Source organism: Streptomyces sp. NPDC003720, assembly GCF_042875075.1.
Taxonomy (GTDB): Bacteria; Actinomycetota; Actinomycetes; order Streptomycetales; family Streptomycetaceae; genus Streptomyces.
Genome location: NZ_JBIANZ010000006.1, coordinates 167,352 through 553,207, shown reverse-complemented (window position 1 = coordinate 553,207; position 385,856 = coordinate 167,352). Strand labels below are relative to the sequence as shown.

General features: G+C 73.2%; 309 protein-coding genes, 1 tRNA gene and 12 pseudogenes (1 of these 322 only partly in view). 177 read left to right on the top strand and 145 right to left on the bottom strand.

Features of this window, described 5'->3' with window-relative positions:
* Positions 1-283 precede the first annotated feature (283 nt).
* The gene (locus ACFYU0_RS19810) at positions 284-751 is read right to left on the bottom strand and encodes a MarR family transcriptional regulator (RefSeq protein ID WP_351666615.1); all 468 of its coding nucleotides are present in this window, start codon (positions 749-751) and stop codon (positions 284-286) included.
* Positions 752-926: 175 nt separating this feature from the next.
* Positions 927-1,113, bottom strand: a pseudogene (locus ACFYU0_RS19805) (hypothetical protein); the annotation flags it as partial.
* A 198-nt stretch (positions 1,114-1,311) separates the two neighbouring features.
* On the opposite strand from ACFYU0_RS19805, the pseudogene ACFYU0_RS19800 reads away from it, so the two are divergent.
* A pseudogene (locus ACFYU0_RS19800) lies at positions 1,312-2,018 on the top strand (GNAT family N-acetyltransferase).
* On the opposite strand, the gene ACFYU0_RS19795 reads toward ACFYU0_RS19800, so the two are convergent.
* From ACFYU0_RS19795 to ACFYU0_RS19770, 6 genes and pseudogenes are all read right to left on the bottom strand, one after another.
* Positions 1,972-2,445, bottom strand: coding sequence for a hypothetical protein (locus ACFYU0_RS19795; RefSeq protein ID WP_389302769.1), 474 nt, complete (start codon positions 2,443-2,445; stop codon positions 1,972-1,974). The pseudogene ACFYU0_RS19800 and the gene ACFYU0_RS19795 overlap by 47 nt on opposite strands.
* A gap of 145 nt (positions 2,446-2,590) precedes the next feature.
* Positions 2,591-2,872, bottom strand: a pseudogene (locus tag ACFYU0_RS19790) (hypothetical protein); the annotation flags it as partial.
* Between the two features lie 52 nt (positions 2,873-2,924).
* Positions 2,925-3,929: a methylmalonyl Co-A mutase-associated GTPase MeaB gene (meaB, locus tag ACFYU0_RS19785; protein ID WP_351666621.1), complete on the bottom strand. Its 1,005-nt coding sequence runs from the start codon at positions 3,927-3,929 to the stop codon at positions 2,925-2,927.
* A 6-nt stretch (positions 3,930-3,935) separates the two neighbouring features.
* Positions 3,936-6,110: a methylmalonyl-CoA mutase gene (scpA, locus tag ACFYU0_RS19780; protein ID WP_351666623.1), complete on the bottom strand. Its 2,175-nt coding sequence runs from the start codon at positions 6,108-6,110 to the stop codon at positions 3,936-3,938.
* Complete coding sequence (locus tag ACFYU0_RS19775) at positions 6,110-7,927, bottom strand: methylmalonyl-CoA mutase family protein (RefSeq protein WP_389302765.1); 1,818 nt, start codon at positions 7,925-7,927, stop codon at positions 6,110-6,112. The genes scpA and ACFYU0_RS19775 overlap by 1 nt, the downstream gene beginning before the upstream one ends.
* A 108-nt stretch (positions 7,928-8,035) precedes the next feature.
* Positions 8,036-9,760 (bottom strand): hypothetical protein, encoded by a 1,725-nt coding sequence (locus ACFYU0_RS19770; RefSeq protein WP_389302762.1) that lies wholly within the window; start codon positions 9,758-9,760, stop codon positions 8,036-8,038.
* A gap of 269 nt (positions 9,761-10,029) precedes the next feature.
* Between ACFYU0_RS19770 and ACFYU0_RS19765 the strand changes: the two genes are divergently transcribed.
* The 10 genes from ACFYU0_RS19765 to ACFYU0_RS19720 all read left to right on the top strand — a co-directional run bounded on the left by ACFYU0_RS19765 (position 10,030) and on the right by ACFYU0_RS19720 (position 22,038).
* Entirely contained in the window at positions 10,030-10,419 is a 390-nt protein-coding gene (locus tag ACFYU0_RS19765; protein WP_199212371.1) for a cell division protein SepF, read from the top strand.
* Positions 10,420-10,515: 96 nt separating this feature from the next.
* Positions 10,516-11,814, top strand: coding sequence for an ATP-binding protein (locus tag ACFYU0_RS19760; protein ID WP_389302759.1), 1,299 nt, complete (start codon positions 10,516-10,518; stop codon positions 11,812-11,814).
* Entirely contained in the window at positions 11,811-12,155 is a 345-nt protein-coding gene (locus ACFYU0_RS19755) for a nucleotide pyrophosphohydrolase (protein ID WP_389302756.1), read from the top strand. The genes ACFYU0_RS19760 and ACFYU0_RS19755 overlap by 4 nt, the downstream gene beginning before the upstream one ends.
* Before the next feature lie 179 nt (positions 12,156-12,334).
* A complete protein-coding gene (locus tag ACFYU0_RS19750) occupies positions 12,335-12,820 on the top strand; it encodes a DUF6099 family protein (protein WP_351666633.1) in 486 nt (161 codons plus the stop codon).
* A 114-nt stretch (positions 12,821-12,934) separates the two neighbouring features.
* Positions 12,935-13,858 (top strand): LLM class F420-dependent oxidoreductase, encoded by a 924-nt coding sequence (locus tag ACFYU0_RS19745; RefSeq protein WP_389302753.1) that lies wholly within the window; start codon positions 12,935-12,937, stop codon positions 13,856-13,858.
* 114 nt (positions 13,859-13,972) lie between these two features.
* Positions 13,973-15,478: a 3' terminal RNA ribose 2'-O-methyltransferase Hen1 gene (locus ACFYU0_RS19740; RefSeq protein WP_389302750.1), complete on the top strand. Its 1,506-nt coding sequence runs from the start codon at positions 13,973-13,975 to the stop codon at positions 15,476-15,478.
* On the top strand, positions 15,475-18,015 hold the full coding sequence (locus tag ACFYU0_RS19735) for a polynucleotide kinase-phosphatase (protein ID WP_389302748.1): 2,541 nt from the start codon (positions 15,475-15,477) through the stop codon (positions 18,013-18,015). The genes ACFYU0_RS19740 and ACFYU0_RS19735 overlap by 4 nt, the downstream gene beginning before the upstream one ends.
* Before the next feature lie 146 nt (positions 18,016-18,161).
* Positions 18,162-19,385 (top strand): arginine deiminase, encoded by a 1,224-nt coding sequence (locus tag ACFYU0_RS19730; RefSeq protein ID WP_351666640.1) that lies wholly within the window; start codon positions 18,162-18,164, stop codon positions 19,383-19,385.
* Positions 19,386-19,447: 62 nt separating this feature from the next.
* A complete protein-coding gene (gene argF / locus ACFYU0_RS19725) occupies positions 19,448-20,473 on the top strand; it encodes an ornithine carbamoyltransferase (protein WP_351666642.1) in 1,026 nt (341 codons plus the stop codon).
* Positions 20,474-20,592: 119 nt separating this feature from the next.
* Complete coding sequence (locus ACFYU0_RS19720; protein ID WP_389302744.1) at positions 20,593-22,038, top strand: amino acid permease; 1,446 nt, start codon at positions 20,593-20,595, stop codon at positions 22,036-22,038.
* Here ACFYU0_RS19720 and ACFYU0_RS19715 read toward each other — a convergent pair.
* On the bottom strand, positions 21,998-22,450 hold the full coding sequence (locus ACFYU0_RS19715) for an ATP-binding protein (RefSeq protein WP_351666646.1): 453 nt from the start codon (positions 22,448-22,450) through the stop codon (positions 21,998-22,000). The two genes, ACFYU0_RS19720 and ACFYU0_RS19715, sit on opposite strands and share 41 nt — an antisense overlap.
* A 297-nt stretch (positions 22,451-22,747) precedes the next feature.
* On the opposite strand from ACFYU0_RS19715, the gene ACFYU0_RS19710 reads away from it, so the two are divergent.
* The 3 genes and pseudogenes from ACFYU0_RS19710 to ACFYU0_RS19700 all read left to right on the top strand — a co-directional run.
* A complete protein-coding gene (locus tag ACFYU0_RS19710) occupies positions 22,748-23,575 on the top strand; it encodes an enoyl-CoA hydratase family protein (protein ID WP_351666648.1) in 828 nt (275 codons plus the stop codon).
* Complete coding sequence (locus tag ACFYU0_RS19705) at positions 23,560-25,866, top strand: bifunctional salicylyl-CoA 5-hydroxylase/oxidoreductase (protein ID WP_389302741.1); 2,307 nt, start codon at positions 23,560-23,562, stop codon at positions 25,864-25,866. Before ACFYU0_RS19710 ends, ACFYU0_RS19705 begins: the two co-directional genes overlap by 16 nt.
* A gap of 294 nt (positions 25,867-26,160) precedes the next feature.
* A pseudogene (locus tag ACFYU0_RS19700) lies at positions 26,161-26,448 on the top strand (hypothetical protein); the annotation flags it as partial.
* A 10-nt stretch (positions 26,449-26,458) separates the two neighbouring features.
* On the opposite strand, the gene ACFYU0_RS19695 reads toward ACFYU0_RS19700, so the two are convergent.
* Positions 26,459-27,286: a PaaX family transcriptional regulator C-terminal domain-containing protein gene (locus tag ACFYU0_RS19695; protein ID WP_389302739.1), complete on the bottom strand. Its 828-nt coding sequence runs from the start codon at positions 27,284-27,286 to the stop codon at positions 26,459-26,461.
* Positions 27,287-27,301: 15 nt separating this feature from the next.
* The gene (locus ACFYU0_RS19690; RefSeq protein ID WP_351666654.1) at positions 27,302-28,894 is read right to left on the bottom strand and encodes an AMP-binding protein; all 1,593 of its coding nucleotides are present in this window, start codon (positions 28,892-28,894) and stop codon (positions 27,302-27,304) included.
* Between the two features lie 157 nt (positions 28,895-29,051).
* Here ACFYU0_RS19690 and ACFYU0_RS19685 point away from each other — a divergent pair, with 157 nt between their 5' ends.
* The 4 genes and pseudogenes from ACFYU0_RS19685 to ACFYU0_RS19670 form a co-directional block, all read left to right on the top strand.
* Complete coding sequence (locus tag ACFYU0_RS19685; protein WP_351666656.1) at positions 29,052-30,191, top strand: acyl-CoA dehydrogenase family protein; 1,140 nt, start codon at positions 29,052-29,054, stop codon at positions 30,189-30,191.
* Positions 30,188-30,607 (top strand): RidA family protein, encoded by a 420-nt coding sequence (locus tag ACFYU0_RS19680; protein ID WP_389302736.1) that lies wholly within the window; start codon positions 30,188-30,190, stop codon positions 30,605-30,607. Before ACFYU0_RS19685 ends, ACFYU0_RS19680 begins: the two co-directional genes overlap by 4 nt.
* 72 nt (positions 30,608-30,679) lie before the next feature.
* Positions 30,680-31,012 (top strand): annotated as a pseudogene (locus ACFYU0_RS19675) (DUF6299 family protein); the annotation flags it as partial.
* Between the two features lie 210 nt (positions 31,013-31,222).
* Positions 31,223-31,381 (top strand): annotated as a pseudogene (locus ACFYU0_RS19670) (DUF6299 family protein); the annotation flags it as partial.
* 55 nt (positions 31,382-31,436) lie between these two features.
* Here the strand turns inward: ACFYU0_RS19670 and ACFYU0_RS19665 are convergent.
* From ACFYU0_RS19665 to ACFYU0_RS19650, 4 genes are all read right to left on the bottom strand, one after another.
* A complete protein-coding gene (locus ACFYU0_RS19665; protein ID WP_351666660.1) occupies positions 31,437-31,628 on the bottom strand; it encodes an acyl-CoA carboxylase epsilon subunit in 192 nt (63 codons plus the stop codon).
* 11 nt (positions 31,629-31,639) lie between these two features.
* Positions 31,640-33,184: an acyl-CoA carboxylase subunit beta gene (locus tag ACFYU0_RS19660; RefSeq protein ID WP_351666662.1), complete on the bottom strand. Its 1,545-nt coding sequence runs from the start codon at positions 33,182-33,184 to the stop codon at positions 31,640-31,642.
* 120 nt (positions 33,185-33,304) lie between these two features.
* Positions 33,305-34,090, bottom strand: a complete 786-nt coding sequence (locus ACFYU0_RS19655) for a BTAD domain-containing putative transcriptional regulator (protein ID WP_351666664.1) — start codon at positions 34,088-34,090, stop codon at positions 33,305-33,307.
* A gap of 268 nt (positions 34,091-34,358) precedes the next feature.
* A tRNA-OTHER gene (locus ACFYU0_RS19650) sits at positions 34,359-34,455 on the bottom strand.
* 174 nt (positions 34,456-34,629) lie between these two features.
* Here ACFYU0_RS19650 and ACFYU0_RS19645 point away from each other — a divergent pair.
* The 6 genes from ACFYU0_RS19645 (at position 34,630) to fabI (ending at position 39,927) form a co-directional block, all read left to right on the top strand.
* Entirely contained in the window at positions 34,630-35,637 is a 1,008-nt protein-coding gene (locus ACFYU0_RS19645) for a DUF2156 domain-containing protein (RefSeq protein WP_351666666.1), read from the top strand.
* 32 nt (positions 35,638-35,669) lie between these two features.
* The gene (locus ACFYU0_RS19640) at positions 35,670-35,819 is read left to right on the top strand and encodes a hypothetical protein (RefSeq protein WP_174266240.1); all 150 of its coding nucleotides are present in this window, start codon (positions 35,670-35,672) and stop codon (positions 35,817-35,819) included.
* 322 nt (positions 35,820-36,141) lie between these two features.
* A complete protein-coding gene (locus ACFYU0_RS19635) occupies positions 36,142-37,254 on the top strand; it encodes an acyl-CoA desaturase (RefSeq protein ID WP_351666668.1) in 1,113 nt (370 codons plus the stop codon).
* A 180-nt stretch (positions 37,255-37,434) separates the two neighbouring features.
* Positions 37,435-38,805, top strand: coding sequence for an MFS transporter (locus tag ACFYU0_RS19630; RefSeq protein WP_351666670.1), 1,371 nt, complete (start codon positions 37,435-37,437; stop codon positions 38,803-38,805).
* Between the two features lie 28 nt (positions 38,806-38,833).
* Complete coding sequence (fdxA, locus tag ACFYU0_RS19625) at positions 38,834-39,163, top strand: ferredoxin (RefSeq protein WP_351666672.1); 330 nt, start codon at positions 38,834-38,836, stop codon at positions 39,161-39,163.
* Positions 39,160-39,927 (top strand): enoyl-ACP reductase FabI, encoded by a 768-nt coding sequence (gene fabI / locus ACFYU0_RS19620; RefSeq protein ID WP_389302728.1) that lies wholly within the window; start codon positions 39,160-39,162, stop codon positions 39,925-39,927. The genes fdxA and fabI overlap by 4 nt, the downstream gene beginning before the upstream one ends.
* Positions 39,928-39,985: 58 nt before the next feature.
* Here fabI and serS read toward each other — a convergent pair whose 3' ends face one another.
* The 12 genes from serS to ACFYU0_RS19560 all read right to left on the bottom strand — a co-directional run bounded on the left by serS (position 39,986) and on the right by ACFYU0_RS19560 (position 52,158).
* Positions 39,986-41,263: a serine--tRNA ligase gene (gene serS / locus ACFYU0_RS19615; RefSeq protein ID WP_351666676.1), complete on the bottom strand. Its 1,278-nt coding sequence runs from the start codon at positions 41,261-41,263 to the stop codon at positions 39,986-39,988.
* Complete coding sequence (locus ACFYU0_RS19610; RefSeq protein WP_389302725.1) at positions 41,247-42,725, bottom strand: APC family permease; 1,479 nt, start codon at positions 42,723-42,725, stop codon at positions 41,247-41,249. Before ACFYU0_RS19610 ends, serS begins: the two co-directional genes overlap by 17 nt.
* A 172-nt stretch (positions 42,726-42,897) precedes the next feature.
* Entirely contained in the window at positions 42,898-44,118 is a 1,221-nt protein-coding gene (locus ACFYU0_RS19605) for a beta-ketoacyl-[acyl-carrier-protein] synthase family protein (protein ID WP_351666680.1), read from the bottom strand.
* Positions 44,118-44,348, bottom strand: coding sequence for a phosphopantetheine-binding protein (locus tag ACFYU0_RS19600; RefSeq protein WP_046422004.1), 231 nt, complete (start codon positions 44,346-44,348; stop codon positions 44,118-44,120). Before ACFYU0_RS19600 ends, ACFYU0_RS19605 begins: the two co-directional genes overlap by 1 nt.
* Positions 44,349-44,416: 68 nt before the next feature.
* A complete protein-coding gene (locus ACFYU0_RS19595; protein WP_351666682.1) occupies positions 44,417-45,424 on the bottom strand; it encodes a beta-ketoacyl-ACP synthase III in 1,008 nt (335 codons plus the stop codon).
* Positions 45,421-46,401: a VlmB-like protein gene (locus ACFYU0_RS19590; RefSeq protein ID WP_351666684.1), complete on the bottom strand. Its 981-nt coding sequence runs from the start codon at positions 46,399-46,401 to the stop codon at positions 45,421-45,423. Before ACFYU0_RS19590 ends, ACFYU0_RS19595 begins: the two co-directional genes overlap by 4 nt.
* Positions 46,398-46,949 (bottom strand): flavin reductase family protein, encoded by a 552-nt coding sequence (locus ACFYU0_RS19585; RefSeq protein WP_351666686.1) that lies wholly within the window; start codon positions 46,947-46,949, stop codon positions 46,398-46,400. Before ACFYU0_RS19585 ends, ACFYU0_RS19590 begins: the two co-directional genes overlap by 4 nt.
* Positions 46,949-47,479, bottom strand: a complete 531-nt coding sequence (locus ACFYU0_RS19580) for a hypothetical protein (RefSeq protein ID WP_351666688.1) — start codon at positions 47,477-47,479, stop codon at positions 46,949-46,951. The genes ACFYU0_RS19585 and ACFYU0_RS19580 overlap by 1 nt, the downstream gene beginning before the upstream one ends.
* 21 nt (positions 47,480-47,500) lie before the next feature.
* Positions 47,501-47,983, bottom strand: coding sequence for an SRPBCC family protein (locus ACFYU0_RS19575; protein WP_351666690.1), 483 nt, complete (start codon positions 47,981-47,983; stop codon positions 47,501-47,503).
* Between the two features lie 2 nt (positions 47,984-47,985).
* A complete protein-coding gene (locus tag ACFYU0_RS19570) occupies positions 47,986-49,290 on the bottom strand; it encodes an aspartate aminotransferase family protein (RefSeq protein ID WP_389302717.1) in 1,305 nt (434 codons plus the stop codon).
* 52 nt (positions 49,291-49,342) lie between these two features.
* Entirely contained in the window at positions 49,343-50,485 is a 1,143-nt protein-coding gene (locus tag ACFYU0_RS19565; RefSeq protein WP_351666694.1) for an acyl-CoA dehydrogenase family protein, read from the bottom strand.
* 35 nt (positions 50,486-50,520) lie between these two features.
* Entirely contained in the window at positions 50,521-52,158 is a 1,638-nt protein-coding gene (locus tag ACFYU0_RS19560; protein ID WP_389302714.1) for an aldehyde dehydrogenase family protein, read from the bottom strand.
* A 160-nt stretch (positions 52,159-52,318) separates the two neighbouring features.
* On the opposite strand from ACFYU0_RS19560, the gene ACFYU0_RS19555 reads away from it, so the two are divergent.
* The 8 genes from ACFYU0_RS19555 (at position 52,319) to ACFYU0_RS19520 (ending at position 65,646) form a co-directional block, all read left to right on the top strand.
* Entirely contained in the window at positions 52,319-52,618 is a 300-nt protein-coding gene (locus ACFYU0_RS19555) for an acyl carrier protein (protein WP_351666698.1), read from the top strand.
* Positions 52,619-52,629: 11 nt separating this feature from the next.
* Positions 52,630-58,347 carry an SDR family NAD(P)-dependent oxidoreductase gene (locus ACFYU0_RS19550; RefSeq protein ID WP_389302710.1) on the top strand — a complete coding sequence of 1,906 codons (5,718 nt, stop codon included), beginning with the start codon at positions 52,630-52,632 and terminating at the stop codon, positions 58,345-58,347.
* 22 nt (positions 58,348-58,369) lie between these two features.
* Positions 58,370-59,983 (top strand): fatty acid--CoA ligase, encoded by a 1,614-nt coding sequence (locus ACFYU0_RS19545; protein WP_389302708.1) that lies wholly within the window; start codon positions 58,370-58,372, stop codon positions 59,981-59,983.
* A 38-nt stretch (positions 59,984-60,021) separates the two neighbouring features.
* Entirely contained in the window at positions 60,022-61,023 is a 1,002-nt protein-coding gene (locus ACFYU0_RS19540) for an LLM class flavin-dependent oxidoreductase (protein ID WP_389302705.1), read from the top strand.
* Positions 61,024-61,052: 29 nt separating this feature from the next.
* A complete protein-coding gene (locus ACFYU0_RS19535) occupies positions 61,053-61,820 on the top strand; it encodes a thioesterase II family protein (protein WP_389302814.1) in 768 nt (255 codons plus the stop codon).
* A 96-nt stretch (positions 61,821-61,916) separates the two neighbouring features.
* Positions 61,917-62,936, top strand: a complete 1,020-nt coding sequence (locus tag ACFYU0_RS19530; protein ID WP_389302702.1) for a ketoacyl-ACP synthase III family protein — start codon at positions 61,917-61,919, stop codon at positions 62,934-62,936.
* 161 nt (positions 62,937-63,097) lie between these two features.
* Positions 63,098-64,117 (top strand): ketoacyl-ACP synthase III family protein, encoded by a 1,020-nt coding sequence (locus ACFYU0_RS19525; RefSeq protein WP_389302699.1) that lies wholly within the window; start codon positions 63,098-63,100, stop codon positions 64,115-64,117.
* Positions 64,118-64,188: 71 nt separating this feature from the next.
* Positions 64,189-65,646: an MFS transporter gene (locus ACFYU0_RS19520; RefSeq protein WP_351666710.1), complete on the top strand. Its 1,458-nt coding sequence runs from the start codon at positions 64,189-64,191 to the stop codon at positions 65,644-65,646.
* Between the two features lie 81 nt (positions 65,647-65,727).
* Here the strand turns inward: ACFYU0_RS19520 and ACFYU0_RS19515 are convergent, their stop codons facing one another.
* Positions 65,728-66,606 carry a maleylpyruvate isomerase N-terminal domain-containing protein gene (locus ACFYU0_RS19515; RefSeq protein WP_389302696.1) on the bottom strand — a complete coding sequence of 293 codons (879 nt, stop codon included), beginning with the start codon at positions 66,604-66,606 and terminating at the stop codon, positions 65,728-65,730.
* 307 nt (positions 66,607-66,913) lie between these two features.
* Here ACFYU0_RS19515 and ACFYU0_RS19510 point away from each other — a divergent pair, with 307 nt between their 5' ends.
* From ACFYU0_RS19510 to ACFYU0_RS19500, 3 genes are all read left to right on the top strand, one after another.
* Positions 66,914-67,864 (top strand): diacylglycerol/lipid kinase family protein, encoded by a 951-nt coding sequence (locus ACFYU0_RS19510; protein WP_389302695.1) that lies wholly within the window; start codon positions 66,914-66,916, stop codon positions 67,862-67,864.
* A 61-nt stretch (positions 67,865-67,925) separates the two neighbouring features.
* Entirely contained in the window at positions 67,926-68,294 is a 369-nt protein-coding gene (locus ACFYU0_RS19505; RefSeq protein WP_351666716.1) for a nuclear transport factor 2 family protein, read from the top strand.
* Between the two features lie 94 nt (positions 68,295-68,388).
* A complete protein-coding gene (locus ACFYU0_RS19500) occupies positions 68,389-69,957 on the top strand; it encodes an MmgE/PrpD family protein (RefSeq protein ID WP_389302692.1) in 1,569 nt (522 codons plus the stop codon).
* A 103-nt stretch (positions 69,958-70,060) separates the two neighbouring features.
* On the opposite strand, the gene ACFYU0_RS19495 is transcribed toward ACFYU0_RS19500, so the two are convergent.
* Positions 70,061-70,858, bottom strand: a complete 798-nt coding sequence (locus ACFYU0_RS19495; protein WP_389302689.1) for a GntR family transcriptional regulator — start codon at positions 70,856-70,858, stop codon at positions 70,061-70,063.
* Between the two features lie 317 nt (positions 70,859-71,175).
* Here ACFYU0_RS19495 and ACFYU0_RS19490 point away from each other — a divergent pair, with 317 nt between their 5' ends.
* The 4 genes from ACFYU0_RS19490 (at position 71,176) to ACFYU0_RS19475 (ending at position 75,885) form a co-directional block, all read left to right on the top strand.
* Entirely contained in the window at positions 71,176-72,456 is a 1,281-nt protein-coding gene (locus ACFYU0_RS19490; protein WP_351666722.1) for an extracellular solute-binding protein, read from the top strand.
* Positions 72,457-72,563: 107 nt separating this feature from the next.
* On the top strand, positions 72,564-73,562 hold the full coding sequence (locus ACFYU0_RS19485) for a sugar ABC transporter permease (RefSeq protein ID WP_351666724.1): 999 nt from the start codon (positions 72,564-72,566) through the stop codon (positions 73,560-73,562).
* Complete coding sequence (locus ACFYU0_RS19480; protein WP_389302686.1) at positions 73,559-74,389, top strand: carbohydrate ABC transporter permease; 831 nt, start codon at positions 73,559-73,561, stop codon at positions 74,387-74,389. The genes ACFYU0_RS19485 and ACFYU0_RS19480 overlap by 4 nt, the downstream gene beginning before the upstream one ends.
* A gap of 8 nt (positions 74,390-74,397) precedes the next feature.
* Positions 74,398-75,885, top strand: coding sequence for a glycoside hydrolase family 3 protein (locus ACFYU0_RS19475; RefSeq protein WP_351666728.1), 1,488 nt, complete (start codon positions 74,398-74,400; stop codon positions 75,883-75,885).
* Positions 75,886-75,999: 114 nt separating this feature from the next.
* On the opposite strand, the gene ACFYU0_RS19470 is transcribed toward ACFYU0_RS19475, so the two are convergent.
* The gene (locus tag ACFYU0_RS19470; protein WP_351666730.1) at positions 76,000-76,287 is read right to left on the bottom strand and encodes a metal-sensitive transcriptional regulator; all 288 of its coding nucleotides are present in this window, start codon (positions 76,285-76,287) and stop codon (positions 76,000-76,002) included.
* 140 nt (positions 76,288-76,427) lie between these two features.
* Positions 76,428-78,749: a PAS domain S-box protein gene (locus tag ACFYU0_RS19465; protein ID WP_351666732.1), complete on the bottom strand. Its 2,322-nt coding sequence runs from the start codon at positions 78,747-78,749 to the stop codon at positions 76,428-76,430.
* Between the two features lie 256 nt (positions 78,750-79,005).
* Between ACFYU0_RS19465 and ACFYU0_RS19460 the strand changes: the two genes are divergently transcribed.
* Complete coding sequence (locus tag ACFYU0_RS19460; protein WP_389302682.1) at positions 79,006-79,794, top strand: YqjF family protein; 789 nt, start codon at positions 79,006-79,008, stop codon at positions 79,792-79,794.
* Positions 79,795-79,921: 127 nt separating this feature from the next.
* Here the strand turns inward: ACFYU0_RS19460 and ACFYU0_RS19455 are convergent, their stop codons facing one another.
* Both ACFYU0_RS19455 and ACFYU0_RS19450 read right to left on the bottom strand, forming a co-directional pair.
* Entirely contained in the window at positions 79,922-81,451 is a 1,530-nt protein-coding gene (locus ACFYU0_RS19455; RefSeq protein WP_351666736.1) for a UDP-N-acetylglucosamine 1-carboxyvinyltransferase, read from the bottom strand.
* Between the two features lie 64 nt (positions 81,452-81,515).
* A complete protein-coding gene (locus ACFYU0_RS19450; protein WP_351666738.1) occupies positions 81,516-81,707 on the bottom strand; it encodes a DUF4236 domain-containing protein in 192 nt (63 codons plus the stop codon).
* Positions 81,708-82,050: 343 nt separating this feature from the next.
* Here ACFYU0_RS19450 and ACFYU0_RS19445 point away from each other — a divergent pair, with 343 nt between their 5' ends.
* Positions 82,051-84,846 (top strand): aconitate hydratase, encoded by a 2,796-nt coding sequence (locus tag ACFYU0_RS19445; RefSeq protein WP_389302678.1) that lies wholly within the window; start codon positions 82,051-82,053, stop codon positions 84,844-84,846.
* A 111-nt stretch (positions 84,847-84,957) separates the two neighbouring features.
* Here ACFYU0_RS19445 and ACFYU0_RS19440 read toward each other — a convergent pair whose 3' ends face one another.
* The gene (locus ACFYU0_RS19440) at positions 84,958-87,606 is read right to left on the bottom strand and encodes a SpoIIE family protein phosphatase (RefSeq protein WP_389302676.1); all 2,649 of its coding nucleotides are present in this window, start codon (positions 87,604-87,606) and stop codon (positions 84,958-84,960) included.
* Between the two features lie 355 nt (positions 87,607-87,961).
* On the opposite strand from ACFYU0_RS19440, the gene ACFYU0_RS19435 reads away from it, so the two are divergent.
* Both ACFYU0_RS19435 and ACFYU0_RS19430 read left to right on the top strand, forming a co-directional pair.
* On the top strand, positions 87,962-89,056 hold the full coding sequence (locus tag ACFYU0_RS19435; protein WP_389302673.1) for a lytic polysaccharide monooxygenase: 1,095 nt from the start codon (positions 87,962-87,964) through the stop codon (positions 89,054-89,056).
* Between the two features lie 343 nt (positions 89,057-89,399).
* A complete protein-coding gene (locus tag ACFYU0_RS19430; protein WP_389302670.1) occupies positions 89,400-92,666 on the top strand; it encodes a GH92 family glycosyl hydrolase in 3,267 nt (1,088 codons plus the stop codon).
* Between the two features lie 66 nt (positions 92,667-92,732).
* Here ACFYU0_RS19430 and ACFYU0_RS19425 read toward each other — a convergent pair whose 3' ends face one another.
* The gene (locus ACFYU0_RS19425; RefSeq protein ID WP_389302667.1) at positions 92,733-96,476 is read right to left on the bottom strand and encodes a GH92 family glycosyl hydrolase; all 3,744 of its coding nucleotides are present in this window, start codon (positions 96,474-96,476) and stop codon (positions 92,733-92,735) included.
* A gap of 400 nt (positions 96,477-96,876) precedes the next feature.
* On the opposite strand from ACFYU0_RS19425, the gene ngcE reads away from it, so the two are divergent.
* From ngcE to ACFYU0_RS19370, 11 genes are all read left to right on the top strand, one after another.
* Positions 96,877-98,322, top strand: coding sequence for an N-acetylglucosamine/diacetylchitobiose ABC transporter substrate-binding protein (ngcE, locus tag ACFYU0_RS19420; RefSeq protein WP_389302664.1), 1,446 nt, complete (start codon positions 96,877-96,879; stop codon positions 98,320-98,322).
* A 60-nt stretch (positions 98,323-98,382) separates the two neighbouring features.
* Entirely contained in the window at positions 98,383-99,309 is a 927-nt protein-coding gene (locus tag ACFYU0_RS19415) for a sugar ABC transporter permease (RefSeq protein ID WP_351666750.1), read from the top strand.
* A 4-nt stretch (positions 99,310-99,313) separates the two neighbouring features.
* Positions 99,314-100,237 (top strand): carbohydrate ABC transporter permease, encoded by a 924-nt coding sequence (locus ACFYU0_RS19410; RefSeq protein ID WP_351666752.1) that lies wholly within the window; start codon positions 99,314-99,316, stop codon positions 100,235-100,237.
* Between the two features lie 570 nt (positions 100,238-100,807).
* Positions 100,808-102,019: an ROK family transcriptional regulator gene (locus tag ACFYU0_RS19405; RefSeq protein ID WP_351666754.1), complete on the top strand. Its 1,212-nt coding sequence runs from the start codon at positions 100,808-100,810 to the stop codon at positions 102,017-102,019.
* A 133-nt stretch (positions 102,020-102,152) separates the two neighbouring features.
* A complete protein-coding gene (locus ACFYU0_RS19400) occupies positions 102,153-103,256 on the top strand; it encodes a substrate-binding domain-containing protein (RefSeq protein ID WP_351666847.1) in 1,104 nt (367 codons plus the stop codon).
* Positions 103,257-103,448: 192 nt separating this feature from the next.
* Entirely contained in the window at positions 103,449-104,240 is a 792-nt protein-coding gene (locus tag ACFYU0_RS19395) for an ATP-binding cassette domain-containing protein (protein ID WP_174266236.1), read from the top strand.
* Positions 104,237-105,550, top strand: a complete 1,314-nt coding sequence (locus ACFYU0_RS19390) for a sugar ABC transporter permease (RefSeq protein WP_351666756.1) — start codon at positions 104,237-104,239, stop codon at positions 105,548-105,550. Before ACFYU0_RS19395 ends, ACFYU0_RS19390 begins: the two co-directional genes overlap by 4 nt.
* A gap of 125 nt (positions 105,551-105,675) precedes the next feature.
* On the top strand, positions 105,676-107,604 hold the full coding sequence (dxs, locus tag ACFYU0_RS19385; protein ID WP_351666758.1) for a 1-deoxy-D-xylulose-5-phosphate synthase: 1,929 nt from the start codon (positions 105,676-105,678) through the stop codon (positions 107,602-107,604).
* Positions 107,605-107,745: 141 nt separating this feature from the next.
* The gene (locus ACFYU0_RS19380; RefSeq protein WP_389302659.1) at positions 107,746-109,269 is read left to right on the top strand and encodes an amino acid permease; all 1,524 of its coding nucleotides are present in this window, start codon (positions 107,746-107,748) and stop codon (positions 109,267-109,269) included.
* Positions 109,270-109,350: 81 nt separating this feature from the next.
* Entirely contained in the window at positions 109,351-111,090 is a 1,740-nt protein-coding gene (locus ACFYU0_RS19375) for an ArnT family glycosyltransferase (protein ID WP_389302810.1), read from the top strand.
* Between the two features lie 81 nt (positions 111,091-111,171).
* Positions 111,172-111,459, top strand: a complete 288-nt coding sequence (locus tag ACFYU0_RS19370) for a hypothetical protein (RefSeq protein WP_389302656.1) — start codon at positions 111,172-111,174, stop codon at positions 111,457-111,459.
* A 132-nt stretch (positions 111,460-111,591) separates the two neighbouring features.
* On the opposite strand, the gene ACFYU0_RS19365 is transcribed toward ACFYU0_RS19370, so the two are convergent.
* Positions 111,592-111,969, bottom strand: a complete 378-nt coding sequence (locus ACFYU0_RS19365) for an NTP pyrophosphohydrolase (protein ID WP_351666764.1) — start codon at positions 111,967-111,969, stop codon at positions 111,592-111,594.
* A gap of 238 nt (positions 111,970-112,207) precedes the next feature.
* On the opposite strand from ACFYU0_RS19365, the gene ACFYU0_RS19360 reads away from it, so the two are divergent.
* Entirely contained in the window at positions 112,208-113,260 is a 1,053-nt protein-coding gene (locus ACFYU0_RS19360; RefSeq protein WP_389302653.1) for a hypothetical protein, read from the top strand.
* 54 nt (positions 113,261-113,314) lie between these two features.
* On the opposite strand, the gene ACFYU0_RS19355 is transcribed toward ACFYU0_RS19360, so the two are convergent.
* A complete protein-coding gene (locus ACFYU0_RS19355; protein ID WP_389302650.1) occupies positions 113,315-114,406 on the bottom strand; it encodes an LCP family protein in 1,092 nt (363 codons plus the stop codon).
* 401 nt (positions 114,407-114,807) lie between these two features.
* On the opposite strand from ACFYU0_RS19355, the gene ACFYU0_RS19350 reads away from it, so the two are divergent.
* Positions 114,808-118,791, top strand: coding sequence for a CDP-glycerol glycerophosphotransferase family protein (locus ACFYU0_RS19350; RefSeq protein WP_389302648.1), 3,984 nt, complete (start codon positions 114,808-114,810; stop codon positions 118,789-118,791).
* Between the two features lie 166 nt (positions 118,792-118,957).
* Here ACFYU0_RS19350 and ACFYU0_RS19345 read toward each other — a convergent pair whose 3' ends face one another.
* Positions 118,958-119,827: an endonuclease/exonuclease/phosphatase family protein gene (locus ACFYU0_RS19345; RefSeq protein ID WP_389302646.1), complete on the bottom strand. Its 870-nt coding sequence runs from the start codon at positions 119,825-119,827 to the stop codon at positions 118,958-118,960.
* A 61-nt stretch (positions 119,828-119,888) separates the two neighbouring features.
* Here ACFYU0_RS19345 and ACFYU0_RS19340 point away from each other — a divergent pair, with 61 nt between their 5' ends.
* Both ACFYU0_RS19340 and ACFYU0_RS19335 read left to right on the top strand, forming a co-directional pair.
* Positions 119,889-121,379 carry a hypothetical protein gene (locus ACFYU0_RS19340; RefSeq protein ID WP_389302643.1) on the top strand — a complete coding sequence of 497 codons (1,491 nt, stop codon included), beginning with the start codon at positions 119,889-119,891 and terminating at the stop codon, positions 121,377-121,379.
* A gap of 39 nt (positions 121,380-121,418) precedes the next feature.
* The gene (locus tag ACFYU0_RS19335; RefSeq protein ID WP_389302641.1) at positions 121,419-122,942 is read left to right on the top strand and encodes a hypothetical protein; all 1,524 of its coding nucleotides are present in this window, start codon (positions 121,419-121,421) and stop codon (positions 122,940-122,942) included.
* A 56-nt stretch (positions 122,943-122,998) separates the two neighbouring features.
* Here the strand turns inward: ACFYU0_RS19335 and ACFYU0_RS19330 are convergent, their stop codons facing one another.
* From ACFYU0_RS19330 to ACFYU0_RS19310, 5 genes are all read right to left on the bottom strand, one after another.
* A complete protein-coding gene (locus ACFYU0_RS19330; RefSeq protein ID WP_389302638.1) occupies positions 122,999-125,128 on the bottom strand; it encodes a 3-hydroxyacyl-CoA dehydrogenase NAD-binding domain-containing protein in 2,130 nt (709 codons plus the stop codon).
* On the bottom strand, positions 125,125-126,345 hold the full coding sequence (locus tag ACFYU0_RS19325) for an acetyl-CoA C-acyltransferase (protein WP_351666780.1): 1,221 nt from the start codon (positions 126,343-126,345) through the stop codon (positions 125,125-125,127). The genes ACFYU0_RS19330 and ACFYU0_RS19325 overlap by 4 nt, the downstream gene beginning before the upstream one ends.
* A gap of 328 nt (positions 126,346-126,673) precedes the next feature.
* Complete coding sequence (locus ACFYU0_RS19320) at positions 126,674-127,963, bottom strand: ribonuclease D (RefSeq protein ID WP_389302635.1); 1,290 nt, start codon at positions 127,961-127,963, stop codon at positions 126,674-126,676.
* Between the two features lie 155 nt (positions 127,964-128,118).
* Positions 128,119-128,778 carry a response regulator transcription factor gene (locus ACFYU0_RS19315; RefSeq protein WP_351666784.1) on the bottom strand — a complete coding sequence of 220 codons (660 nt, stop codon included), beginning with the start codon at positions 128,776-128,778 and terminating at the stop codon, positions 128,119-128,121.
* A 281-nt stretch (positions 128,779-129,059) separates the two neighbouring features.
* The gene (locus tag ACFYU0_RS19310) at positions 129,060-129,737 is read right to left on the bottom strand and encodes a DUF3000 domain-containing protein (protein WP_389302632.1); all 678 of its coding nucleotides are present in this window, start codon (positions 129,735-129,737) and stop codon (positions 129,060-129,062) included.
* A 96-nt stretch (positions 129,738-129,833) separates the two neighbouring features.
* Here ACFYU0_RS19310 and hemE point away from each other — a divergent pair, with 96 nt between their 5' ends.
* On the top strand, positions 129,834-130,901 hold the full coding sequence (hemE, locus tag ACFYU0_RS19305) for a uroporphyrinogen decarboxylase (protein WP_351666788.1): 1,068 nt from the start codon (positions 129,834-129,836) through the stop codon (positions 130,899-130,901).
* A gap of 36 nt (positions 130,902-130,937) precedes the next feature.
* Here the strand turns inward: hemE and ACFYU0_RS19300 are convergent, their stop codons facing one another.
* A complete protein-coding gene (locus ACFYU0_RS19300; RefSeq protein WP_351666790.1) occupies positions 130,938-131,762 on the bottom strand; it encodes a rhomboid family intramembrane serine protease in 825 nt (274 codons plus the stop codon).
* Positions 131,763-131,884: 122 nt separating this feature from the next.
* On the opposite strand from ACFYU0_RS19300, the gene ACFYU0_RS19295 reads away from it, so the two are divergent.
* Entirely contained in the window at positions 131,885-132,145 is a 261-nt protein-coding gene (locus tag ACFYU0_RS19295) for a hypothetical protein (RefSeq protein ID WP_351666851.1), read from the top strand.
* Between the two features lie 12 nt (positions 132,146-132,157).
* On the opposite strand, the gene ACFYU0_RS19290 is transcribed toward ACFYU0_RS19295, so the two are convergent.
* Both ACFYU0_RS19290 and ACFYU0_RS19285 read right to left on the bottom strand, forming a co-directional pair.
* Positions 132,158-133,558 carry an FAD-dependent oxidoreductase gene (locus tag ACFYU0_RS19290; RefSeq protein WP_389302629.1) on the bottom strand — a complete coding sequence of 467 codons (1,401 nt, stop codon included), beginning with the start codon at positions 133,556-133,558 and terminating at the stop codon, positions 132,158-132,160.
* Positions 133,559-133,608: 50 nt separating this feature from the next.
* Complete coding sequence (locus ACFYU0_RS19285; RefSeq protein ID WP_389302627.1) at positions 133,609-134,571, bottom strand: DUF4349 domain-containing protein; 963 nt, start codon at positions 134,569-134,571, stop codon at positions 133,609-133,611.
* 174 nt (positions 134,572-134,745) lie between these two features.
* Between ACFYU0_RS19285 and hemG the strand changes: the two genes are divergently transcribed.
* Positions 134,746-136,200 (top strand): protoporphyrinogen oxidase, encoded by a 1,455-nt coding sequence (hemG, locus tag ACFYU0_RS19280; protein WP_389302624.1) that lies wholly within the window; start codon positions 134,746-134,748, stop codon positions 136,198-136,200.
* A 4-nt stretch (positions 136,201-136,204) separates the two neighbouring features.
* Entirely contained in the window at positions 136,205-136,936 is a 732-nt protein-coding gene (gene hemQ / locus ACFYU0_RS19275; RefSeq protein ID WP_351666798.1) for a hydrogen peroxide-dependent heme synthase, read from the top strand.
* An 88-nt stretch (positions 136,937-137,024) separates the two neighbouring features.
* On the opposite strand, the gene ACFYU0_RS19270 is transcribed toward hemQ, so the two are convergent.
* The 14 genes and pseudogenes from ACFYU0_RS19270 to zapE all read right to left on the bottom strand — a co-directional run bounded on the left by ACFYU0_RS19270 (position 137,025) and on the right by zapE (position 151,206).
* Positions 137,025-138,656 carry an alpha/beta hydrolase gene (locus ACFYU0_RS19270; RefSeq protein WP_389302621.1) on the bottom strand — a complete coding sequence of 544 codons (1,632 nt, stop codon included), beginning with the start codon at positions 138,654-138,656 and terminating at the stop codon, positions 137,025-137,027.
* Between the two features lie 148 nt (positions 138,657-138,804).
* A complete protein-coding gene (locus ACFYU0_RS19265; protein WP_389302618.1) occupies positions 138,805-139,587 on the bottom strand; it encodes a TIGR04222 domain-containing membrane protein in 783 nt (260 codons plus the stop codon).
* Between the two features lie 96 nt (positions 139,588-139,683).
* Positions 139,684-140,451, bottom strand: coding sequence for a DUF4142 domain-containing protein (locus ACFYU0_RS19260; RefSeq protein ID WP_389302616.1), 768 nt, complete (start codon positions 140,449-140,451; stop codon positions 139,684-139,686).
* 105 nt (positions 140,452-140,556) lie between these two features.
* A pseudogene (locus ACFYU0_RS19255) lies at positions 140,557-140,958 on the bottom strand (endonuclease); the annotation flags it as partial.
* Between the two features lie 845 nt (positions 140,959-141,803).
* Positions 141,804-142,632: pseudogene (locus ACFYU0_RS19250) on the bottom strand (DUF692 domain-containing protein); the annotation flags it as partial.
* Positions 142,633-142,753: 121 nt separating this feature from the next.
* Complete coding sequence (locus ACFYU0_RS19245) at positions 142,754-143,473, bottom strand: aminoacyl-tRNA hydrolase (protein WP_389302615.1); 720 nt, start codon at positions 143,471-143,473, stop codon at positions 142,754-142,756.
* A gap of 63 nt (positions 143,474-143,536) precedes the next feature.
* Positions 143,537-143,728, bottom strand: coding sequence for a hypothetical protein (locus ACFYU0_RS19240; RefSeq protein WP_351666810.1), 192 nt, complete (start codon positions 143,726-143,728; stop codon positions 143,537-143,539).
* Between the two features lie 18 nt (positions 143,729-143,746).
* The gene (locus tag ACFYU0_RS19235; protein WP_389302612.1) at positions 143,747-144,601 is read right to left on the bottom strand and encodes a polysaccharide deacetylase family protein; all 855 of its coding nucleotides are present in this window, start codon (positions 144,599-144,601) and stop codon (positions 143,747-143,749) included.
* Between the two features lie 85 nt (positions 144,602-144,686).
* Positions 144,687-146,210: an FAD-dependent oxidoreductase gene (locus tag ACFYU0_RS19230; protein ID WP_389302610.1), complete on the bottom strand. Its 1,524-nt coding sequence runs from the start codon at positions 146,208-146,210 to the stop codon at positions 144,687-144,689.
* Between the two features lie 119 nt (positions 146,211-146,329).
* Positions 146,330-147,160, bottom strand: a complete 831-nt coding sequence (locus ACFYU0_RS19225) for a slipin family protein (protein WP_351666816.1) — start codon at positions 147,158-147,160, stop codon at positions 146,330-146,332.
* A gap of 147 nt (positions 147,161-147,307) precedes the next feature.
* The gene (locus tag ACFYU0_RS19220) at positions 147,308-148,834 is read right to left on the bottom strand and encodes a SulP family inorganic anion transporter (RefSeq protein ID WP_389302607.1); all 1,527 of its coding nucleotides are present in this window, start codon (positions 148,832-148,834) and stop codon (positions 147,308-147,310) included.
* Positions 148,835-148,842: 8 nt separating this feature from the next.
* Positions 148,843-149,421 carry a carbonic anhydrase gene (locus ACFYU0_RS19215; RefSeq protein ID WP_351666820.1) on the bottom strand — a complete coding sequence of 193 codons (579 nt, stop codon included), beginning with the start codon at positions 149,419-149,421 and terminating at the stop codon, positions 148,843-148,845.
* 78 nt (positions 149,422-149,499) lie between these two features.
* Positions 149,500-149,892: a hypothetical protein gene (locus tag ACFYU0_RS19210; protein ID WP_389302604.1), complete on the bottom strand. Its 393-nt coding sequence runs from the start codon at positions 149,890-149,892 to the stop codon at positions 149,500-149,502.
* A 210-nt stretch (positions 149,893-150,102) separates the two neighbouring features.
* Positions 150,103-151,206 carry a cell division protein ZapE gene (zapE, locus tag ACFYU0_RS19205; RefSeq protein WP_389302602.1) on the bottom strand — a complete coding sequence of 368 codons (1,104 nt, stop codon included), beginning with the start codon at positions 151,204-151,206 and terminating at the stop codon, positions 150,103-150,105.
* Positions 151,207-151,243: 37 nt separating this feature from the next.
* Here zapE and ACFYU0_RS19200 point away from each other — a divergent pair, with 37 nt between their 5' ends.
* From ACFYU0_RS19200 to ACFYU0_RS19170, 7 genes are all read left to right on the top strand, one after another.
* Positions 151,244-152,017, top strand: coding sequence for a pyrimidine reductase family protein (locus ACFYU0_RS19200; RefSeq protein WP_351666826.1), 774 nt, complete (start codon positions 151,244-151,246; stop codon positions 152,015-152,017).
* Positions 152,018-152,179: 162 nt separating this feature from the next.
* Entirely contained in the window at positions 152,180-152,650 is a 471-nt protein-coding gene (locus ACFYU0_RS19195; protein ID WP_351666828.1) for an indole-3-glycerol phosphate synthase, read from the top strand.
* 158 nt (positions 152,651-152,808) lie between these two features.
* Complete coding sequence (murC, locus tag ACFYU0_RS19190) at positions 152,809-154,200, top strand: UDP-N-acetylmuramate--L-alanine ligase (protein WP_389302598.1); 1,392 nt, start codon at positions 152,809-152,811, stop codon at positions 154,198-154,200.
* A 14-nt stretch (positions 154,201-154,214) separates the two neighbouring features.
* The gene (gene msrB / locus ACFYU0_RS19185; protein WP_351666832.1) at positions 154,215-154,622 is read left to right on the top strand and encodes a peptide-methionine (R)-S-oxide reductase MsrB; all 408 of its coding nucleotides are present in this window, start codon (positions 154,215-154,217) and stop codon (positions 154,620-154,622) included.
* A 182-nt stretch (positions 154,623-154,804) separates the two neighbouring features.
* A complete protein-coding gene (locus ACFYU0_RS19180; RefSeq protein ID WP_389302594.1) occupies positions 154,805-155,191 on the top strand; it encodes a SpoIIE family protein phosphatase in 387 nt (128 codons plus the stop codon).
* Positions 155,192-155,313: 122 nt separating this feature from the next.
* Positions 155,314-155,502, top strand: coding sequence for a hypothetical protein (locus tag ACFYU0_RS19175; protein ID WP_351666836.1), 189 nt, complete (start codon positions 155,314-155,316; stop codon positions 155,500-155,502).
* Between the two features lie 23 nt (positions 155,503-155,525).
* Positions 155,526-157,400 carry an HEXXH motif domain-containing protein gene (locus ACFYU0_RS19170; RefSeq protein WP_389302590.1) on the top strand — a complete coding sequence of 625 codons (1,875 nt, stop codon included), beginning with the start codon at positions 155,526-155,528 and terminating at the stop codon, positions 157,398-157,400.
* Between the two features lie 48 nt (positions 157,401-157,448).
* Here the strand turns inward: ACFYU0_RS19170 and fxsT are convergent, their stop codons facing one another.
* From fxsT to ACFYU0_RS19150, 4 genes are all read right to left on the bottom strand, one after another.
* Positions 157,449-161,819 carry an FxSxx-COOH system tetratricopeptide repeat protein gene (gene fxsT / locus ACFYU0_RS19165; protein WP_389302587.1) on the bottom strand — a complete coding sequence of 1,457 codons (4,371 nt, stop codon included), beginning with the start codon at positions 161,817-161,819 and terminating at the stop codon, positions 157,449-157,451.
* Positions 161,816-162,970 (bottom strand): AAA family ATPase, encoded by a 1,155-nt coding sequence (locus ACFYU0_RS19160; protein ID WP_389302583.1) that lies wholly within the window; start codon positions 162,968-162,970, stop codon positions 161,816-161,818. The genes fxsT and ACFYU0_RS19160 overlap by 4 nt, the downstream gene beginning before the upstream one ends.
* Entirely contained in the window at positions 162,967-164,457 is a 1,491-nt protein-coding gene (locus tag ACFYU0_RS19155; RefSeq protein ID WP_351665784.1) for a hypothetical protein, read from the bottom strand. Before ACFYU0_RS19155 ends, ACFYU0_RS19160 begins: the two co-directional genes overlap by 4 nt.
* 105 nt (positions 164,458-164,562) lie before the next feature.
* A complete protein-coding gene (locus ACFYU0_RS19150) occupies positions 164,563-165,693 on the bottom strand; it encodes a hypothetical protein (RefSeq protein ID WP_389302580.1) in 1,131 nt (376 codons plus the stop codon).
* Positions 165,694-165,858: 165 nt separating this feature from the next.
* Here ACFYU0_RS19150 and ACFYU0_RS19145 point away from each other — a divergent pair, with 165 nt between their 5' ends.
* From ACFYU0_RS19145 to ACFYU0_RS19130, 4 genes are all read left to right on the top strand, one after another.
* A complete protein-coding gene (locus tag ACFYU0_RS19145; RefSeq protein ID WP_389302807.1) occupies positions 165,859-166,983 on the top strand; it encodes an ABC transporter ATP-binding protein in 1,125 nt (374 codons plus the stop codon).
* Positions 166,980-167,633 (top strand): ABC transporter permease subunit, encoded by a 654-nt coding sequence (locus tag ACFYU0_RS19140; protein WP_351665780.1) that lies wholly within the window; start codon positions 166,980-166,982, stop codon positions 167,631-167,633. Before ACFYU0_RS19145 ends, ACFYU0_RS19140 begins: the two co-directional genes overlap by 4 nt.
* On the top strand, positions 167,630-168,298 hold the full coding sequence (locus ACFYU0_RS19135; RefSeq protein ID WP_351665778.1) for an ABC transporter permease: 669 nt from the start codon (positions 167,630-167,632) through the stop codon (positions 168,296-168,298). The genes ACFYU0_RS19140 and ACFYU0_RS19135 overlap by 4 nt, the downstream gene beginning before the upstream one ends.
* 102 nt (positions 168,299-168,400) lie before the next feature.
* A complete protein-coding gene (locus ACFYU0_RS19130; RefSeq protein WP_351665776.1) occupies positions 168,401-169,360 on the top strand; it encodes an ABC transporter substrate-binding protein in 960 nt (319 codons plus the stop codon).
* A gap of 27 nt (positions 169,361-169,387) precedes the next feature.
* Here the strand turns inward: ACFYU0_RS19130 and ACFYU0_RS19125 are convergent, their stop codons facing one another.
* Positions 169,388-169,822, bottom strand: a complete 435-nt coding sequence (locus ACFYU0_RS19125; protein ID WP_389302576.1) for a DUF6114 domain-containing protein — start codon at positions 169,820-169,822, stop codon at positions 169,388-169,390.
* Positions 169,819-170,499 carry a DUF6230 family protein gene (locus ACFYU0_RS19120; RefSeq protein ID WP_389302573.1) on the bottom strand — a complete coding sequence of 227 codons (681 nt, stop codon included), beginning with the start codon at positions 170,497-170,499 and terminating at the stop codon, positions 169,819-169,821. Before ACFYU0_RS19120 ends, ACFYU0_RS19125 begins: the two co-directional genes overlap by 4 nt.
* A gap of 647 nt (positions 170,500-171,146) precedes the next feature.
* Between ACFYU0_RS19120 and ACFYU0_RS19115 the strand changes: the two genes are divergently transcribed.
* Positions 171,147-171,800: a Tat pathway signal sequence domain protein gene (locus ACFYU0_RS19115; RefSeq protein WP_351665770.1), complete on the top strand. Its 654-nt coding sequence runs from the start codon at positions 171,147-171,149 to the stop codon at positions 171,798-171,800.
* Between the two features lie 18 nt (positions 171,801-171,818).
* Here ACFYU0_RS19115 and ACFYU0_RS19110 read toward each other — a convergent pair whose 3' ends face one another.
* Positions 171,819-172,751, bottom strand: a complete 933-nt coding sequence (locus tag ACFYU0_RS19110) for a lytic polysaccharide monooxygenase (protein ID WP_389302570.1) — start codon at positions 172,749-172,751, stop codon at positions 171,819-171,821.
* Between the two features lie 398 nt (positions 172,752-173,149).
* Here ACFYU0_RS19110 and ACFYU0_RS19105 point away from each other — a divergent pair, with 398 nt between their 5' ends.
* The 6 genes from ACFYU0_RS19105 (at position 173,150) to ACFYU0_RS19080 (ending at position 180,615) form a co-directional block, all read left to right on the top strand.
* Positions 173,150-173,797 (top strand): ScbR family autoregulator-binding transcription factor, encoded by a 648-nt coding sequence (locus ACFYU0_RS19105; RefSeq protein ID WP_351665766.1) that lies wholly within the window; start codon positions 173,150-173,152, stop codon positions 173,795-173,797.
* Positions 173,798-173,819: 22 nt separating this feature from the next.
* Positions 173,820-175,019: a damage-control phosphatase ARMT1 family protein gene (locus ACFYU0_RS19100; RefSeq protein WP_389302568.1), complete on the top strand. Its 1,200-nt coding sequence runs from the start codon at positions 173,820-173,822 to the stop codon at positions 175,017-175,019.
* Between the two features lie 185 nt (positions 175,020-175,204).
* Positions 175,205-177,367, top strand: coding sequence for a germacradienol/geosmin synthase Cyc2 (gene cyc2, locus ACFYU0_RS19095; RefSeq protein ID WP_389302565.1), 2,163 nt, complete (start codon positions 175,205-175,207; stop codon positions 177,365-177,367).
* Between the two features lie 167 nt (positions 177,368-177,534).
* The gene (locus ACFYU0_RS19090) at positions 177,535-178,128 is read left to right on the top strand and encodes a PDZ domain-containing protein (RefSeq protein ID WP_351665760.1); all 594 of its coding nucleotides are present in this window, start codon (positions 177,535-177,537) and stop codon (positions 178,126-178,128) included.
* Between the two features lie 359 nt (positions 178,129-178,487).
* Positions 178,488-179,615, top strand: a complete 1,128-nt coding sequence (locus tag ACFYU0_RS19085; RefSeq protein WP_389302561.1) for an aminopeptidase P family protein — start codon at positions 178,488-178,490, stop codon at positions 179,613-179,615.
* A gap of 52 nt (positions 179,616-179,667) precedes the next feature.
* Positions 179,668-180,615 carry a phosphotransferase gene (locus tag ACFYU0_RS19080; protein WP_389302558.1) on the top strand — a complete coding sequence of 316 codons (948 nt, stop codon included), beginning with the start codon at positions 179,668-179,670 and terminating at the stop codon, positions 180,613-180,615.
* Between the two features lie 33 nt (positions 180,616-180,648).
* Here the strand turns inward: ACFYU0_RS19080 and treZ are convergent, their stop codons facing one another.
* A complete protein-coding gene (gene treZ, locus ACFYU0_RS19075; protein WP_351665754.1) occupies positions 180,649-182,394 on the bottom strand; it encodes a malto-oligosyltrehalose trehalohydrolase in 1,746 nt (581 codons plus the stop codon).
* 175 nt (positions 182,395-182,569) lie between these two features.
* On the opposite strand from treZ, the gene ACFYU0_RS19070 reads away from it, so the two are divergent.
* A complete protein-coding gene (locus ACFYU0_RS19070) occupies positions 182,570-183,127 on the top strand; it encodes a DUF1707 and FHA domain-containing protein (protein ID WP_351665752.1) in 558 nt (185 codons plus the stop codon).
* A gap of 86 nt (positions 183,128-183,213) precedes the next feature.
* Entirely contained in the window at positions 183,214-183,627 is a 414-nt protein-coding gene (locus ACFYU0_RS19065) for an SSI family serine proteinase inhibitor (protein WP_389302555.1), read from the top strand.
* A gap of 98 nt (positions 183,628-183,725) precedes the next feature.
* Here the strand turns inward: ACFYU0_RS19065 and ACFYU0_RS19060 are convergent, their stop codons facing one another.
* The 3 genes from ACFYU0_RS19060 to glgX all read right to left on the bottom strand — a co-directional run bounded on the left by ACFYU0_RS19060 (position 183,726) and on the right by glgX (position 189,695).
* Positions 183,726-184,976 (bottom strand): M14 family zinc carboxypeptidase, encoded by a 1,251-nt coding sequence (locus tag ACFYU0_RS19060; protein WP_389302552.1) that lies wholly within the window; start codon positions 184,974-184,976, stop codon positions 183,726-183,728.
* A gap of 112 nt (positions 184,977-185,088) precedes the next feature.
* Positions 185,089-187,458, bottom strand: a complete 2,370-nt coding sequence (treY, locus tag ACFYU0_RS19055; RefSeq protein WP_389302549.1) for a malto-oligosyltrehalose synthase — start codon at positions 187,456-187,458, stop codon at positions 185,089-185,091.
* A gap of 92 nt (positions 187,459-187,550) precedes the next feature.
* The gene (gene glgX, locus ACFYU0_RS19050; RefSeq protein ID WP_389302546.1) at positions 187,551-189,695 is read right to left on the bottom strand and encodes a glycogen debranching protein GlgX; all 2,145 of its coding nucleotides are present in this window, start codon (positions 189,693-189,695) and stop codon (positions 187,551-187,553) included.
* 196 nt (positions 189,696-189,891) lie between these two features.
* On the opposite strand from glgX, the gene ACFYU0_RS19045 reads away from it, so the two are divergent.
* The 4 genes from ACFYU0_RS19045 to ACFYU0_RS19030 all read left to right on the top strand — a co-directional run bounded on the left by ACFYU0_RS19045 (position 189,892) and on the right by ACFYU0_RS19030 (position 194,250).
* Positions 189,892-190,704, top strand: a complete 813-nt coding sequence (locus ACFYU0_RS19045) for a Tat pathway signal sequence domain protein (RefSeq protein ID WP_351665742.1) — start codon at positions 189,892-189,894, stop codon at positions 190,702-190,704.
* Between the two features lie 56 nt (positions 190,705-190,760).
* The gene (locus ACFYU0_RS19040; RefSeq protein ID WP_389302542.1) at positions 190,761-192,077 is read left to right on the top strand and encodes a copper amine oxidase; all 1,317 of its coding nucleotides are present in this window, start codon (positions 190,761-190,763) and stop codon (positions 192,075-192,077) included.
* Positions 192,078-192,180: 103 nt separating this feature from the next.
* Positions 192,181-193,422, top strand: a complete 1,242-nt coding sequence (locus ACFYU0_RS19035) for an SAV2148 family HEPN domain-containing protein (protein ID WP_351665804.1) — start codon at positions 192,181-192,183, stop codon at positions 193,420-193,422.
* A 102-nt stretch (positions 193,423-193,524) separates the two neighbouring features.
* Positions 193,525-194,250 (top strand): 3'-5' exonuclease, encoded by a 726-nt coding sequence (locus ACFYU0_RS19030; protein WP_351665738.1) that lies wholly within the window; start codon positions 193,525-193,527, stop codon positions 194,248-194,250.
* A 28-nt stretch (positions 194,251-194,278) separates the two neighbouring features.
* Here ACFYU0_RS19030 and ACFYU0_RS19025 read toward each other — a convergent pair whose 3' ends face one another.
* From ACFYU0_RS19025 to ACFYU0_RS19015, 3 genes and pseudogenes are all read right to left on the bottom strand, one after another.
* Positions 194,279-194,767: a DUF6083 domain-containing protein gene (locus ACFYU0_RS19025; RefSeq protein WP_389302539.1), complete on the bottom strand. Its 489-nt coding sequence runs from the start codon at positions 194,765-194,767 to the stop codon at positions 194,279-194,281.
* Between the two features lie 122 nt (positions 194,768-194,889).
* A pseudogene (locus ACFYU0_RS19020) lies at positions 194,890-194,991 on the bottom strand (MerR family transcriptional regulator); the annotation flags it as partial.
* Positions 194,992-195,037: 46 nt separating this feature from the next.
* Positions 195,038-195,901 carry a phosphotransferase enzyme family protein gene (locus ACFYU0_RS19015; protein ID WP_389302536.1) on the bottom strand — a complete coding sequence of 288 codons (864 nt, stop codon included), beginning with the start codon at positions 195,899-195,901 and terminating at the stop codon, positions 195,038-195,040.
* Between the two features lie 159 nt (positions 195,902-196,060).
* Here ACFYU0_RS19015 and ACFYU0_RS19010 point away from each other — a divergent pair, with 159 nt between their 5' ends.
* The 4 genes from ACFYU0_RS19010 to mgt are packed head-to-tail and all read left to right on the top strand — an operon-like array spanning position 196,061 to position 200,359.
* Positions 196,061-196,975, top strand: coding sequence for a carbohydrate ABC transporter permease (locus ACFYU0_RS19010; protein WP_389302533.1), 915 nt, complete (start codon positions 196,061-196,063; stop codon positions 196,973-196,975).
* Positions 196,972-197,805, top strand: a complete 834-nt coding sequence (locus ACFYU0_RS19005) for a carbohydrate ABC transporter permease (RefSeq protein WP_351665730.1) — start codon at positions 196,972-196,974, stop codon at positions 197,803-197,805. The genes ACFYU0_RS19010 and ACFYU0_RS19005 overlap by 4 nt, the downstream gene beginning before the upstream one ends.
* Positions 197,805-199,106: an ABC transporter substrate-binding protein gene (locus ACFYU0_RS19000; protein ID WP_389302529.1), complete on the top strand. Its 1,302-nt coding sequence runs from the start codon at positions 197,805-197,807 to the stop codon at positions 199,104-199,106. The genes ACFYU0_RS19005 and ACFYU0_RS19000 overlap by 1 nt, the downstream gene beginning before the upstream one ends.
* Positions 199,107-199,162: 56 nt before the next feature.
* Entirely contained in the window at positions 199,163-200,359 is a 1,197-nt protein-coding gene (gene mgt / locus ACFYU0_RS18995) for a macrolide-inactivating glycosyltransferase (protein ID WP_389302526.1), read from the top strand.
* 61 nt (positions 200,360-200,420) lie between these two features.
* On the opposite strand, the gene ACFYU0_RS18990 is transcribed toward mgt, so the two are convergent.
* Positions 200,421-202,670 carry an MMPL family transporter gene (locus ACFYU0_RS18990; RefSeq protein ID WP_389302523.1) on the bottom strand — a complete coding sequence of 750 codons (2,250 nt, stop codon included), beginning with the start codon at positions 202,668-202,670 and terminating at the stop codon, positions 200,421-200,423.
* A 396-nt stretch (positions 202,671-203,066) separates the two neighbouring features.
* On the opposite strand from ACFYU0_RS18990, the gene ACFYU0_RS18985 reads away from it, so the two are divergent.
* From ACFYU0_RS18985 to ACFYU0_RS18975, 3 genes are all read left to right on the top strand, one after another.
* Complete coding sequence (locus ACFYU0_RS18985; protein WP_351665724.1) at positions 203,067-203,615, top strand: DUF1697 domain-containing protein; 549 nt, start codon at positions 203,067-203,069, stop codon at positions 203,613-203,615.
* A gap of 101 nt (positions 203,616-203,716) precedes the next feature.
* Positions 203,717-204,358 carry a DsbA family protein gene (locus ACFYU0_RS18980; RefSeq protein ID WP_351665722.1) on the top strand — a complete coding sequence of 214 codons (642 nt, stop codon included), beginning with the start codon at positions 203,717-203,719 and terminating at the stop codon, positions 204,356-204,358.
* A 432-nt stretch (positions 204,359-204,790) separates the two neighbouring features.
* Positions 204,791-205,087, top strand: coding sequence for a hypothetical protein (locus ACFYU0_RS18975; RefSeq protein WP_351665720.1), 297 nt, complete (start codon positions 204,791-204,793; stop codon positions 205,085-205,087).
* Positions 205,088-205,125: 38 nt separating this feature from the next.
* Here the strand turns inward: ACFYU0_RS18975 and ACFYU0_RS18970 are convergent, their stop codons facing one another.
* The 15 genes from ACFYU0_RS18970 to ACFYU0_RS18900 form a co-directional block, all read right to left on the bottom strand.
* Positions 205,126-205,875: a sirohydrochlorin chelatase gene (locus ACFYU0_RS18970; protein ID WP_389302519.1), complete on the bottom strand. Its 750-nt coding sequence runs from the start codon at positions 205,873-205,875 to the stop codon at positions 205,126-205,128.
* Between the two features lie 5 nt (positions 205,876-205,880).
* On the bottom strand, positions 205,881-206,765 hold the full coding sequence (locus ACFYU0_RS18965; RefSeq protein ID WP_351665716.1) for an ABC transporter permease: 885 nt from the start codon (positions 206,763-206,765) through the stop codon (positions 205,881-205,883).
* On the bottom strand, positions 206,752-207,537 hold the full coding sequence (locus tag ACFYU0_RS18960; RefSeq protein WP_351665714.1) for an ABC transporter ATP-binding protein: 786 nt from the start codon (positions 207,535-207,537) through the stop codon (positions 206,752-206,754). Before ACFYU0_RS18960 ends, ACFYU0_RS18965 begins: the two co-directional genes overlap by 14 nt.
* A 35-nt stretch (positions 207,538-207,572) precedes the next feature.
* Entirely contained in the window at positions 207,573-208,685 is a 1,113-nt protein-coding gene (locus ACFYU0_RS18955) for an aliphatic sulfonate ABC transporter substrate-binding protein (RefSeq protein WP_389302514.1), read from the bottom strand.
* 209 nt (positions 208,686-208,894) lie between these two features.
* Positions 208,895-210,229, bottom strand: a complete 1,335-nt coding sequence (locus ACFYU0_RS18950) for a sulfate adenylyltransferase subunit 1 (protein ID WP_389302511.1) — start codon at positions 210,227-210,229, stop codon at positions 208,895-208,897.
* A 2-nt stretch (positions 210,230-210,231) separates the two neighbouring features.
* Positions 210,232-211,176, bottom strand: coding sequence for a sulfate adenylyltransferase subunit CysD (gene cysD / locus ACFYU0_RS18945; RefSeq protein ID WP_351665708.1), 945 nt, complete (start codon positions 211,174-211,176; stop codon positions 210,232-210,234).
* Positions 211,173-211,793, bottom strand: coding sequence for an adenylyl-sulfate kinase (gene cysC, locus ACFYU0_RS18940; protein WP_389302507.1), 621 nt, complete (start codon positions 211,791-211,793; stop codon positions 211,173-211,175). Before cysC ends, cysD begins: the two co-directional genes overlap by 4 nt.
* Positions 211,790-212,500, bottom strand: coding sequence for a phosphoadenylyl-sulfate reductase (locus tag ACFYU0_RS18935; RefSeq protein ID WP_389302504.1), 711 nt, complete (start codon positions 212,498-212,500; stop codon positions 211,790-211,792). Before ACFYU0_RS18935 ends, cysC begins: the two co-directional genes overlap by 4 nt.
* Entirely contained in the window at positions 212,497-212,679 is a 183-nt protein-coding gene (locus ACFYU0_RS18930) for a hypothetical protein (protein WP_199212535.1), read from the bottom strand. The genes ACFYU0_RS18935 and ACFYU0_RS18930 overlap by 4 nt, the downstream gene beginning before the upstream one ends.
* Complete coding sequence (locus ACFYU0_RS18925) at positions 212,676-214,376, bottom strand: nitrite/sulfite reductase (RefSeq protein WP_351665702.1); 1,701 nt, start codon at positions 214,374-214,376, stop codon at positions 212,676-212,678. The genes ACFYU0_RS18930 and ACFYU0_RS18925 overlap by 4 nt, the downstream gene beginning before the upstream one ends.
* A 129-nt stretch (positions 214,377-214,505) precedes the next feature.
* Complete coding sequence (locus tag ACFYU0_RS18920) at positions 214,506-214,589, bottom strand: putative leader peptide (RefSeq protein WP_310739661.1); 84 nt, start codon at positions 214,587-214,589, stop codon at positions 214,506-214,508.
* Between the two features lie 126 nt (positions 214,590-214,715).
* On the bottom strand, positions 214,716-215,279 hold the full coding sequence (locus tag ACFYU0_RS18915; RefSeq protein ID WP_351665700.1) for a GNAT family N-acetyltransferase: 564 nt from the start codon (positions 215,277-215,279) through the stop codon (positions 214,716-214,718).
* An 85-nt stretch (positions 215,280-215,364) separates the two neighbouring features.
* The gene (locus ACFYU0_RS18910) at positions 215,365-216,699 is read right to left on the bottom strand and encodes a hypothetical protein (protein WP_389302499.1); all 1,335 of its coding nucleotides are present in this window, start codon (positions 216,697-216,699) and stop codon (positions 215,365-215,367) included.
* A gap of 182 nt (positions 216,700-216,881) precedes the next feature.
* Entirely contained in the window at positions 216,882-218,159 is a 1,278-nt protein-coding gene (locus tag ACFYU0_RS18905) for a GAF domain-containing protein (RefSeq protein ID WP_389302497.1), read from the bottom strand.
* Positions 218,160-218,485: 326 nt separating this feature from the next.
* Positions 218,486-220,123, bottom strand: a complete 1,638-nt coding sequence (locus tag ACFYU0_RS18900) for an acyl-CoA dehydrogenase family protein (protein ID WP_389302493.1) — start codon at positions 220,121-220,123, stop codon at positions 218,486-218,488.
* A gap of 119 nt (positions 220,124-220,242) precedes the next feature.
* On the opposite strand from ACFYU0_RS18900, the gene ACFYU0_RS18895 reads away from it, so the two are divergent.
* Positions 220,243-221,454 carry a YihY/virulence factor BrkB family protein gene (locus ACFYU0_RS18895; RefSeq protein ID WP_389302490.1) on the top strand — a complete coding sequence of 404 codons (1,212 nt, stop codon included), beginning with the start codon at positions 220,243-220,245 and terminating at the stop codon, positions 221,452-221,454.
* 60 nt (positions 221,455-221,514) lie between these two features.
* Positions 221,515-222,198: a helix-turn-helix domain-containing protein gene (locus ACFYU0_RS18890; RefSeq protein ID WP_389302487.1), complete on the top strand. Its 684-nt coding sequence runs from the start codon at positions 221,515-221,517 to the stop codon at positions 222,196-222,198.
* 160 nt (positions 222,199-222,358) lie between these two features.
* Here the strand turns inward: ACFYU0_RS18890 and ACFYU0_RS18885 are convergent, their stop codons facing one another.
* Positions 222,359-222,757 carry a VOC family protein gene (locus ACFYU0_RS18885; protein ID WP_389302484.1) on the bottom strand — a complete coding sequence of 133 codons (399 nt, stop codon included), beginning with the start codon at positions 222,755-222,757 and terminating at the stop codon, positions 222,359-222,361.
* An 86-nt stretch (positions 222,758-222,843) separates the two neighbouring features.
* On the opposite strand from ACFYU0_RS18885, the gene ACFYU0_RS18880 reads away from it, so the two are divergent.
* The 3 genes from ACFYU0_RS18880 (at position 222,844) to ACFYU0_RS18870 (ending at position 226,204) form a co-directional block, all read left to right on the top strand.
* On the top strand, positions 222,844-223,686 hold the full coding sequence (locus tag ACFYU0_RS18880; RefSeq protein WP_389302483.1) for a phosphotransferase enzyme family protein: 843 nt from the start codon (positions 222,844-222,846) through the stop codon (positions 223,684-223,686).
* A 370-nt stretch (positions 223,687-224,056) separates the two neighbouring features.
* Positions 224,057-224,467 carry a hypothetical protein gene (locus ACFYU0_RS18875; RefSeq protein WP_389302480.1) on the top strand — a complete coding sequence of 137 codons (411 nt, stop codon included), beginning with the start codon at positions 224,057-224,059 and terminating at the stop codon, positions 224,465-224,467.
* 165 nt (positions 224,468-224,632) lie between these two features.
* On the top strand, positions 224,633-226,204 hold the full coding sequence (locus ACFYU0_RS18870; protein ID WP_389302477.1) for a carboxylesterase/lipase family protein: 1,572 nt from the start codon (positions 224,633-224,635) through the stop codon (positions 226,202-226,204).
* Between the two features lie 447 nt (positions 226,205-226,651).
* On the opposite strand, the gene mmuM is transcribed toward ACFYU0_RS18870, so the two are convergent.
* Positions 226,652-227,569, bottom strand: coding sequence for a homocysteine S-methyltransferase (gene mmuM / locus ACFYU0_RS18865; RefSeq protein ID WP_389302474.1), 918 nt, complete (start codon positions 227,567-227,569; stop codon positions 226,652-226,654).
* A 52-nt stretch (positions 227,570-227,621) separates the two neighbouring features.
* Complete coding sequence (locus tag ACFYU0_RS18860; RefSeq protein ID WP_389302804.1) at positions 227,622-228,284, bottom strand: Type 1 glutamine amidotransferase-like domain-containing protein; 663 nt, start codon at positions 228,282-228,284, stop codon at positions 227,622-227,624.
* Between the two features lie 150 nt (positions 228,285-228,434).
* Here ACFYU0_RS18860 and ACFYU0_RS18855 point away from each other — a divergent pair, with 150 nt between their 5' ends.
* Positions 228,435-228,800 (top strand): VOC family protein, encoded by a 366-nt coding sequence (locus tag ACFYU0_RS18855; RefSeq protein WP_351665677.1) that lies wholly within the window; start codon positions 228,435-228,437, stop codon positions 228,798-228,800.
* A 15-nt stretch (positions 228,801-228,815) separates the two neighbouring features.
* Here ACFYU0_RS18855 and ACFYU0_RS18850 read toward each other — a convergent pair whose 3' ends face one another.
* The 6 genes from ACFYU0_RS18850 to ACFYU0_RS18825 form a co-directional block, all read right to left on the bottom strand.
* The gene (locus ACFYU0_RS18850) at positions 228,816-229,373 is read right to left on the bottom strand and encodes a DUF3291 domain-containing protein (protein ID WP_389302471.1); all 558 of its coding nucleotides are present in this window, start codon (positions 229,371-229,373) and stop codon (positions 228,816-228,818) included.
* A 138-nt stretch (positions 229,374-229,511) separates the two neighbouring features.
* The gene (locus tag ACFYU0_RS18845; RefSeq protein ID WP_351665673.1) at positions 229,512-230,096 is read right to left on the bottom strand and encodes a TetR-like C-terminal domain-containing protein; all 585 of its coding nucleotides are present in this window, start codon (positions 230,094-230,096) and stop codon (positions 229,512-229,514) included.
* A gap of 104 nt (positions 230,097-230,200) precedes the next feature.
* Positions 230,201-233,068 (bottom strand): glycoside hydrolase family 2 TIM barrel-domain containing protein, encoded by a 2,868-nt coding sequence (locus ACFYU0_RS18840; RefSeq protein WP_389302468.1) that lies wholly within the window; start codon positions 233,066-233,068, stop codon positions 230,201-230,203.
* Positions 233,069-233,082: 14 nt separating this feature from the next.
* Positions 233,083-234,315 carry an ROK family protein gene (locus tag ACFYU0_RS18835; RefSeq protein WP_389302466.1) on the bottom strand — a complete coding sequence of 411 codons (1,233 nt, stop codon included), beginning with the start codon at positions 234,313-234,315 and terminating at the stop codon, positions 233,083-233,085.
* A gap of 139 nt (positions 234,316-234,454) precedes the next feature.
* Positions 234,455-234,913 carry a TIGR03618 family F420-dependent PPOX class oxidoreductase gene (locus tag ACFYU0_RS18830; RefSeq protein ID WP_389302463.1) on the bottom strand — a complete coding sequence of 153 codons (459 nt, stop codon included), beginning with the start codon at positions 234,911-234,913 and terminating at the stop codon, positions 234,455-234,457.
* Positions 234,914-235,013: 100 nt separating this feature from the next.
* Complete coding sequence (locus tag ACFYU0_RS18825) at positions 235,014-236,279, bottom strand: FAD-binding protein (protein ID WP_389302460.1); 1,266 nt, start codon at positions 236,277-236,279, stop codon at positions 235,014-235,016.
* A gap of 124 nt (positions 236,280-236,403) precedes the next feature.
* On the opposite strand from ACFYU0_RS18825, the gene ACFYU0_RS18820 reads away from it, so the two are divergent.
* The 13 genes from ACFYU0_RS18820 to ACFYU0_RS18760 all read left to right on the top strand — a co-directional run bounded on the left by ACFYU0_RS18820 (position 236,404) and on the right by ACFYU0_RS18760 (position 261,943).
* The gene (locus tag ACFYU0_RS18820) at positions 236,404-237,411 is read left to right on the top strand and encodes a hydroxyacid dehydrogenase (RefSeq protein ID WP_389302457.1); all 1,008 of its coding nucleotides are present in this window, start codon (positions 236,404-236,406) and stop codon (positions 237,409-237,411) included.
* Positions 237,412-237,522: 111 nt separating this feature from the next.
* Complete coding sequence (locus ACFYU0_RS18815; RefSeq protein ID WP_351665661.1) at positions 237,523-238,842, top strand: radical SAM protein; 1,320 nt, start codon at positions 237,523-237,525, stop codon at positions 238,840-238,842.
* Between the two features lie 236 nt (positions 238,843-239,078).
* Positions 239,079-240,584, top strand: a complete 1,506-nt coding sequence (locus ACFYU0_RS18810) for a cellulose binding domain-containing protein (protein WP_389302453.1) — start codon at positions 239,079-239,081, stop codon at positions 240,582-240,584.
* 330 nt (positions 240,585-240,914) lie between these two features.
* The gene (locus ACFYU0_RS18805; protein ID WP_351665657.1) at positions 240,915-241,637 is read left to right on the top strand and encodes a Crp/Fnr family transcriptional regulator; all 723 of its coding nucleotides are present in this window, start codon (positions 240,915-240,917) and stop codon (positions 241,635-241,637) included.
* Between the two features lie 108 nt (positions 241,638-241,745).
* A complete protein-coding gene (locus ACFYU0_RS18800; RefSeq protein ID WP_389302449.1) occupies positions 241,746-242,636 on the top strand; it encodes a hypothetical protein in 891 nt (296 codons plus the stop codon).
* Between the two features lie 5 nt (positions 242,637-242,641).
* On the top strand, positions 242,642-245,212 hold the full coding sequence (locus ACFYU0_RS18795; RefSeq protein ID WP_389302446.1) for a hypothetical protein: 2,571 nt from the start codon (positions 242,642-242,644) through the stop codon (positions 245,210-245,212).
* Entirely contained in the window at positions 245,205-247,247 is a 2,043-nt protein-coding gene (locus tag ACFYU0_RS18790) for a hypothetical protein (RefSeq protein WP_389302443.1), read from the top strand. Before ACFYU0_RS18795 ends, ACFYU0_RS18790 begins: the two co-directional genes overlap by 8 nt.
* Complete coding sequence (locus ACFYU0_RS18785; protein WP_389302440.1) at positions 247,244-247,798, top strand: Pycsar system effector family protein; 555 nt, start codon at positions 247,244-247,246, stop codon at positions 247,796-247,798. The genes ACFYU0_RS18790 and ACFYU0_RS18785 overlap by 4 nt, the downstream gene beginning before the upstream one ends.
* Before the next feature lie 140 nt (positions 247,799-247,938).
* Positions 247,939-250,143 (top strand): VWA domain-containing protein, encoded by a 2,205-nt coding sequence (locus ACFYU0_RS18780; RefSeq protein ID WP_389302437.1) that lies wholly within the window; start codon positions 247,939-247,941, stop codon positions 250,141-250,143.
* Positions 250,144-250,277: 134 nt separating this feature from the next.
* Positions 250,278-254,030 (top strand): tubulin-like doman-containing protein, encoded by a 3,753-nt coding sequence (locus tag ACFYU0_RS18775; protein ID WP_389302435.1) that lies wholly within the window; start codon positions 250,278-250,280, stop codon positions 254,028-254,030.
* Positions 254,027-257,152, top strand: a complete 3,126-nt coding sequence (locus ACFYU0_RS18770; RefSeq protein ID WP_389302432.1) for a hypothetical protein — start codon at positions 254,027-254,029, stop codon at positions 257,150-257,152. Before ACFYU0_RS18775 ends, ACFYU0_RS18770 begins: the two co-directional genes overlap by 4 nt.
* Before the next feature lie 76 nt (positions 257,153-257,228).
* On the top strand, positions 257,229-259,325 hold the full coding sequence (locus tag ACFYU0_RS18765; RefSeq protein ID WP_351665641.1) for a hypothetical protein: 2,097 nt from the start codon (positions 257,229-257,231) through the stop codon (positions 259,323-259,325).
* Entirely contained in the window at positions 259,322-261,943 is a 2,622-nt protein-coding gene (locus ACFYU0_RS18760) for a hypothetical protein (protein ID WP_389302429.1), read from the top strand. Before ACFYU0_RS18765 ends, ACFYU0_RS18760 begins: the two co-directional genes overlap by 4 nt.
* A gap of 26 nt (positions 261,944-261,969) precedes the next feature.
* Here the strand turns inward: ACFYU0_RS18760 and ACFYU0_RS18755 are convergent, their stop codons facing one another.
* On the bottom strand, positions 261,970-263,682 hold the full coding sequence (locus ACFYU0_RS18755; protein ID WP_389302426.1) for a DEAD/DEAH box helicase: 1,713 nt from the start codon (positions 263,680-263,682) through the stop codon (positions 261,970-261,972).
* Between the two features lie 87 nt (positions 263,683-263,769).
* Entirely contained in the window at positions 263,770-263,973 is a 204-nt protein-coding gene (locus tag ACFYU0_RS18750; protein ID WP_020943502.1) for a cold-shock protein, read from the bottom strand.
* Between the two features lie 435 nt (positions 263,974-264,408).
* On the opposite strand from ACFYU0_RS18750, the gene rsgA reads away from it, so the two are divergent.
* The 4 genes from rsgA (at position 264,409) to ACFYU0_RS18730 (ending at position 269,064) form a co-directional block, all read left to right on the top strand.
* Complete coding sequence (rsgA, locus tag ACFYU0_RS18745) at positions 264,409-265,512, top strand: ribosome small subunit-dependent GTPase A (protein WP_351665635.1); 1,104 nt, start codon at positions 264,409-264,411, stop codon at positions 265,510-265,512.
* Positions 265,513-265,814: 302 nt separating this feature from the next.
* Entirely contained in the window at positions 265,815-267,209 is a 1,395-nt protein-coding gene (locus ACFYU0_RS18740) for a bifunctional transcriptional activator/DNA repair enzyme AdaA (RefSeq protein ID WP_389302801.1), read from the top strand.
* Complete coding sequence (locus tag ACFYU0_RS18735; RefSeq protein ID WP_351665633.1) at positions 267,206-267,730, top strand: methylated-DNA--[protein]-cysteine S-methyltransferase; 525 nt, start codon at positions 267,206-267,208, stop codon at positions 267,728-267,730. Before ACFYU0_RS18740 ends, ACFYU0_RS18735 begins: the two co-directional genes overlap by 4 nt.
* Before the next feature lie 158 nt (positions 267,731-267,888).
* Positions 267,889-269,064, top strand: coding sequence for a GDSL-type esterase/lipase family protein (locus tag ACFYU0_RS18730; protein ID WP_389302423.1), 1,176 nt, complete (start codon positions 267,889-267,891; stop codon positions 269,062-269,064).
* 4 nt (positions 269,065-269,068) lie between these two features.
* Here the strand turns inward: ACFYU0_RS18730 and ACFYU0_RS18725 are convergent, their stop codons facing one another.
* Together ACFYU0_RS18725 and ACFYU0_RS18720 are read right to left on the bottom strand one after the other, a co-directional pair.
* Positions 269,069-269,551: a DUF456 domain-containing protein gene (locus ACFYU0_RS18725; RefSeq protein ID WP_351665629.1), complete on the bottom strand. Its 483-nt coding sequence runs from the start codon at positions 269,549-269,551 to the stop codon at positions 269,069-269,071.
* Between the two features lie 36 nt (positions 269,552-269,587).
* Positions 269,588-270,577, bottom strand: a complete 990-nt coding sequence (locus tag ACFYU0_RS18720) for a helix-turn-helix domain-containing protein (protein ID WP_389302420.1) — start codon at positions 270,575-270,577, stop codon at positions 269,588-269,590.
* Positions 270,578-271,801: 1,224 nt separating this feature from the next.
* Between ACFYU0_RS18720 and ACFYU0_RS18715 the strand changes: the two genes are divergently transcribed.
* The 3 genes from ACFYU0_RS18715 to ACFYU0_RS18705 all read left to right on the top strand — a co-directional run bounded on the left by ACFYU0_RS18715 (position 271,802) and on the right by ACFYU0_RS18705 (position 275,477).
* The gene (locus tag ACFYU0_RS18715) at positions 271,802-272,884 is read left to right on the top strand and encodes a protein phosphatase 2C domain-containing protein (protein ID WP_389302417.1); all 1,083 of its coding nucleotides are present in this window, start codon (positions 271,802-271,804) and stop codon (positions 272,882-272,884) included.
* A gap of 66 nt (positions 272,885-272,950) precedes the next feature.
* Positions 272,951-274,693 carry a pyruvate dehydrogenase gene (locus ACFYU0_RS18710; RefSeq protein WP_389302415.1) on the top strand — a complete coding sequence of 581 codons (1,743 nt, stop codon included), beginning with the start codon at positions 272,951-272,953 and terminating at the stop codon, positions 274,691-274,693.
* Positions 274,694-275,024: 331 nt separating this feature from the next.
* Positions 275,025-275,477, top strand: coding sequence for an ATP-binding protein (locus ACFYU0_RS18705; protein ID WP_351665623.1), 453 nt, complete (start codon positions 275,025-275,027; stop codon positions 275,475-275,477).
* Between the two features lie 99 nt (positions 275,478-275,576).
* Here ACFYU0_RS18705 and ACFYU0_RS18700 read toward each other — a convergent pair whose 3' ends face one another.
* Entirely contained in the window at positions 275,577-276,620 is a 1,044-nt protein-coding gene (locus ACFYU0_RS18700; protein ID WP_389302411.1) for a DUF2637 domain-containing protein, read from the bottom strand.
* 304 nt (positions 276,621-276,924) lie between these two features.
* Entirely contained in the window at positions 276,925-277,764 is an 840-nt protein-coding gene (locus tag ACFYU0_RS18695) for a (2Fe-2S)-binding protein (protein WP_389302409.1), read from the bottom strand.
* A 165-nt stretch (positions 277,765-277,929) separates the two neighbouring features.
* Here ACFYU0_RS18695 and ACFYU0_RS18690 point away from each other — a divergent pair, with 165 nt between their 5' ends.
* Positions 277,930-278,712: a GntR family transcriptional regulator gene (locus tag ACFYU0_RS18690; protein ID WP_389302407.1), complete on the top strand. Its 783-nt coding sequence runs from the start codon at positions 277,930-277,932 to the stop codon at positions 278,710-278,712.
* A 363-nt stretch (positions 278,713-279,075) separates the two neighbouring features.
* On the opposite strand, the gene ACFYU0_RS18685 is transcribed toward ACFYU0_RS18690, so the two are convergent.
* From ACFYU0_RS18685 to ACFYU0_RS18675, 3 genes are all read right to left on the bottom strand, one after another.
* On the bottom strand, positions 279,076-279,597 hold the full coding sequence (locus ACFYU0_RS18685) for a DUF2231 domain-containing protein (protein WP_389302404.1): 522 nt from the start codon (positions 279,595-279,597) through the stop codon (positions 279,076-279,078).
* A 71-nt stretch (positions 279,598-279,668) separates the two neighbouring features.
* On the bottom strand, positions 279,669-280,436 hold the full coding sequence (locus ACFYU0_RS18680; RefSeq protein WP_351665613.1) for a hypothetical protein: 768 nt from the start codon (positions 280,434-280,436) through the stop codon (positions 279,669-279,671).
* 165 nt (positions 280,437-280,601) lie between these two features.
* Positions 280,602-282,275, bottom strand: a complete 1,674-nt coding sequence (locus ACFYU0_RS18675) for a PucR family transcriptional regulator (RefSeq protein ID WP_389302401.1) — start codon at positions 282,273-282,275, stop codon at positions 280,602-280,604.
* A 342-nt stretch (positions 282,276-282,617) separates the two neighbouring features.
* Between ACFYU0_RS18675 and ACFYU0_RS18670 the strand changes: the two genes are divergently transcribed.
* From ACFYU0_RS18670 to ACFYU0_RS18650, 5 genes are all read left to right on the top strand, one after another.
* Complete coding sequence (locus ACFYU0_RS18670; protein WP_389302398.1) at positions 282,618-283,511, top strand: FAD binding domain-containing protein; 894 nt, start codon at positions 282,618-282,620, stop codon at positions 283,509-283,511.
* On the top strand, positions 283,511-284,086 hold the full coding sequence (locus ACFYU0_RS18665; RefSeq protein WP_389302395.1) for a (2Fe-2S)-binding protein: 576 nt from the start codon (positions 283,511-283,513) through the stop codon (positions 284,084-284,086). The genes ACFYU0_RS18670 and ACFYU0_RS18665 overlap by 1 nt, the downstream gene beginning before the upstream one ends.
* Before the next feature lies 1 nt (position 284,087).
* Positions 284,088-286,472, top strand: coding sequence for a xanthine dehydrogenase family protein molybdopterin-binding subunit (locus tag ACFYU0_RS18660; protein ID WP_389302392.1), 2,385 nt, complete (start codon positions 284,088-284,090; stop codon positions 286,470-286,472).
* Between the two features lie 197 nt (positions 286,473-286,669).
* Complete coding sequence (locus ACFYU0_RS18655) at positions 286,670-288,127, top strand: NCS2 family permease (RefSeq protein ID WP_389302390.1); 1,458 nt, start codon at positions 286,670-286,672, stop codon at positions 288,125-288,127.
* 46 nt (positions 288,128-288,173) lie between these two features.
* Positions 288,174-289,325 carry an XdhC family protein gene (locus ACFYU0_RS18650; RefSeq protein WP_389302387.1) on the top strand — a complete coding sequence of 384 codons (1,152 nt, stop codon included), beginning with the start codon at positions 288,174-288,176 and terminating at the stop codon, positions 289,323-289,325.
* A gap of 15 nt (positions 289,326-289,340) precedes the next feature.
* On the opposite strand, the gene ACFYU0_RS18645 is transcribed toward ACFYU0_RS18650, so the two are convergent.
* On the bottom strand, positions 289,341-289,781 hold the full coding sequence (locus tag ACFYU0_RS18645; RefSeq protein WP_389302385.1) for an SRPBCC family protein: 441 nt from the start codon (positions 289,779-289,781) through the stop codon (positions 289,341-289,343).
* 103 nt (positions 289,782-289,884) lie between these two features.
* Positions 289,885-290,652, bottom strand: a complete 768-nt coding sequence (locus ACFYU0_RS18640) for a polysaccharide deacetylase family protein (RefSeq protein ID WP_389302798.1) — start codon at positions 290,650-290,652, stop codon at positions 289,885-289,887.
* 202 nt (positions 290,653-290,854) lie between these two features.
* Here ACFYU0_RS18640 and ACFYU0_RS18635 point away from each other — a divergent pair, with 202 nt between their 5' ends.
* Positions 290,855-291,322: a TIGR03668 family PPOX class F420-dependent oxidoreductase gene (locus ACFYU0_RS18635; RefSeq protein ID WP_389302382.1), complete on the top strand. Its 468-nt coding sequence runs from the start codon at positions 290,855-290,857 to the stop codon at positions 291,320-291,322.
* Positions 291,323-291,403: 81 nt separating this feature from the next.
* On the opposite strand, the gene ACFYU0_RS18630 is transcribed toward ACFYU0_RS18635, so the two are convergent.
* Positions 291,404-292,246, bottom strand: coding sequence for a patatin-like phospholipase family protein (locus ACFYU0_RS18630; protein WP_389302379.1), 843 nt, complete (start codon positions 292,244-292,246; stop codon positions 291,404-291,406).
* Positions 292,247-292,436: 190 nt separating this feature from the next.
* Here ACFYU0_RS18630 and ACFYU0_RS18625 point away from each other — a divergent pair, with 190 nt between their 5' ends.
* A complete protein-coding gene (locus tag ACFYU0_RS18625; RefSeq protein WP_389302376.1) occupies positions 292,437-293,780 on the top strand; it encodes a diacylglycerol/lipid kinase family protein in 1,344 nt (447 codons plus the stop codon).
* Between the two features lie 101 nt (positions 293,781-293,881).
* Here ACFYU0_RS18625 and ACFYU0_RS18620 read toward each other — a convergent pair whose 3' ends face one another.
* Positions 293,882-294,934 (bottom strand): polyphosphate kinase 2 family protein, encoded by a 1,053-nt coding sequence (locus ACFYU0_RS18620; protein WP_389302373.1) that lies wholly within the window; start codon positions 294,932-294,934, stop codon positions 293,882-293,884.
* A 127-nt stretch (positions 294,935-295,061) separates the two neighbouring features.
* Here ACFYU0_RS18620 and ACFYU0_RS18615 point away from each other — a divergent pair, with 127 nt between their 5' ends.
* A complete protein-coding gene (locus tag ACFYU0_RS18615; protein WP_389302371.1) occupies positions 295,062-296,171 on the top strand; it encodes a winged helix DNA-binding domain-containing protein in 1,110 nt (369 codons plus the stop codon).
* Positions 296,172-296,331: 160 nt separating this feature from the next.
* On the opposite strand, the gene ACFYU0_RS18610 is transcribed toward ACFYU0_RS18615, so the two are convergent.
* The 3 genes from ACFYU0_RS18610 to ACFYU0_RS18600 all read right to left on the bottom strand — a co-directional run bounded on the left by ACFYU0_RS18610 (position 296,332) and on the right by ACFYU0_RS18600 (position 301,193).
* Positions 296,332-297,123, bottom strand: a complete 792-nt coding sequence (locus ACFYU0_RS18610) for a serine protease (protein ID WP_351665587.1) — start codon at positions 297,121-297,123, stop codon at positions 296,332-296,334.
* A gap of 239 nt (positions 297,124-297,362) precedes the next feature.
* A complete protein-coding gene (locus ACFYU0_RS18605) occupies positions 297,363-300,188 on the bottom strand; it encodes a helix-turn-helix transcriptional regulator (protein ID WP_389302368.1) in 2,826 nt (941 codons plus the stop codon).
* Between the two features lie 168 nt (positions 300,189-300,356).
* Complete coding sequence (locus tag ACFYU0_RS18600) at positions 300,357-301,193, bottom strand: response regulator transcription factor (RefSeq protein ID WP_389302365.1); 837 nt, start codon at positions 301,191-301,193, stop codon at positions 300,357-300,359.
* Between the two features lie 126 nt (positions 301,194-301,319).
* Between ACFYU0_RS18600 and ACFYU0_RS18595 the strand changes: the two genes are divergently transcribed.
* Both ACFYU0_RS18595 and ACFYU0_RS18590 read left to right on the top strand, forming a co-directional pair.
* A complete protein-coding gene (locus ACFYU0_RS18595) occupies positions 301,320-302,993 on the top strand; it encodes an AMP-binding protein (protein ID WP_389302362.1) in 1,674 nt (557 codons plus the stop codon).
* A complete protein-coding gene (locus ACFYU0_RS18590; protein ID WP_389302359.1) occupies positions 302,990-304,600 on the top strand; it encodes an AMP-binding protein in 1,611 nt (536 codons plus the stop codon). Before ACFYU0_RS18595 ends, ACFYU0_RS18590 begins: the two co-directional genes overlap by 4 nt.
* Here the strand turns inward: ACFYU0_RS18590 and ACFYU0_RS18585 are convergent.
* Positions 304,588-305,286, bottom strand: a complete 699-nt coding sequence (locus ACFYU0_RS18585; RefSeq protein ID WP_389302356.1) for a hypothetical protein — start codon at positions 305,284-305,286, stop codon at positions 304,588-304,590. The genes ACFYU0_RS18590 and ACFYU0_RS18585 overlap by 13 nt on opposite strands.
* A gap of 279 nt (positions 305,287-305,565) precedes the next feature.
* On the opposite strand from ACFYU0_RS18585, the gene gcl reads away from it, so the two are divergent.
* Positions 305,566-307,353 (top strand): glyoxylate carboligase, encoded by a 1,788-nt coding sequence (gene gcl, locus ACFYU0_RS18580; protein ID WP_389302354.1) that lies wholly within the window; start codon positions 305,566-305,568, stop codon positions 307,351-307,353.
* A 75-nt stretch (positions 307,354-307,428) separates the two neighbouring features.
* On the opposite strand, the gene ACFYU0_RS18575 is transcribed toward gcl, so the two are convergent.
* The 5 genes from ACFYU0_RS18575 to ACFYU0_RS18555 form a co-directional block, all read right to left on the bottom strand.
* A complete protein-coding gene (locus ACFYU0_RS18575) occupies positions 307,429-308,148 on the bottom strand; it encodes a TIGR04222 domain-containing membrane protein (protein WP_389302352.1) in 720 nt (239 codons plus the stop codon).
* A gap of 160 nt (positions 308,149-308,308) precedes the next feature.
* Positions 308,309-308,542 (bottom strand): hypothetical protein, encoded by a 234-nt coding sequence (locus tag ACFYU0_RS18570; protein WP_351665572.1) that lies wholly within the window; start codon positions 308,540-308,542, stop codon positions 308,309-308,311.
* 401 nt (positions 308,543-308,943) lie between these two features.
* Positions 308,944-310,401: a catalase gene (locus tag ACFYU0_RS18565; RefSeq protein WP_351665571.1), complete on the bottom strand. Its 1,458-nt coding sequence runs from the start codon at positions 310,399-310,401 to the stop codon at positions 308,944-308,946.
* 184 nt (positions 310,402-310,585) lie between these two features.
* Positions 310,586-311,476 carry a 2-hydroxy-3-oxopropionate reductase gene (locus tag ACFYU0_RS18560; RefSeq protein ID WP_389302347.1) on the bottom strand — a complete coding sequence of 297 codons (891 nt, stop codon included), beginning with the start codon at positions 311,474-311,476 and terminating at the stop codon, positions 310,586-310,588.
* Between the two features lie 25 nt (positions 311,477-311,501).
* A complete protein-coding gene (locus tag ACFYU0_RS18555; protein WP_389302343.1) occupies positions 311,502-312,323 on the bottom strand; it encodes a TIM barrel protein in 822 nt (273 codons plus the stop codon).
* Positions 312,324-312,477: 154 nt separating this feature from the next.
* Between ACFYU0_RS18555 and ACFYU0_RS18550 the strand changes: the two genes are divergently transcribed.
* From ACFYU0_RS18550 to ACFYU0_RS18515, 8 genes are all read left to right on the top strand, one after another.
* The gene (locus ACFYU0_RS18550; protein ID WP_351665565.1) at positions 312,478-312,729 is read left to right on the top strand and encodes a hypothetical protein; all 252 of its coding nucleotides are present in this window, start codon (positions 312,478-312,480) and stop codon (positions 312,727-312,729) included.
* On the top strand, positions 312,726-313,094 hold the full coding sequence (locus ACFYU0_RS18545; RefSeq protein WP_351665563.1) for a helix-turn-helix domain-containing protein: 369 nt from the start codon (positions 312,726-312,728) through the stop codon (positions 313,092-313,094). The genes ACFYU0_RS18550 and ACFYU0_RS18545 overlap by 4 nt, the downstream gene beginning before the upstream one ends.
* Positions 313,095-313,212: 118 nt before the next feature.
* On the top strand, positions 313,213-313,725 hold the full coding sequence (gene uraD / locus ACFYU0_RS18540; protein ID WP_351665561.1) for a 2-oxo-4-hydroxy-4-carboxy-5-ureidoimidazoline decarboxylase: 513 nt from the start codon (positions 313,213-313,215) through the stop codon (positions 313,723-313,725).
* A 4-nt stretch (positions 313,726-313,729) separates the two neighbouring features.
* Complete coding sequence (uraH, locus tag ACFYU0_RS18535; protein WP_351665559.1) at positions 313,730-314,125, top strand: hydroxyisourate hydrolase; 396 nt, start codon at positions 313,730-313,732, stop codon at positions 314,123-314,125.
* Between the two features lie 3 nt (positions 314,126-314,128).
* Positions 314,129-315,052: a factor-independent urate hydroxylase gene (gene pucL / locus ACFYU0_RS18530; protein ID WP_351665557.1), complete on the top strand. Its 924-nt coding sequence runs from the start codon at positions 314,129-314,131 to the stop codon at positions 315,050-315,052.
* A 119-nt stretch (positions 315,053-315,171) separates the two neighbouring features.
* Positions 315,172-316,551: an 8-oxoguanine deaminase gene (locus tag ACFYU0_RS18525; RefSeq protein WP_389302337.1), complete on the top strand. Its 1,380-nt coding sequence runs from the start codon at positions 315,172-315,174 to the stop codon at positions 316,549-316,551.
* Positions 316,552-316,807: 256 nt separating this feature from the next.
* Positions 316,808-318,205 carry a nucleobase:cation symporter-2 family protein gene (locus tag ACFYU0_RS18520; protein WP_389302334.1) on the top strand — a complete coding sequence of 466 codons (1,398 nt, stop codon included), beginning with the start codon at positions 316,808-316,810 and terminating at the stop codon, positions 318,203-318,205.
* Between the two features lie 111 nt (positions 318,206-318,316).
* The gene (locus ACFYU0_RS18515; protein ID WP_351665551.1) at positions 318,317-318,718 is read left to right on the top strand and encodes a helix-turn-helix domain-containing protein; all 402 of its coding nucleotides are present in this window, start codon (positions 318,317-318,319) and stop codon (positions 318,716-318,718) included.
* A gap of 9 nt (positions 318,719-318,727) precedes the next feature.
* On the opposite strand, the gene ACFYU0_RS18510 is transcribed toward ACFYU0_RS18515, so the two are convergent.
* The 4 genes from ACFYU0_RS18510 to ACFYU0_RS18495 form a co-directional block, all read right to left on the bottom strand.
* Complete coding sequence (locus ACFYU0_RS18510; protein WP_351665549.1) at positions 318,728-319,150, bottom strand: acyl-CoA thioesterase; 423 nt, start codon at positions 319,148-319,150, stop codon at positions 318,728-318,730.
* A gap of 54 nt (positions 319,151-319,204) precedes the next feature.
* A complete protein-coding gene (locus tag ACFYU0_RS18505) occupies positions 319,205-319,834 on the bottom strand; it encodes a hypothetical protein (RefSeq protein WP_389302329.1) in 630 nt (209 codons plus the stop codon).
* Between the two features lie 112 nt (positions 319,835-319,946).
* The gene (locus tag ACFYU0_RS18500) at positions 319,947-320,546 is read right to left on the bottom strand and encodes a histidine phosphatase family protein (RefSeq protein WP_389302326.1); all 600 of its coding nucleotides are present in this window, start codon (positions 320,544-320,546) and stop codon (positions 319,947-319,949) included.
* Between the two features lie 164 nt (positions 320,547-320,710).
* Complete coding sequence (locus tag ACFYU0_RS18495) at positions 320,711-321,922, bottom strand: pyridoxal phosphate-dependent aminotransferase (protein WP_389302323.1); 1,212 nt, start codon at positions 321,920-321,922, stop codon at positions 320,711-320,713.
* A gap of 81 nt (positions 321,923-322,003) precedes the next feature.
* On the opposite strand from ACFYU0_RS18495, the gene ACFYU0_RS18490 reads away from it, so the two are divergent.
* Positions 322,004-322,663 carry a helix-turn-helix domain-containing protein gene (locus tag ACFYU0_RS18490; RefSeq protein WP_351665541.1) on the top strand — a complete coding sequence of 220 codons (660 nt, stop codon included), beginning with the start codon at positions 322,004-322,006 and terminating at the stop codon, positions 322,661-322,663.
* Positions 322,664-322,745: 82 nt separating this feature from the next.
* Here ACFYU0_RS18490 and ACFYU0_RS18485 read toward each other — a convergent pair whose 3' ends face one another.
* The 3 genes from ACFYU0_RS18485 to ACFYU0_RS18475 are packed head-to-tail and all read right to left on the bottom strand — an operon-like array spanning position 322,746 to position 326,332.
* On the bottom strand, positions 322,746-323,546 hold the full coding sequence (locus ACFYU0_RS18485; RefSeq protein ID WP_389302321.1) for a hypothetical protein: 801 nt from the start codon (positions 323,544-323,546) through the stop codon (positions 322,746-322,748).
* Positions 323,546-324,808, bottom strand: a complete 1,263-nt coding sequence (locus ACFYU0_RS18480; RefSeq protein ID WP_351665537.1) for a VWA domain-containing protein — start codon at positions 324,806-324,808, stop codon at positions 323,546-323,548. The genes ACFYU0_RS18485 and ACFYU0_RS18480 overlap by 1 nt, the downstream gene beginning before the upstream one ends.
* 18 nt (positions 324,809-324,826) lie before the next feature.
* Complete coding sequence (locus tag ACFYU0_RS18475) at positions 324,827-326,332, bottom strand: IucA/IucC family protein (RefSeq protein WP_389302318.1); 1,506 nt, start codon at positions 326,330-326,332, stop codon at positions 324,827-324,829.
* 123 nt (positions 326,333-326,455) lie between these two features.
* Between ACFYU0_RS18475 and ACFYU0_RS18470 the strand changes: the two genes are divergently transcribed.
* Both ACFYU0_RS18470 and ACFYU0_RS18465 read left to right on the top strand, forming a co-directional pair.
* The gene (locus ACFYU0_RS18470) at positions 326,456-327,958 is read left to right on the top strand and encodes an IucA/IucC family protein (RefSeq protein ID WP_389302315.1); all 1,503 of its coding nucleotides are present in this window, start codon (positions 326,456-326,458) and stop codon (positions 327,956-327,958) included.
* A 20-nt stretch (positions 327,959-327,978) separates the two neighbouring features.
* The gene (locus tag ACFYU0_RS18465) at positions 327,979-328,893 is read left to right on the top strand and encodes a HipA family kinase (protein ID WP_351665531.1); all 915 of its coding nucleotides are present in this window, start codon (positions 327,979-327,981) and stop codon (positions 328,891-328,893) included.
* 45 nt (positions 328,894-328,938) lie between these two features.
* Here the strand turns inward: ACFYU0_RS18465 and aceB are convergent, their stop codons facing one another.
* Both aceB and ACFYU0_RS18455 read right to left on the bottom strand, forming a co-directional pair.
* Positions 328,939-330,564, bottom strand: a complete 1,626-nt coding sequence (gene aceB / locus ACFYU0_RS18460; protein ID WP_389302311.1) for a malate synthase A — start codon at positions 330,562-330,564, stop codon at positions 328,939-328,941.
* A 184-nt stretch (positions 330,565-330,748) separates the two neighbouring features.
* Positions 330,749-331,360, bottom strand: a complete 612-nt coding sequence (locus ACFYU0_RS18455; RefSeq protein WP_389302309.1) for an NTP transferase domain-containing protein — start codon at positions 331,358-331,360, stop codon at positions 330,749-330,751.
* A 156-nt stretch (positions 331,361-331,516) separates the two neighbouring features.
* On the opposite strand from ACFYU0_RS18455, the gene ACFYU0_RS18450 reads away from it, so the two are divergent.
* Positions 331,517-331,804 carry a DUF5955 family protein gene (locus tag ACFYU0_RS18450; protein WP_389302306.1) on the top strand — a complete coding sequence of 96 codons (288 nt, stop codon included), beginning with the start codon at positions 331,517-331,519 and terminating at the stop codon, positions 331,802-331,804.
* Positions 331,805-332,044: 240 nt separating this feature from the next.
* On the opposite strand, the gene ACFYU0_RS18445 is transcribed toward ACFYU0_RS18450, so the two are convergent.
* Complete coding sequence (locus ACFYU0_RS18445; RefSeq protein ID WP_351665523.1) at positions 332,045-332,836, bottom strand: IclR family transcriptional regulator; 792 nt, start codon at positions 332,834-332,836, stop codon at positions 332,045-332,047.
* A 273-nt stretch (positions 332,837-333,109) separates the two neighbouring features.
* Between ACFYU0_RS18445 and allB the strand changes: the two genes are divergently transcribed.
* Entirely contained in the window at positions 333,110-334,447 is a 1,338-nt protein-coding gene (gene allB / locus ACFYU0_RS18440) for an allantoinase AllB (protein ID WP_389302302.1), read from the top strand.
* Positions 334,448-334,502: 55 nt separating this feature from the next.
* Positions 334,503-335,618, top strand: a complete 1,116-nt coding sequence (gene alc, locus ACFYU0_RS18435) for an allantoicase (RefSeq protein ID WP_389302299.1) — start codon at positions 334,503-334,505, stop codon at positions 335,616-335,618.
* A 329-nt stretch (positions 335,619-335,947) separates the two neighbouring features.
* Here the strand turns inward: alc and ACFYU0_RS18430 are convergent.
* Positions 335,948-336,636, bottom strand: a pseudogene (locus ACFYU0_RS18430) (SDR family oxidoreductase).
* Positions 336,637-336,737: 101 nt separating this feature from the next.
* On the opposite strand from ACFYU0_RS18430, the gene ACFYU0_RS18425 reads away from it, so the two are divergent.
* The 3 genes from ACFYU0_RS18425 (at position 336,738) to ACFYU0_RS18415 (ending at position 339,275) form a co-directional block, all read left to right on the top strand.
* Positions 336,738-337,550: an AIM24 family protein gene (locus ACFYU0_RS18425; RefSeq protein ID WP_389302296.1), complete on the top strand. Its 813-nt coding sequence runs from the start codon at positions 336,738-336,740 to the stop codon at positions 337,548-337,550.
* Positions 337,551-337,624: 74 nt separating this feature from the next.
* Positions 337,625-338,233 carry a dihydrofolate reductase family protein gene (locus ACFYU0_RS18420; protein ID WP_351665513.1) on the top strand — a complete coding sequence of 203 codons (609 nt, stop codon included), beginning with the start codon at positions 337,625-337,627 and terminating at the stop codon, positions 338,231-338,233.
* A gap of 133 nt (positions 338,234-338,366) precedes the next feature.
* On the top strand, positions 338,367-339,275 hold the full coding sequence (locus ACFYU0_RS18415) for a DMT family transporter (RefSeq protein ID WP_351665512.1): 909 nt from the start codon (positions 338,367-338,369) through the stop codon (positions 339,273-339,275).
* A gap of 126 nt (positions 339,276-339,401) precedes the next feature.
* Here the strand turns inward: ACFYU0_RS18415 and ACFYU0_RS18410 are convergent, their stop codons facing one another.
* Positions 339,402-339,797: a ribonuclease domain-containing protein gene (locus ACFYU0_RS18410; protein WP_389302292.1), complete on the bottom strand. Its 396-nt coding sequence runs from the start codon at positions 339,795-339,797 to the stop codon at positions 339,402-339,404.
* A 199-nt stretch (positions 339,798-339,996) separates the two neighbouring features.
* On the opposite strand from ACFYU0_RS18410, the gene ACFYU0_RS18405 reads away from it, so the two are divergent.
* On the top strand, positions 339,997-341,187 hold the full coding sequence (locus tag ACFYU0_RS18405; RefSeq protein ID WP_389302289.1) for a cytochrome P450: 1,191 nt from the start codon (positions 339,997-339,999) through the stop codon (positions 341,185-341,187).
* A gap of 40 nt (positions 341,188-341,227) precedes the next feature.
* Here the strand turns inward: ACFYU0_RS18405 and ACFYU0_RS18400 are convergent, their stop codons facing one another.
* The gene (locus tag ACFYU0_RS18400; protein ID WP_351665509.1) at positions 341,228-342,250 is read right to left on the bottom strand and encodes a Gfo/Idh/MocA family oxidoreductase; all 1,023 of its coding nucleotides are present in this window, start codon (positions 342,248-342,250) and stop codon (positions 341,228-341,230) included.
* A 129-nt stretch (positions 342,251-342,379) separates the two neighbouring features.
* Between ACFYU0_RS18400 and ACFYU0_RS18395 the strand changes: the two genes are divergently transcribed.
* The 8 genes from ACFYU0_RS18395 (at position 342,380) to ACFYU0_RS18360 (ending at position 354,050) form a co-directional block, all read left to right on the top strand.
* Positions 342,380-343,117 (top strand): GntR family transcriptional regulator, encoded by a 738-nt coding sequence (locus tag ACFYU0_RS18395; protein WP_389302795.1) that lies wholly within the window; start codon positions 342,380-342,382, stop codon positions 343,115-343,117.
* Positions 343,118-343,327: 210 nt separating this feature from the next.
* Positions 343,328-344,332: a sugar ABC transporter substrate-binding protein gene (locus ACFYU0_RS18390; RefSeq protein WP_351665508.1), complete on the top strand. Its 1,005-nt coding sequence runs from the start codon at positions 343,328-343,330 to the stop codon at positions 344,330-344,332.
* A complete protein-coding gene (locus ACFYU0_RS18385; RefSeq protein ID WP_351665507.1) occupies positions 344,329-345,369 on the top strand; it encodes an ABC transporter permease in 1,041 nt (346 codons plus the stop codon). The genes ACFYU0_RS18390 and ACFYU0_RS18385 overlap by 4 nt, the downstream gene beginning before the upstream one ends.
* Positions 345,336-346,139, top strand: coding sequence for an ATP-binding cassette domain-containing protein (locus ACFYU0_RS18380; RefSeq protein ID WP_389302792.1), 804 nt, complete (start codon positions 345,336-345,338; stop codon positions 346,137-346,139). The genes ACFYU0_RS18385 and ACFYU0_RS18380 overlap by 34 nt, the downstream gene beginning before the upstream one ends.
* Before the next feature lie 117 nt (positions 346,140-346,256).
* The gene (locus ACFYU0_RS18375; RefSeq protein WP_351665505.1) at positions 346,257-347,402 is read left to right on the top strand and encodes an ROK family glucokinase; all 1,146 of its coding nucleotides are present in this window, start codon (positions 346,257-346,259) and stop codon (positions 347,400-347,402) included.
* On the top strand, positions 347,399-347,980 hold the full coding sequence (locus ACFYU0_RS18370; protein ID WP_351665504.1) for a sugar kinase: 582 nt from the start codon (positions 347,399-347,401) through the stop codon (positions 347,978-347,980). Before ACFYU0_RS18375 ends, ACFYU0_RS18370 begins: the two co-directional genes overlap by 4 nt.
* Before the next feature lie 131 nt (positions 347,981-348,111).
* Positions 348,112-350,973, top strand: a complete 2,862-nt coding sequence (locus ACFYU0_RS18365) for an SNF2-related protein (RefSeq protein ID WP_389302284.1) — start codon at positions 348,112-348,114, stop codon at positions 350,971-350,973.
* Between the two features lie 1,001 nt (positions 350,974-351,974).
* On the top strand, positions 351,975-354,050 hold the full coding sequence (locus ACFYU0_RS18360) for an SWIM zinc finger family protein (RefSeq protein ID WP_389302281.1): 2,076 nt from the start codon (positions 351,975-351,977) through the stop codon (positions 354,048-354,050).
* Positions 354,051-354,246: 196 nt separating this feature from the next.
* On the opposite strand, the gene ACFYU0_RS18355 is transcribed toward ACFYU0_RS18360, so the two are convergent.
* From ACFYU0_RS18355 to ACFYU0_RS18345, 3 genes are all read right to left on the bottom strand, one after another.
* The gene (locus ACFYU0_RS18355; protein ID WP_389302279.1) at positions 354,247-354,546 is read right to left on the bottom strand and encodes a hypothetical protein; all 300 of its coding nucleotides are present in this window, start codon (positions 354,544-354,546) and stop codon (positions 354,247-354,249) included.
* 27 nt (positions 354,547-354,573) lie between these two features.
* The gene (locus ACFYU0_RS18350; protein WP_351665500.1) at positions 354,574-354,915 is read right to left on the bottom strand and encodes a DUF3140 domain-containing protein; all 342 of its coding nucleotides are present in this window, start codon (positions 354,913-354,915) and stop codon (positions 354,574-354,576) included.
* Between the two features lie 75 nt (positions 354,916-354,990).
* Positions 354,991-357,123 (bottom strand): MMPL family transporter, encoded by a 2,133-nt coding sequence (locus ACFYU0_RS18345; protein ID WP_389302275.1) that lies wholly within the window; start codon positions 357,121-357,123, stop codon positions 354,991-354,993.
* A gap of 79 nt (positions 357,124-357,202) precedes the next feature.
* On the opposite strand from ACFYU0_RS18345, the gene ACFYU0_RS18340 reads away from it, so the two are divergent.
* On the top strand, positions 357,203-357,709 hold the full coding sequence (locus ACFYU0_RS18340; protein WP_351665496.1) for a MarR family winged helix-turn-helix transcriptional regulator: 507 nt from the start codon (positions 357,203-357,205) through the stop codon (positions 357,707-357,709).
* Positions 357,710-358,171: 462 nt separating this feature from the next.
* Here the strand turns inward: ACFYU0_RS18340 and ACFYU0_RS18335 are convergent, their stop codons facing one another.
* Both ACFYU0_RS18335 and ACFYU0_RS18330 read right to left on the bottom strand, forming a co-directional pair.
* Positions 358,172-359,347 (bottom strand): ABC transporter permease, encoded by a 1,176-nt coding sequence (locus ACFYU0_RS18335; protein WP_389302272.1) that lies wholly within the window; start codon positions 359,345-359,347, stop codon positions 358,172-358,174.
* On the bottom strand, positions 359,344-360,306 hold the full coding sequence (locus ACFYU0_RS18330; RefSeq protein WP_351665794.1) for an ATP-binding cassette domain-containing protein: 963 nt from the start codon (positions 360,304-360,306) through the stop codon (positions 359,344-359,346). Before ACFYU0_RS18330 ends, ACFYU0_RS18335 begins: the two co-directional genes overlap by 4 nt.
* A 148-nt stretch (positions 360,307-360,454) precedes the next feature.
* Here ACFYU0_RS18330 and ACFYU0_RS18325 point away from each other — a divergent pair, with 148 nt between their 5' ends.
* The 13 genes from ACFYU0_RS18325 to ACFYU0_RS18265 all read left to right on the top strand — a co-directional run bounded on the left by ACFYU0_RS18325 (position 360,455) and on the right by ACFYU0_RS18265 (position 374,652).
* Entirely contained in the window at positions 360,455-360,961 is a 507-nt protein-coding gene (locus ACFYU0_RS18325) for a hypothetical protein (RefSeq protein ID WP_351665492.1), read from the top strand.
* Positions 360,961-361,269, top strand: a complete 309-nt coding sequence (locus ACFYU0_RS18320) for a transcriptional regulator (RefSeq protein ID WP_351665490.1) — start codon at positions 360,961-360,963, stop codon at positions 361,267-361,269. Before ACFYU0_RS18325 ends, ACFYU0_RS18320 begins: the two co-directional genes overlap by 1 nt.
* 181 nt (positions 361,270-361,450) lie before the next feature.
* Entirely contained in the window at positions 361,451-362,368 is a 918-nt protein-coding gene (locus ACFYU0_RS18315) for an ABC transporter ATP-binding protein (protein WP_389302268.1), read from the top strand.
* The gene (locus ACFYU0_RS18310) at positions 362,365-363,129 is read left to right on the top strand and encodes an ABC transporter permease subunit (RefSeq protein WP_351665486.1); all 765 of its coding nucleotides are present in this window, start codon (positions 362,365-362,367) and stop codon (positions 363,127-363,129) included. Before ACFYU0_RS18315 ends, ACFYU0_RS18310 begins: the two co-directional genes overlap by 4 nt.
* A gap of 165 nt (positions 363,130-363,294) precedes the next feature.
* Positions 363,295-363,459: a plantaricin C family lantibiotic gene (locus ACFYU0_RS18305; protein ID WP_351665484.1), complete on the top strand. Its 165-nt coding sequence runs from the start codon at positions 363,295-363,297 to the stop codon at positions 363,457-363,459.
* A gap of 29 nt (positions 363,460-363,488) precedes the next feature.
* On the top strand, positions 363,489-363,650 hold the full coding sequence (locus ACFYU0_RS18300; RefSeq protein WP_174266226.1) for a class II lanthipeptide, LchA2/BrtA2 family: 162 nt from the start codon (positions 363,489-363,491) through the stop codon (positions 363,648-363,650).
* Between the two features lie 36 nt (positions 363,651-363,686).
* Positions 363,687-363,848 (top strand): class II lanthipeptide, LchA2/BrtA2 family, encoded by a 162-nt coding sequence (locus ACFYU0_RS18295; protein WP_351665482.1) that lies wholly within the window; start codon positions 363,687-363,689, stop codon positions 363,846-363,848.
* A gap of 110 nt (positions 363,849-363,958) precedes the next feature.
* Positions 363,959-366,976: a type 2 lanthipeptide synthetase LanM family protein gene (locus tag ACFYU0_RS18290; protein WP_389302264.1), complete on the top strand. Its 3,018-nt coding sequence runs from the start codon at positions 363,959-363,961 to the stop codon at positions 366,974-366,976.
* A 2-nt stretch (positions 366,977-366,978) separates the two neighbouring features.
* The gene (locus ACFYU0_RS18285) at positions 366,979-369,171 is read left to right on the top strand and encodes a peptidase domain-containing ABC transporter (RefSeq protein WP_389302262.1); all 2,193 of its coding nucleotides are present in this window, start codon (positions 366,979-366,981) and stop codon (positions 369,169-369,171) included.
* Positions 369,168-372,014, top strand: a complete 2,847-nt coding sequence (gene lanM / locus ACFYU0_RS18280) for a type 2 lanthipeptide synthetase LanM (RefSeq protein ID WP_389302259.1) — start codon at positions 369,168-369,170, stop codon at positions 372,012-372,014. Before ACFYU0_RS18285 ends, lanM begins: the two co-directional genes overlap by 4 nt.
* 22 nt (positions 372,015-372,036) lie before the next feature.
* Positions 372,037-372,204, top strand: a complete 168-nt coding sequence (locus tag ACFYU0_RS18275) for a hypothetical protein (RefSeq protein WP_389302257.1) — start codon at positions 372,037-372,039, stop codon at positions 372,202-372,204.
* Positions 372,205-372,210: 6 nt separating this feature from the next.
* Positions 372,211-373,194 (top strand): LLM class flavin-dependent oxidoreductase, encoded by a 984-nt coding sequence (locus ACFYU0_RS18270; RefSeq protein ID WP_389302255.1) that lies wholly within the window; start codon positions 372,211-372,213, stop codon positions 373,192-373,194.
* A gap of 141 nt (positions 373,195-373,335) precedes the next feature.
* Entirely contained in the window at positions 373,336-374,652 is a 1,317-nt protein-coding gene (locus tag ACFYU0_RS18265; protein ID WP_389302253.1) for an NAD(P)/FAD-dependent oxidoreductase, read from the top strand.
* Positions 374,653-374,945: 293 nt separating this feature from the next.
* Here ACFYU0_RS18265 and ACFYU0_RS18260 read toward each other — a convergent pair whose 3' ends face one another.
* On the bottom strand, positions 374,946-375,929 hold the full coding sequence (locus tag ACFYU0_RS18260; protein ID WP_389302789.1) for a LuxR C-terminal-related transcriptional regulator: 984 nt from the start codon (positions 375,927-375,929) through the stop codon (positions 374,946-374,948).
* 808 nt (positions 375,930-376,737) lie between these two features.
* Here ACFYU0_RS18260 and ACFYU0_RS18255 point away from each other — a divergent pair.
* Both ACFYU0_RS18255 and ACFYU0_RS18250 read left to right on the top strand, forming a co-directional pair.
* Complete coding sequence (locus ACFYU0_RS18255; RefSeq protein WP_389302252.1) at positions 376,738-377,565, top strand: BTAD domain-containing putative transcriptional regulator; 828 nt, start codon at positions 376,738-376,740, stop codon at positions 377,563-377,565.
* A gap of 95 nt (positions 377,566-377,660) precedes the next feature.
* Positions 377,661-378,641 (top strand): cupin domain-containing protein, encoded by a 981-nt coding sequence (locus ACFYU0_RS18250; RefSeq protein WP_389302249.1) that lies wholly within the window; start codon positions 377,661-377,663, stop codon positions 378,639-378,641.
* A gap of 56 nt (positions 378,642-378,697) precedes the next feature.
* Here the strand turns inward: ACFYU0_RS18250 and ACFYU0_RS18245 are convergent, their stop codons facing one another.
* On the bottom strand, positions 378,698-380,383 hold the full coding sequence (locus tag ACFYU0_RS18245; RefSeq protein WP_389302246.1) for a ribonuclease J: 1,686 nt from the start codon (positions 380,381-380,383) through the stop codon (positions 378,698-378,700).
* A gap of 162 nt (positions 380,384-380,545) precedes the next feature.
* Between ACFYU0_RS18245 and ACFYU0_RS18240 the strand changes: the two are divergent.
* Positions 380,546-380,644: pseudogene (locus tag ACFYU0_RS18240) on the top strand (3-oxoadipate enol-lactone hydrolase); the annotation flags it as partial.
* A 482-nt stretch (positions 380,645-381,126) separates the two neighbouring features.
* Here ACFYU0_RS18240 and ACFYU0_RS18235 read toward each other — a convergent pair.
* A complete protein-coding gene (locus tag ACFYU0_RS18235) occupies positions 381,127-381,606 on the bottom strand; it encodes an ATP-binding protein (RefSeq protein ID WP_389302244.1) in 480 nt (159 codons plus the stop codon).
* 48 nt (positions 381,607-381,654) lie between these two features.
* On the opposite strand from ACFYU0_RS18235, the gene ACFYU0_RS18230 reads away from it, so the two are divergent.
* Complete coding sequence (locus ACFYU0_RS18230) at positions 381,655-381,978, top strand: STAS domain-containing protein (RefSeq protein WP_389302241.1); 324 nt, start codon at positions 381,655-381,657, stop codon at positions 381,976-381,978.
* Positions 381,979-382,263: 285 nt separating this feature from the next.
* Here the strand turns inward: ACFYU0_RS18230 and ACFYU0_RS18225 are convergent, their stop codons facing one another.
* From ACFYU0_RS18225 to tsaD, 3 genes and pseudogenes are all read right to left on the bottom strand, one after another.
* Positions 382,264-382,608, bottom strand: a complete 345-nt coding sequence (locus ACFYU0_RS18225; RefSeq protein ID WP_389302239.1) for an antibiotic biosynthesis monooxygenase family protein — start codon at positions 382,606-382,608, stop codon at positions 382,264-382,266.
* Between the two features lie 86 nt (positions 382,609-382,694).
* Positions 382,695-383,264, bottom strand: a pseudogene (locus tag ACFYU0_RS18220) (GNAT family N-acetyltransferase); the annotation flags it as partial.
* Positions 383,264-384,313: a tRNA (adenosine(37)-N6)-threonylcarbamoyltransferase complex transferase subunit TsaD gene (gene tsaD, locus ACFYU0_RS18215; protein WP_389302237.1), complete on the bottom strand. Its 1,050-nt coding sequence runs from the start codon at positions 384,311-384,313 to the stop codon at positions 383,264-383,266. The gene tsaD and the pseudogene ACFYU0_RS18220, both read right to left, overlap by 1 nt.
* Positions 384,314-384,449: 136 nt before the next feature.
* Here tsaD and cbiE point away from each other — a divergent pair, with 136 nt between their 5' ends.
* Together cbiE and cobM are read left to right on the top strand one after the other, a co-directional pair.
* A complete protein-coding gene (gene cbiE, locus ACFYU0_RS18210) occupies positions 384,450-385,733 on the top strand; it encodes a precorrin-6y C5,15-methyltransferase (decarboxylating) subunit CbiE (RefSeq protein WP_389302234.1) in 1,284 nt (427 codons plus the stop codon).
* On the top strand, positions 385,730-385,856 hold the 5' portion of the coding sequence (cobM, locus tag ACFYU0_RS18205; RefSeq protein WP_389302231.1) for a precorrin-4 C(11)-methyltransferase. Its footprint extends 623 nt past the window's final position; 127 of the gene's 750 nt are visible here — the first part of the coding sequence; it begins with the start codon at positions 385,730-385,732; its stop codon lies beyond the right edge, outside the window. Before cbiE ends, cobM begins: the two co-directional genes overlap by 4 nt.

The window sequence follows — 385,856 nt, the reverse complement described above, 5'->3', positions numbered from 1 at the left end:
TGTTCCTAGACAGCTCCACCACATCGGAGGTCTTCGCTATGTTCAAGACCCACCGGTGTCAACAACGCTCGTGATCAATACACCTAGGGCCTGTCTGACAATTCCCGCCTGCCGTGCGACGCCAGGCACGCACTCTCGCCGCACCGGCCCCAGACCCGAGTACGTCCAGTACGCGGCCCTGGAGCCGGCCCTCCCCCAGCCTTCGGCCGGGGGGACCCCCAGAGCACGCACCCGACGCCGCGCGGCCGCCCTTCGGGCGATGACGCGAATGGTCAGACAGGCCCTAGCTCTGGGCGCCGAGGAAGGCCCGCATGCCGCGGACCAGGGCCGACCGCTCGGCGGGCGCCATCGCCGCCAGCACGCCGGCCAGTGCCTGGGCGCGCCGGCGGGCCACGTCCGCCAGCACCCGGCGCCCCTGTCCGGTCAGTCTGAGCTGCACCTCGCGGCGCCGGTGCGGGTGCAGCTCGCGCTCCAGAAGACCGGCCGCCTCCAGCCGGTCGCAGAGTCGGCTGGCGGTGGGCAGCCCGATGTCGAGACGTTCCGCGAGGCCCGTGAGATTCGACTCCGGCACCCTCTCCAGCGCCCGCAGTGCGCGCAACTGGTGGAGGGACAGCCGTACGGCCGCCTCCTGGGCGGCGACGGACCAGAGGTTCGCGAGATGCTCCACGGCATCGGCGATCGCCTGCGCGTCGGCGCTCGGATCGTCACCCGAGCCCCTGGCGCGGTCCTGGTGGCCGCCGGGAAGAGTCACGAAACATCACTTTCAGTCACATGCGGGTGCTGTGGGGACAACCCATATTGCATCGCTGTACCCGGGGAACAGGATCGCAACCGGTGTTTTGTACACGCTTCCCCGCCCGGTACCGAAGTGATGCCGAAGCGAGGCCGGCGGCGCGGTGCGTCCACCGTGCCGCCGGCCCTTACGACTACTTCGGGTACGGGCCGTCCGTGCCGACCTTCCCGGGCGCCGCGTTGGCGCCGCCCAGGTCCAGGACGTAGCCCCGGAGGTTGCCCTTGCCGGAGGCGGGGACGGAAAGGGAAGGCCATGGCGCCGCTGACGCCCGCGGTGGAGTACTGGCCCATCTGGAGGGCGGGGACGGCCCGGCGGATCTGGCCCCGGCCTGCTTGCGCTGGCCCGAATCGGCGGCCGGGCCGGGCGGCGAGACTGTGAGCTGGACCTGGGCTGCTGCCCGGCCCGGGCGCCCGGCCGGCCCGGGCCGTCCCGGCGGCTTCGTCCGCTCGGGCAGGGCGTGCCTATGATCGCTGGCTGGGGCGGCCGATCCGGGCGCGCCGGATCGGAGGGACAGCTTGATGGGGAATCGCGACGGCGTGGCACTCGGTGACCCGGTGGGTGAGTCGCTTCGTGGCCGTCACGCCCACCTCGCCCGCCGCTTCGGCCGCGCCGTCGGCTACCTGCCGGACGTGGCGAGCTTCTGCGCGGTGTCCGCCGACCCGGACCCGGCCGAATGGGCCGACCTCGCCCGGCTGCTCGGGCCCGGTGAACTCGCCGACATGTTCAGCAGCCCCGCCACGCCGCCGCCGGACTGGGAGCAGGTCTTCACCCTGAGGGCCGCCAGATGACCTGGTCCGGCACCGGCCGGTCCGCGCCTCGCCGCGAGGCCGAGGCCGACGCCGAGGTGCTGGAACTGGGCCCGGACAGCGTGCCCGAGATGCTCGACCTGGTCGAACGGACCCGCCCGGGCCCGTTCCGGCCTCGCACCCCGGAGCTGGGCACCTACCTGGGCGTCCGGGAGAACGGCAGGCTGGTGGCCATGGCCGGGGAACGGCTGCGGCCCCCGGGCTGGACCGAGATCAGCGCGGTCTGCACGGCGCCCGAGGCACGCGGCCGGGGCCACGCCCTGCGGCTGATCGACGTCCTGGTCGTCCGCGTCACGGAACGCGGGGAACGGCCCTTCCTGCACGTGGCGGAGGCGAACACGGGCGCGATCGCGCTGTACGAACGGCTGGGGTTCAGGACCCGTGAGCGCGTGACCTTCCGCGGCTTCCGCACCCCGTGACGCTGCCGGGCGTCCCCGGCACTACACCCCGCGCCGCCAGCCGCAGGGCGCTGCGCCCGGGCCCCGCCGGGACGATCAGCGCGGCGGCGGTGAGGGCGGCCCAGCCGAGGGCGGTGCCCACCGCGCCCGCCCGGCGGAACCGGCCGGGCAGTGCGCCGCCGAAGAGGACGGCGTCCCCGACGTCCGAGGCGATGCGCACGGCGGAGGCCGTGACCAGCGCCGGTCCCCGGGGGGCGACGGTCATCGCCAGACCGTTCACGGCGTCCCGCACCGCCAGGGTGCGCAGCACCGCGGCGGTGTGCGGGTCCACGTCGCCGTCCCGGTCGACCAGCCCGCAGGGCCTGGCGAGCAGGCCGGGCCGGTACGCCGTCGCGGCTCCGTAGGCGAGGGTCGCCGCCCCGATGATCCGCAGTAGTCCGGTGCGCACTGTCGACACCTCCACACGTCGGCCATCTGTGTGTCCGTGGCCCGGGTACCCGTGCCGCCCCGGCTCAGCCGCGGAGCGGCGTCCCCTTCGCGGCGTCGTCGTGCGGGTCCGGCCGGCCGTCCGCGACGGGCCCGGCGGCACCGCTCCCGCCGCCGCCCAGGACCGCACCGCCCAGCCAGCGGGCGATGAACGCGCCGGACACGAGGCTCGCCGCCCGCACGGTGCTCAGCCGGAACGCGTCGCCGGTCTCGGTGAGCACCAGGGTGATCAGCACGAAGCCGAAGCCGTCGAGGACGTAGCCGATCCAGGCGGCGGCGAAGGACCTCCACCGGGCGGGTCCGGTCTCCCGGTACCAGCGCGGGCCGGGGGAGGGGACGCGGGAGGGTGGGGCATGGTTCCTCCAGGGAGCCCTGCCGCGGCCGGGGATGCGGCCCGGGGCAGAACGTCACGTCCGGGGCGGGCCCCGGACGAACCGGGGCTCACCGCCCCGGCGCCGGGTCCCGCCGTCCGCCGAACGCGCGCAGGATGCCCTCCGCCGCCAGGGTCGCCGTCAGCGTGCCCTCCCGGACCTGCTGTTCGAGGGCCGGGGCGGCCTCGCGCACGGCCGGGTCCGCGTGCAGCCGGCCCAGCAGCTCGTCCCGGACCATCGACCAGGTCCAGTCGACCTGCTGGTCCCGCCGCTTGGCGGCGAGCCGGCCGGTGGAGTCCAGCAGCGTACGGTGCTGCTCCAGCCGCTCCCAGACCACGTCGAGTCCGGTCGACTCCCGGGCGCTGCAGCTGAGCACCGGCGGCGTCCAGAACGCGTCCCTGCCGTGCATCAGCCGCAGCGCGCCGGCCAGCTCGCGGGCCGCCGCCCGCGCGTCCCGCTCGTGCGGGCCGTCGGCCTTGTTGACGGCGATCACGTCGGCCAGCTCCAGCACGCCCTTCTTGATGCCCTGGAGCTGGTCGCCGGTGCGGGCCAGGGTGAGCAGCAGGAAGGAGTCGACCATGTCGGCGACCGCCGTCTCCGACTGGCCGACGCCGACGGTCTCGACCAGGATCACGTCGTACCCGGCGGCCTCCATCACCACCATCGACTCCCGGGTGGCCTTCGCGACCCCGCCCAGCGTGCCCGCGCTGGGGGAGGGCCGTACGAAGGCGTCCGGGTCGACCGCGAGGCGCTCCATCCGGGTCTTGTCGCCCAGGATCGAGCCGCCGGTGCGGGTCGAGGAGGGGTCCACCGCGAGGACGGCCACCCGGTGACCCTGCGAGGTCAGCAGCGTGCCGAACGCGTCGATGAACGTCGACTTGCCGACGCCGGGCACGCCGCTGATGCCGATGCGCCGGGCCCGGCCGCTGTGCGGGAGCAGCTCGGTGAGCAACTCCTGCGCCAGCGCCCGGTGCTGCGGCCGGGTGGACTCCACCAGCGTGATGGCGCGGGCCACCAGGGCCCGCCGCCCGTCGAGCACGCCCTTGACGTACGTGTCGAGATCGATCGCTGCCATACGCGGCTACCGCTCGTGGCCGAGGTCGGCCGACAGCCGCCGCACGAGGTCGTACGCCGCGTCCGGGATCACCGTCCCGGGCGGGAACACGGCCGTGGCGCCCATCTCCAGCAGGGTCGGCACGTCCTGCGGCGGGATCACACCGCCGACCACGATCATGATGTCCTCGCGGCCCTCCTCGGCGAGCTTCTCCTTCAGCGCCGGCACGAGCGTGAGGTGGCCGGCGGCCAGCGAGGACACCCCGACCACGTGCACGTCCGCCTCGACCGCCTGCCGGGCGACCTCCTCCGGCGTCTGGAACAGCGGGCCGACGTCGACGTCGAAGCCGAGGTCGGCGAAGGCGGTCGCGATCACCTTCTGGCCGCGGTCGTGGCCGTCCTGGCCCATCTTGGCGACCAGGATGCGCGGCCGGCGCCCCTCGGCCTCCTCGAAGGCGTCCACCAGGGCGCGGGTACGGTCCACGGACGGGGACTGTCCTGCTTCGTTGCGGTACACCCCGGAGATCGTACGGATCTGGCTCGCGTGCCGGCCGTACACCTTCTCCAGGGCGTCCGAGATCTCCCCGACGGTGGCCTTGGCCCGGGCCGCGCGCACCGCCAGCTCCAGCAGGTTGCCGTCGCCGTCCGCGGCCCGGGTGAGTGCGTCCAGCGCGTCCCGGCAGGCCTGCTCGTCGCGCTCCGCGCGCAGCCGCCGCAGCTTCTCGATCTGCTGGGCGCGCACCGAGGAGTTGTCGACCTTCAGGACCTCGATCTGCTCGTCGCTGTCCACCCGGTACTTGTTGACGCCGATCACCGGCTGGCGGCCGGAGTCGATGCGGGCCTGCGTGCGGGCCGCCGCCTCCTCCACGCGCAGCTTGGGGATGCCGGCGTCGATGGCCTGCGCCATGCCGCCCGCCTGCTCCACCTCCTGGATGTGCGCCCAGGCCTTGCGGGCGAGGTCGTACGTCAGCCGCTCCACGTACGCGCTGCCGCCCCACGGGTCGATGACCCGGGTGGTGCCCGACTCCTGCTGGATGAGGAGCTGGGTGTTGCGGGCGATGCGCGCCGAGAAGTCGGTGGGCAGCGCGAGCGCCTCGTCGAGCGCGTTGGTGTGCAGCGACTGGGTGTGGCCCTGGGTCGCCGCCATCGCCTCGACGCACGTACGCGTCACGTTGTTGAACACGTCCTGCGCTGTCAGCGACCAGCCCGAGGTCTGCGAATGGGTGCGCAGCGAGAGGGACTTGGCGTTCTTCGGGTCGAACTGCGAGACCAGCTTGGCCCACAGCAGCCGGGCCGCCCTGAGCTTCGCGATCTCCATGAAGAAGTTCATGCCGATCGCCCAGAAGAACGACAGCCGGGGCGCGAACGCGTCCACGTCCAGACCGGCCTCGCGGCCCGCGCGGATGTACTCCACGCCGTCCGCGAGGGTGTACGCCAGCTCCAGGTCGGCCGTGGCTCCCGCCTCCTGGATGTGGTACCCGGAGATGGAGATGGAGTTGTAGCGGGGCATCCGCTGCGAGGTGTACGCGAAGATGTCGGAGATGATCCGCATCGACGGCTTCGGCGGGTAGATGTAGGTGTTGCGGACCATGAACTCCTTCAGAATGTCGTTCTGAATGGTTCCGGCCAGCTTCTCGGGCGGTACGCCCTGCTCCTCCGCCGCCACGATGTACAGCGCCAGGATCGGCAGCACCGCGCCGTTCATCGTCATCGACACGGTCATCCTGTCCAGCGGGATGCCGTCGAAGAGCTGCCGCATGTCGAGGATCGAGTCGATGGCCACGCCCGCCATGCCGACGTCACCGGTCACCCGCGGGTGGTCGCTGTCGTAGCCCCGGTGCGTGGGCAGGTCGAAGGCGACCGACAGGCCCTTCTGGCCCGCCGCCAGGTTGCGCCGGTAGAACGCGTTGGACTCCTCGGCGGTGGAGAAGCCCGCGTACTGGCGGATCGTCCAGGGCTGGTTGACGTACATCGTCGGGTACGGGCCGCGCAGGTACGGCGCCATGCCCGGGAACGTGCCGAGGAAGTCCAGGCCCTCCAGGTCACGGCCGGTGTACAGCGGCTTGACCCCGATGCCCTCCGGGGTCTCCCACAGCGGCTCCTCGCCGCCGGTCGCGCGCTTGACGGCCGCACGCCACTCCTCGGCGCCGCCGTCGACGGCCGGCGTCCCCAGCTCGATGCCGGCGAAGTCGGGGATTCCCATCAGGACACTCCCATGCGGTCGAGGGTCGCGGACAGCACGTCGACGGCGTCGCAGCCCGCGAAGACGTACGAGTCGACGCCCGGGTGCTCGGCCGGGCGGCCCGCCAGGAACACGTGCCGGGCGCCGGCCGCGCGCAGCGACTCGGCGGCCTGTCCGGCCCGTTCGGCGTAGAGCGCGTCGGTGGAGCACAGCACGGCCTCGGTGGCGCCGCTGTCCTCGAAGGCGCCCTCGCTGACCGGTTCGATGCCGCCCGCCTGGAACAGGTTCGCGGCGAACGTCGCGCGCGCGGTGTACTCGGCGGGGGAGCCCAGCGCGGCCAGGAAGATCCTCGGCCGGGAGCCGGTCGCCGCCAGGTGCGCGTCGGAGCGGGCCCGCAGCGCCTCGAACGCCTCGTCGCGGCGCACCCGGGGCAGTCCGCCGGACGGCGGCTCGGGCGCGGGCTCGCGCTCCACGGGCTTCTCGCCCAGCAGCGGGAACTCGCTGACGCCGGTGATGGGTTCGCGCCGCTTGGCGAGCTTCTTGGAGCGCTCCGCCCAGGTGGTCGCCAGGTCCGTGCGGATCCGGCCGGAGCGCAGGCACGCGGCCTGGCCGCCGTCCCGCTCGATCGACCGGAAGTACGCCCAGGCGGCCTGGGCGAGCTCCTCGGTGAGCCGCTCCACGTACCAGGAGCCGCCCGCCGGGTCGATCACCCGGGCCAGGTGGGACTCCTCCAGCAGGATCGTGGAGGTGTTGCGCGCGATACGGCGGGCGAACGCGTCCGGCAGGCCCAGCGCGTGGTCGAACGGCAGCACGGTCACCGAGTCGGCGCCCCCGACCCCGGCGGCCAGCGTGGCCACCGTCGCGCGCAGCATGTTCACCCACGGGTCGCGGCGGGTCAGCATCACCGGCGAGGTCACCGCGTGCTGGACCTGCCCGCCCGCGCCCGGCGCCCCGGCCACCTCGGCGACCCGGGCCCACAGCCGGCGCGCCGCGCGCAGCTTGGCGATGGTCAGGAACTGGTCGGCGGTGGCCGCGTAGCGGAACTCGAGCTGCGCGCAGGCCGCCTCGACCGGCAGTCCCGCCTCGGTCAGCGCCCGCAGGTAGGCCACGCCGGTGGCGAGGGACGCCCCCAGCTCCTGTGCGGCCGAGCCGCCCGCCTCGTGGTACGGCAGCGCGTCCACGGTCAGCGCGCGCAGGCCGGGAAAGGCGTCGGCGCAGCGCGCGGCGAGGGCGGCGAAGGGGGCCGTGTCCAGCGGGGTGCCGGTGCGGGCCTCGTGACCGAGCGGGTCGCCGCCCAGGCCGCCGCGCACCGCCTTCGGGTCGACGCCCTTCTCCTCGTACAGCCGCAGCAGCGCCTCGGCGGCCGCCTCGGTGTCGCGGCCGGCGTCGAGGACGACCGGCGCCAGGTCGAGGAGCACCCCGTCGAGTGCCCGGCCCAGGCCGGTGACCGGGATGCCGCCCTCGCCGAGCACCAGCCACAGCGAGGTGACGCCGTTCTCCAGGTCGGCCAGCACCGCGCCGTCGGCGCCGCCGCCCAGCGCGGTGTGCCGCTGCCGTACGTCCCAGCCGCCGGCCGTGTTGCCCTCGGGGCGGCCGCCGCGCACGTACGGGGCGAAGCCGGGCAGGCCGGGGTCGGGCGCGCCGTCGCGCGCCGTGTACAGGGGCCGGGTGCGCAGCCCGTCCTCGAGTGTCGTGGACAGGGCGTCCTCGACTGCCGCGCCGGAGACTTCCTTGCCCGACTTGCGCAGCACACCCTCGACCAGGCGGTGCCACTGCTCGTGTGTCGCGTCAGGGAACTCGGCGGCCAGTGAGAGCCCGTCGTCAGGCAGGACCGTCATGCTCGGATGTTAGGGCAGGGTGCTCATCCGACAGCAGAGCGCGGGCTGTGACGTTTCCCTCTCCGCGGCTGTGACCTGCACCTCGCCCGGACCCGGCCGCCCGGTTCCCTACCGTTCGGGCGGCTTGCGCGGGCCGAGTTCGGCCGGCCGCAGGTCCCGGGTGGAGAGCGTCTGCGGGTCCCCCGTGAAGGCGCGCAGGCGCAGCCGCGCGCCCGCCGCGGCGGGCGGCAGCGGGAACCTCCCGGACGGCGCGCGCAGTTCGACGGTCGCCGTGGTGTGCGCGGCGATCGTGGCCGGTCCGCGGGTCAGCGACCAGTACCTGCTCATCCCGTGGCTGGTGGTGAGCATGTAGTGCGGGGTGAGCGCGGTGTCCCCGGAGTTGGTCACCCGCAGGCTCAAGCCGGCGAGCGACTGCGCCGTGGCCCGCCGCGCCGCCGTCACGTCCATCCTCAGCGGCGGCCGGCCCGTCGCCGCGAGGGCCGCGCTCACCAGGGCGGGCAGCACCAGCAGGGCGGCCGCGCCGGCCAGCGCCGGCCGGCGGCGCGGTCCCCGGAGCCACCGGGGGCGCGGCTGCCAGGCGTTCGCGAAGTCCGACAGGGGCACGGTGACCGCCGCCGCGAGCCACAGCGGGGTCATCATCAGGTAGTAGCCGTCCTGGGAGCGGGTCGCCACCCAGAAGGCGCACCAGGGCAGGACCGTCGCCGCCGGGCCCAGCCGCCGTACGAACAGCACGTACAGCGCCAGCAGGGCGGCGGCGAGCAGCGCGCTCGCGTGGCCGTACCAGTCGAGGTGGTCGCTGCCGTGCGTGAAGTACAGCGAGACGTCCACCAGGCCCTGGCCGTGCAGCACCGCGCCCTGGGTCAGGGGCAGCGCGACGCCGTCGAGCCAGGGTCCCGGCTCGTGCACGATGAAGTACGCGTTGACCAGCAGCCAGGTCGTCGCGGCGATCCCGAGGATGCGCGCGCAGACCGCGGTGGCCGCGCGTCCGCCCAGCTCGCCGCGGCGCACCGCGTAGATGCCGGCCAGCAGGAACGGCGCCACGAACCAGGGCAGTTGCTGGGTCGCGCACGCGGCGCCCAGGCACACGGCCCGCGCGATCCCCGGCCCGCCGAGCCGGCCGCCCCGGCCGGTGCGCGGCCAGCCCACCACCACCGGGACCATCAGCACCATGGCCGGGATCGCCGGATAACCCGAACGGGCGTACCCCGGCAGGAAGCCGAAGCCCAGGCACGCCATCGTCGCCGCCGAGCGCCAGGGCACCGGCAGCAGCCGCCACAGCAGCACCGCGCCGGTGAGCAGCGCCACGGTCGCCGCCGCCGTCGCGGGAGCGCCGCCGCCGCCCACCCACAGCAGGGGGGCGGCCAGCAGCGGGGCGAGCGGGGGATAGCCGTACGTGAAGTCGTAGCCCCCGTCTATCGTCGGCGTCAGCGCGACGTTCGGGCCGTGGAACAGGAAGGGCCACGGCTGCCCGTACACCGGGTGCCCGGCGACCAGTTCCCGCGCGGCCTGGGCGGTGAGGACCGCCTCGTCGCCCCCCGCGTGGTTCAGCCACCAGGCGCAGGCGGTGAGCGTGAGCGCGGTCAGCAGCACCATGAGGTCGAGGCGGGCCAGCGAGCGCGTCCGGCGGACCGTCAGGGCGAGGACGCCGCCGGCCAGGATCGACACGTAGCAGAGCGAGACCACCGCCACGAGGAAGAGGTTGCGGCTCGCCGCCTGCGACCACAGGGACCGGGTCCCGATGAACAGGCTCACGTCGGCGAGCAGGGTCAGGACCCGGTGCCACTGCGCGGGGCCGGGGAGGTCGCCGGTGGGACGTTCCGGGGCGGCGGACATCGCCGGCCGTGTCCACCGTCCGGGCGCCGCCGCTCGTGTATCTGCCAAGTGCACGGCACCGGACGCTAGTGGCGGCCGGTGAGCGGGGCGGGGAACGACATGAAGAGACCGGTGTGAGGGCGGTAAGAAGGCGTTTTATTCGTACATGTGCCGGATGGAACAGGACGCATGAGCGGTCGCGCAGTGTGTCGTTGTTGGGCTGAACGGGTGACTTGGCGTAAGAATTGGCTGGTGCAGGCATTGGGTGCGAGTCAGGTCAGGTGGAGCCGGTGAGCCGTTACGACGTCACCGATGAACAGTGGGAGGGGCTCGCCCAGGTCGTGCCGTTGCGGGGCCGGGACGCCTGGCCGTCGGCGGTGCGCCACCGCTCGCTGCCGGACGCCGAGACCGAGACCCGGCGCCGGTTCGTCGTCCTGCGGGTCAACGTCTTCGCGGACGCCCGTGAGGTCGCCGAGACGCTGATGGCCGGGGTGCCGGTGCTGCTGGACCTGTCCGGCGCGGAGGGCGATGTCGCCAAGCGTGTCCTCGACTTCAGCACGGGCGTCGTGTTCGGCCTGGGCAGCGGGATGCACCGGGTCGACCGCAACGTCTTCCTGCTGACGCCGCCCGGCACCGAGGTCAGCGGGCTGATGGAGGGCGCCGGGATGGCCGGCGGCTGAGGCCGTCGCCACGCGGGACGCGGATGGTCCCCCGATCGTAGGAAGGTGCGGCGGGCAAAACGGTTCGCCGGTCCGGCGGAGGCCTACCGTCCGCATATGGCCGTCCCTCCCGTGTCCACCGGGTTCCCGCCGCCTTCCGGCCCCCTGGAACCGATTCTCGAGCCCCTGGCGCCGCCTTCCGGGCCCCCGGGTCCGCCCTCCGCGGTCCCGGACGACTCCGCCCGGGTGCCGGGGCGGGGCGGTCCGTCGGGCGGCGCGGAAGCGGGGGCCCTCGGCCCGCTCGACGTGCGCGCCCGCGTCACCGAACTGCGGCTGTCCGCCTTCGCCGGGCACCGGCGGGCCGCGTTCCCGCTGGGCGCCGTCACCCTGTTCGCCGGCCCCAGCGGCTCGGGCAAGACGACCGCGCTCGCGGCGTACGAGGCGCTCGCCCGGCTCGGCGGCGGGGCGCCGCTCGACGAGGTGTTCCCGGAGCCGGCGGCGTGGGTGCCGGAACGGGCGCGGCCCGACGCCCAGCGGCGCCGGGGTTTCCGGATCGGCTGCACGGCCGACGGCGCCGCTGGGCCGGTCCGGCTCGACGTCGCCGTGCAGGCGGAGCCGGAACTGCGGATCGTGGGCGAACGGCTGACGGCGGACGGGGTGGTCCTGCTGGAGACCGCCCTGCGCGACCCGGGCCGACGGGCAGTCCAGGCCGCCTGGCACACCGCCGGCGCCGCCCCGGTGACCCGCGCCCCGCTGCCCGACGACCTGCTCGGCACCCCGCTGCTGCCGCTGCGGGTGGCCGGCAAGACCGACGGGCAGCGGCGGGTGCTCGCCGCCGCCGAGCAGATGGTCGTCGCGCTGCGCTCGGTGTTCCCCTGCGACCCGCGCCCCGAGAACATGCGCGCCCCCGTCCCCGCCGGCTCGGGGCGGCTCCTGCCCGGCTGCGACAACCTCGCCGACGTGCTGTGGCGCACCCGCTCCGAGTGCGGCCGCCGGCACGCGGCGCTCGTGGAGGCGCTGCGCGGCGGCTGCGCCGGACCGGTGGCCGACCTGGTCCCGGAGCCGCTGGCCGACGGCGCCGTCCGGGCGCTGCTCGACCGGGGCGACGGCTTCCGCACCGAGCTGGCCCGGCTCGGCGACGGCGAACTGCGCTACGTCGCGCTGGCGCTGGTGCTGCTGACCGGGCCCGGCGTGCTGGCCGTGGACACGCCCGGCGAGGTGCCCGACGCGCTGCGCACCCTCACCGTGCTCACCGACGGCTTCGACCGCGGCCTCGATCCGGCCCAGCGGCGCGCGCTGCTGCGGACGGCGGCCCGCATGGGCGAACGGGGCCACATCCGCTGCGTCGGCGCCGTCAGCGACGCCTCCTGGGCCGTGGGGACCGAAGGGGTGACCGTGGTACACCTGAGGCCGTGACGGAACACCCCGACCTGGCCGGACTCCAGCGCAGGCTGGCCGAGTTCGCCGCCGCGCGCGACTGGCAGCCCTACCACACCCCCAAGAACCTGGTGGCCGCGCTCAGTGTGGAGGCCTCCGAACTGGTCGAGATCTTCCAGTGGCTGACGCCCGAGGAGTCGGCCCGGGTGATGGACGACCCGGGCACCGCGCACCGGGTCCGGGACGAGGTCGCCGACGTCCTCGCCTACCTCCTCCAGCTCTGCGAGGTTCTCGGCGTCGATCCGCTCGCCGCCCTGTCCGCCAAGATCGACCGCAACGAGGAGCGCTTCCCGACCCCCGGGCCGGACGCCGCCGACTGACGGAGTGCCACCTTCCGCTATCACTCTGCGGAGTCATGGTGCGTCCCGAATCCGAATTGTTGTCCACAATTTCCCGCCCATCTCTGGCTTTACGTCTCAGGCGCCTTCACTCTGGGTAGTGAACAAGGGAGTTCACGCGGGCGTGCGAGGACGCACGGCGGACTGGACGGGGGCAGCGCATGGATGCGGTGCGACTCATCGGGACGAGCAGGCGGGCCCTGGCCCAGGGCGCCGACCGGCCCGAGATCATGGCCGAGGTGTGGCAGGCGCAGGCCCTGGCCCAGGCGATCGGCAGCCGCCTTGCGGTGTCCGGCCCGCCGGAGCTGCGGGGCGAGGCGCTGGGCCTGACCGAACTGGCGGGCCGGGGCTGCGGCGTCCTGGACGCCCCGGAACTCGACCCCGGCGACCTGCGCGCCGCCCAGCTCACCGAGCTGGACGACGCCCGGCTGACCCTGCTCTGCCTCGGCGGCCTGCTGGGCGAGGTCGGCATGGCGCTGGTCGGCATGGCCAGCTCGGCGGCCGACGAGACGGCGTACTGGCAGTGCATGGAGGCCATCGACGCGGCGGACGAGTCCCGGGACCGGGTCCTGGAGATGCTGCGCAAACTGGCCGCGCGCGTCGAGGCGTTACCCGAGGGCGCGGAGGACAGCCCGTCGGGTGTCTGACCGGCCGGACCGCACCGACTCCGCGCCCGCGGCCGAGGGATTCACCTGATCGGGACGGCCGTGCCCGGCGGTACCGATGAGACCTGCGGGGCCGGGGCCGGGCAGGATGGGTGTATGGACCTTCGAATCTTCACCGAGCCCCAGCAGGGGGCCACCTACGACACCTTGCTCACCGTGGCGAAGGCCACCGAGGATCTTGGCTTCGACGCGTTCTTCCGCTCCGACCACTACCTCCGGATGGGCAGCGTCGACGGCCTGCCCGGCCCCACCGACGCCTGGATCACGCTGGCCGGCCTGGCCCGCGAGACCAAGCGCATCCGCCTGGGCACCCTGATGACGGCCGGCACCTTCCGGCTGCCCGGCGTGCTCGCCATCCAGGTCGCGCAGGTCGACCAGATGTCCGGCGGCCGGGTCGAACTGGGCCTCGGCGCGGGCTGGTTCGAGGAGGAGCACAAGGCGTACGGCATCCCGTTCCCCATGGAGAAGTTCGCCCGCCTGGAGGAACAGCTCGAGATCGTCACCGGGCTGTGGGCCACCAAGACCGGCGAGACCTTCGACTTCCACGGCGCCTACTACGACCTCACCGACTCGCCCGCGCTGCCCAAGCCCGCCCAGTCGAAGATCCCGGTGCTCATCGGCGGCCACGGCGCCACCCGCACCCCGCGCCTCGCCGCCCGCTACGCCGACGAGTTCAACATCCCGTTCGCCTCCGTCGAGGACAGCGAGCGGCAGTTCGGCCGGGTGCGCGCCGCCGCCGAGGAGGCGGGCCGCGGGGCCGGCGCCCTGACCTACTCCAACGCGCTCGTGGTGTGCGTCGGCCGGGACGACCAGGAGGTCGCCCGCCGGGCCGCCGCCATCGGCCGCGAGGTGGACGAGCTGAAGGCCAACGGCCTGGCCGGCTCCCCGGCCGAGGTGGTCGACCGGATCGGCCGCTACGCCGAGACCGGCTCCAGCCGCATCTACCTCCAGATCCTCGACCTCCACGACCTGGACCACCTGGAACTGATCTCCTCCCAGGTCCAGACCCAGCTGTCCTGACCCCGGCCGCCCGCCCCACCTCGTGGGCCCCTCCGCTCCGAACCGGGCGGAGGGGCCGCTCCGCCCCGGAAAACCACTGGTCGACGGGGTCCGGCAGCGGGGAGACTCGGACATGTGTTCCTGACGATCTCCATGCGCGGCGACGCCGCCCACCCGGCCACCGACCTCGGGTACCTGCTGCACAAGCATCCCGACAAGGCGCAGACCTTCTCGACCTCCTACGGCACCGCGCACGTGTTCTACCCGCAGGCGGACGCCGAGCGCTGCACGGCCGCGCTGATGCTGGAGGTCGACGCGGTCGCGCTGGTGCGGCGGAGCAAGGGCAGGGGCCGCGGCGGAGCGCCCGACGCGGCACTCGCGCAGTACGTCAACGACCGCCCCTACGCGGCCTCCTCGCTCCTCGCGGTCGCGCTCAGCGGCGTCTTCTCCAGCGCCCTGCGCGGGGTGTGCAAGGCTCGCCCGGAGCTGGCCGCCGCGCCCCTGCCGCTGCGCGTCGAGGTGCCCGCGCTGCCCGCCCGCGGCGGCCCGGACCTCGTACGCAAGCTGTTCGAGCCGCTCGGCTGGACGGTGACCGCCGAACCCGTCGCCCTGGACGCCCGGTTCCCGGCGTGGGGCGCCTCGCGGTACGTCCGGCTCGCCCTGGAGTCGGAGGCGCTGACCCTCGCCGAGGCGCTGCGCCACCTGTACGTGCTGCTGCCCGTCCTCGACGACGCCAAGCACTACTGGGTCGCCTCCGACGAGGTCGACAAGCTGCTGCGCGCCGGTGAGGGCTGGCTGCCCGCGCACCCGGAGCAGAAGCTGATCACCAGCCGCTACCTCTCCCGCCGCTGGTCGCTGACCCGGCAGGCCATGGAGCGGCTGGAGCTGGTGCGGCTGGCCGAGGCCGACGACAGCGAGGTCGAGTCGATCGACAACGCGGTGCCGGCGGACACCGGGGCCGAGGACGAGGAGAAGCCGGCGCCGCTCGCCGTGCTGCGGCGCGAGGCGATCCTCGCCGCCCTCCGCGAGGCCGGCGCCGCCCGCGTCCTGGACCTGGGCTGCGGACAGGGCCAGCTGGTGCAGGAAATGCTCAAGGACGTGCGGTTCACCGAGATCGTCGGCGTCGACGTGTCGGTGCGGGCCCTGACCATCGCCTCGCGCCGGCTCAGGCTGGACCGCATGGGGGAGCGGCAGGCGGCCCGGGTCAGCCTCGTCCAGGGCTCCCTCGCCTACACCGACAAGCGGCTCAAGGGCTACGACGCGGCCGTGCTCAGCGAGGTGATCGAGCACCTCGACCTGCCCCGGCTGCCCGCCCTCGAGTACGCCGTGTTCGGGCACGCCCGCCCGCGCACCGTCGTCGTCACCACCCCGAACGTCGAGTACAACGTCCGCTGGGAGACGCTGCCCGCCGGACACGTCCGGCACGGCGACCACCGCTTCGAGTGGAGCCGCGAGGAGTTCCGCGCCTGGGCGGCGGCCGTGGCCGGACGGCACGGGTACGAGGTCGCCTTCGTGCCCGTCGGGCCGGACGACCCGGAGGTCGGACCGCCCACCCAGATGGCCGTCTTCTCCGCCTCGACGGAGAAGGCCGGGAACAACGAGAGCGCCGAGAAGGCCGAGAAGGAGGCGAAGGCGGCATGACCGAGACACCCGCGGGACGGGTCCTCCCCGTCACCGACCTCTCCCTCGTCGTGCTCGTCGGCGCCTCCGGCTCCGGCAAGTCCACCTTCGCCCGGCGGCACTTCGCGCCGACCGAGGTGATCTCCTCGGACTTCTGCCGCGGCCTGGTGGCCGACGACGAGAACGACCAGAGCGCCTCCCGGGACGCCTTCGACGTGCTGCACTACATCGCCGGCAAGCGGCTCGCGGCCGGCCGCCGCACCGTCGTCGACGCCACCAGCGTGCAGCAGGACAGCCGCCGCCGGCTGATCGAACTGGCCCGGGAGCACGACGTGCTGCCCATCGCCATCGTGCTGGACGTGCCGGAGGACGTGTGCGCCGAGCGCAACGCGGCCCGCACCGACCGCGCCGACATGCCCCGCCGGGTCATCCAGCGGCACACCCGCGAACTGCGCCGCTCGCTGCGGCACCTGGAGCGCGAGGGTTTCCGCAAGGTGCACGTCCTACGCGGGGCGGCGGAGGTCGAGAGCGCCACCGTCGTCACCGAGAAGCGCTTCAACGACCTGACCCACCTCACCGGACCCTTCGACATCATCGGCGACGTCCACGGCTGCGCGGCCGAGCTGGAGGCCCTGCTCGCCAAGCTGGGCTACGCCGACGGCGTGCACCCCGAGGGCCGCACCGCGGTGTTCGTCGGCGACCTGGTCGACCGGGGCCCGGACACCCCGGGCGTGCTGCGCCGGGTGATGAGGATGACCGCGTCCGGCGACGCGCTGTGCGTGCCGGGCAACCACGAGAACAAGTACGGCCGGCACCTCAAGGGCCGCAAGGTCCAGCACACCCACGGGCTCGCCGAGACCATCGAGCAGATGGCGGGGGAGAGCGAGGAGTTCCAGGCGGAGGTGCGCCGGTTCCTGGACGGCCTGGTCAGCCACTACGTCCTCGACGGCGGCCGGCTGGTCGTCTGCCACGCCGGGCTCCCCGAGAAGTACCACGGCCGCACCTCCGGGCGGGTGCGCTCGCACGCCCTGTACGGAGAGACCACCGGCGAGACCGACGAGTTCGGGCTGCCGGTGCGCTACCCGTGGGCGGAGGACTACCGCGGCCGGGCCGCCGTGGTCTACGGCCACACCCCGGTGCCGGAGGCGAGCTGGCTGAACAACACCATCTGCCTGGACACCGGCGCGGTGTTCGGCGGCAAGCTGACCGCGCTGCGCTGGCCCGAGCGCGAGCTGGTCGACGTACCGGCCGAGCGGGTCTGGTACGAGCCCGCGAGGCCGCTGCGCAGCGAGGCGCCCGGCGGGCAGGACGGACGGCCGCTGGACCTGGCGGACGTGCACGGCCGCCGGGTGGTGGAGACCCGGCACTCGGGCCGGGTCGCGGTCCGGGAGGACAACGCGGCCGCGGCGCTGGAGGTCATGAGCCGCTTCGCGGTCGACCCGCGCCTGCTGCCGTACCTGCCGCCGACCATGGCGCCGACGGCCACCTCGCACGTCGAGGGCTACCTGGAGCACCCGGCCGAGGCGTTCGCGCAGTACGCGGCGGACGGCGTCGCGCGGGTCGTGTGCGAGGAGAAGCACATGGGCTCGCGCGCGGTCGCCCTGGTGTGCCGGGACGCGGAGGCGGCGGCCGCGCGGTTCGGCGTGGAGGGTCCCACCGGCGCCCTGTACACCCGTACCGGACGGCCGTTCTTCGACGACACGGAGGTGACCGAGGAGATCCTCGGCCGGCTGCGCTCCGCCGTCTCGGACGCAGGCCTGTGGGACGAGCTGGGCACGGACTGGCTGCTGCTGGACGCCGAGCTGATGCCGTGGTCGCTGAAGGCCTCGGGTCTGCTGCGCAGCCAGTACGCGGCGGTCGGCGCCGCGTCCGGCGCGGTGTTCCCGGACGCCCTCGCCGCCCTGGAGGCCGCCGCGGCCCGGGGCACGGACGTGGGCGGGCTGCTGGAGCGCCAGCGCGGACGGGCCGCGGACGCGGCCGCGTTCACCGAGGCCTACCGCCGCTACTGCTGGACCACCGACGGCCTGGACGGGGTCCGTCTCGCCCCCTTCCAGATCCTGGCCGCCCAGGGCCGCAGCCTCGCCGCGCTCCCGCACGACGGGCAACTGGCCCTGATCGACCGGATGGTGGAGCACGACGGCACCGGACTGCTGCAGACCACCCGGCGGCTGTACGTCGACACGGGCGACGCCGAATCGGTCCGGGCCGGCGTCGACTGGTGGCTGGAGATGACCGGCCGGGGCGGCGAGGGCATGGTCGTCAAGCCGCTCGGCGCGCTGGTGCGCGACGGCGAGGGCCGGCTGGTGCAGCCCGGCGTCAAGTGCCGGGGCCGCGAGTACCTGCGGATCATCTACGGCCCCGAGTACACGCGCCCCGACAACCTCGCCCGCCTGCGCGCCCGCTTCCTGGGCCACAAGCGGTCGCTGGCGATCCGCGAGTACGCCCTCGGTCTGGAGGCGCTGGACCGGCTCGCGGACGGCGAACCGCTGTGGCGGGTGCACGAGGCCGTCTTCGGGGTGCTCGCCCTGGAGTCGGAACCGGTGGACCCGCGGTTGTGAGCGGCGGGACGGAGCCCGGTGCGCGGCCGCCCGCGCACCGGGCTCCGTCCTCTCCGGCGGCCTTCGCGTCAGTGGGACGAAAACAGGAAGCGGCGGAAACGGCCGAGTGGAGCGTGAAGGCGGTCGTCCGTGGCCAGGATGGAGGCATGGCATACCACGTCCACTCCGAGGCCGGACGGCTTCGCCGGGTGATCCTGCACCGGCCCGACCTCGAGCTCAAAAGGCTCACCCCCAGCAACAAGGACGCCCTGCTCTTCGACGACGTGCTGTGGGTGCGCCGGGCGCGCGCCGAGCACGACGGGTTCGCGGACGTCCTGCGCGACCGGGGGGTCGCCGTCCACCTCTTCGGCGACCTGCTCACCGAGACCCTGGAGATCCCGGAGGCCCGCGCCCTCGTCCTGGACCGCGTCTTCGACGAGAAGGAGTACGGTCCCCTCGCCACCGGCCACCTGCGGGCCGCCTTCGACGGGATGGGTTCGGGCGAGCTGGCCGAGGCCCTGGTCGGCGGCATGACCAAGCGGGAGTTCCTGGACGGTCACGCGGAGCCCGCCTCCGTCCGCTTCCACGTCATGGACCTGGACGACTTCCTGCTCCGCCCGCTGCCCAACCACCTCTTCACCCGGGACACCTCGGCCTGGATCTACGACGGCGTCTCCATCAACGCCATGCGCCGGCCGGCCCGGCAGCGGGAGACCGTGCACTTCGAGGCGATCTACCGGCACCACCCGCTGTTCCGCGACGAGACGTTCCACGTGTGGTCCCGGGGGCAGGCCGACTACCCCTCCACCATCGAGGGCGGCGACGTCCTGGTGATCGGCAACGGCGCCGTCCTGATCGGCATGAGCGAGCGCACCACCCCGCAGGCCGTGGAGATGCTGGCGCACAAGCTGTTCGCCGCGGGCTCCGCGCACACCATCGTCGCGCTCGACATGCCCAAGCGGCGGGCCTTCATGCACCTGGACACGGTGATGACCATGGTCGACGGCGACACCTTCACCCAGTACGCCGGGCTCGGCATGCTGCGCTCGTACACCATCCAGCCGGGCGACGGGGAGCGGGAGCTGAAGGTCACCGACCATCCGCCCGAGCACATGCACCGCGCCATCGCCGCCGCGCTGGGGCTCGGCGAGATCAGGGTGCTCACCGCCACCCAGGACGTGCACGCCGCCGAGCGCGAGCAGTGGGACGACGGCTGCAACGTGCTCGCCGTCGAACCGGGCGTCGTCATCGCCTATGAACGCAACTCCACCACCAACACCCACCTGCGCAAACAGGGCATCGAGGTGATCGAGATCCCGGGCAGCGAGCTGGGGCGGGGCCGGGGCGGTCCGCGGTGCATGAGCTGCCCGGTGGAGCGAGCGCCCGTATAGAAATGTGGAGCATCGTATAGACTTACATCAGTCCTGATACCCGTACCCCTGGAGCGCCCCCCATGGCGACTGTCCCGACCGCCCTCGCCGGGCGCCACTTCCTCAAGGAGCTGGACTTCACCGAGGACGAGTTCCGCGGCCTGGTCGAGCTGGCCGCGGAACTGAAGGCGGCGAAGAAGGCCGGGACCGAGACCCAGTACCTGCGCGGCCGCAACATCGCGCTGATCTTCGAGAAGACCTCGACGCGCACCCGCTGCGCGTTCGAGGTCGCCGCCGCCGACCAGGGTGCCGGCACGACGTACCTCGACCCGGCCGGCTCGCAGATCGGGCACAAGGAGTCCGTGAAGGACACCGCCCGCGTCCTCGGCCGGATGTTCGACGCGATCGAGTACCGGGGCGACAGCCAGGCCAAGGTCGAGGAGCTGGCCGCGTACGCCGGTGTGCCCGTCTACAACGGGCTCACCGACGACTGGCACCCCACCCAGATGCTGGCGGACGCGCTCACCATGGCCGAGCACAGCCCCCGGCCGCTGCGCGAGACCAGCTTCGCCTACCTCGGCGACGCCCGCTTCAACATGGGCAACTCCTACCTGGTCACCGGCGCCCTGCTCGGCATGGACGTGCGGATCGTCGCCCCGAAGTCCTACTGGCCCGCCCAGGAGGTCGTCGACCGCGCCCGCGAGCTGGCCGAGTCCAGCGGGGCCCGGATCACCCTCACCGAGGACATCGCCGAGGGCGTCGCGGGAGCCGGCTTCGTCGCCACCGACGTCTGGGTCTCCATGGGCGAGCCCAAGGAGGTCTGGGACGAGCGGATCGCCGCCCTCGGCCCCTACGCCGTGACCATGGACGTCCTGCGCGCCACCGGCGACCCGGACGTGAAGTTCCTGCACTGCCTGCCCGCCTTCCACGACCTCGGCACCAAGGTCGGCCAGGAGATCTTCGAGACCCACGGTCTGACCTCGCTGGAGGTGACCGACGAGGTGTTCGAGTCCGCCCACTCGGTCGTCTTCGACGAGGCGGAGAACCGGCTGCACAGCATCAAGGCGGTCCTGGTCGCGACCCTCGCCCGGCCGGGCGCCCCGCGCTGACACTTGCCCCACCCGCTTCACCAGGCCTTATCCTGAACGGCGGCCCGGACCACCCCCTCCCGGCCGCCGCCGCGCCCCCACCGGGGCGTCCGCACCACCAGAAACGAGCACCACCCCCCATGCCCGCTCACCGCATCAAGTCCCCGCGACTGCTCGTCGCCGAGTCCGGCGCCGACCGCGAGGGCCACGGCCTCAAGCGCACGATGGGCCTCTTCCAGCTCATCTGCTTCGGCGTCGGCGCGATCGTCGGCACCGGCATCTTCGTCGGCCTCTCCGACTCCGTCGCCCAGGCCGGCCCCGCCGTCGTCATCTCCTTCGTCCTCGCCGCGATCACCTGCGTCTTCACCGCGCTCTCCTTCGCCGAGCTGGGCGGCGCGATCCCGGTCTCCGGCTCCTCGTACTCCTTCGCCTACGCGGGGCTCGGCGAGTCCACCGCCTTCCTGGTCGGCTGGTGCCTGCTGCTGGAGTACGGCGTCTCCATCTCGGCCGTCGCGGTCGGCTGGAGCGAGTACGTCAACGAGCTCCTGCACAGCCTCACCGGCCTGCAACTGCCGGCCGCGCTGTCCGCGGGGCCGGGCGACGGCGGGATCGTCAACCTGCCCGCCGTGATCGTCATCGCCATGGCGTCCGTGCTGCTGGTGCGCGGGGTGCGGGAGAGCGCCCGGGCGACCGCCGCGATGGCCGCCGTGAAGCTCGTCGTCCTGCTGGCCTTCTGCGCCGTCGGCTACAGCGCCTTCAAGCACGGCAACCTGACCCCGTTCTCCCCGGCCGGCCTCGGCGGCATCGGCGCGGGCACCACCGCCGCCTTCTTCTCCTACATCGGCTTCGACGCGATCACCACGGCCGGCGAGGAGGCGAAGAACCCGCGCCGGGACATCCCCGTCGCTATCCTCGTCTGCATGGGTCTGGTCACCCTGCTCTACTGCGCGGTCGCGCTCGCCGCGATCGGCGCCATCGGCGGCAAGGAGGTCGCCGGCCGGCCCGCCGCGCTGTCGTACGTCGTCAACGAGGTCACCGGCTCCGCCGTCGGCGGCGGCGTCATCGCCTTCGGCGCGGTCGTCGCCATCGCCTCCGTCGTGCTCGCCGTGATGTACGGCCAGACCCGCATCCTGATGTCGATGTCCCGGGACGGCCTGATCCCGCGCGTCTTCGAGAAGGTCTCGCCGCGCACCTCCACCCCGGTGGCCGGCACGCTGATCGTCGCGGTCGTCTTCGCGATCCCGGCGGCCTTCGCCTCCCTGGACGCCGTGATGAACCTGTGCACCATCGGCACGCTCGCGATCATGGCCGTCGTCAACATCGCGGTGATCGCCCTGCGCCGCCGCGAGCCGGGCCTCAGGCGCAGTTTCCGGGTGCCGCTCTACCCGGTCGGACCGCTGCTCGGCGTCGGCTTCTGCCTGTACCTGATGTACGAGACCGGCTGGCGGACCTGGATCCAGTTCGCGCTGTTCCTCGCGGTGGGCGCGGCGGTCTACGCCGTCTACGGGCGCCGGCACTCGACGCTGGCCACGGGGTCCCCCGAGGTCACGCCGGACGCCGCTGACCGGGAACCACTGGCAGTCTGAACCACACCGCCTTGCCCGAAGCGGTCGGGCGGTGACCGCAGGACGAGCTGAGGGCGCGGATCAGCAGCAGCCCGCGCCCGCCCTCCTGCCAGGGGTCGGGCTCCTCGATCACCGGACGGGTGAGATGCCCGGGCGGCGCGGGGTCGGGATCGTGCACCTCGACCTGGCAGCCGCCCGGCCGCAGCTCCACCACCAGCTCGATCGGGCCGCGCCCGGCGGTGTGCTCCACCGCGTTGGCCACCAGCTCCGCCGTCAGCAGCTCGGCGGTGTCGCTGTCGGCCGCGTGCTCCACCTCCGCCAGGGCGGACCGGACCAGGGCACGGGCCACGGGCACCGCCGCGGTGGTGTGCGGCAGCGCGATGCGCCAGGAGGCCGATTCGGCGGGGCGTTCGTACAAGGCGAGTCCGTTCATGGAGCAGGCTGTCCTGCTTTCAACCGTGGAAATGGTACGGGCCCGGTTTCGAGGACCGTCGACGGGCACCGGGTGGGGCCGCGCTGCCCCGCCACCGGCGGCCTACCCGCGAGGACGCCCCGCCTCGCCCCGCCGGGCCCACTGTTACGCGGCTGTGGACGACCGGTGACGCGTGTGACGGAGGCGGTCCGCCCCGGAGGCGAGTTGTCGCGCCATCGTGACGACAGTCACAAACAGGTGATAGCTTCGTGGGGTACCGCACCGTGAGGCACCGCCCCCTCTAGGAGGCCGCACGTCATGAGTCCCTTCACCGGCTCCGCCGCCCGCACCTCCTCGTGGGAGCATCTGCGGGTCGAGCTCGACGACGGTGTCGCCACCGTCACCCTCGCCCGCCCCGACAAGCTCAACGCCCTCACCTTCGGCGCCTACGCCGACCTGCGCGACCTGCTCGCCGAGCTGTCCCGGGAGCGGTCGGTCCGCGCCCTGGTGCTGGCCGGCGAGGGGCGCGGGTTCTGCTCCGGCGGCGACGTGGACGAGATCATCGGCGCCACGCTGTCCATGGACACCGCCCAGCTCCTCGACTTCAACCGGATGACCGGGCAGGTGGTCCGGGCGATCCGGGAGTGCCCGTTCCCGGTGATCGCCGCCGTGCACGGCGTGGCGGCCGGCGCCGGCGCCGTGCTCGCCCTCGCGGCCGACTTCCGCGTCGCCGACCCCTCGGCCCGGTTCGCCTTCCTCTTCACCCGCGTCGGCCTCTCCGGCGGCGACATGGGCGCGGCCTACCTGCTGCCCCGCGTCGTCGGGCTCGGCCACGCGACCCGGCTGCTGATGCTGGGCGAACCGGTGCGCGCGGCGGAGGCCGAGCGGATCGGCCTCATCAGCGTGCCGGCGGGGGAGGGGCACACCGACGGCACGGCGCTGGAGCTGGCCCGCCGCCTGGCCGACGGGCCCGCCCTGGCGTACGCCCAGACCAAGGCGCTGCTCACGGCCGAGCTGGACATGCCGCTGGCCGCGTCGATCGAGCTGGACGCCTCGACCCAGGCGCTGCTGATGAACGGCGAGGACTACGCGGAGTTCCACGCCGCCTTCCAGGAGAAGCGGCCGCCGAAGTGGCGGGGGAGGTAGCCGCGGTGGCCGGCCGCCCGCCGCGCGTGGCGATCACCGGCGGGGGCCCCGGCGGTCTCTACGCGGCCGCGCTGCTCAAACGGCTCGATCCCGCCCGGGAGGTCACCGTCTGGGAGCGCAACGCGCCCGACGAGACCTTCGGCTTCGGCGTGGTCCTGTCCGACGAGACCCTGGGCGGCATCGAGCACGCCGACCCGGTGGTCTACGCGGCGCTGCGCCGCGACTTCGTCCGCTGGGACGACATCGACATCGTCCACCGGGGCACCCGCCACACCTCCGGCGGACACGGCTTCGCCGCGCTGGGCAGGCGCCGGCTGCTGGAGATCCTGCACGAGCGCTGCCGCTCCCTCGGCGTGGACCTCCGCTTCCGCGCCGAAGCACCGCCGGCCGCCCGGCTCGCCGAGGCGTACGACCTGGTCGTCGCCGCCGACGGGGTCCACAGCGCCACCCGGGAGGCCCTCGCCCACGCGTTCCGGCCCCGGGTGACCGCCCACCGCTGCCGCTACATCTGGCTGGCGGCCGACTTCGCCTTCGACGCCTTCCGCTTCGAGATCGCCGAGACCGAGCACGGCGTGATGCAGCTGCACGCCTACCCCTACGCGGCCGACTCCTCCACCGTGATCGTCGAGATGTGCGAGGAGGTCTGGCGCGCGGCCGGATTCGGCGAGGGCGAGCCGGCGGAGTCCGTCGAGCGCTGCGCCAAGATCTTCGCGGACGCCCTCGGCGGACGGCCGCTGCGCTCCAACAACTCGGCGTGGACGACCTTCCGCACGGTCGTCAACGGGCGCTGGTCCGACGGCAACGTCGTCCTCCTCGGCGACGCCGCCCACACCGCCCACTTCTCCATCGGCTCCGGCACCAAGCTCGCGGTGGAGGACGCCCTGGCGCTGGCCGCGTGCGTCGAGGAGCAGCCCGACGTGCCCAGTGCGCTGGCCGCCTACGAGGAGGAACGCAGGCCCGTCGTCGCCTCCACCCAGCGGGCCGCCCGGGCCAGCCTGGAGTGGTTCGAGGACCTGGACCGCTATCTCGGCCAGCCGTCCCGGCAGTTCGCCTTCAACCTGCTCACCCGCAGCCGCCGGGTCACCCACGGCAACCTCCGGCTGCGCGACGCGCACTTCACCGGGGCCGTCGAGCGCGAGTTCGGCTGTCCGCCGGGCACGCCCCCCATGTTCACCCCGTTCCGGCTGCGCGGACTGACCCTGCGCAACCGGGTCGTGGTCTCGCCGATGGACATGTACTCGGCCGACGAGGGCGTCCCCGGCGACTTCCACCTGGTCCACCTGGGCGCCCGCGCGCTCGGCGGGGCCGGCCTGGTGATGACCGAGATGGTGTGCGTGAGCGAGCGCGGCCGGATCACGCCCGGCTGCGCCGGCCTCTACACCGGCCGCCAGGCCGAGGCATGGCGGCGGATCACCGACTTCGTGCACCACCGGGCGCCGGGCGCCGCGATCGGAGTCCAGCTCGGCCACAGCGGCCGCAAGGGCTCCACCCGGCTGATGTGGGAGGGCATGGACGAACCGCTGCCCGACGGCAACTGGCCGCTGGTGGCCGCCTCACCGCTGCCCTACAGGCCGGGCGGCCAGGTCCCGCGCGAACTCAGCCGCGCCCAGCTCACCGACATCCGGGAGCAGTTCACCGCGGCCGCCGGGCGGGCCGCGCGGGCCGGCTTCGACCTGCTCGAACTGCACTGCGCCCACGGCTACCTGCTCTCCGGCTTCCTCTCCCCGCTCACCAACCACCGCACCGACGCCTACGGCGGCTCGCCGGAGAACCGGCTGAGGTTCCCGCTGGAGGTCTTCGACGCCGTGCGCGCGGTGTGGCCGGACGAACGGCCCATGATCGTGCGGATCTCCGCCACCGACTGGGCCGAGGGCGGCACCGGCGCCGAGGACGCGGTCGGGATCGCCCGGGCCTTCGCGGCGCACGGCGCCGACGCGATCGACGTCTCCACCGGGCAGGTGGTGGCCGAGGAGCGGCCGGAGTTCGGGCGCTCGTACCAGACGCCGTTCGCCGACCGCATCCGGCACGAGGCCGGCGTCCCGGTGATCGCGGTCGGCGCGATCTCCTCCTGGGACGACGTCAACTCCCTGATCCTGGCCGGGCGCACAGACCTGTGCGCGCTGGCCCGGCCCCACCTGTACGACCCGAACTGGACGCTGCACGCGGCCGCCGAGCAGGGCTACGAGGGGCCCGGCGCGACCTGGCCCGACCCCTACCGGGCGGGCAGCAGACGACCGCAGACCGGCCGCACGGACGCGCCGAAACCCCGGCTGTCGCTCGGCGGACGGTGACCGGGGCGGCGAGGAGGAGCCGCGCGGCGCCGGTCACACCCCTTCCACGTGATTAGCACGGTTCCTGAACCGCTTGTTCCGCTTCGGCTGGCTACGTTCGGCTGGTCCATGCCGGAGACGAGAGAGACCGAGACCGCGATGAACGACACCAGGCCCCTGCCCGAGCCCCCCGCACACGGCTACGGCGGCCCCCCGGCGCCGGGGCCGCGGTACGCGGAGCCGTATCACGCCCAGCCGCGGTACCCGGAGTACGCGGAGCCCGCCCACCGGCCCGCAGGGCCCGGCCGGCAGCGCCGCGGGGACGGCTCGGGCACCCGTCGCACCGCCCTCGTCATCCACACCGTCGCCGACGTCGCGGCGGCGTTCCTCGGGCTGTGGATCGTGCTCCACCTGCTGGAGGCCAACCACGCGAACGTCTTCGTGGGGTTCGTGTCGGACACGGCCGACGCGCTGGCCTGGTGGTCGCAGGACATCTTCACGACGGACACGGAGAACCTCCGGGTCCTGCTCGACTACGGCCTTCCCGCGGTCCTCTACCTCGCGGTGGGACACGGCATCGCGATGCGGCTGCGGCGCTTCTGAACCGCGGGGCTCACGCCTCGGCGGACTCCGCGCCCACGAACTGCGCCCCGGCGTCGCGCAGTCGCTCGTGCAGCCCCTGGAACACCCGCGCCGAGCGGACCCCCGGCCAGTCGGCGGGCAGCAGCCGGGCGGGCAGGCCGGGGTCGGTGTAGGGCAGGTGCCGCCAGGAGTCCAGGGCCGTCAGATAGTCCCGGTAGGCCTCCTCGGGCGGGGTCCCGGCGCGCCGCTCCCAGGCGTGCAGGACGGGCGCGTGGACGTCCAGGAAGCCCTCGTGCGCCTTGGCGATCGCCGTCAGGTCCCACCAGCGGGCGACGGCCGCCGTGGTGGCGGCGAAGCCGAGGTGCTCGCCCCGAAAGAGGTCGACGTACGGGTCGAGGGCCAGCCGGCGCAGGGTGTGCCGGGTCTCCTCGTAGAGCCGGGCCGGGGCGATCCACACCCCGGGCGCCGCCGTGCCGAAGCCCAGTCCGGCCAGCCGGGAGCGCAGGACGTGCCGCTTCTGCCGTTCGGACTCGGGCACCGAGAACACCGCCAGGACCCAGCCCTCGTCCCGCGGGGGCGCGGTCGCGTAGATGCGGCGGTCGCCGTCCTCCAGCAACTGGCGTGCCTCGGCGGAGAGTTCGTACCCGGCCGCGCCGGTGCGGGTGCGGGCGGGCAGCAGCAGTCCGCGGCGTTTGAGCCGGGACACCGAGGAACGCACGGAGGGCGCGTCCACCCCGACCGCGGCCAGGAGCCGGATCAGCTCGGCGACCGGCACCGGGCCGGGCATGAAGCGGCCGTACGCGCCGTACAGCGTGACGATGAGGGACCTGGGGGCGTGCTGCTCGGACACGTTGATCATTTTAGGTCGTCGGCGTCAGGGCCGGTCACCGGCGGTGCGCAGCCGGAACCGCTGCAGCTTCCCGGTGGCCGTGCGGGGCAGCGCGTCGAGGAAGACGAACTCGCGCGGGCACTTGTAGGGCGCCAGCTCCGACTTGAGGAAGGCGCGCAGCGGCTCGGGGTCGCGCGCCGCCCCGTCCCGCAGCACCGTGTAGGCCACCGCCACCTGGCCGCGCACCTCGTCGGCCCGGCCGACCACCGCCGTCTCGACCACGTCGGGGTGGCGCAGCAGGGCGTCCTCCACCTCCGGTCCCGCGATGTTGTACCCGGCCGAGATGATCATGTCGTCCGCGCGGGCCACGTAGCGGAAGTAGCCGTCGCTCTCGCGGACGTAGGTGTCGCCGGTGACGTTCCAGCCGCCGCGCACGTACTCCCGCTGCCGCGGATCGGCCAGGTAGCGGCAGCCGACCGGGCCGCGCACCGCCAGCAGCCCCGGCTCGCCGTCCGGCACCGGGTCGCCGTGCGCGTCCTGGACCCGCGCCTGCCAGCCCGGCACCGGCACCCCGGTGGTGCCGGGCCTGATCCGCTCGTCGGCGGCGGAGACGAAGATGTGCAGCAGCTCGGTGGCGCCGATGCCGTTGATGATGCGCAGCCCCGTGCGCTCGTGCCACGCCCGCCAGGTGGCCGCCGGCAGGTTCTCGCCGGCCGACACGCAGCGCCGCAGCGAGGAGACGTCGTGGCCGTCCATCGCCTCGAGCATCGCGCGGTACGCGGTCGGCGCGGTGAACAGCACCGAGACCCGGTGCGCGGCGACGGCCGGCAGCAACTGGCGCGGCCCCGCCTGTTCGAGCAGCAGCGCGCTGGCGCCCGCCCGCATCGGGAAGATCACCAGACCGCCGAGGCCGAACGTGAAGCCGAGCGGGGGACTGCCGGTGAACACGTCGTCGGGCCGGGGACGCAGCACGTGCGCGGAGAAGGTGTCGGCGACCGCCAGCACGTCCCGGTGGAAGTGCATGCACCCCTTCGGACGGCCCGTGGTGCCCGACGTGAAGGCGATCAGGGCGACGTCGTCGGCGGCGGTGCCGACCGCCGGGAAGGGGGTGTCCGGCGCCGGGCGGCGCAGCAGGTCGTCGGGCGCCTCACCGCCGTAGGCGAGGATGCGCAGGCCCGGTATCCCGGCCTTGGCCAGGTCGTCCACGGCCCGTATGTCGCACAGCGCGTGCCGGACCCGGGCGATCTCGCACATCGTGGCCAGCTCGTGCGGCCGCTGCTGGGCCAGCACGGTGACCGCCACCGCGCCCGCCTTCAGCACGGCGAGCCAGCACGCGGCGAGCCACGGCGTGGTCGGCCCGCGCAGCAGGACCCGGTTGCCGGGCACGACGCCCATCTCGCCGGTGAGGACGTGGGCGATCCGGTCGACCCGGGCGCGCAGCAGTCCGTACGTCCACGAGGGGCCGTCCGGGGTGTGGAAGACCGGCCGGTCCGGATCGGCGTGACCGAGCAGCTCGGCGGCGCAGTTGAGCCGTTCGGGGTAGCGCAGCTCCGCCAGGTCGAAGCGCAGCTCGGGCCACTCGTCCGGCGGCGGAAGGTGATCGCGCGTGAAGGTGTCGACGTGGGCGGAGACGTTCATGGCGGTGCGCCCCCTTGCCTGACGGCGTCGAGACGGGCGTCCTGACTGCGCTCGCAACTGGAGCGTATCGTGTTGGTGACGACAGTCAACTGTGCGCGATACCGTCGGGGGAAGACGGGAGGGTCATCGCCGGCCCGCCCCGGAGGGAGGACCGGCAGTGCCCGCATTCTCACTCGGACCCGAGCGGACCGCCTGGCGCGCCGAGCTGCGCGCCCTGGCCGCCGAACGGCTGCGCCCGATCGCCGACAAGGGGGAGCCGGGCCGGGTCGACCGGGCCCTCCTCGCCGAACTCGGCCGACTCGGTCTGATCGCCCGTCTGTTCACCTCCGGCGCCCTGGACCTGTGCCTGATGCGCGAGTCGCTGGCGCAGACCTGCACCGAGGCCGAGACCGCCCTCGCCCTCCAGGGCCTGGGCGCCCATCCGGTGCACGCCCACGGCACCGCCGCCCAGCGCGAACGCTGGCTGCCCCGAGTGGCCGAGGGCGAAGCGGTGGCCGCGTTCGCGCTGAGCGAGCCGGGGGCCGGCTCCGACGCGGCCGCCCTGGCCCTGACGGCCGAACCCGACCGCGGCTCCGGCTGGCGGCTCACCGGCGACAAGTGCTGGATCTCCAACGCCCCCGAGGCCGACTTCTACACGGTCTTCGCCCGCACCACGCCCGGCGCCGGGGCGCGCGGGGTGACCGCCTTCCTGCTCCCCGCCGACCGGCCCGGCCTCACCGGCTCCGCGCTGGAGATGCTCTCCCCGCACCCGATCGGCGCCCTGCACCTGGACGCCGTCCCCGTCACCGCGGACGACGTGCTCGGCGAGCCCGACCGCGGCTTCGCCGTCGCCATGGGCACCCTCAACCTCTTCCGGCCCAGCGTCGGCGCCTTCGCGGTCGGCATGGCCCAGGCGGCGCTCGACGCCACGCTCGAGCACACCGCCGAACGCGACGCGTTCGGCGGCAAACTGCGGGACCTCCAGACGGTCGCCCACCAGGTGGCCGAGATGGCCCTGCGCACCGAGGCGGCCCGGCTGATGGTGTACGCGGCGGCGACGGCGTACGACGAGGGCGCCGCCGACGTGCCGGGCCGGGCCGCGATGGCCAAGCTGCTGGCCACCGAGACCGCGCAGTACGTCGTCGACTCCGCCGTCCAGCTGCACGGCGCCCGCGCGCTGCGCCGCGGCCACCTGCTGGAACACCTCTACCGCGAGGTGCGCGCACCACGGATCTACGAGGGCGCCAGCGAGGTGCAACGCGGCATCATCGCCAAGGAGCTGTACGCCGCGCGGCCCGGGAACGGGGAGGTCCGGTGAGCACCGAGCGCGTCAACCCGCCCGAGCTGTCCCCGCCGACGGGCTTCTCCCACGCCGTCGTCGCGACCGGCACCCGGCTGGTGTTCCTGGCCGGGCAGACCGCCCTCGACGCCGACGGCAAGGTCACCGGCGACACGCTCGTCGAGCAGTTCGAGCGGGCGCTCGCCAACCTGCTCACCGCCCTGCGCGCGGCCGGCGGCGCCCCCGCCGACCTCGCCCGCGTCACCGTCTACACCACCGACGTCGCCGGCTACCGCGCCCACGCCCGCCGACTGGGCCGCGTCTGGCGGGAGTCGGCGGGCCGCGACTATCCGGCGATGGCGGTCGTTCAGGTCGTACGGCTGTGGGACGAGCGGGCGCTGGTCGAGCTGGACGGGTTCGCGGTGCTGCCGGGGGACGCGCCACCGAAGGGGTGACGGTCACGGCGGGCCCCCGGACCGGCGGGTACGAGTGGAACCCCCACACCCCGTGACCGGGAGGTACCCCCCATGCCCGTACGCCCCGCCCTCACCGCCGGCCTGGGCGCCGCGGCGCTGCTGTGCGCCCTCGCCGCACCGGCCGCCGCGGCCGACCCGACCGAGAGCCTCACCGTCGACGCCACCGGCCGGATCGCCGCCGACGGCACCGTCACCCTGTCCGGCACCTACCGCTGCACCGGCAGCAGCGGGCCGGTGTTCGTCAGCTCCTCCGTCACCCAGTCCGACCCCGGCGTCAAGTACGCCGTCGGCGGCACCAGCGCCGTCTGCGACGGGGCCGAGCACCACTGGTCGAACTCCGGCAGGGCCGGCACGGACGCGGCCGACGCCGGTACGGGGGTCGTCACGACCGGGACTGCTTCGGCCGAGGCGGCGAAGACGGCGGACGGGGCGCGGAACACGTCCGCCGAGTCGGAGAAGACGGCGGGCAAGGCAGGGAAGGGCCAGGCCAAGTCCGCGAAGGCGTCGCACAAGGCCGGCAAGGACACCGCGAAGTCCGGCAAGGCCGACGGGAAGGCCGGGAAGGCGGCGCCGAAGGCCGGCAAGGGGGCGTCCAGGACCGGGAAGGCCTCGCAGAAGGCCGGTGCCGGGCCGCTCAAGGCCGGCGCCGCCCACGTCGAGGCGACCCTGCTGGAGCTGCGGCCCTCGGGACTCGCGCCGATGCCCTACTTCCACGCCGTCCGGCAGCAGGACGTCGAGCTCGTCCAGGACTGAGCGCGCCCGGCGGCCCGGGGTGCACCGGGCCGCCGGGGGACCTGACGCCGCCTGCTCAGGCCCGCTGCCAGCTGTGCGGGGCGTGGTAGGCGTGCGGGCGCCAGGACGTGGTGCCCGGGGAGCCGGGCTCGGAGCCGGCCCCGGCCAGGGCGCTGCGGCTGAGCAGCAGCACCGCGAGGGCGGCCAGTTCCTCGTCGGTGGCCTGGCCCTTCTCGACGCGGATGGGGGGAGTGGGGGAAGCGCTCATGGGGACCTCCGTCACTGGGGCGGGTTGCCGTGCTTGCGGGCGGGACGCTCGGCGTGCTTGGTGCGCAGCATCGCCAGGGCGCCGATCAGGACGCGGCGGGTGTCGGCGGGGTCGATCACGTCGTCCACCAGGCCCCGCTCGGCCGCGTAATAGGGGTGCATCAGCTCGGCCTTGTACTCCTTGACCAGCTCCGCCCGCATGGCCTCCGGGTCGTCGGCCTCGGCGATCTGCCGGCGGAAGATGACGCCCGCCGCGCCCTCGGCGCCCATCACCGCGATCTCGTTGGTGGGCCAGGCGTAGGTGAGGTCGGCGCCGATCGACTGGGAGTCCATGACGATGTAGGCGCCGCCGTAGGCCTTGCGCAGGATCAGGGAGATGCGCGGCACGGTGGCGTCGCAGTAGGCGTACAGCAGCTTGGCGCCGTGCCGGATGATGCCGCCGTGCTCCTGCCCGACACCCGGGAGGAAGCCGGGCACGTCCAGCAGGGTGACGATCGGGATGCTGAACGCGTCGCACATCTGCACGAAGCGGGCGGCCTTCTCGGACGCCTCGATGTCCAGCACGCCCGCCAGGGTCTGCGGCTGGTTGGCGACGATCCCGACGACCTGGCCGTCCAGCCGGGCCAGCGCGCAGATGATGTTCCGCGCCCAGCGCTGGTGGACCTCGAGGTACTCGCCGTCGTCGACGACCTCCTCGATGACCCTGGTCATGTCGTACGGGCGGTTGCCGTCGGCGGGCACCAGGTCGGCGAGGCCGTCGCAGCGCCGGTCCGCCGGGTCGTCGCAGGGCGCCGCGGGCGGGGTCTCGCGGTTGTTGCGCGGCAGGAGGGAGAGCAGGTAGCGCACCTCCTCCAGGCAGGTCTCCTCGTCGTCGTAGGCGAAGTGGCAGACGCCGGAGGTCTCGGCGTGCACGTCGGCGCCGCCGAGGCCGTTCTGGGTGATCTCCTCGCCGGTGACCGCCTTGACGACGTCCGGGCCGGTGATGAACATCTGCGAGGTCTCGCGGACCATGAAGACGAAGTCCGTCAGCGCCGGGCTGTAGGCCGCGCCGCCCGCGCACGGGCCCAGCATCACGGAGATCTGCGGGATGACGCCGCTGGCCTTGGTGTTGCGGCGGAAGATGCCGCCGTAGCCGGCGAGCGCGGTGACGCCCTCCTGGATGCGGGCGCCCGCGCCGTCGTTGAGGGAGACCAGCGGCGCGCCGGCCGCGATGGCCATGTCCATGATCTTGTGGATCTTCGTGGCGTGGGCCTCGCCCAGGGCGCCGCCGAAGATCCGGAAGTCATGGGCGTAGACGAAGACCGTGCGCCCCTCCACCGTGCCCCAGCCGGTGACGACGCCGTCGGTGTACGGCTTCTTCGCCTCCAGCCCGAACCCGGTGGCCCGGTGCCGGCGCAGCGGCTCGACCTCGTGGAAGGAGCCGTCGTCGAGCAGCAGGCCGATGCGTTCGCGCACGGTGAGCTTGCCCTTGGCCTTCTGGGCGGCGGTCGCCTTCTCGCTGGGACCGGCGAGCACGCGCTCGCGTATGCCGGCCAGTTCCTCGACCTGGGACCTCATGTCTTCCCCTCCAGGGGTAGGGGCGCGGTGATTCCGTGGTTCCACTCGTACGCCGAGCGTGGCAATGCGGGCTGACCGGGGACTGACGGACCGCTTACGCGGCTACCCGGCACGGGCGCCTCAGGCGGGCTGGAGGCGGGCGTCACCGGTCAGGGCCGGGTCGTGGGAGAGGATCGCGTGCTCCACCCGGCGCAGGGCGGGGGAGGGCTGGATGCCGAGCTCGTCGTCGAGGTGACGGCGCATCCGGTGGAAGACGTCGAGCGCGTCCGCCTGCCGGCCGGAACCGTACAGGGCGATCATGAGCTGCTCGCAGAACCGTTCCCGCAGCGGGTGGCCGGTGTGCGCCTCGGTCAGCTCGGCGAGCACGGCGGCATGGCGGCCGAGCCGCAGTTCGGCGTCGAAGCGCAGTTCCATGGCGCGCATCCGGTACTCCTCGTAGCGGGCGCCCGCGAGCTGGCACAGCGTTCCGCCGGCGAACCCGCCGAAGACCGGGCCGCGCCACATCCCGAGCGCGTCGGCGAGCAGCCGCGCGGTGCGCGCCGCGTCGGCCGCGGTGGCCGCCTCGGCCAGCCGTACCGCCCGGATGAACTCGGCCGCGTCCAGCTCGCCCTCGCCGACGCTCAGCCGGTAGCCGGAGGGGTGCATCGTCAGCCGGGAGGACGGCCGGTCCGGCTCCAGTTCGCGGAGCCTGCGGCGCAGCCGGCTGACATGGGCCTGGAGGGCGTTGGCCTGGTTGTCGGGGACGGCGTCCCCCCACATCTCCTCGGCCAGGCCCTCCCCGGACACCGGCTGGCCCTCGCTGACCAGCAGCGTCTGCACCAGTGTGCGCTGCAGATCGCCGGAGATGTCCGCCGGGCCGGCGGCGGTGAGTATCTGCAGTGCGCCGAGAATGGAGAACCTCAGCATGTCTTCCCCCCTTTGGTGAAAATTCCTGGCGAAGGTTGCTTCTTTCTGGGGTGGTACTGCGGTGAAAAGAGACCCAATACGCCGCGCCCCGGCGGGCGTCTGTTTCCTGGACGTCCCGCCGGGGCGGTTGCTCCGCCGGGACGGGGGGCGGCCGGCGGTTCAGGGGTATCCGGCGCCGTGCCGCCATTGGCGCGGCACCGGAGGGGGACAAAGGTGATTCGCATGCCGGATCAGCATTTCGTCTTCCCCCGTGCGGAATTCGGAACTGTGGCGGAGAGGGCAGGATTCGAACCTGCGTGGACCGTTGCCGGCCCGGCCTCGAGACGCGCTCCAGGTCCCCGATCAGCCACTCCGGGCACCTCTCCGTGTTTCCGGCCCGGTTTCCCGTGCCGTTCACGGGAACAACATTGTCACCCGGCGCTGACGGAAAGCTGACACGTGTCTGACGCAGGCAATGAATTCCTTTCTGCTCTTTTCCCGGACGTCCTTCCGGTGCTGTACTCCCTTCGATGGAAAACGCTCCCGAAAGGGGTAAGGGAATGACCGCCACCACCACCGAAACCGTCACGGACAACCCTGTTCTGGACGCAGTGCGCACCCATACGGCGAGCGAGAACGCGAGTGCGTTCCTCGCCCTCAACAGCGGAAACAGTACGTTCACCGTCCCGGGCGCGGACGGTGTGATCGTGTACCGCCGCACCGGCCGCTGGGCCGTCCAGCTCGGCGGTCCCTTCGCCGCCGAGGAGGACTACGGCACCCTGCTCGACGCCTTCCGCGCCCACGTCCGCGACGAGGGGCTGCGGCTCGTCGGCATCCAGCTCCAGCGCGCCGACGCCGAGCGGTACGCCCGGCTCGGCTTCACCGTCAACCAAGTCGGCGCCTCCTGGGCGGTGAGCCTCGGCGAGTTCACGCTGCGCGGCACCAAGTTCATGCAGCTGCGCAACAAGATCTCCCGCGCGCTCCGCAACGGCCTGCGGATCGAGGAGGTCGACGCGGGCGACGTGGCCGACGCCATCGCCACCATCGACCGGGCCTGGCTCGGCTCCAAGGGCGGCGCCCAGCAACTGGAGTTCCTCGTCGGCCAGATCGGCGGCGAGGCCCAGGAGCACCGCAGGCTGTTCGTCGGCACCATCGACGGCGCCCCGGTCGCGTACATCTCGTACTCGCCGGTCCACGGCAGCCGGGCCGGCTGGATGCACGACCTCAGCCGCCGCATCCCCGAGGGCTCCCCGGGCCTGATGGAGGCCATCAACGCGCACGCCATCGAGGTGTTCCGGGCCGAGGGCGTCGAGTGGCTGCACTTCGGGTTCACGCCGTTCACCGGCCTGGACGCGAGCCACGAACTCGACGGCCACAGCCCGGCGTTCCAGTGGCTGATGCACGCCCTGTGGGCCGAGGGCGCCGCCCTGTACCCGGCGCAGACCCAGCTCTCGTACAAGCAGAAGTGGGCTCCCGACCTGCTGATCCCGGAGTACGTCGCCTTCGACGGGCCGCAGGCCTCGCTGCCCGGCTTCGCGCACGTCTTCCGCGCCTGCAACGCCTTCTGACCCGACACCGCCGACCACGAGAGGACACCGACATGAGCCGGTCCACCGAAGAACTCCAGCACGCCACGGTCGAGCAGCTGATGGCCGTCATCGGCGCACCCGACGACGAGTCGGTCGCCGAGGCGGCCGACGCCGCCGTCCGCGCCCTCGACGAGCGGCTGCGCGCCGAGGCGGCCGCCTGAGCCGCTGCCGGGCGCGCCGGCGGACGCCGGCGCACACCCGGTCAGACCGGTATCAGTGCCACATCAGCGCTCCACGGAACGCTGGACACACGTTCGCCCGGCGGTCCGGACCGGGAGTACCGCACTGTGCTCCCGTCGCCGGGCCCGCCGGGCGAAGCGGGGCCCTGCCGCCACCCTCCGGGCGTTCGCCGGGAGTTCGACGGCAGGGCCCATCCCGCGACGGTGACCCACGCGGGAGCCTTGTCGACTCGCGGCGCCCGCAGGTCCGCGGGGCAGCGGCGCCGCCGCCCGATCCGGGCACTTCTCCCAAGGAGAGCAACGCATGCAGCGTCCGCACATACAAGAAGCCGCGGCCCTGGCCGCCGGTGGAGGCGCCGGCGCCGGGCAGCGCACCGGTGCCTCGGCGACCTTCGCCGAGCTGCTCAAACGGGTCAAGGCCGAGGGCCTGCTGGACCTCGACCCCCGGTACTACGTGGGCAAGCTGGCCCTGAACACCACCCTGCTGCTGATCGGGTTCGCCGCGTTCTTCGAACTGGGCGACTCCTGGTGGCAACTCCTCACGGCCGTGTGGATGGGCCTGTGCGGCGGCCAGTCGGCCTTCATGTGGCACGATGCCGGCCACAAGGCGATGTTCCGCAGCAAGAAGGCCGCCTCCGCGGTCGGTTACGTCCACGCCAACCTGGTCAACGGAGTCAGCTACGGCTGGTGGGTCAACCACCACAACCGGCACCACAGCAACCCCAACCACCTGGACATGGACCCGGACATCGGCCGGCGCACCGCCATCTTCGACATCAAGCAGTACCCGACCCGCAAGGGCACCCAGAAGCTCGTGGTGCGCTACCAGAGCGTGCTGTTCTTCGTGCTGCTCGTGCTCGAGGGCTTCAAGATGCTGCGCACGGCCGTGCTGTCGATCGTCCAGGGCAAGACGAAGCGGCCCGTGCTGGAGACCTTCCTGATCGTGCTGCGCACCGCCGTCTACCTCGGCCTCGTCTTCACCGTCCTGTCCCCGGTGCTCGCGGTCGCCTTCGTCGTGGTCCAGCACGCCGCGCTGGGCGTCTACTTCGGGATGATCTTCGCCCCGAACCACAAGGGCATGCAGGTGCGCGACGGCGAGGCGGAGACCCTGGACTGGCTGGAGCGCCAGGTCCTCACCTCCCGCAACATCCGCCCCAGTCTGCTCATCGACTTCCTCTACGGCGGTCTCAACTACCAGGTCGAGCACCACCTGTTCCCGGCGATGCCGCAGAAGAACCTGGGCCGCGCCCGGGAGCTGACCATGGAGTACTGCGCGGAGCGCGGAGTGCCGTACCACGAGGTCGGGTTCTGGGCCTCGTACCGCGAGGTCGCCTCCTTCCTGCACGAGGTCAGCGCGCCGGTGCGGCGCGGTGACGTGGAGGAGCAGATCCGGCGCCGGGCCGTGGAAGCGGCCTGATCCCGTCCGGCGACCCCACCCGCCCCACATCCCCCACGCCCCCCACACCGTCCCGCACCATCCCTTCCCCCACGCCCCGGCCCCCGGGCCGCACGCCCGGGCCCGTCGGCGGCCCGGGCGGTTCCCTTCCCGGGAGCGACGCACCACCGGTCCCCAGGAGTTTCTTAAGGAGCCAGCCCCATGTCCCAGACCACCGCGGCGGCGGGTGATGTCACCGCTCCCGCACCGATCGGTGTCCGCCTGGACCGCATGCCGATCACTCCCCTGCACCGCAGACTCACCGCGGTCATCGGCGTCGGCCTGTTCTTCGACACCTTCGAGAACAACCTCTCCGGCACCATCGCCAAGGTGCTGCAGAGCGACTTCGCCTTCGGCGCCACCTCGCTCAAACTCGTCCTGGCCTCCGTGTTCGTCGGCCAGTTCATCGGATCCCTGACGCTCGGCCGGATCGCGGACCGGTTCGGCCGGCGTCGGGCCTTCCTGATCAACCTCGCCATCTACTCGGTCTTCTCGCTGCTCGGCGCGTTCTCCCCGAACGCCACCTGGCTGATCGTCACCCGCTTCCTGGCCGGTGTCGGCATCGGCGCCGAACAGGCGCTGTCCGACTGCTACCTGGCCGACGTGCTGCCCGCGAGGAAGCGCGGCCGGTTCATCGCCTGGGCCTACACCCTCGCCTTCTGCGGAGTGCCGGCGGTGGGCTTCGCCGCGCTGTGGCTGGTGCCGCTCACCCCGCTGGGCGTGGCCGGCTGGCGCTGGCTGTTCGTGCTCGGCGCGCTCGGCTCCGCCGTCGTGTGGGTCCTGCGCCGGCAGCTCATCGAGTCCCCGCGCTGGCTGGCCTCGGCCGGCCGGACCGCGGAGGCGGAGCGGCTGGTGGACCGGATGGAGGCGGAGGCCGCGGGCCGCGGACTCGTCCTCGAGACACCGGCGGCGGCCGAGCCGGAGCCGGCCGCCGGGCAGTCCCGGATGCGGGACGTCCTGCGCCCCGGCATGCGCCGCCGGACCCTCGTGCTGTGGCTGTTCTGCGTGCTGTCGGTCGTCGGCTACTACGGCTTCGGCACGCTCGCCCCGCAGATCGTCGCCGCCAAGGGCTACGGCATCGTCGCCGGACTCGGCTTCACCGCGCTGTCCTTCCTCGGCTACCCGGTGGGCTCCGCGCTCGTCCTGCCCGTCGTGGACCGCCTGGAGCGCCGCACCCTGGTCGCCCTCTCGGCGGGCGCCATGGTGGTGGCCGGACTCGGCTTCGCCTACGCCGGCTCGGCCGCGGCGATCGTGGTCTGCGGCTTCGCCTACACCCTGTTCAGCAACGTCTTCTCCAGCGTCAGCCACGTGTACCTGTCCGAGCAGTACCCCACCGAGATCCGCGCCACCGCCTCCGGCGCCGCCTACTCGCTGTCCAAACTCAGCGCCGCCGCCCTGCCGTTCGTGCTGCTGCCGGTGCTGGAGGGGCACGGCGCGGGCGCCCTCTTCAGTGTCATCGCCGCCGCCATGGCCGTCCTCGCCGTCACCGTGCTGACCCTGGGCGAGCGCACCACCGGCGTCCCCGTCAAGTGAACGTGTCCGTCAATCCGAGGAGCTGAGCATGGCCTACGTCATCGGACTGCCCTGCGTCGACGTCAAGGACCGCTCCTGCGTCGACGAGTGCCCCGTGGACTGCATCTACGAGGGCCGCCGCGCCCTGTACATCCATCCCGAGGAATGCGTGGACTGCGGCGCCTGCGAACCGGTCTGCCCGGTCGACGCCATCTACTTCCAGGACGACATGCCCGAGGAGTGGGGCGACGACCACGCGGCGTCCAACGCCGCCTTCTTCGCCGGTCTCGGCTCGCCCGGCGGCGGCGGAGCCGTCGGCCCGCAGGACCACGACTCCCCGCTGGTCGGCGCGCTGCCGAAGGGGGTGCCGGCGGTATGAGCGGCATCCTCGCGGGCAAGCGGATCCTGGTCACCGGCGTCGTCACCGACGCCTCCATCGCCTTCCACGTGGCCCGGATCGCGCAGGAGGAGGGCGCCGAGGTCCTGCTGACCGGTTTCGGCAGGCTCTCCCTGATCGAGCGGTTCGCGAGCAGGCTCCCCAAGCCCGCACCCGTCATCGAGCTGGACGTCACCGACCAGGGACACCTGGACAGCCTCGCCGAGCGGATCGGCGAGCACACCGACTCCCTCGACGGCGTGGTGCACTCCATCGCCTACGGCCCCCAGGGCGCCTTCTCCTTCCTCGACGGCACCTGGGAGGACGTGTCGACGGCCGTGCACGTCTCGGCGTACTCCCTGAAGTCGCTGACCACGGCCTGCCTGCCGCTGCTGGAGCGCGGGGGCGGCTCGGTCGTCGGCCTCACCTTCGACGCGGCCGTCGCCTGGCCGCACTACGACTGGATGGGCGTCGCCAAGGCGGCCCTGGAATCCACCAGCCGCTACCTCGCCCGGGACCTCGGCGACCGCGGCGTCCGCTGCAACCTCGTCGCCGCCGGGCCGCTGCGTTCCATGGCCGCCAAGTCCATCCCGGGCTTCGCGGAACTGGCCGACGTGTGGACCACCCGGCGCGCCCCGGCGGGCTGGGACCTCACCGACCCGGAGCCGGCCGCACGCGGCGTCGTCGCGCTGCTGTCGGACTTCTTCCCGCGGACCACGGGCGAGATCGTGCACGTGGACGGCGGGGTGCACATGACGGGCGCCTGAACCGCCGAAAGGGGCGGGAGCCGAGGACCGGTCCTCGGCTCCCGCCCCTTTCGCGCGGTCACTCGGTGGCGCCGCCCGGCAGGATCCGCCGGAAGCCGGTGTACGGCACCAGCGCCTCGGGCAGGACCACGGAGCCGTCGTCCTGGACGCCCTGCTCCAGCAGCGCGGCCACCGTCCGCCCGATCGGCAGGGCCGAGCCGTTCAGCGTGGCCGCCGGCGACTTGCGCCCGTCGGCCCGCTTCACCCGGATGTCGGCGCGGCGGGCCTGGAAGGTGCCGCAGTCGGACACCGAGGAGATCTCCCGGAAGGCGCCGCCACCGGGCAGCCACACCTCGATGTCGTAGGTCATCCGGGCGGAGAACCCCATGTCGCCCGCCGGCAGCAGGACGGTGCGGAACGACAGCTCCAGCCGGCGCAGGCACTCCTCGGCGTGCCCCACCATCAGCTCCAGCTGCTCCTGCGCCTGCTCCGGCGCGCAGATCCGCACCAACTCCACCTTCTCGAACTGGTGCAGCCGCAGCACGCCCCGGGTGTCCCGGCCGTAGGCCCCCGCCTCCGCGCGGAAGCACGGGGTGCGGGCGGTGAAGGCGTACGGCAGCGTGCGCGCGTCCAGGAGCTGCCCGGCCACCAGGTTGGTGAGCGGCACCTCGGCGGTCGGGATCAGGAACAGCTCCCGGTCCGCGACCTTCGTGCGGAACAGGTCCTCCTCGAACTTGGGGAGCTGGCCGGTGCCCGTCATGGTGTCCCGGTTGACCAGGAACGGCACCGACTGCTCGGTGTAACCGTGCTCCCGGGTGTGCAGATCGAGGAAGAAACCGCCGAGGGCCCGCTCGAGGCGGGCCCCGGCGCCGTGCGCGACGCTGAACCGGGCGCCCGAGAGACGGGCCGCGGCGGGGGAGTCGAGGATGCCGAGGGCCTCGCCGATCTCGGCGTGGTGCCGGGCGCCGGCCGCCGGACGCGGGTCCGGGCCGCCGCGCCGTACCTCCACCGCCTCCTTCTCCGAGTCGCCGTCGGGTACGGCGTCCAGCGGCAGGTTGGGGATGCCGAGCAGCAGCTCGGTCAGACCGGCGGCCGCGGTCCGGGCGGTGGCCTCGGCCTGCTGCACCTCGGCCCGCAGCGCGCGGGCGGCCTCCTTCTCGGCTTCCGTGGGCGGCCCCGTACGGCGGGCCTTGGCCGTGCGGTTCAGCTCGGTGCGCAGCCGGGTCACCTCGGACTGCGCGGCCGAGCGGGCGCGCAGCGCGGTGCCGAGGGCGTCGAGGTCGAGGTCGTGGCGGCGGCGGGCCAGGCGCCGTACGGCGTCCTCGCCGGCCTCGATCAGCTCACTGGGATCGTGCATGGCGGTCTCCTGACAGGGCGGGGGAGGGGGCCGGGACGGGTTCGGCGGTGTGCCGGGCGCCGAGCATGCGGTAGCGCACCGGGTGCGCCGAGCGCAGCCGGGCCGCGTACAGCAGGCCGCCCGCGGCGACCAGCGGCAGCAGCCAGGGCAGCGCGGCGATCACCTCGGACGGGGAGCCGGTGAGCATGTCGAAGTTGCCGACCACCAGCCACACCGACGCGGCGAGACCGGCGAAGCCCAGCAGCGGGGCGACGGTCTCCCGCCACCAGTGCCCGGTGCCGGTGCGCACCCGCAGCCCGAGCACGGACAGCGCGGCCAGCGCCTGCAGGGCGACGATGCCCAGGGTGCCGAGTCCGAGCATGCTGGTGGTCAGGTCGGCGTACGGGTCGAGTCCCGCGACGGCGAAGCCGGCCACGACCACCGCGGTCAGCGCGCTCTGCGCGAGGCTGGCGCGGTGCGGGGAACGGTGCCGGGCGTGCTCGGCGGCCAGCGCGCCCGGCAGCAGGCCGTCCCCGGCGAGGACCTGGGCGTACCGCCCGGCGGCGCTGTGCAGGGCCAGCGTCGCCGCGAACAGGCTGGTGCACAGCAGGATCTGCAGCCCGGTGCTGCCCGCCTTGCCGAGGAAGTCGTCGCCGAGGACGAAGAACAGGTCGCCCATCTGCCTGCCCGCGACCTCGCGCACGTTGTCGCTGCCGACCGCGCCGACCGCCAGCCAGCTCGTGAGCGCGTAGAAGCCGGCGATCAGGGTGACGGCCACATAGGTGGCGCGCGGCACGCTGCGCCGCGGGTCCCTGGCCTCCTTGCCGTACAGCGCGGCCGACTCGAAGCCGATGAAGGAGACGAACGCGAACATCAGCGAGACGCCGACGCCGTGCCCGGCCGCGGTGTGCGGGGAGAAGGAGGCGGCGGGCAGGGCGTGCAGCCCGTGGCGGGCGAGGATCGCCACGTCCAGCGCGGCCAGCACCCCGATCTCGCCGAGCATCAGCAGGGCCAGCACCCGGGCGCTGAGCGCGATCTCCCGGTAGCCCAGCACCGCCATCAGCACGAGCCCGACGGCCGCGCACCACTGCCACGACACCGTCAGCCCGTGGGCCGCCAGCACGAGCTGGGTGAAGTAGCCGAGCGCGCCCGCCAGTCCGATGGTGGCGCAGTTGTAGGAGAGCAGGGCGACGTAGCCGGCGGCGACCGCGGGCGGCCGGCCGAGCCCGTCGGCGACGGAGGCGTAGAAGCCGCCGGAGCCGCCGGTGCGGCGGGCGCTGACGGCGTAACCCACCGAGAAGCACAGCAGGGTGACCCCGGCGAACAGGAACGCGGCCGGCACCCCGGCCCCGTCGCCGAAGGCGAACGCGAGCGGAACGGTGCCGACCATCGCCGACAGCGGCGCGGCGGCGGCGACGATCAGGAAGAGGATGTGCCCGGTACCGAGCCGGCCGGACGGGGGCGGGGAACCACTGGAGGACATGACGACTCCGAGGAAATCCGAGGAAAGGGGAGAGGGACGGGGACAGCCGCCCGCCGAGACTTCTCGGCGGGCGGCTGCTGCGACGTGCCGGGCGGACCGGGCCCGGCGGCGTCCGGGGCCTGGTACGGAAGTCCTGCCTGCCGGGCGAACGACGGGACTTCCGCGACAGGCCCTACGCGGGGGCGATCGCCAGGGCCGTGTTCTGCCCGCCGAACCCCAGCGAGTTGCTCAGCGCCAGGTCGATCGGCATCGACGTGACGGTCTGGGCCAGCTTGATCTCGATCCGCGGATCGGGCATGACCAGGTTGGCGACGGGCGGGATGACCTCGTGCTCCACGCTGAGCACGGCGAACGCGGCCTCGACCGCGCCGGCGGCGCCCAGCAGATGACCGGTGACTCCCTTCGTGGACGTGACCAGCGGGTCCCCGCGCAGGGAACGCTGGATCATGCGGGCCTCCGACAGGTCGTTGAGCGGGGTCGACGTGCCGTGGGCGTTGACGTGCTGCACGTCGTCCGGGTCGGCCCCCGCGTCGGCGAGGGCCGCGCGCACCGCCGCCTCGATGCCGGCGCCGTCCGGGTGGGGCGACGTCATGTGGTGGGCGTCCGCCGTGGCGCCGTAGCCGATGATCCGGCCGTGCACGTGGGCGCCGCGGGCCCGCGCGTCCGCGACCCGTTCCATCACGAGGATCCCGGCGCCCTCCCCGGCCACGAAGCCGTCCCGGTCGACGTCGAACGGGCGGGAGGCGGACGCGGGGTCGTCGTGCCGCTTCGACAGCGCGCCCATCTGGGCGAACCCGGCCATGACCAGTGGGGTGATCATGGCCTCGCTGCCGCCCGCGAGGACGATGTCGCAGCGGCCGAGGGCGAGCAGGTCCCGGGCGGTCCCGATGGCGGTCGCGCCCGAGGCGCAGGCGGTCGCCACCACCAGGTTGGGCCCGGTCGCCCCGAACTCGATGGCCGTCTGACCGGCCAGCATGTTCGGCAGCTGCATGGGCAGCAGCAGCGGCGACACCCGGTCGGCGCCCTGCTCGCGCAGCACGTGGTGCTGCTCCTCGACGGTGCCCGGGCCGCCGTCGGCGCAGCCCAGCACCACACCCACCCGCGCGCCGTCCCAGGTCTGCGGGTCCAGGCCCGCGTCGGCCACCGCCTCGTGCGCGGCGACCAGCGCGAACTGCACGAACCGGTCCAGACGATGGGCGCGCCGCGCGCTGAGCAGCGTCTCGGGGTCGAAGCCGGGCACCCGGCAGGAGATCTGTACGGGGTTGTCCGCCAGTACCGGATCGAGGGCGGCGGCCGGCCTGCCGTCGCAGACCGCCGCCCAGCTCGGCCCGACCCCGATGCCGCCCGGGGTGACCAGACCGAGTCCGGTGACGGCGATGTCCATGCCGGCCATCAGACCTTCGCGCTCCGCTCCTCCATGAGCCGGACCATGTCGGCCACGGTCTCGGCCTCCAGGAGGTCGTCGTCGCTGATGTCCAGGTCCAGCTCGGACTTCAGCAGCAGCGACAGCTCCACCACGGCGAGCGAGTCGAGCTCGATGTCCTCGCGGGTGGCCTCCGGGGTGATCGCCTCGGGCGACACCTTGAGCTTGTTGGACAGGATTTCCTTGAGCTGCTCCAGCATGTCCGTTCCTTTCGAAGGGCGTACGCACCCCGCGTACCGCTGAGTTCGTATGAGTCACTGACGGTCGGTCAGAAGGTCTGCAGCTCCGGCCAGACGACGGTGCCCGCGCCCCAGGCCAGCCCGCCGCCGAAGGCGGTGAGCAGGACCCGGTGGCCCGCGGCGAGCCGGCCCTCGGCGGTGGCCTCGGCCAGCAGCAGCGGGATCGAGGCGGCACCGGTGTTGCCGACCCGTTCGATGTTGCTCAACTGCTTGTCCTCGGGCAGCCCGAGGCGTTTGGCCACCGCTCCGAGGATCCGGGCGTTGGCCTGGTGCGCGGCGAACCGGTCGACGTCCTCGAGGCGCCAGCCGGCGCGTTCGGCGGCCTCGCCGGAGACGGACGTCATCCGTTCCACCGCGTGCCGGTAGGTGTCCCGGCCGAGCATCCGGAAGTACCGGTCCGCCGGGTCGACCGGCCGGTCGGTGGAGCGCTGCCGGGAGCCGCCGGCCGGCACCTCGATCAGATGGCTCAGCTCGCCGTCGCTGCCGAGCACCAGGGGGCCGATCGCCCCGGGCTCGTCCGCCGAGCCGGCCCGCAGCACCACCGCGCCCGCGCCGTCGGCGAAGATCACCGCGGTGGTCCGGTCCTCGGGGTTGATGATCGTGGTGAAGGCGTCCGCGGCGATCAGCAGCACGCTGTCCGCCACCCCGGCCGCGATGAGCCCGGCGGCCGAGGCCAGCCCGTACAGGAAGCCCGTGCAGACGGCCGCCACGTCGAAGGCGGGCACCTGCCCGAGCCCCAGCCGGGCCGCGACCTGCGGTGCGGTGGCGGGGCAGGGCTGGTCGGGAGTGGTGGTGGCCAGCACCACCGCCCCGACCTGCTCGGCGCCCGCCGACTTCAGCGCCCTCAGGCCCGCCTCCACCGCAAGGTCGCCGGTGGAGGTGCCCGGAGTGATGAAGCACCGCTCGGCGATCCCGGTGCGGGAGCGGATCCAGGCGTCGGAGGTGTCGAGCCGCTGCGACAGGTCGTCGTTGGTCACCACGTTGGGCGGGACGTACGAGCCGATCCCCGCGATGACCGCGGCCCGCCCGGTGCTCATGCGCCGGCCTCCGAGGCGAGGACCTCGACGGGCAGGCCCATGTACTTCATGCGGACCTCGGCCATCTCGTCGGTCCACCGCTCGGCCATGTCGTAGCGCTGCTCGGCGGTGGTGTCGAGCAGCCGCACGCCCGGCCACACCTCGTAGTCGCCGATCTTGTCGGCGTGTTCGGCCATGCCCTGCTGGAACAGCTCCTCGCGGTGGATGACGAACTCCCGGTCCGGGATCTCGTCCCACAGCTTCACGCCCGAGCGCAGGATCTCCAGCAGCCGCGGCTTGTACTCCGGGTGCGCGATGACGTGGTCGCGCAGGATGGTGCTGGCCACGGTGAGGTGGCGGATCTCGTCGATCGCGGTGCCCCGCGAGATCTCGCCGGTCGCCGGGGACAGCGGGGTCCACTTGCGCTCGCTCAGCTCGGCGGCCGGGGCGAGCACCCCCTCGATGATGATGGCGAACACCGCGACGCCGCCGGGGAAGTCGGCCTGGTCGCGCACGATGTCCAGGGTGAAGTCCACCACCGGGTCCAGGACCCGCTTGCGGTAGTCCCGGGCCATCTCCTCGATGTCCTTCAGCAGGGTGCCCGCCGGGATGCCCAGGTCCACCAGGTGCTGCCGGAACACGCGGGCGTGCCGGGCCTCGTCGATGAGCTGGGTGGCGTAGAACTCCATCTCGGGGATGCCGGGCGCGATCGACACGTAGTGGCCGAGCAGCCGGGTGGCCAGCTCCTCCGCCAGCGCGCGGAAGCCGAACTCCAGCACCAGCGCCTCGCGCAGCGGGCCGGGCGCCTTAAGGAAGGCGGGCGTGATCGCGTTCTCGTGGTGGCCGGTGGCCCCGCGGTCGCGCAGGGTTCCCTGGGCCACCGAGGTGAACCAGTAGGCGAGGTCGCACTCCTCGGGACCGAGGGTGAGTTCCTTCGCGCCGTCGAGCAGACCGGGCGCCTTGTCCCAGTCCGCCTCGGGGGCAACGGGTGCGGTCATGATGCGGCGGCCTCCTTCGCCGGACGCAGGGAGCCGGCGAACAGCCCGCCGGCGTAACTGAACAGCGGCAGACCCGGGTCGGCCGTGGCGCGTACGACATGGCCGAGCAGCAGTTCGCTGTCGCCCGCCGCGTGCGCGGAGTGGAAGCGGCAGACGTAGTGCGCGAGCGCGCCCGCGATCAGCGGGGCGTGCGCGTACCGGTCCGCCGTCCAGGCCAGGCCCGCGAAGGCCGCGTCGCCGTCCGGACGGCCGCTGTCGGCGAACCGCCGGGCCACGTCGGCCTGGTCGCCGCCGAGCACGTTGATCGCGAACCGGCCCTCGGCGGCGGCCAGCCGGGCGAACGACGAGCCCGACCTGAGCACCACGCCGACCAGCAGCGGCGAGCGCGAGACGAGGGTGACCGTGCTGGCGGTCGTGCCGTGCATGCGGTCCTCGGGGCCGGTGGTCAGCACCGACACCGGGGACGCGAGGTGGTACAGCGCCCGGCGGCGCTCGGCCGGGTCCTGGCGGACCGGCCGGGCGGCGCGCACATCGGTCGCGGTGGTCATCACACGGCCTCCGTCTCCCGGACGGCCGGCCGCGCGGGGACGTGACCGACCGGCTCCGGGTCCATGGCGTGCCCGGCCGGCTTGGGGTGGGGCAGGCCCAGGTCGTCCAGCAGCCGCAGGTAGCCCTGCTGGCGCACCGGCTCGAAGGGCAGCGCGAAGGACTTCATGAAGTTGCCGAACAGGCCCCGGTCGCCGAACAGGTGGAACGGCAGCACCAGCAGCGCCCACTCCGGCTTGACCAGCCAGCACCACAGCGCGGCCACCGCGCCCTGCGTGATGAGGCTGTGCATGACGTTGTAGAGGACGTAGTACGCCTTGTGGATCGGCCGGCCGCCGCTCTTCTTGAACGCGATGGCGCCGGGGATGTAGCCGATCAGGTCGATGTAGAGGAACAGTCCGATCGCCGGCAGCCAGCGGATGTCGCCGAAGTGGTAGACGATCATTCCGGTGGTGACGGCGAGGCCCACCAGGTACTCGGCGCGGTGCAGCGAGTACGTGCGCGGTGTCTCGAAGGGGTTCGCCTGGTCCATGGTCAGCTCCTCGCGCGGTTGCTAGGCGCCGACCGCGGCGGGTTCGGTGAGTTCGATGCCGCCCTGGATGCGCACACCCGGGAACAGGCCGGTCAGCGCCCAGGCGACGGTCTCCTTGATGACCCGCTCGGCGATCGGGTCGAGGATGCCCTCCAGGCTCGGGATGCCGAAGTCGAAGTCGGCGTCGAAGCGGACGGTGACGTCGTCCCCGGCCTGCTGGACGGACCAGGTGCCGGCGAAGGAGTCGAAGTCGCCGTCGGACTGCTCGAAGCGGATCTCGCCGCTCTCCGGCAGCACGGTGTCGTCCTCGGTCCAGCGCAGCAGGCCGCTGCGGAAGTGCAGCTCCCAGCTGGAGGAGGCCTTGGGGTCGGGGTAGGAGGCGTGCACGGTGGTCGCGTTGACGTGGGGCGCCAGGTCCGGGAAACGCTCCCAGCGCCGTACGGCGTGCAGGACCGTTTCGGCCTGCTCCGCGGGTATCAGGGCATCGAGTTCGACGTGCCGCACGATCAGTTACCGCCTTCCGGCATTGTGGCCGCGCCCTTGACGAGGTCGCGGGTGGCCAGGTCGAAGGAGTTGACGAGGAAGTCCACGTCGGTGTCGTCCAGCACGGCGGGCGGGGTGAACCGCACCACCGAGCTGCCGTTCATGGAGTGGTTGGCGACCACGCCGTGGTTGAACAGTTCGATCAGCAGCTCGCCGGCCAGTCCGGCCTCGACGAGCTCCACGCCGATGAGCAGGCCCCGGCCGCGCACCTCGACGACCAGCTCGGGGATGTTGCGCCGCGCGACCTCGGTGATCCGCGGCAGCAGCCGGGCGCCGAGGTCCATGGCGCGGGTGACCAGGCGCTCCTCCTTGACCGCCCGGATCGCGCCCTGCACCGCCGCCATCAGCACCGGCTGGCCGGAGAAGGTGGCGGTGTGGACGTAGGGGTCCTTGTCGAAGGGGCGGAAGGCCTTGCGGGTGGCGACGGCCGCCGACACCGGCATCACGCCGCCGCCGAGCGCCTTGCCGGTGAGCAGGACGTCCGGGACGACGCCCTCGATGTCGGCGCCCCACCACTCGCCGAGCCGCCCGAAGCCGGACTGGACCTCGTCGAGGATCAGGAAGCCCTCATACTCCCGGACCAGTTCCTCGACCCGCTTGAGGTAGCCCTTCGGCGGGATGATGACACCGCCCTCGCCCTGCACCGGTTCGAGGATCACGCAGACCTCGCCCGGGTGGGCCCGCAGCTCCTCCTCCAGGGCGTCGGCGTCGCCGAACGGCAGGTGCAGGAAGTCGGGGACGAGCGGGCGGAACGGCGCCTGGTAGACCTCCTTGGCGGTCGCCGACAGGGCGCCCAGGGTCTTGCCGTGGTAGCCGCCGCGCATCGAGACCGTCCGCTTGAACCCGTTCGCGCGGGCGAGCTTCAGGCCCGTCTCCACCGCCTCGGCGCCGGACAGCGCGAAGTGCACGCGGTCCAGGCCGGGCGGCATCACGGAGACCAGGGACTCCGCGGCGCGGGCCACCGTCGGCTCCAGCAGGATGCGGGTCGCGGTGGGGTGGGTGCGCAGCTGGCGCTCCACCTCCTCCATGACGATCGGGTGGCGGGCGCCCATGATGAACACGCCGTAGCCGCCGGCGTTCAGGAAGCGCTCGCCGTCGCTGGTGGTGAGCCAGGCGCCCTCGGACGCCGTCTCCATGTGGCTGCCGAACAGCTCGGCGAGCGTGGCCCGGCCCTTGCTGAGGTGGGCCCGGTAGAGGTTGAGGATGTCCGCCTCGTAGTCGGCGGCGGAGACCGGCGCCGGCGCCGGGGAGTCCTGGATGACGGTCACGTGTCGCTCACTCCAAGGGTGTGGGTGGGTCGGGAGGCAGGCCGGGAGGGCGCTAGGCCAGGACCAGCGGGCCTCCGTCGAAGTACGTGAGCAGCGGCTCCGCGGCGGCGAGGCGGGACGGCGGGTGGAAGGCCAGGGCACGCGTCGCGGCGGCGACCTGCGCGCTCGAGGAGTTGACGATGAAGTCCAGGCCGCCGAGCAGCTCCAGCGCCCGCGCCACGATGTCCGGCAGCGCGTTCTGCACGGCGTACCGGGCGACCAGCACCCGGGCCACCGACTCCTCGTCGCCGGGCTCCTGGCCGGTGCCGCGGGCCACGCCCTCCAGCAGGGCGAGGGCGGCCTCCATGTCCACGGCGAGCGCGGCCCGCTCCGCCGCTCCGCCCCGCCGCCGCTCCAGCACCTGCTCGACCAGGGCGGCGGCGCCGCCCGCGTATCCGGCCGAGATCAGCATCTCGAACCAGACGAAACCGGCCGACTGCAGGTCGTCGAGGCGGGTGGGGTCGTCGGCGCCGGCCCGGACGACCATGTCCGCGGGGACGAACACGTCCTCCAGGCGCACCTCGTCGCTCTCCGCGCCGGCCAGCAGGTCGTTGCCCCAGAACGCGTGCACGGACAGTCCCGGCGCGTCGGACGGCACCAGCGCGAGCGCCAGCTCCGGCTCGCCGCCGTCCTCGCCGTGGATGGCGATGGACGCGGTGAGCAGGCTCATCGAACGGGCCAGGCTGCACGGCTTCTTGGAGCCCGACAGCAGGAACCCGCCCTCCACGGGCCGTGCGGTCACGGCCGGCTTCAGGATGTTCTGCGCGGTCCGGCCCTCGGCCCAGCCGGAGGCCATCACCTGCTGGTCCGGGACGATCCGGTGCAGCAGTGCGGTCTGCGCGTCGGTGAGCCGGCCCGACTTGACCGCCAGCGAGTACAGCATCGCGGCGGTGAAGTGGTGCATGGAGACGGCCGCGACCAGCGACGGGGACAGGGCGCCGAGGGCGAGCTGCACCCGCAGCGCCTCCAGCGGGGCGGCGCCGTGGCCGCCGTAGCTCTCGGGTATGAGCAGGCCCACTCCGCCGTGGATGCGGAACAGGTCGATCACCGGGCTGCCGGGCTGCTCCCGCTCGGCGTACGGGATCTGCTCCAGCTCCTTGAGCAGTCCGGGATGGAACCGCTCGCACACGGTCCGGGCAGCATCGAGGGAACGCAACGGAAACCTCCGGAAGACGTCGAAAGCGAGGGCGGTCAGGCGCCGAAGACCGCGTCGTACGGGCTCACGTCGCGGGCGATGCTGACTCCCTGGATGTGGGAGGTCTTGAGCATCGGGTAGTTGGCCTCGCCGAAGGCGCCGCCGGTGCGGCCGGTGCCGCCGTGGCTCGGCAGGTACGGCAGGAAGCCGATGTGGGAGTCGTTGACCTTCAGCAGACCGCCGTTGACCACGCGGCGCACGAAGGTCTCGATCACGTGGTCCGAGCGCGACCACAGGGAGTTGCGCAGCCCGTAGTCGTTGCTGTTGACGAACTGCAGGAAGGACTCCAGCAGGGCGTCGTCGTCGTCGCGTTCCGGGACCACGATCGGGATCAGCGGGAAGAAGGTCTCCTCGCGGACCACGTCGTACGTCCGGGCCCGGTCCAGGCCGTCCACCCGCACCACCGTCGGCTGCAGGAAGACACCCGTCTCCGACACGGTGCCGTCGACCTCGGTGCGGTTGCCGCCGGTGAGCAGCTCGGCGCCGTTGTCCAGCGCCTGCCGCAGCAGCCGGAAGAAGCGCTCGCTGCGCCGGACCGGCGACAGCAGCACGTCCTCCTCCTCGGGCAGGCCCGGCCTGATGCCCTTGACCTGCTCCTTCACCTCGGCGATCAGCGTCTCGGCGATCTCCGGGTGGACCAGGACGTAGTTGGGCACCATGCAGATCTGCCCGGAGCCGTAGAACGACTCGGTGATGGCCTCGGCCGCCCACTTCACGTCGGCGTCCTTCCAGACCACGATGCCGTCGTTGCCGGCGAGTTCGAGGATCGGCTTCTTGCCGTGCGCCACGCAGCTCTGCTCGAAGCGCAGACCCTCCTGGCTGCCGCCGATGTAGAAGATGTCGTCGATCAGCGGGTCGGCGATCCAGCGGTCCATCGTCTGCTTGGGGTTGGAGCACACCGCGTTCAGCACACCGGCCGGCGCGTCGATCTCCTCCAGCAGCGGGGCGACGATGTCCCGAAGCAACCACATGGTGGACAGCGCGATCGAGCGCGGCGCCCGCACCACCACGGCGTTGCCCGCCATCAGCGCCAGCACGCACAGGGCGGCGCTCGGCAGCGGGGCGTTCTGCGGCGGGTTGAAGGCGACCACGCCGTCCGGCTGGCGGTGCAGGATCAGCTTGCGGCCGTTGTACTCCTTCTCCACCCGCATCTGCTTCAGATACCAGCGCAGGGAGCCCGGGGCGTAGATCTGCAACAGGCAGCTCAGCTCCCACCGGGCCAGCTTCACCGGGTGGGACTCGGCGACCAGCATGCGCAGGAACTCGTCCTGGTGCTTGATCAGTTCCTCGCGGAAGCGGGTGCCCAGCTGCATCCGCCGCTCCAGCGGTACGGCCGCCCAGTCGGGTGCGGCGGCGGCCGCCGCCTGGGTGGCCAGGTCGATGGCGGAGTCGTCCGCGATCGCGCAGCGCCCGACGACGTAGGGGTGCTTGGCCGCCTCGGACTCCGGGTCCTGCTCCAGCGAGCGCTTAAGGCTGACGCTCGTGAAAACGTCTTCCAGCAGCGAACGCCCGCTGACGGTGTAGACCCAGCCGTCACCGGCCACGTCCTTGCCCGCGATATAGAGGTCGTAACTCTTCAATCCGGAAGGTGCCTCAGCACTCTCCTCCTGCTCCTGCGCGGCTTCGCGAAGCATCTTCAGCCTTTCGGATATGGCGTGTGGATTTCTTGAAGCAATGCGAGCCTGGCAGCGGAATCTGACCCGGCGCTGACACGTGACTGACCGCGCCGATCCGGCCAACGCCGGCCCCGCGGCCCGTCAGTGGGGCGTCAGCCGGCGCTGCTTGCATGACCGCATGCCACCTGTCGACAGCACGATCCAGCGGTTGCGCGACCTGCCGCGCAGCGAGCTCGCCGAAGAAATCGAGTCACTCGTCCTGGAGAAGTTCAGGGCGGTACTTCTGATGGACGAGTCCGAGGAACTCCCGGTCGACGTCAGCTATTTCGATCTCGGCCTCACTTCGCTGCGGCTGACCGAGATACGGCAGAGCCTGGAGCAGCTCCTGGACCTGTCGATCAACGTCAACGTGCTCTTCAACGAGCCGACGGTCGCCCATCTCGTGGACCACCTGACCCAGGAAATCCAGGACGCTTGAGGAGTCGTTCCATGCCGCGTAAGGAATCAGAGCAGGCGCCCGAACCGGTCGCGATCGTCGGAATCGGTCTGCGGTTCCCCGGCGGCAGCGGCTCGCCCGACGAGTTCGACGCCTTCCTGCGGGAGGGCCGCAGCGGAATCGGGCCGATCCCCCGGGACCGCTGGGACGTCGAGGCGTTCACGCCCGAGGGGCCCGACGACAAGGGCAAGATCATCGCGAAGGCCGGCGGTTTCCTCGACCGCATCGACCTGTTCGACGCCGGCTTCTTCAACATCAGCCCGAAGGAAGCCCGTTACATGGACCCCCAGCAGCGGCTGCTGCTGGAGACCGCCTGGCAGGCCCTGGAGCACGCCGGCATCGACCCGGCCCCGCTGCGCCGCGGCAACGGCGGCGTCTACATCGGCGCCAGCTCCATCGACTACGCCCTCGAGCTGGACTCCCTGCCGTACGAGGAGCTGGACGGCCACCTCGCCTCCGGCATCACCATGTTCCCGCTGTCCGGACGGCTGTCGTACTTCCTCGGCTGGCGCGGCCCGAGCATGAGCGTCGACACCGCCTGCTCCTCCTCGCTGGTCGCCCTGCACCTGGCCGTGCAGGCGCTGCGCGCCGGCGAGAGCGACATCGCGCTGTGCGGCGGCGTCAACGCCCTGCACCACCCGCGCATCCCGGTGATGTTCTCCAACGCCCAGATGCTGTCCCCGGACGGCCACTGCAAGACCTTCGACGAGGCCGCCGACGGCTACGCGCGCGCCGAGGGCTGCGGCATCGTCGTCCTCAAGCGGCTCTCCGACGCCCAGCGCGACGGCGACCGGGTCCTCGCCCTGGTGCGCGGCACGGCCGTCGGCCAGGACGGCGACAGCGCCGGCCTGACCGTGCCCAACGGCCCCGCCCAGGAGAAGGTCATCCGCGCCGCGCTGGCCACCGCCCACCTCGGCCCCGAGGACATCTCCTACGTCGAGGCGCACGGCACCGGCACCCCGCTCGGCGACCCCATCGAGTTCGGCGCCATCGGCGACGTGTTCGTCGACTCCCACACCAAGGACCGGCCGGTGCTGGTCGGCTCGGTGAAGACCAACCTCGGTCACATGGAGCCGGCCTCCGGCATCGTCGGCGTCATCAAGACCGTGCTGCAGCTGCGCTCCGGCACGGTCTACCCGCACGTGGGCCTCAACACCCCCTCGGGGCGCATCCCCTGGGACCTGTACCCGCTGCGCGTGCCCACCGAGTGCGAGCCGTGGCGGGCCGAGGTGAAGCGCGCCGTCGTCAACAGCTTCGGCTTCGCCGGCACGATCGGCGCCGTCGTGCTGGAGGAGGCGCCCGAGCCGGCCGAGCGCGAGGAGTCCTCACTCCCGTACGCCGCACCGGTGTTCACCCTGTCCGCGAAGAGCGCCGGCGCCCTGCGCGAACAGGCCGCCCGGTACCGGCGGCTCCTCGACGACCAGCCCGCGCTGCCCGTCGAGGCATTGGCGTACACCGCGAACGTCGCGCGCACCCACCACCCCTACCGGGTCGCCGCCCCGGTCGCCGACCGCGCCGCCCTCGCCCGGCTGCTGGACCGGACCGCCGAGGCCGAGCCCGAGGGCCCCACCGGCATCCGCAAGACCGCCTTCATGTTCACCGGCCAGGGCTCGCAGTACGCCGGCATGGGCGCCGCCCTCTACGAGGCGCTGCCCGTCTTCCGCGCCCACGTCGACGAGTGCGACCGCCTCTTCGCCGGCCCGCTCGGCCGCTCCGTGCGCGAGCTGCTGCTCGGCACCGCCGCCGACCCGGACGCCATCGACCGCACCGAGTACACCCAGCCCGCGCTGTTCACCCTCGAGTACGCCCTCGCCCAGCAGTGGATGGCCTGGGGCGTACGCCCGAACGTGCTCATCGGGCACAGCATCGGCGAGGTCGTCGCGGCCGCCGTCGCGGGCCTGTTCACCCTGCCCGACGCCGTGAAGCTGGTCGCCGCCCGCGCCCGGCTGATGCAGGCGGTGCGCGCCGAGGGCGGCATGGCCGCGGTCGCCGCCCCCGCCGACGAGGTCGCCCCGCTGCTCGAGGGCCGCGACGACCTGGCGCTGGCCGCGGTCAACGCCCCCGACCAGACCGTCGTCTCCGGCGCCACCGCCGCCCTCGACGAGGTCACCGGCATCCTCGCCGGCCGCGGCTTCCGGGTGGACCGGCTCACCGTGTCGCACGCCTTCCACTCGCCGCTGATGGCCGAGGTCTACGACGACTTCCGGGCCGCCCTGGACGGCATCGTCTTCCACGAGCCGAAGATCAGCCTGATCTCCAACGTCACCGGGCGCCTGGCCCGGCTCCGCGAGATCGGCAACGCCGACTACTGGGTGCGGCACATCGGCGAACCCGTCCGCTTCCTCGACGGCATCCGCGCCGTCGCCAAGCGCGGCCGGCACGCCCTGATCGAGATCGGCCCGCAGGCCGCGCTCACCGCGCTCGCCCGCCGCGGCGTCACCGTCGAGGACCACGTGTGGCTGGCCAGCCTGCGCCGTCGCGACACCACCACGGGCACCACCCTGACCGCGCTCGCCGACTACTACGCCGCCGGCCTCGGCGTCTCCTGGGACGGCTACCACGCCGGGCACGCCACCCCCACCAAGGTGGACCTGCCCACGTACGCCTTCCAGCGCAAGCGCTACTGGCTGCCCTCCGTCACCCCCCGGCGCTCCGCCGGCGGCGGCAGCGCCCGGCACCTGCTGCTCGGCACCGAGGAGCGGTTCGCCAGCGGGGTGCGGGAGTTCACGGCGGAGTTCACCGCCGAGGAGCTCGGCGCCCTCACGGACCTCGCCGACGGCGGCCGCGCCGTCCTGCCCGCCGGCGCCTACGTCGACCTGCTGCTCGCCGCGCAGGACGCGGTCCAGGGCCACGCCCGCTCCGCGATCCGCGACCTCAGGCTGCTCGCCCCGCTGGAGCTGCCCGCCGAGACCACCCTCACCCTGACCACCCGCTGGCGGCCGCGCCCCGGTGGCGGCGCCGACATCGAGGTGTTCACCGTCGTCGGCGGCGAGGAGAACCCGCACGCCACCGCCACGGTCGCCGCCGGCCGCGAGGCACTCGTCCCCGTCTCCGAGCTGGCCGAGCTGGAAGCCGCGCTCGCCCCCGCCGGGCAGCGCATCGACGACGAGGACATCTACACCGACCTCGCCTCCGTCGGCCGCCCCGCGGGCCCCCGCATGCGGCTGCTCCACCACGTCACCCGGCACGGCGACGGCGTGCTCCGCGCCGAACTCACCGGCCGCGACGCCACCGCCGTCGAGCACGTCCCGGCGGAACTGCTGGAGGCCGCCGCCCAGGCGCTGGTCGTCCTCGACCCCGAGGGCCCGGTGTTCGTGCCCCGCGAGATCGCCTCCGTGCGGCACTTCCGCAAGCCGCGCGGCGAGAACCTGCGCGTCCTCGCCCGGGTCCGGGGCGAGCAGGACCGCCGCATCGCCGACGTGCTGCTGCTGGAGAACGGCGACCCGGTCGCCGAACTCCTCGGCGTCCGGCTGGCCCGCCCCGAGGACCGCACCGGCCGCCGCCGCTTCCTGCACCGCCCCGAGTGGATCCGCCGCGCCCTGCCCGCGACCGGGGCCGCGCTCGCCGAACGGCACGTCGTGCTGCTCGACCCGGCCGCCGCCCGCGCCGCCGGACTCGCCGGCGAGCCCGGCCTGAAGGTCACCCGGCTCGCCGACCCCGCCGAGCTCAAGTCCGCGCTCGACGACCCGACCGTCACCGACGTCGTCCGCGTCTGGCGCACCCGCCCCGGCGAGATGTCGGTGGACCGGCTGCGCGCCGAGTCCGAGGACAACTACCGCGAACTGCTCGCCACCGTCGGCGTCCTGGACGCGGCCGGCCTCTCCCGGCCGCCGCGGCTGTGGCTGGTCACCCAGGGCGCCCAGGCGCTGCCCGGCGACCCGGCGGGCGACGGCGGCCACCTCGCCGCCGCCACCCTGTGGGGCTTCGGCCGGGTGCTGCTCACCGAGTACCCGCAGCTGCGCACCACCCTGGTCGACCTCGCCCCCGGCGGCGGCCTGGAACCGCTGCTGGAGGAGTGGCGCGCCGAGCCCGCCGGCGAGTACCAGGTCGCCTACCGGTCCGGCCGCCGCTACGTGCGCCGGCTGCTCGCCGGCGACGAGGCGCTGAACTGGAACGGCGACTTCGAACTGCGCGCCGCCGAGTCCGGCGACCTGTCCGACCTGGCGCCCGCCCCGGTCACCGGCCGGGCGCCCGCCGAGGACGAGGTCCAGCTCAGCGTCCGCCTGGTGGGCCTGACCGCCGAGGACGCCCGCACCGCGCTGGACACCGGCCGCGCCGACCGCGAGGAGCACGAGGAGGAAGGCGAGGACGTGCCGCCGCCCGTGCTCGGCCGCACCGCCCACGGCACGGTCCTGGCGGCTGCCGCGGGCACCGGCTTCACGCCGGGCGACGAGGTCCTGGTCCGCCACGACGGCACCTTCCGCTCCACGCTCACCGTGCCGGCTACGGCCGTCGTGCACGCCCCGGCGCCCGAACCCGGCGACGGCGCGCCCCACTTCGGCCTCGACGAGACCGGCGAGGCACTGCGCACCGCCCTCGCCGCCCCCGCCGGCCCGGTCTGGGTGACCCTGCCCGAGGACCCGGCGGCCCGCCGGCCGGAACCGGCCGAGCGGCGGCCGGCCGCCCTGCGCGACGACCGCACCTACCTCGTCACCGGCGGCCTCGGCGGCCTCGGCCTCGCCACCGCCCGGAAGCTGGCCGAGCTCGGCGCCCGGCACCTGACCCTGGTCAGCCGCAGCGGCCGGCCCGCCCCCGAGGCCGCCGAACTGCTCGCCGGCCTCGCCGAGGAGGCGGAGGTCGACATCGTCCGCGCCGACCTCGGCCGTACCGAGGACGTCGCCCGGCTGGTGCGCCACATCGAGGCCGGACCGCGCCCCCTGGGCGGCATCGTGCACGCGGCCGGCGGCTCCTACGACGAGCGGCTGATCTCCGAACTGACCTGGGAGTCCATCGAGGACCAGCTCGAGGCCAAGGCCTACGGCGGCTGGCTGCTCCACGAGGCCACCGAGAAGGCCTTCCCCGACCTGGAGTTCTTCGTCGTCTACTCCTCGGTCTCCTCGGTGCTCGGCGGCTTCGTCGCCCAGGGGCACTACGCCGCCGGCAACGCCGCCCTCGACGGCCTCGCCGACTGGCGCGCCCGCCGCGGCCTGCCCGGACTCGCCCTCAACTGGAGCTCCTGGTCCCGGGTCGGCATGTCCTCCCGCATGAACGACGTCCTCATCCAGGAGCTGGAGCGCGGCGGCGTCCACCTGTTCTCGCCCACCCGGGCGCTGAACACCCTGGTCGGCCTCTGGGACCAGCCGCGCGGCCAGCGCGTGGTGGGCGACTTCGACTGGGACCGCTACATGGCGGGCCGGGTCACCGGCGACCTGTTCTTCGACCGCCTGGCCCGCCGGGCCGCCGAGGACGACGGCGGCCTCGACGTCGCCGCGCTCGCCGCCCTGTCCCCGGCGGACCGCGCCGCGGCCGTCACCGCCGTGGTCCGGGAGAAGGTCGCCGCCGTGCTGCACCTCGAGGAGGGCGACGAACTGGATCCGAACACCGAGTTCGTGTCGCTGGGCCTGGACTCGCTGATGGCCCAGCAGGTCAGGTCCGGTCTGGAGCAGGCCTTCCGGCTGCCCCTGCCGGCCTCCCTCACCCACGACCACCCGACGGTACGGCAGCTCGCCGGCTTCCTCGGCGAGCGGATCGGCCCGGCACCGGCAGCGTGACGGACGACAAGGACACACGACCATGACTGACATCTCCAGTGGCATAACGAGGGAGCGCTGGACGCTCCACCACTCCGCCCGCGCCCACGCCGGCAGCCGCCCGGACCATCCGGCGATCGTCTGCGAGGGCCGCGTCACCACCTACGAGAAGTTCCACCGGGACAGCAACCGCGCCGCGCACGCCCTGCGCGCCTGCGGGGTCCGGCGCGGCGACCGCGTCGCCTACCTGGGCCGCGAGTCGGAGAACTACTACCTGGTGATGATCGCCTGCGCCAAGGCGGGCGCGGTCCTGGTACCGGTCAACTGGCGGCTCACGGCCGGCGAGGTGGACCACATCCTGCGCGACTCCGGCGCCACCCTGATCTTCGTCGACGACGAGTTCTGGGACACCGTCGCCACCGTCCGCCACCAGCTGCGCGGACTGCGCAAGGTGATCCGCGTCGACGGCACCGACTCCGACGGCGAACCCGCCCGCGGCGCCGGACTGCCCGCCTGGGCCGCGAGCCGGCCGGACACCGACCTCACCCCGGGCACCGGCCCCGACGACGCGGTCATCCAGATCTACACCAGCGGCACCACCGGCCTGCCCAAGGGCGCCGTCCTCGCCCACCGCAGCTTCTTCACCCTGCCGCACGCCAGCCGGGAGCGCGGCGTCGACTGGATCGACTGGCTGCCCGAGGACGTCGGCCTGATCTCCCTGCCGGGCTTCGGGGTCGCGGGCATCGGCTGGTTCCTGCACACCTTCAACGCCGGCGGCACCAACGTGATCATGCCGCAGTTCGACCCGCAGGAAGCGGTGCGGCTCATCCGCACCCACCGGGTGACCACCACCTTCGCCGCACCGGCCATGCTGCAGGCGATGGCCGCCGAACGCGGAGCGGGACCCGAGGCGTTCGCCTCCCTGCGCAAGATCGCGTACGGCGCCGCGCCGATGTCCGAGACGCTGCTCAAGCAGTGCCTGGAGACCTTCGGCTGCGAGTTCGCGCAGATCTACGCCAGCACCGAGACCGGCAGCGTCGCGGTCTGCCTGCCCCCCGAGGCGCACCACCCCGGCAGCACCGTGCTCACCTCGGTCGGCAAACCCTGCCCCGGCAACGAGGTCAAGGTGATCGGTCCCGACGGCGAGACCCTCCCGGCCGGCGCCATCGGCCAGATCTGCGTGCGCGCCCCGTCCCGGATGCTCGGCTACTGGAACCTGCCGGAGGCCACCGCCCGCACCCTGGTGGGGGAGTGGCTGCACATGGGCGACGCCGGCTACCTCGACGACGACGGCTACCTCCACCTGTGCGACCGGATCAACGACACGATCATCGTCGCCGGGCAGAACATCTACCCGGCCGAGGTCGAGAAGGCGCTCGCCGCGCACCCGGCCGTCGCCGACGCCGCCGTGGTCGGACTGCCCGACGAGCGCTGGGGCGAGAGCGTGCACGCGGTGGTCGTCCTGCGGCCCGGGACCAAGGCCACCCCGCGCGAACTCCTGCTGTCCCTGCGCGGCCGGATCGCCGACTACAAGATCCCCGGCACCTACCACTTCGCCGAGACGCTGCCCCGCAACCCCTCCGGCAAGATCCTTCGCCGCGCGGTGCGGGAACAGCTCGCGGCGCCGGCCCGGGACCCGCTCGCGAGCACCGTATGACACCGAACCGGCACCCCATGCCCGAAAGGGACCTGACCATGAGCACCGAGCCCCTGCGGATCGGCATCCTCCTCCCCACCCGGGAACAGGCCATCAACGGCGCCTACGCGGCCGCGCCGCTGCTGGACTTCGCGCGCCAGGCGGAAGCGCTCGGCTTCGACTCGCTGTGGGCCGGGGACTCCCTCACCGCCCGCCCCCGCCTGGACCCGCTCGTCGTCCTGTCCGCCGCGGCGGCGGCCACCGAGCGCATCGCGGTCGGCACCGCGGCCCTCACCCCCGCCCTGCGCCACCCGCTGATCGGCGCCAACATGGTCGCGAGCCTCAGCCATGTCGCCGCTGACCGGCTGGTCCTCGGCCTCGGCTCGGGCTTCCCGATGCCCGAGACGGAGGAGGAGTTCGCCTCGGTCGGCGCCTCCTTCCAGGGCCGGGTGGGCCGCCTGGACGAGATCACCGCGCTGTGGCGCACCGCCTGGCGCTCCGGGGAGGACGGCGAACCCACCGACTTCCAGGGCAGGTTCTGGCAGGCCGAGCACCTCGACCGGCTGCCCTCCCCGGCCGTCGCCGGCGGCCCCCCGCTGTGGCTGGCCGGCAGCGACACCCCGAAGGTCCTCGCCCGCGCCGCCACCCGCTACGACGGCTGGCTGCCGTTCCTGCCGGACGTCGAGGCGTACGGCCGCGCCCGCCGCCGTATCGCCGAACTCGCCGAGGAGGCCGGGCGCGGCGCCGGCGCGGTCACCCCCGCGCTGTACGCCACGGTCACCGTGAACAGCGACGAGACGGCGGCCAGGGCCGAACTGGAGCACTACATCAGCCACTACTACGGCCGCTCCCTGGACCAGATGCGCACCATCCAGGCCTACGCCTGGGGCAGCGCCGAGAAGTGCGCCGAGTGGCTCGGCGAGTACGTCCGGGCCGGCGCCCGGCACCTGGTCGTACGGATCGGATCCCTCGACCTCGAACCGCAGTTGAAGGAGATCGCCGAGGTGCTGCTGCCCGCGGTACGCGCCCTCGGCCCCACCGTTGGGAGCACCCAGTCGTGACCAGTGCCATCGCCTCCGTCGGCCAGGACATGTCCCGCGCGGGGCAGTGGTTCCACCCCGCGGAACCCTCGCCCGACGCCTCGATCCGGCTGTTCATGCTGCCGCACGCGGGCAGCGGGGCCATCATCTACCGCGACTGGGAGCGCCTGCTGCCGCCCGACATCGCCCCGCAGGCGGTGACCCTGCCCGGCCGGCACAACCGCCGCGAGGAGCAGACGTACGAGGAGTTCGAACCGCTGCTCGAGGCGCTGCACGAGGCCGTGCTCGACGACCTCGACGACCGTCCGTTCGCCCTGTTCGGGCACTGCCTCGGCGCCCAGCTCGCGTTCCGGCTCACCATCCGCATGGAGGAGGAGGGCGGCCCGTCGCCCCTCATGGTCGGCACCTCCGGCTGGTCCCCGCAGGGCTTCTTCAAGCCCACCGAGGAGCAGAGCAGGATGCCCGAGCCCGAGATGGTCGAGTGGATCAAGAAGCTGGGGTCCTTCCCGGCGGAGATCTACGACAACCCCGAGATGCTCGCCCTCGTGGTGCCGGCGCTCCGCGCCGACCTGCGGGTCGCCGCCGACCACGACGACGACGGCGCCGGCGTCAACTGCCCGCTCGCCTCCTACGGCGGCCGCTCCGACCCGCTCCAGGAGCACCCGGACGCCATGTCCCACTGGGCCGGGCGCACCCCGGCCTACCTAGGCCACAACGAGTACCCGGGCGGCCACTTCTACATCGACACCCACGCCCAGTCCGTCACCGCCCACTTCGCCCACCGGCTGCAGCGCATCGCCGCGACCCAGCCGGCCTGAGCACCCGTTCCACCGGCAGCGGCCGACCGGGCCGGCCGCTGCCACGCGCTCGGAGCGAGCCGCGCCGGCGCCCCGAGAAGCGAAAGAGAGAGACACATGAGAGCACCCCACGACCTGTACATAGCCTCGGCAGCGGCCTGGGTGCCCGGCACCCGCCCGCTGGACGAGGCCGTCGCCGCGGGCCTCGTCGACGAGGAGCACCAAAACCTCGGCTACGAGTCGATCGCCGTGGCCGAGGGCGTCTCCGGGCCCGAGATGGCGGTGCGCGCGGGGCGGCTGGCGCTGGAGCGGGCCGGGTCGGAGGGTCACGAGGTCGGCCTGGTGCTGCACTCCTCGTGCGGTTACCAGGGCCACGACATGTGGCCGGCGGCGTCGTACGTGGCGAACGAGACCGTGGGCCGCGCCGCCGTCGGCTTCGACGTCCAGCAGCGCTGCAACGCCGGGCTCGGCTCGCTCACCCTGGCGGCCGGGCAGATCGCCGCCGGGTTCACCGAGGCGGTGCTGCTGACCAGCGGCGACAACTTCGCGCCGCCGTGGGTGGACCGCTGGAACGTGCAGCTCAACTTCATCTTCGCCGACGGCGGCGGCGCGATGCTGCTGTCCGGGCGGAGCGGCTTCGCCCGGGTGGTCTCGCTGTGCGTGGGCGCCGACAACTCGCTGGAGCGCTGGAACCGGGGCCTGGAGCCGTTCGGCACCGCGCCCGGCCGGGAACTGCCGTTGCGGCTGCGCGACCGCGGGGTCCAGCACGCCCTCACCCCCGAGGCCGAGGGCTCCTGGGAGCGTTTCGAGGCCGGCCTGCTCGACACCACGACACGCGCCCTGGCCGACGCCGGCGTCACCACCGAGGACATCGCCCGGACCGTCGTACCGCACATCCACCGGGGCGTGTCCCCGGAGAACTACGAGCTGCTGGGCTTCGCCGAGAAGCAGAGCACCTGGGAGCTGGGCCGCCGGGTGGGCCACATGGGCGCGGGCGACCAGTTCCTCGGCCTCGAACACCTCGTCAGGCAGCGGGCCGTGGGCCCCGGCGACCTCGTCCTGCTGGTGGCCGCCGGCGAGGGCTTCAGTTTCTCCGCCGCCGTGGTCGAGATCCTCGACGTCCCCGACTGGCCGTAGTGAGCGCCGCTGTCCCGCGGCCCGCCCGGCCGGCGCGTCAGCGCCGCGTCAGCGGGCTGCGGGACAGTGGCCGTCCGACGCACACGGGAGACCGCCGCCGTCCGCGCGCGGGCGGGCAGGGCATGCCACCCCCCCACCCCTGAGCGAAGGATCGGAAAGACATGAAGCTGGACACAGAGCTGTACATAGCCTCCGCCGCCTCGTGGCTCCCGCACGCCCGCCCGCTGGGCGAGGCCGTCGCCGCGGGCCTCGTCGACGAGGAGCACCAAAACCTCGGCTACGAGTCCATCACGGTGGCCGAGGGCGTCTCCGGGCCCGAGATGGCGGTGCGCGCCGGACGGTTGGCACTGGAGCGGGCGGGATCGGACGGCCACGAGGTCGGCCTGGTCCTGCACTCCACGTGCGGCTACCAGGGCCACGACATGTGGCCGGCGGCGTCGTACGTCGCCAACGAGACCGTGGGCCGCGCGGCCGCCGGTTTCGAGCTGCAGCAGCGCTGCAACGCCGGGCTCGGCTCGCTCACCCTGGCGGCCGGGCAGATCGCCGCCGGGTTCACCGAGGCGGTGCTGTTGACCAGCGGCGACAACTTCGCGCCGCCGTGGGTCGACCGCTGGAACGTGCAGCTCAACCTCATCTTCGCCGACGGCGGCAGCGCCATGCTGCTGTCCGGGCGCGGCGGCTTCGCCCGGGTCCTCTCCGCACGCGTGGGCGCCGACAACTCGCTGGAGCGCTGGAACCGGGGCCTGGAGCCGTTCGGCGCCATACCGGGCCGGGAGATGCCGGTGCCGCTGCGCGCCCGTGGCCGCCAGCACGCCGTCACCGCGGAGGCCGAGGGCTCCTGGGAGCGCATCGAGGCCGGGCTGAAGAGCACCACGGCCGGCGCGCTGGCCGACGCGGGCGTCACCACCGAGGACATATCGCGCGTGGTGACCCCGCTGATACACCGCGGCGAGTACCCCGAGAACTACGACGTGCTGGGCTTCACCGAGAAGCAGAGCACCTGGGACCTGGGCCGCCGGGTGGGCCACATCGGCGCCGGCGACCAGTTCCTCGGCCTCGAACACCTCGTCACGCAACGGGCCGTGGGCCCCGGCGACCTCGTCCTCATGGTGGCGGCGGGGGCCGGTTTCAGTTTCTCCGCCGCCGTCGTCGAGATCCTCGACGTCCCCGACTGGCAGTAGCGCGCGTGCACGCCGGTTCCGGTCCGCCGTGCCGGCCGGGCACCCGCAGGACAAGAAAGGAACCGTCAACCATGTCCCTGCAGCAAGCGCGGACAGCCGGCGCGGAGACCCGGGAGCGGGCGCCGGCCGGCCCGCACTGGGCGACGCTGCCGCTCATCCTGGTCGGCACGTTCGTGATCACGCTCGACGTGTTCATCGTGAACGTCGCCATCCCCGAGACCCAGCGCGACCTCCACGCGAGCGCCTCCGCGGTGGAGTTCGTGGTCGCGGGATACGCCCTCGCCTACGCCGCCGGCCTCATCACCGGCGGCCGGCTCGGCGACCTGTACGGCCGGCGGCGGATGTTCCTGCTCGGCGTCGCGCTGTTCACCCTCTCCTCCGCCTGGGCGGGCATGGCGCCGACCGCCGGGCAGCTCGTCGTGGCCCGCATCGCGCAGGGTCTCGCCTCCGCCCTGATGGGCCCCCAGGTGCTGGCCATCATCGGCGTCACCTACGCGGGCCAGGCCCGGGTCAGGGCCTTCAACGCGTTCGGCCTGACCATGGGCCTCGCGGGTGTCTTCGGACAGCTCATCGGCGGTCTACTGATCCACGCCGACATCGCCGGCCTCGGCTGGCGGACCTGCTTCCTGGTCAACGTGCCGGTCGGCGTCGCCGCGCTGCTGCTCGGACCGCGGCTCATCCCCGAGTCCCGCGCCGAGGGCCGGGCGCACCTCGACCCGCTCGGCATGGTGCTGGTCTCGGCCGGCCTGGTCGCGGTGGTCCTGCCGCTCGCCGAGGGCCAGCAGCAGGGCTGGCCGCTGTGGACGTGGCTGTGCCTGGCCGCGTCGCCGGTGCTGCTCCTGCTGTTCGCGGTGTACCAGCGGCGGCTGGCGAACACCGGCGGCAGCCCGCTGGTCAACCCGGTGCTGTTCCACAAGCGGCCGTTCACGGTCGGCGTCGTCACCGGTGTCGTGTACTACTCCGGCATGGCGTCCTTCTTCCTGGTCCTCGCCCTCTACCTGCAGGCCGGGGTCGGGCTGACGGCCCTGGAGTCGGGCCTGGTCTTCCTGCCGCTCGGCGTGGGCTTCCTGGCCACCTCGCTGCTGGCCCGCAAGGTGGCGGCCCTGCTCGGCCGTCAGGTCCTCGCGGTGGGCGCCCTGGTGCTGCTGGCCGGGCTCGGCGGGCTCTGGGAAGCGGTCGACCACATCGGCACCGAGGGCGCGGTGGCCTGGCTGGTGCCCGGACTGCTGGTGGGCGGCTCGGGCATGGCGATGGTGATGGCCCCGCTGGCCTCGATCGCCCTCGCCGGCACCGACCCGCGCTACGCAGGCTCCGCCTCGGGCGTGCTCTCGACGGCCGCGCAGGTAGGCGGCGCGGTGGGCGTGGCCGCGGTCGGCGTGGTCTTCTACCACGTCCTCGGCCAGGGCACCGGTCCCGGCGCCTACGCCGACGCCTTCAAGGCCAGCGTCTACCTGCTGGCGCCGCTCGCGCTCGCCGTGGCCGCGCTGGTCCAGCTCATCCCGCGTCCCAAGCCGGTCCCCGCCTCCTGAGCGCGGCGGGGCCCCGCCGGGGTCACGGAGAGAGGGCGGGCACGCGACGGCGTGCCCGCCCTCCCACGCGTGGTCCGCGGTTCAGGAGACGGCGTGGCTCAGCCAGAAGTCCAGCAGCTCGCGGTCGCCCGTCACCGTCACGCGCGGGCCCTCCGGCCGCAGCCGCCCCTTCACCACGAGCAGCAGGTCCGCGGGGGAGGCGACCACGGTGACGTCGGCCGGGGCGCCCTCCGGGGCGTCCCGGCCGACCCGCACACCGTCCGGGGCGCAGGTCACCAGCCAGTTCGAGACCCGGCCCGGAGCGCCGGCGGCCGACCGGAAGCCCAGCGTCTCACCGCCGCGCGGCACCTCGGCGAACAAGGGGGAGTGGAACGGCCCGGCCTCGGGCACGCCGAACGCCACCAGGCAGAAGTCCACGCAGTCCAGGGCGACGTCGGCGGCCGGCTCGAAGGGCCGGCCGGCCAGCAGGTCCACGTCCGCGCGGTGCACGGTCGTCTCGTACATCGCCCAGCGCGGCCAGAACTCCTTGTTCTGCTTGCCGTGCGGCGCCCAGACGGGCGCCTCGGGACCGATGCCGTCGATCGCCTCGATCAGCCGCTCGGCGCCCTCGGTGACGAACCGCGCCCGCGACGAGGGGTCCAGCAGCCGGCTGTCCGCCGCGGACTCCCGCGCCCCGAGCCCGGCCACCCGCTCGGTCCAGCTCGTGCCGTCGTCGTCGGCGCCGGCCCCGCCGCCGCCCGGCAGGACGAACTCGGTGCTCCGGCTGGCCAGGATGGTCGTCGCCCACTCGTGCCCCTGGCGCACGTGCCGCACCAGGTCGCCCAGTGTCCAGCCGGGGCAGGTCGGAACCGGCTCCGTCAGCGGGAGGTCCCGGGCGGCGTCCGCGAAGCGGGCCGCCTCCCGGCGGAGTTCGGAGGTACAGCGGTCCATGGGCAGCGGAACGTACGTCTGTGCGGTCATGAGGTCCTACTCCGGTCGGTGAACGTGCACGGCTCTGTCCCCGGAGATCCGCGGACCGCCGGGGCATCCAGCCCATTCGAACCGCGCACACTGACACGTTACTGATCATTCCGGGCAACCCGCTTTGCGGCGTCAGGCGCGTGTCAGAGACGGGTCAGCGGCACTTGGCAGAGTCATCCCCGTCGCACGCTCCTCCTCGCCGGGGCCGGGGCCGCATCCGTGGCCCGCGTCCGCCCGCGGCGGGGACACCCCCCATCGTTGCCGTGCCGGTTGCGCCGGCGCGTCCGACGTGAGGAGAACGCTCGTCATGGCAGACACCGCAGCCCCGGGGCCGACCCGGGCCCTGATCGTGGCAAACCCGGCCTCCGGCAGTCACAGCCCCGAACTGGTCCGCCAGGTCGCGGAGCTGTGCGAGTCCTGCCTGGACCGCGCCGAGGTCCACCTGACCAGCGCGCCCGGCGACGCGACCGGCGCGGTGCGCCGGGCGCTGGAGCGCGGGGACGGCGCACCCGACCTGGTCGTCGCCATCGGCGGTGACGGCACGGTCCGCGAGGTCGTCCAGGGGCTCGTCCCCGCGACCGGCCGGGCGACCCTCGCCGTCGTGCCCGGCGGCACCGGCAACTCCGGCTACAAGATGCTGTGGGGCGACCGCCCCTGGACCGAGTCGCTGAAGGCGGTCCTGACCGACTCCGGCATCGGCGGCAGCGCCCGCCTGCGCCGGCTCGACCTGGCCCGCCTCGCCGAGACCCGCAACTACGTCTATCTGGGCGCCTGTTCGGGCGTGATCGCCGACGCGCTGATCACCGCCCGGGAGCTGCCGCTGACCGGACGCGAGCGCTACGCCCGCGCCTTCGCCGACACGGCCGCGGGCTACGCGCCCTATCCGGGCCGGGTCACCGTCGACGGCCGCGTGGTGCACGAGGGCCCCACGGTCCTCGCCAACGTCGGCGGCGGCCCCTACCGCGGCGGCCGGTTCAAGGTGCTGCCCGACTCGCTGCTCGACGACGGACTGCTCGACGTCTGCGTCATCGGCGGCGAGGTCCCCGCGGCCGACGTGCCCGGACTGACGCTGGAGGCGGCGCACATGGACCACCCGGCGACCGTGTACGCGCGCGGCCGCCGGATCACCGTCGAGCGCACCGACGGCCACCGGCTGCCGCTGGAGCACGACGGCGAGTACCAGCACGGCATCGGCGCCTCGGCCACCTTCGAGGTGCTCCCCGGAGCCCTCCCGGTCTGGGCGCCCGCCACCCCCTGAAGCCCGTACCAAGCCACCTGCCGGAATCACAAGTAAGCAAGACACGAAGGAGAACGCCCGCATGAGCGACCTGACCACCACCGTCTCCCGCTACCTCGACATCTGGAACGAGGCGGACGCCGACAAGCGCGCCGCGGCCATCGCCGAGCTGTTCACCGCCGACGCTCCGTACATCGACCCGCTCGCCGCGGTCGAGGGTCACGAGGGCTTCGGAGCCGTGGTGGCCGGCGCCCGCGACCAGTTCAAGGGCCTCACCTTCGAACTGCACGGCACCGTCGACGCCCACCACAACCAGGCCCGCTTCCAGTGGGGCCTGGTGACCGAGCCGGGCGCCGAGCCGATCGCCATCGGCTTCGACGTCCTCGTCACCAACGACCAGGGCAAGATCCAGGGCGTCTACGGCTTCCTGGACAAGGTCCCGGCCGCCTGAGCACGCACCCAGCGCGGGAGCACCGGGACCGCCGGTGCTCCCGCGTTCGTGCGCACACCGCCGACGCACGCACGGCAAGGAAGGTAGCCGCCTCATGACCGCTGTCCTCGGGGAGAGCGTGGCCCAGGCCCTGTGCGCCGACTGGGCCGAGCAGGCACACACCCTGCCCCGGGCCGCCCCCGGCCGCGCACCGGCCGACACCCCCTTGCGGGAACTCTCGCACTGGGCCGCGTCGCTGCGCCCGCAGCACGTCCCGTGCCGGGTGCTGAAGCTCGCCGCGAGCCAGGTGCTGTCGCAGATCGCCTCCATCCGGGCCGGCCTCCAGCACCCCCTCGGCAGAAAGCTGGTGGCGGCCTTCGGGCACCCCATGCAGCGCGACCCCCGGCAGGCCGCCGGCGTGTTCGCCGCGCTCGGATCGTGGCTCAACCTGGACGACACCGCCTACGCCGGGCACCTGTCGAACTCCACGGTCGCGGTCCCGCTCGCCTTCGCCTACGCCCGCGGGCTCGACGGACTCTCGCTGCTCACCGCGGTGGTCGCGGCCAACGAGTGCGCGGCCCGCATCACCGCCTCCGCGACCCTCGGCCCGCTGCGCGGCCAGAGCGCCGTCCACACCCACCTGGCCGGCGCGGTGGCGGGGCGGCTGCACAGCGACCGGGCCTCCGCGAGCCTCTTCGAGAACGCCTTCGGACTGGCCTTCGCGATGCCCAACTGGCCGTTGATGCGCGCCTTCCTGGCCAGCGACGCCCGTCTGTTCAACACCTTCACCCCGGTGCGCACCGCGATGGACGCCTGCGACGCGGCGTACGCGGGGCTGCGCGGGGCGCCGGACATCATGGAGCACAGCGACGGTTTCCTGGCCCGGTTCGCCACCGTGCCGCTGCCGCAGGCGGTGGCGAAGGGGCTGGGCCGGCGCTGGCACACCGACACCCTCTCGTTCAAGATGCACCCCGGCGGCCCCGGCATCGACGCCGCGGTGGACTGCGCCGCCGAGATCCACCGTGAACTCGGCGCGCTCCGGCCCCGGGACGTGGCCGAGGTGGTGGTCGAGGCCTCCCTGTACACGCTGTTCGCGGGGGAGCGGGCCGCCCGCTACGTCACCGGCCCCGGCTCCCCGCTGGGCGCGCTGGTCCTGGACGTGCCCTACCCGGTGGCCACCACCCTGCTGACCGGCGAGTTCTCGGTGGACGACTTCTCCTCGCCCGCCGTGGACGACCTCGACCGCTGGGCGCTCGCCAAGCGGATCCGGCTGGAGCACGACACCGAGATGACCCGTGAACTGTTCCTGTCCGACGCGCCGTTCGGCGAGGCCGTGCGCGAGGCGGGGGACTCGGCCGTACCGTGGCTGCGCGGCTTCGGCGGCGACGAGCTGGTCGACCTGGTCGGGGCGCTGCAGGCCGACGACCGGGACTTCTCCCGCTCCACCAAGGCCACCGGCGCCCGCGTCACCGTACGGCTGACGGACGGCCGTACGATCTCCCGCACCCGGCTGATCCCGGTCGGCGCCGCCGGTCCGGAGACCCGGGCGGACCACGCCGCACTGGTACGGGAGAAGTTCCTGGCGGTGGGCGGCTCCCACGAGGTCGCCGACACGGTCGGCGGCCTGCACCGGATGCGCCCGCGGGCGGTACGCCGCTGGATAGAGACGGCGTTCCTGGACTGACCGCCTCACCCCGCGCACCGTCCACGCGCGGTGCGCGACATCAAGGCGCTCTCATTGCTCGGCCGACGGTGCCGACACCCTCCGTGTGGCCCTGCCGGGGACGTCAGTCGTTCTCGCGGGCGGACAGGACCGACGGTCCGGCCGCAGGGCGGCGGAGCGCGGCGACGAACTTGTAGCGCGAGCCCCGGTAGACCGAGCGGACCCACTCCACCGGGGTGCCGTCGGCGTCCCGCGAGTGCCGGGACAGCAGCAGCATCGGCAGGCCCACGTCGGTGGCGAGGAGCTGGGCCTCGCGCGGCGTCGACAGCGAGGTCTCGATGGTCTCGTCGGCGTCGGCCAGGTGCACGCCGTACACCTCGGCGAGGGCCGTGTAGAGCGAGGGGTACGTGGCCAGCGAGTGCCGCAGGCCGGGGAAGCGCCGTACGGACAGATGGGTCGCCTCGATCGCCATCGGGTCGCCGCTGGCCAGCCGCAGCCGCTCGATGCGCAGCACGCGCTCGCCCGCGTCGATGCCGAGGAGCGCGGCCAGCCGGGCGTCCGCGGGCACCTCGCCGATGTCCAGCACCTGCGAGGCGGGCTCCAGGCCCTGGGCGCGCATGTCCTCGGTGTGCGAGGTGAGTTGCAGGGTCCGGTACAGCTTGGGCTGGGCGACGAAGGTGCCCTTGCCCTGGATGCGGTCCAGCCGGCCCTCGCCGACCAGCTCCTGCAGCGCCTGCCGGACCGTGGTGCGCGAGGTGCCGAGCCGGACGGCGAGCAGGCGCTCCGCGGGCATCGCCGAGCCGGGTTCGAGGGCCCGCGTCATCTCCAGCACCTGCTGCTTGATCCGGTAGTACTTCGGCACGCGCGCGGTGCGGCCGGGCACCCCCCTGGGGTGCTGGGCGCTGCTGACGTCGGTGGCCATGCCTGCCTTCCCGGCTGTGGGGGGTGGAGCTCCCGTTATAGCGACCAACCGCCCTATGGTCTAGTCCAACTGGCCCGAGAGGTCTAGTCCAGTACGCCGACCGGGCCGGAAGGGGATGAACGCGCTCCGGTGACTTTCTCGTAACGGCCGGAACGCCTTTCCGAACCGCCCTTGACACTCAAAAAGGTCTAGGCCAAGCTCCACCGTACTGGTCTACACCATTAGTGACCGGGTCCCGAGCCCTACGTGCAACAGCGTCGTACGCAGGTCACCGCCGAGGGCGTGGGGGGATTAGTGGCATCCCTGAGGAGGGTGGCGTGAAGCGCAAGCTTGCTGCCGCGATCGTGATCGCGGGCATGATGGTCTCCGTCTCGGCGTGTGGCGGCGACGACGACAAGGACACGGGCAAGAACGCGGGACCGGACAGCTTCAAGGGCCAGACCCTGACGGTCTGGACGATGGACGGCTCGGCGCCGCCGCAGTGGTCGAAGGACGTGCAGGCGGCCTTCGAGAAGAAGACCGGCGCGAAGCTGAAGTTCGAGATCCAGAAGTGGGACGGGATCCAGCAGAAGATCACCACCGCCCTCTCCGAGTCCAACCCGCCGGACGTCATCGAGGTCGGCAACACCCAGACCCCGGCCTACGCCGCCACCGGCGGCCTCGCCGAACTGGGCGACCTCAAGCAGGAGATCGGCTCGGACTGGACCCCGTCCGTCTCGCAGTCCTCGGTGTACGAAGGCAAGCAGTACGCCGCTCCCTGGTACTTCGCCAACCGCGTCGTCATCTACAACAAGAAGATCTGGGCCAAGGCCGGCATCAAGGACACCCCGAAGACCCGGGACGAGTTCTTCAAGGACCTGGACGCCATCGGCAAGAAGACCGACGCCGAGCCGCTCTACCTGCCCGGCCAGAACTGGTACTTCTTCGACGGCCTGACCATCGGCCAGGGCGCCGACCTGGTGAAGAAGCAGGGCGACAAGTACGTGTCCAACCTCGGCGACCCCAAGGTCTCCGCGGCCATGGAGCTCTACAAGAAGTACGCCGGCTACTCCAAGGCCCCCAAGGACAAGGACGAGGCCACCCCGCAGCAGGCCACGGTCTTCGCCAAGGGCAAGACCGGCGCCTTCATCGGCATGGGCTGGGAGGCCGGCACGGCGATCCAGGCCAACAAGTCCATCGAGAAGGACCTCGGCTACTTCACCATCCCGGGCGAGAGCGCGGACAAGCCCGAGGGCGTCTTCCTCGGCGGCTCCAACCTCGCCGTCGCCCAGGGCAGCAAGAACCAGGCCCTGGCCAAGGAGTTCCTGAAGATCGCGCTGTCCGACCAGTACGAGGGCCAGCTCGCCAAGCTCAACGGCGTCATCCCGAACAAGGAGTCGCTGGAGAGCAACCTCAAGGGCAACGGCGCCGCCGAGGCCGCCGCTCCCGGCGCCGCGGCCGGCGGCACCACCCCGCTGATCCCCGAGTGGGCCGCGGTGGAGAACACCCCCAACCCGATCAAGTCCTACATGACCGCGGTGCTGAACGGTAAGTCCCCCGCGGCCGCCGCAAAGCAGGTCGAGGCCGAGATCAACAAGCGCCTGGCCCAGCAGAACTGACGACCCGCGCCGGGGGCGTCCGCCGACGCCCCCGGCCCGGTCGTCCGTACCGCCCGTAACGCCCGTACAGCCCACAGCCCGTACGGTCACGGAAGAGATGGCAACTCATGTCAGTGCAGACCGAAGGCACGGACACGGCCGGGGAGCCCGCTGTCCACAAGGCCCGGGTGCCGGCGCCGCCCGGCGGTGAGGACGGCGGCTCCGCCCCGTCGGCCCGCCGCGGCGCCGCGGCTCCCTATCTGCTCCTGCTGCCGGCGCTGCTGGCCACGCTGATCCTGCTCGGCTGGCCCCTGGTGAAGAACGGCATGCTGTCGTTCCAGAACCTCAACCCGCGCCAGCTCATCCAGCACCTCACCGAGTGGAACGGCGGCGACAACTACACAGAGGTCCTGTCCGGTTCGGACTTCTGGCACGTCGTCGAACGGTCGGTGGTCTTCACGGCGGTCAACGTCGTCCTGATCATGCTGCTCGGCACCCTGACCGGGCTGCTGCTGGCCCGCCTCGGCAGGAAGATGCGGCTGCTGCTCCTGCTGGGCCTGGTGCTCGCCTGGGCCATGCCCGTCATCGCGGCCACCACCGTCTACCAGTGGCTGTTCGCCCAGCGCTTCGGCGTCGTCAACTGGGTGCTGGACAAGCTCGGCTGGCACTCCATGGCCGACTACAACTGGTTCGGCTCCCAGCTCTCCACCTTCTCCGTGATCACGCTGCTCATCGTCTGGCAGTCGATCCCGTTCGTGGCGATCAACCTGTACGCGGCCACCACCACGATCCCCAGGGAGCTGTACGAGGCCGCGTCCCTGGACGGCGCCGGCGCGTGGAAGAGCTTCACCTCGGTGACCTTCCCGTTCCTCAGGCCGTTCCTCTACGCCACGACGTTCCTCGAGGTCATCTGGGTGTTCAAGGCGTTCCCGCAGATCTTCGCGATCAACGAGGGCGGCCCCGACCGCCTCACCGAGACCCTGCCGATCTACGCCTTCGTCGAGGGCGTCGGCAACCAGCACTTCGGAGTCGGCGCGGCGATCTCCTTCCTGACCATCCTGGTGCTGCTCGTCATCACCTCGTACTACCTGCGCATGGTGCTCAAGCAAGAGGAGGACGAGCTGTGAAGCGCTCCGTCTTCGGCCGTGTCTGGCCCAACGCGACCGCCGTCGTCCTCTTCGCTGGCTTCGTGTTCCCCGTCTACTGGATGTTCGCGACGGCCTTCAAGCCGACCGGCGACATCATTTCCGAGAACCCGGTCTGGTTCCCGACGAACGTCACCGCCGGCCACTTCTCCAAGGCCGTGCACGCCGACCACTTCTGGACCCTGGTCCTCAACTCCGTCACCGTCACGGTCAGCGCGGTGCTGCTGTCGCTCGTCATCGCCCTGTTCGCCGCGTTCGCGCTCGCCCGGATGCGGTTCCGGGGGCGGCGCGGCTTCATCGTGACCTTCATGCTGGCGCAGATGGCGCCCTGGGAGGTCATGGTCATCGCCATCTACATGCTGGTCCGCGACAACGACATGCTCGACAGCCTGGTCCCGCTCACCGTCTTCTACGCGATCATGGTGCTGCCGCTGACCGTCCTGACGCTGCGCGGCTACGTGGCCGCCGTGCCGAAGGAGCTGGAGGAGTCGGCGATGGTCGACGGCTGCACCCGCACCCAGGCCTTCGTCCGGGTGATCTTCCCGCTGCTCGCGCCCGGTCTGATGGCCACCTCGCTGTTCGGCTTCATCACCGCGTGGAACGAGTTCCCGCTGGTCCTGATCCTCAACAAGGACATCGAGAAGCAGACCCTGCCGCTGTGGCTGTCCCAGTTCCAGACCGCGTTCGGTGACGACTGGGGGGCGACGATGGCAGCCTCGTCCCTGTTCGCCCTGCCCATCCTGATCCTGTTCATCTTCCTGCAACGCAAGGCTGTCAGCGGTCTGACCGACGGCGCCGTGAAGGGATGACGCCCCCGATGACAACACTCGCCACTGGGCCGGACACCCTCACCCGGGACGCGCTCGCGGTGCTTCAGCCGGGGTTCGACGGCACCACCGCCCCGGACTGGGTGCGCCGCCGGCTCGGCGAAGGCCTCGCCTCCGTCGCCCTGTTCGGCCGCAACGTCGTCTCCGAGGAGCAGGTCACCGCGCTGACCGCGCAACTGCGCGCGGAGCGGGACGACCTGCTGGTGGCCATCGACGAGGAGAGCGGGGACGTCACCCGCCTCGACGTGCGCACCGGATCGTCCTTCCCCGGCAACCACGCGCTCGGCGCCGTCGACGACCCCGGCCTCACCCGGGGCGTGGCGCGCGAGCTGGGCCGGCGCCTGGCCGCCTGCGGCGTCAACTTCGACTGGGCGCCGTCCGCCGACGTCAACGCCGACCCCGAGAACCCGGTCATCGGGGTGCGCGCCTTCGGCGCGGACACCGAACTGGTCGCCCGGCACACCGCCGCCTGGGTCGAGGGCCTGCAGTCCACCGGTGTCGCCGCGTGCACCAAGCACTTCCCCGGGCACGGCGACACCAACGTCGACTCCCACCTCGCGGTGCCGCGCATCGACGTGGACGCCGAGACGCTGTACGCGCGTGAACTGCCCCCGTTCCGCGCCGCGATCGCGGCCGGCAGCCGGGCCGTGATGAGCGCGCACATCCTGGTCCCGGCCCTCGACCCGGACCGCCCCGGCACCCTCTCCCGCCGCGTCCTCACCGACCTGCTGCGCGGCGAACTCGGCTACCGGGGCCTGATCGTCACGGACGGCATGGAGATGCGCGCCATCTCCGCGACCTACGGCCTGGAGCACGGCGTGGTCCTCGCCATCGCGGCGGGCGCGGACGCCATCTGCGTCGGCGGCGGCCTGTGCGACGAGGCCACCGTGCTGAGTCTCAGGGACGCCCTCGTGTCCGCGGTGCGCTCCGGCGAGCTGCCGGAGGAGCGGCTGGCCGAAGCGGCCTCGCGGGTGCGGGAGCTGGCGCGCTGGACGGCCGCGTCCCGCGCGGACGCCGGGACCGTCGAGCCCGAACCTGAGATCGGCCTGGCCGCGGCCCGCCGCGCGCTGACCGTGACCCGCGGCGCCGCCGCCGCGCCGGTCACGGAACCGGTGTACGTCGCCCGGTTCGACCCGGCGCCGAACATCGCCGTCGGCGACGAGACGCCGTGGGGCGTGGCCGCCGAGCTGACGCGGCTGCTGCCGGGCAGCGCGGCCGGCTCGTTCACCGGACCCGAGGCGGGCCGCGAGGCCCTCGCGGCGGCGGCCGGCCGGCGGGTCGTCGCCGTGGTCCGCGACGAGCACCGGCACGGCTGGATGGGCTCCGCCCTGGACGCCCTGCTCGCCGCCCGCCCGGACACCGTCGTGGTCGAGATGGGCGTCCCGCAGGCCCCGCCCCGCGGCGCCGCGCACATCGCCACCCACGGCGCCGCCCGGGTATGCGGGATCGCGGCGGCGGAGGCCGTCGTCGCGGGCTGAGCGGCCGCGCCACGGCCGGCGCCGGGCCCCGCACCGGGCCCGGCGCCGGCCTCTTCGACTCTCTTCGTCACGACCGCGAGTCGTCCGGCGCCCCCCGCGCCGGCGGCGGGCCGCTCAGGCCAGCGAGAGGAAGAGCTTCTCCAGCCGCGTCCGCATCTGCCCGGGGTCCTCGCCGTCCTTGCGGCCCGCCTCCATGTCCGTGATGCACTGCTGCAGCCCGGTGGCGATGATCGCGAAACCCGCCCGGTCCAGCGCCCGGGACGCGGCGGCCAGCTGCGTGACGACCTCCTCGCAGTCCCGGCCCTCCTCGATCATCCGGATCACGCCCGAGATCTGGCCCTGCGCGCGGCGCAGACGGTTCAGGACGGACTTCAGTTCCGCACCCGCGAGATCCAGTTCCACGATCACTCCTAAAAAATACCCCTAGGGGTACTGTACGTCCCGGTTCGGGACACCGTCGACCACCGACGAGCACAACGCCGGCGACCGCTCCCGTCATCCCGGCGCGTCGCCGGACCCGGAGTCGGACCCGGAGCCGGGCCTCACAGCTCGAGGCTGAACCAGGTCGTCTTGCCGTCGTCGGTGGGACGCACGCCCCAGTCGCCGGCGAGGGCGCGCACCAGCAGCAGGCCGCGGCCTGACTCGTCGTCCTCCGTCGCGCTCCTGGGCTGGGGCAGATGCAGGCTGCGGTCGCCGATCTCCACGGTCAGGGAGGTGTCCGTGCGGCACGCGCGCACCCCGATCGGTCCCTCGGCGTGCTGCACGGCGTTGGTGAGGATCTCGGAGAGCAGCAGGAGGGCGTCGTCCGCCACGTGCGCGCAGTCCCAGGCGACGAGCGCCTTGCCCAGGAAGTCGCGGCCGGTCCGGACCGACTCGGCGGCTGCGGGCAGGTCCGTCGCGAGCGTGGCCAGCGGAGCCGCGGGAAGCTGGGTGAGCAGCAGCGTGACGTCGTCGTGCCCGTCCGCGTCGGGGAGCAGCGTGGACAGCACGTGGTCGGCGGCGGCCTCCAGGTCGGGCGGCGTGTCCGGCAGCTTGTCCAGCGTGGCGATCAGCTCGGTGAGCTGGTCCTCGATGTCGGTCCCCGGCATCTCGATCAGACCGTCCGTGTACAGCACGAGCGTGGCGCCGGGCGCGACCGTGGTGCGGCGCTGCTCGTAGATCACACCGCCGACCCCGAGGGGGGCGTTCACGGGCGCCGGGAGCACCTCGGCGCTCCGGCCCGGCGCGGTGACGAGAACCGGCAGGTGACCGGCGGAGCACATCGTCACCTCGCCCGTGTCGGCGGCGATCACCAGATAGCAGCAGGTCACCAGCTGGTCCGGTACGTCGAGGTCGGCGACGACGCTCTCCAGCGTCTGCATGAGCTGCCGCGGCTGCACCCCGGTCTTGGCCAGCGCGTGCGCGGCGGAGCGCAGTTGCCCCATGACGGCGGCGGCCTCCAGACCGCGCCCCATGACGTCGCCGATCAGCACTCCCACCCGGCCGGCGCCCAGCGGGATCAGGTCGAACCAGTCGCCGCCCACGCCCGCGCCCTGCGTCGCCGGACGGTAGCGGCTGGCGGTGGCGAGGCCCGGGATGGCGGGCGGCGTGCCCATCAGGCTGCGCTGCAGCGTGAGCGCGATGTGCCGCTGCTGCTCGTACAGTTCCGTCAGCTCGGCCTCGGCACGCTTGCGGTCGCTGATGTCCCGGACGATCGCGCACGCCCCGACGACCCTGCCGTTGCGGCCCCGCGTCGGCCACAGGGTGACGTCCACGTCCAGCAGGTCCCCGGAGCGGGTGACCCGCAGCGTCTCGAAGTGCTCGACCTTCTCGCCCCGGCGCAGCCGCTTCAGGAGCGCGGTGATCTCGTCCCCGCGTTCGGGCGGCGCCAGCAGGGACACGTGACGCCCCAGCACCTCGTCCGCCGTGAACCCGTACAGCCGCTGGGCCGCCGCGTTCCAGTACGTGATGTGGCCGTCGAGGGTCTTGGCGAGGATGGCGTCCTGCGAGGACTCGACCAGCGCGGCGAGTTCGGTGATGCGCTCCTCGGCGGCCTTGCGTTCGCTGACGTCGCGTACGGCGGCGGAGACGAGGAGGCCGTCGGCGGTCTCGAGCGGGCTGAGGCTGATCTCGACGGGGAACTCGGTGCCGTCCTTGCGCAGTCCGTAGAGGTCGAGTCCGGCGCCCATGGGGCGGACCTGCTGGTTGTGGGTGTAGGCGTCGCGGTGTTCGGTGTGGTGGCGGTGGAAGCGGCCGGGGACGAGGAGTTCGACGGGGTGGCCGAGGAGTTCCTCGCGGCGGTAGCCGAAGAGCGCTTCGGTCTGGGCGTTGACGAGGCGGATCCTGCCCTTGTCGTCCACGATCACCATCGCGTCCGGCGCCGCCTCCAGCAGCCCCCGGAACCGCTCCTCGGCGGCCTTGCGTTCGCTGACGTCGCGTACGGCGGCGGAGACGAGGAGGCCGTCGGCGGTCTCGAGCGGGCTGAGGCTGATCTCGACGGGGAACTCGGTGCCGTCCTTGCGCAGTCCGTAGAGGTCGAGTCCGGCGCCCATGGGGCGGACCTGCTGGTTGTGGGTGTAGGCGTCGCGGTGTTCGGTGTGGTGGCGGTGGAAGCGGCCGGGGACGAGGAGTTCGACGGGGTGGCCGAGGAGTTCCTCGCGGCGGTAGCCGAAGAGGGCTTCGGTCTGGGCGTTGACGAGGCGGATCCTGCCCTTGTCGTCCACGATGACCATCGCGTCCGGCGCCGCCTCCAGCAGCCCCCGGAACTTCTCCTCGGCGGCCCCCGGCGCCGCCGTCCGGTCGGGCGCCGCGCACCGGCACGGCTGCGGCGGCACCGCGCCGGCGGAGTCCGGTGGCCGCGCCGCGGTCAGGTCGCTCGTCGTCATCGATCGCCCCCCAGGCTCGACATGAGACGGGCCATTCCAGTGGACTCCGCGCCGCGGCACGACGACATGTCGCTTAGTGACGCCACAGCGCCCGAACCTGTCGCCCCCGGTGGACAAGCTGATCACTCCGCGCCTGTCCACCCGATCATGACTGCCGGAAAAATTCGGTGCGCCTCATCTGCAACCTATCGCCGGTCCTGGCCGGAAAAGTTCGGGAAACGGTTCCCGATGAGCGGTACGGCCGCCAGGAGGTGGCGTGGACATCCAAGGAGAGCGTTCCGGCGGGCGCGGGCCGGTGCCGCACGGCGGGCACCCGGAGGCACTCACCGCCGTCCCGGCCCGCCCGGTGCACCGGGTGCTGTTCCGCCAGTGGTGGCAGGACGTCGTCCTCCTCCACTGGGAGGCCGATCCGTTCGAGGTCGCGCGGCTGCTGCCGCCCGGCACGACCCCCGACCTCCTCCACGGCCGCACCTATGTGGGCCTCGTCTTCTTCCGCATGCGGGACCTCGCCTTCGGGCATCTGCCCCCGGTGCCCCGCCTCGGCACGTTCACCGAGGTCAACGTGCGCCTGTACAGCAGGGACGCACTCGGGCGGCGAGGGGTGGTGTTCCGCTCGCTGGACTGCGACCGGCTGCTGCCCGTCCTCGTCGCGCGGGCGGCCTTCGGACTGCCGTACCGCTGGTCGCGCACGTCTCGCCGCTGGTACGGGGAGCGGCTGCTGTACCGCACGCGCGGACGCGGCGGCCGCCGCACCGACGCCCACGTCTGGGTCGACGTCACCCGCGAGCCCGTGCCGCCGGGGCCGCTGGACGAGTTCCTGACCTACCGCTGGGGTCTGCACGAGAGCGTGCTGGGGTGCACCTACTACCTGCCCAACACCCATCCGGCGTGGACGTTCCGGCGGTGCGCCCTGCTCGGCTGGGACGCCTCGGCGGTCGCGGCGGCCGGGCTCACCCCGCCGGCGGGCGACCCGGTCAGCGTGCTGTACGCCCCGGGGGTGCCGGTCCGCTTCGGCCCGCCCGCGCGGCTCGCGCCGACGCGCTGACCCGGTGCCGGGTCACCCGAGGCGCCGACTTGCAAGCCGGGGGCCGCCAACCCATGACCGCGGTCGTCGCCGCCCGCCCTTCCGGCCCGCGCCACCGCGGGCCGGACGGGGCGACGGCGTGGTCCGGTCAGATGTCCCGGAAGATCTCGATCTGCGCCCCGATCGAGTTCAGCCGCTCCGCCAGGTCCTCGTAACCCCGGTTGATGACGTACACGTTGCGCAGGACCGAGGTGCCCTCGGCGGCCATCATCGCCAGCAGGACGACGACCGCGGGGCGCAGGGCCGGCGGGCACATCATCTCGGCGGCGCGCCAGCGGGTCGGGCCCTCGACCAGGACGCGGTGCGGGTCGAGCAACTGCAGGCGGCCGCCGAGGCGGTTGAGGTCGGTCAGGTAGATCGCGCGGTTGTCGTAGACCCAGTCGTGGATCAGGGTCTGGCCGGAGGCCACCGCCGCGATCGCCGCGAAGAAGGGGACGTTGTCGATGTTCAGGCCCGGGAAGGGCATCGGGTGGATCTTGTCGATCGGGGCTTCGAGCTTGGAGGGGCGGACGGTGAGGTCGACCAGGCGGGTGCGGCCGTTGTCCGCGAAGTACTCGGGCGACCGGTCGTGGTCGAGGCCCATCTCCTCCAGGACCGCCAGCTCGATCTCCAGGAACTCGATCGGCACCCGGCGCACCGTCAGCTCGGACTCCGTCACCACGGCCGCGGCCAGCAGGCTCATCGCCTCGACCGGGTCCTCGGAGGGGGAGTAGTCCACGTCGGCGTCGATGTTGGGCACGCCGTGCACGGTCAGCGTGGTGGTGCCGATGCCCTCGACCCGCACGCCCAGCGCCTCCAGGAAGAAGCACAGGTCCTGGACCATGTAGTTGGAGGAGGCGTTGCGGATGACCGTCACGCCGTCGTGCCGGGCGGCGGCGAGCAGCGCGTTCTCGGTCACCGTGTCGCCGCGCTCGGTCAGGACGATCGGGCGGTCGGGGCTGACGGCGCGGTCGACCTGCGCGTGGTACTGGCCCTCGGTGGCCGCGACGTCCAGGCCGAACCGGCGCAGCGCGATCATGTGCGGCTCGATGGTCCGGGTGCCGAGGTCGCAGCCGCCGGCGTACGGCAGCTTGAAGCTGTCCATGCGGTGCAGCAGCGGGCCGAGGAACATGATGATGGAGCGGGTGCGGACGGCTGCCTCGGCGTCGATCGCCGCCATCTCCAGCTCGGCCGGCTGGACGAGTTCCAGGTCGACGCCGTCGTTGATCCAGCGGGTGCGCACCCCGATGGAGTTGAGCACCTCGAGCAGGCGGTACACCTCCTCGATCCGGGCCACCCGGCGCAGCACTGTGCGCCCCTTGTTGAGCAGTGAGGCGCACAGCAGTGCCACGCAGGCGTTCTTGCTGGTCTTGACGTCGATGGCGCCGGACAGCCGGCGGCCGCCGACCACGCGCAGATGCATCGGGCCCGCGTAGCCCAGCGACACGATCTCGCTGTCCAGGGCTTCACCGATACGGGCGATCATCTCAAGGCTGATGTTCTGGTTCCCGCGCTCGATGCGATTGACGGCGCTCTGGCTGGTACCGAGCGCCTCCGCGAGCTGCGCCTGTGTCCAGCCGCGGTGTTGCCGGGCGTCACGGATGAGCTTGCCGATGCGTACGAGGTAGTCGTCTGCCATGAGGCTGAGGTTATCTCAGATATGAGATGGCGCCTCTCAGGGGGTCCGTTCGGGTGATGCCCCGTCAGTGCCCCTTGGTCGTACGGCGCCATCCGAAAGGTCCGGGCAGATCCATCGATGTCGTACGTCGTCCGGTGCTGCTGTGGGTGTGCCGCGGGCCGTTCTTGCCGCCGGTGGTGATGGACCAGGAATGCCGGTTGATGTTCAACCGCACCCCGGGCAGGATCCGGAAGCTCTTGCGGAAAGTGAGCGGCATCGGTGCCTCCTTCGGTGGTTTCCGGGCTGGGTGGCGCTCAACCCGGATACCCCGTAACCGCGGAGAGATGGCGGGCGGTCGCGGGGCGGCGCCCCCACCGCCCGCGCGGCCGGCTCCGCTGTGGCGGACGCCACCGGAAAACGGCGGGGACCGGGCCCGGCCGGACATGACCAGTCGGCCCCCATGTACTAGAGTTATCTCGACATCGAGATATCTGCCGAGGCGCACCGTAGCCGCCATCTCAGTAAGGCTTGCCTAACTTAGCCTGACCTTACTGAATCGTCCAAGCCGGCGTGGCGGCACGATTGACGGTGGTACGCGCACATCAATGAAGGAGACTGTCGTGTCGGCGAACAGCTTCGACGCCCGCAGCACGCTGCAGGTGGGCGACGAGTCGTACGAGATCTTCCGGCTGGACAAGGTGGAGGGCTCCGCTCGCCTGCCGTACAGCCTCAAGGTCCTGCTGGAGAACCTGCTCCGCACGGAGGACGGCGCGAACATCACCGCCGACCACATCCGCGCCCTCGGCGGCTGGGACTCCCAGGCCCAGCCGTCCCAGGAGATCCAGTTCACGCCGGCTCGCGTGATCATGCAGGACTTCACCGGCGTCCCCTGCGTCGTGGACCTCGCGACCATGCGCGAGGCCGTGAAGGAGCTGGGCGGCGACCCGGCGAAGATCAACCCGCTGGCGCCGGCCGAGCTGGTCATCGACCACTCCGTCATCGCCGACAAGTTCGGCACGAACGACGCCTTCAAGCAGAACGTCGAGCTGGAGTACGGCCGCAACAAGGAGCGCTACCAGTTCCTGCGCTGGGGCCAGACCGCCTTCGACGAGTTCAAGGTCGTCCCGCCGGGCACCGGCATCGTCCACCAGGTGAACATCGAGCACCTGGCCCGCACGGTCATGGTCCGGGGCGGCCAGGCGTACCCCGACACCCTGGTCGGCACCGACTCGCACACCACCATGGTCAACGGCCTCGGCGTCCTCGGCTGGGGCGTCGGCGGCATCGAGGCCGAGGCCGCCATGCTCGGCCAGCCGGTCTCCATGCTCATCCCGCGCGTCGTCGGCTTCAAGCTCACCGGTGAGCTGCAGGCCGGCACCACCGCCACCGACCTCGTGCTCACCATCACCGAGATGCTGCGCAAGCACGGCGTGGTCGGCAAGTTCGTCGAGTTCTACGGCGAGGGCGTGGCCGCCACGAGCCTCGCCAACCGCGCCACCATCGGCAACATGTCGCCCGAGTTCGGCTCCACCGCCGCGATCTTCCCGATCGACGACGAGACCCTGAACTACCTGCGTCTGACCGGCCGCGACGCCCAGCAGGTCGCGCTCGTCGAGGCGTACGCCAAGGAGCAGGGCCTCTGGCTGGACCCGAAGGCCGAGCCGGACTTCTCCGAGAAGCTCGAGCTGGACCTGTCCACCGTCGTGCCGTCCATCGCCGGCCCGAAGCGCCCGCAGGACCGCATCGTCCTCGCCGAGGCCGCCCAGCAGTTCGCCAAGGACGTCCTCAACTACGTCGAGGCCCCCGCCGCCCAGACGCCGGCCGCCGCCGCCTCCGTGGTCGACGAGGCGGGCGCCGAGTCCTTCCCGGCCTCCGACGCCCCGGCCTACGGCCACGAGGAGAACGGCGCCGGCGCCCCGCAGCACGGCCAGGGCACCGGTTCCGTCCCGTCCGACCCGGTTCAGGTGACCGCCCCCGACGGCACCACCTACGAGCTGGACCACGGTGCGGTGACGGTCGCGGCCATCACCTCCTGCACCAACACCTCCAACCCGTACGTCATGGTCGCCGCCGCCCTGGTGGCCAAGAAGGCCGTCGAGAAGGGCCTGACCCGCAAGCCGTGGGTCAAGACCACCCTCGCCCCGGGCTCCAAGGTCGTCACCGACTACTTCGAGAAGGCGGGCCTGACCCCCTACCTCGACAAGGTCGGCTTCAACCTGGTCGGCTACGGCTGCACCACCTGCATCGGCAACTCCGGCCCGCTGCCGGAGGAGGTCTCCAAGGCCGTCAACGACCACGACCTCGCCGTCACCTCGGTCCTCTCCGGCAACCGGAACTTCGAGGGCCGTATCAACCCCGACGTCAAGATGAACTACCTGGCGTCCCCGCCGCTGGTCGTCGCGTACGCCCTCGCCGGGTCCATGAAGGTGGACATCACCCGTGAGGCGCTGGGCACCGACACCGACGGCAACCCGGTCTTCCTGAAGGACATCTGGCCCTCCGAGGCCGAGGTCAACGACGTCGTCGCCAACGCCATCGGCGAGGACATGTTCGCCAAGTCCTACAGCGACGTCTTCGCCGGCGACGCCCAGTGGCAGTCCCTCCCGGTCCCGACCGGCAACACCTTCGAGTGGGACGCCGAGTCCACCTACGTCCGCAAGCCCCCGTACTTCGAGGGCATGGGCATGGAGCCGGCCCCGGTCGCGGACATCGCCGGCGCCCGCGTGCTCGCCAAGCTGGGCGACTCGGTCACCACCGACCACATCTCCCCGGCCGGCGCCATCAAGGCCGACACCCCGGCCGGCCAGTACCTCACCGAGCACGGTGTGGAGCGTCGTGACTTCAACTCCTACGGCTCCCGCCGAGGCAACCACGAGGTCATGATCCGCGGCACCTTCGCCAACATCCGCCTGCGCAACCAGATCGCGCCGGGCACCGAGGGCGGCTACACCCGCGACTTCACCCAGGCCGACGCGCCGGTGTCGTTCATCTACGACGCCTCGCGCAACTACATCGAGCAGGGCATCCCGCTGGTCGTCCTGGCCGGCAAGGAGTACGGCTCCGGCTCGTCCCGCGACTGGGCCGCCAAGGGCACCGCGCTGCTCGGCGTCAAGGCCGTCATCGCCGAGTCCTACGAGCGCATCCACCGCTCGAACCTGATCGGCATGGGCGTCCTGCCGCTGCAGTTCCCCGAGGGCCAGTCCGCCGAGTCCCTCGGCCTGACCGGCGAGGAGACCTTCTCCTTCACCGGCGTCGAGGAGCTCAACAACGGCACCACCCCGCGCACCGTGAAGGTCACCACCGACACGGGCGTGGAGTTCGACGCGGTCGTCCGCATCGACACCCCCGGTGAGGCCGACTACTACCGCAACGGCGGCATCATGCAGTACGTGCTGCGCAGCCTGATCCGCAAGTAAGCGGCACGGCACAGCGCGGACGAGGGCCGCACCCCCGGCACCGGGGGTGCGGCCCTCGTGCCGTCCGCGGCTCCCTTCCCGAGGAGCGGGCTCACTCCCCGAGGAGCGGGCTCACTCCCCGAGGAGGGCCGAGAGGTCCGGCAGCGCCACCTCCGCCCAGATCACCTTGCCCTGCGGCGTGTACCGGGTGCCCCAGCGCTCGGTCATCTGGGAGACCAGGAACAGGCCCCGGCCGCCCTCGTCGGTCGTCGCGGCGTACCGCAGGTGCGGCGAGGTGCTGCTGCCGTCGGCCACCTCGCAGATCAGCACACGGTCCCGGATCAGCCGCACATGGACCGGGTCCGAGCCGTAGCGGATGGCGTTGGTGATCAGCTCGCTCAGCACCAGTTCCATGCCGAAGCCCAGCTCCGACAGGCCCCACTCCGCCAGCTTGGCGGACACCGCACCGCGCATCCCCGACACGGCGGCCGGGTCGCGCGGCACGTCCCAGTCGGCGACGTTCTCCGGCGGCAGCGCCCGGGTGCGCGCGATCAGCAGGGCCACGTCGTCCTTGGGGCGCTCGGGCAGCAGCTCGTCCAGCACCGCCTGGCAGCCCTCCTCCGGCGACCGGTCGGGATGGCCGGACAGCGCCAGGCGCAGCAGCTCCATGCTCACGTCCAGGTCGCGCCTGCGGTCCTCGATGAGGCCGTCGGTGTAGAGCACGAGCTGGCTGCCCTCGGGCAGCTCCAGCTCGGCCGTGCGGAACGGCATGCCGCCCAGGCCCAGCGGCGGCCCGGCCGGCACGTCGGGGAAGGTGACGCTGCCGTCGGGGTAGACCAGCGCGGGCGCCAGGTGCCCGGCCCGCGCCATCGTGCAGCGCCGGGTCACCGGGTCGTAGATCGCGTACAGACAGGTGGCGCCGACGATCTCCGCCGCCGCCTCCGCACGGGCCTCGTCCTGGTCGATGCGGCCGACCAGGTCGTCCAGGTGGCTGAGCAGCTCGTCCGGCGGCAGGTCGAGCGTGGAGAAGTTGTGCACCGCGGTGCGCAGCCGGCCCATGGTCGCCGCCGCGTGCAGGCCGTGCCCGACCACGTCGCCCACGGCCAGCGCCACCCGGCCTCCGGGCAGCGGGATCACGTCGAACCAGTCCCCGCTCACGCCGGACTGCGCCGGCAGGTAGCGGTAGGCGACGTCGAGGGCGCTCTGCTCGGGCAGCGCCCGGGGCAGCAGACTGCGCTGCAGGGTGACCGCGAGGGCGTGCTCGCGGGTGTACCGGCGGGCGTTGTCGATGCTGACCGCCGCCCGGGCCACCAGCTCGTCCGCCAGCGACAGCTCCTCCTCGTCGAAGGGCTCCTGCTTGGAGCGGTAGAAGTTGGCCATGCCCAGGACGACACCGCGCGCCTGGATCGGGGCGGCGATGAGCGAGTGGATGCCGTACTCCAGTATCCGCTCGGTCCGGGACGGGTCCTGGGCCTGCCAGCCCGGGGCGCCCGCCAGGTTGGGCACCAGCTCGGAGCGGCCGGCGTGGTAGCCGCGCGCCTGCGGGGTGGAGGGCAGGAAGTCGATCAGGCGGCCCTTCTCGTAGAGCGGGTGGTCGTCCCGGATGCCGTTCACGGCGACCCGCCGGATGTCCGTCGCGGTGGGGGCGGGCTCCTCCCCGTGCAGGACGTTGTCGGCCAGATCCACGGTCACGAAGTCCGCGAAGCGGGGGACGGCGACCGCGGCCAGCTCGTCGGCGGTGCGCACCACGTCCAGGCTGGTGCCGATGCCCAGGCCGGCGTCGTAGAGCAGCTCCAGCCGTTCCCGGGTGACCTCGGCCCTGCCGGACACCGCCTGCAGCTCGGTGGAGTCGCGCAGCGTCACCACGGTCCCGCCGCACGCGCCCGCGCCGTCGGTGGGCCGCTGGTTGACGACCAGCAGCCGCCCGCCGGCGAAGTGCACCTCGTCGCTGGCCTCGCGCCCCGAGCCGAGCAGTTCCACCGTCTCGGGCTCGAGGTGCGACAGCTCGCGGACATTGCGTCCCTCGGCCTGCGGCGGCAGCTCCAGCAGCCGTCTGGCCTCGTCGTTGGCCAGCAGCAGCCGCCCGTCGGGGCCGACGATCAGCACACCCTCGCGCACCGAGTGGAGCACCGTGTCGTGGTGCTCGTACATGCGCCTCATCTCGTCCGGGGCCAGGCTGTGGGTCTGCCGCCGCAGCCGCCGGCCCACCAGGGCCGTCCCGCCGGTCGACAGCATGAGCGCGCCGGCCCCGGCGGCCAGGATGATCGGGAGCTGCCGGTCGACCTCGCTGGTGACGTTCTTGACCTTGAGCCCGGCGGAGACCAGGGCGGTCACCTTGCCGTCGGCGTCGCGGACGGGCACGGTCGCCTGCACCTCGTGGCCCAGCGGGCCGTGCACGCTCTCGGTGTAGACCCGGCCGGCCAGGGAGGGGCCTATCCGGCCCACGAACCGCTTGCCGATCCGGCTCGGTATCGGATGGGTGTAGCGGATGCCCTTGGTGTCCATGACCACGATGAAGTCGACGCCCGCGGTCCTGCGGCCCGCCTCGGTGAGCGGCTGGAGGACCTTCGTGGGGTCGGGGCTGTCCAGCGCCTGCTGGACGCCGGGCGAGTGCGCGAAGGTCTGCGCGACGGCTATGGACCGGCGCTTGGCCTCCGTGGTGGTGTCCCGCTCCGACTGAAGCACGAGGGCGATGACGGCGCAGACCACGAGGAGGACCACGAGGGCGACCTGCAGGAGAAAGACCTGTCCGGCGACACTGCGTGGGCTCTTGCCGACCATCGAGCGCCAAGACAAGCGCCTGAATCGGTCGAATTGGTCCGACATGCGACATTTCTAGCACTGGGTGATTGGCGATGGCTACGTCCGTCCCGAGCCGTGGACGCCCCCGCCTCTCCAGGCTCGCGGGTCCCATGCCTTCCACCAGTGCCGTGTCACAGGTGTGGCGGCAGGCGTTTACAGCGGGTGCTGTGCGCGCTAATTTCACCAACCAGGGGTGGGAGCGCTCCCACCTAAGGGCCGTCCCCGACGGACCGGAACCCGTCCGGGCCGGGCCGGGTCCGCTCCCACCCCGTCCGCCCCTCCCGTACCCGTCCGTCCGTGACGACCGCGGACGCAGCAAGGAGGTATGTGTGTCATGCCTACGACAAACAGGCCCCCCGGCCTCGCGAGGCGTCCCCGATTACCGCGTGCCACCCGCGGCGGTGGCCTGCTCCTGGTCCTCCTGGCCCTGCTGACCACCCTCCCCGCCCTCGGCCTGATGCTCGCCGCCGGCATCCCGGCAGCGGCCCACGGCACCCCCATGAAGCCGGGCAGTCGCACCTTCCTGTGCTGGCGGGACGCGCTCACCGACGCCGGTGAGATCAAGCCCGTGAACCCGGCCTGCAAGGCGGCCCAGCAGGCCGGCGGCACGACGCCCTTCTACAACTGGTTCTCCGTGCTCCGCTCGGACGGCGCCGGCCGCACCCGCGGCTTCGTGCCGGACGGGCGGCTCTGCAGCGGCGGCAACCCCGACTTCACCGGATTCGACCTGGCCCGCGACGACTGGCCGGTGACCCATCTGACCGCCGGCGCCACGGTCGACTTCTCCTACAACGCCTGGGCCGCCCACCCGGGCTGGTTCTTCGTCTACGTCACCAAGGACGGCTACGACCCGGCCGAGCCGCTCACCTGGTCCGACCTGGAGGACCAGCCGTTCCTCACCGTCGACCACCCGCCGCTGAACGGCACCCCCGGCACGGTCGACGCCGACTACTCCTGGTCCGGCAGGCTGCCCTCGGGCAAGACCGGCCGGCACGTCGTCTACATGGTGTGGCAGCGCTCGGACAGCGCCGAGACCTTCTACTCCTGCTCCGACGTCGTCTTCGACGGCGGCGACGGGGAGGTCACCGGCGTCCACGACCCGGGCGGCCCCGGCGCGCCCGCGCCCGGCGCCTGCACCGCCACCCGCCGGACCACCGGCACCTGGTCCGGCGGACACCAGTCCGAGGTGACGGTGACCAACAGCGGCACCGTGCCGATGCTCGGCTGGATGGTCGACTGGACCCTGCCCGCCGGGCAGTCGGTCGACAGCCTCTGGAACGGCGACGCCACCTACACGGGTCAGGACGTCATGGTGCACAACGCCGGCTGGAACGGCTCCCTGAGTCCGGGCCGGAGCGCCACGTTCGGCTACGTGGTCCGGGGCTCCGGCGCCGAGGACTCCACCGCCCTTCCCTGTCAGGTCGGTTGAGCCGCTCTGGGCGGACCCGGTGAGGTGACGCACCGGGTCCGCGAGCCGGGCAGGTGAGGGGGGTTCGGTCCCTGCCCGGGTGGTGCTGGCTTGTGGTGGCCGGACCCGTGGGCCGGCCGCGACCGAGTGGAGCGCGACAACGTTGTCGTATGGTCCGTACATGACTCTACCGCGTCAACGGACAACGATGTCAACCCACTTGGGGTAGCCCGGCCGGGTGACGCCGGCGCGTGCCCGCGTCGGCGCACGCGGTCTTCCGTGTTACCGGTGGCCCGCGTTACTGTCCCTGCGGCTTGTGCGACCTGTGGTGCGCGACCCGTCCATTCCGAGGAAGGGCCGCGTCATGCGTTTCCGTTCCACGTCCCTGCTGCTGGCCGCGGTCCTCGCGACCGGTGGGGCCACCCCCGCCCTCGCGGCGACCGCAGCACCACCCGAACTCGTCAAGGACCCGACCCCCTACGTCGATCCGCTCATCGGCACCAGGAACGGCGGCAACGTCTTCCCGGGCGCCGTGGTGCCGTTCGGCATGCTCTCCTGGAGCCCTGAGAACACCAGAGGTGACGCCACCCGCACCGCCGCGCCCGGCGGCTACCAGTACGACGCCACCCGCGTCCGGGGCTTCAGCCTGACCCACATGTCCGGCACCGGCTGCGCGGGCGGCAGCGGCGACATCCCGTTCTTCCCGTACGCGGGCGAGGTCGCCTCGTCCCCGGCGAGCGACACCAAGGACGCCGTGTACGCCTCGGACTTCCGGCACTCCGACGAACACGCCGAGCCCGGGCACTACAGGGTGGGCCTCGCCTCCGGCGTCACCGCCGACCTCACGGCGACCGCCCGCACCGGCTCGGCCCGCTTCACCTACCCCGCGGACAAGCCCGCCTCGCTCCTCGTGCGCACCGCCAACTCCGAGCTGGGCTCGGAGGACTCGTCGGTCGCCATCGACCCCGCGACCCGCACCGTCTCCGGCTCCGTCACCTCCGGCGACTTCTGCGGCTACCTCGACCCGGAGGGGCAGCGCTCCTACTACACCCTGTACTTCACCGCCCGCTTCGACCGCGCCTTCAAGGCCACCGGCACCTGGCGGGACGACGAGCTGCGGCCCGGCTCCACCGAGGGCGGCGGCGGCACCGGCGGCTTCTCGCACGGCGGCCGGCCGGTCGCGGGCAAGGGCGCCGGCGGGTACGTCGAGTTCGCGCCCGGCACCGGACCGGTGAACGTCAAGGTCGGCATCTCCTACGTCAGCCAGGCGGCCGCCGCCGCCAACCTCGAGGCGGAGAACCCCCCGAGGCGGTCCTTCGACGCGGTCGCGGACGCGGCACGCCGCGCCTGGCGCGACCGGCTCGCCGCCGTCCGGGTCGGCGGCGGCACGGACGCCGAGCGCACCACCTTCTACACCGCCCTCTACCACTCCCTGCTGCACCCCAACGTCATCAGCGACGCCGACCGCCGCTACCGGGGCGCGGACGGCGAGGTGCACCGCACCGGCCGCGGCCACCGCGCCCAGTACGGCACCTTCTCCGGCTGGGACGTCTACCGCGACCAGGTGCAGCTGCTGACCCTGCTCGACCCGGACACGGGCTCCGACATCGCCCAGTCCCTGTACGAACTGGCCCGGCAGAACGGCGGCGTCTGGGACCGCTGGCTGCACGGCGCGAGCGGCACCCACGTCATGAACGGCGACCCCGCGCCGACCGCGCTGGCCGGCATCCGCGCCTTCGGCGGCACCGGCTTCGATCTCAAGGGCGCCCTGAAGTCACTGGTGAGGGCGGCGACCGTGCCCACCGCGCAGGACCTGTCGGCGGCCGGCAAGCCGGTGCTGTCGGTGGGCCAGCGCCCCTCGCTCGACAAGTACCTGAAGCTGCACTACATGCCGAGCGTCTCCAACGCCTGGGGCGGCGCCGCCGAGACCCTGGAGATGTCCACCGCCGACTTCTCCCTCGCCCAACTGGCCTCCGCGGCGGGGGACAGCACCACCGCGAGGACCTTCGCCCGCCGGGCCCAGTGGTGGCAGAACAACTTCAACCTCGCGGCCGGCGAGGACGGAGGCTACATCGCCAACCGCAAGGCCGACGGCAGCTGGGTCACCGGCTTCACCCCCGACACGGGCAACGGCTTCGTGGAGGGCTCGGCGGCCCAGTACACCTGGATGGTCCAGCACAACCCGGCCGGGCTGTTCGCCGCGATGGGCGGCACCGGCAAGGCCCTCGAACGGCTCGACGCCTTCTTCCACGACGCCGACGGCGGCTGGGCCCTGACCGGCAAGGGCGGCGCCAAGTCCGAGCTGGACAACGAGCCCTCCGTCAACGTGCCCTACCTGTACGACTACGCCGGGGCCCCGTACAAGGCGCAGGAGACCGTTCGCGCCGCGATGCGGCAGCTCTGGTCGACCGGGCCCGGCGGCATTCCCGGCAACGACGATCTCGGCGCCATGTCGTCGTGGTACGTCTTCTCCGCGCTCGGCATGTACCCGCAGGTGCCCTCCCGCGCCGAACTCGTCCTCGCCTCACCGCTGTTCGAGCGGGTGGAGATAGACCGCCCACACGGCAACGACATCTCCGTGCGGGCCACCGGCGCCGCGGCCGACGCCCCGTACGTCCGGTCCCTGAAGGTCGACGGCCGGCGCAGCGACCGGCCCTGGCTGCCCGCCTCCTTCGTCCGCGACGGCGGCCGGCTGGACTACACCCTGTCCACCACCCCGGACCGCGCCTGGGGCGCGTCCTCGCCGCCGCCGTCCTTCCGGGACGGCGAGCAGCCGTACCAGATCGGCGTCGGCCCCACCACCGCCACCGTCGCGCCGGGCGACAGCACGGGCATCGGCATCCGGGCGCTGGCGCTGAGCGGCGGCACCGGACCCGAGGTGCGCTTCCGGGTCCAGGCCCCGGCCGGCGTCACGGCCACGCCCGCCGAGGGCGCCGTCACCGACGGCGCCCAGCGGATCACCCTGGCGGCGGCCGAGGACGCCACCCAGGGCTTCTACGACGTCAAGGTCACGGTGACCTCCGGCGACACCTCCTACGACCAGCCGGTCTCCCTGACCGTGGCCGCTCCGGGCACCCTGCTGGCCGCCTACGACAACACCGGCGTCTCGGACGACGCGGGCGACCACGACGAGGCCGACTACGACGGCGGCGGCTGGAGCTACTCCCGCCAGGCCCTCGCCGCGGCCGGTCTCACCCCGGGCGGCCACGGGACGGTGGACGGCCTCTCCTTCACCTGGCCCAGCTCGCCCGCCGGCCGCCCGGACAACGCCTCGGCCGCCGGCCAGACCGTCGAACTCACTAAACCCGCTGCCCGGTTGTCCTTCGTAGGCAGCGCCGTCAACGGCAACCAGCAGACCAAGGCCACCGTCACCTACACCGACGGCACCACCGGCACCGTCGACCTGGCCCTCACCGACTGGACCGTCGGCGGCGGGGGCGGCACCGTGGCCTACGGCAACGAGGTCGTCGCGAAGGCGGCGTACCGCAACGTCGCGGGCGCCGACAAGGACCCGGTGGCGACCTACGTCTTCGCCACGAAGCCCGTCACGGCCCCGGACGGCAAGGCCGTCCGCAGCGTGACCCTCCCGCACGACACCGACGTGCACGTCTTCGCCCTCGCCACCGGCTGACCACCGGCACGGCACACGCGAGAGGGGGCGGACCCGGCCGGGTCCGCCCCCTCCCTCGTGCGCCGGTCAGCCCAGCAGCTCCACCTCCGCCAGCGTCGCCTCACCGTCGAGCACCAGGCGGTACTTCGCGTAGGCGCCCGGGGCGGCGATGGTGAACGCCCTGGTCTGCCGGTCCCAACGGAACGATTCGCCGGAGCGGTGGTCCAGCGTCTTCCAGGTCGTGCCGTCCGCGGACCCCTGCAGGGTCCAGCCGGCCGGCGCCTTCGTGTGGTCCGCCGCCGAGGTCAGCGTGTACTGCACCGGCCTGGCGCCGTCCGCGGCGGGCAGGTCCACCGCGGTGACCGTCGCGCTCGTCGCCGACGTGTCGTCGAACAGGGCGCCGTCGCCCTTCAGCACGTCCGCGCGCGGGGCCGGCACCTTGTCGTCCTGGGTGATGGAGACCGGGGCCGCCTTCGCGCCCGTGCCCCAGGTCGAGGGCTTGGACCCCATGAAGAACTCGATCTGGCCGCCCTTGGACAGCAGCGAGTGGGGGAGCGAAGTGGACGTCCAGGGGCTGCCGTTGACCTTCACACCCTGCACGTACACGTTCTTCGCGCTGTTGCGCGGCGCCTTGATCACCAGGTCGCGGCCGTTCTCCAGGTGCACGGTCGCCTTCTTGAACAGCGGGGAGCCGATGGCGTACTCGCCGCCGCCCATGACCAGCGGGTAGAAGCCGAGCGAGGAGAACAGGTACCAGGCCGACTGCTCGCCGTTGTCCTCGTCGCCGTGGTAGCCCTGGCCGATCTCGCTGCCCGTGTAGAGCCGGGACAGCGCCTCGCGCACGTGCTCCTGCGCCTTCCACGGTTCGCCCGCCGCGTCGTACATGTAGATGACGTGGTGCGCGACCTGGTTGGAGTGGCCGTACATGCCCATCCGGACGTCCCGGGCCTCGGTCATCTCGTGGATGACGCCGCCGTAGGAGCCGACGAAGTCCGGGGAGGCCGTCTCGGGCGTGGCGAAGTACTCGTCGAGCTTGTCGGCGAGGCCCTGCCGGCCGCCGTACAGGTTGGCCAGGCCCCGGCTGTCCTGCGGGGCGGTGAAGGCGTAGCCCCAGCCGTTGGTCTCCGTGTAGTCGTAGCCCCACACGCGCGGGTCGTACTTCGAGGAGTCCACGCGCCGGCCGCCCTTGGCGTCACGGCCCTGGAAGAAGCCCGCCTTGGCGTCGAAGAGGTTCACGTAGTCCCGGGCGCGGTTGAGGAAGTACCGGGACTCCTCCTTGTAGCGCTTCTCGCCCGTCTTCTTGTAGAGGGCCTCGCCCATCTTGGCGATGCCGTAGTCGTTGACGTATCCCTCCATCGCCCACGACAGGCCCTCGTGGGTGTCGGTGCTGGTGTAGCCGAGGAACGGCGAGGTGCTCATGCCCTTGCGTCCCACGCCCGAGGACGGGGGCACGACGGTGGCGTTCTTGACCGCCGCGTCGTAGGCCGCCTTCGCGTCGAACTTCACGCCCTTGACGTACGCGTCGGCGAACGCGACGTCCGAGGAGGTGCCGGTCATCAGGTCGGCGTAGCCGGGGGAGGACCAGCGGGAGGTCCAGCCACCGTCCTTGTACTGCTGCACGAACCCGTCGACCATCTCGCCCGCCTGCGACGGGGTCAGGAACGAGTAAGCCGGCCAGGTGGTCCGGTACGTGTCCCAGAAGCCGTTGTTGACGTACACCTTGCCGTCGACGATCTTCGCGCCGGTGTGGGTCGGCGAGTCGGGGCCGGGCATGGGGGAGAAGGGCGACGCGTACTGGTCCTTGCCGCCGACCTTCTCGAAGCCCGAGTTCGGGTACAGGTACAGCCGGTACATGCTGGAGTACAGCGTGGTCAGCTGGTCCGGGGTCGCGCCCTCCACCTCGACCTTGCCGAGGATCCTGTCCCAGGCCTGCTGGGCCCGCGTCTTGACGGTCTGGAAGGACGTGCCGTCCGGGATCTCCTGCGCCAGGTTGTCCTTCGCCTGGTCCACGCTGATCAGCGAGGTCGCCAGCCGCAGGGTGACCGTGTGGTCGGAACCCGCGGCGAAACGCAGAAAGCCCTTCACCCCGCTGGAGTCGCCGCCGGTCACCGGCTTGTCGAACCGTCCGTACACGAACAGCCGGGTCGCGCCCGTCGACAGTCCCGACTTCACGTCCGAGTAGCCGGTGACGACGCCGTGCTCCTTGTCCAGGGTCAGGCCCGCCTGCTCGGTCACGTTGTCGAACACCACGCTCGCGTCGTCACCCGGGTAGGTGAAGCGCAGCGCGGCCGCGTGGTCGGTCGGGGTTATCTCCGCCTTCAGCCCGTTCTCGAACCGGACGCCGTAGTAGTACGGCCGGGCGGTCTCGTTCTCGTGCCGGAAGGCCAGCTCGCGCGCCTCGCGGCCGGTGTCCGGGGTGCCGGCGGCGGCCGACGGCATGACCTGGAAGGTCTGCCGGTCGCCCATCCAGGGGCTCGGTTCGTGGCTCGCGCTGAACGCCTGGATCGTCGGCAGGTTGTCGCCGTTGTTCGCATGTGCGTACTCGTAGAGCCAGCTCAGTGAAGACGCGTTGGTGACCGGCGTCCAGAAGTTGAAGCCGTGCGGGACGGCCGTCGCCGGGAAGTTGTTGCCGCGCGAGAAGCTGCCGCTGGAGTTGGTGCCGCGGGTGGTCAGCGCGTAGTCCGACAGGTGCGCCTTCGGCTTCTCGGGCGCCACCGGCTTCAGGGCGACGTCGTCTATCCAGCCGCGGAACTTCGCCGGGCCGTCCGGCGAGTCGTACGCCACCAGTATCCGGTCCACCGTCTTGCCGGCCGCCACCGAGCCGATCCGGGAGGCCACGTTGTTCCACTGGTTGACGTAGAGCGCCTTGGACGCGCCCTGGCCGCGCGGTGTCAGCGCGAAACCGTGCTGGTCGGTGGCGCCCAGGCCGCTGAGGTAGGTGCCGTCCGTGAAGGCCAGGTCGACCGAGACGTTGGTGGCGTCGTAGTCGCGGTCGCCGTCGGCCATGGACGGGAAGACGCGGTAGGACAGCTGCGTGTCGCCGCCGACCCGCACGTTCACGTCGAAGACCTTGTTGTACGAGTACGCCCGCCCGTCCGCCGTGTGCCGTCCGGCGTAGCGCAGGGCACGCTTTCCGGTGAACCCGGCGCCGGCCTTGGCCGTGGGCGAGCCGATCGGCCCCTTGTCGACCAGGGACAGCATGTCGTGGGGCACCGTGGTGTCCCCGCCGCCGGTGGAGAACTGCACGTCGGCGAGCTGCAGGATGCCCGAGGCGCCGTTGTTCGCGGTCACGTCGAGCCGGAAGTGCTGGTACTCGGCGGGCTCGGCCAGATCGTACGACTTGGTCTGGAACCGCTCCTTGAAGCTCTCACCCGAGCGGGTGTCGAGCGTCTTCCAGTCCTTGCCGTCCGCCGAGCCCTGGAGCGTCCAGTCCTTCGGGTCGCGCTCGGCGTAGTCGTTGGCCGAAGTGAGCGCATACGTCACCAGCTTGACCGGCTTGTCCAGGTCGAACTCCACCCAGCCGGTGGGCTTGAAGGCCAGCCACTTGGTGCCCGGCTCGCCGTCGACGAGGTTCTCCTTCACCTCGCCGGCGCCCGCGTTCTCGTCGCTGGCCCGGACCTCGGTGACATGGTCGTCGACGTTGCCCGGGATGCCGGTGCTGTAGCCGCCGTCCACGCCCGAGGCGCGCTTGCCCCCGTCCGCCGCCGTGTCCACCGTGTTCAGCCAGTCCGGCGCCGGATCGCCCGCCTCGAACGAGGATGCGAACTCCCGGTCGGCGGCCGGCGGCTTCGCCGGCAGGGCCACCGCCGCGCCCTGGGTTCCGACGGCCATGACAAAGGCGGCCGTGAGCACGACCGCCGGACCGTTTCTGAGTCGACTTCTGCGCTGCATCTACAGCTTCCCCTCCTGCGCTCACTCCGGACAACGTTGTCAGCTCGATGCGCAGGAACCAGTAGGTGGCCAAGTGGCCGGTGATGTCAAGGGTGTTGAGCGTGGCATTCAGGGTCTTATGTCGCGACTTTTTCCAGCACGGCGCCCACCGGCGCCTCATATTTCCGCGAGGTCTCAAGTCGGAAAAGACCCATCGCGAACCTTGCATTCGATCTTGCTCCGCTGGCGGGAAGTGGACTATACCTGTCGACGTTTCCCGCATGACCCTGCACTACCCGACAGCGGTGCCGGGGAGGATCCGGTTCACCGCCTGAGTCCTGGAGAAGGCGAGGACTTGAGCATGGGATCCACTGCGCACCACGGTGGCGAGGGCGTCGGCCGCCGCGATCTGATCAAGCGTTCCGCGGCGCTCGGACTGGTCGCGGCCCCCGGAATGGGCCTGCTGTCCGCCTGCGCGAGCAGCGGCGGCGACGGACAGGACAAGGCGAAGGCCGGCAAGAAGACCGCGAAGAACCCGCTCGGCGTCAACGACGGCGCGAAGATGGAGTTCGTCCTCTTCGACGGCGGCTTCGGCAAGGAGTACGCCCAGGACGCGGTGAAGATCTACCAGAAGGACTTCCCCAAGGCCACGGTGAAGTTCTCCGCCACCCAGAAGATCCAGTCCACCCTGCAGCCCCGGTTCAACCAGGGCAACCCGCCGGACCTCATCGACAACTCCGGCGCCGAGCAGATGGACATGGGTGTGCTCGTCGGCAAGAACCAGCTCGCGGACCTCACCCCGCTGCTGGACGCGCCGTCCTTCGACGACCCGGGCAAGAAGGTCCGCGACACGCTGCGGCCGGGCATCGTCGAGATGGGCCAGTTCGACGGCGACAAGGTCTGGATCCTGTACTACGCCTACACGGTGTACGGCGTCTGGTACTCGCAGAAGGCCCTGGACTCGCTCGACGAGAAGTACCCGGAGACCTGGGACGAGATGCTCAAGGTCTGCGAGAAGGCCAAGAAGAAGGGCATGGCGGGCTGGACGTACGCGGGCAAGTACCCGTACTACCTCCCGTTCTCGCTGTACCCGATGATCGGCAAGGTCGGCGGCCGCGAGGTGCTGGACGCCATCGACAACCTGGAGCCGAACGCCTGGAAGCACCCGGCCGTCAAGGCCTGCTTCGAGGCCTACTACGAGCTCTACAAGAAGGGCTACGTCCTCAAGGGCACCCCGGGCCTGGACCACATCCAGTCGCAGACGGCGTGGGCCAAGGGCAAGGCGCTGTTCATCCCGAACGGCTCCTGGGTGGAGAACGAGTCGGCCAACGTCATCCCCTCCGACTTCAACCTCGCCGTCTCCGCGCCCACCGGCCTCGACGGCTCCGACAAGATGCCGTTCGGCACCATCTGGGCGTCCGGCGGCGAGCCCTTCGTCGTGCCGGCCAAGGCGGCGAACTCCGAGGGCGGCATGGAGCAGCTGCGCATCATGCTCTCCGAGGCCTCCTCGAAGAACTTCACCGCCAAGGTGAAGTCGCTGACCGCCTTCAACGGCGGCACCGACGGCATCACCCTCACCCCCGGCCTGAAGTCGGGCGTGGCGGCGCTGGACAAGGCCGGAGCCAACGTGGTGAATCCCCGGCTGCAGGACTGGTACGTGCAGCTCCAGAAGGAGAAGATCGGTGTGTCCGGGCTCGGCGAGATGATGGCCGGCCGCCTCACCCCGGCGGAGGCCATCAAGAAGATCCAGGGCTTCGCCGACGAGGCCGCGAAGGACACGTCGATCAAGCACTACAAGCACCAGTAGACCCGAAGTGAGGGTTCGTCACCAGCGGCAGCACCTGACCGGAGATCGGGGTCGGCAGTAATGCAGCACGGCAAGTACCGGTTCATCGTGGGGTTCCTCGCGGCACCCCTCGGGCTCTACGCGCTTTTCGTCGTATGGCCCTTCATCCAGTCCATCTACTATTCGTTCACGGACTGGACCGGACTGAGTCCCGAATTCAAGATGGTCGGCTTCGACAACTACCGGAGGATGTTCGACGACGACATCTTCTGGAAGTCGTTGCAGCACAGTCTGCTCTTCGCGCTGGTCCTGCCGCTGGTGACGATCGGTCTCGCGCTGTTCTTCGCCTTCATGATCAATGTGGGCGGACGGCGCCGGAGGGGCGGTCCGGTGATTTCCGGAGTCCGCGGCTCCGGGTTCTACAAAATCGTCTACTTCTTCCCGCAGGTGCTGTCGATCGCGATCGTCGCGCTGCTGTTCGCCTTCGCCTACAACCCGGACAGCGGCGCCATCAACTCGTTCCTGCGCGGAATCGGCCTCGACGGCGTCCAGCCCCTGTGGCTGGGCGACCCGAACCTCGCCCTGTGGTGCGTGATGGCCGTGCTGGTGTGGTCCACGGTCGGCTTCTTCGTGGTGCTCTTCTCGGCCGGCATGGCGTCGATCCCGTCCGAGATGTACGAGGCGGCCCTGCTCGACGGGGCGAGCCGCTTCACCACGTTCTTCCGCATCACCCTGCCGCTGCTGTGGGACACCGTGCAGTCCGGCTGGGTCTACATGGGCATCCTCGCGCTGGGCGCCGAGTCCTTCGCGGTCGTCCAGATCATGACGACCGGACCGGGCGGCCCGGACTACTCGACCACCGTGATGGTCCTGTACGTGTACCAGAAGGCGTTCCGGGACGGTCAGGCCGCCTACGCCACCACCATCGGCGTCGCCCTCCTCGTGGTCACGCTCGCCTTCGCGGCGGTCGTGATGCGGCTGGGCCGTCGCGAGCGGCTGGAGTACTGAAGCGATGAAGACGACCGAGACCCCCGCACCGCTGCCGGCGGAGTCCGGCGCGACCGTCTCGAAGGTCGACGTGGCGCCGGCGCGGCCGGCCGTGGAGAAGAAGGAGGGCTCCGTCCTCAACGTCTTCTCCCACGGCATGCTGGTCCTGTGGGCGATCATGGTGGTCCTGCCGCTGCTGTGGGCGGTGATGACGTCCTTCAAGGACGACGCCTCCATCTTCGGCTCGCCCTGGTCGCTGCCGGACCGGCTGCACTTCGACAACTGGTCGAGGGCCTGGACCCAGGCCAACATGAGCGACTACTTCCTGAACACGGTCCTGGTGGTCGGCGGCTCGCTCGTCGGCACCCTGGTGCTCGGCTCCATGGCCGCCTACGTCCTGGCCCGCTTCGACTTCCCCGGCAACCGCTTCATCTACTTCCTGTTCATCGGCGGCATGAGCTTCCCGATCATGCTGGCGCTGGTCCCGCTGTTCTACGTGGTGAACAACATGGGCCTGCTGAACACGATCCACGGCCTGATCCTGGTCTACATCGCGTACTCGTTGCCGTTCACGGTCTTCTTCCTGACCGCCTTCTTCCGCACCCTGCCCACGTCGGTGGCGGAAGCGGCGTTCGTCGACGGCGCCTCGCACACGCGCACGTTCTTCCAGATCATGCTGCCGATGGCCAAGCCGGGCCTGATCAGCGTCGGCATCTTCAACTTCCTCGGCCAGTGGAACCAGTACATGCTTCCCACGGTCCTCAACACCGACCCCGACAAGCGCGTCCTCACCCAGGGGCTGGTCCAGCTCGCGGTCAGCCAGGGATACAAGGGCGACTGGTCCGGCCTCTTCGCCGGCCTGGTGATGGCGATGCTGCCGGTCCTGGCGGCGTACATCGTCTTCCAGCGCCAGGTGGTGGCGGGACTGACGGCGGGCGCCCTGAAGTAGCGGCCCGCCCGCGGACGGGCCCGGGCGTCCCCCGCGGGGGCGGCCCGGGCCTGTTCCGCGTTCGTGGCCGCCTCCGGGGCCCCGGCGCCCTCCGTCCGTCCCGGCGCACCGTGCCGTCCCCGGGGCCCCGGCGCCGCGCTCGCCGTACCCGGCGCACGGTCGTCCCAGCGCGCTCGCCGCACGGTTCCGTTCGCACTCGCGATTCGCACGATGATCCCTGGGCCCCGGCGTCACCCCGGGTCACGCGCACGTCACGGGCCGGGTCCCCGCATTCCGCGGCTGAACGGTGCGGGGGAGCCGCCCCCACCCCCGCGCCGCGCTCTCCGGCCCCCTCCCGGAGCACCCGCCGGGGCGCCCTGCCGCCCTGCTCGGGGGTGGCCTGTACATGTCCCCCGGGTGTCCTGGGCGGAACGGTGAAAGCGAGAGCGATTTCCGTCAAGGACTTGACTGATGTAACCCGTACAGCCGAGCTTGGAGTTCACAACTTGTAAGTGGCCCGGTTCCGCAGATGTGACCTGGGCCACGGGCGGCACTGGGGCCGCCCGGCCGATGGCGGGAGTGGATGGGTCGATGGAGACTCCGGGGTCGCAGTCGTCGCTGCACCGAGCCAACCTGGAGCGGGTCGTGCGGGCGGTACGGCTTGCCGGGTCGCTCACGCAGGCGGAGATCGCACGGACGACCGGCCTGTCCGCCGCGACCGTCTCCAACATCGTGCGGGAGCTGAAGGACGGCGGAACCGTCGAGGTCACGCCCACGTCCGCGGGCGGGCGGCGGGCCCGCAGCGTCTCGCTGAGCGGGGACGCCGGCATCGTGATCGGCGTGGACTTCGGGCACACGCACCTGCGCGTCGCCATCGGGAACCTCGCGCACCAGGTGCTCGCCGAGGAGTCCGAGCCGCTGGACGTGGACGCCTCCTCCGCGCAGGGCTTCGACCGGGCCGAGGAGCTGGTCAACCGCCTGATCGCGGCCACCGGCGTGGACCGGACCAAGGTGGCCGGCGTGGGGCTCGGCGTGCCCGGCCCGATCGACGTGGAGTCGGGCACCCTGGGGTCCACCGCGATCCTGCCCGGCTGGACCGGCACCAAGCCCGCCGAGGAGCTGCGCGAGCGGCTCGGCGTGCCCGTGCACGTGGACAACGACGCCAACCTCGGCGCGCTCGGCGAGCTGGTCTGGGGCAGCGGCAAGGGCGTGCGCGACCTGGCGTACATCAAGGTCGCCAGCGGTGTCGGCGCCGGTCTCGTGATCAACGGGAAGATCTATCGCGGCCCGGGCGGCACGGCTGGGGAAATCGGACATATTACACTCGACGAATCCGGCCCGGTCTGCCGATGCGGGAACCGTGGCTGCCTGGAGACGTTCACGGCCGCGCGCTACGTGCTTCCGCTGCTCCAGCCCAGCCACGGCACCGATCTGACCATGGAAGGCGTCGTGCGGCTGGCCAGGGACGGAGACCCGGGCTGTCGTCGGGTGATCGCCGACGTCGGCCGCCACATCGGCAGTGGAGTGGCCAATCTCTGCAATCTGCTGAACCCGAGCCGGGTGGTCCTCGGTGGTGATCTCGCCGAGGCCGGAGAGCTCGTTCTCGGGCCCATCAGGGAGTCCGTCGGCCGCTATGCGATCCCCAGCGCGGCGCGTCAACTGTCCGTTCTTCCCGGGGCACTTGGGGGCCGTGCGGAGGTGCTCGGAGCGCTCGCTCTCGCGCTCAGCGAGATGGGCGATTCGACCCTTCTGGACGGGTCTGTCGCAGGCACGCTCGCGGCGGCCACCCCTGCCTTCACTTAGAGAACGGATGGCACCGTTGCCATCTCGTTAAGGATTTACTTCTTGACGTCGCACGTGTGGCCGAGTTGACTTCCAGCCACCTCGGCCGCAACGACGCGGCCTCGTCAGGGAGGTTTACAGAGTGAACACGCGTATGCGTCGTGCCGCCGTTGCCGTTGCCGCTGGTGCGATGGCCGTCTCGCTGGCCGCCTGTGGCAGTGCCAAGGAGTCCAAGGGAGACGACAGCTCTTCGGCGTCGTCCGCCAAGAAGGGCGACGACATCAAGGTCGGTCTCCTGCTTCCGGAGAACAAGACCGCCCGCTACGAGAAGTTCGACAAGCCCCTGATCACCAAGAAGATCCAGGAGCTGACGAACAACAAGGCGGAGATCCAGTACAACAACGCCCGCCAGGACGCGAACCTGCAGGCCCAGCAGGTCGACACCATGATCACCAACAAGGTGGACGTGCTGATCCTGGACGCGGTGGACGCCAAGGCGATCCAGAACTCGGTCCAGAAGGCCAAGGACGCCGGCATCAAGGTCGTGGCGTACGACCGTCTCGCCGAGGGCCCGATCAGCGCCTACACCTCGTTCGACAACGAGGAGGTCGGCAAGACCCAGGGCGAGGCCCTGCTGAAGGCGCTGGGCGGCAAGGCCACCAAGTCCTCCAAGATCGTCATGGTCAACGGCTCGGTCACCGACCCGAACGCCGCCCAGTTCAAGAAGGGCGCGCACTCCGTCCTCGACGGCAAGGTCACCATCGCCAAGGAGTACGACACCAAGGAGTGGTCGCCGGACAACGCCAACTCCGAGATGGAGGCGGCGATCTCCTCGGTCGGCAAGGGCAAGATCGCGGGTGTCTACTCCGCCAACGACGGCATGGCCGGCGGTATCATCACCGCTCTGAAGGCCGCGGGCATCTCCGTGCCGGTCACCGGCCAGGACGCCGAGCTGGCCGGTGTGCAGCGCATCGTCTCCGGTGAGCAGTACATGAGCGTCTACAAGCCGTACGCCCCCGAGGCCGAGGCCGCCGCCGAGATGGCCGTCGCCCTCGCCAAGGGCGAGAGCCTGGACTCCGTCGCCAAGGACAAGGTCTCCTCCGGCTCCGCCAAGGACGTCCCCTCGGTGCTCGTCCCGGTCACCGCGCTGACCAAGGACAACATCAACGACACCGTCATCAAGGACGGCGTCTACACCGTCGCCGACATCTGCACGGGCAAGTACAAGTCCGCCTGCGACAAGCTCGGCCTGAAGTAAGCAGCACCACATCCCGTCCCCGGTACCGGCGTTCGGTCCAGAACGCCGGTACCGGGCCGGACCGGGTGCTCCCAGGCTCCTCCGGTGCCCCGCGTATTCACGCAGCCCCGCAAGCTCGGCGCGGGGCGCCGGACGGAACTTACCCCCCAAACCTTTCTGCACAACCTCCCGCCGGGTCAGGCGGCGAAGGAGATGGTTCACGTGTCCGCTACGCCCGTGCTGGCGTTGCGCGGGGTCTCCAAGCGGTTCGGTGCCGTTCAGGCGCTCACCGACGTAGAGCTTGAGGTCCACGCCGGTGAGGTGGTCGCCCTGGTGGGCGACAACGGCGCCGGAAAGTCCACGCTGGTCAAGACGATCGCCGGCGTGCACCCCATCGACGAGGGCGCCATCGAGTGGGACGGCAAGCCCGTGTCGATCAGCCGCCCGCACGACGCCCAGGCCCTGGGCATCGCGACGGTCTACCAGGACCTCGCGCTGTGCGACAACATCGACGTCGTCGGCAACCTCTTCCTCGGCCGCGAGCTGAAGAAGTTCGGCGTCCTGGACGAGGTCGAGATGGAGCGCCGCGCCCGCGAGCTGCTCACCACGCTGTCGATCCGCATCCCCAGCGTCCGTATCCCGATCGCCTCGCTCTCCGGCGGTCAGCGCCAGACCGTGGCCATCGCCCGTTCGATGCTCGGTGACCCCAAGCTGGTCATCCTCGACGAGCCCACCGCCGCCCTCGGCGTCGAGCAGACCGCCCAGGTCCTCGACCTCGTGGAGCGCCTGCGCGAGCGCGGTCACGCCGTCATCCTCATCAGCCACAACATGGCGGACGTGAAGGCGGTGGCGGACAAGGTCGCCGTCCTGCGCCTCGGCCGCAACAACGGCGTCTTCGAGGTCAAGACGACCTCGCAGGAGGAGATCATCTCCGCCATCACCGGCGCCACCGACAACGCCGTGACCCGCCGTGCGGCGCGCACGAACGGGGAGGTTTCCAAGTGAGCGTCGACAAGACCTCCGCGAACGTCGACAAGACGCCCGAGTCCGGCAAGGACGCGCCCGTCGTGAACCCCGAGGCCGCCTCCGCCGCCGTCACCGCGGTCGACCCCCGGCTGCTGGTGCGCGAGCAGGGCCTGCTCGGCTACTGGACCGAGTTCAAGCGGAAGATGAAGGCCGGTGAGCTGGGCTCCCTCCCGGTGATCCTGGGCCTCGCGGTCATCTGCATCATCTTCCAGGTCCTGAACTCCGAGTTCCTCTCCGCGCAGAACATCAGCAACATCACGGTCACGATGGTCGGCACGGGCATGATCTCCGTCGGCATCGTCTTCGTGCTGCTGCTCGGCGAGATCGACCTGTCGGTCGGCTCGGTCAGCGGCGCGGCCAGCGCCCTCGCGGCCGTCCTCACGGTCAACCAGGGCTGGCCCGAGTGGGTGGCCGTCCTGGTCGCCATCGCCGCCGGCGCCGCCATCGGCGCGCTGCACGGCTTCTTCTTCGCGGTGCTCGGCGCCCCCGCCTTCGCCGTCACCCTGGCCGGTCTGCTGTTCTGGCTGGGCTTCATGCTGAAGGTGCTGGGCGAGGACGGCACGATCAACCTCGACAGCGACGGCCTGATCGGCAAGCTGACCACGTACACCTTCACCGACCTGGCCGCCGCCTACGGCCTGGCCCTCGTCGTGGTCGTGCTGTTCTTCGTCAGCTCCTTCCTCGGCAACCGGCGCCGCGAGGCCGCGGGCGTCCCGTCCCGGCCGCTCAGCGACACGGTCCTGCGCACCGTCCTGCTGGCCGTGGTCTCCTTCGCCGCGGCGTACATGTACAACCAGTACAAGGGCCTGCCGCTGGCCACGGTGATCTTCCTCGCCTTCCTGGTCGGCACCGACTTCCTGCTGCGCCGCACCTCCTACGGCCGCAAGATCTTCGCGCTCGGCGGCAGCGTCGAGGCCTCCCGGCGTGCGGGCATCAACGTCACCGCGGTGCGGATCTCCGTGTTCGGCATCTCCGGCGGCTTCGCCGCCATCGGCGGTCTGTTCCTGGCCTCCAAGATCGCCTCCGCCAACCAGAGCGCCGGCACCGGCGACCTGCTGATGAACGCGATCGCCGCGGCCGTCATCGGCGGCACCTCGCTCTTCGGTGGCCGCGGCCGCACCTGGAACGCCCTGCTGGGCGTGCTGGTGATCGTGTCCATCCAGTACGGTCTCCAGCTGGAGTCCATCGCCGAGCCGGTGAAGTACATGATCACCGCGGCGGTGCTGCTGACCACCGTGGTCATCGACTCCGTCACGCGCAAGACGCAGAAGACCGCGGGTCGCGCGTAGCGTCCCGGGTCGAACCAGTGCCCGGCACCGGAAGGTGCCGGGCACTGTCGTGTCCCGCAAACCCGGAACATTAGACTCGACAAGCCCGGCAACAGCTCGATCAGCTCTACTGCAAGGAGGCACGGGTGCCGCTGCTGACCCGCATCAGGGGACCGCGCGATCTGGACCGGCTCAGCCCGGAGGAGCTGGACCAGCTGGCAGAGGAGATCCGGACCTTCCTCGTCGACGCCGTTTCCAAGACCGGCGGCCACCTGGGCCCCAACCTGGGCGTGGTCGAGCTCACCATCGCCCTGCACCGCGTCTTCCACTCCCCGAAGGACAAGGTCCTGTGGGACACCGGACACCAGTCCTACGTCCACAAGCTGCTCACCGGCCGACAGGACTTCTCCCGGCTGAAGATGAAGGGCGGCCTGTCCGGCTACCCCTCGCAGGCCGAGTCCGAGCACGACGTCATCGAGAACAGCCACGCCTCCACGGTGCTCGGCTGGGCGGACGGCATCGCCAAGGCCAACCAGCTCAGGAAGCGGGACAGCCACGTCGTCGCCGTCATCGGTGACGGGGCGCTGACCGGCGGCATGGCCTGGGAGGCGCTGAACAACATCGCCGAGGCCAAGGACCGCCCGCTGGTCATCGTCGTCAACGACAACGAGCGCTCCTACGCCCCGACCATCGGCGGCCTCGCCAACCACCTGGCGACCCTGCGCACGACCGACGGCTACGAGCGCTTCCTGACCCGGACCAAAGAGATCCTCGACCGCACCCCGGTCGTGGGCAAGCCGCTGTACGAGACCCTGCACGGCGCCAAGAAGGGGCTGAAGGACTTCATCGCCCCGCAGGGCATGTTCGAGGACCTGGGCCTGAAGTACGTCGGCCCGATCGACGGCCACGACATCGAGGCCCTGGAGTCGGCTCTGGCCCGGGCCAAGCGGTTCGGCGGCCCCGTCATCGTGCACTGCCTGACCGAGAAGGGCCGCGGCTACCAGCCCGCGCTGCAGGACGAGGCCGACCGCTTCCACGCCGTGGGCAAGATCCACCCCGACACCGGCCTGCCGATCGCCAGCTCCGGCGCCGACTGGACCTCCGTCTTCGGCGACGAGATGGTCAAGCTGGGCGAGGAGCGCGAGGACGTCGTCGCCATCACCGCGGCCATGCTCCAGCCGGTCGGCCTCGACCGGTTCGCCAAGCGCTTCCCCGAGCGGGTCTACGACGTCGGCATCGCCGAGCAGCACGGAGCCGTGTCGGCGGCGGGCCTGGCGCACGCCGGCGTCCACCCGGTCTTCGCCGTCTACGCCACCTTCCTCAACCGCGCCTTCGACCAGGTCCTGATGGACGTGGCCCTGCACAAGTGCGGGGTGACCTTCGTCCTGGACCGGGCCGGCGTCACCGGCACCGACGGCGCCTCCCACAACGGCATGTGGGACATGTCGATCCTGCAGGTCGTGCCGGGCCTGCGGCTGGCCGCCCCGCGCGACGCCGACCAGGTGCGCGCCCAGCTCCGCGAGGCCGTGGCCGTCGAGGACGCGCCGACCGTGGTCCGCTTCTCCAAGGGCGCCGTCGGCCCCGCCGTACCCGCCGTGGGCCGGGTCGGAGGCATGGACGTGCTGCGCGAGCCCGGCACCGACCGCCCGGACGTGCTGCTGGTCTCGGTGGGCGCCCTCGCGCCGATGTGCCTGGAGATCGCCGGCCTGCTCGAGCGGCAGGGCATCTCCACCACCGTGGTCGACCCGCGCTGGGTCAAGCCCGTCGACGAGGCCATGGCCCCGCTCGCCGAGCGGCACCGGGTCGTCGTCACCGTCGAGGACAACAGCCGCGTCGGCGGCGTCGGCTCCGCGATCGCCCAGGCCCTGCGCGACGCCGGCGTGGACGTGCCGCTGCGCGACTTCGGCATCCCGCCGCGCTTCCTCGACCACGCCTCCCGCGCCGAGGTCATGGCCGAGATCGGGCTGACCGCACCCGACATCGCCCGCCAGGTCACCGGTCTGGTCTCCAGACTGGACGGCCGGTTCGACCGTACGGCGGCAGAGGTCGACTCCGTCGAGCCCGCGCGCGACTAGGGGCAAGCGCCCCCACGGGCCGGTTCCGCCACTCCCCCCGGTGGCGGAACCGGCCCTTCTGCGTGAACCTGCCTGTGCCGGGCATACGCACACCCGGCCCTCTCGATCATGTCGAGGACGACAAGCGTGGGAGGTAGGCACGTGAGCAGCGCGCTCTTCAGGACGAAGAACGTCGAACAGTCCATCCGGGACACCGAGGAACCCGAGCACTCCCTCAAGAAGTCCCTCTCCGCCCTCGACCTGACCGTCTTCGGCGTGGGTGTCATCATCGGCACCGGTATCTTCGTCCTCACCGGACAGGTGGCCAAGAACAACGCCGGCCCGGCGGTGTCCCTGGCCTTCGTCGCGGCCGGCGTCGTCTGCGCGCTCGCCGCGCTCTGCTACGCCGAGTTCGCCTCCACGGTCCCCGTGGCCGGCTCCGCGTACACGTTCTCGTACGCCTCCCTCGGCGAACTGCCCGCCTGGATCATCGGCTGGGACCTCGTCCTGGAGTTCGCCCTCGGAACGGCGGTGGTGGCCGTCGGCTGGTCGGGCTACATCCGCTCGCTGCTCGACAACGCGGGCTGGCACCTGCCGGACTACCTGGCCGGCCGGGACGGGGCCACCGGGTTCGGCTTCGACATCCTCGCCGCCGCGCTCGTCCTGGTGCTCACCGGCATCCTCGTGCTCGGCATGAAGCTGTCCGCCCGGATCACCTCGATCGTGGTCGCCATCAAGGTGGCCGTCGTCCTCATCGTGATCATCGCCGGCGCCTTCTTCGTCCACGGCCAGAACTACAAGCCGTTCATCCCGCCCGCCGAGCCGGTGCCCGCGGGCGGCAGTCTCAAGGCCCCGCTCATCCAGCTCATGATCGGCTGGGCGCCCGCCAACTTCGGCGTCATGGGCATCTTCACCGCCGCCTCGGTGGTGTTCTTCGCGTTCATCGGCTTCGACATCGTCGCCACGGCCGCCGAGGAGACCCGCAATCCGCAGCGGGACATGCCGCGCGGCATCCTCGGCTCGCTGATCATCTGCACCGTGCTCTACGTGGCGGTGTCCGTCGTCGTCACCGGCATGGAGAAGTACACCCGCCTGTCGGTCGAGGCCCCGCTCGCCGACGCCTTCAAGGCCGTCGGGCACCCCTGGTACGCGGGCGTCATCAGCTTCGGCGCCGCCGTCGGCCTGACGACCGTGTGCATGATCCTGCTGCTCGGCCAGACCCGGGTGTTCTTCGCGATGAGCCGTGACGGCCTCCTGCCGCGCTTCTTCTCCCGCGTCCACCCGCGCTTCAAGACCCCGCACCGGCCGACCATCCTGCTCGGCGTGATCATCGCGATCGTGGCCGGGTTCACCAGCCTGAGCGAGCTGGCGGAACTGGTGAACATCGGCACGCTGTTCGCGTTCGTCGTCGTCGCGATCAGCGTCATCATCCTGCGCAAGACACGCCCGGACCTGCCCCGCGCGTTCCGCACCCCCTGGGTCCCGGTGGTCCCGATCGTGTCCGTGTGCGCCACGCTGTGGCTGATGCTCAACCTGCCCGCCGAGACCTGGCTCCGCTTCGCGATCTGGATGGTCGTCGGCATCGCGGTCTACCTCCTCTACGGCCGCAAGCACAGCATCCTCGCCCTGCGGGAGAACGCCCCGGCGGGCGAGGTGCCCGGGGCTCCGCCCGGAAAGAAGCAGTAAGCACCCGGTAGTTCCCCTCGGCCCCGTATGTTCCGCTTCGCCGGAACTGCGGGGCCGGATAACGTGCTGTCCGTGCCGCCCATGCTCGCCGCCCAGTCCACCTCCGCACGGCCCGCGCTCACCCGGACGGCGTACTGGATAAGGCTGCTGCCCGCCCTGGCGGCGCTCGCCTGCGTCACCCGGATGCCGTCCTTCGCCCGCCCGCTGTGGAACCCCGACGAGGGGTATCTGGCCGTCCAGGCGGGCCTCCTCGCGCACGGCGGCCGGCTGTACGAGACGGTCGTGGACCGCAAGCCCCCGCTGCTGCCCTGGCTGTACGAGGCCGCCTTCGCGCTCTGCGGTCACGGCTCGCTCACCCCGCTGCGGGTCCTGGCGGTCGCCGCGCAACTGCTCACCGCGGCCCTGCTGGCCTCCGTGGCCCGGCGCCGCTGGGGCGACACCGCGGGGCGCACCGCCGGGGTGCTCTACCTGCTGGTGTCGGTCGGACTCAACCCCGAGGACGCGCAGGCCGCCACCTTCGAGGTGTTCATACTGCCCGGCACCGCGGCCGCCCTGTGGTGCGCGGACCGCGGCCGCTGGGGCACGGCCGGCACCGCAGTCGCCTGCGCCTTCCTCACCAAGCAGACGGGCGGCGCGGTCCTGCTGCCCGTGGTCTGGCTGCTCTGGCGGCGGGGCGGGGCGCGAGCGGGGGAGGAGCCGGGGGGTGCGGCGCGAGCGGGGGGCGTGCGGGGGCGTGGTTGTGTGGGCGTTGGGGGCGTGCGTGGTTCTGTGGGCAGTGGGGGCCTGCGGGGGCGTGGCCCTGCGGGGAGTGAGGCCGTGCGGGGGCGTGGTTCTGTGCGGGGTGGGGCCGTGCGGCTGGCGGCCGGTTTCGCGCTTCCCGTCGCGTGCGTCGCCCTCGCCACCGACCCCGCCGGGTTCCTGTTCTGGACGGTCACGGGATCAGCCACGTACGCCTCCTTCACCGGCTCGGAACTGCTCGTCCTCGGCCGGGGGCTGGCCAACACCGCGATCCTGGCCGTGGCCTGCGCGGGCTTGATCCCGCCGGTGGTGCGGGTGCTGCGAGCAGGCCGCCCCGCCGGAGCCGCCTGTGCCCCCGGAGTCGCCGGAGCTGCTGGAGCCGCTGGCGCGGCCTGCGCCCCCGGAGCTGCTGGAGCCGTCGGCGCCCCCGGAGTTGCCCGCATGCCCCGGGTCATGGGAGCCGTGCGAGCCATGGGGGCCGACCTGTGGCTCTGGCTGGCCTCGTCGGCCGGCGCGGTCGTCCTCGGCTTCCACTTCTTCGGGCACTACTACCTGCAACTTCTGCCCCCCGCCGCCCTGCTGGCCACGGCGGCCCTCCAACTCCTGCCCCGCGCACACCTGACGTCCGCCGTCCTCACCTCCGCCGGCTGCTGCGCCCTGTTCCTCACCTGGGGCCTGCTCGCCCCGCGTGCCGAACTCGCCCACACCCAGCGCCTCGCCACCGCCCTCGCCCACCGCACGACACCGGCCGACCGGGTCCTGGTGTGGGGCATACACCCCGAGACGTACTGGCTGGCGGACCGCACCCCGGCCAGCCGCTACCTCACCGCGGGCCTGCTCACCAACTACAGCGGCGGCCGTGACGGCCCCCGGGTCGGCGAGCGGTACGCGATCGCGGGCGCCTGGCCCGTCTTCCGTGCGGAGATGGCGGCGCGTGCCCCGGCTCTGGTGGTCGACGACTCCCGCGGCAAGCCGTACCGCCCGGAGCGGGTCCCCAGCCTGCGCCGGCTGCTGGAAGGGCGGTACGAGGAGGTGGGCCGGGTCGACGGGGCGGTGCTCTACGCCCGGATCCCCGGCGTCTGAGGGGAGTTGACCCGACCGGCGCCGACCCCTCCTGCTATGCTCGGGACGACCATTTGAACACGTTCAAATCAGGGGGATCACATGTCTGCGCCGATCACGCCGGACCCCGGTGACACACCCGCCGTCGCCCTCGGCCCCACCGCGCTCGTCCTCGGGATCATCGCCGCCCCCGGCCTCTGGCCCGGCCTCATGCTCGCCCTGATGCCGTGGTCGTGGCTGGCCGGCGCCCTCGCCGTCACCTTCGGCCTCGCGGGCATCCACTACGCCCGCCAGGGCACCGGCCGCATGTGGCCCGCCGTGACCGGAACGCTCCTCGGCTTCGTCGGCCTGGCCGGCTTCTTCTTCCTGATGGCGGCGTTCTCGGTCTGACGGCGCCCACGGGCCCGGCGCGCCGCCCCGACCGGGCGCCGCCCACCGGGGCAGGCGCCCTGCCCTGCGGGGAGCGCCGCCGACCGGGGCGGCGCCGTCCGTCCCCGAGCGGCGGCGGGCGCGACCCGGACCTCAGCCCAGCACCGCGCGCGGCCCGGTCACCTCCGCGCCCAGCTCGCTCACCCGGCGCCGCAGCTCGCGGTCGGCGGTGACCACGAGGCGGCGCCGGCCGGAGTGCTCCGCGGCCAGCTCGACGATCCGGTCGTCCCCGCTGCCGGGCGCCGACTCCACCCGCACCCCCGGCACCGACTCCACCCCGCGCGCCGCGCCCTCGACCACGAGCACGATCTCGACCGCGCCGTCGTGCCCCGGCAGCCCCTCGGCGGCCAGCCGGTCCCGCAGCCGCCCGGCGGCCCCCCGGCGGTCCCGCCACCACCCGTCCGGCCGCGAACCGACGACGTTCGCGCCGTCGACGATCAGCAGCAGGGGGTCGTCCGTCGTGTCCGTCATGTCGCCGACAGCCTTGGTTTCGTCGCGTTCGTAACCGGTTCAGTCTGTCACGGGAGGGATCGGCGTCGCCGCCCGCACGCGATGCCGGAGGGCGCTGGGGAACAGGTGCGCGAGCGACATATGATGTGTCGAGTTTCAGGGTTCCCGTGTCCGTGATGCGGCGGGCTTGAGGAAGGTGCACGAGGCCATGCGGAGAAGGCCGGCAGGCCCCGTGGATGCCGCCCGTCCGGGCGGGCGCTTGCGGGAGGGGCAGGAGCGGTTCGCGTCCGGTGCCGCCCATGGCAACTGGCTCACGCTGGGCAAGGACGGCCGGCTCACGCTCTACGCACCCACGGACGGCGGGCTTCTGCGCTGGACGGAGACCACGGTCGGCGGCCCCGTGTGGAGCGGCCCGCACTTCGTCGAGGCCCCGGGTGTCACCGAGCTGACCGTGGCGCAGGGCGCCAACGGCTATGTCCACTTCTTCGGCCGCCGGGAGCGTGCCGGAACCGACGGTGCGCGAAGCGTCGACGTCGTCCACGCCATCCAGTACCAGACCGGTCTCGCCTTCAGCGACTGGCGTTCGCTCGGCGCTCCGAAGCCGGACGGGGAACTCGGCCGTCCGGTCGGAGCCGTCGCGGCGGACGGCACGGTGCACGTCTTCGTGCGCGGCGCGCACGGCGGACTGATGCTGCGCCGCGAGGCGCCGAACGGGAAGTGGCGGGCGTGGGAGGACCTGCGGGGCGGCGGCATCGACGCCGCGCCCGCGGCGGTCGCCCTGGAGGACGGGCGAGTGGAGGTCTGCGCCGCGGCGGAGACGGGCCTGCTGATCTGGCGTCAGGCCGCTCCGGGCGGCGACTTCGTCGGGCCGCGCGGATTCTCACTGCGCGCCGCGCCCGGGACGCTCGCCGCCGCCGGGACCGGGCTCGACCGGGCCACCTTCTTCTGGACGGACGCCGACAGCGGCGGCGCCGCGGCCTGGCGGATCGGCGGCTGGCCCAACATGCTCGGCGGGTCGCCGGCCGAACGGCCGTACGCGGCGCTGCGCGCCCCGCTGGACGGTTACGACTGCCTAGTTCTCGCCTACCGCGGCACCGACGGCTCGGCCGTACTGGGCATGGGCGGCACCGAGAAGGAGGAGGACGGCTTCTGGTGGTACGCGCTGCCCGAGTCCTGCCAGGGCGGTCCCGCGCTCGCGAGGGACGGCCGGGGACGCGTGGTCATGGCGCTCATCGGCCCCGACGGCGTGCCCAAGGTGGCCCGTCAGGACGACGGCGCCGGCCTCTCCCTCGGCCGCTGGCAGTCGCTCTGACCCGCCGTCGGCGCCGGCCGCCCTCGCATGGGGCGGCCGGCCGGCGGCACGGGGTCAGCCGCCCGTCGCGGGGGACTTCTTCGCGGACTCGGGGATGACGGCGTCCGAGCGGATCGCCTTCCACAGCTGACTCGCCTGCGGCTGCGCCGCCACGACGCGGTTGGGGTCGGCCTTGTCGTAGGCCACCGGGAGCATGATCGTCTCCATGGTGGACGGGTCGACGCCGTTCAGGCTGCGGCCGAAGTCCGCCAGCTTGGTGAGGGAGGCGAGGTCGGAGTCGGTGGTGAGCGCGGTGGTGAGCTCGTCAGCGATCTTGTAGGTCTTGGTGGGGCTGCCCAGCAGGTCCTGCTTCTTGATCTCGGAGAGCAGGGCGAGCATGAACTGCTGCTGCAGACCGATGCGGCCGAGGTCGCTGCCGTCTCCGATGCCGTGCCGGGTACGGACGAACTGGAGCGCCTGCGTGCCGTCGAGCCGATGCGTGCCGGCGGTCAGGTTCAGGCCGCTGGAGGAGTCGTGGATGTCCTGGTCGACGGTGACGGTCACTCCGCCTATCGCGTCCACCAGTCCCTTGAAACCGGCGAAGTCGACCTCGACGTAGTGGTCCATGCGGACCCCGGATATCCGTTCCACGGTCTTGACCACGCAGGCCGGACCCACCTGCGAGTAGATGGAGTTGAACATCACACGCTGCGCGGACGCGACCGTGGAGCCGTCCGACTTGGTGCACTCGGGCCGGGTCACCAGGGTGTCGCGGGGGATGCTGACGGCGACGGCCCTGGTGCGGCCCTCGGGTATGTGCATCACCAGCGCGGTGTCGGAGCGGGCGCCCGAGACGTTGCCCGCGCCCACCGCGGCGTTGGCGCCGGCGCGCGAATCGGAGCCCAGTATCAGGATGTTCTGTCCGGAGGTGGGCAGCTTCTCGGGCCGGTCGTCACCGATCGCCTTGTCGATGTCGACGCCCTTGATGTTGTCGTCGAGGTCGCTGTAGAGCCAGTAGCCGATGCCGCCGGCCGCCAGCACCAGGACGAGGAGGGACAGCAGGACGATACGGCCCCAGCGTCTCCTGCCGCGCTGCGGCCGACGCCGCCCGCCGCTCGCCGGGGTCTGGCCGTCGGGGCGGGGCTCGGTGGTGGCGCTGTGCGTCATCGCCTTCGGTTCCTCTCCTCACGGGCTCCGCGATGCGGAGGATCGGGGCCCGGGTGGGGGGAAGGCCGGCCCGCTGATGCTGTCGGTGCAGTGGGAGCACTATAGGCGCCGCGCACAAGGCCTTCAGGGCGCGGGTGACCAGGGGGCGGGCCTGAGATGCATGGCACATGAACAAGTCTTGACCACGGGTAAGAGTCACATAAGATGTGGTTCATCTGTGAACAAAGATGGAGGGGGTTCTGTCGTGTTCACGGGTGCTGGTGATGCGTCGTCGGCAAGGGGGCCGCCGGGCGTCACCGCTTTGAGGGGTGGGCGTTCGAGCGGGACCTTTTGATGTCCTGGCGGGCGAAATGTGTGGGTAGGAGAACGAGTTGGCGGATCATCCGCGCCTGAGTGTCGTGGTGCCCTTTCAGGATGTCGAGCTCTACCTGGCCGAATGTCTCGAGTCGATCGCCCGGCAGTCGTTCCGTGACTTCGAGGTGATCCTCGTCGACGACGGCTCCACCGACGGATCCGTCCGGATCGCGGCCGATTTCTGTGCGGCCGACCGGCGCTTCCGGCTGGTCCGGCAGCACGCGCACGGCCCGGGCCACGCCCGCAACGTCGGTCTGCGGTGCATGCACCCGCGCGGCGAGTACCTCGCCTTCGCCGACGGCGACGACGTCATCCCCGAGTACGCCTACGAGCTGCTGATCCGCACCGTCGAGGAGTCCGGTTCCGACTTCGTCTCCGGCAACGTGCAGATGATGAACTCCACGAGCAAGTGGCAGTCGCCGCTCCACAAGGGCCCGATGGAGAAGAACCGGCGCGGCACCCACATCACGAAGCACGACGCGCTGATCTACGACCGCACGGTCTGGAACAAGATGTTCCGGCGCTCCTTCTGGGACCGCCACTCCATCGAATTCCCCGAAGGCGTCCTCTACGAGGACTCGTGGGTCAACATGTACGCCCACTTCCGCGCCGCCAAGGTCGACGTCATCACGGACGTCGTCTACTTCTGGCGCCGCCGTGACGCCGGCGGCGCCCCGTCCATCACCCAGCGCCACACCGAGCTGTCGAACCTGCGGGACCGTGTCGCGGCGGTGCAGTCGGTGAGCCGGTTCCTCGGCGACGAAAGCAACGGGGACTTCGAGGGCAGCAAGCGCAAGTACGACCTCGCCTGCCTCAAGTCGGACCTCATGCTCCACCTCAAGGTGCTGCCCGACGCCGACGAGGAGTACCAGCAGGCCTTCATGGAGTGGGCCAACGCCTTCCTGGACGAGGCCGACCTCACCATCATCGACGAGCTGCCGGCGGACGCCCGCGTCAAGTGGCTCCTGGTGCGCGCCCGGCGGCTGCCCGAGCTGCTGGAGGTCGTGCACTTCGAGCGCAAGGGCGGCCCGATGCCGGTCCAGCGGCGGGTCCGCCGCTACCTCAACTACCCCTTCCTGGGGGACCGCGAGGTCGGGCTGGACAAGAAGGCCTACCGGCTGGACAAGGAATTCTCGCTGCACGGGTCGCTGAGCGGCGCGCACTGGAGCGGCAACGGCCACCAGCTCACCCTCACGGGCGCCGCGTACGTCCGGTTCATCAACGTCCACAAGAAGCACATGTCGGTCAAGGCCATCGCCCTGCGGAACAAGAAGCAGGGCCGGATGGTGGTGACCACGGCCAGGACCACCTATGCGCCGCAGGCCACGGAACGCTCCAACCAGAATCGTTACTGCTACGACTGGGCGGGCTTCGAGGCGCGTATCGACACCACCCGGCTCAAGCGCAAGGGGGAGTGGGTCGAGGGGACCTGGGACGTCGCCGCCGGCGTCCTCAGCCGCGGTCTGTTCCGCTACCGGGGCATCGGCCGCGGCGGCGCGGGAACCGCCGCGAACCCGCCGTACCGGTATGTCGACAAGAACACCCGGATACTTCCGCTGTTCCTGCAGGGCAAGCTCAAGCTACGCGTGGAGATCGTGCGCTGCCGCATCACCGGCCACCGCGTCCACGGCGACCAGCTGGAGCTGCGCGGCGTCTACCTCGGCCCCAAGGTCCCCGAGTGGGGCAAGCTCCGGGTCACCAGCATGAGCGGGGCGGGGCGCCACGACGCCCGGGTGCACTTCACCCCCGGCGGCGAGGGCTGGTGCACCTTCAGCGCCCGTCTCCCGCTGCGCGTCCTGGTGCCCGGGTTCCGGTCGGACGCCCAGGCGGACGGGCAGATCCCCAAGTCCTGGAGCATGGGCAGCAACGGCTGGAAGACCACCTTCCACGTCGAGGGCCGCAAGATGACGATGTATCCGGTCATGGCCCAGGAGACGGCCGACGGGCACTACCGGATGCCCGCGTCGCTCCAGACCCGCGAGGGCGACCGGGAGATCGTGGTCCACCGCAACGGTTCGGGCTACCTCGTGCTCTTCGAGCGGGCGACCCTGCCCACCGCGACGGACGTCGCCTGGCGCGAGGACGGCTCGCTGGAGATCAGCGGCCGCTATCTGGCCGCCGACCGGCTCACCGCGCAGGAATACCACGACGCCCACCTCGTGGTGCGTTCGCGCGCCCACGGGGCGGAACGCCCTGTTCCGCTCGCCTGGAACGGCAACGAGTTCCACGCGGTGCTCACCCCCGCGGCCATGCGCACGCTCGCCGGCGACATCCCCCTCGCGGCCGGCCGCTGGGACTTCTTCCTGCGTCGCCAGGACCTCTCGGCGGTGGCCCGTGAGGACCGGCTCGAAGACCTGATGGTGAAGATCGAGCAGGACCGCATCGAGTCCTTCCCGCAGGAGTACGAGGCGAGCGAGCGCCGGTACGAACTCGAGGCGGAGGCGTACGACAGGCTCTCCCTCCTCGTCCACTCGGCCATGCCCGACGACGCCCGGGGCCCGTACCGCCAGAAGCTGCTGCGCACCAAGACCTACCCCGCGGCACGCCGCAAGAAGGTGCGTCCGGCGATCCTCCTCGACGCGTTCAAGGGCACCCAGTACTCGGACAGCCCCCGTGCCCTGCACGAGGAACTGGTGCGGCGGGGCGTCGACCTCGAGCACCTGTTCGTCGTCCGGGACGACCAGGTCCAGGTACCGCCCACGGCGACACCGGTGCGCATGTGGTCCCCCGAGTGGTACGAGGCGCTGGCCACCAGCCAGTACGTCGTCGTCAACAACCACCTGCCCGACTGGTTCCAGAAGCGCGAGGGCCAGGTCGTCGTGCAGACCTGGCACGGCACCCCGCTGAAGAAGATCGGCCACGACATCGAGGCCATCCACTTCGCCGACCAGCGCTATCTGGAGCGAGTGGAGAAGGAGGTGCAGAACTGGGACATGCTGGTGTCGCCCAACAGCTTCTCCACGCCGATCCTCAAGCGCGCCTTCGGCTTCCCCGGCGAGATGGTGGAGTGCGGATATCCGCGCAACGACATCCTGCGGCTGCCCGGCATGGAGCAGCGAGAGCGGGAGATCCGCCGGCGCATCGGCCTTCCCGAGGGCAAGCGCGTCGTGATGTACGCACCGACCTGGCGCGACGACCAGTTCTACGCCCCCGGCAAGTACAAGCTCGACTTCCGCATCGACCTCGCGGACGCCCGCGCCCGGCTCGGCGCCGACCACGTCCTCCTGGTCCGGCGTCACCCCAACGTCGTCGACCCGGTGCCGGGAGCCGGCGACGGCTTCGTCTTCGACGTCTCGGACTACCCGGACATGGCCGACCTGTCCCTGATCACCGACGTCATGATCACGGACTACTCGTCGCTGATGTTCGACTACGTCAACACCGGGCGCCCGATCCTCTTCTTCACCTACGACCTTCACCACTACCGCGACACCCTGCGCGGTTTCTACTTCGACTTCCAGAACAGCGCTCCCGGTCCTCTGGTGCACACCTCCGAGGATCTCGTGACCTCGATCCGCGAGATCGACCGGATCCACGAGGAGTACGCCGAGCGCTACCGCTGGTTCCAGAGCGAGTTCTGCGACCTCGACGACGGCTACGCGTCCGCGCGGCTCGCCGACCGGATGCTGGTCGCGGGCGGTGACCTCGCCCCCGAGGCCGCCCGAGCACCTGCCGTCGGCACGGTGGACAACACGCACGCGGGACGGCCCCTCACCCCACTCCACTGGAACTCCCAGCAGTGGTTCGCCCCCCGGCCCGGCCCGGCCGGGACCCCGGCCGAAGCAGGGCTGATGAACGTGATTCCCGGCCAGTCCTCGCATCACGGACACGGGGTGACGGGCGGTGTGCCGCAGGCGCAGGAGTACGACCCGGCGGCCGCGCAGACGGGCGCCGGGTGGGCCGGTGACTTCGACGCCGTCCAGCAGCCGCACGCCCAGGCGCCTGCCGCGATGCAGCGGTACATGCCCTTCACGACGCCTGCGCAGGCGCAGGTGTCCGAGGGCAGGGCCGTCGAGGACGTGGTCGTGTGACGCCCGGGACCCGTCCCGGGCGCGACCGGCGCGTTCGGCGGCCGCGTCCGCCCGGGCCGGACGGCCGCGACGCGCCATGAGCGCGCCGCGCACGAGCACCCCCGGGCCGCTCGCCGTCACCCGCGTCCAGCCGCCGCGGCCCAGGCGCCCCGCCGGTGCCGTCCGTTCAGTCCGTCCCTACGCGCATGACGAGCGCGAAGTGGTCGGAGGCGCCGGTGTCGCGCACGGTGCAGCGGACCCTGGGCAGGCCGGTGAACAGGTAGTCCAGTTTGTGTCCGGAGACGTGGGTGCTGCGGGCGGAGTCGGGGGACCCGTCGCACTCCTGGTGGACGTCGTACGGCGCGGACGGCCACACCCACGAGGCGGAGTTGCCGTCGCCCGGCGGATTCACGTTCAGATCGCCGCCGTACACCGTGCGCCGTGCGGGAACCGCCGCCACCAGGGCCTTGAGCTGATCGTCGCGGAACTCCCAGCCGGGATGCGCCCGGTCGCTGCCCGCCGGACTGAGATGGGCGGTGCACAGGCGGACCCGGTGCGCCGCTACCGAGGCGCACAGGATGCCGCGCCGCAGCCCCACGGTGGGCTGCTGCGAGGGCACCCGCGTGACGGAGGACAGCGGGTACGCCGCGAGGATGGCGATGCCGGCGGAACCCTGCCCGGCGCCGGCGCAGGGCACCGTGCCGACTCGGCCGACCCGGTCAGCCTCGCCATAGGGCCGGAACGCCGTGTGCCAGGACGTGCCGAGCGCCCCGCGCACGGCCTCGACATCGCCGGCGCACGCCTCCTGGAGGAAGATCACCCGGGCTCCGGCCCGGGTGGCGAGGCGCCGCAGCTCACGCTGCTTCACGGCCGGGCTCCCGGTGTCCGCGCAGTTCCACTGCCGGACGCCGCACATGTTCCAGGTCGCCACCGTCAGCGAGCGGCGCGGGGCGGGGGAGCGGGTGGGTCCCGACGACTGTGCCACGAGCACCGCGGTCGCGAGTCCCAGCAGGGCGGCTGCCGCGGCCACGGCCCGGCGCCCTCGACTTCGAAGCATCACGCCATCATCGCCGATCGGCACCCGACGCCGAACCGCCCGACCAGAGTGGAACCGCACCATGCCTGAAGCACCCAGGAAGAGCCGTCAGACGATCCACGGGATCGACGCCTCCGGTGGCCGGCCGGTCGAGTACCGCTTCTCCCACGCGAGGAACGGCAACCGGCACCTGATGGTCGTCTTCGCCAACATCTTCGCCCCGGACGACTACGGCTGGGCCACCGGCATCCTGGACAACCTGCGCTCCAACATCCTCTGGATCCGGGACCGGTTCGACGGCGGGAACACCTACTACCTCTGCGAGAACATGGATTTCGCGGTCGAGAGGTCCGTGATCGGACTCATCTCCAGGGTCGTCGACGCCCTCGGCCTCACCCCCGGCGACGTCACGCTGTGGGGCAGCTCGAAGGGCGGCAGCGCGGCGCTGTACTTCGGGCTGCGATACGGCTTCCGCAACATCGTCGCCAGCGTCCCCCAGCTCGCGATCGGCACCTTCGTGCGCGACGTCTACCCGGACACGGGCCGGCACATGCTGGGCGAGGGGATGGCGCCCGACGACGTCCGCACCCTCGACGCGGTCCTGCCCGACCTGCTGGCCTCGGGAGCCAACCCGGAGGCGAACATCTACCTGGTGTCCTCGCCGCAGGACGAGCAGTACAGCAGCCAGGTGGAGCCCTTCCTCGGCCTGCTGCAGCGCTACGAGAACTTCAACTTCATCTACAGCGAGTCCCCGTTCATCACGGACCACGGGAAGGTGACCCAGCGCAACACGCCCCCGCTGCTGGGAATCGCCTACCTGCTGGTCGAGGGCATCGCCCCGCGCCTCGGCGTCGCACGGCACGGCTACGAGGAGCCCGACGCCGACCGTTCGGGCATCGACTCCTTCATCAAGTCCACGTCGGTGGTGCAGAGTTCGTTCGCCGCTCCGGTCGTGACCGCGCCCGCCGCGCACAACCTGCTGCCCGTCACGGGCGCCCGCTTCACCGGCCACGCGCCCGGCGCGGTCCGGGTGAGCATCTGGGAGAACGGCAAGTACCTGGCGTCGGCGCCCGTGGCCCCGGACGGCGGCTGGACGTGGGTGCGGGACACGCCGTGGAGCACGGGCGAGCACCTGGTGCGCATGTTCGCCGTCGACCCGAACGGATACCAGTCCGAGCGAACCGACGTGCGGTTCACCGTCTCCGAGCACGCCGTGGCGCAGGTCCCGGCGCCGGACGCCCCGTATCCGGCCGCGGCGGTCTCCGGTGAACTCTCCGCACCGCTGGTGAGGCGTCCGCAGGCGTACGGCCGGCTGTCCGGTTCCGAAGTCGGCTTCCAGGGCGTCGCCGTGGGCGCCGCCCACGTCGGTTTCAAGGAGAACGGGGTCTTCCTCGCCGCGTGCGCGGTCGCTCCGGACGGCGACTGGACCTGGGAGCCGGGCTGGCTGTGGGCCGAGGGCGTGCACACCGTCGAGGTGTACGCGGCCGACGCGGCGGGAGCCGAGTCCCCGGCGACAGCCGTCGTCTTCGCCGTCACCAACGCCACCGCGGGCGCGGCGCCCGTCGGTTACTGAGACCGCCAGGCTTCGCAGAACAGGAAGTGGATTTCCGACATGCCCCAAGCATCCTCGAGTGGACGTCAGCTGCTCGTCGGCATAGAGGCCTCCGGGACCTTCCCGGTCGAGTACCGGTTCAGCCACGCCCAGAAGGGCAACCGGCACCTGGTCGTCGTGTTCGCCAACTTCGCCGCGCCCGCCGACTACGGCTGGTCCAACGGCGTGTTCGACAAACTGCGTGCCAACGTCCTCTGGATACGCGACAAGTTCGACGACAACCGCAGCTACTACCTGTGCAAGGGGATGGACTTCTCCCTTGAGCAGTCCGTCGTCACGCTGATCTCCAATGTGATGCGGGCCCTCGACCTCACCCCCGACTCCGTCACCCTGTGGGGCGGCTCGAAGGGCGGCAGCGCCGCTCTCTACTTCGGCCTGAAGTACGGCTTCCGGAACATCGTCGCCATCGCGCCGCAGTTCCTGATCGGGACGTACGTACGCGACGTGCACCCCGGCACCGCCCGCTACATGCTCGGTGAGGGTGTCCCCGAGGAGAACGTCCGGGCCGTGGACGCGCTCATCCCCGACCTGCTGCGCTCGGGGGCCAACCGTGCGGCGAACATCTATCTCGTGTCGGCCGTCCAGGACGACCAGTACCCGGTCCAGGTCGAACCCTTCCTCGGGCTGTTCCAGCCCTACGAGAACTTCAACTTCGTGTTCAGCGACTCCCCGCACATCGCCGACCACACCCAGGTCGCGGGCCGCAACGTCCCCCTGCTCATGGGCATCGCCAACTGCCTGATCGACGGGATCGCCCCGCGCCTGGGCTTCGTCCGCAACGGCTACGAGGAGCCCGGCCGCGACCGCTCGGCCATCGACTCCTACCTCTCCGCCACGTCGCTGGTCCGCGGTGCGGAGTTCCCGCCGCCCGTGGTGACGGCGCCGGCGCACCAGCAGGAGGTCCGCCGGGACGCCGTACGGCTCGCGGGACACGCCCGCGGCGCCGTCCGCGTGATCATCTGGGAACACGGCAAGTACCTGGGCCAGACCGACGTCGCGCCCGACGGCAGCTGGTCCTGGGATCTCGGCCGGGCATGGAGCAAGGGGAAGCACCCGGTGAAGCTCTACGCGGTGGACGCGGCGGGCTACCAGTCCGAGCGCGTCGAGGCCCACTTCACGGCCGTCGACGGCGCGGACGGGCCCGGCGCGCCGGTCTTCGCCCCGTCCGCCGGGGACCGCGGGCCCGTGCTGTCGACGGTCGGGCCGGGCTCCTCCGCGCCGATGGTGCTGGAACCCGTGGCCCACGAACAGGTGATGGACTCCCGGATCGTGTTCCGGGGAGCCGCCGGGGGCGCCGCACAGGTCGGGTTCCGCCAGAACGGCGTACTGCTCGGGGGCGTCGCGGTCGCTCAGGACGGAAGCTGGTCGTGGGACTCGGGCTGGGCGTGGGGCGCGGGCATGCACGTCGTCGACGTCTTCGCCGTGGACCACTCCGGAGCCGAATCCGCGGTCACGCAGGTTCCCTTCACCGTCCTGAACCTGTCGGCGGGGGCGCCCGCGGCCGTGTTCAACGGCGAGTACTGACACACGAAGAGGGCCCCCGCCCGCAGGCGGAGGCCCTCTTCCCGGTCAGGGAGCGCTTACGCCGGAACGCTCGCCACGCCCGCCTCCAGGAACCGCTTGCCGTTCACCCGCTCGGAGACGCCCTCGCGGTCCAGGTACGGCGTGATGCCGCCCAGGTGGAAGGGCCAGCCGGCGCCGGTGATCAGGCAGAGGTCGATGTCCTGGGCCTCGGCGACGACGCCCTCGTCGAGCATCAGGCCGATCTCCTGGGCCACCGCGTCGAGGACGCGGTCGCGGACCTGCTCCTCGGTCAGGACGGTGTCGCCCTGCTTCAGCAGCGCGGCGACCTCCGGGTCCAGCTCCGGCTTGCCGCTGTCGTAGACGTAGAAGCCGCGCTTGCCCGCCTTGACGACGGCCGCGAGGTTCGGGGAGACCGTGAAGCGGTCCGGGAAGGCCCGGTTGAGGGTCTCCGAGACGTGCAGGCCGATCGCCGGGCCGACCAGCTCCAGCAGCACCAGCGGGGACATCGGCAGGCCGAGCGGCTCGATCGCCTTCTCGGCGACCTCGACCGGGGTGCCCTCGTCGATCACGTTCTGGATCTCGCCCATGAAGCGGGTCAGGATGCGGTTCACGACGAACGCCGGGGCGTCCTTGGTGAGGACCGCGGTCTTCTTCAGCTTCTTGGCGACGGCGAAGGCCGTGGCCAGCGAGGCGTCGTCCGTCTTCTCGCCGCGGACGATCTCCAGCAGCGGGAGGATCGCGACCGGGTTGAAGAAGTGGAAGCCGACGACCCGCTCGGGGTGCTTCAGCTTCGACGCCATCTCCGACACCGACAGCGAGGAGGTGTTGGTGGCGAGGATCGCGTGCGCCGGGGCGACGGCCTCGACCTCGGCGAACACCTGCTGCTTGACGCCGATCTCCTCGAAGACCGCCTCGATGACGAAGTCGGCGTCCGAGAAGCCCTCGGCCTTGTCCAGGACACCCGTCACCAGCGCCTTGAGGCGGTTGGCCTTGTCCTGGTTGATCCGGCCCTTGCCGAGCAGCTTGTCGATCTCGGCGTGGACGTAGCCCACACCCTTGTCGACGCGCTCCTGGTCGATGTCGGTCAGGACGACCGGCACCTCGAGGCGGCGCAGGAAGAGCAGGGCGAGCTGCGAGGCCATCAGACCGGCGCCGACGACGCCGACCTTGGTGACCGGGCGGGCCAGGTTCTTGTCCGGGGCGCCGGCGGGACGCTTGCCGCGCTTCTGGACGAGGTTGAACGCGTAGATGCCGGCGCGCAGTTCGCCACCCATGATCAGGTCGGCGAGGGCCTGGTCCTCGGCGTCGTAGCCCTGCTGCAGGTCGCCGTTCTTGGCGGCCGCGATGATCTCCAGGGCCCGGTAGGCGGCCGGGGCCGCGCCGTGCACCTTGCCGTCCGCGATGAACCGGCCGCGCGCGACGGCCTGGTCCCAGGCCTCGCCGCGGTCGATCGCCGGGCGCTCGACCTTGATGTCGCCCTTGAGGACCTGGGCGGTCCACAGCAGCGACTGCTCCAGGAAGTCGGCGCCCTCGAAGAGGGCGTCGGCGATGCCCAGTTCGAAGACCTGCTTGCCCTTGAGCTGCTTGTTCTGGTTGAGGCTGTTCTCGATGATGACCGAGACGGCCTTGTCGGCGCCGATCAGGTTCGGCAGCAGCGTGCAGCCGCCCCAGCCCGGGACCAGGCCGAGGAAGACCTCGGGGAGGGAGAACGCCGGGATGGCCTTCGACACCGTGCGGTAGGTGCAGTGCAGGCCGACCTCGACGCCGCCGCCCATCGCCGCGCCGTTGTAGTAGGCGAAGGTGGGCACGGCCAGCTTCGCGAGGCGCTTGAAGACCTCGTGGCCGCCCTTGCCGATGGCCAGCGCGTGCTCGTGCTGCTTGAGCAGCTCCACGCCCTTGAGGTCGGCGCCGACCGCGAAGATGAACGGCTTGCCGGTGACGCCGGCGCCGACGATCCCGCCGTCCGCGGCCTCCTTCTCCACCTGGTCGATCGCGGCGTTCAGGTTCGCGAGCGACTGCGGGCCGAAGGTGGTCGGCTTGGTGTGGTCCAGGCCGTTGTCCAGGGTGATGAGCGCGAAGCGCCCGGCCCCGAAGGGAAGGTCGAAGTGGCGTACGTGCGCCTGCGTGACGACCTCGTCCGGGAACAGCTCGGCCGCGCCCTTCAGGAGTTCAGCGGTGGTGCTCACTTGTCGCCTCCGTCGAAGTGCGGGTTCTCCCAGATGACCGTCGCGCCCATGCCGAAGCCGACGCACATGGTGGTGAGGCCGTAACGGACCTCGGGCTGCTCCTCGAACTGGCGGGCCAGCTGCGTCATCAGACGGACGCCGGAGGAGGCGAGCGGGTGACCGTAGGCGATCGCGCCGCCGTACTGGTTGACGCGCTCGTCGTCGTCCGCGATGCCGTAGTGGTCGAGGAGGGCCAGCACCTGGACGGCGAAGGCCTCGTTGATCTCGAACAGGCCGATGTCGGAGATGGACAGACCCGCCTTGGCGAGGGCCTTCTCCGTGGCCGGGATCGGGCCGTAGCCCATCACCTCGGGCTCGACGCCCGCGAAGGCGTAGGAGACCAGGCGCATCTTGACCGGCAGGCCGTTCTCGCGGGCGAAGTCCTCGCTCGCGATGATCGACGCGGTGGCGCCGTCGTTCAGGCCGGCCGCGTTGCCGGCGGTGACCCGGCCGTGCACGCGGAACGGGGTCTTCAGGCCCTGCAGGTTCTCCAGCGTGGTGCCCGGGCGCATCGGCTCGTCGGCCGTGACCAGGCCCCAGCCGGTCTCGCCGGCCTCGGCGTTGGTGCGGCGCACCGAGATCGGCACCAGGTCCTGCTGGATCTTGCCGTTGGCGTACGCCTTGGCGGCCTTCTCCTGCGAGCGCACGGCGTACTCGTCGGCGCGCAGCTTGGTGATCTGCGGGTAGCGGTCGTGCAGGTTCTCGGCGGTCATGCCCATGAACAGCGCCGACTCGTCGACCAGCTTCTCGGAGACGAAGCGCGGGTTCGGGTCCACGCCCTCGCCCATCGGGTGGCGGCCCATGTGCTCCACGCCACCGGCGATGACGGCGTCGTAGGCGCCGAACGCGATCGAACCGGCGGTGGTGGTCACGGCGGTCAGGGCGCCGGCGCACATGCGGTCGATCGAGTAGCCGGGCACGGACTGCGGCAGGCCCGCGAGGATGCCGGCCGTGCGGCCGAGGGTCAGGCCCTGGTCACCGATCTGGGTGGTCGCCGCGATGGCGACCTCGTCGATCTTCTTGGGGTCCAGGCCGGGGTTGCGGCGCAGCAGCTCCCGGATCGCCTTGACGACGAGGTCGTCGGCGCGGGTCTCGTGGTAGATGCCCTTCGGGCCCGCCTTGCCGAACGGGGTGCGGACGCCGTCGACGAAGACGACGTCCCTGACGGTACGAGGCACGATGGCTCTCCTCCAGATGCGGGATGCTGAGCGCTTGCTTACGGGCCATGCTACTTGTGAGTAACGTGACTGCCCAGTCCTCCCCCCGGCCGGAGCGGTGAACGTCACACCGACGGAGTCGTCGATCCGTGTGCAGGGGGGTGCCTCCCCGCCGGGACACGCGCCCGGTCCCGCTCCCGCGGCCGGCATGGAAAGAGCCCGCGCCCGGGTGTCGGACGCGGGCCCTCGGCCACGAAGGGGCGCGCGGACGCGCCTCGGAACCGGGAAGCGGGGCGTCTCGACGCGCCCAGGATCTTGGCGTGATTTCGACGTCCAGTCCGGTTCCGGTTCAGGCGCCCGCGCCCGACAGCGCCGCGACCAGCACGGGCGTCACCTGCTCCACCTGCCAGGGCCGCGCACCGTGGCCGGCCAGCGCGTCCGCCACCGTCCCGGCGGTCACCGCGGCCGGCGGCTCCCAGCACACCCGCCGCACGGTGTCGGGGGAGACCAGGTTCTCCTGGGGCATGTTGAGCTGCTCTGCCAGCGCCGACACACCGGCCCGTGCGGCCGAGAGGCGGGCCGCCGCCGCGGGGTCCTTGTCGGCCCACGCCCGGGGCGGCGGCGGTCCGGTGACCGGCTGTCCCGGCTGGGGGAGCTGCGCCTCGGGGAGTGCCTTCGCCCGGTCGACCGCCGCCTGCCACTGGTCGAGCTGCCTGCGCCCCACCCGGTGCCCGAACCCGTTCAGCGCGGCCAGCGCGTGCACGTTGGCCGGGAGCGAGAGCGCGGCCTCCACGATGGCCGCGTCCGACAGCACCTTGCCCGGCGACACGTCGCGCCGCTGGGCGATGCGGTCCCGTGCCAGCCACAGCTCCCGGACGACGGCGAGCTGCCGGCGGCGGCGCACCTTGTGCATCCCGGACGTGCGGCGCCAGGGTTCCTTGCGGGGCTCGGCGGGCGGCGCCGCCGCGATCGCCGCGAACTCCTGAAGCGCCCAGTCGAGCTTGCCCTGCCGGTCCAGCTCCTTCTCCAGCGCGTCCCGCAGGTCCACCAGGAGCTCGACGTCCAGGGCGGCGTAGCGCAGCCAGGGCTCGGGCAGCGGCCGGGTCGACCAGTCGACGGCGGAGTGGCCCTTCTCCAGGACGAAACCGAGGACGCCCTCGACCATGGCGCCGAGACCGACCCGGGGGAACCCGGCGAGCCGGCCGGCCAGCTCGGTGTCGAACAGCCGGGTCGGGACCATGCCTATCTCCCGCAGGCAGGGCAGGTCCTGGGTGGCGGCGTGCAGCACCCACTCGACGCCGGCCAGCGCCTCGCCGAGACCGGAGAGGTCGGGGCAGGCGACGGGGTCGATGAGCGCGCTGCCCGCTCCCTCGCGGCGCAGCTGGACCAGGTAGGCGCGCTGGCCGTAACGGTATCCGGAGGCGCGCTCGGCGTCGACGGCGACGGGGCCGGAGCCGGCCGCGAAGGCGGCGATCACCTCGGCGAGGGCGGCCTCGTCGGCGATCACGGGCGGAATCCCCTCGCGGGGCTCGAGCAGCGGAGTCGGCGCCCCCAGCACAGTGGCCCCGGCGTCGTCCGGAGGAGTGCCCCCGGTGGTGCGCACGGAACTGTCTGCTGCGGTCTCTTGGGCGTCGGTCACCTGTCAAGGGTATCCGTGTGCGCGCGGCGCCCGTCGACGGAACGTTCCGTCGACGGGCGCCGCAGGGTCGTAAACCAGTCAGGCCGGTGAAACTTCCGGTTCATATGAGTGAACGGGCATTGCGCTCACGGGTCGTATGGAGGAGTCGGTACGGGTCAGTGGATGATGCCGGTCCGCAGCGCCACGGCCACCATGCCGGCGCGGTCGCCGGTGCCGAGCTTGCGGGCGATACGGGCCAGGTGACTCTTCACGGTCAGTGCGGACAGGCCCATCGAGACGCCGATCGCCTTGTTGGACTGGCCCTCGGCGACCAGGCGGAGCACCTCGACCTCCCGTCCGGACAGCTCGCGGTAGCCGCCCGGGTGGCTCGGGGCACCCGGGGGGCGGCGGTGCATACGGGCGGCGGCGCCGAGGGGAGCGGCGCCGGGCCGGGCGGGGAGGCCGATGTTGGTTCGGGTTCCGGTGACGACGTAACCCTTGACCCCGCCGGCGAGGGCGTTGCGCACGGCGCCGATGTCGTCGGCGGCCGAGAGGGCCAGCCCGTTGGGCCAGCCCGCGGCGCGGGTCTCGGACAGCAGGGTCAGGCCGGAGCCGTCGGGCAGGTGGACGTCGGCGACGCAGATGTCGCGGGGGTTGCCGATGCGGGGACGAGCCTCCGCGACGGACGAGGCCTCGATCACGTCGCGCACACCGAGGGCCCACAGATGGCGGGTGACGGTGGAACGGACGCGCGGGTCGGCCACGACCACCATGGCGGTCGGCTTGTTCGGGCGGTAGGCGACCAGGCTTGCGGGCTGCTCGAGGAGAACGGACACCAGGCCTCCTGGGTGGGGGGACGGGGCCGGCTTGTGGGGAGGAAGCCGGGACGAAACGTGCTTTCAGGGTCACAGTCGTCTTCGGCAGCAAAGCCGTGCGCCTTTAGAGAATGATCACGATCTAGTGAGTAACAATCCGTTCAATTCGGACAGGCGATCGATCATCCGAAGATCGAATCGGTTCGAGCCGATGCGATTCGAGGTCAGAAAGTGGCCGTATCGACAAAGAGAGAGTCAACAGGCCGCCCAAGAGGATGAATCAGGGACGGCCGCGCCTCAGGTCACCGTGACTGCGGACCCCTGCGCTGCGGCAGCGTGACCACGGAGGCGTCGCCCGGACCGGCCGGCGGCAGCCCCCCGACCTGGGCCAGCAGATCGCACCACGAGGCCAGGTGCGCGGCGGTGTCCGGCGCCCCGCCCAGGCCCTCGCGCGGCGTCCAGGAGGCGCGGATCTCGATCTGGGAGGCGGCGGGGCGGGCGGACAGTCCGCCGAAGTAGTGCGAGCTGGCGCGCGTGACGGTTCCGCTGGGCTCGCCGTAGGCCAGCCCGCGCGCCTGCAGCGCCCCGGTCAGCCACGACCAGCACACCTCGGGCAGCAGCGGATCGGCCGCCATCTCCGGCTCCAGCTCCGCGCGCACCAGCGTCACCAGCCGGAAGGTGCCGTGCCAGGCCTCGTGCCCGGCCGGGTCGTGCAGCAGTACCAGCCGGCCGTCGGCCAGGTCCTCGTCGCCGTCGACCACCGCGGCCTCCAGCGCGTACGCGAAGGGGGCGAGCCGCTGCGGGGCGGGTGTGGGCTCCACCTCGATCTGCGGCCGCAGCCGCGCGCCGCGCAGCGCGTCGACCGCGGCCCGGAACGCCGGCGGCGCCGCCGTGCCCGTCCGGCCCTCCGCCTGGGCGGAGTCCTTCGCGTCGTCCATTCCGTCAGCGCCGTCCGACGATCGTCCCTGAGCCGCAGCCATGCGGGGAAGAGTAAGGGGAACAGTGCCCCCGTGCAGGGAGGACACCCCTGAGGGCGGCCGCACTTCTCGCTTCGCGGCCGTGCGAGACTTGCCGACGTGAGTGCCAACCCAAGCCCCGCGGGCAAGCAGCCGACCGCTACGTACGACAGCGCCTTCCTCAAGGCGTGCAGGCGTGAACCCGTGCCGCACACCCCCGTGTGGTTCATGCGCCAGGCCGGCCGCTCGCTGCCCGAGTACCGCAAGGTGCGCGAGGGCGTCCCGATGCTCGAGTCCTGCATGCGGCCCGAGCTGGTCACCGAGATCACGCTGCAGCCGGTGCGCCGGCACGACGTGGACGCGGCGATCTACTTCAGCGACATCGTCGTCCCGCTCAAGGCCATCGGCCTCGACCTGGACATCAAGCCCGGCGTCGGCCCGGTCGTGGAGCAGCCCGTGCGCACCCGCGCCGACCTGGCCCGGCTGCGCGACCTCACGCCCGAGGACGTGTCCTACGTCACCGAGGCGATCGGCATGCTCACCCGCGAGCTGGGCGGGACCCCGCTGATCGGCTTCGCCGGGGCGCCGTTCACCCTGGCGAGCTACCTGGTCGAGGGCGGCCCCTCGCGCACGTACGAGAACGCCAAGGCGATGATGTACGGCGACCCGCAGCTCTGGGCCGACCTGCTGGACCGCCTCGCCGACATCACGGCCGCGTTCCTCAAGGTCCAGATCGAGGCGGGGGCCTCGGCGGTCCAGCTCTTCGACTCCTGGGTCGGCGCGCTGGCCCCGGCCGACTACCGCAGGTCGGTGATGTCCGCCTCGGCGAAGGTGTTCGACGCCGTCGCCGGCTACGGCGTCCCGCGCATCCACTTCGGCGTCGGCACCGGCGAGCTGCTCGGGCTGATGGGCGAGGCCGGCGCCGACGTGGTCGGCGTCGACTGGCGCGTCCCGCTGGACGAGGCCGTCCGCCGCGTCGGACCGGGCAAGGCGCTCCAGGGCAACCTGGACCCGACGGTGCTGTTCACCGACAAGGACACCGTCGAGGCCCGCGCCCGCGAGGTGCTCGACACCGCCGCCGGACTCGAGGGCCACGTCTTCAACCTCGGCCACGGGGTCATGCCGAACACCGACCCGGACGCGCTGACCCGGCTCGTGGAGTACGTCCACACCAGCACCGCCCGCTGAGCGCGGCCGCCCGCCGCACGCTCACCGCGCCCGCGCTCACCACACCTGACGGGGCCGCGCCTGCCTGCCGAACACCAGGCGGCGCGGCTCCGGCGGTGGCGGGGTGCCCGGTTTGAGCGGCCAGGCCAGCACCATGCCCACCACGAAGCCCACCACGTGGGCCGAGTAGGCCACCGTCCCGGCTCCGGACACCCCGTGCCCGGAGGAGTACACCGCCTGCAGCCCGAACCAGAAGCCCAGCACCAGCCAGGCGGGCAGCCGCAGCGGCAGGAAGACGAGGAAGGGCACGAGGACCCAGACCCGGGCCCTCGGGTACAGCACCAGATACGCGCCGAGCACACCGGCGATCGCGCCGGACGCGCCGATCAGCGGCTCGGCGGAGGTGGCGTTGAGCAGCGCGAAGCCGTAACCGGCCGCGTAGCCGCAGAAGACGTAGAAGAGGAAGTAGCGGATGTGGCCCATCCGGTCCTCGACGTTGTTGCCGAAGATCAGCAGGAACAGCATGTTGCCCAGCAGGTGCAGCCAGCCGCCGTGCAGGAACATCGCCGTGAACACGGACAGCGCCGGGGACTTGTCGTAGGCGGCCGGCCCCACCACGCAGCCCGGGCCGTGCGGGCCCACACCGATGCCGCCGGTCGGCACCGCACGGGGCATCTGATGGTGGATCAGCTCTCTGGGGACCGCCGCGTAGTGGTCCATGAACGCCTGCAGATGGCAGAGCTGCGCCAGTTCGCTCGAACCCGGCACCGAACCGAGGGTGCCGGGAGTGACGAGGAAGACGAGGACGTTGGCGGCGACGAGGGCGTACGTCACATACGGGGTGCGGCGCGCCGGGTTCACGTCATGGACGGGGATGACCACACAGAAGTACTGCCCGGGATACGGCCGGTGAATCGGTGAACGCCGGCGGGCGGGGCCGCGTATCTCCTCTCAACCGACGTGAGGATCAGGCGATGAACGCGAACGCTCCGCAGGTGACGGCGATGCAGGCGCTGCCCGACGGCGAGGCCGAGCTGTCCTTGGTGATACGGCTCCCCTGGGAGGACGTCGCCCGGCTCGGTCAGGATGCCGGGCGGCTGGCGGCGCAGATGCAGCGGCCGGTGACGCTGGACGAGGCGGTGAGCTACCGCCTGCGGTCCACCCGGCCGTCCGCCTCGCACGCCAAACCCGCCGGGGAGCAGCCCGCCGCCGTGACGGCCGGCGGAGGCGTCACCTCCCTGCCGCGGATCAGCACGACGGCCTGAACCGCCCGCTGCTCACCGCTGACCGTCCCGCACCTTCGCCGTCGCCTTCCTCGCCGCCACCAGGACGGGGTCCCACACCGGCGAGAAGGGCGGGGCGTACCCGAGGTCAAGGGCCGTCATCTGCTGCACCGTCATCTGCGCGGTCAGCGCCACCGCCGCGATGTCGACCCGCTTGCCCGCGCCCTCCCTGCCGACGATCTGGACGCCGAGCAGCCGGCCCGTGCCGCGCTCGGCGAGCATCTTCACCGTCATCGGGGAGGCGCCGGGGTAGTAGCCGGCCCGGCTGGTCGACTCCACGGTGACGGACTCGAACCGCAGGCCCACCCGGCGGGCGTCCTTCTCGCGCAGTCCGGTGCGCGCGATCTCCAGGTCGCAGACCTTGCTGACCGCCGTGCCCACCACACCCGGGAAGGTGGCGTAACCGCCGCCCGCGTTGGTGCCGATGACCTGGCCGTGCTTGTTGGCGTGGGTGCCCAGCGGAACGTACTGCTCCTGCCCCGAGACCAGGTTCAGCACCTCGACGCAGTCGCCGCCCGCCCAGACGTTCTCGTGGCCGCGCACCCGCATCGCGAGGTCGGTGAGCAGGCCGCCGTGCGCGCCGAGGGCCAGCCCCGCCGCACGGGCGAGCGAGGTCTCCGGACGCACCCCGATGCCCAGCACCACGATGTCCGCCGGGTACTCGGCGTCCTCGGTGGCCACCGCGCGGACCCGGCCGTCCTCGCCGGTCAGCACCTTGGTCACCTCGGCGTCGTTCACCATGGTGATGCCGAGCCCCTCCATCGCCCGGTGGACCATGCGGCCCATGTCCGGGTCCAGGGTCGACATGGGCTCCTTGCCGCGGTTGACGACCGTCACTTCGAAGCCCCGGTTGATCAGCGCCTCGGCCATCTCGACGCCGATGTAGCCGGCGCCCACGACCACCGCGCGCCGGCCGGGCGCCCGCTCCAGCGAGTCCAGCAGCGCCTCGCCGTCGTCCAGGGTCTGCACCCCGTGCACGCCCGGCGCGTCCACGCCCGGCATGTCGGGGCGGACCGGACGGGCGCCGGTGGCGATGACCAGCCCGTCGTACGACGTCCAGGACTCCGCGCCGGAATCGACGTCACGCGCGCGTACCCGCTGCCCGGCCACGTCGATCTCGACGACCTCGGTGCGCATCCGCAGATCGATCTCGCGCGCGCGGTGCTCCGCCGGGGTGCGCGCGATGAGCTGGTCGCGCTCGGGCACGTCACCGCCCACCCAGTACGGGATGCCGCACGCCGAGTAGGAGCTGAAGTGGCCCCGCTCGAAGGCAACGATCTCCAGTTCGTCCGGACCCGACATCCGGCGCGCCTGCGACGCCGCGGACATCCCCGCGGCGTCGCCGCCGATCACCACCAGCCGCCGCCTGCCGTCCCGCCCACCGTTCATGCTCATGCGAACACGCTACGATGCGCGGCCGTTTCGGTCCCGGCCGGGCTCGCGTGTCAGTCCCGGCCGGGCTCCCGCGCGGGCTCCGGCGCCGGACGCGCGTGCGGCAGCGCGCCCGGTACGGCCGCCGGTGCGGGGACCGGCGCCGGGCGGCGCGGCAGCCGCGGCCGGACCAGCCGCGTCCACACCAGGGCCAGCAGGGCGGCGAGCGCGGCGAACGGCAGCAGCGCCCCCAGGACCAGGGCGATCCAGCGCAGCATCGTGACGAACGCGTGCCAGCCGCCCGACAGCGCGTCCACGAAGCCCGGCGTGTCGTCGTCGGCGGCCTTCTTCACGGGCGTCTCGGACAGCGACAGGGTGATGGTCGCCAGGCTGGTGCGGTCCTTCAGGGACGCCTGCTGGGCGAGCAGCGCCTCCAGGTCCGCCTCCCGGCTGCTCAGCTCGCCCTCCAGGGTGACGACGTCGCTCAGCTTGGCCGCCCGGTCCATCAGCGTCCGGATCCGGGCCACGCTCGCCCGCTGCGACTTGACCCGGCTGTCCACGTCCACGACCTGGTCGGTGACGTCCTGCGCCTTCGCGGTGCGCTCGACGAGCCGGCCGGCGCCCTGCAGGTCGCCGAGGACCTCGTCGTACCGCGCGGCCGGCACCCGCAGCACCACGCGCGTGTACTCGTGGCCGTCGGAGTCCCGGGAGGTGTTCTCGCCGCCGACGTAACCGCCCGCGCTCTCGGCGGTCGTGCGGGCCTCCCCGAGCGCCTTGGGCACGTCCTTGACCTCGACGGTCAGGGAGGCGGTGCGGATGACGGCGCTCGGGACGGACGAGGGCGCCCGGCGGGCCGACTTCGCGTCGTCCGCCTTGCCGCCGGCGGCACCCGCCTGCCGCTCGGCGCCGTCCGCGGCCGACTTGGCCGAATCGCCGCCCGAGTCGCCGGCGGCACTGCACCCGGCCAGCGCCAGGCAGGCGGCGAGCAGGACCCCGGCCAGGGCGCGGACGGGTCGTACGGGACGTGGTGTGCGCATGGGCGGTACCCCCGGAAGCGGTGAGACACGACGGCAATGACCTCTGACGCTCCTTCGACGCCCGGGCGGCCCGGGACGTTGGGGCGCGCCGGTTCCGAAGCGGTCACGGTCCGGACTCGTCCCGGACACCGGTCCGGGACGGGCCTGTCGGCGGGGTCTGAGAGAGTGGGGGACATGAGCGCAACGGGTACGCCTACGGAGCATGTCGTCGTCGTCGGAGCCGGGATCTCGGGGCTGGCCGCCGCCCACCGGCTGCTGCGACGGGGCGCCCGGGTGACCGTGCTCGAGGCCTCGGACCGCGTCGGCGGAAAGCTGCTCCCCGGCGAGATCGCCGGCGTCCGGGTGGACCTGGGCGCCGAGTCGATGCTGGCCCGCCGTCCCGAGGCGGTGACCCTCGCCCGCGAGGTGGGCCTCGCCGAGCGCCTCCAGCCGCCGGCCACCGCGACCGCCTCGATCTGGACCCGCGGCGCCCTGCGCCCCATGCCCAAGGGGCATGTGATGGGCGTCCCCGGCACCGCCGCCGCGCTCGCCGGCGTGCTGTCCGACGAGGGCCTCGCCCGCATCGAGCGCGACGCCGGACTGCCCCGCACCGAGATCGGCGACGACGTGGCGGTCGGCGAGTACGTGGCGGCGCGGCTCGGCCGGGAGGTCGTCGACCGGCTGGTGGAACCGCTCCTCGGCGGGGTGTACGCGGGCGACGCGTACCGCATCTCGATGCGCTCGGCCGTCCCGCAGCTCTTCCGGGCGGCCCGCGACCACGACTCCCTCACCGAGGCCGTGCGCGACATCCAGGCGAAGGCCGAGGCGAACCGGCAGACCGGACCGGTGTTCACGGGCATCGAGGGCGGCGTGGGCCGGCTGCCGCTCGCGGTCGCCGAGTCGGTGCGCGCCCTCGGCGGCGACATCCTCTGCCGCATGCCCGTGACCGGACTGCGCCGGGAGGCGTCCGGCCACTGGCGGGTCACCGCGGGGGAGCGGGTGCTGGACGCCGACGCGGTGATCGTCGCCGTGCCCGCCCCGGCCGCCGCCGCGCTGCTGCGCGCCGAGGCCCCGGAGGCCGCGGCCGAACTCTCCGCCGTCGAGTACGCCTCCATGGCCCTGATCACCCTCGCCTACCGCCGCACCGGCCTCGCCCTGCCCGAGGGCAGCGGGTTCCTGGTGCCGCCCGTCGACGGCCGCACCATCAAGGCGTCCACCTTCGCCTCCCAGAAGTGGGGCTGGATCGCCGAGGAGGACCCGGACGTCGTCGTGCTGCGCACCTCGGTCGGCCGGCACGGCGAGACCGAGGTGCTCCAGCGCGAGGACGCCGAGCTGGTCGCCGTCTCCCGGCACGACCTGCGCGAGGCCACCGGCCTGGACGCCACGCCCCTGGAGACCCGGGTGACCCGCTGGACCGGCGGACTGCCCCAGTACCCGGTGGGCCACCACGCGCGCGTGGCCCGCATCCGCGAGCACGTCGCCAAGCTGCCGGGCCTCGCGGTGTGCGGCGCGCAGTACGACGGCGTCGGCATTCCGGCCTGTGTCGCGAGCGCCCACGCGGCCGTCGACCAGCTCGGCGGCGACCTCGACGGTGTGCGCAAGCTGACGGCCGACCCGGTGCAGAGCCTGCACGGCGGAGCGGGAGAATAGGAACATGAGTGACGACGCCTCCACCCCCGAGACCGGCAGGATCCCGAACAAGGGCAAGCTGGCCAAGGACCTCAACGAGGTCATCCGCTACACGCTGTGGTCCGTCTTCAAGCTGAAGGACGTGCTCCCGGAGGACCGCGCGGGCTACGCCGAAGAGGTCCAGGAGCTGTTCGACCAGCTCGCCGCGAAGGACGTGACGATCCGCGGCACCTACGACGTCTCCGGGCTGCGCGCCGACGCCGACCTGATGATCTGGTGGCACGCCGAGACCAGCGACCAGCTCCAGGAGGCGTACAACCTCTTCCGGCGCACCCGGCTGGGCCGCGCGCTGGAGCCGGTGTGGTCGAACATGGCGCTGCACCGCCCCGCCGAGTTCAACCGCTCGCACATCCCGGCGTTCCTCGCCGACGAGACGCCCCGCGACTACGTGAGCGTCTACCCCTTCGTGCGCTCCTACGACTGGTACCTGCTGCCCGACGAGGACCGCCGCCGGATGCTGGCCGACCACGGCAAGATGGCCCGCGGCTACCCGGACGTCCGCGCCAACACCGTCGCCTCGTTCTCGCTCGGCGACTACGAGTGGATGCTGGCCTTCGAGGCCGACGAGCTGTACCGCATCGTCGACCTCATGCGCCACCTGCGCGGCTCCGAGGCCCGCAGGCACGTCCGCGAGGAGGTCCCCTTCTTCACGGGCCGCCGCCGCGACATCGCGGACCTGGTGGCGGGGCTGGCCTGAGCTGTCGGCCGGGGGTTCGGGGGTTGTCCCCCGGGAGACGCGGCACGGGCCGCCGCCGCGACATCGCGGACCTGGTGGCGGGGCCGGCCTAGGACGCCTTGCCCTTGAGGGCGTCCCGGTCGGGTCGCTTCGCGGCGGGGGAGGCCGGGTCCTCGGGCCTCGGTTCCGGGCGCGGTGCGCAGGCGGCGCGCCGCCCCGGGACGCGGCCCTCCAGCAGGTAGCCGTCCAGGTGGCCGTTCACGCACCGGTTGGGGCCGCCCCCGAGGCCGTGCGTACCGGCGTCCCGTTCGGTCACCAGCGCCGAGCCGGCCAGCCGCCGGCTCATCTCCAGCGCACCCGAGTACGGAGTGGCCGCGTCCCGCTCCGCGGCCAGGACCAGCACCGGCGGCAGCTCACCGGGACCCGTCCGCACGTCCAGCGGCCGCTGCCGCGGGGCCGGCCAGTACGCGCAGGGCAGGTTCATCCACGCGTTGTCCCAGGTCTCGAACGGCGCGCTGCGCGCGAGCCGGGTGTTGTCGCGGTCCCACACCTTCCAGTCCGTCGGCCAGGGCGCGTCGTTGCACTCGACGGCCGTGTAGACCGCGCTCGCGTTCTCCGCCTGGGCGGCCGTCCCCGCGTCCGGCGCGGCCAGGTCGACCAGCGGCCTGGCGTCGCCCTTCAGATAGGCCGACAGCGCGGCGGCCCGGCCCGGCCAGAGGTCGTCGTAGTACCCGGCCTGGAGGAACGCGTTCTGCAGCTGGCCCGGCCCCACCTTGCCGCCCGCCGCCTTCCCCGCGAGCCGGCCCCGCGCGGTGTCGTAGCTGTCCTGCACCTTCGCCGCGGTGTCGCCCAGCCCGTACACGCCGTCGTGCCGGGCGGCCCACTCGCGGAAGTCCGCCCAGCGGTCCTCGAACGCGGCGGACTGGTCGAGGTTGGCGCGGTACCAGACCTTCTGCGGGGCCGGGTCCACCGCGGAGTCCAGCACCATCCGCCGGACGTGCGAGGGGAACAGCGTCGCGTACACCGCGCCGAAGTAGGTGCCGTACGACGCGCCCATGTAGGTCAGCCGGTCCTCGCCCAGCGCCGCCCGCAGGACGTCCAGGTCACGGGCGTTGTTCAGCGAGTTGTAGAACCGCAGCCCGCTGCCCGACCGCTCGGCGCAGCCGCGCGCGTACGCCTTCGCCCGGGCGATGCGCTGCCGCTTGTACTGCTCGGAGGGGTGGGACGGCGACTCGGTGGGCGCGTGGAGGAAGAGCTTCGGCTCGACGCAGGACAGCGGCGCGGAACGGCCCACCCCGCGCGGGGCGTAGCCGACGAGGTCGTAAGCGGCGGCGATGCGCTGCCACGCGGGCAGGGTGCGGGCCATCGGGAAGTACATGCCGGAGGCGCCGGGGCCGCCCGGGTTGTAGACGAGCGCGCCCTGCCGGGGCACCTTCCGCTTGCTGTTGTGCGGGTCCCGGTGGGTGGCCCGGGCCCGGCTGACGGTCAGCTCGATCTGCTTGCCGTCGGGCCGCGCGTAGTCCAGCGGGACGCGCACCGTGCCGCACTCCAGGCTCCGCGGCGCGTCCCGGCCGTCGCACCGGGCGAACTCGACGCCGGCCTCGCGCGCCCGCTGCGCGGCCACCGCGGTTCCGCGCGCCTCGGCCGTGGCCGGCGCGCCCGCGGCGCCGTCCGCCGGAGCCGCCGCCAGGGCCGCGAGGAGCAGGGACCCGGCGGCCGAGTACAGGGCGGCAGCTCTCATCGCGTATCCCTCCGGTGCGCGGCGGCGATGGCACGGCTGCCACGGCCCGACGATCACACAAGGGATGTTTCGTTCGGCTACCGGTGAAGGCAAGCACCGCGCGGCGGTGTCGCCGGGAATGCCCCCGGTGCGCCCCCGATGGGCGGTCTCACTCCCCCCGGCGGTCGCGGTGGGCGAAGGCCGCGCGCAGCTCCGGTTCGCCGACGGCGCGGACGCCCCGCACGGCGACGGACGTCAGGAAGGACCGCTCGTCGCCGTCACCGCCGGGCCGCCGGGGCAGCGCGCCCAGCAGCCGCTGGCCGGCCGGGGAGGCCCAGCGCGAGTAGGGGTGCGCCTCGATCCGCGCGATGGCGAGGCAGCTCACGGTCAGCGCCAGGGGCAGCGCGAACCACAGCGTGACGAGGAACCGGGGCATCCCGGTCTGCGCGGGCAGCAGCAGGGCGGCCAGCGCCAGCGCGCACACGGCCAGCGCGGCGGCCCGCACCTGGCGGACGCCGTCCGCCACCGTCGTCCGCGCGCCGTCCGGCACGGCGAGCCCCGAACGCACCAGTCCGTCGGCGAGGCGCCGTACGGCCTCGGCACCGGCCGCGGCGGCCCGTACCGGGGCGATCCTGGACTGGCCATCGGGCCCTATCGCCCCGATGACGGACCGCTCGATGTCGTCGCGGCCGCGCGGATCCACCACCGTGGCCCAGCCGGTGTGCGCGAGCAGCAGCCGCCGCTGCCGGGCCATGGAGACCATGGTGACGTCGGCGACCCGCGCCGGACCGCCGGACAGGAACGCCGCCTCGTACAGCGTCAGATCGTGCTCCGGAGCGGTCGGGACGCCGTTGGCGTCGAGGTCCGCGGCGCGGACCGCGGCCAGGCACAGCCGGGTGCACGCGACGCCCGCGAACGCCCAGGCCAGAAGCAGCAGAAGGACCCAGAACATGACGTGTTTCTATGCCAGGGCCCTGGGAAACGCCATGCCCGTTCCAGCATCCGGACCGAGCGTTGCCGGTACGTGACGTTCCGTTTGCCTTGCAGGTCAGGGGGCGTCGACCGGGAGCGGGGTCGAGGTGGCGGGCGGCATCGCGTACGACCCGGACGGCGAGGGCGCGACCGGCACCGCCGAACCGGCGTCGGTGACCGGGGGCGTCGGCACGGGGGAGGGGGTGGTCGCGAGGTCCCGGGCCAGCGCGGAGAAGTCGACGTACCCGGTCGCCTCGAGGACCTTGATGTGGTCCAGCACGGTCGTGTTGGCGTCGTCGGCCAGATCGCGCACCAGCGTGTTCTGGGTACCGGCACGAACCTCGGCGACCAGCGAGAACACCCGGCCGTGGGCGAGGCGCAGCAGGCCCGCGAACTGCCGGTCGAACTCCTGGCCCTGGGCGGAGCGCAGCGTGGCGAGCCACTGCCTCTGCTGTGCGTTGGGCTCGTCGGGCAGCGGCACGCCGAGCCGGGCGGCGACGGTGCGGTCGTGCGCGTCGAGCGAGGTGTGGCCGTCGATCAGATGCTGACCCGCGTCCCGCACGGCCTGGGTGGTGCCCTTCTCCAGGGCCATCTGGCCGGCCGGCAGCTCCCACAGCCCCGCCAGCCGGACCTTGGTGACGAAGTCCCGGTCCCGCTCGGACAGCGGGCCGTACGGCGTCGTCACGGTCCGCGCGGCGAGGACCTGGGCGGCCGTGCCGTCCTGCCGGCCGGCGTAGGACCACAGCGGGAAGAGCAGCGCCGCGGCGGTCGCCGCGAGGGCCGTGATGATGAGCCCGGTGCCGCTGAGTATGCCTCGGCCCTTGACGGGGGGTCGCGGTCGCATGGTGCCTCCTGCACCGCACTCCGGGGTGCTGGGTGCGGGGTTGGCATATTACTGCGGGGCCGGGCGAACGGGTCACGGCGGATGGCCCGGGGCGGACCGGGCGGATCAGGCCCTGCGCAGCAGTACCCGCGCCCGTGCCGCCAGGCCCCTCGGCCGGGGCGCCGGGCCCGCGCGGTGCAGCCACCACTCGCGCAGTTCCCGCCGGACCGCCGGGTCGTCGGGGCGGCCCAGCTTGAGCAGGTGCCCCGCGAAGTCCAGCGCGTCCCGGCGGTAGCCGCCGCTCATCGGCAGGCTCCGGGCGTACTCGAGGAACGCGGCCCGGTACCCGTCCCCGAGGATCACCGGCAGCTCGGGCGCCACCTTCGCCACCACACCCGCCCGCTTGGCCGCGAGGGCCCGCGCCTGCACCCCCATCCGAGCCCGGTCGAACCCCTCCGGCACCGGCGTCCCGGCCACCAGCGACGACAGCACCGCGGCCTGAGCGACACCCAGCCGCTGCCGAGCCTCTTCCCCGCCCGCGCCCCCGACGGTCCCCACCGGCCCCACGTCCTCTTCCCGGCTGGCGCCGTCGGGCCGGCTGGCGCCGTCGGGCCGGCTGGCGCCGTCGGGCCAGGTCCGGCTGCCTTCCACTGCCCGGCTGGCGCCGCCTTCGGCCCGGCTGTGGTCCCCGGTCGTTCTGTCGCCTTCGGCCCGGTCGTCCCCGACTCGGCTGCGGCCCGCTTCCCGGCTGCCGCCCTCGGCCCGGCCGGGGCCGTTCCCGGTCCTGTTGTCGTCCCAGGACCTGCCGTCGCCTTCGGCCCGGCTGCCGCCGTACCCGGCTTGGCTGTCGCGCTCGGCCTGGCTGTCGCGCTCGGCCTGGCTGTCGCGCTCGGCCTGGCTGTCGCGCTCGGCCTGGCTGTCGCGCTCGGCCTGGCTGTCGCGCTCGGCCCGGCTGTCGCGCTCGGCCTGGCTGTCGCGCTCGGCCTGGCTGTCGCGCTCGGCCCGGCTGTCGCGCTCGGCTGGGCTGTCGTCCTCGGCCTGGCTGTCGCCCTCGGCTGGGCTGTCGCTCGCGGCCCGGCTGCCGCCGTCTCCTGCCCGGTCGCCGCCCTCGGCCCCGCTGTCGCTCGCGGCAGGCTCGCCGCTCACCGCCGGTGCGCCGTGCCGGGCCGGAGCGTCGCCCGGCGTCGATGCGTCGTCCCGGGCCGGATCGACGTCCTCCGCCTGGCCGCAGCTCGCGGGCCGGTAACCGCTGTCGGCGGGGCTGCCGGTGACCATCGGCGCGCCGCCGGTCGCCGGGGCGCTGTCCGCCGCCGTGGGCTCGCTGCCGGCGGGCGGAGCCCCCGCCGTGCCCGGCTTGCCGGGGCCCGTCGAGCGGGCCGTCCCCGCCGTCAGGGCGGCGCGGATGGCGTTCAGTTCCCCTTCCAGCTCGGCGGGCTCGGGGAAGTCGTCGTCCCGTTCCAGCAGGACGCCGGGCGGCGTGACGCGGGACGCGAGGTCGGTCAGGATGTCGAGCACCGCGCGCGGCACGGGGTGCGCGTGGCTGTCGTGCCAGACGCCGTCGCGTTCGACCCCGCCCGCGACGTGCACGTACGCGATGGCCTCCACCGGCAGCGCCGCGAGCGCCGCCGCCGGGTCCTCGCCCCGGTTGACGTGGTTGGTGTGCAGGTTGGCCACGTCGACGAGCAGCCGTACGCCGGTGCGTTCGACCAGTTCGGACAGGAACTGCCCCTCGGTCAGCTCCTCGCCCGGCCAGGAGAACAGCGCGGCGATGTTCTCCACGGCCAGCGGCACCGGCAGGGCGTCCTGCGCGATCCGCACGTTCTCGCAGAGCACGTCGAGCGCGTCCCGGGTGCGCGGCACGGGCAGCAGATGGCCCGCCTCCAGCGGCGGGGACGCGGTGAGCTCGCCGCCCGCCCGGACGAACGCGATGTGCTCCGTGACGAGGGGCGCGCCGAGCGCCGTCACCCGCTCGGCGAGCGCCGCAAGCCGCCCTGGATCGGGGCGCTCGGCTCCGCCGAGGCCGAGGGAGACGCCGTGCGGGATCACGGTCACGCCCCGCTCGCGCAGCCGCAGCAGCGACTCCGGCAGGTGGCCGGTGCAGACGTTCTCCGCCACCGCCTCCACCCAGTCGATGCCCGGCATGGCCTCCACGGCGTCCGCGATCTCCGGCCGCCAGCCGATGCCCGTCCCCAGTCGCGGCATGCCCGCACCCCCTCCTCCGGATGACGGGGGTATGGCCCCGCGGTGCGGCCCCGAACCCTGGCCGGCGAGCGTTCAGAGCAACATTTGAGGTTCCCCGCGGTCGCCGCCCGACCCCCGGCGGCTACCGGCGCAGCGCGGGATGGTCGGCGACGACCGTGCAGGAACCGGGGGCGATCTCTGTGAATCCGGCGTCGCGGACCACCGGCAGGCCGCTGGTGGTGAGCCCGGGCCAGTCGCCGGGGGCCGCGGTGCGCACGGACAGCGGGAAGCCCTCGTCGCGCCAGGCGGCACGGGCCTCGGGGGACAGGGCCCACCAGGCGAGCTGGGCGCCGTGGCCGGCCTGGGCCATCGTCTTGCCCGCCGACATCTCCAGTTCCGGGTTGAGCCACAGCACGGGCCGGGCGCGGTCGGCGCCGGCCGGCGGTTCCGGATCGTCCAGCTCCGTCCCGGACACCTGCAGCTTCGCCAGGTCCTTGGGCCAGCCGTCCAGCGGGACCGGCGGGAAGACCCGCACCTCCGCGGACTCCCCGGTCAGCGTGATGCCGGGCAGCGCCTCGGCCCGCCGCCACTCCGCGCCCCTGGCCCGCCGCACGACCTTGCGGATCCGGGCGTCCTCCCAGTTCCGCACGGCCTCCGCCCACTCGCCGTCCCCGACGGCCCGGTCGTCGCCGAGCATCAGCAGCACCGCGCGGGCGGCGGTCTCCAGGGCGTCGGTACGGGCGGGCGGAGCGCTCTTCTCGATCCGCACGACGAGCGGCAGCACGAACTGCGGCGCCTCGTCGCGCGGGGTGCGCTTGGTCTGGAAGGGGCTGTCACCGGGGGCGGCTGGGGCATGACTCACAAGGGCCCAGCCTACGAGAAGCCCGCCGGGGGCCTCGGACGGGCCCGGCGCACCGCCCGCCGCTCAGCCGGAGCAGGCGGTGCGCTGGGCCTCCTGCCACTCGCAGCGCGGGCACAGGGTGACGCCCTTGTACGACTCCGGGTACTCCGTGGGCTCCCGGCACAGGACGCACTCGGCGTAGGGCGGAGCGTCTGCCTTCGGAGGCCTGGCGGTGTCGACGATCATGCAGTACGTCTCGTCGTCGTTGTCGGTCATGTCTCCAGCGTAGGGCGGTCACCGGTGCCCATCGGTCTCCCCGATCAGCTCGGAGACCTTCACGAACCGGTAGCCCTGCCGGCGCAGCTCCGGCACGACCGCGCGGACCACGCGCTCGGTCGTGGGGGCGGCGCTGCGGGTGCAGTGCATGACGACCACCGAGCCCGGCTTGACGCCGTCCAGGACCTGCTGGACGACCGCGTCGGCGTCCGTGGCGAACGCGTCGCCGCTCACCACGTCCCACTGCACCGCGGTGACCCCGGTCGGGCCGAGCGCCCGCAGCGCCTGGCGGTCGTAGCAGCCGCCCGGGAAACGGAAGTACGGCATCGGGTGCGGCACGCCCGCCGCGCGCAGGGAGGCGTACGCCCGCTCTACCTCCTTGCGCATCCCGTCCGCGCCGACCGTCGGCAGGCCGTAGCAGTCGCCGGTGAACGCGTAGTGGCTGTAGGAGTGGTTGGCCACCTCGAACTGCGGATCGTGGCCGAGTGTGCGGGCCTGGGCCGGGTACTGCTCGGCCCAGCGGCCGGTCATGAAGACGGTCGCCGGGACCTTCAGCAGGCGCAGGGCGCCGATGAGATCCGGGTTGTCGAAGTGCTCGCCGGAGGCGGCGCGGGGCCCCTCGTCGGCGGTCATGTCGGCGTCGAAGGTCAGCGCCACGGTCTTGCCGAGGTTGCGCGGGCCGTGCTCGAACACCGGGGTCAGGCCGCCCGGGCCCGGGGCGAGGGTCGGGGGCCGGGAGGCGGACGGGGATGTGGAGGGGGCCGGGTTGGCGTGGGCCGGACGGGCCGGCCCGGGGCTGCCCGCGGTACCGCAGGCGGCGAGGGCCGCGCCGAGGGCGCAGCAGGCGGTGAGGCGGCGTAGAGATGCGATCACCGTATGAAAATAGGATTTATCGGACGGTTTTCAGTTCATATGACTAATGACGCTCCGATGGAGTCACCCGGGCGGCGGGAGCACTTCACAGCTCCCGCTCCTCCAGCGGCCGCACCGCCGGGCCCTGGATGACCCGGCCGTCGACGCCGAAGCGCGAGCCGTGGCAGGGGCACTCCCAGGCCTGCTCGGCCCCGTTGAAGGCGACCAGGCAGCCGAGGTGGGTGCAACGGGCCGACAGCGCGTGCAGGGCGCCCTCCTCGTCACGGCGCACGGCCAGGTGCCTGCCGCCGACGCGGACCACCGCGCCCTCGCCGGGCGCCAGGTCGTCCGGGGAGGCCGGCGGGCGCAGCCGGTCGCCCACGAAGTGCCAGGCCACCTCGGCCTGGGTCTTCAGCAGTGACGGCGCCTCGCGCAGCACCGACTTCACCCGCCGCGGGTCGTACAGGTCGCTCCACGGGCGGTCCTCGCCCGTGATCAGCGCCGTCAGCAGCAGCCCGGCCATGATGCCGCCGCTCAGCCCCCAGCCGCCGAAGCCGGTGGCGACGTAGGTGTGACGGGCGCCGGGGTGGAACGGGCCGACCAGCGGCACGGTGTCGGTGGAGTCGTTGTCCTGCGTGGCCCAGGCGTACTCCAGGTCCACCCCGGGGAAGTGCTTCTCCGCCCACTCGGCGAGCCGGCCGAAGCCCGCCGCGGGATCGCCGGTGCCCGGCGTGAAGTGCTCACCGGTGACGGCGAGCAGCCGCTGCCCGTCCTCGCCGTACGGCGCGGTGCGCACCGAGCGGGTGTTCTCCTCCGGCGTGATGTACATGCCCCCGGGGTCGGGCCCGTCGCCCAGCGGACCGGCGACGACCAGTTCGCGGCGGGGGGAGAGGCGGGAGAAGAGCATCGCCCGGTCGAAGACCGGGTAGTGGGTGGCGATCACCACGTCCCGCGCGGTCACCGCACGGCCCGACTCGGTGGTCAGCCGGCAGGGCTCGCCGCCCTCCGCGAGGCCGACGACCCGGGTGTTCTCGTAGACCTGCCCGCCGCGCGCGACCAGGTCGGCCGTCACGGCCCGCAGGTACTTCAGCGGATGGAACTGCGCCTGCCCGGCGACCCGTACCGCGCCCGCCACCGGGAACGGCAGTCCGGTCTCCGTGGTGAACGAGGCGTCCAGCCCCGCCTCCCGCGCGGCCTCCGCCTCCGCCCGCACCTCGGCCACCCGCTCGCCGTCCCGTACGAACGTGTACGCGTCCCGGGCCTCCCACTCGCAGTCGATGCCCAGCCCGGTCACCAGCGCGGCCGCGTGCTCGATCGCCTCCGACTGGGAGCGGGCGTACAGCCGCGCGCCCTCGGGGCCGCGGGTGCGCCGCAGCCGGTCGTAGACCAGGGTGTGCTGCGCGGTCAGTTTCGCGGTGGTGTAGCCGGTGACCCCGGCCGCCACCCGGCCGGCCTCGAGCACCGCCACCCGCAGCCCGGCCCGGGTCAGCTCGTGGGCGGTGCTGAGCCCTGCCATGCCCGCGCCGACGACGGCGACGTCGACGTCGATGTCGTCCGTCAGAGCGGGGTGGGACGGCCCGGGGGCGGTCCGCAGCCAGTACGAGTCGGTGACCTGTCGCATCTCGCGCATGGCCGCCGGGTACCCAGCCCGGCCCGGCTCACGTCCCGCTCACGTCCCGCTCGCCCCGCTCACGTCCCGCTCGCCCCGCTCACGTCCCGCTCGCCCCGCTCACGTCCCGCTCGCCCCGCTCACTTCTCCTCGGGCTGCCGCGGCGCCTGGCGCTGCCCCGCGTCGCCGTTGGGGGTGGGCAGTTGCCCGAGCTGGTGGCCCCTCTCCAGGAAATGCAGCAGCTCCACCGGGATGGGCAGCACCAGGGTGGAGTTCTTCTCGGCCGCCACCGCCATCACCGTCTGCAGCAGCCGTAGCTGGAGCGCGGCCGGGGTCTCGGACATCTGCTCGGCGGCCTCGGCGAGCTTCTTGGAGGCCTGCAGTTCGGCGTCCGCGTTGATGATCCGGGCCCGGCGCTCCCGGTCGGCCTCGGCCTGGCGGGCCATCGACCGCTTCATGGTGTCCGGCAGGGACACGTCCTTGATCTCGACCCGGTCCACCTGGACGCCCCAGCCGACGGCCGGACTGTCGATCATCAGCTCCAGACCCTGGTTCAGCTTCTCCCGGTTGGAGAGCAGATCGTCCAGGTCGCTCTTGCCGATGATCGAGCGCAGCGAGGTCTGCGCCATCTGGGACACCGCGAACTTGTAGTCCTCGACCTTCACCAGGGCGCTCGCCGCGTCGACCACCCGGAAGTAGACGACGGCGTCCACCCGCACGGTGACGTTGTCCCGGGTGATGCCCTCCTGGCCGGGGACCGGCATGGTCACGATCTGCATGTTCACCTTGTGCAGCCGGTCCACGAACGGGATCACGAGCGTCAGGCCCGGCTCGCGCACCTCGCCCATGACCCGCCCGAGCCGGAAGAGCACACCCCGCTCGTACTGCTTGACCACACGCGCCGCCATCGCGAGGTAGACGACGCCGACGGATGCGGCGGCCACGGCCGCCCCCAGCAGCTCCTGGAGCATGATGACCTCCTCACCGAGAGGCCTGCCTTTTGTCCGCTGCTGCAACCATATGCCCGCGTTCGGGCGGAAGCCATGGGCCGGACGGCCGGGGTCCCGGACCGGGGCGCCGAGGGGCGGCGCCCCGGTCCGGGAGCGGTGGCCGCGGGCTCAGGCCGCCGGCGCCGCGGCCTGCTCGTCCGGCGCGGACCGCGCGGCCGGCAGGGCCGGCGCGGTGACCCGGACCGGCTCGGTGCCGGCCGCGCTGTGCCGTTCGGCCCAGTTCTCCAGGGCCTTGCGGCAGGCGTGGTCCAGGTGGTGCAGGCCGGACAGGTCCAGCCGCACCGGACGGTCCTGGGGCAGCGACTCCAGGCTGTCGAGGATCTTCGGCAGCCGCAGGAAGGTCGCGTTGCCCGACAGGTGCGCCTCGACCGGGCCCGCGCCCTTGTCGACGACCTCCAGCCTGAGGTGGGAGGCCTCCCAGGCCGTCTTGACGACCGCCAGGGCGAGTCCGACGAGTACGCCCTCGAACATGCTGACCGCCACGATCGACACCGCGGTGACGCCCAGGATCAGCGCCTCGCCCCGGTGCTCGCGCCACAGCGCGCCCAGCGCGCGCACCGGCACCAGCTTGGCCCCGGCGTGGATCAGGACGCCGGCGAGGGCGGGGATCGGGATGAGGGCGAGCACGCCCGGCAGCAGCGCGGCGAACAGCAGCAGCCACACGCCGTGCAGCACCCGGGACGCCTTGGTGCGGGCGCCCGCCTGCACGTTGGCCGCGCTGCGCACGATCACCGCGGTCATCGGCAGCGCGCCGAGCAGCCCGCACACCGTGTTGCCGGCGCCCTGCGCGATCAGCTCCCTGTCGTACGCGGTGCGCGGCCCGTCGTGCAGCCGGTCCACGGCAGCCGCGCTGAACAGCGACTCGGCGGACGCGATCAGCGCGAACGCGACGACGGTGCCGAGCAGCGCGGGACCGGCCAGGCCGGTGAACGCGCTCAGCGGCGGCGGCTGCACCGAGCCCAGCAGCCCCTTCACCTCGACGGTCGCCACCGGCAGGTCCAGCACGGCCGCGGCCGCCGTGGCCAGGCCGACCGCGGCGAGCGGACCGGGCACCGTACGGACCCGGGCCGGCGCGAGCCGCCACAGCACCAGGACCGCGACGGTGCCCGCGCACAAAGCGAGCGAGGCGAGCGCCGGTCCGTCGCCGAGGGCGGCCACGAACGCCCGGGGGACCCCGGCCACCTTGCCCAGGCCCGAGTCGGGGGCCTTGGCCGCCATGGCCGGATACAGCTGGCCGGCTATCAGGACCAGCCCGATTCCGGCCAGCATGCCCTCGACCACGGAGACCGAGATCGCCCGGAAGTACCGGCCGAGCCTGAGCGCGCCCATGAGCACCTGGAGCAGGCCGGTGGCGAGCACGATCACGCCGAGCGCCGGCAGCCCGAACTCCTTGACCGCCTCGAAGACCAGCACGGTCAGTCCGGCGGCCGGCCCCGACACCTGCAGGCTGCTGCCGCGCATCAGCCCGGTGACGAGGCCGCCCACGATGCCGGTGACGAGTCCCAGCTCGGCCGGCGCCCCGGAGGCGACGGCCACGCCCACGCACAGCGGCAGCGCGACCAGGAAGACGACGAGGGAGGCGGCGAAGTCCCGCCGCAGATGGGGGAAGCGGGATATGAGCGTCGGCTTAGTCATGGGCGCGCTCACAGGGCTTCGAAGGTGTCGGTCTGCGGGCGGTGCGTCCGTACGGCGCCGGTGTGCACCTCGTAGTACCAGGCGTGCAGGTCGATCCGGCCCTGCGCCAGCCTCCGCTCGACGCACGGGTACGAGCGCAGCCGCAGCAGCTGGGTGAGGACGTGGCTCTGGACGCCCTCGGCCACCTCCGGGTCCTCCGGGGCGCCGGCCGGGCGCGCGGCGGCGTGCGCGAGCCAGTCGCGCACGGCGGGTACGGAGGTCAGGTCGTCGCCGCGCACCAGCGCGCCGACGGCGCCGCAGTGCGAGTGGCCGCAGACGACGACGTCTCGGACGCCGAGCACCTCGACGGCGTACTCGATGGTGGCGGCCTCGCCGGTGGGGCGCTGCGAGGCGTAGGGCGGGACGATGTTGCCCGCGGTACGGAGCTCGAACAGCTCGCCGGGGCGGGCGCCCGTGATCAGGGCCGGGACGACCCGGGAATCGGAGCAGGTGATGAACAGGACCTGCGGGGACTGGCCTTCGGCGAGCTCGGCGAACTCCTCAGGGCGCTGTCCGAACGTACGGGCGTTGTCGATGAGGGGCTGCATGCGTGTGGACTCCTCCTGGCGCGCCGCACCGGCGCGTCGGGCTTGCACGACGGTCGTGGGGGGACGAGCCGGCTCTCCTCAGCGGCGGAAGACCTGAAGTGCCGCGGGGGAGTGGGCTCCGGAGGATCTCGTGGTGCGGTGCGGGTCACCGGCCGGGGTCGGTGACCGCGGGGCGGCCGTCCGCCGGGGTATGAGCGGGTGCTCCCGCGCGCACCCGGCGGCGGGCGCGCGGTGCCGGTCCCGGGTGTGCGGGGTGCCGGTGGGTTCCTTCGGGCGGCCCGGCTCGCGGAACGGGTCCGCCTGCTCGGCCGGCCGCTGCGCGGAGGACGTCATTCCGGTCCAGGCGTTGGCCTGTGCCTCACCGACGGTGTGCGCGGCTGCGAAGTTTCCCGCGAATGTGAAGAACTGGAGCGCGAGCAGGGCGGCGGTGAGGAAGGTGAGGGTGGTCCGGGCTGTCCTGCCTCGGAACATGCGGCCCCCCTCCGGAAGTTCACACCTCTTGCGCGCGCCAACCGTTGGTCAACGGATGGTCAAGAAACACGTTAGCCCCGCGGAGTCCTTTGCAGGGTCAACCGGGTGTTGAGTGCGCAAGAGAGCGTGAAAAAAGCGGGTCCGATGGCGTGAACCGGCTCTTGACCGGCCGCCGCCCGATCGCATATCGGGCGGCCGTGGGGCGACGGGCTACGGGGTGACGAGGCCCTTGGCGTCCCGGGCCAGCGCGGTGAGCCGGGATATCGCGCGGAAGTACTTCTTGCGGTAGCCGCCGTTCAGCATCTCCTCGCTGAACAGCCGGTCGAACGGCAGCCCCGAGGCCAGCACCGGGACCTCACGGTCGTACAGCCGGTCCGCCAGCACCACAAGGCGCAGCGCCGTCGACTGGTCCGGCACCGGCGCCACGTCGGTGAGGCACACCGCGCTCAGCCCGTCCGTCAGCGCGCCGTACCGGCTCGGGTGCACCTTCGCCAGGTGCTCCAGCAGGTGCGGGAAGTCGTCGAGCGAGGCGCCGGGCGTGGCGTACGCGGCCTTCGTCACCTGCTCGTCGGTGAACGGCGCCGGCGCCTCGGGCAGACCCCGGTGCCGGTAGTCCTCGCCGTCGATCCGCAGGGCGCGGAAGTGGGCGGACAGGCCCTGGATCTCGCGCAGGAAGTCCGCGGCGGCGAACCGGCCCTCGCCGAGCTTGCCGGGCAGCGTGTTGGAGGTGGCGGCGAGCGCGACGCCCGCCTCGACCAGCCGGCCGAGCAGCGTGGAGACCAGCACGGTGTCGCCCGGGTCGTCCAGCTCGAACTCGTCGATGCACAGCAGCCGGTGGTTGCTGAGCGTCTGCACCGTCTGCTGGAAGCCGAGGGCGCCGACCAGGTTGGTCAGCTCCACGAAGGTGCCGAACGCCTTCAGCGCGGGCTCGGCCGGGGTGGCGTGCCACAGGGAGGCGAGCAGATGGGTCTTGCCGACGCCGTAGCCGCCGTCCAGGTAGACCCCGCGGGGGCCCGCCGGGGTCTTCGGCGCCTTCGCCCGGCCGAGACCGAGGAAGCCCCGCTTGCCGGCGCCCGTGGCGTGCGCGCCGCCGAGCCCGGCCGCGAAGCCCTCCAGCACCCGCACGGCCTCGGTCTGGCTGGGCTGGTTCGGGTCCGGGATGTAGGTGGCGAAGCGCACCGAGTCGAAGCGCGGCGGCGGCACCATCTCGGCGACCAGCCGGTCCGCGGGGACGTGCGGCTCGCGGGCGGCGAGGGAGAGCGGGCCCGCGTCGGTCAGGGGGCTGGAGCCATGGGCTGCGGTGGAGGACGACACGGTTACCCATGCTAAGCGCCGTGTCACACTGCACGACATGCGACGCCTGTTCCCTGTGACCGACGAAACACCAGACCAGGCCCGGGAGTGGAGCCTCGCCGAGCTGGCCGCCGCCTACGCCTATCCGGAGCCCGCCCCCGGCGCCCCGGCGCCGTGGCTGCGCGCCAACATGGTCTCCACCCTCGACGGCGCCGCCCAGCACGAGGGCCGCTCCCAGCCCATCTCCAGCGCGGCCGACATGCGCGTCTTCGGCACCCTGCGCGCGCTCGCCGACGTGATCGTGGTCGGCGCGGAGACGGTACGGCAGGAGGGTTACCGCCCGGCACGCGCGCGTGCCGAGTTCGCGGCGGCCCGGCAGGCCGCGGGCCAGGGTCCGGCCCCGGCGATCGCCGTGGTCACCGCCGGCCTGGAGCTGGACTTCTCCCTGCCGCTGTTCACCTCGCCCCTGGTGCCGACCCTCATCCTCACCGGCGCCGCCGCGGCCCCCGACCGGGTCGCCGCCGCGGAGAAGGCCGGCGCCCGGGTGGTCGTCGCCGGTGAGGGCATGGGCGTCGAGCCCGCCCGCGCGGTGAACGCCCTCGCCGGCCTCGGGTACACCCGGCTGCTCACCGAGGGCGGCCCCCGGCTGCTCGGCCAGCTGGTGGCCGCCGGGGTCCTGGACGAGCTGTGCCTGACCGTCTCGCCGATGCTCACCGCCGGTGACGCGCAGCGCATCACCGGGGGGCCGTCCGTCGCCGTCCCGCGCCGCTTCGGCCTGGTGTCCCTGCTGGAGGAGGAGGGATTTCTCTTCAGCCGGTACGCCCGGTCCTGAACGCGACGGAACGCACCGTTCCGTTCCGCTCCCGGGCGGGCGGACCGGGGCCGACCGGTGTGATCCGCCGGACAGCCCCCAAGTCCGGTCTAGCGGTGCGATCACGGGGCAGGATGGTTTCCGCAGGGCCCTGCAGGGCCCACGGGAGGAGAGAGGCGCCGGGTGTTCACTAGCGTTCTGATGATCGAGAAGGCCTTGTCGTCGGTCGACGTGGAGTTCGTCACCACCCTGCACGGGGACGAGCCGGTCTCGTTCCACGTGCTTCTCCAGCCGCGCGGAGACCAGGACCGCCTGCTGCGGGCCATCGACGACATCGCGCTCGGCGAACTGGACGATGCCGTCCGCGAGGGCAGGACGCCGGAGGGCGAGGCGGCGAAGGAGCCCGCCGAGAAGGCGCTGGCGGTCTCCCTGCGGGCGCTGCGCGCCGCGGGCAGCGCGGCGCAGGGACGGCTCGTCGAGGACCATCCGCTGGACGCGCTCAAGAGCCTCGTCGGCGAGGTGGGCGCGGACGAGGTGATCGTGCTGACCGCTCCGCACTACGTGGAGGAGTTCTTCCACCGCGACTGGGCCTCCCGGGCCCGGCACAAGGTGGGCGTGCCGGTGCTGAAGCTCTTCGCGCACGGCGAGGACTGACCCTCGCGCACGGCGAGGACCGACCCTCGCGCAGGGCGAGGACCGGCCCGGCGGCGGCCGGGTCCGGCGCCGGGGTCCTGCCCGCCTGCGCGGGCGGCCGGGCGCGAGCGCATAGGCTAGACACGCTCAGCCCGTACCGGATCTTGGGAGAAACGCGCATGGCACCCGGACTTCCTGCCGCCATGGACCGACCGCACTTCATCGGCATCGGCGGCGCCGGGATGTCGGGGATCGCCAAGATCCTCGCCCAGCGCGGCGCCGAGGTGGCCGGCAGCGACGCCAAGGAGTCGGCGACCGCCGAGGCGCTGCGCGCCCTCGGCGCGACCGTGCACATCGGCCACGCCGCCGGGCACCTCGCCGACGACGCGAGCTGTGTCGTGGTCTCGTCCGCGATCCGCGCGGACAACCCGGAACTGCTGCGCGCCGCCGAGCTGGGCATCCCGGTGGTGCACCGCTCCGACGCGCTCGCCGCGCTGATGGAGGGGCTGCGGCCGATCGCCGTGGCCGGCACCCACGGCAAGACCACCACCACGTCCATGCTGGCCGTCTCCCTGGGCGAGCTGGGCCTGCGGCCGTCGTACGCCATCGGCGGCGACCTGGACGCCCCGGGCTCCAACGCGCTGCACGGCGAGGGCGACATCTTCGTCGCCGAGGCCGACGAGTCGGACCGCAGCTTCCACAAGTACGCGCCCGAGGTCGCCATCGTCCTCAACGTCGAGCTGGACCACCACGCCAACTACGCCTCGATGGACGAGATCTACGAGTCCTTCGAGACCTTCGCCGGCCGCATCGTGCCCGGCGGCACGCTGGTGATCTCCGCCGACCACGAGGGCGCCCGCGAACTCACCCGGCGACTGGCCGGCACGGTGAGGTGCGTGACCTACGGCGAGGCCGAGGACGCCGACGTGCGGGTGCTCTCCATCGTCCCGCAGGGACTGCGGAGCCGGGTGACCGCGGTGCTCGACGGGCAGGAACTGAGCTTCACCGTCTCCGTCCCCGGCCGGCACTACGCCCTCAACGCCGTCGCCGCCCTCGCCGCGGGCGCCGCGCTCGGCGTACCGGCCGCCGGCCTCGCCTCCGCGCTCGCCGCGTACACCGGCGTCAAGCGCCGGCTGCAGCTCAAGGGCGAGGCGTCCGGGGTGCAGGTCATCGACTCCTACGCGCACCACCCCACCGAGATGACCGCCGACCTGGAGGCGATGCGCGCCGCCGCCGGCGACGCGCGCATCCTCGTCGTCTTCCAGCCGCACCTGTTCTCCCGCACCCAGGAGCTGGGCAAGGAGATGGGCCAGTCGCTGACGCTCGCCGACGCCTCGGTCGTGCTGGACATCTACCCGGCCCGCGAGGACCCGATCCCCGGCGTGACCAGCGAGCTGATCATCGAGGCCGCGCGCGCGGCCGGCGCCGACGTCACCGCCGTGCACGACAAGGCGGAGATCCCCGCGGTGATCGCGGGAATGGCGAAGCCCGGTGATCTCGTTCTCACCATGGGCGCGGGCGACGTGACCGACCTGGGCCCGAAGATCCTGGACCGCCTGTCGCAGCAGTGAAGGGGCTGAGGCTCATGTCGTACAGCGTCGAGAAGCCGGACGAGCAGTGGCGGGCGGAGCTGACACCGGCCGAGTACCGCGTGCTGCGCCAGGCCGGCACCGAGCCGGCCTTCACCGGTGAGTACACCGACACCAAGACCAAGGGCGTCTACTCCTGCCGCGCCTGCGGCGCCGAACTGTTCACCTCGGACACCAAGTTCGCGTCGCACTGCGGCTGGCCGTCCTTCTACGACCCCAAGGACAGCGACGCCGTCGAGCTGATCGAGGACCGCTCCCACGGCATGGTCCGCACCGAGGTGCGCTGCGCCCGCTGCGGCTCCCACCTCGGCCATGTCTTCGAGGGCGAGGGGTACCCGACCCCGACCGACCAGCGGTACTGCATCAACAGCGTGTCGCTGCGGCTGGCGCCGGACGAGGACTGACCGGCCCCGGCCGGCCGCGCCCGCCCGCCCGCACCCGGCCGGGTGCGGGCGGGTTCCGCTGCCCTGCGGCGCACAACGCGGCGGGGTGCTTCGGCGGCTCGGGGTCGCCGTCGGTGCAAGTCCTGTCGCGCCGGGGAGCCGGGTGCCGGCTGGCCGGAACATCCCGGTTTGAGATTCTGGGCGTGTGGCTGGCCGGCGCCGGTCATCTGCCGCCCCTGCTGATCGGCCCGGACGGCGCGGCGGCACTGCTGCCGGTGCCGGTCGGGCCGCCGCTCGGCACCGGCCTCGGCGGATACGAGTCGGTCACCCACCCGGCCGCCCCCGGGCAGACGCTGCTGCTGTTCACCGACGGCCTTGTGGAACGCCGCGGCGAGGACATCGACCGCTCCCTGGCCCGTCTGGCCGGCCTGCGCTTCCCGGCCGGCCAGGACATCGAGGCCGTACTGGACACCGTCCTGACCGGACTGGACGCCCGGCACGCGGAGGACGACGTCGCCGTCCTCGCGGCCCGGCCGCACCCGCGCCGCCCGCCCGGTGAACCGCCGTACGGGACAAGGGCGTCGAGGTGACCGGAGGCCCGCCCAGGATGGCCATTTGTGGTGCTCCCGGCGGGCGGCCATCTTCCGCAACCCGATCGATTGAGCAACCATGAAAGGGGACGGGTGTGCTGTCGTCAAAAGGGGGACGAGCCGTGGATCTGTCGGCACCCGATGTCGAGACCGAGTTGGTGGATCTCTCGGAAGTGCCGTTGGCGGCAGTCGGCTCCCTGGAGTCCGCGGGTCTGACCACGGAGGCGCGGCGCCTGCTCGAACGCGTCGACGATCCGCCGACGCTGGGCGACGCGTCGAACGCCAACTGCAGTGAAGCTGCCATGTCCTGAACCGGTCCATGGTGAGGAGAGCCATGTTGGACGGAGGACCCACCTCCCGCGACGGAGAGAACGGGTCCGGTCCGGGCCCGCACCCCGCCGGGGCACGGCACCGGCTGAAGTCCGGGCACTTCCTGCGACTCGCTCGGGGCGGCGGCGGCCGGGACGCCGTCGCCGCCCTCCGTTCGGCCCAGCGCAGCCGCCGGCTGGTGCTGCTGCGGGTACTGGTGGAGGCCGTGGACGGGCACGGCCCGGAACCCGGGACGCTGCCCCCGGCGCAGGCGGCCTGGGACCTGCTGGCCAGGGCCGAGACGGCCGACCCGGCGGCCGTGGAGGCCGTCCTGCTCCACCCGAGCGTGGGCAGCTGGCTGGCGCGCACCCTGCGGGGCCTGCGCGCCGAGGCCGGCCGGGACCGCCCGCGCGCGGCCCTGCGGGACGCCGGGCACGTGCACTGCGTCGCCGCGGCGGCGGCCCTCGGAGCCGGCGTGCCCTTCCGTACTCCCGTCCCGCTCACGGACGACGCCGTGATGTTCCCGTCCCTGGGCTGCGCGAGGTTCGACCGGACCCCCGCCGAACCCGTCGCCGTGGCCTACCGGGACGAGGCGGGCGCCGGTGTGCGCTGCTCCTCGGGCACCGTCCCGTTACCCGGCGACCTCACCCGGGACGCCCCCGGCTGGTGGGCGCTGCGGCGTCTGGGGTCGCCCGGCGCCGGGCCGCGCGCCGCGCCGCTGCTGGACGACCTGGACCCGTGGCGGCACTTCCTGCGCCGCCTGCCCGTCGAACGGCTCGACGACGCGGAGGCGGCCCACTGGCAGAGCCTCTTCGAGGCCGCCTGGCCCCTGGTCGCCGGACAGCGCCGCATCGACCCCGAGGGGATCGCGGCCTGTCTGCTCGCCATCACCCCCCTGCCCGACCGCAGCCCCGCCGACGTCTTCAGCGGCAGCGACCCCGAGGCGTACGGGGGAGTGCTGATGACGAAACCGGCCACACCGGCCGAGCTGGCCGTGGCCCTGGTCCACGAGGCGCAGCACAGCAAACTCAGCGCGCTGATGGACATGACCGCACTGCTGCGCGGCGGTCTCGAGGAGACCCACTACGCGCCCTGGCGCGCCGACCCCAGGCCGCTGCGCGGGATGCTGCACGGGGTGTACGCCTTCCTGGGCGTGGCCACCTTCTGGCAGACCGTCCGCGAGCGGCCCGGCCTCACGGACCCTGAACGCGCGTCGGCCGACCTGGAGTTCGCGCTGCGCCGGGGACAGGTCGAGGAAGGGCTGCGCACCCTCTGGGCCGGGGCGGACCTCACCGCGGCCGGTGAGCACTTCCTGCGCGGCGTCGAGGAGTCCCTCACCGCCCTGCTGAAGGAACCCGTGCCCGCGGCGGCTGCCTCGGCCGCCCAGGAGGCCCGCGACGACCACCGGATCGTCTTCCGGCTCTCCCAACTGCAGTGCGACACCGGGCAGATCGAGGCCTGGGCCGACACGGTCGCCGACGGCGCGCCGCCACCGCGCCGCCTCCCCGGCGCCCGCCCGCGTACGGCGCCGGTCGCGGCGGAGATCCGGACCCGGCTGGTGCGCATCCGCGTCCGCGACCCGGAGCGCTTCGCACGGCTGCGCGCGGACCCGGCGGCCGTCGGGGCCTCGGACACGGACCACGCCTGGGCCGCCGGCGACCGCGGCCGGGCCCTCACCGGCTACCGCCGGCAGGTGGCCGAGCACCCCGGCGACCCGGTCGCCTGGGCCGGTCTGGCCCTCAGCCTCCCCGCGGGCCCGTCCCGCGACGCCCTGCTGCACCGCCCCGAACTGGTGGCCGGCGTGCACCGCGAACTGCTGCGCCGGGGCCGCCCCGAGACCCCGGAGACCGTCGCCGCCCGCATCGCGCGGGCGGCGGACCTCACCGGCCGGCCCGTCTGACCGGACGGGCCGGCCGGGCCCCGCCGGGCGGCGGCCCGGCGGGGCGGGTCAGCGGTGGACCTCGACGTCGCAGTCCGCGCGCATGCCGCGGGCGCAGCCCACGGTGGCGGGGTGGCTGTTGCCGAGGACGGAGCGGTAGCGCTCCAGCGTGGCGGTGTGCAGGCGCTGGGCCTCCTCGGCGCGGCCGAGTGCGCGCAGGTCGAGCGAGAGGTTCATCGAGCAGGCGAGGGTGGCCGGGTGGTCGTCGCTCAGCCGGGCCTGGCACTGGGGGAGGGTGCGTTCGTCGATCGCGAGGGCCTCGGTGTAGTCGGCGAGGGCGTAGTGGTCGCTGGCGAGGTTGATGGCGATGCCCAGGGAGGCGGGGTGCTCCTCGCCGAGCGCCGCGCAGTGCGCCGCGTAGGTGTCCTTGTCCTCGGCGAGCGCCTCGTCCACCTCGCCGATCAGCCGCCGGGTCACCGACAGGTCGGCGGCGGCGGCGAGGGCGTAGGGGTGGCGGGAGCCCAGCAGGTCGCGCAGGGTGTTCAGGCACTGGACGCCCACCGCGCGGGCGCGGTCGAGGTCGGCGTTCTGGCGCAGATCCATGGAGAGGTTGAGGACGGTGGCCGCGACGTTGAGGTTCCGCTCGCCGAACTTGCCGCGGTACAGGCGCAGGGTCTCCTCGTTCAGTTCCAGCGCGCCGGCGTGGTCGCCGGCCTTGCGGCGGGCGACGGCCAGGGTACGGGCGGCGATCAGGCTGACCGGGGCGGAGCGGTCCTTGATGACGTGCCGGACGCGCTGCAGGGTCTCCTCCTGCATCTCCCGGCTGCGCAGGTAGTCGCCGGACTCCCGAACGTCGATCGAGAGGTTGCTGGTGATGAGCAGGGTCAGCAGGGCGTCGTAGCCCAGGGAGCGGTTGGCCGCGTCCCGGGCCTGGGTGTCGATGTCCAGCGCCCGGGTGTACCGGCCGACCAGCCGGAGGGCGAGGGCGTAGTCGTTGGCGGCGGCCAGCAGCGTCGGGTCGCCGTCCTCGAAGACCCGCACGGCCCGGCGCCAGCGGTCCTCCTCCAGCTTCACCGAGGCGTCGAAGTCGCCCCTGACCTGGGTGCTCTGGGAGACCGCGCCGATCGCGGCGAGGGTGTCGGGGTGGTCCTCGCCGACGCTCTCCCGCAGCAGCCGCAGGCTTCGGTCGTTGAGTTCCGAGGCCTCCCGGAAGTGGCCCAGGGCGCGCAGCGTGTGGCCGAGGGTGCCGGCGACGTTGAGCGTCTGCAGATCGGCCTCGCCGCGCCGGCCGTTCCAGGTCTCGACCACCTCGCGGCCGTACTCGGCGCAGGTGAGGTGGTCGCCCGAGCGGTACAGGTAGCGGATGAGGTTGACCACCATGTCGCGCACCCAGCCGTCGTCGCAGTCCAGGGCGCGGGAGAACCGGGCGTGGACGAGCAGTTCGGCGTACCGGGGCCAGTTGCCGGCCGCCACGTCCAGCGGGTCGGCGTTGGCCAGCAGGATGTGGGCCGCGTGCCGCATGTCGGCCTGCTCCTGCGGGGACATGCGGCCCACCAGCACGGCCCGCACCAGGCGGTGCATCTGGATGGTGCTGTCCCGGTGGTTGATCTTGATGAGGGAGTACCGGTTGATCTCCCGGAGCGCCTCGCCCAGCCTGACCGGGCTGCGCAGCACCTGGGTCAGCTCGGCGGGCAGCTCCACGCCGCGCACGCCCACGAAGATCCGGCGGGGGATGGGCTCGGGAGCGAAGAACGAGCAGACCTGCAGGAGCTGATGGGCTCCGGGGTGCCGTTCGGCCAGCCGGCCGAGGGACATGTTCCAGGCGGCGGCGACCGGCTCCGGGTAGTCCACCGGGACCCCGGCGGCGAGCAGTTCGCTGCGCTGGGAGTCGAGGTCGGCGCGTTCGTCCTCGAAGATGTGCAGGTACTCGTCGACCGGCATCCCGGTCTCCGACAGCCAGGCGGCGGCCTGCTCCAGGGCGAGCGGCAGATTGCCCAGGGCCTGGGCGATCCGGGCCGCCTGCTCCGGCTGGAGTTCCGGGCCGCGCCGGGCGAGCAGCTCGATGCTCTCCTCGGTGGTGAACACGTCGATGTCGACCGTCCGCGCGATGCGGCCCCACTGGGCGTTGCGCGAGGTCACCAGGATCCGGCCGGTGTTCTGGGCGGGGAAGAAGCGCCGCACCGCCTCGGGGTCCTCGGCGTTGTCGAAGACCAGCATCCAGCGGCGGTAGGGGCGGCCGGAGGCCAGCGCGGAGAGCACCGTCGCGATGGTGATCTCCTGCTCGCCGCCCGTCTCCAGGCCGAGGGCCGCGCCCAGCTGGGTGAGCGACTGGCGGATCTGCTCCGGGCGCTCGGCGGAGATCCACCAGATGACGTCGTACTCCGACGCGTGCTGGTGCACGTACTCGATGGCGATCTGCGTCTTCCCGACCCCGCCCAGGCCGTGCAGCGCCTCGGGCAGCACGGCGGTCGCGCCCTCCGTGGTCAGTCTCTGGTGGAGCGCCGCGAGTTCCCTCGCCCGCCCGGTGAAACTCGGGTTCCGGGGCTGGACGTTCCACACGGCGGGATCTCCGGCCCGGCGCTCCTCCGTCGGCGGCGCGCTCCGGACGAGGGGGACTGACACTGGTGCTCCTTTTATCGAATCATCGGGTGCGTCGGGTAAGTCGCGTATGTCGGTCGGCGGCGCGTCCGCCGTGCGATCGCTCGCCGCTCCGGCTTGGGGTCGATCCGTGCCCGAATTACGGCTATTGGTCACGTTTATCACCTCAGACTGGTCGGTCTGGGCCGGAAGAGCGGAAGTGGACTGCTCCAAGCGGCTTCGGAGCACGCGCGAGGATTCCAGATAGGGGCCGCTCAGTGCCCTGGTCACCTTCACCTGAACGTGGGCGTACGGGATGAGCCGTTCGGGTAACGGCAGGTCGCCCGGAGCGGCCCGCGGGTCGTCCAGCAGCGCCCCGAGCTCCCGCAGCGGCTGCCACTTGCGGCCCAGCCGCTCCAGGGTGCTGCGCAGCAGATAACGCGTCTCGTCCCGGGACCCGGCCGCCGAAAGCATCAACTCGCGCACGCCGTCGTGGAATTCGTAGGCGACGTCCAGCTCGTCGAGCGGGTCGGCGCCGACCCTGCGCAGCAGGCCGCCCAGCATGACCTCGGCCAGTTCGCCGGGTCCGGAGCGCGTTCCGCCGGCCCGGAGGACGTGCTCCATGGTGGGGATGTTGAGCGGGATCGCGGCCAGGCGCGCGGCCAGTTCCCAGGCCGCCGGGCTCGCGTCGGCCCGGAACCGCGACACCCGCTCCATCGGGTCCCGCGGCGGCTCCGCCGCCGCCTCCGGGTCCGGGTGGCGGCCGGCGCCGGGGGAGGTCACCCACACGTCGTGCGCGCCGGCCGCCAGCCCCGTGGCCAGCCGGGCCCAGCGGCCGAGCCACGCCGGGGCCAGTTCCAGCACTGGGACGACCGCCGTGTCCGTGCCGCCGCGCACCTGCCAGGTGCTGTTGGGCGCGCCGGGCCCCGGGACGCGGACCCGGGCCAGGTGGGCGGGCAGCCCGGTGCGGTGCCACACGGGCTCGCCCAGCACGTTCACCACGGCCACCGAGGCGTGCCGGGCCCACTCCGCGAGCAGCCGGGCCGCCCGTCCGCCGCGCCAGCCGGGCCCGACGCCGTCGGTCACCAGGAACACCACCTGGCGCCCCCGGTCGGGCGGCCGCACGGTCAGCGGCGAACGCCCGACGCGCCAGGGCGGTTCGGACTCCGCCAGCCGGTCCCCGTCGAGGGTGTGCACCCGGATGTCGCGGAACGCGCCGGTGTGCCGCAGGACCTGCTCGAAGTCGGCCACCGTGCGCCGCCACACGGTCATCGACGAACTGACGTCGGCGACCAGCACGGCGTCCATCCACCGCTCGCGCAGCGGCCGGAACTGGGGGATCCAGCGGAGGCTGAGCGCCGTGGAGTCCGCGGTCGCCTCCTCGTCCAGCTCGGTCCGCGTGGCCGACGCGGTGGCCCGCTTGAAGGGGCGTAACGCCCGGGCCAGCTCACGGGACCGGATCGCGGGCCAGGCCGCCCGGTGCACCGGCGCGTGCGGACCGCCGGCGGACGGGGCGCCGTCCGGCGCCGGCCCGGCCGGGGCGCCGAGCAGCGCGTCGGCCCGCGCGGCGCCGTCCGGGTCCGGGGCGTACGCCCGCGGATCCGTCTCGCCCCGGGCGTCCTGCTCGGGCGGCGCGGGGGACGGCGGGGCGCCGTGGTCCTCCTCCGCCCCCTGGGCGTCGGCCGGCGGGGGTTCGGCCGCCTCCGGCTCGGGCCGGGGCGGAGGGCGGTCCGCCGCCCGCTCGCCGGTGCCCTCGCCCGCCCCGACGGCCAGCAGGACCAGCGCGTCGGCGATCTCGGACCACGAGGCGCCGAACGATCCGGGGTCCCCGGGGACCGGTTCGGTGCCGTCGTCTCGCGTCACGGCTCTCTCACGCCGTCGAGCCGGTGCCAGACGGCCCGCAGCAGTGCCTCCCAGTCGGCGCCACGGGAGTAGGCGCCGGACGTCGCGAGCCAGATGGAGTTGAGCAACTGGTCGGTGGCCAGGCCGTTCTCCTGCGCGCTGCGCTCGGCGAACAGGCGGATGAGCTCGGCGACCCGCGGATCGTCGTCCCGCGACCCGAGGTGCGCGGCCACGATGTCGGCCAGCCGGTCCCGCTCGGGCTCCCTGACGTGCAGATGCAGACAGCGGCGCAGGAAGGCGGGCGGGAACTCCCGTTCGTCGTTGCTGGTGACGACGACGAGCGGGAACTCCCGGCAGCGGACCCGGCCGTCCCGGATCAGGACCGTGCGGTCGGGGTCGTCGGACCGCACCTCCACCACCGGCCGGTGGCCGCGCAGCCGGGCCAGCTCGGGAATGGTGAACTCGCCCGCCTCGAAGACGTCGAGCAGGTCGTTCGGCAGGTCCATGTCGCTCTTGTCGAACTCGTCGACGAGCAGCACCCGGGGGAGCGCGTGGGGCAGCAACGCCGTGCCGAGCGGACCGAGTTCGAGGAACGCGCCGATGTCGGACGACGGCGCCCCACCGTCGCCGGACGGTGCGCCGTCGGCGGCCGCGGGCCGGGAGTCCGACGTGGCCGCCGCGTGGATCCGGCCCACGGCGTCGTAGCGGTACAGACCGGAGGAGAGGGTGGTCCGGGAGGTGACGGGCCAGCGCAGCACCCGTCCCAGCCCCAGCTCGCGGCTGATCCGGTAGGCCAGCGACGACTTGCCCGTGCCGGGGCGGCCGGTGACCAGCAGCGGACGGCGCAGGATCAGCGCCGCGTTCACCAGGTCGACCTCGGTGGGGTCGGCCACCATGCCCTCGCGGGTCGTCCCCAGTCTGCGCCGCAGCTCGGCCTCGTCCTGCGGCGGCGCGGGCGGCTCCACCGACGCCGGCGCCCCGCCGGTCCCCTCCCCGTCCGCGGAGGCGGAGGAACCCGTGAACGTCCGCCAGGGCGGGGCGGCGGGCAGTACGTCGGCCAGCTCGATGTCGTGCAGCGGCAGGCCGGTGCCCCGGTAGATCCACCACGGCCGCGGAAGGCGCGCGGAACCCGCCCCCGTGCCGTTCCCCTCGATTTGGGCAGCGCCGGTCATCGACCGTCCACCCCCTGGTCCGGTCCCGTCAACGGCTGAGGGCTCTCGACCGGCCTCGTCGGGTCGTCCCACAGGAGTACCAGATGGTGCCCCGGATGATCGTCGCGGCCGTTCAAGGAACCCCCGTGGGCTTCGGTTCGCAATTCTGTCACGGCCTCGCGGAGGCCTGAAAGGTCGCGGAGCAACGCGTTGTCGGACTGAACAACGTCCGGCGGTGTGCTCAGGTCACGTGTGTCCCGTGAATCCCAGAGGAGGGCGGGAACCCCGCACCTCAGGGCGACGAGTGCTTCCTGCGCCCCCTCGCCGCCGCCCTCCGGCGGCCGGGACAGCACGAGGCAGCCGACCGACCTGTCCCCCTTCAGCCGGGCGTCGAGAGCGGAGACGTCCCCGGGCCGCGGGTCCTCGGCCCGCCGTCCGCCCACCACCAGCGGGCGGACCAGCTCGGGGGTGTCCCGGACGGCCGCCCAGCGCTGCCGCCAGGGCCGGTACCAGCGAGGTGTCCGGCTGCGCTGCAGGCTGCGCACGACGACGCAGTACCCGACGCTCAGGTACGACACCGGATCGCTGTCCAGTTCGGTGCGGAAGCGGTGCACCGGCAGGTTGAGGTCGTCCGTGCCCAGCAGGAACTCCACGTGGATGCGGTCGGCGTCCCGGGCCCAGTCCTCGTCGGCCGCGAACACCAGCCGCTCGACCTCGCGTTCCGCCTCGGCCGCCGTCACCTCCACGCTTCCCTCCTGACGCGGACGCCAGGAGTCCGGGGCGTCCGGGTCGTAGTGGCGCCAGGAGGTGAGCAGATAGCGCCCCGGTTCCTCCCGGCGCAGCAGCCGCACCACCAGATAGGCGTTGCCCGGCTCGGGGCTGGACGCGTAGGCGGCCTGCTGCCGCAGGCTGCGCAGCTCGGTCAGCAGGGACAGGGCCTGCGCCTGGGCGTCGTTCCAGGCCCGCAGCGTGAAGCTGCGGTCGTGCGGCGCCTCGGCGGCCACGTACTCGACGAAGGCCAGGGTGGGAGGCAGCCCGTCCGGGCGGGCGTTGAGCCGGCTCAGTCCCTCGAAGGCGCTCCAGGCGTCGGGGTAGGGGGGAACCGGCCGCAGATCGGCGACCGCCCTGCGGCACAGGGCGGGCAGATTGGGCGGCGCGAGCCCGTCGAGCAGCGGCCGCAGCGACAGGACCTCGTCGACCGGCAGCGCGGGGTCGGCGAGCAGGTCGTCGGTGAGCGCCCGGATCTCGTCGACGTCCTCGCCGAACGCCCGGAGCGCCTCCAGCAGCGCCCGCATGGTCCTCGGGTTCTCCAGGCACACCGAGGCGAGCTCCAGGAGGAAGTAGTGCGCCACGTCGTACTCCCGGACCGGAGCGGGCGCGCCCAGCTCCTTGGCCATGAGCCGCAGGCACAGCGCCCTGGAACCGCGCTCCTGTAAGCTCGCACACCTGCCCAAGGCTTCCGCAAACTCCCGTACGAGTCCGAGACCGCCGCCCCCGTAGGCAGTCATCTCTCATCCCTTCGTGGCCGTGCACTCTTCCACAGCCCTCGGCCCGGGCCAAGCGGTTCCGGTGAACGCCCGGCAACTGTTCATTTTCGTCAACACGCCTGTCACTCAGATAAGTTGACGAGCCATCAAATAGCTCCGCACCTCCTCGACCGCCGGGGTCCCGGGCCACAGCGCGTCCAGCGCCTCCATCAGCGGCTCCCACCCCCGCATCGACTCGCAGGTCCGCAGCAGCGACAGCGCCTCCAGGCGGACGCTGTGCTGGCGGCTGGTGAGGACGCCGATGCCGGGCAGGGCGTCCAGGAACTGCTGCCAGGCGGCGGGTGCGCCGATGCCGGGCACGTCCAGCAGCAGCGTCGTCAGTTCACCCAGTTGCCGGGTGGACAGGGCCGCGCCCCGGGGCGTTCGCGCCGACCGCGGCGGGACGCCCGGGGTGTCCGGAGAGCCCGGGACGCCCGGGGCGTCCACGGTGCCCGGAGCGCCCGCGGCCTCCAGCGAGGCCAGCAGCTCGAAGGCGAACGCCGCCGCGTGGCGGGCGGCGACCGGCTGCCAGTGGGTGTCGTGGGCCGCGTCCTTGTCGCCCAGCAGATCGGACACGCCCCGGACAACGAGGGCCTGCACCCGGGGGTTGGTCCGGGCCGCCGTGAGCAGACCCAGCCCCTCCGTCTCCACGGCCAGCGTGTCGCCGGCGACCTCGGCGAGCAGCCTGCCGGACGCGGACTCGGCGTGCGCGACGACCTTCGAACCGGCGGCCAGGGCGCCGACGTACGCGGCCGGCGTCTCCGCGGGCGGCGGCGCGATACGGCCCTGCCAGCGCCGGTCGGCCGCGACCAGCCGGGCCCGCTGCACCAGGGCGAAGGCGGACGGCCAGGACTTGACCCGGGGCCGGAAGACGCCCCGCTCGTCCCGGCCGCTCTCGTAGCCGTACACGGTGTCCGCCACGACCACGTCCCCGAGCCGCGCGTCCTTGCGGCCGCCCGCGACCCCCACCAGGAGCAGGACCCGGGGACGCAGCCGGGCGATCGCCCGTTCGGCCAGCACCGCCGCCAACTCGTTTCCCTGCCCGGCGAGTTGGACGCCGACGGTGAGCCGGCCGTGGTGCCCGGCGAAGTGGCCGGTCTCGTGGACCGCGCCGTCGGCCGTGCGCCGGTCGCGGCCGGGTTCCAGATGACCGACGACGGCCAGGTACTCGCATTCGATCGCCGTCAGCACGAACGCGTCGACCCTCTCCGCCCGCACCGACCGCCCCCTCCCCGTGCCCGGACCCCCATGGTGAGGTATCCGCGTGACCAGGGGAACCGTCCGGACGGCACGCACTCGTCCACCGCCGTGCCGCGACGGCCGACGTCTAGACTCTCCCGGCAACGGCCGAGACTTCGCCAGAACCGAAGGGTGCGCAACCTCTTGATACGGATCGACGCAGTCACCAAGCGATACCCGGACGGCACGGTGGCCGTCGACCGGCTCTCCCTGGACATCCCGGACCGCGCGATCACCGTCCTGGTCGGGCCCTCCGGCTGCGGCAAGACGACGACGCTGCGGATGATCAACCGGATGGTCGAGCCCACCGAGGGCGCCATCCTCCTCGACGGCCGGGACATCCGGCAGCAGCCGGTCAACACCCTGCGCCGCTCGATGGGGTACGTCATCCAGAACGCCGGTCTCTTCCAGCACCGCACCATCGTCGACAACATCGCCACCGTGCCCCGCCTGCTCGGCTGGGGCAAGCAGAAGGCGCGGGCCCGGGCGGCGGAGCTGATGGAGCGGGTCGGACTCGACACCTCGCTGGCCAAGCGGTACCCGTACCAGCTCTCCGGGGGCCAGCAGCAGCGGGTCGGCGTGGCCCGGGCCCTCGCCGCCGACCCACCGGTGCTGCTGATGGACGAGCCCTTCTCCGCCGTCGACCCGGTCGTGCGCAAGGGACTCCAGGACGAACTCCTGCGCATCCAGAACGAACTGGGCAAGACCATCGTCTTCGTCACCCACGACATCGACGAGGCGATCAAGCTGGGCACGACGGTCGCCGTACTGCGGACCGGCGGCAGGCTCGCCCAGTTCGCCCCGCCCGCCGAACTGCTCAGCGCCCCCGCCGACCCGTTCGTCGAGGACTTCCTCGGCGCCGACCGGGGCATCCGCCGGCTGTCCTTCTTCACCTCCGCCGGGCTGGAGCTGCAGACCGGGCCGGTCGTCCCGCTCGACGCCGACGCCGAGCGGCTGGCCGCCGGCGGCCCGGCCCCCTACCGCCTCGTGACGGACGCCGACGGCAGGCCGCTGGGCTGGGGCGCGCCGGACGACCTCACCGCCGGGCGGATCGACCGGGACCGGCTGCTGTCGTACGGGCGGCCGTTCCGGCCCGGCACCGACTCGCTGCGCACCGCGCTCGACGGGGCCGTGCTGTCGCCGTCCGGCTGGGCCGTGGCGGTGGACGGCGAGGGGCGTGCCGTCGGCGTGGTCTCCCAGCAGGTCATCGGCGAGGCGATCCGCGCCGCCCACACCGAGGACCGCCTGGGCGACAAGGCCGGGCGATGAACGGCTTCTTCGACATCCCGAGCGACCTCCAGTACGGCTACTTCGGCCTGATCGGCCTGCATCTGCGCGAGGCGCTGCTGCCGGTGCTGGCCGGGTTGCTGGTCGCGCTGCCCGTCGCCCAGCTCTGCGTGCGGTTCCGCTGGCTCTACGCGCCCGTGTTCGGCGTGACCACGGTGCTCTACGCCGTCCCGTCGCTGGCGTTCTTCGTGCTCCTCATCGACTACACCGGCATGACCGAGACCACGGTGATGATCCCGCTGGCGGTGTACAGCCTGGTGGTGCTGGTCCCCGCGATCGTGGACGGCGTCCGCTCGGTGCCGCCGGAGACGCTGGCCGCCGCCACCGCCATGGGTCTCGGGCCCGTACGGCGCTACCTCCAGGTGCAGTTGCCCATCGCGGTGCCGGCCATCATCGCGGGCCTGCGGGTCGCCGCCGTGTCGAGCATCTCCCTCGTCAGCATCGGCATGCTGATCGGCAACCAGGGCGCGCTCGGCAACCTGCTCAACGACGCCCAGATCTACCACCGGCCGCCGCTCGCGGTGAACTCCGTGCTGACCACCGCCGTGCTGGGCATCCTCGTGGACGCCGCGCTGGTCCTGGTCCGTGCCCTGCTGACCCCCTGGATGCCGCGGAAGGGTGCCACCCGGTGAACGTATTCGACTTCGCCCACGCCTTCTTCGGCGACGGCGCCCACTGGCACGGCCAGGACGGCATCCCCACCCGGGTCGGCGAGCACATCCTGTACTCCCTGGAGGCCGTCGGGATCGCCGCCGTGATCGGGCTGCCGATCGGACTGGTGACCGGCCACCACGGGCGCGGCGGCAACGCGCTGGCGTCCATCGCCACCGCGGGCCGGGCGCTGCCCACCTTCGGCCTGCTGGTGCTGATGTTCACCTGGTTCGGCTTCGGCCTGCTGCCGGTGATGATCCCGCTGGTGGCGCTCGCCGTACCGCCGATCCTCGTCACCTCCTACGAGGCGGTCCGCTCCGTCGACCCGCCGCCGGTGGACGCCGCGCGGGGCATGGGAATGCCGGAGGCCCGGATCCTGCTGCAGGTCGAGCTCCCGGTGGCGCTCCCGCTGATCCTCAGCGGTCTGCGCACGGCGGCCATCCAGGTCGTCTCCACGGCCACCATCGCCGCCTACGTCAGCTTCGGCGGCCTCGGCCGGTACATCATCGACGGCCTGGCGCAACGGGACTACGAGAAGGTCGTCGGCGGCGCCACCCTGGTCGTCGGGATGGCGCTGGCCACCCTGGGGGTGTTCTGGGCCGTGTCCCGGATCGCGGTCTCGCCGGGGGTGCGCAGGAGCGGCTGAGCCGGGTCCGTCACGATGCGCCCCCAACCGGTCGCGGATCGAAGCCAATCGGTGACCCGGGATCACTTGACTGAGTCAGAACCGGCTGGATTGGATCGGTGAGTGACTTCCACTTACCGCATCAGCAGGTCCATCCGGAGGAACCGAGGAGCGGCCGTCGCCGCCCTCGCGGCGGCGACGGCGCTGCTGGCGGGATGCAACTCCTCCGACGGCAAGGCCGACAACCCCCTGACGGACAGCAACACGAGTGGCGACAGCGTCGTCGTCGGATCCAACAACTTCGCCGAGAGCATCCTGCTCGCGGACATCTACGGCGAAGCCCTCAAGGCCAAGGGAATCAAGGTCACTTACAAGCCGAACATCGGCAGCCGGGAGACCACCTACGGTCTGCTCAAGAACGGTTCGGTCACCGTCCTGCCGGAGTACAACGGCGCGCTGCTGGCCTACCTGGACCCGAAGGCGGCTCCCAAGACGCTGGAGGCGACCACCTCGGCGATCGAGGCCAAGCTGCACTCGAAGCTGACCCTGCTCAAGCCCTCGCCCGCCGAGGACAAGGACTCGATCACGGTCAACGCGGCCACCGCCAAGAAGTACGGCCTCACCGACAAGTCCTCGATCGCCGACCTGAAGGACGTGGCGAAGGACCTGGCCATCGGCGCCTCGCCGGAGTTCCAGACCCGCCGGCAGGGCCTGGTCGGCCTCAAGTCCGTCTACGGGCTGCAGTTCAAGTCCTTCAAGGCGCTGGACGCGGGCGGTCCGCTCACCCAGGCCGCGCTGAAGAAGAACGCCGTGCAGGCCGCGGACATCTTCACCACGGACCCGACCATCTCCAAGGAGAAGTTCGTCGTCCTGCAGGACCCGAAGAACCTCTTCGGGTTCGAGAACGTGCAGCCGCTGGTCCGCAAGGGTGAACTCTCCCAGAAGGGCGTCGACGCCCTCGACGCCGTCTCCGCCAAGCTGGACACGGCGACCCTGCTGAACCTGGACACCCAGGTGCAGTCGCAGAACAAGGACCCGCTGGACGTGGCCAAGGCCTGGCTGGAGTCCGCCGGTCTGAGCTGACCCCCGGACGCCCGGTTCCCGGCAGGCCTAGACGGGTTCCCCGGACGTCCGTACCGGTTCGCCGGCGCCCTGGGCCGCCGCCGCCCGTGCCTCCGCACGGCGCAGGCGGCGGCTCGCCCGGGCCGGCTGGTCGGGCAGCCAGCCGAAGGTGAGGCAGCTCCCGACGGCGCCGAGCAGCAGGCCGACCAGGAAGCCGCCCAGGTTCGAGGTGAGCCAGCTCCCCAGGGACAGCAGGATCCCGGTGAGGGAGTAGAAGATCCGCTGGCCCGGGCTGAAGAGGATCAGCAGACCGCAGATCGTCATCAGCGCCGGCAGCAGATAGCCCGCCAGGCCCTGCATGCCGACGTGCAGGATGACCGGGAGCGGCGCCTTCATGGTCACCAGGATCTCGACGCCGCCCAGCACCAGCAGCAGACCGCCCGCGAACGGCCGGCGCCCCCTCCACTGCCGGAAGCGGTTCACCGGGGGCAGCCGTCGGAGTCGAACCGCATGTGCAGGTTCGGCAGCTTGAACACGGCGGCGGTGGCCGCGTAGTTGTGCTGGTACAGGGCGGTGATGACGACCTTGTCGGCCTGCTGCCCGTAGACGCCCTTGGGGCCCTGGACGTCCGCCTTGTCGAAGGTGCTGGCGTCCCGGCCGATCTCGATGCCGTTGAACGTGGCGTTGCCCTTGATGTCGTCGGAGTCGATGGCCAGGTTCGACACGGCGACCGGCTTGGAGCCGCCGCCGGCGGTGAGCACGAGCTGGATGCCGCCGAGGTCGACGCTCTGGCAGAGGTTGGTCAGGGTGCCGTCCTTCACCACCGAGGTGACGACCAGCTCCTGGCCGCCCGTGTCCCCCTGGTTCGGGCTGTCCTCGATCATGTTGTCCAGCGCGCCGAACTGCTCGAAACCGGTGCCCTCCAGCTTGTCCGCGGTGACCACGAACGGCATGCCGGAGATGGCGAACTGGACGCCCAGCGCTCCTTGCGCGGTCAGGATCGCGAGGCCGGCGGCGACCAGGGTGGCCGGCACCGCCATCACGGCGGCCCTGCGCGCCCGGACCCGCCCCCGGCTGGGGCTGTCCGGCGCTCCGGGGGAATCGCTTGCCGCGTTCTCGGGGGTGCTGCCGGCGGACGACGGGTCCGGTGACGAGGTCATCTGTCTGCTCCCATGGGCGTGGATCGGTACGGATCGGGCTCCAGTGGTGCGCTGTCCTGGCGCGGACGGGGCTGTCGCGCGTACGCCTCCTCGCACTCCCGGCGGATGCAAGGGCTTTCTCGTTACGCGTCAGTAGCCTTCTCGGAAGTTACCGCCGGTTACTTTGAAGGGTCAAGGGAGTTGTGAAAATAGGGTGTCGACGGTGCGGTCACGCGGCAACTGCTGTGTGACGTCTTGACGTTGACGGTGCATCAGGTCTAAAACTCTGCCTGGTTTCCCCTGGATCCGTGGCGCCGGATCCGCCGAGCGGCGTCGGCCGCGTTCCCGGCCTCTTTCGATTCACCGCTCCGCCCGGCAGCACGCCTGCCCGGTACGCACCACGCTCTTCGCGCCCTGCCAAGCCCTGCCCCGCCGCGGTCCGGCCGTCCGGCCCGGTCGGCAGGCCTCTTCCCGGCTCCGCGCCGGTCTCACCGATCGGCCGCCGTCGCCGGTCCGTCACGTACGGAGAAGGCGTGACGGACCGGCGACGGCGGCGGACCGGCAGGGGCGTCACGCCCCGGTACGCCGCCAGGCCCCATCCCTTCCGACGGCACCCCCAACCCCCCACCTCACCCCACGTCACCCCCACTTCGAAGAGAGGCACCCGCATGCGTACGCGCACCCTCCTCGCCCTGGCCGGAGCCGCCACCGCGCTCACCGTCGCCACCGCCGTCCCGTCCTCCGCGGCCGGCACCGCGGTCCTGACCACGGGCAGCGCCGGCGGCGCCGCTGCCGGAGTCGGCGACACCCTGACCGCGCCGCTGGCCTCCGGCACCTCCGCCACCCTCTACTCCAGCGCGACCGGCACCAGCGGCGTGAGCTGCAAGACCTCGCAGTTCACCGCCACGGTCGCCGACAACCCGGCCGCCCCCGGCACGGCCACCGAGTCGGTCACCGGCCACAGCTTCGACGCGAGCAGCTGCACCAGCAACGTCACCGGCGTGCTCGGCGTCAGCAGCATCGTGATCGACAACCTGCCCTACACCGCGACGGTCGGCTCCGCCGGCACCCTCACCGTCTCCCCGCCCAGCGGCTCCACCATCCAGACCACGGTCAAGCTGCGCACCCTGCTCGGCACCGTCACCTGTGTCTACCGGGCGGCGGGCCTGACCGGCACGGCGAGCAACAGCGACAGCAGCATCACCTTCACCAACCAGCAGTTCACCAAGTTCTCCGGCTCGTCCCTGTGCTTCGCCAACGGCTACTTCACCGCCAAGTACGCCCCCGTCACCGACGCCGGCGCCCGGGTCTACGTCAACTGAGCGCCACCTGAGCGGCGTTCAGCGCCGCCGTAGCCGCGGGACCAGCACCGCGCCCGCGACGAGCGCCAGCACCGCGGCGGCGCCGCCCGCCACCAACGGAGCCGAGGGGCCCGCGTCCGCGCGGGTCGCCTCGGCCACCGGCGTGCCGTCACCGGCGTCGGCCGACGGGGCGCCCTGCGTTCCCGCGCGAGCCCAGGGCGAAGCGGCGGCCGCCGCCGAGGGGTGGGCGGCCGGCGTCCGAGCGGGCCGGGGGCTCGCCGGCGCCTTCGCGGCCCCGGCGGTCCCCGGGGTGCTCGCCGCCGCGCCGGCCTTCTCCGGGAACACCACGTCCGAGCACGAGTAGTAGGTGTCCGGGGTGCTGGTGTTCTGCCAGATCGTGTACAGCATCTGACGCCCCGTCCGGTCCTCGGGCAGGGTGGCCCGCAGGTGGTACGCCCCGTTCGTCAGCGGCGGGTCCTTGATCTCCGCGAAGGGGCGGGTGGGCAGGTCGGACCAGGTCAGCGGCTTCGCCGGGTCGTACCCGGGCCGGGTGAGGTACAGCCGGAACGTACCGGTGTGCGCGATCGTGGAGGCGTACGTCATGGTGAGCCGGCCGCCCGGGATCAGGCGGGTCGCCGGCCAGTCCGCCCTGGGCAGGTCGAGCCCCCGGTAGGCGGGCAGGTTCCCGCTGCACAGTTTGCCGTCCGGGATCACCTGCCGGTCCCGCCCCGCCACGCCCGCCACGCGCAGGTTGTCCCACGCGGTGAACGGGGCGCCGTTCGCGGAGATCGCCGCCCGGCAGGCCGCGGTCCGGTTCGCGGCCCCGCCCTCGGGCGAGCAGGCGTACACCCTGCTGACCGGGTCCGTGGGGGCGCCGTGAGCCATGGCGGTCCCCGCCACCCAGGGCAGCAGCAGGAGCGGGGCAGCCGCGGCCGCGGCGGTGACGCTGAGGCGGGCGGTCATCCGAGTCATCCGGGACGTCTCCTCGGCGGGCGCGGGAACGAGGTCTGCCGCATCCAGTACGGCGGACGCGTCCGCCGCGTTCAGCACAGACCGCGTCGGCTGTTTTCCAGGGCGTTCGCGCGCGGTGGCGGGCCGGCGGCCCGAGCGGCGTGAAACGTCCCCTCAACGCCGATCCGTATGGCGGTACTTGGCTTCCGAAAACCACAGAAGCTGCGGAACAGCGGCTTCCTGATGGAAACCGTTTGCGGAACGCAAAGCCGGTCCGGGAGCCGTACGACGGGCCGAGAACTGTCCTCGACAAAGTTCCGCCTGTCCGACTCCCGTCACCGCTCGGTGAGTTATCGTGTGCGTGAGGTCAAAACAAACCGCGTGTCCCGTTCGGTCGAGACGCGAGGAGGGGGCATCCGATGGCAAGGCAGTTACGTGCGGAGCAGACTCGGGCGACGATCATCACGGCCGCCGCCGACCTGTTCGACCGGCAGGGCTACGAATGCACCAGCCTGAGCGACATCGTCGGGCACGCGAAGGTCACCAAGGGGGCGCTGTACTTCCACTTCGCCGCCAAGGAGGACCTCGCCCACGCCATCCTCGACCTGCAGTCCAGGGCCGCGCAGAAGGTCGTCGACGAGGTCGAGGGCCGCGGCTACTCCTCCCTGGAGTCGCTGATGCGCACCACGTTCACCGTCGCCCGGCTCGCCGTCGAGGACCCGGTGCCGCGGGCCGGTCTGCGCCTCGCCACCACGGACGTCCCCGTGCGGCCGCCCATGCGGCATCCGTTCGACGAGTGGCTTGAGTTCGCCGGCCGCAAGTTCACCGGCGCCGTCCGGGAGGCCGACGTGCACCCGGAGACGGACGCCGGCGTCGTGGCGCACTCCCTCGTCTGCTTCTTCATCGGCACCCGGGTCGCCGGCCGTTCCCTCGAACCGGTCGGACGGCTGCCGCGGCGCGTGGCCGAGATGTGGCACCTGATGATCCGGGGCGTGGTGCCGGTGCACCGCCGCCCCCGCTACCTCACCCTCGCCACGCACCTGGAGCGGGAGATCAGAACGGGCTGACCAGCGCGGTACGGTGACGGGCATGCCAGACACCCCCGCCGCGCCCGTGCTCCTCGCGAACCAGCCCGGCTCGTTCCCGCACAGTGTGCTGGCCGAGCGGCACCCCGCGATCATCCGGCAGGTGCGGGACGCCTTCCCCTACGGCCCCGGGCAGCACCGGGCGCTGGACGGGCTGCTGGAGAGCTGCGTCGCCGGCGTGCTCCAACCGCTGCCCGAGGACGCGGGCGACCTGCCGCGGTGGCGTGCCTGGGGCCTGGACGACCAGGTGGGCCGGTCCTGGTTCGACGTGCCGTGGCTGTGGTCCGAGAGCTACTTCTACCGTCTGCTGCTCGAGGCCGTCGGCTACTTCGGCCCCGGTCCCTGGCAGGGCGTGGATCCCTTCCGCCCGTTCAAACGCGCCGAACTCGACGCCCCGGAGACCGGCGAGGAGCTGGCCGCGCTCGACGCGCTCCGCGACCGTCCGGAGCCCGAGCGGGCCCGGGCCCTGCTGCACGGCTCGCTCTGGGGCAACCGCGCCGACCTCGGCTTCCGGCTCTCCGCCGGGGACGGCGAGGCCGCCGCACCGGTGCCCGCCCTGGTCGCCGACGACAGCGAGACCCTGTGGTCCCTGCTGCCGCCCGCCGGCGCGGGCACGCTCTGCCTGGTCGCCGACAACGCGGGCCGCGAACTCGTCCCCGACCTGCTGCTGATCGCCCACCTGCTCGGCGCCGGCCGGATCGGACGGGCGGTGCTGCACGTCAAGCCGTACCCCTACTACGTCTCCGACGCCACCACCGCCGACGTGGTCGACGCCCTGCGGCGGATCGTCGCGGCGCCCGGAGCTGCGGGGGAGTACGGACGGCTGCTCTGGGCCGCCATGGCCGACGGGCGGGTCACGGTGCGCGCCCACCCCTTCTCCGGCGCCCCGCTGCCGTTCGCCGAACTGCCGGACGACCTGCGGGCCGAGTTCGCCCCGGCCGTCCTCACGATCGTCAAGGGCGACCTCAACTACCGGCGTCTGGTGGGCGACCGGCAGTGGCCGCCGACCACGTCCTTCCATGAGGTGACCGCCGGCTTCCCCGGCCCGGTCGCCGCCCTGCGCACCCTGAAGTCCGACGTGATCACCGGTCTCACCGCGGACACCGAGGCCGCGCTGGTCGCCGCCGAGGGACAGCGCTGGCGCACCGCGGGCACCCACGCGCTGATCCAGGTGAACGCGTCGGGCGGCCTGCCCGGGCGATGACGCGCGGTCCCGGGCCCGGGAGCGCGGCGGGAGCGCGGACGGGCGGGGTGGCGCGTACGCCGCCGACGGGCGGTCAACGGCACCGTCGCCCGCCCCACTTGCCCTTTTCCATGGCATTTCACGCGATGGTGTGATCATGCGCCGCGCCCCGGATGGCCCAACCGGGCGCCGGGTAGGGCCCCGCCATGACGCAGCCGTTCGAACTCCCGCACTTCTACATGCCGTATCCCGCGCGGCTCAACCCGCACCTCGACGAGGCACGCGCCCACTCGACGGCGTGGGCACGTGAGATGGGCATGCTGGAGGGCTCCGGGATCTGGGAGCAGGCCGACCTGGAGGCGCACGACTACGGGCTCCTGTGCGCCTACACCCACCCCGACTGCGACGGACCGGCCCTCTCCCTGATCACCGACTGGTACGTGTGGGTGTTCTTCTTCGACGACCACTTCCTGGACATGTACAAGCGCACCCAGGACCGCGCCGCCGGAAAGGCCCACCTGGACCGCCTGCCCCTGTTCATGCCGCTCGACCCCGCCACGCCCGTGCCGGAGCCGGAGAACCCGGTCGAGGCGGGCCTGGCCGACCTGTGGCGGCGCACCGTGCCGACGATGTCCGTCGACTGGCGGCGGCGCTTCTCCGTCGCCACCGAGCACCTGCTCAACGAGTCCCTGTGGGAACTGTCCAACATCAACGAGGGGCGGATCGCCAACCCGGTCGAGTACATCGAGATGCGCCGCAAGGTGGGCGGCGCCCCCTGGTCGGCGGGGCTGGTGGAGTACGCCACCGCCGAGGTGCCCGCGGCCGTCGCCGGCACCCGGCCGCTCAGGGTGCTCATGGAGACCTTCTCCGACGCGGTCCACCTGCGCAACGACCTCTTCTCCTACCAGCGTGAGGTCGAGGACGAGGGCGAGAACAGCAACGGCGTCCTCGTGCTGGAGCACTTCTTCGGCTGCACCACCCAGGAGGCCGCCGAGACCGTCAACGACATCCTCACCTCCCGGCTCCACCAGTTCGAGCACACCGCCCTCACCGAAGTGCCCGCCGTCGCCCTGGAGAAGGGGCTCGCGCCCGGCGAGGTCGCGGCGGTGGCCGCCTACGCCAAGGGGCTCCAGGACTGGCAGTCCGGCGGCCACGAGTGGCACCTGCGCTCCAGCCGCTACATGAACCAGGGCGCACGGACAGCCTCCCCGTGGCAGCCGCCGAGCGGCCCCGGCGCCTCCGCCGCCGACGTCGGGGCGCTGCTCGCCGCGGCGGCGGCGGAGCGGCTGCGCTCCCACTCGCACGTGCCGTTCCAGAAGGTCGGCCCGTCCCGGCTGCCCGAGTTCCACATGCCGTACGAGCTGGCGCTGAGCCCCCATCTGGACACCGCCCGCCGGGGCCTCGTCGCCTGGTCGCACCGCATGGGCATCCTCGCCGAGGGCGTCTGGGACGAGGACAAGCTCGCCGCGTACGACCTCGCGCTCTGCTCCGCGGGCCTCGACCCGGACGCCACCCCGCAGGCCCTGGACCTGAGCGCGCAGTGGCTCGCCTGGGGTACGTACGGCGACGACTACTACCCGCTGGTGTACGGCCACCGCCGGGACCTGGCCGCCGCCCGGCTGACCACGGCCCGGCTCTCCGCCTGCATGCCGGTGGACGGCGAACCGGCCGTCGTCCCCGTGAGCGCCATGGAACGCGGCCTGACCGACCTCTGGGCGCGCACGACGGCGGAGATGACACCCGACCAGCGGCGCACCCTCAAGGCGGCCGTGGACACCATGACCGAGAGCTGGGTGTGGGAGCTGTCCAACCAGGCGCAGCACCGCGTCCCCGACCCGGTCGACTACCTGGAGATGCGCCGCTCGACCTTCGGCTCCGACCTCACCCTGAGCATGTGCCGCATGGGACACGGCCCCGCGATCCCGCCGGAGGTCTACCGCAGCGGACCGGTGCGCTCCATGGAGAACGCCGCGATCGACTACGCCTGCCTCCTCAACGACATCTTCTCGTACCAAAAGGAGATCGAGTACGAGGGCGAGATCCACAACGCCGTGCTGGTCGTGCAGAACTTCTTCGGCGTGGACTATCCGGCCGCGCTCGGCGTCGTGCACGACCTGACCACCCAGCGGATGCGCCAGTTCGAGCACGTCGTGGCGCACGAACTGCCGGTGCTGTACGAGGACTTCGAGCTGTCCGGCGCGGCGCGCGCTGCGATGGACGGCTATGTCCTCGACCTGCAGAACTGGATGGCGGGCATCCTGAACTGGCACCGGGAGGTCGACCGCTACAAGGCCGAGTGGCTCGGCCGCCGCGCCCACGGCTTCCTGCCGGGCCGTGCCCCCGGCGTGCCGGCGCTGTCCCCGGGCTGACGTGAGCGGGCGTGCGCGGCGGGACGTCCGGCCGGCCGCGCACGCCCGGCGTCCGGGAATCGGCGGCCCGATGCCTACCCCCGCGCCCCCCGCCGGGCAGTCTCACCCGTTCGTGTCTCGTCGCGGCCCGGCGACCCGGGTAGGCACCATCCGGAGGCGAGCGAACCATGGAACAGACAGCGTTGCGGCCCAAGCCGATGCCCGGCCAGGAGCGGCGGGAGGACACCGCCGAAGTACCCGCCGTCAGCCGGCCGCACGCCGCGGGGCGGCGCGGCCGGCGGCTCAGGACCGTGCTGCTCGGACTGCTGGCCGGAGCCGTCGTGCTGCTCTGCGGGGTGGGCATCGGCACGGTGGGCGCCACCGTGATCGGCATGAGCCGGCTGGCCGAGCTGCGACAGCAGGCGCCGCCGCGGGGCCACCCGGCGGAGACGGCCCCCGTCTCCGCCGCAGGCGCCGCCCCCACGGCCGTCCCGAACCCCGTCGACGTCCGGACCACCGGTGCGACGCTGGGCGTGGAGGCCGTGGACGCGCCGAAGGCGGGCGCGCTCGTGACCGGCGTCCACGTGCCCGGCCCGGGCTACACGGCGGGTCTGGTCCGCGGCGACGTGCTGCTGCAGTTCGGCACCGCACGCGTGGACACCGCCGCCGACCTGGCCCGCGCCGTGTCCCGCACCAGCCCCGGCGCCCCGGTGACCCTCACGGTCCGCCACACCAGCGGCGGGTACCAGCAACTGACGGCGGTACCGGGCGTCACCACCTGACGCCGCCCGCGCTGCCGTGGCGTGCCGTGCCATGCCGGGCCGGGTTCGCAGAGCCGTGCCACGCCCGTCGTGCACGCTGCCCGCCCGGCCGCGCCGAGCCGTGTGCTGCCGGGCCCGCGTCGTCTGCCCCGGCGCGTGCTGCCGTGCCCGCCGGGCACGCGCTCCCGCGTTGTCCTTCCGGCACCCTGGGGAGCCGCCGGTCACCGCGGGGCGGAGGGCGCTGTGGGCGCCCGGGCGGGATGCGTGTTCGCGGGCCGCCCGGTGCGGACGTGGCAATCGGCTCGCGCCGCCCGGTCCGGGCGGGCAGGATGCTGCCCGGAACCGCTTCACCCGTCACTCGACCGCGCTCGGAGGCCCGGATGACCGGCAGCACGCCCGCGCCCTTCACCGCCGACGACTACAGGGCACGCATGGAGCGCGCCGCGCGCTCCGCCGCCGACGCCGGCCTCGCCGGGCTGCTCGTGGCGCCGGGCCCCGACATGGTCTGGCTGACCGGCTACACGCCCACCGCGGTCACCGAGCGGCTCACCGTGCTGGTGCTGATCCCCGGCCGCGACCCCGTGCTCGTCGTCCCCACCCTGGAGGCGCCGGACGCCGAGCGGTCTCCCGCCGCGTCCCTGATCACACTCCGTGACTGGACCGACGCCAAGGACCCCTACGCCGTCACGGCGGCCCTATTGGACGACCACGGCCGCCTCGGCATCAGCGACAACACCTGGGCGATGCACCTGCTGGGACTCCAGCGCACCCTGCCCGGCACCTCGTACGCCGCCCTCACCGACGCCCTGCCCATGCTGCGCGCCGTCAAGGACGCCGCCGAACTGGAGCTGCTCGCGGCCGCCGGAGCCGCCGCCGACCAGACGTTCGAAGAGATCCGGAAGGTTCCCTTCGCCGGCCGCCGCGAGTCCGACGTCGGCCACGACCTCGCCGGCCTGCTGCGCCGCTTCGGGCACTCCCAGGTCGACTTCACCATCGTCGGCTCGGGCCCCAACGGCGCCAACCCGCACCACGAGGTCGGCGACCGCGTCATCCAGCCGGGCGACATGGTCGTCCTCGACTTCGGCGGCCTCAAGGACGGCTACGGCTCGGACACCACGCGCACGGTGCACGTCGGCGAGCCGACCGAGGAGGAGCGCCGGGTCCACGACGTCGTCCGCGCCGCGCAGGAGGCCGGCTTCCGGGCCGTGCGGCCGGGCGCCGCCTGCCAGGAGGTCGACCGCGCCGCCCGCGCGGTCATCGCCGACGCCGGGTACGGCGAGTACTTCATCCACCGCACCGGGCACGGCATCGGCGTCACCACGCACGAGCCGCCGTACATGATCGAGGGCGAGGAGCAGCCCCTGGTGCCCGGCATGTGCTTCTCGGTGGAGCCCGGCGTCTATCTGCCCGGCCGCTTCGGCGTGCGCATCGAGGACATCGTCACGGTGACCGCGGACGGCGGCCGCCGCCTCAACAACACCACCCGTGAGATGGTCATAGTGGACTGAGGAACCGGGAGACACACCCTCGACGACGGATCGGAACGGCTGCGCGCGACCCATGACCCAGGCACCGACACCCACCGCGGACACCGTCCGCCGACTGCTCCGTCCGGTGCTCGACGAGAGCACCGGACGGAACACCGGCCGGACCGGGGGGCCGGACGTCCGCCCGGTCGGCGAGGGCCACGAGCACACCTGGTGGGTCGGCACCCGGCAGGTGCTGCGTCTCGCCCCCGACCGGGACGCCTCCGCGCGCCGCCGCCGGGAACTGCGCCTGCGCGACCTGGTCCGCCCGCACGTGCCCGTCACCGTGCCGGTCAGCGTCGCCCACGGCGACTGGGCGCCCGGACTCGCCTACACCCTCGACACGGTGGTGCCCGGCGGCACCGCCGACGAACACGACGTCTCCGCCGTCGGCGAGGACGACCTCGCCGGGCTGCTCGGCGGGCTGCGCGCGGTGCCGGTGCGGCCGGCCGAGGCGCTCGGCGTGCCGCACACCGCGCCGCGCTCCCTGGACGCGCTGCGCCGCATGGCCGTGCAGGCGGCCGAACGCCTCGCCGCCGCAGACGAGTTCGACACCACCCGGCTCCATCTCACCCCGCCCGGCGCCGCCCAGCTCGCCGCACGGCACGGGACCGAGGTGCTGACCCACCACGGCCTCATCGGCGAGCACGTCGTGGTCAGCGCCGACGGCCGGGTGCGCGGTGTCCTGGACTGGACCGAGGCGGCCCTCGGCGATCCCGCCGAGGACATCGCCGGGCTCGCCGTGGCCGTCGGCGCCCCGGCCGCCGTGCGCGCCGCCACTCTCGCCGGATACGGCCCCCGCCCCTGTCTGCGGGGGCTGTGGCTCGCCCGCTGCGACACGGTGCTGCGGCTCGCCGGCCGTCTCGAGGGCCGCGCCCCCGGCCCCCTGCCGCTGCTGCGCAGCCGGCTGCGGCGGGCCTGGGAGCCGATCCTGCTGGAGCGGGTGACCGAGTTCAAGGACGACGACGACACACCGCCGTAGTCCCACACAGGCCCCGTGGCCGGGGGCACGTCCTCAGGGCTGGACCAGCACCACGCACGACTCCCCGGGCACCTGCAGCAGCCCGTCCGGGCCCGGGGCCCGTACCGGGTCCCACGCGGCGAGGACCTGCACCCGGCCGGTGCCGAGCGGGATCGCGGCCTGCTCCTTGCCCAGGTTCACCGCCACCCGGACGTCCCCGCGCCGGAACGCCAGCCAGCGGGCCTCGGCGTCGTACGCCACCTTCGTGTCGGCGAGGTCCGGGTCGGTGAGGTCCGGCTGCTCGCGGCGCAGTGCGATCAGCCGCCGGTACCAGGCCAGCACGCGCGCGTGCGGCTCGCGCTCCGGCTCCGACCAGTCGAGGCAGGACCGGTCCCGGGTCGCCGGGTCCTGCGGGTCGGGTACGTCCTCCTCGGCCCAGCCGTGCTGCGCGAACTCCCGGCGCCTGCCCCGCCGTACCGCCTCGGCCAGCTCCGGGTCCGTGTGGTCGGTGAAGAACTGCCAGGGGGTGCCCGCCGCCCACTCCTCGCCCATGAACAGCATCGGCGTGAACGGCGCGGTCAGCGTGAGGGCGGCCGCGCAGGCCAGCAGGCCGGGGGAGAGCTGCGCGGAGAGCCGGTCACCCTGCGCCCGGTTGCCGATCTGGTCGTGGGTCTGGCTGTAGCCCAGCAGCCGGTGCCCGGCCACCCGGGCCCGGTCCAGCGGCCGGCCGTGGGCGCGCCCGCGGAAGCTCGAGTACGTCCCGTCGTGGAACCAGCCGCCGGTGAGCGTCTTGGCGAGCGCGTCGAAGGGGTCCCGCGCGAAGTCGGCGTAGTACGCCTGGGACTCGCCGGTCAGCGCGGTGTGCACGGCGTGGTGGAAGTCGTCGTTCCACTGCGCGTGCAGCCCGAGGCCGTTCTCCCCGCGCGGGGTGATGAACCGCGGGTTGTTCAGGTCCGACTCGGCGATCAGCGACAGGGGACGGCCCAGTTCGCCCGCCAGGCCGTCGACGGCTGCGGACAGCTCCTCCAGGAAGTGGCACGCCCGCGTGTCGTACAGCGCGTGCACGGCGTCCAGTCGGAGCCCGTCGAGCCGGTAGTCCCGCAGCCAGGCCAGCGCGCTGCCCACCAGGAACGCGCGCACCTCGTCCGAGCCGGGCGCGTCCAGGTTCACCGCCGAGCCCCACGGCGTGTGGTGCGTGTCGGTGAAGTACGGCCCGAACAGAGGCAGGTAATTGCCGGACGGGCCAAGGTGGTTGTGCACCACGTCCAGCACCACGGCCAGACCGAGTCCGTGCGCCCGGTCCACGAACCGCTGCAGCGCCTCGGGGCCGCCGTAGGGCTCGTGCACCGCCCACAGCGACACCCCCTCGTACCCCCAGCCGTGCCGCCCGGGGAACGGGCACAGCGGCATCAACTCCACATGGGTGACGCCCAGTTCCACCAGGTGCTCCAGCCGGGCCGCGGCCGCGTCCAGGGTGCCCTCGCGGGTGAACGTGCCCACGTGCAGCTCGTAGAGCACCGCTCCCGGCAGCCCGCGCCCCGCCCACGCCGAACGCCACGCGTACCGCCCGTGGTCGACGACGGCGCTCAGGCCGTCCGGGCCGTCCGGTTGCCGGCGCGAGCGCGGATCGGGCAGCACCGGTCCGTCGTCCAGCGCGAACCCGTACCGCGAGCCGTCCCGCGCCGGCGCCTCCCCCCGCCACCAGCCGGCCCGCCGCGGGTCGCGTTCCAACGCGCCTGTCACGCCGTCGCAATGGAGCGTCACACGGTCTGCCTGCGGTGCCCACACCTCGAACTGCACGGACGGTTCCCCTTCGTCTGCTCACCGTGATGTAGCACGTCCATCGTGCCGCGAAATCGATCAATCCGCCGTCGAATCCCGGCTTCCCCGGCCGGTGTCGTGCCACCGCGCGTACCCGGGCACCGTTTTCCCCGATTCTGGACACCGGGGGTTCACACCCCTGACAATCACCAGCGTGACGTCGTCCTTCGAGTTCCCTCTGCGACCCGCGCGGCCGTCCGACGCGGAGCGCGACAAGGCGCTGCGGGTGCTGCGGGAAGGCGTCGCCATGGGACGGCTGTCGCACGACACCTTCGTGCACCGCATGGAACTGGCCCTCGCCGCCCACGGCGCGGACGAACTCGCCGCCCTCACCGCCGACCTGCCCCGTGAGAACCGCTTCTCGCGCGCGGTGCTCGGCACCGTCGAGGCCGTCTCCGGCTTCACCGTGCGGCTGCGCCGGGCCTGGCAGGCCGAGCGGCTGCCCAAGCTGCTGCTGCCGCAGCCGGGCGGCCACCCGCTGCGCATCGGCCGCGATCCCGCCAACGGGCTGCGCCTGAACCACGACACCGTCTCCCGGGTGCACGCCGAACTGCGCAGCCAGAGCGGCATGTGGATCCTCCGTGACCTCGGTTCCACCAACGGCACCACCGTCAACGGCCGCCGGGTGACCGGGGCGGTCGTGGTCCGCGAGGGCGACCAGGTCGCCTTCGGCCGGACCGTCTTCCGGCTGGCGGCGCACCGGGACACCTGACCGGCCCGCCGACCGCCGACCGCCCGCGCGGTTCCGTTCGGGTGAGCGGGGTGGGGAACGAGGGCCGCCGTGCCGATGCACCTGGCATGACGTACATCACCCGAGCGACCGCGGCCGCCGGCGCCGCCCTGGCCGCCGCAGGCCTCCTCCTCGCGGGACCGGCCCAGGCGGTCTCCGGCGCCACCCCGTCCGGCGACTGGCTCTTCCTCACCGTCACCCGCGGCGAGAGCCCGTCCACCGACTCCCACGGCACCCTGCTGCTGTGCGACCCGCCCAAGGGGCACCCGCACGCGGCCGACGCCTGCGCCGTGCTCGCCGCGGCCGGCGGGGACATCGCGCGCATCCCGCAGAAGGACGTGTTCTGCCCGATGATCTACGCCCCCGTGACCGCCCGCGCCCACGGGCAGTGGAAGGGGCGGCCGGTCGAGTTCCAGGAGACGTACGCCGGCGAGTGCGTCATGAACGCCCGCACGGGCCCGGTCTTCGCCCTGGACGGCTGACCCGGACGGGACGGCCGGCGGGGCGAGGGGAACCCGTCCGACGGGGCCGCTGAGCGGGGGCGGCACGGGCCCCGCCCCGCCCGTGCCCCGGCGGTCCGTCACCCCGCCCGCTCCCGGGCCTGCTGGGCCGCCGCCAGCACCGTCCGGGACTGGTGCTCCACCTGGTCCTCCAACGGCACCCAGCGGGCCCGGAACCGCGCCGCGTAGGCCTCGCACCAGAAGGCGACGAGCCGTTCCAGACCGGGGACCGCCCGGTCGTCCGTCTCCCGCAGCACCCGCAGCAGCATCGCCGCCGCCCGCAGCGGCAGCCGCCGCCCGAAGGCGTCCACGCTGCCGACGTAGGCCATCGTCGTGGCGGCCGGCGGGGTCTGGACCCAGTCCCGGGCCAGGCCCGGTATCAGGTCGAGCACCCAGCGCGCGGCCCGCAGCAGCGGCCCGTCCGTGCCGTCCAGCCGGGGCAGCGCGTCGTCGAACACCCGCTCGACCTCCAGCGCGTCCCGCAGCAGCCGTGCCGCCAGCCGCCGCATGGCCGCCGCGGGCGCCGGGTGCGGCGCCGGGTCGCCCACCAGGTCGCTGGCCCACATCGGGACCTCCACCACCGCCGTCAGGCCGCCGTAGCGGTGCGCGTGGTACCAGGTGCTGTGCCGGGCGTCGTCCGGCAGGCTCGGGTAGGCGACGCCGCTCTCGGGTCCGGGCATCACGTGCACCCCGGGCCCCGAGGCGGGCCAGCCCGCCGCGTCCGAGGCGCCCGTCTCCACCGGTATGTGCAGCTCGGCCGCCGACTTGGCGAACGGCTCGGCGAGGCCCGGCACGTCCTTCGTCAACTGCACCCAGCTACCGCCCAGATCGGTGCCGTGCAGGGTCACCTGGAGGTACGGGCGCACCTCGTCGATGACGCCGGTCAGGGCCCGCGTCTCGGGCGGCAGCCGGTCCGGCGGCAGCACCGCGGGCGACCACTCGGGCTGCTCCGCGCCGGTGGGCCGGTAGAAACCCCGGTGGTAGTCGAACAGGCTGCGCGGCGCCGGGGTCACGTGCAGGCTCGCCCCGTCCGGGTCCGCGCACAGCAGGAAGTGCCAGGAGACGCCCGCCCGCAACTCCGGTGCGGCCAGCACCCGCTCGGCCAGGGCGCGCAGGGTGCAGCCGCCCGTCGGCTCGTTGGCGTGCGCGCCCGCCACCACCAGCACCGCCCGGGAGGCGTGCCCCACCGACAGCAGGTGCAGCGGCCGGCCGGCCCGCGAGGCGCCCACCTGCCTGAGCGCGCACAGCCGGGGCTCCGCGGCGGCCAGCGCCCGGGCGGAGGCGACCAATTGGGGAACGCTGGGATAGCGCAGCTCCGGCAGGAGACTCACCCCCGACTTGTCCAACCGGCTTCGCCCTCCCAGTGCCGCACGGTGGGGGTGAACTGTCAAGAACGGCGCCGGGAGCCGCGCCGCGGCGCCCGGACGCGTCCACCGCCGCTCCTCAGCCCTCGCCGGTCCGCTCCAGCAGGGCCACCGGGAGCGGGTCGAGAAGGTCCGCCACACGCACGTGCCCGGTGAACTCCCGCCCCGGGACGAGCGCGTCCGCCCACCGTCCGGGCGGCAGCTCCAGGCGGGTGTCCCGCCAGCCGCCCGCGTCCGACAGCCGCAGCGACAGCCGGGTCACCGCCGTGACCACCTCACCCGAACGAGTGAACGCCAGGCAGTGATCGGCGGCCGGCCCGTCCGCCGCCAGCGGGGCGTACGCCGCCGCCGTGCCGAAGGCGCCGGGCCGGCGGGCGCGCAGCCGCAGGGCCGCGGCCGTCAGCGCGTCCTTCTCGCCGGGCACAGGGGGCGGGAACGGCGCCGGCCGCCGGTTGTCGGGGTCGACCAGCGCCCGGTACTCGCTCTCCGTGCCCTGGTACACGTCCGGCACCCCCGGCATCGTGAGGTGGACCAGCGCGGCGCCCAGGACGTTCGCCCGGATGTGCGGCTCCAGCGCCTTGCGCAGGGCGGCCACCCGCTCGCCGGGCGGCCCGCACGGCCCCGCCGTGAGGAAGGCGGCCACCGCCTCCTCGTACGGCGGCTCCTGCTCGGTCCAGCTCGTGTACATGCCCGCCTCGCGGACGTGCTTCAGCAGCGCCTCCCGGACCCGCTCCTCCTCCGCCGGACCGAGCCCGAACACCGTCTGCCAGGCCGCCCAGGCGAGCTGCCCGTCGGGGGCGCTCCCCTCGCCCCGGGACACCTCGGCGAGCACCTTCGCCCAGCTGTCCGGGCACTCGGTGAGCACGGCGAGCGCGGCGCGCACGTCCGCGCTGCGCTTGGTGTCGTGCGTGGTGACGACCGTGCCGGTGGCGGGCCAGTCGCGCTGCACGCGCGCGCAGTACGCGTGGAAGTCCTCCGGGGAGACTCCGGGCGCGCCCGGATCGCCGCCCACCTCGGCCGCCGAGAGCAGCGGCACGTAGCGGTAGAACGCGGTGTCCTCCACGGCCTTGGCGCGCAGCGCCGACGCGGTCTGCGCGAACCGGGTGCGGAACTCCACCCGGTCGGCGTGGTCCGGGGCCGAGGCGTCGCCCGGCTCCCCGGCGAGCAGCCGCCGCACGACGCCGACCGCGTCCGCCTCCTCGGGCACCACGAAGGCCAGCCGGGCCTCCTCGGCGGCCTGCTCGGTGATGACGGCGGAGGCGTCCTGGGAGGCGTAGGGCCGGTACACCCGCATCCGCACCAGCAGTTCCTCCACGGCCGTGCGCAGCGCCCACGGCGCCCGGTCGCGCAGCGACAGGTCCGGCGAGGCGGCGCACAGCCGCGCCGCCACCCGGGTGAGCCGGTCGGTCTCGGTGGCCAGTTCATGGGTGAGCACCTTGTAGGCGGCCCGCCGGACCGTGGCGTCCCAGTTGCCGCCCCGGTCCGTCTGCGGGGCCGCGAACGACCGGTAGCGGCCGAGCAGCTCGTACGCCCCGGTGCGGTCCGTGAACAGGCCGTCGACGTGGCGCAGGGCGTCGTAACCGGTGGTCCCGGCCACCGGCCAGGAGGCGGGCAGGGGCTCGCCGTCGGCGAGGATCTTCTCCACCACCGTCCAGCGGCCGCCGGTGGCCTCGTGCAGCCGCCGCAGGTAGGCGTCCGGGTCCGCGAGGCCGTCGGGGTGGTCGATCCGCAGCCCGTCGACCACGCCCTCGTGGAGCAGCTGGAGGATCTTGGCGTGGGTGGCGTCGAACACCTCCGGGTCCTCCACGCGCACCCCGATCAGCTCGGAGATGCTGAAGAAGCGCCGGTAGTTCAGCTCGGTACGGGCCAGCCGCCACCAGACCGGGCGGTACCACTGCGCGTCCAGCAGCCGGGGCAGCGGGAGGCCGGCGGTGCCCTCGCGGATCGGGAAGGCGTGGTCGTGGTAGCGCAGCACGTCCCCGTCGACGACCAGGTCGTCCAGCACCGAGCCGGCCGGCCCGCCGAGCACCGGCAGCAGCACCCGGCCGTCCTGCGCCGTCCAGTCGATGTCGAACCAGCGCGCGTACGGCGACTCGGGTCCCTCGCGCAGCACCTCCCACAGGGCCCCGTTGTGCCGGGGCGCCATGGCCATGTGGTTCGGCACGATGTCGGCCACCAGGCCCATGCCGTGCTCGCGCGCGGTACGCGCCAGCGCCCGCAGCCCGTCCTCGCCGCCCAGTTCCCCGCGCACGCGCGTGTGGTCCACGACGTCGTAGCCGTGCGTGGATCCCGGGACGGACTCCAGGACGGGGGACAGGTGCAGGTGCGAGACGCCCAGCGACGCCAGGTACGGGACCGCCGCCTCGGCGGCGGCGAACGGGAACGAGGGTTGCAGTTGCAGCCGGTAGGTGGCGGTGGGTACCTCGGGTCCGGGTCGGGCAGCAGTCATGGAACCCTACGTACCCAGCGCGCCGGATTTCGTGTCATCCCCTCCGCACGCGGGGGGCGCACGCCGGAGTGCGCGCGCCCCCCGCGGGCGGCTCAGGCGGGCCGCTGCAGCACGGTCAGGCTGCGGTCCGGCAGGGTGACGCACTCACCGGCCGCCACCTTCGGGCCCGTGCCCGGCGGCACCCCGTCCGGACGGGCCGTGTCCACGACCACCTGCCACTGCCGGCCGTGATCGGCCGGCACCCGGAAGTCCAGCGGCCCGGGGGAGGCGTTGAACATCAGCAGGAAGGAGTCGTCCGCGATCCGCTCCCCGCGCGGACCGGGCTCGGAGATGGCGTTGCCGTTGAGGAACACCGTCAGCGCCGACGCGGGCGCCGAGTCCCAGTCCTGCTGGGTCATCTCGCTCCCCTCCGGAGTGAACCAGGCGATGTCGGACAGCTCGTCCTGGGCGGTGCCCTCCACCGGCCGCCCGTGGAAGAAGCGCCGCCGCCGGAACACCGGGTGGTCCCGGCGCAGCCAGACCATGGCGCGGACGAACTCCAGCAGGTCGCCCTCCGGGGACGCGCCCTCGGCGGACCCCTCCTCCGGAGCCTGCGGCCACCGCAGCCAGGACACCTCGTTGTCCTGGCAGTAGGCGTTGTTGTTGCCCCGCTGGGTGCGGGCGAACTCGTCCCCGTGGCTGATCATCGGCACGCCCTGGGACAGCATGAGCGTGGCGAAGAAGTTGCGCATCTGGCGGGCGCGCAGCTCCAGCACCTCCGGGTCCTCGGTCTCGCCCTCCGCCCCGCAGTTCCAGGACCGGTTGTGGCTCTCGCCGTCCCGGTTCTCCTCCCCGTTGGCCTCGTTGTGCTTGTCGTTGTAGGCCACGAGGTCGTGCAGGGTGAACCCGTCGTGGCAGGTCACGAAGTTGATCGAGGCGAGCGGGCGGCGGCCGTCGTCCTGGTAGAGGTCGGAGGAGCCGGTCAGCCGGGAGGCGAACTCCGCGAGCGCCCGCGGCTCGCCCCGCCACAGGTCCCGGACCGTGTCGCGGTACTTGCCGTTCCACTCGGTCCACAGCGGCGGGAAGTTGCCCACCTGGTAGCCGCCCTCGCCCACGTCCCACGGCTCGGCGATCAGCTTCACCTGGGAGACCACCGGGTCCTGCTGCACCAGGTCGAAGAACGACGACAGCCGGTCCACCTCGTGGAACTGCCGGGCCAGGGTGGCGGCCAGGTCGAAGCGGAAGCCGTCCACGTGCATCTCGGTGACCCAGTACCGCAGCGAGTCCATGATGAGCTGGAGCACGTGCGGGGACCGCATGAGCAGCGAGTTCCCGGTGCCCGTGGTGTCCATGTAGTAGCGCGGATCGTCCGTGAGGCGGTAGTACGACGGGTTGTCGATGCCCTTGAAGGACAGCGTCGGGCCCAGGTGGTTGCCCTCGGCCGTGTGGTTGTAGACGACGTCCAGGATCACCTCGATCCCGGCCTCGTGCAGCGCCCGCACCGCGGACTTGAACTCCAGCACCTGCTGGCCCCGGTCGCCCCAGGACGCGTACGCGTTGTGCGGGGCGAAGAAGCCGATGGTGTTGTAGCCCCAGTAGTTGTTCAGGCCCATGTCGACCAGCCGGTGGTCGTTCACGAACTGGTGCACGGGCATCAGCTCGAGCGCCGTCACCCCCAGCTTGGTCAGGTGTTCGATGATCGCCGGGTGGGCGAGCGCCGCGTAGGTGCCGCGCAGTTCCTCGGGGAGCCCGGGGTGGGTCATCGTCAGGCCCTTCACATGGGCCTCGTAGATCACCGTGCGGTGGTAGTCGGTGCGCGGCGGCCGGTCGTCGCCCCAGTCGAAGTACGGGTTGATCACCACCGACGTCATGGTGTGCGGCGCCGAGTCCAGGTCGTTGCGCCGCTCCGGGGCGCCGAAGTGGTAGCCGTACACCTCCTCGCCCCACGACACGGCGCCGCTGACCGCCTTCGCGTACGGGTCGAGCAGCAGCTTCGCGGAGTTGCAGCGCAGCCCCCGCGCGGGGTCGTACGGGCCGTGCATCCGGAACCCGTACCGCTGTCCCGGCATCACCCCCGGCAGGTACGCGTGCCGCACGAACGCGTCGCTCTCGCGCAGTTCCACCGCCGTCTCCGAGCCGTCGTCGTGCAGCAGACACAGCTCTACTCGGTGCGCGGCCTCCGTGAAGACCGCGAAGTTGGTTCCGGCGCCGTCGTACGTGGCGCCGAGCGGATACGCCTCTCCAGGCCAGACCTGCATGACCACGACTCTTCCAGGTGTGCGGCCCCGCTGGGGGCGCGTTGGCTGCGAGTCTCCCCGAAAGTGAGGGAACCCTCCCGGACTTACTGCCCTCTTACGGGCCGACCAGTGCATACGGCGACTCGTGTACCCGCCGTGTGCCGAATCAGTGGGGATACGCGTACTCCCGGGGATCTTCGGGGAGTAGGGGGCAGATGTGCGCGAGACAGTGCATCGACATCTCGGCAAGGTGGTGGCCGGAGCGGCCCTGGCGGTGGCCGGGACCGCGGTGATGGTGGCGGTCACCCTGCCGGGCACGGCGGGGGCCGACGAAACGGGAGGGACCAAGGGCGGCGGCACAGCCGCCCGGCAGGCGGGACAGGGGCCGGGCGAGGTCCCGCCGGGCGTCGTGGAGCAGGCGCCAGCCGAGGGGAAGAAGGGCACGGGCCGAGACCCGCTGACCGACGACGAGATCCGGCGGGTCGAGACCATCGCCCTGAGCGGACCGTCGCTCAGCGCCGGCGAGAACGTCGACGGGCGCCGGGGCCCGCAGCGCCTGAGCGTCGACCTGGCCGATCCGGAGGCGGACGAGCTCGACGACCCGGGAGCGCCGCGCCGGGCCGAGGTGAGCTTCTACGACTACAAGGACGACGCCCTGATCACCAGGACCGTCGACCTGGGGACCGGCAAGGTCGTCGGCAGCGTCACCAGCCGGGGCGTCCAGCCGCCGCTGAGCCGGGACGAGAACGCGGAGGCGGCCGGGCTGCTGATCGCCGACCCGCTGGGCGCGGGCCTCAAGGCGGACTACCGGGACGCCACCGGCCACGAGCTGACCTCGCCGGACCAGCTCCGGCTCGCCGGCGCCGTCTACCGCGCCACCCCGGGCGGGCAGCCGGCCGTGCTCGACAAGTGCGGTGAGCACCGCTGCGTGCGGCTGTTCCCGAAGGTCAAGAACGGCCCCTGGATCGACGCCAGGTGGCTGGTCGTCGACCTCAGCGCCCGCAAGGTCGGCCGGCTCGCACGCCACTGAGCCGCGCAGCCGTCCACCTCTCCGACCCGCAACTCCTGCGAGGGAGCAACCTCTTCATGCGTCACAACAGAACGAGCCATGCCCGCACGCGCGCGGCCGTCGGCCTCACCGTGGCCGCGCTGGCCGCCGGCGTGACGGCCGGCGCCGGACCGGCCGCCGCCCGGCCGCAGGCCGCCCCGGCCGCCGCCGCGGACTGCAGCGCCGCCTACAAGATCGAGCAGAAGCTCTCCAGCGGCACCACCTGGCGGATGTGCTGGCGCTACGACAGCAAGGCCGGGCTGGTCCTGGAGAACGTCTCCTACCAGCCCAAGGGCGAGCCCAAGCCGATCAAGGTCCTCAACAGCGCCCGCCTCGCCCAGATCGACGTCCCCTACGACGACGGCAGCGTCGAGTACGACGACCTCACCGGCTTCGGCTTCGCGCAGGGCCTGGTGAACCTGGCGCCGGGCGAGTGCCCGGGCGGCACCATCAGGACCGTCCGGGTGCCCGACTCCTGGGACCCGGACCACCCGGACGTCAACGGCCTGTGCACGACCACGCGTTCGCGCGGCCACGCCTACCGCATGCAGGGCGACGCGGCCAACAAGGTCTTCCAGGCGCAGGGCAAGGACCTGCTCGTCTACACGGTCAACCAGGTCGGCTGGTACGAGTACATGACCGAGTGGCGCTTCCAGGACGACGGCACCGTCAACATGAACGTCGGCGCCACCGGCAGCCTCTCCTACGAGGACTACGACGCCGGCGACGGCCGCGGCTGGCCCATCGGCAAGGGCGCCAAGGCGTACGCCACCAGCCACAGCCACAACGTCTTCTGGCGGCTGGACTTCGGCCTCGACGGCTCCTCGAAGACCAAGGTCGAGCAGTACGACTCGGCCGTCACCGCGCCCGCCCCCGGCCGGCAGGCGCCCACCGCGAAGACCACCCGCACCAAGGTCACCAAGGAACTCGCGGGCGACTCCAAGGCCTACCGCTGGTGGCGGGTGGTCAGCGCGACGGGCAAGAACAAGGACGGGCACGCGCGCTCGTACGAGATCGTCCCCGGACCGACCACGAAGTACCCGGGACGCAGCTTCACCAAGCACGACGTGTACTTCACCGAGTACGACAAGTGCGAGAAGTTCGCGAGCAACAACCCGACCTGCGCCCGCGGTTACCCGAAGTCCGTGGACAAGTGGGTCAACGGCCAGACGCTCACTCACCCGGTCGTCTGGATGAACGTGGGCTTCCACCACATCGCCCGGGACGAGGACCAGCAGCCCATGCCGGTCCACTGGCAGGGCTTCGCCATCGCACCGCGCGACGTCACGGCTATGAATCCCCTCACTCCGGACGAGCTCTCGTGGCAGAACGGCCACTGGCGTCCGCGTAGTTGAGAAACCGACCTGCCCATCCGGCTGCATCGCCGACCGCTCCCGGAGTACCCTTCCTTGATCGTTGACGTGGGGAAGGCCCGGGGTGGCGGAAGGCGGTGCGCGGGTGGGCGCGGGAGGGCTGGAGCTGCCCCCTGGTGACGAGGGTCACAAGGGGAACTCCACAGACGTCCCGCCCGGCACGGTGTCCCTGGCCCGCCCGATGGACGCCACGGGCTCCATCGGGCCGGAGCTGGACTGGGACGCCGACGCCTGGCGCGAGGTGCGGGTCCGCGCCCAGCGGGCGGGCCGGGCCTACATCTGGCTGAACCTGGTCGAGCAGCGGCTGCGCGCGGTCGTGGCCGCCGTGCTGCGGCCCGTCTACGAACCCGTCCACGGCGACGACTGGGTGGTGGCCGCGGCCGGGCCGGCCGGGCAGGAGTGGGTGCAGCGGGCGGTCGCCGTCCGCGAGGTCAGCCGCCGCAAGGGCTATCTGCTCGACCCGGCCGACGACAACGTGCTCAGCTTCCTCACGCTGCCGCAGCTGCGCGAGCTGATGGTGCAGCACTGGCCGTGCTTCGAGCCGTACTTCGACGACCGCCGGGACGTCGAACTCGCCCTGGACGAGCTGGAGGTGACCCGCAACGTCGTCTCCCGCAACCGGGCCCTGTCCGAGGCGGTGCTGAACCAGGCCGAGCGGGCCTCGGCCCGGCTGCTGGAGATGCTCGGCGCGGGCGGTGACGTGCCCTCCGCGCGCCGGCTTCCGGTGGACGCGGTGGAGGACCTGGTCGGCGACCGGTACGCGGACGTCGTCGCCGTCCACGCGGACCGGGTGCGCCTCATGCGCCAGTTCCCGGCCGAGGACCTGTTCGGGGGCGCCCGCCGCCTCGACGCCATCGGCATAGGGCTCAACCTGCTGGTGCAGAACTTCTCCGGCCGCCGGCTGGTCCGGCTCGCCGAGTCCGGCTGCCGGGTGCGGCTGCTCTTCCTCAACCCGGCCTCCAGCGCGGTCAAGCGCCGGGAGCGCGAACTGGGGATGAAACGGGGCGAACTCAGCCGGTCGGTCGAGATGAACATCCTGCACATGCGCCGGGTGCGGTCCCGGCTGCGCGACCCGGGCGCCTTCGAGATCCAGGTCTACGACGAGACCCCCCGCTTCACCGCCTACCTGGTGGACGGCGACGGCGCGGACGGCATCGGTGTGGTGCAGTCCTACCTGCGCGGGGCCCGGGGGATGGAGTCGCCGGTGCTGGTGCTGCGCGGCGGCAGCAAGGTGCTCAAGTCGGATGACATGGGCGATGCCGGCATCTTCCCGACATACCGCGAGGAATTCGAGCTGTCCTGGGCCGATTCGCGCCCCGTGTCCTGAACTGTCCGTGCGGGCGGGGGGAACGCGGCCCCCGGATTGTCAGTGCCGCGTGCGATGGTGAGAGCCACTGGGGGAAAGCACCACCGAGAAGGGGGGCCGCCGATGGGCTGGCACCGGGAGCTGCTGATCGGCTTCGACCTGGAAACCACGGGCACGGACCCGCACGAGGCGCGCATCGTCACCGGCGCGGTCATCGAGGTCAGGGCCGGTGAGCCCCTGGGGCGCCGGGAATGGCTGGCGGATCCGGGCGTGGAGATCCCGGCCGACGCGGTCGCGGTGCACGGCATCAGCAACGAACGGGCGACGGCCGAGGGCAGCCCGGCCGACCGGGTGGCCGACGCCATCGCGGACGTGCTCGTCTCGTACTGGCGGACGGGCGTCCCGGTGGTCGCGTACAACGCGGCCTTCGACCTCACCCTGCTCTCCGCCGAGCTGCGCCGCCACGGCCTGCCGTCCCTCACCGACCGCCTGGACGGCGCGCCGCCCGCCCCGGTCGTCGACCCCTACACCATCGACCGCTGGGCCGACCGGTACCGCCGCGGCAAGCGGAACCTGGAGGCGGTCTGCGCCGAGTACGGCATAGTCCTCGACGCGGCGCACGACGCCTGCGCCGACGCCCTGGCCGCGGCCCGCCTCGCCTCCGCGATAGCCGTCCGGCACCCGAAGATCGCCGCTCTCGGACCTGCGGAACTGCACACGCGCCAGATCGACTGGTACGCCCAATGGGCGGCCGACTTCCAGTCCTTCCTCCGCCGCAAGGGCGACGAGTCGGCGGTCGTCGACGGCACATGGCCCATCCGCCACCTCCCGGACAGCCTGCCGGCGTAGCCCGGCCGGCCGGCCCGCTCCGCCCGGGTCAACCGGTGTCCGGCAGTCCCCCGAGGAAGCCGTCCTCGCCGGCCCCGCGCCAGGCCGCCGACGCGTTGTGGGCCCGGACCGCGGTCAGCCACCGCCACGGCTGCACCTCGTCCAGGGTGAGTCCAGGGCAGGCGAGTTGGTGCGGTATCCGGCAGGTGGCGCCGGGCGCGGGCTCTTCCAGACCGCCGTTCCACGCGGTGCCGTCGCCGTCGACGTGCCAGCGGTGCCCGCCGGGCACGAGATGGGCGGGGACGGTGAGCCGGGGTTCGAGCAGGACGTGCCGCCCGGTGTAGGTGGGCCGCCGGTCACCGGTGAGCCCGCACTGGGGGCAGACCGGCGGCTCGGGAGGCTCCGGGCCGGTCGCGCCCTCGCGGGCCGCCTGGGCCCGGTCGGCGCCCTCCCACGGGCCGGGTGTGCCGGCCGGTGGCTGCCGGGATCCGTCGGGCCCGGGTGCGGGCAGCGGAATGACGCTGTATGTGTCCCCCATGCCATCGAGCGTGCGGCGGCCGCACCGGGCGGAACAGGGCGCGAACCGGGCGCATCGGGAGCAGACGGACGGGGCACGCACGGCGCCGACGACGGCTCGCGTGGCGCGCGGGCCGTGGCGCCCCGCGGGACGATCCCGCGATCGGAGTAGAACCGAACCGCCTTGACCGTGAGGCCGGTCCGCCGGGCCAGCTCGCCGATCGAGTAGAGCGTGGCGCCGTCCATGCCCCCACCCTGGCGTCTCCCCCAGGGGGAGACGCAACCGGCCGGCTCAGAACGGATACCACCGCACGGTCTCGTCCCCGTCCCGCAGCGACGCCACGCGGCGCCGGAACTCGGCCAGCGCCTTCGGGTTGCCGGGCGCGTGCTGAGCCACCCAGGCGCAGCTCGCCGTCTCCCGCGCGCCCCGCAGCACCGAGCAGCCCTCCCACTCCCGCACGTCCCAGCCGTACGCCGAGACGAAGGAGTCGTACGCCTCGGCGGGCAGCCCGTAGCGGTCCCGGGACAGGGCCATCACCACCAGGTCGTGCTCGCGCAGATCCGCGGAGAAGGTCTCCAGGTCGACCAGCACCGGCCCGTCCGGCCCCACGTGCACGTTGCGGGGCAGCGCGTCCCCGTGGATCGGCCCCGGTGCCAGACGGGGCGTCAGCGCCGCCGCGGCGGCCGCGAACCCGTCCCTGCGTTCCCGCAGGTACGCGGCGTCCTCCGGGTCGATCGCCCCGCCCGCGAGCCGCAGCCAGCGCTCCACGCCGCCCAGCAGTTCCCGGGGCGGCAGCCCGAAGTCGGGGGCGGGGAGCGCGTGCACGGTCCGCAGCAGCCCGGCGAGGTCCCGGGGCTCGGCCGGCCGCACGGCGTCCGGCAGCCGGCGCCACACGGTCACCGGGTGACCCGCCACCAGCAGCGGCTCGGGCTCGGCGGCCCGCACCGCGGGCACGTCCGCCCCGGCCAGCCAGCCGGCTACGGCCAGCTCGCGCCGGGCGCGGTCCAGCAACTCGGCGTCACGGCCCACCTTGACCACCAGTTCCCCGGCCGCGAACACCGCGTTCTCACCCAGGGCGATGAGCCGTGCGTCCGCGGCCGGGCCCGGCAGAACCTTCGCCGCGGCCAGTACGTCCCGCGCCCGTGCCTCGTCCATCGTCCGCCTCCGTGCCCCTCTGCGTACCGTCCCGGCCCTCGTGGCCTCCCGTCAGTCTCCCATTCGCACAGGTCGGACCGTGTGCGCGGGCCCTTGACGGGGTAGCGCGCGTTTACGAACATGAACACGCCAACGAGGTCACGCGAAGGGGCTGATCGCATGACAGCAGTGGCCGGGACGCGGCGGCCGGCCGGTCGTGCCGCCACTCGCGGCCACGGCGCCTGGTTCCTGGTCCTGCCCGCCCTCATCCCGATCCTGCTGCTGAGCGTGGGGCCGCTGCTCTACGGGATCGTGCTGGCGTTCACCGACGCCCAGTCCGGCCGGACGACGGCCACCGGCTGGATCGGCGCCCTCAACTTCCGGGACCTGCTGCACGACACGCTGTTCTGGGAGTCGTTCCGGATCGGGCTGGTGTGGGCGGTCGGGGTGACCGTTCCGCAGTTCCTGCTGGCGCTCGGCCTCGCCCTCCTGCTCGACCAGGACCTGCGGCTCGGCCGCTTCGCCCGTGCCCTCGCGATCGTCCCGTGGGCCATGCCCGAGGTCGTCGTCGGCGTCATGTGGCGGCTGGTCTACAACCCCGACGCCGGCATCCTCAACGAGACACTGCGCGACCTCGGCCTCGGCGGCGGCCGGGACTGGCTGAGCGGCCTGGCCACCGCGCTGCCCGCCGTCATCGTCGTCGGCGTCTGGGCGGGCATGCCGCAGACCACGGTCGCTCTGCTCGCCGGCCTCCAGAACACCCCGCGCGAACTGCACGAGGCCGCCGCGGTGGACGGCGCCGGCGCCTGGCGCCGGTTCCGCGCGGTCACCTGGCCGGCCCTCAGACCGGTGGCCCTCGCCATCACCGCCCTCAACCTCATCTGGAACCTCAACTCCTTCGCCCTGGTGTACGTGCTCACCAGCGGCGGACCCGGCGGGAAGACCCGGCTGCCCATGCTGTTCGCCTACGAGGAGGCCTTCCGCTACGGCCAGTTCGGCTACGCGGCGGCGATGGGCTGCGTCCTGGTCGCGGTGGTCTCCGTGCTGCTCTCGGTGTTCCTCGTGAGCCGGCTGCGGGGAGGCGGGGACGCATGAGGAGGACCCGCCCCGCGGCCCGCGCCGGACAGTACGCCGCCCTGCTCGCCTATCTCGTCTTCCTGGCCTTCCCGCTGCTGTGGCTGCTGTCCACCGCCTTCAAACCGCCCCGCGAGCTGGGCAGCCTCCATCCCACCTGGATCCCGCGCCACCCCACCCTGGCCAACTTCCGGCAGGCCTTCGACGAGCAGCCGCTGCTGCACGCGGCCCTCAACTCCCTGCTGGTGGCGCTCGCCGCCGCCGTCGTCGCGGTACTGATCGCGACCCCGATGGCGTACGTCGTCGCGCGGCACCGCTCGGCGCTGTCCCGGGCGGCCACCGGATGGGTGGTGGTCAGCCAGGCCTTCCCGTTCGTGCTGGTGATCATCCCGCTGTTCCTGCTGCTGAAGCACCTGCGGCTGATCGACTCCCTGGCGGGGCTGGTGCTGGTGTACGTGGTGTGGGCGCTGCCGTTCGCGCTGTGGATGCTCGTCGGACACGTCCGCGCCCTGCCTCCCGAGCTGGAGGAGGCCGCGGCCGTGGACGGCGCCGGGCGGCTGCGCACGCTGGTGTCGGTGACGGCGCCGCTGCTGGCGCCGGGCATCGCGGCGACGGCGCTGTTCGCGTTCGTCACGGCGTGGAACGAGTTCTTCTTCGCGCTGGTGCTGCTGAAGAGCCCCGGCAGGCAGACCCTCCCGGTCGTCCTCACCCACTTCATCGGCGCGGAGGGCGTCGCCGACCTCGGCCCGCTGGCCGCCGCCGCGTTCCTGGCCACGCTGCCCTCCCTGTTCGTCTTCGCCCTCGTCCAGCGCCGGATCACGGGCGGCCTGCTCGAAGGGGCGGTGAAGTGATGCGGCACCCGTACGGAGCCGGCCGGGTAAGGGCGGCCACGGCACTCCTCGTCCTGCTGCTCCTCCTCGCGGGCTGTTCCGCGGCGGATCACGGGCGGGGCGGCCCGGTCACCCTGCGCTTCCAGTCCCTCGCCTGGCAGCAGGAGTCCGTGGCCGCCAACAAGGAGCTGGTGAGGGAGTGGAACGCCACCCACCCGGACGTCAGGGTCGAGTACGTCCAGGGCAGCTGGGACAGCGTGCACGACCAGCTCCTGACCTCCTTCGAGGGCGGTGAGGCCCCGGACGTCATCCACGACGCCTCCGACGACCTCGCCGACTTCGCCTACGGCGGCTACCTCGCCGACCTCACCGGGCTGCTGCCCGCCGGGCTCAACTCCGACATCCCGCGCCACAGTTGGCAGGCGGCCACCTTCGGGGACGGCGTGTACGGGGTGCCGTTCCTCCAGGAACCCCGGGTGCTGATCGCCAACACCGCCTGGCTGCGCTCGGGGCGGGTGCGCATACCGACCCCCCAACACCCCTGGAGCTGGCCCGAGTTCCGCCGGATCACCAAGCGGCTCAGCGGACCCGGCAGGTACGGCGTGGCCTGGCCGCTGAAGGAACCCGTCTCCGCCACGCTCAACCTGTCCCTCTCCGCGGGCGGCCGGCTCTTCCATCGCGACGCCGGCGGCAAGGTGACCGTCGGGTTCGGCGCCGGGGACGCGGTCGTGCCCCGCACGGTCCACGACCAGGTCGCCGTCGACCACAGCGCCCCCGCCTCTACGCTGGGCAGCGGCGGCTCGGACACCCTGCCCGGCTTCTTCGGCGGCCGGTACGCGATGGTCCCGCTGGGCTTCTCCTACCGCCAGCAGATCGCGCAGCAGGCGCCGAAGGGCTTCGACTGGCAGGTGCTGCCCGCCCCCGCCGGCGCCGGCGGGCTCACCCAGGGCGTCAGCCCGCAGACCCTGTCCGTCGCGGCCGACTGCCCGCACAAGAAGGAGGCCGCCGAGTTCATCGGCTTCCTCCTGCGGCCGCGGAACATGGTCCGCCTCGCCCTCGGCGACTGGATGCTGCCCACCGGCGCCGAGGCCCTGAAGGACCCCGCCCTGCACACCGCGGAGAACGGCTGGGCCACCGGCACCGCGCTCGCGGCCCATCTGCGCCCGGCCCCCGCCCAGTCCGTGCGCGGCTACCCGGAGTGGAAGGACAAGGTCGCCACGCCCGCCTTCCAGGAGTACTACAGCGGCTCGATCGGCCTGGTCGGCCTGCGGGAGCGCCTGGAACGGGACGGCAACCTGGTCCTGGCCCGCTACCAGCGCTGAGCCGGCGGCCGTAATTCGCTTGGACGAGACGTCTCGTCTCGCCTAGCCTCGTCGACATGACCGCTCCCGCCCACATCGCCATGTTCTCCGCCGCCCTGCACGGCCACGTGAACCCCAGCCTCGAGGTGATCCGCGAACTCGTCGCCCGCGGCCACCGGGTCACCTACGCCATCCCGCCGGCCTTCGCCGGCAAGGTGGCGGCGACCGGCGCCCGGCCCGTGCTCTACGACTCCACACTGCCCGGCCCCGACGCCGACCCCGAGGCCTGGGGGAGCACCCTGCTGGACCACGTGGAGCCGTTCCTGAACGACGCCGTCCAGGCGCTGCCGCAGCTCGCCGCGGCCTACGAGGGCGACGAACCGGACCTGGTGCTGCACGACATCACCTCCTACCCGGCCCGCGTGCTCGCCCACCGCTGGGGCGTCCCGGCGGTCTCCCTCTCACCGAACCTCGTCGCCTGGGAGGGCTACGAGGAGGAGGTGGCCGAGCCCATGTGGGCGGAGCCCCGGAAGACCGAGCGCGGCAGGGCCTACTACGCCCGGTTCCGAGCCTGGCTGGCGGAGAACGGGATCAGCCGGCACCCGGACCCCTTCGTGGGCCGCCCCGACCGCTCGCTCGTCCTCATCCCCAAGGTGCTCCAGCCGCACGCCGACCGCGTCGACGAGCGGGTGCACAGCTTCGTCGGGGCCTGCCAGGGCGACCGGGCCGACCAGGGTGACTGGCAGCGCCCCGCCGGCGCGGAGAAGGTGGTCCTCGTCTCCCTCGGCTCGGCGTTCACCAAGCGGCCCGCGTTCTACCGCGAGTGCGTCCGCGCCTTCGGCGGCCTGCCCGGCTGGCACCTGGTCCTGCAGATCGGCCGCCAGGTGACCCCGGCCGAGCTGGGCGACGTGCCCGCCAACGTGGAAGTGCACTCGTGGGTGCCGCAGTTGGCGATCCTGCGGCAGGCCGACCTGTTCGTGACGCACGCCGGAGCCGGCGGCAGCCAGGAGGGGCTGGCCACCGGCACGCCGATGATCGCCGTGCCGCAGGCCGTGGACCAGTTCGGCAACGCCGACATGCTCCAGTCCCTCGGCGTGGCCCGGCGCCTGCCCACCGAGGAGGCCACCGCCGACCGCCTCCGCGGGGCCGCCCTCGCCCTCACCGGCGACCCGGAGGTCGCCCGGCGGCTGAAGGACATCCAGGCCCAGATGGCCGAGGAGGGCGGCACCCGGCGCGCGGCCGACCTGATCGAGGCGGAACTGCCCGCGCGCTGAGCCACGCACGGGGGCCCGCCGGTTCCCCAGGACCGGCGGGCCCCCGTGTGCGCGGACGGGATCAGACGGTGAGCCGCTCGCCCTCGTCGTGGACGGGGGCCGGGGCGGCCGGCTCCGGCGCCTCGTCGTGGGTGAGGTCCGGCAGCCGGTGCAGCCACTTCGGCAGGTACCAGTTGCGCTCGCCGAGCAGTGCCATCACGGCCGGCAGCAGCACCCCGCGGATGACCGTCGCGTCGATCAGGACGGCGGCGGCCAGGCCCACGCCCATCTGCTTCATGGACTGCATGGACAGCGTGCCGAAGATCGCGAACACGGCGACCATGATGACGGCGGCGCTGGTGACGACGCCGGCCGTGGTGACCACGCCGTGCTGGATGGCGTCCCTGGTGCCGCGGCCGCGCAGCCGGGCCTCGCGGATCCGGGAGACCACGAACACGTGGTAGTCCATGGACAGGCCGAACAGGATCACGAAGAGGAACAGCGGCAGCCAGGTGACGATCGCGCCGACGCCCTCGGCGCCCACCAGCGAGGCGCCCCAGCCGTGCTGGAAGACGGCGACGAGGATGCCGTAGGCGGCGCCCACCGAGAGCAGGTTGAGCACGATCGAGGTGATCGCCACCGTCAGCGAGCGGAACGACAGCAGCATCAGCAGGAAGGCGAAGACGACCACGAACGCGAACACCGGGACGACCGAGCCGAGGAGCTGGTCGTTGAAGTCGTGGCTGCCCGCGACCTGCCCGGTGATCGGCGCCTGGACGCCCTCCACCTTGCCGAGGGTGGCGGGCCGCACCTCGTCGCGCAGCTTGTCGAGGCTCTTGACCGCGCGGTCCATCTCGGAGCCGCCGACCAGCGGTACGGAGACGAGCGCGACGTTCTGCGCCCGGTGCACCGTGACGTCGACGGGGCCGCGCGAGGCGCCCGAGGAGACGGCCCGCTGCTTGAAGTCGGCCAGTGCCCGCCGTACCTCCGGCGCGCCGATGTCCTTGGCGCTGACGACCACCTGGGCGGGCTCGGAGCCGCCCGGGAAGGCGTCGTTGAGCCGGTCGTAGGTCTGCACGATCGGCAGCGAGTTCCCGAACTCCTGGTCCAGCGTGAGCTGCTGGGTCTTCATGCCGAGCGCGGGCGCGGCGACGGCGAGCAGCGCGCCGGCCGCGACGACCACGGAGACCAGGGGCTTGGCCAGCACCCCGCGCAGCACGGCGGTCCAGAAGCGGCTCTCACCACCGCCGCCGCGCCGGCGCCGGCGGCCCAGGAAGGGGATGCGGCCCTTCTCGACCCGCTCGCCCAGCAGGGAGAGCAGCGCGGGCAGCACGGTCACCGAGCCGACCATGGCGACGGCGACCACCATCAGCGAGGCCAGGCCCATCGCCTCGAACTCGGCGAGTCCGGTGAACAGCATGCCGGCCATCGCCACGCACACGGTGACCCCGGAGACGACGATCGCGCGGCCGCTGGTGGCGGCGGCGATGCGCAGGGCGGCGCCCGCGTCCCGGCCGGCGTCCCGCTCCTCGCGCTCCCGGCGCAGGTAGAACAGGCAGTAGTCGACGCCGACGGCCATACCGACCAGCAGCATCACGGAGTTGGCGGTGTCGCTCATCGGCTGGACGTGGCTGACGATGCCCATCAGGCCCATCGTCGCCATGATCGCGGTGACCGCCAGGGCCACCGGCAGCAGCGCGGCCACCAGGGCGCCGAAGGCGATCAGCAGGATGCCGAGGGCCACCGGCACGGCCGAGTACTCGGCCTTCTGGAAGTCGTTCCCGAAGGCGTCCTGGTACTGCTTGTTCATGCTGGCGCCGCCGATCTCCTCGATCCGCAGGCCGTCATGCGTCTTCTGCACCCCGGCGACGGCGTCCAGCACCGGCTCGACCCGGTCGGCGGCGGTCTCCGCGTCGCCGCGCATGTCGAACTGCACCAGCGCGGTACGGCCGTCCCGGGAGATGGTGCGCGTGTCGTACGGCGAGGTCACACGGGTGACCTTCCCGGTGCCCTCGACGGCCTCGATCACATCGCCGACGGCGGCCCGGAACTCGCCGCTCGTCGCCTTGAGCGCGCCGTCCCGGGCCTGGATCAGCACGGTCTCGCCGGCCGGCTGCTCGATGCCCGCGTCCTCGATGATCTTCGCCGCGGTGTGTGTCTCGCCCTTGAGCTGGTCGCTCTCGTCCACGTCGACCCGGCCGGCCGCCGAGCCGAGCCCCATGGCCAGGACGACGAACAGCACCCATATGCCGACGGCGGCCCAGCGGTGCCGGGCGCTCCAGCCGCCGGCGCGGGCGGCCAGTCCCCGCACGCGCACGTCCGTGTTCCCCATGACGGGCTTTCCCCCTCGTATGCGGTGACGACCCCCTGCCGCCACGTCCTCGCTCGTTCCGTTCCGACGGTATGGGCCCGCCGGGCGGGTCTCGTCGTACTGCCCGGTGAAGTGGCGCGGGCCCGGCTCACCGCTGGGGAGGACGGCGGGCCCCTACATCTTTCGGGGGTCCCCGGGGCGGCGTCTCGGGGTGAGGGGTCCGGGGAAGGGCCGTGTCCGATCCGCCGTCGAAGATCCACTTTGTGATTACGAAACCTTGTTGAACAAGTCACAGGTGCGTGTAGAGGTTGAACCGCGGGCCGCTGATCGGCCAGAGTTTCGCGCGGGCCCGGGTCGTCCCGGGCCGGCCGCCGTGCCCGCCCCCACGGGGCACGGCGGCCGTTCTAACCTGTCCGGGTGACGACTTATGCGGCGCTGCTGCGCGGAATCAACGTCGGCGGCAACAGGAAGCTCCCGATGGCCGATCTCCGCTCGCTCCTGACGGGCCTCGGCCACGGCGGCGTACGGACCCATCTGCAGAGCGGCCAGGCCGTGTTCAGCGCCGGGCAGGGCGACGAGGACTCCCTGGCGGCCGAGCTGACCGGGGCGATCGAGGCGCGGTTCGGCTTCCGGGTCGACGTCATCGTGCGCGACCACGCCTATCTGCGGGCGGTGGCCGAGGCCTGCCCGTTCCCGGCCGCCGAACTGACCGGGAAGCAGCTCCACGTCACCTACTTCTCCGCGCCGGTCACCCCCGAGCGCTTCGCGGCGATCGACGCCGCCGCGCACCTCCCCGAGGAGTTCCGCCTCGGCGACCGCTGCCTCTACCTGTACGCCCCGGACGGCCTGGGCCGCTCCAAACTGGCCGAGGCACTGTCCCGCCGCCCCGCCAAGGACCTGATCGCCACCAGCCGCAACTGGAACACGGTGCTGAAACTCGTCGAACTGACCGCTGCCGAGCAGTGAGACGCCCCCGCGGGACCGGCCGGTCCGCCGCGAAGTGGCCCAGGGAACCGGGCCGCGATTGGACCGGGATTCCGCGCCACTCGCCGCCTAGCGTGGTCGGCATGACACACGCCGACCACAGCCGTGACGCCGGTTCCGCCCCCACCCGGGTCGACTTCTGGTTCGACTCCGCCTGCCCCTTCGCCTGGATCACCTCCCGCTGGCTGCTGGAGGTCGAGCGCCTGCGCCCGCTCGACCTCCGCTTCCGTCCCATGAGCCTCTACCTGCACAACGCCGGCAACGAACTCCCGGACTGGTACCGGGACCTGGTCGACCGGTCGATCGGACCGGCGCGGGTCGCGGTGGCCGCCGCCGAACGGCACGGAGAGAAGGTGCTGCGGGACCTGTACACCGCGTTCGGCACCCGCATCCACGAGCGGAAGGCGGAGGACTTCGACGCGGTCGTCGCCGAGTCGCTGGCCGAACTCGGCCTGCCGGCCGACCTGTCGGACGCCGCCCACGACCCCTCGTACGACGCCGCGGTGCGCCGCGCGCACGAAGCGGGCGCCGAACCGGAGTCCGGCGGCTACGTGGGCACGCCCACGATCCACGTCGACGGTACGGTGTGGTTCGGTCCCGTCCTGCGGGCCGTGCCGCGCGGCGCCGAGGCCGCGGAACTCTTCGACAGCTTCCGGGTGCTGGCCCGCCACCCCGACTTCTTCGAGCTCAAGCGCACCCGCTCCGGAGCGCTCCGCTTCGACTGATCCGCGCGGACACGCGGGCCCCCGGCCCGCGGGAAGCGGGTGGCCGATAAACGACCTTCGGGCGCGACGGGCTCCAGGACCCGGTGACGCATCAGCCGTGCCGGACGCAGAACGAGGTGCCGGCCGCGGTCCGACGTCACAGGGGAACGCCGGACCGCGGCCGGCCCTCGCGCACCGCCCGCGCGGGCGCGGCCCGGGACGGGCGCGCCACGCCTCCCCCGGAGCCGCCCCCTGTCCGTTCCGCCGGGAGTGTCCGGCCTGGTCAACGGACGCGAATCACTCGTACGGGTGACTGTTTTCGGCCCTTCCGCACGCGTGGCCGCGGCGGCACCAGACTCCAGGACGGGGCCGGAGCCACGGCGTCGGTAACGTCGGCGCTCCCGGACCCAGGCCCGGTACGGCCCCTCCCAGACCAGGAGTCAGGACAGGACGATGAGCACGTACTACCACGGCAACATCAACGGCCGCACCGGCAGCGACCACGGACCCGACCCGGAGACCGTCTTCCGGCTCACCGAGGGCCTCCTCGACGCACTGCACGCCGAGCTCCCCGGACTCGTCGTCCACGGGGAGGTCATCATGGCCGCGCTGGAGGAGGCGGCGGCGGACGGCGGGCCGCCCAACCGGGGCCGCATCCGCTCGAGCCTCGACGCCATCAGCATCGGCGCCCCGGCCGGGACCGGCAGCCTCGCCTACACACAGCAACTGGTGCACCTGCTGGACCTGTGAACCGGCCGGGCCCCGCCGCCACGGGGCCCGGCACCGGGTCAGGCGCCGAGCGCCGTCCGCGCCGGCAGGGCCGCCGTGTCGTAGCGGGCCAGCAGGAGCCGCGCCACCTCGGGGGCCGGACCGAGGACGTCCGCCAGGACGTCGGCCCGCGCCGCACCGCGCGCGATGCGGTCCGGCAGGAACCCGGGGGCGAGGACGTAGGGCGCCACGGCGACCCGTTCGCAGCCGAGCGCGCGCAGTTCGCCCACGGCGTCCTCGGTCCGGGGAAGGGATGCGGAGGCGAACGCGGGCCGCACGGCGCACCAACCGGTGTGCCACCACTCCCGCGCGATGTCGGCGATCACCGCGATCGCCTCCGGGTCGGAGGACCCCGCCGAGGCCAGGACGACCCCGGTCGAGGACTTGTCGGCGGGCGACAGCCCCGCCTCGTACAGCCGCCGTTCCAATGCCGACAGCAGCAGCGGCGACGGGCCCAGCACCTCGGCCTGGCGGACGCGCAGACCGCGCGGCGCGTCGCGCAGGACGGCCGGGATGTCGGCCTTCGCGTGGAAGGCGCGGGTCAGCAGCAGCGGCTGCGCCACCACGTCCCGCACCCCCTCCGCGGCCAGGGACCGGAGCACCCCGTGCACGGACGGGATGTTGAAGTCCAGGAAGCCGGTCTCCACGCGCAGCCCGGGCCGCAGCGACCGCACCCGCTGCACCAGGGCGTGCACGGTCGCGGCGTGCCGCGGGTCGCGGCTGCCGTGGGCGATCACCAGGAGGACGGGACGGACCGGCTTTCCGTACACGGGAATCAGCTCTTCACCAGGAGGCCTCGGCTGCGCAGCACCCACCGCTCGAGCGGGGAGAAGATGAGCAGGTCGATGGCGATGCCGACGAACAGGATCAGGAAGATCGCCTCGAACACCATGGACATGGAGCTGGCGTTGCGGCCGTTCTCCAGCAGCGCGCCCAGGCCGATGCCGAGGTCGGGGGAGGAGGCGATGATCTCCGCCGCCATCAGCGAGCGCCAGGAGAAGGCCCAGCCCTGCTTCAGGCCGGCCAGGTAGCCCGGCAGCGCGGCCGGCAGCACGATGTGCCAGGCGCCCCGCAGGCCGGTCGCGCCCATCGTGCGGCCCGCCCGCAGGAACAGCGGCGGCACCTGGTCGATGCCGGACACCAGGCCGTTGGCGATCGACGGCACCGCGCCGAGCAGGATCACCGCGTACATCATCTGGTTGTCCAGGCCCAGCCAGATCACCGCGGGCGGCACCCAGGCCACCGACGGCAGGGACTGCAGACCGGAGAGCACCGGGCCGATGGCCGCGCGCACGAACCTCACCCGGGCCACCAGCAGGCCCAGCGGGGTGCCGATGGCCAGCGCGAACAGGAAGCCCAGCAGACCGCGCGAGACGCTGGTCCAGATGTAGCCGAGCAGCTTGCCTTCCAGCCAGGCCCGCTTGAACTCGCCGCCCACGTCCGAGGGGGAGGGCAGCTTCGTCGGGTCGTCCACGATCCGGAAAGAGATCAGGGCCTGCCAGACGACCAGCACCACGACGGTGGCGACGATCGGCGGGAGGATCTTGCGGACGAAGGTCTGCCGGAACGGAGCCCGGCCCGCGACTGCCGTCTCCAGGGCGTCCAGGCCTGCCTCGACGCTTCCCGCGTCCGTGGCGGTCTTCGTCTCAGTGCTGGCCATGACGGCGGATCTCCCCACGCAGTACTTCGGTGATCTCGAGGGACAGTTCGGCGACCGGGGCGTCCTCGATGCGCCGCGGCTGCGGGATGTCCACCCGCCACTCGCGGGCCACCCGGCCCGGACGGGACGACAGCAGCACCACCCGCTGCGCGAGCCGCACCGCCTCGCGCACGTTGTGCGTGACGAACAGGACGGACAGTCCCGTCTCCGCCCAGATCCGGGTGAGTTCGTCGTGCAGCAGGTCGCGGGTGATCGCGTCCAGCGCGGCGAACGGCTCGTCCATGAGCAGCAACTGGCTGTCCTGCGCGAGCGCCCGGGCCATGGCCACACGCTGTCGCATACCGCCGGACAGCTCGTGCACCCGCTTGCCGTACGAGCCCTGCAGCCGGACCAGCTCGAGGAGCTCCTCGGCCCTGCCACGCCGCTCGCCCTTCGGAACACCCCGGAGCCGCAGGGCGAGTTCTATGTTCTTGCCCGCGGTCAGCCACGGGAACAGCGCGTGCTCCTGGAACATCAGGGCGGGGCGCCCGTGGGTCGCGATGCTGCCGGCGGTGGGCCGGTCGAGCCCCGCGACCAGGTTCAGCAGCGTCGACTTGCCGCAGCCCGAGGCACCCAGGAGGGTGACGAACTCGCCGGGCGCGACGTCGAGTGTGATGTCGTCGAGGACGAGTTGCGAGCCGGCCGGCCCGGCGAAGGACTTCGAAACCTGCTCGATGCGTGCCGCGTACTCGACCGTCTCTGCTTCTTCGGCCTTGGCGAGGGCGGTTGCCATGGTCGTCACCTCCTGGGGACGCTCGGATCCGTAACTCAGCCGACGCCGAGACCGGCGTCGGCGACGGTGCTCTCACCCTTGGCCTCGAGAACCCTGTTCAGGGGGCCGAGGTCGTAGATGCCCTTCAGCTCCGGGTCCTCCAGGAGGCCCGCCTTGACCGCGTGCCGCGCCTCGGTGCCGAGGGTCGCGGCCAGCGGGTCGTTCGTGATCCGGATCGACTTCCAGGCCGGGTCCAGGACGTCGGCCGGCAGCTCCTTGCCGGAGTCGATGCCGAGCTGCCTGTTCGCCGCGGCCTTGGCCTGGTCCGGATGGGCGTTGATCCACGCGTTGGTGTCGACCGACGCCCTCAGCACGGCCTCGACGGCCTTCGGGTGCTCCTTCAGGAACTTCTGCGACACGACGATGTTCGTGATCACGAACTTCCTGCCGGGCCACAGGGAGGCCTCGTCGAGCAGTACCCTGCCGCCCTCGGCGACCAGCTTGGACGCGGTCGGCTCGGGCACCCAGGCGCCGTCGACGGAACCGGACTTGAACGCGTCCGGGGTCACCTTGTTGTCGGTGCGGACGACCGAGACGTCGCCCTTGCCGCTCTCCGCGTCGACCTTCCAGCCCTGCTCCGCGGCCCAGTTGAGGAACGCGACGTCCTGGGTGTTGCCGAGCTGGGGCGTGGCGATCCGCTTGCCCTCGACGTCCTTCAGGGACTTGATCTTCTTCGGGTTCACCACCAGCTTCACCCCGCCGGAGGCCGAACCGACCACGATCCGCAGGTTCTTGCCGTTCGACGTGGTGTAGCCGTTGATGGCTGGGGAGGGGCCGATCCAGCCGATGTCGACGGAGCCCGAGTTCAGCGCCTCGATCTCGGACGGACCGGCGTTGAACACCTGGTAGTCCGCCTTGGTCGCGCCGAGCGCCTTCTGGAAGAAGCCCTTCTGCTTGCCCACCAGCGCGGTCGCGTGGGTCAGGTTGCCGAAGTAGCCGATCCGCACGGAGTCGAGGCCGTCGGTCTTCTCGGCCCCGGCGGCGATCCGGGCGCCCGCGTCGTGGTCCTTGGCCTCGGACCCGTAGCCGCAGGCGGCGAGCATCAGCAGGGGGAGGGCCGCTGTCGCGGCCAGACCGCGGCGAAGCAAGGTGGAACCACTGGCAGGCACGGGAGGCTTTCCTCTCGTTGGCCCGGCGGTCACGCTCTCAGGACGTGGCCGGGAGTTCGGCAAAGGGTCTTCGTCGCTGGGCGCGCATGCGGTGCGCGTACGTCACCGCACACATCGGCCCACTCCGCCCTGCCCGCTGCCGAGGGCGCCGCTGCCGACGCGGCCGCCCTCCTTCGCGAACATCGAGTAGAAATCGCAGGTGTTCATGGTCAGAAGTCCCAGCCGTCTTCCTCGGCGGCGTCCTTGACCGGCTCGGGGGAGGCGAACGACTCGCCGACCATGCCGGCGGTGAGCGTGGTGCCGTCGCTGGGGTCGATCAGGATGAAGGAGCCGGTGCGGCGCGAGTCGGCGTAGGAGTCGACCGGCAGCGGCTCGGCGGTGCGGATCTTCACCCGGCCGATGTCGTTGGCGACGAGCCGCCCGGGATGCGGGTGCAGGGACAGGTCGTCGAGCGTGAGCCGGGACGGGATGTCCTTGACGATCGCCTTGACCGTGCGGGTGCCGTGCTTGAGGAGCACCCGGTGCCCGACGGCCAGCGGCTGGTCGGCGACGTGGCAGACGGTCGCCTCCACGTCCTGCGTGACCGGCGGGGCGTCCTTCGCGGGCACGATCAGGTCGCCGCGCGAGACGTCGATGTCGTCCTCGAGCAGCACCGTCACCGACTGCGTCGTCCACGCCACGTCGACCGGCTCGCCCAGCAGGTCGATGCCGGAGATCCGGGTGGTGCGCCCGGACGGCAGCACGGCGACCGGGTCGCCGACCCGGAAGGTGCCGGCGGCGATCTGGCCCGCGTAGCCCCGGTAGTCCGGGTGCTCGGCGGTCTGCGGACGGATCACGAACTGCACGGGGAGCCGGGCGTGGCAGTGCGCCAGGTCGTGGCTGACCGGGACCGTCTCCAGGTGCTCCAGCACGGTCGGGCCGCCGTACCAGTCCATGTTCGCGGACGGCTCCACCACGTTGTCGCCGGCCAGCGCCGAGATCGGGACGGCGGTGACCTCGGGGACGCCCAGCTCGACGGCGTAGGCGGTGAACTCCTCGGCGATCGCGGCGAAGACGGACTCCTCGTACGCGACGAGGTCCATCTTGTTGACGGCGAGGACCACGTGCGGCACGCGCAGCAGCGCGGCGATCGCCGCGTGCCGGCGCGTCTGCTCGACCACGCCGTTGCGGGCGTCGACGAGGATCACCGTCAGCTCGGCCGTGGACGCGCCCGTCACCATGTTCCGGGTGTACTGCACATGGCCCGGGGTGTCGGCGAGGATGAACCGGCGCCGGGGCGTGGCGAAGTAGCGGTAGGCCACGTCGATGGTGATGCCCTGCTCCCGCTCGGCGCGCAGGCCGTCGGTGAGCAGCGCCAGGTCCGGGCCGTCCTGGCCGCGGCTCGCGGACGCCCGCTCCACGGCCTCCAACTGGTCGGTGAGGACCGACTTGGAGTCGTGCAGCAGCCGCCCGACGAGCGTGGACTTGCCGTCGTCGACGGAGCCCGCGGTGGCGAACCGCAGCAGGGTGGTCTCCGGGAGCGTCTCGGTCGTGGTGGTGCTCATGCTTAGAAGTACCCCTCGCGCTTGCGGTCTTCCATCGCGGCCTCGGAGAGCTTGTCGTCGGCGCGGGTGGCGCCCCGCTCGGTGAGCCGGGACGCGGCGATCTCGGCGATGACGGCGTCCAGCGTGGTCGCGTCGGAGTCGACGGCGCCGGTGCAGGACATGTCGCCGACCGTGCGGTAGCGCACCAGGCGCTTCTCGACGGTCTCGCCGTCCTTGGCGCCGCCCCACTCGCCGGCCGTCAGCCACATCCCGGCCCGCTGGAACACCTCGCGCTCGTGGGCGAAGTAGATCTCCGGCAGCTCGATGCCCTCGCGGGCGATGTACTGCCAGACGTCCAGCTCGGTCCAGTTGGACAGCGGGAAGACGCGGACGTGCTCGCCCGGGGCGTGCCGTCCGTTGTACAGGTTCCACAGCTCGGGGCGCTGCCGGCGCGGGTCCCACTGGGAGAACTCGTCCCGCAGGGAGAACACCCGCTCCTTGGCGCGGGCCTTCTCCTCGTCGCGCCGCCCGCCGCCGAACACCGCGTCGAACCTCTCGCTCTGGATCTTCTCCGTCAGCGGAAGGGTCTGCAGCGGGTTGCGGGTGCCGTCGGGGCGCTCCTTGAGCACACCGCGGTCGATGTAGTCCTGGACGGACGCCACATGGAGCCGCAGACCGTGTTCGGCGACCACACGGTCCCGGTAGTCCAGCACCTCGGGGAAGTTGTGTCCCGTGTCCACATGGAGCAGCGAGAAGGGAATCTGGGCCGGGGCGAACGCCTTCAGCGCGAGGTGCAGCATCAGGATCGAGTCCTTGCCACCGGAGAACAGGATCACCGGGTTCTCGAACTCGCCCGCGACCTCGCGGAAGATGTGCACCGCCTCGGACTCCAGCGCGTCCAGGTGCGACAGGGCGTACGGAGTGTCCGTGCCCTCGCCGCCGGCCGCGGTCTCGGCGACGGTCGTCATGCCAGTCCCCTCTCACTGAGCAGGGCATGCACCGAGACGGCGGACTCCCGCACGGTCTGGTGCTGCGATTCGATCCGCAGGTCGGGCGCCTCGGGCTCCTCGTACGGGTCGTCCACGCCCGTCAGCCCCGTCAGCTCACCCGCCGCCTGCTTGGCGTACAGGCCCTTCACGTCCCGGACGGAGCACACCTCGACCGGGGTCGCCACATGGATCTCCAGGTACGGCGTCCCGTTCTCCGCGTGCCGCTCGCGCACCGCCTCACGGCTGTCCGCGTAGGGCGCGATCACCGGGACCAGCGCCTTCACACCGTTGCGGGCGAGCAGTTCGGCGACGAAGCCGATGCGCTGCACATTGGTGTGCCGGTCCTCGCGGCCGAAGCCGAGGCCCGCCGAGATGAACTCGCGGATCTCGTCGCCGTCGAGTACCTCGACACGGTGGCCGTCGGCGCGCAGCCGGCCGGCCAGCTCGTACGCGATGGTGGTCTTGCCGGCGCTGGGCAGACCCGTGAGCCAGACGGTGGCTCCGGTGGTCACGTGGTTCTCCTGGGTGTCGGTGGCTTCGGTCGAAGCGGTGGCCGGACCTGTGGGCGCGGTGTGCGCGGCGGTGGGCGCCGTCATCCGTGCAGCCCGCACTCGGTCTTGGCGCGCCCCGCCCAGCGGCCGGCGCGCGCGTCCTCGCCCTCCAGGACGCGGCGGGTGCAGGGGGCGCAGCCGACGGAGGGGTAGCCGTCCGTCAGCAGCGGGTTGGTGAGCACGCCGTGCTCGGCGACGTAGGCGTCCACGTCGTCCTGGGTCCAGCGGGCGATGGGGGAGACCTTGACCTTCTGCCGCTTCTCGTCCCAGCCGACGACCGGGGTGTTCGCCCGGGTCGGGGACTCGTCGCGGCGCAGGCCGGTCGCCCAGGCCTGGTAGCCCTTCAGACCCTCCTCCAGCGGCTTCACCTTGCGCAGCGCGCAGCACAGGTCGGGGTCGCGGTCGTGCAGCTTCGGGCCGTACTCCGCGTCCTGCTCGGCGACCGTCTGCCGCGGGGTGAGCGTGATGACGTTGACGTCCATCACGGCCTCCACGGCGTCCCGGGTGCCGATGGTCTCCGGGAAGTGGTAGCCGGTGTCGAGGAAGACGACGTCCACGCCCTTGCGGGCGCGGGAGGCGAGATGGGCGACCACGGCGTCCTCCATCGAGGACGTGACGCAGAACCCCGCCCCGAAGGTGTCGACCGCCCACTGGAGGATCTCCAGCGCGCTGGCGTCCTCCAGGTCGCGGCCCGCCTGCTCGGCGAGCCGCTTCAACTCGTCGGCCGTGCGCTCCTGCTGAGCAGTCGTCATGCTCCGTCGCCCCCTTGGTCGTCGGCTCGCTCGAGCCCCCGGGCGAGCAGCCCGAGGAACTTCAGCTGGAATGCTCGGTTGCACGCCCCGCACTCCCAGGCCCCGTGCCCCTGCTCGCCCGGCCGCAGGTCCTCGTCCCCGCAGTAGGGGCAGTAGAAGGGCGCCGCCCGCTCGCTCACGACAGCGCCTCCTCGGAAGCCCGGGCGGCCCAGGTGGCGAAGCGCTCGCCGGCCTCGCGTTCGGCCTGGTAGCGCGCCAGGACCCGCTCGATGTAGTCGGGCAGTTCGGCCGAGGTGACCTTCAGCCCGCGGACCTTGCGGCCGAAGCCGGCCTCCAGGCCGAGCGCGCCGCCGAGGTGCACCTGGTAGCCCTCGACCTGGTTGCCGTCGTCGTCCAGGACGAGCTGGCCCTTGAGGCCGATGTCCGCGACCTGGATGCGGGCGCAGGCGTTCGGGCAGCCGTTGAGGTTGATGGTGATCGGCTCGTCGAAGTCCGGCAGTCGGCGCTCGAGTTCGTCGATGAGCTGCGCGCCGCGCTGCTTGGTCTCGACGATGGCCAGCTTGCAGAACTCGATGCCGGTGCAGGCCATGGTGCCGCGCCGGAACGAGGACGGCCGGGCGGTGAGGTCCAGCGCCTCCAGGCCCTCGACCAGCGAGTCGACCTGGTCCTGCTCGACGTCCAGAACGATCATCTTCTGCTCGACGGTGGTGCGGACCCGGCCCGAGCCGTGCGCCTCCGCGAGGTCGGCGATCTTCGTCAGGGTGCCGCCGTCGACGCGGCCGACCCGCGGGGCGAACCCGACGTAGAACCGGCCGTCCTGCTGCCGGTGCACACCGATGTGGTCGCGCCACCGCTGCGCCGGCTGCTCGGGCGCGGGACCGTCGACCAGCTTGCGGCCGCCCAGGTACTCGTCCTCCAGCACCTGGCGGAACTTCTCCGGGCCCCAGTCGGCGACCAGGAACTTCAGCCGGGCCCGGTTGCGCAGCCGGCGGTAGCCGTGGTCACGGAAGATCGAGATGACGCCCTCGTAGACGTCCGGGACCTCGTCGATCGGCACCCAGGCGCCGAGCCGCACGCCCAGCTTGGGGTTGGTCGACAGGCCGCCGCCCACCCACACGTCGAAGCCCGGCCCGTGCTCGGGGTGCCGTACGCCGACGAACGCCACGTCGTTGATCTCGTGCACGACGTCCAGCAGCGGCGAACCCGAGATGGCCGTCTTGAACTTGCGCGGGAGGTTCGAGTACGCCGGGTTGTTCAGGACCCGGCGCTTCATCTCCTCCAGCGCCGGCGTGGCGTCGATGATCTCGTCCTCGGCGATGCCCGCGACCGGCGAGCCGATCATCACGCGCGGGGTGTCGCCGCACGCGGTGACGGTCGACAGGCCCACGCCCTCGAGCCGCTCCCAGATCGCGGGCACGTCCTCGATGCGGATCCAGTGGTACTGGACGTTCTGCCGGTCGGTGATGTCCGCGGTGCCCCGCGCGAACTCCTGCGAGACCTCGCCGATGACCCGGAGCTGCTCCGTGGTGAGCGCGCCGCCGTCGATGCGCACCCGGAGCATGAAGTACTCGTCGTCCAGCTCCTCCGGCTCCAGGATCGCGGTCTTGCCGCCGTCGATCCCGGGCTTGCGCTGGGTGTACAGGCCCCACCAGCGCATCCGGCCGCGCAGGTCGTTCGGGTCGATCGAGTCGAAACCGCGCTTGGAGTAGATCGTCTCAATGCGCGTCCGCACGTTGAGACCGTCGTCGTCCTTCTTGAACTGCTCGTTGCCGTTGAGCGGGGTGAAGTGGCCTGCGGCCCACTGACCCTCACCGCGGTGACGGCTCACCTTGCGGCGGGGCGCGGAGGCGGCAGAGTTCTGCGGGGTGGCGGCCATGGTTGTTACGTCCTTCGGGACAGGCGGGAAACGCGGCTCTGACCTGCGCATGCGGGCGCATGACGGCGTGCGTGCGCGCCCTTGCGCAGCAGGGAGGGAGGTGCGGGGAGATCGGCGGTGCTGGGGCTGTCAGCTCGCCGGACAGATGGCGCTGGACATGCGGCCGAGGTCGACGTGCCGCCGACTCACCAAGGCAATTCCAGTTCCAGGCATGACGGAAGCGTGTCACGCGGATCTCTGGCCAGTCCACCTTCGTCCGTAATATGGACGGAACTATTCTGAATGGCGAGACGGAGTGTTGTGGGTCACGCTCCGCTCACGCGAACGACGGTGCGGGGGTCACGCTCCGGGCCACGGGCCGGGCGTCGCCGCCTCCGGCTCCAGTTCCACCTCGGTGTCGAACAGCACGAACCCGCGGCGCTGGTAGTTGGCCATGGCGAACTCGCCGTCCTTGCTGCACGTGTGCACCCACACCCGCTTCGTCGGCGTCCGCCCCGGCCACCGCTCGGCCAGGTCCCAGGCGCGGGCCGTGCCGTAGGAGAGCAGGTGACCGCCGACGCGGCGGCCGCGGAAGGCGGGGATCAGCCCGAAGTACACGATCTCGACCACACCCTCGTCCTGCGCCTCCAGCTCGACGTATCCGGCGGGGGTGCCGCGGTCGTAGGCCACCCAGGTCTCGACACCCGGACGGTCCAGGTACTCCTGCCACCGTGCGTAGGTCCACCCGAGCCGGTCCGTCCAGCGGATGTCGCCGCCGACCGAGGCGTACAGGAAGCGGCTGAACTCGGGGGAGGGAACCTCGGCGCGGACGATCCGGACGTCGCCCTCGGGGGCGGCGGCCGGCAGGAGGTCGGCCGGCGAGTTCTGCTCCAGGGACCAGGTGGTGACGGTGACGCTGCTCATGCCGGTCAGGGAACCATCCCACCGGCCCGCCTGTCGATCTGCCGGGTCACACCGCCGAGGCCGCCCGGGCCCGCCGGCAAGGCCGTCACCTCAGTGAGCGGTCGAGCGAGGTCAGGGGCACCGCGAAGAGCATGCGGTCGGAGAGGGACCACACCTCGCCCGTCTCCTCCCAGTACGACAGGGAGCCCGCCGACTCGGCCCAGCAGTGGTGGGAGGAGTCGAAGCCGCAGCGGGCCGCCTTGGCGTCCTCGCTGTCCTGGCGCCACAGGCCGCCGTGTCCGTCTCCTGTGCCGGACGCCCGTCCCACGTACCAGGACGGGGAGCCCGCCCCGGGCCGGCGGAGGGACAGCGCGCCGCTGATGCCGGTCACCCGCGTCCGGTACGCCTCGATCGCGTCCGCCCGCCCGGCGGCGTCGGTGGCGAGCAGCCCGCCGCGCGCGGGGGAGTCGTCGAACGCGTACCGCCACAGCCGGGTGCGCCGGTCGCCGCCGGGGGCGGTCCGTTCGGCGGCGACGAGGCTGTCGGGCGCCGTGCCGCGGTCCAGGGAGAGGGTGGCCGGACAGGGCGGCCCGGAGGCGGTGCAGCGGCCCTCCGCGAAGCGGTAGGAGCCGACGGCGGGCATCACGTACCGATAGCCGTCGGCGGACCAGCCGCCGTGCACCCGGCCGATCGCGGGGGTGTCGGCCGTGGTGCGCTGGATGCGGTCGAGGTCGTAGACGTAGAGCGCGTCGGAGCTGCCGGTCCGGGTGGTGACCAGCAGCTTGTCCTGGTACCAGACCATGCCGGACAGGGTGGAGGACAGGCCGCGGTAGTCCCGGCCGCCGTTCACGGGCACCACCAGCAGTACCCAGCGGTAGACGGGCCGAGCGGGGTCGTCGGCGTCGACGAAGGCGACCCGGGCCAGGCCCCGGCCGGCCGCGGGCCCGCCGGCGGCGGTGCGGGTCCAGCCGGTGAGGATCACCCGGTGGGCGCCCCAGACGCCGTCGTCGTCGGCGTCCCCGGAGGTGGTGACGGAGTGCGGCCGCCAGGCGGTGTCCGCGGCGTCGGCCCGGTCCCAGCAGTAGGCGCGGCCGGCGGACGGGGCGACGGGCAGGGTCGCCCGGTCGTCCGGTGCGCAGTCGGCGGCCCGGCGCAGGGTGCGGTCGGCGCTGTCCAGGACGGCGTTCACCCCGACCGGACGGCCCATGGACGCGGCGAGCCTGCGCAGGTCCCGGGCGGGGACCAGGTGCTCCTGGAGCCCGAGCCGGGCGGTGTCCCGGGCGGAGGTCAGCGGCTTGAGCGCGCCGGGGCTCTCGGCGACCTCGGCCTGCGAGGTGCTGATCAGCGTGGCGGCCGCGGTGAGCGCGAGCGCGGTTCCGGTGAGGACCGCGCGCAGGGCGGTGCCCCGTCTGCGCCTGCGGTGTCTGCCGCGATGCTTCATGTCTCCTCCCGACGGGCCAACTGCGCCTGGCGATCCGTACGTTGACCGAGGAGCAGGTGGGGAGGCCCACAGGGATGCTACGGCAGTAAGGGGCGGCGCAGGGCCAAGACCCCCAAATATGCGAAAGGCACCCGCACGAACCGGGCGGTCACCCCTGCGCCACGGGAGTCCGGACGCCGCCGTCAGCCCGCGTCCGCCGCCGCCCGCCGCCGCGCTGCCACGGCCGGCGCCGCCGACTGGGGCAGCAGGTCACGGGGGTTGGCCGGCAGCAGCACCTCGACCTCGGTGTCCTCGCGGAACCGGTACGGCCGGTGCTGCAGCAGATCCCCGAGGTAGCGCCGGACCCTGGACATCTCGGCCCGCACCGTGACCGTTCTGGACGGATCGCCGAACAGGTCCTCCGCCAGGGCCGCCGCGCCCCGCCCGCCGCGGTGTTCGGCGAGCAGGTACAGCAACTCGGCGTGGCGCGGACTGACTTCCCGGGACCAGGAGCCGGCCGCCCCGCACACGGTGACCGAGGTGCGGCCCGCGCGGGTCAGGTCCAGCCGGACCCGGCTCGCGGCGCCCGGCGGCGGCTCGTCCGCCACCCGCAGCAGCCAGCCCCCGGCCAGCGGCTCCACCGCGCAGTGGCCCAGCGGCGGCAGCCACCGGCGCCCCGGCGACAGCGACTTGGGCAGACCGAGCCGCCGCACGTACGGCATCCCGGTCACGGCCGCCGTCCAGCCGTGCCGGTCGACCACCAGCGCCGGGCCGTCCAGCCGGGCCAGCACCGGCGCGCCCACCGCGCGCAGCCGCTCCAGCGAGTCCTGGTGCAGTTCCCGCAGCCGGGCCTCGGCGAGCTTGGCCACGGAGTCCACCCAGGAGAGGGTCGCCGGATGCATGGTGCGCAGCGGGCCGCTGACGTCCACCACCCCGATGAGCCTGCCGTCCCTGGGATCGGCGATCGGGGCGCCCGTGCAGGTCCAGGAGGCGTGCGAGCGGACGAAGTGCTCGGCGGCGAACACCTGCACCGGCCGCCGCACCACCGCGGGGGTGCCCACGCCGTTGGTGCCGACGACGTCCTCCCGCCAGTCCGCGCCGAGTTCGAAGCCGAGGCCGTCGGCCTTGCGCAGCACCTGCGGCGACCCCTCCCGCCACAGCACGCGCCCCTCGGGGTCGGCGACGACCATGATGTGCTGGGAGACGTCCGCGACCGAAAGCAGTCCCTCGCGCAGCACCGGCAGCACGTGCCGCAGCGGTGACTCCTCACGTCTGCGCCGCACTTCGTCGGCGGACAGCAGACCGGACCTGAAGTCGTGGTCGGGGTCGACCCCGCTGCGCAGCATCCGTCCCCAGGACTGCTCGATCACCGGCCGGGGCGCGATCCGCGCACGCTGTCCGGCGAGTGTCGCCTCACGTACCTCGCTCAGCACCCGCGCCGCCTGCGCCGCGTCCACGGCGGCCAGACGCGCCAGGTTCATCGGCGGGTTCACCACTGGTGATCCTCCCGGAAGGGCCTCGAACACACCTGTCAAGCCGTACCGGGCGGCGGTTTCCGGTCGGCTTCGGTGCCCATACTGCCGCCGGGCGCATGCCGGAGGCACAGACTCCGCGCACAGTCATCAATAAGTTGCAACCCTCTGCAACCCTGGTGAACCGCACCAGGAGACCCGAGACTTGTCCACGGCGCCGCCCACGGGTGGCGTTCTGGCCTTTCAACGGGCCCATTCAGCGGGGGTGGTGCCGTGTCGGCGCAGCACCACCCCCGTCGTGTGTGCCCGCGCAGGCTCCGGACGGCCGGTCCGGATCAGGACACCGGCCGCGCCCGCTCGACCACCGGTGCCAGGTCCAGGCCCGCCGGCAGCGTGCCGAACGAACCGCCCCGGTCGCCGCCGAGCCGCGAGGCGCAGAACGCGTCGGCGACCTCCGGCGGCGCGAACCGCACCAGCAGCGACCCCTGGAGCACCAGCGCGAGCCGCTCCACCAGCCGCCGGGCCCGGCTCTCGACGCCCTCCAGGTCGGCCAGTTCGGTGAACAGGTCCTTGACCGCACGGTCCAGCCGGTGGTCGGCGCCGTGCGCCCGGCCGATCTCGGTGAGGCAGGCGTCCAGCGCGCCCGGCTCGCGCCGCAGCGCCCGCAGCACGTCCAGCGCCTGCACGTTCCCCGCGCCCTCCCAGACGGAGTTCAGCGGCGACTCCCGCACCAGACGGGGCAGGCCCGACTCCTCGACGTACCCGTTGCCGCCCAGGCACTCGGCGGCCTCCACCGCCAGCGGGGCGCAGCGCTTGGTGATCCAGTACTTGGCGGCCGGCACCGCGAGCCGCAGGAAGGCGCGCTCCCGCTCGCTCCCGTCGTCGTAGGCGGCGGCGCACCGGAGCGCCAGCGCGGTCGCGGCCTCGGACTCCAGCGCGAGGTCGGCCAGCACGTTGCGCATGAGCGGCTTGTCGGCCAGCCTGCCGCCGAAGGCCTCCCGGTGCTCGCAGTGGTGCACCGCCTGCGCCACCGCCTGCCGCATCAGCCCGGCCGAGCCGAGCGCGCAGTCCAGCCGGGTCGCGGCGACCATGTCGATGATCGTGCGGACGCCGCGCCCCTCCTCGCCGACCACGCGCGCCCAGGTGCCGTCGAACTCGACCTCGGCGGAGGCGTTGGAGCGGTTGCCCAGCTTGTCCTTCAGCCGCTGGATCAGGAACACGTTGCGGGCGCCGTCGGCGAGGACGCGCGGCACGAGGAAGCAGGTGAGTCCGCCGGGAGCCTGCGCGAGCACGAGGAAGCCGTCCGACATGGGCGCCGAGCAGAACCACTTGTGCCCGGTCAGCTCGTACGTCCCGGCCTCGGCGAGCGGCCGGGCCCGCGTGGTGTTGGCCCGTACGTCGCTGCCGCCCTGCTTCTCGGTCATGCCCATGCCGAACAGGGCGCCGGCCTTCCCGGCGGCGGGCCTGAGTCCGCGGTCGTAGATGGTGGACGCCAGCCGCGGCTCCCACTCCGCGGCCAGCTCCGGATCGGCGCGCAGCGCGGGCACGGCCGCGTGGGTCATCGACAGCGGGCAGCAGTTGCCCGCCTCGACCTGGGTCCACACCAGGAACCCGGCCGCCCGGCGCACATGCCCCGCCGGCCGGGTCCAGGCGCCGGTGAGGCCCGCCGAGACACCCTTGCCGAGCAGGCGGTGCCAGGCCGGGTGGAAGTCGACCTCGTCGATGCGGTGGCCGTAGCGGTCGTGCGTGCGCAGCCGCGGCGGAGACTCGTTCGCCTGCGCCCCCCACTCCTGTACCTGCTCCGAGCCCGCGGCCCGGCCCAGCGCGGACAGTTCCGCCCGCACCTCGTCCAGCGACTCGGCGGCGGTGTGCCGCTCGACGGCCTCCACGAGGGCCCGGTCGGCGCCGAAGACGTCGTATCCCACCAGCGCGGGCGGCTGGTTCGTCACGGTGTGCGTCGGGTTGCCTGCCATGACTGCGAACCTACCCGCGATCGCGCCGATGCTGCCCCCGGGGCGCCGCGGCGCGTGCCGGTACCGGCAGGCCACCCCGGAAGGTGAGGACGGTGCGGTACGGCGGATACCGTTAGGTCGTGCAGCCAGGAAGTGAAACCCCCGAGCGGCCCGCCGGCCGCCTCCACCGGGCCAGAGCCCTCTACCGGAACGTATCCAAGCGCAGGACGGCCTGGCTGCTTCTCAAGGACACCGTCAACTCGTGCATGGAGTACCGGATCCTGGGCCTGGCGGCCGAGGCGGCGTTCTTCACCCTGCTGTCGGTGCCACCGCTGCTGCTGAGCCTCATCGGCCTGCTCGGCTACGTCGACGCCTGGACGGGCGCCGACACCATCCAGAGCCTGGAGAACAACATCCTCGAGGCCTCCCGAACCGTCCTGTCCGACAAGGGCGTCAAGGAGATCGCCGAGCCGATCCTGCACGACGTGATGGCGGGCGGCAGGCCCGACGTCATCTCCATCGGCTTCCTCTTCGCCCTGTGGTCCGGCTCGCGCGCGGTGAACGTCTTCATCGACACCATCACCGTCATGTACGGCCTCGACGGCGTACGGGGCATCGTCAAGACCCGGCTGATGTCGTTCCTGCTGTTCATCGTGGCCCTGCTGATCGGCTCGGTCGCGCTGCCGCTGATGGTGGCCGGGCCGGACGCCGTCGTACGGATCGTGCCCTGGTCGGAGACGCTGGTGCAGGTCCTGTACTGGCCGGTCGTCCTGGTCCTCTCGGTCGTCTTCCTGACGACGCTGTACCACGTCTCCGTGCCCGTGCGCTCCCCGTGGATCGAGGACGTGCCCGGCGCCCTGGTAGCCCTCGCCATGTGGGTCCTGGGCAGCCTGCTGCTGCGCATCTACCTCACCCACACCATCGAGGGCGCCACCATCTACGGCTCCCTGGCCGCGTCCGTCGCCGTGCTGCTGTGGATCGGTGTGTCGGCCTTCGCCGTGCTCGTCGGCGCGGCGGTGAACGCCGCCATCGACCGGGTCTGGCCCGCCGCCGCCACGGCCGCCGCCCGTGAGGCGAACGAGCGGGTGCGCGAGGCGCAGGTCGCCGAGTACGTCGCCTGGGCCGCCGGAGCCCGCGAGAGCGACCCGGACGACCCGGACATGCCCTCCGAGTTCCCCGAGCGCTGGTCCCGCTTCCTCCCGCCGGAGGACGTGACGGCCCGCCTGCGCACCCACGCCAGGAACCCCCACCACCACACGCACAAGGCCGACGGGGCGGCCGGCGGGACCGGGGCGGCCGGACCCAACGGCGCGAACGGCAAGCACGGCGACACCCCTCCGCACGGGGTGTGACCGCAGCGCGGGCGCCCGTTCCGCCGCCCGTGGCGCCCCCGGCGGCGTAGCCTGGCGCCCGTGTACGAGGAACGGCCGTCCCGGCTCACCGGCGCCGTGGTGTGGCGCCGCACCCCCGAGGACTCCGCCGCCCGGCCGGTGCTGCCCGACGGCTGCATGGACCTGCTGTTCAGCGAGGGCCGGCTGCTCGTCGCCGGCCCCGACACCCGCGCCCACGTCCCCGGGGGCCCGCCGCGCGCCTGGGCGGGCCTGCGCTTCTTCCCCGGCACCGCGCCCGCCCTGCTCGGCGTGCCGGCCGCCGAACTGCGCGACACCCGGGCCGAACTGGCCGACCTCTGGCCCGCCGCCCGGGTCCGGCGGCTGCGCGACCGCGTCGCCGCGGCGCCGGACGCCGCGACCGCCCTGGAGGACGCCGCCCTTGGCTGGGCCGCCCAGTCCGAGGGGCCCGACCCGCTGCTGCGCCGGCTGGTGGAGTGCCTGGACGCGGGCCGCCCGGTGGCGGCCACGGCCGCCGGACTCGGCATCGGCGAACGCGCGCTGCACCGCCGCTGCCTGACCGCGTTCGGCTACGGCCCCAAGACCCTGGCCCGCGTCCTGCGCCTCCAGCGCGCCCTGGCCCTGGCCCACTCCGGGGTGCCCTACGCCGAGACGGCGGCCCGCGCCGGGTACTCCGACCAGCCGCACCTCGCCCGCGACGTACGGCAACTGGCGGGCCGGACGCTCGGCGAGCTACTCGGCGGCTAGGGCCTGTCTGACAATTCGCGTCGTCGCCCGAAGGGCGGCCGCGCGGCGTCAGGTGCGTGCTCTCGGCGGGCCGGCTCCAGGGCCCCGTACTGGACGTACTCGGGTCTGGGGCCGGTGCGGCGAGAGTGCGTGCATGGCGTCGCGCGGCAGGCGGGAACTGTCAGACAGGCCCTAGCGGGGCGAACAGGTCGACGGCGTTGCCGTCCGGGTCGTGCACCGTGGCGTACCGCTGGCCCCAGAACGCGTCCCACGGCTTCAGCTCGCCGTGGTGGCCGGCGCCCACCAGATCCCCGTACACCGCGTCGACCTCGGCCGGCGAGCCGCACCGGAAGGCGAGCGCGACCCGCCCGCCCGCGGCGGGCGGGCGCCAGGCCGGGTGGAAGGACCGGACGGTCTCCTCGGTGTCCAGCGCGAGCACCAGCCCGCCCGGCAGTTCGGCCTCGACATGCGGTTGCTTCTCGGCCCCCTCCGGGAAGACCAGTCCGAGACGGCGGTAGAAGGCGAGCGAGGCGGCCAGGTCGGAGGCCACCACGCCGATCACGGCGAATCGTGGAGTCATGGGCCCACGGTAGGCAGGGATCCGGGGCCCGGTCTTGAAGGAATCGGACACGGCGGCTGTCCGGCGACGAGGGGGACCAGAAGACGATGCGGGCAGCGGAGCTCCGGCGTGCGGTGGCCGCGGCCAAGGACACGGCCTCCTCGCTCGCCCTGCCGGCCGACGAGGCGGTCGTTCTGCACGACTCGAACAAGCTCACTCTGCGCCTGCTGCCCTGTGACGTCCTGGCCCGGGTCGCGCCCGCGGCGCATCAGGTCGCCCGGTTCGAGGTCGAGCTGGCTCTGCGGCTCGCCGAGGCCGGATGCCCGGTGGCCGCTCTCGAGCCGCGTGTGGAGCCGCGTGTCCATGAGCGTGACGGCTTCGTCGTCACGCTGTGGACCTACCACGACCCGTTCCGGACGGTCTCACCAGCCGACTACGCCTACGCCCTGAAGCGGCTGCACGCCGGCATGCGCACGCTCGACGTACCGGCGCCGCACTGCACGGACCGGGTCGAGCAGGCCCGACGGCTCGTGGCGGACCGCGACCGCACCCCGGCGCTCGCCGAAGCGGACCGGGAGCTGCTCGGTGACACGCTGCGGAGCCTGCGGCGAGCGATCGCCGGCCGTGGCGGCGCCGAGCAGTTGCTGCACGGCGAGCCGCACCCGGGCAACGTGCTCTCCACGAGGACCGGGCCGCTGTTCGTGGACCTCGAGACGTGTTGCCGCGGGCCCGTCGAGTTCGACCTCGCCCACGCTCCCGAGGAGGCCGGCGGGCACTACCCCGGTGTCGACCAGGACCTGCTGCGCGCCTGCCGGACCCTGGTGCTCGCGATGATCACGGCCTGGCGCTGGGACCGGGACGACCGATTCCCGGACGGACGCCGGCTCGGCACCGAGGGGCTCGGCCGGATCCGGGCGGCACGCGAGTGCAACGTGACGTTTCTGCGGTGAACCCGTTCGGCCATCGAGGTGAGCGGAGCCCGCGCGTGCGGAGGACCGGCCGCCCGCCCGGGGGAGGCTTTCGGCTCGGTGAAGGGCCGCGCCCGGCCGGGCGGCGGCCGCGGTGCTCACGGCATCGGTGCTCGGGGCCGGCGCCGTGAGCACGGCGGCCGCCCGCCCCGGCGCCCGCGTCCGGAGACCCTGATCACCGACTCGTACCTAATGACGCGGACATGACCGATATTGACCCTGTTCACCGCGCGGGGCGTCCAGCAGCATCCAGGGGTGGCGGTGCGGGGGTCCGAGCCATGGGGTCGCCCGGACCGCGGCCGCCAGGGGGACCGATGGGGTGCCCCGGCACTCGACCGAGGGGGAAACACCGATGAGCATCGGAAAGACCGTCTGCGCGTCGTTATTCGCGGCGGCGCTGCTCGGCGGCGTCCTCGCCGCCGCGCCCGCCGCCCAGGCCCAGACCAGCGGTGAGACGGGGGCGCAGTCCTGCTACGGCAGCGCCAAGTCGTACTCCAAGCCCGCCGGGAACCGCTGGTACCCCCAGGGCGGCCCGTACCTGACGTCCACCAGCAACTGCGCCGACATCAACATCAAGCCCGGCACCAGCACCAGCGTCGCGGTGTGCTGGCTGCCCAGCTCCGGCGGCTCGTACTGCCAGAGCACGTTCAAGAACGCCCCGGCGGGCCAGTGGACCGTCGTCGCGACGGACGTCAAGGACGGCACGCACTTCTACTTCGACTTCGGCTCGACCGCGGCGAGCTCCGGAGTCTGGGCGGCCTGACCACGCGCCGGCCCGGCACCACCACGTGTCCCCCGTACAGCCCAGCACGGACTCCGTGCACCGGAATACATCCGCCGGATGTGGTGCTCTGAAGTGAGCGGTGCTTGATCGGTGCCCGGGCGTGCCGTGCGGCGGGGGCCGGGCGTGGTGAAGGGCTGGTGGGTGATGACGGCAGAGCAGCCGACGGGCCCCGTGGTCGTGACACCCCACGGGGCCGTACGCGGCCGTTACGAGCGCGGTGGAGCGGTGTTCCGGGGAATCCCGTACGCCGCTCCGCCCTTCGGGCCCCGCCGGTTCCGGCCGCCCGAGCCGCCCGAGCCGTGGGACGGCGTGCGGGACGCCGGCGCCTTCGGGCCGACGGCGCCCAAGCCGCCGTACTCCGAGGCCTTCGCCCGCTACCTCTCCGACCCCGTCGTCGCCGGCGACGACTGCCTCAACCTGAACGTGTGGACCCCCGAGCCGGGCCGCGGCGCCCGTCTTCCGGTACTGGTGTGGCTGCACGGCGGCGCCCTGACCAGGGGATCCTCCGCTGTGCCGGTCTACGGCGGTCACGCGTTCGCGCGGGACGGGGTCGTGCTCGTCTCGGTCAACTACCGGCTCGGGATCGAGGGCTACGGACTGTTCCCGGACGCGCCGCCCAACCCGGGCCTGCGCGACCAGCTCGCCGCTCTGCGCTGGGTGCACGACAGCATCGCCGCCTTCGGCGGCGACCCGGACAACGTCACCCTGTGCGGGCAGTCGGCCGGTGCGATCAGCGTCGGCGCCCTGATCGCGGCGCCCCCGGCCCAGGGTCTGTTCCGGCGGGCGGTGCTGCAGAGCGGCGCACCGGAGTTCTCCGAGCGCGACCGGGTGCGGCGCGTGGTGCGCCGGATGGCCGGCCGGCTGAAGGTGCCGGCCACCGCTGAGGCCTTCGCCGCCGTCGACCGCGCACTGCTGCTGCGCACCCAGGCCGAGGTGGGGAAGCTGAGCAGTCCCGTGCTGGGCGGGCCCGCCTTCGGCATCGTCGTGGACGGGGACCTCGTGCCCCGGGACCCCCTCCAGGCCCTGATCGACGGCGAGGCAGCCCGGGGCGCCGACCTGCTCATGGGCTGGACCCGGGACGAGTACCGGCTGTGGCTGGTGCCCGGCGGCCTGGTCGAGCGCGTCGACCGGCTCGGCACGGTCGCCCTGGCCGGGGCCATGGCCCGCTGCCACGCCGGCCACGACGTGCCGCGCGGCTACCGTGCCGCCCGCCCCGGCGCCGGCACCGCCGAGGTCGTCGGCCAGATGGTCACCGACCACCTGCTCCGGCTGCCGCTGCACCGGCTCGCCGACGCCCGCCCGGGCCGCTCGTACCTGTACGAGTTCGCGTGGCCGTCCCTGGTCCCCGGGCTCGGCGCCTGCCATGCGCTCGAACTCGGGTTCGTGTTCGACACCGGCGACGTGCCGGAGTCGGTCAAGCTGGCCGGGGCGGGCGCGCCGCAGGAGCTGGGCGACGCGATGCACTCGGCCTGGGTGCGGTTCGCCACGACCGGCGACCCGGGCTGGCAGGCCTGGGACGCCTCGCACCCGGTGCGGATCTTCGACGTCGGCGAGCCGCGTGTCGCCTACGGCCCGCGCGACGCCGAACTGGGCCTGTGGCCGGCCGCCGCCACCGTCCCGCAACCGGCGTCCGCCTCCGGCGTCAGGGCGCCGGGAGCCGCACGGGCCTCCGCGGTCCGGCGCCTGCGCCGCTCGGTCGCCGCCCGCCGCCGCTGACACCGCGCCCGGCGCGGGTACCGGTTCGGTCGCAGGTGGGCCCGGCAACGGAGGCCGGAGATCCGGGAGACGGGTCACGCGGGCGCGATCGCGGCGATCCCCGCCGGCGCCGTGCTGCCGTTGCCTGGCCGGTATGCCGCCGGTGCCCGGTCCGTGCCGTCGCCGCTCCGTTTGCCGCCGGCTCCGTGCCGGGGCGTTCCGCGGGTGCCGACCCTGTGCCGTCGTCGCCCCGCGCGGGCGAGCACCGGTACCTGCCTGCTCACAGCGCTCGGGCGATCGCGGCGATCCCCGGCGGCGCCGTGCTGGCGCTGCCTGGCCGGTATGCCGCCGGTGCCCGGTCCGTGCCGTCGCCGCTCCGTTTGCCGCCGGCTCCGTGCCGGGGCGTTCCGCGGGTGCCGACCCTGTGCCGTCGTCGCCCCGCGCGGGCGAGCACCGGTACCTGCCTGCTCACAGCGCTCGGGCGATCGCGGCGATCCCCGCCGGCCCCACCCGGCAGCAGCCGCCGATCAGCCGTGCGCCCGCGTTCCGCCACTCCTCGACCTGCCCGGCGTCGAAGCGGGAGCGGCCGGCCCAGGCGCGGGCCCGCGGGTCCCAGGCCTCCCCGCTGTTGGGGTAGACGACGACCGGCTTGCCGGTGACCCGGGCCGCGACCCCGATCGCGTACGGCACGTCCTCCGGCGCGCAGCAGTTCACGCCGACCGCGATGATCTCGTCGGCGCCGGCGGCGTGCGCGAACGCCTCCTCAAGCGGCTGCCCGGCGCGCGTACGCCGGCCCTCGACGGTGTACGACAGCCAGGCGGGCACCCCCAGCCCCCGGACCGCGCGCACCAGCGCCGCCCCCTCCTCGGCGTCCGGAACCGTCTCCAGAGCCAGCGCGTCCGGCGCCGCGGCGGCCAGGACCTCCAGCCGCGGCCGGTGGAACCGCTCCAGCTCGCCGGTGCTCAGCCCGTAGCGTCCCCGGTACTCGGAGCCGTCCGCGAGCATCGCCCCGTACGGTCCGGCCGAGGCCGCCACCCACAGCGGGCGGCCGGCCCCGCCCGCCGCGGCCCGCCGGGCCGCCTCCCGGGCCAGTTCCACGCTGAGCACCAGCAGCCGCGCCGCTCTCGCCCGGCCGATCCCGCGCCTGGCGAAGCCCTCGAAGCCGGCCTGGTAGCTGGCGGTGATGGCCACGCTCGCACCGGCCTCGAAGTAGGCGAGGTGCGCCTCGGTGATCGCCTCCGGCCGCTCGGCGAGCAGCCGTGCCGACCACAGCTCGTCGCCCAGGTCGTAACCGGCCGCTTCGAGCTGGTTGGACAGCCCGCCGTCGAGCACGACCGTTCCGGCGGCGAGGGCTTCGGCGAGGCCGGGCTGCGTGCTGCTGGTCATGTTCTGACGCTAGTCCACGTACGACGGTGACCGCCGCCCGCGCCCCGAAGCACTAGAACCGCTTCCAGCGGCCCTCCGAGACCACTTCGACGGCGCCGTCGGCCACCTTGACGGCGGTCTGCTCGTCGATCGCGTACGCCGGACCCGCGATCCCGGCCGCCCACCGCTCCGCCGCGGCCATGCTGTTCTCCGGGCAGTCCGGATGATCCAGGTGCGGGAAGATCGAGAAGTCGACCACGCCCAGCGCAGCGTCGCCGCCGCCGGGCGGCGTCCAGCCCACGAACTCCTCGCCGACGCGGGGGGTCATCACCATGCTGCCGGCGCTGAGCCCCACGTAGACCGTGTCGGGCAGCGACGGCAGCAGCGCGGCCAGCCCTGACTCCCGCATCCAGTGGCACAGGTACAGCGCGTCACCGCCGTTGACCAGCAGGACGTCGGCCTCCCGGACCCAGGAGACCCAGCGGGCCCTGTCGATGCCGGGCAGCGCGGTGAGTTCCAGCAACCCGACCGACTTCCAGCCCAGCCCGGTCATGGGGCCGGGGGCGCGTCCGCTGACGAACCGCCACGGCCCGGCCGGATCGGCGTAGGGGCCCCCGTATCCCGCGGTGGGGATGCACAGGGCGCTGGACTCGGCGATCGGCTTGTCCAGAAGGCCGACCAGCGCGTCCCGGATGCTCGCGTTCCTGATGCCGGAGTCGGTGAGCAGAAGCTTCATCATGTCCTTCCCGAGGAACCGTGAGCCGATCCCAGGTGGGGGACCGTCATCGACGAGTCCGCCCGTTCACGGACCGGGACCGGCGGTTCCGGTCCGAGCCCGGCCCAACTCGGTTGCCGCGCCGGGTGACCGTGCAGAAGACTCCACCACATGACTTCCAGGATCCGCCATGTGACGATCGCCTGCGCCGACGCCTACGCCCTCGGCGGCTTCTGGTCGAAGGTGCTGGGCCGGCCGCTGCACGAGGACGACCACCCCGGCGACCCGGAGGCGCTGATCGAGGGCGCGGGGCTGCTGTTCGTCACCGTGCCGGAGCGCAAGACCGTCCGGAACCGGCTGCATCTCGACCTCCAGCCGCAGGACCGCACCCGCGACGAGGAGGTCGAGCGGGTCATCGCCCTCGGCGCCACCCTGGTCGACGACCGGCGCAGGCCCGACGGCACCGGCTGGGCGGTCCTCGCCGACCCCGAGGGCAACGAGTTCTGCGTGGAGCGCAGCGCCGCCGAACGTGGCTAGCGAATCCGGCCGGCGTCAGCGGACTCGACCGCTCTTCGGCCCGACCTCCTTGATCCCGGCCGGAGTTCCGTCCGGGGTGAACGAGTGGTGGAAGGTGAAGGCGTGCGGCGCGGCGCCGTGGGCGTGGAGGTGTTCCAGCCGGGCAACCCCGTCCTGCCAGGTGGGTGTCACGCCGTCGGGGACCCACCAGAACACGTAGTTCGGACGCCCGGTCCTCTCGAACCAGTCGTAACGCCTGTTCAGCGCTTCACGGTGCAGACCGGTGTAGATGGCGTCGAAGGCGGGGCGCAGGCCGGTCCACAGCGAGAGGGTCGCGGCCAGGGCGGTGGTCTCCACCGTGCGGCCCTTGTCGTACCAGGCGGGTACGGCGAACTGTCCCCATGCGCCCCAGTCCGCCTCGAAGAGTTCGCCCCGGTCGCCGTCCGCCGTCTCGGCGTGCGCCAGGTATCCCGGCTGCCGACTCAGCTTCCGGTAGACGGCCGCGCCGATCTCGTAGAACTCGCTCGTGAGGGGTGCGGGATCGGCGAGAGGTGACTTCAGGACGCCGAACGTGTACAGCGCGAGATGGGGCATGCGTCTCTCCCTGGTCGGGTGTGCCGTGGGTGATCGCCGAGGACCAGGTGAAGGTAGCCGCCTGCGCGGGCCATGTCGAAGTTGCGCTTTTGCTGTCAACGTGGCTTTCCGCAAGGGTCGTTGGGGGCGCGGCTGCACTCAGTGAGCGTCCCTCGCCTCCCGGGGCCAGTGGCTGAGGGCGATGTGCAGGGCCTCCACCGTCTTGTCCCAGGAGGCCTCGACGTCGCGCGGGGCGCCGAAGCCGCCGGTGGACTCCAGGGCGCAGTAGCCGTGGAAGGTGCTCCGCAGCAGGCGCACGGCGTCGGTCAGGTCCGGCTCGGACAGGCCGTAGGCGCGGAGCATGCCGTAGGTGATCTCGGCGGTGCGGCGCAGGGCGGGGGAGTCGGCGACCAGGCTCTGGTCGACGCGGATCTGGGTGGCCGCGTAACGGCCCGGGTGCTCCAGGGCGTACGACCGGTAGGCGCCCGCGAAGGCGGCCAGCGCGTCCCGGCCCGCCCGGCCGGCGACGGCCGCCGCGATCCGGTCGATCAGCTCGCCGCCCGCGTGCAGCGCGAGCCGGGTGCGCAGGTCGTTCAGGTTGCGGACGTGCGAGTAGAGGCTGGCGTCCTTCACCCCGAAGCGCCGGGCCAGCGCGGACAGGGAGACCTTCTCGAAGCCCGCCTCGTCGGCGAGTTCGGCGGCGGCCGCGACGATCCGGTCGACGGTGAGTCCCGCGCGGGCCATGGGCCACCTCCTTGGATGCCGAGCCGGCGTCCAAGGATATCCAGGCTGTGGCCGCCGGCCCGCGCGGTGCGCTCACCGTGACCCGCGCGGGACCAGGCATTTCGTCAGGCGGGAGCCTCCGAGAGGACGAACGAGAACCGGGAGGGCTCGGCCCGCAGGAAGTACCGCGGCAGCGGGCCCGGGCCGCAGGACTGGGAGCCGAGGCCGTGCAGGCCGTGATCCAGGTTGACCCACACCATGTCACCGGGCGTGAGGTCGCTCAGGTGGGCGGCCGCGTCCAGGTGCTCGGTGGTCCAGCGCCGGGCGGTGAGGGAGAACTCCGGGTCGCCCTCGATGCGCAGGCCGCCGAGTTCCGCCCAGCGGACCCCGGCCCGGGCGCCGTTCTCCTGGGGACGGACGTACGGCGTCTGCAGCTCGTCCACGGTCGACTGCCAGCGGCCGACCGCCGACGCCGTCGCGCTGTCCGGATACGCCTCGCCCGGCCCGCCGCCGTACCACCGGACGCGGTCGGCAGCGGCCAGCCCGAAGCGGATGCCGAGCCGGGGCAGCGGCACCGGCCAGTCGCCGTCCGGGGTCACGGACACGGTCAGAGCGAGCCGCGTGCCGTCCGACGTCCAGCGGTACACGGCCGACAGCCCGAACTCCCGGGCCGCCGGCGCCGTCCGGGTGCGCACGGTCAGCGCGTCCTCGTCCACCTCCACGGCGTCCAGCCGGTGCCGCATGCGGTGCAGACCGAGCTCGCGCCAGAGCAGGCCGTAGCGGGCGTCGCTCTGCCAGGCGGCGCCGTCGTCGTTGTCGGTGGTCGCCCGCCACACGTCCAGGCGCAGCCCGGTGACCGCCACCCGGCCGATCGACCGCAGGGCGCCGCTGCGGGCGTCGAAGGAGGCCGGGCCGAGGGTGATCACACCGTCGCCGGGCGCCGGGCCGCTGGTCGCCGGGACCGTCGGCGCCGGGTGCGGCGAGACCGCGAACTGGCCCCAGGCGACCACGTGTTCCCTCGGCGCCCAGACCGTGTCGGCGGCGAGCAGCGCCCGTACGGTCCAGTGGGCCTCGCCCGCCGGCGCCGCGGCCGGCGGCTCGGGCAGCTTCACCTCGGCCAACTCGCCCGGCGTCAGCGGAGGCACCGGCAGGGCGCCGGACGCCACCGTCTCGCCGTCCACCTGGTAGGCCCAGGTGAAGGCCAGCGCCGAGAGGTCGGCGAAGTCGTACTTGTTGGTGACGCGGACGCTGCCGCCGGTGCCGTCGCCCTCGATCGCGACCGGCTCGATCACCTTCTTGTACTCGACGAGGCCGGGGGAGGGCCGCCGGTCCGGGAAGAGCAGCCCGTCGCAGACGAAGTTGCCGTCGTGCAGCTCCTCGCCGAAGTCGCCGCCGTAGGCGTAGCCGAAGCGCTCGTCCTCGACGCCGTGGTCGATCCACTCCCAGACGAAGCCGCCCTGCAGCCGGCCGTGCGCCTCGAACAGCCGCTGGTACTCGGCGAGCCCGCCGGGGCCGTTGCCCATGGCGTGCCCGTACTCGCAGAGGATGAACGGCAGTCGGCGGCGCCGTCGGGTGCCGCCGTCCAGGCCGCGGCCGACCCGCTCCACGTCGCTGTGGGAGAGGTACATCCGCGAGTACACGTCCGTGTCCCGGCAGTCGTGGTCGCCCTCGTAGTGCAGCAGCCTCGAGGGATCGCGGTCGCGGATCCACCCGGCCATCGCGGTCAGGCCCCGGCCGGTGCCGGCCTCGTTGCCCAGCGACCAGACGACGACGGCGGGGTGGTTCTTGTCCCGCTCGACCATGCGGGCCGCGCGGTCCAGCAGGGCCGGGGTCCATCGGTCGTCGTCGACGGGGTTGTCCCGCCAGCCCTGCTCGGTGAAGCCGTGGGTCTCCAGGTCGCACTCGTCGACGACCCACAGGCCCAGCTCGTCGCACAGGTCGAGGAAGGCCGGGTGCGGCGGGTAGTGGGAGGTGCGGACGGCGTTGACGTTGTGCCGCTTCATCAGCAGCACGTCCTCCCGCATCGTCGCGAGGTCCAGCGCGCGGCCCCGCCGCGGATGCCACTCGTGCCGGTTGACCCCCTTGAACAGCACGGCCCTGCCGTTGACCTTGATCAGCCCGTCCGACAGCTCCACCGTACGGAAGCCGACGCGCAGCGGCACCCGCTCGCCCCCGGTGTCCAGCACCCCGTCGTACAGCCTCGGGACCTCCGCCGACCACGGCTCGACCGGCACCGTCACCGGCTCCCCGGTGGCGACGTCGATGCCGAGGTCCGGCACGGTCACCCGGCCGTCCACCTCGGAGTCGACGCGCAGGGTGCCGGTGCCGGCGACATGGTCGTACGAGGCGTGCACGAAGAAGTCCAGCGCGCTGCCCGCCGGGCGGTGCAGCAGCGTGACGTCCCGGAAGACGCCCGGCAGCCACCACTGGTCCTGGTCCTCCAGGTACGAGCCCGCGGACCACTGGTGGACCCGTACCGCCAGCACGTTGCCCGCCGGCCTCAGCAGAGGGCCGACCGCGAACTCGTGCGGCAGCCGCGAACCCTTGAAGTGGCCCAGTTCGGCGCCGTTCAGCCAGACGCGGGCGCAGGACTCCACCCCGTCGAAACGGAGCACCGCCCCGCCGTCCTCGCCGTCGGGCCAGTCCTCGGGCAGATCGAAGACGCGCAGGTGGTCACCGGTCGGGTTCTCGGTCGGGACCCGGGGCGGGTCGACCGGGAACGGGTAGAGGACGTTGGTGTAGGCGGGGGAGCCGTGCCCCTGGAGGACCCAGTGGCCGGGGACCCGCAGCTCCGCCCAGCCGGACGCGTCGTATCCCTCGCGCGCGAAGGAGTCGTCCTCGGCGTCGGCCGTGTCCGACAGCCGGAAGCGCCAGCTTCCGTTCAGGGAGAGCGACTTGGCGTCCGAGGCGGCGTACCAGGCCCGGGGCGCGAGCGTCCCGGAGCCCGGCGAGACGTCCTCGACGTACTCGGTGGTGGAGGTGCGACCGGACATCGGTTTCTCCTAGCTCAGCCGTTGCGTGTGGTGCGTCCTCTCACGGCGGCCGTGCGCCGTCCGGCGGACCGCAGCGTCCCCTCCAGCGCGAACGTGGCCGCGCCCAGGGACACCGGGTCGGCCGGGATGGGGGAGAGGACGATCTCGGTGGCCGCCAGCGGCCGCCGCAGCGCCCGCCGGGCGACGGCCGCGCGGACCTCGTCGAGCAGCGGCGCGCCCAGCCGGGCCGCCACCCAGCTGCTGAGCACGACCACTTCGGGGTTGAGCAGGTTGATCAGATCGGATATGCCGGCGCCCAGATAGCGGGCGGTGTCGCGGACCGCCTCGAGCGCCACCGGGTCGCCCGCGGCGGCCGCCGCGCCCAGGGCGTCGACGGTCGCCGTCTGGTCCCCGGGGTGCAACAGCGGTGAGTGCGGGCTCAGTTCGCGCAGGTTCCGCATGATGCCGGGCGCCCCGACGTAGGTCTCCACGCAGCCGTGGCCGCCGCAGTGGCACGGTCTGCCGTCCAGCACGAGGGTGGTGTGCCCCCACTCGCCCGCGCTGTTGCTGGCTCCCCGGTGCAGCCCGCCGCCGAGCGCGAGACCCGCGCCGACGCCCGTGCCGAGGTTCACCACCACGACGTCCCCGCGCCCCCGCGCGGCCCCGAACCACAGCTCGGCCGCGGTGCAGGCGCGCAGCGGGTTGTCCAGGTACAGCGGGTGGGAAATGCGCTCGGCGAGCAGACCGAGCAGCGGCACGTCGTGCCAGTCCCAGTTGGCCGCGTACTCGACGACACCGCCGTCCCGGTCGATCTGGCCCGGCATGCTCACGCCGACGCCGAGCACCCTGTCCGACCCCGCCCCGGCCCGGGCCACCACCGAGCCGACGGCTGCGGCGACCCGGCCGGCCACCCGCTCGGGGCCCCGCTCGCCGGCGTCCAACTCCTCCTCGGTGCGGGCCAGTACGTTCAGGGCCAGGTCGAACAGCTCGACGTGGACGTACGTCTCCGCGATGTCCACCCCGACCAGTGCGCCGCCGGACGCGTCGACGGCGACCAGGCCCCGGGGCCGCCCGCCCGCCGAGTCCTCGAAGCCGACCTCGGTGATCATGCGCAGATCCAGCAGCTCGCCGACCAGGGTGGCGACCGTGGCCAGGCTGAGGCCGGTGGCGGCGGCCAGCTCCTGCCGCGAGGTGGGGGAGCCGGCGATGATCCGGCGCAGCACCTCGTAGCGGTTCGCGGTGCGGATGTCACGTGACGTGCGCTTCACGGACCTGCCCCTCCCATCCCGTCGGCCGGGGGCGGGACCGGCACCGGCGCGCCGACAGGCTATGGGCCGGCGACCCTTTCTACAAGGGGTTGGGAAAGGGGGTGGAGGAAGCCGGTTCGGCCCACGAGGAAGCGGCCGGCTAGCCGTCGATGTCGAGCGCCGTGCCGTACAGCCGGTGCGCCTTCAGCCGGACGACCACCCGGCGCTCGGCGACCGACTGCTCCAGGAACGCCTGCTCGTCCTCGGGCCTCGCGGCCTCCGGGATCATGCCGAGCAGTTCCCGCCCCACCGCGTCACCGGGCACCATCGTGGCCTCCGAGACCTCGGCCTCGCCCTCGGCGACCGCGAACGACCACACGTCGTCGCCCCGCACATGCAGCGCCGCACGCGGGTCGCGCCGCAGGTGCCCGACCTTGGCCCGGTCGGCCGTCGAGGAGAACCGCGCCGTGCGGGCCTCGGCGTCCCAGCTGTACAGCATGGTGGTCAGATGGGGGTGGCCACTGCGCTTGACGGTGGCGAGCGTGCCGAACCGCTGCTCGCCCAGCAGGCGGGAGACGGCGTCCTCGGACAGGGGGCGGGGCGCTGGTCCTTGAGTCATGACACGGTCAACGCACTTGCCCGCACGGCGAATTCCGCACCCGGCGCCGGAAGTCCGGCTTCTGTCGCGGCGCGGCGCCGGGCTCCCGCAGCGACGCCCCTCAGCTTCCGTGCTCCCCGGCTCCCGCCGCCAGGACGTCCCGGACGAAGGAGTTGGCGAACTTGCCCGCGGGGTCGAGGGATCCGGCCAGCGCGCGGAAGTCGGCCAGACGCGGGTACCGCGGGCGCAGCTCCGCGGGCGGCAGGGTGAACACCTTGCCCCAGTGCGGACGGGCGTCGAACGCGCTCAGCGCCTCCTCGACCCGGCGGACCACCGGCAGTACGGCGGACGCGTCCTCGATCCAGGTGAAGTGCAGGGCCACCGAGTCCCGTCCGTACGCCGGGCTGAGCCACTGCGGGTCGGCGGCGACCGTGCGCACCTCGCAGGTCTGCAGAACGCCGGACACCGTGGTGCGGACGGCGTCGAGCGCGTGCAGCGCGTCGACGGCGGTCTGCCTCGGCAGCAGGTACTCCGACTGCAGCTCGGCCCCGCTGCTCGGCGTGAACTCCGCCCGGAAGTGCGGCAGCCGCTCGTGCCACGGTCCCGGCACCCCGAACTGCTCGGTGCAGTTCACCGCGGGCATGCCCGGCACCGGGTGCATCGCGTCGGTCGCGGCGGCCGCCCACGGGAAGTCCACGGGCGCCTGGTCGGTGCGCCGCTTCACCCACACCTGCCGGAACCCCGGCTCCCGCCAGTCGGTGAACAGGCTCACGCTGTACGCCGCCCCCGCCACCGCCGCGTAGTCCAGTCCGGCGAGCGGCAGTTCGGTGAACACGTACTGCTCGACCTCGTACGCCGGCTCCAGCTCCAGGGTCAGCGCGGTCACCACGCCGAGCGCGCCCAGCGAGGTCACCGCGCCGTCGAAGCGGGCGTCCCCCCGGGCGATGGTGACCGTGGAGCCGTCCGCCGTGAGCAGCTCCACCTCGCGCACCGCCGCGGCGAGCGGCCCGTTGCCGACGCCCGAGCCATGGGTGCCGGTGGCCACCGAGCCCGCCACCGAGATGTGCGGCAGCGAGGCCATGTTGGGCAGCGCGAGTCCCCGCGCGTGGACCGCGCGGGCGAGTTCCGCGTATCTGACCCCGCCCGAGACGCGCACCGTACGGGCCGCGGTGTCCACGTCGATCACCGGCGGCAGGGCCGCGAGCGACACGAGGATCCCGTCGGCGCCGGGCTCGGCGATCCGGTTGAAGGAGTGGCCGCTGCCCAGCACCCGTACCCGCGCACTGCCGGCCACCAGGGACCGGAGCGCGCCGGCCGTCTCCGGGCGGTGGAACCCCTCGGCCTCGTAGGTGATGTTCCGGGCCCAGTTGGTGACCGTCCGACTCATCCTTGCCGTCCCTCCTCGAGCGTGCGTGTTCGTTGACCCTCTCATCCGCCGCGACCTACCGTAGAGAGCGGTTGCCGTCCGGGCGTCCGCGATCCCTGCGCCGCCGAGCCGGAAGGCCCCTTCGTTGCCCGAGCGTCCCCAGGCACTGTTCGCCATGACGGCGGCCAACCTGCCGCACGTCTTTCCCCCCGACCTGCTCGCCGGGCTCCGCGAGCACGTCGACGTCGACCCCGCCCTCGTGGCGGAGGACCTCGGCGACCCCGGAGCACGGGAGAAGCTGTCCCGTACCGAGATCCTGATCACCGGCTGGGGCTGCCCGCTCCTCGACGCGGCCGCCCTGGACGCGGCGCCGAGGCTGCGCGCGGTGCTGCACGCGGCCGGCTCGGTCAAGGGCTTCACCACACCCGAGGTCTTCCGGCGCGGCATCGCCGTCTCCTCGGCCGCCGCCGCGAACGCCCTGCCCGTCGCCGAGTACACCCTGGCCGTGATCCTTCTCTCGGGCAAGGACGTCTTCGCCTCCCGGGACCTGCTGCGCACCCGCCGGTCCTTCCCTCACGGCGGCATCCTGCCCGGCGTCGGCAACTACGGCCGCCGGGTCGGCGTCGTCGGCGCCTCCCGCATCGGCCGCCGGGTCATCGAGCTGCTCCGCCCCCACGACCTCCGGGTCGGCCTCGCCGACCCCTACGTCGACGAGGCCGGGGCCGCCCGGCTCGGGGTGCCCCTGCTCCCGCTGGACGACCTGCTGCGCGGCTCCGACGTCGTCACCCTGCACGCCCCGGACACCCCCGAGACCCGGCGCCTCATCGGCGCCCGGGAACTCGCCCTGATGCCCTCGGGGGCCGTGCTGATCAACACCGCGCGCGGCGCCCTGGTCGACCACGAGGCCCTGGTGGCCGAGCTGCGCACCGGCCGCCTCGGCGCCGTGCTGGACGTCACCGACCCGGAGCCGCTGCCCGCCGACTCGCCCCTGTTCGCACTGCCCAACGCGTTCGTGACCCCGCACCTCGCCGGCTCGCAGGGCAACGAGGTCGCCCGGCTCGGGCGGACGGTGGTGGAGGAGGCGGCCCGGCTGGCGGCGGGGCGCCCGCTCGCGTATGCCGTCGATCACACCGTCCTGGAGCGGACGGCCTGACGGGACGCCGTACCGGGGCGGCTCGCGCGCCGCACGGGGACCCGGCCGGGCCGGCGCGCGAACGGGGGCATACGGTGAGATCCGAACGTCCGAGCCGGGAGGAGATGACGGATGGGCAGCCGCACCGCGCTGGTCGAGGATCTGATGGAGCGCTTCCCGCATGTGCCGCGGGAGGCCGTCTTCAAGGAGGACCTGCTCCGCGGCGGAGTCGCCTTCGACGCCTCCGCGCTGAGCGACAACGAGGGCGGCGAGGTCAAGCCGAAGTCGTACTTCATCTTCTCCTTCGACCACGGCACCCTGCCCGAGCTGGGCGAGGCCGCGCTGCGCCGGCCCCCGGAGGAGATCATCCTCACGGGCGGCCCGTACGACCTGCGGCGCACCGTCGTCTCCGTACGGGTGAACCCCGCCTCGCCGTACCGGGTCGCCGCCGACGAGGAGGGGCTCCTCGGGCTGTACCTCGACGGCAGCCGGATCGCCGACGTCGGCGTGCCGCCCATGCCCGAGTACTACCGGCACACCCTCTCCAACGGGAAGTCCGTCATGGAGGTCGCCCCCACCATCCAGTGGGGCTACCTGATCTACCTGACGGTCTTCCGGGTCTGCCAGTACTTCGGCGCCAAGGAGGAGTGCCAGTACTGCGACATCAACCACAACTGGCGCCAGCACAAGGCGGCCGGCCGGCCCTACACCGGGGTGAAGGACGTCGAGGAGGTGCTGGAGGCCCTCGAGATCATCGACCGGTACGACACCCAGAAGGCGTCCACCGCCTACACCCTCACCGGCGGCGCCATCACCAAGACGGTCGCCGGGCGGGACGAGGCCGACTTCTACGGCCACTACGCCAAGGCCATCGAGGAGCGCTTCCCGGGCCGCTGGATCGGCAAGGTCGTCGCCCAGGCCCTGCCCAAGGACGACGTCCAGCGGTTCAAGGACTACGGCGTGCAGATCTACCACCCCAACTTCGAGGTGTGGGACCGGCGTCTGTTCGAGCTGTACTGCCCCGGCAAGGAGCGCTACGTCGGCCGTGACGAGTGGCACAAGCGGATCCTGGACTCCGCCGAGGTCTTCGGCGCGCGCAACGTGATCCCGAATTTCGTCGCGGGCGTGGAGATGGCCGAGCCGTTCGGCTTCACCACCGTCGACGAGGCCATCGCGTCCACCACCGAGGGCCTGCGCTTCTTCATGTCGCACGGCATCACGCCCCGCTTCACCACCTGGTGCCCGGAGCCCACCACCCCGCTCGGCAAGGCGAACCCGCAGGGCGCGCCGCTGGAGTACCACATCCGGCTGCTGGAGGCCTACCGGGCCACGATGGACGACTTCGGTCTCTCCTCGCCCCCCGGCTACGGGCCGCCCGGACCGGGCCGCGCGGTGTTCTCCGTCAGCTCCTTCATGGACAGCCTGCCCGCCGAGGAACCGGTGGAGGCCTGAACCGCCAGGAAGCGGCCGGCCGGACGGTGAGCGGATCGGGGCCCGCGTCCGTATGGGAGACGGGAGTGACCGGCCCGGCCGCGGCCGGTCACGGGGCGCGACCTCGTGATCACTCGATCCGGACCTGGCGCTTGTCAGTCGTGTCGGAGGCGTGAAAGGCTCCTGCCCGCCGCGGGGTTTCCTCAACTCCCCTATTTGTGCGGTGAGTTGACCTCGCTCGTGGATGCAGGAGTGCCATGCCCGACCTGCCGGCCCCCCAGGACGCCACCGAGACGGAGCTGTTCTCGGAATGCTGGGACGCGGTGCTCAGCTACGCCGACCTGTGCACCTCGGGATCGCTGACGGCCCATCAGCTCGCGACCGAGGCGTTCACGGCGGGCATGCGCGAACTGCGGGGCGCCGGGCCCGTCCCCGGGCGCGGTCCGGCGAGGCGCCCGGGCCGGCTGCCGGCGATCCCGGAACTGCTCACCGCCGTACGGAACACGGCCGCGGGCTGGGAGGCCGCCGGGCAGGGGCACAAGCTGGACCCGGACCTGCGGCTGTGGCTCAACTCCGGCCAGGCCGCCAGGTTCGCCGGACCGCCGACCGGGCGGCCGGTCGCCCTGCGGGGCCTGAGGGACCTGCAGGAGCCGGACGCCGCGCTGCTGTGGCTCGCCGAGGTGGAGGCGCTGCCGCTGCCCGCCGTGGCCCGCAGACTCGGTCTGGACCCGGCCACGGCCGCCGGTGAGCTCGAAGAGGTGCGGGGGCTGTTCCGGGGCCGCTGCCACCGGGCGCACCTCGACTCGCCGATGGACGCGGAGTGCCGCGCATACGCCCGGCTGCTGGACGCGGTGACCCGGTCGGCGGGCGCCGAGACGCCGGCCGACCTCTCCCGGCACCTCGCCACCTGTGCGGGGTGCGCGGAGGCCGCGGCCTGTCTGCGCCTGCACGGCGGCGGTCTGCCCGCCGCGATCGCCGGCGGGGTCATCGGCTGGGGCGGCCTCGCCTATCTGGAGCGCAGGCGGCGCGCCGCCGAGGTCCGGCTGGGCGCCGGCCGGCCGGGCGCGGCCGACGCCGGCGGCGACCCGGAGGAGCGGGCGGGCCGCGGCCGGGCGCTGCGGGGCGGCCTGCTGGCCGCGGCCGTCCTGCTGTCCGCCCTGGCGCTCGGGGTGTCGATGATGCCGCTCGGCGGTTCCGGCGGCGACGAGGCGGCGGCCCGCGACGACCGCCAGCCGGTCGCCGACCCCGGCACGTTCCCGGTCGCGAGCGGCTCCCCGGCACCCGGGGAATCGGCGTCCCGGGCCTCCGTGTCAGCGAAACCGGCTCCCGCCACTCCCACCGCCACCGCTCCCCGGACCCGGCACGAGACCGGCAACCCCGATCCCGGACCTCAGGGCGCCTCCGCCGGCGCCACCGACCCGGGCCCCAGCCGTCCGGCCCGCCCCGCCCCCACCTGCCGGGTCGTCTACGACCTGGTCAACCAGTGGCCCGACGGCTTCCAGGCCACCGTCACCGTCACCAGCGCCGAGGCCCTCAACGGCTGGCGGGTCGCCTGGAGCTTCCGCGACGGCCAGCAGGTCGACCGGATGTGGGACGCCACCGTCCACCAGGACGGCTCCCGGGTCACCGCCACCGCCGCCGACTACAACAGGTCGGTCGCCGCGCACTCGCCGCTGTCCTTCGGCTTCATCGCCTCCTGGCGGGACCGGAACCGGACACCGTACGGCTTCACGCTCAACGGGGAGACCTGCGCGACGGGCTGAAACCCGCGCCGCCGCACCTGCGGAAAACCCGAGTTCTCGCCAAATCGCCCCGCTTCCCGAGTTGGCGCATTTATGCGAGGTGTCACCCTCAGGAGGGGCTGACCTCGCCGTAGTCGATCGACGCCGACGGCCGCAGGCGCCGCGGGCCGCCGCGCGCCGAGGCCCGGTCCGTGGTCTTGAACCGCGCTGCCCGGACGACGTACCTGGCAGTTCCGTCATTACCGGACGGTACCCCCGATGTGGCGCAATTCACTCGCCTGAAAACGGCGTTCTGCCACCATCAACGCCATCGAAAAACCGGCCATCGGCACTGCGGCGGGGGGCGTGGCCATGGGGCTGCTCGGCAATGACCTTGCGTTCGCGCAGTCTCTTTCCGCACAGGAGCGCGAGGGCGTCATGGCCCTCGGCAACCGCAGGCACTTCCCGGCCGACGCGCACCTGCTGACCGAGGGCGACCGGTCCAGCCACGTGCTGATCCTCCTCGAAGGCTGGGTCACCGTCTCCGTGTCCACCGACCGGGGCGCCACCCGGCTGATACTCGGCCTGCGCGGACCCGGTGAACTGCTCGGCGAGATGGCCGCGCTGGACCCGCATCCGCGCAGTGCCACCGTGCGCGCCCTCGGCCCGATAGCGGCCCAGGTCATATCCGGCGACGCCTTCCGCCGCTTCCTCGCACTGAACCCCCGCGTCAGCGGACTGGTGATACGCCAGCTCACCTTCCGGCTGCGCAGCGCCGACCAGGAACGGTCCGCGCTCGCCTCCCTCACCGTCCTGCAGCGCCTCGCCGGCCGGCTCAGCGAACTCTCCGCGACCGAACCCGCCGGCCCCTACGCCCCCTCCGCGGCGGGCCGGCCGTCCGGCGCCCCGCCCGCCGGCTCCGTCGTCCACCTGGCCCAGGACGAGCTGGCCGCCACCATCGGCGCCACCCGGGAGGCCGTCGCCAAGGCCCTGCGGCTGCTGCGCGCCCAGCGCATCGTGCGCACCGGCAACCGGATGGTCGAGATCCTCGACCCGGCCCTGCTCGCCCTCCTCGCGGACGGCCATCACGAGTAACGCGCCGCCCGCCGTGTGTAAACGGCTACAGACGGCCCCGCGTCCCGGGCCCGACGCTGTTGGGACGACCACCTCATCCATGAGCGGACAGCACTGCAGGGGGCACGGGTGAACCACGACGCGGCGGAAATCACCGAGGAGCACTACGAGTTGGTGATCAGCGTCGACGCCAGACGGTCCGGGGAGTACGACGACGTCGACAAGCCGCGGATGCGCGCCCGGATCTACCGGGTGCTGGAGACGGCCTTCGCCCACGCCTCGGTGCCCCGCGACGCCCTCCACCTGGAGGACCGCGGGGACGGCGTGCTCGTGGCGGTCACCGGCCGCGTCGCGGTGAGCCGGCTGCTCGGCCTGTGGCTGGTCGAGGTGCGCGAGAAACTGCGGGACGAGAACCGCGGTCTGCGCGTGCCCCTGGGACTGCGCGTCGGCATGCACGTCGGCCCGGTCCGGCACGACGACCGGGGCATCAGCGGACGCGCGGTCGACCTGGCCTGCCGGCTGGCCGACTCCGCCGTCGCCCGCCGCCTCCTCGACGCCGACAACGCCGACCTGGTGCTGGTCACCTCGCAGTCCCTGTACGAGGACGTGGTCAGCGGCGGCGGCAAGTTCATCGAGCCGGGGCAGTACACGCGGGCCCGGCTGCGGCTCAAGGAGGGCGAGGTCACCGCCTGGTGCCATCTGCCCGGCCTGCCCGCCCCCGAGATCCCCGCCGACCCCCGGCCCGGAAGCGCGGCCGAGACGCCGGCTCCCGACGCCGGGCCGGCCCGGGACGCCGAAGCCCCCGCCTCGGACGGCGACGCCACCGCCTCGCGGGCGGCAGGCGCCGCCCCGGACGGCGACGCCACCGCCCCGCCGGCGGCCGGCCCCGGCCGGGAGCGCCCGTCCGGCGACCAGTACACCGTGCACGGCGACTGGTCCGAGCACCGCGACAACGTCTACCAGCAGCCCGTGCACATCGGCCGTGTCACCGGCCGCGACGACGAGCGGCGCAAGGGCTGAGGCGGATGAGCGACGACAGGCAGCCGGACGCCCCGGCCGAGGACACCCCCGACAGGCCCGGCCAGGACCGCTCGCCGGAACCCGAGGACCGCAGGGGCCGCGACGAGCAGACGCGCGACGGCGGCAGGGCCGACGGCGGATCCGGCAAGGACGAGGGCGGGGCCGGCAAGGACGACGACGCCGAGGACGAGGCCGCCGAACGGGAGAAGGAGCGCGAGCGCGAACGGGAGCGCGCCGCCGGACGGTTCAAGGAGTACACCCGCGACCCCCTCGCAGCGGAGCAGAACGAGGACGGGCCCACCGACCTCGCGGCCGCCGCCCGGGCCCGCCGCGCCACCCGGTCGCTGTTCGACGTCGGCCGCGACCTGACCAGCTTCGACCGCTCGTACTTCGGCAGCGCCCACATCGGCGACATCAACCTCCGCCTGGACGCCCGCAGGTCCGGCGCCGGCATGCGCAGCGGACCCGTGCCCGACGAGGAGCTGCGCCGGCTGCGCCGCGTCCACGTCGAGCCGGAGGGCTACATACGGCTGCGCAACGCGCTGCGCGCCCGCCGGCTGCTGGTCCTCGGCGCCGCGCCGGGAACCGGGCGGACCAGCACGGCGCTCTCCCTCCTCGACGAGGTCACCACCGCCTCCGCGAACGAGGCCGCCCCGCAGCCCGGCACCGGCTCCCGGGTACGGCGGGTCGACCCGGACGGCGGGGTGCGGCAGCTCGCCGAGTCGCTGGGCCGCCCCCGCGACGACGGCGAGGAGACCCCGAGCGGCACCGGCTACCTGCTGGAGCTGTCCCTGACCCGGCCCGGAGCGCTCCCGCCGGCCGAGATGGACCTCGACGAGCTCGCCGCCGCCCTGGAGCGCCGCGAGGCCTACGCGGTCGTCGTCGTCACCGTCGGATCGGCCGCCAACGCGCTGCTCGCCGGCCGGTACGGGATGCTCTGCCCGCCCGCGCCCACCCGTGAACTGCTGCGCACCCGGCTGCTGGAACGGCTGGAGCGGCCCGCCGCGACGGCACCGGACGACGGTCCCGGCCCGGCCGAACTGCTGGGCCGCGCCGAGGAGCTGTGGGCCCGCGAGGAGGTCGAGGGCGTCGTCGGACTGACGGACCTGCGCCCGGCGGAGGCCGAACTCCTCGCGTCCCTGCTGGCCGGCCGAGTGCTCGGCGACATCACCCACGAGGAGTTGCTGGCCGGCTGCCGCAGCCTGGCCGCGAGCCAGGCTCAGGAGTGGTTCGCCGGAGTGGACCGGGCACTGACCGCGCGGCCCGCCGCCACCGAGGCCGGCGCGGGCCGCCCGGACACGGCGACCCTGTTCCACCCGGTGGCGTTCCGGATCGCCCTGGCCGTGCTCGGCGGCGCCTCGCACAGCGCGGTGGCCGCCGCCGCCCACCTGCTCACCTGGGAACTGTCCGTCCAGTGCGACCCCGACAACACCCCGGCCCGTCCGCTGTTCTGCGACGACCCGGAGGCCGACCTCGCGCTCTCCCGCGCCGAGGTGACGGACGGGCGGGTCGAGGTGGCCGGCGGCGAGGTACCGGCCCGGCTGATCTGGTACCGGGGGACCGCCCTGCCCTCGGCGGTGCTGACCGAGTTGTGGGACCGGCACTTCCCGGTCCGCGCGCCGGTGGTGCGCTGGCTCAGACTGCTCGCCGACGATCCGCGCTCCCAGGTGTGGATGCGCGCCGCGGTGGCCGCCGGCGAGCTGTGCGTACGGGACTTCGACCACGGCTACACCGAACTGGTGCGGCCGCTCGCCGAGGCCGCCACGCCCCGCCGCCGGATCTTCGCGGCCACCACCCTCGACCAGGCCGCCGGCCACGACACCCACCGCGCAACCGTGCACCGGCTGGTCGCCGACTGGAGCCGCAACGGCAGCAAGGCGCTGCGCTGGACCGCGGCGATGGCGCTCGGCTACGGCAACGCGGCGGCCACCATGGACGAGACGCTGGACACGCTGGCCAGAATCGGCGTCCGCGACGACGGCGACCAGCTCGCGGCCGCCTCCTTCAACGTCGTACGGCTGCTGGCGCTGCCGGACGCGGACCGGGTGCTCGCGCGGATCGCCGAGTGGACCCACCACAAGCGCGAGGCTTACCAGGACCTGGGCCTCGTGACCACCGTACGGCTGTCGCTGACCACGGTGGACGAGGTGCTGACGGAGGACCCCGACGGGCCTCTGGCCGACCGGGGCGACTGGCCGCTGCCGCTCGCCCTGGCCGCCACCCGCCCCGGACTCGTCGGCCCCATGGCCGACCTGATGTGGACGGCGCTCAACACGGCCCGGGCCAGGGACGTGGCGATGGACGCGCTGGAACGTCTGCTGCGGTCCGCCGTGCGCAGGGACGGCACCGAGTGGACCCGGCCGGGGCTCGCGGCACTGCTGCCGGCGCTGGCCACCGAGGATCACGACCAGCGGCGGCTGGACTGGCTGCTGCGCCACATGATGAACGACCCCGAGAACCCCCTCCCCGACGCGCGGGCGCGCGACCTGTGGTGGCTCGCCGTCACGCCGCGGCGGCCGGACCGCCGGGAGCGGACGCGCCGGGAGAGGACCCGCGAGGAGGACAGGCATGGCTGAGGACGAGGACGGGACGGCGGCCGGGGGCCCGGTGCCCGCGGGACCGTTCCTGCGGGAGTACGCCCCGCTCGGCGCCTTCCCGGCGGCGAGCGCGCAGAAGGCCTCCGTGCTGTTCTACCGCAACGGGGGGTACAGCGTGATCACCGTTGCCGGGGTGCGGCACGTGGACAAGCGGGCGCTGGCCCGGCCGTACAACGTCTGCGAGATCGCGCAGGGCACGTACGTCTCGCCGCTCCAGCTCGAACTGCCGGCCGCCGGCGGCACCAGCTTCTTCAAGGCCGAGGTGGACATCGAGTGGGAGGTGACCGACCCCTACCTGGCCGCCGTCCAGGTCGTGTCCGACGTGGCGGCCCGGCTCACCTCCCCGGTGCTGGAACGGCTCCGCGAGATCACCCTGACCTACCCGGTGACCGACGCCGAACAGGCCAACCGCGTCATCACCCGGGAGTGCGTCGGCGGCCGCTGGAGCGACCTGGGCGGTGAACTCGGCCTGCGGGTACGGCTGTACGTCCGGCTCGGGGTGAACGACGAGGCCATCGAGTACGCAAGGCAGCGGCGCGGGGCGCAGGCCGACGCCGATGTCACCCGGGTCCGCCAGGAATCGTTCCGGCGCATGCTGCAGGGCGGCGAACTGGAGCAGCTCAGCTTCATGCTGGCCGCCGACCCCGAGGGCGCCAAGGACTTCCTGGAGAAGATCCGCCAGGAGGGCCGGCAGGACGAGCGGGAGCGGGTCGACCGGCTCTACACCATGGCGCTCAGGGGCGAACTGCACGCCGCGGACGTCGAGAACCAGGTCCTCGACCTGCTCAACCAGGGCCAGCGGCGCCCGCTCCAGGGGCCCATCGGCGCGGTGCCGGCCCGCCGGGAGCGGCGCGAGCTGGAACCGGCCCCCGAGGGGCCGTTCACCCCGGACTGGGTGTCCGACGAACCGCCCCGGAGGCAGTCGCACCGGGCCGAGTCGCATCGCGCGGAGACCTACCGGACGGAGACCTACCGCACCGAGTCCACCCGCGAGGTGCACCGCGCCGAGGCCCGCCTGGACGACGACACCGTCACGGAAGAACCCCCCTCCCGCCCCCGCCGCGGGCCCGAGCCCCACCCGTCCGACGACTACGACCGGGAGCCGCAGCGGGACCGGGCCCGGCGCCCGGACCCCTACCTGTCCGACGACCACGACCGGGAGCCGCCACGGGACCGGGCCCGGCGCCCGGAGCCGCCCTACCCGTCCGACGACTACGACGGCGAGCCGCGGCGAAGCCGCACGTACCGGTCGGAGCCCGACCCGGCGGACGGCTACGACCGGCCGGCGCGGCGGGCGGCGGGGACACACCGGCCCGAGCCGGGACCGGGCGACGGCTTCGACCGGGAGCCGTCCAGGGACCGGGATCACCGTCCGGAGCCCTACTCCGCCGACGACTTCGGCCGGGGGCCCTCGCGGGACCGGGCCCGGCGCCCCGAGCCCTACCCGTCCGACGACCACGACGGCGAGCCGCCGAGGAGCACGTACCGTCCGGGATCCGGCCCGGCGGACGACTTCGACCGGCCGGCGCGGCGGGCGGGGACGCACCGCCCCGAGCTGGGTCCGGGCGACGGCTTCGACCGTGAGCCGTCCTGGGACCGGACCCACCGGTCCGGGCAGGACCCTGCCGACGACTTCGACCGGGAGCCGTCCAGGGGCTGGCCGCACCGCCCCGCGCCGGGACCGGCCGGCGGCTTCGACCGGGAGCCGCAGCGGGACCGGGATCACCGTCCGGAGACCTATCCAACCGACGACTTCGGCCGCGAGCCGGCGCTGGGCGGCGTCCGGCGCTCCGAGCCCTACCCGGCCGACGACTACGACCGCGAGCCGCGGCGAAGCCGCACGTACCGGTCGGATCCCGGCCCGGCCGACGACTCCGGCCCGGACTCGCGGAGGCGGACCTACCGGCCGGAGGACGCCGGTGACCATCGGGCCGACGACCACGGCCGGGACGTTCCGCGGGGCCGCAGGCGCTCGCGGGACGACGGCTGGTCCTGGGCGGAAGAGGACGAATGACCGCCGAGGACGAGGCCGCCAGGACCTCCCCCGCCCCGAACGTGCTCGTGCCGGACGGGGGTCGGCACAGCCACGACGGGGCGGGGGAGCGCATCGCCGAACGACTGCTCGACACGGTCCGCGAGGACCTCGGACGAGCCGACTCCAAGGCCGCCGTGCTGCTGTCCGGGACGCTCGCGCTGCCCGCCTTCCTGCTCGGATGGCACGGCGCGCCCGGCTGGCGCGGACCCGCGGACATGACGCTGGTCCTGGCCGGGGTGCTGTGGGCCGGCGCGCTGATCGCGCTGATCGGCGCGGTGATGCCGCGCACCGGCACGCACCGCGGCCGGGACGGGGTCACGTACTTCGGCGACCTGGTGGCCGCCCGCGACCTCGCGGGGCTGTCCGCCCGGGTGGCCGAGGCCGGGCGCGACCCCGCCGGGTGGCTGCTCGTCCAGGCCGTCGACGTCAGCTCGATCCTGTCCGCCAAGTACCGCGCCATCCGCTGGGGCATGGGCTCGCTCGCCCTCTCGGCGGCGCTGGCCCTGGCCTGGGGCCTGACCCCGCGCTGAGCGGGTCCGCCCGCACCGAGCACTCCAAGCAGAGACGAACGAGGAATCAGGGGACCGCCGTGGAAACAGTCACGGGAAGACGGCAAACGCGAAGGGGCGGGATCCGCCGCGCCGCAGCCGCGGTGCTGGCGGGAGCCGCGTTGACCGGCGCCCTGCTGGCGCCACCGGGCCACGACCCGGTGCCGGTGGCGGACACGCGGCCGGCGTTCCCGGCGGTCAACTACGCCGTGGCCGTCGACGAGTCCGCGAGCCTCGCCGCCGCGGACATGGCCGCCGAGAAGGCCGCCGCCGCCCGGATCGCGCTCGGCGACGTCTCCTCCCAGTCCCATGTCACCGTCTTCGGCTTCGCCGCCGCCGAGTCCGAAGGACAGCGCGCGGTGGACCCGGTGTGCCCGCGGACCGCGCTGGACGCGGCCGGCCGCGACACCGTCGGCGCCTGCGTCACCAAGCTGCGCGGCCGCGAGAAGAGCCAGGGCACCGGCACCGACTTCCCGAGCGCGATACGCCAGGGCGTGCACGACCTCACCGACGGCACCGACCCGTCCCAGCCCCGCGTGCTGTTCCTGCTCACCGACGGCTACATGGACGTCAGCGACAGCCCCAAGTACGGCGACCCCGCGCACCGCGACGACGAGGGCGACCGGCAGCTCGGCCTGGCGCTGAAGGAGGCCAGGGACGAGCACGTGCAGGTGTGGCCGCTCGGCTTCGGCGACCAGCCGCGCATGGACGAGCTGAAGCGGATGGCCGCCGGCGGATACCAGAAGGGCTGCGTCGACCTGCCGTCCGCGACCCCCGCGCCCAGGAAGGTCGAGCCGGCGGCCATCGGCACCACCCTCGAGGACATCTTCGCCGCCGCCCACTGCCTGCGGCACGAGCGCGGACCCGACCCGAAACGGCCGCCGTCCACCCAGGAGATCGCCATCTCCCCGCTGGCGACCGTGGGCAGCATCGTGGTCGACAAGGGCGACCCCGCGGTCGAGATCACGTACTACGACCCGAGCGGCAACAAGGTGCCCACGCACGGGAAGTACCACAAGTCGTCCTTCGAACTGGCCGGCGGCAACGGCGTGGTGGAGGCGCTGAAGATCGTCGACCCGCTGCCCGGCCCCTGGAAGGTGAAGGCCGAGGCGCCCGAGGGGCACCGCTCGCTGCCGGTCTCCGTCAGCGTGCTGTGGCAGGGCGAGCTGCGCGGCGCGATCACCATGGACCCGCCCTCCCCGCAGGCCGGGGACGAGGTCGAGGTGACCATGCGGCTGCAGACCCGCGAGGGCTACCAGATCAAGGACCCCCGCGACTACGCCGGGCTGCGGGTGCGCAGCGCCCTCACCGGCGACGGTTTCGACCCGCTGAAGCTGGACCTCACGGACGACGGCAAGGCGGGCGACTCCACCGCGAGCGACGGCTCGTTCACCGGCTCCGTCCGTGTCCCGAAGGGCGCCGACGGCGCGCTGAAGGTGAGCGCCACGCTGACCGCCGCCGGGCTCAGCGCCGACACCCGCAGCGAGACCGGCGAGATCGCCCCCGGCCAACTGCCCGTCACCACCGCGCTCGACCTGCCCGCCGCCGACGTCCACCCCGGCGCCCGGATCAGCGGCACCCTGGCCGTGCACAACACCAGCGGCGCCGCGCACACCCTGCGGCTCGCCGTCACCGACCTCCAGCCCGGGCTGCTCTCCGTCAGCCCCGCGCGCATCACGCTCCGGCCCGGGGAGTCCGGCACCCGGAAGGTGACCGTCGAGGTCGCCCCCGCCGCCGTGTTCGGCGACCGGCTCGGCCACGGCGGGCTGAAACTCGCCGGCACCGTCACCGCCGCCGACACCACCGACCACGGCCGCACCCTCGTGCGGTCCCCGATCTCCGTGCGGGTGACTCCCGAGCCGACCGTCGTGGACCGGTACAAGTGGTACTTCCTGAGCGCCGCCGCCCTGCTGGTGGTGCTGGCCCTGGTGGCCGCGGCCTGGGTGCGCCAGCGCCGCCGCGGCCAGGACCCGTACGGCCTGGTGCTGCGGCTGGTGGACGAGGACGGCAGTGTGCTGAACGAGCACCGGGCCGGCCACGGGAACAAGCAGTGGTACGAGTTCGCCGTCGCCGAACCCCACCGCAGCCCGCGCATCGAGCGGCGCCCGCACGGCCCCTACGCCGTCCGGCGCGGCCTCCAGGGCGGAGCGGTGCTGCGCAAGCGCGGCGGCGGCCGGACCCCCGTGCCCGCCCGCGGCCAGGTCCCGCTGACCGACTCGCTGTACCTGGCGCTCGGCGAGGAGACCCGCGGCCGGCAGCGGTCCGCCGACACCCCGGGCCGCGAGCGCGGCGAGAACGTCGGCGGCGCCTACGACTCGTACCTCTGACCCGTCGGCGGGCGGCACGGCAGCGCGCCGGCCGCCCGCCCGGCACCCGCACCGCGGCCACCGGGCCGCACGCACCACGCAGAAGGTCCCAGCACGAACCCGCGGCCGCCCCGGCCGCGAGCGGGGAGGAAACCATGAAGATCTTCCAGCCGATGCTCTTCGTCGGCCTGGGCGGCACCGGGGGACTGGTCGGCGCCGAACTCGAACGCAGACTGCGCACCGAACTGTGCGGCCCCGACGGCATGGCGCTCAGCCGGCTCGGCGGCCACGCCCCCTACCAGCTGCCGGACTGCCTCCAGTTCGTGTACGCCGACTACAGCGAGACCGACCTGCAGCGGCTCCCGCAGTTCAACGTGGACCCGTCGCTCCGGGCCGCGTACTCCCGCACCTCTCGCGCCACGCACAACCTGCTGCCGAACTTCGACAGTTCGCCCGAGGTCACCAAGATGCTCCGGGCGAGCCTGCGCGAGGAGGTGGCGGGCTGGCTGCCGCCGATCATCGGCGAGCCCGAGGTCACCCCGCTGCACAACGGCGCGGGCCAGCTCCCCACCGTCGGCCGCGCCGCCCTGTTCGCGACGCTGCGCCACGGCCTCGCACCGGTCCTCGAGCCGCTGCTCCAGGCGATCGACGCGATCGCCAAGTCCGCGGGCGAACTGAGCGAACTCGGCGGCGGGAAGGTCACGGGCTGCGACGTGTTCGTGGCCTTCTCGGTGGCCGGCGGCACCGGCGCCGGGATCTTCCTGGACTACCTGCACCTCATCAACCACGCTTTCCGGCTGCGGCGGTTCGACGGGGTGAAGATCTACCCGCTGGTGGTGATGCCGTCGTCGTTCTCCGCCGCCACCGGCGGCGGGCGGGAGGCGGAACTCAACGCGGCCCGGTCCCTGGTGGACCTGTTCCGGCTGGTGGACCGGCAGAACGCGCCGACCGAGGGCGCCGAGATCGGTGACCTCGACCACGACGCGGGCTTCGGCATCCGCTACCCGGGCCCCACCACCGTCCGGCTGCGCACCGGAATCCTGCCCACCGCCTTCCTGTTCAGCCCGACCGCCGGCATCCGGGCCGACGACCTGCGCCGTTCCATCGTCTCCCTGGTGATGTCGCTGATCGGCACCGAGCTGGGCGACGGCCGCTCCCGGGGCCGCAAGACGGCCGGCGACGACGACTACCAGACCTTCGCCGCCAGCTTCATCAACCGCGGGGTGCACCGCAGTTCGCTGTCGCCCACCGGCATCGGCCGGCAGGGGGTCTCCACCAGCCTGGTGGCCTCCATGACCGCGCCCATGGACCAGCTGGCCGACCTGGTGGCCGGCCGGGTGCTGCGCGAGGCGGTCGCGGAACTCGTGGACCGGCCGCGGGCCGGCCTGCGGGACGGCGCGGTGCCCATGATCCGGCAGCTCTTCGCCGACTCCCACCTCGAAGAGCTCTGGGAGCGGCGGCAGTTGCCGGTGCCCGAGCCCGATCCGCTGCCGCGCGGCGGCAAGAACATCGAGCAGGCGCTGGGCGAGCGCATCGCCGACATGCAGCGCCTGGTCGCCGACCTGCGCTCCGAGGCCGACCGGCAGGCCGCCGTGATGGCCGACCGGTTCGCGCCGCGCCCCGCCATCGACAAGCTGCTGCAGACCGTCGACCCCTTCCTCGCCGAACGCCTCGTGCGGGGCATGCCGGACAGCGACGACCTGATCGCCCGGCTCGGCTTCCTCGGCATGCTGGACAGCCGCGCCCGCGCCCCGCAGCGCCCGCCCGGTGTCGGCGAGCAGCCGCCGAAGATCCCCCGGATCAAGGGCCAGTTGGTCGGTCTCGCACCGGCCCGCTGGGGCGACGACGACGTACAGGCGGCCATCCAGGAGCAGGACGACTGGTACCAGTGGCGCTGCCGGCTGGTGTGGCACGAGGCATGGCGGGACCAGCAGCAGCTCTGGCAGCCCCAGGCCGACGCGGCCGGCGCCGACCTCGACCGCCTGGTGCGGGCCTTCCGCAGCCACGGCGACCAGGAGCGCAAGGCCTCCGCGCAGAAGGGCCACGAGCTGTACGAGGACCGCACCGGCATCTCCTACCTGCTCCCGCCGCAGCGCACCCTCAACCACTTCTACGAGGACGTGGTCGCCCGGCTGATCCGCCGGGAGGGGCTGCGGGAGACCGACTACGAGGCGGCCCTGCTGCTGAAACTGGTCGACGGCGACACCTGGCGGCGGGTCCACGCGCGCAGCCGCCGCGACCCGGACGGCGCCGTCGCCCAGGTCAAGGGCCAGCTGGAGGCCCGCATCACCCGGCTGTTCGCCGAGAGCGGCACCCATCTGGAGGAGCGGCCGCTGCTGCCGTCCATGGGGACGCTGCTCGCCGCGGCGGCCGGCGACCACGAGTCCGCCGACCAGGTCAGCAAGGAGGCGCTCGACCTGTTCGGACGCAAGCTCACCGGGCTGCTGCCGGTGGGCTTCACCCCGGAGGGCACCGGACCGCTGCGGGTCCTGGTCACCCACCCCCGGGTGCAGGCCGTGGAGGAGGTGCAGGAGTACCTCGGCAAGACCCTGCGGCTGCCCTCGGACGCGAAGAACCACGTGGAGTACCGGGCGGTGGAGAGCGACTCGATCACCGTGGTCCTCTTCCGCAGCGAGATGAGCCTCACCCAGGTCCCCGAGGCCCGCAAGGTGCTGCGCCAGTGGGCCCGGGCCAAGGAGTCCGAGCAGGCCCAGGACGTACTGCGCTGGCGCCAGCGCCTCGGCCACCGCGACAGCTGGATGGTCAGCAGCGAGGACGACCGGCGCACCATCCTGCACCGGCTGCTGTGCTGCATGTGGAACGGCCAGGTGGACGTGGTGGACGGCGATCCGGCCTCCCCGGAACGGGTCAGGCTGCGGCTGTTCCCGGAGGCGGGCCCGAACGTGCCCGGTGTCCGGCTGCGCCTCGGCGACTTCCCCGGCGGGGTGTCGAGCTGGGCGGAGCTGCTGCGGTCGTACGAACGCTGGACGGTCCTCGACGACGAGCGGACCGTCGAGGACTACTGCCGTGAGCTGATGGGCGCCCGGCCGCTCGGCCTCGCCCGGGCCGGCAGCGAACCGCATCCGCTCTTCGTCGACCTGGTGGAGAAGATCGCCCCGCGCCAGCTGGAGCTGCTGGCCGACCGGCGGCAGCGCGGCGGCGAGCGGGTCGAGGGCTGGGTGCGGCCGCTGTGGGAGTTCTGGGCGGAGACCCTGCCGGCCGCGCTCGACAAGGAGTTCGGCGACCAGCGCGCCGTCCAGCCGACCCTGCGCACCCTGCTGGAACACGTGCGCGGCGGCGCACCGGGGCGGCCCCGCGGCCACGACGACGCCCCCGGTCCGCGGCGCGCGGCCGCCGATGACGACGACTGGGGCACCGCCCCCGTCTCCTCCTACGGCACCCACCGGGCCTCGGCCGGCCGGGAGGACCGGGACGGCGGCGACGCGCCACGTCCGGGCGGCTACGACCGGCCGTTCGGACAGGAACGGCCGTACGCGGACGAGCGCCCGTACGGAGGCGAGCGGCCGTACACCGAGGAGCGTCCGTACGGTGGCGAGGGGCCGTACGGCGACGAGCGCCGGCGTGCCGAGGACCGGGGCGCCCGGTTCCGCAAGGACGACGGCGAGGACCGGGGCGCCCCGGCGGATCGCCGCGGCCGGGAGCAGGCGTACGGCGAGGAGCGCGGCGGCCGGCGCGCAACCGACGACGACGGGGACCGGGTGCCCTGGGGCGCGCGGGAGGGCCGCCGGGACGACCGTGCCGCCGCCGGACGGGGTGCGGAGGAGAGCCCCCGCCGCGAGGACGACCCGGCCGCGCCGTGGGACGACTCAGCCGGGCCGGGAACGCCCGGCGGTGGCGACGAGCACGACCGGTCCCGCCGCACCCCCTGGGACGGTGACGCCCAGTGAGCACCGCCCAGGACGTCGGCGCCGTCGTCCATCTGGACCTGCGCGCCGGAGCGGCCGAGCTGGACAGCGCCCCGGCCCTGCGCGACAGGGTGGCCCGGCAACTGGGCCGGGCCGGACTGCCGGAACCCGACGACCCGCTGTTCCTGGTGGTCGACACGCCGGCCGGGCTGACCGACCACCAGCACCAGTACGAACTGCTCACCGGCTACCGGGCGGTGGGCGTGGTCCGGCTCCTGGTGCTGCTGGTCGGCAGCGCGCCGGGCTCGTACGCCGGCGAGGGCGAGGCGTTCCAGCCCGACCGCAGGCTGGTGCGGCCCGCCGTGCTGCGCACCTCGGGCACCGGGCTGCTGTGGGCCGGTGACCTGCGTTCGGCGCACACCGCGCTGGAGCAGCCCGCCCACGACGACCCGGACGCGCTCGCCGTCCTGGTCGACGTGCTGTCCGTGCCCGACGTGTACCGGGGGGTGCTGCGGGCGATCGGGTCGCTGCCCGACGCCGTCGCCGCGCCCGGTGTGCGGCTGCTGGAGCAGGACCTGCCGCCGGAGGTGCGCGACCGGGCCTGGCGCGACGCGCTCACCCGGTTCGCGGGCGAGGACGCCGAACTCGCGCCGGACGTGATGCTGACCGCCTCCTCCGGGGCCGATCTGCCGGAGCCGCTGCGCCGGCTGGTGGCGGCCCGTGGCGGCCGGGACCAGCGGCACCGGGAGCCCCGCGGCATGGCCGAGGACGCCCACCGCGCCTGTCTGGAGGCTCTGGACGACGCCGACGAGTCGCTGGCCGGGCTGGGGAGCCTGCCCGGACTGCTGCGGCCCGGCCGCCGGGACGCGTTCGAGGCGGACGTCGACCGGGCGCGCCAGGCGCTGGACGAGTACCGGGACCTCGTCGGCACCGCGCTGCGCGGCGGCACCACCGCGTCCCCCGCCGAGTCGGCGGCCCGGCTCGCGGCCCTCGGCCTGCGGGTGCCGTCCGCCGAGGGCATCGGGGAGCGGATCGGCGAGGGCCTGCGGGAGTTCGCCGGGAAGCTGCTCGGCCAGGCACTGCCCATGCGGTCGGTCGCCCAGCGGTTCACCGGACTGGCCGGACGGGTGGAGCCGGTGCCCGGTTCGGCGCTGCTGCCGAAGCTGACCGCCCTCCCCGACGCCCCCACTGACGCCGGCGCCGGACCCGGCGCCGGGGCACGGCGGTCCGGAACGGCCGACGGTGCGACGGCGCCCGGCCTCCTGGTCGCCACCGCGCTCGCCGCCGTCGCCGGGCTGCTCGGCGCCCTGTGGCGGGGACCGTTCGTCCCGCTGGCGCTCCTCGTGCCCCTGCTCTTCGTCGGCATGGCGGAACTGGGGAAGGCCCGGCTGCGCGGAGCCGGACGTCCCGGTCGCTGGGCCGTCGCCCCCCGCGTCGCGGCGTTCGCGGGTGCCGGAGCCGGCGTGGCCGTGGCGTACGCGGCCGGGCCGCCGCTCCCGCTGAGCGGCGCCGTCCTGGTGCCCGGGCTCGGCGTCGCCGTGGAGACGGTCCGCCGGCTGTGGCACGCGGCGGCCGCCGCGTGGGCGCCCGGCGGCACGACGGCCCGGCTGCGGCACACCCTGGACCGGCTCGACGCCCTGCTGGCCGAGGCGGTCGGCGAGCACTGGGCCGTCGAGGAGCGCCTGTACTGCGCCGACGCGGCCCGGTCCGTCGCCGGCATGCTGCGCGCGACGGCCGCCGCCGCCGAGGCCGAGGCGGTGCCGGAGGCCGAGCGGTTCGAGGTGACCGGCGCCTTCACCGCGCCGGACGCCGGCCCGGTCGCCGAGGACGACTGGCTCACCGGCCTCTCCGCCCTGGAGACGGACGAAGCCGGTCCCGACGACGCGGAGGGCGACTGGGCCGGCGCGTACGCCTGGCAGGACGGCCCGGCCTGGCAGGACGGGCCCGCCTGGGAGTCGCCCGCCGGGGACCAGGGGCACGGCACGGGGCCGAAGGACGGCCGGGGGAGCACTTCCGGCGGGTCCCGGCGGGACGCCAAGGGGGCTCCGCGCTGGCTGGAGCGGGACAGCGGCGAGGGCGGGCCCGAGCTGGTCGCCACCCTGGCCGCCGATCTGACGGACGCCGCCCTGGAGGCGATGAAGACGTACTGGGGCGCCGTCGAACGCGGCCAGGCCGGCGCCCTCGCCGTGCGGCGCACCGAGGAGCGGGTCCGCGAAGTGCTGTCGACGGCCCGCCGCCACCTCCAGCACAACGGCGTGGTGGCCGCACCGCCCTTCGCCGCCGCCCGCCGGGTCCGCGCCACCTCGGCGAACCTGCTCGGCACCGATCCGCACCGGCCGGCCGAGCTGGTCGGCGCGGAGACCGGCCGGCAGTCGGTGGTGCAACTGTCCTCGCCCGAACAGGGCACGCTGCTCAGCCGGGACCCTGAGGCCGCCGTCTGGCTCCGGTTCGCGCCCCTCGCCGTGCGCGACGAGGTGGAGAAGGCGTGGCAGTCCAGCGGTTCGGCCCAGCCGGAGGACGTCCTGTGGACCTCCTCGGGCCGGTACGCCGGCCTGGTGCGGCTCACCCCGCTGCGGGCCGGCGTGGTGGAGACCGTCCGGCCCCGCTACGGCGCCGGCCCCGACGACGGCACGGACCCGTACGACCGGGGGACCGGGTACGACGGGGGGACCGGGTACGACGGGGGGACCGGGTACGACCGCGGAACCCCGGACGACCGGAGGAACCCGTACGACCGCCCGCGCCCCTCCGCCCGGCACGACCCCTACGGCCGGACGGATCCGTACCGGACCGAGCCGTACGGGACCCGGTCGTCCGGCACGGAGCCGTACGGAACCGAGTCGTACGGCACGAAGCCGTACGGGACGGAGTCGTACGGAACCGAGTCCGGCACGGAGCCGTACGGGACCCGGTCGTCCGGCACGGAGCCGTACGGAACCGAGTCGTACGGGACCGAGTCGTTCGGCACGGAGCCGTACGGGACCCGGTCGTCCGGCACCGAGTCGTTCGGAACGGATGCCCACCGCGCGGATCGCCACAGCTACGACCCACCGTCCTCGGCGTACGAGCAGGCGGGTCCGTACGAGCAGCCGACGCCGTACGAGCAGGCGCCCCCCTACGACCGTCCCGACCCGGACGACCGAGGGGACGGCGACCGCTGGTGAACCGCACACCGCACCCCGGCCGCACCACCCCGCACCGGTACGGCCCGGTGCACGCGCACGAAAGAGAGGACCGCCGGTGACCAGCTCGCCCCCGGACAAGCTCGCGTTCACCCTGCCCTCGGGCCGGCGCCGCGTCACCCCCGCCCGCTTCGGGCCCGAGTCCCGGCGCGACCGGCTGCTGCCCCAGATCATCCGCAACTGCGTGCTCGACGACGAGCTGCAGCAGTGCCTGCAGGTGCGGCTGGGCGCCGCCGAGGCCGCCAACCCGGCGGCCCGCGCCCTGCTGGACACCGAGGCGGGCACCGCGCTGCACCTGCACCGCGTGCTCGACGACACCGAGTACGCGACGCTCTTCCCGCGGATCATCGGCTACGAACCGGACGCCGCCGAGCCGTTCCTGCTGTACGCGGCGCCCCGGGGCGTCCCCGCCGCGCGCACTCACGTCATGGCCGCCACCGACCAGCAGCGCCTCACCAGGGACCTGATGCTCGCGCTGTGCCTGCTGGCCGACCAGGGCCTGGTGCCGCGCGGCCTCTCGCCCGCCACCGTGCTCTGGGACGGCTCCCGGGTCCAGCTCTGGGGGCTGGAGGCGGTGACCCGGACCGGCCGGCCCCGGGTGCCGTGGGGCCGGCCGCCCTTCTGCTCGCCCGAGCAGCGGCGGGGCGAAGGGCTCGCCGACCCGCGGGACGCGGTGTGGAGCGCGGCCCAGGTGCTCTACCGGCTGGTGACCGGACGGCCCGGACCCGCCGACCGTGCCCCCGCCGACCTCGGTGAACACCGGGCGCTCGACCGGACGTTGCGCTCGGCCTTCGCCCCGCGCGCCGCCGACCGGCCCACCCCCGCCCAACTGCTCGAACTCCTCGCGCCCGGCGCCGCCCGCCGGGTCCGGGTCACCCTGCCCGCCGACGAGGAGCGCCCGCACCGGGAGTCCTTCGAGGAGGCGCTGCGGCTCAAGCGGCAGGCGCCGGTGGTCCGTTCCGAGGACGGTGCCGGGACGGCGGGCCCGGGCAACGGCGAAGTGCTGTGCCCCTACTGCCTGGAGACCATCCAGCTCGACCTCGGCGCGCTGTTCGTCACCGACAGCAGGATGCAGTACCAGCCGCTGGACCCGGCCGGCATCAACAACCCGCTGCGGCGGCACGACATCATGCGCGGCGCCGTCCAGAAGTGCACGGCCGACCCGGACTTCCCCGAGCACTTCATCCCGGTGCCCTACCTGACGTACGGCCGCCCGCTGACCGTCGCGATGGTCGGCCAGTCCTCCACCGGCAAGAGCCATCTGCTGACCCAGATGATCGCGGCCGTCACCGACGGCGGTCTGAAGCCGTTCGGCCTCAACTGGCAGCCCGTCAACCTCGAACAGCACGCGCGGTTCGTCCGGGAGCGGGTGCAGCCGCTGCGCAGCGGCCGGGTCCTGGACCACACGGCCGCCCTCGGCCTGGACGACTTCGCCCGCTTCGTGGAGTCGCTGCTGATCACCGACGCGCGCGGCCAGGTGCGTCCGGTGGCCTTCTTCGACCTCGGCGGCGAGGACCTCGTACGCACCGACGCGGCGCTGCGGTTCCTGCTCGGCGTCGACGCCCTGATCTTCGTGGTCGACCCGGCGCTGGCCCTGCCGCTGCCCCAGCTCGACCACGTCAGGGAGCGCCTTGACGTCGAGGTGAACCGGGGCGGCGACCTCGCCTTCGGCACCGTCCTCGACCGGCTGCCGAAGAACGGCCCGTACCTGGAGGTGCCGGCGGCGATGGTGCTCGGCAAGGCGGACCTGCTCAGGTTCCAGCCGCCCGTCGACCGCTGGCTCGCCCGGCCGCCCGCCACGTCGCTCGACCCGGCGCCGATCCTGGAGGAGAGCCGGGACGTGTACGGACTGCTGCGCCGGCACGCCGGGCAGGCCTGGCTGCGCCCCTTCGACGCGATCCGCCGGTGCACCCTGCACATCGCGTCCGCCACCGGGGGACAGGAGGCCCAGGGCCGCTATCCGGCGGGCGCCGGGCCCCGGCGGGTGCTGGAGCCGCTGCTGGCGCTGCTGGCCATGCACGGCCTGATCGACGTGCCGGGCGGCGCCGAGGCGCTGGCGGTGGGGGAGGCGCCCGTGCTCGAGACGGTGGCGTGGGGGGAAGCACCGAGAGCCGGGGGAGCCGGGGGTTCTTCCCGGGGAGGGGAACATCAGTGAACGGCTTCCAGGACCGGGGCACGGTGCACCAGGTCGTCTTCCGCTGGGACGGCAACCACGGCCGCCAGGGCACCGGGATGAGCGCCGTCGCCCACTCCTGCTCGCCCGAACGCGCCGAACGGCTGGGCCAGGAACTCGGCCGGCTGCTCTGGGTGTCCGGCGCGGCGGCCGCGCGGCCGAGCGTCGTGCGCACCCTGTCCAGCGACGGCGACGTCATGCTCGTCCAGCGCTGGCCCACCACCGACCGGGGCGGCCGGCCGTCCACGGTCAGCCATGTCCTCTTCGGCGACCCCCGGGTTCTGATGACCCGCCAGTGCCTGGGTCTGGCGCACCGGGGCTGGGGCTCCCAGCAGAAGGCGGAACAGGCGAAGGGGCCGCAGTCCGTGATCGACTGCGCGGAACTCGACGAGCTGGCGCTCAGACGGCTGCCCGGCATGCTCGACGCGTTGCCCGGCGTCCAGAACGCGCTGATCCTGGCCACCGCCGAGCTGCTCCGCGATCCGGACCAGCGGGTCTCGCTGCTCCTGGAGGACCGGCCGCCGCGCGACTGGCCGGACGCGGACCGGGTGCCGCTGGTCTACCTCGGGCTGTTCCTGATCTTCCACTCCTGGTTGCGTCAGGAGTGGACGTTCGCCACCTACGACACCGTGGACACCCACCCGCTGCGGCTGATGGCAGTCCCGCGCTGGGAACCGGACACGGGCGGCTCGGGCCCACTGGCCCGGGTCATGGGCCGCCGGCCGGCCCGGCCCGGCGTCGAACACTGGGCCGCCTCCCGGCTGGTGGAGCATCTCCTCGCCAACCCGGACGCGCCCGCCGGCGTGCCGCAACTGGTCGACGGCCTCGCCGACGGCGCGGCCCTCGACTGGGAGCGGCGCCGCGCCCGGCTGCGGGACGTCCTCGGCGCGGGCCGCCCGCCCGCCCGCCCCCGCCACCAGCCCGCACCGCCACACGATCCCGGACCTGCACCCGAATCGGGTCCGGTACGCGATCCCGGTCCGGCGCACGCACCAGGCCCAGGGCGCGATCCCGGCCCGGGACGTGGTGCCGGTCCGGTGCGTGATTCCGGTCCGGCGCATGCACCCGGTCCGGGGCGCGATCCCGGGCCGGGACGTGGTGCCGGTCCGGTGCGTGATTCCGGTCCGGCGCATGCACCCGGTCCGGGGCGCGATCCCGGCCCGGGACGTGGTGCCGGTCCGGTGCGCGAGCCCGGTTCGGCGCACGCACCCGGTCCGGTACGTGATCCCGGTTCGGCGCACGCGCCTGATGCGGTGCGCGATACCGGCCCGGGACGTGGTGCCGGTCCGGTGCGTGATTCCGGTCCGGCGCATGCACCAGATCCAGCGCGCGATACCGGGCCGGTGCACCCAGCCGGTCCGGTGCGCGATCCCGGCCCGGCGTACGCACCCGACCCGGTACGCGACCCCCGCCCGCTTCACGCACCCGACCCGGTGCGCGAACCGTCCTCGGACGAACCGGCTCCGTGGCGCGAGCCGCATCCGCCGCGTGAACCGGCTTCATGGCGCGAGCCGGCTCCGGCGCAAGAACCGGATGCACGGCGCGAGCCGCAGCCGTCGCGTGAACCTGCCTCGCGTGGACCCATGCCGCCGCGTGAACCGGCACCGTCGCGCGAGCCCGTCCCGCCGCGTGGGCCGGAGTTCCGTCCCGCCGGCCCGCCCGGGTCTCCGCCGCGGGGCCCGCGCGCCCCCGAGCAGGTCGCTCCACCCAGGCCCGTACAAGCCCCAGGCTCCGCACCCGCACCCGGGTACCCGTCCACGCCCGGACCCGAGCAGGCCGCCCCCGCCGCGTCGACCGAGTACGGGACGAACAGGCCCCCGGCGCTGTCGCTCCCCGACGGTTTCGACACCGCCCCGGCGGCCGCCACGGACGTCGGTGACACCGGCGCCCTCCACCGCGAACCGCGCGGGCACCGGTACCCGACGGCGGAGATCGGCAGGCGGTCCGACGAGGTCCTGCTGGACGAACTCCGCTCGGACCGACTCTCCCCGGACGCGCTCGACGCGGTGCTCACCGAACTGGGAAGACCGGACCGGGTCCGGGCGCGCCGCCCGGAGACACGGCACGCGCTGTGCGCCGAAGTACTGAAGCGGAACCTGTACTTCGCCCCGCAGGAGGCCGGCGCCGAGCCCGCGCTGTCGAGGACCGCGATGGCCGAGCGGGCCGCCCGGGTCTTCCACTGGGCCGTGGCGCCGCTGGTCCGGGACGAGCGCTATCTGCCCGATCTGCGGGAGCTGTTCTACCGCATGAGCCGGGACCGGCACGCCACCACGGGGAACTGGCTCTGGCAGACCTTCGTCGAACCGGAGCACGGACAGGCCCCCGACCTGCCGCCGGTCCTGTGGAGCCAGCTCCTGCGGGACACCTTCCGGAGCGGCGCGGTGTCCGCCGTCCCGCCGCCACCGCCCACGGCCCGGCCGTCCACCGCCCGGCCGGCCCACCGGGCGCCCTCGGGCACGGTCGAGTCGCCGGAGGGCACCGGGCCGCCCTCCTCGGCCCGGGACCGGTTCGCCGACCTGACGAGCAATCCGGGGTGTGTGATCGGAGGCTTCCTCGGACTGATCGCCGTGATGATCGCGCTCGTGCTGATCCTGGTCTGAGGGGCCCGGGACGGAGGCGCGGCCGGCTAGGTGGCCGAGGTGCGACGGCCGCCCCGGCGGTCGGAGCCGCCGCCCGCGGTGCCTGCGGAGCCGCCGGACCCTGTGCGCCGCCTGGATCCCCGGGAGTCCTTGCCGGACGAGGCGCCGGCCGTGGAACCGGCCGCGGCCCGGCGGTCGCCGGCCCGGCCGCCCGCGCCGCCGGCGCCACCCGCTGCCCGCGGCGACCCGGTACGGCGCGCGGAGCCGCGCCCGCCGGCCGCCGGAGCGTCACCGGTCGCCGCCGCGCCCGCGGCGGACCGGCGGTCCGAGCCCCGGCTGCCCGTCGTGGCGGCCGTGCCGGCCGCCGCTGCGGCCCCGCCGCCGCGCCGTCGGCGACCGGAACGGCCGCGCTCGGTGCCGGTCTTCCGGTCCGGCCGGGAGGAGGCCGGCGTCGCCGGCTGGGGCACCTCGATGGTGACGGGCACGCCGGAGGGCTCGCGGGCGCCCGTGATGGTGACCAGTTCGGGGTCGCTCGACTTCACCCGGGCCGTCCGGGGGCGGATGCCCGCGTCCGACATGAGCCGGGTCATGTCCCGCTTCTGCTCGGGCAGGACCAGCGTGACCACGCTGCCGGAGCCGCCGGCGCGGGCCGTACGGCCGCCCCGGTGCAGGTAGTCCTTGTGGTCGGTGGGCGGATCGACGTTCACGACGAGGTCGAGGTCGTCGACGTGTATGCCCCGGGCCGCGACGTTCGTCGCCACCAGCGCGGTGACCCGGCCGGTCTTGAACTGCTCCAGCGTGCGGTTGCGCTGCGGCTGGGAGCGGCCGCCGTGCAGGGCCGCCGCGCGGACGCCGACGGCCAGCAGCCGCTTGGCGAGCCGGTCCGCGGACCTCTTGGTGTCGAGGAAGAGGATGACCCGGCCGTCACGGGCCGCGATGCGCGTGGTGACGGCCTCCTTGTCGGTGCCGTCCAGGACGTGGAGCACATGGTGCTCCATGGTGGTCACCGCTCCCGCCGACGGGTCCACGGAGTGCACCACGGGGTCGGTCAGGAACCGCTGCACCAGACGGTCGATGTTGCGGTCCAGGGTGGCCGAGAAGAGCATGCGCTGCCCGTCGGGCCGTACGCGCTGGATCAGCTTGGTGATCTGCGGCAGGAAGCCCATGTCGGTCATCTGGTCGGCCTCGTCCAGCACCGTGATGCGCACGTCGTCGAGCACGCAGTCCCCGCGTTCCACGAGGTCGTTGAGGCGGCCCGGAGTAGCCACGACCACCTCGGCGCCGCGCCGCAGCGTGCCGGCCTGCTTGGTGATGGACAGTCCGCCGACCACGGTGGCCAGCCGGAGGTTGACGGCCGTCGCGTACGGGGTCAGCGCGTCCGTCACCTGCTGGGCGAGCTCGCGGGTGGGCACCAGCACGAGGGCGAGGGGCGCCTTGGGCTGTGCGCGCAGCCCGGTGGTGCGGGCCAGCAGCGCCAGGCCGAACGCGAGGGTCTTGCCGGAGCCGGTGCGGCCCCGCCCCAGCAGGTCACGGCCGGCGAGCGAGTTGGGCAGCGTGGCGGCCTGGATGGGGAAGGGGGTGGTCACGCCCTGCGCGGTGAGCGTCTTCAGCAGGGCCGCCGGCATGTCCAGACCGGCGAAGTCCTCGACGGCGGGAAGTGCGGGTGTCGTGCTCTCCGGCAGCCGGAAATCCCTCGGCGACGACGCGGACGGTGGGGTTGACGAGGCGCGCCGGTTCGACTTCTGGGGTCTGCGGGACATGCGGTTGTCTGCCTTCCTGAAAACAGCACAAACCGGGGTCCGCACCATGACGGTGCGGGCCCCGGTGAGCGGGTACGTGTCCGGCGATCAGGCGGGAACGATGTTCTCCGCCTGCGGGCCCTTCTGGCCCTGCGTGACGTCGAAGCTGACTCGCTGGCCCTCCTGGAGCTCACGGAAGCCCTGGGTCGCGATGTTCGAGTAGTGGGCGAAGACGTCGGGGCCGCCGCCGTCCTGCGCGATGAAGCCGAAACCCTTTTCAGAGTTGAACCACTTCACGGTTCCCTGAGCCATGACTTTCTCCTTCTGGTAGGCAGAGGCCCCATCCGGAGATGCCGGAAAAACAAATAATGCGCCTGCTAGGAGAAACATTCCCGTCAGGCGCACATGAATTCATGGGTACCACAACTGCAACTGCGTCAACCGTAGCACACTCCCGCGGACCGTCCCCACGAGTCCGCCCCGACACCGGGGCCGTCGGGCGCGGGCGGATAAACCGCTGGCGTCCGGGTGTGCGCCCCCCTAGAGTGAAGACCGCTTCGCACGGCGGCCGTTGGCCGCCGCTGTCGACCGGACGAGGAACGGGAGGTGTGACCGATGGCTGTCTCTGTGACGGGTGCTGCCCGCAACCAGAAGATCATCCACTCCACCTCCGTGGCCTCCGGCTGACCTTTCCCTCCACAGCGCGCACACGCGCGGAGCCGGGGCCGCCCTTGTGAAGGGTTCCCCTTGAATCACTCCTCTTCCTCGGTTTCGTCGCACCCTCTCGCCGGCTACGGCTGGGACGAGGGCTGGGAAGCCGAGTTCGCCCCCTATGCCGAGCAGGGCCTCCTGCCCGGCCGCGTCGTGCGGGTCGACCGCGGTCAGTGCGACGTCGTCACCCCGGCCGGCGTCGTCCGCGCCGACACCGAGTTCGTCGTCCCCCGCGACCCGATGAAGGTCGTGTGCACGGGGGACTGGGCCGCCGTCGACCCGGAGGGCGGCGATCCGCGCTACGTGCGGACGCTGCTGCCCCGCCGTACCTCCTTCGTCCGGTCGACCTCCTCCAAGCGGTCCGAGGGGCAGGTCCTCGCGGCCAACGTCGACCACGTCGTCGTCGCCGTGTCCCTCGCCGTCGAACTCGACCTCGGGCGCGTCGAGCGGTTCCTGGCGCTGGGCTGGGAGTCCGGCGCGCAGCCGGTGGTCGTGCTCACCAAGGCCGACCTGGTGCCGGACCCGGTGACGCTGGCCCATCTCGTCCAGGACGTCGAGACGACCGCGCCCGGCGTGCCCGTGCTCACCGTGAGCGCCCTGCACGGTGACGGCCTCGACGTGCTCACCGCGCTCGTCGGCGGCGGCACCACCGTGCTGCTCGGGCAGTCCGGGGCCGGCAAGTCCACCCTCGCCAACACCCTGGTCGGCGAGGACGTCATGGACGTGAAGGCCGCCCGGGACGTCGACGGCAAGGGCCGGCACACCACGACCACCCGCAACCTGCTGCCGCTGCCCTCCGGCGGTGTGCTGATCGACACCCCCGGGCTGCGCGGCGTCGGACTGTTCGACGCGGAGAGCGGGGTCGGGCAGGTGTTCGCCGAGATCGAGGAGCTGGCCGAGCGGTGCCGGTTCCAGGACTGCGCGCACGAGAGCGAGCCCGGCTGCGCGGTGCGCTCAGCGGTGGACGCCGGGGACCTCCCGGTCCGGCGGCTGGAGAGCTACCGGAAGCTGCTGCGGGAGAACCAGTGGATCGTCGCCAAGACGGACGCCCGTCTGCGCGCCGAGATCAGGAAGGACTGGAAGCGGAAGGGGGCGCAGGGCAGGGCCGCCATGGAGGCCAAGCGCGGCCGCTGGGCCTAGCCCGTGTCCGCAAAGTCGCGTCTGCGTCACGACGCCCGGCACGCACTCTCGCCGCACCGGCCGAAAGCCCGAGTACACCCAGTACGAGGGCATCCGGCCGGCACGCCGAGAGCACGCACCGGACGCCGCGACGCCCGCCCTGCGGGCGAACGACGCGACTTTGCGGACACGACCTAGCCGCCCGCCGGCCGGGGCCGCGAGCCGCCCCGGCCGGCGCCGTCCGTACCGCCCCCCCTCCGCCCACCTGCGTGTCCGATTCCCGCCAGCCCGCCTCCGCCGGGCGGGTCACACTGGGACACGTGATGGACGAGGACAGCGGGTACCAGGCGGTGCGCAGCCGGGACGGACGGTTCGACGGGGCGTTCTTCTTCGCCGTCGAGACCACCGGCATCTACTGCCGACCGAGCTGCCCGGCGGTCACCCCGAAGCGCTCCAACGTGCGGTTCTTCCGCACGGCCGCCGCCGCGCAGGGCTCCGGGTTCCGGGCCTGCCGGCGGTGCCGGCCGGACGCCGTGCCGGGATCGGCGGAGTGGAACGTCCGCGCGGACGTGGTCGGCCGGGCCATGCGCCTGATCGGCGACGGCGTCGTGGACCGCGAGGGCGTCGCCGGACTGGCCGCCCGGCTCGGGTACAGCGCCCGGCAGGTGCAGCGCCAGCTCACCACCGAACTCGGCGCCGGACCCGTGGCGCTCGCCCGCGCCCAGCGGGCGCACACCGCACGGACCCTGCTGCGGACCACCGACCTGCCGATCACCGAGATCGCGTTCGCCTCCGGGTTCGCCAGCGTGCGCCAGTTCAACGACACCATCCGCGCGGTCTACGACGCCACGCCCACCGGGGTGCGGGCCGCCGCGCCCCGGGGCCGGGGCGCCCGCCGGGCCACGCCGGGCGCGGGCATCCCGCTGCGGCTCGCCCACCGCGGCCCGTACCAGTCCGCCGCCGTCTTCGACCAGCTCGCCCGGGAGGCCGTGCCCGGCGTCGAGGAGGTGACCGGCGCCCCCGGCGCCCGCACCTACCGGCGCACCCTGCGGCTGCCCCACGGCACCGGGATCGTCGCCGTCGAGGAGCGCGCCCGAGGCCCGAAACCGGGCGGCGGCACGCATCAGGGCGGCTGGCTGGAGGCGCGACTGCACCTCACCGACCTCCGGGACCTGACCACCGCCGTGCAGCGGGTACGCCGGCTGTTCGACCTCGACGCCGACCCGTACGCGGTCGACGAGCGGCTCTCCGCCGACCCCCGGCTGGCCCCGCTGGTCGCCGCCCGCCCCGGCCTGCGCTCACCCGGGGCCGTCGACCCCCTGGAGCCCGCCGTACACGCTCTCGCCGGGCCGGCCGGCGCCGAGCGGCTGGTGCGGCGGTACGGCAAGGCGCTCGACGCGCCCTGCGGCACCCTCACCCACCTCTTCCCGGAGCCCGCCGCACTCGCCGAGGCCGAGCCGGGCGGCCCGCTCGGCGCGCTCGCCGCGGCCCTCGCCGACGGCACCGTACGGCTGGACCCGGGCGCCGACCGGGACGACGCCCACAGGGCGCTGCTCGCCCTGCCCGGCATGGACCCCGCCGTGGCCGCCGCGCTCCGCGTCCGCGCCCTCGGCGATCCCGACGTGGCCCCGCCCGGCCTCGACACCCCCGACGCCTGGCGGCCCTGGCGGTCGTACGCCATCCAGCACCTGCGCACCACAGGAGAGTTGACCCCGTGACGGACCTGACCCACTGGACGGCCCTGGACACCCCGCTCGGACGGCTGCTGCTCACCGCCGGCCCGGACGGCGCCCTCACCTCGCTGTCCGTGCCCGGGCAGAAGGGCGGCCGGACCGTCGAGCCCGGCTGGCGGCAGGACCCGGGCCCCTTCCGGGCCGCCGAGGAGCAGCTGGCCGCCTACTTCGCCGGTGAGCTGACCGAGTTCCGGCTGCCCCTGCGCGCCCACGGCACCGAGTTCCGGCGGCGGGTGTGGGACGCCCTCGACACCGTGCCGTACGGCGCCACCGCCACCTACGGCGAGATCGCCGCCCGCATCGGCGCGCCCCGCGCCGCCGTCCGCGCCGTCGGCGGCGCGATCGGCGCCAACCCCCTCCTCGTCCTGCGGCCCTGCCACCGCGTCGTCGGCGCGGGCGGCGCCCTCACCGGCTACGCGGGCGGCCTCGACCGGAAGCTCCTGCTGCTGAACCTGGAGAAGGGCCTGCCCGGAGCCGGCCCCGGCGCCGCCCCGGTGACCCGGTAGCGGCCACGCCGGCCGGCCCCGGCCGGGAACCGGCCCCCTGCCCACGGCCCCGCGTACCGCTCTACGCCGAGCGGGTGGACTCCGGTGCCGCTCCGGTGCCGCGCGTCCGCCCTGTGGCACGGTCGCCTGCGACGGGTCGTGGGAAGGGCGGGCGGTACATGGTCAAGGCCGGGCGGGTGCTCGCGGCGCTGCTGCTCGCGATGGTGCCGGGTACGACGGCCAGGGCCGTCGCAGGGACCACCGCGCCGCACTGGACGGGCAGTTGGGAGGCGGCGCCGTCCGGCACCGCCGCCGCGCTGCCCGGCGCCGCCTTCCGCAACGTCGTCCATCTCAGCGTCGGCGGCGGCGCCGTACGCATCCGGCTCAGCAACCGGCTCGGCACCGCGCCCCTCAGGCTCGGCGCGGTCACGGTGGCGCTGCGGCGGGCCGCGAGCCCGGACGCCGTACCCGGTACCCTGCGCACCGCCACCTTCCAGGGCGCGCCGACGGCCACCGTCCAGCCCGGCCGGGACGTGCTGACCGACCCCGTCGCGCTGACCGTGCCGGCCGCCGCCGATCTGCTGGTCACCGTCCTCACCCCGGGCGACTCCGGCCCCGCGACGTTCCACCGCACCGCCCTGCAGACCAGCTACCTGGCCCCCGGCGGCACCGGCCACGCGGCCGACGAGACCGGCGCCGCCTACACCCTGGCGACCGGCTCCTGGTACTACGTCACCGGCGTCGATGTCCTCGGCACCGCCGCGGACAGCGTCGTCGCGTTCGGCGACTCGCTCACCGACGGCCAGGGCTCCACCCCCGACGCCAACCGCCGCTGGCCGGACCGGCTCGCCGAACGGCTCGGGCGCCTCGGCGTACTCAACGCCGGGGTCGGGGGCAACCGCCTGCTGCGCGACGGCACCGGGCCGAGCGCCCTGGCCCGGCTGGACGCCGACGCCCTGGACCGGGCCGGGGTACGGGTCATGGTCGTGCTGGAGGGCGTCAACGACATCAAGGGCACCCCCGTGGCGGACGATCCCGCCGCCTTCGCCGCCGCGTACCGCACCCTCGTCGCCCGAGCCCACGCCCGCGGCGTCCGGGTCGTCGGCGTCACCCTCACGCCGTACGCGGGGTACGGCGCGTACACGGCGGCCGGCGAGGCCGTACGGCAGCGGGTCAACGCCTTCATCCGCACCGGCGGCGCCTTCGACGCCGTCGCCGACGCCGACGCCGCCGTACGCGACCCGGCCCGGCCCGAGCGCATCCTGCCCGGCTACGACCCCGGCGACCACCTGCACTTCAACGACGCCGGCATGCGCGCGATCGCCGACACCGTCGCCGCTGCGCTCGCCCGCTGACCGCTCAGCCCCACACCACCGCGCCCAGCCACGCGCCCGCGATCAGCAGGCAGGCGTACAGCTCGGCGAACACATCGGCGCCGCCCGCCCGCATGGTCGCGCGCAGCGCCGACACCGCCTCGCCGTGCCCGCCGAGCCGCAGCCGCTCGTGCAGGTAGATCCCGGCGAGGAAACCCGGCAGCGCGCCGAGCACCGGCAGCAGCACGAAGCCGAGGGCGGCGCCCGTCCCGGCGTACCCGGCGAGGCCCGGCGTGGCGCCGCTCGCCCGCAGCCGGCGCGGCGGCAGCGCCCAGCGCACCACCAGCGACAGCAGCAGCACCCCGGTCGCGCCCACCAGCACCGCCCAGGCCACGGGCCGCGGGTCCTTCAGCGCCCACCACAGGACCGCGGCCCACACCAGCCAGGACCCGGGCGCCCCGGGCACCAGCACTCCGCACAGACCGAGCGCGATCACCACGCCGACCAGCAGGAGTTCCCACGCTCCCATTTGCCCAGCCTGCCCGAGACGAGAAGAAACCGCAGGTCAGGGGGAATCGTCGCGGGACACCCAGCCCCGCTCGTAGGCGTGCCAGCCCAGTTGCAGCCGGGTCGTCACCCCGGCCAGCTCCATCAGCCGCTTCACCCGGCGCTGCACGGTCCGCAGGCCCAGGTCGAGCTGTTTGGCCACGCTCGCGTCGGTGAGCCCGGCCAGCAGCAGCGACAGCACCTCGAGGTCGGTGGGGTCCGGCCCGTCCTGCTGCTGCACGGCCACCCCCGAGGCGGCCAGCCGGAGCGGCAGCGCCTCACGCCACACCGAGTCGAACAGGCCCGCCAGCAGCTCCAGCAGTCCGCTCGCGTGCACCACCAGCGCGGCCGGCTCCACCGTCCTGGTGGTCAGCGGCACCATGGCGAGCGACCGGTCGGCGATCACCAGCTTCGTCGGCACCCGGTCCAGCACCCGCACCCGCTCGTCGCGGCCCAGCGCCGCCGTCAGCTCGGTCAGCCCGTGCGGCAGGTCCAGCACCGCGCGCTCCACCACCACCCGGTAGCGGACCCCGCGGCCGGCCGCCTGCTCCTCCGCGTCGTTCTCCATCCCGGAGACCACCATCGGGTTGCCGGTGACCAGCGCGCACACCTCCTCGGTGGCGCCGAGCTGCATCTGCAGGAAGCGCTGGGCCACCGCCGAGGCGCCGGTCACCACCTCCACCAGGTCGTGCACCTCCGGCTCGGCCGCCGTGGCCCGGTACTCCTCGGCGAGCAGCGCCGCCGTCAGCTCCGCCTTCTCCAGCTCGTGCCGCCGCTGCGTCAGCAGCGCGGCCAGCGCCACCCCGGGCGGCGCCGCCACCCAGCGGCCCGGCCGCGCGGGGGACTGGGCGGCCAGGCCGTGCCCCTCCAGCCGGCGCAGCGCGCGCTCGGTGTCCGGTTCGGCCAGCGACAGCCGCCGCGCCAGATCGGCCACCTCGGCGGCGCCCACGGACACCAGCGCCCGGTACGCCGACTCGTGGAACTCGTCCAGCCCTATCGCTGCCAGCATCGAGCCGCGTTCCCCTTTCCTGAGAACAGTCCTGATGGCGGGAACCGGCCACGTCGCAAACCCGCCGCCGCACATCATCGCCGTACCAGCGGTCACTCTGCCAGGGTGATCAGCACGGGCGGACACCCGGTCGGGCCGGCGGCGCACAGCCCCGCCCAGGATTTCCCTGCATGATCCGGCCGGATCCGGCCACTCGGCCGGCGTTGCCCGGTCCCCCGGAACGTCGCCGGGCGGTCCTCCCGTGGGGGGTGGGACCGCTCGGCGGCCATCACGCTTTCTCCGTAAGGCAGTTCGGGGCATACCCCGCCGATCCGTGCCAGCGCGGGCGCCGACGCCGGAATTTCCCCGCACCCCGTTTCCATACGGCCCGTGCGGTGGACAATTAGGGGCATGAGCCAGCAGGGGGGCAGGCCCGCCCGTCATGACGACGACTGGTGGGGACAGCTGTACGACGACTCCAAAGAGGACACGGGGCCCACACCGGCCCCCGACTCCCTGGACGACCGCTTCACCTCGGCCAGGAACGCGGTGGGGGAGCGGCCCGGGGGGAGTGGGAGCCCCGGCTCACCCACGGAGCCCGGCGACACCCGGCCGCCCGCGCAGGCGCCACCCGACCGGCCGCCGTCCGAGTCAGCGCCCGCGGGGCGCCCGTTCCCCGACCGCGCGTCCCTGGACCGCGGGGTGCCGGCCCAACGCGCCCCGGGCCCGCCGAAGGCACCCCCGGCCGTACCACCCGAGTTCGCGACACCCCCCGCCACGCCGCCCGAGCCCGCGGCACCTCCGGCCATGCCCGCCGAGCCTGCGGAGGCGCCCGCAGTGCCTCCTGAGCCTGCGGCACCCCCGCCCGTGCCCGCCGAGCCGATGGCACCTCCGGCTCCCGCCCACGCCGCGCCCCATGCCGTGCCGCCTGACCCTGGGGCACCTCCTGCAGTGTCCGCCGAGCCGATGGCACCCCCGCCTCCGGCCCACGCCGCGCCCCACGCCGTGCCGCCCGAGCCTGCGAACCCTCCTGAAGCGTCCCCCGAGCCTGGGGCGCCTCCCGCAGTGCCCGCCGAGCCCGCGGCACCCCCGCCCGTGCCCGTCGGGCCCGCGGCACCCCCGCGCGTGCCCGCAGAGCCGATGGCACCCCCGGCTCCCGCCGACGCGGCTCCCTCGTACCCGGCCGTGCCCGCCGAGCCCGCGACACCTCCTGCAGTGCCCCCCGGGCCCGCGGCACCTCCGCCCGTGCCCGCCGAGCCGAAGACACCTCGGCCCCCGGCTCACGCCGCCCCCGCGCCCCCGGCGGCCTCCTCGCTCCGGCCGCTCACCGCGCCCCAGGCGATCCCCTCACCGCCCGCCGTCCTCGACCACGTCGGCTCCGGGCCGCCCACCTACGACCCCGAGCCCACCGCGCTGCCGCTCGCCGATCCGGACGAACTGGCCGAGCAGGTGGCGGACACCGTGCTGGACGGGGCCCAGTACGGGACCTGCACCCTGCGGGCGGTGTCGCTGCGCGGGGACTCGGCGCGGTACCGGGGCGAGCCGCGCCGGGACGCGCTGCTGACCGCGCGGTTCGGCACGGGCGAACAGGCGCTGGTGCTCGTCGCCATGGCGACCGGCGTCCGGGCGGCCCCCGGCGCGCACCGGGTGGCGGCGGAGGCGTGCCGGCTGATCGGCCGGGCGGTCGGCCGCAGTCACGGGCGGCTCGTCGAGGACCTCCGGGCCGCCCGGCGCGGCGAACTCAAGTCCGGTCTGCAGCGGTTGACCGAGCGCGGCCTCGGCCGGCTGCGGGCCGAGGCCGCCGACCGTGGCCTGGACCCCGAGGAGTACACCGCCGGTCTGCGCTGCCTGCTGCTGCCGGCCGACCCCGGCTGCCGTACGCGCGTGTTCTTCGGTGCCGGGGAAGGCGGACTGTTCCGGCTGCGCGGCGGCGAGTGGCAGGACATCGAACCCGTCGTGCCGTCCGGCGGCGCCGCCGGGGCGCCCGTCGTCGGCTTCGGCTCGGCTCCCGCCGAGACCCCGGAGGGCGACCGGCTCACCATGGACTTCGGCATCCCGGTCCCGCCGAGCCCGTTCGAGCCCGCCCCCGAGCCGCCCCGCGAGCCCTTCCGCTTCCGCGCTTCGGTAGCCCGCCCGGGTGATGTCCTCGTGATGGCGACCGGCGGCCTCGCCGAACCCCTGCGCGGCGAGCCGGCGCTCTGCGCCTACCTCGCCCGCCGCTGGTCCGGGCCCACCCCGCCCGGCCTCGCCGCGTTCCTGGCGGACGCCCAGGTGCGGGTGAAGGGTTACGCCGACGACCGTACGGCGGCCGCCGTGTGGGAGGCGTAACCGCCGCCCCTGTGACTTGATGGACCGGGAGGGCGTATCCCGGGACACCGAAGGGGCAGACGAGCCATGGCCAAACAGAACGTCGCCGAGCAGTTCGTCGACATCCTCGTCCGGGCCGGTGTGCGCCGCCTCTACGGCGTCGTGGGGGACAGCCTCAACCCGGTCGTGGACGCGGTGCGCCGCCACTCCGAGGTGGACTGGATCCATGTGCGCCACGAGGAGACCGCGGCCTTCGCGGCCGGCGCCGAGGCCCAGATCACCGGCCGGCTCGCGGCCTGCGCGGGCTCCTGCGGGCCGGGCAACCTGCACCTCATCAACGGCCTGTACGACGCGCACCGTTCCATGGCCCCGGTGCTCGCGCTGGCCTCGCACATCCCCTCCAGCGAGATCGGCCTCGGCTACTTCCAGGAGACCCACCCGGACCGGCTCTTCCAGGAGTGCAGCCACTACAGCGAGCTGATCTCCAGCTCCAAGCAGATGCCCCGGCTGCTGCAGACCGCCATCCAGCACGCCGTCGGGCAGCGCGGTGTGAGCGTGGTCTCGATGCCCGGTGACATCGCCGACGAACCCGCCCCGGAACGCGCCGCCGAGAGCGCCCTCGTCACCTCCCGGCCCACGATCCGGCCCGGCGACGCGGAGCTCGACCGGCTCGTCGACATGATCGACGCGGCCGGCAAGGTCACCCTCTTCTGCGGCGCCGGCACGGCCGGCGCGCACGCCGAGGTGATGCGGTTCGCCGAGAAGATCAAGTCCCCGGTCGGACACGCCCTCAGGGGCAAGGAGTTCATCCAGTACGACAACCCGTTCGACGTCGGCATGAGCGGGCTGCTCGGCTACGGCGCCGCCTACGAGGCCACCCACGAGTGCGACCTGCTGATCCTGCTGGGCACCGACTTCCCGTACAACGCCTTCCTGCCGAACGACGTGAAGATCGCCCAGGTCGACGTGCGGCCCGAGGTCCTCGGCCGGCGCTCCCGGCTCGACCTCGCCGTGTGGGGCGACGTGCGCGAGACCCTGCGCTGCCTCGTCCCGCGGGTGAAGGAGAAGACGAACCGGCGCTTCCTCGACCGCATGCTGAAGAAGCACGCCGACGCACTGGAGGGCGTGGTCAAGGCCTACACCCGCAAGGTCGACAAGCACGTCCCCGTCCACCCGGAGTACGTGGCCGCGGTCCTCGACGAAGTCGCCTCCGACGACGCCGTGTTCACGGTCGACACGGGCATGTGCAACGTGTGGGCCGCGCGCTACATCTCGCCCAACGGCCGCCGCCGGATCATCGGTTCCTTCTCGCACGGCTCGATGGCGAACGCGCTGCCGATGGCCATCGGCGCCCAGTTCACCGACCGGCGCCGGCAGGTCGTCTCCATGTCCGGCGACGGCGGGTTCGCCATGCTGATGGGCGACTTCCTCACGCTCGTGCAGTACGACCTGCCGGTGAAGGTCGTGCTGTTCAACAACTCGGCGCTCAGCATGGTCGAACTGGAGATGCTGGTCGCGGGTCTGCCCTCGTACGGAACCGCCAACACCAACCCCGACTTCGCCGCCGTCGCCCGCGCCTGCGGCGCCTACGGGGTGCGGGTGGAGAAGCCCAAGCAGCTCGCCGGGGCGCTCAAGGACGCCTTCCGGCACAAGGGCCCCGCGCTGGTGGACGTCGTCACCGATCCCAACGCCCTGTCCATCCCGCCGAAGATCAGCGCCGAGATGGTCACCGGGTTCGCGCTGTCCGCCTCGAAGATGGTGCTGGACGGCGGCGTCGGCCGCATGGTCCAGATGGCCCGCTCCAACCTCCGCAACGTGCCCAGACCCTGAGACACGGTCCCGCACAACGGTCCTTTCCGGCCACTTTCACCGCCCCTGACGGCGCACCGGCCGCCGGTGCCGCACGTCCCGTACCGTCCGTCCTGGGGCGCCCGGGGCACCGTACGGCGCTCCTGCCGGGTGAATCGGGATCGCGGCGGTGTTCCCGGCCGTGCGCGAGGCGCCGACGGCCGTGGCCGAACACACGGCCGTCGGCCGGACCCCAGGACTGCCCGCGGGCGCAGGGGGGAACGCATCCCCGTGAACGTGTTCGACCAGGAGGGGCAGGGCCGGAAACGTGCGGGCGGGGGTCATGAAGAGGCAGGCACGAGGGGGCGGTCCCGTGACCATCGGGGCCTCCTCGGCTCAAGCGGGGGAAGAGACCGGCACCATCACCGAACGCGAGCGGCACCATCAGCGGCTCCGGCGCAGGCTGGGGCGGGCGGACCTCAGGGCGGTGCCCGAGGCGCGCCGGGAACTGCGCGAACTGCTGCGGCACTGGGGCAGGCCGGGCCGCTCGGACATAGCCGAACTGCTCACCAGCGAGCTCGTCACCAACGCGCTGGTGCACACCGACCGCGACGCCGTACTGACCGCCGTCGTCTCGGCGGGCGGACTGCGCGTGGAGGTGCGGGACTTCGTGGCCCGCAGACCGCTGCCGCGCACCCCCGACACGGGGGAGGACACCAACGGGCGGGGGCTGGTCCTGGTGGAGTCCCTCGCGGACTCCTGGGGCGTACGGCCGCACGGTGTGGGCAAGTCGGTGTGGTTCGAACTCGGCGCCGAGGCCGCCTGAGGCCGGGCGGCGGTCGATACGGAGACGGGACGGGGGCGTGACCCGCGCGGTCACGCCCCCGTCCCGAGACGAGCCCAGTCCCCGGTCCCTGATCCGGTGCTAGCCGAACTGCTGTTCCAGGTCCTTCAGCTTGCGCTCCAGGGAGTCCAGACGCGGCAGGGCCATCGTGTCGTCCTCCGCGGTCAGGTCGACGGTGATGGCGTCAGCGCCCTTGCGGGCCGGCTGAAGGGAGGGCAGAGAGCGGACGGGCAGGGCCTCCGGCGCCGATATGGCAGGCTCCGCGGTGGCCGGCGCGGAGCCGCGCTCGACCGCCTGCACCTCCACCTGACGGCCGCCGCCGCGTCCGCCGAAGCCGCGGTGACCCCGGCTGATCGCACGCAGCTGGGCGCGCTCGACCCGCTGCTGGTCACGCCGGCGCCGGCGCGCCTCGTCCTTCTGCCGCTTGTCGTCGCGCACCTCCTCGACCGCCTCGTCCAGGCTGCGCACGCCCTCCAGCAGCATGAGGGACCACGCCCTGTAGGTCTCGCGCGGCGCCCTGAGCCAGCGGACGATGCGGATCTGCGGCAGCGGGCGGGGAACCAGGCCCTGCTCGCGCAGCGCCGCCCGGCGGGTCTGCTTCAGCGCGCGGTCGAACAGCACGGCCGCCGACAGGGACATGCCCGAGAAGAACTGCGGGGCGCCCGCGTGACCGATGCCGCGGGGGGCGTGCACCCAGTTGAACCAGGCCGCCGCGGCGGCGAACATCCAGACGAGTATCCGGGAGCCCAGGGCCGCGTCGCCGTGGCTGGCCTCGCGCACCGCGAGGACGGAGCAGAACATCGCCGCGCCGTCCAGACCGAAGGGCACCAGGTACTGCCAGCCGTCGGTCAGCCCGAGGTTCTGCTCACCGAAGCCGACCAGGCCGTGGAAGGAGAGGGCGGCCGCGACCGCCGCACAGCAGAAGAGCAGTACGTAGGAGGCCGTGCCGTAGATGGCCTCCTTGCGCCTGCGGCGTTCCTCCTGACGTTCCCACGAGTCGTCCGCACTCGCGTTCTCCCCGGAGGAGCGCTTGCCGCGCGCGAGCACCGCCACCGCCGCCACCAGGCCCAGGAGCAGCACGGCGCCCGGAAGCAGCCAGTTCAGCGATATGTCGGTCAATCTCATCAGGGGTCCCTTGCATTGGGATAGGGCGTAACGCCCGCCATAGTGGCCCACTCCGGACGGCCCTCAGGGGGTTTCGGGGCAAGAGGCCGCCAAGGAGGTGCAAGGGGATGCCCAGGGCGACGTTCTGCTCGAACTGCCGCTTGAGGGGCGGGAGTTGAGTTCGAATAAGACTACCCGTACGGATGGTTCCCCGGAAAGTTCCCGATGCGGGTGGGGAAGTTGTGAAGCAGCTGTCCGCGGCCGGTGGTCCGATCGTGATGATCTTAGAGGACGCGGAGGCGCGAGCGGTACACCTGAGGAGGGCTCAGGCGGCCACGGCGGCCGTGACTTTGGAGATCCGGTCGCTGTCGCGGGTGCGCGGGCAGGTGGCGCAGGTGTCCTCCGGGCGCACGGTGTAGAACATGCAGCAGCTCGCCCGGTCCCGGGTGGCCAGCGGCTCGCCGGCCGGCCCGGTCAGCACGCGGAACGCCGCCGAGCCGGCGTACGGCAGCGTCGCCCCCGGCAGCAGCAGCTTCAGCTCCCGCACGGCCCGCCGCTCCTCCTCCGGGCCGAACAGGTGGGCGACGTACCAGAGGCCCTCCACGACCTCGTCGGTCGCCATGCCCCACAGGGCGCGCCCGCGCCGCCGCATCCGCGGCCCGAAGGCGGCGAGCACCGGCTCCAGGTGCTCGGCGACGGCCGCCCGCACCTCGGCCCGCAGTGCCTCCTCGTCCGGCACGACGACCGCGCCGGGCAGCGCGGCCGCCGGATCGCCCGGCAGGCAGGCGAAGGAGGCGGGGCGGACGGCCATGCGGCCGGCGGCGCGGTCGTACGAGACCGCCGGCACGGGCAGCCGGGGCACCCGGCGGTGCAGGAACCACGGGACGGTGATCAGCAGGCAGGCCGGCCAGGCGTAGCGGTGCAGGCCGAAGCTCGCGACGACGTCGGGGCGGGCCCGCCGGCCGTAGTCCCGCAGCACCTGGGCCTCGTCCCAGGCGAGGAAGGCGTCGAGCCCGGCTCCGCCCTCGGCGAGCCGGGCGGCGCCGACCCAGCCGCCGCCTTCCGGCAGCGCCCGTCCGGGGTCCGGCTCGGTGACCGTCAGTCCCGGGTAGGCCGCGGTGAGGCGGGCGTACGCGGCGGCGAACGGCGAGGCCGTAGCGGGCATGGCGGGATCACCGGACCTTGATCGCGGATCGAGTGCAAAGGTAAGCCTAACCTTAGCCATTCTTCGGGGAATTTGAAGACCCGCGTCGTGCCCCTATGGTGCTTGACGGACAAGTGACGACCCGCCGTTAATGACCCCAAGTGCCGACAAGCCGGAGGAGGCCCCGTGAAGCAGGGTGTGCAGGGCTCCGCCGACCCCTTCGGCGAGGCCCGGGCCGCGGCGCGGGAGCGGGCGGCCGAGCCGGCCGGGCGGCGGGACACCGGCCTGCCCGGGGCGCGGGGCGAGCACACCCACGGCGAGCGTCCGATCCCGGGCCCCCGGGCCGCGGTGCGGCGCTCCTCGGTGCGCGGGCAGATCCTGGACGCGCTGCGGTCGGCCCTGGTGTCGGGCGAGCTGAGACCGGGCGAGGTGTACTCGGCGCCGGCCCTCGGCGAACGCTTCGGGGTGTCCGCGACACCGGTCCGCGAGGCCATGCAGCAGCTCACCCTCGAGGGCGCCGTCGAGGTGGTGCCCAACCGCGGCTTCCGGGTCATGGAACGGGGTGCGCGGGAGCTGGCCGAGCTGGCCGAGGTGCGGGCGCTGCTGGAGGTGCCGGTGATGCTGCGGCTGGCCCGCACGGTGCCCGCCGAGCGCTGGGCCGAGCTGCGGCCGCTGGCCGAGGACACGGTACGCGCCGCGGCCTCCGACTGCCCGGCGACGTACGCGGAGTCCGACCGCGCCTTCCACCGGGCCGTGCTGTCCCTCGCGGGCAACGCGCAGCTCGTGCGGATGGCGGAGGACCTCCACCGCCGCTCCCAGTGGCCGCTGGTCGGCGGCCCCGTCCGGCACGGCCGCGCCGACCTCGTGGCCGACGCCGCCGAGCACACGGCACTCCTGGACGCACTGATCGCCCGCGACCTCGACGTGGTGCGAGACCTGGTCGCCGACCACTTCGCGGGCGCGGCCTGAAGCCGCCCGAACACCCGCCCGGCGCCGCCAGACGCCGACCGGCCATTGCCGTCTGCTGCCCGAGGGGCGGATGCGCGGCGAGCCCCGCCCGACGTCGACGGACGCTCGGCCGGCGCCGCCAGACGGTCGGCGGACGCCAGTCGGCCCCTTATGAGCGCCGCTCGACGGAAGTTGCATGCCCGGTGGGCGCCTTCTGCCGTTGACCGAAGCTCGGCGAGCGCTGCCCGAGGGCGGGCGGATATCCGGCGGGCGTCGTCCGGGGCCGGTGAACGCCCGGTGGGCGTCGGCGGGTGCCGGGCGAGCCGGCCGGCGGTGGGCGGAGTGGGTCGTCCGGCCCATCGCCCCCCGGAAGGGAGGCGTGGGTCAGGAACCGTCGTCCTCGCCGTGCGCGCTCTTGGAGTAGGCGTCGTGCCAGGCGGCCTTCGCGCCGGAGTCGCCGATGCGGTAGGTGTCGACCACGGCTCCGGCCGCGACCGCCAGGGACAGCACCGACACGACGATCCGCAGCGGCAGCGAGGTGAGCCGGGAGGCCCGCGCCGCGCCGCCGTCCCGGCCCTCCCGCCGCGGACCGCGTGCCGACCACCACACGACCGCCGCCAGGACGAACAGGCCCAGCGCCCACGGCAGCAGCCCGTCGCCCAGCTCGGTGTGCCGGCGTACCAGCGCGTCGTCGTCGACGTGCCGCTCCAGCCACTCACCGGCCTGGGTGGTCAGCGGCACGCTGACCAGCGCGACCAGGGCGAGCGAGGGCAGCAGCACGCCCAGCCGCCGGGCGGCCCGCGGCCACACCGCGCCGGCCACCAGGGCCAGGGCGGTGAGCGGTATCAGTACGACGACTATGTGGACCAGCAGCACATGGGCCGGCAGGCCGTTGACCAGACTCATCGAGCACTCCTGAGGGGGTCGGGGCGCGCCACACTGGCACAGCAACCTCTCAGTCGGCTCTGAGACGGCCCTCAGGCGGTCGCGGCCCCCGGTGTGGGCGGGGCCAACTGCCGGGCCAGCCAGGTCGGGACGCCGCCCAGCAGCCGGAACAGCCGCCGGGCCTCCTCCCGCAGCCGTGAGGCCTCCGGCTCCGACTCGGCGTCCGCCAGGGAGGCCAGCGCGGGGGCCGTGCCCACCAGGTAGCCCAGCTCCTCGCGGATCCGCAGCGACTCGGCGAAGCCGTGCCGGGCCTCCGCCAACTCCCCGTCGCGCAGGGCCAGTCCGGCGAGGTGACGCCAGGTGAAGGACAGCAGCAGCGGATCGGCGTGCGCCGTGGCGCCCGCGTGGGCCCGGCGGTAGGCCGCCCGCGCCGCCTGCGGCGAGTGGGCCAGGTTCTCCGCCAGCAGCCCTCGGCGGAAGTCCAGCAGCGCCCGTCCCACGGCCCCCGGCGGGATCAGCGCCGCCGCCCGACCGAGCGCGGCCCGCGCCTCGTCCGCCCGGTCCCGTACGCCGTGCAGCGTGGCGGCGTAGGCGAGTTGGCCGCGTTCGCAGGCGGCCGCCCCGCGCTCCTCGTCGGTGTGCGCCTGCGCCTCCGCCGTGCGCAGCGCGTCCTCCGCCTCGGCCCAGCCCCGCTCGGTGTACAGGCACCGTTCGACCAGCAGCGCGGCCCGCTGCAGGGTCGCGGCCGGAGTGTCCGCCGGCAGCATGGCCGCCGCGTCGGCCCAGCAGGCCCGCGAGCGCAACCGCCATACCGCGGTCTGGAGAGGATCGTCACCTGCGGTCGTTCCATTACCAGACATGGCGGAATGCGCCACGTTGCCCTCCCCGAGCACGCCGTCGAGCTGTTGAGTGGTGGCCGCATTCCAGCACCAATCATGGGGCTTGGCCAAGGGGATGGGTGAAAGAATTCACAAAGTCGGGGACCTCGGCCGGACTTGGCCGGGTCCCGTCCCGCCCCCGTCGCCTCAGCTCATCCGCAGCGCCAGGAAGAAGTCCAGCTTGTCCTCCAGGCGGGACAGGTCCCGTCCCGTCAACTGCTCGATCCGCCCGACCCGGTAGCGCAGTGTGTTGACGTGCAGGTGGAGCCGGGTGGCGCAGCGGGTCCAGGAGCCGTCGCAGTCGAGGAACGCCTCCAGGGTCGGGATCAGCTCGGCGCGGTGGCGGCGGTCGTAGTCGGTCAGCGGGTCCAGCAGGCGGGCGGTGAAGGCGCGGCGGACGTCGTCCGGGACGAACGGCAGCAGCAGCACATGCGAGGCCAGCTCCTGGTGGCCGGCCGCGCAGACCCGGCCGGGGCGCGCCGCGGCGACCCGGCGGGCGTGCCGGGCCTCCTCCAGCGCCCCGCGCAGACCCTCCGCCGAGTGCACGGCGGCGCTGACGCCGAGGGTGATCCGCCCGTCGTCGGCGAGGCCCGCCGACAGCGGCTCCCGTACCGCCCGCAGCAGCGCGTCGGCGAGCAGACCGGACTCGGAGCCGTCCTGGTCGGCGGAGACCGCGGGCAACGGCACCAGGGCGATCGCCTCGTCCCCGGCGTGGGCGACGGCGATGCGGTCCGAGGGCTCGGGGCCGGTGGCCTGCGGGTCCACCAGGATCTCCTCCAGCAGCGACTGGGCGACCGGGCCGCCCTCCACCGCCGCCCCGTCCCACTCGACCCGGGCCACGACCACCTGCCAGTGCGGGGCCGCCCCGAGGCCCGGCAGCAGCACCGGCGCGGCCACGCGCAGCCGCGCGGCGATCTCGGCGGGCGCCGCGCCGGTCTGCACCAGCTCCAGCACCTCCTGCGCGAGCCGGCGCCGCACCGTGCGCGCCGCGTCCCGCCGGTCGCGCTCGACGGCGATCAGCTGGGTGACGCCCTGGAGCAGGTCGAGGCGCTCCTCCGGCCAGTCCCCGGCGTCCGCCTCGACCGCGAGCAGCCAGTCCGACAGGACCGTCTCGCGCAGGTCGCCGGCGGCCTGCGGGGAGCGCCCGGAGGAGCGGACGGGGAACAGGGAGTACGTGCTGCCGTCCAGCGTCACCCGGTGCGGGCCGCGCCGGCCGGAGCGGGCGGCGGCCAGGTGCTCGGCGGCCAGCCGCGCGCAGGTCCCGGCGAGCAGCGCCGGGCCCGCGACCTTCGAGCCGGCGATCAGCCGGCCGGTGGGGGAGAGCACCCAGGCGCGCAGGTCGAGGTCGGTGCCGAGCAGGTCGAGGACCACGTCGGGGCCGCCGCCCGCCGGGCCCGAGGTCATCATCCGCCGGTGCCGGTCCACCACGGCCGCCAGGTCGCCGGCCCGTTCCCCGGAGACCTGGCGCACGACGTGCTCGGTGACCGTCGCGAACGCCACCGACTCGTGCACGGCGAACAGCGGCAGCCGGTGTTTGGCGCAGGCCAGCACCAGGTCCTCCGGCACGGCGCCCAGCTCGGCCTCGCCGGCCGCCAGCGCCGCCACCCCGGCCTGCACCAGGATCCGTACGAAGGGCTCGGAGTCGCCGGCGTCGCGGCGCCAGGCGAGACCGGTCAGAACCAGCTCGCCGCCGGACAGATAGCGGCTCGGGTCGCGCAGGTCGGTGGTCATGACCCCGCGCACGGAGCGGTCCAGCTCGTCCTCGCCGCCGAGCAGCCGCAGCCCCAGCGCATCGGTGTCCAGCAGTGCGCGCAGCCGCATCTCGTCGCCGCCGTTCTGTGTCTCGAAATCTACGATGAATCCTGATGGGGGCCCGTGACGGGCCCGGAGCAGGCGTGCCCGGGCCGTACGGCGGGGCCGCCGGGCCGCCACCCGCGTTTCCCGGGGAAAACGGAGAGGTTACCGATGGCCTCCGTTCATACGAATCTACAAGATGCCCGTCGTGGCCAGCCAACTCCTTCATGGTTTCGGTGACTGACCCCGCCGGAGTACGGGGCGGTGTACTGAGCCCACTCCGCGTAAAGAGCACATGAACGAGCCGGAACCGCCGCACCCGGATTGGCTCGATCCGTACGACTCACGAGACGAAGAAGAGAGCCGGTCATGGACTTCCTTCGCCCCGCCAGCTGGGAGGAGGCGCTCGCCGCGAAGGCCGAGCACCCCACAGCTGTGCCGATTGCGGGTGGCACCGACGTGATGGTCGAGATCAACTTCGACCACCGCCGGCCCGAGTACCTGCTCGACCTGAACCGCGTCGGCGACCTCTACGAGTGGGAGGTCGGCGAGGACACCGTCCGGCTGGGCGCCTCGGTCCCCTACACGAAGATCATGGAGAACCTCCGCGCCGAGCTGCCGGGCCTCGCGCTCGCCTCGCACACGGTGGCCTCCCCGCAGATCCGCAACCGCGGCGGCGTCGGCGGCAACCTCGGCACGGCCTCGCCCGCCGGCGACGCCCACCCGGCGCTGCTCGCGGCCGGCGCGGACGTCGAGGTGGAGTCGGCGGCCCGCGGCACCCGCCTCGTACCGATCGACGCCTTCTACACCGGCGTCAAGCGCAACGCCCTGCAGCCCGACGAGCTGATCCGCGCCGTGCACATCAAGAAGGCGGACGGCCCGCAGCAGTACTCCAAGGTCGGCACCCGCAACGCCATGGTGATCGCGGTGTGCGCCTTCGGCCTCGCCCTGCACCCCGGGACCCGCACCGTGCGCACCGGCATCGGCTCCGCCGCGCCCACGCCGGTCCGCGCCAAGGCCGCCGAGGAGTTCCTGAACGCGGCCCTGGAGGAGGGCGGCTTCTGGGACAACGGCAAGATCGTCACCCCGTCGGTCGCCAAGCGGTTCGCGGAGCTGTGCTCCGGCGCCTGCAACCCGATCGACGACGTCCGGGGCACCGCGAGCTACCGCAGGCACGCGGTCGGCGTCATGGCCCGCCGGACGCTCACCTGGACCTGGGAGTCGTACCGCGGCGCCGGCCGCGCCACCGAGGGAGCTGCGTGATGCGCGTCAACTTCACCGTCAACGGACGCCCGCAGGAGGCCGACGACGTCTGGGAGGGCGAGTCCCTGCTGTACGTGCTGCGCGAGCGCCTCGGCCTGCCCGGCTCCAAGAACGCCTGCGAGCAGGGCGAGTGCGGCTCCTGCACGGTGCGTCTGGACGGCGTGCCGGTGTGTTCCTGCCTGGTCGCGGCCGGCCAGGCCGAGGGCCGCGAGGTGGTGACCGTCGAGGGCCTCGCCGACTACGCCAGGCAGCGCTCGTGCGGCGACTTCGGCGCGTGCGGCACCTCGCTGGACGAGGCCAGGGCGTGGCAGGCCAAGGGCGCCGACTCGCAGACCGGCGAGGGCGCCCCACTGAGCCCCGTGCAGCAGGCGTTCATCGACGCCGGCGCCGTCCAGTGCGGCTTCTGCACCCCGGGCCTGCTGGTCGCCGCCGACGAGATGCTGGAGCACAACCCCGACCCGTCCGACGCGGACATCCGCGAGGCGCTGTCCGGCAACCTGTGCCGCTGCACCGGCTACGAGAAGATCATGGACGCGGTCCGGCTGGCCGCCGCCCGCCAGTCCGAGGGGGTCTGAGATGCCGACGAACGGCGCTCCTACGAAGATCACGCAGGGTTCGCAGACCCGGGGCGGCGTCGGTGAGTCCACGCTCCGCCCGGACGGAATCCTCAAGGTCACCGGCGAGTTCGCGTACTCGTCCGACATGTGGCACGAGGACATGCTGTGGGGCCAGATTCTGCGCTCCACCGTCGCGCACGCCGAGATCGTGTCCATCGACACCTCCGAGGCCCTCGCCCTGCCCGGCGTGTACGCGGTCATGACCTACGACGACCTGCCCACCGAGGTGCGCAACTACGGCCTGGAGATCCAGGACACCCCGGTCCTCGCCCACGGCAAGGTGCGCCACCACGGCGAACCGGTCGCGATCGTCGCCGCCGACCACCCGGAGACCGCCCGCCGCGCCGCCGCCAAGATCAAGGTCGAGTACCGGGAACTGCCGGTCGTCACGGACGAGGCCTCCGCGACCGCCCCCGACGCGGTCCTGGTGCACGAGAACCGCGACGACCACCACGTCGGCCACGTCCCGCACCCGAACATCGTCCACCGCCAGCCGATCGTCCGCGGCGACGTCGCGGCGGCCCGCGAGCGGGCCGACGTCATCGTCGAGGGCGAGTACACCTTCGGCATGCAGGATCAGGCCTTCCTAGGCCCCGAGTCCGGCCTCGCGGTGCCCGAGGAGGACGGCGGCGTCCACCTCTACATCGCCACCCAGTGGCTCCACTCCGACCTGCGCCAGATGGCGCCCGTCCTCGGCCTGCCCGAGGACAAGGTGCGCATGACGCTGTCCGGCGTGGGCGGCGCCTTCGGCGGCCGCGAGGACCTGTCCATGCAGATCCACGCCTGCCTGCTGGCCATGCGCACCGGCAAGCCGGTGAAGATCGTCTACAACCGGTTCGAGTCCTTCTTCGGGCACGTCCACCGCCACCCGGCCAAGCTGTACTACGAGCACGGGGCCACCCGCGACGGCAAGCTGACCCACCTGAAGTGCCGGATCGTGCTGGACGGCGGCGCCTACGCCTCCGCCTCCCCGGCCGTCGTCGGCAACGCCTCCTCGCTCAGCGTCGGACCGTACGTCGTCGAGGACGTCGACATCGAGGCCATCGCCCTCTACACCAACAACCCGCCCTGCGGCGCCATGCGCGGCTTCGGCGCGGTCCAGGCGTGCTTCGCCTACGAGGCGCAGATGGACAAGGTGGCCGCGGCGCTCGGCATGGACCCGGTGGAGTTCCGCCGGCTCAACGCGATGGAGCAGGGCACCCTCATGCCCACCGGGCAGCCCGTCGACTCCCCGGCCCCGGTCGCCGAACTGCTGCGCCGAGTCAAGGCGATGCCCATGCCGCCCGAGCGCCAGTGGGAGTCGAGCGAGGGCGCCGACGTACGCCAGCTACCCGGCGGTCTGTCCAACACCACGCACGGCGAGGGCGTCGTGCGCGGCGTCGGCTACGCGGTCGGCATCAAGAACGTCGGCTTCTCCGAGGGCTTCGACGACTACTCCACCGCGCGCGTCCGCATGGAGGTGATCGCCGGCGAGCCGGTGGCCACCGTGCACACCGCGATGGCGGAGGTCGGCCAGGGCGGCGTCACCGTCCACGCGCAGATCGCCCGCACCGAGCTGGGCGTCAGCCAGGTGACCATCCACCCGGCCGACACCCGGGTGGGCAGCGCCGGTTCGACCTCGGCCTCCCGGCAGACGTACGTCACCGGCGGCGCCGTGAAGAACGCCTGCGAACTGGTCCGGGAGAAGGTCCTGGAGATCGGGCGCCGCCGGTTCGGCTCCTACCACCCGGCCTGGGCCACGGCCGAACTCCTGCTGGAGGGCGGCAAGGTGGTGACCGACGCGGGCGAGGTCCTCGGCGACCTGGTCGACGTCCTGGAGGACGAGGCCGTGGAGGTCGAGGCGGAGTGGCGGCACCGGCCGACCGAGCCCTTCGACCTGCGCACCGGGCAGGGCAACGGCCACGTCCAGTACTCCTTCGCCGCGCACCGCGCCGTCGTCGAGGTCGACACCGAACTCGGCCTGGTCAAGGTCGTCGAACTGGCCTGCGCCCAGGACGTCGGGAAGGCGCTCAACCCGCTCTCCGTCGTCGGCCAGATCCAGGGCGGCACCACGCAGGGACTGGGCGTCGCGGTGATGGAGGAGATCATCGTCGACCCGAAGACCGCGAAGGTCAGGAACCCCTCCTTCACGGACTACCTGATCCCCACGATCCTCGACACGCCGACCATCCCCGTCGACGTGCTCGAACTCGCCGACGACCACGCCCCGTACGGGCTCCGTGGCATCGGCGAAGCCCCGACCCTGTCGTCCACCCCGGCCGTCCTCGCGGCGATCCGGAACGCGACCGGACTGGAGCTGAACCGCACACCGGTCCGCCCGGAACACCTCACGGGCACCGCGTAGCGACGGCCGCCGTCGCGTCGCGGCGAGGCCGCGACGCGAGGCACCCCGGCGCCGGGCGAGGCCCGACCCTCGGCCGTCCCGGCGCCGGTCAGCAAGTACCACGTTCGTCTCGGGCCGTCCCCCGGGCCGTCCAATCCCAAATCCCGCCTGCCGCCCCACGGCAGCCGGGTGCCCCTGTGAACCTTGGGAGTTGGCCCATGACCCAGCAGTCAGTGGAGCCCAGGACCACAGCCGAAGACGCGGGCGAAGGCTCCCGCGTCCCGGCCGGCAGGTCCTGGCTCGACCGGTACTTCCACATAAGCGGCAGAGGATCCACGGTCGCGCGTGAGGTGCGCGGCGGCATCACCACCTTCATGGCGATGGCGTACATCCTCCTGCTCAACCCTCTCATCCTGTCCGGCAAGGACGCGGCCGGGGACACCCTCGGACAGCAGGCCCTGATCACCGCGACGGCGTTCGCCGCGGCCCTCACCACGCTGCTGATGGGCTTCGTCGGCAAGGTGCCCCTCGCGCTCGCCGCCGGCCTGTCCGTCTCCGGCGTCCTTTCCTCGCAGGTCGCCCCCCACATGACCTGGCCGCAGGCCATGGGCATGTGCGTGCTCTACGGCGTCGTCATCATGCTGCTGGTCGTCACCGGACTGCGCGAGATGATCATGAACGCGATCCCGCTCGCCCTCAAGCACGGCATCACCATGGGCATCGGCCTGTTCATCGCCCTGATCGGCTTCTACAAGGCCGGCTTCGTGCACCAGGGCAAGGCCACCCCGGTGAGCCTCGGCCCCGCCGGCGAACTCGCCGGCTGGCCGGTCCTGCTCTTCGCCGGCACCCTGCTGCTGATCTTCATGCTCCAGGCCCGGAACATCCCCGGCGCCATCCTCATCGGCATCGTCTCCGGCACGGTCGTCGCCGCCGTCCTCAACGGCCTCGGCGTCATCGACCCGAAGCAGTGGGCGGGCGGCGCGCCCGAACTGCACGGCAGCGCGCTCTCGATGCCCGACTTCTCGCTCTTCGGGCACGTGGAGTTCGGCGGCTGGGGCGAGGTCGGCGCGATGACCGTCGGCATGATCGTCTTCACCCTGGTGCTGGCCGGCTTCTTCGACGCGATGGCCACCATCATCGGCGTCGGCACCGAGGCGAAGCTCGCCGACGACAAGGGCCGGATGCCGGGCCTGTCCAAGGCGCTGTTCATCGACGGCGCCGGCGGTGCGATCGGCGGCGTGGCGGGCGGCTCCGGCCAGACCGTGTTCATCGAGTCGGCCACCGGGGTCGGCGAGGGCGCCCGCACGGGCCTCGCCTCGGTTGTCACCGGACTCTTCTTCGCCGCCTGCCTGTTCTTCACCCCGCTGACCGCGATCGTGCCGCAGGAGGTCGCCTCCGCCGCCCTGGTGGTCATCGGCGCCATGATGCTGATGAACGCCCGGCACGTGGACTGGGCCGACCGCGCCACCGCGGTCCCGGTCTTCCTGACCGTCGTCCTGATGCCGTTCACGTACACCATCACCACCGGTGTCGCAGCGGGCGTCATCTCCTACACCGCCATCAAGGCCGCCCAGGGCAGGGCCCGCGAGATCGGTGCCTTCATGTGGGGGCTGACGGCCGTCTTCCTGGTCTACTTCGCCCTCCACCCGATCGAGGGCTGGCTGGGCGTGCACTAGCCCGGTCCGACACCCGTACACCACAACCCCGTTGGGAGACCGAGACATGCTGGACATCGCCGAGGAGCTCAACCGGTGGGTCGAGCAGGGCCGTGACTTCGCCGTCGCCACCGTGGTCGCCGTCGGCGGCAGCGCCCCGCGGCAGCCGGGCGCCGCCCTCGCGGTGGACGCCGACGGCACGGCCGTCGGCTCGGTCTCCGGCGGGTGCGTGGAGGGCGCGGTGTACGAGCTGTGCCGGCAGGCGCTCGAGGACGGGGAGACCGTCCTGGAGCGCTTCGGGTTCAGCGACGAGGACGCCTTCGCCGTCGGTCTGACGTGCGGCGGCGTCATCGACGTCCTGGTCACGCCGGTCCGGGCGGACGGTCCCGCCCGGCCGGTGTTCGCGGCCGCGCTGGCCGCCGCCGCGCGGGGCGAGGCGGCGGCGGTCGCCCGGATCGCCGCGGGACCGGCCGCACTGCGCGGCCGCGCCCTGCTGGTCCGCCCCGACGGCTCCCACGACGGCGGCTTCGGGGCCCATCCCGAACTCGACCGCACGGTGGCCGCCGAGGCCGGCGCCTTCCTGGACGCGGGGCGCACCGGCACCCTGGAGATCGGCGAACGGGGCTCGCGCTGCGGCGCGCCGCTCACGGTCCTGGTGGAGTCCTCGGTGCCCGCGCCCCGGATGATCGTCTTCGGCGCGATCGACTTCGCCTCCGCGCTGGTGCGGGTCGGCAAGTTCCTCGGCTACCACGTCACGGTGTGCGACGCCCGCCCGGTGTTCGCCACCCGGGCCCGCTTCCCGGACGCCGACGAGATCGTCGTCGAGTGGCCCCACGAGTACCTGGAGCGCACGGACGTCGACGGCCGCACCGTCCTGTGCGTCCTCACCCATGACGCCAAGTTCGACGTGCCGCTGCTGCGGCTGGCCCTGCGGCTGCCGGTCGCCTACGTCGGCGCGATGGGCTCGCGCCGCACCCACCTGGACCGCGAAGAACGGCTGCGCGCGGTCGGCGTCGGCGAACTCGAACTGGCCCGGCTGCGCTCCCCGATCGGCCTCGACCTCGGAGCCCGAACCCCCGAGGAGACGGCCCTGTCGATCGCCGCGGAGATCGTCGCGGCCCGCCGCGGCGGCAGCGGCGTCCCCCTCACCGGCGCCCACACCCCGATCCACCACGACACGGCGGCGACCCCGGCGGCGCGGATCGGGTCGGTGGCCTGAGCGGCCGCCGGCCGGTCACGGCCGTCGCAGCAGCCGGTTCGCCGTCCCCCCGAACAGCGTCCGGCCCGCGCACGCCACGACACCGTCGAAGAGGCGCGGGAGGAAGCGGATCCGCACGTCCTCCCGCCACACCACCCGCGCCCGGCCGTCCGGCCCGGGCCGGACCTCGATCTCGGCCCAGCCGAGGACCACCCGCCCGTGCTTCTCCAGGCGGCACAGCCCCGGTTCGCCGTCCGCGGGCGGGCGCCAGAGCGTGACCTCCATGGGGTCGTCGAAGCCGAGCGGGCCGAGGCCCGTACGGGCCACGAAACGGGTGCCCTCGTGCGTAGGGGCGGGCGTGAGGACGGCTACGCGGGTGAAGGGCACCACGTCACCGTGGCGGGGCCACTCGGTGAGCCGCCGCCAGGCCTCCTCGAGCGGAAGGGGCACGGTGCGTTCGACGGAGAAGTAGGGCACGGCACGATCGTAGGCAATGGCCGCCGGCCGGCCGCGCGACCGGCCCCGGATCACCTGCACGGCTCAGCGGCGAGTTCCGGCGCTGAGCCGGCAGCCGGTCCGGTCAGGGCCGGTACACCCGGCCCGGCTCGGCCTTGCCCGGCGCCAGGAGCTGAGGCACCGTCACGAACACGTAGCCGCGGGCCTTCAGCGCGTCGATGATGCCGGGCACGGCCGGCACGGTGCCCCGGTAGATGTCGTGCAGCAGGATGATGCCGTCCCGTGAGGCCTGGTCGAGCACGCGCTTGGTGATCAGCGCCGAGTCGGTGGTCGTGTAGTCCTTCGCGGTGACGCTCCACAGCACCTCGGCCAGGCCCATCTCCTTGCAGATGCGGTGCACGTCGGCGTCGGTGCGGCCCTGGGGCGGGTGCATCAGCGTGGGCCGGCGCCCGGTGAGCCGCTCTATCTCGTCGTCGGGGCGCCGCAGTTCCTCGCGTATCCGGTCGTCGGAGATCCGGGTGAGGATCTGGTGGTCCCAGGTGTGGCTCGCAACCTCGTGCCCCTCGGCCGCCATCCGTTTGACCAGCTCCGGATACGTGTCGATGTGCCGCTTGCCGAGCAGGAAGAAGGTGGCGGGGACCTTCTTCTCCTTGAGGATGTCGAGCAGTCGCGCCGAGTTCTCGCTCGGCCCCGCGTCGAAGGTCAGCGCGATGCACTTCGCCTCGCGGCAGTCCACCGTCCCGAGCTTGGCCGGCGCCCCGTGCGCGCCCTGCGCGCGCACCGCGCTGGGGGCGGTCGTGTCCACCTCCGCGCAGCCCGACAGCGTCAGCGCCAGACAGGCGGCCGCCGAGGCGAGCGCGGACAGACGCAACCCGCGCCTCGTTCTGCGCATCTTCAGGGGCGCGGGCTGCGGGGCCGGGTTCTGACCAGCCGAAGTCGTGAGAGGCATGCCGGGACTATACACTCTGTTTATAGTTCATGAGTTCGATTTAACGAGTTCATGTGGGCGCCGTACGGCCGGGCCGTAGCACCATGGAGGAGCGGGCGACGCGTGCTCCGCACGCGAGCCGACCTGTGGGCAGCTAGGAGCGGGTATGCCCCGACTGGCCGAGAGCGAGGCGCGGTTCCGGTTCGCCGCGGCCCGGGTGGCCCGGCTGGCCACCGTCGACGCGACGGGCCGCCCCCACCAGGTGCCGGTGGTCTTCGCCCACTGCTTCCTGAACGGCGTCGACCGGCTCGTCACCGCGGTCGACCACAAGCCCAAGACCACCGGCCGCCTCAAGCGGCTGGCCAACCTGGCCGGGCAGCCGGCGGTGTGCCTGCTCGTGGACGCCTACGACGAGGACTGGGACCGGCTCTGGTGGGTCCGCGCCGACGGCGTGGCCCGCGTCCTGCCGCCCGGCGCCGCCGACGCGGCCGAACGGCGGGCGCGCGAGACGGCCGTGGCGCTGCTCTGCGCCAAGTACCCGCAGTACCGGCCGACTCCGCCGGCGGGCCCGGTGGTCGACGTCACCGTACGGCGGTGGACCGGCTGGCAGGCGCGGGCGCCCGAACGGCCCTGAAAGCGGACGGGGGCCGGCCGGCGGAGCGCCGGGGGCCCGCGTCGTACCGCATGTATGCGCCACCCCCGCGATGCGGCGGCCTCAGCCGTGATGCCAGGGCAGCCTGAGCGCCCGTCCCTGCGCCCGGCCCGCCTCGGCGGCCGGGCCGCGGGTGCCCGGGTCCAGCGGGTTGTCGCCGATCGCCGCCAGCGCCGCCTCGTCGGGCGCCACGACCACCACTTCCACGCCCCGGGCGCGCAGCTCCCGCACCGATTCCTCCACCGGCTGCTCGCTGGGGAACGGCTCCGTCATGCCCATCGGCACGAGCACCACCACCCGGTCCGGGTCGCCCACCAGGTCCAGGTTGGCCATCGAGCGCACCCCGCCGTCGACGTAACGCCGTCCGTCGATGCCGACCGGCGGCCACACACCCGGCACGGCGCAGCTCGCCGCCACCGCGTCGACCAGCGGCACCCCGGAGTCCTTGTCGAAGACCCGCGGCTCCCCGCTCTCGGCGTCCACGGCGACGATCCGCAGCGCGCGCTCCGGCCAGCCGTGCGAGGGCAGCCGCGACTCGATCACCGCCCGCCGCCGCGGCTCCGGCACGGTGGGCGCCGCCAGTGCCGCGCGGCCCACGGCCCGGCGCAGCTCCGGCACGGAGGCGGTGGCGGACGTCGCCGCGCCGACCTCGGCGGCGAACCCCTCCAGGTCCATCACGGCCATGATCTCGGCGGACTGCAGCGCCGGATCCACCTGCCGCGCGTACAGCTCCGCCAGCCCCAGCCCGCTGCCCAGCTGCGCCGAGACGGTGGAACCGGCGGACGTCCCGAGCAGCAGATCCGCCCCGGTGACGTCCTGCCCCGCGTCGGCGAGCCCCGTCAGCAGCCCGGTGATCCAGGCGATCCCGCCCACACCGCCGCCGCCCAGCACCAAAGCGTCGGACATCCCTGCTCCTCGGTTGTCGGTTCCTGATGGTTCCCGCTTCTTGATCCAACGGAATGACACCACATCAGATGAAGGCGAACGTCCGGATGTGGCCACCGGGCCGGGGGAGGCGGCGGACGCCGCAGGGCGCGGACATGCCGTCCGCCGCGCCCGCTCGTAGCCTGGGACGACGGGAACGGGAGGTTGCCGTATGAACAGGCGCTGGACCGCGCGTCTGGCCCTGGTGGCGGGCGCGGCGGCGGTGGCGGTGCTCCTGGCCTTCGCCGGGCCGGGCAGCATCGTCCTGCTGCTCGTGGGGCTGGCCGGGACGCTGCTCACGGCGGCCGGTGTGTGGTGGCTGCTGAGCCGTTCCGGATGGGTCAGGCGACTGGCCGTGCTGCTGGTGGTCGCGGCGCCGCTCGCCGTCCTCGCCCTGTACGCGGTCGCCGGGCTGCTGTGGGTGGTGCTGCTCTCGCTCGGCCTGTGGGCGCTGGCCGTCGCCGCGGGCCGGGCGGCACTCGCCGGCGACGACGCGCCCGCCATGCCGGAGCTCGCGGCCGGCCGGGCCCGGCGCCCCTTCCTGATCATGAACCCGCGCTCCGGCGGCGGCAAGGTCGGCGAGTTCCACCTCGCCGAGCGGGCCAGGGCCCTCGGCGCGGACGTCGCGGTACTGGACCCGGCCGCGCCCCAGGACGTGGCCGAGCTGGCGCGGCAGGCCGTGCGGCGCGGCGCCGATCTGCTCGGCGTCGCCGGGGGCGACGGCACCCAGGCCCTGGTCGCCGGCGTGGCCGCGGAACACGACCTCCCGTTCGTGGTGATCAGCGCAGGCACCCGCAACCACTTCGCCATGGACCTGGGACTGGACCGGCAGGACCCCGCCGGCTGTCTGAAGGCGCTGACCGACGGCGTCGAACTCCGCGTCGACCTCGGCCGTATCAGCGGCGGACGGGGGGCCGCGGACGGCGGCGCCGAGCGCGTCTTCGTCAACAACGCCTCGTTCGGCGTGTACGCGGCCGTCGTGCAGAGCCCCGCCTACCGCGAGGACAAGGCGCGCACCACCCTGGAGATGCTGCCGGACCTGCTGACCGGGCACACCGGCCCGCGGCTCGTCGTCCGCGCCGGTGACCGGAGACTGAGGGGACCTCAGGCCGTCCTGGTGAGCAACAACCCCTACCACGGCGACGACCCGGCCGGACTCGGCCACCGCGACCGGCTGGACACCGGCCGGCTGGGCGTGCTGGCCGTCGAGGTGAGGAGCACGTCGGAGGCGACCGAGCTGCTGCTGCTCGGCGGGCGCAGCCGCGGACTGACCGCCTTCGCGGCCCGCGAGGTCGTGGTGGACGCGGACGCCCCCACCGTCCCGGTCGGCGTCGACGGCGAGGCCCTGACGCTGCCCACGCCGGTACGCTGCCGCATCGAGCCCGGCGCCCTGCGCGTCCGCGTGCCGCGCGACCGCCCCGGGGCGCCCCGCGTGGCACCGGCCATGAACTGGCGCGAGGTCCGCCGCCTCGCCCTGACCATGGGCCGCACCGCCGCCGGCCACGACACCGCCTGACCCGGCGGGCCTTGGTGGGCCGCCAGGGCCGGCGGATGTGCGGCGAGGCGCCTGTCGGCCGGCGAGGCGACTGTCGGGCCGGCGAAGTGATGGTCGGGTCGTCAGCCGCGCCGGGGCCGCTTCCCGCCTCGCCGGGACTCGCCGTGTTCGCCGTCCTCGGTGCGTCCGGCGCCGTCCGATGACGGCTCCTGACCGGACCCGCGCCCCTCGGCCGCCCCCGCGTGCCGCGCCGCGTACGGGTCGGCCGGGGCGCCGGGCGGGGCCTCCCGCTCCAGCTCGCGCCGGGCGGCCAGCAGGTCCCTGCGTGCCTCCTCGCTCACCTCGGGGTACTGGGGGTCGATGCCGATCAGGGTGTGCGCGAGGACGGCCGACGTGCAGATCCGAGCGAACCACTTGCGGTCCGCCGGCACCACGTACCAGGGGGCCCAGGGAGTGCTGGTGGCCGAGAGCATCGCGGAGAAGGCCCGCTGGTACTCGTCCCAGTGACGCCGTTCGCGCACGTCGGCCGCGGAGAACTTCCAGTTCTTCTCCGGCAGGTCGATCCGCTTCAGGAACCGGGCGCGCTGCTCCTCCTTGGAGATGTTCAGGAAGACCTTGACCACCTTGAACCCGCTGTCGGTCAGATGGCGCTCCCACTCGTTGATCTCGCGGTAGCGCCGCTCCCAGACGTCGGGACCGCGCGCCTCCGCGGGCAGCTTCTGCCGGACGAGGTTCTCCGGGTGCACCCGTACGACCAGGACCTCCTCGTAGTGGGAGCGGTTGAAGATGGCGATCTCGCCCCGCCCGGGGAGCCGCCGCGCGTAGCGCCACAGGTAGTCGTGGCCGAGCTCCTCCTCCGAGGGCACCTTGAAGCTGCTGACGTGTACGCCCTGGGGGTTGACGCCGCTCATCACGTGCCGGATCGTGCCGTCCTTGCCCCCGGCGTCGAGGGCCTGCAGGCACAGCAGGACGCCGTAGGTGTCCTGGGCGGCGAGCCGCTGCTGGTACTCGGCCAGCAGGGCCACCCCGGTGCGCAGCAGCTCCTGGGCGTCGCGTTTGCGCAGGCCCGCCCGGTAGCCGGGATCGAAGTCCCGGCCGACGTCCACCCGCGTGCCCGGCGCCACCCGGAGCGGCTCGATGAATTCGGCGATGCGTGCGGCCGGCTCGTCGGACACCACCGGCTCCTCTCCCCGGATCGGGCGCCCCCGCTCATTCTCGGCTCGGCGGCGCGAGATCGCCCCTCGGATCCGGCCCGCAGGTCGAGGACAGAAGGTGTCCGCAAGGCCGGTTAGCGTCTCCTCCATGACGAAGAGCAGCACGGCCACGGCCCCGCTCCTGGACACCCGCGCCCTCAACCGCGCCACCCTGGACCGGCAGCTCCTGCTGCGCCGCTCCCCGCTGTCCGCCGAGGACGCCGTGCGGCACCTCCTGGGCCTGCAGGCGCAGAACACCGAGCCGCCGTACTACGCGCTCGCCGCCCGGCTGGAGGGGTTCGCGCCGGAGCGGCTGTCCCGGCTCATGGCGGACCGCGCGGCCGTCCGCATCGTCACCCTGCGCTCCACCATCCACACCCACACCGCCGACGACTGCCTCATCCTGCGGCCCCTGGTCCAGGCCGCCCGGGAGCGGGAGCTGACGCAGTTCCGCGCCGGGCTGGCCGGAGTCGACCTCGGCCGGCTGGCCGCCCTCGCCCGCGACCTGGTGGAGGCGGAGCCGCGGACCATGGCCCAGCTCCGCGCGGCGCTGAGCGCCGAGTGGCCGGACGCGGACCCCGCGTCGCTCGCCGTCGCCGCCCGCTGCACCCTGCCCCTGGTCCAGGTGACCCCGCGCGGACTGTGGGGCCGGGCCGGCCGGGTCGCCCTCACCACCGCCGAGCACTGGCTGGGCCGACCCGCCGAACCGCCCCCGGCGGCCGAGACCGTGATCCCGCGTTACCTCGCCGCCTTCGGTCCCGCCTCCGTCAAGGACATGCAGACCTGGTCCGGACTCACCCGGCTGAGGGACGCCTTCGAGCGGCTGCGCCCGCGGCTGGTCACCTTCCGCGACCCCGCCGGAGCCGAACTGTTCGACCTGCCCGACGCGCCCCGCCCCGACCCGGACACCCCGGCCCCGCCCCGCTTCCTGCCCGAGTACGACAACCTCCTGCTGTCCCACGCCGACCGCACCCGCGTCGTGCCCCCCGAGCACCGGGGCCGTGCGCGGCGCGGCAACCAGGCCTACCGCACCCTCCTGGTCGACGGCTTCCTGGCCGGGCTGTGGAGACTCGACGGCACCACGCTCGTCGTCGAGCCGTTCGGGAAGCTGACGAAGCGCCGGCAGGAGGAGGTCGCCGAGGAGGGGGCCCGCATGCTGGCCGCGCTGCACCCCGGGAAGCCCCACGACATCCGGTTCGGCGCCGTCGTACCGCGCTGAGCCCCTCGCCGGTCCGGCCGCGGCCGGACCGGGCAGGCGCGACGGCTCGTGGAGAGGCGGGGGAGGCGGGGGAGTTGGAGAGGGGGCGCTGCGGGCCGCTCGTGGTGGCCCGCAACGCCCCCCGGCATCTACCCGAGAGGTGCTCGGGTGGTCCTCGGGGCTATGAGCCGACCTGCGCGGTCACGAGGTCCGAGAAGGTGGTCAGCCGGGTGTACACACCCGGGTAACCGGCCTCCGCGCAACCCTCGCCCCAGGAAGTGATCCCTGCCAGGACGCCCCCGATCAACAGGGGACCGCCGCTGTCGCCCTGGCAGGTGTCTACGCCGCCGGACGTGTATCCGGCGCAAACCATGTCGGACTGGACGTAGTCCGAACCGTAGGAGCTCCTGCAGCCGGCGTCCGACACGACCGGAACGGTCGCGGTCCGCAGCTGGTTGGAGGAGCTTCCGCTCTCCGAGGTGGTGCCCCAGCCGAGGATGCGGGCCGTGGTGCCGGCCGCGTACACGCTGGTCTGGGAGGAGGAGACGTACGGCGCCTTCGTGTAAGGCATCGACGTCGCCAGGGTCAGCACGGCCACGTCGTCGCCGTTGGTGGCGTCGGTGTAGTCCGGGTCGATCCAGATCTTGCTGACCTTGCTGACCGTGCCGTTGGTGCCGTTCAGATAGGTCCGGCCGCCGACCACGCGGACGCTGCCGGTCGTCTCGCCGACCATGCAGTGCGCCGCCGTCACCACCTTCTTGGCGGCCACCAGGGTGCCGCCGCAGAACTGGCTGCCGGACGCGTCCGTGATCTGCATGACGAACGGGTACGCCGTCGTCGTGGTGGTCGTGCCTCCGACGATGGGCTGAGGAGCGTCGGCCGCGGCCGGGGAGGCGATGAGCGCGGTGGCCGCGGCGGCGGCCGTCGCCACGAGCGCGGCGGTGGTCTTTCTGGCACGTCTGAGGCCGGTCATGCGTCTCCTCGGGTTTGCCGGTGGGGGGTTCGCACGGGCGTGGGGGTGGTGCACATGGGTGGGGGAACCCCCTGCTCGTGAGGAACCGAGCGGCTGGGGGAGAGACCGACCCCTTGTGCCCGGGCGAGCGGCACGCCCTTTACGCTAGGACCCGGGTCCCTCGGCTCCCAATGAGGGAACCCCCTAGGGGGTTGGGTGAGGGAAAACCCTCGGTCCGGCTCAGTTAACTAGCGCCTCGCTCACCGCGCTCGGCGAGCCGCCGCCAATCGGACGATGTCGACGCGCGAGCGGATCCCCAGCTTCCGGTACACCCGGGTCAGCGTGGCCTCGACCGTCTTCACACTGACGAACAGCCGTGACGCGATCTCCCGGTTGGTGGCCCCCTCCATGACGAGCGCGGCGACCTGACGCTCCATCGAGGCCAGACCGTCCAGCGCGTCCAGCGGATCCCGGGCGGGCGGCGCGGGCTCCGGCTGCGGGGCGCGCAGCGCCTCGTCCACCTGGCGCAGCCACGGCAGCGCACGGCAGCGCCGGAACAGCCGCACGGCCTCGTCGTACGCCGCCCTCCGCCGGGCCGGGTTCTCCGCCCGCCGCGCGCGCAACCGGGCCAGCGCGAACGCCGCCCGGGCCTCGTCCAGGCCGTTGCCGAGCTTGCCGAGCCGGTCCTGAGCGGACGTCAGCTGGGCGATGGCGGCCTCGTGGTCACCGCGGGCGGCCCGGGCCAGCGCCTCCGCCCGGTCCAGCACGGCGACGACGCTCTCCCGGCCCAGCCGGACGGCGTGCTCCCGGGCCCCGTCGATGACCTGCTGCGCCTGGCCGTGCTCCCCCACGAGCACCAGGGCCTCCGCCAGGTCGCCGTGCCAGCGGCCGCGCGCCGGGTCGGTGATGCCGAGCCCCAGCTCCAGCTCCCGCACCCGGCCCAGCGACTCCACGGCGGCCCGCGGCTCCCCGGCGACGAACTGGGCGTAGCCGAGGGCCGCGAGGGCGCGGGAGAGGTACATCTGGTCGCCGTCCTCCTCGGCGTGCCCGACCGCCTCGCGGGCCAGCTCCAGCGCCCGCTCGGTGTCGCCGCCGGACGCCTCGGCGAGCGAGGCCAGCATCGCGGACGCGCTCTCGCCGATGCCCGCGTCCCGGGCCAGCCGCAGACTCTCCCGGGACAGGTCGAGGGCCCGTCCGCAGTGACCGGCGCGCAGCTCGGTCTCGGCGCACATGCGCAGGTAGTGCACCTCGCTCTCGACCATGCCGCGCCGCCGCACCTCGCGCAGCAGCGCGGTGATGGTGGCCCGGGCCTCGGTGAGCTGGTCGCTCATCAGCAGCCAGCGGTAGCGGGCGTAGCCGACGCCGTTGTGGTGGCAGGCGACGTACGGGTCCTGCGGCTCCTCCAGGGCCCGCGCGGTGGTGGCGGCGGCGTCCGGATGGCCCATCAGGGTCTCGGTCGACGCCTGGAAGGCGCGCGCCATCAGCTCGGTGCGCCGGTCGCCGGCCCGCGCCGCCAGCTCGGCGGCGTGCGCGGCCTCCTGGCGGGCCTCGGTGAAGTCGCCCTCGACGACCAGGGCGCGCCAGGCGAGCTGGTAGCGGACCAGGGCGAGCAGCCTGGGTTCGTCGCCGGCGTCGGCCAGCGCCTGCGGGAAGACGGCGTCCACGTCGCCGAGCGCCTGCCCGGCCGACTCGATGACCACCATCCACGCGCGCACCCGTTCGGCGGGCAGCACGGCCCGGGACAGCACCTCGCGGGCGATGTCCCGGGCCAGGTCGGCCTCGCCGGCCGTGATGGCGTCCTCGGCGGCCCGCAGCCGCCGCTCGTCCGGGCCGGGCTCGCCGGCCGCCGGGGTGTGCCGGGCGGCGAGCAGCCCGAGCGAGGCGGCCACCGACGGCGCCCCGCGGTCCCGTGCCAGCGCGGCGGCCTCGGCGAGCCTGTCGGCCACGTCCGGGTCGGTGCCGGTGGTGGCCAGGGCCAGGTGCCGGGCCCGTTCGATCGGGTCGAAGGCCGCGGTCGACAGGGCCGCGTGCACCGCGCGCCGCTCCTGCGCGGGCGCCTCCGCGTAGAGCGCCGCGGAGATCAGCGGATGCGCGAACCGCACGGCCGGGTCGTCGGTCTCGGTGACCAGCAGCCCGAGTTCGGCCGCCTGGGCGCACTCGGCCTCGGCGTGCTCCCGGCCGGCCGCGTGCAGCAGGGCGAGGGTGGGGCGGGCGCCGGCGCTGGCCAGCAGCAGGGTGCGGCGGGCCTCCACCGACAGCAGGTCGAGGCGGCTGAGCACCAGGGCGCGCAGCGAGGTGGGCACCGGCAGCGGCTCGCCCGGCCGGGGCGGGGCCGGGTTCTCGGCCAGGACGCGGCCCAGCTCCAGGGCGAACAGCGGGTTGCCGCCGCTGGTGCGGTGCACCTCCCGGACGGTGGAGCGGGGCAGGCCGTCGTAGCCGCGGTGTTTCAGCAGCGTGGTCAGCTCGGTGCGGGAGAGCGGGCCCAGCCGTACCGAGAGGGTGCCCGGCGGGCAGGCGCGCAGATGGCGGTCGTAGGCCTCGTCCTCGGTGCGCACCGCGCACAGCATCTGCACCGGGGTGTCGCCGAGCCGGCGGGCGGCGAAGCCGAGCAGTTCGGCGCTGGCCGGATCCAGCCACTGCAGGTCGTCGGCGACGATCAGGACGGGACCCTGCTCGGCGAGCGCCCGGAGCGCGGAGAGCACCGCGAGGCGCAGGGCGAGGCCGTCGCGCTGGAGGCTGGACTCGCCGCGGCCGGTGAGCGCCGATTCCAGGGCCGTGAGCTGTGCGGCGGGCAGCCGCGGGGCGACCTCCTCCAGGGCCAGGCCGAGGAGGTCGGCAAGGGCCAGGAACGGAAGGTGGGATTCTGACTCGGTCGCCGAGCAGCGCAGGACCCGGCGCGCGGTGGCGCCGTATTCCTCGGCCAATGCCCGCAGGACCGTCGATTTACCTATTCCGGCCGGGCCGTGGAGCAGCACGCTGCCACCGGAGTCGAGTTGGTCCCGGGCGCTCCCGAACAGCTCTTCGCGGCCGATGACCAGGTCGGGGCGGCATCGAACCGACTCCTGGAAGTCCCGTCGCACGGTCACCGCTCCCCTCCTGTGTCGTGTCCGGGCCAAATTCTAGGCAACGATCCTTGAAATTCGGACGGAAGCCGTGGTGAGGGAAATAACAAACGGTCAAGCGCAGGAAAAAATTCGCGGCATGGTCACAACAATGGGCAGGTTTCCTTACGAGCGTCACCGACCGGACGGTCCCTATGGCAGGAGTCCCGCCCGGCGTGCCGCGGTCACCGCCTCCCCCCGGGTGTGCGAGCCCAGTTTCCGCATGGCCGAGCGCAGATATCCCTTCACCGTCTCCGGACGCAGACCCAGCCGCTCGGCGACGGCCGCGTTCGTCGCGCCCGCCGCCACCCAGGACAGCACGTCCAGCTCCCGCGGCGCCAGGCTCGCGCCGCCGGCCGGGCGGGGCGCGGCCAGCAGTCCGCACGCCGCCAGCAGCTCGGCGCGCAGCTCCGGGTCGGCGATCCGCGGCGCCAGCGCGCGCAGCGCGGCGTGCGCCTCGCGCACCTGTTCCTGGCCGGTTTCCGCTCCCCGGCACGCCCCGGCGGGCTCCGCCCGGGCCGCCGCGAGCAGCCCCCGCGCCTCCTCCCGCACCACCAGCGACTGCTCCACGTCCCGCGCCGCCGCCATCGCCGCGCCCAGCGTGCGGTCGCCGAGCGGCTGGGCCGAGCGCAGCGCGCCGTACAGCACCCCGCGCACCCGGCGCCGCACCACGACCGGCACCGCGAGCACCGAGTGGATGCCCTCGGCGGCCACCGGCACGTCGTACTCGTGACTGATCTGGCGGGAACCGGCGTAGTCGGTCACCGCGCACGGACGGGCCAACGCCACCGCCCTGCCGCCCAGTCCGTTCCCGGACGTCACGGCGAGGGACCTGAGGGCGGCGGTGTGGGTGCCGCTCAGTTCGCTGATCCTGATCTGCGGCCGGCCGGCCTCGACCAGCCCGCCGAAGGCGACCGGGAGCCCCGTGGCGCGCCGCAGCCGGGCCAGCGCACCGCGTATCTCCGTCGTCGCCACGGCCTCTGCTGCCACCTCATCGCTCCTTCGGCGCGGCTCACCGTGGACCACACCCCCGTTCGGGGGTAGTGAGACCTGCATCACGGATTAGACGATGCCAGAGAGCCGCCCGGCAATGGTCCGGATTCTAGGAGGACACCGATGACGACGGCGACCGAGGTCTTCAGGACCGCGCGGGACTTCCTGCTGGAGCACCGCGAGGACTACACCCGCGCCTACGAGGGCTTCGTCTGGCCGCGGCCCGAGCACTTCAACTGGGCGCTGGACTGGTTCGACGTGATCGCCGAGGGCAACGACCGGACCGCGCTGCACATCATCGAGGAGGACGGCACCGAGACCAGGCTGTCCTTCGCCGAGATGGCCGAGCGCTCCAACCGCGTCGCCGCCCATCTGCGCGCGCGGGGCGTCACCGCCGAGGACCGCATCCTCGTGATGCTGGGCAACCAGGCGGAGCTGTGGGAGACCGCGCTCGCCGCGATGAAGCTGCGCGCGGTGGTCATCCCGGCCACCCCGCTGCTCGGCCCCGCCGACCTGCGCGACCGGGTGGAGCGCGGCCGGGTGAAGCACGTGCTGGTGCGGGCCGAGGACACCGCGAAGTTCGACGACGTGCCCGGCGCCTACACCCGGATCGCCGTCGGCGGGCTGCCGCGGGAGGGCTGGGAGCCGTACGAGGACGCGTACGCCGCCGCCCCCGACTTCGTCCCCGACGGCCCCACCCTGGCCGACGACCCGCTGATGCTGTACTTCACCTCCGGCACGACCGCCCGCCCCAAGCTGGTCGAGCACACCCACACCTCGTACCCCATCGGGCACCTGGCCACCATGTACTGGATCGGCCTGAAGCCCGGCGACGTGCACCTCAACATCTCCTCGCCCGGCTGGGCCAAGCACGCCTGGTCCAACCTGTTCGCGCCGTGGAACGCGGAGGCGACGGTCTTCATCCACAACTACACGCGCTTCGACCCCGCCCGCCTGATGGCCGAGATGGACCGGCACGCGGTCACCACCTTCTGCGCGCCGCCGACCGTCTGGCGGATGCTCATCCAGGCCGACCTGTCCCAGCTCGCCACCCCGCCGCGCGAGGTGGTCGCGGCGGGCGAGCCGCTCAACCCGGAGGTCATCGAGCAGGTCCGGCGGGCCTGGGGCATCACGATCCGGGACGGCTTCGGGCAGACCGAGACGGCCGTGCAGGTCTCCAACAGCCCCGGGCAGCGGTTGAAGACCGGCTCCATGGGCCGGCCCAGCCCCGGCTACCGGGTGGAACTGCTCGACCCGGTCTCCGGCGCCCCCGGCGCCGCCGAGGGCGAGATCGCCCTGGACCTGTCCGAGCGCCCCGTCGGCCTGATGACCGGCTACCACGGCGACCCCGACCGCACGGCGGAGGCGATGGCGGGCGGCTACTACCGCACCGGCGACGTCGCCTCCCGCGACGAGGACGGGTACCTGACCTACATCGGCCGCAGCGACGACGTCTTCAAGGCCTCGGACTACAAGATCAGCCCGTTCGAGCTGGAGAGCGCGCTGCTGGAGCACGAGGCCGTCGCCGAGGCCGCCGTCGTGCCCGCCCCTGACGAACTGCGGCTCGCCGTGCCCAAGGCCTACGTCGTCCTCGCCGAGGGCTGGCAGCCGGGACCCGACACGGCCAAGGTGCTCTTCGAGCACTCCCGCCAGGTGCTGGCCCCCTACAAGCGCCTGCGCAGGCTGGAGTTCGCCGCGCTGCCCAAGACCGTCTCCGGCAAGATCCGCCGCATCGAGCTGCGCGAGGCCACGGCCGCCGGCTCCGACGACGAGTACCGCGAGGAGGACTTCCGGTGACCTCGGAACTGTCGTACACCCACGGAACCGGCCCCACCGCCCTGCTCGGCGACACCATCGGGGCCAACCTCGACCGCGCCGTGGCCGCCTGGCCCGAGCGCGAGGCCCTGGTCGACGTGCCGTCCGGCCGGCGCTGGACCTACGCCGAATTCGCCGCGGACGTGGACCGTTTGGCGTGCGCGCTGCTCGCGAGCGGTGTCGCCAAGGGCGACCGGGTCGGCATCTGGGCGGTCAACTGCGCCGAGTGGGTGCTGGTGCAGTACGCCACCGCGCGGGTCGGCGCCGTGATGGTCAACATCAACCCGGCCTACCGTACGCACGAGGTCGAGTACGTCCTCAACCAGGCGGGGATCTCCCTGCTGTTCGCCACCGTCCGGCACCGGACCAGCGACTACCGGGCGATGGTGGAGGAGGTCCGGGTCCGCTGCCCGCGGCTGACGGAGACGGTCTACATCGGCGATCCGGGCTGGGAGGCGTTCGCCGGGCGCGGGTCCGCCGTCGGGCCGGAGGAACTGCGGGCGCGCGAGGCCGAGTTGTCCTGCGACGACCCCATCAACATCCAGTACACCTCGGGCACCACGGGCTTCCCGAAGGGCGCCACGCTCTCCCACCACAACATCCTGAACAACGGCTACTTCGTGGGCGAGCTGGTCGCCTACACCGAGCAGGACCGCGTCTGCGTCCCGGTCCCCTTCTACCACTGCTTCGGCATGGTCATGGGGAACCTGGCCGTCACCTCGCACGGCGCCTGCATGGTCGTCCCGGCGCCGTCCTTCGACCCGGAGGCGACGCTGGAGGCCGTCCAGCGGGAGCGCTGCACCTCGCTGTACGGCGTCCCGACCATGTTCATCGCGGAGCTGAACCTGCCCGGCTTCGCCGAGTACGACCTCTCCTCCCTGCGCACCGGCATCATGGCGGGCTCGCCCTGCCCGGTGGAGGTGATGAAGCGGGTGGTCGCCGAGATGCACATGGCGGAGGTCTCCATCTGCTACGGAATGACCGAGACCTCCCCGGTCTCCCTGCAGACCCGCATCGAGGACGACCTGGAGCACCGCACCGGAACCGTCGGCCGGGTCCTGCCGCACCTGGAGGTCAAGGTCGTCGACCCGGTGTCCGGGGTGACGCAGCCGCGCGGCACGGCGGGGGAGTTGTGCACCCGCGGCTACAGCGTGATGCTCGGCTACTGGGACGAGCCGGAGAAGACCGCCGAGGCCGTCGACCCGGGCCGCTGGATGCACACCGGCGACCTGGCGGTGATGCGTGAGGACGGGTACGTCGAGATCGTCGGCCGCATCAAGGACATGATCATCCGCGGCGGCGAGAACATCTACCCGCGCGAGATCGAGGAGTTCCTCTACGGCCACCCCGGCATCCGGGACGTCCAGGTCGTCGGCGTGCCGCACGAGAAGTACGGGGAGGAGGTCCTGGCCTGCGTCATCCCCATGGATCCCGCCGACCCGCTGACCCTGGAGGACCTGCGCGTCTTCTGCCGTGACCGGCTCGCCCACTACAAGATCCCCAGCAGGCTGCAGATCCTGGAGGCCTTCCCGATGACGGTCTCGGGCAAGGTGCGCAAGGTGGAGCTGCGGCAGACCTACGGCGCCTGACGGCGGGGAGTCCGGAGGTCCGGGCCGGCGCCCGGCCCGGCGAGCAGCCGGCCGGGGCCGTTCACCGGCGTGGCCGTCCCGCCGTGGCCCAGGGTGAACAGGGGGACGGCGAGCGCGTCGGCCCGTACCCGGGCCGCCTCGGTGTAGCCCGAGACGGAGAAGCAGACGCAGTGGGCGGACTCCGTCATGGCCGTCAGCCAGAGGCACTCCACGTCCCGGGGCGAGGCCGGGCGCGCCGCCGGATCGACCAGCACGACGAGGCCGGGCGCGGCCAGGCCGATGCCCGAAGGAGGGCGCTGGTCGGCGCGCCGGATGTCCCGGTGGCCGAGCCGGCGCAGACACAGCACGGCGGCGGTGACGGCGTCCAGCGCGGAGGCGACGGCCGCGGACCGCGCCGCAGGACGGTGGCCGGGGCCCGGTGACGGGGCCCCGGCCACCGGTATGCGCAGCACCGTCCCGCACGGGCAGCCCAGTTCGGGGTGCGGCCACTGGTTGCGGCGGCCGCAGGCCGTGCAGCGCACGGTGACCCAGTCCTCGTCCCAGGCGCGGTGGGCGAGCACGGCCGGTTCGGCGGCCGGGTCCAGCCGCGGGGCGCCCGGGGCGCCGCAGGCGCAGGGGTACGGGGGCGCGGTGTAGACGTGCTCGCGCCGGCAGGCCGGACAGTGCAGCGGAACGCTCTCGGGCATGGCCCATCCATCTTCAGGCGTCGCGTCGGGGCAGCCTCCCCATCGTCCTCCATCCGGGGCCGCCTGTCCGGCGCTTGGCGCCTCTGCCCCGCCCGGCTCCCGGCGTGCCCCGGGCTCCCTTGACGGCGATCGGCACCCCCCTTACATTGCTTCCAGATAGTAGAAGTTAACTTCCGCGATACGGAAATAGTACGCGAAGCGATCCGATGACTCCGGAGGCAGTGCTCACCGCGGGGCGCGACGGGAGTACGCATCCGACAGCCGAAGCAGGAGTACCCGATGGCCCGAATGACCGCTGCCCGCGCGGCAGTCGAAATCCTCAAGCTCGAGGGCGTCCGCGACGCCTTCGGTGTGCCCGGCGCGGCGATCAACCCCTTCTACAAGGCGCTGAAGGAGGGCGGCGGCATCCACCACACGCTCGCCCGCCACGTCGAGGGCGCCTCACACATGGCCGAGGGCTACACCCGAGCCCGCCCCGGCAACATCGGCGTCTGCATCGGCACTTCGGGGCCCGCCGGCACCGACATGATCACCGGCCTGTACTCGGCGATCGGCGACTCCGTCCCGATCCTGTGCATCACGGGCCAGGCGCCCACCGCCGTCATGCACAAGGAGGACTTCCAGGCCGTCGACATCGCCTCCATCGCCCGGCCGGTGACGAAGATGGCGGTCACCGTCATGGAGGCCGCGCAGGTCCCCGGCGTCTTCCAGCAGGCCTTCCACCTGATGCGGTCGGGACGTCCCGGCCCGGTCCTGATCGACCTGCCGATCGACGTGCAGCAGACGGAGATCGAGTTCGACCCGGAGACGTACGCGCCGCTGCCCGTCCACAGGCCCGTCGCCACCCGCGCCCAGATCGACAAGGCGCTGTCGTTCCTGCTCGCCGCCGAGCGCCCGGTCATCGTCGCCGGCGGCGGTGTCATCGGCGCCGACGCCTGCGACCTGCTGACCGAGTTCGCCGAACTGACCGGCACCCCGGTCATCCCGACCCTGATGGGCTGGGGCGCGCTGCCCGACGACCACGAGCTGAACGCCGGCATGGTCGGCGTCCAGACCTCGCACCGCTACGGCAACGCCACCTTCCTGGAGTCGGACTTCGTCCTCGGCATCGGCAACCGCTGGGCCAACCGCCACACCGGCTACAAGCTCGACACCTACCGCCGGGGCCGCAAGTTCGTCCACGTCGACATCGAGCCCACCCAGATCGGCCGGATCTTCCCGCCGGACTACGGCGTCGTCTCCGACGCGCGGGCCGCGCTGGAGCTGTTCGTCGAGGCCGCCAAGGAGCTGAAGGCCGACGGCCGGCTGCCCGACCGCGCCGCGTGGGCCGCCTCCACCCAGGAGCGCAAGGCCACCCTGCTGCGCCGTACGCACTTCGACGACGTGCCGATGAAGCCGCAGCGCGTGTACGAGGAGATGAACCGGGCGTTCGGACCGGAGACCCGGTACGTCACCACCATCGGCCTCTCCCAGATCGCCGGTGCGCAGATGCTGCACGTCTACAAGCCGCGCCACTGGATCAACTGCGGTCAGGCCGGACCGCTCGGCTGGACCGTCCCGGCCGCGATCGGCGTCGCCAAGGCCGACCCCGACTCCCCGGTCGTGGCGCTCTCCGGCGACTACGACTTCCAGTTCCTGATCGAGGAGCTGGCCGTCGCCGCCCAGCACCGCATCCCCTACGTGCACGTCCTGGTGAACAACGCCTACCTGGGCCTGATCCGGCAGGCGCAGCTCGGTCTCGACATCGACTTCCAGGTCAACCTGGAGTTCGAGAACGTCAACGCGCCGGAACTCGGCGTCTACGGCGTCGACCACGTCAAGGTCGCCGAGGGCCTGGGCTGCAAGGCCATCCGGGTCACCGAGCCCGACCAGCTCGGCCCCGCCTTCGAGCAGGCCCGGAAGCTGGCCGCCGAGTACCGGGTGCCGGTCGTCGTCGAGGCGATCCTGGAGAGGGTCACCAACATCTCGATGAGCCGGACCATGGACATCAGCGACATCACCGAGTTCGAGGACCTCGCCACCGAGCCCGGTCACGCGCCGACGGCGATCAGTCCGCTGAAGATCTGAGCCGCGAACGCGCGAGGGGCGGCCCGTCCGGGAAGGACGGGCCGCCCCTTCGGCGTGCGGCGGCGGCGCCCGCGCTCAGTCGAAGCCGCCGCCCCCGCAGCCACCGCCGAAGTCGTGGCCGCCGTGGAAGCCGCCGTGGTGGTGGCCGCCGTGGGCCCCGCCACCGGACCCGCCGTCGTCCGTGTCCCGGGCGCCGTCGTCCCCGTGGTGGGCGAGGGCGCGGACGCCGCCGCCCCGGCCGAACGGGAACAGGCCCTCGTCCGCGAGGGCGCCGCGGCCGGTGAGCCCGCTGTCGCGGGCGAAGCGCGGCAGCAGCGCGGTCAGCCCGCGCTCGCCGTGCAGCGCGACCGCGAGCAGCACGTCCTCCTCCGCCAGGCCCCCGGTACCGGCCGGGCCCTCGGGCAGCGGATGGCGCTCGCGCAGCCCCGCCAGGAGCCGGCGGGCGGCGCGGGTGCGGCCCGGCGGCAGCGCTCGCAGCAGCCCGGCCGCCAGGAGTTCCGCCCGCATCCTGGCGAGCGCCCGCCGGACCACGGCCCTGCCCGGGAGCTCGCGCGGCCCGGCGGGCCGGTAGAGCCCGGTACGGACCGCCTTCTCCAGGGGATGGCGGAAGGCGGCGGCGTCCCCCGGCCCGGTCCTGCGCAGGGTTCCCGGCCTGCCCGCGTCGACCGTGCCGCGCAGGTGCAGGGCGACCACGGCGACGGTCACGGCGGCCCGGTCGCCGCCCCGCAGCAGGGCGACCGCGCACGGGTCCGGTGTCGTCGCAGGGTCCGCCGGCCGCGGCGTCGTACGGTCCATGAGGCACCCCCGTACGGGGCCCGCCGCCCCCGTGCCGGCGGGCCCCGCATGACGGTGATGTTCCCGCCCGCGACGGCCGCCGAAGCCCTGAACGCCCTTTCCCAGAGCTTGATTTGAGGTATGCGTAGGCCGGGTACGGCCACCGCCGTACCCGGCGTCGCTACACCTCGTGCTCCGTCAGGCCGGGCCAGTCCTCCGGCCCGCCGCCCTGCCACTCGACGAGGTCGCTCTCCTCGACCTCGATCCGGTCCAGGTCGGCCAGCCGCAGGATCTCCACCACGTCGTCCAGGTGGGAGGCGAGTCCCAGGGTCACGTCGCCCTCGGTGACCCGGCGGGAGCCGTCCAGGGCGGGGGCGTGGACCACGATGTGCGGATACTGCGTCGGATTTCCCATGGGTTCAGCGTCCTGCGGTCACGCCGGACGCGCACGCCGGGAGCCGGGACGGCGCGTGGAGCGCCCCCCGGGCAGGGGACGCTCCACGCGCCGTGTGGTGGCCGTCCGACGGCGCGAGGCTGGGCGCGACAGGACGTTCGCGCCGCCGGACGGCTGTATAAGGGGACCTCCGCGGAGGCCGTGACTGGAGGACCGCGGCGGCCGCGACGGAGCCGGGAGCCCTTCCCTCTGGTCGAGAAGGGGTCCCGCGTCCTTCACCACCGCACTGGCTCGCACACCGCCGCGGTCCTCGCTCTGCCCGCGTACCGGGGGGCCACCCCTCATCCGGACCGCCCGGCCGCGGGTCGTGTGCGTCCGGTCCCCGGCCTCCCCGCCGGGTCCCGGACGCCGCCTTGTGGGCCTCAGTCCTCGCGCAGCGCGCGGACCGCCTCCTCCACGCGCCGGCCGTAGTCGGGGTCGGCGGCGTGGAAGTGGGCCAGGTTCTTCTCGATCACGTCATCCCGGGAGACCTGCGAGAGGCCGCCGGCGATGTTCGCGACCAGGCGCTGCCGCTCGTCCTCGGACATCAGCCGGTACAGCTCGCCCGCCTGGAAGAAGTCGTCGTCCTTGGTGTGCGCCGGGGCCTCGTGGGTGCCGGTGTGACCGGAGACGGGCAGCGGGGCCGACAGCGGCCGGCCGGTCTCGGCCGGGCCGTCGTAGGAGTTCGGCTCGTAGTTCTTCGCGCGGCGGCCCTGGCCGTTGACCGCCATGAGACCGTCGCGGCCGTAGTTGTGCGCGGTCGTCGCCCGGGGCGCGTTGACCGCGAGCAGCGTGTGGTTGACGCCCAGGCGGTAGCGCTGCGCGTCGGCGTAGGCGAACAGCCGGCCCTGGAGCATCTTGTCGGGCGACGGGCCGATGCCCGGCACGAAGTTGTTCGGGGAGAACGCGGCCTGCTCCACCTCGGCGAACACGTTGTCCGGGTTGCGGTCCAGCACCAGGCGGCCCACCCGGCGCAGCGGGTGGTCGGCGTGCGGCCACACCTTCGTCAGGTCGAACGGGTTGAAGCGGTAGTCGGCCGCCTCGGCCGCCGGCATGATCTGGACGTACAGGGTCCAGGACGGGTGCACGCCCCGCTCGATGGCCTGCAGCAGGTCCGTCTGATGGGAGCTGGGGTCCTTGCCGGCGATCTCGGCGGCCTGCTCGCCGCTCAGCGAGCGGACGCCCTGGTTCGTCTTGAAGTGGTACTTGACGAAGAAGGCCTCGCCCTCGGCGTTCGTCCACTGGTAGGTGTGCGAGCCGTAGCCGTTCATGTGGCGGTACGACGCCGGGATGCCGCGGTCGCCCATCAGCCAGGTCACCTGGTGCGTGGCCTCGGGGGAGTGGGCCCAGAAGTCCCAGACGTTGTCGGGCTCCTGGCGGCCGGTGAACGGGTCCCGCTTCTGCGAGTGGATGAAGTCCGGGAACTTGACCGGGTCCTTGACGAAGAACACCGGGGTGTTGTTGCCGACGAGGTCGTAGTTGCCCTCGGCGGTGTAGAACTTCACGGCGAAGCCGCGCGGGTCGCGGACGGCGTCGGCGCCGCCGAGGGAGTCGGCGACCGTGGAGAAGCGGGCGAACACCTCCGTGCGCCGGCCGATCTCGCTCAGGAAGTCGGCGTGGGTGAAGCCGGTGACGTCGTCCGTCACCTCGAAGTGGCCGTAGGCGCCGGAGCCGCGGGCGTGCACCACCCGCTCCGGGATCCGCTCGCGGTTGAAGCGCGCGAGCTTCTCCAGGAGGTGCTGGTCCTGGAGCAGCAGCGGGCCGCCGACGCCGGCGGAGGCTGAGTTCTGGTTGTCGGCGACCGGGGCGCCGGACTCGGTCGTGAGGGCGCGCTTCGACATCGTGGACCTTCCGTGCGGGAGTCAGCGGAAACCTGTTTCCGCTTCGTGGAGCCTAGAAGTGGTGGAACGAGGCGTCAACAGTTTGTTGAAGCAGGTTGTCGAGCAGGTTCCGGGCCGCGGCGCCGCCTGGGCGCGACAGGACAGGTGTCGGCGGCGCCGCGGCCCGGAAGTCGAGGGGGCGGGGTCAGACCTGGGCGCCGGAGAGGCGCTCCACGGCCCGCAGCAGGGCCGAGTGGTCCAGGCCGCCGTCGCCCTGGGCGCGCAGCGACGCGACCAGCTGGGCGACCACGGCGCCGACCGGCAGGGCGGCCCCGACGTTGCGGGCGGCGTCGGTGACGATGCCCATGTCCTTGTGGTGCAGGTCGATGCGGAAGCCCGGCTGGAAGTCGCGGTTCAGGAAGTTGTCCTTCTTGCGCGTCAGCACGGTGGAGCCCGCGAGGCCGCCGTTCAGGACGTCCAGCGCGGCCTTCAGGTCCACGCCCGACTTCTCCAGGAACACCACCGCCTCGGCGCAGGCCTGGATGTTCACCGCCACGATGAGCTGGTTGGCGGCCTTCACGGTCTGCCCCGAGCCGTGCGGGCCGCACAGCACGATGGTCCTGCCCAGCGCCTCGAAGAGGGGCCTGGCGAGGTCGAAGTCGGCCTGCTCGCCGCCGACCATGATCGACAGCACCGCCTCGACCGCGCCGGCCTCGCCGCCGGAGACCGGGGCGTCGAGGACCCGGATGCCCTTGTCCGCCGCGGCCTTCGCGAGATCGACGGAGGTCTGCGGGGTGATCGAGGACATGTCGATCAGCAGGGCGCCGGACCTGGCGTTCTCCAGGATGCCGTCGGCGCCGTAGGCGATGGCCTCGACCTGCGGGGAGGCGGGCACCATCGTGATCACCACGTCGGCGTCGCGGACCGCCTCCGCGATCGAGCCGGCCGCGGAGCCGCCGGCGGCGGCCAGCCGGTCCAGCTTCTCCCGCTCCAGGGTGTAGCCGGTGACGTCGTAACCCGCCTTGAGCAGGTTCTCGGACATGGGGGAGCCCATGATGCCGAGGCCGATCCAGGCGATCTTGGGAAGGTTGCTCATGAAGGGGTGCCTTTCGGTACGGGGGTCAGCGGGGCAGCCAGTCGAAGGCCTCGGCGCTCGGGCGGTCGCCCGGCTTGTACTCGAGGCCGACGTGGCCGTCGTAGCCCGCCTTCCTCAGCCGGTCGAGGAGGTCCTCGAGGGGCAGCGAGCCGGTGCCGGGCGCGCCGCGCCCCGGGTTGTCGGCGATCTGCACATGGCCGGTCCGCGCGGCGTACCGCTCGATCACCGCCGGCAGGTCCTCGCCGTTCATGGCCAGGTGGTAGAGGTCCATGAGGAACCTGGCGTTGCCGAGCCCGGTCGCCTCGTCGACCCGGTCGACGACCGCCACGGCGGCCGGCGCCGAGACCAGCGGGTACAGCGGCGACTCGGGCTTGTTCAGCGCCTCGATCAGCAGCACCGCGCCGATCCGGTCGGCCGCCCGGGCCGCGAGGACGAGGTTCTCCAGGGCGAGCGCGTCCTGCTCGGCCGGGTCCACGCCCTCGGCCCGGTTGCCGTACAGCGCGTTGAGCGCCGTGCAGCCCAGGGACGCGGCGAGATCGGCGGCCACGTCGATGTTGGCGCGGAACCGCTCCGACTCCGCGCCGGGCACCGAGAGGGCCCCGCGGTCCGGGCCCGGCAGCCGCCCGGCGTAGAAGTTCAGCCCCGTGAGCCGGACGCCCGCGTCCTCGACGGCCCGCCTCAGGGCGTCGACGTCGGACTGCTCGGGGACGGGGGAGTCGACCCAGGGCCACCACAGCTCGACCGCCGAGAAGCCCGCCGCGGCGGCGGCCGCGGGGCGCTCCAGGAGCGGGAGTTCCGTGAAGAGGATCGACAGGTTGACGGTGAAGCGCTGGTCTGCGAATCCCACGGGGGCGGCGCTCCTTTCCTTCAATTCCATAATGTGGAAGTTTGTTTCTGCTCAACGGAAGAGTGCCGGTGAGTCTCGGAGCTTGTCAAGGGGGTCGGGCGCCGGTCCCCGGCCGGACCTGCCCAGGAGCACCGGCCGCGGGTAGGTTGAGCGCGTGCGATTGAGAGTGGAGTTCACGACCGAGCCCTTCGACCTCGAGGAGGCGCCCGCGCACGCCGTCGCGGCCCGCGAGGTCATCGAGGCGGCCGAGCTGGACGCCGTGGACGTCGGCCCGTTCGGCAACACCGCCGAGGGCGGTGCGGACCGCGTGCTGACGGCCGTGGACGCGCTGCTGCGCAAGTCCCTCCAGGCCGGCGCGACCCGGATCTCGCTGCAGGTCAACGTGGTCGGGGAGGACGGGAAGTGACCGGCGCCGGGGACGAGTCCTTCATCGCGGCCGTGAAGCCGCTGGTCGACGCCATGGGCGGGGAGCTGCTTCCGCCCGACGAGGCCGGCCCCGACGACGTCGTGCTCTCCTGGGAGGGCGCCGACGTGGTCGCCGTGCGCCTGCCTCAGCTCGCCGACTCGCTGGACCACATCCTCGCCGCCATGGAGCGCCGCAAGGGGATGCCCCTGGCCGACCTGGACCGCAAGGCCAAGCAGGAGGTCGTGCGCGTGCTGGAGGCGCGGGGCGCCTTCTCCGTCCGGCATGGCGTCGAGACCGTGGCCGGCGCGCTGGGCGTCAGCCGCTTCACCGTCTACAACTACCTCAACCGCGAGAAGGAGGGCTGAGGGCGGCCCGGGATGTAACCCGGAATTTTCAACAAAGTGTTGACGCCGTGTTCCGGAGGGCGTTAGCTACTGGGCAGCCCGATCAGCTCGAAGGCCGAATCCGGCCACGGAGGCTCCCGTGACTACGACTTCCACGCCCCCGGGCCTGGCCCGGTTCAACGTCCTGGAGGAGCACGCGGCCCTCGCCGTCCTCCACGAGGCGTGCGCCTCCGCCGAGTGGGCCCGGCGGCTGCTGGCCGGCCGGCCGTACGCCACCGTGGCGGACCTGTACGCGGCCGGCGACGCCGCGACGGCCGGGCTGAGCGCCGCGGACCTGGCGGAGGCGATGGCCGGGCACCCCCCGATCGGCCGCCCCGCGCCGGGCGACCCGACCTCCGCGCGGGAACAGCGCGGCATGGCCGGAGCCGCCGCGGAACTCAAGGCCGAGATGCTCGAACTCAACCTGGCGTACCAGGAGAAGTTCGGCCATGTCTTCCTCATCTGCGCCACCGGCCGCAGCGCGGAGCAGATGCGCGACGCGGCCAGGGAACGGATCGGCAACCCGCCCGAGCGGGAGCGGGAGATCGTCCGCGCCGAGCTGGGGAAGATCAACCGCATCCGGCTGGCCCGGCTCGTCGAAGAGGACGCCTGACACCATGAGCACCAGCACCACCGCCTCCGTGTCCACCCACATCCTGGACACCTCCGCCGGCCGCCCCGCCGAGGGCGTCGCCGTCCGCCTCGCCGCCCGCCCGGGCCGGGACGCGGACTGGCAGGCGCTCGGCGGCTCCGCGACCGACGCCGACGGCCGGTGCAAGGACCTGCCGGCGCTGCCGGAGGGCACCACCCATGTACGGCTCGACTTCGCCGTCGAGCCCTACTTCGAGAAGAAGCAAGCCGATGCGCAGCAGGACGCCCCCGCGAAACGGGACAGCGGCCCCGCGGTGTTCTTCCCCGAGGTGGCGATCACGTTCGCCGTCGTGCCGGGCGAGCACTACCACGTACCGCTGCTGCTCAACCCGTTCGGCTACTCCGTTTACCGAGGGAGCTAGCTCATGCCCACCATCCTGGGACAGAACCAGTACGGCAAGGCCGAGAACCGGGTCGTGAAGATCACGCGGGACGGCGCCACCCACCACATCAAGGACCTGAACGTCTCCGTCGCCCTGAGCGGCGACATGGAGGAGGTCCACTACTCCGGCTCCAACGCCAACGTCCTGCCGACCGACACCACCAAGAACACGGTGTACGCCTTCGCCAAGGAGCACGGCATCGAGTCGGCCGAGCAGTTCGGCATCCACCTCGCCCGCCACTTCGTCACCTCGCAGCCGGCCATCCACCGCGCCCGCATCCGCGTCGAGGAGTACGCCTGGGAGCGGATCGAGACCTCCGACGCCAACTCGAAGTTCATCGGCGCGGACGAGGTCAAGCACTCCTTCGTGCGCAAGGGCCAGGAGACCCGGCTGGCCCAGATCACCTACGACGGCTCGTCGTGGGAGGTCGTCTCGGGCCTGAAGGACCTGACGGTGATGAACTCGACCAACTCCGAGTTCTGGGGCTACGTCAAGGACAAGTACACCACCCTGAAGGAGGCGCACGACCGCATCCTGGCCACCTCGGTGTCCGGTCGCTGGCGCTTCAACTGGACCGACGACGAGCAGCGGATGCCGAACTGGGAGAAGTCCTACGAGCAGGTGCGCAGGCACATGCTCCAGGCCTTCGCCGAGACGTACTCCCTCTCGCTGCAGCAGACGCTCTACCAGATGGGCTCGCGCATCATCGAGAACCGCGCGGAGATAGACGAGGTCCGCTTCTCGCTGCCCAACAGCCACCACTTCCTCGTGGACCTCGAGCCCTTCGGCCTGAAGAACGACAACGAGGTCTACTTCGCCGCCGACCGGCCCTACGGCCTGATCGAGGCGACCGTCCTGCGCGACGGCTGCGAGCCGCGCATCCCGGTGGACCTCACCAACCTCTAGCCAGTTCACCCTCTCGGCACCCGTGACCGGGGAACCCATGTCCCCGGTCACGGCACTCAAATCCTCCAGGGTCCTGCCGTGCCCACCCATTTCAGTCCGCTGAGCGAAAAGGACGAATCATGGCAGCAGCCCAGCGCATCGTCATCGAGAACTGTTCGATCGCGACCGTCGACGCCGACGACACCGAGTACGCCGCCGGGTACCTGGTCATCGCCGGCAACCGCATCGAGGCGGTCGGCGCGGGCAAGGCCCCCGAGGGCCTGGAGAACGTCGTACGCCGTATCGACGCCACCGGGCACCTCGTCACGCCGGGCCTGGTCAACACCCACCACCACTTCTACCAGTGGATCACCCGGGGCCTGGCCACCGACCACAACCTCTTCAACTGGCTGGTCGCGCTGTACCCGACCTGGGCGCGCGTCGACGAGCCGATGGTCTACGCGGCGGCGCGGGGTTCGCTGGCGATGATGGCCCGGGGCGGCGTCACCACGGCCATGGACCACCACTACGTGTACCCGCGCGGCTCCGGCGACCTGTCCGGCGCGATCATCCGCGCCGCCCGGGAGACCGGCGTCCGCTTCACCCTCGCCCGCGGCTCCATGGACCGCAGCGAGAAGGACGGCGGGCTGCCCCCGGACTTCGCCGTCGAGACCCTCGAAGGCGCCCTCGCCGCCACCGAGGCGACCGTCAAGGAGCACCACGACTCCTCATTCGACGCCATGGTCCAGGTCGCCGTCGCCCCCTGCTCCCCGTTCTCCGTCTCCACCGAACTCCTCAGGCAGGGCGCCGAACTGGCGCGCGGTCTCGGCGTACGGCTGCACACCCACGGCTCGGAGACCGTGGAGGAGGAGAAGTTCTGCCACGAGCTGTTCGGCATGGGCCCGACCGACTACTTCGAGTCCACCGGCTGGCTGGGCGAGGACGTGTGGATGGCGCACTGCGTCCACATGAACGACTCCGACATCGCCGCCTTCGCCCGCACCAGGACCGGTGTCGCCCACTGCCCCTCGTCCAACGCCCGGCTGGCCGCGGGCATCGCCCGGGTGCCGGACATGCTCGCCGCGGGCGTGCCGGTCGGCCTCGGCGTGGACGGCACCGCCTCCAACGAGTCCGGCGAACTCCACACCGAGCTGCGCAACGCGCTGCTGATCAACCGCCTCGGCGCGCACAAGGAGGCGGCGCTGAACGCCCGGCAGGCGCTGCGGCTCGGCACCCACGGCGGCGCCACGGTGCTCGGCCGCGCCGCCGAGACCGGCTCGCTGGAGCCGGGCAAGCTGGCCGACCTGGTGCTGTGGAAGCTGGACACCCTCGCCCACGCCTCCATCGCCGACCCGGTGACCGCCCTGGTCTTCGGCGCGGCGGCCCCGGTCACCGCCTCCTTCGTGAACGGCCGGCAGATCGTCGAGGACGGACGGCTGCTGACCGTCGACGAGGACGCCATCGCCCGCTCCACGCGGGACGAGGCCCGGCGCCTGGCGCGCATCGCCGCCCGGGGCTGAGCCGGCACCAGGACTCCGGCCGGGAGGGACGGCTCCCGGCCGGCAGCGGTGGACCCCAGCGGTCCACAGCGGCCGGATCCGGGGCGCACGTGAAGGCGCGCGCCCCGGAACGGTCTCCGTTCCGGGACCCCGAGGGGTCCCACCGGTTCCTCCCCCACGCTCGGCCTCGCCCGAGCGGGAGGTGCCTCCATGCTCGTGCACCACCTCCCTGAAACCGCGTCAGAGCCGACGTGTCCCACCGACCGGAGGAGCCGCAGTGTCCGCCCACCCCGTCGACGCCGACGAGCAGTCCGTCCACCCCGTGGACGAGAAACTCCCCGCCCTGAAGATGGCGACCAGCGGCCTGCAGCACGTGGCCGCCATGTACGCGGGGGTCGTCGCCCCGCCCCTGATCGTCGGCGCGGCCGTAGGCCTGTCCGGCGCCGAGCTCACCTTCCTCACCGGAGCGTGCCTGTTCACCGCCGGTCTCGCGACGTTCCTGCAGACCCTCGGGATATGGAAGATCGGCGCCCGGCTGCCCTTCGTCAACGGGGTCACCTTCGCCGGTGTCGCCCCCATGACGGCGATCGTCGCCTCCGCCGAGCACAAGTCCGACGCCCTGCCGATGATCTTCGGCGCCGTCATCGTCGCCGGCCTCCTCGGCTTCCTCGCGGCCCCCGTCTTCTGCAAGGCGGTCCGCTACTTCCCGCCGGTCGTCACCGGTACGGTCATCACCCTGATCGGCGTCTCCCTGCTGCCGGTCGCCTTCAACTGGGCGCAGGGGCCGAACCCGGCCGCCCACGACTACGGTTCGGCCACCAACCTCACCCTGGCCGGCGTCACCCTGCTGCTCGTGCTCCTGCTGCGCCGGTTCACCCGCGGCTTCGTCAAGCAGATCGCGGTCCTGCTCGGCCTGATCGCGGGCACCCTGATCGCCATACCGTTCGGTGTCACGGACTTCGCCCCGGTGACGAAGGCGGCCGTGGTGGGCTTCCCGACGCCGTTCCACTTCGGCGCCCCGCAGTTCCACGTCGCCGCGATCCTGTCGATGTGCGTGGTGATGGTGGTGTCGATGACCGAGTCGACCGCGGACATGCTGGCCCTGGGCGAGATCGTCGAACGCCCGGCGGACGAGCGGACCATCGCGGCCGGCCTGCGCGCCGACACCCTCGGCTCGGCCCTCAGCCCGGTCTTCAACGGCTTCATGTGCAGCGCCTTCGCGCAGAACATCGGGCTGGTGGCCATGACGCGGATCCGCAGCCGCTTCGTGGTCGCCGTCGGCGGCGGCTTCCTGGTCCTGATGGGCCTGTGCCCGATGGCCGCCTCGCTCATCGCCGTCGTACCCCGCCCGGTGCTGGGCGGCGCGGGCGTGGTGCTGTTCGGCTCGGTCGCCGCCAGCGGCATCCAGACCCTGGTCCGGGCCGGCCTGGAGCGGGACAACAACGTCCTGATCGTGGCCGTGTCCCTCGCCGTCGGCATCATCCCGATCACGGCGCCGGAGTTCTACCACGCCTTCCCGGACACCGCGAAGATCGTCCTCGACTCCGGCATCTCCACCGGCTGCGTCACCGCGGTCCTCCTCAACCTGGTCTTCAACCACCTCGGCCGGGACCGGGACGCCTCCGACGTCACCCATCCGATGGAGTCGGGCGAGGAACTGGCTCCCGCCCACTGAGCGGACGCGGGCAGCAGGAGGCGGGGCGGGACACGATCCCGCCCCGCCTCCTCGCGGTGCGGCCGGAGGGCTCGTGGGCGAGCATGGAGGCCCGTGCGAGAAGGGAGTCCGATGGTGCGCAGGAACACCGGCGTCACCGTCCGGGCGGTGGACGCGGACGCCTGCCCGGTGCGTGAGGTCCTCGACCGGGTGGCCGGCAAGTGGAGCGTGCAGATCCTCGTCGCCGCCGCCGCGGGGCCCATCCGGTTCACGGAGCTGGAACGCGGCATCGAGGGCATCAGCCGCCGCATGCTGTCCCTGACCCTGCGCCACCTGGAGCGCGACGGCCTGGTCACGCGCACCGTGCATCCGACGGTCCCGCCCAAGGTGGAGTACGAACTGACGCCCGTCGCGCGTGAGTTGCAGCCGACGCTGCGACGGCTGGCGCACTGGGCCGAACGCAACGGGGCGTACGTCGCCGAGGCCCGGGCCGCCTACGACGCCGAGCACCCGCCGGAGCTGCTCGACGCGTAGGACCCGCGGTCACAGGCCGAAGAGCGCGAGGTCCGTCGCCAGCTCCGCGAACACCTCCCGGGGATCGGCGAGCAGCTTCCGCTCCGCCAGGTCCAGCATGCCGCCCACCGCGGTGACCTCGGCGGCCACCGTGCCGTCGAGCTTGCGTATCTCCTGCCGGATCCGGAACGTCCTGCCGCCGCCCCACTCGAACGCGCAGCTCACGTCCACCTCGTCGCCGGCGAGCAGCTCGCGGCGGTAGCGGATCGTCGTCTCCAGCGCCACCGGCCCCACACCCCGGTCGCGCAGCCGGGCCTGGCTCACTCCGGCGGCCTGGAGCAGCGACCAGCGGGCGTGCTCCGCGTAGTTGAGGTACACCGCCTGGTTGAGGTGACCCTGCACGTCGGTCTCGTAGCCGCGGACGGTCACACGGACGGAAAACGGTTCGGCCACGGCCGGTGCTCCTTCGTCGTTCGTATCCTCGACCCGTTGATCCTTACACGCGTCTCAGGCCCGCCGCGGCGACGCCAGGAGATACCGCACCCGCGTCCGGGGCTCCGTGTACGCGCCCGCCTGCCAGCCGGCCCGCTCCAGCGTCGCCGTGCACGCCCGCAGGGCCGCCTCGTCCGGTGCGTACACCGCGACCGCCTCCGGCTGCGGTGTCGCCCGCACCCGGTAGCCGTCGCCGTCCGGGCCCGCCGGGCGGTGGCCCGCCGCCTCCAGGGCGAGCGCGGCCGCCCGCACCAGGTGAGCACGCTCCCAGCCGCACGGGCGGTCGGTCGCGCCGCCGGGGTTGGTCATCCGGCGCAGCTCCAGCAGCCCCTGCCAGGCGCTGTGCACCTCCCGCAGCCGGGCCGCACCGGACGCCGGCGCCTCCTCCTCGCCGCCCACGCGTGCGGCGAACCCGCCCTGTGCGGGCGCCGGTGCCCCGGCGACCGGCGGCGCCTCGGGCTCCGCCTCGCGTATCCGGTGCCCGGCCGGTGTGAGGAAGTGGTCGTGCGGCGGCCGCGGGTGCCGGAAGGCGAGTCCCCGCTTCACCAGCGAGTCCAGCTGCGCCGGCGTCCCGCGCAGCCGCCCGGTCACCGGGTCGGCGGCCTCGATCACCCGCCGCTGCGCGACGGTGGGCTGTCGTGTCACGGCGGGCCCCCTTCCGATGCGCCGACGCCCGGGAGCCGCCGGAGCGGCGGCTCGTTCCGAGCGTACGACCCGGGTACGACAACGGGGCCGGCCCCCGGGCCCGCGGGGACGGTCAGCCGGACGCCCGGACGTTCCACCCCGCGACGACGGGCCGCCCGTGCTCGGTGCCGAGCCGGCCCAGCGCGCCCGTGGCGAGCTGGAACAGCGCACCCTGCTGCGGCGGCAGCCCGAGCCGGCGCGCGGTGAGGACCCGCAGGAAGTGGCCGTGGGCCACCAGCAGCACCACGCCCTCGGTGTTGGCCAGGGCGGCGTCCACCTTGCCGAGCATCCGGTCCGCCCGCTCCCCGACCTGCTCCGGGGTCTCCCCGGGATGCTCCGGCGGGCCCGGCGCCACCCCGTCGGTGAACAGGAACCAGCCGGGCCGCTTCCGCTGGATCTCCACGGTGGTCACGCCCTCGTAGCCGCCGTAGTCCCATTCGAGCAGATCCGCGTCGATCCGGGCGTCGTGGACGCCGATGAGCGCGGCGGTCTCCCGGGCGCGCTGCAGGGGGCTGACGAACGCGGCGCCGATGCGGTGCGAACGGATCAGCGGCATCAGCCGGCGCGCCTCGTCCCGGCCGTGCTCGGTCAGCGGTACGTCGGTCCGACCGGTGTGCCGTCCGGACCGGGACCACTCGGTCTCACCGTGCCGGACAAGAAAAAGGTCACCCACGTCAACGCCCTTCCCGCTGAACTTCAGCGCATGCCCGAGAACGGTGTCACACCGCTCCGGCCGCCCGCAGGGCGGGCTGGGCCGGACGGCCGCTCATCCCTCACGGGGCGCGCCGGAGCGGCGGCCGTGGCGCCCCGCGGCCCCGCCGGCGCCGACGGTCCGGGCTAGTCCTGCCGGTATCCGCCGAGGAAGCGCCCGATCCGGCCGATCGCCGCCTCCAGGTCGTCCGCGTGCGGGAGGGTGAGGATGCGGAAGTGGTCGGGCGACGGCCAGTTGAAGCCGGTGCCCTGGACCACCTGGATCTTCTCGCGCAGCAGGAGGTCGAGGACGAACTTCTCGTCGTCCTGGATCCGGTGCACCTTGGGGTCAAGGCGAGGGAAGGCGTACAGCGCGCCCTTGGGCTTCACACAGGACACCCCGGGGATCTCGTTGAGCTTCTCCCAGGCCACGTTCCGCTGCTCGTGCAAGCGCCCGCCGGGGGCGGTGAGTTCACGGATGGACTGGCGGCCGCCGAGCGCGGCCTGGATGGCGAACTGCGCGGGCGCGTTGGCGCACAGCCGCATGGAGGCCAGCATGGTCAGGCCCTCCAGGTAGTCCCTCGCGTGCTGCTTGGGCCCGGTGACGACCAGCCAGCCCGAGCGGAACCCCGCCACCCGGTACGTCTTGGACAGGCCGCAGAAGGTGAGGACCACCAGGTCGGGGGCGAGGGCCGCGGCGGAGTGGTGGACGGCGTCGTCGTACAGGATCTGGTCGTAGATCTCGTCGGCGAGGACCATCAGGCCGTGGCGGCGGGCCAGGTCGAGGATGCCCTCCACCACCTCCTTCGGGTAGACCGCGCCGGTGGGGTTGTTCGGGTTGATGATCACCACGGCCTTGGTGCGGTCGGTGATCTTCGACTCGAGGTCCGCCAGGTCCGGGTTCCAGTCGGCCCGCTCGTCGCAGAGGTAGTGCACCGCCTTGCCGCCCGCCAGCGTCGTCACCGCCGTCCAGAGCGGGAAGTCCGGGGCGGGGATGAGGATCTCGTCGCCGTCCTCGATCAGCGCCTGCACGGCCATGGAGACCAGCTCCGAGACGCCGTTGCCGAGGAACACGTCGTCGACGTCCACCGCGAGACCCAGGGTCTGGTAGCGCTGGGCCACCGCGCGGCGGGCGGACAGGACGCCGCGCGAGTCCGTGTAGCCGTGCGCGCGGGGCAGCATCCGGATCATGTCCTGGAGGATCTCCTCGGGCGCCTCGAAGCCGAACAGCGCCGGGTTCCCCGTGTTCAGGCGCAGCACGCTGTGGCCCGCCTCCTCCAGCGCGTCCGCGTGCTCGATCACCGGGCCGCGGATCTCGTAACAGACCTCGCTGAGCTTGTTCGACTGCCGGAACTCCATGCGCCCCTCCGGGAACTCGTGTTGCTTGGTTTTACCAAGCTGGAGCTTGGAAAGTCCAACAACCCGTCTAGACTGCGCCGCATGTCACCTCGCCGAAGCTACGACCAGTACTGCTCCGCAGCCCGCGCCCTCGACCTCGTGGGCGACCGCTGGACCCTGCTGATCGTCCGGGAACTGCTGGCCGGCCCGCGCCGCTACACGGACCTGCACGCGGACCTCCCCGGCGTGAGCACGGACGTACTCGCCTCCCGGCTGAAGGACATGGAGCGCGACGGACTCGCCACCCGGCGGCGGCTGCCCCCGCCGGGCGCCGCCTTCGTCTACGAACTCAGCAATCGCGGGCGGGAGTTGCTGCCCGTGCTGCAGGCCCTGGGGAAGTGGGGCGAGGGCGAACTGGGGGAGCGGCGCCCGACGGACGCGGTACGCGCGCACTGGTTCGCGCTGCCCCTGCTGCGGGCCCTCGACGGCGAGGGCGTCGTCGAAGTCCGTCTCGACGAGGGCGAGTTCCACCTCAACGTGGGCGCCGGTGACGGACCGGCGTACGGGGACGGGCCCGCGCCCGGCGCGGTGGACGCGCGGCTCGTCCTGGACTCCGCGACGTGCGCGGCCGTCAGCCGCGGGGACCTCGCGCCGGCGGACGCCGTCCGGGCCGGGCGGATCACCGTGACCGGCGACGGCACGCTCGCCAAGGCGCTGAGGGAGGGCCGGCAGGACCGGGAGGACCGCCCGGTCGACGCGTGAGCGGGAACACGAAAGGCCCGCCTGAGCGGCGGGCCTTCACCTGTGGGCCGGACGCGTCTGGCGGGTCAGACGCGTAGGCGGGTCAGACGGACGGCGGCACCCGGGACGGCCGTCCCGAACCGCGCGTCAGCGCGTAACCGCCGATGCCCGCGAGGGCGGCCAGCACGCCGCCGATCGCGGTCCACACCCAGCGGTCGGACCACCAGCCGGAGGACCAGCCGTCGTCCGGCTCGATGCTCGACAGCACCGCCGACTTCGAACCGTCCTGCTTCGCCTCGGACTCGACGGCGATCCCGGGGACAAGCGGCTTCGCCAGCGAGCCGTCGACGGCAGCCGCTCCGCCGATGTCCTTGGAGTCCACGCGGATCTCGGTGCTCACCGGCTGCCCGAGGTCGGACGACGCCAGGTCCACCACGGTCAGCCGCACGTAGTACGTGCCCGGCAGCGGGTCGTTGGCCCACGGCTCCGACCAGGCGCGCACCGTGCGCAGCACACAGGCCAGCTCGACCGAGGACGTCCCCTGGTCGGCGGTCCGGGTGGCAGCGCCGTACTGGCAGGACTGGCGGCGGCGCAGACCGTCGTACACGTCGAGCTGCCAGGTCTGCGTGCCGTGCGTCCCGGGCAGCTTCACCGTCGCAGCGACGGTCGGCCGCTGCTCGGCGTCCGCCGGGAACGACCAGTACAGGTAGTCACCGGTGGAGCCGGAGGCGGTGGCCCGCTGCCCCTGTTCGATCTCCGTCGCCGTACGGAATGAGGTGCCCGCACGGGTGGGCGCCTTGCCGTCGTCCGAGGCGCTCGGCGACGGCGTGGAGTCGGCGGCCGCCGGACCGGCGGCCAGCCCGAGCGCCAGCAGCGCGGCGCCCAGTACACGTGTGATACGCATCAGTTGGTCCTCCAGACCGCGACCCGCCAGCGCGACAGCCAGCCCCACAGCAGACCGGCGACGAACCCGGCCAGCACCAGGGCGCCGAGCAGCCACCAGCCGCGGCCGAGGCCGAAGGCGGCCACGTCGGCCGCGTGCGACGGCCCGTCCACCACGTCCACGGTCAGTTCCAGCGGCAGACCCGGGGACGTCTTGACCCCCGGGGCGGCCGAGAAGGAGTTGGTGACCTGGAGACACACGGTCTCCGCGGCCGCCTCGTCGTCGTCGCTCTCCGGCCTCGGGTACCGCAGGCCGGTGGAGATCGCGTCGGTGCGGCCGTTGCCCGCCGCCTCGCCGCGCACGATCTCCCGGCCGTGCAGCGTCACGGCCCGCAGCAGGACGCCGTAGTCGGGGTCGACCGCACGGTCGTCGGCCACGCTGACCGAGGCGCGCAGCTCCTGGCCCGGGTTCACGTCGACCTTGTACCAGCGCTGCTGCCCGAACTCCTCGCGGTCCGTGTACAGACCGGACTTCAGGGCTGGCGCCTTCGCGCACTCGGCGGCGCCCTCGGCGGCCACCGGCGTCACCACCGGATCGGCCGCCCGGTCCACCAACTGGCCGACCCGGTCGCTCAGTTCCTCCTTGTGCCGCACGGAGGTGTAGGTGCCGCCGGTCGCGTCCGCGATGCAGCTGAGCTGGTCGCGGGTCTTGGCGTCCGGGACCAGGCCGAGGGTGTCGATGGTCAGACCGATGCCCTTGGCGGCTATCTCGCGGGCCACCTCGCACGGGTCCAGCGGCTGGCAGGTGTCCTCGCCGTCGCTGATCAGGACGATACGGCGGGTGCCGTCACCGCCGTCGAGGTCGCCGGCGGCCTTCAGCAGGGCGGGGCCGATCGGCGTCCAGCCGGTCGGCGCAAGCGTGGCCACCGCGGTCTTCGCGTCGGTCCGGTCCAGCGGTCCGACCGGGTAGAGCTGCGCGGTGTCCTTGCAGCCCGTCTTGCGGTCGTTGCCGGGGTAGTTGGCGCCGAGCGTGCGAATGCCGAGCTCGACCTCCTCCGGCGTCGCGTCGAGCACCTCGTTGAAGGCCTGCTTCGCCGCGGCCATCCGGGTGCCGCCGTCGATGTCCCGCGTCCGCATGGAACCGCTGACGTCCAGCACCAGTTCGACCTTCGGGGCGGCCTGTTCCGTCTCGTCGGCGGCGGCCCCGGCGGGGAACGCGAGCCCGGCCGTCAGGGCGGCGAGGAGAGCGCAGACTCCCGCCGCCAGCCGTTGTCTTCTGATCATCGGCGGATCTTATTGATCTCAGGTGCCGGGCTCCAAAACGAGCGGGTTCGGCAGCGCCGTCCACTGGTCGCCGGGGGTCTCCGGGGACAGCCGCATCAGCGTCAGCGCCTTGGCGGGCAACGGGCGTTCGCGCAGCGCTGCCAGGTCGGGCGTGTCCGGCAGCGCGGGCACGGCCGCCGCCAGCGCAGCACCGAGCGCGCGGCCCGAGCCCGCCGTGCCGGCGAGCGCGCCGGCCACCAGGGAGCCGAACAGCTTGCGACGCAGGGCCGTTTCGTCGTCGGTGACCAGACGCCCGGTCAGCGGCGGCGGGGCGATGCCGTGCCGGGCCAGCCGGGCGGGGCTGATCCGGATGTCGGCGAGGTCCCGGTACACCAGCCGCACCGGGGCGTCGTCCGCCGACAGGATCACCAGCAGGTTCTGGCCGTGCGCCTCCAGGGCCACACCGAGGTCCAGCAGCCGCAGCCCGACCGTGAGCGCCAGCCGGGCGAAGTCCGCCAGCCAGCCGGGGGAGTCCGGCAGGCCGGTGCCGGGCAGCGCCGCCACCGGCAGCACCCGCTCGCCGGGGCCCGCGTACCCGGCGGGCGACTCCCGCAGCAGCGCGGCCAGGTCCGGGGAGTGCGCGGTGACCGCGCCGAGCGTGCGGGTGATGTGCAGCAGGCCGCCGGCGCGGCCGGCCAGGTCCGTCGCGAACACCGACAGCGCCGCCGCCGCCCCGACCGAGTACCCGGAGATGTCCCGCACCGACGAGGTCAGCCGGGCGCTCAGCGCGGTCTTGACGTGCGGGCCGCCCGGCAGGGCCAGCGTGCGCAGGGACAGCAGCGGATGCGCGGCCCGCCAGGGGTCGTACGGCCGCTTGAGCACATGGTCCGCCTGCCAGGGATGCACCGGCAGCAACAGCCGGCGTCCGTCGCGCAGTTCCTCCGGCCACTCGCCCGACAGCAGGCACTGCTCCGCCGGCACCGGCACCGTCCCCAGCTCCACCACCGGGCGGTGCTCCGGCGCGTAGGCGAGCTGGTCGGCCACCGAGAACCCGGGCCGGGAACGGCAGTTGGGGTGGTACGGATGCCCGTCGGTCACCCGCTGCTCCCACTCCCAGTCCCGTTCCGGCCAGTGGGCCGTCAGATCCGCACCGGCCCGCGAGAGGGCCAGCGAGGCCGTGCTGTGGGCGAGTTCGGCCGCGAAGCCGGCGGCGTGCGGCACCGCGAGATCGGTCATCAGCCGCGCCGGGTCGTCGTAGCGCTCCCGGCCGAGGCGCACGGACGTGACGTACCCGCCGGTCGCGTACGGGTCCGCGGGCGGCCCCTGCAGGCTCCGGCCGTCGGCCAGCCGCAGCGCCAGGCCCACCGCCCCGCCGTCGCGGCGGGAGATCCACGGCAGCGGCTCGTACGCCAGAGCCCGCCACAGCCGGGTCAGCACCGCGGCACGGGCACCGGGCAGCGCGGCCCGGTACCGGGGCAGCAGACCGGGCCGGACGGCGGCCAGCTCCTCGGCGAGGCCGGCCTCGGCGGTGGCTGAGTCGTACACGTTCGGCTCCTCGGGAAAGGGCAGCTCGGGGCACGATTGTCAGGTACGGCGGAGATACTGATCGCAGCCGGCCCCCGGACCCGCGCGGGCGGGACGCGGGGACCGGCCCCCGACGACGGACGAATGGATCGCGTGGACCTCAAGCCTCCCAGTGACGACGCAGGACGGCGCGCCGACGCGTACGCGTCCGCGCCCCTGCTGAACTGCCTGCTGCGCGAGGTCGCCGAGGCGCTGCCGGCCGACGGGGAGCACCGGGTCCACCGGCTGCCCGGCACCGGCCGGCTGCTGCGGGTGCGGGCCGGTCGCCGGCCCGCCGATCCGGAGGTGCGCACGGCCGGGGCCTGGCAGCGCCTCGGCCACACCGAACTGGTCAAACTGGTCGCCGAGGAGCTGCGCCGGTACACCGGGCAGCCGGGCGACGACCTGCCCGCCGAGATGATCGACAGCAGGGAGGCCGTCGCCGCCCTGCTCACCGCCCGCGCCCGGGCGGCGGCGCCCGCGGACCCGTACCTGCGCTCCGAGCAGTCCCTGATCACCGGCCACCCCTGCCATCCCGCCCCCAAGGCCCGCGGTGGCGGTCCGGCCGCGGCCTGGCTGCCGTACGCGCCCGAGGCGCACGCCCGCTTCCCGCTCGCGCTGCTCGGGGTGCGCGCGGACCAGGTGGCCGAGGAGGGCGACACCAGCGCGCTGGACGCCCTGGGCACCGCCCCGCCCGGGTACCGGCTGCTGCCGGCCCACCCCTGGCAGCTCGACCTGGCCGCCCGCGACCTGGCGCCCGCCCTCGCCGACGGCCGGCTGATCAGGCTCGGCGCCACCGCCTTCGACGCGTGGCCCACGGCGGCGGTCCGCACGGTGTACGAGCCCCGGCGCGACCTGTTCCTGAAGTTCAGCCTGGACGTGCGCATCACCAACGACATCCGCCGGCTGTGGCGCCACGACCTGCTGAGGCTGCGCCGCACCGACACGGCCGTCGCACGCGCGTTCGCCGCGATGGGGCCGCCCGCCGCATGGCTGCCCGACGTCGGCTACCGCACCGCCGCCTTCGCCTTCGAGGAACTCGCCGTACTGGTGCGGGGCGGGCTGCGCGAGAGCCTCCTGCCCGGCGCCACCCCGCTGCTCGCCGCCGCCCTGGCGGAGGGCTTCGAGGGCAGCCCCCTGGCCGCCGCCACCGACCCGGAGGCCTGGTGGGAGGCGTATCTGCGGCAGGTCGTGCCGTCCGCCCTGACGGCCTTCGCCGACCACGGCGTCGTCCTGGAGGCGCATCTGCAGAACACCCTGGTCGCCGTGGACCCGGCGGGCCTGCCCGTACAGGCCCTGTTCCGGGACGCCGAGGGCGTCAAGCTGCTCCCGGAGGTCTCCCGGGCGGCCGGCTGGGAGCGGCTGGTCTACTGCCTGGTCGTCAACCACCTCACCGAGATCGCCGCGGCCCTGGCCGAGCACCACCCCGGACTCGACCCCTGGCCGGCCGCCCGCCGCGAACTCGGCCGCCACGACCTGCCCGAGATCACCGCGCTGCTCTCCTCGCCCACCCTCCCGGGCAAGACCAACCTGCTGCTGCGCTGGACCGGCGCGGACGGCGCCGCCGCCCGCTACCAGCCCCTGCCGAACCCGCTGGCCGGCCGCTGACCTGATCTACCCTGGCCGGTGTGCTGCGCGATGTGACTGCTGTTCGATACGTGAACCCGCTCCGGTCCGGCGGCTCCGTCCCCGGCGTCGTGGAGGCCGACGATCTCGGTACCTACGTCGTGAAGTTCACCGGGTCGGCCCAGGGGCACAAGGCGCTGGTCGCCGAGGTGATCGTCGGGGAACTCGCGCGGGCGCTGGGGCTGCGCTTCCCGGAGCTGGTCCTCGTCCACTTCGACCCGGCGATCGCCGCCGACGAGCCCCACCAGGAGGTCCGGGAGCTGCACGGCGCCAGCGCGGGCCTCAACCTCGGGATGGACTACCTGCCCGGCGCCGCCGACTTCACCCCGGAGATCGCCGGGAGCTTCGCCGTGGACCCGCTGGAGGCGGGCCGGATCGTCTGGCTGGACGCGCTGACCGTCAACGTGGACCGGACGGTGCACAGCTCCAACCTGATGGTGTGGCCCACCCTCGGCACCGTGCCGCCGCGCCTGTGGCTCATCGACCACGGCGCCGCCCTCGTCTTCCACCACCGCTGGGACACCACCACGCCGGGCAAGCGGTACGACTTCCGCCATCACGCCCTCGGCCACTACGGTCCCGACGTCCGGGCCGCCGACGCGGAGCTGGCGCCCCGGGTGACCGAGGAGCTGCTGCGCGGCATCGTCGCCGAGGTGCCGGACGCCTGGCTGGCCGAGGACGCGGGGTTCGCGGCCCCCGACGACGTCCGGGCGGCCTACGTCGACTACCTCCTGCAGCGGGTGCGGCTGTCGGCCGAGTGGCTGCCGACCGGCTTCCCCAGCCGGGCGGAACTGGCCGCCGAGGAGACCGCCCGGGCGGCCAGGACGCAGGCGGGCCGCCCGGACTGGCTCAAGCACGTCCCCGACCTGCACGGCAGGCCGGGGGTGGAGCAGGACGGGGCGGCGCACTTCGGCTGACGGGCGGCCCCGGGAAAGGCTCCGGAGCCGTCCGGCCGGCGTCCCTCAGCCCTTCAGCCGCTCGTACGCCGGCAGGGTGAGGAAGTCGGCGTAGTCCTCGTCGAGGGACACCTGGAGCAGCAGGTCGTGCGCCTGCTGCCAGTGGCCGGCTGCGAAGGCCTCCTCGCCGATCTCCGCGCGGACGGCGGCCAGTTCCTCCGCCGCGACCTTGCGGGCCAGTTCCGCCGTGGCCTTCTCGCCGTTCTCGAACTCGACGCCCGCGTTGATCCACTGCCAGATCTGGGAGCGGGAGATCTCCGCGGTGGCCGCGTCCTCCATCAGGTTGAAGATGGCGACCGCGCCGAGTCCGCGCAGCCAGGCCTCGATGTAACGGATGCCGACCTGGACGGCGTTGACGAGACCGGGGTACGTGGGCTTCGCGTCCAGCGAGTCCACGGCGATCAGGTCGGCCGCCTCGACGTGGACGTCCTCCCGGAGCCGGTCCTTCTGGTTCGGCCGGTCGCCGAGCACCCTGTCGAAGGACTCCATGGCGATCGGGACCAGATCGGGGTGGGCGACCCAGGAGCCGTCGAAGCCGTCGTTCGCCTCGCGGTCCTTGTCCGCCTTGACCTTCTCGAAGGCGACCTTGTTGACCTCCTCGTCGCGCCGGGACGGGATGAACGCCGCCATGCCGCCGATCGCGTGCGCGCCCCGCTTGTGGCAGGTGCGGACCAGGAGTTCGGTGTACGCGCGCATGAACGGCGCGGTCATCGTGACCGCGTTGCGGTCCGGCAGGACGAACTTCGGCCCGCCGTCACGGAAGTTCTTCACGATGGAGAACAGGTAGTCCCAGCGGCCCGCGTTCAGCCCCGAGGCGTGGTCGCGCAGCTCGTAGAGGATCTCCTCCATCTCGTACGCCGCCGTGATCGTCTCGATCAGGACGGTGGCGCGGACGCTGCCCTGCGGGACGCCCACGTAGTCCTGCGCGAAGACGAACACGTCGTTCCACAGGCGTGCCTCGAGGTGCGACTCGGTCTTCGGCAGGTAGAAGTACGGGCCCTTGCCGAGGTCCAGCAGCCGCTGGGCGTTGTGGAAGAAGTACAGGCCGAAGTCGACCAGCGCGCCGGGCACCGGAGTGCCGTCGGCGTCGACCAGGTGGCGCTCGTTCAGGTGCCAGCCGCGCGGGCGCATGACGACCGTGGCCAGTTCCTCGGCGGGGCGCAGGGCGTAGGACTTGCCGGACGCCGGGTCGGTGAAGTCGATGTTCCGGGTGTAGGCGTCGACCAGGTTGACCTGGCCGAGGACCACGTTCTCCCAGGTGGGCGCGGAGGCGTCCTCGAAGTCGGCGAGCCAGACCCTCGCGCCCGAGTTGAGGGCGTTGATGGTCATCTTCCGGTCGGTGGGGCCGGTGATCTCCACGCGCCGGTCGTTCAGCGCGGCCGGGGCGGGGGCGACCCGCCACGAGTCGTCCGCGCGGACGGCGGCCGTCTCCGGCAGGAAGTCCAGGGTGGAGGTGCGGGCGATCTCGGCGCGGCGCTGCGCGCGGCGGGCGAGGAGTTCGTCACGGCGCGGGGTGAACCGCCGGTGCAGCTCCGCCACGAAGGCGAGCGCCGCGTCGGTGAGGACCTCCTCCTGCCGGGGCAGGGACTCGGCGTCGACGATGGCCAGCGGAGACGGCGCTGGTGCGGACATGAGCTGTCACTTCCTTCAGCGATGGCACCGGGTGCCAAGTGGCACGAAATGGACGATCGGCGCCCGCTGTGCGGCCAGGCGCTTCTGAACAGTGGATAGTAGTTTCCTCATCGTGGAACTTCAATGGTTTGTTGATGTCGAGAATCTCCGGGTCGAGGCAAGGTGGCGCTCGGTGCCACCCCGTTCACTCAAGGTGGCTCAGGTCCGCCTCGGTGTCGATGTCGTACGGTTCGGCCACGTCCGCGCACTCCACCAGCCTGAGCGCGGCCTGGTGCTCCCGCAGGTAGGCGCGGGCCCCGCGGTCCCCGGTGGCGGACGCCTCGATCCCCGCCCAGTGCGCCGCGCCGAACAGCACCGGATGGCCGCGCACACCGCCGTAGGCGGCCGAGACCAGCGAGTTCCGGTCCTCGTACGCGTCGAGCACCCGGGCCGCCGCGGCCGGTCCGATGCCCGGCTGGTCGACCAGGCTCACCAGGGCCGCCGCCACCCCCGTCCCGGCCAGTGAGGCGAGCCCGGCGCGCAGCGACGACCCCATGCCCTCGGCCCAGTCGGGGTTGGCGACCGTGACGCAACCGCCCAGGTCCGCCCGGGCCCGGACCTCGTCCGCCGCCGCGCCGAGGACGACATGGATCCGTCCGCAGCCGGCCGCGCGCAGCACTCCGACCGCGTGTTCGACCAGCGGCCGCCCCCGGTGTTCCAGCAGCGCCTTGGGCCGCCCGCCGAGCCGTCTGCCGCCGCCGGCGGCCAGCACCAGCCCGGCGACGCTCTCCCCGTGTCCGTCCCGGTTGTCCGTCATGCGTCCTGCATACCCGACGCGGGCCGCGCCGGCCGTGCCCCTTGGGCTGAATTTCGGTCCGCGTGGTGGCGCTCCCGTACGGGGTCGCGTTTACTGACCCGCGCACGACGGCGTGTGAGGGGGAGGGCTGTGTCGCGGAGCTTGGAGCAGAGGCCGGTGACCGGCGGCGACGAGGACGTGAGACTGGCGGGGCTGCGGACCGCGGTGTCCCGGCTGCGCCGTGAACTCGCCGCGCTTCCGGCGGACTTCCCCGACCGGGGGATAGCCGAGGACGAGCTGGCCGCACTCGCGGCGATGGCCGCCGGCGGCGTCCCCGAGACCCCCCGCCTGCGCCGCTCCCTGCTGCTGATCGCGGGCGCGATCGGCTCGGTCAGCGCGCTGGCCCGCGGTCTGACGGAGGTCCGGGACGCGGTGGACCTGTTCGGGGAGCCGCCGGGGAGGTGAGCCGTGTGGCCGTCGCCGCGCCCGGGGCGTGAGGGGACCGGGCGGGCGGGTCCGTCGGTGCCGGGCCCCGCTCGCGCGCGAACCGACGACGACGTCCACGCACCCGTCGGCCGCGGCTCGCCTGCGACTCGCCCGCCTGGCGGGGCGGCGGGGCGGTCGCGCGTGGCTGATCGCGCTCGACGCCCCGGACATGGGCCACCGCCTGACGGCGGCGGCCCTCTGCACCGACCGGCGGGCGGCTCAGGCGCCCGAGCTGGCCAGGGCCTCGGACAACTCGACGGCGATGCCCTGCAGCACCGGCACGATCTTCTCGGTCGCCGCCTCGGTGACCCGGCCGGCCGGTCCGGAGATGGAGATCGCGGCCGCCGTCGGGGAGTCGGGCACCGGCACCGCGAGGCAGCGGACGCCGATCTCCTGCTCGTTGTCGTCCACCGCGAACCCCTGCCGGCGCACGTCCGCCAGCGCCGCCAGGAAGCCGTCGGGCGTGGTGATGGTCTTCTCGGTCGCGGCCGGCATGCCCGTGCGGGAGAGCAGGGCGCGCACCTCGTCGTCCGGGACGCCTGCCAGCAGGGCCTTGCCGACCCCGGTGGAGTGCGGCAGCACGCGCCGCCCCACCTCGGTGAACATCCGCATCGAGTGCTTCGACGGCACCTGTGCGACGTAGACGATCTCGTCGCCGTCCAGCAGGGCCATGTTCGCCGTCTCGCCGGTCTCCTCCACCAGCCGGGCGAGGTAGGGCCGCGCCCAGGTGCCGAGCAGCCGGGAGGCGGACTCGCCGAGCCGGATCAGCCGCGGACCGAGCGCGTACCGGCGGTTCGGCTGCTGGCGTACGTAACCGCAGGCCACCAGGGTGCGCATCAGCCGGTGGATGGTGGGCAGGGGCAGCCCGCTGGTCGCGGACAGCTCGCTCAGGCCGACCTCGCCGCCCGCGTCCGCCATCCGCTCCAGCAGATCGAAGGCGCGCTCCAGGGACTGGACCCCGCCGGCGGAGGACTTGGCGGAGTCGGTGGTGCTGGCGCTGGACGTCGGCACGGCACGTTCCTTTCGGGACTGGCGGGGAGGGCAGAAGCCTACCCGGCGGCCGGTTGACTCCCTGCTTGTACGTAGCTACGTTCTGCTCATCGGAATTCTAATTCCGCTTTGTGGAAACGTCTAGAGTCGTCGCCCCCGTGACGCTGTTCAGAAGTGTGCCCCTTGACGGCGGGGGAGCGGGAGTGAAGACTCCTTCAACAGAACGTTGAAGTCCGTTACATGGGTGTAAATCCTGTTTCCTGGACGTGAACGGCGGCAGAGAGAGGGGTCCGGGTGTCCGACGCTGAACTGGTGCTGCGCTCGACGCGCGTCATCACACCGGAGGGGACGCGGGCCGCCACGGTCACCGTGTCCGCCGGCGCCATCACGGCCGTACTGCCGTACGACGCCGAAGTACCGGCCGCGGCACGCCTGGAGGACGTCGGCGACCACGTGCTGCTGCCCGGCCTGGTCGACACCCACGTGCACGTCAACGACCCCGGCCGCACCGAGTGGGAGGGCTTCTGGACCGCGACGCGCGCCGCCGCGGCCGGCGGCATCACCACGCTCGTCGACATGCCCCTCAACTCGCTGCCGCCGACCACCACGGTCGGCAACCTGCGGATCAAGCAGGAGGTCGCGGCCGACAAGGCGCACATCGACGTCGGTTTCTGGGGCGGCGCCCTGCCCGGCAACGTGAAGGACCTGCGCCCGCTGCACGACGCCGGCGTCTTCGGCTTCAAGGCGTTCCTGTCCCCGTCCGGCGTCGACGAGTTCCCGCACCTCGACCAGGAGCAGCTCACCCGCTCCCTGACCGAGATCGCCGGCTTCGACGGCCTGCTGATCGTGCACGCCGAGGACCCGCACCGGCTCGCCGCCGCCCCGCAGCACGGCGGCCCCCGGTACGCCGACTTCCTCGCCTCCCGCCCGCGCGACGCCGAGGACTCGGCCATCGCCACCCTCATAGCGGAGGCGAAACGCCTCGACGCGCGCGTGCACGTGCTGCACCTCTCCTCCAGCGACGCGCTCCCGCTGATCGCCGCCGCCCGCGCCGAGGGCGTACGCCTCACCGTGGAGACCTGCCCGCACTACCTCACCCTGACCGCGGAGGAAGTCCCGGACGGGGCAAGCGAGTTCAAGTGCTGCCCGCCCATCCGCGAGGCCGCCAACCAGGACCTGCTCTGGCAGGCCCTCGCCGACGGCGTCGTCGACTGCGTCGTCACCGACCACTCGCCCTCCACCGCCGATCTGAAGACGGACGACTTCGCCACCGCCTGGGGCGGCATCTCCGGCCTCCAGCTCAGCCTGCCCGCCGTGTGGACGGAGGCCCGCCGGCGCGGCCACACCCTGGAGGACGTCGTCCGCTGGATGTCCACCCGGACGGCCGCCCTGGCCGGCCTGTCCCATAAGGGCGCCATCGAGGCCGGCCGCGACGCCGACTTCGCCGTGCTCGCCCCCGACGAGGCCTTCACCGTCGACCCGGCCGGCCTGCAGCACCGCAACCGGGTCACCGCCTACGCCGGCCGCACCCTGCACGGCGTGGTGAAGTCCACCTGGCTGCGCGGCGAACGCATCGCCGCCGACGGCGAGTTCAGCGAACCGAAGGGGCGGCTGCTGACCCGTACCCCCTGATTCCCCCGGCCCCCGCGACCGCGGCGGCCCGCGACCGAAAGGAAATCTGATCACTGTGACGGCGATTGCGAGCTTCACCGGCGACGCGAACCCCTACGGAGGAGGCGACCCCTACGCGGACTACCGCACCGCGGACTTCCCCTTCACCCAGTACGCCGACCTCGCCGACCGGCGGCTCGGCGCCGGTGTCATCGCCGCCAACGACGAGTTCTTCGCCCAGCGGGAGAACCTGCTGGTGCCCGAGCGGGCCGAGTTCGACCCCGAGCACTTCGGGCACAAGGGCAAGATCATGGACGGCTGGGAGACCCGGCGCCGGCGCGGAGCCTCCGCCGAGCACCCCTGGCCGACGGACGAGGACCACGACTGGGCGCTGGTCCGGCTCGGTGCGCCCGGCGTGATCCGCGGGATCGTGGTCGACACCGCGCACTTCCGCGGCAACTACCCGCAGGCCGTCTCGGTGGAGGGCACGTCGGTGCCCGGCTCCCCGTCCCCTGAGCGGCTGCTGGGCGACGACGTGAAGTGGACGACGCTCGTCCCGCGCACCCGGGTCGGCGGCCACGCGGCCAACGGCTTCGCCGTCTCCGCCGAGCAGCGCTTCACGCACCTGCGGGTCAAGCAGCACCCCGACGGGGGCATCGCGCGGCTGCGCGTGTACGGCGAGGTCGTCCCCGACCCCCGGTGGCTGGAGGCGCTCGGCACCTTCGACGTGGTCGCGCTGGAGAACGGCGGCCGCGTCGAGGACGCCTCCGACCTCTTCTACTCCCCGGCCACCAACACCATCCAGCCCGGCCGCTCCCGCAAGATGGACGACGGCTGGGAGACGCGCCGCCGCCGCGACCGGGGCAACGACTGGATCCGCTACCGGCTGGCCGCCCAGGCCCGGATCCGCGCCGTCGAGATCGACACGGCGTATTTGAAGGGCAACAGCGCGGGCTGGGCTTCGGTGTCCGTCCGGGACGGCGAGGACGGCGACTGGCGGGAGATCCTGCCCCGCACCCGCCTCCAGCCCGACACCAACCACCGCTTCGTCCTGCCGGAGCCGGCCGTCGGCACCCACGCGCGCGTGGACATCTACCCCGACGGCGGCATCTCCCGCCTCCGCCTCTTCGGCAGCCCGACCGAAACGGGCGCCACCGCCCTCACGGCCCGCCACCAGGAACTGGGCGGCTGAGTCCGCGCTGTCCGGGCACCTCCCGTCGCCACGCGCGCACCTGAGCGGACGCGCGCGCGGCGACGCCGGGTCCGTCGCCTCGTGCGCTGAGGCGCGCAGGCGGGTTCGCACCGGTGCGCCGGCAGCGCTGTCTCAGTCGCCCGCCCCGGGACTGACGGCTGAGCCCGTGCGCCACGCGCTGCCTCACCCGTCCGCCACCAGGCACTCGGCGGCTGAGTCCGCCCGACGCGCGCGTGCCCGTCGCATCGCGTCCGCGCGCGCGTGGCGACGTCGGGCATGCCCCTCATGTACGCGGGGCGGGACCGCACCGGTGGGCCCCGCCCGCTGCGTCAGGCCGCGTGTCCGCCGTCCACCGAGAACTCCGCGCCGGTGACGTAGGCCGCGTCCGGGCCCGCCAGGTGGGCCACCGTCGCCGCCACCTCGTCGGCCGTGCCGAAGCGGCCCAGTGCGGTCATCGCCGCCTGCGCCGGCGCGTACGGGCCGTCCGCCGGGTTCATGTCCGTGTCCGTCGGGCCCGGATGGACGATGTTGGCGGTGATCCCGCGCCCGCCCAGCTCGCGGGCCAGGGCCCTGGTCAGGCCCACCAGGGCCGACTTGCGATGCGCCCGCCGTCCGCCAGCACCGCGGCGGCCGCCTGCGACGCCAGGAACACCCCGCGGACGTTCACCGCGAGCACCCGGTCGACGTCCTGCGGGGACAGCGAGTCCAGCGGGCCCAGCAGACCCACGCCCACGTTGTTCACCAGCACGTCGAGACCGCCGTACGCCTCCGCAGCCCGGCCCACCGCGCCCGCCGCCTCCCGCGGGTCGGCGGAGTCCGCGCGCAGCGCCACCGCCCGCCGCCCCAGCGCCTCCACGGCCCGCACCACGCCGTCCGCCGCCTCCTTGCCGTTCACATAGGTCACCGCCACGTCCGCACCCGCGCGCGCCAGACGCAGCGCGACCGCCGCCCCGATTCCCCGGCTGCCGCCGGTCACCAGGGCCACCTTGCCGTCGAGAGATCCGTTCGTCGTCGTCATGCCCCCATCCCAGCCGCCGGGGGCGCCGTCCACCGGCGGTGTACGGACATCGACCTCGTCACACCCGGAACTCTTCGATCCGCCTCCCGCGTTCTCCTCCCGTGACCCTTCAGCAAGAGATCGTCGGCAACGCCATGCAGATGGCGGTTGTCAACCTCCGCCCCGGCCAGACCGTGTACTGCGAGGCCGGGAAGTTCCTGTTCAAGACGACGAACGTGACCATGGAGACCCGGCTGTCCGGCCCCTCGGGCAACGGAGGCCGGCAGCAGAACGGCTCCGGCGGCATGGGCGGCATGCTGCGCCAGGCCATGGGCACCGCCATGCAGGTCGGCCAGCGCATGATGGCCGGCGAGTCACTGGCCTTCCAGTACTTCACCTCGCAGGGCGGCGAGGGCACCGTCGGCTTCGCGGGCGTGCTGCCCGGCGAGATGCGCGCCCTGGAGCTGGACGGCACGCGCGCGTGGTTCGCCGAGAAGGACGCCTTCGTGGCCGCCGAGTCCAGCGTCGAGTTCGGCATCGCCTTCCAGGGCGGACGCACCGGCATGAGCGGCGGCGAGGGCTTCGTCCTGGAGAAGTTCACCGGGCACGGCACCGTGATCATCGCCGGCGCGGGCAACTTCATCGACCTGAACCCGGCGGACTTCGGCGGCCGCATCGAGGTCGACACCGGCTGCGTCGTCGCCTTCGAGGAGGGCATCCAGTACGGCGTCCAGCGCGTCGGCGGACTGAACCGGCAGGGCATCATGAACGCCGTGTTCGGCGGCGAGGGCCTGTCCCTGGCCACCCTGGAGGGCAACGGCCGGGTGATCCTGCAGTCCCTCACCATCGAGAGCCTCGCCAACGCCCTGAAGAAGGCCCAGGGCGGCGACAAGCAGGGTCCGACCGGCGGACTGTTCTCGACCCACGCCGGCTGAACCGATGACTTCCGGGGGCGCGCGGGGTCCGACCTGATGACAACGGACCCCGCACCCGGAAGAAGGCACCTGTCATGGGCAAGCTCGTCTCCACCGTCTTCGTCAGCCTCGACGGCGTGTATCAGGCGCCCGGCGGCCCCCAGGAGGACACCAGCGGCGGCTTCGGCCAGGGCGGCTGGACCTTCCCGTACGGCGACGAGGACTTCGGCCGGTTCGTCACCGAGTCCTTCGGCCGCGCCGGAGCCTTTCTGCTCGGCCGCCGCACGTACGAGATCTTCGCCTCCTACTGGCCGGGGATGACCGACCCGGCCGACCCGGTCGCGAGCAGGCTCAACGCCCTGCCCAAGTACGTCGTCTCCGCCACCCTCCAGGCGCCCGGGTGGTCCGGCACCACCGTCGTCTCCGGCGACCTCGCCAAGGAGGTCGCCGCCCTCAAGGAGCGCACCGACGGCGAGCTCCAGATCCACGGCAGCGGGGCCCTGGTGCGCTCCCTGGTGGACCTGCGGCTGGTCGACACCCTGCACCTGGTGACCTTCCCGGTCGTCCTCGGCGCCGGCCGCCGGCTGTTCGCGGAAGGCGCCGTCCCCACCCGCTTCGAGCGCACGGGAGGCCGGGTCACCGCCGCGGGCGTCTCCATCCAGAGCTACGACCCGCTCGGCAGCCCCGAGTACGGTTCGTTCTGACCCTCGGGCCGGCCGCGGGGCACCCCCTGGCGCGGGCCTGGCCCGAAGATCGTCCCCACCGGTACGGTGATCGCGCCCCGTGCGAGCCGGCGACGTCTGCGCACCCCCTCGGAAGACCGGGAGAGCCGCCCCGATGTCGTCGATCGCCGTACCCGGCGCCCTCGCGCCCCGCCGCGCCTGGCACACCGACCTGCCCGTGCTGCTCGTCGCGGTCTGCTGGGGCGCCAGCTACCTCGCCGCGAAGGACATCACCACCGCCCGTACGGTGCTCGCCGTGCTCGTGCTGCGGTTCGCACTGGTGCTGCCCGTGCTCGGCGCCGTCGGGCTGCGTTCCCTGCGCGGCCTCACCGGCGCTCAGTGGCGCGGCGCGGCCCTGCTGGGGCTGATCCTGGGCGGTGTCTTCCTGCTGGAGACGTACGGGGTCGTGCACACCTCGGCGACCAATGCCGGTCTGATCATCAGCCTCACCATGATCCTCACCCCGCTCGCCGAGGCCGCGGTCACCCGCACCAGGCCCACCGCCGCCTTCCTCGGCGCCGCGGCCCTGTCGGTGCTCGGCGTCGTGCTGCTCACCCAGGGCGGCGGCTTCACCCGGCCGTCCGCCGGCGACCTGCTGATGCTGCTCGCCGCGCTGGTCCGCACCCTGCACGTCCTCGTCATGTCCCGGCTGCGCTCCGTGCGCGGCGCGGGCGCCCTTCCGCTCACCACCGTCCAGCTCGGTACCGCGGTCGCCGTCTTCGCGGCCCTGTCGGCCGGGGCCGGCGGCCCGGCGCCGTGGACGGCCGCGGCCGGCTTCGGCCCGCAGGAGTGGGCCGGCCTGCTCTTCCTCTCGGCACTGTGCACGCTGTTCGCGTTCTTCGTGCAGATGTGGGCGGTCCGCCGCACCTCGCCGTCGCGGGTCAGCCTGCTGCTGGGCACCGAGCCGCTATGGGCCGCTGCGGCCGGCATCGCCCTCGGCGGGGAACGGCTCGGGACGCTCGGCCTGGTCGGCGGCGTACTGGTGCTCGGCGGGACCGCCTGGGGCCGCCGGGCGGCGGACTGACGCACGCCCGCGCACCGCGGCGCGGGCCCGGGAGGCGGCCGCGCCGCGCTCCCCGACGGCGGAAGGCCCCCGGCGCGCGGTGCGCCGGGGGCCTTCGCGTCGCCGTACGGACGACGCCCGTACGGATCAGCAGCCGAAGTCGACGAGGTCGAACGTGGCGTAGTGGTCGGAGGTGTAGTAGTCCTCCTCGGTCTTGTCGCCGGTGACGATCCGGCGGGCGCCGCGCGTGGGGGAGCCCGGCGTGATGACGGTGTACTCGTGGTAGTAGCCGCTCTGCTGACTCGGCAGCACGTTCTCCCGGTTCTGGAAGACGGTCCCGTCCTGCGAGTAGGGGAACGGCCCGCCCTCGTCGATCAGGTCGAGCGTGTCGTGCGCCTGTGGGGGGAGGGCGCCGTAGCAGACGCTGCCGACGGAGGCGGCGGCCGCGTCCGCCGTGGTGGCGGAGACGGTGCCGCCCACGACGAGCGTGGACAGAACGGCGGCGGCGACAGTGATACGAGATGCGCGTGGGGGGAATCTCATGCCTTCATGATGACGCGCGTAGAGCGTGGCATGTCAATGTCAAACTCGCGGAGTTTCCCGTGAAGTCACGTGAATTTCCGGCGAGTTCACCGTGCGGGGTGACGACGGGCACGGTGTGCCCGCCCCGTGCGTTGACACCTTGGCAGCACCGCGCCGGGGGACGTCCCCGGTGTGTCCCGGGGGATTTCGGAAGAGGGCGATGGACGGGCAACCGGTGATCGATCTGGGCGAGTTCGTGGACGCGTTCCGCACGGACCCGCATCCGTACTACGCGAGGCTGCGCGAGCGGGGGCCCGTGCACCGGGTGCGGCTCGGCGGGGCGGACGAGGGGCGGACGGCCTGGCTGGTCGTCGGGTACGAGGAGGCGCGGGCCGCCCTCGCCGATCCCCGGCTGGCCAAGGACACCGCGCGGATCGGCTCGCCGCTGCTGGACGAGGAGAAGATCGGCAAGTACCTGCTGGTCACCGACCCGCCCCAGCACACCCGGCTGCGTTCCCTGGTCACGCGCGCGTTCACCATGCGCCGGGTGGAGCGGCTGCGCCCCCGGATCCAGCGGATCACCGACGAGCTGCTGGACGAGATGCTGCCGCGCGGCCGCGCCGACCTCATCGAGGCGCTGGCCTACCCGCTGCCCCTCACGGTCATCTGCGAACTCCTCGGCGTCCCGGACATGGACCGCGCCGAGTTCCGCCGGATCTCCACCGAGGTCGTCGCACCGACCGACGCCGACACGGAGTACGACGCGATCGTCGCCCTCTCCGAATACCTCCCGGAACTGATCGAGGACAAGCGTCGCGCCGGCCCCACCGACGACCTGCTCAGCGACCTGATCCGCACCACCGCCGAGGACGGCGACCGGCTCTCCCCGGACGAACTGAGCGGCATGGCCTACCTGCTGCTCATCGCCGGCCACGAGACCACCGTCAACCTCATCGGCAACGGCGTCCACGCCCTCCTCGCCCATCCGGACCAACTCGCCGCCCTGCGCGCCGACATGAGCCTGCTGGACGGCGCCGTCGAGGAGATGTTGCGCTACGAGGGCCCGGTGGAGACCGGCACCTACCGGTACGCCGCCGAACCCCTGGAGATCGCCGGCCGCGTGATCGAGAAGGGCGAGTCGGTGATGATCGGCCTCACCGCCGCCGGCCGTGACGCCGACCGCTACGCCGACCCCGACCGGTTCGACATCCGCCGAGACGCCCGCGGCCACCTCGCCTTCGGCCACGGCATCCACTACTGCCTGGGCGCGCCCCTGGCCCGCCTGGAGGGCCGGATCGCCATCGGCGCCCTCCTGGAACGCGCCCCCGGGCTCGCACTCGACGGCCCCACGGGCGAGTGGCTGCCGGGCCTGTTGATGCGGGGGATGCGCAGCCTGCCCGTGCGCTGGTGAACCGCGCGAGGCCGGGCGGGCGCCGCCGTACGGCACGGGTTCAGCCGTACGACGGCTGGACCCGGTCCTGGATCTCCAGCAGCCGCACCGGGCGGCGCTCCCGCCGGGACACCTCGCAGGCCTCGGCGATCCGCAGCGCCTGCAGGGCCTCCTGCCCGTCGCACGGGTTGGGCCGCTCACCGCGCAGCACCTCGACGAAGGCGCACAGCTCGGCCTCGTAGGCGGGCCCGAAGCGCTCCAGGAACCCGGTCCAGGGCCTGGACGCGGGCGGCGGCCCGGTCGGCTCGGTGGACGCCACCGGCGTACGGTCGTCCAGGCCGACCACGACCGTGTCCCGCTCGCCGGCCAGCTCCATCCGGACGTCGTATCCCGCGCCGTTCAGCCGGGTCGCCGTCGCCGTGGCCAGCGTGCCGTCGTCCAGGGTGAGCAGGGCCCCGCCGGTGCTGACGTCCCCGGCCTGGCGGAACATCGGCGGCCCGGCGTCCGAACCGGCCGCGTACACGTCCGTGACCTCGCGACCCGTCACCCAGCGCAGCACGTCGAAGTCGTGGATCAGGGTGTCGCGGAACAGGCCGCCGGACAGCGGCAGCCACTCCGGCGGGGGAGGGGACTGGTCGGAGGTCATGGCCCGCACGGTGTGCAGCCGCCCCAGCCGGCCCGAGCGCACCGCCTCCCGGGCGCCCGCGTAGCCCGCGTCGAAGCGCCGCTGGAACCCCATCTGCAGCACCGTGCCCGCCGCCTCGACCTCGGCGAGCGCGTGCAGCGTCCCCGGCAGGTCGAGCGCTATGGGTTTCTCGCAGAAGACCGGGAGGCCGGACCGGGCCGCCCGGCCGATCAGCTCAGCGTGCGCCGCGGTCGCGGTGGTGATCACCACCGCGTCCACGCCCCAGCGGAAGATCTCGTCCACCCCGGGCGCCGCCGTCTCGCCCAGCCGGTGCGCCAGCTCCTGTGCCCGCGCCGGGTCCGCGTCGGTCAGGATCAGCGACCCGACCTCGCGATGGCGGCTGAGCGTGTTCGCATGAATGGTGCCGATGCGGCCCGTACCGATGACCCCGATGCGCATGGAAACAAAGTGAGGGCCGACCCGGGGCCCTGTCAATCGTCATGTCCGGACAACCGGACTACACGACTTCCCGTCAACCGGGCACGCGACTACGCTCGAGCCGTGCCCAAACCAGTTGTGGACCCGACCGTGACACTCGATCTCCGGGTGGACCGCAGTTCCCCGGTGCCGTTGTACTTCCAGCTCTCCCAGCAGCTGGAGGCCGCGATCGAGCACGGCGGCCTCACGCCGGGCAGCCTGCTGGGCAACGAGATCGAGCTGGCCGCCCGGCTCGGCCTGTCCCGGCCCACGGTCCGCCAGGCCATCCAGTCGCTCGTCGACAAGGGCCTGCTGGTCCGCCGCCGGGGCGTGGGCACCCAGGTCGTGCACAGCCAGGTCAAGCGCCCTCTGGAGCTGAGCAGCCTCTACGACGACCTGGAGGCCGCCGGGCAGCGGCCCGAGACGAAGGTCCTGGTCAACACCGTCGAACCGGCCTCCGCCGAGATCGCCGCGGCGCTCGGGGTGCCCGAGGGCGGTGACGTCCACCGCGTCGAGCGGCTGCGCCTCGCGCACGGTGAGCCGATGGCGTACCTGACCAACCACCTGCCGCCGGGTCTGCTCGACCTGGAGACCGGCCGGCTGGAGGCCACCGGCCTGTACCGGCTGATGCGCTCCGCCGGGATCACCCTGCACAGCGCCCGCCAGTCCATCGGCGCCCGGGGCGCCACGGCCGCCGAGGCCGAGCGGCTGTCCGAGGCGGAGGGCGCCCCGCTGCTCACCATGCGGCGCACCACCTACGACGACACCGGCCGCGCGGTGGAGTACGGCGACCACACCTACCGTCCGAGCCGCTACTCCTTCGAGTTCCAGCTCCTGGTGCGCCCCTGAGCCGCCGCCCGTTCGTCCCCGACCGCCGGGCCCGTACCCCCCTGACCGCCCGGCCCGCCGCACGTCGCAATGTCCTGACAAGGTGACGGGCAGGGGCTCCCCGGCGGTGTCACGGGTGTTCCCCGTGTTCGATACTGGAGTGTTGGGGGCCGCCGAGATGATCGCCGGCCCCTTGCGTACGGACGGACACGGCAAGAAGGGCACGGCCTCGTGGCACGGTTTCGGACCTGGGTAGGCATAGCGCTGGCAGGGGCACTCTCCGTGTCCCTCGCCGGGTGCAGCAGCACCGGCGGCAAACGGGCGGAGGACGCCCGCAAGGCCGCCGCGGCCCAGGGTCGGGCGGCGGTGAACACCCCCCGCTGGACCTTCGCTATGGTCACCCACTCGGGAGACGGCGACACCTTCTGGGACATCGTGCAGAGCGGCGCCAAGCAGGCCGCGCTCAAGGACAACATCAACTTCCTGTACTCGCACGACGACGAGGCCCAGCAGCAGGCCCAGCTCGTGGACGCGGCGGTCGACAAGAAGGTCGACGCCATCATCGTCACCCTCGCCAAGCCCGACGCACTCAAGGCCGCCGTCGCCCGCGCCGAGAAGGCCGGCATCCCGGTGATCACCGTGAACTCCGGCTCCGAGGAGTCCAAGGCCTTCGGCGCCCTCACCCACATCGGCCAGGACGAGACCGTCGCCGGCGAGGCCGTCGGCGAGGAGCTGAACAAGCGCGGCAGGAAGAAGGCCCTGTGCGTCCTGCACGAGCAGGGCAACGTGGGCCACGAGCAGCGCTGCGACGGCGTGGCCAAGACCTTCCACGGCACCGTGCGCAAGCTGTACGTCAACGGCACCAACATGCCCGACGTGCAGTCCGCGATCGAGGCCAAGCTCCAGGCGGACAGCTCCGTCGACGCGGTCGTCACCCTCGGCGCCCCCTACGCCGACACCGCCGTGCAGGCGAAGAAGGGCGCGGGCAGCGAGGCGGAGATCGACACCTTCGACCTCAACGCCAAGGTCGCCGCCGAGCTGAAGGACGGCACCCTCGGCTTCGCCGTGGACCAGCAGCCCTACCTCCAGGGCTACCAGGCCGTGGACCTGCTCTGGCTGTACAAGTACAACGGCGACGTCCTCGGCGGCGGCCGGCCCGTGCTGACCGGCCCGCAGATCGTCACCAAGGACCAGGCCGCCTCGCTGGCCGAGTACACCGAGCGGGGCACCCGGTGAACGCCACCCTGGAACAGGCGCCGGACGAGAGACTCCTGGCCGGCTCGCCGCTGCGGAAACTGCTCGCCCGCCCGGAGCTGGGCTCGGTGGTCGGCGCGCTCGCCGTCTTCGTCTTCTTCGCCTTCGCCGCCGACGGCTTCCTGCGCACCGCCAGCCTCAGCACCGTCCTGTACGCCTCCTCGACCATCGGCATCATGGCCGTCCCCGTGGCGCTGCTGATGATCGGCGGCGAGTTCGACCTGTCCGCCGGCGTCCTGGTGACGTCCTCGGCGCTGGTCTCGTCGATGTTCAGCTACCAGATGACGGCGAACACCTGGGTCGGCGTGGGCGTGTCGCTGCTGGTCACCCTGGCCATCGGCGCGTTCAACGGCTTCATGCTCACCCGCACCGGGCTGCCCAGCTTCATCATCACGCTCGGCACCTTCCTGATGCTGACCGGTATGAACCTCGGCTTCACCAAGCTGATCGACGACACGGTCTCCACCAAGAGCATCGCGGACATGGAGGGCTTCGCGAGCGCCCGCGCCGTCTTCGCCTCGACCCTCACGGTCGGCGGCGTCGACTTCAAGGTCACCATCCTGTGGTGGCTGGGCCTGGTCGCCCTCGGCTCCTGGATCCTGCTGCGCACCCGCGCCGGCAACTGGATCTTCGCGGCCGGCGGCAACCAGGACGCGGCCCGCGCGGTCGGCGTGCCGGTCGCCAGGACGAAGATCGGCCTCTACATGGGCGTGGCGCTCGGCGCCTGGATCTCCGGGCAGCACCTGCTCTTCTCCTTCGACGCCGTCCAGTCCGGCGAGGGCGTCGGCAACGAGCTGATCTACATCATCGCGGCCGTCATCGGCGGCTGCCTCATCACCGGCGGCTACGGCAGCGCCGTCGGCTCCGCGGTCGGCGCGCTCCTGTTCGGCATGACCAGCAAGGGCATCGTCTTCGCCGAGTGGAACCCGGACTGGTTCAAGTTCTTCCTCGGAGCGATGCTGCTCCTCGCGACCCTGCTCAACGCCTGGGTCCGCAAGCGCGCGGAGGCCAACAAGTGACGTCCCTCGTCGAGCTGACCGACGTCAGCAAGCACTACGGCACCGTCCGCGCCCTCGAAGGCGTCTCCCTGGAGGTCAACGCCGGGGAGATCACCTGCGTCCTCGGCGACAACGGGGCCGGCAAGTCCACCCTGATCAAGATCGTCGCGGGCCTGCACCGGCACGACGGCGGCACCCTGCGCATCGAGGGCGAGGAGACCGCCCTCTCCTCCCCGCGCGAGGCCCTGGACCGCGGCATCGCCACGGTCTACCAGGACCTCGCCGTCGTTCCCCTGATGCCGGTCTGGCGCAACTTCTTCCTCGGCTCGGAGCCCCGCAAGGGCGTGGGCCCCTTCAAGCGCCTGGACATCGACCTCATGCGCCGCACCACGCGCGAGGCCCTGCTCCGCATGGGCATCGACCTGCGCGACGTCGACCAGCCCATCGGCACCCTCTCCGGCGGCGAGCGCCAGTGCGTGGCGATCGCCCGCGCCGTCCACTTCGGCGCCAAGGTCCTGATCCTGGACGAGCCGACGGCGGCGCTGGGCGTGAAGCAGTCGGGCGTGGTGCTGAAGTACGTGGCCGCGGCACGCGACGAGGGCCTCGGCGTCGTACTGATCACCCACAACCCGCACCACGCGTACCTGGTGGGCGACCGGTTCGTCCTGCTGCGGCGGGGCACGATGGTGGGCAATCACACAAGGGACGGGATCACCCTGGACGAGCTGACCCGGCAGATGGCGGGAGGGTCCGACCTCGACGCCCTGCGCCACGAACTGCAGCGTCGCTGAGGGGCGCTGGGAACCGCGCGATCCGCCGGGACGGGCCCGTGCCCGGCGCCGATCGCGCGCCCTCCTCCGCTCCCCCTTGCCGCACCAGGCGTGAGCGTGCGGCAGAATCGAGCAACGATGAGCACCTACCGCGACCTCACCGCCCCCATCGGCTCCCGTCGAGCCCCCGTGCTCCGCACGGTCGGGACAAGGGAACGCCGCTCGCACCTGACCGCGCCGCGCGTGCCCACGGTCGGCATCGACATCGGCGGCACCAAGGTCATGGCGGGCGTGGTGGACGCGGACGGCAACATCCTGGAGAAGCTCCGCACGGAGACCCCGGACAAGTCGAAGAGCCCCAAGGTCGTCGAGGACACCATCGCCGAGCTGGTCCTGGACCTGTCCGACCGGCACGACGTGCACGCGGTCGGCATCGGCGCCGCCGGCTGGGTCGACGCCGACCGCAACCGCGTCCTGTTCGCCCCCCACCTGTCCTGGCGCAACGAGCCCCTGCGGGACCGCCTCGCCAGCCGCCTGTCCGTTCCGGTGCTGGTGGACAACGACGCGAACACCGCCGCCTGGGCGGAGTGGCGCTTCGGCGCCGGACGCGGCGAGGACCACCTGGTCATGATCACCCTCGGCACCGGCATCGGCGGCGCCATCCTGGAGGACGGCCAGGTCAAGCGCGGCAAGTACGGCGTCGCCGGCGAGTTCGGCCACATGCAGGTGGTGCCCGGCGGCCACCGGTGCCCGTGCGGCAACCGCGGCTGCTGGGAGCAGTACAGCTCCGGCAACGCGCTCGTCCGCGAGGCCAAGGAGCTGGCTGCGGCCGACTCCCCGGTGGCCTACGGGATCATCGAGCACGTCAAGGGCGCCGTCGACGACATCTCCGGCCCGATGATCACCGAGCTGGCCCGCGAGGGCGACGCCATGTGCATCGAGCTGCTGCAGGACATCGGCCAGTGGCTCGGCGTCGGCATCGCCAACCTCGCGGCGGCCCTCGATCCGTCCTGCTTCGTGATCGGCGGCGGCGTCAGCGCCGCCGACGACCTGCTCATCGGCCCCGCCCGGGACGCCTTCAAACGCCACCTCACGGGCCGCGGCTACCGCCCCGAGGCCCGCATCACCCGCGCCCAGCTCGGCCCCGAGGCCGGCATGGTGGGCGCCGCCGACCTCGCCCGGCTGGTCGCCCGGCGGTTCCGGCGGGCCAAGCGGCGCCGGGTGGAACGCCACGAGCGCTACGAGCGGTACGCACAGGCCCGCCGCGACCAGGACACCGCATGACCACATCGCTGCCGCACCAGGCCGCGCCGCCGGACGAGCCGCGCCGCGCCGTGGAGGACCCCCGCCACAAGGCGAAGCGCAGGGTGCTGACCCTGCTGATCATCGTGCTGCTCATCGGCGTCCCGGCGGGCTACCTGGTGATCTCCGCCAACCAGAGCCGCAGCAGCGGCAAGGACAAGGAGGCGAAGTACTCGGCGACCGGCCTCGCCCCGGGCTTCCCCTCCAAGGTGCAGCGCCGCCTCTACCAGGTGGCCGTGCCGCACCCCGCCGACTACATCGCGTACTACGAGACCAACAACTGGAAGACCAGCCGGCTCTACATAGAGTTCCGCACCAACAGCGCCGGCCTGGACGCCTTCCTGGGCGCCATGGGCGTACGCCGGGACGAGCTGAAGAAGGACCTCAAGCCGATCAGCGCCCGGGACCGGAAGGTCTCCGGCTGGAACTTCTCCGGACCCGGCCAGTGGTACGGACTGGCCCATCCGCAGAAGAACCCGGCGCCCACCCAGGACGTGCTCGTGAACATGGCCGACCCGAACTACCCGATGGTGTACGTCGTCTCCCGCACGGTCCCGTAGCGCCGTTCCGGGCGGCCCCCCCGGCCCGCGGCGCCCGGGCCGCCCGGCCGCCGGACCCGGTTGTCGGACCCCGCCCGTAGAGTCGAGGACGTCCGGTCGGTCCAGGACCAGGGCGGGAGGTGGCAGAACGTATGAGCGGCGGCACGACCGCGGTCGCGGGATCCAGGGGAGCGCCCGGCCGGACCGGGAACCCGGTACCGGTGCGCCTCGCGTCCGTCTACCTGCCCGCGCCCCTCCCGCGCGAGAGCCGGATCGCCTTCTGGGACCCCGAGGGCGGCCCGCTGCCCACCGACACCGGGTCCGGAGCGCCCGCCGTCGAGGAGCTGACCGTCGTACGGCGCCACGGAGCGGGCGCCCGCCGCCGGCAGGTGCCCGCGCTCACCCTGCCGATCGCCGACGCCCTGCCCCTGCTGGTCCGCGCCCGGCGCGACCCGGCCGCCCACCCGGCCACCGTCTGCTGGGGCGCCGCCGCGCTGCACGCCCTGCGCCTCGTCGCCCGCGGCCGGCTGCTGCCCGGCCTCACCCCGGGCGGCCACGACGCCTGGCGGGCCGGTCCGCTGGAACCCGACGACATCGCCCACCTGCGCCAGGTGGCCGCCGCCCTGCCGCCCGAGGGGCACGCCGTCCCGCTGCCGGAGCCGGGCCCGCTGCGGCTGCCCGAGCCGGAGGCACTGGTCCGGTCCTTCCTGGACGCGGTCGCCGACACCCTGCCCCGCACCCCCGCCGCCGCCCACACCGCGGGCCGGCCCTTCGCCGCCCGGGAGCCCCAGTCCCTCCCGCACGCCCACGACTGGGCCGCGGAGGTCGCCGCCGGCATGGACGCGGGGGTACGGATCTCACTGCGCCTCGACCTGTCCGCGTCCGACGTCTTCGACGCCGATGCCGTCGGAGGAGCCCGCGCCGCCGGCGCCGCGATCGTCCAGGTGCACAGCCTCGCCGACCCGACCCTGATGACCGACGCGGCCGCACTGTGGGCCGGCGAGGCGGACGCGGCGTTCGGCCCGCGCGCCCAGGTGGACGCCGCCCTGGCCGTACGCCGCGCCGCCCGGGTGTGGCCGCCGCTGCACCGGCTCACCGAGCAGGACGTGCCCGACGTCCTCGCCCTGTCGGAGGAGGAACTCGGCGACCTGCTCGGCGTGGCCGCCGCCCGGCTCGGCGCGGCCGGGGTGGCCGTGCACTGGCCCCGCGACCTCGCCCGCGACCTCAGCGCCGCCGCCGTGGTGCGCCCGGCGCCCGGCTCGGCGACCGACGGCACCGGGTTCTTCGAGAGCGAGGAGCTGCTGCGGTTCAGCTGGCAGCTCGCACTCGGCGGGGAACCGCTCAGCGAGGCCGAGATGGACGCGCTCGCCGAGGCCCACCGGCCGGTCGTCCGGCTCCGCGACCGCTGGGTGCTGGTCGATCCCGCCCTGGTCCGCAAGGCCCGCAAACGCGAACTGGGCCTGCTCGACCCCGTCGACGCCCTGTCCGTCGCGCTCACCGGCACCGCCGAGGTGGACGGCGCACGCGTCGAGGCCGTCCCCACCGGCGCGCTGGCCGCCCTGCGCGACCGCCTCACCGCCGGACTGCGCCCGGCCGAACCGCCCGCCGGACTCGACGCCACACTGCGCGACTACCAGCTGCGCGGTCTGGCCTGGCTCGATCTGATGACCTCCCTCGGCCTCGGCGGCTGCCTCGCCGACGACATGGGCCTCGGCAAGACGATCACGCTGATCGCCCTGCACCTGAAGCGGGCCCGCACCGAGCCGACCCTGGTGGTCTGCCCCGCGTCCCTGCTGGGCAACTGGCAGCGCGAGATCACCCGGTTCGCGCCCGGCGTGCCCGTCCGCCGCTTCCACGGCCCCGACCGCACCCTCGACGGCCTGGCCGGCGGCTTCGTCCTCACCACGTACGGCACGATGCGCTCCGCCGCCGGGCAGCTCGCCGAGCAGCCCTGGGGGATGGTCGTCGCCGACGAGGCGCAGCACGTGAAGAACCCGTACTCCGCGACCGCGAAGGCGCTGCGTACCATCCCGGCGCCCGCGCGCGTGGCCCTCACCGGCACCCCGGTGGAGAACAACCTCTCCGAACTGTGGGCCCTGCTCGACTGGACCACCCCCGGCCTGCTCGGCCCGCTGAAGTCCTTCCGCGCCCGGCACGCCCGCGCGGTGGAGAACGGCGAGGACCAGGAGGCGGTGGAGCGGCTGTCCCGGCTGGTCCGCCCCTTCCTGCTGCGCCGCAAGAAGTCCGACCCCGGCATCGTCCCCGAACTGCCGCCCAAGACCGAGACCGACCACCCGGTGCCGCTCACCCGTGAGCAGGCCGCGCTGTACGAGGCGGTGGTGCGCGAGTCCATGCTCGCCATCGAGACCGCGGAGGGCATCGGCCGGCGGGGCCTGGTCCTGAAACTGCTCGGCGCCCTGAAGCAGATCTGCGACCACCCCGCCCTGTACCTCAAGGAGGACGCCCGCGCCGACCGCCTGGCCGCCCGCTCCGGCAAACTCGCGTTGCTGGACGAGCTGCTGGACACCGTGCTCGCCGAGGACGGCTCCGCCCTCGTCTTCACCCAGTACGTCGGCATGGCCCGGCTCATCACCGCCCACCTGTCCGCCCGCGCGGTCCCGGTGGACCTGCTGCACGGCGGCACGCCGGTGGCTGAGCGCGAGCGCATGGTCGACCGCTTCCAGAGCGGCGGGACCCCGGTGCTGGTGCTCTCGCTGAAGGCGGCCGGCACGGGCCTGAACCTCACCCGTGCTGGCCATGTCGTGCACTTCGACCGCTGGTGGAACCCGGCCGTCGAGGAGCAGGCCACCGACCGCGCCTACCGCATCGGCCAGACCCAGCCCGTCCAGGTCCACCGCCTGGTCACCGAGGGCACCGTCGAGGACCGCATCGCCGAGATGCTCGCCGCCAAACGAGCCCTGGCCGACGCCATCCTCGGCTCCGGCGAGGCCGCCCTGACCGAACTGACGGACCGCGAACTCTCCGACCTCGTCTCCCTGCGGAGGACGTCATGACGCCCGGGGAGCCACGCCCCGGCGACGCCGCCCGAGAGGCCCTGCGCGCGGCCCGCCGGCGCACGGGGACCGCCGGCAACGGGACGGCCCCCGAGCCGGAGAACCCACCGGCCACCACCGCACCGGAGCCCGGCACCGAGTCCGGCGCGGAACCCGCCGGCACCGCCGAGCCCCGCCCCGCCGACATCGCGAGAGCGGCCCTGCGAGCCGCGACATCCGCCCCGGCCCCCGCGGACACCCAGCGGCCCGCCGCCGAAGCCCGGCCGGGGCCGGCGACCGGGGCTTCGTCCCCGCCGGGCCGGGCGCCCGACGACCCGCCCCCGGCGTCGGAGGCGGGGTCGTCCATCGACTCGGCCCGTGCCGACGCCCGGTGGTCTGCCGTGCCGCCGGCCGCCGAGGGCCGGCCGTCCGCTGGTCGGTCGGGGTCGGCGGCTGGGGTTTCGTCCCCGCCGGGCCGGTCGTCCGACGACCCGCTCCCGGCGTCGGAGGCGGGGTCGTCCGCCGACTCGGCCCGTGCCGACGCCCGGTGGTCTGCCGTGCCGCCGGCCGCAGAGAGTCGGCCGTCCGCTGGTCGGCCGGGGCCGGTGACTGGGGCTTCGTCCTCCTCGGGCCGGTCGTCCGACGCCCCGCGCTCGGGGTCGGAGGCGGAGTCGTCCGCCGAGTCGGGCCGGGCCGACGCCCGGCGGTCCGCCCTGTCGCCGGCCGCAGAGAGTCGGCCGTCCGCTGGTCGGCCGGGGCCGGTGACTGGGGCTTCGTCCTCCTCGGGCCGGTCGTCCGACGACCCGCTCCCGGCGTCGGAGGCCGCGTCGTTCGCCGACTCGGCCCTGGCCGACGCCCGGCGGTCCGCCCTGTCGCCGGCCGCGGAAGGCCGGCCGTCCGGAGGCGCGGCGTCCTCCGGTGCGCTCCGGACGCCTGCTGTAGCGGAGCCCGAGGACGGGATTCGGGCCGCCGAAGTCCGGCCGCCCGCCGGCCTGCCAGGTCCGGTGACGGAGGCTTCGTCCTTGCCGGGGTCGTCGTCCGAGGCTGCCCGGCCTGCCGATGCGGCTCCGTCCTCTGGCCCGGCCCCGTCCGCAGATCCGATCCCGCCGACCGAGGATGCCTCGTCAACCGACGCGCCGCTGCCCACCGATGCCGACACGTCGTCGGAGCCGCCCTCGTCTTCCGACGCAGCCTCGTCTTCCGACGCAGCCTCGTCTTCCGACGCAGCCTCGTCTTCCGACGCAGCCTCGTCTTCCGACGCAGCCTCGTCTTCCGACGCGGCCCCGCCCGCCGGCGCGCCCTCCTCGGACGCAGCCTCGTCTTCCGACGCAGCCTCGTCCTCCGACGCGGCCCTGCCCGTCGAAGCACCCGCCTCTCACATGGCCCCGCCCACCGACGCGCCCTCCTCTCACGCGGCCCCGTCCTCCGCAGGGCGTCCGGGTGATGTCGCGCGGGAGGCGTTGCGTGCGGCTCGGCGGGAGGCGGCGCGGGCGGCGGAAGGCGGCGCGCGGCGCGGGCGGAGCGCGTCCGCGCGCCGTGCCGCCGGCCCGTCCCCGTCGCCCAGCGGGTCCGGGCAGCCCGGGGCCGCACGGGTGCAAGCCGCGCGGGACATGCGGCAGTTCCTGAACAGCGCCTTCCGCATGCCCTCATGGACCGACGGTCCGGACGACCCGGACGGCTCGGACGTCTCGGAGACGCCTGAGGGCCCGGATACGCCCGATACGCCCCGGGCCCCGGAAATCTCAGGGGCCAAGCACGAGCCCGGTGGCGTCGGCGCCCCAGGCCGCACGGGCGACCGTCCGGCCGCGTCCCCGCAGGTGCCCGGCAGCATGGCGACACCGCACCGGGACTCCGAACTCCGGCGCACCTTCCCGGCGTTCGCGGCCCGCGGAGTTTCGGCGGAGGGCTCGGCGTTCGCCGGGACCTGGTGGGGGAACGCCTGGGTGGAGGCGCTGGAGCGGGGTGCGCTGGACGTCAAGAGGCTGGTCCGGGGCCGGGGTTACGCGGACGCGGGCAACGTGGACGCGATCACGGTGACCCCGGGCTCGGTGCTGGCGTACGTGCGCGGGAGCCGCCCGCGGCCGTACCGGGTGCAGGTGCGCCTGCGGACCCTGGACGACGGCGACTGGGAGCGGTTCCTGGACACGGCCGCGGACCGGCCGGGCCACATCGCGGCGCTGCTCGACAAGGAGCTGCCCGAGTCGCTCGCCGACTGCGGTGTGCCCCTGCTGCCCGGCCCCGGCGATCTCGCCCCGCGCTGCAGCTGCCCCGACTCCGGCCACCCGTGCAAGCACGCGGCCGCCCTCTGCTACCAGACGGCACGCCTGCTCGACGCCGACCCCTTCGTGCTGCTCCTGCTGCGCGGCCGAGGCGAACGCGAGCTGCTGGACGCGCTGTCCCGCCGCAGCGCCGCCCGGGCGGCCCGCGCCGCTCAGGAGGGGGCGCCGCGGTCCCTGCCCGGCGTCCGCGCGACCGAGGCCCTCGCCCCGCGCCGGCTGCCCGCGCCGCCCCGCCCGCTGCCCGTGCCGCCGCACCCCGAGCAGCCGCCGGTGTACCCGGCCGCGCCCGGCGGCCCGGACCCCCTCGCGCTGGACCAGCTCGCCACCGACGCCGCCGCCCGCGCGCACGCGCTGCTCACCACCGGACGCGACCCGGTCGCCGAACTCACGCTCTGGCAGGACGCCGTACGGCTCGCCGCGGCCCGGCCGGGCTCCGGCCTGACCGCCGCCACCCGCGCCCTGTACGCCACGCTGGCCGCGGCCGTCGGCCGCACCCCGGCCGACCTGGCCCGCGCGGTCGCCGCCTGGCGGCAGGGCGGCGAGGAGGGGCTGGCCGTCCTGGAGGGCCCCTGGGACCCGCCGGCCGGCCGCTTCGACCGGGCCCGCCCGCTGCTGCTCGCCGCCGACCTCCCGGCGTTCCGGCCCTGGCGCAACCACCTCACCCACCCGCGCGGCCACGTCCAGCTCCGGCTGGGCCGCGACGGCCTGTGGTACGCCTACGAGTCGGAGCCGGGCCAGGACGACTGGTGGCCCCGCGGCACTCCCGACCCGGACCCGGTGGGAGCCCTGACCGGCCTGGGCGCCCCGGACGACCTGTAGGCCGCGCCCCCCGGTGTCCGGGGCACGGCTCACAGGGTGGGGAAGGCCGCGATCAGGCCGTCGTGCACGGCCACCCCACACGCGACGGGGGGGGGGCGCCGATGCGCACCGCCGCCCCGTGCGACAGGTCCAGCCGCTGCTGCGCGCGCGGGTCGGCGGCGGCGAGACCGTCGCCGGACAGCGCCACCCGCGTCCCCTACGCGTCCTCGCGTGCCGACTCCGCCGCGGGCAGCAGCCGTACGAGGAAGCACGCCCCGGTGTCTCCGGTGAGCGACGCCACCTGCGCGTCGACGTCCAGCCGGCCGCCGCCGGGGCGGCGCAGCGTCACCCGGGCGCAGGCGTCCCGGCCGGCGGCGGCACCGGCCAAGCGGTCCCGCACCGCGGGATCCGTCACGAGCGAGGGCAGGTCGAGCCCGCTCGGGGCCGTGTCCGCCCCGCCCAGCAGCTCCAGTGCCCGCGGTGTGCACGCCTTTACCGTGCCGGCGCCGTCCAGCACCAGCTCCCAGATGGTCCCGCCGGCCGGTCACTTCTTCGGATCGTGGCCCCAGTTCATGAGCGAGTAGCGCCATCTGGTGTCGGTGACGTCGCCGTCGGGGCGCTGCTCGACGTGGCGCCTGACGTAGCCGACCACCTTGCGCATGTGGGCGATGTCGTCCTCGCCGAGATCCGCCTTCTTGGTGCGCAGCAGGGTGACGATGCGCCGCCCGGACTCGTGTCCGACGCTCTCGCCGCCGTCACTCTGCCCCACGCTCTTCGACTCGTCGGTCTCCAGCCACTTTTCGAGTTCGCCTGCCGTCATGTTGACGGCGTCGCCGAACGCGTGCCGGACGTCGTCGTCCTCGCTGCCGCTCTTCTGTGCGGACATCAACGATGGTCACCCCTCACGTCACCCGGTTGTCTCACTCGCCCAGGTTCGTCCAGATCACCGGTGCGCGCATCCTCAGACCCCGGCGCCCTCCACCCCGCCGGCCTCGCGCGCGCCGGGCACGGGCGCGACGCCGTCGGGCGGCAGGACACTGGGCCACCAGGCCCGCGGGCCGATGTCGAGCACCAGGGCCGGGACCAGCAGCGAGCGGACCACCAGGGTGTCCAGCAGCACGCCGAAGGCCACGATGAAGGCGATCTGCACCAGGAAGGCCAGCGGGATCACCGTCAGCGCGGCGAACGTCGCGGCCAGCACCATGCCGGCCGAGGTGATCACCCCTCCGGTCGTGGTCAGACCGCGCAGCACACCCTGCCGGTTGCCGTGCACGAGCGCCTCCTCCCGCACCCGGGACATCAGGAAGATGTTGTAGTCGACGCCCAGCGCCACCAGGAAGACGAACCCGTACAGCGGCACCGACGCGTCCGCCCCGCCGAACCCGAACACGTGCTTGAACACGAGGGAGGAAACGCCGAGCGTGGCCAGGAAGTTGAGCGCCACCGTCGCCACCAGCAGCACCGGCACGAGCAGGGAGCGCAGCAGCAGCACGAGGATCAGCAGGATGATCCCGAGGACGACCGGCACGATGACGGTGCGGTCCCGGGCGGAGGTCTGCTGGGTGTCGTACTGCTGGGCCGTGTAGCCGCCCACCAGCGCGTCGGCCCCGGGCACCGCGTGCACCCGCGTGCGCAGCCGCTCGATCGTCCGCTTGGCGGCGTCGCTGTCCGCCGCGGCCTCCAGGGTGGCGTCGATGCGGACCCGCCCATCCACGACCTTCGGCGCTCCGCCGCCGGGCCGCCCGGACGCCGAGACGGCGGCGGCCGACGCCACGCCCTCGGTGCCCTTCGCCGCGGCGGTCACCTGAGCGGCCCGGCCGGCGTCGGCGATGATGACGGCCGGGTTGCCGGAGCCGCCGGGGAAGTGCTCGCCGAGGGTCTTCTGGGCGGCGACCGAGGGGGCGTCGTTCACGAAGATCTCGTCGAGCGGCACACCCTTCGCGGACAGCGAGGGGGCGAAGGCCGCGAGCGCGGCCAGACCGATCGCCGTCACCGCCCAGACCGCGCGCGGACGGGCGCCCACCTTGCCGGCGACACGGTGCCACACGCCGTGCCCCTCCATGGAGGCGTCCGACTCCCGCGGCCGGGACGGCCAGTAGGCGGTGCGCCCCAGCAGCGCCAGCACGGCCGGCAGGAAGGTGAGCGCGGAGAGCACGGCGCAGACGATGCCGATGGCGCCGACCGGCCCGAGCGCGCGGTTGTTGGTGAGGTCGCTGGCCAGCAGCGCCAGCAGCGCGAGGGCCACGGTGGCGGCGCTTGCGGTGATCGCGCCGAACGACCTGCGCACCGCCGCCAGCGCGGCCGCGGCACGGTCCTGGCCCGTCGCCAGTTCCTCGCGGAACCGCGCGGCCAGCAGCAGCGCGTAGTCGGTGGCGGCGCCGATCACGAGGATGGACAGGATGCCCTGCACCTGACCGTCCACCCGGACCACGTCGTGGTCGGCCAGCACGTAGACGACCGCGCAGGCCAGGCCGAGGGCGAACACCGCCCCGAGGATGATCACGAAGGGCAACAGGACGCTCCGGTAGACCAGGAGCAGGATCACCAGCACGGCGCCCAGCGCCACGCCCAGCAGCAGCCCGTCGATGCCGGCGAACGCGTCCCCCAGGTCGGCCTGGCTCGCCGCCGGGCCCGCGATCTCCGCGGTCGTGCCCGGCACGCTCCTCGCGGCCTCGCGCACGGTGTCCAGCACGTCGGGCAGCCGGTCGCCGAGGTCCGGCCGCAGCTGGACGACGGCCTGCAGCGCCTTGCCGTCCTCGGACGGCAGCGCGGGCGAGGGCGCGCCGACGATCCCGGTCCGCCCGGCGAGTGCGCCGACGGCCCGGGTGGCGGTGGCGCGCCGGTCATCCGCGATGGGCTTGCCGTCCGCCGTCCAGACGACGATCGCGGGCAGGGTCTCCGCCTCGTCGAACGCCTCGCGGGCCTTGAGCACCTTGGTCGACTCCGCGCTCTGCGGGAGAAAGGCGGACTGGTCGTTGGTCGCGACCTCGCCCAGCTTCCCGGCGTAGGGCCCGAGCGTTCCGCCCACGCCGAGCCAGACGAACAGCAGCACGAGCGGCACGAGCCAACGGGTCCGGCCGGGTGTCGCTCTCATGCGTCTCCTCGAATTTCTGTGCGACCGAATAACTCAGTCGTGAAGTATCTCAATGATTGAGTAACCATATACTGGGGCGATGCACGGGACCGAACACGCCTCGCCGTCTCTTCCGGCGGACGACCCCACGGGGTTGCAGTACTTCGCGGTCCTTCTACGACGGCTCAACGGCGAGTTCAACCGCATCGCCCACGAGTTCGCCCAGACGCAGGGCCTCCACCTCACCGACGTCCAGGCACTCGTCGCGATCCTGGACGCCGATCCGGAGGAGGGGCCCATGACGCCCGGGCGGCTGCGCGGGCTGCTCGATCTGACCTCCGGCGCCATGACCGCCTGTCTGGACCGCCTGGAGCGGGCGGGGCACATCCGGCGCGTCCGCGCGGCCGACGACCGCCGCGTCGTCCACCTGCACTACGCGGAGGCGGCCAGAGGCGTCGCCCGGGACTTCTTCCAGCCCCTGGCCCGCGGCACCGAGGCCGCGCGGCAGCGCTTCAGCGGCGAGGAGCTGGCCGTGGTCTCCCGGTTCCTCGTGGAGATCAACCGGGAACTCGCCCTCCTGCGCAGCGGGCCCGCCCCCCGCGCCTGAGGTTCCGGGAAGTCCGCACCCGGCCGACGGAGCCTCACGAAGTACGGGGCATGCCGGCGCCGGCCGCGGCCGAACTGGAGCTTCGGCCGGACCGTCGGGGGTGTCGTCGAGCGCGGGGTCCAATGGCTGCTCGCGCTGATCTCTCATCCAACGCGGCGACGAGGGCGGGGCGGGTCGGGCGCGCTGCGCGGCGGCGTGAGGCGCGGCGGCGTGGGGCGCGGCGGTGTGGGACGCGTTGGTTGCCACGCGCCGGCGTGGCACGCGGCCCCGTGGCGCCGCCTGCGCCGTGTGGCTCGCCTGCGGCGTATGGGTCCGACCGCGTCGCAGGGTCCGCCTGCGGCGTATGGGTCCGCCCGTGTCGTATGGCGCCGCCGCCCCGGTCCGCCCGTGGAGCCGGGCAGGGGCCGGGCCGCCGGTTGGCCGCCGGGCCCGTGTCCCCTGCCGATCGAGGGAAAGCGCGGCTCAGGCCGCCAGCGCCTGGCGCCACCGCACCGGCGCGCCCACCCGCAGCACCGAGTTGCGGTAGATCCTCCCGGCGAGAAGCATGCAGCAGGCCGTGACCACCAGCAGGACGGCGGCGGAGGCGAGCTGCTCCTGCACGGTCGCCGTGCCCACCGATGCCTTGAGCGGCATGAGCAGGCCGGAGAAGGGCGGTATGTACTGCACGACCGAGACCCAGGGCGCGGAGAGGTGGGCGGCGGCCGCCGTCGCCGCGCCGACCGGCGCCAGGGCGAGCAGCATCACCGGCGTCAGCACGCCCTGCAGGTCCTCGGGCCTGGACACCAGTGACCCGGCCGCCGCGTACAGCGAGGCGAACATGGCGAAGGTCAGGAGGAACCAGAGCACCGTCACCGCCAGGGCCCGCAACCCCGGCATCGCGGTGGTCTCCCCGGACATCACCGACTGCGCCCCGGCCACCGCGCCCAGCATCGTGGCCACCTGCAGCATGCCGGCCGTGACGATCCCGGAGACCTTGCCCACGAGCAGTTCCAGCGGAGTGAGCGTGGCGAGCAGCACCTCCACCACCCGGGTGGACTTCTCCTCGACCACGCCCTGCGCGATCACCGACCCCTGATTGACGATCTGCATGAACAACACGATGATCAGGCTCGCCGCGGCGCCCAGTTGGAGCGAGCCCACGGACTTCCCGACCGTCACGGTGGTGGGCTCGGCGGCCGCGGTGTCCCGTGCCAGCCGCCCCAGGTCCACGTCCTGCCGCAGCAGGGCCTGTTGGCCCGCCCAGGCCCTGGCCAGCGCGTCGGCGCCCGCCCGCGCCTGATCGCTGGAGTCGGCGCGGGTCAGGAGGGACGCGTGGCCTCCGGCGACGACCACCGCCGCGTCCGCGTCCTTGCTCTCGACCAGCCTGCGCGCCCCCGGCATGCCGTCGCACGACGTCACCCGCACTCCGGGCGGCGCGGTGCCGAGCGACGCGGCCGGAGTGCCGCAGACGGTCACGGTGGCGGAGGTGCTGCGCCCCATGAAGTCGAAGCCGATCACCAGACCGAACGTGACCAGGGAGAGCAGGACCAGGCTGACCAGATAGCCCCTGGTGCACATCCGCGCCCGCAGTTCCCGGACGTAGACCAGGCGGACCCGGGTCGGGTTCAACGAGTGCTGCTCGGAGCCGGAGCGCTTCACGCGGACACCTCGTCCAGGTCGGAGGTACGGGTCTTCGCCGGGGTCGGCGCACCGGTGGCCGCGGAGCCCGCGGGCGGCGCGTCCCGGACCGGTTCGACCAGGTCGCGGAAGAGTTCGGCGAGGCCGGGCACATGGCGCCGCATCTGCCTCACGGTGCCGTGCCGCACGGCCTCCACCAGCAGGTCGTTCTCGGTGCGGCCCCCGGCGAGATCGACCAGGACCCCCTGCTGGTGCGCCCGGAAGCCGGCGACCGCGGCGCAGCCCGCGGGCCAGTCCTCGCCGGCGCCCTCGACCTCCACGTACACCTGGCCGCTCGCCTCCGCGGGCCGCAGCTCGTCGAGGGTCCCGCAGGCCACGCGGCGTCCGGCGCGCACGATCGAGACCCGGTCGCAGAGCTGCTCGACCAGGTCCAGCTGGTGGCTGGAGAAGAGCACGGGCACACCCTGTGCCGCCTTCTCGCGGAGGACGTCGCTCATGTCGTCGACGGCGAGCGGATCGAGTCCTGAGAACGGCTCGTCGAGGACGAGTACTTCGGGATCGTGGACCAGGGCGGCGGCCAGCTGGACGCGCTGCTGGTTGCCCAGGCTGAGGGTGTTCACCCGCTTGTCGCGGTGCTCGGTGATCCGCAGCCGCTCCGTCCAGCGGACCATCGCCTCAAGGGCGTCGGCGTGGGACAGCCCGTGGAGCTCGCCGAAGTAGATCAGCTGCCGGGCCACGGTCATCTTGGGGTACAGCCCGCGCTCCTCGGGCATATAGCCGAACCGTGCCGACTCCAGTCTCCCGACCGGCGCCCCGCCCCAGAGCACCTGTCCGCGGTCCGGAGCGAGCACCCCGACGCCGATGCGCATGGCAGTGGTCTTGCCTGCTCCGTTGCCGCCGACGAAGCCGGATATCTCCCCGGGCCGCACGGTCAACGTGAGCGAATCCAGCGCCTGTCGGGTTCCGAAGCGCTTCGACACTTCCTCGAGTAGCAAAGGTTTCACGGGCCTCCCCTTCCGTCTTCCTGTGCTGTGGACGTGTGCGCGGAGTCTACTTTCCTGTCAGGAAACTACCTGCTACTTTCTCGATAGGAAAGTAGAGGTGCTCCTCAGGAGGGTGTGAGGACGGATGACGTCCGACGACAAGCACGACAGGGACCCCTTCGGCCGGCAGGCCGTGACGCCGGCCGACGCGCAGGCCGCGCTCGACGACATCCGCAGACGGCAGGAACAGTCCGGTGCGGCCGAACTGCGGTTCGGCCTGTCACGTTCCTCCGTGCTGACGGCGGCGCTGCTGCTGTTCGTCTCCTTCGCGTCCTTCGACCTGCCCAACCCCTGGGGTGGCGCGGTGCTGCTCCCGGGGCTGCTGCTGGTGGCGCTGATCGTGGTCCGCCACACCCACGGTGCGCCGGTCCGCAACAGGCCGGGCGCCACGGGTGCGCTGGTGGGAGTGGTCTGCGGGATCGCCGGGTTCGGGGTGTTCCTGGGGCTGGCGGCGGCGCTCTCCTCGGGCGGGGTGCCGGCGCCCCACCTCGTCGCCGCCGCGGTGGTGGTCGGGGCGTGCCTGCTGGCGGCGCCCCGTGCCCGCCGGGCCGCCGAGGCACGGCTGCGGCGCCGGGCGGAGCGGCGGTACTGATGGACGCCGACTTCGACGCTTTCCTGCACCCGGCCCCACGGCTGACGATCGTCGCCCTGCTGGCGCCCGCGGGATGGACCGAGTTCGGATTCATCCGGGACGCGATCGGCACCAGTGACTCCGCCCTGTCCAAGCAGTTGTCGGCGCTCGCGGCCGAGGGGTACGTCGAGGTGCGCAAGCAGGTCGGCGTGGGCGCCCGGCGCACGCTCGCACGGCTCACGCCGAAGGGGCGGGAGGCGTTCGTGCGGCATGCCGCGGCGCTGGAGCGGATCGCGGCGACGGCGCGTGCCGCGCGACCGGCCGACTGACCGCTGGGAACGGCGGGTTGCTTCCGGCGGCCGGCGGCGGCTCCGGTCGCCCGGGGATCACCTCGCGGTCTGACGTGGCGCCGGGACGGGCGCGGAGCGACTGAGGGCGACTCCGGCCCCGGCCCCGCCTTTCGGCACCCATGCTCATACACGGAACGTTAGTCATGGGAGACACAGTGTGATGATCGAAGTGCGAGAGCTGACGAAATGTTATGGAAAGACCCGAGCGGTCGATGAACTGAGCTTCCGCGTGGAGCCGGGCCGCGTGACCGGCTTCCTGGGGCCCAACGGCGCCGGAAAGTCCACGACGATCCGCGCGATGATCGGCCTCGACCGTCCCACCTCCGGCGAAGTCCTCATCGGCGGCAGGCGTTACGAGGACCTGCCCCGTCCGCTGACCACCGTCGGCGCGCTGCTCGACGCCCGCGCGGTGCACGGCGGCCGGAGCGTGCGGGGGCACCTGGCGGGTCTGGCCCGGAGCAACCGCCTGCCGCTGCGACGGGTCGACGAACTCCTGGAGACGGTCGGACTCGCGAGTGTCGCGCACAAGCGGGCGAAGGGGCTGTCGCTGGGCATGGCCCAGCGGCTGGGCATCGCCGCCGCGCTCCTCGGCGACCCGCAGGCGCTGCTGCTCGACGAGCCGGTCAACGGCCTGGACCCCGAGGGCGTGAAGTGGATCCGCGACCTGATGAAGCGCATGGCGGACGAGGGCCGTGCGGTCCTGGTCTCCAGCCATCTGATGAGCGAGATGGCGCTGACCGCCGGGCACCTGGTCGTGATCGGACGCGGCCGGCTCCTCGCCGACACCTCCGTGGAGGAGTTCATCGCCGCCAACTCCCGGTCGTACGTCCTCATTCGCACGCCGGAGCCGGAGCGTGTGCGCGACCTCCTGACCGCTCGCGGCGTCCACGTGGACACCGGGCCCGACGGATCGCTGGAGGCGGTGGGCACCGACCCGAGGACGGTGGGCACCCTGGCCGCCGAGAACCGGATCGCCGTCCACGAGGTCAGCCCGAGAACCGCCTCTCTGGAGGAGGCGTTCATGCAGTTCACCGCGGATGCCGTCGAGTACCGCGCGGAGCAGGAGGCAGTGCGATGAGCAACGACCTGGGCGCGGCCGTCGGTTTCGAGTGGTCCAAGGCGCGCACCGTGCGTTCCGTGCCGTGGAGCCTGGCGGTCTGTGTCGGCCTCAGCCTCGCCTTCGCCGTGCTCACCGGAGCCGTCGTGCAGCACCAGTACGCGCACAAGCCGGCCCCGTCGTCCTTCGACCCCGTCTCCGCCGGATTCAGCGGGCTGCGGCTGGGGCTGATCGGGCTCGTGGTCTTCGGGGTGCTGGTCGTCACCAGCGAGTACTCGTCCGGGACCATCCGCAGTTCACTGGCCGCGGTGCCCCGGCGCGGAGTGTTCTACGCCGCCAAGCTGCTCACCGGCGGTCTGACGGCGCTGGCGGTCTCCGCGGTCGCCGCCGTCACCAGTTTCCTCCTCGCCCAGGCGACCATGGGCGACGAGAGCGTGTCCCTCACGGACGACGGCGTGCTGCCCGCCCTGTTCGGGGCAGTGCTCTACGCGACGATGCTCAGCGTGTTCTCCATGGCCGTCGCCGTCCTTCTGCGCTCCTCCGCGATCACCATGGGCATCCTCGTGCCGCTCTTCTTCACGGTCTCGACGATCCTCACCAACATCCCCGGCGTCGGCAAGGCCGCGCAGTTCCTGCCCGACCAGGCCGGCGGGCTGGTGCTCTACCGGCACGCGCCCGACGAGTACGTGCTGAACGCGTGGTCCGGACTCGCCGTCCTCGCGGCCTGGACCGCGGCCGCGGCGATCGCCGGTTACCTGGCCCTGCGGCGCCGCGACGCCTGACGGCACCGGTGCGGTCCGTGCGCCCGGCACATGCGGACCTTATGCGCGGCCGATGCGTGCTCTCCCTCGTCGGCGATGCGGGGGTCGAATGTCCGCCTCCCATGATCGGAGCAGACGCCGAACGACAGTTCGGCGCCCGCATCCACCACACAAGGGAGAACTGCCATGTACCAGGGTGACCTGTCCCTCCTCGAGGAGATCGAAGAGCAGGACTTCGACGGCGTCGCTTACGGAGCGTGCACCACGAACACCTTCTCGCTCTCGGACGCGCTGGGCAACCACGGCGGCTGGTGCACCCTCACCAAGGAATGCCAGGCCAACTGCAACTGACCGTGGTCGGCGACGAGAGAGGCAATTCCATGCAGAACGAGAAGGACATTCTCGGGGCGTACGACGAGGCCGAGCTCATCGAGCTGAGCGAGGCCGATGTCACCGGTGGCACGACGCCGGTCTCCATAGCGGTGACGGTGGCGGCCAGCGTCGCCTTCTGCCCGACCATCAAGTGCACCAGCGCCTGCTGACAACGGATCTCTTCAAGTAACGGGGAAGGAACGATCATGCAGAACGAGAAGGACATTCTCGGGGCGTACGACGAGGCCGAGCTCATCGAGCTGAGCGAGGCCGACGTCACCGGTGGCACGACGCCGGTCTCCATCGCCGTGACGGTGGCGGCCAGCGTCGCCTTCTGCCCGACCACCAAGTGCACCAGCGCCTGCTGAGTGCTCTGTAGGTCGGTGTAAGCGGGTGGGGCGGAATGGATCGAAACCCCCAAGGGTCCATTCCGCCCCGCCTTTTGGGGGTACTTCACATCGCGTGCAGAAGGACGGCAATGAGATCTGCGATCAACCTCTATCCGGAGTTCGACGACACGGAGATCGGTGAGACGATCACCCCGCTCGCGCCGTTCGACGACCACGTTCTCGCCGTGGTCGCCGGCGGGCCGCAGAAGTCCGACGCGGCATCCGCCCGGCCCGGGGTCGTCAAGGACTGGCTGACCCGTCCGGAGGAATACCCGTTCCAGCACGTGATCAGGGCGATCGCGGCGGGCGCCGCGGACGGAGATCCGCTGGCCGCGTTTCCCGCCCTGTTCACCGACTCGGACGACGCGCTGGTCGAACTGCTCGCCAGGGCGGAGATCCGCGTCCGCGAGACGTACACCCGTCCGCTGGTCGCGGCCGTCAACCACGCGCGCGAGCGGGGACTTCTGGAGGGCGACAGCCCGCAGGAGCGCTACCGGTACTTCGTGGACGAGGCGATACGCGGTTCGTTCACCGCCGCCGCAGGTCTCGACTTCCCCGTGCTGCGCGATCTCACGCCGGTGGTGCTGGCCGGCACCGTCGACGCCGTCGTCGAACTCTGCTCCAGGGTGGTCGCCGACCGGGAGGTGCTCCGGGACGCCTTCGGTCTCGCGCCGGACGACCGGCTGGTCTCCTTCGGCACCCCCGAGGGCGACACCCACCACCATGGCCGCGCCGTCTGCATCCTCACCTTCGAGTCCGGCACCCGCCTGGTCTACAAACCGCGCGACGTGTCCTGCGAGGCCGCCTACCTCCGCCTCGCGGGCGAACTCAACAAGGCCTTCGGCACCCGCCTCGTCGCCGCCCGGGCACTCGCCCGCGACGGCTACGGATACGTCGAGTACGTCGAGGCCGAGGACGTCTCCGGCATCTCCGAGCGCTTCATGCGGGACAGCGGCGAACTGGCGGCGGTCCTGTACGTGCTGAACGCGCGTGACATGCACTTCGAGAACATCGTGCCGACCCGCCGCGGTCCGGTCCCGGTGGATCTGGAGACCCTTCTCCACCCGGAGCGGGTCCACGACGGTCCGGTTCCGGAGGCCGAGGGGAACGCGTACGCCACCATCGGGCAGTCGGTCTACGGGGTGGGCATCCTGCCGCTGGTGATGGCGGGCAGGAAGAAGGACCGGGGCGGGCACGTGGACCTCGGATTCCTCGGCGGGCCGGGGCGCGGCACGTCTCCGTTCAAGCAGATGAGTTTCGACGCGCCCTACACGGACCGGATCCGGCTCTCCCTCAAGACGCAGGCGGTGCAGGGCCGCAAGACCGTCGTCGGCCAGCGGACCGAGGAGGAGATCCTCCGCCTCGGCCGGGAGATGGCGGACGGCTTCACGCGCACGTACCGCGCCGTACTCGCGGCGCCCGGCACCTGGACCACGCTGCTGCGCACCTTCGCCGTGGGCCTGCGCATCCGCTACGTGCACAACCCCACCGCGCTCTACTCCCAGACCCTGCGCATGACCACCGGGCCGAGCGCACTCGACGACCCGGCCACCTATCTCGCGCTGCTCAAGCGCATCGCCATCGCCAGCAAGACCTCCGCCCGGCCGCTGATCGTCTCGGAGCTCCGGCAGATGGCCGAGCGGGACGTCCCGTACTTCACCGTCAGCGCCACCGGAACCGGGATCTGCGACGGAGACGGCCGGGAGGTGGGCGCCGCGCTCGGCCACTCCCCGCTGGAACTCGCCCTCGGCAAGGCGGCCCGCCTCGGTGAGACCGATCTCGCACAGCAACTGCGGCTCATCCGGTCGGCGTTCACCGCCCAGTTCCCGGACAACCACCTGTCTCCCGCACGGCACGCGGAAGCCCCCGCGCCGGACGGCGGGGCGGGCTCCGGCGAGCGTCAGGCCCTCGTCACCCTCGCGCGGGAGCTCTGCGACGGCCTGGTCGAGACCTCCCTGCCGGACCGCTTCGCCCACCTGCCCAGGACCTGGATCGGGCCGCTGGCGTCCGCGGAGGCGGACCGCCCCTGGCCGCCCGGCGTGCTCGGCTACGACCTCTACACGGGCCGGACCGGCATCGCCCTCACCCTCTGCGCCGCCGGACGTGTCCTCGACGACGACCGCTACCTGGACGTGTCGCGGCAGATCTTCTCGGCGACCGCCGACATCCTGGCCTCGCACCGCTACGAGTCCCGCAGCCTCCGGCAGGCCGGCTACGGCGGCTACACCGGCATGGCGGGCATCCTGTTCTGCCTCTCGGCGGCAGGCGGCCTGGCCGGCGAGGACGACTGGGTGCGCGCCGCCCGGGGAGCGGTACCCCTGGTGCTCGAGCAGATCCGCGCCGAGCCCGCCGACGAGCTGCCGCTGGACGTCATCAGCGGCCTCGCGGGCGTGCTGAACTGCATAACGGCCATCGCGGGCCCCGACGCTCCCGAGGCCGTCACCGAGGTGACGCACCTCCTCGTCCGGGCGATCCAGTCGGACGGCGTCCACGCCCGGTCGGTCCTGGACCAGTCGGGGTTCGCCCACGGCGTCAGCGGGATCGTCCACGCCCTCGGCCGTGCCCACGCGCTGCTGCCGGCGGAACACCGGCCCCTGGTCGAGACGGTGCTGACCGCACTCGTCAGGCGGCTCGACGTGTTCTTCGACCCGGACGAGCGGAACTGGTCGTCCCGTGCCTCGCAGGACGGAACCTTCTCGACCGGCTGGTGCCACGGCTCGACCAGTGTCGCCCTGGCCCTCGCCGCCTACGGGACCGTGCCCGGCGCCGAGGACGTCACGGCCGCGCGGGACCAGGCGATCGACAACACACTGCGCCTCGGGTTCGGCCGCAACCTGACCTGGTGCCACGGCGACCTGGGGAACCACGCCGCCCTGCGCTTCATCGCCGGCCCGGACGGCGCCCCGCTGCACGCGGACGTACGCGAGCAGGAACGCCGATGGCTCAGACCGGAGGTGTTCCGCCGCAAGACGGCCGACCCCGACAGCCGCTACGCGCACACCAACAGCCTCATGGTCGGCAGCGCCGGCCTGGCACTGCACCTGCTCAACCGGATCGATCCGGACCTGCGCCTGTGCCCGCTCACCCTCACCGTGGGAGGGCGCTGACCATGGCGACACCCCACCGGGAGAAGATCCACACGGCACGCCGCGTACCGACCGTCACCCAGGTCACGCAGACGGAGTGCGGTCTGTGTTCGTGCATCGCGCTGCTGCGGTACTACGGGCGCGCGGAGGAGATCGTCAGCGCCCGCGAGGTCATGGAAGCGGGACGTGACGGCCTGTCGGCCGGCCAGCTGGCGCACTTCCTGGAGTCACGCGGCATGCGGGTCAAGCCGTACCGGGTCAGGAACGTGGCCGCCCTGGAGAACTTCACCTCACCGGTGATCCTCTACTGGGAGAACTACCACTTCGTGGTCCTGGAGAACTTCGACGGCCGGACGGCCGTCGTCATGGACCCCGCGGTCGGACGGCGCCGGATCAGCCGCGAGGAGCTGGAGAAGAGCTTCACCGAGATCGTCCTCGCCGCCGAGCCGGCCGAAGGGTTCGAGCGGAAGCGCGCCAGGCCGTTCGCCGAGTGGCGCAAGTTCCTGCTGCTCACGACGGACGCGAAGAAGCGCATAGGCCTGGTGGCGCTGCTGTCGCTCAGCGGCTACGGGACGGTCCTCGGCATTCCCGTCCTCACCCGGTGGGCCGTCGACCGGTACGCCCACTGGCAGGGGCTCGGCGACTCCGCCGTCCTCCTGGGGGCCGTGCTGGCCGCCGCCCTGTGCTACTACGTGCTGCACCTGACGAGGGTCGTGCTGCTGTCCTCGCTGATCGCCGTGCTCGGCAAGGACCTGATGAGCCAGACGTTCACCAGGCTCCTCAACCTGCCGTTCAAGTTCTTCACCACGCGGCCGCCCGGCGAACTGATCTACCGGCTCAACAGCGTGACGTCGGTACGCGACCTGATCTCGTCCCGGATGGCCCAGGGCGTGCTCGATGTGGGCACACTCGTCTGCGTCACGGTGTACCTGCTGGTCACGGAGTGGCGCCTGGGCCTGGTCGCCGTGGGCCTCTTCCTGCTCAACGCCCTGTACCTGATGAAGACGCGGTACCGGGTCACCGAGGCGGTCGACTCGGAGATCGCCTACCTGTCGAAGAGCCAGGGAACCCAGCTCGACGCCATCGTGTCGATCCCGGCGATCAAGATGGGCGGCTACGCCGAGGAGTTCCTGACCGGCTGGAACGAGACGTACAGCAACTCGCTGAACGCGATGAGGACGCGGATGCGTCTCCAGCAGGGCCGCATAGCCGGACTGTCCACCACGACGCAGATGTTCGGACCGCTGATCCTGCTGCTGTTCAGCCTCTACCTGGTCGGCCACGGCGGCATCTCCCTGGGGGCCGCCGTGTCGGTCCAGGCGATCTCCGCGACCTACTTCTCCCTGGCCAGTTCGGTGTTCCAGACCTACACGTCGTTCAACGAGGTGTCCCGGTACGTGTCCCGGCTGGCGGAGATCTCCGAGGAGGAGCCGGAGGCGCCCGGCGGCGCCAGGACCGAGCTCGCCGCCCCGTCCATCACCCTGAAGGACGTCAGTTTCCGGTTCACCCAGCACAGCGATCTGGTGGTGCGGAACGTCTCGATGACGATCGGCGCGGGAGAACGCGTGGCCCTCGTCGGACCCTCGGGATCCGGCAAGAGCACCCTCGGCCGCATCATCTGCGGGCTCTACGGGGCCACGAGCGGAACGATCGAGTACGGCGGCCACGACCTCGAGGAGTACGACAAGACCGCCCTGCGCCGCACCATCGGCTACATCCCGCAGGAGGTGCACATGCACAACCGCACCATCCTGGAGAACCTGACACTGGGCAAGGACCTGTCCGAGGAGCACGTCCGCGAGTTCTGCGACCGGCTGGGAATCCTCGACTTCGTCAACGAGCTGCCCATGGGGTTCAACACCCTGGTCTCCGACATGGGGGCCAACTTCTCCGGCGGCCAGCGCCAGCGGATCGCCATCGCCCGGGCCCTGCTGGGGAATCCGAAGATCCTGGTCATGGACGAGGCCACGGCGGCGCTCGACAACATCAACGAACGCCGTGTCATGCGGGTCATCTCGGAGATCGGGGCCACTCAGGTCGTGATCGCGCACCGCCTGGCCACCGTCAAGTCGGCCGACCGGATCTACGTCCTCGACAAGGGCTCCATCACGGAAGCCGGCACCCACGAGGACCTCCTCGGCGAGGGCGACCTGTACGCAGACCTGTACGGCGACGACCAGCGGGAGGAAACGCTGGTGGGGGGAGAACGAGCGTGACCGACCCGCAGGTGGCAGTCGTCGACTTCCTGTCGTTCTACACGAACCGCGTACCCCGTCAGGCAGTCGTGGACCGACTGCACGGCCCCCTCTCCCGGGTGTCCACGCCCCAGCACGCGCAGGCCCTGACCGACCAGATCTGGGAGGACCTCGTCACCACCGTGGAGGGACACTCCCTCCGGGTGCTGATAGGGGAGTTCCACGAGTTCCGGGAAGCCCTCGGGCTGCCCATGTCCGCCGACGGCGACGAGGCGCTCCGGAAGTTCCGCCGGCACCTCGAGGACCCGCACAACTGCCAAGATGTCCTGGCCCGTTACGAGGTGCTGCGCCGTCGGCTCACCGTGGTCCTGGACCACTTCCTCGACGCCTACGACGAGATGCTCACCGCCTTCCACGAGGACCGGCCGCGGCTTGCGGCGGGCGGGCTGCTGGCGGACGGGAACGACACGCTGGCCTCCCTCGTCACCACGGGCGGGGACCCCCACAACGACAACCGGCGCGTCGTGGGCCTACGCCTCGCGAGCGGCGGAAAGCTGGTCTTCAAGCCGCGCACGCTGGCGGCCGACGACTTCGTCCGCGACCTGTACGCCGTGGCCGAGCCGTACCTCGCCCACTCCCTCGACGGATGCGTGCCGGCGTCGCTGTCCGTCGGCGGGCACGGATGGCAGCGGTTCGTCACCCCGCGCGCCATGACCGCGCCGGACCAGCCGGCCCGGTACTTCTACCGCTTCGGCGCGCTGTGCGCGCTCTTCGGCGCCATCGGCGCCTCCGACCTCCACGACGAGAACCTGCTCGCCGCGGGGGAGCACCCGTGCGTCATCGACACGGAGATGATGCTGCGGCCGGGCGCCGGCTCAGGGACCGACTCGCTGGAACACCGGCTGATCCACCACGTCGAGGCGTCCGTGGCCTCCACCATGCTGGTCCCGAACGTCCGGCCCGAATCGCCCATCGACGTGATCATGGCGGGCGTCGGCGTCGGCGGCGAGCAGGTGTCCGGCAAACTGAAGAAGACCGTGATCCAGGACGGCGGCACGGACGCCGTCCGGCTGCGCTGGGAACCCGTCGTGTACCGGCACAAGGAGAACGTGCCGCGGCTCGGCGAGGACGGACTGCCGGCCGTGCGGTACTACGGCGACATCCTCGCCGGATACACCGACGCCCTGGGAGCCGTCCGGCAGCGCGAGGCGATCGAGGACGTCGTCGGCCGGTACGCCGACCTGCCCGTACGCTGCCTCATCCGCTCGACGATGGTGTACGGCCGCTTCCTCGACGCGGCGACCCAGCCCAAGTACCTGCGCGACGCCGGTGAGACCGAGCGCCTTCTGGGCCTGCTGAAGGGCTTCCCCCGGCATCTGAGCGACGAGGCACGCGGGTTCGCGGGTGAGGCCGAGCGCAGCGCGCTGGACACCGGGAACGTGCCCTACTTCACGGCGCGGGCCGGTTCCACCGAGCTGGCCACGAACACCTCCCGGCAGGAACGGGCCCACCCGTCGTCACCGGCGGACTTCGCCCGCGCGGGTCTCGCCCTCCACGCCGGGCAGAGCGACGCCTACCACCGGTTCGTGCTGGAGGAGTGCTTCGGCGAACTCGGTGAGGCGGCACCGGACGTGATGTCCCGTCACAGCCTCTTCGCCGCAGTCCTGCGCACCACCGCGGACGAGGCGTGGTGGCCGCTGGTGGCCCGCACGCTCCAGGACGTGCGGGTGACGCACCGGGGCGAGCACGGTGCGCAGAGCGGCTGGATCGGCGGGGTGGGGCCCGACCGCGGAGTCCCCACCATCGTGCCGGGGAACTACCTGTCGTTCCACGACAGCGGAGGGATCGTCACCTTCCTCGAGGACGCCGCGCGGCACGACCCGGCACTGGCAGAGCTGCACCTGAGTGCCGACCGCGGCCTGAGCGCGCTTCTCGAGGTGTACGGGGAGGCCCTGCTGAGGGCCCCGGAGAGCGTCTTCACCGGGGCGGCCTCGCTGCTGCTCACCCGGCCCCGCGGGCAGGACCGCGTCTGGGTGTCCCGGCTGCTGGACCGCATCGCGGAGCGCGTCGAGGCCGGCACCCTGGAGAGGGACCTGGCCAATGGTCCCGCCGGCCTGCTCATGGCCGTGCTGGCCCGTCTCGAAGCGGGGCAGGCCCCCCTGATGGACGAGGACCGGCTCATCCGCCTGTGCGACCTGGTGCTCGCACAGGCCGGGACGACGCTGGACCGTGCCTGGTTCGACGTCGCGCACGGCGACATCGGCATGCGGTGGGCCGTGTCCCGGATCGGCCGGTACCTGGGTGACCCGACGCTGACCGACGCGGCCGCGGACTGGCTGACCGAACGCCTGGCCCACGGTGAGCCGCCGCCGGTGCCCGGTTGGTGCAACGGCAGCGCCGGGCTGCTGCTGGTCGCGGCGGAGGTCCTGGCCTCGGCGGGCCGCCCGCGCACCCTCGCCGGCGGTCGCCTCGCCGAACTGGCTGACCGTGCCACGTCGTTGCGGGAGCGGAAGCCGGTGGACCTGTCGGTGTGCCACGGCTCCAGCGGGGTGATCCAGTCGCTGATCGCGGCGAGCGGGCTCTGCGAGGACCCGTCCCTGCTCGATCGGGCGGCCGACTACCGGGCACGCGTGGCGCGGGCGGCTCGTGAGCACGGGTTCCACACCGGGTGTCCGGGGAGGACCTCGCTGCTGGGCTACATGTTCGGCTGGTCGGGTATCGGTCACACCGACCTGATGCTGAACAGGGCGCTGGACGGCCGGCCCCCGGCCTTCGTGCCGGTCGCGTTGACCGGCGCCGGCGTGCCGGAACCGTCCTCCCCGCGGCCGCGCGGCGCGAGCGCCCTGACGGAACTCCCGCGGTGACCACAGACAAGGAAGACCAGTGATGAGCCAGAACAAGCAGAGCCGCATGGCGGCGACGTTCCCCCTGTTCGTCGGGGCCCTCGTCGCGGCCGTGGCCTTCAGCCAGGACAACCGCGGCGGTGCCGTGCTCGGCCTGGTGGCCGGAGCCGTCATCTCCCTGATCGTGTCGGTACGCCGACGGAAGCGGTAGCGCACGATGAAGTACTCGATACTGCTGCCGGTGGTGCCGGCCCGTCCCGAACAGGCGGTGCTGTTCGCGAACCTCGTGCAGTGGACCGCCGCCGAGCGCCTGTGGCAGGGGCAGTCGCTGGTCCTCGACTCCCACCACCTCGCCACCTGGCTCGCCGGGATCGGGGTGCGCGTCCCGATGGGCTTCGGGGTCTCCCTGATGCCGATGCGGTCGCCGTACCAGGCGGCGTTCGAGGCGCGCTCGGTCGCCCTCGCCACCGGGCACCCCGTGGTGGCCGGATTCGGTCCGGGCCCCCTGTCCTTCCAGAGCGCTCTCATGGGACGGCCGTACGCCAGTCAACTGCGGGCCTGCCGGGAGTACGCGACGATCGTGCGCGCCCTGGTGTCGGGTGACGACGCCATGGTCGAGGGCGAGTACTTCTCGGTGGCCGCCCGGCTGCCGAAGCGCCCGGCGCCACGGGTCGAGGTGGGCCTCGGGGTGCTGCGCCCGAGGATGGCGGCCCTCGCGGGCGAGGTGGCCGACCGGGCCGTCACCTGGCTTCTGCCGGCGCGTTACCTGGCCGAGACGCTGGTCCCGGCGATGGCGGGCGCCGACCGCAAGCTCGACGAGCCCGTGCGTACCACGGCCATCGTGCCGCTGGCGGTCGCGCGCGAGGGCCGTGACGTCACCGCCCTGGTCGAAGCGACCTGCGGGAACCATCTGAAGGCGCCGCACTACCAGGACGCGCTCCGGAAGGCCGGGATCGCGGTCTCCGACCAGGGCGACGCGAAGGACGCCGCGCGGGTCGCGGACGCGGGCGCCTTCCTGTACGGCACGGTGCAGCAGATCCGCGACCGGCTCGCCGAGTTCGCCGCCGCGGGGGTGGAAGAGGTCGTCCTCAACACGATCGGTGTCGCGCAGACGCACGGACCGAAAGCGGCCGCCGAGGACCTCCTGCAGGTGCTCGGCAGCGCGTCGGGCGCGTCCGCGGACGACGTCCGGCCGACCTGACGCAGCGGCAGAGCCGGCGGCCCTGCGCGCCCGTCGTGGCCCGCGGGGCGCCGTCCGCCGGGCTCGTGCCGTCGACCGTTCCCACGTCACCTTTCCATGCCTGATCACACGATTGTCCGTCAGCAGAGAGGGCGAAAGCACATGTCCCGCACCGAGAACGTCGATGTCGTCGTCGTGGGAGGGGGCCCGGCCGGATCCACGGTCGGAAGCCTGCTCGCCAAGGCCGGCCACACGGTACTCATCCTGGAACGGGAGACCTTCCCCAGGTACCACATCGGGGAGTCCATGGTGTCCGGCATGGCCCCGCTCATGGAGGAACTCGGCCTCGTGGACGAGCTGGACGCACGCTTCCGGCACAAGAGCGGGATCACCCTGCGGTGGGGCCGGGACCCCGAGCCCTGGCGCAGCGACTTCTCCGCGGCCTTCTCCGCGACCGGCAGCCACTTCACCCACGCCTGGCACGTCACGCGGAGCGAGTTCGACGAGCTGATGCTCGACAACGCCCGGAAGCTCGGCGCCATGGTGCACGAGGCCGCCCAGGTCACGGAGATCCTCCGGGACGGGACCGGCAGGGTGACCGGGGTGGCCTACACACAGGACGGCGAGACCCACCGGGCCACCGCCCGCTTCGTGGTGGACGCCTCCGGCCAGGGCCGCCTGCTGACCCGTCAGCTGACCCGGACCAACTGGCAGGACGACCTGCGCAACGTCGCGGTGTGGACGTACTTCGACTCCTACTCGCCCATCGCGTACCAGGACGACATCCTGGTCGAGGCGATCCAGGGCGGCGGCTGGGTGTGGGGCATTCCGCTCTCGGACACCAAGCTGAGCATGGGCTACGTGCTGTCCGCCGAGCAGCTCGCCGAGCAGACCCGTGGCGGACGCACCCAGCGGGACGTCTTCCTCGACTGCCTGAGGGACAGCCACGTCGCGAGGACGATGGTCGACGTGGAGACCCTCGGTGAACTGCGCACCACACGCGACTGGTCCCACGTGTGCGACACCTTCCACGGCCCGGGCTGGGCCGCGGTGGGAGACGCCGCCGCGTTCATCGACCCGCTGTTCTCCTCCGGGGTGTGGCTGGGCACGTCCGGGGCCTGGCTGGCCGCCCGGGCCATCGGCGCCGCGCTGGAGGACGAGCGGCAGGAAGCGCGGGCCCTGGAGCGGTTCGACGCCCTCTACCGCCAGTTGTTCAAGGACATCCTGGCCTACGTGCGCTTCTTCATGGACCCGACCCGGCTGCGCGAGGAGTACGAGGAGCGGGCCCGGGAGATCGGGAACATGGTCACGCAGAGTTCGCGCGTCGGGTTCGTCTCGATGATCTCGGGCGTGAACGCCGTGGCGGACGTCGTGGACTTCGACCCGATGAGCGTCGAGGAGGTCGAGGGCGTCATGCAGGAGTGGGACGAGCAGGCCACCGCGAGCCGGGAGGCGACCGCGAGCGGTCCCGCGCGCTGAAGGTGACCGCGTCGTGGCGGGCCGTCGGCCCGGTGCCCTGAGAACCGGGGCGCCGCGCTCCCGGCCCGCGACGCCCCGCTTCCCGTCCGACGGAAGGATGCACAGTGCCCCGACGAGTCCGCCGGCCCGCCACGGCGGCCATCGCCGCGACGGCGGCCGGCTCCCCGGCGGAGGCGGTCGTGTCGGACTTCACCTGGCCGCGTCCGCCGGGTGACCCGATCCGGCCGCGTCCGGCGCGGGGACGGAGGCGGGCACGGACCGGCCGGCCGTGCGGAGCGCACGGCCGGCCGGCGTCAGATCCACTGCCGGCGAGCCGCCTGCACGCCTGCCGCGAAACGGCTGGAGACGCCGAGCCGCTCCATCAGACCCGCCAGCTTCCGGCGCTCCGTGCGCACGCTGATCCCCAGTGAGCGTGCCACCGCGCTGTCGGTGAGACCGTCGGCCAGCAACTCGAGCAGCTTGCGTTCCTGGGGGGTGATCTCGCCGGGGGAGGCCTCGCCGGAAGCCGACCCCGGCGAGAACCAGTTCGCGTGGTCCCAGTACGCCTCGAACAGGGCCCGCATGGCCAGGACCACCGGCCTGCTCCGGAAGAGCAGTGTCGTGCCGGAGACCTGTCCGGGCAGCCCGCTGACCACGGCGGCCGTCGTGTCCACGATCAGCAGGCGCATCGGCAGGGAGGGGGCGGTGCGCACCTCGCAGTCGTGCTCGGCCATCCACTGGGCATGCGACCGGGTCACGCGATCACGCATGATACTGTCGATGTAGATCGAGCGAAAACGTACGCCGCGGGCGATGGCACGCTGGTTGAGAGGCCTGGACGCCTCGACGGACTCCTCGGTCAGTGCCCCCGCGGGATGGAAGGCCAGACTCTCCTGCTGGCAGGACTCCGCCAGGGCCTCTATCCGTGTACGGATGTCGTCGATGCGGTGAAGTCGCTCGATGCCGTCTACCTGGGCCGATCTCACGGCGGCGGCGTATTCCGCGGCTATGGCGTCGAGCATCGTCGTGTTGTGCTTGATGCGGTGTTCCCGCCACGCGAGCTCCTCCTGCTCCCGTTCGAGCAGGACCCTTATCCCGCGCAACGGGTCCACGGCTCTCAGTCCGCCCGGCGAGTCCTTGGAGGGGGCGAGCAGCGACAGGTCGACGAGCCGTGTGATGGCCGCCTTCACGCTGCCGTCGTCGCTGTTCGTCAAACGGGCCAGTTCGTGCGTCTCCTGTTCGCTGTGAAACAGGAAAGCGCGATACACCCGGAGTGTCTCTTGGTCAAGTGCCAGCACATCGGTCAAGTGCTTCCCCCTTTTTGGCGCCCCGTCAACTAAGCCGCGTGAGCCACACGCCCTGAAGCGGGGGCGCCGGCTTGTGTGTTTCTGGTGATGCTCCTGTCAACAGTGTGCATGATCGTCATGGTAGCGACTGATGGCGTCCGGCGCGCCTTCTGGACAGCTCGTCACTTCGGTACCCCCGCGTCCGAAAAGCTCACAGGAGTTGGGCGAAAGAGAGCCCCGCCGCCCGGCATCCGTCGCGAGCGGCGCTGGTTCGTCCCGTCATGTCCTGGCTGCACGTGGCAACAGGCTGCACGGCAATTTCCTGACAGAACTTTGGTGCGGACGGACGGGATACCGGAATGGTTTCCTCTCCTCGGTCGCGGTTGCCGCCGGAGGAAGGCGAAGCGGCCGTGGCAAAGCGGGCACCACGGGCCCAATGGCCTTCAACGGCCTTTGCGGACATCTGAATTGGAGTCAAGTCATGTTCCTGACAGCGGCACCCGCCGCGACCGTCACTCCGGTTGCCGGCGGACACCGTGCCTGCCCACGCCGGTCCGCGCCATGGCCGGCCCGGCCACCGGACTTCACGCAGTTCGGGTCACGGGCAAGCTGAACAGATCGTCACATTGAGCAAGTAATGGGGGACAATTATGACGTCGACCGTGAGTCGCTGCTCCGTTTTAACGGGCTTTCCTCCCGGGAAGAAGGTGTGGTTCACAGCCATGTGCTGTCCGCTCCGATGAAAGGGGCGGGTGGCGCCATGCTGTTCAGAATTCTGGGACACCTGCGATTTCAGGAAGAGGTCGAGGTTCGTTCCCCCATGCGGCGGGCGATTCTCACGGCCCTGCTCCTGCGGTCCGGGCACCCCGTCGGAATGACGGAACTGGCCGAACTGCTGTGGGACGATCCGCCCTCGTCGGCCAGGGCGAACATTCGCAGTCACTTCACCGGACTGCGGCGCGATCTCGACCGGGCCATGCCGGGGCTGAGCGACAGGATCAAGACATGCCGCGGCACACAGAGCGGCTACCGGCTGGAGGTCGGGCCCGACGAGGTCGACCTGCCCGTGTTCCTCCAGGCCTCCCGGCAGGGCCGCGCCCACCTGGCGCGGGGTGAGGCCGACCGGGCCATCGCCGTGCTCGAGGACGCGCTGGCCCTCTGGCGTGGTCCGTTCGGGCAGGATCTGCCGATGACGCGCTGGTTCGACGCGCACGCGACCGGGCTTCGCAACGGGCGCCTCGACACCTACGAGGACCTCTTCACCGCGCTGCTCATCGCGGGCCGGACCGAGATGCTGTCCTACCGCATCGAGACGGTCATCGCGGAAGCGCCGTACCGGCAACGTCTCTGGGAACTCCTGGCAGCCGTGTACTGCGTCCAGGGCGACTCGGCGGGCGCCCTCAGCGTCCTCAAGCGCTGCAGGACGGTCCTCGTCGAGGACCTGGGCCTCGACGTGCCTCCGAGCATCGAGGCGATCAGGGGCGCGGCGCTCACCTGGGACGGCGACGAGGCCCTGCGGCTGGTCGTGCGCGCCGCCTCCTGCCGGGCCCACGCCCCCTGGGGCGACGTGGGCCCGGGACGCGAGCGAGGCCGGGCGCTCCCGGCGGTGGCGGCCCCCCAGCTGCCCTTCCACGAGGCGACCGGGTGAGCCTGCCGGCCGTGAGCGGCCCGCCCGGCACATCGTCCGCCCACTTCCCACCGCGACCGGCCGGTCCCGCGCCGGCGGCGAATCACGGAGGAGCCATGGAACACCCGAGAGACCTCTCGGACTCGATCGACGACTTCGTCTCCACGCTGACCGCCGGCGACTTCCTGTCGCGGGTCTACCACCACGAACACCGCGTGTTCCCCGGCGCCGCGGAGGAGATCAGGGGCGTCTTCGGCTGGGACGACCTGAACGAGATCCTGGAGACGCACCAACTCCGGTCCCCGCAGATGCGGTTGTCGCGGGACGGCAGGCAACTCCCCGAGGCCTCCTATCTGGAGGCGCGCGCCGCCCGGCGCGGGCGCCGGCGGGTCCGTGTCGATCCGGTGAGGCTGCGAGCGGCGCTGGGCGCGGGCCACACCCTCGCGATGCGGTACGTGGACGAGATCCACCCCGGGCTGTCGCGGCTCTCCGAGGCCTTCGAGCGCAGGCTGCTCAGCGACTTCGAGTTCAACCTCTACGCCTCCTGGGCGCCCACCGGCGGCTTCAACGCCCACTGGGACAACCACGACGTGTTCGCCATCCAGCTCCAGGGCAGGAAGCGGTGGCGCATCTTCGGGCGCAACGAGTTCTCCATGCACCCGAGGGACTCGGCGATGGGTACGCCGCCGGCCGAGACCGTCGACGACCTGGTGCTCTCGCCCGGCGACGTGCTCTTCCTGCCACGGGGCTACTGGCATGACCCGGTGACCGAGGAGGGCCCCTCCCTCCACATCACCGGTTCGATCCCCTGCACCACCGGCCTGGACCTCGTCCACTGGCTGGTGGAGGGCCTCCGCGAGGACGAGGCCATGTGCGCCGAACTGCTGCGCTTCGGCGACCCGGAGGGGCCGCGGGAGGCGCTGCGGAAGGTGCGGGAGCGGCTGAACGGGGCGTTCGAGCAGGAGGACCTGCTGAAGTCGTTCTTCGCCGCCCGGGACGGCGCGCAGTTCGGCAGGTTCCGGCTCGGCCTCCCGGACGTCGGACCCGCGCCCGGCGCGTCGGGCGGGCCTCCGGCCGGGACGGGCCGCTCATCCTGAGAACCTGGACGCGGTCGAACCCGACCGCGTCCAGGACCGTGCTGCCGGGGCGCGGTTCAGGCGTCGATGATCACGGGGATGATGAGGGGCTTGCGGCGGTAGGTGCGGAACGCCCAGTTCGCCACGGCGCGGGCGATGAGCTGTTCGAGTTGGCGTGCGTCCCCGACGCCCTCCTCGGCCGCGGTGGCCAAGGTCTTCTCGATGACCGGGACGACCGGCTCGAAGGTGGCGTCGTCGTGGACGAAGCCGCGGGCCAGGAAGTCGGGGGCCTCGGCGAGGGCGCCGGTGTCCGCGTCGACGATCGCCACCACGGTGACCACGCCTTCGGCCGCGAGGGTGAGGCGGTCCTTGAGGGACGCCTCGGTGGCGCCGCCGACTTCCATGCCGTCCACGTAGACGTTGCCGGCGGGAACCTTGCCGGTGATGGACGCGCGCCCGTCGACGAGGTCGACGACGACCCCGTCCTCGGCGATGACGACCCGGTCGGGGTCGACACCGGTACGGATGGCGAGGTCGCCGTTGGCCCGCAGGTGGCGCCACTCGCCGTGCACGGGCATGACGTTGCGGGGCTTGACGATGTTGTAGCAGTAGACCAGTTCGCCGGCGCTGGCGTGCCCGGAGACGTGCACCTTGGCGTTGCCCTTGTGGACCACGTGGGCGCCCCACCGGGTGAGTCCGTTGATCACCCGGTAGATGGCGTTCTCGTTGCCGGGGATGAGGGAGCTGGCGAGCAGGACGGTGTCGCCCTCGCCGATGCGGATCATGTGGTCGCGGTTGGCCATCCGGGACAGCGCGGCCATCGGTTCGCCCTGGGAGCCGGTGCACACCAGCGTGATCCTGTGGTCCGGGAGCTTCTCCAGCTCCTTCGTGCTCACGACCAGACCGGAGGGGACCTTCAGATAGCCCAGGTCCCGGGCGATGCCCATGTTGCGCACCATCGACCGGCCGACGAAGGCGACCTTGCGGCCGTGCTGGTGGGCGGCGTCCAGGACCTGCTGGATGCGGTGCACGTGGCTGGCGAAGCTGGAGACGATGACCCGGCGCGGCGCCGTGCGCATCACCTGCTCGATCGCCGGGTTCAGCTCGCGCTCGGAGGTGGTGAAGCCGGGTACCTCGGCGTTGGTGGAGTCGGTGAGGAACAGGTCCACGCCCTCCTCGCCGAGGCGGGCGAAGGCGCGCAGATCGGTGATGCGCTCGTCGAGCGGGAACTGGTCCATCTTGAAGTCGCCGGTGTGCAGCACCATCCCGGCCCGGGTGCGGATGGCGACCGCGAGGCTGTCGGGGATGGAGTGGTTGACCGCCACGAACTCGCAGTCGAAGGGACCGAAGCCGCGCCGGTCGCCCTCCCGCACCCGCACCGTGCGCGGCCGGATGCCGTGTTCCTTGAGCTTGGCCTCAAGGAAGGCCAGCGTCAGCTTGGAGCCGACGACGGGGATGTCGGGCCGCTCGCGCAGCAGGTACGGCACGCCGCCGATGTGGTCCTCGTGGCCGTGGGTGAGCACCAGGCCCACGATGTCGTCCAGCCGGTCCCGGATCGAGGTGAAGTCCGGCAGGATCACGTCCACGCCGGGCTGGGTCTCCTCGGGGAACAGCACACCGCAGTCGACGACGAGCAGCTTGCCCGCGTGTTCGAAGACGGTCATGTTGCGGCCGATCTCGCCGAGGCCGCCTAGGGCGATGACCCGCAGCCCTCCTTCGGGAAGGGGCGGGGCGGCTTTCAGCTCGGGGTGCGGGTGACTCATACCCTGACGGTACCCGTAGAGCGGCACAGGTTGATCCACGACCCTTGTGATCCGTCCGGTGCCGGCGGGGTACGACGCCCGGCAGGTCTTTCACCTGGTGCGACCCACATCCTCACAGCCCCCGTTATAGGGGCGTCCGCGGAAGATGAGAGGGTCTGACGAGTGAGCGAGACACCACCGAACACCCTGCAGTACCGCTTCGACGGGCCGGACGAGGCTCCCGTCCTGATCCTGGGTCCCTCCCTGGGCACCACATGGCACAGGTTGTAGGGGCCGTCCAGGGGTGTCTACGCCAGTCCAGCGCGGGCATGAAACTCCAGGTCAGAGCATTCTGGTCCGTGATGGGCCGCCCAGTCGGTGATTGTTGCGTGATAGACGAGTGGTACGGCGAGGCCCCGCCAGGGTCCTTCCCGCCGGGACTCTGCTCGGAGCCCTGAGGCGGCGCAGCCGCACCGGATCGCTCCGGTGCGGCTGCGCCGTGAGATCGGCTGCGCTCGCGCGGACGACGCAGTCGGCGCCTCACGCAGTCTGGGTTCCTGCGACGATCTGGGAGTGCCTGATTTGCGATCGCACCCGCCTACTCGTCCGTTACGATTCGTGTGGCACATGGCGCGCCCCGGCCACGCGCGGGTAGGGGTGTGAATGTCGAGGCGGTGGCCGCGCTGTTCCCCCCTTCAACGCAAACGGCAACCGTGAGAAGCCTCTCCCCAGGATCGCACCGTTCAAGCGGGTGCTGGAGGCGCCTATCGACGGCGAGTGGGGTCCTCGCCGGAAGGGGTGTCTACGAGAGCCAGGCGAGCGGTGATGCGTTTGCCGACCGGCTCCCGCGCGACTTCGACGCTCTGGCAGACGGCCGTCACGATCTCCAGGCCGTGCTGCCCGATCCGGCTCGCGTCAGCGGCGCGGGCCACCGGCAGCGCCGGATCGGAGTCCCACACCTGCACCTCCACCAGGCCCCCGGCAATCTGCAGATCCAGCAGTATCGGGCCGGAGGCGTACTTACTGGCGTTGGTGACCAGCTCGCTCACCACCAACTGTGTCAACTCCAGGGACCGCTGGGAGACACGAATGCCGTGCTCGGCGCGCATCTCGGTGAGAAAGCCGGCGACCACGCGGCGGGCCTCGGCTATGCAGGGCCCCTGCCCGTCCAAAGCCACCGCAGCGTGCAGGCGACCGTCGCTGTGGTGCGTCGTGCTGTCATCGCCCGACAAGGTCCGTTCCATCCACTCCGCCTCCGCTACCCACACGTCCACGGGCCGGAACTGCTGACAGTGGCGTCCACCGCCACCGACGGCATCACGGTGGTGACGGTGACCGGCGAGATCGACCACACCACTGCCGCCCCCCTCATCCACGCTCTGGACCTCGGAGATCTCGGCGACCGGCACCGCGTGGTCGTCGACATGCGACACGTCACCTTCATGGACTCCAGCGGCATCAACGTCCTCCTCGTCGCCCACCGCCAGCTCACTCAGGCAGACGGCTGGCTGCGTCTGGCCGGCGTACCGAACTTTGTGCTGCGCACCCTGCAGATCGTCGGGATCGACGCCGTCATCCCCTGCTACACCGGCCTCCACGAAGATCTGGAAGCCTGAGGCAACATGCGTGCCGACCAGTCGGAAACGCCGTAGTACGTCATCAACCGGGCCAGGCTGAGGAGCGGGGCGAGGCGCGCGATCGAGTGGGGCGTTCCAGGCGCGGTCGGGGCAGGACGATGCACGTGAGAAACCTTTCCTCGGGTGGCGGAGAGCAGTTCGTCCACAATGCATTCGGCCTCTTCGCACCCGGCAGGCAGGCCGACGGCTCGGGGCGGTCCGGTGAGGATGCCAGCGCCGCGCTGGGCGCCGTGGACATCGCGCATGAGCCGGCTGGGCCGCACCTCAGCCGGCTGAACCCCTCTGATGGGTCGAGGCCACGTGATAGATGCGGGGTTGTACATCGCTGGCGATGGTGGCCGCCTTGTCCATGTGGACGCGTGCCTCGGGGTTGGCGAGCATGGCGCGGTAGTGCTCCTCGCTCTCCCACTGGGCGTAGTTGATGACGCGTTCGCCGTCCTGGGAGGCGTGGAAGTTGGCGCAGATGAAGCCGGGCTGGTGCTTCATCGTCTCCTCGGTGGCACCGGCCAGCAGGTCGATCAGCTCGGCCTGACGGTCGGGGGAGACGGTGAAGACGTTGATGAGCGTCGCCACAGGGCGAGTGGTGTCGATGTGTGCCGTGACGGTCATGGGGCGGTTCCTCCTCTTGCTCTTGCTTCGAGTGGGGGGTGTGCGGGTCCGCATCCCTGCGGGTGCACGCGGAGATTCGGCTGGTCCAGAGGTGGGGCGGCCAGCGTGCGCGCCGGGTGCCGGGGGCCGAGGAAGACGGCGATGCCGTGGCCTTCCGGGGAGGGGTGGGTGGCCTGGGTCCAGCCCTGGCGGCGGTAGAAGGATGTGGCCCGGCCGGACCTCACCGAGGTGAGCAGCCAGGAGCGGCCCTCGGGGGCGTCGGCGGTGACCGCCTCCAGCAGCACGGCGGCGACGCCGGTGCCGCGGGCTGCGGTGCGGACGGCGAGTTCGTCCACTTCGCGGGCGCCGCACAGCCACTGCGCGGTGCGCTCAGGGCCGAGGGCAGCCGCGGCCTGGGGGTGACAGCGGTCGGTGGGGAAGGGAGCCATGGTGGTCCAGGCGGTAGCGAAACCGGCGACCTCTGCCGCCATGAAGGCGACGGCCGCGGTGAAACCGGGGCGCTTGACGTCGTCCGCCAGCCGACGGAGGAACATGGTGGCCTGCTCCTCGTCCTCGTTCCAGGGCGGCGTCCCGAAGGCGTCGAGGTAGACGGCTCGCAGTCCCTCGGAGTGCGCCAGCACGTCCTCGCCGCGGAAGACGCGGATGTCCGCAGCCATCAGGCGGCCGCTCCCGCCATGGCCCTGGGATGCAGGGCCGCGTACTCCAGGGGTGCCGACGGGTCGATGGACACGTCCAGGGGTGCCGGTGCGGCGCCGGCCCGGACAAGGAGGTCACCGACGGCGGCGATCATCGCACCGTTGTCCGTGCACAGCCGCAGCGGCGGCACGCGCAGGGTCAGGCCGGCGGCCCGGCAACGCTCCTCGGCCAGTGCGCGCACCCGCGAGTTGGCGGCGACTCCGCCGACCACGACCAGCGTGCCCACGCCGCGCTCCACGCAGGCCGCGACCGCCTTGCGGGTCAGTACGTCGGCGATCGCCTCCTGGAGGGATGCCGCCCCGTCGGCGACCGGCAGTCCGGCGCCGGCGTGACTCTCGGCCCAGCGGGCAGCCGCCGTCTTCAACCCTGAGAAGGAGAAGTCGTAGGAGCCGGGAAGCGGGTGGGGGAAGGGGACGGCGTGCGGATCGCCCGTGCGTGCTGCCCGGTCGATGGCCGGCCCGCCGGGATACGGCAGTCCGAAGACCCGGGCGACCTTGTCGAAGCACTCGCCCGCGGCGTCGTCGAGGGTGTCGCCGAGATGGACGATCGGATCGCGGGCGAGGTCCCGGACGAGGAGCAGGGACGTATGCCCTCCGGACACGATCAGCACCATGCAGGGGTTGGGCAGCGGGCCGTGTTCGAGAGTGTCGGCGGCGACGTGGCCGGCGAGGTGGTGGACGCCGTACAGCGGAACGCCCAGCGCGTACGCCAGCCCTTTCGCCCCGGCCAGGCCGACCTGGAGCGCTCCGGACAGGCCCGGACCGGTGGTCACCGCCACCGCCCCGATGTCGGTCAGCCGCAGTCCGGCCTCGTCCAGGGCGCGTTCGACCACCGGGCGGACGGCGTGCACGTGCGCGCGGGCCGCGATCTCCGGCACAACGCCGCCGTAGCGCGCGTGTTCGTCCATGCTCGACGCCACCGCGTGGCCGAGCAGTCGACCCTCCTGGACGATTCCCGCGCCGGTCTCGTCACAGGACGACTCGATGCCCAGCACGACGGGAGAGCCCATGCCCGCCCCTCTCTGCGATGAATAAGTTGTTGCGAGTAGTGTGCAATAAGGCTCCCGGGGTGCGCACCTGGAGGCGGAGACGCTGGTCGATGGCCAGTAGAGTGCGCCACCGGCCCCTTGAACCGAGGTAGCGGAAGTGATCCCCCTGCATCCCGACCAGCCCGATCGCCCCGAACGCGAGAGGGCCGCCGTAGCCGTCGTCGGGATCGGGGCCGACGGGTGGGACGGGCTGCCCGAGGCGTCGCGCGCCGTCCTCCGGGATGCCGAGGTGCTCGTTGGGGGCGCCCGCCACCTCGCGCTGCTGCCCGCCGCCTGCGAGGGTGAGCGCATAGCCTGGCCCTCGCCGCTGCGGCCCGCGGTTCCCGGCCTCTTCGCCGCCCACGCCGGACGTCGTGTCGCCGTCCTGGCCAGCGGCGACCCCATGTTCTATGGCATCGGGCGGACCCTCACCGAGGAGCTGGGGCCCGGTTCGGTGCGCGTCCTGCCGCACCCGTCGTCGGTCTCGTACGCCTGCGCCCGCCTGGGTTGGCCGCTGGAGGACACGGAGGTCGTCACCCTCGTCGGGCGGCCGACCGCCCGCCTGGCCGCAGCGCTCCACCACGGGCGCCGGCTCCTCGTGCTCAGCTCCGACGCCACCACCCCCGGCGAGGTCGCCGCCCTGCTGCGCGGCCGTGGTTTCGGGCCGAGCCGGATGCGGCTGCTGGAACAGCTCGGTGGAGCGAGGGAACGTACGACGGTCGAGGTCACGGCGGACGACTGGCCGCATCCGCCCGGGGAGCCTCTCAACATCGTCGCCGTCGAATGCAGACGAGCACCCGGTGCCTTGCGGCTCGGCGCCGTGCCGGGGCTGCCGGACGAGGCGTACGAACACGACGGGCAGCTCACCAAGCGTCACATCCGCGCCGCCACACTCGGCGTGCTCGCGCCCGCGCCCGGCGAGCTGCTGTGGGACATCGGTGGCGGATCCGGATCGATCGCGATCGAGTGGATGCGCACCCACCCGTCGTGTCGGGCGATCACGGTCGAGCGGGATCCGGTGCGCGCGGAGCGGATCGCGCGGAACGCCGAGCGACTGGGCGTTCCCGGGCTGCACATCGTGACCGGCGCCGCGCCTGCCGCCCTGGCCGAACTCCCTTCGCCGGATGCCGTGTTCATCGGAGGCGGGCTCACCGTGCCCGGTCTGCTCGACGCCTGCTGGGACGCGCTGTCGGCCGGTGGCCGGCTGGTCGCCAACACCGTGACGCTGGAGTCCGAGGCGCTGCTCGCCGACGCCTACCGGCGGCGCGGCGGCGATCTGGTCAAGCTCGCGGTGGCGCACGCCGTGCCCGTGGGCGGGTTCACCGGCTGGCGGCAGGCGATGCCGGTGACCCAGTGGGCCGTACAGAAGACCCTCAACCCCTCGACAGGAGCAGACGGATGACCGTGTACTTCATCGGCGCCGGCCCCGGCGCCGCCGACCTGATCACGGTGCGGGGCGCCCGCACGCTCGCCGCCTGCCAGGTCTGCCTGTACGCGGGCAGCCTGGTCCCGCGCGAGCTGCTCG

Coding starts and splice junctions, on each gene's coding strand:
- meaB (WP_351666621.1), bottom strand. CDS start 3,929: ATGGCAGCGATCGATCTCGACACGTACGTCAAGGGCGTGCTCGACGGG.
- scpA (WP_351666623.1), bottom strand. CDS start 6,110: ATGGGAATCCCCGACTTCGCCGGCATCGAGCTGGGGACGCCGGCCGTC.
- ACFYU0_RS19775 (WP_389302765.1), bottom strand. CDS start 7,927: ATGACGGTCCTGCCTGACGACGGGCTCTCACTGGCCGCCGAGTTCCCT.
- ACFYU0_RS19770 (WP_389302762.1), bottom strand. CDS start 9,760: ATGTCCGCCGCCCCGGAACGTCCCACCGGCGACCTCCCCGGCCCCGCG.
- ACFYU0_RS19760 (WP_389302759.1), top strand. CDS start 10,516: ATGGCCGTCCCTCCCGTGTCCACCGGGTTCCCGCCGCCTTCCGGCCCC.
- ACFYU0_RS19750 (WP_351666633.1), top strand. CDS start 12,335: ATGGATGCGGTGCGACTCATCGGGACGAGCAGGCGGGCCCTGGCCCAG.
- ACFYU0_RS19745 (WP_389302753.1), top strand. CDS start 12,935: ATGGACCTTCGAATCTTCACCGAGCCCCAGCAGGGGGCCACCTACGAC.
- ACFYU0_RS19735 (WP_389302748.1), top strand. CDS start 15,475: ATGACCGAGACACCCGCGGGACGGGTCCTCCCCGTCACCGACCTCTCC.
- ACFYU0_RS19730 (WP_351666640.1), top strand. CDS start 18,162: ATGGCATACCACGTCCACTCCGAGGCCGGACGGCTTCGCCGGGTGATC.
- argF (WP_351666642.1), top strand. CDS start 19,448: ATGGCGACTGTCCCGACCGCCCTCGCCGGGCGCCACTTCCTCAAGGAG.
- ACFYU0_RS19720 (WP_389302744.1), top strand. CDS start 20,593: ATGCCCGCTCACCGCATCAAGTCCCCGCGACTGCTCGTCGCCGAGTCC.
- ACFYU0_RS19715 (WP_351666646.1), bottom strand. CDS start 22,450: ATGAACGGACTCGCCTTGTACGAACGCCCCGCCGAATCGGCCTCCTGG.
- ACFYU0_RS19710 (WP_351666648.1), top strand. CDS start 22,748: ATGAGTCCCTTCACCGGCTCCGCCGCCCGCACCTCCTCGTGGGAGCAT.
- ACFYU0_RS19695 (WP_389302739.1), bottom strand. CDS start 27,286: ATGATCAACGTGTCCGAGCAGCACGCCCCCAGGTCCCTCATCGTCACG.
- ACFYU0_RS19690 (WP_351666654.1), bottom strand. CDS start 28,894: ATGAACGTCTCCGCCCACGTCGACACCTTCACGCGCGATCACCTTCCG.
- ACFYU0_RS19665 (WP_351666660.1), bottom strand. CDS start 31,628: ATGAGCGCTTCCCCCACTCCCCCCATCCGCGTCGAGAAGGGCCAGGCC.
- ACFYU0_RS19660 (WP_351666662.1), bottom strand. CDS start 33,184: ATGAGGTCCCAGGTCGAGGAACTGGCCGGCATACGCGAGCGCGTGCTC.
- ACFYU0_RS19655 (WP_351666664.1), bottom strand. CDS start 34,090: ATGCTGAGGTTCTCCATTCTCGGCGCACTGCAGATACTCACCGCCGCC.
- ACFYU0_RS19645 (WP_351666666.1), top strand. CDS start 34,630: ATGACCGCCACCACCACCGAAACCGTCACGGACAACCCTGTTCTGGAC.
- ACFYU0_RS19640 (WP_174266240.1), top strand. CDS start 35,670: ATGAGCCGGTCCACCGAAGAACTCCAGCACGCCACGGTCGAGCAGCTG.
- ACFYU0_RS19635 (WP_351666668.1), top strand. CDS start 36,142: ATGCAGCGTCCGCACATACAAGAAGCCGCGGCCCTGGCCGCCGGTGGA.
- ACFYU0_RS19630 (WP_351666670.1), top strand. CDS start 37,435: ATGTCCCAGACCACCGCGGCGGCGGGTGATGTCACCGCTCCCGCACCG.
- fdxA (WP_351666672.1), top strand. CDS start 38,834: ATGGCCTACGTCATCGGACTGCCCTGCGTCGACGTCAAGGACCGCTCC.
- fabI (WP_389302728.1), top strand. CDS start 39,160: ATGAGCGGCATCCTCGCGGGCAAGCGGATCCTGGTCACCGGCGTCGTC.
- serS (WP_351666676.1), bottom strand. CDS start 41,263: ATGCACGATCCCAGTGAGCTGATCGAGGCCGGCGAGGACGCCGTACGG.
- ACFYU0_RS19610 (WP_389302725.1), bottom strand. CDS start 42,725: ATGTCCTCCAGTGGTTCCCCGCCCCCGTCCGGCCGGCTCGGTACCGGG.
- ACFYU0_RS19605 (WP_351666680.1), bottom strand. CDS start 44,118: ATGGCCGGCATGGACATCGCCGTCACCGGACTCGGTCTGGTCACCCCG.
- ACFYU0_RS19600 (WP_046422004.1), bottom strand. CDS start 44,348: ATGCTGGAGCAGCTCAAGGAAATCCTGTCCAACAAGCTCAAGGTGTCG.
- ACFYU0_RS19595 (WP_351666682.1), bottom strand. CDS start 45,424: ATGAGCACCGGGCGGGCCGCGGTCATCGCGGGGATCGGCTCGTACGTC.
- ACFYU0_RS19590 (WP_351666684.1), bottom strand. CDS start 46,401: ATGACCGCACCCGTTGCCCCCGAGGCGGACTGGGACAAGGCGCCCGGT.
- ACFYU0_RS19585 (WP_351666686.1), bottom strand. CDS start 46,949: ATGACCACCGCGACCGATGTGCGCGCCGCCCGGCCGGTCCGCCAGGAC.
- ACFYU0_RS19580 (WP_351666688.1), bottom strand. CDS start 47,479: ATGGACCAGGCGAACCCCTTCGAGACACCGCGCACGTACTCGCTGCAC.
- ACFYU0_RS19560 (WP_389302714.1), bottom strand. CDS start 52,158: ATGCTTCGCGAAGCCGCGCAGGAGCAGGAGGAGAGTGCTGAGGCACCT.
- ACFYU0_RS19555 (WP_351666698.1), top strand. CDS start 52,319: ATGCCACCTGTCGACAGCACGATCCAGCGGTTGCGCGACCTGCCGCGC.
- ACFYU0_RS19550 (WP_389302710.1), top strand. CDS start 52,630: ATGCCGCGTAAGGAATCAGAGCAGGCGCCCGAACCGGTCGCGATCGTC.
- ACFYU0_RS19545 (WP_389302708.1), top strand. CDS start 58,370: ATGACTGACATCTCCAGTGGCATAACGAGGGAGCGCTGGACGCTCCAC.
- ACFYU0_RS19540 (WP_389302705.1), top strand. CDS start 60,022: ATGAGCACCGAGCCCCTGCGGATCGGCATCCTCCTCCCCACCCGGGAA.
- ACFYU0_RS19535 (WP_389302814.1), top strand. CDS start 61,053: ATGTCCCGCGCGGGGCAGTGGTTCCACCCCGCGGAACCCTCGCCCGAC.
- ACFYU0_RS19530 (WP_389302702.1), top strand. CDS start 61,917: ATGAGAGCACCCCACGACCTGTACATAGCCTCGGCAGCGGCCTGGGTG.
- ACFYU0_RS19525 (WP_389302699.1), top strand. CDS start 63,098: ATGAAGCTGGACACAGAGCTGTACATAGCCTCCGCCGCCTCGTGGCTC.
- ACFYU0_RS19520 (WP_351666710.1), top strand. CDS start 64,189: ATGTCCCTGCAGCAAGCGCGGACAGCCGGCGCGGAGACCCGGGAGCGG.
- ACFYU0_RS19515 (WP_389302696.1), bottom strand. CDS start 66,606: ATGACCGCACAGACGTACGTTCCGCTGCCCATGGACCGCTGTACCTCC.
- ACFYU0_RS19510 (WP_389302695.1), top strand. CDS start 66,914: ATGGCAGACACCGCAGCCCCGGGGCCGACCCGGGCCCTGATCGTGGCA.
- ACFYU0_RS19505 (WP_351666716.1), top strand. CDS start 67,926: ATGAGCGACCTGACCACCACCGTCTCCCGCTACCTCGACATCTGGAAC.
- ACFYU0_RS19500 (WP_389302692.1), top strand. CDS start 68,389: ATGACCGCTGTCCTCGGGGAGAGCGTGGCCCAGGCCCTGTGCGCCGAC.
- ACFYU0_RS19495 (WP_389302689.1), bottom strand. CDS start 70,858: ATGGCCACCGACGTCAGCAGCGCCCAGCACCCCAGGGGGGTGCCCGGC.
- ACFYU0_RS19485 (WP_351666724.1), top strand. CDS start 72,564: ATGTCAGTGCAGACCGAAGGCACGGACACGGCCGGGGAGCCCGCTGTC.
- ACFYU0_RS19475 (WP_351666728.1), top strand. CDS start 74,398: ATGACAACACTCGCCACTGGGCCGGACACCCTCACCCGGGACGCGCTC.
- ACFYU0_RS19465 (WP_351666732.1), bottom strand. CDS start 78,749: ATGACGACGAGCGACCTGACCGCGGCGCGGCCACCGGACTCCGCCGGC.
- ACFYU0_RS19455 (WP_351666736.1), bottom strand. CDS start 81,451: ATGGCAGACGACTACCTCGTACGCATCGGCAAGCTCATCCGTGACGCC.
- ACFYU0_RS19450 (WP_351666738.1), bottom strand. CDS start 81,707: ATGCCGCTCACTTTCCGCAAGAGCTTCCGGATCCTGCCCGGGGTGCGG.
- ACFYU0_RS19440 (WP_389302676.1), bottom strand. CDS start 87,606: ATGGTCGGCAAGAGCCCACGCAGTGTCGCCGGACAGGTCTTTCTCCTG.
- ACFYU0_RS19435 (WP_389302673.1), top strand. CDS start 87,962: ATGCCTACGACAAACAGGCCCCCCGGCCTCGCGAGGCGTCCCCGATTA.
- ACFYU0_RS19430 (WP_389302670.1), top strand. CDS start 89,400: ATGCGTTTCCGTTCCACGTCCCTGCTGCTGGCCGCGGTCCTCGCGACC.
- ACFYU0_RS19425 (WP_389302667.1), bottom strand. CDS start 96,476: ATGGCCGTCGGAACCCAGGGCGCGGCGGTGGCCCTGCCGGCGAAGCCG.
- ngcE (WP_389302664.1), top strand. CDS start 96,877: ATGGGATCCACTGCGCACCACGGTGGCGAGGGCGTCGGCCGCCGCGAT.
- ACFYU0_RS19415 (WP_351666750.1), top strand. CDS start 98,383: ATGCAGCACGGCAAGTACCGGTTCATCGTGGGGTTCCTCGCGGCACCC.
- ACFYU0_RS19410 (WP_351666752.1), top strand. CDS start 99,314: ATGAAGACGACCGAGACCCCCGCACCGCTGCCGGCGGAGTCCGGCGCG.
- ACFYU0_RS19405 (WP_351666754.1), top strand. CDS start 100,808: ATGGAGACTCCGGGGTCGCAGTCGTCGCTGCACCGAGCCAACCTGGAG.
- ACFYU0_RS19400 (WP_351666847.1), top strand. CDS start 102,153: ATGCGTCGTGCCGCCGTTGCCGTTGCCGCTGGTGCGATGGCCGTCTCG.
- ACFYU0_RS19395 (WP_174266236.1), top strand. CDS start 103,449: ATGGTTCACGTGTCCGCTACGCCCGTGCTGGCGTTGCGCGGGGTCTCC.
- ACFYU0_RS19375 (WP_389302810.1), top strand. CDS start 109,351: ATGCTCGCCGCCCAGTCCACCTCCGCACGGCCCGCGCTCACCCGGACG.
- ACFYU0_RS19370 (WP_389302656.1), top strand. CDS start 111,172: ATGTCTGCGCCGATCACGCCGGACCCCGGTGACACACCCGCCGTCGCC.
- ACFYU0_RS19365 (WP_351666764.1), bottom strand. CDS start 111,969: ATGACGGACACGACGGACGACCCCCTGCTGCTGATCGTCGACGGCGCG.
- ACFYU0_RS19355 (WP_389302650.1), bottom strand. CDS start 114,406: ATGACGCACAGCGCCACCACCGAGCCCCGCCCCGACGGCCAGACCCCG.
- ACFYU0_RS19345 (WP_389302646.1), bottom strand. CDS start 119,827: ATGCTTCGAAGTCGAGGGCGCCGGGCCGTGGCCGCGGCAGCCGCCCTG.
- ACFYU0_RS19340 (WP_389302643.1), top strand. CDS start 119,889: ATGCCTGAAGCACCCAGGAAGAGCCGTCAGACGATCCACGGGATCGAC.
- ACFYU0_RS19335 (WP_389302641.1), top strand. CDS start 121,419: ATGCCCCAAGCATCCTCGAGTGGACGTCAGCTGCTCGTCGGCATAGAG.
- ACFYU0_RS19310 (WP_389302632.1), bottom strand. CDS start 129,737: ATGGCTGCGGCTCAGGGACGATCGTCGGACGGCGCTGACGGAATGGAC.
- ACFYU0_RS19295 (WP_351666851.1), top strand. CDS start 131,885: ATGCAGGCGCTGCCCGACGGCGAGGCCGAGCTGTCCTTGGTGATACGG.
- ACFYU0_RS19290 (WP_389302629.1), bottom strand. CDS start 133,558: ATGAGCATGAACGGTGGGCGGGACGGCAGGCGGCGGCTGGTGGTGATC.
- ACFYU0_RS19285 (WP_389302627.1), bottom strand. CDS start 134,571: ATGCGCACACCACGTCCCGTACGACCCGTCCGCGCCCTGGCCGGGGTC.
- hemG (WP_389302624.1), top strand. CDS start 134,746: ATGAGCGCAACGGGTACGCCTACGGAGCATGTCGTCGTCGTCGGAGCC.
- hemQ (WP_351666798.1), top strand. CDS start 136,205: ATGAGTGACGACGCCTCCACCCCCGAGACCGGCAGGATCCCGAACAAG.
- ACFYU0_RS19270 (WP_389302621.1), bottom strand. CDS start 138,656: ATGAGAGCTGCCGCCCTGTACTCGGCCGCCGGGTCCCTGCTCCTCGCG.
- ACFYU0_RS19265 (WP_389302618.1), bottom strand. CDS start 139,587: ATGTTCTGGGTCCTTCTGCTGCTTCTGGCCTGGGCGTTCGCGGGCGTC.
- ACFYU0_RS19260 (WP_389302616.1), bottom strand. CDS start 140,451: ATGCGACCGCGACCCCCCGTCAAGGGCCGAGGCATACTCAGCGGCACC.
- ACFYU0_RS19240 (WP_351666810.1), bottom strand. CDS start 143,728: ATGACCGACAACGACGACGAGACGTACTGCATGATCGTCGACACCGCC.
- ACFYU0_RS19230 (WP_389302610.1), bottom strand. CDS start 146,210: ATGCGCGAGATGCGACAGGTCACCGACTCGTACTGGCTGCGGACCGCC.
- ACFYU0_RS19225 (WP_351666816.1), bottom strand. CDS start 147,160: ATGCTCCAGGAGCTGCTGGGGGCGGCCGTGGCCGCCGCATCCGTCGGC.
- ACFYU0_RS19220 (WP_389302607.1), bottom strand. CDS start 148,834: ATGACTAAGCCGACGCTCATATCCCGCTTCCCCCATCTGCGGCGGGAC.
- ACFYU0_RS19215 (WP_351666820.1), bottom strand. CDS start 149,421: ATGCAGCCCCTCATCGACAACGCCCGTACGTTCGGACAGCGCCCTGAG.
- ACFYU0_RS19210 (WP_389302604.1), bottom strand. CDS start 149,892: ATGTTCCGAGGCAGGACAGCCCGGACCACCCTCACCTTCCTCACCGCC.
- ACFYU0_RS19200 (WP_351666826.1), top strand. CDS start 151,244: ATGCGACGCCTGTTCCCTGTGACCGACGAAACACCAGACCAGGCCCGG.
- murC (WP_389302598.1), top strand. CDS start 152,809: ATGGCACCCGGACTTCCTGCCGCCATGGACCGACCGCACTTCATCGGC.
- msrB (WP_351666832.1), top strand. CDS start 154,215: ATGTCGTACAGCGTCGAGAAGCCGGACGAGCAGTGGCGGGCGGAGCTG.
- ACFYU0_RS19170 (WP_389302590.1), top strand. CDS start 155,526: ATGTTGGACGGAGGACCCACCTCCCGCGACGGAGAGAACGGGTCCGGT.
- ACFYU0_RS19160 (WP_389302583.1), bottom strand. CDS start 162,970: ATGACCGGCGCTGCCCAAATCGAGGGGAACGGCACGGGGGCGGGTTCC.
- ACFYU0_RS19155 (WP_351665784.1), bottom strand. CDS start 164,457: ATGACTGCCTACGGGGGCGGCGGTCTCGGACTCGTACGGGAGTTTGCG.
- ACFYU0_RS19140 (WP_351665780.1), top strand. CDS start 166,980: ATGAACGGCTTCTTCGACATCCCGAGCGACCTCCAGTACGGCTACTTC.
- ACFYU0_RS19120 (WP_389302573.1), bottom strand. CDS start 170,499: ATGACCTCGTCACCGGACCCGTCGTCCGCCGGCAGCACCCCCGAGAAC.
- ACFYU0_RS19115 (WP_351665770.1), top strand. CDS start 171,147: ATGCGTACGCGCACCCTCCTCGCCCTGGCCGGAGCCGCCACCGCGCTC.
- ACFYU0_RS19110 (WP_389302570.1), bottom strand. CDS start 172,751: ATGACTCGGATGACCGCCCGCCTCAGCGTCACCGCCGCGGCCGCGGCT.
- ACFYU0_RS19105 (WP_351665766.1), top strand. CDS start 173,150: ATGGCAAGGCAGTTACGTGCGGAGCAGACTCGGGCGACGATCATCACG.
- ACFYU0_RS19100 (WP_389302568.1), top strand. CDS start 173,820: ATGCCAGACACCCCCGCCGCGCCCGTGCTCCTCGCGAACCAGCCCGGC.
- cyc2 (WP_389302565.1), top strand. CDS start 175,205: ATGACGCAGCCGTTCGAACTCCCGCACTTCTACATGCCGTATCCCGCG.
- ACFYU0_RS19090 (WP_351665760.1), top strand. CDS start 177,535: ATGGAACAGACAGCGTTGCGGCCCAAGCCGATGCCCGGCCAGGAGCGG.
- ACFYU0_RS19085 (WP_389302561.1), top strand. CDS start 178,488: ATGACCGGCAGCACGCCCGCGCCCTTCACCGCCGACGACTACAGGGCA.
- ACFYU0_RS19080 (WP_389302558.1), top strand. CDS start 179,668: ATGACCCAGGCACCGACACCCACCGCGGACACCGTCCGCCGACTGCTC.
- ACFYU0_RS19065 (WP_389302555.1), top strand. CDS start 183,214: ATGACGTACATCACCCGAGCGACCGCGGCCGCCGGCGCCGCCCTGGCC.
- treY (WP_389302549.1), bottom strand. CDS start 187,458: ATGACTGCTGCCCGACCCGGACCCGAGGTACCCACCGCCACCTACCGG.
- glgX (WP_389302546.1), bottom strand. CDS start 189,695: ATGCAGGTCTGGCCTGGAGAGGCGTATCCGCTCGGCGCCACGTACGAC.
- ACFYU0_RS19040 (WP_389302542.1), top strand. CDS start 190,761: ATGCGTCACAACAGAACGAGCCATGCCCGCACGCGCGCGGCCGTCGGC.
- ACFYU0_RS19030 (WP_351665738.1), top strand. CDS start 193,525: ATGGGCTGGCACCGGGAGCTGCTGATCGGCTTCGACCTGGAAACCACG.
- ACFYU0_RS19025 (WP_389302539.1), bottom strand. CDS start 194,767: ATGGGGGACACATACAGCGTCATTCCGCTGCCCGCACCCGGGCCCGAC.
- ACFYU0_RS19015 (WP_389302536.1), bottom strand. CDS start 195,901: ATGGACGAGGCACGGGCGCGGGACGTACTGGCCGCGGCGAAGGTTCTG.
- ACFYU0_RS19010 (WP_389302533.1), top strand. CDS start 196,061: ATGACAGCAGTGGCCGGGACGCGGCGGCCGGCCGGTCGTGCCGCCACT.
- ACFYU0_RS19005 (WP_351665730.1), top strand. CDS start 196,972: ATGAGGAGGACCCGCCCCGCGGCCCGCGCCGGACAGTACGCCGCCCTG.
- ACFYU0_RS19000 (WP_389302529.1), top strand. CDS start 197,805: ATGCGGCACCCGTACGGAGCCGGCCGGGTAAGGGCGGCCACGGCACTC.
- mgt (WP_389302526.1), top strand. CDS start 199,163: ATGACCGCTCCCGCCCACATCGCCATGTTCTCCGCCGCCCTGCACGGC.
- ACFYU0_RS18990 (WP_389302523.1), bottom strand. CDS start 202,670: ATGGGGAACACGGACGTGCGCGTGCGGGGACTGGCCGCCCGCGCCGGC.
- ACFYU0_RS18980 (WP_351665722.1), top strand. CDS start 203,717: ATGACACACGCCGACCACAGCCGTGACGCCGGTTCCGCCCCCACCCGG.
- ACFYU0_RS18975 (WP_351665720.1), top strand. CDS start 204,791: ATGAGCACGTACTACCACGGCAACATCAACGGCCGCACCGGCAGCGAC.
- ACFYU0_RS18965 (WP_351665716.1), bottom strand. CDS start 206,765: ATGGCCAGCACTGAGACGAAGACCGCCACGGACGCGGGAAGCGTCGAG.
- ACFYU0_RS18960 (WP_351665714.1), bottom strand. CDS start 207,537: ATGGCAACCGCCCTCGCCAAGGCCGAAGAAGCAGAGACGGTCGAGTAC.
- ACFYU0_RS18950 (WP_389302511.1), bottom strand. CDS start 210,229: ATGAGCACCACCACGACCGAGACGCTCCCGGAGACCACCCTGCTGCGG.
- cysD (WP_351665708.1), bottom strand. CDS start 211,176: ATGACGACCGTCGCCGAGACCGCGGCCGGCGGCGAGGGCACGGACACT.
- cysC (WP_389302507.1), bottom strand. CDS start 211,793: ATGACGGCGCCCACCGCCGCGCACACCGCGCCCACAGGTCCGGCCACC.
- ACFYU0_RS18935 (WP_389302504.1), bottom strand. CDS start 212,500: ATGACGACTGCTCAGCAGGAGCGCACGGCCGACGAGTTGAAGCGGCTC.
- ACFYU0_RS18925 (WP_351665702.1), bottom strand. CDS start 214,376: ATGGCCGCCACCCCGCAGAACTCTGCCGCCTCCGCGCCCCGCCGCAAG.
- ACFYU0_RS18920 (WP_310739661.1), bottom strand. CDS start 214,589: ATGCCTGGAACTGGAATTGCCTTGGTGAGTCGGCGGCACGTCGACCTC.
- ACFYU0_RS18915 (WP_351665700.1), bottom strand. CDS start 215,279: ATGAGCAGCGTCACCGTCACCACCTGGTCCCTGGAGCAGAACTCGCCG.
- ACFYU0_RS18910 (WP_389302499.1), bottom strand. CDS start 216,699: ATGAAGCATCGCGGCAGACACCGCAGGCGCAGACGGGGCACCGCCCTG.
- ACFYU0_RS18905 (WP_389302497.1), bottom strand. CDS start 218,159: ATGAACCTGGCGCGTCTGGCCGCCGTGGACGCGGCGCAGGCGGCGCGG.
- ACFYU0_RS18900 (WP_389302493.1), bottom strand. CDS start 220,123: ATGGCAGGCAACCCGACGCACACCGTGACGAACCAGCCGCCCGCGCTG.
- ACFYU0_RS18885 (WP_389302484.1), bottom strand. CDS start 222,757: ATGACTCCACGATTCGCCGTGATCGGCGTGGTGGCCTCCGACCTGGCC.
- ACFYU0_RS18880 (WP_389302483.1), top strand. CDS start 222,844: ATGCGGGCAGCGGAGCTCCGGCGTGCGGTGGCCGCGGCCAAGGACACG.
- ACFYU0_RS18875 (WP_389302480.1), top strand. CDS start 224,057: ATGAGCATCGGAAAGACCGTCTGCGCGTCGTTATTCGCGGCGGCGCTG.
- ACFYU0_RS18870 (WP_389302477.1), top strand. CDS start 224,633: ATGACGGCAGAGCAGCCGACGGGCCCCGTGGTCGTGACACCCCACGGG.
- mmuM (WP_389302474.1), bottom strand. CDS start 227,569: ATGACCAGCAGCACGCAGCCCGGCCTCGCCGAAGCCCTCGCCGCCGGA.
- ACFYU0_RS18860 (WP_389302804.1), bottom strand. CDS start 228,284: ATGAAGCTTCTGCTCACCGACTCCGGCATCAGGAACGCGAGCATCCGG.
- ACFYU0_RS18855 (WP_351665677.1), top strand. CDS start 228,435: ATGACTTCCAGGATCCGCCATGTGACGATCGCCTGCGCCGACGCCTAC.
- ACFYU0_RS18850 (WP_389302471.1), bottom strand. CDS start 229,373: ATGCCCCATCTCGCGCTGTACACGTTCGGCGTCCTGAAGTCACCTCTC.
- ACFYU0_RS18845 (WP_351665673.1), bottom strand. CDS start 230,096: ATGGCCCGCGCGGGACTCACCGTCGACCGGATCGTCGCGGCCGCCGCC.
- ACFYU0_RS18840 (WP_389302468.1), bottom strand. CDS start 233,068: ATGTCCGGTCGCACCTCCACCACCGAGTACGTCGAGGACGTCTCGCCG.
- ACFYU0_RS18830 (WP_389302463.1), bottom strand. CDS start 234,913: ATGACTCAAGGACCAGCGCCCCGCCCCCTGTCCGAGGACGCCGTCTCC.
- ACFYU0_RS18825 (WP_389302460.1), bottom strand. CDS start 236,279: ATGAGTCGGACGGTCACCAACTGGGCCCGGAACATCACCTACGAGGCC.
- ACFYU0_RS18815 (WP_351665661.1), top strand. CDS start 237,523: ATGGGCAGCCGCACCGCGCTGGTCGAGGATCTGATGGAGCGCTTCCCG.
- ACFYU0_RS18810 (WP_389302453.1), top strand. CDS start 239,079: ATGCCCGACCTGCCGGCCCCCCAGGACGCCACCGAGACGGAGCTGTTC.
- ACFYU0_RS18805 (WP_351665657.1), top strand. CDS start 240,915: ATGGGGCTGCTCGGCAATGACCTTGCGTTCGCGCAGTCTCTTTCCGCA.
- ACFYU0_RS18795 (WP_389302446.1), top strand. CDS start 242,642: ATGAGCGACGACAGGCAGCCGGACGCCCCGGCCGAGGACACCCCCGAC.
- ACFYU0_RS18790 (WP_389302443.1), top strand. CDS start 245,205: ATGGCTGAGGACGAGGACGGGACGGCGGCCGGGGGCCCGGTGCCCGCG.
- ACFYU0_RS18785 (WP_389302440.1), top strand. CDS start 247,244: ATGACCGCCGAGGACGAGGCCGCCAGGACCTCCCCCGCCCCGAACGTG.
- ACFYU0_RS18775 (WP_389302435.1), top strand. CDS start 250,278: ATGAAGATCTTCCAGCCGATGCTCTTCGTCGGCCTGGGCGGCACCGGG.
- ACFYU0_RS18755 (WP_389302426.1), bottom strand. CDS start 263,682: ATGTCCCGCAGACCCCAGAAGTCGAACCGGCGCGCCTCGTCAACCCCA.
- ACFYU0_RS18750 (WP_020943502.1), bottom strand. CDS start 263,973: ATGGCTCAGGGAACCGTGAAGTGGTTCAACTCTGAAAAGGGTTTCGGC.
- ACFYU0_RS18740 (WP_389302801.1), top strand. CDS start 265,815: ATGGACGAGGACAGCGGGTACCAGGCGGTGCGCAGCCGGGACGGACGG.
- ACFYU0_RS18730 (WP_389302423.1), top strand. CDS start 267,889: ATGGTCAAGGCCGGGCGGGTGCTCGCGGCGCTGCTGCTCGCGATGGTG.
- ACFYU0_RS18725 (WP_351665629.1), bottom strand. CDS start 269,551: ATGGGAGCGTGGGAACTCCTGCTGGTCGGCGTGGTGATCGCGCTCGGT.
- ACFYU0_RS18720 (WP_389302420.1), bottom strand. CDS start 270,577: ATGCTGGCAGCGATAGGGCTGGACGAGTTCCACGAGTCGGCGTACCGG.
- ACFYU0_RS18710 (WP_389302415.1), top strand. CDS start 272,951: ATGGCCAAACAGAACGTCGCCGAGCAGTTCGTCGACATCCTCGTCCGG.
- ACFYU0_RS18700 (WP_389302411.1), bottom strand. CDS start 276,620: ATGAGATTGACCGACATATCGCTGAACTGGCTGCTTCCGGGCGCCGTG.
- ACFYU0_RS18695 (WP_389302409.1), bottom strand. CDS start 277,764: ATGCCCGCTACGGCCTCGCCGTTCGCCGCCGCGTACGCCCGCCTCACC.
- ACFYU0_RS18685 (WP_389302404.1), bottom strand. CDS start 279,597: ATGAGTCTGGTCAACGGCCTGCCGGCCCATGTGCTGCTGGTCCACATA.
- ACFYU0_RS18680 (WP_351665613.1), bottom strand. CDS start 280,436: ATGTCTGGTAATGGAACGACCGCAGGTGACGATCCTCTCCAGACCGCG.
- ACFYU0_RS18675 (WP_389302401.1), bottom strand. CDS start 282,275: ATGCGGCTGCGCGCACTGCTGGACACCGATGCGCTGGGGCTGCGGCTG.
- ACFYU0_RS18670 (WP_389302398.1), top strand. CDS start 282,618: ATGGACTTCCTTCGCCCCGCCAGCTGGGAGGAGGCGCTCGCCGCGAAG.
- ACFYU0_RS18665 (WP_389302395.1), top strand. CDS start 283,511: ATGCGCGTCAACTTCACCGTCAACGGACGCCCGCAGGAGGCCGACGAC.
- ACFYU0_RS18660 (WP_389302392.1), top strand. CDS start 284,088: ATGCCGACGAACGGCGCTCCTACGAAGATCACGCAGGGTTCGCAGACC.
- ACFYU0_RS18655 (WP_389302390.1), top strand. CDS start 286,670: ATGACCCAGCAGTCAGTGGAGCCCAGGACCACAGCCGAAGACGCGGGC.
- ACFYU0_RS18650 (WP_389302387.1), top strand. CDS start 288,174: ATGCTGGACATCGCCGAGGAGCTCAACCGGTGGGTCGAGCAGGGCCGT.
- ACFYU0_RS18640 (WP_389302798.1), bottom strand. CDS start 290,652: ATGCGCAGAACGAGGCGCGGGTTGCGTCTGTCCGCGCTCGCCTCGGCG.
- ACFYU0_RS18635 (WP_389302382.1), top strand. CDS start 290,855: ATGCCCCGACTGGCCGAGAGCGAGGCGCGGTTCCGGTTCGCCGCGGCC.
- ACFYU0_RS18630 (WP_389302379.1), bottom strand. CDS start 292,246: ATGTCCGACGCTTTGGTGCTGGGCGGCGGCGGTGTGGGCGGGATCGCC.
- ACFYU0_RS18625 (WP_389302376.1), top strand. CDS start 292,437: ATGAACAGGCGCTGGACCGCGCGTCTGGCCCTGGTGGCGGGCGCGGCG.
- ACFYU0_RS18615 (WP_389302371.1), top strand. CDS start 295,062: ATGACGAAGAGCAGCACGGCCACGGCCCCGCTCCTGGACACCCGCGCC.
- ACFYU0_RS18610 (WP_351665587.1), bottom strand. CDS start 297,123: ATGACCGGCCTCAGACGTGCCAGAAAGACCACCGCCGCGCTCGTGGCG.
- ACFYU0_RS18595 (WP_389302362.1), top strand. CDS start 301,320: ATGACGACGGCGACCGAGGTCTTCAGGACCGCGCGGGACTTCCTGCTG.
- ACFYU0_RS18585 (WP_389302356.1), bottom strand. CDS start 305,286: ATGCCCGAGAGCGTTCCGCTGCACTGTCCGGCCTGCCGGCGCGAGCAC.
- gcl (WP_389302354.1), top strand. CDS start 305,566: ATGGCCCGAATGACCGCTGCCCGCGCGGCAGTCGAAATCCTCAAGCTC.
- ACFYU0_RS18575 (WP_389302352.1), bottom strand. CDS start 308,148: ATGGACCGTACGACGCCGCGGCCGGCGGACCCTGCGACGACACCGGAC.
- ACFYU0_RS18570 (WP_351665572.1), bottom strand. CDS start 308,542: ATGGGAAATCCGACGCAGTATCCGCACATCGTGGTCCACGCCCCCGCC.
- ACFYU0_RS18565 (WP_351665571.1), bottom strand. CDS start 310,401: ATGTCGAAGCGCGCCCTCACGACCGAGTCCGGCGCCCCGGTCGCCGAC.
- ACFYU0_RS18560 (WP_389302347.1), bottom strand. CDS start 311,476: ATGAGCAACCTTCCCAAGATCGCCTGGATCGGCCTCGGCATCATGGGC.
- uraH (WP_351665559.1), top strand. CDS start 313,730: ATGAGCACCAGCACCACCGCCTCCGTGTCCACCCACATCCTGGACACC.
- pucL (WP_351665557.1), top strand. CDS start 314,129: ATGCCCACCATCCTGGGACAGAACCAGTACGGCAAGGCCGAGAACCGG.
- ACFYU0_RS18525 (WP_389302337.1), top strand. CDS start 315,172: ATGGCAGCAGCCCAGCGCATCGTCATCGAGAACTGTTCGATCGCGACC.
- ACFYU0_RS18515 (WP_351665551.1), top strand. CDS start 318,317: ATGGTGCGCAGGAACACCGGCGTCACCGTCCGGGCGGTGGACGCGGAC.
- ACFYU0_RS18495 (WP_389302323.1), bottom strand. CDS start 321,922: ATGGAGTTCCGGCAGTCGAACAAGCTCAGCGAGGTCTGTTACGAGATC.
- ACFYU0_RS18490 (WP_351665541.1), top strand. CDS start 322,004: ATGTCACCTCGCCGAAGCTACGACCAGTACTGCTCCGCAGCCCGCGCC.
- ACFYU0_RS18485 (WP_389302321.1), bottom strand. CDS start 323,546: ATGCGTATCACACGTGTACTGGGCGCCGCGCTGCTGGCGCTCGGGCTG.
- ACFYU0_RS18480 (WP_351665537.1), bottom strand. CDS start 324,808: ATGATCAGAAGACAACGGCTGGCGGCGGGAGTCTGCGCTCTCCTCGCC.
- ACFYU0_RS18470 (WP_389302315.1), top strand. CDS start 326,456: ATGGATCGCGTGGACCTCAAGCCTCCCAGTGACGACGCAGGACGGCGC.
- aceB (WP_389302311.1), bottom strand. CDS start 330,564: ATGTCCGCACCAGCGCCGTCTCCGCTGGCCATCGTCGACGCCGAGTCC.
- ACFYU0_RS18455 (WP_389302309.1), bottom strand. CDS start 331,360: ATGACGGACAACCGGGACGGACACGGGGAGAGCGTCGCCGGGCTGGTG.
- ACFYU0_RS18420 (WP_351665513.1), top strand. CDS start 337,625: ATGGGCAAGCTCGTCTCCACCGTCTTCGTCAGCCTCGACGGCGTGTAT.
- ACFYU0_RS18415 (WP_351665512.1), top strand. CDS start 338,367: ATGTCGTCGATCGCCGTACCCGGCGCCCTCGCGCCCCGCCGCGCCTGG.
- ACFYU0_RS18410 (WP_389302292.1), bottom strand. CDS start 339,797: ATGAGATTCCCCCCACGCGCATCTCGTATCACTGTCGCCGCCGCCGTT.
- ACFYU0_RS18405 (WP_389302289.1), top strand. CDS start 339,997: ATGGACGGGCAACCGGTGATCGATCTGGGCGAGTTCGTGGACGCGTTC.
- ACFYU0_RS18400 (WP_351665509.1), bottom strand. CDS start 342,250: ATGCGCATCGGGGTCATCGGTACGGGCCGCATCGGCACCATTCATGCG.
- ACFYU0_RS18375 (WP_351665505.1), top strand. CDS start 346,257: ATGAGCACCTACCGCGACCTCACCGCCCCCATCGGCTCCCGTCGAGCC.
- ACFYU0_RS18370 (WP_351665504.1), top strand. CDS start 347,399: ATGACCACATCGCTGCCGCACCAGGCCGCGCCGCCGGACGAGCCGCGC.
- ACFYU0_RS18365 (WP_389302284.1), top strand. CDS start 348,112: ATGAGCGGCGGCACGACCGCGGTCGCGGGATCCAGGGGAGCGCCCGGC.
- ACFYU0_RS18350 (WP_351665500.1), bottom strand. CDS start 354,915: ATGTCCGCACAGAAGAGCGGCAGCGAGGACGACGACGTCCGGCACGCG.
- ACFYU0_RS18345 (WP_389302275.1), bottom strand. CDS start 357,123: ATGAGAGCGACACCCGGCCGGACCCGTTGGCTCGTGCCGCTCGTGCTG.
- ACFYU0_RS18340 (WP_351665496.1), top strand. CDS start 357,203: ATGCACGGGACCGAACACGCCTCGCCGTCTCTTCCGGCGGACGACCCC.
- ACFYU0_RS18325 (WP_351665492.1), top strand. CDS start 360,455: ATGACGTCCGACGACAAGCACGACAGGGACCCCTTCGGCCGGCAGGCC.
- ACFYU0_RS18320 (WP_351665490.1), top strand. CDS start 360,961: ATGGACGCCGACTTCGACGCTTTCCTGCACCCGGCCCCACGGCTGACG.
- ACFYU0_RS18315 (WP_389302268.1), top strand. CDS start 361,451: ATGATCGAAGTGCGAGAGCTGACGAAATGTTATGGAAAGACCCGAGCG.
- ACFYU0_RS18310 (WP_351665486.1), top strand. CDS start 362,365: ATGAGCAACGACCTGGGCGCGGCCGTCGGTTTCGAGTGGTCCAAGGCG.
- ACFYU0_RS18305 (WP_351665484.1), top strand. CDS start 363,295: ATGTACCAGGGTGACCTGTCCCTCCTCGAGGAGATCGAAGAGCAGGAC.
- ACFYU0_RS18300 (WP_174266226.1), top strand. CDS start 363,489: ATGCAGAACGAGAAGGACATTCTCGGGGCGTACGACGAGGCCGAGCTC.
- ACFYU0_RS18295 (WP_351665482.1), top strand. CDS start 363,687: ATGCAGAACGAGAAGGACATTCTCGGGGCGTACGACGAGGCCGAGCTC.
- ACFYU0_RS18290 (WP_389302264.1), top strand. CDS start 363,959: ATGAGATCTGCGATCAACCTCTATCCGGAGTTCGACGACACGGAGATC.
- ACFYU0_RS18285 (WP_389302262.1), top strand. CDS start 366,979: ATGGCGACACCCCACCGGGAGAAGATCCACACGGCACGCCGCGTACCG.
- ACFYU0_RS18275 (WP_389302257.1), top strand. CDS start 372,037: ATGAGCCAGAACAAGCAGAGCCGCATGGCGGCGACGTTCCCCCTGTTC.
- ACFYU0_RS18270 (WP_389302255.1), top strand. CDS start 372,211: ATGAAGTACTCGATACTGCTGCCGGTGGTGCCGGCCCGTCCCGAACAG.
- ACFYU0_RS18265 (WP_389302253.1), top strand. CDS start 373,336: ATGTCCCGCACCGAGAACGTCGATGTCGTCGTCGTGGGAGGGGGCCCG.
- ACFYU0_RS18255 (WP_389302252.1), top strand. CDS start 376,738: ATGCGGCGGGCGATTCTCACGGCCCTGCTCCTGCGGTCCGGGCACCCC.
- ACFYU0_RS18250 (WP_389302249.1), top strand. CDS start 377,661: ATGGAACACCCGAGAGACCTCTCGGACTCGATCGACGACTTCGTCTCC.
- ACFYU0_RS18245 (WP_389302246.1), bottom strand. CDS start 380,383: ATGAGTCACCCGCACCCCGAGCTGAAAGCCGCCCCGCCCCTTCCCGAA.
- ACFYU0_RS18235 (WP_389302244.1), bottom strand. CDS start 381,606: ATGGAACGGACCTTGTCGGGCGATGACAGCACGACGCACCACAGCGAC.
- ACFYU0_RS18225 (WP_389302239.1), bottom strand. CDS start 382,608: ATGACCGTCACGGCACACATCGACACCACTCGCCCTGTGGCGACGCTC.
- tsaD (WP_389302237.1), bottom strand. CDS start 384,313: ATGGGCTCTCCCGTCGTGCTGGGCATCGAGTCGTCCTGTGACGAGACC.